Origin of the sequence: Bordetella genomosp. 12 (assembly GCF_002261355.1) — a bacterium.
In the GTDB taxonomy this organism is placed as follows: Bacteria; Pseudomonadota; Gammaproteobacteria; order Burkholderiales; family Burkholderiaceae_B; genus Bordetella.
Genome location: NZ_NEVU01000001.1, coordinates 340,188 through 795,152, shown reverse-complemented (window position 1 = coordinate 795,152; position 454,965 = coordinate 340,188). Strand labels below are relative to the sequence as shown.

Annotated in this window: 409 protein-coding genes, 6 tRNA genes, 3 rRNA genes, 2 other RNA genes, 1 pseudogene and 2 riboswitches (2 of these 423 running past the window's edge); of the genes and pseudogenes, 179 read left to right on the top strand and 242 right to left on the bottom strand. The window is 65.0% G+C overall.

What is annotated here, in order from left to right:
- Positions 1 to 435: the 5' portion of an AraC family transcriptional regulator gene (locus CAL22_RS03760; RefSeq protein ID WP_094810472.1), read on the bottom strand. It extends 375 nt beyond the left edge of the window; the window shows 435 of its 810 coding nt (coding positions 1-435); its start codon is at positions 433 to 435; its stop codon lies beyond the left edge, outside the window.
- A gap of 34 nt (positions 436 to 469) precedes the next feature.
- Between CAL22_RS03760 and CAL22_RS03755 the strand changes: the two genes are divergently transcribed.
- The 9 genes from CAL22_RS03755 to CAL22_RS03715 all read left to right on the top strand — a co-directional run bounded on the left by CAL22_RS03755 (position 470) and on the right by CAL22_RS03715 (position 18,033).
- Positions 470 to 1,324: a sulfite exporter TauE/SafE family protein gene (locus CAL22_RS03755; protein ID WP_094810470.1), complete on the top strand. Its 855-nt coding sequence runs from the start codon at positions 470 to 472 to the stop codon at positions 1,322 to 1,324.
- A gap of 120 nt (positions 1,325 to 1,444) precedes the next feature.
- The gene (locus CAL22_RS03750) at positions 1,445 to 2,032 is read left to right on the top strand and encodes a HutD/Ves family protein (RefSeq protein ID WP_094811109.1); all 588 of its coding nucleotides are present in this window, start codon (positions 1,445 to 1,447) and stop codon (positions 2,030 to 2,032) included.
- Positions 2,029 to 3,408 (top strand): formimidoylglutamate deiminase, encoded by a 1,380-nt coding sequence (locus CAL22_RS03745; protein ID WP_094810468.1) that lies wholly within the window; start codon positions 2,029 to 2,031, stop codon positions 3,406 to 3,408. Before CAL22_RS03750 ends, CAL22_RS03745 begins: the two co-directional genes overlap by 4 nt.
- A 740-nt stretch (positions 3,409 to 4,148) precedes the next feature.
- On the top strand, positions 4,149 to 11,735 hold the full coding sequence (locus tag CAL22_RS03740; RefSeq protein ID WP_094810466.1) for a type I polyketide synthase: 7,587 nt from the start codon (positions 4,149 to 4,151) through the stop codon (positions 11,733 to 11,735).
- A 69-nt stretch (positions 11,736 to 11,804) separates the two neighbouring features.
- Positions 11,805 to 13,145, top strand: coding sequence for an aminotransferase class I/II-fold pyridoxal phosphate-dependent enzyme (locus tag CAL22_RS03735; protein WP_094810464.1), 1,341 nt, complete (start codon positions 11,805 to 11,807; stop codon positions 13,143 to 13,145).
- Positions 13,146 to 13,158: 13 nt separating this feature from the next.
- Positions 13,159 to 14,010: a 3-deoxy-8-phosphooctulonate synthase gene (kdsA, locus tag CAL22_RS03730; RefSeq protein WP_094810462.1), complete on the top strand. Its 852-nt coding sequence runs from the start codon at positions 13,159 to 13,161 to the stop codon at positions 14,008 to 14,010.
- A 17-nt stretch (positions 14,011 to 14,027) separates the two neighbouring features.
- Positions 14,028 to 16,091, top strand: coding sequence for a capsular polysaccharide biosynthesis protein (locus CAL22_RS03725; protein ID WP_094810460.1), 2,064 nt, complete (start codon positions 14,028 to 14,030; stop codon positions 16,089 to 16,091).
- A complete protein-coding gene (locus tag CAL22_RS03720) occupies positions 16,088 to 17,302 on the top strand; it encodes a capsule biosynthesis protein (protein WP_094810459.1) in 1,215 nt (404 codons plus the stop codon). Before CAL22_RS03725 ends, CAL22_RS03720 begins: the two co-directional genes overlap by 4 nt.
- A gap of 35 nt (positions 17,303 to 17,337) precedes the next feature.
- Positions 17,338 to 18,033, top strand: a complete 696-nt coding sequence (locus CAL22_RS03715) for an acetyltransferase (RefSeq protein WP_094810457.1) — start codon at positions 17,338 to 17,340, stop codon at positions 18,031 to 18,033.
- Positions 18,034 to 18,062: 29 nt separating this feature from the next.
- Here CAL22_RS03715 and CAL22_RS03710 read toward each other — a convergent pair whose 3' ends face one another.
- The 19 genes from CAL22_RS03710 to mnmC form a co-directional block, all read right to left on the bottom strand.
- Positions 18,063 to 18,785 carry a cytidylyltransferase domain-containing protein gene (locus tag CAL22_RS03710; RefSeq protein ID WP_094810455.1) on the bottom strand — a complete coding sequence of 241 codons (723 nt, stop codon included), beginning with the start codon at positions 18,783 to 18,785 and terminating at the stop codon, positions 18,063 to 18,065.
- Positions 18,782 to 19,834, bottom strand: coding sequence for a nucleotidyltransferase family protein (locus CAL22_RS03705; RefSeq protein WP_094810453.1), 1,053 nt, complete (start codon positions 19,832 to 19,834; stop codon positions 18,782 to 18,784). Before CAL22_RS03705 ends, CAL22_RS03710 begins: the two co-directional genes overlap by 4 nt.
- 3 nt (positions 19,835 to 19,837) lie before the next feature.
- Complete coding sequence (gene neuC, locus CAL22_RS03700) at positions 19,838 to 21,010, bottom strand: UDP-N-acetylglucosamine 2-epimerase (protein WP_094810451.1); 1,173 nt, start codon at positions 21,008 to 21,010, stop codon at positions 19,838 to 19,840.
- Positions 21,007 to 22,008 carry an N-acetylneuraminate synthase gene (neuB, locus tag CAL22_RS03695; protein WP_094810449.1) on the bottom strand — a complete coding sequence of 334 codons (1,002 nt, stop codon included), beginning with the start codon at positions 22,006 to 22,008 and terminating at the stop codon, positions 21,007 to 21,009. Before neuB ends, neuC begins: the two co-directional genes overlap by 4 nt.
- Before the next feature lie 136 nt (positions 22,009 to 22,144).
- Complete coding sequence (locus tag CAL22_RS03690) at positions 22,145 to 23,287, bottom strand: LegC family aminotransferase (RefSeq protein WP_094810447.1); 1,143 nt, start codon at positions 23,285 to 23,287, stop codon at positions 22,145 to 22,147.
- A 4-nt stretch (positions 23,288 to 23,291) separates the two neighbouring features.
- Positions 23,292 to 24,272 carry an NAD-dependent 4,6-dehydratase LegB gene (locus CAL22_RS03685; RefSeq protein ID WP_094810444.1) on the bottom strand — a complete coding sequence of 327 codons (981 nt, stop codon included), beginning with the start codon at positions 24,270 to 24,272 and terminating at the stop codon, positions 23,292 to 23,294.
- 16 nt (positions 24,273 to 24,288) lie between these two features.
- A complete protein-coding gene (locus CAL22_RS03680; RefSeq protein WP_244193796.1) occupies positions 24,289 to 27,165 on the bottom strand; it encodes a hypothetical protein in 2,877 nt (958 codons plus the stop codon).
- 318 nt (positions 27,166 to 27,483) lie between these two features.
- Positions 27,484 to 28,140 carry an ABC transporter ATP-binding protein gene (locus tag CAL22_RS03675; RefSeq protein ID WP_094810440.1) on the bottom strand — a complete coding sequence of 219 codons (657 nt, stop codon included), beginning with the start codon at positions 28,138 to 28,140 and terminating at the stop codon, positions 27,484 to 27,486.
- A complete protein-coding gene (locus CAL22_RS03670; protein ID WP_094810439.1) occupies positions 28,137 to 28,922 on the bottom strand; it encodes an ABC transporter permease in 786 nt (261 codons plus the stop codon). Before CAL22_RS03670 ends, CAL22_RS03675 begins: the two co-directional genes overlap by 4 nt.
- Before the next feature lie 15 nt (positions 28,923 to 28,937).
- Entirely contained in the window at positions 28,938 to 30,035 is a 1,098-nt protein-coding gene (locus tag CAL22_RS03665; protein ID WP_094810437.1) for a polysaccharide biosynthesis/export family protein, read from the bottom strand.
- Positions 30,036 to 30,057: 22 nt separating this feature from the next.
- Complete coding sequence (locus tag CAL22_RS03660) at positions 30,058 to 31,188, bottom strand: Wzz/FepE/Etk N-terminal domain-containing protein (protein ID WP_244193773.1); 1,131 nt, start codon at positions 31,186 to 31,188, stop codon at positions 30,058 to 30,060.
- 75 nt (positions 31,189 to 31,263) lie between these two features.
- Positions 31,264 to 32,790, bottom strand: coding sequence for an LTA synthase family protein (locus tag CAL22_RS03655; protein WP_143276936.1), 1,527 nt, complete (start codon positions 32,788 to 32,790; stop codon positions 31,264 to 31,266).
- Positions 32,791 to 32,818: 28 nt separating this feature from the next.
- Positions 32,819 to 33,613: an SDR family NAD(P)-dependent oxidoreductase gene (locus CAL22_RS03650; RefSeq protein WP_094810433.1), complete on the bottom strand. Its 795-nt coding sequence runs from the start codon at positions 33,611 to 33,613 to the stop codon at positions 32,819 to 32,821.
- A 624-nt stretch (positions 33,614 to 34,237) separates the two neighbouring features.
- Positions 34,238 to 34,313, bottom strand: a tRNA-Lys gene (locus CAL22_RS03645).
- A gap of 59 nt (positions 34,314 to 34,372) precedes the next feature.
- On the bottom strand, positions 34,373 to 35,170 hold the full coding sequence (locus CAL22_RS03640; RefSeq protein WP_094810431.1) for a MetQ/NlpA family ABC transporter substrate-binding protein: 798 nt from the start codon (positions 35,168 to 35,170) through the stop codon (positions 34,373 to 34,375).
- 40 nt (positions 35,171 to 35,210) lie between these two features.
- On the bottom strand, positions 35,211 to 35,864 hold the full coding sequence (locus CAL22_RS03635; protein WP_094810429.1) for a methionine ABC transporter permease: 654 nt from the start codon (positions 35,862 to 35,864) through the stop codon (positions 35,211 to 35,213).
- Positions 35,821 to 36,909: a methionine ABC transporter ATP-binding protein gene (locus CAL22_RS03630; protein ID WP_094810427.1), complete on the bottom strand. Its 1,089-nt coding sequence runs from the start codon at positions 36,907 to 36,909 to the stop codon at positions 35,821 to 35,823. Before CAL22_RS03630 ends, CAL22_RS03635 begins: the two co-directional genes overlap by 44 nt.
- Positions 36,910 to 37,071: 162 nt before the next feature.
- On the bottom strand, positions 37,072 to 39,297 hold the full coding sequence (locus CAL22_RS03625; protein ID WP_094810425.1) for a glycoside hydrolase family 31 protein: 2,226 nt from the start codon (positions 39,295 to 39,297) through the stop codon (positions 37,072 to 37,074).
- A 245-nt stretch (positions 39,298 to 39,542) separates the two neighbouring features.
- Entirely contained in the window at positions 39,543 to 41,384 is a 1,842-nt protein-coding gene (mnmC, locus tag CAL22_RS03620; RefSeq protein ID WP_094810423.1) for an FAD-dependent 5-carboxymethylaminomethyl-2-thiouridine(34) oxidoreductase MnmC, read from the bottom strand.
- A 115-nt stretch (positions 41,385 to 41,499) separates the two neighbouring features.
- Between mnmC and CAL22_RS03615 the strand changes: the two genes are divergently transcribed.
- Positions 41,500 to 42,372, top strand: coding sequence for an inositol monophosphatase family protein (locus tag CAL22_RS03615; protein ID WP_094810421.1), 873 nt, complete (start codon positions 41,500 to 41,502; stop codon positions 42,370 to 42,372).
- A 41-nt stretch (positions 42,373 to 42,413) separates the two neighbouring features.
- On the opposite strand, the gene CAL22_RS03610 is transcribed toward CAL22_RS03615, so the two are convergent.
- Positions 42,414 to 44,099, bottom strand: coding sequence for an AMP-binding protein (locus CAL22_RS03610; protein ID WP_208621857.1), 1,686 nt, complete (start codon positions 44,097 to 44,099; stop codon positions 42,414 to 42,416).
- 78 nt (positions 44,100 to 44,177) lie between these two features.
- On the opposite strand from CAL22_RS03610, the gene CAL22_RS03605 reads away from it, so the two are divergent.
- A complete protein-coding gene (locus CAL22_RS03605; RefSeq protein ID WP_094810417.1) occupies positions 44,178 to 45,377 on the top strand; it encodes a M20 aminoacylase family protein in 1,200 nt (399 codons plus the stop codon).
- Positions 45,378 to 45,384: 7 nt separating this feature from the next.
- Here CAL22_RS03605 and CAL22_RS03600 read toward each other — a convergent pair whose 3' ends face one another.
- Complete coding sequence (locus CAL22_RS03600) at positions 45,385 to 46,263, bottom strand: LysR family transcriptional regulator (protein WP_094810415.1); 879 nt, start codon at positions 46,261 to 46,263, stop codon at positions 45,385 to 45,387.
- A gap of 104 nt (positions 46,264 to 46,367) precedes the next feature.
- Between CAL22_RS03600 and CAL22_RS03595 the strand changes: the two genes are divergently transcribed.
- From CAL22_RS03595 to pagP, 4 genes are all read left to right on the top strand, one after another.
- Positions 46,368 to 47,405: a YeiH family protein gene (locus CAL22_RS03595; RefSeq protein WP_094810413.1), complete on the top strand. Its 1,038-nt coding sequence runs from the start codon at positions 46,368 to 46,370 to the stop codon at positions 47,403 to 47,405.
- Between the two features lie 80 nt (positions 47,406 to 47,485).
- Positions 47,486 to 47,890, top strand: coding sequence for an acyl-CoA thioesterase (locus tag CAL22_RS03590; protein ID WP_094810411.1), 405 nt, complete (start codon positions 47,486 to 47,488; stop codon positions 47,888 to 47,890).
- 11 nt (positions 47,891 to 47,901) lie between these two features.
- The gene (mgtE, locus tag CAL22_RS03585) at positions 47,902 to 49,374 is read left to right on the top strand and encodes a magnesium transporter (RefSeq protein WP_094810409.1); all 1,473 of its coding nucleotides are present in this window, start codon (positions 47,902 to 47,904) and stop codon (positions 49,372 to 49,374) included.
- A gap of 77 nt (positions 49,375 to 49,451) precedes the next feature.
- Entirely contained in the window at positions 49,452 to 50,003 is a 552-nt protein-coding gene (gene pagP / locus CAL22_RS03580; protein WP_094810407.1) for a lipid IV(A) palmitoyltransferase PagP, read from the top strand.
- 12 nt (positions 50,004 to 50,015) lie between these two features.
- On the opposite strand, the gene CAL22_RS03575 is transcribed toward pagP, so the two are convergent.
- Both CAL22_RS03575 and CAL22_RS03570 read right to left on the bottom strand, forming a co-directional pair.
- A complete protein-coding gene (locus tag CAL22_RS03575; protein WP_094810405.1) occupies positions 50,016 to 50,612 on the bottom strand; it encodes a gamma-glutamylcyclotransferase in 597 nt (198 codons plus the stop codon).
- Between the two features lie 160 nt (positions 50,613 to 50,772).
- Entirely contained in the window at positions 50,773 to 51,273 is a 501-nt protein-coding gene (locus CAL22_RS03570; protein WP_094810403.1) for an Lrp/AsnC family transcriptional regulator, read from the bottom strand.
- Between the two features lie 166 nt (positions 51,274 to 51,439).
- On the opposite strand from CAL22_RS03570, the gene CAL22_RS03565 reads away from it, so the two are divergent.
- Positions 51,440 to 52,006 carry a cysteine dioxygenase family protein gene (locus CAL22_RS03565; protein ID WP_244193771.1) on the top strand — a complete coding sequence of 189 codons (567 nt, stop codon included), beginning with the start codon at positions 51,440 to 51,442 and terminating at the stop codon, positions 52,004 to 52,006.
- A gap of 15 nt (positions 52,007 to 52,021) precedes the next feature.
- On the opposite strand, the gene CAL22_RS03560 is transcribed toward CAL22_RS03565, so the two are convergent.
- The gene (locus tag CAL22_RS03560; RefSeq protein ID WP_094810401.1) at positions 52,022 to 52,993 is read right to left on the bottom strand and encodes a tripartite tricarboxylate transporter substrate binding protein; all 972 of its coding nucleotides are present in this window, start codon (positions 52,991 to 52,993) and stop codon (positions 52,022 to 52,024) included.
- Positions 52,994 to 53,111: 118 nt separating this feature from the next.
- Here CAL22_RS03560 and CAL22_RS03555 point away from each other — a divergent pair, with 118 nt between their 5' ends.
- Positions 53,112 to 53,627: a DUF1993 domain-containing protein gene (locus tag CAL22_RS03555; protein ID WP_094810399.1), complete on the top strand. Its 516-nt coding sequence runs from the start codon at positions 53,112 to 53,114 to the stop codon at positions 53,625 to 53,627.
- Positions 53,628 to 53,732: 105 nt separating this feature from the next.
- Here CAL22_RS03555 and CAL22_RS03550 read toward each other — a convergent pair whose 3' ends face one another.
- The 3 genes from CAL22_RS03550 to CAL22_RS03540 form a co-directional block, all read right to left on the bottom strand.
- Positions 53,733 to 54,452, bottom strand: a complete 720-nt coding sequence (locus tag CAL22_RS03550) for a VOC family protein (protein WP_094810397.1) — start codon at positions 54,450 to 54,452, stop codon at positions 53,733 to 53,735.
- A gap of 1 nt (position 54,453) precedes the next feature.
- Positions 54,454 to 57,189: a preprotein translocase subunit SecA gene (gene secA / locus CAL22_RS03545; protein WP_094810395.1), complete on the bottom strand. Its 2,736-nt coding sequence runs from the start codon at positions 57,187 to 57,189 to the stop codon at positions 54,454 to 54,456.
- Between the two features lie 161 nt (positions 57,190 to 57,350).
- Entirely contained in the window at positions 57,351 to 58,334 is a 984-nt protein-coding gene (locus tag CAL22_RS03540; RefSeq protein WP_094810393.1) for a M23 family metallopeptidase, read from the bottom strand.
- 126 nt (positions 58,335 to 58,460) lie between these two features.
- Between CAL22_RS03540 and CAL22_RS03535 the strand changes: the two genes are divergently transcribed.
- Positions 58,461 to 58,871 carry a flagellar hook-length control protein FliK gene (locus CAL22_RS03535; protein ID WP_208621893.1) on the top strand — a complete coding sequence of 137 codons (411 nt, stop codon included), beginning with the start codon at positions 58,461 to 58,463 and terminating at the stop codon, positions 58,869 to 58,871.
- 29 nt (positions 58,872 to 58,900) lie between these two features.
- Here the strand turns inward: CAL22_RS03535 and CAL22_RS03530 are convergent, their stop codons facing one another.
- From CAL22_RS03530 to ftsZ, 3 genes are all read right to left on the bottom strand, one after another.
- A complete protein-coding gene (locus CAL22_RS03530; protein WP_094810389.1) occupies positions 58,901 to 59,122 on the bottom strand; it encodes a hypothetical protein in 222 nt (73 codons plus the stop codon).
- An 86-nt stretch (positions 59,123 to 59,208) separates the two neighbouring features.
- Positions 59,209 to 60,132 carry a UDP-3-O-acyl-N-acetylglucosamine deacetylase gene (gene lpxC / locus CAL22_RS03525; RefSeq protein WP_094810387.1) on the bottom strand — a complete coding sequence of 308 codons (924 nt, stop codon included), beginning with the start codon at positions 60,130 to 60,132 and terminating at the stop codon, positions 59,209 to 59,211.
- A 239-nt stretch (positions 60,133 to 60,371) separates the two neighbouring features.
- The gene (gene ftsZ, locus CAL22_RS03520) at positions 60,372 to 61,559 is read right to left on the bottom strand and encodes a cell division protein FtsZ (RefSeq protein WP_094810385.1); all 1,188 of its coding nucleotides are present in this window, start codon (positions 61,557 to 61,559) and stop codon (positions 60,372 to 60,374) included.
- Here ftsZ and CAL22_RS21095 point away from each other — a divergent pair.
- Positions 61,467 to 61,754, top strand: a complete 288-nt coding sequence (locus CAL22_RS21095; RefSeq protein ID WP_167383516.1) for a hypothetical protein — start codon at positions 61,467 to 61,469, stop codon at positions 61,752 to 61,754. The genes ftsZ and CAL22_RS21095 overlap by 93 nt on opposite strands.
- On the opposite strand, the gene ftsA is transcribed toward CAL22_RS21095, so the two are convergent.
- The 14 genes from ftsA to rnpB form a co-directional block, all read right to left on the bottom strand.
- Positions 61,755 to 62,981 carry a cell division protein FtsA gene (gene ftsA / locus CAL22_RS03515; protein ID WP_094810383.1) on the bottom strand — a complete coding sequence of 409 codons (1,227 nt, stop codon included), beginning with the start codon at positions 62,979 to 62,981 and terminating at the stop codon, positions 61,755 to 61,757.
- A 4-nt stretch (positions 62,982 to 62,985) separates the two neighbouring features.
- Positions 62,986 to 63,810, bottom strand: coding sequence for a cell division protein FtsQ/DivIB (locus CAL22_RS03510; protein ID WP_094810381.1), 825 nt, complete (start codon positions 63,808 to 63,810; stop codon positions 62,986 to 62,988).
- Between the two features lie 8 nt (positions 63,811 to 63,818).
- Positions 63,819 to 64,772, bottom strand: coding sequence for a D-alanine--D-alanine ligase (locus tag CAL22_RS03505; protein ID WP_094810379.1), 954 nt, complete (start codon positions 64,770 to 64,772; stop codon positions 63,819 to 63,821).
- Positions 64,769 to 66,175: a UDP-N-acetylmuramate--L-alanine ligase gene (murC, locus tag CAL22_RS03500; RefSeq protein WP_094810377.1), complete on the bottom strand. Its 1,407-nt coding sequence runs from the start codon at positions 66,173 to 66,175 to the stop codon at positions 64,769 to 64,771. The genes CAL22_RS03505 and murC overlap by 4 nt, the downstream gene beginning before the upstream one ends.
- Positions 66,172 to 67,245, bottom strand: coding sequence for an undecaprenyldiphospho-muramoylpentapeptide beta-N-acetylglucosaminyltransferase (gene murG / locus CAL22_RS03495; RefSeq protein ID WP_094810375.1), 1,074 nt, complete (start codon positions 67,243 to 67,245; stop codon positions 66,172 to 66,174). The genes murC and murG overlap by 4 nt, the downstream gene beginning before the upstream one ends.
- Positions 67,242 to 68,435, bottom strand: a complete 1,194-nt coding sequence (gene ftsW / locus CAL22_RS03490) for a putative lipid II flippase FtsW (protein ID WP_094810373.1) — start codon at positions 68,433 to 68,435, stop codon at positions 67,242 to 67,244. Before ftsW ends, murG begins: the two co-directional genes overlap by 4 nt.
- Positions 68,432 to 69,964, bottom strand: coding sequence for a UDP-N-acetylmuramoyl-L-alanine--D-glutamate ligase (gene murD, locus CAL22_RS03485; RefSeq protein WP_094810371.1), 1,533 nt, complete (start codon positions 69,962 to 69,964; stop codon positions 68,432 to 68,434). The genes ftsW and murD overlap by 4 nt, the downstream gene beginning before the upstream one ends.
- Positions 69,961 to 71,130: a phospho-N-acetylmuramoyl-pentapeptide-transferase gene (gene mraY / locus CAL22_RS03480; RefSeq protein WP_094810369.1), complete on the bottom strand. Its 1,170-nt coding sequence runs from the start codon at positions 71,128 to 71,130 to the stop codon at positions 69,961 to 69,963. The genes murD and mraY overlap by 4 nt, the downstream gene beginning before the upstream one ends.
- Complete coding sequence (murF, locus tag CAL22_RS03475) at positions 71,120 to 73,942, bottom strand: bifunctional UDP-N-acetylmuramoyl-L-alanyl-D-glutamate--2,6-diaminopimelate ligase MurE/UDP-N-acetylmuramoyl-tripeptide--D-alanyl-D-alanine ligase MurF (RefSeq protein ID WP_094810367.1); 2,823 nt, start codon at positions 73,940 to 73,942, stop codon at positions 71,120 to 71,122. The genes mraY and murF overlap by 11 nt, the downstream gene beginning before the upstream one ends.
- Positions 73,939 to 75,672, bottom strand: a complete 1,734-nt coding sequence (locus CAL22_RS03470) for a peptidoglycan D,D-transpeptidase FtsI family protein (RefSeq protein ID WP_094810365.1) — start codon at positions 75,670 to 75,672, stop codon at positions 73,939 to 73,941. The genes murF and CAL22_RS03470 overlap by 4 nt, the downstream gene beginning before the upstream one ends.
- Positions 75,669 to 75,956, bottom strand: a complete 288-nt coding sequence (gene ftsL, locus CAL22_RS03465) for a cell division protein FtsL (protein WP_094810363.1) — start codon at positions 75,954 to 75,956, stop codon at positions 75,669 to 75,671. Before ftsL ends, CAL22_RS03470 begins: the two co-directional genes overlap by 4 nt.
- Positions 75,956 to 77,029 carry a 16S rRNA (cytosine(1402)-N(4))-methyltransferase RsmH gene (gene rsmH, locus CAL22_RS03460; RefSeq protein ID WP_094810361.1) on the bottom strand — a complete coding sequence of 358 codons (1,074 nt, stop codon included), beginning with the start codon at positions 77,027 to 77,029 and terminating at the stop codon, positions 75,956 to 75,958. The genes ftsL and rsmH overlap by 1 nt, the downstream gene beginning before the upstream one ends.
- 8 nt (positions 77,030 to 77,037) lie before the next feature.
- Positions 77,038 to 77,466, bottom strand: a complete 429-nt coding sequence (gene mraZ, locus CAL22_RS03455) for a division/cell wall cluster transcriptional repressor MraZ (RefSeq protein WP_167383543.1) — start codon at positions 77,464 to 77,466, stop codon at positions 77,038 to 77,040.
- A gap of 293 nt (positions 77,467 to 77,759) precedes the next feature.
- An RNA gene (gene rnpB / locus CAL22_RS03450) (RNase P RNA component class A) lies at positions 77,760 to 78,163 on the bottom strand.
- Between the two features lie 76 nt (positions 78,164 to 78,239).
- Here rnpB and CAL22_RS03445 point away from each other — a divergent pair.
- Positions 78,240 to 80,048, top strand: a complete 1,809-nt coding sequence (locus CAL22_RS03445) for an ATP-binding cassette domain-containing protein (RefSeq protein WP_094810357.1) — start codon at positions 78,240 to 78,242, stop codon at positions 80,046 to 80,048.
- A gap of 51 nt (positions 80,049 to 80,099) precedes the next feature.
- Here CAL22_RS03445 and pyrC read toward each other — a convergent pair whose 3' ends face one another.
- Complete coding sequence (gene pyrC, locus CAL22_RS03440; RefSeq protein WP_094810355.1) at positions 80,100 to 81,158, bottom strand: dihydroorotase; 1,059 nt, start codon at positions 81,156 to 81,158, stop codon at positions 80,100 to 80,102.
- A gap of 12 nt (positions 81,159 to 81,170) precedes the next feature.
- Positions 81,171 to 82,364: a M20 aminoacylase family protein gene (locus CAL22_RS03435; RefSeq protein ID WP_094810353.1), complete on the bottom strand. Its 1,194-nt coding sequence runs from the start codon at positions 82,362 to 82,364 to the stop codon at positions 81,171 to 81,173.
- Between the two features lie 148 nt (positions 82,365 to 82,512).
- On the opposite strand from CAL22_RS03435, the gene CAL22_RS03430 reads away from it, so the two are divergent.
- Positions 82,513 to 82,791: an SWIB/MDM2 domain-containing protein gene (locus tag CAL22_RS03430; RefSeq protein ID WP_025517203.1), complete on the top strand. Its 279-nt coding sequence runs from the start codon at positions 82,513 to 82,515 to the stop codon at positions 82,789 to 82,791.
- Between the two features lie 216 nt (positions 82,792 to 83,007).
- On the opposite strand, the gene CAL22_RS03425 is transcribed toward CAL22_RS03430, so the two are convergent.
- The 7 genes from CAL22_RS03425 to CAL22_RS03395 all read right to left on the bottom strand — a co-directional run bounded on the left by CAL22_RS03425 (position 83,008) and on the right by CAL22_RS03395 (position 90,749).
- The gene (locus CAL22_RS03425) at positions 83,008 to 83,382 is read right to left on the bottom strand and encodes a DUF4870 family protein (RefSeq protein WP_094810351.1); all 375 of its coding nucleotides are present in this window, start codon (positions 83,380 to 83,382) and stop codon (positions 83,008 to 83,010) included.
- Positions 83,383 to 84,146: 764 nt separating this feature from the next.
- Positions 84,147 to 84,259, bottom strand: a 5S ribosomal RNA gene (gene rrf, locus CAL22_RS03420).
- Between the two features lie 136 nt (positions 84,260 to 84,395).
- A 23S ribosomal RNA gene (locus tag CAL22_RS03415) occupies positions 84,396 to 87,275 on the bottom strand.
- A gap of 290 nt (positions 87,276 to 87,565) precedes the next feature.
- Positions 87,566 to 87,641 (bottom strand) — tRNA-Ala (locus CAL22_RS03410).
- 10 nt (positions 87,642 to 87,651) lie between these two features.
- Positions 87,652 to 87,728, bottom strand: a tRNA-Ile gene (locus CAL22_RS03405).
- Positions 87,729 to 87,825: 97 nt separating this feature from the next.
- Positions 87,826 to 89,356, bottom strand: a 16S ribosomal RNA gene (locus CAL22_RS03400).
- Together the 16S, 23S and 5S rRNA genes with 2 tRNA genes alongside form the textbook arrangement of a ribosomal RNA operon.
- A gap of 916 nt (positions 89,357 to 90,272) precedes the next feature.
- A complete protein-coding gene (locus tag CAL22_RS03395; RefSeq protein WP_094810349.1) occupies positions 90,273 to 90,749 on the bottom strand; it encodes an Lrp/AsnC family transcriptional regulator in 477 nt (158 codons plus the stop codon).
- 140 nt (positions 90,750 to 90,889) lie between these two features.
- On the opposite strand from CAL22_RS03395, the gene hppD reads away from it, so the two are divergent.
- Entirely contained in the window at positions 90,890 to 92,002 is a 1,113-nt protein-coding gene (hppD, locus tag CAL22_RS03390; RefSeq protein ID WP_094810347.1) for a 4-hydroxyphenylpyruvate dioxygenase, read from the top strand.
- A gap of 61 nt (positions 92,003 to 92,063) precedes the next feature.
- Here hppD and msrA read toward each other — a convergent pair whose 3' ends face one another.
- Positions 92,064 to 92,624, bottom strand: coding sequence for a peptide-methionine (S)-S-oxide reductase MsrA (msrA, locus tag CAL22_RS03385; RefSeq protein WP_432264287.1), 561 nt, complete (start codon positions 92,622 to 92,624; stop codon positions 92,064 to 92,066).
- Between the two features lie 13 nt (positions 92,625 to 92,637).
- Positions 92,638 to 92,973, bottom strand: a complete 336-nt coding sequence (locus tag CAL22_RS03380; RefSeq protein ID WP_094810343.1) for a c-type cytochrome — start codon at positions 92,971 to 92,973, stop codon at positions 92,638 to 92,640.
- Between the two features lie 179 nt (positions 92,974 to 93,152).
- Between CAL22_RS03380 and lgt the strand changes: the two genes are divergently transcribed.
- Positions 93,153 to 93,947 (top strand): prolipoprotein diacylglyceryl transferase, encoded by a 795-nt coding sequence (gene lgt, locus CAL22_RS03375; protein ID WP_094810341.1) that lies wholly within the window; start codon positions 93,153 to 93,155, stop codon positions 93,945 to 93,947.
- Here lgt and CAL22_RS03370 read toward each other — a convergent pair.
- From CAL22_RS03370 to CAL22_RS03355, 4 genes are all read right to left on the bottom strand, one after another.
- Positions 93,916 to 94,674 (bottom strand): SIMPL domain-containing protein, encoded by a 759-nt coding sequence (locus CAL22_RS03370; protein WP_094810339.1) that lies wholly within the window; start codon positions 94,672 to 94,674, stop codon positions 93,916 to 93,918. The two genes, lgt and CAL22_RS03370, sit on opposite strands and share 32 nt — an antisense overlap.
- Before the next feature lie 97 nt (positions 94,675 to 94,771).
- Positions 94,772 to 94,956, bottom strand: a non-coding RNA gene (gene ssrS / locus CAL22_RS03365) — 6S RNA.
- Between the two features lie 38 nt (positions 94,957 to 94,994).
- A complete protein-coding gene (locus CAL22_RS03360) occupies positions 94,995 to 95,306 on the bottom strand; it encodes a cell division protein ZapA (protein WP_094810337.1) in 312 nt (103 codons plus the stop codon).
- Positions 95,306 to 95,752 (bottom strand): hypothetical protein, encoded by a 447-nt coding sequence (locus tag CAL22_RS03355; protein WP_244193769.1) that lies wholly within the window; start codon positions 95,750 to 95,752, stop codon positions 95,306 to 95,308. The genes CAL22_RS03360 and CAL22_RS03355 overlap by 1 nt, the downstream gene beginning before the upstream one ends.
- Before the next feature lie 482 nt (positions 95,753 to 96,234).
- On the opposite strand from CAL22_RS03355, the gene CAL22_RS03350 reads away from it, so the two are divergent.
- The 6 genes from CAL22_RS03350 (at position 96,235) to CAL22_RS03325 (ending at position 102,309) form a co-directional block, all read left to right on the top strand.
- Complete coding sequence (locus CAL22_RS03350) at positions 96,235 to 96,690, top strand: tripartite tricarboxylate transporter TctB family protein (RefSeq protein WP_094810334.1); 456 nt, start codon at positions 96,235 to 96,237, stop codon at positions 96,688 to 96,690.
- Between the two features lie 21 nt (positions 96,691 to 96,711).
- Positions 96,712 to 98,217 (top strand): tripartite tricarboxylate transporter permease, encoded by a 1,506-nt coding sequence (locus CAL22_RS03345; RefSeq protein WP_094810332.1) that lies wholly within the window; start codon positions 96,712 to 96,714, stop codon positions 98,215 to 98,217.
- A 134-nt stretch (positions 98,218 to 98,351) separates the two neighbouring features.
- Positions 98,352 to 99,257, top strand: a complete 906-nt coding sequence (locus CAL22_RS03340; RefSeq protein ID WP_094810330.1) for an NAD(P)-dependent oxidoreductase — start codon at positions 98,352 to 98,354, stop codon at positions 99,255 to 99,257.
- A gap of 155 nt (positions 99,258 to 99,412) precedes the next feature.
- The gene (locus CAL22_RS03335) at positions 99,413 to 100,342 is read left to right on the top strand and encodes a LysR family transcriptional regulator (protein ID WP_094810328.1); all 930 of its coding nucleotides are present in this window, start codon (positions 99,413 to 99,415) and stop codon (positions 100,340 to 100,342) included.
- Positions 100,343 to 100,444: 102 nt separating this feature from the next.
- Positions 100,445 to 101,593 (top strand): CaiB/BaiF CoA transferase family protein, encoded by a 1,149-nt coding sequence (locus CAL22_RS03330; RefSeq protein ID WP_094810326.1) that lies wholly within the window; start codon positions 100,445 to 100,447, stop codon positions 101,591 to 101,593.
- The gene (locus tag CAL22_RS03325) at positions 101,590 to 102,309 is read left to right on the top strand and encodes an enoyl-CoA hydratase/isomerase family protein (RefSeq protein ID WP_094810324.1); all 720 of its coding nucleotides are present in this window, start codon (positions 101,590 to 101,592) and stop codon (positions 102,307 to 102,309) included. The genes CAL22_RS03330 and CAL22_RS03325 overlap by 4 nt, the downstream gene beginning before the upstream one ends.
- 74 nt (positions 102,310 to 102,383) lie before the next feature.
- On the opposite strand, the gene CAL22_RS03320 is transcribed toward CAL22_RS03325, so the two are convergent.
- The 5 genes from CAL22_RS03320 to CAL22_RS03300 all read right to left on the bottom strand — a co-directional run bounded on the left by CAL22_RS03320 (position 102,384) and on the right by CAL22_RS03300 (position 107,349).
- Complete coding sequence (locus tag CAL22_RS03320) at positions 102,384 to 103,904, bottom strand: tripartite tricarboxylate transporter permease (protein ID WP_094810322.1); 1,521 nt, start codon at positions 103,902 to 103,904, stop codon at positions 102,384 to 102,386.
- A 5-nt stretch (positions 103,905 to 103,909) separates the two neighbouring features.
- Entirely contained in the window at positions 103,910 to 104,359 is a 450-nt protein-coding gene (locus tag CAL22_RS03315; RefSeq protein ID WP_094810320.1) for a tripartite tricarboxylate transporter TctB family protein, read from the bottom strand.
- A gap of 228 nt (positions 104,360 to 104,587) precedes the next feature.
- Positions 104,588 to 106,090, bottom strand: a complete 1,503-nt coding sequence (locus CAL22_RS03310) for a sensor histidine kinase (RefSeq protein WP_094811104.1) — start codon at positions 106,088 to 106,090, stop codon at positions 104,588 to 104,590.
- A 22-nt stretch (positions 106,091 to 106,112) separates the two neighbouring features.
- Positions 106,113 to 106,799: a response regulator gene (locus CAL22_RS03305; RefSeq protein ID WP_094810318.1), complete on the bottom strand. Its 687-nt coding sequence runs from the start codon at positions 106,797 to 106,799 to the stop codon at positions 106,113 to 106,115.
- On the bottom strand, positions 106,780 to 107,349 hold the full coding sequence (locus CAL22_RS03300) for an RNA pyrophosphohydrolase (protein ID WP_005018723.1): 570 nt from the start codon (positions 107,347 to 107,349) through the stop codon (positions 106,780 to 106,782). Before CAL22_RS03300 ends, CAL22_RS03305 begins: the two co-directional genes overlap by 20 nt.
- A 65-nt stretch (positions 107,350 to 107,414) precedes the next feature.
- Here CAL22_RS03300 and CAL22_RS03295 point away from each other — a divergent pair, with 65 nt between their 5' ends.
- From CAL22_RS03295 to ybgF, 8 genes are all read left to right on the top strand, one after another.
- Entirely contained in the window at positions 107,415 to 109,145 is a 1,731-nt protein-coding gene (locus CAL22_RS03295; protein WP_094810316.1) for a proline--tRNA ligase, read from the top strand.
- A gap of 53 nt (positions 109,146 to 109,198) precedes the next feature.
- Positions 109,199 to 109,621, top strand: coding sequence for a tol-pal system-associated acyl-CoA thioesterase (gene ybgC, locus CAL22_RS03290; protein WP_094810314.1), 423 nt, complete (start codon positions 109,199 to 109,201; stop codon positions 109,619 to 109,621).
- A 2-nt stretch (positions 109,622 to 109,623) separates the two neighbouring features.
- Positions 109,624 to 110,298, top strand: coding sequence for a protein TolQ (gene tolQ, locus CAL22_RS03285; protein WP_094810312.1), 675 nt, complete (start codon positions 109,624 to 109,626; stop codon positions 110,296 to 110,298).
- The gene (tolR, locus tag CAL22_RS03280) at positions 110,298 to 110,759 is read left to right on the top strand and encodes a protein TolR (protein WP_005018713.1); all 462 of its coding nucleotides are present in this window, start codon (positions 110,298 to 110,300) and stop codon (positions 110,757 to 110,759) included. The genes tolQ and tolR overlap by 1 nt, the downstream gene beginning before the upstream one ends.
- A 34-nt stretch (positions 110,760 to 110,793) precedes the next feature.
- The gene (gene tolA, locus CAL22_RS03275) at positions 110,794 to 111,900 is read left to right on the top strand and encodes a cell envelope integrity protein TolA (protein WP_094810310.1); all 1,107 of its coding nucleotides are present in this window, start codon (positions 110,794 to 110,796) and stop codon (positions 111,898 to 111,900) included.
- 16 nt (positions 111,901 to 111,916) lie between these two features.
- Positions 111,917 to 113,233, top strand: a complete 1,317-nt coding sequence (tolB, locus tag CAL22_RS03270) for a Tol-Pal system beta propeller repeat protein TolB (RefSeq protein WP_094810308.1) — start codon at positions 111,917 to 111,919, stop codon at positions 113,231 to 113,233.
- 31 nt (positions 113,234 to 113,264) lie between these two features.
- Positions 113,265 to 113,759 (top strand): peptidoglycan-associated lipoprotein Pal, encoded by a 495-nt coding sequence (gene pal, locus CAL22_RS03265; protein ID WP_005018707.1) that lies wholly within the window; start codon positions 113,265 to 113,267, stop codon positions 113,757 to 113,759.
- A gap of 87 nt (positions 113,760 to 113,846) precedes the next feature.
- Positions 113,847 to 114,533, top strand: a complete 687-nt coding sequence (gene ybgF, locus CAL22_RS03260) for a tol-pal system protein YbgF (RefSeq protein WP_094810306.1) — start codon at positions 113,847 to 113,849, stop codon at positions 114,531 to 114,533.
- A gap of 47 nt (positions 114,534 to 114,580) precedes the next feature.
- Here the strand turns inward: ybgF and CAL22_RS03255 are convergent, their stop codons facing one another.
- Positions 114,581 to 115,078, bottom strand: coding sequence for a YbaK/EbsC family protein (locus CAL22_RS03255; protein WP_094810304.1), 498 nt, complete (start codon positions 115,076 to 115,078; stop codon positions 114,581 to 114,583).
- A 92-nt stretch (positions 115,079 to 115,170) separates the two neighbouring features.
- Here CAL22_RS03255 and CAL22_RS03250 point away from each other — a divergent pair, with 92 nt between their 5' ends.
- Positions 115,171 to 115,968 (top strand): alpha/beta fold hydrolase, encoded by a 798-nt coding sequence (locus CAL22_RS03250; RefSeq protein WP_094810302.1) that lies wholly within the window; start codon positions 115,171 to 115,173, stop codon positions 115,966 to 115,968.
- A 32-nt stretch (positions 115,969 to 116,000) separates the two neighbouring features.
- Here the strand turns inward: CAL22_RS03250 and fusA are convergent, their stop codons facing one another.
- From fusA to CAL22_RS03230, 4 genes are all read right to left on the bottom strand, one after another.
- Positions 116,001 to 118,115, bottom strand: coding sequence for an elongation factor G (gene fusA, locus CAL22_RS03245; protein WP_094810300.1), 2,115 nt, complete (start codon positions 118,113 to 118,115; stop codon positions 116,001 to 116,003).
- Positions 118,116 to 118,344: 229 nt separating this feature from the next.
- Positions 118,345 to 118,809: a universal stress protein gene (locus CAL22_RS03240; protein WP_094810298.1), complete on the bottom strand. Its 465-nt coding sequence runs from the start codon at positions 118,807 to 118,809 to the stop codon at positions 118,345 to 118,347.
- Positions 118,810 to 118,894: 85 nt separating this feature from the next.
- The gene (locus CAL22_RS03235; protein WP_094810296.1) at positions 118,895 to 119,239 is read right to left on the bottom strand and encodes a TIGR01244 family sulfur transferase; all 345 of its coding nucleotides are present in this window, start codon (positions 119,237 to 119,239) and stop codon (positions 118,895 to 118,897) included.
- A gap of 76 nt (positions 119,240 to 119,315) precedes the next feature.
- Entirely contained in the window at positions 119,316 to 120,797 is a 1,482-nt protein-coding gene (locus tag CAL22_RS03230) for a PLP-dependent aminotransferase family protein (protein WP_167383542.1), read from the bottom strand.
- A 127-nt stretch (positions 120,798 to 120,924) separates the two neighbouring features.
- Here CAL22_RS03230 and CAL22_RS03225 point away from each other — a divergent pair, with 127 nt between their 5' ends.
- The 3 genes from CAL22_RS03225 to CAL22_RS03215 are packed head-to-tail and all read left to right on the top strand — an operon-like array spanning position 120,925 to position 123,416.
- Entirely contained in the window at positions 120,925 to 121,809 is an 885-nt protein-coding gene (locus CAL22_RS03225) for a DMT family transporter (protein ID WP_094810294.1), read from the top strand.
- A gap of 27 nt (positions 121,810 to 121,836) precedes the next feature.
- A complete protein-coding gene (locus tag CAL22_RS03220; RefSeq protein WP_094810292.1) occupies positions 121,837 to 122,469 on the top strand; it encodes a LysE family translocator in 633 nt (210 codons plus the stop codon).
- 50 nt (positions 122,470 to 122,519) lie between these two features.
- Positions 122,520 to 123,416 (top strand): alpha/beta hydrolase, encoded by an 897-nt coding sequence (locus CAL22_RS03215; protein WP_094810290.1) that lies wholly within the window; start codon positions 122,520 to 122,522, stop codon positions 123,414 to 123,416.
- Here CAL22_RS03215 and CAL22_RS03210 read toward each other — a convergent pair.
- Complete coding sequence (locus CAL22_RS03210) at positions 123,406 to 124,245, bottom strand: ChbG/HpnK family deacetylase (RefSeq protein WP_244193768.1); 840 nt, start codon at positions 124,243 to 124,245, stop codon at positions 123,406 to 123,408. The genes CAL22_RS03215 and CAL22_RS03210 overlap by 11 nt on opposite strands.
- Before the next feature lie 81 nt (positions 124,246 to 124,326).
- Between CAL22_RS03210 and CAL22_RS03205 the strand changes: the two genes are divergently transcribed.
- Complete coding sequence (locus CAL22_RS03205; RefSeq protein ID WP_208621890.1) at positions 124,327 to 124,734, top strand: GtrA family protein; 408 nt, start codon at positions 124,327 to 124,329, stop codon at positions 124,732 to 124,734.
- Here CAL22_RS03205 and CAL22_RS03200 read toward each other — a convergent pair.
- Both CAL22_RS03200 and CAL22_RS03195 read right to left on the bottom strand, forming a co-directional pair.
- On the bottom strand, positions 124,670 to 126,259 hold the full coding sequence (locus tag CAL22_RS03200; protein ID WP_094810288.1) for an ArnT family glycosyltransferase: 1,590 nt from the start codon (positions 126,257 to 126,259) through the stop codon (positions 124,670 to 124,672). The two genes, CAL22_RS03205 and CAL22_RS03200, sit on opposite strands and share 65 nt — an antisense overlap.
- Complete coding sequence (locus tag CAL22_RS03195; protein WP_094810286.1) at positions 126,256 to 127,302, bottom strand: glycosyltransferase family 2 protein; 1,047 nt, start codon at positions 127,300 to 127,302, stop codon at positions 126,256 to 126,258. The genes CAL22_RS03200 and CAL22_RS03195 overlap by 4 nt, the downstream gene beginning before the upstream one ends.
- A gap of 162 nt (positions 127,303 to 127,464) precedes the next feature.
- Between CAL22_RS03195 and CAL22_RS03190 the strand changes: the two genes are divergently transcribed.
- Positions 127,465 to 127,980, top strand: a complete 516-nt coding sequence (locus tag CAL22_RS03190) for a GNAT family N-acetyltransferase (protein ID WP_094810284.1) — start codon at positions 127,465 to 127,467, stop codon at positions 127,978 to 127,980.
- Here CAL22_RS03190 and CAL22_RS03185 read toward each other — a convergent pair.
- From CAL22_RS03185 to CAL22_RS03135, 11 genes are all read right to left on the bottom strand, one after another.
- Positions 127,974 to 128,150 carry a hypothetical protein gene (locus CAL22_RS03185; protein WP_094810282.1) on the bottom strand — a complete coding sequence of 59 codons (177 nt, stop codon included), beginning with the start codon at positions 128,148 to 128,150 and terminating at the stop codon, positions 127,974 to 127,976. The genes CAL22_RS03190 and CAL22_RS03185 overlap by 7 nt on opposite strands.
- A 4-nt stretch (positions 128,151 to 128,154) precedes the next feature.
- Positions 128,155 to 129,573 carry an efflux transporter outer membrane subunit gene (locus tag CAL22_RS03180; RefSeq protein ID WP_094810280.1) on the bottom strand — a complete coding sequence of 473 codons (1,419 nt, stop codon included), beginning with the start codon at positions 129,571 to 129,573 and terminating at the stop codon, positions 128,155 to 128,157.
- Positions 129,574 to 129,577: 4 nt separating this feature from the next.
- Positions 129,578 to 130,705, bottom strand: coding sequence for an ABC transporter permease (locus tag CAL22_RS03175; protein WP_094810278.1), 1,128 nt, complete (start codon positions 130,703 to 130,705; stop codon positions 129,578 to 129,580).
- A gap of 1 nt (position 130,706) precedes the next feature.
- Positions 130,707 to 133,430: a ribosome-associated ATPase/putative transporter RbbA gene (gene rbbA, locus CAL22_RS03170; protein WP_094810277.1), complete on the bottom strand. Its 2,724-nt coding sequence runs from the start codon at positions 133,428 to 133,430 to the stop codon at positions 130,707 to 130,709.
- Between the two features lie 5 nt (positions 133,431 to 133,435).
- Complete coding sequence (locus tag CAL22_RS03165) at positions 133,436 to 134,422, bottom strand: HlyD family secretion protein (RefSeq protein ID WP_094810275.1); 987 nt, start codon at positions 134,420 to 134,422, stop codon at positions 133,436 to 133,438.
- 503 nt (positions 134,423 to 134,925) lie between these two features.
- Positions 134,926 to 135,000: transfer RNA gene (locus CAL22_RS03160), tRNA-Val, on the bottom strand.
- A gap of 49 nt (positions 135,001 to 135,049) precedes the next feature.
- Positions 135,050 to 135,784: a DNA polymerase III subunit epsilon gene (gene dnaQ, locus CAL22_RS03155; protein WP_094810273.1), complete on the bottom strand. Its 735-nt coding sequence runs from the start codon at positions 135,782 to 135,784 to the stop codon at positions 135,050 to 135,052.
- Positions 135,785 to 135,790: 6 nt separating this feature from the next.
- Positions 135,791 to 138,859 (bottom strand): efflux RND transporter permease subunit, encoded by a 3,069-nt coding sequence (locus CAL22_RS03150; protein ID WP_094810271.1) that lies wholly within the window; start codon positions 138,857 to 138,859, stop codon positions 135,791 to 135,793.
- Positions 138,860 to 138,874: 15 nt separating this feature from the next.
- A complete protein-coding gene (locus tag CAL22_RS03145) occupies positions 138,875 to 139,957 on the bottom strand; it encodes an efflux RND transporter periplasmic adaptor subunit (protein WP_094810269.1) in 1,083 nt (360 codons plus the stop codon).
- Positions 139,958 to 140,082: 125 nt separating this feature from the next.
- Positions 140,083 to 140,544 carry a ribonuclease HI gene (gene rnhA, locus CAL22_RS03140; protein ID WP_094810268.1) on the bottom strand — a complete coding sequence of 154 codons (462 nt, stop codon included), beginning with the start codon at positions 140,542 to 140,544 and terminating at the stop codon, positions 140,083 to 140,085.
- Positions 140,545 to 140,612: 68 nt separating this feature from the next.
- A complete protein-coding gene (locus CAL22_RS03135; protein ID WP_094810266.1) occupies positions 140,613 to 141,377 on the bottom strand; it encodes a class I SAM-dependent methyltransferase in 765 nt (254 codons plus the stop codon).
- A gap of 17 nt (positions 141,378 to 141,394) precedes the next feature.
- On the opposite strand from CAL22_RS03135, the gene gloB reads away from it, so the two are divergent.
- The 6 genes from gloB (at position 141,395) to CAL22_RS03105 (ending at position 147,880) form a co-directional block, all read left to right on the top strand.
- Positions 141,395 to 142,204: a hydroxyacylglutathione hydrolase gene (gloB, locus tag CAL22_RS03130; RefSeq protein ID WP_094810264.1), complete on the top strand. Its 810-nt coding sequence runs from the start codon at positions 141,395 to 141,397 to the stop codon at positions 142,202 to 142,204.
- A 7-nt stretch (positions 142,205 to 142,211) separates the two neighbouring features.
- On the top strand, positions 142,212 to 143,627 hold the full coding sequence (locus tag CAL22_RS03125; RefSeq protein WP_094810262.1) for a transglycosylase SLT domain-containing protein: 1,416 nt from the start codon (positions 142,212 to 142,214) through the stop codon (positions 143,625 to 143,627).
- A gap of 58 nt (positions 143,628 to 143,685) precedes the next feature.
- Positions 143,686 to 144,471, top strand: a complete 786-nt coding sequence (gene fabI / locus CAL22_RS03120; RefSeq protein ID WP_094810260.1) for an enoyl-ACP reductase FabI — start codon at positions 143,686 to 143,688, stop codon at positions 144,469 to 144,471.
- Positions 144,472 to 144,596: 125 nt separating this feature from the next.
- On the top strand, positions 144,597 to 144,977 hold the full coding sequence (locus CAL22_RS03115; RefSeq protein WP_244193767.1) for a DUF2946 family protein: 381 nt from the start codon (positions 144,597 to 144,599) through the stop codon (positions 144,975 to 144,977).
- Positions 144,978 to 145,020: 43 nt separating this feature from the next.
- Entirely contained in the window at positions 145,021 to 147,096 is a 2,076-nt protein-coding gene (locus CAL22_RS03110; protein WP_094810258.1) for a TonB-dependent receptor, read from the top strand.
- 94 nt (positions 147,097 to 147,190) lie between these two features.
- Positions 147,191 to 147,880, top strand: a complete 690-nt coding sequence (locus CAL22_RS03105) for a tellurite resistance TerB family protein (RefSeq protein WP_094810256.1) — start codon at positions 147,191 to 147,193, stop codon at positions 147,878 to 147,880.
- On the opposite strand, the gene CAL22_RS03100 is transcribed toward CAL22_RS03105, so the two are convergent.
- From CAL22_RS03100 to CAL22_RS03090, 3 genes are all read right to left on the bottom strand, one after another.
- The gene (locus CAL22_RS03100) at positions 147,881 to 148,849 is read right to left on the bottom strand and encodes a tripartite tricarboxylate transporter substrate binding protein (RefSeq protein ID WP_094810255.1); all 969 of its coding nucleotides are present in this window, start codon (positions 148,847 to 148,849) and stop codon (positions 147,881 to 147,883) included.
- Positions 148,850 to 148,923: 74 nt separating this feature from the next.
- Complete coding sequence (gene nadC / locus CAL22_RS03095) at positions 148,924 to 149,814, bottom strand: carboxylating nicotinate-nucleotide diphosphorylase (RefSeq protein ID WP_094810253.1); 891 nt, start codon at positions 149,812 to 149,814, stop codon at positions 148,924 to 148,926.
- 107 nt (positions 149,815 to 149,921) lie between these two features.
- Positions 149,922 to 150,818: an NUDIX hydrolase gene (locus tag CAL22_RS03090; RefSeq protein WP_167383541.1), complete on the bottom strand. Its 897-nt coding sequence runs from the start codon at positions 150,816 to 150,818 to the stop codon at positions 149,922 to 149,924.
- Between the two features lie 155 nt (positions 150,819 to 150,973).
- Between CAL22_RS03090 and CAL22_RS03085 the strand changes: the two genes are divergently transcribed.
- Positions 150,974 to 151,189 carry a hypothetical protein gene (locus tag CAL22_RS03085; protein ID WP_094810251.1) on the top strand — a complete coding sequence of 72 codons (216 nt, stop codon included), beginning with the start codon at positions 150,974 to 150,976 and terminating at the stop codon, positions 151,187 to 151,189.
- Between the two features lie 20 nt (positions 151,190 to 151,209).
- Here the strand turns inward: CAL22_RS03085 and CAL22_RS03080 are convergent, their stop codons facing one another.
- Positions 151,210 to 152,025 (bottom strand): winged helix-turn-helix domain-containing protein, encoded by an 816-nt coding sequence (locus CAL22_RS03080; RefSeq protein ID WP_244193766.1) that lies wholly within the window; start codon positions 152,023 to 152,025, stop codon positions 151,210 to 151,212.
- Positions 152,026 to 152,693: 668 nt separating this feature from the next.
- Complete coding sequence (locus CAL22_RS03075) at positions 152,694 to 154,796, bottom strand: PQQ-binding-like beta-propeller repeat protein (RefSeq protein ID WP_094810248.1); 2,103 nt, start codon at positions 154,794 to 154,796, stop codon at positions 152,694 to 152,696.
- A 236-nt stretch (positions 154,797 to 155,032) separates the two neighbouring features.
- On the opposite strand from CAL22_RS03075, the gene nudC reads away from it, so the two are divergent.
- Positions 155,033 to 155,806, top strand: coding sequence for an NAD(+) diphosphatase (gene nudC / locus CAL22_RS03070; protein ID WP_167383540.1), 774 nt, complete (start codon positions 155,033 to 155,035; stop codon positions 155,804 to 155,806).
- Positions 155,807 to 155,882: 76 nt separating this feature from the next.
- Positions 155,883 to 156,248, top strand: coding sequence for a cupin domain-containing protein (locus tag CAL22_RS03065; protein WP_432264286.1), 366 nt, complete (start codon positions 155,883 to 155,885; stop codon positions 156,246 to 156,248).
- 13 nt (positions 156,249 to 156,261) lie between these two features.
- Here the strand turns inward: CAL22_RS03065 and CAL22_RS03060 are convergent, their stop codons facing one another.
- Complete coding sequence (locus CAL22_RS03060; RefSeq protein ID WP_094810246.1) at positions 156,262 to 156,699, bottom strand: universal stress protein; 438 nt, start codon at positions 156,697 to 156,699, stop codon at positions 156,262 to 156,264.
- Between the two features lie 223 nt (positions 156,700 to 156,922).
- Here CAL22_RS03060 and CAL22_RS03055 point away from each other — a divergent pair, with 223 nt between their 5' ends.
- Positions 156,923 to 158,476 carry an argininosuccinate lyase gene (locus CAL22_RS03055; protein ID WP_094810244.1) on the top strand — a complete coding sequence of 518 codons (1,554 nt, stop codon included), beginning with the start codon at positions 156,923 to 156,925 and terminating at the stop codon, positions 158,474 to 158,476.
- Positions 158,477 to 158,516: 40 nt separating this feature from the next.
- Here the strand turns inward: CAL22_RS03055 and CAL22_RS03050 are convergent, their stop codons facing one another.
- Positions 158,517 to 159,380: a LysR family transcriptional regulator gene (locus CAL22_RS03050; protein ID WP_094810242.1), complete on the bottom strand. Its 864-nt coding sequence runs from the start codon at positions 159,378 to 159,380 to the stop codon at positions 158,517 to 158,519.
- A gap of 100 nt (positions 159,381 to 159,480) precedes the next feature.
- On the opposite strand from CAL22_RS03050, the gene CAL22_RS03045 reads away from it, so the two are divergent.
- Entirely contained in the window at positions 159,481 to 159,936 is a 456-nt protein-coding gene (locus CAL22_RS03045; protein WP_094810240.1) for a multidrug/biocide efflux PACE transporter, read from the top strand.
- A gap of 6 nt (positions 159,937 to 159,942) precedes the next feature.
- Here the strand turns inward: CAL22_RS03045 and proP are convergent, their stop codons facing one another.
- A complete protein-coding gene (gene proP, locus CAL22_RS03040; RefSeq protein ID WP_094810238.1) occupies positions 159,943 to 161,469 on the bottom strand; it encodes a glycine betaine/L-proline transporter ProP in 1,527 nt (508 codons plus the stop codon).
- A gap of 164 nt (positions 161,470 to 161,633) precedes the next feature.
- On the opposite strand from proP, the gene CAL22_RS03035 reads away from it, so the two are divergent.
- Positions 161,634 to 162,047: a carboxymuconolactone decarboxylase family protein gene (locus tag CAL22_RS03035; RefSeq protein ID WP_094810236.1), complete on the top strand. Its 414-nt coding sequence runs from the start codon at positions 161,634 to 161,636 to the stop codon at positions 162,045 to 162,047.
- A gap of 541 nt (positions 162,048 to 162,588) precedes the next feature.
- Here CAL22_RS03035 and CAL22_RS03030 read toward each other — a convergent pair.
- Together CAL22_RS03030 and CAL22_RS03025 are read right to left on the bottom strand one after the other, a co-directional pair.
- Positions 162,589 to 162,679, bottom strand: a tRNA-Ser gene (locus CAL22_RS03030).
- 101 nt (positions 162,680 to 162,780) lie between these two features.
- A complete protein-coding gene (locus tag CAL22_RS03025; RefSeq protein WP_094811088.1) occupies positions 162,781 to 163,680 on the bottom strand; it encodes a LysR family transcriptional regulator in 900 nt (299 codons plus the stop codon).
- Between the two features lie 216 nt (positions 163,681 to 163,896).
- On the opposite strand from CAL22_RS03025, the gene CAL22_RS03020 reads away from it, so the two are divergent.
- Positions 163,897 to 164,874, top strand: a complete 978-nt coding sequence (locus CAL22_RS03020; RefSeq protein WP_094810234.1) for a Bug family tripartite tricarboxylate transporter substrate binding protein — start codon at positions 163,897 to 163,899, stop codon at positions 164,872 to 164,874.
- Between the two features lie 5 nt (positions 164,875 to 164,879).
- On the opposite strand, the gene CAL22_RS03015 is transcribed toward CAL22_RS03020, so the two are convergent.
- Positions 164,880 to 166,097, bottom strand: coding sequence for an MFS transporter (locus CAL22_RS03015; protein ID WP_094810232.1), 1,218 nt, complete (start codon positions 166,095 to 166,097; stop codon positions 164,880 to 164,882).
- 89 nt (positions 166,098 to 166,186) lie between these two features.
- Here CAL22_RS03015 and CAL22_RS03010 point away from each other — a divergent pair, with 89 nt between their 5' ends.
- The gene (locus CAL22_RS03010) at positions 166,187 to 166,957 is read left to right on the top strand and encodes an AraC family transcriptional regulator (RefSeq protein ID WP_208621854.1); all 771 of its coding nucleotides are present in this window, start codon (positions 166,187 to 166,189) and stop codon (positions 166,955 to 166,957) included.
- On the opposite strand, the gene CAL22_RS03005 is transcribed toward CAL22_RS03010, so the two are convergent.
- The 5 genes from CAL22_RS03005 to ribD form a co-directional block, all read right to left on the bottom strand.
- The gene (locus CAL22_RS03005) at positions 166,954 to 168,474 is read right to left on the bottom strand and encodes a SpoVR family protein (RefSeq protein ID WP_094810228.1); all 1,521 of its coding nucleotides are present in this window, start codon (positions 168,472 to 168,474) and stop codon (positions 166,954 to 166,956) included. The two genes, CAL22_RS03010 and CAL22_RS03005, sit on opposite strands and share 4 nt — an antisense overlap.
- On the bottom strand, positions 168,471 to 169,733 hold the full coding sequence (locus tag CAL22_RS03000) for a YeaH/YhbH family protein (RefSeq protein ID WP_094810226.1): 1,263 nt from the start codon (positions 169,731 to 169,733) through the stop codon (positions 168,471 to 168,473). The genes CAL22_RS03005 and CAL22_RS03000 overlap by 4 nt, the downstream gene beginning before the upstream one ends.
- A 13-nt stretch (positions 169,734 to 169,746) precedes the next feature.
- Positions 169,747 to 171,672 (bottom strand): PrkA family serine protein kinase, encoded by a 1,926-nt coding sequence (locus tag CAL22_RS02995; protein WP_094810224.1) that lies wholly within the window; start codon positions 171,670 to 171,672, stop codon positions 169,747 to 169,749.
- Positions 171,673 to 172,019: 347 nt separating this feature from the next.
- Entirely contained in the window at positions 172,020 to 172,661 is a 642-nt protein-coding gene (locus CAL22_RS02990) for a riboflavin synthase (RefSeq protein WP_094810222.1), read from the bottom strand.
- A gap of 21 nt (positions 172,662 to 172,682) precedes the next feature.
- Positions 172,683 to 173,798, bottom strand: coding sequence for a bifunctional diaminohydroxyphosphoribosylaminopyrimidine deaminase/5-amino-6-(5-phosphoribosylamino)uracil reductase RibD (ribD, locus tag CAL22_RS02985; protein ID WP_094811086.1), 1,116 nt, complete (start codon positions 173,796 to 173,798; stop codon positions 172,683 to 172,685).
- Positions 173,799 to 173,996: 198 nt separating this feature from the next.
- On the opposite strand from ribD, the gene CAL22_RS02980 reads away from it, so the two are divergent.
- Together CAL22_RS02980 and CAL22_RS02975 are read left to right on the top strand one after the other, a co-directional pair.
- On the top strand, positions 173,997 to 174,557 hold the full coding sequence (locus tag CAL22_RS02980; RefSeq protein ID WP_094810220.1) for a cysteine hydrolase family protein: 561 nt from the start codon (positions 173,997 to 173,999) through the stop codon (positions 174,555 to 174,557).
- On the top strand, positions 174,557 to 175,519 hold the full coding sequence (locus CAL22_RS02975) for a GlxA family transcriptional regulator (protein WP_094810218.1): 963 nt from the start codon (positions 174,557 to 174,559) through the stop codon (positions 175,517 to 175,519). Before CAL22_RS02980 ends, CAL22_RS02975 begins: the two co-directional genes overlap by 1 nt.
- A gap of 4 nt (positions 175,520 to 175,523) precedes the next feature.
- On the opposite strand, the gene nrdR is transcribed toward CAL22_RS02975, so the two are convergent.
- From nrdR to tyrS, 4 genes are all read right to left on the bottom strand, one after another.
- The gene (nrdR, locus tag CAL22_RS02970) at positions 175,524 to 176,009 is read right to left on the bottom strand and encodes a transcriptional regulator NrdR (protein ID WP_094810216.1); all 486 of its coding nucleotides are present in this window, start codon (positions 176,007 to 176,009) and stop codon (positions 175,524 to 175,526) included.
- A 157-nt stretch (positions 176,010 to 176,166) separates the two neighbouring features.
- Positions 176,167 to 177,417 carry a serine hydroxymethyltransferase gene (gene glyA / locus CAL22_RS02965; protein WP_094810214.1) on the bottom strand — a complete coding sequence of 417 codons (1,251 nt, stop codon included), beginning with the start codon at positions 177,415 to 177,417 and terminating at the stop codon, positions 176,167 to 176,169.
- 204 nt (positions 177,418 to 177,621) lie between these two features.
- Positions 177,622 to 178,278 carry a YbhB/YbcL family Raf kinase inhibitor-like protein gene (locus tag CAL22_RS02960; protein ID WP_094810212.1) on the bottom strand — a complete coding sequence of 219 codons (657 nt, stop codon included), beginning with the start codon at positions 178,276 to 178,278 and terminating at the stop codon, positions 177,622 to 177,624.
- Between the two features lie 38 nt (positions 178,279 to 178,316).
- Positions 178,317 to 179,546, bottom strand: a complete 1,230-nt coding sequence (tyrS, locus tag CAL22_RS02955; protein ID WP_094810210.1) for a tyrosine--tRNA ligase — start codon at positions 179,544 to 179,546, stop codon at positions 178,317 to 178,319.
- Positions 179,547 to 179,822: 276 nt separating this feature from the next.
- On the opposite strand from tyrS, the gene CAL22_RS02950 reads away from it, so the two are divergent.
- The gene (locus CAL22_RS02950) at positions 179,823 to 181,238 is read left to right on the top strand and encodes a M23 family metallopeptidase (RefSeq protein ID WP_094810208.1); all 1,416 of its coding nucleotides are present in this window, start codon (positions 179,823 to 179,825) and stop codon (positions 181,236 to 181,238) included.
- Positions 181,239 to 181,246: 8 nt separating this feature from the next.
- The gene (locus tag CAL22_RS02945) at positions 181,247 to 182,374 is read left to right on the top strand and encodes an anhydro-N-acetylmuramic acid kinase (protein WP_094810206.1); all 1,128 of its coding nucleotides are present in this window, start codon (positions 181,247 to 181,249) and stop codon (positions 182,372 to 182,374) included.
- A 58-nt stretch (positions 182,375 to 182,432) separates the two neighbouring features.
- Here CAL22_RS02945 and erpA read toward each other — a convergent pair whose 3' ends face one another.
- The 7 genes from erpA to pmbA form a co-directional block, all read right to left on the bottom strand.
- Entirely contained in the window at positions 182,433 to 182,804 is a 372-nt protein-coding gene (gene erpA / locus CAL22_RS02940; protein ID WP_094810204.1) for an iron-sulfur cluster insertion protein ErpA, read from the bottom strand.
- An 87-nt stretch (positions 182,805 to 182,891) separates the two neighbouring features.
- Positions 182,892 to 183,731, bottom strand: coding sequence for a DUF6776 family protein (locus CAL22_RS02935; RefSeq protein ID WP_244193765.1), 840 nt, complete (start codon positions 183,729 to 183,731; stop codon positions 182,892 to 182,894).
- Between the two features lie 42 nt (positions 183,732 to 183,773).
- The gene (argC, locus tag CAL22_RS02930; RefSeq protein WP_094810200.1) at positions 183,774 to 184,841 is read right to left on the bottom strand and encodes an N-acetyl-gamma-glutamyl-phosphate reductase; all 1,068 of its coding nucleotides are present in this window, start codon (positions 184,839 to 184,841) and stop codon (positions 183,774 to 183,776) included.
- 207 nt (positions 184,842 to 185,048) lie between these two features.
- The gene (gene rpsI, locus CAL22_RS02925) at positions 185,049 to 185,441 is read right to left on the bottom strand and encodes a 30S ribosomal protein S9 (RefSeq protein ID WP_012418608.1); all 393 of its coding nucleotides are present in this window, start codon (positions 185,439 to 185,441) and stop codon (positions 185,049 to 185,051) included.
- A 9-nt stretch (positions 185,442 to 185,450) separates the two neighbouring features.
- Entirely contained in the window at positions 185,451 to 185,879 is a 429-nt protein-coding gene (gene rplM / locus CAL22_RS02920; protein WP_029580197.1) for a 50S ribosomal protein L13, read from the bottom strand.
- A gap of 269 nt (positions 185,880 to 186,148) precedes the next feature.
- Positions 186,149 to 187,249 (bottom strand): TRAP transporter substrate-binding protein, encoded by a 1,101-nt coding sequence (locus CAL22_RS02915; protein WP_094810198.1) that lies wholly within the window; start codon positions 187,247 to 187,249, stop codon positions 186,149 to 186,151.
- Between the two features lie 94 nt (positions 187,250 to 187,343).
- Positions 187,344 to 188,708: a metalloprotease PmbA gene (gene pmbA, locus CAL22_RS02910; RefSeq protein ID WP_094810196.1), complete on the bottom strand. Its 1,365-nt coding sequence runs from the start codon at positions 188,706 to 188,708 to the stop codon at positions 187,344 to 187,346.
- Positions 188,709 to 188,766: 58 nt separating this feature from the next.
- Between pmbA and yjgA the strand changes: the two genes are divergently transcribed.
- Positions 188,767 to 189,321, top strand: coding sequence for a ribosome biogenesis factor YjgA (gene yjgA, locus CAL22_RS02905; RefSeq protein WP_094810194.1), 555 nt, complete (start codon positions 188,767 to 188,769; stop codon positions 189,319 to 189,321).
- A 7-nt stretch (positions 189,322 to 189,328) separates the two neighbouring features.
- A complete protein-coding gene (locus tag CAL22_RS02900) occupies positions 189,329 to 189,994 on the top strand; it encodes an alpha/beta hydrolase (RefSeq protein WP_094810192.1) in 666 nt (221 codons plus the stop codon).
- On the opposite strand, the gene boxA is transcribed toward CAL22_RS02900, so the two are convergent.
- From boxA to CAL22_RS02880, 4 genes are all read right to left on the bottom strand, one after another.
- Positions 189,995 to 191,212 (bottom strand): benzoyl-CoA 2,3-epoxidase subunit BoxA, encoded by a 1,218-nt coding sequence (gene boxA / locus CAL22_RS02895; RefSeq protein WP_094810190.1) that lies wholly within the window; start codon positions 191,210 to 191,212, stop codon positions 189,995 to 189,997. It abuts the gene before it with no gap.
- A gap of 8 nt (positions 191,213 to 191,220) precedes the next feature.
- Positions 191,221 to 192,648 (bottom strand): benzoyl-CoA 2,3-epoxidase subunit BoxB, encoded by a 1,428-nt coding sequence (gene boxB, locus CAL22_RS02890; RefSeq protein WP_094810188.1) that lies wholly within the window; start codon positions 192,646 to 192,648, stop codon positions 191,221 to 191,223.
- A 58-nt stretch (positions 192,649 to 192,706) separates the two neighbouring features.
- Complete coding sequence (gene boxC, locus CAL22_RS02885) at positions 192,707 to 194,350, bottom strand: 2,3-epoxybenzoyl-CoA dihydrolase (protein WP_094810186.1); 1,644 nt, start codon at positions 194,348 to 194,350, stop codon at positions 192,707 to 192,709.
- A gap of 150 nt (positions 194,351 to 194,500) precedes the next feature.
- A complete protein-coding gene (locus CAL22_RS02880; protein WP_005018565.1) occupies positions 194,501 to 195,409 on the bottom strand; it encodes a helix-turn-helix transcriptional regulator in 909 nt (302 codons plus the stop codon).
- A gap of 183 nt (positions 195,410 to 195,592) precedes the next feature.
- Here CAL22_RS02880 and CAL22_RS02875 point away from each other — a divergent pair, with 183 nt between their 5' ends.
- The 9 genes from CAL22_RS02875 to CAL22_RS02835 all read left to right on the top strand — a co-directional run bounded on the left by CAL22_RS02875 (position 195,593) and on the right by CAL22_RS02835 (position 204,640).
- Complete coding sequence (locus tag CAL22_RS02875; protein WP_094810184.1) at positions 195,593 to 196,069, top strand: DUF4863 family protein; 477 nt, start codon at positions 195,593 to 195,595, stop codon at positions 196,067 to 196,069.
- A 10-nt stretch (positions 196,070 to 196,079) separates the two neighbouring features.
- Entirely contained in the window at positions 196,080 to 197,645 is a 1,566-nt protein-coding gene (locus CAL22_RS02870) for a 3,4-dehydroadipyl-CoA semialdehyde dehydrogenase (protein ID WP_094810182.1), read from the top strand.
- Positions 197,646 to 197,705: 60 nt separating this feature from the next.
- Entirely contained in the window at positions 197,706 to 199,262 is a 1,557-nt protein-coding gene (locus CAL22_RS02865; protein ID WP_094810180.1) for a benzoate-CoA ligase family protein, read from the top strand.
- Positions 199,259 to 200,065 (top strand): alpha/beta fold hydrolase, encoded by an 807-nt coding sequence (locus tag CAL22_RS02860; protein ID WP_094810178.1) that lies wholly within the window; start codon positions 199,259 to 199,261, stop codon positions 200,063 to 200,065. Before CAL22_RS02865 ends, CAL22_RS02860 begins: the two co-directional genes overlap by 4 nt.
- Before the next feature lie 22 nt (positions 200,066 to 200,087).
- Positions 200,088 to 201,257: an ABC transporter substrate-binding protein gene (locus tag CAL22_RS02855; protein WP_094810176.1), complete on the top strand. Its 1,170-nt coding sequence runs from the start codon at positions 200,088 to 200,090 to the stop codon at positions 201,255 to 201,257.
- Between the two features lie 13 nt (positions 201,258 to 201,270).
- Positions 201,271 to 202,152, top strand: a complete 882-nt coding sequence (locus CAL22_RS02850) for a branched-chain amino acid ABC transporter permease (RefSeq protein WP_094810174.1) — start codon at positions 201,271 to 201,273, stop codon at positions 202,150 to 202,152.
- A 91-nt stretch (positions 202,153 to 202,243) separates the two neighbouring features.
- Positions 202,244 to 203,197 carry a branched-chain amino acid ABC transporter permease gene (locus tag CAL22_RS02845; RefSeq protein ID WP_094811084.1) on the top strand — a complete coding sequence of 318 codons (954 nt, stop codon included), beginning with the start codon at positions 202,244 to 202,246 and terminating at the stop codon, positions 203,195 to 203,197.
- On the top strand, positions 203,190 to 203,939 hold the full coding sequence (locus tag CAL22_RS02840) for an ABC transporter ATP-binding protein (RefSeq protein WP_094810172.1): 750 nt from the start codon (positions 203,190 to 203,192) through the stop codon (positions 203,937 to 203,939). The genes CAL22_RS02845 and CAL22_RS02840 overlap by 8 nt, the downstream gene beginning before the upstream one ends.
- Positions 203,936 to 204,640: an ABC transporter ATP-binding protein gene (locus CAL22_RS02835; protein ID WP_094810170.1), complete on the top strand. Its 705-nt coding sequence runs from the start codon at positions 203,936 to 203,938 to the stop codon at positions 204,638 to 204,640. The genes CAL22_RS02840 and CAL22_RS02835 overlap by 4 nt, the downstream gene beginning before the upstream one ends.
- On the opposite strand, the gene CAL22_RS02830 is transcribed toward CAL22_RS02835, so the two are convergent.
- The gene (locus CAL22_RS02830; protein ID WP_094810168.1) at positions 204,637 to 207,114 is read right to left on the bottom strand and encodes a GNAT family N-acetyltransferase; all 2,478 of its coding nucleotides are present in this window, start codon (positions 207,112 to 207,114) and stop codon (positions 204,637 to 204,639) included. The genes CAL22_RS02835 and CAL22_RS02830 overlap by 4 nt on opposite strands.
- A 132-nt stretch (positions 207,115 to 207,246) precedes the next feature.
- Here CAL22_RS02830 and gltX point away from each other — a divergent pair, with 132 nt between their 5' ends.
- Positions 207,247 to 208,653, top strand: a complete 1,407-nt coding sequence (gltX, locus tag CAL22_RS02825) for a glutamate--tRNA ligase (RefSeq protein ID WP_094810166.1) — start codon at positions 207,247 to 207,249, stop codon at positions 208,651 to 208,653.
- Between the two features lie 16 nt (positions 208,654 to 208,669).
- Here gltX and CAL22_RS02820 read toward each other — a convergent pair whose 3' ends face one another.
- From CAL22_RS02820 to CAL22_RS02810, 3 genes are all read right to left on the bottom strand, one after another.
- Complete coding sequence (locus tag CAL22_RS02820) at positions 208,670 to 209,860, bottom strand: MFS transporter (RefSeq protein WP_094810164.1); 1,191 nt, start codon at positions 209,858 to 209,860, stop codon at positions 208,670 to 208,672.
- Between the two features lie 87 nt (positions 209,861 to 209,947).
- Complete coding sequence (locus CAL22_RS02815) at positions 209,948 to 210,463, bottom strand: hypothetical protein (protein WP_094810162.1); 516 nt, start codon at positions 210,461 to 210,463, stop codon at positions 209,948 to 209,950.
- A gap of 224 nt (positions 210,464 to 210,687) precedes the next feature.
- Positions 210,688 to 211,140, bottom strand: a complete 453-nt coding sequence (locus tag CAL22_RS02810; RefSeq protein ID WP_094810160.1) for an Lrp/AsnC family transcriptional regulator — start codon at positions 211,138 to 211,140, stop codon at positions 210,688 to 210,690.
- Between the two features lie 122 nt (positions 211,141 to 211,262).
- On the opposite strand from CAL22_RS02810, the gene CAL22_RS02805 reads away from it, so the two are divergent.
- From CAL22_RS02805 to CAL22_RS02785, 5 genes are all read left to right on the top strand, one after another.
- Entirely contained in the window at positions 211,263 to 214,739 is a 3,477-nt protein-coding gene (locus CAL22_RS02805; protein ID WP_094810158.1) for an indolepyruvate ferredoxin oxidoreductase family protein, read from the top strand.
- Between the two features lie 305 nt (positions 214,740 to 215,044).
- Positions 215,045 to 217,972, top strand: coding sequence for a ribonucleoside-diphosphate reductase subunit alpha (locus CAL22_RS02800; protein ID WP_094810156.1), 2,928 nt, complete (start codon positions 215,045 to 215,047; stop codon positions 217,970 to 217,972).
- Between the two features lie 20 nt (positions 217,973 to 217,992).
- On the top strand, positions 217,993 to 219,186 hold the full coding sequence (locus CAL22_RS02795; RefSeq protein WP_094810154.1) for a ribonucleotide-diphosphate reductase subunit beta: 1,194 nt from the start codon (positions 217,993 to 217,995) through the stop codon (positions 219,184 to 219,186).
- A gap of 299 nt (positions 219,187 to 219,485) precedes the next feature.
- Positions 219,486 to 220,088: a histone H1-like DNA-binding protein gene (locus CAL22_RS02790; RefSeq protein ID WP_094810152.1), complete on the top strand. Its 603-nt coding sequence runs from the start codon at positions 219,486 to 219,488 to the stop codon at positions 220,086 to 220,088.
- A gap of 154 nt (positions 220,089 to 220,242) precedes the next feature.
- Positions 220,243 to 220,797 carry a YggT family protein gene (locus CAL22_RS02785; protein WP_094810150.1) on the top strand — a complete coding sequence of 185 codons (555 nt, stop codon included), beginning with the start codon at positions 220,243 to 220,245 and terminating at the stop codon, positions 220,795 to 220,797.
- Between the two features lie 46 nt (positions 220,798 to 220,843).
- Here CAL22_RS02785 and CAL22_RS02780 read toward each other — a convergent pair whose 3' ends face one another.
- From CAL22_RS02780 to CAL22_RS02720, 13 genes are all read right to left on the bottom strand, one after another.
- Positions 220,844 to 222,280 (bottom strand): D-alanine--poly(phosphoribitol) ligase, encoded by a 1,437-nt coding sequence (locus CAL22_RS02780; protein WP_094810148.1) that lies wholly within the window; start codon positions 222,278 to 222,280, stop codon positions 220,844 to 220,846.
- A gap of 11 nt (positions 222,281 to 222,291) precedes the next feature.
- Positions 222,292 to 223,419 carry an MBOAT family O-acyltransferase gene (locus CAL22_RS02775; RefSeq protein WP_094810147.1) on the bottom strand — a complete coding sequence of 376 codons (1,128 nt, stop codon included), beginning with the start codon at positions 223,417 to 223,419 and terminating at the stop codon, positions 222,292 to 222,294.
- A 7-nt stretch (positions 223,420 to 223,426) separates the two neighbouring features.
- Complete coding sequence (locus CAL22_RS21400; protein ID WP_012418628.1) at positions 223,427 to 223,552, bottom strand: hypothetical protein; 126 nt, start codon at positions 223,550 to 223,552, stop codon at positions 223,427 to 223,429.
- Positions 223,549 to 224,724 carry a D-alanyl-lipoteichoic acid biosynthesis protein DltD gene (locus tag CAL22_RS02765; RefSeq protein WP_094810145.1) on the bottom strand — a complete coding sequence of 392 codons (1,176 nt, stop codon included), beginning with the start codon at positions 224,722 to 224,724 and terminating at the stop codon, positions 223,549 to 223,551. Before CAL22_RS02765 ends, CAL22_RS21400 begins: the two co-directional genes overlap by 4 nt.
- A complete protein-coding gene (locus CAL22_RS02760; protein WP_094810143.1) occupies positions 224,705 to 224,941 on the bottom strand; it encodes an acyl carrier protein in 237 nt (78 codons plus the stop codon). The genes CAL22_RS02765 and CAL22_RS02760 overlap by 20 nt, the downstream gene beginning before the upstream one ends.
- A 237-nt stretch (positions 224,942 to 225,178) precedes the next feature.
- A complete protein-coding gene (locus CAL22_RS02755) occupies positions 225,179 to 225,682 on the bottom strand; it encodes a glycine zipper 2TM domain-containing protein (RefSeq protein WP_094810141.1) in 504 nt (167 codons plus the stop codon).
- A gap of 172 nt (positions 225,683 to 225,854) precedes the next feature.
- A complete protein-coding gene (locus tag CAL22_RS02750) occupies positions 225,855 to 226,796 on the bottom strand; it encodes a carbohydrate kinase family protein (protein ID WP_094811082.1) in 942 nt (313 codons plus the stop codon).
- A 9-nt stretch (positions 226,797 to 226,805) separates the two neighbouring features.
- Positions 226,806 to 228,041 (bottom strand): DUF3426 domain-containing protein, encoded by a 1,236-nt coding sequence (locus tag CAL22_RS02745; RefSeq protein WP_094810139.1) that lies wholly within the window; start codon positions 228,039 to 228,041, stop codon positions 226,806 to 226,808.
- A 21-nt stretch (positions 228,042 to 228,062) separates the two neighbouring features.
- Positions 228,063 to 228,971: a 50S ribosomal protein L11 methyltransferase gene (gene prmA / locus CAL22_RS02740; protein WP_094810137.1), complete on the bottom strand. Its 909-nt coding sequence runs from the start codon at positions 228,969 to 228,971 to the stop codon at positions 228,063 to 228,065.
- 90 nt (positions 228,972 to 229,061) lie between these two features.
- Positions 229,062 to 230,408, bottom strand: a complete 1,347-nt coding sequence (accC, locus tag CAL22_RS02735; RefSeq protein WP_094810135.1) for an acetyl-CoA carboxylase biotin carboxylase subunit — start codon at positions 230,406 to 230,408, stop codon at positions 229,062 to 229,064.
- Positions 230,409 to 230,417: 9 nt separating this feature from the next.
- Positions 230,418 to 230,864, bottom strand: coding sequence for an acetyl-CoA carboxylase biotin carboxyl carrier protein (accB, locus tag CAL22_RS02730; RefSeq protein WP_094810133.1), 447 nt, complete (start codon positions 230,862 to 230,864; stop codon positions 230,418 to 230,420).
- 90 nt (positions 230,865 to 230,954) lie between these two features.
- On the bottom strand, positions 230,955 to 231,389 hold the full coding sequence (gene aroQ, locus CAL22_RS02725) for a type II 3-dehydroquinate dehydratase (RefSeq protein WP_094810131.1): 435 nt from the start codon (positions 231,387 to 231,389) through the stop codon (positions 230,955 to 230,957).
- A gap of 75 nt (positions 231,390 to 231,464) precedes the next feature.
- The gene (locus CAL22_RS02720) at positions 231,465 to 232,010 is read right to left on the bottom strand and encodes a TlpA family protein disulfide reductase (protein WP_094810129.1); all 546 of its coding nucleotides are present in this window, start codon (positions 232,008 to 232,010) and stop codon (positions 231,465 to 231,467) included.
- Positions 232,011 to 232,082: 72 nt separating this feature from the next.
- On the opposite strand from CAL22_RS02720, the gene mpl reads away from it, so the two are divergent.
- From mpl to CAL22_RS02680, 8 genes are all read left to right on the top strand, one after another.
- On the top strand, positions 232,083 to 233,450 hold the full coding sequence (gene mpl / locus CAL22_RS02715; RefSeq protein WP_094810127.1) for a UDP-N-acetylmuramate:L-alanyl-gamma-D-glutamyl-meso-diaminopimelate ligase: 1,368 nt from the start codon (positions 232,083 to 232,085) through the stop codon (positions 233,448 to 233,450).
- Entirely contained in the window at positions 233,450 to 234,064 is a 615-nt protein-coding gene (locus CAL22_RS02710) for a YqiA/YcfP family alpha/beta fold hydrolase (protein WP_094810125.1), read from the top strand. Before mpl ends, CAL22_RS02710 begins: the two co-directional genes overlap by 1 nt.
- Positions 234,065 to 234,117: 53 nt before the next feature.
- Positions 234,118 to 235,998 (top strand): RNB domain-containing ribonuclease, encoded by a 1,881-nt coding sequence (locus CAL22_RS02705; protein WP_094810123.1) that lies wholly within the window; start codon positions 234,118 to 234,120, stop codon positions 235,996 to 235,998.
- 44 nt (positions 235,999 to 236,042) lie between these two features.
- Positions 236,043 to 236,915, top strand: a complete 873-nt coding sequence (locus CAL22_RS02700; protein ID WP_094810121.1) for an energy transducer TonB family protein — start codon at positions 236,043 to 236,045, stop codon at positions 236,913 to 236,915.
- Positions 236,912 to 237,781, top strand: a complete 870-nt coding sequence (gene aroE / locus CAL22_RS02695; RefSeq protein WP_094810119.1) for a shikimate dehydrogenase — start codon at positions 236,912 to 236,914, stop codon at positions 237,779 to 237,781. Before CAL22_RS02700 ends, aroE begins: the two co-directional genes overlap by 4 nt.
- 18 nt (positions 237,782 to 237,799) lie before the next feature.
- Entirely contained in the window at positions 237,800 to 238,516 is a 717-nt protein-coding gene (gene mtgA, locus CAL22_RS02690) for a monofunctional biosynthetic peptidoglycan transglycosylase (protein WP_094810117.1), read from the top strand.
- Between the two features lie 86 nt (positions 238,517 to 238,602).
- A complete protein-coding gene (gene lptG / locus CAL22_RS02685; RefSeq protein ID WP_094810115.1) occupies positions 238,603 to 239,766 on the top strand; it encodes an LPS export ABC transporter permease LptG in 1,164 nt (387 codons plus the stop codon).
- Between the two features lie 47 nt (positions 239,767 to 239,813).
- The gene (locus CAL22_RS02680; RefSeq protein WP_244193764.1) at positions 239,814 to 240,650 is read left to right on the top strand and encodes a symmetrical bis(5'-nucleosyl)-tetraphosphatase; all 837 of its coding nucleotides are present in this window, start codon (positions 239,814 to 239,816) and stop codon (positions 240,648 to 240,650) included.
- 4 nt (positions 240,651 to 240,654) lie between these two features.
- Here the strand turns inward: CAL22_RS02680 and CAL22_RS02675 are convergent, their stop codons facing one another.
- The 6 genes from CAL22_RS02675 to CAL22_RS02645 form a co-directional block, all read right to left on the bottom strand.
- Positions 240,655 to 241,395 carry a lysophospholipid acyltransferase family protein gene (locus tag CAL22_RS02675; protein ID WP_094810111.1) on the bottom strand — a complete coding sequence of 247 codons (741 nt, stop codon included), beginning with the start codon at positions 241,393 to 241,395 and terminating at the stop codon, positions 240,655 to 240,657.
- Positions 241,392 to 242,591 carry a dihydroorotase gene (locus CAL22_RS02670; protein WP_094810109.1) on the bottom strand — a complete coding sequence of 400 codons (1,200 nt, stop codon included), beginning with the start codon at positions 242,589 to 242,591 and terminating at the stop codon, positions 241,392 to 241,394. The genes CAL22_RS02675 and CAL22_RS02670 overlap by 4 nt, the downstream gene beginning before the upstream one ends.
- The gene (locus CAL22_RS21245) at positions 242,588 to 243,355 is read right to left on the bottom strand and encodes an aspartate carbamoyltransferase (protein ID WP_244193763.1); all 768 of its coding nucleotides are present in this window, start codon (positions 243,353 to 243,355) and stop codon (positions 242,588 to 242,590) included. The genes CAL22_RS02670 and CAL22_RS21245 overlap by 4 nt, the downstream gene beginning before the upstream one ends.
- 5 nt (positions 243,356 to 243,360) lie before the next feature.
- Positions 243,361 to 243,756, bottom strand: coding sequence for a Holliday junction resolvase RuvX (gene ruvX / locus CAL22_RS02655; RefSeq protein WP_094810105.1), 396 nt, complete (start codon positions 243,754 to 243,756; stop codon positions 243,361 to 243,363).
- Positions 243,749 to 244,348 carry a YqgE/AlgH family protein gene (locus tag CAL22_RS02650; protein WP_094810103.1) on the bottom strand — a complete coding sequence of 200 codons (600 nt, stop codon included), beginning with the start codon at positions 244,346 to 244,348 and terminating at the stop codon, positions 243,749 to 243,751. The genes ruvX and CAL22_RS02650 overlap by 8 nt, the downstream gene beginning before the upstream one ends.
- Before the next feature lie 62 nt (positions 244,349 to 244,410).
- Positions 244,411 to 244,575 (bottom strand): rubredoxin, encoded by a 165-nt coding sequence (locus CAL22_RS02645; RefSeq protein WP_003814980.1) that lies wholly within the window; start codon positions 244,573 to 244,575, stop codon positions 244,411 to 244,413.
- A 105-nt stretch (positions 244,576 to 244,680) separates the two neighbouring features.
- Between CAL22_RS02645 and thiD (CAL22_RS02640) the strand changes: the two genes are divergently transcribed.
- From thiD (CAL22_RS02640) to CAL22_RS02625, 4 genes are all read left to right on the top strand, one after another.
- Entirely contained in the window at positions 244,681 to 245,535 is an 855-nt protein-coding gene (thiD, locus tag CAL22_RS02640) for a bifunctional hydroxymethylpyrimidine kinase/phosphomethylpyrimidine kinase (protein WP_094810101.1), read from the top strand.
- Positions 245,532 to 246,185 carry a thiamine phosphate synthase gene (gene thiE / locus CAL22_RS02635; protein ID WP_094810099.1) on the top strand — a complete coding sequence of 218 codons (654 nt, stop codon included), beginning with the start codon at positions 245,532 to 245,534 and terminating at the stop codon, positions 246,183 to 246,185. The genes thiD (CAL22_RS02640) and thiE overlap by 4 nt, the downstream gene beginning before the upstream one ends.
- 4 nt (positions 246,186 to 246,189) lie before the next feature.
- On the top strand, positions 246,190 to 247,479 hold the full coding sequence (gene hemL / locus CAL22_RS02630) for a glutamate-1-semialdehyde 2,1-aminomutase (protein WP_094810097.1): 1,290 nt from the start codon (positions 246,190 to 246,192) through the stop codon (positions 247,477 to 247,479).
- Positions 247,480 to 247,693: 214 nt separating this feature from the next.
- Complete coding sequence (locus CAL22_RS02625; protein WP_094810095.1) at positions 247,694 to 249,355, top strand: DUF342 domain-containing protein; 1,662 nt, start codon at positions 247,694 to 247,696, stop codon at positions 249,353 to 249,355.
- A 12-nt stretch (positions 249,356 to 249,367) separates the two neighbouring features.
- Here the strand turns inward: CAL22_RS02625 and CAL22_RS02620 are convergent, their stop codons facing one another.
- From CAL22_RS02620 to CAL22_RS02545, 16 genes are all read right to left on the bottom strand, one after another.
- Entirely contained in the window at positions 249,368 to 249,772 is a 405-nt protein-coding gene (locus tag CAL22_RS02620) for a RidA family protein (RefSeq protein WP_094810093.1), read from the bottom strand.
- A 22-nt stretch (positions 249,773 to 249,794) separates the two neighbouring features.
- Entirely contained in the window at positions 249,795 to 250,223 is a 429-nt protein-coding gene (locus CAL22_RS02615; RefSeq protein WP_094810091.1) for an acyl-CoA thioesterase, read from the bottom strand.
- Positions 250,223 to 251,875: an AMP-binding protein gene (locus CAL22_RS02610; protein ID WP_094810089.1), complete on the bottom strand. Its 1,653-nt coding sequence runs from the start codon at positions 251,873 to 251,875 to the stop codon at positions 250,223 to 250,225. Before CAL22_RS02610 ends, CAL22_RS02615 begins: the two co-directional genes overlap by 1 nt.
- A 39-nt stretch (positions 251,876 to 251,914) precedes the next feature.
- A complete protein-coding gene (locus CAL22_RS02605) occupies positions 251,915 to 253,084 on the bottom strand; it encodes an acyl-CoA dehydrogenase family protein (protein ID WP_094810087.1) in 1,170 nt (389 codons plus the stop codon).
- A 3-nt stretch (positions 253,085 to 253,087) separates the two neighbouring features.
- Positions 253,088 to 253,939, bottom strand: a complete 852-nt coding sequence (locus CAL22_RS02600) for an enoyl-CoA hydratase family protein (protein ID WP_094810085.1) — start codon at positions 253,937 to 253,939, stop codon at positions 253,088 to 253,090.
- A 16-nt stretch (positions 253,940 to 253,955) separates the two neighbouring features.
- Positions 253,956 to 254,744, bottom strand: coding sequence for an SDR family NAD(P)-dependent oxidoreductase (locus CAL22_RS02595; RefSeq protein ID WP_094810083.1), 789 nt, complete (start codon positions 254,742 to 254,744; stop codon positions 253,956 to 253,958).
- Positions 254,741 to 257,092, bottom strand: a complete 2,352-nt coding sequence (locus CAL22_RS02590; RefSeq protein WP_094810081.1) for a bifunctional salicylyl-CoA 5-hydroxylase/oxidoreductase — start codon at positions 257,090 to 257,092, stop codon at positions 254,741 to 254,743. The genes CAL22_RS02595 and CAL22_RS02590 overlap by 4 nt, the downstream gene beginning before the upstream one ends.
- Positions 257,093 to 257,250: 158 nt before the next feature.
- Positions 257,251 to 258,048 carry a biofilm regulation diguanylate cyclase SiaD gene (gene siaD, locus CAL22_RS02585; protein ID WP_432264285.1) on the bottom strand — a complete coding sequence of 266 codons (798 nt, stop codon included), beginning with the start codon at positions 258,046 to 258,048 and terminating at the stop codon, positions 257,251 to 257,253.
- The gene (gene siaC, locus CAL22_RS02580) at positions 258,045 to 258,425 is read right to left on the bottom strand and encodes a biofilm regulation phosphoprotein SiaC (RefSeq protein ID WP_094810079.1); all 381 of its coding nucleotides are present in this window, start codon (positions 258,423 to 258,425) and stop codon (positions 258,045 to 258,047) included. The genes siaD and siaC overlap by 4 nt, the downstream gene beginning before the upstream one ends.
- Positions 258,426 to 258,465: 40 nt before the next feature.
- Complete coding sequence (siaB, locus tag CAL22_RS02575) at positions 258,466 to 259,005, bottom strand: biofilm regulation protein kinase SiaB (RefSeq protein ID WP_094810077.1); 540 nt, start codon at positions 259,003 to 259,005, stop codon at positions 258,466 to 258,468.
- Between the two features lie 20 nt (positions 259,006 to 259,025).
- A complete protein-coding gene (siaA, locus tag CAL22_RS02570; RefSeq protein WP_208621853.1) occupies positions 259,026 to 261,014 on the bottom strand; it encodes a biofilm regulation protein phosphatase SiaA in 1,989 nt (662 codons plus the stop codon).
- A gap of 253 nt (positions 261,015 to 261,267) precedes the next feature.
- On the bottom strand, positions 261,268 to 261,972 hold the full coding sequence (locus CAL22_RS02565) for an ABC transporter ATP-binding protein (RefSeq protein ID WP_094810075.1): 705 nt from the start codon (positions 261,970 to 261,972) through the stop codon (positions 261,268 to 261,270).
- Positions 261,966 to 262,751: an ABC transporter ATP-binding protein gene (locus CAL22_RS02560; RefSeq protein ID WP_094810073.1), complete on the bottom strand. Its 786-nt coding sequence runs from the start codon at positions 262,749 to 262,751 to the stop codon at positions 261,966 to 261,968. Before CAL22_RS02560 ends, CAL22_RS02565 begins: the two co-directional genes overlap by 7 nt.
- Positions 262,748 to 263,701 (bottom strand): branched-chain amino acid ABC transporter permease, encoded by a 954-nt coding sequence (locus tag CAL22_RS02555; RefSeq protein WP_094810071.1) that lies wholly within the window; start codon positions 263,699 to 263,701, stop codon positions 262,748 to 262,750. Before CAL22_RS02555 ends, CAL22_RS02560 begins: the two co-directional genes overlap by 4 nt.
- 2 nt (positions 263,702 to 263,703) lie before the next feature.
- The gene (locus CAL22_RS02550) at positions 263,704 to 264,624 is read right to left on the bottom strand and encodes a branched-chain amino acid ABC transporter permease (protein WP_094810069.1); all 921 of its coding nucleotides are present in this window, start codon (positions 264,622 to 264,624) and stop codon (positions 263,704 to 263,706) included.
- Between the two features lie 63 nt (positions 264,625 to 264,687).
- On the bottom strand, positions 264,688 to 265,851 hold the full coding sequence (locus tag CAL22_RS02545; protein WP_094810067.1) for an ABC transporter substrate-binding protein: 1,164 nt from the start codon (positions 265,849 to 265,851) through the stop codon (positions 264,688 to 264,690).
- Between the two features lie 261 nt (positions 265,852 to 266,112).
- Here CAL22_RS02545 and CAL22_RS02540 point away from each other — a divergent pair, with 261 nt between their 5' ends.
- The 8 genes from CAL22_RS02540 (at position 266,113) to CAL22_RS02505 (ending at position 273,417) form a co-directional block, all read left to right on the top strand.
- Complete coding sequence (locus CAL22_RS02540) at positions 266,113 to 266,997, top strand: alpha/beta hydrolase (protein ID WP_094810065.1); 885 nt, start codon at positions 266,113 to 266,115, stop codon at positions 266,995 to 266,997.
- Positions 266,998 to 267,014: 17 nt separating this feature from the next.
- The gene (locus tag CAL22_RS02535) at positions 267,015 to 267,500 is read left to right on the top strand and encodes a MarR family winged helix-turn-helix transcriptional regulator (RefSeq protein WP_094810063.1); all 486 of its coding nucleotides are present in this window, start codon (positions 267,015 to 267,017) and stop codon (positions 267,498 to 267,500) included.
- 69 nt (positions 267,501 to 267,569) lie between these two features.
- Entirely contained in the window at positions 267,570 to 268,565 is a 996-nt protein-coding gene (locus CAL22_RS02530) for a hypothetical protein (protein WP_208621848.1), read from the top strand.
- Positions 268,566 to 268,656: 91 nt separating this feature from the next.
- On the top strand, positions 268,657 to 269,883 hold the full coding sequence (gene argJ, locus CAL22_RS02525; RefSeq protein ID WP_094810059.1) for a bifunctional glutamate N-acetyltransferase/amino-acid acetyltransferase ArgJ: 1,227 nt from the start codon (positions 268,657 to 268,659) through the stop codon (positions 269,881 to 269,883).
- Between the two features lie 160 nt (positions 269,884 to 270,043).
- Positions 270,044 to 270,910, top strand: a complete 867-nt coding sequence (locus tag CAL22_RS02520; protein ID WP_094810057.1) for an ATP-binding protein — start codon at positions 270,044 to 270,046, stop codon at positions 270,908 to 270,910.
- On the top strand, positions 270,903 to 271,862 hold the full coding sequence (locus tag CAL22_RS02515) for a Nudix family hydrolase (protein WP_094810055.1): 960 nt from the start codon (positions 270,903 to 270,905) through the stop codon (positions 271,860 to 271,862). Before CAL22_RS02520 ends, CAL22_RS02515 begins: the two co-directional genes overlap by 8 nt.
- A gap of 238 nt (positions 271,863 to 272,100) precedes the next feature.
- Positions 272,101 to 272,658: a fimbrial protein gene (locus tag CAL22_RS02510; RefSeq protein ID WP_094810053.1), complete on the top strand. Its 558-nt coding sequence runs from the start codon at positions 272,101 to 272,103 to the stop codon at positions 272,656 to 272,658.
- 138 nt (positions 272,659 to 272,796) lie between these two features.
- Positions 272,797 to 273,417 carry a fimbrial protein gene (locus CAL22_RS02505; RefSeq protein ID WP_244193762.1) on the top strand — a complete coding sequence of 207 codons (621 nt, stop codon included), beginning with the start codon at positions 272,797 to 272,799 and terminating at the stop codon, positions 273,415 to 273,417.
- A 6-nt stretch (positions 273,418 to 273,423) separates the two neighbouring features.
- On the opposite strand, the gene CAL22_RS02500 is transcribed toward CAL22_RS02505, so the two are convergent.
- The 7 genes from CAL22_RS02500 to CAL22_RS02470 all read right to left on the bottom strand — a co-directional run bounded on the left by CAL22_RS02500 (position 273,424) and on the right by CAL22_RS02470 (position 284,729).
- Positions 273,424 to 274,875, bottom strand: coding sequence for an efflux transporter outer membrane subunit (locus tag CAL22_RS02500; RefSeq protein ID WP_167383559.1), 1,452 nt, complete (start codon positions 274,873 to 274,875; stop codon positions 273,424 to 273,426).
- Entirely contained in the window at positions 274,875 to 277,988 is a 3,114-nt protein-coding gene (locus CAL22_RS02495; protein WP_094810049.1) for a multidrug efflux RND transporter permease subunit, read from the bottom strand. The genes CAL22_RS02500 and CAL22_RS02495 overlap by 1 nt, the downstream gene beginning before the upstream one ends.
- On the bottom strand, positions 277,985 to 281,080 hold the full coding sequence (locus CAL22_RS02490; protein ID WP_094810047.1) for an MdtB/MuxB family multidrug efflux RND transporter permease subunit: 3,096 nt from the start codon (positions 281,078 to 281,080) through the stop codon (positions 277,985 to 277,987). The genes CAL22_RS02495 and CAL22_RS02490 overlap by 4 nt, the downstream gene beginning before the upstream one ends.
- A 6-nt stretch (positions 281,081 to 281,086) precedes the next feature.
- The gene (locus tag CAL22_RS02485; protein WP_094810045.1) at positions 281,087 to 282,361 is read right to left on the bottom strand and encodes an MdtA/MuxA family multidrug efflux RND transporter periplasmic adaptor subunit; all 1,275 of its coding nucleotides are present in this window, start codon (positions 282,359 to 282,361) and stop codon (positions 281,087 to 281,089) included.
- A gap of 170 nt (positions 282,362 to 282,531) precedes the next feature.
- Positions 282,532 to 283,284: a cell division protein ZapD gene (gene zapD / locus CAL22_RS02480; protein WP_094810043.1), complete on the bottom strand. Its 753-nt coding sequence runs from the start codon at positions 283,282 to 283,284 to the stop codon at positions 282,532 to 282,534.
- An 81-nt stretch (positions 283,285 to 283,365) separates the two neighbouring features.
- The gene (gene coaE / locus CAL22_RS02475) at positions 283,366 to 283,971 is read right to left on the bottom strand and encodes a dephospho-CoA kinase (RefSeq protein WP_094810041.1); all 606 of its coding nucleotides are present in this window, start codon (positions 283,969 to 283,971) and stop codon (positions 283,366 to 283,368) included.
- Positions 283,972 to 283,982: 11 nt separating this feature from the next.
- Positions 283,983 to 284,729 carry a prepilin peptidase gene (locus CAL22_RS02470; RefSeq protein ID WP_094810039.1) on the bottom strand — a complete coding sequence of 249 codons (747 nt, stop codon included), beginning with the start codon at positions 284,727 to 284,729 and terminating at the stop codon, positions 283,983 to 283,985.
- A gap of 194 nt (positions 284,730 to 284,923) precedes the next feature.
- Between CAL22_RS02470 and CAL22_RS02465 the strand changes: the two genes are divergently transcribed.
- Entirely contained in the window at positions 284,924 to 285,658 is a 735-nt protein-coding gene (locus CAL22_RS02465; protein WP_094810037.1) for a hypothetical protein, read from the top strand.
- Here CAL22_RS02465 and CAL22_RS02460 read toward each other — a convergent pair.
- The 4 genes from CAL22_RS02460 to CAL22_RS02445 form a co-directional block, all read right to left on the bottom strand.
- A complete protein-coding gene (locus tag CAL22_RS02460) occupies positions 285,576 to 285,920 on the bottom strand; it encodes a response regulator transcription factor (protein WP_094811072.1) in 345 nt (114 codons plus the stop codon). The genes CAL22_RS02465 and CAL22_RS02460 overlap by 83 nt on opposite strands.
- Positions 285,921 to 286,018: 98 nt before the next feature.
- Entirely contained in the window at positions 286,019 to 286,861 is an 843-nt protein-coding gene (panC, locus tag CAL22_RS02455) for a pantoate--beta-alanine ligase (RefSeq protein ID WP_094810035.1), read from the bottom strand.
- Between the two features lie 15 nt (positions 286,862 to 286,876).
- Positions 286,877 to 287,764, bottom strand: coding sequence for a segregation and condensation protein A (locus CAL22_RS02450; protein ID WP_094810033.1), 888 nt, complete (start codon positions 287,762 to 287,764; stop codon positions 286,877 to 286,879).
- 22 nt (positions 287,765 to 287,786) lie between these two features.
- Positions 287,787 to 287,975: a DUF3460 family protein gene (locus tag CAL22_RS02445; protein ID WP_094811070.1), complete on the bottom strand. Its 189-nt coding sequence runs from the start codon at positions 287,973 to 287,975 to the stop codon at positions 287,787 to 287,789.
- 110 nt (positions 287,976 to 288,085) lie between these two features.
- Here CAL22_RS02445 and CAL22_RS02440 point away from each other — a divergent pair, with 110 nt between their 5' ends.
- Positions 288,086 to 289,540, top strand: coding sequence for a DHA2 family efflux MFS transporter permease subunit (locus CAL22_RS02440; protein WP_094810031.1), 1,455 nt, complete (start codon positions 288,086 to 288,088; stop codon positions 289,538 to 289,540).
- Complete coding sequence (glpK, locus tag CAL22_RS02435) at positions 289,533 to 291,044, top strand: glycerol kinase GlpK (protein ID WP_432264284.1); 1,512 nt, start codon at positions 289,533 to 289,535, stop codon at positions 291,042 to 291,044. Before CAL22_RS02440 ends, glpK begins: the two co-directional genes overlap by 8 nt.
- 3 nt (positions 291,045 to 291,047) lie before the next feature.
- On the opposite strand, the gene CAL22_RS02430 is transcribed toward glpK, so the two are convergent.
- From CAL22_RS02430 to CAL22_RS02405, 6 genes are all read right to left on the bottom strand, one after another.
- A complete protein-coding gene (locus CAL22_RS02430) occupies positions 291,048 to 291,458 on the bottom strand; it encodes a CopD family protein (RefSeq protein ID WP_094810029.1) in 411 nt (136 codons plus the stop codon).
- A gap of 17 nt (positions 291,459 to 291,475) precedes the next feature.
- Entirely contained in the window at positions 291,476 to 292,489 is a 1,014-nt protein-coding gene (locus tag CAL22_RS02425) for a Bug family tripartite tricarboxylate transporter substrate binding protein (protein WP_094810027.1), read from the bottom strand.
- Positions 292,490 to 292,605: 116 nt separating this feature from the next.
- Positions 292,606 to 293,346, bottom strand: a complete 741-nt coding sequence (locus tag CAL22_RS02420) for an amino acid ABC transporter ATP-binding protein (protein WP_094810025.1) — start codon at positions 293,344 to 293,346, stop codon at positions 292,606 to 292,608.
- A gap of 52 nt (positions 293,347 to 293,398) precedes the next feature.
- On the bottom strand, positions 293,399 to 294,499 hold the full coding sequence (locus CAL22_RS02415; RefSeq protein WP_094810023.1) for an amino acid ABC transporter permease: 1,101 nt from the start codon (positions 294,497 to 294,499) through the stop codon (positions 293,399 to 293,401).
- A gap of 1 nt (position 294,500) precedes the next feature.
- Positions 294,501 to 295,691 (bottom strand): amino acid ABC transporter permease, encoded by a 1,191-nt coding sequence (locus CAL22_RS02410; RefSeq protein WP_094810021.1) that lies wholly within the window; start codon positions 295,689 to 295,691, stop codon positions 294,501 to 294,503.
- A 108-nt stretch (positions 295,692 to 295,799) separates the two neighbouring features.
- Positions 295,800 to 296,816 (bottom strand): amino acid ABC transporter substrate-binding protein, encoded by a 1,017-nt coding sequence (locus tag CAL22_RS02405; RefSeq protein WP_094810019.1) that lies wholly within the window; start codon positions 296,814 to 296,816, stop codon positions 295,800 to 295,802.
- A 253-nt stretch (positions 296,817 to 297,069) separates the two neighbouring features.
- On the opposite strand from CAL22_RS02405, the gene CAL22_RS02400 reads away from it, so the two are divergent.
- The 3 genes from CAL22_RS02400 (at position 297,070) to cheD (ending at position 299,517) form a co-directional block, all read left to right on the top strand.
- Complete coding sequence (locus CAL22_RS02400; protein WP_094810017.1) at positions 297,070 to 297,741, top strand: cell division ATP-binding protein FtsE; 672 nt, start codon at positions 297,070 to 297,072, stop codon at positions 297,739 to 297,741.
- On the top strand, positions 297,738 to 298,646 hold the full coding sequence (locus CAL22_RS02395) for a cell division protein FtsX (protein WP_094810015.1): 909 nt from the start codon (positions 297,738 to 297,740) through the stop codon (positions 298,644 to 298,646). The genes CAL22_RS02400 and CAL22_RS02395 overlap by 4 nt, the downstream gene beginning before the upstream one ends.
- Positions 298,647 to 298,842: 196 nt before the next feature.
- Complete coding sequence (cheD, locus tag CAL22_RS02390; RefSeq protein WP_094810013.1) at positions 298,843 to 299,517, top strand: chemoreceptor glutamine deamidase CheD; 675 nt, start codon at positions 298,843 to 298,845, stop codon at positions 299,515 to 299,517.
- A gap of 18 nt (positions 299,518 to 299,535) precedes the next feature.
- On the opposite strand, the gene CAL22_RS02385 is transcribed toward cheD, so the two are convergent.
- From CAL22_RS02385 to CAL22_RS02375, 3 genes are read right to left on the bottom strand one after another with little or no spacing between them, the layout of a single operon-like run.
- On the bottom strand, positions 299,536 to 300,306 hold the full coding sequence (locus CAL22_RS02385) for an enoyl-CoA hydratase/isomerase family protein (RefSeq protein WP_094810011.1): 771 nt from the start codon (positions 300,304 to 300,306) through the stop codon (positions 299,536 to 299,538).
- Complete coding sequence (locus CAL22_RS02380) at positions 300,303 to 301,517, bottom strand: CaiB/BaiF CoA transferase family protein (RefSeq protein WP_094810010.1); 1,215 nt, start codon at positions 301,515 to 301,517, stop codon at positions 300,303 to 300,305. The genes CAL22_RS02385 and CAL22_RS02380 overlap by 4 nt, the downstream gene beginning before the upstream one ends.
- A gap of 22 nt (positions 301,518 to 301,539) precedes the next feature.
- The gene (locus tag CAL22_RS02375; protein WP_094811066.1) at positions 301,540 to 302,508 is read right to left on the bottom strand and encodes a Bug family tripartite tricarboxylate transporter substrate binding protein; all 969 of its coding nucleotides are present in this window, start codon (positions 302,506 to 302,508) and stop codon (positions 301,540 to 301,542) included.
- 117 nt (positions 302,509 to 302,625) lie between these two features.
- On the opposite strand from CAL22_RS02375, the gene CAL22_RS02370 reads away from it, so the two are divergent.
- Entirely contained in the window at positions 302,626 to 303,540 is a 915-nt protein-coding gene (locus CAL22_RS02370; protein WP_094810008.1) for a LysR family transcriptional regulator, read from the top strand.
- 26 nt (positions 303,541 to 303,566) lie between these two features.
- Here the strand turns inward: CAL22_RS02370 and CAL22_RS02365 are convergent, their stop codons facing one another.
- Positions 303,567 to 307,163: an indolepyruvate ferredoxin oxidoreductase family protein gene (locus CAL22_RS02365; RefSeq protein ID WP_094810006.1), complete on the bottom strand. Its 3,597-nt coding sequence runs from the start codon at positions 307,161 to 307,163 to the stop codon at positions 303,567 to 303,569.
- Between the two features lie 154 nt (positions 307,164 to 307,317).
- Between CAL22_RS02365 and mutY the strand changes: the two genes are divergently transcribed.
- Positions 307,318 to 308,391 carry an A/G-specific adenine glycosylase gene (mutY, locus tag CAL22_RS02360; RefSeq protein ID WP_094810004.1) on the top strand — a complete coding sequence of 358 codons (1,074 nt, stop codon included), beginning with the start codon at positions 307,318 to 307,320 and terminating at the stop codon, positions 308,389 to 308,391.
- Positions 308,392 to 308,407: 16 nt separating this feature from the next.
- Here the strand turns inward: mutY and CAL22_RS02355 are convergent, their stop codons facing one another.
- On the bottom strand, positions 308,408 to 309,217 hold the full coding sequence (locus CAL22_RS02355) for a helix-turn-helix transcriptional regulator (protein ID WP_094810002.1): 810 nt from the start codon (positions 309,215 to 309,217) through the stop codon (positions 308,408 to 308,410).
- A gap of 81 nt (positions 309,218 to 309,298) precedes the next feature.
- Between CAL22_RS02355 and CAL22_RS02350 the strand changes: the two genes are divergently transcribed.
- Entirely contained in the window at positions 309,299 to 310,069 is a 771-nt protein-coding gene (locus CAL22_RS02350) for a class I SAM-dependent methyltransferase (protein WP_094810000.1), read from the top strand.
- Positions 310,070 to 310,113: 44 nt separating this feature from the next.
- Here CAL22_RS02350 and metH read toward each other — a convergent pair whose 3' ends face one another.
- Entirely contained in the window at positions 310,114 to 313,890 is a 3,777-nt protein-coding gene (metH, locus tag CAL22_RS02345) for a methionine synthase (RefSeq protein ID WP_094809998.1), read from the bottom strand.
- Positions 313,891 to 313,982: 92 nt separating this feature from the next.
- Positions 313,983 to 314,152, top strand: a riboswitch (cobalamin riboswitch).
- Positions 314,153 to 314,224: 72 nt separating this feature from the next.
- On the opposite strand from metH, the gene CAL22_RS02340 reads away from it, so the two are divergent.
- From CAL22_RS02340 to CAL22_RS02315, 6 genes are all read left to right on the top strand, one after another.
- Positions 314,225 to 316,171 (top strand): TonB-dependent receptor domain-containing protein, encoded by a 1,947-nt coding sequence (locus CAL22_RS02340; protein ID WP_094809996.1) that lies wholly within the window; start codon positions 314,225 to 314,227, stop codon positions 316,169 to 316,171.
- A gap of 49 nt (positions 316,172 to 316,220) precedes the next feature.
- Positions 316,221 to 317,093 carry a helical backbone metal receptor gene (locus tag CAL22_RS02335; protein ID WP_094809994.1) on the top strand — a complete coding sequence of 291 codons (873 nt, stop codon included), beginning with the start codon at positions 316,221 to 316,223 and terminating at the stop codon, positions 317,091 to 317,093.
- Positions 317,094 to 317,201: 108 nt separating this feature from the next.
- Positions 317,202 to 317,999: a thiazole synthase gene (locus CAL22_RS02330; protein WP_094811064.1), complete on the top strand. Its 798-nt coding sequence runs from the start codon at positions 317,202 to 317,204 to the stop codon at positions 317,997 to 317,999.
- Positions 317,996 to 318,838, top strand: a complete 843-nt coding sequence (gene thiD / locus CAL22_RS02325) for a bifunctional hydroxymethylpyrimidine kinase/phosphomethylpyrimidine kinase (RefSeq protein WP_094809992.1) — start codon at positions 317,996 to 317,998, stop codon at positions 318,836 to 318,838. The genes CAL22_RS02330 and thiD (CAL22_RS02325) overlap by 4 nt, the downstream gene beginning before the upstream one ends.
- A gap of 73 nt (positions 318,839 to 318,911) precedes the next feature.
- Positions 318,912 to 319,592, top strand: coding sequence for a protein-L-isoaspartate O-methyltransferase family protein (locus tag CAL22_RS02320; protein WP_094809990.1), 681 nt, complete (start codon positions 318,912 to 318,914; stop codon positions 319,590 to 319,592).
- Positions 319,593 to 319,596: 4 nt separating this feature from the next.
- Positions 319,597 to 320,919 (top strand): TolC family outer membrane protein, encoded by a 1,323-nt coding sequence (locus tag CAL22_RS02315; protein WP_094809988.1) that lies wholly within the window; start codon positions 319,597 to 319,599, stop codon positions 320,917 to 320,919.
- A 12-nt stretch (positions 320,920 to 320,931) separates the two neighbouring features.
- Here the strand turns inward: CAL22_RS02315 and rfaE2 are convergent, their stop codons facing one another.
- From rfaE2 to ubiE, 17 genes are all read right to left on the bottom strand, one after another.
- Entirely contained in the window at positions 320,932 to 321,420 is a 489-nt protein-coding gene (gene rfaE2 / locus CAL22_RS02310; protein ID WP_094809986.1) for a D-glycero-beta-D-manno-heptose 1-phosphate adenylyltransferase, read from the bottom strand.
- A gap of 32 nt (positions 321,421 to 321,452) precedes the next feature.
- The gene (locus tag CAL22_RS02305) at positions 321,453 to 322,343 is read right to left on the bottom strand and encodes a ferritin (protein WP_094809984.1); all 891 of its coding nucleotides are present in this window, start codon (positions 322,341 to 322,343) and stop codon (positions 321,453 to 321,455) included.
- Between the two features lie 179 nt (positions 322,344 to 322,522).
- A complete protein-coding gene (gene ubiB / locus CAL22_RS02300) occupies positions 322,523 to 324,076 on the bottom strand; it encodes a ubiquinone biosynthesis regulatory protein kinase UbiB (RefSeq protein WP_094809982.1) in 1,554 nt (517 codons plus the stop codon).
- Entirely contained in the window at positions 324,073 to 324,714 is a 642-nt protein-coding gene (locus CAL22_RS02295) for a ubiquinone biosynthesis accessory factor UbiJ (RefSeq protein WP_094809980.1), read from the bottom strand. The genes ubiB and CAL22_RS02295 overlap by 4 nt, the downstream gene beginning before the upstream one ends.
- An 85-nt stretch (positions 324,715 to 324,799) precedes the next feature.
- Positions 324,800 to 325,951, bottom strand: a complete 1,152-nt coding sequence (locus tag CAL22_RS02290; protein WP_094809978.1) for a DegT/DnrJ/EryC1/StrS family aminotransferase — start codon at positions 325,949 to 325,951, stop codon at positions 324,800 to 324,802.
- Positions 325,948 to 326,556: a sugar transferase gene (locus CAL22_RS02285; RefSeq protein ID WP_094809976.1), complete on the bottom strand. Its 609-nt coding sequence runs from the start codon at positions 326,554 to 326,556 to the stop codon at positions 325,948 to 325,950. The genes CAL22_RS02290 and CAL22_RS02285 overlap by 4 nt, the downstream gene beginning before the upstream one ends.
- Positions 326,543 to 327,178, bottom strand: a complete 636-nt coding sequence (locus tag CAL22_RS02280) for an acyltransferase (RefSeq protein ID WP_244193761.1) — start codon at positions 327,176 to 327,178, stop codon at positions 326,543 to 326,545. The genes CAL22_RS02285 and CAL22_RS02280 overlap by 14 nt, the downstream gene beginning before the upstream one ends.
- A gap of 5 nt (positions 327,179 to 327,183) precedes the next feature.
- Entirely contained in the window at positions 327,184 to 328,347 is a 1,164-nt protein-coding gene (locus tag CAL22_RS02275; protein ID WP_094809972.1) for an aromatic ring-hydroxylating oxygenase subunit alpha, read from the bottom strand.
- On the bottom strand, positions 328,344 to 328,946 hold the full coding sequence (locus CAL22_RS02270) for a glycosyl transferase (RefSeq protein WP_094809970.1): 603 nt from the start codon (positions 328,944 to 328,946) through the stop codon (positions 328,344 to 328,346). The genes CAL22_RS02275 and CAL22_RS02270 overlap by 4 nt, the downstream gene beginning before the upstream one ends.
- Positions 328,943 to 329,656 (bottom strand): SDR family NAD(P)-dependent oxidoreductase, encoded by a 714-nt coding sequence (locus CAL22_RS02265; protein WP_094809968.1) that lies wholly within the window; start codon positions 329,654 to 329,656, stop codon positions 328,943 to 328,945. Before CAL22_RS02265 ends, CAL22_RS02270 begins: the two co-directional genes overlap by 4 nt.
- A complete protein-coding gene (locus CAL22_RS02260) occupies positions 329,653 to 330,282 on the bottom strand; it encodes a hypothetical protein (protein ID WP_094809966.1) in 630 nt (209 codons plus the stop codon). Before CAL22_RS02260 ends, CAL22_RS02265 begins: the two co-directional genes overlap by 4 nt.
- A complete protein-coding gene (locus CAL22_RS02255) occupies positions 330,254 to 331,342 on the bottom strand; it encodes a ketoacyl-ACP synthase III (protein WP_094809964.1) in 1,089 nt (362 codons plus the stop codon). The genes CAL22_RS02260 and CAL22_RS02255 overlap by 29 nt, the downstream gene beginning before the upstream one ends.
- Positions 331,342 to 331,581: an acyl carrier protein gene (locus CAL22_RS02250; protein ID WP_094809962.1), complete on the bottom strand. Its 240-nt coding sequence runs from the start codon at positions 331,579 to 331,581 to the stop codon at positions 331,342 to 331,344. The genes CAL22_RS02255 and CAL22_RS02250 overlap by 1 nt, the downstream gene beginning before the upstream one ends.
- 8 nt (positions 331,582 to 331,589) lie before the next feature.
- Complete coding sequence (locus CAL22_RS02245; RefSeq protein ID WP_094809960.1) at positions 331,590 to 332,318, bottom strand: ABC transporter ATP-binding protein; 729 nt, start codon at positions 332,316 to 332,318, stop codon at positions 331,590 to 331,592.
- A gap of 1 nt (position 332,319) precedes the next feature.
- Positions 332,320 to 333,066, bottom strand: a complete 747-nt coding sequence (locus CAL22_RS02240; protein WP_244193760.1) for an ABC transporter permease — start codon at positions 333,064 to 333,066, stop codon at positions 332,320 to 332,322.
- A 407-nt stretch (positions 333,067 to 333,473) separates the two neighbouring features.
- Entirely contained in the window at positions 333,474 to 334,472 is a 999-nt protein-coding gene (locus CAL22_RS02235) for a Tim44 domain-containing protein (protein WP_094809958.1), read from the bottom strand.
- A 169-nt stretch (positions 334,473 to 334,641) separates the two neighbouring features.
- A complete protein-coding gene (gene ubiE / locus CAL22_RS02230) occupies positions 334,642 to 335,412 on the bottom strand; it encodes a bifunctional demethylmenaquinone methyltransferase/2-methoxy-6-polyprenyl-1,4-benzoquinol methylase UbiE (RefSeq protein WP_094809956.1) in 771 nt (256 codons plus the stop codon).
- A gap of 140 nt (positions 335,413 to 335,552) precedes the next feature.
- Between ubiE and phoB the strand changes: the two genes are divergently transcribed.
- The 6 genes and pseudogenes from phoB (at position 335,553) to serA (ending at position 341,587) form a co-directional block, all read left to right on the top strand.
- Positions 335,553 to 336,251 (top strand): phosphate regulon transcriptional regulator PhoB, encoded by a 699-nt coding sequence (phoB, locus tag CAL22_RS02225; RefSeq protein WP_005018221.1) that lies wholly within the window; start codon positions 335,553 to 335,555, stop codon positions 336,249 to 336,251.
- A 12-nt stretch (positions 336,252 to 336,263) separates the two neighbouring features.
- On the top strand, positions 336,264 to 337,562 hold the full coding sequence (gene phoR, locus CAL22_RS02220) for a phosphate regulon sensor histidine kinase PhoR (protein ID WP_094809954.1): 1,299 nt from the start codon (positions 336,264 to 336,266) through the stop codon (positions 337,560 to 337,562).
- Positions 337,563 to 337,620: 58 nt separating this feature from the next.
- The gene (locus tag CAL22_RS02215; RefSeq protein WP_094809952.1) at positions 337,621 to 338,292 is read left to right on the top strand and encodes a heavy metal response regulator transcription factor; all 672 of its coding nucleotides are present in this window, start codon (positions 337,621 to 337,623) and stop codon (positions 338,290 to 338,292) included.
- Positions 338,289 to 339,664 (top strand): annotated as a pseudogene (locus tag CAL22_RS02210) (heavy metal sensor histidine kinase); the annotation flags it as partial. The gene CAL22_RS02215 and the pseudogene CAL22_RS02210, both read left to right, overlap by 4 nt.
- 54 nt (positions 339,665 to 339,718) lie before the next feature.
- Positions 339,719 to 340,195, top strand: a complete 477-nt coding sequence (locus tag CAL22_RS02205; protein WP_094809950.1) for a cupredoxin family protein — start codon at positions 339,719 to 339,721, stop codon at positions 340,193 to 340,195.
- 192 nt (positions 340,196 to 340,387) lie between these two features.
- Positions 340,388 to 341,587: a phosphoglycerate dehydrogenase gene (gene serA, locus CAL22_RS02200; protein WP_094809948.1), complete on the top strand. Its 1,200-nt coding sequence runs from the start codon at positions 340,388 to 340,390 to the stop codon at positions 341,585 to 341,587.
- On the opposite strand, the gene CAL22_RS02195 is transcribed toward serA, so the two are convergent.
- Complete coding sequence (locus CAL22_RS02195; protein WP_094809946.1) at positions 341,562 to 342,473, bottom strand: LysR family transcriptional regulator; 912 nt, start codon at positions 342,471 to 342,473, stop codon at positions 341,562 to 341,564. The two genes, serA and CAL22_RS02195, sit on opposite strands and share 26 nt — an antisense overlap.
- Positions 342,474 to 342,614: 141 nt before the next feature.
- Between CAL22_RS02195 and CAL22_RS02190 the strand changes: the two genes are divergently transcribed.
- Genes CAL22_RS02190 through CAL22_RS02175 form a run of 4 tightly spaced genes read left to right on the top strand, consistent with a single transcriptional unit; the run spans position 342,615 to position 345,575 of the window.
- Positions 342,615 to 343,046 (top strand): VOC family protein, encoded by a 432-nt coding sequence (locus tag CAL22_RS02190; protein ID WP_094809944.1) that lies wholly within the window; start codon positions 342,615 to 342,617, stop codon positions 343,044 to 343,046.
- 26 nt (positions 343,047 to 343,072) lie between these two features.
- Positions 343,073 to 343,801 carry a 5-oxoprolinase subunit PxpB gene (gene pxpB, locus CAL22_RS02185; RefSeq protein ID WP_094809942.1) on the top strand — a complete coding sequence of 243 codons (729 nt, stop codon included), beginning with the start codon at positions 343,073 to 343,075 and terminating at the stop codon, positions 343,799 to 343,801.
- Positions 343,798 to 344,820, top strand: coding sequence for a biotin-dependent carboxyltransferase family protein (locus tag CAL22_RS02180; RefSeq protein ID WP_094809940.1), 1,023 nt, complete (start codon positions 343,798 to 343,800; stop codon positions 344,818 to 344,820). Before pxpB ends, CAL22_RS02180 begins: the two co-directional genes overlap by 4 nt.
- Entirely contained in the window at positions 344,817 to 345,575 is a 759-nt protein-coding gene (locus CAL22_RS02175) for a LamB/YcsF family protein (RefSeq protein ID WP_094809938.1), read from the top strand. Before CAL22_RS02180 ends, CAL22_RS02175 begins: the two co-directional genes overlap by 4 nt.
- A 7-nt stretch (positions 345,576 to 345,582) precedes the next feature.
- On the opposite strand, the gene CAL22_RS02170 is transcribed toward CAL22_RS02175, so the two are convergent.
- From CAL22_RS02170 to CAL22_RS02160, 3 genes are all read right to left on the bottom strand, one after another.
- Positions 345,583 to 346,275, bottom strand: coding sequence for a GntR family transcriptional regulator (locus CAL22_RS02170; protein ID WP_094809936.1), 693 nt, complete (start codon positions 346,273 to 346,275; stop codon positions 345,583 to 345,585).
- A gap of 113 nt (positions 346,276 to 346,388) precedes the next feature.
- A complete protein-coding gene (locus CAL22_RS02165) occupies positions 346,389 to 350,351 on the bottom strand; it encodes a DUF3683 domain-containing protein (RefSeq protein WP_094809934.1) in 3,963 nt (1,320 codons plus the stop codon).
- Between the two features lie 113 nt (positions 350,352 to 350,464).
- On the bottom strand, positions 350,465 to 350,992 hold the full coding sequence (locus tag CAL22_RS02160) for a YqaA family protein (protein WP_094809932.1): 528 nt from the start codon (positions 350,990 to 350,992) through the stop codon (positions 350,465 to 350,467).
- A gap of 102 nt (positions 350,993 to 351,094) precedes the next feature.
- Here CAL22_RS02160 and ilvA point away from each other — a divergent pair, with 102 nt between their 5' ends.
- Positions 351,095 to 352,603: a threonine ammonia-lyase, biosynthetic gene (gene ilvA / locus CAL22_RS02155; RefSeq protein ID WP_094809931.1), complete on the top strand. Its 1,509-nt coding sequence runs from the start codon at positions 351,095 to 351,097 to the stop codon at positions 352,601 to 352,603.
- Between the two features lie 177 nt (positions 352,604 to 352,780).
- Here the strand turns inward: ilvA and CAL22_RS02150 are convergent, their stop codons facing one another.
- Entirely contained in the window at positions 352,781 to 353,893 is a 1,113-nt protein-coding gene (locus tag CAL22_RS02150; protein WP_094809929.1) for a porin, read from the bottom strand.
- Positions 353,894 to 354,684: 791 nt separating this feature from the next.
- Between CAL22_RS02150 and CAL22_RS02145 the strand changes: the two genes are divergently transcribed.
- Entirely contained in the window at positions 354,685 to 355,575 is an 891-nt protein-coding gene (locus CAL22_RS02145; RefSeq protein WP_094809927.1) for a LysR family transcriptional regulator, read from the top strand.
- Positions 355,576 to 355,579: 4 nt separating this feature from the next.
- Here the strand turns inward: CAL22_RS02145 and CAL22_RS02140 are convergent, their stop codons facing one another.
- From CAL22_RS02140 to purT, 9 genes are all read right to left on the bottom strand, one after another.
- On the bottom strand, positions 355,580 to 356,128 hold the full coding sequence (locus CAL22_RS02140; RefSeq protein WP_094809925.1) for an adenine phosphoribosyltransferase: 549 nt from the start codon (positions 356,126 to 356,128) through the stop codon (positions 355,580 to 355,582).
- Positions 356,129 to 356,192: 64 nt separating this feature from the next.
- Positions 356,193 to 357,842, bottom strand: coding sequence for a thiol reductant ABC exporter subunit CydC (gene cydC / locus CAL22_RS02135; RefSeq protein ID WP_432264283.1), 1,650 nt, complete (start codon positions 357,840 to 357,842; stop codon positions 356,193 to 356,195).
- 2 nt (positions 357,843 to 357,844) lie between these two features.
- Complete coding sequence (gene cydD / locus CAL22_RS02130) at positions 357,845 to 359,587, bottom strand: thiol reductant ABC exporter subunit CydD (protein WP_094809924.1); 1,743 nt, start codon at positions 359,585 to 359,587, stop codon at positions 357,845 to 357,847.
- Positions 359,584 to 359,709, bottom strand: coding sequence for a cytochrome bd-I oxidase subunit CydX (gene cydX / locus CAL22_RS02125; RefSeq protein WP_094809922.1), 126 nt, complete (start codon positions 359,707 to 359,709; stop codon positions 359,584 to 359,586). Before cydX ends, cydD begins: the two co-directional genes overlap by 4 nt.
- A gap of 15 nt (positions 359,710 to 359,724) precedes the next feature.
- Positions 359,725 to 360,876, bottom strand: coding sequence for a cytochrome d ubiquinol oxidase subunit II (gene cydB / locus CAL22_RS02120; RefSeq protein ID WP_094809920.1), 1,152 nt, complete (start codon positions 360,874 to 360,876; stop codon positions 359,725 to 359,727).
- A gap of 14 nt (positions 360,877 to 360,890) precedes the next feature.
- Complete coding sequence (locus tag CAL22_RS02115; protein ID WP_094809918.1) at positions 360,891 to 362,468, bottom strand: cytochrome ubiquinol oxidase subunit I; 1,578 nt, start codon at positions 362,466 to 362,468, stop codon at positions 360,891 to 360,893.
- A 98-nt stretch (positions 362,469 to 362,566) separates the two neighbouring features.
- Positions 362,567 to 363,139 carry a GbsR/MarR family transcriptional regulator gene (locus tag CAL22_RS02110; RefSeq protein ID WP_094809916.1) on the bottom strand — a complete coding sequence of 191 codons (573 nt, stop codon included), beginning with the start codon at positions 363,137 to 363,139 and terminating at the stop codon, positions 362,567 to 362,569.
- Between the two features lie 205 nt (positions 363,140 to 363,344).
- Positions 363,345 to 365,357, bottom strand: a complete 2,013-nt coding sequence (locus CAL22_RS02105; RefSeq protein ID WP_094809914.1) for a TonB-dependent receptor — start codon at positions 365,355 to 365,357, stop codon at positions 363,345 to 363,347.
- A gap of 154 nt (positions 365,358 to 365,511) precedes the next feature.
- Positions 365,512 to 366,726, bottom strand: coding sequence for a formate-dependent phosphoribosylglycinamide formyltransferase (gene purT / locus CAL22_RS02100; RefSeq protein ID WP_094811056.1), 1,215 nt, complete (start codon positions 366,724 to 366,726; stop codon positions 365,512 to 365,514).
- Positions 366,727 to 366,845: 119 nt separating this feature from the next.
- Between purT and CAL22_RS02095 the strand changes: the two genes are divergently transcribed.
- From CAL22_RS02095 to lptB, 5 genes are read left to right on the top strand one after another with little or no spacing between them, the layout of a single operon-like run.
- Positions 366,846 to 367,832 (top strand): KpsF/GutQ family sugar-phosphate isomerase, encoded by a 987-nt coding sequence (locus CAL22_RS02095; RefSeq protein WP_094809912.1) that lies wholly within the window; start codon positions 366,846 to 366,848, stop codon positions 367,830 to 367,832.
- The gene (locus CAL22_RS02090) at positions 367,829 to 368,434 is read left to right on the top strand and encodes a KdsC family phosphatase (protein WP_094809910.1); all 606 of its coding nucleotides are present in this window, start codon (positions 367,829 to 367,831) and stop codon (positions 368,432 to 368,434) included. The genes CAL22_RS02095 and CAL22_RS02090 overlap by 4 nt, the downstream gene beginning before the upstream one ends.
- 4 nt (positions 368,435 to 368,438) lie before the next feature.
- On the top strand, positions 368,439 to 369,062 hold the full coding sequence (gene lptC / locus CAL22_RS02085) for an LPS export ABC transporter periplasmic protein LptC (RefSeq protein ID WP_094809908.1): 624 nt from the start codon (positions 368,439 to 368,441) through the stop codon (positions 369,060 to 369,062).
- Positions 369,059 to 369,667, top strand: a complete 609-nt coding sequence (gene lptA / locus CAL22_RS02080; RefSeq protein WP_094809906.1) for a lipopolysaccharide transport periplasmic protein LptA — start codon at positions 369,059 to 369,061, stop codon at positions 369,665 to 369,667. The genes lptC and lptA overlap by 4 nt, the downstream gene beginning before the upstream one ends.
- Before the next feature lie 44 nt (positions 369,668 to 369,711).
- A complete protein-coding gene (lptB, locus tag CAL22_RS02075) occupies positions 369,712 to 370,497 on the top strand; it encodes an LPS export ABC transporter ATP-binding protein (RefSeq protein WP_094809904.1) in 786 nt (261 codons plus the stop codon).
- Positions 370,498 to 370,556: 59 nt separating this feature from the next.
- Here lptB and CAL22_RS02070 read toward each other — a convergent pair whose 3' ends face one another.
- The gene (locus CAL22_RS02070) at positions 370,557 to 372,011 is read right to left on the bottom strand and encodes a M20 family metallopeptidase (protein ID WP_094809902.1); all 1,455 of its coding nucleotides are present in this window, start codon (positions 372,009 to 372,011) and stop codon (positions 370,557 to 370,559) included.
- An 8-nt stretch (positions 372,012 to 372,019) separates the two neighbouring features.
- Positions 372,020 to 373,033 carry a tripartite tricarboxylate transporter substrate-binding protein gene (locus tag CAL22_RS02065; RefSeq protein ID WP_094809900.1) on the bottom strand — a complete coding sequence of 338 codons (1,014 nt, stop codon included), beginning with the start codon at positions 373,031 to 373,033 and terminating at the stop codon, positions 372,020 to 372,022.
- A 148-nt stretch (positions 373,034 to 373,181) separates the two neighbouring features.
- On the opposite strand from CAL22_RS02065, the gene CAL22_RS02060 reads away from it, so the two are divergent.
- From CAL22_RS02060 to hprK, 4 genes are all read left to right on the top strand, one after another.
- Positions 373,182 to 374,153: a LysR family transcriptional regulator gene (locus tag CAL22_RS02060; protein WP_094809898.1), complete on the top strand. Its 972-nt coding sequence runs from the start codon at positions 373,182 to 373,184 to the stop codon at positions 374,151 to 374,153.
- Positions 374,154 to 374,378: 225 nt separating this feature from the next.
- A complete protein-coding gene (hpf, locus tag CAL22_RS02055; RefSeq protein WP_094809897.1) occupies positions 374,379 to 374,717 on the top strand; it encodes a ribosome hibernation-promoting factor, HPF/YfiA family in 339 nt (112 codons plus the stop codon).
- Positions 374,718 to 374,953: 236 nt separating this feature from the next.
- Positions 374,954 to 375,409, top strand: coding sequence for a PTS sugar transporter subunit IIA (locus CAL22_RS02050; protein WP_167383537.1), 456 nt, complete (start codon positions 374,954 to 374,956; stop codon positions 375,407 to 375,409).
- Between the two features lie 12 nt (positions 375,410 to 375,421).
- The gene (hprK, locus tag CAL22_RS02045; protein WP_029580018.1) at positions 375,422 to 376,348 is read left to right on the top strand and encodes an HPr(Ser) kinase/phosphatase; all 927 of its coding nucleotides are present in this window, start codon (positions 375,422 to 375,424) and stop codon (positions 376,346 to 376,348) included.
- A gap of 17 nt (positions 376,349 to 376,365) precedes the next feature.
- Here the strand turns inward: hprK and CAL22_RS02040 are convergent, their stop codons facing one another.
- Both CAL22_RS02040 and CAL22_RS02035 read right to left on the bottom strand, forming a co-directional pair.
- On the bottom strand, positions 376,366 to 377,640 hold the full coding sequence (locus CAL22_RS02040) for a c-type cytochrome (RefSeq protein ID WP_094809893.1): 1,275 nt from the start codon (positions 377,638 to 377,640) through the stop codon (positions 376,366 to 376,368).
- Positions 377,637 to 378,245: a c-type cytochrome gene (locus CAL22_RS02035; protein ID WP_094811054.1), complete on the bottom strand. Its 609-nt coding sequence runs from the start codon at positions 378,243 to 378,245 to the stop codon at positions 377,637 to 377,639. Before CAL22_RS02035 ends, CAL22_RS02040 begins: the two co-directional genes overlap by 4 nt.
- 241 nt (positions 378,246 to 378,486) lie before the next feature.
- On the opposite strand from CAL22_RS02035, the gene rapZ reads away from it, so the two are divergent.
- The gene (rapZ, locus tag CAL22_RS02030) at positions 378,487 to 379,359 is read left to right on the top strand and encodes an RNase adapter RapZ (RefSeq protein ID WP_094809892.1); all 873 of its coding nucleotides are present in this window, start codon (positions 378,487 to 378,489) and stop codon (positions 379,357 to 379,359) included.
- Positions 379,356 to 380,273 carry a septal ring lytic transglycosylase RlpA family protein gene (locus CAL22_RS02025; RefSeq protein WP_094809890.1) on the top strand — a complete coding sequence of 306 codons (918 nt, stop codon included), beginning with the start codon at positions 379,356 to 379,358 and terminating at the stop codon, positions 380,271 to 380,273. Before rapZ ends, CAL22_RS02025 begins: the two co-directional genes overlap by 4 nt.
- Before the next feature lie 19 nt (positions 380,274 to 380,292).
- On the opposite strand, the gene CAL22_RS02020 is transcribed toward CAL22_RS02025, so the two are convergent.
- Complete coding sequence (locus tag CAL22_RS02020) at positions 380,293 to 380,850, bottom strand: methylated-DNA--[protein]-cysteine S-methyltransferase (RefSeq protein WP_094809888.1); 558 nt, start codon at positions 380,848 to 380,850, stop codon at positions 380,293 to 380,295.
- On the bottom strand, positions 380,847 to 381,779 hold the full coding sequence (gene rsmI, locus CAL22_RS02015) for a 16S rRNA (cytidine(1402)-2'-O)-methyltransferase (RefSeq protein WP_094809886.1): 933 nt from the start codon (positions 381,777 to 381,779) through the stop codon (positions 380,847 to 380,849). Before rsmI ends, CAL22_RS02020 begins: the two co-directional genes overlap by 4 nt.
- A 40-nt stretch (positions 381,780 to 381,819) precedes the next feature.
- Between rsmI and CAL22_RS02010 the strand changes: the two genes are divergently transcribed.
- The 4 genes from CAL22_RS02010 to CAL22_RS01995 are packed head-to-tail and all read left to right on the top strand — an operon-like array spanning position 381,820 to position 384,128.
- A complete protein-coding gene (locus CAL22_RS02010; RefSeq protein WP_094809884.1) occupies positions 381,820 to 382,278 on the top strand; it encodes a YraN family protein in 459 nt (152 codons plus the stop codon).
- A gap of 13 nt (positions 382,279 to 382,291) precedes the next feature.
- Positions 382,292 to 382,885: a phosphoheptose isomerase gene (locus CAL22_RS02005; protein ID WP_167383536.1), complete on the top strand. Its 594-nt coding sequence runs from the start codon at positions 382,292 to 382,294 to the stop codon at positions 382,883 to 382,885.
- The gene (locus tag CAL22_RS02000; RefSeq protein WP_094811050.1) at positions 382,885 to 383,637 is read left to right on the top strand and encodes a BON domain-containing protein; all 753 of its coding nucleotides are present in this window, start codon (positions 382,885 to 382,887) and stop codon (positions 383,635 to 383,637) included. Before CAL22_RS02005 ends, CAL22_RS02000 begins: the two co-directional genes overlap by 1 nt.
- Positions 383,634 to 384,128: a TlpA disulfide reductase family protein gene (locus tag CAL22_RS01995; protein ID WP_094809882.1), complete on the top strand. Its 495-nt coding sequence runs from the start codon at positions 383,634 to 383,636 to the stop codon at positions 384,126 to 384,128. The genes CAL22_RS02000 and CAL22_RS01995 overlap by 4 nt, the downstream gene beginning before the upstream one ends.
- Positions 384,129 to 384,161: 33 nt before the next feature.
- On the opposite strand, the gene CAL22_RS01990 is transcribed toward CAL22_RS01995, so the two are convergent.
- Positions 384,162 to 384,950: a MetQ/NlpA family ABC transporter substrate-binding protein gene (locus CAL22_RS01990; protein WP_094809881.1), complete on the bottom strand. Its 789-nt coding sequence runs from the start codon at positions 384,948 to 384,950 to the stop codon at positions 384,162 to 384,164.
- Between the two features lie 239 nt (positions 384,951 to 385,189).
- Here CAL22_RS01990 and argB point away from each other — a divergent pair, with 239 nt between their 5' ends.
- From argB to CAL22_RS01965, 5 genes are all read left to right on the top strand, one after another.
- On the top strand, positions 385,190 to 386,092 hold the full coding sequence (gene argB, locus CAL22_RS01985; protein WP_094809879.1) for an acetylglutamate kinase: 903 nt from the start codon (positions 385,190 to 385,192) through the stop codon (positions 386,090 to 386,092).
- Positions 386,092 to 386,835 (top strand): pyrimidine 5'-nucleotidase, encoded by a 744-nt coding sequence (locus CAL22_RS01980; protein ID WP_094809877.1) that lies wholly within the window; start codon positions 386,092 to 386,094, stop codon positions 386,833 to 386,835. The genes argB and CAL22_RS01980 overlap by 1 nt, the downstream gene beginning before the upstream one ends.
- Positions 386,836 to 386,865: 30 nt before the next feature.
- Positions 386,866 to 387,441 (top strand): nucleoid occlusion factor SlmA, encoded by a 576-nt coding sequence (gene slmA, locus CAL22_RS01975; RefSeq protein ID WP_094809876.1) that lies wholly within the window; start codon positions 386,866 to 386,868, stop codon positions 387,439 to 387,441.
- Between the two features lie 156 nt (positions 387,442 to 387,597).
- On the top strand, positions 387,598 to 389,091 hold the full coding sequence (locus CAL22_RS01970; RefSeq protein ID WP_094809874.1) for a DASS family sodium-coupled anion symporter: 1,494 nt from the start codon (positions 387,598 to 387,600) through the stop codon (positions 389,089 to 389,091).
- A gap of 10 nt (positions 389,092 to 389,101) precedes the next feature.
- Positions 389,102 to 390,160 carry an Ldh family oxidoreductase gene (locus tag CAL22_RS01965; protein WP_094809873.1) on the top strand — a complete coding sequence of 353 codons (1,059 nt, stop codon included), beginning with the start codon at positions 389,102 to 389,104 and terminating at the stop codon, positions 390,158 to 390,160.
- A 53-nt stretch (positions 390,161 to 390,213) separates the two neighbouring features.
- On the opposite strand, the gene rodA is transcribed toward CAL22_RS01965, so the two are convergent.
- From rodA to CAL22_RS01940, 5 genes are all read right to left on the bottom strand, one after another.
- Positions 390,214 to 391,350 (bottom strand): rod shape-determining protein RodA, encoded by a 1,137-nt coding sequence (gene rodA / locus CAL22_RS01960; protein ID WP_094809872.1) that lies wholly within the window; start codon positions 391,348 to 391,350, stop codon positions 390,214 to 390,216.
- Positions 391,347 to 393,248 (bottom strand): penicillin-binding protein 2, encoded by a 1,902-nt coding sequence (gene mrdA / locus CAL22_RS01955; RefSeq protein ID WP_094809871.1) that lies wholly within the window; start codon positions 393,246 to 393,248, stop codon positions 391,347 to 391,349. Before mrdA ends, rodA begins: the two co-directional genes overlap by 4 nt.
- Before the next feature lie 11 nt (positions 393,249 to 393,259).
- The gene (gene mreD, locus CAL22_RS01950) at positions 393,260 to 393,826 is read right to left on the bottom strand and encodes a rod shape-determining protein MreD (protein WP_167383535.1); all 567 of its coding nucleotides are present in this window, start codon (positions 393,824 to 393,826) and stop codon (positions 393,260 to 393,262) included.
- Positions 393,810 to 394,694, bottom strand: a complete 885-nt coding sequence (mreC, locus tag CAL22_RS01945) for a rod shape-determining protein MreC (protein ID WP_094809870.1) — start codon at positions 394,692 to 394,694, stop codon at positions 393,810 to 393,812. Before mreC ends, mreD begins: the two co-directional genes overlap by 17 nt.
- Positions 394,695 to 394,778: 84 nt before the next feature.
- Positions 394,779 to 395,822: a rod shape-determining protein gene (locus CAL22_RS01940; RefSeq protein WP_094809869.1), complete on the bottom strand. Its 1,044-nt coding sequence runs from the start codon at positions 395,820 to 395,822 to the stop codon at positions 394,779 to 394,781.
- A gap of 226 nt (positions 395,823 to 396,048) precedes the next feature.
- On the opposite strand from CAL22_RS01940, the gene gatC reads away from it, so the two are divergent.
- The 3 genes from gatC to gatB are packed head-to-tail and all read left to right on the top strand — an operon-like array spanning position 396,049 to position 399,347.
- Positions 396,049 to 396,357, top strand: coding sequence for an Asp-tRNA(Asn)/Glu-tRNA(Gln) amidotransferase subunit GatC (gene gatC / locus CAL22_RS01935; RefSeq protein ID WP_094809868.1), 309 nt, complete (start codon positions 396,049 to 396,051; stop codon positions 396,355 to 396,357).
- A 3-nt stretch (positions 396,358 to 396,360) separates the two neighbouring features.
- Positions 396,361 to 397,887: an Asp-tRNA(Asn)/Glu-tRNA(Gln) amidotransferase subunit GatA gene (gene gatA / locus CAL22_RS01930; protein WP_094809867.1), complete on the top strand. Its 1,527-nt coding sequence runs from the start codon at positions 396,361 to 396,363 to the stop codon at positions 397,885 to 397,887.
- Between the two features lie 2 nt (positions 397,888 to 397,889).
- Positions 397,890 to 399,347 (top strand): Asp-tRNA(Asn)/Glu-tRNA(Gln) amidotransferase subunit GatB, encoded by a 1,458-nt coding sequence (gatB, locus tag CAL22_RS01925; protein WP_094809866.1) that lies wholly within the window; start codon positions 397,890 to 397,892, stop codon positions 399,345 to 399,347.
- Between the two features lie 45 nt (positions 399,348 to 399,392).
- Here gatB and pyrE read toward each other — a convergent pair whose 3' ends face one another.
- Together pyrE and CAL22_RS01915 are read right to left on the bottom strand one after the other, a co-directional pair.
- Positions 399,393 to 400,097 (bottom strand): orotate phosphoribosyltransferase, encoded by a 705-nt coding sequence (pyrE, locus tag CAL22_RS01920; protein WP_432264282.1) that lies wholly within the window; start codon positions 400,095 to 400,097, stop codon positions 399,393 to 399,395.
- A gap of 10 nt (positions 400,098 to 400,107) precedes the next feature.
- Positions 400,108 to 400,890 (bottom strand): exodeoxyribonuclease III, encoded by a 783-nt coding sequence (locus CAL22_RS01915; protein ID WP_094809863.1) that lies wholly within the window; start codon positions 400,888 to 400,890, stop codon positions 400,108 to 400,110.
- A gap of 502 nt (positions 400,891 to 401,392) precedes the next feature.
- Here CAL22_RS01915 and gdhA point away from each other — a divergent pair.
- Positions 401,393 to 402,730, top strand: coding sequence for an NADP-specific glutamate dehydrogenase (gdhA, locus tag CAL22_RS01910; protein ID WP_094809861.1), 1,338 nt, complete (start codon positions 401,393 to 401,395; stop codon positions 402,728 to 402,730).
- 63 nt (positions 402,731 to 402,793) lie between these two features.
- On the opposite strand, the gene CAL22_RS01905 is transcribed toward gdhA, so the two are convergent.
- Positions 402,794 to 403,432: a trimeric intracellular cation channel family protein gene (locus CAL22_RS01905; RefSeq protein ID WP_094809859.1), complete on the bottom strand. Its 639-nt coding sequence runs from the start codon at positions 403,430 to 403,432 to the stop codon at positions 402,794 to 402,796.
- Between the two features lie 161 nt (positions 403,433 to 403,593).
- On the opposite strand from CAL22_RS01905, the gene CAL22_RS01900 reads away from it, so the two are divergent.
- Complete coding sequence (locus CAL22_RS01900) at positions 403,594 to 404,463, top strand: universal stress protein (RefSeq protein WP_094809857.1); 870 nt, start codon at positions 403,594 to 403,596, stop codon at positions 404,461 to 404,463.
- A gap of 24 nt (positions 404,464 to 404,487) precedes the next feature.
- Here the strand turns inward: CAL22_RS01900 and CAL22_RS01895 are convergent, their stop codons facing one another.
- The 4 genes from CAL22_RS01895 to metX all read right to left on the bottom strand — a co-directional run bounded on the left by CAL22_RS01895 (position 404,488) and on the right by metX (position 408,824).
- Positions 404,488 to 405,555, bottom strand: a complete 1,068-nt coding sequence (locus tag CAL22_RS01895; RefSeq protein WP_094809855.1) for a porin — start codon at positions 405,553 to 405,555, stop codon at positions 404,488 to 404,490.
- A gap of 119 nt (positions 405,556 to 405,674) precedes the next feature.
- Positions 405,675 to 406,931, bottom strand: coding sequence for a muropeptide transporter (locus CAL22_RS01890; protein ID WP_432264291.1), 1,257 nt, complete (start codon positions 406,929 to 406,931; stop codon positions 405,675 to 405,677).
- A gap of 61 nt (positions 406,932 to 406,992) precedes the next feature.
- Positions 406,993 to 407,604 (bottom strand): methionine biosynthesis protein MetW, encoded by a 612-nt coding sequence (gene metW, locus CAL22_RS01885; RefSeq protein ID WP_094809853.1) that lies wholly within the window; start codon positions 407,602 to 407,604, stop codon positions 406,993 to 406,995.
- Positions 407,601 to 408,824, bottom strand: coding sequence for a homoserine O-succinyltransferase MetX (gene metX / locus CAL22_RS01880; protein WP_094809851.1), 1,224 nt, complete (start codon positions 408,822 to 408,824; stop codon positions 407,601 to 407,603). Before metX ends, metW begins: the two co-directional genes overlap by 4 nt.
- A riboswitch (SAM riboswitch) is annotated at positions 408,818 to 408,898 on the bottom strand. It overlaps the preceding gene by 7 nt.
- A gap of 127 nt (positions 408,899 to 409,025) precedes the next feature.
- On the opposite strand from metX, the gene CAL22_RS01875 reads away from it, so the two are divergent.
- Entirely contained in the window at positions 409,026 to 410,033 is a 1,008-nt protein-coding gene (locus CAL22_RS01875) for an Ldh family oxidoreductase (protein WP_094809849.1), read from the top strand.
- 14 nt (positions 410,034 to 410,047) lie between these two features.
- On the opposite strand, the gene CAL22_RS01870 is transcribed toward CAL22_RS01875, so the two are convergent.
- Positions 410,048 to 410,941: an AEC family transporter gene (locus tag CAL22_RS01870; protein ID WP_094809847.1), complete on the bottom strand. Its 894-nt coding sequence runs from the start codon at positions 410,939 to 410,941 to the stop codon at positions 410,048 to 410,050.
- A gap of 51 nt (positions 410,942 to 410,992) precedes the next feature.
- Positions 410,993 to 411,499 carry a hypothetical protein gene (locus CAL22_RS01865; protein ID WP_244193758.1) on the bottom strand — a complete coding sequence of 169 codons (507 nt, stop codon included), beginning with the start codon at positions 411,497 to 411,499 and terminating at the stop codon, positions 410,993 to 410,995.
- 33 nt (positions 411,500 to 411,532) lie between these two features.
- Between CAL22_RS01865 and CAL22_RS01860 the strand changes: the two genes are divergently transcribed.
- The 6 genes from CAL22_RS01860 (at position 411,533) to CAL22_RS01835 (ending at position 416,227) form a co-directional block, all read left to right on the top strand.
- Positions 411,533 to 412,453 carry an alpha/beta fold hydrolase gene (locus CAL22_RS01860; protein WP_094809845.1) on the top strand — a complete coding sequence of 307 codons (921 nt, stop codon included), beginning with the start codon at positions 411,533 to 411,535 and terminating at the stop codon, positions 412,451 to 412,453.
- A gap of 37 nt (positions 412,454 to 412,490) precedes the next feature.
- Positions 412,491 to 414,077 carry a glutamate--cysteine ligase gene (gene gshA / locus CAL22_RS01855; protein ID WP_094809843.1) on the top strand — a complete coding sequence of 529 codons (1,587 nt, stop codon included), beginning with the start codon at positions 412,491 to 412,493 and terminating at the stop codon, positions 414,075 to 414,077.
- Positions 414,078 to 414,113: 36 nt separating this feature from the next.
- Positions 414,114 to 414,635: a lipocalin family protein gene (locus CAL22_RS01850; protein WP_094809841.1), complete on the top strand. Its 522-nt coding sequence runs from the start codon at positions 414,114 to 414,116 to the stop codon at positions 414,633 to 414,635.
- Between the two features lie 115 nt (positions 414,636 to 414,750).
- Positions 414,751 to 415,338, top strand: coding sequence for a TetR/AcrR family transcriptional regulator (locus CAL22_RS01845; RefSeq protein ID WP_094809839.1), 588 nt, complete (start codon positions 414,751 to 414,753; stop codon positions 415,336 to 415,338).
- A gap of 120 nt (positions 415,339 to 415,458) precedes the next feature.
- Complete coding sequence (locus CAL22_RS01840) at positions 415,459 to 415,956, top strand: hypothetical protein (RefSeq protein ID WP_094809837.1); 498 nt, start codon at positions 415,459 to 415,461, stop codon at positions 415,954 to 415,956.
- Positions 415,957 to 415,966: 10 nt separating this feature from the next.
- Positions 415,967 to 416,227, top strand: coding sequence for a hypothetical protein (locus tag CAL22_RS01835; protein WP_094809835.1), 261 nt, complete (start codon positions 415,967 to 415,969; stop codon positions 416,225 to 416,227).
- 38 nt (positions 416,228 to 416,265) lie between these two features.
- Here the strand turns inward: CAL22_RS01835 and CAL22_RS01830 are convergent, their stop codons facing one another.
- The 3 genes from CAL22_RS01830 to CAL22_RS01820 form a co-directional block, all read right to left on the bottom strand.
- Complete coding sequence (locus CAL22_RS01830) at positions 416,266 to 418,707, bottom strand: TonB-dependent siderophore receptor (protein WP_094809833.1); 2,442 nt, start codon at positions 418,705 to 418,707, stop codon at positions 416,266 to 416,268.
- Positions 418,708 to 418,788: 81 nt separating this feature from the next.
- The gene (locus CAL22_RS01825) at positions 418,789 to 419,790 is read right to left on the bottom strand and encodes a FecR family protein (protein WP_094809831.1); all 1,002 of its coding nucleotides are present in this window, start codon (positions 419,788 to 419,790) and stop codon (positions 418,789 to 418,791) included.
- A 13-nt stretch (positions 419,791 to 419,803) separates the two neighbouring features.
- Complete coding sequence (locus CAL22_RS01820; RefSeq protein ID WP_244193756.1) at positions 419,804 to 420,328, bottom strand: sigma-70 family RNA polymerase sigma factor; 525 nt, start codon at positions 420,326 to 420,328, stop codon at positions 419,804 to 419,806.
- Between the two features lie 416 nt (positions 420,329 to 420,744).
- Between CAL22_RS01820 and CAL22_RS01815 the strand changes: the two genes are divergently transcribed.
- The 8 genes from CAL22_RS01815 (at position 420,745) to CAL22_RS01780 (ending at position 428,690) form a co-directional block, all read left to right on the top strand.
- Entirely contained in the window at positions 420,745 to 421,176 is a 432-nt protein-coding gene (locus tag CAL22_RS01815) for a hypothetical protein (RefSeq protein WP_208621845.1), read from the top strand.
- Positions 421,177 to 421,212: 36 nt separating this feature from the next.
- Positions 421,213 to 421,743 carry a fimbrial protein gene (locus CAL22_RS01810; protein ID WP_094809827.1) on the top strand — a complete coding sequence of 177 codons (531 nt, stop codon included), beginning with the start codon at positions 421,213 to 421,215 and terminating at the stop codon, positions 421,741 to 421,743.
- A gap of 135 nt (positions 421,744 to 421,878) precedes the next feature.
- On the top strand, positions 421,879 to 422,433 hold the full coding sequence (locus tag CAL22_RS01805) for a fimbrial protein (protein WP_094809825.1): 555 nt from the start codon (positions 421,879 to 421,881) through the stop codon (positions 422,431 to 422,433).
- Positions 422,434 to 422,498: 65 nt separating this feature from the next.
- A complete protein-coding gene (locus CAL22_RS01800) occupies positions 422,499 to 423,227 on the top strand; it encodes a fimbrial biogenesis chaperone (RefSeq protein WP_094809823.1) in 729 nt (242 codons plus the stop codon).
- Positions 423,228 to 423,280: 53 nt separating this feature from the next.
- The gene (locus CAL22_RS01795; protein ID WP_244193755.1) at positions 423,281 to 425,758 is read left to right on the top strand and encodes a fimbria/pilus outer membrane usher protein; all 2,478 of its coding nucleotides are present in this window, start codon (positions 423,281 to 423,283) and stop codon (positions 425,756 to 425,758) included.
- Positions 425,746 to 426,885 carry a fimbrial protein gene (locus tag CAL22_RS01790; RefSeq protein ID WP_094809819.1) on the top strand — a complete coding sequence of 380 codons (1,140 nt, stop codon included), beginning with the start codon at positions 425,746 to 425,748 and terminating at the stop codon, positions 426,883 to 426,885. Before CAL22_RS01795 ends, CAL22_RS01790 begins: the two co-directional genes overlap by 13 nt.
- A 114-nt stretch (positions 426,886 to 426,999) precedes the next feature.
- A complete protein-coding gene (locus CAL22_RS01785) occupies positions 427,000 to 427,470 on the top strand; it encodes an acyl carrier protein (protein ID WP_094809817.1) in 471 nt (156 codons plus the stop codon).
- Positions 427,467 to 428,690, top strand: a complete 1,224-nt coding sequence (locus CAL22_RS01780; protein ID WP_094809815.1) for a beta-ketoacyl-[acyl-carrier-protein] synthase family protein — start codon at positions 427,467 to 427,469, stop codon at positions 428,688 to 428,690. Before CAL22_RS01785 ends, CAL22_RS01780 begins: the two co-directional genes overlap by 4 nt.
- A gap of 109 nt (positions 428,691 to 428,799) precedes the next feature.
- Here CAL22_RS01780 and CAL22_RS01775 read toward each other — a convergent pair whose 3' ends face one another.
- Positions 428,800 to 429,738 carry a LysR substrate-binding domain-containing protein gene (locus CAL22_RS01775; RefSeq protein ID WP_167383534.1) on the bottom strand — a complete coding sequence of 313 codons (939 nt, stop codon included), beginning with the start codon at positions 429,736 to 429,738 and terminating at the stop codon, positions 428,800 to 428,802.
- Between the two features lie 139 nt (positions 429,739 to 429,877).
- Between CAL22_RS01775 and CAL22_RS01770 the strand changes: the two genes are divergently transcribed.
- The 7 genes from CAL22_RS01770 to CAL22_RS01740 are packed head-to-tail and all read left to right on the top strand — an operon-like array spanning position 429,878 to position 437,458.
- Positions 429,878 to 431,350: an NAD-dependent succinate-semialdehyde dehydrogenase gene (locus CAL22_RS01770; protein ID WP_094809811.1), complete on the top strand. Its 1,473-nt coding sequence runs from the start codon at positions 429,878 to 429,880 to the stop codon at positions 431,348 to 431,350.
- Positions 431,347 to 432,309, top strand: a complete 963-nt coding sequence (locus CAL22_RS01765) for a dihydrodipicolinate synthase family protein (RefSeq protein ID WP_244193754.1) — start codon at positions 431,347 to 431,349, stop codon at positions 432,307 to 432,309. Before CAL22_RS01770 ends, CAL22_RS01765 begins: the two co-directional genes overlap by 4 nt.
- Before the next feature lie 9 nt (positions 432,310 to 432,318).
- On the top strand, positions 432,319 to 433,227 hold the full coding sequence (locus CAL22_RS01760; protein ID WP_244193753.1) for an aspartate dehydrogenase: 909 nt from the start codon (positions 432,319 to 432,321) through the stop codon (positions 433,225 to 433,227).
- A gap of 36 nt (positions 433,228 to 433,263) precedes the next feature.
- Positions 433,264 to 433,833, top strand: a complete 570-nt coding sequence (locus CAL22_RS01755; protein WP_094809809.1) for a 3-hydroxyanthranilate 3,4-dioxygenase — start codon at positions 433,264 to 433,266, stop codon at positions 433,831 to 433,833.
- On the top strand, positions 433,830 to 435,140 hold the full coding sequence (locus CAL22_RS01750) for a sulfatase family protein (RefSeq protein WP_094809807.1): 1,311 nt from the start codon (positions 433,830 to 433,832) through the stop codon (positions 435,138 to 435,140). Before CAL22_RS01755 ends, CAL22_RS01750 begins: the two co-directional genes overlap by 4 nt.
- 39 nt (positions 435,141 to 435,179) lie before the next feature.
- Entirely contained in the window at positions 435,180 to 436,427 is a 1,248-nt protein-coding gene (kynU, locus tag CAL22_RS01745; RefSeq protein ID WP_244193752.1) for a kynureninase, read from the top strand.
- A 53-nt stretch (positions 436,428 to 436,480) separates the two neighbouring features.
- The gene (locus CAL22_RS01740; protein WP_094809805.1) at positions 436,481 to 437,458 is read left to right on the top strand and encodes a Bug family tripartite tricarboxylate transporter substrate binding protein; all 978 of its coding nucleotides are present in this window, start codon (positions 436,481 to 436,483) and stop codon (positions 437,456 to 437,458) included.
- A 98-nt stretch (positions 437,459 to 437,556) separates the two neighbouring features.
- On the opposite strand, the gene CAL22_RS01735 is transcribed toward CAL22_RS01740, so the two are convergent.
- The 4 genes from CAL22_RS01735 to CAL22_RS01720 form a co-directional block, all read right to left on the bottom strand.
- On the bottom strand, positions 437,557 to 440,025 hold the full coding sequence (locus CAL22_RS01735; RefSeq protein ID WP_094809803.1) for a TonB-dependent receptor: 2,469 nt from the start codon (positions 440,023 to 440,025) through the stop codon (positions 437,557 to 437,559).
- Positions 440,026 to 440,162: 137 nt separating this feature from the next.
- Entirely contained in the window at positions 440,163 to 441,170 is a 1,008-nt protein-coding gene (locus tag CAL22_RS01730) for a FecR domain-containing protein (protein ID WP_094809801.1), read from the bottom strand.
- Between the two features lie 2 nt (positions 441,171 to 441,172).
- Positions 441,173 to 441,700, bottom strand: a complete 528-nt coding sequence (locus tag CAL22_RS01725) for a sigma-70 family RNA polymerase sigma factor (RefSeq protein ID WP_094811036.1) — start codon at positions 441,698 to 441,700, stop codon at positions 441,173 to 441,175.
- A gap of 425 nt (positions 441,701 to 442,125) precedes the next feature.
- Positions 442,126 to 442,200: transfer RNA gene (locus tag CAL22_RS01720), tRNA-Arg, on the bottom strand.
- A gap of 202 nt (positions 442,201 to 442,402) precedes the next feature.
- Here CAL22_RS01720 and CAL22_RS01715 point away from each other — a divergent pair.
- Complete coding sequence (locus tag CAL22_RS01715; protein ID WP_094809799.1) at positions 442,403 to 443,305, top strand: c-type cytochrome; 903 nt, start codon at positions 442,403 to 442,405, stop codon at positions 443,303 to 443,305.
- 77 nt (positions 443,306 to 443,382) lie between these two features.
- Here the strand turns inward: CAL22_RS01715 and CAL22_RS01710 are convergent, their stop codons facing one another.
- The 4 genes from CAL22_RS01710 to CAL22_RS01695 all read right to left on the bottom strand — a co-directional run bounded on the left by CAL22_RS01710 (position 443,383) and on the right by CAL22_RS01695 (position 448,057).
- Complete coding sequence (locus CAL22_RS01710; RefSeq protein ID WP_094809797.1) at positions 443,383 to 444,897, bottom strand: 3-hydroxyacyl-CoA dehydrogenase; 1,515 nt, start codon at positions 444,895 to 444,897, stop codon at positions 443,383 to 443,385.
- 29 nt (positions 444,898 to 444,926) lie between these two features.
- Positions 444,927 to 446,159 (bottom strand): CaiB/BaiF CoA transferase family protein, encoded by a 1,233-nt coding sequence (locus CAL22_RS01705; RefSeq protein ID WP_094809795.1) that lies wholly within the window; start codon positions 446,157 to 446,159, stop codon positions 444,927 to 444,929.
- A gap of 111 nt (positions 446,160 to 446,270) precedes the next feature.
- Entirely contained in the window at positions 446,271 to 447,419 is a 1,149-nt protein-coding gene (locus CAL22_RS01700) for an acyl-CoA dehydrogenase family protein (protein ID WP_094809793.1), read from the bottom strand.
- 5 nt (positions 447,420 to 447,424) lie between these two features.
- Positions 447,425 to 448,057 carry a TetR/AcrR family transcriptional regulator gene (locus CAL22_RS01695; protein ID WP_094809791.1) on the bottom strand — a complete coding sequence of 211 codons (633 nt, stop codon included), beginning with the start codon at positions 448,055 to 448,057 and terminating at the stop codon, positions 447,425 to 447,427.
- Between the two features lie 152 nt (positions 448,058 to 448,209).
- Between CAL22_RS01695 and CAL22_RS01690 the strand changes: the two genes are divergently transcribed.
- Both CAL22_RS01690 and CAL22_RS01685 read left to right on the top strand, forming a co-directional pair.
- Positions 448,210 to 449,202 carry an NAD(P)H-dependent flavin oxidoreductase gene (locus tag CAL22_RS01690; RefSeq protein WP_094809789.1) on the top strand — a complete coding sequence of 331 codons (993 nt, stop codon included), beginning with the start codon at positions 448,210 to 448,212 and terminating at the stop codon, positions 449,200 to 449,202.
- Complete coding sequence (locus tag CAL22_RS01685) at positions 449,199 to 449,948, top strand: enoyl-CoA hydratase-related protein (protein WP_094809787.1); 750 nt, start codon at positions 449,199 to 449,201, stop codon at positions 449,946 to 449,948. The genes CAL22_RS01690 and CAL22_RS01685 overlap by 4 nt, the downstream gene beginning before the upstream one ends.
- Position 449,949: 1 nt before the next feature.
- Here CAL22_RS01685 and CAL22_RS01680 read toward each other — a convergent pair whose 3' ends face one another.
- Entirely contained in the window at positions 449,950 to 450,783 is an 834-nt protein-coding gene (locus CAL22_RS01680; RefSeq protein ID WP_094809785.1) for an enoyl-CoA hydratase/isomerase family protein, read from the bottom strand.
- 77 nt (positions 450,784 to 450,860) lie between these two features.
- On the opposite strand from CAL22_RS01680, the gene CAL22_RS01675 reads away from it, so the two are divergent.
- From CAL22_RS01675 to CAL22_RS01660, 4 genes are all read left to right on the top strand, one after another.
- On the top strand, positions 450,861 to 451,724 hold the full coding sequence (locus CAL22_RS01675; protein WP_094809783.1) for an NAD(P)H-hydrate dehydratase: 864 nt from the start codon (positions 450,861 to 450,863) through the stop codon (positions 451,722 to 451,724).
- A gap of 135 nt (positions 451,725 to 451,859) precedes the next feature.
- Positions 451,860 to 452,093, top strand: coding sequence for a hypothetical protein (locus tag CAL22_RS01670; protein WP_094809781.1), 234 nt, complete (start codon positions 451,860 to 451,862; stop codon positions 452,091 to 452,093).
- A 330-nt stretch (positions 452,094 to 452,423) separates the two neighbouring features.
- The gene (locus CAL22_RS01665; RefSeq protein ID WP_094809779.1) at positions 452,424 to 454,049 is read left to right on the top strand and encodes an ABC transporter substrate-binding protein; all 1,626 of its coding nucleotides are present in this window, start codon (positions 452,424 to 452,426) and stop codon (positions 454,047 to 454,049) included.
- A gap of 139 nt (positions 454,050 to 454,188) precedes the next feature.
- On the top strand, positions 454,189 to 454,965 hold the 5' portion of the coding sequence (locus CAL22_RS01660; protein ID WP_094809777.1) for a succinylglutamate desuccinylase/aspartoacylase domain-containing protein. It continues 180 nt past the right edge of the window; 777 of the gene's 957 nt are visible here — the first part of the coding sequence; the start codon lies at positions 454,189 to 454,191; its stop codon lies off the right edge, out of view.

The following is a 454,965-nucleotide window of genomic DNA, read 5'->3' as shown; positions in this document are numbered from 1 at the left end:
CGGCAGACTGGGCGCGCGCGCCACCTCGTGCAGCAGCAGCGCCACCAGGGCGCCGTCGCGCCCGGCCGCGTCGTACAGCAAGGGCATGTCCACCGCCTCCAGCAACAATTGCCGCAGCAAGGGGCTGACCTCCAGCACTTCGCAGTCCGCCGTGTGCCGCGGGGCGCACGCGGACTCCAGATAGACGCTGCGCGTGCTCACGCCGAGCATGCGCACCCGATGCGCCACGCCCGCGGGAATCCACAACGCCTGCCCGCTGGGCACCACCCAGGCGCCCTGCCCGGCGGCCACCTGCATCAGGCCGGTGGCGCCGTAAAGCAACTGCGCGCGCCGATGGCAGTGCCAGTCCAGCAATTGGCCGTCGGGGTAGTCGGTGCCGATGGCCACCAGCGGACGCGGCGTAGATTCGATCTCGGCGATGCTCACGTTCCGCATGTCTGAAACTCAAATAAATCTGGCAGAAATTCGAATGTACGCCAAAGCGCCCCGGCGTATCGTCGCCAGCAAGACAGGAGCGGGCATGGCCTTTTATCTCATTTTGGCGTTTTTCGGTGTGCTGGCGGGCGTGACCACCCTGCTGTTCGGCTTTGGCGGCGGCTTCGTGGTCGTGCCCTTGCTCTATCAAGGCCTGCTGGCCACGCATCCGCCGGGCAGCCCCGAGGCCACGGCGGCCATGCATATCGCGGTGGCGACTTCGACCTGCGTGATGATGGTATCGGCCGGCCTGGCGACCCGGCGGCGGGCGCATCTGCTGCAGTGGCGCTGGCTCTGGCCGCTGGCCGGCTATATCGCCCTGGGCGCGCTGCTGGGCGCGGCACTGGCCGTGCGGGCCCCGGGCGGATTGCTGCGCGCGGCGTTTCTGGTCTACCTGGGCATCACGATCGGCGATTGCCTGTTGCGCAAGGGCTTTCTGAACGGCGGGCAAGGCCGCCCCCTGGGCGTGGCGGCCACGGCCGGCACGGGGATAGGCATCGGGGCGATCGCGAGCTTTCTGGGGGTGGGCGGCAGTGTCATGACCGTCCCCCTGATGCGCCGCCGCGGACTGGACATGGCGTCCTCGAGCGCCATGGCCAACCCCTTGAGCCTGCCCGTCGCCGTCGTCGGCACGTTGGCCTATGTGTTGCTGGCCTGGCGGCAGGGAGGCCCGGTCGGGCCCTGGCATGCCGGCTATGTGGACCTGCGCGCCTTCGCGGTACTGACGCTCAGCGCCTACGCCGGCATCCGCCTGTCGGCGCCACTGGCCGGACGCATCCCGGACCGCCTGCATGCCCGCATCTACGTGGGCTTGCTGATGCTCGTCTTTGTCGTAATGGCGCTACGCTAACGGCCCGCGTTTTCCCGAAAACTGAGAACGAAGCGCCCAGGCTTCCCGGTTGCCCGCAGCGCGGGCCCGGGTCTGCCTATGATGGAGGCCATCTCAGTCATCTTCCAAGACAGCCTCAGCATGACGCTCCACTTCTTTGACACGGCCACCGTCGCCGCCACCCCCTGGCGCAACGGCGGCGGCACCACGCGCGAACTGGCCTGCTTTCCGGCCGGCGCGGCCATGGACAACTTCGCCTGGCGGATCAGCATCGCCGACATCGCGGCCGACGGCCCGTTCTCCGCGTTTCCGGGTGTCGACCGCGTCATCACCCTGCTCGACGGCGACGGCGTGCGCCTCTCTACCGCGGACGGCCAGCTCGACCATCGTCTGGACACCCCGCTGGCGCCCTTTGCCTTCGCCGGCGAAGCGCCCATTGTGTCCACGCTGCTGGGCGGGCACACCCGCGACTTCAATGTGATGACGCGCCGCCAGGGCTGGCAGGCCGAGGTCAGCATCCTGCGCTCGGCCGCGACGCTGGCGGCCTGCGACGGCGGGCTGCTCTATGCCTGCGGCGGCAGTTGGGCCGTCAATGACACCGCCGCGCTGCAGGCCGGGCAAGGCGCCTATTGGACGGCCCGCGCGGTTTGCGTGGCGCTGGCCCCCGCATCCCCGGACGCCGCTCTCATCGCGGTGCGCCTGATCCGCGTCGCGGGAGCCTCGGCATGAACGCCCTGTTCGCCGCACACGCCTTGCTGCCCGACGGCTGGGCCCGGGACGTACGCCTGGAATGGGACGCCGCGGGCCGGTTGACCTCGGTGCAAGCGGGCGTGAGCGCGGGCGCCACGCCACGCGCCGATGGGCCGCTGCTGCCCGCCATGCCCAACCTGCATTCGCACGCTTTTCAACGAGCGCTGGCCGGGCTGACCGAGTACCGCGGCCAGGCGCGCGACAGCTTCTGGAGCTGGCGCACCCTGATGTATCAGTTCGCCAACCGGCTGGATCCGCAATCCCTGGAGGACATCGCCACCTGGCTCTATGTGGAAATGCTGCAGGCCGGCTATGGCAGCACCTGCGAGTTCCATTACGTGCACCATGACGCCGACGGCCGCCCCTATGCCGACGACGCCACGCTCAGCCAGGCCCTGCTGGCCGCGGCCCGCCGCAGCGGCATGCGCCTGACCCTGCTGCCGGTGCTCTACCAGACCGCCGGCTTTGGCGGGCAAGCCCCTCATGACGGGCAGCGCCGCTTCATCCGCAGCACCGACGCCATGCTGCGCCTGCTGGAGCGCCTCAAGCCGCAATGCGATGCGCAGGATGCCTTGCTGGGGCTGGCGCCGCACTCCCTGCGTGCCGTCCCGCCGGACAGCCTGAGCGCCGCACTGGCCGGGCTGCAGCGCATCGCCCCCGGCGCGCCGGTCCACATCCACATTGCCGAGCAGGTCAAGGAGGTGGAAGACTGCCTGGCCTGGAGCGGGCAGCGTCCGGTGGCCTGGCTGCTCGATCACGCCCCGGTGGATGCGCGCTGGTGCCTGGTGCATGCCACCCACCTGGACGCGGAAGAAATCCGCGCGGCGGCCGCCAGCGGCGCGGTGGCCGGCCTGTGCCCCACCACGGAAGCCAACCTCGGCGATGGCATTTTCCCGTTCGGGGCCTGGCGCGATGCCGGCGGACGCTGGGGGCTGGGATCGGACAGCCATATCTGCGTGGATGCTGCCGAAGAAATCCTCATGCTCGAGTACAGCCAGCGCCTGGCCACGCGGCAGCGCAATGTCGGTGCGCTGCCCGACAGCCCGCAAGTGGCGCAGACGTTGATGCAGCAAGCGCTGGAGGGCGGTGCACAAGCGTCCGGCCGACCGGGCAGCGCGCAATTGCGGGTCGGGGGGCTGGCGGACTTCTTCACGCTGGACGAGCGCCAGCCGGCCCTGGCGGGTCTGTCGCCGGACCAGATGCTCGCCTCCCACGTCTTTGCCGCCAGCCGCGGCAACGCCCTGCGCTCGGCCTGGACCGGCGGGCGCCAGCACGTCTGCGACGGCCGCCACGTCCTGGCAGCCGAGGCCGCCCAGGCCTTCATCGCCGCCCGCCGCCGCCTGCTCGCAGACTGATTTCTGCCGCCCGGCCAAATTACGCCGGGCGGTATGAAATTATTCGCAAATTTCTAAGTAAAAAACGACTGCGATGCGGCGCAGAAACAAATTGTGCTTTTTTTTCACCGGGAGTAGCCTGAGAAAATCGGGCTGAGGATACTCTTGCGCCGCCTCCGGATAAATGCAAGGCGAGCCTGCAATTGGTTCCCATATTTATCTCCAGCAGCCTCACCCGTTTTAGGTAAGACGAGAGAAACCACAATCCAGGACAATATTGCCGAGCAACATCTTGCGTGATCCGATTCCAAACGGAATAAACCCTGGCAACGTTTGACGCAGCCTGGGCAGGATCACTGCGCATAATGCAGTAAACTCCTGCGGATGTGACGAGCCATGCTGAAACTCCGTATTGGCGCAATACCAGTGACGATCCAGCCGCAAACTGGACGGGTGCTTCAGCCAACACCATATGAATCCACACACTGCGTCTGGCGCGGCGGCCCTGGCCGCCTGCGGCAGATGGCATGCCTTGCGCTCTCAACGCCAGGCCGCCGGCGGCATGACCGCCCCTCGAATTACCAGGCCCCTACATTGATGCCGCTCGCCGCGCGTCAATGTCGCCCGCAGCCTATCGACGCCGGCCCCCAGCCGGTGCGGCGTCGTGCGCGCGTTCTCATCCAAGCGGACCTGACGTCCGCGGCCCGGCCGCGCGCGTTTGCGCAAGCTGGCCGGCTTCGCCTGGGCAGGAAAGACCTTACATGACAAAACGCGTAGCGATCATAGGCCTGGCCTTCCGCTTCCCGGGGACCAGCACCGAGCACTATTGGTCTGACCTGCTCGACGGCAAGAACCTCATCACCGAGGTCGACGCCACCCGCTGGTCCGACGATGCCTATCTGCATCCGGACAAGAACCATCCCGGCACGGCCTACACGCGGGCAGCGGGCTCGCTGGGCGATGTCTCGCAGTTCGACGCCGATTTTTTTGGCATTTCGCCACGCGAAGCCTCGCTCATGGATCCGCAGCAGCGCCTGTTGCTGGAGATGAGCTGGGAGGCCCTGGAGAACGCCGGCGTCAAGCCCACCGCCCTGCGCGGCTCCGACTGCGGCGTCTATATCGGTATTTCCAGCGCGGACTACGCCTATCGCATCTCCGAAGACCTCGGCGCGATCGACGCCTCCACCGCGACTGGCAACACCGCCAGCATCGCCGCCAACCGGCTGTCGTACTTCTTCGATCTGCGCGGCCCCAGCATCGCGCTGGATACGGCGTGCTCGTCGTCGATGGTGGCCTTTCATCAGGCCTGCCGCGCCATCCAGAGCGGGGAGTGCAGCCACGCCCTGACCGGCGGCATCAGCCTGCATCTGCACCCCTACGGTTTCATCACGTTTTCCAAAGCGTCCATGCTCTCGCCCAGCGGGCAGTGCAATGTGTTCGACGCGTCGGGCGACGGCTATGTGCGTTCCGAAGGCGGCGGGATTTTCCTGCTCAAGGACTATGACAAGGCCCTGGCCGATGGCGATCGCATCCTGGCCGTGGTGGCAGCCACCGGCGTGAACACCGACGGCCGCAAGGCCGGCCTGACCGTGCCCAGCGCCGAGGCCCAGGCCGAGCTGCTGCGCCATGTGTACGCCCAGGCGGGCATCTCGCCCGCCGACCTGGATTACCTCGAAGCCCACGGCACGGGCACCTCGGTCGGCGACCCCATCGAAACCCGCGCCATCGGCGCGGCCCTGGGCAAACGCCGCGCCGCCACCCAGCCCCTGCCCATCGGTTCGGTCAAAAGCAATCTCGGCCACCTCGAACCGGCCTCGGGCGTGGCTGGCCTGGTCAAGGCCATCTATGCCCTGAATCACCGGCTGGTGCCGGCGACCATCGGCGTGCGCAATCTCAATCCGAATATTGCGTTCAAAGACTGGAACATCGAAGTCACCACGCAGAACCGGCCGCTCAAACCGTCGGGCAAGCTCACCATCGGCGTGAACTCGTTCGGCTTTGGCGGCGCCAATGCGCACGTCATTCTCGAAAGCCCCCCGGCCGTGGCCGAGCCCCCTGCCACCAAGCTGGTCAAGAATGCGCCCGTGCCGCTGATCGTCAGCGGCAAAACGCAGGCCGCCTTGCGGGATGCGGCAGCGGCCATGGCCCGGCGTTTGCGCCAGGACCACGGCCACCCGCTGTACGACCTGGCCTATCACGCCGCCTTGCGCCGCGATTGGCATGCGCATCGCGCGCTGGTGTTCGCCAGCGACCGGCAAGGCGCGGCCGACGACCTGCAATCGCTGGCCGACGGCACGGCCGCCAAATACCGGGTCGCCACCGAAACCCTGCAAGCGCAGGCGCGAGGCCCGGTCTTCGTCTACTCGGGCAATGGCTCGCAATGGGCCGGCATGGGCAAGCGCCTCATGGCCGATCCCGTCTTTGCCTCGGCGGTGCACGAGGTCGACGCCTTGTTCTCGGAGTACGCGGACTTCTCTCCGGCCGCCGAGCTGAGCAGCCACAGCGCCAACGAGCGCTACGACTTCACCGAAATCGCTCAGCCCACGCTGTTTGCGCTGCAGGTCGGCATCACCCGCATGCTGGCGCAACGCGGCGTCGTCCCGGTGGCGACCATGGGCCACAGCGTGGGCGAAGTCGCGGCCGTGTGGGCCTGCGGCGCGCTCTCGCTGCCCGACGCGGTGCGCGTCATCTACCATCGCAGCCGGCTGCAGGGCCTGACCAAGGGCAAAGGGCGCATGACGGCCGTCGGCATCAGCGCCGCCGAGACCGACGCGCTGATCGCCGAGCTCAAACTGGGACGCGGCCTGTCCCTGGCTGGCGCCAATAGTTATCGGGGCGCCACGGTCGCCGGAGACCCGGCGCTGCTCGACGCGCTCGAAGCCGTGCTCAGCGAGCGCAGCATCTTCCACCGGCGCCTGAACCTGGACTATGCCTTTCACAGCGCGGCGATGGATCCCATCGAAGGCGGTATCCAGCAATCGCTGGCCGGCATCACGCCGCGCGATGCGGACATCCCCTTCTATTCCTCCGTCAGCGGCCAGGTCGAACCGGGGCGCACGCTCAACGCCGCCTACTGGTGGCGCAACGTGCGCCTGCCCGTGCTCTTCGAGCCCGCCAGCGCTTCGGCCATCGCCGACGGCCTGAATGTCTTCGTGGAGATAGGCCCCCATCCCGTGCTGCGCGGCTATCTCAAAGACGCGCTGCATACGGCCGGCACGAATGGCCGCATCCTGATCACTGCCTCGCGCGGCAGCGACGATCCCGAAAAAATCCACGATGTCGCCGGGCAGTTGATTCTGAGCGGCGCCGACGTCAACTGGCAGGCGCTCTTTCCCTGGACGGGCGAACACACCGACCTGCCCGCCTACCCCTGGCAGCGCGAACGCCATTGGCATGCCGTCACGCCCGAGTCGCCCATGCTGCTGACGCGCAAGCGTGTGCATCCGCTGCTGGGCTACCGCCATCCGCAGCAGCAAGGGTTGTGGGAAAACCAGCTGGACACCTTGCAGCAGCCCTCGCTTGCCGACCACGTCGTGGGCGAAGCCACGGTGTTTCCCGGCACGGGCTTTGCCGAGCTGGCCCTGGCCGCGGCCCTGCAATGGCGCCCCGGGCACCACGCCGATATCGAAGAACTGGAAATCCGCGCCCCGCTGCTGCTCGGCGCGGCGCCCAGCAAGCGCCTGCGCTTCGAACTGGACGAGGCCGATGGGCGTTTTCGTATCCAGTCGCGCGAGCAGGGCAGCGAAGAACCCTGGACGCCGCACGCCACCGGCCGCATCCGTCAAGAAGCCGGCCCCATCGGCCTGGCCCAGATCACGCCGTTGGCCTTGCCCTCCCGCGCGCCCGACTTCGACCACGATGCGCACGAGCGCCTGACGCGCGCCGTCGGCCTGGACTACGGCCCGGCCTTTCGCGCCATCGCGCACGGCTGGCACGAGTCGGCCGGCAGCGTGCTCGCGGTGCTGCAGCCCGATGCCTGCCTGGACGACGAACTGAGCCGGATGCATCTGCATCCGGCGCTGCTGGATTGCAGTTTCCAGCTCATCATCCAGTTGCTCAAGGACGACCCGGCCATCGGCCAGGGCATCGCCTTCGTGCCGTCCAAGATCGGCCGCCTTTGCCTGCACGCCGGGCAGGGACAACCCAAATATGCCCGTGCGCGCCTGCGCCAACGCGCGCCGCACTCCCTGACCGCGGATTTCGAGCTCTTCGATGCCCAGGGTCGGGCGCTGGCCAGCGTGCGCGAAGCGCGCTTTCGCAGCATCCGCCTGAGCAAAGGCGCGGGCGAGCATCTCGACTTTGTCGATTGCGTGCTCACGCCCCGCCCCCACCCGCTGGCGCCGGCAACGGACAACCCGCTGCACACCGCAGCGCTGGTGCGCGACATCGAACGCATGCTCGAGACGACCGCCTCGCGCGGCGGCGAGCGTTACGCGCAAGAGGTCGACCCCTTGCTCGAAAGCCTGTGCGACCGGCTGGCGCTGGAGGCCTTGCGCGCCCAGACCGCCGGCGGGCCGACGCTGTCGGCCGCGCTGGTCGAGCGCCGCCTGCGCCGGTCGCCCCAAACCGCCGCGCTGCTCGAACATCTATTGCAGCGTTGCGTCGCGGCCGGCTTTGCGCAAAGCGCGCCCACCGGCTGGACGCTCGCGGCTGATGAGGAAGGCCAGCCCACCGCGGCCGACATCTGGAACAGCCTGCTGCGCGAGTACCCCGATTACTTCCCGGCGATCTACGCCGCCGGCCGCGTCGGCCTGCATCTGCCCGCGCTGCTGCAGGGCAAGACCGACATCGACGCGGTCATCCCGCGCGCGGTCACGCCCACCGCGATCAGCCGCCTGCTGCTGGGCGCCGAACTCGGCCAGCAGTTGGCGGCCGTGCTGGCGCAGGCCGCGCGCCGCGCCGTGGCGCGGCTGGCCAGCGGACAACGCCTGGCCATCCTGGAGATCGCTCAAGGCGCGCCCATCGTCGGCCCGGCCTGCTGCGCGGCCCTGGACTTCGGCGTGGCCGACTACTGCTACGCCTCCCCGGACAGCCAGGCCGTCGAAGACGCGCGCCACGCACTGCTGGACAGCTACCCGGATGCCGGGGCGGTCTTGCTCGGCGACGACGCGGGCGCGCAGGCGCAAGCGCGCTACGACCTGATCATCGTGCACTGCGAGTTCGACACCCAGCAAACCTGCCTGCAGGCGCTGGCTTACGCGCGCGCCAGCCTCAAACCGGATGGCAAGCTGCTGCTGCGCGGCACGCACCCCTCGCAATGGCTGGACTTCGTGTTCGGCGGCCGCCCCGAGTGGTGGCAAGGCAGCGACAACCTGACCGCCCTGCCGCCGGCCAGCCGCTGGCAGCAATGGCTGCAGGAGCAAGGCCTGGCCTGCGAACCGGAAATCGAACTCACCGGCAGCCCCTACACGGGCGCGTATCTGCTGCTGGCCAGCCTGCCCCAGGCCGCGCCTGCCGCGCCCGCGACCGAGGCGCGCTCACAGCTCATCCTGGCCAGCGCCAGCGGGCCGGATCTCGGGCTCGGCCAGGCGCTGCACGCCGAGTTGCAGTTCCAAGGCCAGCACAGCATGCTGGCCACCGGCACCCATGCCGCCCAACTGGACGCGCTCATACAGGACGCCCTGAACCGGCACGGCCCGCTGCACGACATCCTGCTGCTCGACGGCTGGGGAGCCGACAGCGCCGACGACGCCAGCCGCCTGCAGGCGCAGATCGCGCGCTGCGCCCTGGCGGCCGGCCTGATTCAAGCCTGCGAACGCAGCGGCGCGGCGGCCACGGTCTGGATCGTCACCCGCAATGCCGGCGTGTCCATGGGCGGCGGCCAACCGCAAGACCCGGCCATCGGCGACGCGGCCGTCTGGGGCTATGGCCGCACACTGGCCAACGAAGCGTCCAACTACCGCATCAGGCTGGCGGACCTGCCGCACTCGGCCGCCGCGGTGGCCGCGCTGGCGCGTGAAATCCGCTACCCCGACGCCGAAGACGAGGTGCTTTTCGGCGCCGGTGGCGAGCGCCATGCCCCGCGCCTGCGCGTGGTCGAGCGCCCACGGCCGGACAGCGCGGGCGCGGCGGCGGACAACGCCTGCCGCCTGGGGTTCACCTTCCCCGGCCAATTGCGCAACCTGCGCTGGGAAAGCTATGCCGCCCCCGAGCCCGCCGACGATCAGATCGAAGTCCGCATTCATGCCACCGGCCTGAACTTCCGCGACGTGATGTACTCCCTGGGCCTGCTATCGGACGAGGCCATCGAAAACGGCTTTGCCGGCCCGACGCTAGGGCTGGAGTTCTCCGGCGTGGTCAGCCGCGTCGGCTCGGCCGTGACGGACTACCGCGCGGGTGATGCGGTCGTGGGCTTCGGCCCGGCCAGCTTTGGCGACCGCGTGCTCACACGCGCCAGCGCCATCTCGCGCATCCCCGCCAACTTCTCGTTCGAAGCCGCGGCCACCCTGCCCAGCACCTTCTTCACGGTGTACTACGCCCTGCATCATCTGGCGCACCTGCAAGAAGGCGAAAAAATCCTCATCCATGGCGCGGCCGGCGGTGTCGGCATCGCCGCCATCCAACTGGCGCAATGGCTGGGCGCGGACATCTACGCCACGGCCGGCTCGGAAGAAAAACGCGACTTCCTGCGCATGATGGGCGTGAGCAAGGTCTACGACTCGCGCTCACTGGCTTATGCCGATGAAATCCTCGCCGACACCGGCGGCGTGGGTGTGGACGTCGTGCTCAACTCCCTGGCCGGCGAAGCCATCAACCGCAACCTGCAGGTATTGCGCCCGTTCGGCCGCTTCCTGGAGCTGGGCAAGCGGGATTTTTACGAAAACACGCGCATCGGCTTGCGCCCTTTCCGCAACAACATCAGCTATTTCGGCATCGACGCCGACCAACTGATGAACGAGCGCCCCGACCTCACGCGGCGCCTGTTTGGCGAAATGATGCAGTTGTTCTCCGATGGCGCGCTGCATCCCCTGCCCTACACCGTGTTCGACGCCAACGAGGTGGTGGATGCTTTCCGCTATATGCAGCAGGCGCGCCAGATCGGCAAGATCGTGGTCACCTACCGCCACGGCATCCGGCGCCTGCACCGCCCGGCCGGCACTGCGCCCCCGCCCCTGAGGCTGACCGCCGACGCCAGCTATCTGGTCACCGGCGGCCTGGGCGGCTTCGGCCTGCGCACCGCGCAATGGCTGGTCGAAAAAGGCGCGCGCCACCTCATCCTCATCAGCCGCCGCGGCCCGCACGACGACCACGCCAAAGAGGCGCTGGCCGCTTTCAAGGCAGCGGGCGTACAGGTCCATGCAGCGGCCTGCGATGTCACCGACCGCAAGGCACTGCTGGAATTGCTGGCGCACACGCGCCGCAGCATGCCGCCCTTGCGCGGCCTGGTGCACGCGGCCGTGGTCATCGACGACGGCCTGGCGCGCAACGCCAACGCCGCTCAGATCGAACGCACCCTGTCCGCCAAGGTGCTGGGCGCCTACCACCTGCATACGCTCACGCGCGAAACCGAACTGGATTTCTGCGTCTACTATTCGTCGGCCACCACGCTGTTCGGCAACCCGGGACAAAGCAACTACGTCGCGGCCAATATGTGGCTCGAAGCCCTGGCCATGCACCGGCGCGCAATCGGCCTGCCGGCGACCTGCGTGCGTTGGGGCGCCATCGACGATGTCGGTTTTCTGGCCCGCAACGAAAAAATCCGCGATGCCCTGCAAACCCGCATGGGCGGCTCGGCCCTGCCGTCCAGCGTGGCCCTGGCCGCGCTGGAGAGCCTCTTGCTGACGCACCGCAACGGCCTGGGCGTGCTGGAACTGGACTGGCATGCCTTGAACCGTTTCCTGCCCTCGTCCCAGGCGCCCAAGTTCAGCGGGCTGGCCCGCCGGGCGGGCGATAGCGAGCACGAGGGCGAGCAGGGCAACGACATCGCCCACTTGCTGGCCACCCTGGACGAACCCGCCCTGCACGCCGCCTTCGGCGACATGCTCAAGGCGGAAATCGGCGAGATCCTGCGTGTATCGGCCGACAAAATCGACCCCGAGCGCTCGATCTACGACATGGGGCTGGACTCGCTGATGGGCGTGGAGCTCATCGTCGCCCTGGAAAACCGCTTCGGCATCCGCCTGCCCGTCATGGCGCTGTCCGAAAGCCCCACGGTCAACAAGCTGGCCAGCCGCCTCATTCTGCTGCTGCGCGGCGAAACCGCCGACAGCGGCGGCGACCATGTCGCGTCCACCGTGGAAAAACTGGTTGCGGATCATGCCGCCGACGTCTCTCCCACCGCCATCAACGCCTTCGTCGCCGACCTCAAAAGCGGCGAGGCCGAAGGCCCGCAGCGTATGATTCAGTAAACCCAAATCAGGCAGGGGTCCGGGTCCGCCGGCCCGGACCCGCCGGTTCGCCCTGTACACACCCGCATCGTGACCAAACCCAAACTCCCCGGCCTGGCCGCAGGGCTCAAAGACAAGCTCATTCAGCAGGCGCTGGAGCGCAAGCTGCGCCAGGCCGCGCCCGCCGCGCAGGCCACGGCGGCGGCGCGTCCGGCAAGCCATCGCCAGGCCATCGCGGAAGAGTTTTATAAGTTCCACCTGCACCCCAGCTACAAGCAACTGCGCATCCTCAACGATGGCGCCGCCCGCCTGGGCCTGCAAAACCCGTTTTTCAAGTTGCATGAAGGCACTGCCAGCGACCAGACACGCATCGGCGGGCAAACCTACATCAACTACTCCAGCTACAACTACCTCGGTCTGTCCGGCGACCCGGCGGTCAATGAGGCCGCCAAACAGGCCATCGACCGCTATGGCACCTCGGTATCCGCCAGCCGCCTGGTCTCGGGCGAGCGCCCCATCCATCGCGAACTCGAACTGGCCATCGCCAGGTTGTACGGTGTGGACGACGCCGTCACCTTCGTCAGCGGCCACGCCACCAATGTCTCGACCATCGGGCACCTGTTCGGGCCGCGCGACCTCATCCTGCATGACGAGCTGATCCACAACAGCATCCTGCAAGGCATCCAGCTATCAGGCGCCCGCCGCCTGCCCTTCCCGCACAACGACTGGAGCACGCTGGACAACCTGCTCGATGAACAGCGCCATCAGTTCGAGCGCGTCCTCATCGTGCTCGAGGGTATCTACAGCATGGATGGGGACTACCCCGACCTGCCGCGCTTTATCGAGTTAAAGCGGCGTCACCGCTGCTTTCTCATGGTGGACGAAGCCCACTCGCTGGGAGTCATGGGCCCGCAAGGCCAAGGCATACGCGAACACTTCAATCTGGATGGCGGCGACGTCGACATCTGGATGGGCACGCTGAGCAAGACCCTCGCCGCCTGCGGCGGCTACATCGCCGGCGAAAGCGCCCTGGTCGAGCATCTGAAATTCCTGGCGCCCGGCTTTCTGTACAGCGTCGGCATGCCCCCGCCCGTAGCGGCCGCGGCCCTGGCCGCGCTCAAGCGCATGCATGAAGTGCCGGCGCGCGTGCACGCCTTGCAGAACCGGGGCAAGCAGTTCCTGGTGCAGGCGCGCGCGGCCGGCATCGACACCGGCACCAGCGAAGGCCTGGCCGTGGTCCCCGCCATCGTCGGCAGCTCGCTCAAGGCCACGCGCCTGTCGGCGCAGTTGTTTGACCAGGGCATCAACGTCCAGCCCATTCTTTATCCGGCCGTGCCCGAGAAAGCCGCGCGCCTGCGCTTTTTCATATCGTGCACCCACACCGAAGACCAGATTCAGCAGACGATTCGCAAGCTCAAATCCCTGCTCTGAACCGAGAACCAAGATGACGCTCAGCATTCACATCACGGACACCATCCGTTGCGCCAACGACTCGCCCTTCGTGCTTTTCGGCGGCATCAATGTCCTGGAATCCGAAGACCTGGCCCTCAAGGCCTGCGCCGAATACGTCCGCGTGACCCGGCAACTGGACATCCCCTACGTATTCAAGGCCAGTTTCGACAAGGCCAACCGCTCTTCGATCCACTCCTACCGCGGGCCGGGCCTGGAGGCGGGCCTGCGCATCTTCGAGAAGGTCAAGGCGGAGTTCGGCGTGCCCGTCATCACCGACGTCCACGAACCCTGGCAGGCCCCGCTGGTGGCCGAAGTCGTCGACGTGCTGCAACTGCCGGCCTTTCTGGCGCGGCAGACCGACCTCGTCGTGGCCCTGGCCAAGACGGGCAAGGTCATCAACATCAAGAAACCGCAATTCCTCAGCCCCTCGCAGATCGTGCATATCGCCGAGAAATTCCGCGAGGCCGGCAACGACAAGCTCATCCTCTGCGACCGCGGCACCTGCTTTGGCTATGACAACCTGGTCGTCGACATGCTGGGCTTTGACGTCATGAAACAGACCACCGGCGGCCTGCCCGTGATCTTCGACGTCACCCATGCGCTGCAGCAGCGCGACCCGGGCGGCGCCGCCTCGGGCGGGCGCCGCCAGCAAAGCGCCCAACTCGCGCGCTCAGCCATGGCGCTGGGCCTGGCCGGCCTCTTCCTGGAAGCCCACCCCGATCCCGCCCGCGCGCTGTGCGACGGCCCCAGCGCGCTGCCGCTCGCCCAGTTGGAGCCCTACCTGGCACAACTCAAGGCGGTCGACGAACTGGTGAAGTCGTTTCCGCCGCTGATCATCGATTGATCCGAGAGGCTCTGGATTTGTTAGGCACCTTCTCGCGCAAACTCTCTGAACTGCCCGGATTGCCGGCACTCGTCGGCGAACCGGTGGCGTATCTGCGCCGTGCGCGAGATCTGGAAGGCAAACAGATCCACGCGCTCGTCGGCTGGGGACTACGTCCCACGACCCGTAAGCCCCGCCAGCTCGCGCAACGCTACGGACGGCCTTTCCTGTCCCTGGAAGACGGTTTTCTCCGAGCCTTCGGCACCGGCGCGACGCACCCTTCGCTGTCGCTGGTCGTAGACCGCGAAGGAATTTACTACGACGGAACGCGGCCATCCAGCCTCGAATCCCTGCTTGCCTCGCCCGCCAATCTTTTGATCGGACCTGGCGCCTCCTACCGTCAGGCACGCGAGCTGATCGTCGCTCACGGCTTGAGCAAGTACAACGCGGCGCCGGACACTCTGCCGCCGGCCGTCCACTGCGCCGGCAAGCGCGTACTGATCATCGACCAAACGCTCGGCGATGCCAGCGTTCAGTATGGGCTGGCCGAGCCCGCCACGTTCCGCATGATGTTGGACTGTGCTCGCCGCGAACATCCCGACGCCACCCTGTTCATCAAGACGCATCCGGAAGTCAGCCGAGGCGACAAGCACGGCTACCTGAGCAGCATTCACGGTAACGAACGCTGCGTCCTGCTGCGCGAAGCCATCAATCCCATACGGCTTCTGGAGTGCATGGACCATGTCTACACCGTGACCTCGCAAATGGGCTTTGAGGCCCTGCTGCTGGGTAAGCCCGTGACGTGCATGGGACTGCCCTGGTATGCGGGCTGGGGCGTGACGGACGACAGGATCACCTGCGATCGCCGCCAGCGCCCGCGCAGCATCGACGAACTCTTCGCCGCCGCCTATCTGCACTACACCCGCTATCTCGACCCCGACACGCTCGAGCGCGGCACGATTTTCGATGTCATCCAATGGTTGCTGCGGCAGAAAACCCGCCATGCCGCCGAGCGCGGCAGAAACATCGCCATTGGATACCGGCGCTGGAAAGCCAGCAATGTGTCTCCCTTCCTCGCGCTCGACAGCCAACGCACCCAGTTTGTGAAAAACGCGGCGGCAGCCCGTCGGCGGGGCATTACCCCCGATGACAGACTGATTGTCTGGGGCGCGAACCCGCCCCAGGCCGTACGCGAACTGGCGCAGGCCAGCGGGGCGCGCCTGTGCCGGATGGAAGATGGCTTTATCCGCTCTGTCGGCCTGGGTTCGGATTTCATCCCCCCCGTGGCGCTCGTCATGGACGACCAAGGCCTCTATTTCGACGCGCGCCAGCCCAGCGCGCTCGAAATCATGCTGAACACCCGGCCCTTTTCCGCTGAAGATCTGACGCGCGCTCGCGCTGCGCGTGAGCTCATCGTCGGCCATCAACTCACGAAATACAACATCGAACCAACCGAAGCCACGGGTTGGCAGCCGGGGAGCAAGCGCGTCGTGCTGGTGCCTGGCCAGGTGGAGGATGACGCCTCCATCACCTACGGCTGCGCCGACGTTCGCAGCAATCTGGCCTTGCTCAAAGCCGCCCGGCAAGCCTGCCCGGACGCCTTCATCGTTTATAAGCCGCACCCCGATGTCGCGGTGCGCAACCGCAAGGGACGGCTGCACCGCGCAGAAACCCTGCGCTACGCCGACCTGATCGAAACCCGCGTTTCCATCGTCAACTGCATCAGCGCCAGCGACGAAATCCACACGATGACCTCGCTGAGCGGATTCGAGGGCTTGCTACGCGGAAAACACGTCGTGACCTACGGCACCCCTTTCTACGCCGGCTGGGGTCTGACTCAAGACACCACCCCCGTCCCGCGGCGCACCCGCCGCCTGACACTGGACGAACTCGTCGCCGGCGCCCTGCTCCACTACCCCACCTATTGGGACTGGACGCTCAAAGGCTACACCACCTGTGAAGCCGCCCTGAACCACATCATCCGCCAGCGAGACCACTTAACCCGCACCCACAGACTGAACACCGTGCGCAAGACCTACCTCCAACGCCAGTGGCACAAAGTGAAACTCTGGGCCCAGGCAGGCTTCGTTGTCAGAAGATGAGCCGTTCTCAACGCTTCCTCTTCCTCCAGGGTGTCTGCTCACCGTTTTTTCCGCGTCTTGGATATGCACTGAGAAACCTCGGACACCACGTGCAGAAGGTGAATTTCAGCGCAGGCGATCGGCTGTACTGGAGTGGTGGCAATGCCACCTCCTACCGCGGTCCGATGGATGACCTGCCTGACTTTTACCGCCAGCATTATGAGCGGCACCAGATATCGGATCTGATTCTGTTTGGGGATTGCCGGCCGGTCCATCGCCCGGCCATCGAAATCGCCAAGTCCCGAGGGGTCCGAGTACATGTGTTCGAGGAAGGATATTTCCGACCACATTGGATTACGCTTGAGCGAGATGGCGTCAACGGTAACTCTCGACTGCCCAAAGACCCCGAGTGGTATCGAGAAGAAGCGAAAAAAATCTCCCACGACCAGAAAGGGCTCCCGTTCTCAAATCCTTTCTGGAAACGGGCGGCCTACGATGTCGGCTACAACTTTTGGGCGGGGCTCAACCCTATCCTTCACCGCGGCGTTCAAAGCCACGTACCCTATAGCCCGGTAACGGAATACCTCGGATATGCTCGTAGAGGCCTGCGCCTGCAATACACAACCCGCAGAACCCGCCGCACCGAGAACATGCTGATCGCCGAGTCTCCCGATGTGCCCTTCTTCTTACTGCCTCTACAACTAAACACCGACGCGCAAATCGTCCATCACTCGCCGTTCGGCAGTATGCTCGAAGCGATGATCGCCACGATGCGCTCCTTTGCGGCCCACGCGCCGGCCAATACCCGCCTGGCCGTCAAGATCCATCCTTTGGACCCTGGTCTGGTGCCATACGAACGCGTGATGAACGAACAAGCGGCGCTGCTAGGTATCTCCGACCGGGTGTTTTATTTGGAGAGCGGAAATCTGCCAGCCCTACTGAGCGCCACACAGGGTGTGGTTACGGTGAACAGTACCGTCGGCGCCTCCGCGCTGATTCACGGCAAAGCGACTAAAGTATTGGGCAAAGCGGTATACGATCTTCAAGGGCTGACATTTCAGGGTGAAATCGACAGTTTCTGGGCCACCCCCCCCAAACCCAGTGGCCGTCTAATGAAAGAGTTTCGCAGCGTAGTAATCGCGCACACCCAAATAAACGGAGGATTCTACTCCAACAACGGAATTATTTTGGCAATAAAGCACGCTACGAATATAATAACGCGACCAGACTAAAGCCAACCAGCAACTAAAACTACGGATTTACAAAAATGAATAATACAGAAAATCAAATTCAAAAAAAAATATTTGGCTTATTCGGGTCTGGAGGCTTTGCAAGGGAAATAATGCCTTTGCTAAAAAAACACATCGAACACTGCCAAAATGAAGATCCAAACAGCGCATACGAGGCGTATTTCGTTGAGCTAACACCCACAACCACCGAAATAAACTCCTACCCAACAATAAGCGAAGATGCTTTTTTTAAAATAAACTGCTCCGAACGAAGCTTCAGCATCTGCATCGCAGACTCAAAACTACGCGAAAAAGTGGCAAACAAATGCATAGCATCCGGAGCGACGCCAATCAATCTCGTATCGCATCAATCAGTTATTTATGACTGCAATGAAATTGCTGGCGGAGCCATAATTTGCGCCTTCACAACAATAACTTCAAATACAAAAATAGGAAAACACTTTCACGCCAACATTTACTCATATGTAGCGCATGACAGCATAATCGGCGACTACGTAACATTCGCCCCCAATGTGCACTGCAACGGAAATGTCCACATTCATGATCATGCCTATATCGGAACAGGCGCCATCATCAAACAAGGGACACCTGAAAAACCGCTAACAATAGGGCAAGGAGCGATAGTTGGAATGGGAGCGGTAGTAACAAAAGATGTCCCACCCTTCACTACAGTTGTAGGCAATCCGGCACGGCCGCTCAGCAAATCCAGCTAACCATTAATTTGAGAGCCGCCGCAAAACACTCATCCTAAAGAGCGAGGCCGAATGACCTCTCCCTTTCGAACGAGCTCCTCCGCGAAGTGCCAGTCACTCCATGTATCAATATCAACTGACTCGCTGGCACTCGACATCTTTGCAGGTACGAAGTCTTCGGACAAGAATCTTCTATCAGCTCTCAAACGTGAAGGACTAATTACGTAAACGGCTCCGTTGAGCATCCAAACTGGCTCAAGGTCTTGGCTTCGCCCTGATAACTTATCCCAACCCAATACAGGATCTACACGCTCACCGAAAACTCTAAACATCCACGCTGGGTGGACGGGAGCGGGCGTCAGAGTAACAACGGGTTTCAATCCGCCGTGAGCAAAGAACGTTTCCACTGCATGGTCAATTGACTCTGAAGATCGAAAAGGAGATGTCGGTTGAAGCAGCACCAATGCGTCGACGGCGCCATATTGTTCTTCAAATCGTTCGAGCTCAAACAAAGCAACATCTACGCTTCCAGCCGTATCCCCCGATAACGCGGAAGGACGTAGGCCAAGAACCGCCCCGCCCCACTGCTTGGCGACATCAGCAATCTCAAGATCGTCGGTCGAAACGACAACGTCTGTGCAACGAGCGCTTGATTGCGCCGCTAGCAAGGTCCAAGCAATCAATGGCAATCCAGCCAACGGCAACACATTCTTCCGTGGCACACGCTTCGACCCACCTCGAGCAGGAACCAAAGCTAGGATACGCTCGCTCATTTCCAAAGATTCCCGAACTCGGTCTGAGCACGTTTAAAATCTTCCATGCGACCAATATCGAGCCAATATTCGTGAACGGGAAACGACGCAACTTTCCCGCCAAACCCTATTGACTGTTCGAGCAATGTCGGCATATCAACGCGTGTACCGGGTTTAACACTGCGTATCAAATCAGGCGACAGCGCGTAGACACCGGCGTTCACGAAAAATTTCTGAGTAGGTTTTTCTACCATAGAGCGGACGAGGTGCCCTTCGCTCTCGATCACTCCGTAAGGTATCTGATGCTCATATTCACGCACGCACATCGTAGCTTGGCATCCGTGCTCCTCATGAAAGTCCAGTAACCCTCTAAAATTCAGATTAGACAATAGGTCACCATTCATCATAACGAGGGGATCTTTAATCTCATCATGAGGCAATAGACCCAATGCCCCCCCTGTGCCCAAAGGTTCTTCCTCGTGAACATAACTAATATTCACGTCCCATTTTGAACCGTCGCCAAAATAATCCCGAATCATCTCGGGAAGATAATGGGTAGAAATATAATACCTTTGAAATCCTGCAGCAATAAAACTATCGAGAATAATCTCGAGAATAGGTTTATCGCCAACTTTCAAAAGCGGTTTTGGGCACTTTGTTGTCAGCGGATGTAGGCGCTTCCCGAAGCCCCCTGCCATCAGGAAGACAGGATTCTGACGATACTCTTTCTTGAGTAGATCATGGAGCGTTGTGAGACCAACTAGACGTCCTTCTGCGTCCACCAGCGGTACATGAGAGAGGCGATGTTGCTCCATCACATGGCGCACCCGCTCTGTGCTCCAATCCGCCATTGCAACATGCGGTGAAGAACCCATCACTTCGAAGACGGGCGCGTCTAGAGACGCGCGCCGCAGCAAAGCTCTCCGTACGTCCCCGTCGGTCAACGTTCCGACGAGGCGCCCATTAGAATCCGTGATCAAACCGATCTGCAGACCTGATTTATCAATAATCGAAATGGCTTGACCCAACGTAGCCGCTTGGTCGACGACACACTGCTGCCAGTTACTCATATATCACCTCGGATCAAAATTCACATCGTAGAATTTCTTAGCGACTAAGTTTTCCAAGCAGACACTATCAAGAACCGCCGCGACGCGCTTACTTGCCCCCCCGTCCCCGTAAGGATTGACAGTATCAGACGCTATTGCTTTGAACTCATCGCTGAACAAATAACGTAAGCCTTCTAAAATTGACTCACGCGTCGGTTCGCAGTTAATCACACTACTGGATGCAAGCCGTCCCTTCTGACGATCGCCGATATTCAACGTACCGATCTTGAATGTCGGAGCCTCCGCAATTCCGCTCGACGAGTTGCCGACTACGCCATCGACGAACTGCAAGCAGGACAGATATCGCAGTTGTCCTAGAGAAGAAAAGACAATCGCTCTATTTGGATTTCGAGCAACAAATGCACTTACCTGTGATGCCAAGGCTCGGCCGCCGGTGTCCGCATTTGGCATCGTAAAAATTAGTCCAGTGTCAGAAAGACTTTCCAAAGCGGCGAGCATTTCTGCCATCTGCCCTTCCGAACTCGCTTGCGCTAACGTGACTGGGTGAAATGTCACGAGCAAGTTTCTCTGATGAAACTTAAATCCCAAGGCCACCTCGAGATCTGCTTTGGAGAGCAGGGATACACGCCTAATGGCATCTATACCGAGCCCCCCAACCATATGGACACGGTCCGGTGCTTCGCCCAACTGAATAACGCGCCGTCGATACTCCTCTGTGCCGGTAAAATGCAAATGCGACATCTTCGTTACGGCATGACGAATCGCCTCGTCAAAAGCCCCTTCCGTCGTCTCTCCGCCGTGTAAATGAGCAACCGGAATTTTTGCGATTAGCGCAGCAGAGGCAACGGAAAGCATCTCATATCGATCTCCCAATATAACGATAATATCTGGGTTTAAGCGTTCGAGTGCATCCGCCACGCCCATGAGACCAAGCCCCATGGACTTACTTATTGCAGTATGGCTGTCGGCGCTGAGAAGCATCTCAACTTTCGCGTCAATACTAAAACCGTCGGCCTCGATCTCCCGGTATGTGCTCCCAAACTCCGGCGACAAGTGGGCACCCGTCACCAGTATCTGAAGCTGCATACTGCTACTAGCCGCAATGTCGCGCATCAACCACTTCACCAAACCATACTCAGCGCGAGTGGCGGTAACGACGCAAACTTTGCGTTTCATAGTTCAATCAACTCATCAGCTCTAAAACTGCGTTTCGCAATCGTGCCTATAACTTCATCCCAACGCATGGGAGAAATACCATTACCGGGTCGCTTTGTTGCTAAACAATCCGCTGTAAATATCTCTCCGGATTGAATATCCCGAGACGCAACAATTGAACGCCTCGCAACTATCCGATTCTTAAGCTCGACGTCGGTGGGCCGTTTTAGTCCATCTCCGCGTGCGAGCTCAATGTTGCGAATAGATCGAACCATTGCCGACAACTCCACCGGCTCTAAACTTGCCTTGTGATCTGGTCCAGGTAGGTCCTTCGACAAAGTAAAATGCTTCTCAATAACCACTGCTCCCAATGCGACAGCAGCTATAGCGACCTCTATGCCTTCCGTATGGTCTGAATAACCAACTGGCGTTCCAAATGCATGCTTAAGTGTCCGCATCGCACGCAAATTAACGTCTGCCATTGGCGCTGGATACTCTGTCGTGCAATGAAGAATCGTAACCCTGGACCTGGGTGTGCCCGCCTCTTCTATAACTCGAAGTGCTGCCTCTATATCACCAAGATCTGCCATTCCTGTTGACAAAATCAAGGGCAGGCCAAGTTTTGCCATATACTTTAGAAACGGTTTATTAGTTAACTCTCCGGATGGCACCTTCACCATCTCGACCCCTAAGCTGACTAGCATATCGAAGCTACGAGGGTCGAAGGCCGTCGAAAAGAACTTGATTCCGTGTGCGTCGCATTCTTTAACAAGAGAAACATGATCTTCTTTCGAAAGCTCTAGCTTTCTAACCATGTCATATTGGGACTCATCACCACCCGTTGCTCGAACTTGGTACTGCGCTTTAGGAGCTGCAGGTGAAATTACATCCTCTGTAATGAAGCTCTGAAACTTAACATAATCAGCGCCGGCCCGAGCGGCCTCACGAACTAGTTGTTTCGCGAGTTCGATATCACCGTTATGGTTGACACCTGCCTCAGCAATAATAACGACACTCATCTAAACCCCTATTTGCAGAACCCTCAAGAACTACGATACAAGCACGCATCGCAGACCGTAGATCAAGGACCCGGCACCAATTGGTTAAAACTCAGCTTACTTACATTCAGACCGAATAAACCAATTAAATTAAATTTTAGAAAAAACTGCTTGGAAGATTGACAACTCGTTGTTCCAACCAACGAGAGTTTGATAGATCGCCCTTCTCACTATTCTTGTACATCGGAAGATCAGACATTAACGCCCAGATAGGACGCGTCATCACGCCTGCTTGATTAGTCTTCTGCAACAAATCTTCTCTCGCCAAAGCGCTATCACAAATAACCGCGTTTAGCCAATAATTAGACCGACAATCTGCAGGCTCTTTAACGAATGCATAGCTTCCCGAATTCTTGAACAAAGCCTCATATCCTGCAGCAAGCTCACGCTTCCTTGCGACGAAGCTTTCCAACTGCTCTAGTTGAGCGCAGCCAAGAGCTGCATTGATATTTGGCAAGCGGTAATTGAAACCAAGCTCATCGTGAACGTAATTATATGGATGGGCGATTTTAGCGGTCGTAGTAAGATGCTTCGCTCTAGCCCCCAAAACTTCGCTAGTGAGCAACATCCCACCGCCACCAGTAGTAATTATCTTATTTCCGTTAAAACTCAAAACGCCAATCGTTCCAAAGGTGCCGGTGTGCTTATGTTTGTATCGGCTACCTAACGACTCCGCCGCATCTTCGATCATTGCCAAGCCCCAAGTGGCGCAAACCTCTAGCAGACCGTCAATATCCGCGGGATGCCCGAAAGTGTGCATGGGGACGCAGGCTCTAATAGCTTCACCACTCCCTCGCCGCCGGCATATGCCTGAGTCTCCGTCCATAACCGCATGCTCCTGCAACCAAGCATTCAATGCGGACGGCGACATCCCGAGGGTTTCGCGATCGACATCAACAAAAACCGGATTCGCTCCACAATATGCAATAGCATTACATGTGGCAACGAAAGTAAGCGCTTGGGTTATAACCAGGTCACCGCGCTCAACTCCGGCCAATAGCAAAGCCATATGAAGAGCAGCTGTACCATTCACCGTAGCTACAGCTCTCGCTGCGCCCGTATAAGTGGCAGTATCCCGCTCGAATCGATCTACATAAGCACCAACGCTAGATACGAAGGTCGAGTCGATTGTATCTAGCACATAGCCCTTCTCATTTCCTCCGAATACGGGCGCGTGCAAAGGGATGAAGTCATTCGTCTTGTACGTATCTCGCACGAAATCAATGATCGAATCTATCATGGCATTAAACGTTATAGATATCGGATTTATACTTGGCCAGGTTCTCTGGTTTAACAAACCAATCCACGGTTTCTTTCAGGCCCTCATTAATAGAGTAAGCAGGCTGAAATCCCGTCAAAGAATTGATTAGCGAGTTATCGCACCAAAGCCGGAACACCTCAGATTTCTCAGGGCGTAACCTGGCGTCGTCCGTAATAAACTCTACGTCGCTATTCATAATATCTCGAATTAGCAACAATGTATCACCAACAGATATCTCGTAGTTGGAGCCTATATTCACGGTCTGGCCAATTGCAGCATCGCACTTGGCTAGCTGAAGAAACCCACGGCAAGTGTCCGCTACATAATTGAAGTCCCTGGTTGGCGAGACGTCCCCAAGCTTAATCTGTTTCTTACCACTAGCAATCTGGCTAATAATTGTCGGGATAACAGCTCTCGCAGACTGCCTAGGCCCATACGTGTTAAACGGCCTTGCGATTGTCAAAGGCAAATTGAAAGCGTTATAAAAACTCATCGCCATTGCATCTGCCCCAATCTTTGATGCACTGTAAGGCGATTGAGGCTGCAGCGGATGCTTCTCATCAATTGGTACATATCTTGCCGTACCATATACTTCACTAGTCGAAGTATGAATAACTCTTATTCCACCCAATTCTTTGGCGGCTTGGCAGATATTTAGCGTGCCTTTCACATTGGTATCTACGTAACTATCAGGAGCTACGTATGAGTACGGGATCGCGATCAATGCGGCCAAATGAAAAACCGTATCGACATCCCGCATGATGTGCTTACAATAATGGGGATCGCGGACATCGCCCGTCAAAACCTCCACTTGTTGCAAATCTTCAATATCCTCAAGCCAGCCCCAGTTATTGAATGAATTGTACTGAGACAGCGCTTTTACTTTATATCCCTCTCTTACGAGCATTTCTGTGAGATGAGATCCAATAAAACCATCAGCGCCAGTTACAAGAACGTTTTTCATTTTCTACCTTTTAAAATTATAGGCCTGCTTTTGGCAACCGTGATGCGATAAAGTTTTCCACAGACTTAGCATCGTAAGGTCTCTTTAGTTGTGGATTTAAATCTAAATATGCATTCCGGGACTCTAGCAATGTGCGCGCGAGATCCCCGCCCCGTATCAGTTCCACAATCGCTAGCTCTAAGGTCTCCGGATTGTGCGCCTTGACTGCAAGACCTAATCTGGAGAAATCTATAGACGGATCAAGATCTCTAAATGCGGAAACCACAACATCCTTACCGTAAAGTGCACCCTCAAAAAGTACACTACTGAAAAGTCCAACGATCAACTGAGAGCGGGCGACAGCATCATAGGTATCGCTATCCCTCCCAAGGACCCGAACGAAGCTACTATCCCCGAAAATCGACCGTACTTTATTTAGAACAGGAAACTCTTGATGCGGATGTGGCTTTACTATGAGAGTAAATCCGTATCGACTACAAATATCCTTTAATGCCTGCGCTGTCGCCAGCATTTCAAAAGACGTAGAGTGCTGCATTGCAAAGAGAATGCTTCCTCTTGGAGGAGTTGAACCGAAGCGTTGCACGGCCTCATCCATAGTACGCAGGCGTTCTGATATGTTCACCGAGCCAATCGGTAGCAACTTAGTCGGATCTGCTCCCAAATCCACAAAAGTAGTTACTTGTGATGTATCAATAACCCCCATGCAGTCCACGGCAGGCGCTTTATATCGTGACGATTTCGAAATAATCTGAGGTTGTATGCCGATACTCGGGACCTTCTTCTTGCGGGCGACAGCCGCAAGTATTCTAGAAATATGGCTACGGTCCATTGAGGTGGCGTAAAGAACCGCGCGATCCATTGCGTGCCCCGCCTCAGCAGCAAAGATAGTCTGCGCGAACAAAGACTCACAATATTTTAGAATTCTTCCCCGGAATATATCTATAAAGCCCTCTGGCAATCTTTGACGAACTAACTCCTGGAATCGATCAAAGAATGGGCCGGAGAAAAAACTAGAATAATCTAATATTTCTGGTGGGTACTTTGATTTAAAACTAAGAATATTCCCGTTATAGACGGCGCACCGCTTACTAAGATCTTCCAGCAAAGAAATGGTCTTTACCTCCTCTTGCCCAACCACCGGAAGAAGCGAGGAACTATAGTAAAGCATTGGCAAGGAAGAACGCTTATCGACCGTATCTACTATTTTTAATGACGCAGGTGAATAAGCATAGTTCATACCACTTACGTTTCCACATATAGCAACGTGTGGACCGTATGTAGAATAGTCGTCATAACTGGCCTTCTGGAGGCTCCACCAGAACCTTGAAAAAGTAGTCCTTAGCTCTGATATATCTTGCGGTTTTGCGACAGGAGCCAATGGCAACGTTGCATTGTCTACTAATATTTGCTTAGTCCCACCAATGGTAGAAACCAAGAATATCTTCCCTAACATAGACTTCGCCTGTCCATGGAAAATATACGATTTTATTAAATCTAGGTTTGATTCAGAATCGTCAAATATCATTGCGACGCTGTCGTACTCCTCCAAAGACTGCTTAACCCCGTAGAATCGCAAGGCTTCATAATATATGTAGTCCTCTAGCCCAAAGGACAATGCCTCTACAATCTCCGCAGAAAGATGCTCTCCGGCTACCTCAGTCAACGCTAAGCGCAAACTGTCTGAAAATGTACTTGCCAGTTTTACCGCATTGCGTTCTGACTCTGACATAGCGACACTATATTTCTTGTGAATTGAAGTCACAGAAACAGTATCCGCAGCATCAGTGCTGACCGTCAACGACTCATCGTTGGCCAAGGTATCTCGAGCAGCGATTATCGAAACGCGCTTACCAGATTGGACTAAACCTTGCGCCACCAGCCAACTACTCCGCGAATCAGTGACTAACGCTATGTGTTGTGCCGTAGAGTTATATAGCAATCTAGCATCCACGGGATGCCTTGTAACAAGATTGTATGGGGCCAATCTCCGCAAAGCTTTTTGAGGCGTAACGACCTCTATTGACTCTAACTGCTCTTTGAATTCCTCGATCACTCTCGGCAACGTCATTTTTCTATACGTTATCGGATCTCTATATCTGGGATAAAGGATATACGCCGCTGCGAATACCTCCTCCACGGTCAAGGTGCGATCACGCCTGGCAACTAACTGCCGGTCATCGGTAAATCCCCAACCGGAATAGAATGGAGCACCTAAAGTCGTAACCGGCACTCCGTGGATAGCTGCCTCGAATCCTGCTAGGGAGGTCATCGTATAGACCCGATCAACTCCTTGCAGTGCGTCAATCAGGGAGAGTGGCACTCTCAAAATTTCTACAAGGTGTGCAAGGGCACTGGTATTAGACATTTCTTGCCTGAGGCCAGCCTGCACATCGGGATGCGGCTTATATATAATCTGTGCCTCGGGATTTTCCTCTGCAGCCAACTTAATCAGCTCTGCATTACTCATGATGCGAGCGCATCCATGAAGCAACGACTGGTCATCTTCGACCTGCCCAATGACTAGTATTCGAGTACGTATCTTTGGGCCATAGAGAACAGAGGCGAGATCTGTTCTAGCTTCATTATATTTTGACAACCGCAACTGCCTGATCGACTCGAGGCATTTTCGAGCCGTGTTCATTACGTGCGGATGGTATTGGAAATTATAGCGGAGCAAAATAGACTCGAGATCAGACGGTTTTCCCGAGTCATAATAAAGTCCGCTTTTGTCATAACATAGGGAGTATGGCAACACGTGCGATGCACCAAGCCCTATCGAGCGCATAAATCCATCTTCAACGTGGTGAATGGGAATCTCGAATTCTGTGGCGAACTCTTCAATTCGCTCGGGAATAGTCCTACCCCATATCACAAACAACGGCCGGCGTGACATTCGAATCCACCGTTCCTTTGCATATACGTCGTCTTTAAATGCAAGAAATTTTAGGTTGTAACCAGAGAAATATCTGCGCAATAGTGGCCGCTTCCACTTTGCAACGTTGAACACCCAAGCCGTCCTACGCCAAATACACAAAGGACTCAATACCGTGCGTAAGGCATCCGATCCAAGATTTATGGATCGACGCGCAAATGATGCACGATTGACAACGCTAGACGAACCCGACATTATATTTTTTCTCTGATATTCAGACATTACTTTGGCATCTACTCAGCTATAAGTTCTTACCTTGGCCTATACAAATTTCCGTTATTAAAGATTCTTATAATAGGCAATGCCCTCATCCACATCATCGAACCGTCTTAGCTCCCCCTTCTCCAACACCAGAACAACATCGCACATTGTTTTTACCTGCGTCATTCCGTGAGTGACGAGAATAATATTTGCTTTTCCAATTTTTTTCTTAAACTCGTCCGTCGCCCGACTTTTAAATTTCTGGTCCCCGACAGACATAGCCTCATCGACCAAATAGTAATCAAAGTCGAAAGCCAGGCTCAGTCCGAAAGCGACTCTTCCACGCATGCCGGATGAGTATGTTTTTACTGGTTGATCGAAATACTCGCCGATCTCCGCGAAATCCTCGACATACTTTATGATTGATTTCATGCGCTCACGGTCTGCTCCGTACACCCGAGCAACGAACTTGACGTTCTCCCTTCCGGTCAACGAGCCTTGAAAGCCTCCACTCAACCCAACCGGCCACGAGATGCTATCTGGAGTAATGACGCGCCCACTGTCCGGGGAGTCCAACCCAGCCAGGAGGCGCATCATTGTCGATTTTCCAGCCCCATTTCTGCCGATGATGGCAACGTTTTTCCCGTCAGGAATAGAAAAATTCAAGTTCCTAAATACGTACTTGCGCCCCTTTGTCGTTCTATATGACTTAGTAACATCCCGAAGTTCAATCATATGGCCACCAGATTCGTTCGTCTTGCGCGATATAGCGCCATGCCTATGAACAGAACCACTAAAGTGCAGAAGAACGGGTAGTATAAATTGATACCTGCGGCAGCATGGTAGTGCAAAAACATGCTTTGCCGCATTTCATCAATTATGTGCAGCAGCGGATTCCACAGCAGAAACTTCAACATTTCCGAAGGTATCAACCACACAGGGATAATCACTCCGGAAATAAAATACAGCGGCATGAACAGGAGCCGTATGAAGATCTTTAGCTCTGGCATCGCGTCCACTACGACACAGAGAATTAACGCCATACCGAACGAGAAGCCGACGCCGATTGCCAACACAGCCAACCATCGGAGAGGATCAGCAAGCGAAACATCAAATCCTCCCCAAAAACCCAAACCGCCCATAACCACAATATAGACGCAACCCATTAGGGTAAACTCAACAATGGTCCTGGCAACGATAGTGTCGAAAGGTTTTATTTGCTTATACGCGAAAAGTGCTTTGTTTGCATTTACAGCTTCCATCCCCTTCAACATGATGTTCTTAAACATAAGGAATGGAACTATTCCGGAAATCAAGTAGACAGGAAAGTCCAAGCCTGGAACTTGCCTTCCCCTAAGCAAGGAATACAAAGACATGACTACAAGCACGTGAGCTATGGGTTCAAAAAAGAACCAAAACATTCCGGCTCTACGCGCTCCAAACCGTCCTCGCATTTCTCGAAGCACAAGTGCAAAAATAACAGCTCGCACTATATTGAATGACGATCGCTTAATCATGCCACTCACCTAGCCTCAGAATGTGGCGTTGATGGCACGGCCGAGTACCATTACCTGGACTATCGGTGTGATAATTTTTTGCCATTCGTAGACGGCGGCGTTGGTAACGTAAATTGCATCCTCAGGCTGGACCAGAAACTGCCGTGCAAGAAAGATCGCAGCTGGCTCCTTCATGTTCAGACGAAAAACCTCTGCACGAGGTTTTGACTCTCCCGTCGTGCTATCGACTTCGTCCACCAATCGGAAGATAAATACGCCAGAAGCATCTGCGCTCGACTCGCTCAGTCCCTTCACGCTCCCCAATACCTCCAGGAGGCTAGGGTTATTAGACGGGAGATCGTGTAGCCCGGGATCGCCAACCGCGCCCATGGCGACAAATCGCTTACGATCACGTTCTAGAACCACTTCGGCACCTGGGGGAACCAGTTGATTTTTCCCGGATAAGAGATCTTGATAATTGAATTCGTAAGATTTTTCGCCAGTACGGATAACTACTCTTATCAGATGCGGCTCTAGCATCGGGCCGCCAGCTCGATTTATGGCGTCCAAAAGCGTCAGCGGACCTTGCAATGCAGAAAAGCGTCCAGGAGCTTTCACCGCGCCAGCCACTAACACAGATCCGGACAAATCTCCGGTCAGGCTGACCCTAACCTGCACATCGGTAGTGATGCCCTTCAATCGAGCCCGTATCTGCTGCTCTACTTCGGTCGGCGTCAACCTTGTGACCATCAATCGGCCAATGTATGGCAAAGAGATGTCGCCTTTACTATCAACGCGCACAGTGTCGAAAATCGTCCCTCCAGTGGCCAGAGGGGCAAAAATGCTTCCGTCCCTAGCACTATCTGCCACCATTATTCGCAGCACATCGCCCGGCACTAGACGAACCTCAGGGACCTCAGGCAAAGCTACAGCGGAGGTGAGCCCATTTTCTTTCGCACGCATATAAGGCGCGATCGTCTGAGCAGTCAAATCCACGAGCGTGTAGTTTTGGGCTTCCTCATTATTTAGCACTGCATTCCGCGAAGGCCCTGCAGAAGACAACAGGGACCCACACCCGGCCAACAGCAATGGGGCACTTAATATTGCGCCCCGAATAAGTAAACTAATGTTCATGATGTTTATATCTTATCGCCGGTTAATCTCGGTGGTCCTGGATTGTCGCTATGACGAAGCGCACAATTCCGTATAGCAACAATAGGCCCAAAGCTAACGTAATCAAGATATAAATTCGCTCCGGATATAGCGGCTTATCCGGCATGTTCGGCGTAACAACGGTCACTAGACTGCGAAGCTTTTTGCTAGCCTCTACACGAGCCGTTTCCACTGAACCCACTGCAAATTTATAAGCCTCTTCAGCAATATGTGCGTCGATTGTCAGATTTCTGTAGCGAGAAGCCACCACATTAAGCTTGTCCGCACCATTCTGAGACACCAGCCGTTGGGTTTCAGCTGTAAGTTGCTGCTCCATTGCGCGGATATGTGTCATCTGCTGACGTACCTGCGGCGTGTCGGGTGCCAAACTAGCTTGAAGTGCCTTTAATCGAGCTTTCTCTTTAGTGAGCGCCCCTTCCAACTCTGCGATAACCTCCGCCCGTGCTTTGGCCGTTGCTTCCGCATCCAACAAATTATTATTACTTTGGAATTCAATAAGCTCTTCTCTACGGTTCTCGTAGGTTTTTCGAGCCCCTTGAAGTTCTGCCTGGGCAAAGGCCATTTGATCCCTTGCCATCCGATGAGAGATTTCGTTAACGAAACGCTCACTCTCAGCAAGGATAAGGGCCAATGTCTTCTGAGCAAATTCAGGATTAAACGCCTCTACGCTGACGGCCAATAGCCCCGTTTGCTCATCGAAATGTGCGGTCACCACTCTACGGAAGTATCGCAGGACATCTTCCTCCGGAGCATCTTTAGCAAGCCAGTACAACGGGTCCCGCATATTCGTCGCGTATTGACTAGCCCAATCTAAATTCTTTTGAAGTACGTTGAGCATATCTTGCGAAGTCAGAAACTCTCTCAGGTACAGAGTCTCTTCTCGAGAAACGGGGTTTATTCCGCCAAGGACGCTGGCTAACCCGGGTACTTGAGGAACTTCATTGCGCCCGCTCTGGCGCACCACGACCTGTGCACTGCTTACATATCGATCCTGTGCAAAGAACGTGTAGTAGGCTGCTGCTACCAACAAAGGAATGACCACGACCCATATTAGTAGCCATTTTTTACTAAGAAACTCAACTTTATTTTTCATATTTTCAAAATATGCCAACATGTCAGCAGTGCTATTTTCTGAACTTAATTTATCCAGCTAAAATATTTTAGAGATCCTATTTATATAGTCTCTTTTCTAAATTACCTCTACACTGCTTAACAACATTTTCGCTAGATTAGCCACTGCTTGACTCGCGTGATAACAGTGATCTGCGTTCCGGTCTTGCCAAATAAAATAATCCGTCTCAGATGCAGGTAAGCCAAGGACTCCATAAGTTCTCGACATCGCGGGGACATGGTCCCCGAACGCACACAACAAGGCCCTCTGAGACTGATGCCGCAGCGCAGCCCTCATCGCTCCAAACATTTCGTCTGCGTTGCGCAAGTGGCGCGTATATGCCACAAGCTCCTCGCAACCCAAAGGCATACACTGCTTCAATACCGAAGCCACATCCCCCTCATCAACCGTCTCCCAATGCAACGGCCCATGATTCTCCATGGTGATGACGTGCACATACAAAGGACGCGTATCCTCGTCGGCGATGAGCTTGGAGACAAACTTCCCCAAGGCAATATCACCCACGTAGGCGCCTTCGAGATCGCTTCGGTCGAAGGCGCGGATGTCGATGAATTCTTCAAAGCCCAGCTTGGGCAGCACTTCATCGCGGCGATAGAAGCTGCCGTGGTAGGGGTGAACGCATACGGTCCGGTAGCCCAAGGCCTTCAGGTAGGACGCCAGCGTCGGCACGCTCTGCCGCCTGGCCAGTTTGCGGTACGGATTGAAACGGTGGACGCCCAGTACCTTGGGATCAAGCCCCGATAGGAACGCAAATTCCGTGCGCACGGTGTTGGCGCCTCTGGCCGCCACGTCGAGCTCGCCATAGGCCATGGATTCCGCGCAGAGCGCGTCGAAGTTGGCCAGGACGTCTTTTTTGACAATGGGGAAGGCGCGGCGCACGTCGAAGAATGACTCGCTCTGGATGCAGACCAGGTCGGGCAAGGCTTCGGGCAGCCCCTCGCGATTCACCTTGCTAAAAGGCGATATCGCGTCCAGGGATATCAAGGGTTGCCGCTCTGCTCTGGCATAAGCCCACAATGCCGCGATCAAACCCAGCCGCCGCAAATCGTCATCCGCGTCGAAGTTGACCACCAGCTTGCTGCCCGCCCAGCGGGCGATCATCACCCCCGCCACGCAGAGCAGCGCGACGGCCAGATAGAACGGCAGGGGGTCGGCCACGGGGTGCAATACCGATCCCTCCATGAGGTTCGTATCGGCAATGATGGACGCTTCAAACGTCAGGCCCAGCCAGAGGGCGACGCCGTAGCCCGCCGCGGCGGCCAGCGCATTCCAGACGCCGAAGAACGGCAGGTAGAGCCGAGGATGTTTTATTGCGTCGGTAAAGTATTCGAAATCGGGGTAAACGAAGGGTTCTCGCAGGGCCTGGTACTTGGCGCGGCTGACCAGAACGATCACCAGCTGTATCGCCACGAGGTTGGCGACGGCAAAGTAAGGCCGGCGAAACAGGGCAAGCTCCAGGCCAAAGCCCACGAGCCACACCGCCAGATGCGTCAGGTTGGCCGGCCACGGCCGCTGCCAGGGCGCGGCGGGGCGCGGCAGGAGCAAGCCTTCCATGGCCCAGCTCAGCAGCAGGCCAATCGCCATGGGCGGCAGCAGAGGGAGCCAGAATGCGTCAAGCACCGTAGCCCATTCTGCGCAGGATCCAGCCCGATACGGCCGGATGGATGATGGAGAGCAGAAAGCAGCCGAGGTTCAGCGGGAAGGGGAAGCTGATCCGCGCTTTGTTGGCCAGCAACCCGCGCCGGATGACGTTCGCGGCTTTGGGTGCGCTCCAGAGAAAGGGTTTGGGCCCCGGCATGTCAAAACACATTTGCGATTCGACATACCCAGGCATGACTACGTTGACGCGTACGCCTTCGCCCGCGAGATTGTCGCGCAGGGCTTCGCCATAGACTTTGACGGCTGCCTTGCTGGCGCTGTAGCTGGGGGTCTCGGGCAGGCCGCGCCAGGCGGCCAGGGAACTGATCAGGGCAATCTGGCCCGAGCGGCGCGAGCGCATACCGGGCAGCACGCCATGCACGGTGGCAAACACGCCGCGGACGTTGACCTCGAGCAGGCGCTGCACGTCAGCCCAGTTTTCTCCGGCATTGTCGGGGCCGACATCGATGTTGACGCCCGCGTTGGCAACCACGAGATCCAGGTCGACGCGGGCGCTGAGTTCAAGCAGCCATTGGGTCAGCGCTTCGTGATCGCGCACGTCCAGCGCCTGGGTCTCTACCCGCACGCCGAGCGCCGTGCATTCGGCGGCCAGTTCCTGGAGCCGGGCCTGGTTGCGGCCTTGCAGGATGAGGGTGCGGACCCCGGATTGCGCGTACTCACGCGCGAGGGCAGCTCCTATGCCGCCGGTCGCCCCCGTGATCAACACGCTGTCTGGCGCCCCCTGCCGGGCACCGCTCGGATTCTTCATGCCCCCATCCCGTTCGTGTCTGCTTACACCCAATCGGGGGGACGGCTAAATAACGGGAAGACCGCATGAATTGCACTGCATACACCGGCACCGTCCAAGCCGTATCTAATACGGGGACGAAAATATTCAAATAAGAATCGTAGTTCTTTGAAATATTGCACAGCGTATAGCGCGCGCCTAAGGGCCTGATTTACCTGCTATTAGCGGAATTTCCTCGGGCAATCCGACGCTCTAGGACGCGAGGAAGGCGCATTGTAATGCAGGGCGCGCAAGATTTCTTTTTCTTTATAAAGAATTGCAACTTCTTATTTAGTGACAAAGCGAATTTGACGATATTCGCTGAGTAAATCGCAAAGCACTGATCGACCCCGTTTTCATTAAATCGGGCTCGAGCGGTGCATGCGGGGTCTTGGCTCTGGCAACGCGGACCAAGGTGCTGCGTTGTTGCTCCCGCCCCCCGACCCGGCTTGGCGCGCCAGACCGGCCTGGGCCCGATGGCCCTCTGCGCACCCCCGCTCTGCCCCTGCCCTGCCGTGCGCAAAAGCGCCGCGCCAAAGCAAAAACGCCACACAGGTGATGTGTGGCGTTTTGCAAGCCGCAAAGAAACTTCGCGGCGGTATTTGGTGGTGGGTCGTGCGCGACTCGAACGCGCGACCAACGGATTAAAAGTCCGCTGCTCTACCGACTGAGCTAACGACCCGACCGAAGCCCGAAATTATGACTTAAGTCGTCTGCTTTGTCAAAGAAAGCGTTGACTGATTACCAGGCGGGGATGACCGCGCCCTTGTACTTCTTCAGGATGAACTGCTTGGTGGCATCGCTTTGGTAGACGCTCACGAGCTTTTTGATCTCGGGGCGATCCTTGTCCGCGCCACGCACGACCAGCACGTTGGCATACGGCGAGTCCGGCGCTTCCTGGGCGATGGCGTCCTTGGCCGGATCCAGGCCGGCTTCCAGCGCGAAGTTGGTGTTCACGGCGGAGGCGTCGGTGTCATCCAGCGAGCGCGGCAATTGGGCGGCGTCCAGTTCGATGAAGCGCAGCTTCTTGGGGTTCTCGACCACGTCGATGGGGGTCGCCTTCAGGCCGGCCTCGGGGCGCAGCTTGATCAGCCCCTTGGACTGCAGCAGCAGCAAGGCACGGCCGCCATTGGTCGGGTCGTTGGGGATGCCGATGCGCGCGCCATTGGGCAACTGGTCCAGCGATTTGATCTTCTTGCTGTAAATGCCGATGGGGAAGATCACCGTTTTGGCGACGCTGGCCAGGCCGTATTTACGGTCGGCATTGGCGTTGTCCAGATACGGCTGGTGCTGGTAGCTGTTGGCATCCAGGTCGCCGGCGGCCAGGGCCACGTTGGGCTGGACGTAGTCGGTGAACTCGATGACCTGCAGTTGCAGACCCTGTTTGGCGGCCTCTTCCTTGACGACCTCGAAGATCTGGGCGTGCGGCCCGGCGGTGACGCCAATCTTCAGGGGTTTGTTTTGCGCCAGGGCCGGCTGGGCCAGCACGGCGGCGCCCAGGGCAAGGGCGGCCAGCGACTTCAGAAACGTGTTGCTCATGTTGCGATGGGTTCCGGTAAATGAAGGGGGAAAACCGTGATCAGCGGTGCGACAGGCGCCGCACCAGCCAATCACCAAAACTCTGTACGGCCTGCACGAGAACGATCAGCACCAGCACCACGGCCAGCATGACCTCGGGCAGAAAACGCTGATAGCCATAACGGATGCCCAGGTCGCCCAGACCGCCGCCGCCGATGGCCCCGGCCATGGCCGAGTAACCGATCAGGCTGACGATGGTGACGATGGTCGCGGCGATCAGGCCGGGCAGCGCCTCGGGCAGCAGGACCTTGCAGATGATCTGCATGGGGCTGGCGCCCATGGCGCGCGCCGCCGTGATCAGGCCTGGGTCGACCTCGCGCATGGCGTTTTCTGCAATGCGCGCCATGAAAGGAATGGCCGCCACCGACAAGGGCACGATGGCCGCGGCGGTGCCGATGGAGGTCTGCGCCACCCAGCGCGTAAACGGGATGATGGCCACCATCAGGATGACGAACGGCACCGAGCGCGTGGCATTGATGATGATGCCCAGCACATGGTTGACCGCCTGGTTCTGCAGCAGCGCGCCCCGGCTGGTGACGATCAGGGTGACCCCCAGGGGGATGCCGACCAGCACGGCGATGCCGCCCGCCACGCCGACCATCAACAGGGTCTCAAGCAGCGACGTGATAAGCAGATCGATCAGTTGCGGACTCATGTGCAATTTCTTCTATGGTGATGTCATGGGCGGCCAGGGCCGCCAAAGCGCCCTCGATGGCCTGTGGCGCGCCTTGCGCCAAGACGAACAACGTGCCGACGGCCACGCCCTGGATGTCATCCACGCGCGCCTGAATCAGGCTGATGTCCAGGGCGTGGTCGCGCGCCAGATCGGAAATCAGCGCACCGCCGGCATGTTTGCCCGTGAGCGACAAGCGCCACAGGCGTGCGGCGCGGCCCGGCTGGGCCGCGGCCTGCGCGGCGATGCGTTCGCGCACCGCGGCCAGGGTGCCCTGGCTCAGCTCGGAGGCGGTTGCCGCCGACACCATGGCGCGGGTGACGTCATGCTTGGGCGAGGCGAACACGTCCTGGGTACGGCCCATCTCGACGACCTGCCCGTGCGAGAGCACCGCCACGCGGTCGCAGATCTCGCGCACGACTTCCATCTGGTGGGTGATCATCACGACGGTCACGCCGGTCTTGCGATTGATGTCGCGCAGCAGCGCCAGGATGTTGTGCGTGGTTTCGGGGTCCAGCGCCGAGGTGGCCTCGTCGCTCAACAGCACGTCCGGATCATTGGCCAGCGCCCGCGCAATCCCCACGCGTTGCTTCTGGCCGCCGGAAATCTGGCTCGGATAGCGGTCGCGCAGGTGCTCCAGGCCCACCAGCGCCAGCAGGCGCTCGACCTTGGCCGGGATCTCCTGGCGCGGCACGCCGGCGATCTCCAGCGGCAGCGCGACATTGCCGTACACGGTGCGGCGCGACAGCAGATTGAAGCCCTGGAAGACCATGCCGATGCGGCGCCGCTGGGCGCGCAACTGCGCTTCGGACAGGCCGGTCAGTTCCTGGCCGCCGATGCTGATGCTGCCCTGGTCGGGGCGCTCCAGCAGGTTGATGCACTGGACCAGCGTGCTCTTGCCCGCCCCGCTGGGACCAATGATGCCGAAGACCTCGCCCTGCTCGATCAGCAGTTCGATGCCGCGCAAGGCCTCGAAGCGGCCATGCGGCGTGGCATAGGTCTTGGATAGGTGTTGAATATGAATCATGGCATGTGATTTTGTCTTGCCGCCCTTCTAAAGAGAACGACTGTTTATTCCTCTTTTAATAACCGACAGTTATATAAAAGGACGCAAACCCGAACCACGCGCCAGCGCGGATCGGGTCGGGAGGAAACCTCGGAGACGTGCCGGCCGCCGGCCGGCACGGTATCAGCGAGCTCGGGAGATGCGCACTTCTGCGCCGCGCCGCTTCACTTCCAGGCCTTCGGAGGGCAGGATGCGCAGACCCTCCAGCCCCTTGATGTAGCTGGAACCCTGCATCTGCATCACGCGGATTTTATTCCGCATGACGACCGGGTTGTGCACCGGCATGCCGAACATCCATACCTCGTCGAGGATACGGGCCGAATTGAACTCGCCCGTATGCTGGGCCTGGGGGCCCAGGCAGAGCATATGCCCTTCGCGGCCAAAGACCGGGAACTGGCCCAGGTCACAGTCCAGCGTCCAGGTCGTGCCGCCCTCATAGCGATGCCCGGTGTTCAGATCCCACCAGGCTTCGCCCTTGGGCAGATAGACGCGCCCCTGCTGCCCCGGCTCCAGAATGGGCGCCACCAGCAAGGCCGGCCCGAGCAGGTACTGCAGATCCCAGGCATGCGCCTCGGCGTCGTTGGGGAAGGACATGGCCATTGAGCGCTGCACCGGCAAGCCGGTGCGCGCGGCATCCTCGATCGCCCCCAACACATAGGGGATGAGGCGATAACGCCATTGCATCCAGGTCTGCACGTGCGCCAGGATTTCCGGCCCGAAGTCCCAAGGCAACAGCCCCGGCACGCCCTGGAAGCTGAAGTTGGCGGAGAACACATTGGCCGCCAGCCAGCGCACATAAAGCTCGGGCGTCATGCCTTCCAGGCTGGCCGAGGCCGAACCCAGGTTGTGCACCTGAACCGGCAGGCCGCTTGCCCCGATGGACAGTGCCGTGCGCAAGGTGTGCTGCAGACCGGCCCAGTCATTGCTGACCTGCGGCCCGTTCTGCCAGGGCAGGCGCTGCGCGGCCGGGAACAGATCGGTGCTGGGCACCACCCCTTCGGGCGGCACTTTGTGGCCGGCCACGGCATCGAACAAGGCGCGCCGCGCCAACAACGGATAAATCGTGCGCAGGGCCGGGCCGGTCTCGCCGTTGCGCGCCGACACCCCGTCGGGGATGGCGATCTGCGCATTGCAAGCCGGCGCATCCAGGCCATCATCGACCAATTGGCGATGACGCTCGACCCACAGCGCGTAGGCATCACGGTAGGTCAGATCCAGCAGGCCATAGGGCTGGCCCGCCGTGGCGTCGTTGCCGTCGAAGATCTGCGCGCTGCCGTCGTCGCGCGTCAGCAGCCAGCCCCGGTCTTCGAGCTCCTCGAACAGCGGGGTGTGCTTGAGCACGGCCGGAAAACCCTGGCCCGCTACGTGGACATGCAATTTGTGAAACAGCGCCAGCATCTGGCGCGCATCCGGAAAGCGCTGGGCATCCCATTCGACGGCCGACTTGTCGGCCTGAAAGCCCCAGGCCGCCGGCAGCGCCAGCGTCACGGCGTCCAGCGCGATCTGTTGCGTGCGGAACGTTTCGACCAGCGCGGCGGTGTCGGTAGGCATCTGGCCCGCCACCTGCTGCAGCCAGGCCCCCATGGCCCAGAGCACCGGCTGACCGGCGCGGCCCGTCAGCGCCGAATACTGGTTGAGGATTTCCGGGGGATCGCCGGCAAACAGAAAGACATCGAGCACCGGATCATCCAGCGTCAACACATAGCTGCTGTCGTCCGGGGCCACGCCCACAGTGTGCTCGACGCGGCGTGCCGTATTGACGTAGATGCCCCAGCCGCGCGGGCTCCAGGCCAGCGGCAGGGCACGGTGCTCGGGGTCATCCGAAACCACCGATTCTTCGCGGCGATTCAGGTCGCCCGGGGTTTCGCCCAGGCCATAGACGGGCTCGCCCTCGCGCAGCGCGAAAGCAGCGGTCCAGACGGCCTCGTCCACCTCGTCCAGCGCATTGTGACCAAACGGCGGATTGTGCGGCGACAAGGACGACGTGAGCACGTCGGCGTCGCCGCGATACAAGGTCAATTGCAGCGGATCGGTACGCAGTTCGAGCGCCACGTCGCCCTGCGTGATGCGCCAGCCCTGCGCGTCATCGCGCGGGGCGATCGTCGCCTCGCCGACCGCCTCCTGACGGGCGAGCAGCATCTCAGCCACCGCGCGCGCACGCGCGCTGGGCTTGTCATCCGTCAACAGGCCAGCCTCGCCACAACGCACGCGGAACACGCCCGGCGCATGGGCCTCGACCACCATATGCAGCCCGCCACCGGCGTCAAAGTCGATGCGGCTGGGGCGGGATGTCAGCAACTCGACGGTATCGAGTTGATTAGTATGAGCAAAGTCGTACTTCGGCGGCACAGAGCATCCCCCGGCTTTAGCCAAAAACCAATAAAAGTCGTTATTTTGACGGATTTGGCCCCCGAAATAAACTCGGTCCCTGTTTTGCCTTCGAAGCGACAGGCAAAGCGGGCGCCATCCTCCGCCGGCGTGCGGCGTTGCAAGTGCGCATTCACTCTACGCCGAGCAGCCCTGCCCCGGGATAAAAATCGAATAAAAAACCCCTAACAGCCCTCAAATTTCCCTAAATAACGACATATCGCCATTCAACGCGGCGCGATGGCCGCCAGCAGATCCGCTTCCAGCGGAGCCGGTTCGCCGCACAATCCGGCCGCAAGAATATCGCCGGCCAGTGCCGACCAACTCAGCCCGCGCGAGGCATAACCGGTAGCGAGAAGGATGCCCGGGGCCTGCGGCAACGCGCCCACGGCGGGCAAGCGGCCCGGCAGCACGGCGCGCCACCCGGCCCAGCCGGGCAGCTCGCCGCCGGCCACGGCGACCGCAGCGCCCAGCAGCCCGGCCGCCTTGCCCAGATTGGTGTGCTGGCCCTGCGCGCTGACCGCGCTCGCCGTGGCGCCATGCACATAGGTGCTGCCCGCCACGCACCAGCCCGCCACGGCCGGCAGTAAGTAACCCTCCCCCGCCACGACGCAACGCGGCCCGCCCGCCAAGGCGGCCGCGGGCACGTGCGTGACCTCGCCGGCCAAGGCATGCATCTGGGCCAGCCGGGGCAGCGCGTCCAGTAAACCGCTGGCCTGCAGCACGGCCTGTGCGCCCTGCGCATTGGCCAGCACGATGTGCCCGCCCTCGGCCAGGACGCCGCCGCCCTCATCCAGCGCCTGCCAGGCCGCGCCCGCCTGCGCCAGCCGCGCCACGCGGCCCTCGATGCGCACGATGCCCGGTGTGCCCAGCAAACGCTCGATGAGCGGCTGGGGCTGCACCAGCAGCCCATCGCCGAAGAACAGCCCGCCGCGCGCCACGGCCAAGCCCGCCAACGCCGAGGCTTGCTCGCCATCGACTTCGCGCACCCACTCGGGCGGCAAGGCCAGGATGCGCAAGGTCTCGGCCAAGGCGGCGGTGCGCCCCGCATCGCGCTCCAAATGCAAGGTGCCCACCCGGCGCACGGCCGGTATGTCCGCCCAGCGGCGCAATGCCCGCTGGCTGCCCGCGCGCGCCAGCCTGGCGCGCGGGTTGTCGTCGCGCGCCACGACCGGCGTCAATGCGGCGGCCAGATGCCCGCCATGCGCGGGCGCGCGCTCGGCCACGACCTGCACGGCGAGCCCGCGCAGCGCCAGGGCGTGGGCCACGCCGGCGCCCGCCAGCCCCGCCCCCACCACCACGATGGGCGCGCGCGGCGCGGCCACGGGCCGGGGCGCGAACTTGTGCGCCCAGGCCGAACGGCGGCCCACCGTGACATGACGCTTGCCGCCAAAGCCCTGCACCCGCTCGACCGCATAGCCGGCGTCCTGCAAGGCACGGCGCACGAAACCCGCGCTGCACCAGGTGGCCAGCGTCGCGTCAGCGCTGCCCAGCCGCAGCACGCGGCGCAGCAGCGCGGGCTCCCACATGGCCGGGTTGACCTTGGGCGCAAAGCCGTCGAGAAAAAAAGCGTCCACGCAGCCCGACAAGCGCGGCGCCATCTGCTCGATCCCGCCCCATGCCAGCGTCAGCGTGACCGCGCCGGACTCGAACTCCAGACGATGCATGCCAGGCAGGAGCGCCGGCCATTGCGCGGCGAGTTCGCGCGCCAACCCGCGCAGCGGCTCGGGGACATGCCGGGGCCACAGCTCGCGATACGCTTCGCGCGAAAACGGATGCCCTTCGATCGAAATCATGTGCAAGCGGCCGCAGCGCGCCGGGTCTTCGCGCCACGCCTGCCATAGCGCGAGAAAGTTGGTGCCCAGCCCGAACCCGGTTTCGCAGACCGTGAAGGCCTCGCGCCCCTGCCAGCGGCGCGGCAGGTCATTGCCGCCCAGAAACACCGTCCGCGCCTGCCCCAGGGCGTCGGTCGGGCCGTTGTAGACATCGCCATAACGGCGGCTGAACAGACGCCCGTCCTCGTCCAGATCGGCGTGCGCGGGTTTCAGAGGGGTGTAAGCGAAAGCCATAAGCGTCGCGGGTTATCGGCCCGCCAGTCAGGGAGGCGTTGGCCTCAAGCCACGCCGAAAGATTAAATTGTCGTGAAAAAACAGCCTCCGCGGAGCCTGGGCTTACACTCGACTCATGCAAAGCTCAGAGAATCTCTCCTCCAAAGCGGTGCTTGATCTCGGCGCCGCCATCGACATCGCGGTCAGCGCGGCCCACGCGGGCGCGGCCATCCTGCAGTCATATGCGCATCATCGCAGCGATCTGATCATCGATCACAAAGCGCGCAACGATCTGGTCTCCCAGGCCGACCGCGAAGCCGAAGCCGCCATCCTGGAAGTCCTGCGCGAGCGCAGCCCGGCCTACGGTATTGTCGCCGAGGAAACCGGCGGCCAGGCACAAGGCCCGGCCACCTGGTATATCGATCCGCTGGACGGCACCACCAACTTCCTGAGCGGCATTCCGCATTACGCGGTCTCCATCGCCCTGGTCGCGCATGCCGGCACGCAGGCCTCGCCGGGCGCCCCGCTTACGGAAGACACGCCCGTAGTGGGCGTGGTCTACGACCCGAACCGCGAAGAACTCTTCGCGGGCGTCTACGGCATCGGTTCGTGGCTCAATGGACGGCGCATCGCCTGCTCGCGCACGCCGCGCCTGGAAGACTCGGTGCTGGCCACGGGCTTTCCGTTCCGGGATTTTTCCTTTGCCCCTGAATACATGCCCATGCTGGGCGACGCCATCGCGCGCGCCCGCGGCGTGCGGCGCATGGGCGCCGCCGCGCTGGATCTGGCCTGGGTGGCGTGTGGGCGGTATGACGGCTACTGGGAAATGGGCCTCGCCCCCTGGGACGTTGCCGCGGGCACCCTGCTCGTGCGCGAAGCCGGCGGCGTCTGTCGCGACATGGACCGCCAGGCGCCCTGGCCGATTGCCGGCCGCCTGGTCTCGGGCAACCCGGCCGTCTACGACGCCTTGCACGCCATGGTCACGCCCCACCTGAAACGTCCGGCCTGAAGCCGCCGCGCGGCCCCGCAGGGCCGCTGGGCCGCATCCCCTCAGGCCTTGCTGTCCGTCGCCTCGTCGCGCAATTCGCGGCGCAGGATTTTGCCCACATTGCTCTTGGGCAGCTCGTCCCGGAAGATGATCGCCCGCGGCCGCTTGTAGCCGGTGAGTTTGCCTTCGCACCATTTCAGGATTTCGGCTTCCGTCACGGCGGGGTCGCGCCGGACCACATAGGCGCGCACCGCCTCGCCGGAATGCCCATCGGGCACGCCGACCACCGCGCACTCGCGCACGCCGGGGTAGGCCGCGATCACGGCTTCGACCTCGTTGGGATAAACCTTAAAGCCCGAGACCGCGATCATGTCTTTCTTGCGATCCACGATGCGGGTAAAACCGCGTTCGTCCATGATCCCGATGTCGCCGCTGCGAAAGAACCCATCGGCCGTCATGACCAGCGCGGTCTCTTGCGGCTTTTGCCAATACCCGGCCATGACCTGCGGGCCGCGGATGGCGACTTCGCCGCGTTCGCCCAGCGGCACCTCCTGGCCGGCATCGTCGAGGATGGCCACATCCGTCGAGGGCAGCGGCAAGCCGATCGCACCGGAATAGGCCGCCGAATCGGTGGGGTTGACCGTCGCCACCGGCGAGGTTTCGGACAGCCCATAGCCCTCGATCAGCGGGTGGCCGGTGATCTTGAGCCAGCGCTCGGCGACCGAAGGCTGCACGGCCATGCCCCCGCCCAAGGTCAGGCGCAAGCCCGAGAAGTCCAGGCCGGCGAAGTCCGGGTTGTCCACCAGCGCGTTGAACAGCGTATTGACGCCCGGAAACACATTGACCGGCACGCGCTTCCAGGCGGCGATCAGCGAGGCCTGGTCGCGCGGGTTGATGATCAACAGATTGCGCATGCCGGCATGCATGCCGAACAGCCCGCAGACCGTGAGCGCAAACACGTGGTACAGCGGCAAGGCGCTCAGCATCGTTAGCTGCGGGCCGCCCGACTCTCCGAGCACCGGACGCGCCACCGCGCCCACCTGCAGGATATTGGCCACCAGATTGCCATGGGTGAGCATGGCGCCCTTGGGCACGCCCGTGGTGCCGCCCGTGTACTGCAGCACGGCCAGGTCGTTCATGCTCAACGACGGCGCGGCAAAGGGCGCCCGCGCGCCCTCCTGCATGACGCGCATCCAGGGCCAGGCGCCCTCGATGCGCCAGGCCGGCACCAGCTTTTTGATGTGCCGCGCCGCGAAGTTCACCAACGGCGCCTTCAGGCCGCCGAGCAGATCTCCCGGCCCCACCACGACCACATGCTTGAGCGCGCCGCGCTCGGCCACGGCCTGCAAGGTGGCCGCGAAATTTTCCAGAATGACGATGGTTTCGGCGCCGCAGTCGAGCAACTGCCGCTGCAATTCGTCGGGTTTGTAGAGCGGATTGACGTTGACCACCACCATGCCGGCGCGCAGACAACCCAGCAGGGCCACCAGATACGCGGGCACGTTGGGCATCATCAGCGCCACCCTGCTGCCCCGCGCCAGCCCGCGGGCCTGCAGCCAGCCGGCAAAAGCCCGCCCCCATTGGTCCAATTGCTCGAACCGGATATCGCTGCCCATGGCGGTGCAGGCAATGCGGCTCGCGTGGCGCTTGCAGGCCTGATCCAGCAAGTCCGTCAGCGAGGAATAAGGCGCGGTGGAAATCTCGGCGGGCACGCCTTGCGGATAATGTGCGAGCCAGGGTCGCTGCATGGTGTTTGCCTCCATTCAATTTGTTTTTTATTTGATGATACCCTTCAAAAGTCCCTGCTCATACATAGAGATTTCCGCATGAAGATCCTCGAACCCATCCTGGCCTGGCGCGAAGAGATCGCCGCCCTGCGACGTGATATCCATGCCCACCCCGAACTCGCGTTCGAGGAGTTTCGCACCGCCGATCTGGTGGCGCAGCGCCTGCAGGAATGGGGCATCGAGGTCGACCGCGGCCTGGGCGGCACGGGCGTGGTCGGCATCATCAAGGGCAAGCAGGCCGGCCCGCGCGCGGTCGGTTTGCGCGCCGACCTGGACGCCCTGCCCATGCAGGAGATCAACACCTTCGCGCACGCCAGCCAGCACGCGGGCAAGATGCACGCCTGCGGCCATGACGGCCATACCGCCATGCTGCTGGGCGCGGCGCGCTATCTGTCGCAACACCGCGATTTTGCCGGTACGGTGTATGTGATCTTCCAACCGGCCGAAGAAGGCGGCGGCGGCGCCAAGCGCATGGTCGATGACGGTCTGTTCACGCGCTTTCCGATGGATGCGGTGTTCGGCATGCACAATTGGCCCGGCATGCGCGCCGGCCAGTTCGGCGTCACGCCCGGCCCCATCATGGCCTCGTCCAACGAGTTCATCATCCGCATCACCGGCAAGGGCACGCATGCCGGCATGCCGCACCTGGGCGTGGATCCGGTCATGACCGCGGTGCAACTGGCGCAAAGCCTGCAAACCATCATCACCCGCAACCGCGCGCCGCTCGAGGCCGCGGTGCTGTCCATTACGCAGATCCACACCGGCAGCGCCGACAACGTCGTGCCCAACGACGCCGTCATGCGCGGCACCGTGCGCACTTTCACGCACGAAACGCTGGATCTGATCGAGCGCCGCATGGAAGAAATCTCGCGCCACACCTGCGCGGCCATGAACTGCGATCTGGAGTTCGAGTTCACGCGCAACTATCCGCCGACCATCAACCACGTCGCGGAAACGGCGTTCGCGGTGGGCGTCATGCGCGACATCGTCGGCGCCGACAATGTGTTCGACCAGGTCACGCCCACCATGGGCGCGGAGGATTTCGCCTTCATGCTCCAGGCCAAGCCCGGCTGCTATGTCTGGATCGGCAACGGCAGCGGCGACCACCGCGACGCCGGCCACGGCGCCGGCCCCTGCATGCTGCATAACGGCAGCTACGACTTCAACGATGAGCTTATCCCGCTGGGCGCCACCTACTGGAGCCAGTTGGCGCTGAAGTGGCTGGCGCAACCCGCCTGATGCCGCCTCAGGCCGCTGCCTGACAGGCGGCCAGAAAGCGGCGTGCCGCGCGCGAGCAGGCCTGCGCGTGCGGCACCAGAATGCTCAAGGTGCGGGTCAGCGCCTGCGGCGCCAGGCGCAAGGCAGCCAGGCTGCCGTCTTCATGGCGCATGGACATCACCGACACGAAACCCGCGCCCAGCCCTGCGCGCACCGCCTGCTTGACGCCTTCCACGCCGGCCAGCTCCAGCCCGGCAACCACCGGCAGCGCGGCCTGCTCGAAAGCCTGCTCCACCAGGCGCCGCACGCCCGAGCCCGGTTCGCGCATGACCAGCGGCAACGCCGCCAGCTCGGCCAGGCTCACCGTGCCCTGGCGCGCCAGCGCATGGTCCGCGCGCACGATCGCCACGACCTCATCGCGCCGCCAGGCATGGACCTCGGTGTCGGCCGGCAGCCCCGCCGGCACCTCGCCCTCGATGAACGCCAGATCCAGCGTAGGCAGGCGCTCGACGATCTGCCGCGTGTTGCCATCCGACAGATGCAGACTGATGGCCGGAAACTCCGCGCGGAACTGCGCCACCAGGGCGGGCAAGAGATAGCTCGCAGGGGTGGTGCTGCCGCCCAGGCGCAGCGAACCGGTCTCCAGCCCGCGCCAGGCATCCCGCATGGCGCGTGCCTGGCCATAGACCTGGCGTAACTGCCGCGCATGACCGGCCAGCCGCTCGCCGGCCTCGGTCAGGGCGATGCCGTGGCCGCTGCGCCGGTAAAGCGGCTCGCCAAACCACTCCTGCAACATGCGCAACTGCCCCGACAGGGCAGGTTGCGACAGATGCAGTTGCTGCGCGGCGCGGCTGATGTTGCCCGCATCGGCCACGCAGGCAAAGCTCAGAAGCTGTTCGGGTGTCATGGCAAACCATCGGAAATTCTTATATTACATATAGAAAATAAAGATTTTTCAGATAGTTCGCAAGCGCTTAATATTTCTTCCAGTTATTTAGTTATCCCTGATCCATGACTACCGCAGCCCTACCCACCCCCACTCCCTGGCGCGACAAACTCAACGGCGTGCTCTTTGTCGCCCTGATGGCCGGCGCCGTCGTCCAACTGGCCGACATCCCGGCCATCAAGCAACTCGGCTTCTCGCCCCTGGTCGTGGGCATTGTCTGTGGCATGCTCTACGGCAACTTTCTGCGCGGCACCATGCCCGCCGACTGGGGGGTGGGCGTCAATTTCACCGCGCGCCGCCTGCTGCGCATTGCGGTGGCCTTCTACGGGCTGAACATCAGCATCCAGCAGATCATGGCGGTCGGCCTGCCGGGTCTGGTCGTCTCAGTGGCGGTGGTCGTGGGCACCCTGGTGATCGGCACCTTAGTCGGCCAGCGGCTGCTGGGGCTGGATCGCGATACCGCCATGCTGACCTCGGCAGGCAGCGCGATCTGCGGCGCGGCCGCCGTGCTGGCCTTCGAGCCCACGCTGCGCGCCGCCCCCCACAAGAGCGCCGTGGCCGTGGCCACCGTGGTGCTGTTCGGCACGCTGTCGATGTTTCTCTACCCGGTCGCCTACCACGCGGGCTGGCTCGATCTCGATACCCAGGCCCTGGGCATCTACATCGGCGGCACGATCCATGAAGTGGCCCAGGTCGTCGGCGCGGCCAGCAATATCGACCCGGCCACGACCGAAGTCGCCACCATCGTGAAAATGACCCGCGTGGCCCTGCTGGTGCCGGTGCTGCTGGTTCTGGGCATGTGGTTGCGCGGCGGGCGCGGCAACACCGATGCGCAAGGCGGCGGCCGCCTGCCCGTGCCCTGGTTCGCGGTGGGCTTTCTGGTGCTGGCCATCATCAACTCGCTGAATATCCTGCCGGCCGAAGCCATCACCGCGATCCGCCGCCTGGACATCTTCGTGCTCACCATGGCCATGACGGCCCTGGGCATCGAAACCCGCTTCGCCCAGATCCGCAAAGCCGGCCCGCGCGTCATGGCGCTGGGTTTCATTCTGTATATCTGGTTGCTGTTCGGCGGCTACGCCATCGTCAAACTGGCCGTCTGAACGCGCGCCCGGGCGGCGGCCAGCACGCCCGGGTCACGTTTTTCCTGCATAATCGGTCGGTTCGCCATCAGGAGCCGGCCATGACGACCAAACCTCAGTTCACCACCCTGCCCGCCGGCCGAGAGCCCGTATTGCGCGTCATGCCGATGCCGGCCGACGCCAACATCCACGGGGATGTCTTTGGCGGCTGGATCATGTCTCAAGTCGACATCGCGGGTTCCATCCCGGCCGCGCGCCGCGCCGCCGGCCGTGTGGCCACCGTCGCGGTCAATGCGTTTCAGTTCAAAAAACCGGTCTTCGTCGGTGATTTGCTCAGCTTCTACGCCGAAGTCGTCAAAACGGGCAGCACCTCCGTGACCGTCGAGGTCGAGGTCTACGCTCAGCGGCAGCGCCTGGACGCCGAGATCGTCAAAGTCACCGACGCCACGCTTACCTACGTCGCCACCGACGAAGCCCGACGTAGCCGCCCGCTGCCCACTCTCTGAGCCCGATTCGCATGACGCAGTCCGCCGCCGCGCAAAAGCCTCCCGCGACGCCTCGCCGCCTGGATCCCGAAGACGCCCAGCACGCCCTGGAAGAAGTCCAGGAATGCCTGCGGCGCCAGCAGCTCGTCTCTGACCTGGTGCATCGCCAGGAACAGGGCGACCGCAAGGCAGACCTGGTCGAAGACCTCGTCCACCGCCAGCAGCAGGCAGAACTGCAGACGTTGATCAACCGCCTGCATCCGGCCGATATCGCCTTCATCCTCGAGTCGCTGCCCAAGGACGAGCGCCAGCAGGTCTGGCATCTGGTCAGCCCCGAGCACGACGCCGACGTGCTGCTGGAAGTCGAGGACTGGGTCCGTGAGTCGCTGATCGAGGCGATGGACCGCCAGGATCTCGTGGCCGCCACCGGCAATATGGATGCCGATGAGCTGGCCGATCTGGCGCCCGACCTGCCGCCCGATGTGGTGGCCGAAGTCCAGAAAGGCCTCACCGAGGAAGAGCGCGCGCAACTGCTGGAGGCAATGGGCTATCCCGAGGATAGCGTCGGCGCCATCATGGACTTCGAAATGGTCCGGGTGCGCGAGGACGTCTCGCTCGAAGTGGTGCTGCGCTATTTGCGCCGCCTGCACGAACTGCCCGACCACACCGACCAGATCTTCGTGGTCGATCGCCAGGACAAGCTGCAAGGCGTATTGCCGATCGCGGTGTTGCTGGTCAGCGAACCCGACATCGAGGTGCGTTCGGTCATGAACACCGACTATCTCACGCTCGGCCCGCTGGACTCCGACGCCGATGCGGCCGGCGCCTTCGAACGCTATGACCTGGTGTCCGCCCCCGTCACCGACGACCAGGGCCGGCTGATCGGCCGCGTCACCATCGCCGATGTGGTCGATGTGATGCGCGAAGACTCCCAGGAACAGGCCCTCTCGCGCGCCGGTCTGCAGGAAGAAGACATCTTCGCGCCGGTGTCCATGGCCCTGCGCAACCGCGCGCCCTGGCTGCTGTTCAATCTCTGTACGGCGGCCACGGCGTCCTTCGTGGCGTCACGCTTCGAGGGCACGGTTAGCCATATCGTGATCCTGGCCTTTCTGATGTCCATCGTCGCCGGCATCGGCGGCAACTCGGGCAACCAGACCATGACCATGATCATCCGCGCCCTGGCGGTTGGCCGGATCACGGGCCGCAACATCTGGCAGTTGGTCAAACGCGAAATGCTGGTGACCTTGCTGGTGGGGCTGTGCGGCAGCGTGGTCGCCGCCGCTTTCGCCTGGGCCATCTCCGGCTCGCTGTCCATCGCGCTGGTCATGATGGCGGCCATGATCTGCAACATGCTGGTTGGCGCCGGCGTGGGCGTGCTCGTGCCCATGGTGCGCGCCCGCTTCGGCAAAGACCCGGCCATCGGCTCTTCCGTGCTGCTGACCTTCGCGACCGACTCGCTGGGTTTCTTTATTTTCCTCGGTTTGGCAACCATCTTTTTGCTGTAAAAACGCGACAGGAGAAACGGCGTAATCGGTGTACATTGGCTGCAGCAATTTTGTCATCTGTTTGGTGTACTGCCGCCGTGTCAACCGTGTTTCGCCGCTCTCTGGCCGGGCTTGCGCTCTGCCTGCCTGCCCTCTCCCACGCCTGTGAAAGCCTGCCCTCCTGGGCGCAATCCGCCTGTCAACGCCTGGACCAGATCTGGACCGAGGGCGGCGACGACCTTTATGTCTCGGGTTACGCCTGGCACAACCGCTCGATGTACAGCGCCTCCAAGATCCGGTCCTTCAACGAGAAGGCCTGGGGCGGCGGCTGGGGCCGCAGCATCTACGACGAAGATGGCGACTGGCAAGGCCTGTACGCGATGGCGTTTCTGGACTCGCACCGCAAGGTCGAACCCATCGCGGGCTATGGTTTTCTCAAGATAGGCAAGGTGAGCGAAAACTTCCGCCTGGGCGCCGGCTACACCGTCTTCATGACGGCCCGGCACGACATCATGAGCTACGTGCCCTTTCCGGGCATCCTGCCGCTGGTGGGCGCCGGCTATAAAGACGCCATGCTCTATGCCACCTACATCCCCGGCGGCAAAGGCAACGGCAACGTGCTGTTCGTCTTCGGGCGCTGGCACTTCTGAGCGCCGGCGGGCTCAGCCCGCCGCCTGCACCAGCTTGCGCACCAAGGCGCCCAGGCGCCCATCATCGATGCCGCTTTCGCGCAGCGCCTGCTCGGTCTGCACGACGTAGTCCAGGCAACGGCCGGATTGGCCCACGGCGCGCCGCACCGAATCCAGCAATTGGTCATCGGATAAGTCGCGCGCGTAATCGCCGCAACGCCGGTTGAGCAGAAACACCAGCCCGCGCACCGCCTGCCCGTCGGTCTCGCAACTCAGCCAACGCGGCACATAAGCGCCGCGCCGCATCTCGCGCGCCCACAGCATCTGGAACGTGTCGGGCACCTCGGCGGCCGCGATGCGATAGGCCACGCCCCGGCAACAGCCGCCGCGATCCAGACCGAAGACCAGGCCCGGCAGATCCGGCGACCCCCGGTGGTCGTGTGACCACAGGCAAAGCGAGCGGTGGTAGCCCCGGACGGTGGCCAGACGGCGTTCGAGCCAGTTGAAGTTCGGCCGCCAGATGAGCGATCCGTAGGCAAATACCCAAAGGTCGTCGGTGCGATTCCAGCCGAGCAGCAGATCGTCGACGGAAGCAGGTTCGGCGCAAAGGGCCGAGGACGGAAACATCATGGCGGGAAGTGCGTGACGGCGGCAGCCGATTCAGGATGGGAGATATGCTAAGCCGGCACCCGCGCAAATGCATTGCCACCTGCGCCGGCAGCAAGCCACTGAAATAAAAATCTCATCCGCGCTAGCTGCCCTGGCTGAAAAAAATTTCTCCATGCCCGGCTTACATGCCCGGCAAGGGCAGCTCCGTCGTGCTTTTGATGACTTCCATCGAGAAACTGGCGCTGACATCCAGCAAATCCACGGCCTCGATCAGGCGGCGGTAAAAGCGATCGTAGGCCGCCATGTCTTCGACCACGACCTTCAGCAGGTAATCGATGTCGCCGGCCATGCGATGAAACTCCACCACATTGGGCAAGGCCATCACCGCGCTGATGAGCGCGTGCGTCCATTTTGCATTGTGCTGGCTGGTCTTGATGGTGACGAACACCGTGAGGTTCAGGCCCAGCGCGGCGGGGTCGAGCAAAATGGCGTTGCGGGCGATGACGCCATCGTCCTTGAGCTTCTGGATGCGCCGCCAGCAAGGCGTGACCGACAGATTCACCTGCTCGGCGATTTCCGCCACCGACCGGGTGGCATCCTGCTGCAGCAGGCTCAGTATTTTGATATCGGTCTGGTCCACGGCGCTTTTCCCCAATGCCTTTGCCGTCCGGTGTGCGGGCATCCTGGCCCGCCCCGGCGGCGGCACCAATCTTGCCTGTTCCCCAGGGCCGCGTCCACCGCTGCGCACGCGGGCGGGCGCGCAGACCCGGAAAGTTTTTCTAAAAACCCCTCGGGCCGGGCCGCAATTGGCAAAACCATACTCCGCCAAGCTCCCTAGGATAGAGGCCATGTTGTCTTCCCTGCCCGCTCCCATGCCTCAGACCGCCACCGCTTCGCCGCTGGGCGATCTCTGCCGTCTCGTCGACCAGGCCGCACAAAAAGCGGCCGCCAACCTGCTGGCCGAACTGGCCGAAGGGGTCGCGGCAGCCGAGGACATGCTGGCCTATCTGCCCGCCGCGCTGCGCCAGGGGCGGGCGGACAACTACACCCGCCATGTCGCCTACGCCGATCCGCAAGGCCGCTACACCATCGCCTATCTGATCTGGCGGCAAGGCCAGTTCAGCCCCGTGCATGGGCACAAAACCTGGTGCACGTACCGGGTGCTGCAAGGCCAGTTGCACGAACGGCACTTCCGCTGGGATGCCGACAGCGGGCTGGCCCGACCCACGGGCGGCAAGGACCGCCGCCCGGGCGAGATCGTCACCGCCATGCCCGGGCTGCAGCAAATCCATCAACTGGGCAACGCGCAGCCACAGACCGCCATCTCGCTGCACATCTATGGCGTGCCGCAAGCGGATATCGCCACCGGCGTCAATCTCACCGTCCCGCCGGCCGCAGGCCCGCTGGCGGCCTGACGCTCACGCTCGGCGTCAGTTTTCCAGGCTGATCTTGCTGGACTTGATAAACGAATCCCAGCGCTTGAACTCGTTTTGGACGTAGGCGTCCAGCGCCGGGCCGTCAGACCCCACCACTTCGAATCCAGCCTCTTCCAGCTTGCGCCGCACCTCGGCATCCTTGAGCACTGTCTGAAACGCCGTGGTCAGCTTGTTGACGACCGGATCGGGCGTGGCGGCCGGGGCGAACATGCCGCTCCAGGAGTAGGCCACCAAGCCCGGAAAACCCGACTCGCTCAGGGTGGGCACATCGGGCAGATCCGGCAGACGCTTCTCACCCGCCACGGCCAGCGGCTTGATCTTGCCGGCCTGAATCTGGCCGCGCAGGGCGGCAAAGCTCAGCCAGGTCATATCCGCCTGCCCGCCCACCACGGCCTGCACCGCGGGACCGGCGCCGCTGTAAGGCACATGCAGCAGATCGACCTTGGAGCGCTGCTTGAGCTCTTCGGGCGCCAGATGGTTCAGCGAGCCCACGCCCGTGGAGGCGTAATTGAACTTGTTGCCAGGCTCTTTGCCGGCCGCGGCCAGAAACTCCGCCAGATTCTTGCCCGGCACCTTGGGGTTGGCGCCGATCACCAGCGGGAAACGCACCGTCTGGCTGATGCCTTTGAAGTCCTTGAAGGTGTCGTACGGCAGGTTGTTCCGGACGGCGGGATTGATGGCGTGGTTGTCGAAGCTCACCAGCAGCGTGTTGCCATCCGGCTCGGCGCGCGCCACGAAGGCCGAGGCGATCTGGCTGGCCGCCCCCACCCGGTTTTCCACCACCACGGGCCGCCCGCCCAGTTCCTGCGACAGGCGCGGCTGCATGATGCGAGCCAGAATATCCGTGCTGCCCCCCGGCGGATAAGGCACGACGAGCACCAAAGGCCTTTCCGGGGCAGCCTGCGCGGAGCCGCCCACCAGGGCCACGACGGCACATAGGCCGCTCATTATTTGCCTGAGCTTCATCATTTTTCCTTCAAACTGATCAAGAGGCTTGCGCCCCCGATGCCTACCCGGCCGCCCACAGCGTCCGAGCTCGGACTAGAGCTAAGATGGTAAAGCCAACAACGGCTCAGGAGACCCTATGCCCATTTCGATTTATCAAGCTTCGGTTCCCGTTTTCGTACGCGGCCTGTCCACACTGGCCACGCTGCTGGACAAGGCCGACGCGCATGCCCAGGCTCAAGGCCTGGACCCCGCCACCCTGGTGCAGGCCAGGCTGGCCGAGGACATGTACCCGCTGGCCGGGCAAATACAGCGCGCCAGCGACACCTCGAAGTTCGCCGTCCAGCGCCTGAGCGGCGTGGCCGCACCGGCTTTCCCCGACACCGAAACCACGCTCGATGAGCTGCGCAACCGCCTTGCCCAGACCATCAGCTACATCAAAAGTGTCGCGCCCGAGAAATTCGACGGCGCCGAAAGCCGCAGCATCAGCATCAAGCTGGGCACCCTGCAGCCCAGCTTCAATGGCTCGTCGTATCTGTTCACCTTTGCGCTGCCCAATTTCTACTTCCATCTCGTCACGGCTTACGACCTGCTGCGCCATGCCGGCGTCAAGATCGGCAAACTGGACTATCTCGGACCTTACCCCGGCGCGTAAAACCCATGCCGTGGCGCGCGCGCAAATGACAACCCCCGCCGCCGGATCGCAACCGGTAAGCGGGGGCGGGGTGGATGGCGCGGACAGGCCGCGCCAGGCCAGCGTTCAGATCGGCGTGGCCAACACCCGCTGCGAACCATCGCGGTAGGCCAGCGTCAGCGCGCGGATCACGGGCGCCGCCACGCTGTCGTCATCGGCCACGTGAATCCGCAGATTGGCCAGCACCACGTCCCAGCCCTCATCCGCGGCCTGGACCTCGGCGTCGGCCACCAGCGCCAGCCGCCAGGCGACCATCTGCGCATCGGCCGCGTGCACATCGATGCGCACCAGGCTGCATGCCCCGTTGGGATGATCCATGAATTCAGGCGCCCAGACGCACTCCGGCGTCAGGTGCCGGCAAAAATACATGCGCAGGCCCGCAATGGGCTGGTCGGCGAATCGCACGGTATGAAACCGCGCCGGCAGCTCGCGGCCGCCCACGTGGGCCGTGCGGGTCAGCTCCTGGACGGGATTGACCGAAAACCCCGCCTCCACCAGGCGCTCATACGTCGCATGGGCGTCATCGCTGCGAAACACCAGCGCTTCCAGCCCCAGCGGCGAATCGGCGATTTCCTTGCGCGCCGGCGGCGCGCCGGGCGGCCAGCCCAGCAACTCGATATAGCTGTCGTCCAGAACGATGAGCTGGTTGCACGACCCCAGGTTGTGCACCGCCTTGTCGCTCAGCCGAAAACCCTGGCCCTCATACTGGGGCGCGAGCGCTTCGAGGCGATCGCGCACCATGATGACGGCGTGGTCGAACTCCGTGCGGCCAGGGTCGTTCAGCATATCAAGTCAGTTTGCCGTGGCACTGCTTGTACTTCTTGCCGCTGCCGCAAGGGCAAGGATCGTTGCGGCCGACCTTGGGCAGGACGTTGCGCGTCGGCTCCTGGCCTTCCGGCTGAGCGTCGGCGGCCAGCGCCTCGTCATAGTCGGAATGGTGATACTGCACATTCTGCACATGCGGCTGCGCGGCTTCGGCTTCGGCCTGCTCAACCTGCTCGGTCGACTGCACGCGCACCGTCATGAGCACGCGCACGACGTCGTCACGGATGCGGTCCAGCATGCCCGAGAAGAGCTCGAAGGCCTCGCGCTTGTATTCCTGCTTGGGGTTCTTCTGGGCGTAGCCGCGCAGATGGATCCCCTGGCGCAGGTAATCGAGCGCCGACAAATGCTCGCGCCAGTGCGTATCGATCGACTGCAGCATGATGGAGCGCTCGAACTGCCCCCAGGACTCCGCGCCCACCAGATCGGCCTTGCCGCGATAGACCTCACGGCCAGCCTGCAACACACGCTCGAGCAGTTCTTCGTCGGTCAGGTTGGGCTCGGCTTCCACCATGTCGGCCAGCGGCAACTGCAGCTGCCAGTCACCGGCCAGCGCCGTTTGCAGGCCGGCGATATCCCATTGCTCCTCGACCGACTCGGCCGGCACGAAAGAGCGGAACACTTCCGTCATGGCCGCGTCGCGCAGGCTCTCGATGGAGTCGCTGATGGAGCCGGCTTCGAGCACGTCATTACGCTGGGCGTAAATCACCTTGCGCTGATCGTTGGCGACGTCATCGTATTCGAGCAGTTGCTTGCGGATGTCGAAGTTGCGGCCTTCGACCTTGCGCTGCGCCGTCTCGATGGAGCGGGTCACCATGCCGGCTTCGATGGGCTCGCCTTCGGGCAGCTTGAGCCGCTCCATGATGGCGCGCACCCGATCGCCCGCGAAGATGCGCATGAGCGAATCTTCCAGCGACAGATAAAAGCGCGAAGAGCCCGGATCACCCTGGCGGCCGGCACGGCCGCGCAACTGGTTATCGATACGGCGCGACTCGTGGCGCTCGGTGCCTATGATGCGCAGGCCGCCGGCGGCCTTGACCTGCTCGTTCAGCGGCTTCCAGCCCTGGCGCACGGCTTCGACGCGGGCAGTCTTGTCGGCCTCGCTGAGGCTGTCGTCGGCGCGGATCAGATCGATCTGCTTGTCGACGCTGCCGCCCAGCACGATGTCGGTGCCCCGGCCAGCCATGTTGGTGGCGATGGTGATGTGGCCCGGCTTGCCGGCCTCGGCGACGATCTCGGCTTCCCGCGCGTGCTGCTTGGCATTGAGCACCTCGTGCGGCAGCTTGGCCTGCTTGAGCAGGCCGGACAGCAGCTCGGAGTTCTCGATGCTGGTGGTGCCCACCAGCACGGGCTGGCCGCGCTCGTGGCAGTCGCGGATGTCGTTGAGGATCGCGTTGTACTTCTCTTGATGGGTCTTGAAGACCTGATCGTTCTGATCCTTGCGCTTCATGGGCTTATTGGTCGGGATGATGACCGTTTCCAGGGAGTAGATCTCCTGGAATTCATAAGCCTCGGTGTCCGCCGTCCCCGTCATGCCGGAGAGTTTCTCGTACATGCGGAAGTAGTTCTGGAAGGTGATGGAAGCCAGCGTCTGGTTCTCGTGCTGGATTTTCACGCCTTCCTTGGCTTCGACCGCCTGATGCAGGCCATCGGACCAGCGGCGGCCCACCATGAGCCGGCCGGTGAACTCGTCAACGATGACGACTTCGCCGTCCTGGATCACGTACTGTTGATCGCGGAAGAACAGCGTGTGCGCGCGCAAGGCCACCATCAGGTGGTGCATGAGCGCGATGTGGCGCGGGTCATAGAGCGACTCGCCATCGGGCAGCAAGCCGACGCGCGACAGAATTTTCTCGGCGCTCTCATGGCCGGATTCCGACAGGTAAACCTGCTGGCTCTTCTCGTCGACCCAGTAATCGCCTTCGGGTTCGGGCTCGTGCGGCTTGGGCTCGCCGGCCATGCGCTTGAGCAGCGGCGGCACGGCGTTCATGCGCACGTAGAGCTCGGTGTGGTCTTCTGCCTGGCCGGAGATGATGAGCGGCGTGCGCGCCTCGTCGATCAGGATGGAGTCCACCTCGTCGACGATGGCGTAGTTCAGCGCGCGCTGACGCCGGTCCTCGACGCGATACTCCATGTTGTCGCGCAGATAGTCGAAGCCGAATTCATTGTTCGTGCCGTAGGTGATATCGGCACGGTAAGCGGCGATCTTCTCGTCGTTGGGCTGCTGCGGCACGACCACGCCCGTGGACATGCCCAGGAAGCGGTACAGACGGCCCATCCAGTCGGCATCCCGGCGCGCCAGGTAGTCGTTGACCGTCACCACGTGCACGCCCTTGCCGGCGATGGCATTGAGGTAGACGGGCAGCGTGGCCATGAGGGTCTTGCCCTCGCCCGTGCGCATTTCGGCGATCTTGCCGCTGTGCAGGGCGATACCGCCGAGCAACTGGACGTCGAAGTGGCGCATGCCAAACACGCGCTTGCCCGCTTCGCGCACGACGGCAAAAGCCTCGGGCAACAAGTCATCCAGGGAGCTGCCCTTGGCGTGGCGGTCACGGAATTCCTGCGTCTTGGCCTGCAGCGCCTCGTCAGAGAGGGCGGCGATCTGTGGCTCAAGATTGTTGATCTGAACGACCAACTTGCGGTACTGCTTGAGCAGCCGGTCGTTGCGGCTGCCGATGAGTTTTTTGAGCAGAGAAACCATGCGTGTCGTGGACGGCCACGGCGCGCGCCATCCGCAAGCTACGCGGCGGCCACGCCCATGCCGATATTTGTCTGTGTCTGGTTAAGCGGGATCCCCGCTAGGAAACAATCCAGTTTAACGCACTGGAGCGCAATAATCCGCCGCGAGCGCGGCGCACCGCATCAGGGGGCGGCGGGAGTGGCCGCGCCCTTGGCCTGCTGGGCCTGGGCCACGACGGGGGCAACCGTGTTCTGGGAGCCCAGAAACAGGCGCGGGTCCAGCGGCTGGCCAGCCAGCCGCACTTCAAAGTGCAGATGCGGGCCGGTGGAGCGGCCCGACGATCCCACGCGGGCCACTTCCTGGCCGCGCTCGACGACGTCGCCGGCCTTGACCAGGATGCGCGAGGCGTGCGCGTAACGGGTAATCAGGCCGTTGCCATGATCGATTTCGACCATATTGCCGTAGCCGGGCTGGTTCTTGGCCAGCAGCACCACGCCGCCGGAGGCCGCCAGAATCGGCGTGCCGGGCGGCGCGGAGAAATCCAGCCCTTCGTGCATGGCATAGCGCCCCGTCACCGGGTTGCGCCGCCAGCCATAGGAAGAGCTCAAATAGGGATAATCGCGAATGGGCATGGCCGTCGGCACGCGGGCCTGCTCAGCCGAATGGCTGGTCAGGGCGGCGTCGAGCAGCTTGAGGTTGTCGGCCTGCTCGGCCAGCCGCGCCTGCATGTCATCGAGCTGCCGGCCCAGGGCCTCGGCCGACTCGGGCGTCGGCGGCTGGCGGTCGGTGAACAGATCGTCCATCACATGCGTGGCCTCGTCCAGCGGCGCCGGCGGGGTGGCGGCCTCGGCCCCGGTGTACTGCAGGCCGGCGATCTCGGCCACGCGGCGGCCCAAACCGTCTATGCTGACGAGCTTGGCCTGCAACATGCCCACCTTGGAGGCCAGCATGTTGACGTTTTCGCGCATGAAATCGGCATCGCGATTGGCTTGCGAGCGTGCATACGACGGCCAATCCACCGTATAGGGTGAAGCCGTCGCGCCGAACAGCAAGCGCTGCATGCCCGCCCCGAACATGGCCGCTGCGACCAGCGCCAGTCCCATGAGCAAGGCCAGACGCCCACCGCCGACGGTGAAATGCCGGTCCTGCCCTGCCCGGGCATGCATAATCACTACCTTCAAGGTTGCATCCTACTAATATTGAACGGCATGAATAGACCACCTTCATCCCGCTCGCGTTCCTCGACCAGCAAGCCCGGCGATCGCACCGCTCTGGGCTGGCTGGGTCATGATATGCGTGGCGCCGGCGTGCTGGCGACGGCGCGGACACACTTGCAGATCCAGCAGGCAGTGGCTGCGGTGCTGCCCCCTGCCTTGGGTGCGGTCTGCGTGGTTGCCAAGCTGGAAAACCAGCGTCTGCAACTCGCGGTGCCTGGGCCGGCGCATGCGGCCAAATTGCGGCAGATGGCCCCGCGCATTGCACAGGCGCTATCCTCGCAAGGCTGGAACCTTAACGAAATTAGCGTCCGCATTCAAGCCGGCATGCCACGGCCCGGACAACGGGCACCCCGTCCCCCAAAAGAGGCGGTGCCGCTGGGCGATACCGCACTCAAGGCCTTCGAAGACCTGCAACAGCAGCTCACACCCGGGCCTCTGGCTGACGCGGTCACGCGTCTGCTGCGCCATCATAAACCCAAGGGCTGATCCGCCCCCGCAGCATGCCGGCGCGCGGACTACTTGCTCTTGCCGGGCGTGGCGCTGCCGCTGTCGCTATTGAGCGAGCGGTTGATGGCGCGATTGGCGTCATCGACCAGGCCATCGAAATCACTGAACACCCGATTGATCGCCTTGGGGGCGTCCGCGATGCTGATGCCGTTTGCGGTGGTGGCGTAATTCGACGCACAAGCGCCCAACAAGACGGGCAACAGCAGAGAAAGCAGTGACAGACGCATCATGGACCCATCGTTAGACAAAACGAGGGGCCCTGCACAGGCCCCTCATCGCGAGCCATCCAAGGCTCAGGCAGCAGCAACCGCAGGCTTCAGGCCAGCTTCCATTCGTGACGGAAAGCCTGAGGGGCCGCGGCCTGGGATTCGTAGGTGACCAGTTCCCAGGCGTCTTGCTGCTCGAGCAAGGCGCGCGCCAACTGGTTATTGAGGGCATGCCCGGATTTTTGCGCCACGTAGCGCGCCACCAGCGGCTTGCCCAAGAGATACAGGTCGCCGATGGCGTCGAGAATCTTGTGTTTGACGAACTCGTCGTCATAGCGCAGGCCATCGCTGTTGAGCACGCGGAACTCGTCCATCACGATGGCGTTGTCCAGGCTGCCGCCGCGGGCCAGACCCATGGAACGCAGCGCTTCGACCTCGTTGACGAAACCGAAAGTGCGGGCGCGGGCGATTTCACGCACGTAGGAGTGGGTCGCGAAATCGATCTCCGCGAAATTGGCGGTGGAATCGATGGCCGGATGACGGAAATCGATGGAAAACGCCAGCGCGAAACCTTCGTGCGGCTCCAGCCGGGCCCATTTTTCGTTGCGCCCCTCACCCTCGCGCACTTCAATGGGCTTGAGCACGCGAATGAAATGCTTGGGTGCGTTCTGCTCGACGATGCCTGCCGAGCGCAGCAAATACACAAACGTGGCGGCACTGCCGTCCATGATCGGCACTTCTTCGGCCGTCAGGTCGACATGCAGATTGTCGATGCCCAGGCCAGCCAGCGCGGACATCAAGTGCTCGACCGTCGAGACGCGCACATTGCCCTGCTGCAGCACGGAGGCCATGCGGGTATCGCCCACCCCGGTCGCTTCGGCCGGGAGATCCACCACCTCGGGCAGATCGACACGGTGGAACACGATGCCAGTATTGGGTTGCGCAGGGCGCAGGGTCAACTCGACCCGCCGTCCGGAATGGACGCCGACGCCAGTCGTGCGGACGAGATTTTGTATGGTGCGCTGTCGAAACATAATTGGTGCTTTTATGACCTGCCAACCTCGGCGGACTCCCGAACAATGAGAATGCCGTCAGTTTGTTGGTTGCATTGTAACCCCGGGGACTTCGCCATGCCATGCAAATGAAACAATATACGCTACGCATCCGACCCCAAAATCGGGCCGGCAACGCTCCTGCGCTCGTCTGCCCTGGGGAAGGAGCAGACGAGCGTTGAGGGAGTGCTGCGCCTGTCGCGGGCCAGGCGCGGCTACGTTCAGTCAGCCTGCTTGCGCAGGAAGGCCGGGATGTCGAAGTGATCCATGCCCGAGCTTTCCAGCGCACGCACCTGGGCCGAAGCCTGGGTGCGCGGATTGCGCATCACCGACGGCATGTCCAGACCGCGGTAATCGCCGCTCTGGCCAGCCAGCATGCCGCCTGCGGGCATGTTGTCGGTACCGGTACGCAGTTCCTCGGTGACGGTCTGCACCAGTTGCGGACGCGCGGCAGCGGCACGGCCCAGGCCGGTCGCCACGACGGTCACGCGCAGGTTCTCGCCCATGGTTTCGTCGTAGGCGGTACCGAAGATCACGGTGGCATCTTCCGAAGCGTAGCTGCGGATGGTTTCCATGATCTCGCGCGTTTCGCGCATCTTCAGCGAACGGCTGGAGGTGATGTTGACCAGCACGCCGCGAGCGCCGTTGAGGTCCACGCCTTCGAGCAGCGGGCAAGCAATCGCCTTCTCGGCCGCCACGCGGGCGCGGTCGGCGCCGCTGGCCGTGGCCGTGCCCATCATGGCCTGGCCCTGCTCGCCCATGATGGTCTTGACGTCTTCGAAGTCGACGTTGACATTGCCTTCGACATTGATGATCTCGGCGATGCCGGCGCAAGCGTTGTGCAGGATGTCGTCGGCCGACTTGAAGCAGTCTTCCTGCGTGGCTTCTTCGTCCATCAGTTCATAGAGGTTCTCGTTCAGAACCACGATGAGCGAGTGCACATGCTTGCCCAGTTCGGAGATGCCCTCTTCGGCCATCTTCAGGCGCTTGTTGCCCTCGAAGCTGAACGGCTTGGTCACCACGCCGACGGTCAGGATGCCGAGCTCCTTGGCCACCTCGGCCACCACCGGGCCTGCGCCCGTGCCCGTGCCGCCGCCCATGCCCGCGGTGATGAACACCATATGCGCGCCATTGAGGGCCGAACGGATTTCCTCACGCGCCGTTTCGGCGGCTGCACGGCCTTGCTCGGGCTTGGCGCCCGCGCCCAGACCGGTACGGCCCAGGCGGATCTGCACCGGTGCGTTGGTCGCCGCCAGTGCCTGGGCGTCCGTGTTGGCGCAAATGAAATCGACGCCGCTCACACCGCTGCGAATCATATGCGCGACGGCATTGCCGCCCGCGCCCCCAACACCAACGACCTTTATGACGGTCCCTTTGGTGTTGTTCTCAAGCATCTCAAAGTTGATCATGATGACTCCCTCACAAGTCCGATTTCCAAAAGCCCGATTTCAAAACGCCGAAATCCCCAACAACCTGTTTTCTATCGCCTCAATTCCGCAGCCGACTGGCTATCAATCCGCTACGGATTTGAGACGCTCCCTCTTCCGTCACCGGCCGCAGGCTGCACGGCTGGCAACGAGGGATGGGCCCGCACCCACCCCTGATCAATTCATAAACCACTCTTTCATGCGCGCCAGCAGGCCCTTGAAATTGCCCGTCTGCGCGGCCACCTTGCGGCCTCGCACACGCTGCATGCGCGCTTCCTGCAACAAGCCCATGACCGTCGAGAAGCGCGGATTGCGCATCACGTCGGCCAGGCTGCCTTCGTATTCGGGTACCGCCACGCGCACCGGCTTGAGGAACACATCCTCGGCCAGTTCGATCATCCCGGGCAGTTGCGCCGAGCCGCCGGTCAGCACCACGCCGGAGGCCAGCAGATCCTCGTAACCGGAGTCGCGCACGACCTGCTGCACCAGCGAAAACAGTTCTTCGACGCGCGGCTCGATGACCGCGCCCAGCGCCTGGCGCTTGACCTGCCGCGGACCGCGGTCGCCCAGACCGGGCACCTCGACGGTCTCGTCGGGGCTGGCCAGCACCTGTTTGGCCACGCCGTAGCGCAGCTTGATCTCTTCGGCGTCCGGCGTCGGCGTGCGCAGCATGGCGGCGATGTCATTGGTGATCTGATCGCCGGCGATCGGAATCACCGCGGTATGCCGGATGGCGCCGCCGGTAAAGATCGCCACGTCGGTCGTCCCGCCGCCGATATCGACCAGCACCACGCCGAGTTCCTTCTCATCGGCCGTCAGGCAAGCCAGGCTGGAGGCCAGCGGCTGCAGGATCAGATCCTGGACTTCCAGGCCGCAGCGGCGCACGCATTTGACGATGTTCTGCGCCGCGCTGACCGCGCCGGTGACGATGTGCACCCGCACTTCCAGGCGCAGGCCGCTCATGCCGATCGGCTCGCGGATGTCTTCCTGCCCATCGACGATGAACTCCTGGGTCAGCACGTGCAGCACCTGCTGATCGGTGGGGATGTTCACCGCCTTGGCCGTTTCGATCACGCGCGCCACATCGGTGGCGGTGACTTCCTTGTCCTTGACCGCGACCATGCCGCTCGAATTGAAAGAGCGGATGTGGCTACCCGCGATGCCGGTATAGACATCACGGATCTTGCAGTCGGCCATGAGCTCGGCTTCTTCGAGCGCACGCTGGATGGAGTTGACGGTGGTCTCGATATTGACCACAACGCCCTTGCGCATGCCGCGCGACTCGTGCTGCCCCAGCCCGAGTACTTCGAAGCGGCCTTCGGGCAGGATTTCGGCCACCACCGCAATCACCTTGCTGGTGCCGATATCGAGGGCGACGATTAGGTCCTTGATGTCACGGGTCATGGCGTCAATTTTTCTTGGCAGGTTTGGATTTGGAATGTGATTTGCTTTCCGACGGCGGCAAGGGCGCGAGCGCCAGTGCGAAGCCGTTGGGGTAACGCAGGTCCGCGCCCGTCACGGTGCGCCCCTCCAGATGGCTGGCCACACCGGGCCAGACTTGCACGAAGCGTTGGATGCGCGCGGCAAAGGGCAGCGCACCCGGCAGGCCGTGCGGATCCGGTGCATCGGCACCGGGATCGCGGCCCAGATCCAGCGTCATGCCGTTGGAGAGCACCGCTTTCCAGGCATAGCGCGGGCTGAGTTCGAGTTCTTTGACGTGCAGATCGAGCGGCGCGAACCAGCGCGCCAGTTCCGCATAGCGCTGCACCACCAGGCTCTCCGTTCCGTCCGGACCGGCGAACTGCGGCAGCGCATCCTCGTCCTCCAGCTCGCCGGTATTGGCGGTGAAGGACTCGCCCCAGGTGTTGATCATCTGGTTCTCGTTCCAGAGCGCCAGAGGCTGCTGCTCCTCGACGCGCACCCGCAGAATGTTGGGCCAGATACGGCGCACGGTGGCATGGCGCACCCAGGGCACCGACTCGAACACCTCGCGCGCCTCGTCCAGGTCCACGGTAAAGAAATTGCCCTTGAACCGGCCGGCGATGGCCGAGCGCACCGAGCCGGGCGATACGTAATGCAACTCGCTGTCCGGCATGGGCTCCAGCTCCACGGCGGACAGGTTGAAATAGGGCCGTTGCGCCACCCATGCCACGCCGGCCAGCAGCAAGGCAGCGACCGCCAGCACGGCGAGCGTGTTGGCGATCAGGTTGATGGTGCGAGCCTCGTTCCACACGGGGTGTCCTATTCGTCAGTGCGCGCAGGCGCGTGCAGCTTGCAGGAAGCCTCGGCCAGGATGGCCACGCAGAGCTCGGCATAACTCATGCCGACTGCCCGCGCAGCCATCGGGACCAGGGAATGGCTGGTCATGCCGGGAGACGTGTTCATCTCCAGCAGCCAGGGCTGGTGCTGCGCATCCAGAATGAAATCCGCGCGCCCCCACCCTGCGCAACCCAGGGCGCGGTATGCCAGCACGGCGATACGCTCGACCTCCGCGGCCACGCCTTCGGGCAGATCGGCCGGGCAGAAGTATTGGGTGTCGTTCGTGAAGTACTTGTTCTGGTAGTCGTAATTGCCATCGGGCGCGACGATCTCGATGACGGGCAGCGCGCGCGCGCCCCGGCCCGAGCCCAGCACGGCCACCGTCAGCTCACGGCCTCGCACGAACTGCTCGGCCAGCACGACTTCGTCAAAATGCGAGGCCGAGGCATAGGCTTGCTTGATGTCCGAATAGCCCGCGACCTTGGTGATCCCGACCGTCGAGCCTTCGTGCGGCGGCTTCAGGATGAGCGGCAAGCCCAGGCGATCCGGCACCTGGCGCAGGTCCGTCGCGGCGTCGATCTCCTCGAAAGCCGGCGTCGGCAGCCCGTGCTGCAGCCAGATCCGCTTGGTCATGATTTTGTCCATGGCCACGGCCGAAGCGGCCACGCCGCTACCCGTATAGGGGATGTTCAAGAGTTCCAGCGCGCCCTGGATGGCGCCGTCTTCACCGTAGCGGCCATGCAGCGCGATGAACACCCGCTCGAAACCGGCGGCCTGCAACTCGGCCAGCCCCTGCAGACCGGTATCAAACAAATGGGCGTCCACGCCCGCGCTGCGCAAGGCTTCATGCACGCCGGCGCCCGACATCAGCGAGACTTCGCGCTCGGCCGACCGGCCGCCGTAGAGCACGCCAACTTTTCCGAATTTCTGAGTCATGCCTGCTCTCCCAGCTGGGACGGCACCTTGCTGATCGAGCCTGCGCCCATGAGGATGAGCACGTCGCCATCCCGCATGAAGCCGCGCACGGTCTGCGGCAGCTCGGCCACATCTTCGACAAACACCGGCTCGACCTTGCCGGCCACGCGCAAAGCGCGCGACAGCGCCCGGCCGTCGGCGGCCACCAGCGGGGCCTCGCCCGCGGCATAGACTTCGGTCAGCAGCACGGCGTCGGCCGTGCCGAGCACCCGCACGAAATCTTCGAAGCAATCACGGGTGCGGGTGTAGCGGTGCGGCTGAAAGGCCAGCACGATGCGGCGCTGCGGCCACGCGCCGCGGGCCGCGGCCAAGGTCGCGGCCATTTCGACCGGATGATGCCCATAGTCGTCGACCACGGTGTACTTGCCGCCGCCGTGCTCGGCCGCCACGGGATAATCGCCCCATTGCGTGAAGCGGCGGCCGACCCCCTTGAAGGCAGCCAATGCCTGGCAGATGGCCTGATCGGACACGCCCAGCTCCGACGCCACGGCGATGGCCGCCAGCGCGTTGCGCACATTGTGCAGCCCCGGCAGGTTGAGCTCGACTTCCAGCGTCGGCAACTCGATATCGCGATGACGGCGGCTTACCGAGAAGCGCATGCGAGTGCCGTCGGCGCGCACGTTTTCGGCGCGCACCTGCGCTTCCGGGCTCAGGCCGTAAGTCGTGATGGGCCGCGACACGAAGGGCATGATTTCGCGCACGTTGGCGTCGTCGACGCACAGCACGGCCGAGCCATAGAAAGGCAGACGCTGCGTGAACTCGATGAACGCACTCTTGAGGCGCGCCACATCGTGTCCATAGGTGTCCATGTGATCGGCGTCGATATTGGTGATGATGGCCATCACCGGCAGCAGATTCAGGAACGAGGCATCCGACTCATCAGCCTCGACGACGATGAACTCGCCTTGGCCCAACTGCGCGTTGGCGCCGGCCGAGTTCAAGCGCCCGCCGATCACGAACGTCGGATCCAGATCCCCAGCGGCCAGCACACTGGCCACCAGACTGGTCGTGGTCGTCTTGCCATGGGTTCCCGCCACGGCGATGCCGCGCTTCAGGCGCATGAGTTCGGCCAGCATGACCGCGCGCGGCACGACCGGTATCCGCGCGGCACGAGCCGCGATGACCTCGGGGTTGTCGCCCGCGACAGCCGTCGATGTGACGATGGCATCGGCGCCGGCGACGTTGTCGGCCGCATGGCCGATGGCGACCTGCAAGCCGAGATCCGCGAGCCGCCGCGTGACGGCCGACTCGGTCAGGTCGGAGCCGCTGACCTTGTAGCCCAGATTGAGCAGCACTTCGGCGATGCCGCTCATGCCCGAGCCGCCCACGCCTACGAAATGGATATGTTGAATGCGATGTTTCATGATTGACGCCCCGCTGCCGCCATGCAGACGTCGGCGATGTGTTCCGCCGCATCCGGGCGTGCTTGCGCGCGCGCCCGCTCGGCGACGGTTTGGAGTTCGGTACGGTTGCGCTGGGCCAGCCAGTCGGCCAGCCATTCGGCCGTCAGCGCGCTTTGCGGCTGCAGCCAGGCGGCCTGCGCATCGCTCAGATAGCGCGCGTTGGCGGTTTGGTGATCGTCGATGGCATGCGGAAAAGGCACGAACAAGGCCGCCACGCCCGCCGCGGCGACTTCGGCCACCGTCATGGCGCCGGCGCGGCAGATCAGCAGATCCGCATGGGCCAGGGCGCCCGCCATGTCCTCGATGAAGGGCAGGCATTCCGCCTGCACGCCAGCCTGCGCGTACGCCGCCTGCAATGCCTGCACATGCTGGGCCCCCGCCTGATGCACCACCACTGGCCGCTGTGCCGGCGCAAGGCGGGCCAGCGCCTGCGGCACCACGGTATTGAGCGCCTGCGCGCCCAGCGACCCCCCTACCACCAGGATGCGCAAAGGCCCTTGGCGGCTGGCATAGCGCAAGGCGGGCGCGGGCAGATGGCACACTTGCTCGCGCACCGGATTGCCGACATTGTCAGCGCCCGGCAACACATTGGGAAAGCCCGTGAGCACGCGCTGGGCCATGCGCGCCAACCAACGGTTGGCCGTGCCCGCCACGGCGTTCTGCTCGTGGATCACCATGGGCGTGCGCCGCAGGGCCGCGACCACCCCGCCCGGAAAGGCGACGTAGCCGCCCATGCCCAGGACGACATCCGGTTTGATGGCCGACACATGCCCCCAGGCCTGCGCCACGGCGCGCGTCAACAAGAACGGCAATTTCAGCAAGGCGGCGGCGCCGCGGCCACGCACCCCCTGAAAACGCAGTTCCGCCAGCGCGATACCGTGGGCCGGCACGAGCTTGCCTTCCATTTTGTCGGGATTGCCCAGCCAACGCACCTGCCAGCCACGCTGACGCAGGATGTCGGCCACGGCCAGGCCCGGCATGATGTGCCCGCCCGTGCCGCCGGCCATGATGAGAATGGTGGGCGCGCTCATACGCGTCCTCCCCGCATCATCATCCGGTTTTCATAATCGACCCGCAGCAGCATGGCCAGCGCGCAGAGATTCATCACGATGCCCGAACCGCCATAGCTCATCAGCGGCAGGGTCAGGCCCTTGGTGGGCAGCAAGCCCAGGCACACGCCCATATTGATGAAGGCCTGCACGCCAAACCACATGGCCACGCCGTGGGCCACCAGGCCGGCGAAGGTGCGCTCCATGGCGATGGCCTGCCGCCCGATGTCAAAGCCGCGCTGCACGATGATGCCGAACAGCACGATGACCAGCATCACGCCGGCAAAGCCCAGCTCCTCGCCCACGACCGCCATCAGAAAGTCGGTGTGGGCTTCCGGCAGGTAATGCAGTTTTTCCACGCTGGCGCCCAGACCCACGCCAAACCATTCGCCACGCCCCAAGGCGATCAGCGAATGCGACAACTGGTAGGCGCTGCCATAGGCGTTTTCCTGATTCCAGGGATCGAGGTAGGCGAACAGCCGCGCGCGGCGCCAGGGCGACAGCCAGATCAGCATCAGGAAGGTGCCCACCAGCACGGCCAGCAGGCTGCTGAAATACTTACCGTTGATGCCGCCCAGGAACAGGATGCCGATGGCGATGGCCACGATCACCATGAAGGCGCCCAGGTCGGGCTCGAGCAGCAACAGCATGCCCACGCCACCCAGGGCGCAGGCCATGGGCAGAAAGCCGCGTGCGAAAGCCTGCATATGCTCCTGCTTGCGCACGGTGTAATCGGCGGCGTAGAGCAGCGCGGCCAGCTTCATCAGCTCGGAAGGCTGGAAATTCAACGGCCCCAGCGGAATCCAGCGGTGAGCGCCATTGACCTCGCGGCCGATACCGGGAATGAGCACGGCCACCAGCAGCACGAGCGCCACCATGAACAGCGGCACGGCCAGCCGCTGCCAGACCCGTATCGGCATGGTCAGCACCAGCGCACCGGCCACCAGACCCGCGGCCATGAACAGCCCGTGGCGGATAACGAAGTAATAGCGGCCATAAGAGGCGTATCGCGGCCCGTCGGCCAGCCCGATGGAGGCCGAGTAAACCATGAGCAAGCCCAGCAGCAACAGCGTCGCTGCCGCGACGATGAGCGGCAGATCGGTGTTGCGCATGCGCGTCCGCCCCGGGCGCACGGCATTGACGCTGGCGGTCAGCTCGGCAAACAGGCTCATAGCACCTCTCCCCGATCGCGGGCCAGCTCATCGACCTCTTCCGCGAAGACCTCACCGCGGTGCGGGTAGTTGCGGAACATATCCAGGCTGGCGCAGGCCGGCGACAACAGCACCGCATCGCCCGGCTGGGCCAGCTCGGCGGCCTGGCGTACGGCATCGCGCATATCCTGGGCATGGACCCGTTGCACGCCGGTGGCCGCCAGCACTTCGCCGATGGCCGGGCCATCGGTGCCTATCAGCACCACCGCGCGGGCATGGCGTGCCACCACGGGGCACAACGGCGAGAAATCCTGGCCCTTGCCTTGCCCACCGGCGATCAGGACCACGCTCTGGCCCAGGCCCTCCAGGGCCGCCACCGTGGCGCCGACATTGGTGCCCTTGCTGTCATTGATGTAGTCCACGCCGGCGACACTGCGCACAAAGGCGGCGCGATGCGGCTCGCCGGCGTACTCGCGCAACGCGCGCAACAGCGGCCCCCAGCCCAGATCCAGCACGCGGGCCAGTTGCAGCGCCGCCAGCGCATTGAGCGCATTGTGCACGCCGCGAATGCGCAGGGCATCGACCGGCATGAGCCGGCTCATGCGCCCCGTACTGCGCTGCGGCGGCGGGGCATCTTTCTTGCGGCGCACCGGCGCGGCCTGGTCTTCGAAGTCGCTGGGTTCGCACGCGACCAGCCAGGACACGCCCTGCCCCAACTCCAGCCCCATATCGCCCACCAGCGGCGGCAGGTCACGCCCGAAGCTGCGTACGTTCAAGCCGTTGAGGTCGGCCACCATCGACGTGGTCAGTGCATCGTCGCGATTGACGATGGCCACGCGTGCCATCGTCAGCAGACGCGCCTTGGCTTGCGCATAGGCTTGCATGCTGCCATGCCAGTCCAGGTGGTCCTGGGTGACATTCAGCACCACGGCCGCGTCGGCGCTCAGGCTGTGCGTGGTTTCCAACTGGAAACTGGAGAGCTCCAGCACCCAGACGTCGGGCAACTGATCCTGATCCAGCGCATCCATGAGTGACGTCAAGGCCGCCGGGCTGATATTGCCGGCCGCCCGCACGCTCAGGCCGCTGGCCTCGATCAATTGCCGGGTCAGTGCCGTCACCGTGGTCTTGCCATTGGTGCCGGTCACGGCCAACAGGCGCGGCTGGTACTCGCGGGCAGCGGCCAGCCGGGCCAGTGCCCGCGCAAACAATTCGATCTCGCCCACCACCTCGATGCCGCGCGCCGCCGCGGCCGTCAGCAAGCTGGCGGCGGGCTCCTGCCCGGGCGCCAGGCCGGGGCTGAGCACGAGTTGCGACACGCCATCGAGCAAGGCCGGATCAAACTGCCCGGCGCATCCCAGGTGGTACTGCACATCCGCGTCGCGCAAGGCGGCGCGCAAAGCATCCAGCCCTCCCGGCTGCGCGCGCGTGTCGGCCACGCGAAGGCGGGCGCCTTCACGTGCGCACCAGCGCGCGGCAGCCGCGCCCGTCTCGCCCAATCCGAGGATCAGGACAAGCGGTGCGTCGGCACGGGAGGTTTCTTCGGTGTTCATCGCAACTTCAGGGTCGAAAGGCCAATCAGCACCAGCATCATGCTGATGATCCAGAAACGCACGACGACCTGGGTTTCCTTCCAGCCGCCGACTTCAAAATGGTGATGGAGTGGCGCCATCCTGAAGATGCGCCTGCCCTGCCCGTATCGGCGTTTGGTGTATTTGAACCAGGTCACCTGCAGCATCACCGAGAGGGTCTCGACGACAAACACGCCGCCCATGATGAAGAGCACGATCTCCTGGCGCACGATCACGGCGATCGTCCCCAGGGCGCCGCCCAGCGCCAACGCGCCGACGTCCCCCATGAAGACCTGCGCCGGATACGCGTTGAACCACAGGAAGGCCAGCCCCGCGCCCCCGATGGCCGCGCATAGCACCATCAGTTCGGAGGCGCCCGGTATATAGGGAAACAGCAGGTATTTGGAGTAATCGACCCGCCCGACCACATAGGCAAAAATGCCCAGCGCGCCGCCCACCATGACGGTCGGCATGATGGCCAGGCCATCGAGGCCGTCGGTCAGGTTGACCGCGTTGCTGGTGCCAACGATGACAAACCAGGTCAGGGCCACGAACCCCAGCACACCCAGCGGATAACTGACGGATTTGAAGAACGGCACGATCAGGTCGGCTCGCGTGGGCAAGGGCATGCTGAAGCCGCTCACGACCCAGGCCTTGAACAGCGGCCACAGTTCCGTATTGGCCGGTGCCGACACCGCGAAGGCGAGATAGACCGCCGCCACCAGGCCGATGGTGGCCTGCCAGAAGAATTTCTGCCTGGCGGGCATGCCTTCCGGATCGCGATGCACGACCTTGCGGTAATCATCCATCCAACCGATCCAGCCAAAGCCGAAGGTCACCAGCAACACCACCCAGACAAAGCGGTTGGTCCAGTCGGCCCACAACAGCGTGCTGATCGCGATGGAGATCAGAATGAGCGCACCGCCCATGGTCGGCGTGCCAGTCTTGACCAGATGCGTCTGGGGGCCATAGGCGCGCACGGCCTGGCCAATTTTCATTTCGGTCAATTTGCGGATCACACGCGGCCCCGCCGCCAGCCCGATGAGCAAGGCGGTCGCGCAGGCCAGCACCGCGCGCAGGGTGATGTACTCCAGCACACCGATCGCGCGCACATCGTCGGACAACCAACGAGCAATCTCAAGCAGCATGCTTGTCCCCTTGGCCGGGGGCCGTCTGGTTGTCATTTACAGAAAAAGCCGTCACTACCTGCTCCATGCGCATAAAGCGCGAACCTTTAACCAATACGCTGGCCGGACGCAGGCCGCGCAATGCGGCAACGACTTCGTCTACCGATGCGCAGGCGCGCGCCTTCGCGCCGAACTCGGCCGCGGCCGCTCGGCTGGCGTCACCTAGCGTGAACAATGCGTCGATCCCGTGATCGCGCGCGTACCCGCCGACTTCACGATGCATGGCGGGACCGTTGTCTCCGACTTCGCCCATATCGCCCAGCACGAGTGCGCGCGGGCCGGGCAACTGCGCGAGGACCTCGATGGCCGCGCGTACCGAATCGGGGTTCGCATTGTAGGTGTCATCGATGAGCAACGTTCCGTCACTCATTTCCTTGCGTTGCATGCGGCCTTTGACGGCGGCAAAGCCCTGCAGCGCGCGAATCGCGCTCGCCAACGGTGCGCCAGCAGCCAGTGCGCAGGCGATCGCGGCCAACGCGTTGCGCAGATTGTGCTCACCCGGCACGGGCAAAGACAGCTCCGCCACTCCGACCGGTGTTACTACACGACACAAGGTGCCCATCAAATCGGCGCGCACATCCTGCGCATACACATCGAGACCCGGCTGCAGACCGAAACGCAGCACACGCCGCGCGCCCGCCAAGGCATCCCAGATCACCGTGTACCGGTCATCGCCGGGATAGACCGCAATCCCGTCATCCGGCAACGCGGAGATCACCGCGCCGTTCTCGCGTGCCACGGCTTCGACCGTGTGCATGAATTCCTGATGCTCGCGCTGCGCGTTGTTGACCAGCGCCACCGAGGGCTGGGCCATCTGCGCCAGCAGCGCGATTTCGCCGGGATGATTCATCCCCAGCTCGAATACGGCCGCGCGATGCGAGGCGCGCAGGCGCAACAGCGTCAGGGGCAGCCCGATGTCGTTATTGAAATTACCCGCCGTCGCCAGGCGATGATCCTCGCCCTGCCAGTCGGCCAGAATGGCCGAAATCATTTCCTTGGTGGTGGTCTTGCCGTTGCTGCCGGTCACGGCAACGGCCGGCAAAACGAAACGCGACCGCCAGGCCGTGGCCAGACGCCCCAGCGCCTGGCGCGTATCGCCCAGCACCCATTGCGGCAAATCGGTATCGGCGACCCGATGCGCCACCACGGCGGCGCAGGCGCCGGCGGCCTGCGCCTGAGGCAGGTAGTGATGGCCGTCGAAAGACTCGCCCGCCAAGGCCACGAAGAGCTGATTGGCGGCAATGCTGCGCGTATCGGTCGACACGCCGCTGACATAGGGCAGCCACAAGGCTGCGCGCGCCCACTCGCGATCGTCGAAGGTGTTTTTGCGCCCGGCGATTTCCTGATAAGTCTCGTGGCCCTTGCCCGCCAGCAGCACGACGTCCTCGGGCTTGCTGGCCCAGATGGTCTGCAGAATCGCCTGCGCGCGATCGACCTGGGACGACACCGGCCGCCCTGCGCTCACCCCGGCCAGCACCTGTTCGATGATGGCTTGCGGGGATTCGCTGCGCGGGTTGTCGCTGGAGACGACGATGCGGTCAGCCAGCTCGCCGGCGATGCGGCCCATCTCGGGACGCTTGCCCGGATCACGGTCACCGCCGCAGCCAAACAGGCAGACCAGGGCACCGCCACGCGCCTGCGCCACCGGCCGCAGCGCGGCCAGCGCGCGCGCCAGCGCGTCAGGGGTGTGTGCGTAGTCGACCACCACCAGGGGCCCCGAGGCCGGGACGCTCAACGGCGGCAGCGCCACGGTTTGCAGGCGACCATCGACGGGCGCGGCGGCGGCGATCTCGCGCGTGACCGCTGCGACGGGCCAACCCAGTTTGAGCAACATGCCCGCCACGAGCAAGAGATTCGACACGTTGTGGCGGCCGAGCAGGCTGGTGACGACCTGCGCCTCGCCCTGCGACGTCTTCAAGGTGAAAACCTGGCCGTGCGCGGTGGCCTGCAGATCGCAAGCGTAAATCTCGGCCTGGCTGGATTCGATCGAATACCCGCTGGCCAGCGCAGCCGGCAGCGTCGCCAGCAGGCGCTGACCCGCGGCATCGTCCGCGTTGATGACCGCGGCCTGCAGATCAGGCCAGCCGAACAGCAGGGCTTTGGCGGCCTCGTAGTGCTGCATGGTGCCGTGGTAATCGAGATGGTCGCGCGTCAGATTGGTAAAGCCCGCCACCACCAGCCGCACCTTGTCCATGCGGCCTTGTTCCAGACCGATGGAGGAAGCCTCCATCGCCACGGCCTGGGCTCCGGCGTCACGCATGGCCGCCAGCCAGCGGTGCAAGGTGACCACATCGGGCGTGGTCAGGCTGCCGCCCAGCGACCGCCCATCGGGCAGCAGACCGCCCAACGTGCCTATCGTGCCGCAGGGCTTACCCAGGCGGGTGAGCGCCTGGGCCAGCCAATGCACGCAGGACGTCTTGCCATTGGTGCCCGTGACGGCCAGGACATTCAGGTTGGCCGAAGGTTGGCCATACCAGGCATCGGCCAATTCGCCCAGCATGCCGCGCAAGCCGGCCACGCCCACCAGGCGCTCGTCCTGCGGCAGCGCGACGCTCAAGGCGTCCGTATCGTAGGCCACGGCACCCGCGCCGGCGGCCAGCGCCTGCGCGATATAGCTCCGGCCATCGCCGTGCACGCCCGGGCAGGCTAGGAAGACATCCCCCGCGTGCAGATCGCGCGAGTCCAGGCGCAGATCGGCATCGGCCGTCACGCGTGCACGCAAGTCCTGCAGTACCGACTGGAAGCCGCCGGTGGCGGCGCGCCGCTCGCTCATCGCGCCCCCCCGCCTTCGACACCCGCGACAATGGTGGATTCGAACGGCGCGTCAGGCTGCACGCCCATCAGACGCAGCGTGCCACCCACAATGCTGGAGAACACCGGCGCGGCGATGGCGCCGCCGTAATAGCCGCCCACTTGCGGCTCATCAATGGACACGGCGACCACGACTTTGGGATTGGAGACCGGCGCAAACCCCACGAACGAGCTGCGATAGCGCTGCATGCTGTACTTGCCATCGACGATCTTGCGCGCCGTGCCGCTCTTGCCGGCCACGCGGTAGCCCTGCACCTGGGCGGCCTTGGCCCCATCCGGTCCGGCGGCGGCCTCGAGCATCGAGCGAATCAAGCCGGCGGTTTTGGGCGTATAGATCTTCACACTGGTCGGGTCGCTGTCGCGCTTGACCAGCGTCAACGACACCATGTCGCCATCCCGCGCGAACACGGTATAGGCGCGCGCCACCTGCAACAGCGACACCGACAGGCCATATCCGTAGGCCATCGTCGCCTTCTCGATCAGGCGCCAGCGATCCCACGGCCGCAAGCGGCCAGGCGCGGCGCCCGGGAAACCCAATTGCGGCGCCTGCCCCAGGCCCAGTTCGGTGAAGCGATCCCACATCTCGCGGGCCTGCAGCTTCTCCGAAATCATGGTCATGCCGATATTGCTCGAGCGCCGCAACACGCCCGCGACGTCCAGCACGCCATTGCGGCTGACATCGCTGATGGTCGAACCCTGGTACTGGAAACGCCCATTGCCCGTATCGAACGTCGTCGAGGTCGAGATGCGCCCCAGGTCCAGGGCCAGCGCGGCGGTAAAGGGCTTCATGATGGAACCCGGCTCGAAGGTATCCGTGATGGCCTGATTGCGCAGCGTGGCGACCTTCCAGTTTTCACGCCGGTTGGGGTCATAGGACGGCAGATTGGCCAGCGCCAGGATCTCACCGGTATGCACGTCCAGAACGACGGCCGTGCCCGCGCGGGCCTGATGCTTGTCCAGCGCCGCCTGCAGTTCTTTATAGACCAGGTATTGCAGACGCGTATCGATGGACAGGCGCAGATCGCGGCCATCAACCGGCAAAGTGACGGCTTGCACGTCCTCGATGACGCGCCCGAGGCGATCCTTGATCACGCGCCGCGTGCCAGGCCGACCCGAGAGCTGCTGATTGAATGTCAGCTCCACGCCTTCCTGACCCTGGTCCTCGACGTTATTGAAGCCCACGATGTGGGCCGTGACTTCGCCTTCCGGGTAATAGCGGCGTGACTCGGGCTGCTGATGAATGCCGGGCAGCCCCATCTGCTTGACCTTTTCGGCCACGTCCATGGGTACCTGACGCTTGATGTAGACGAAGTTGCGGTCCTCGTCCGACAGGCGGCGGCGCAGCTCGGCCGGCGGAATGTCCAGCAGCTTGCCCAGGGTATTGATCTGATCGGCGGTGGCGACCTTGGCGTCTTCCGGGATGGCCCAGATGGCCCGCGCCGGAACGCTGGACGCCAGCACCACATTGTTGCGATCCAGAATCTTGCCGCGCGTGGCCGACAAGGTCAGTGTCCGTTCGTAGCGCCGCTCGCCCTGCTGCTGCAGGAACTCATTGGTCAGCCCCTGCAGAAACAGCGCGCGGCCGGCCAGCACGGCCAGGCCGGCAAACAGCAGGATCAACACCAGGCGCGCGCGCCACATCGGCAGTTGGCCGCGCAGCACCGGATTGTCGAAGAACGGCACGCGTTTCATTGCGCGCCTCCGGCGATGGGCGCCGGCTGCACCATATAAATGGTGCGGTCGGGCACGATGGGAATCATCTTCAGTTCTTCGCGCGCGGCGCGGTCGACCCGCGCGTTGCGCGCCAGTTCGGCCCGCTCAAGTTGCAGCCTGCGCCAGTTGGTGTCCAGATCGCGCGCCTCGGCCTGCCCGCGCCCCAACTCTATATAGAGCTGGCGCGCCTGATAACGGCTCGTGACCAGCGAGATGGCCGAGAGCATCAGCAAAGCAGCGACGACGAGGCTGGCGCGACCCATCAGCGGCGCCTCCCCTTGGACGGTTGTGCGGCGCCGGGAACGACCGGCGCGAAGCCAGCCGCGCCGTCGGCGGGCAAAGGCTGTTCGGTACGCTCGGCCGCACGCAGAATGGCCGAGCGCGAGCGGGCATTGCCCGCCACCTCGGCCTCATCGGCCACGACCTTGCCCAGCGATTGCAAAATGGGTTGGGGCAACTCGCTTTCTCGCAGAGGCAGGCGCGGATGCGCGGCAGCCGGCCTGGCCGCCGCCGCGATGCACTGCTTGACCATCCGGTCTTCCAGCGAGTGAAAACTGATCACCGCCAACCTCCCCCCTGGGGCAAGCAGCTCTATAGCTGACGTGAGGGCGCGCGCGAGCTCTTCGAGCTCCCGATTGATGTAAATCCGTAGAGCCTGAAAGGTGCGTGTGGCCGGATGCTGCCCCTTTTCGCGCGTGCGGACGGCGCTGGCGACGCACTCGGCAAGCTCGAGCGTGGTGCGCAGCGGCCGTGTTGCGCAGCGAGCAGCAATCGCCTTTGCAACCTGAAAAGCAAACCGTTCTTCGCCATAATCTGCGATCACCTCCCGCATCTCTTCCACACTGGCTTGCGCCAGCCATTCCGCAACCGTGGGGCCACGGCTCGTATCCATACGCATATCCAGCGGACCATCTCTCATGAAAGAGAAGCCCCGCTGTGCATCATCGATCTGGGGTGAGGACACACCCAGATCCAGCATCACGCCATCGATCTGCTCGATGCCGCGCGCCGCCAACGCTTCGGTCATGGTGGCAAAGCCGCCATGCACCACTTGCACCCGGCCATCCTCGGCGGCCAGGGCCTGAGCCACCGCGATGGCTTGAGGATCTTTATCGAACACCACCAGGCGAGCCTGCGGCCCGAGCCGGCGCAGCAACTCGCGGCTGTGCCCGCCGCGGCCGAACGTGCCGTCGACGAAAGTGCCGCCTGCTTGCCGGCGTTGCGCGGCCTCCTCGTCCCGGGGGCGCGTACGAGAGGCGCCCCTGCCGCCGAAATCGGCTTGCAGCAAGGCATCCACCGTCGGCTCCAGCAGAACGGGCCGGTGCTCGAATTCCATAGTCGGTTTCAGAACGAAAACTGATTCAACACGTCCGGCATCCCCTGGGCCAAATCGTCCGCCTCGCGGCGGGCCAGGGAAGCGGCATCCCAGAGCTCGAAGTGCGTGCCCATACCGAGCAGCATCACGTCGCGCGTCATTCCGGAAGCGTTGCGCAGTTCGGGAGCGATGAGGACCCGGCCGGAACCGTCGATCTCAACGTCCTGGGCATTTCCCAACAACAGCCGCTGCAAGGCGCGCGCCGACATCGGGAAAGCCGCGATCTGCTCGCGCTTCTTTTCCCACTCGGGTCGCGGATAGACCAGCAAGCAGCCGTCCGGGTGGCGAGTCAGGGTCAGCCGGCCTTCGGCCTGCGAAACCAGGGCGTCACGATGCCGGGTCGGAATCGAGATCCGTCCCTTAGCATCCAACGTGAGCGCGCTGCTTCCCTGAAACACGGATTTGCCCCACTTAATTGCACAAATTCCTACTTTTTCCCACTCTACGGGAAGGCTCAGGACGGGTCAAGCCAGCGGTTGCAATTTTTTCAATCACAACAAGGACTTAGAGCAATTTGTAAATGAGGGGACAGAGAAAACATCCTGATAAATCAGCATGTTGCGCCGGGAACTAAAAGTCCTTAGTCAAGAAGTGGTCGCAAACAAGTGGTTTCTCGCTCAGACGAGCCGACGGATCGGGGACGCGCGACGCCATCGGCCCCTGAGGGACCGGTGGCGACGGGAAGAAGAGAAAGCAGAGCAGATCTATAGGCCGGATTCTGTACGCCAGGTCTCCCTGGCGGGCAATCATTCCTCTGGGCGAACCATTGCTGGAACGCTCTAGCCACCTACCCGCATGCTCGAGCGAGCCGCTCTTCCCGGTCCGAAGACCTTGCGCATGCCTATTTGATGTTGCTCCGGATAGAGGTTGCCGCGTTTCACCCTGCGATGCCGGCAGCCGTTGCCAGCTGCCACGGCACGGAGTGGCCGTGCCGGTGCATTCTTGCGAATGCCCGCCCCGCAGACTCGTCTCTGTGGCCCTAGTCCTCGGCTCGATGCTTGCGCACCTCACCGGACGGCCGTTAGCCGCTATCCTGCCCTGTGGAGTCCGGACCTTCCTCGATGAACGAATCACCGCGATTGCCCGATCTGCCCTGCGGCCCGCATTGTAGTACACCCTGCCCCCGGGCCCGGTTCTGCGACAATACGACTTACGTTCCGCGCAGAATCCCATGGCTCAAAACACGCTTATCTCCCTGACCAACGTCCAGCTGGCTTATGGACACCACCCCTTGCTCGATCACGCCGACTTCGCCATCCAGGAAGGCGAGCGCATCGGCCTGATCGGCCGCAATGGCGCCGGAAAATCGTCGCTGCTGCGCCTGCTCGATGGCCGCAACCAGCCCGATGACGGCGATATCAGCCGCAGCTCGGGGCTGCGTGTGGTGACGGTCGAGCAGGAGCCCACGCTCGACGAAAGCCGCACGGTCTACGACGTCGTCTGCGACGAAGAGGCCAATCCCGAAGACTGGCAGCGGCCAGCGCGCGTGCGCGCCACGCTCGAGAAACTCGGCCTGCCGACCGACGCCCTGATCGCCGGCCTGTCCGGCGGCACACGCAAACGGGTGGCCCTGGCGCGCGCCCTGGTGGATCAGCCCGACCTGCTGCTGCTCGACGAACCGACCAACCATCTGGATTTCGAGGGTATCGCCTGGCTGGAAGAGCTGCTGCGCACCTGGAAAGGCGCCGCCGTCATCATCACCCACGACCGGCGCTTTCTCGACGCCATCGCCACGCGCATCGTCGAGCTGGACCGTGGCCGGCTGCTGAGTTTTCCCGGCAACTTCAGTCAGTGGCAAGAGCGCAAGGCGCAATGGCTCGAATCCGAGCGCCTGGAGCAAGCGCGCTTTGACAAGCTGCTCGCCCAGGAAGAAGTCTGGATCCGCAAAGGCGTGGAAGCCCGGCGCACGCGTAACGAAGGCCGCGTGCGCCGCCTCGAGCGCCTGCGCGTGGAACGCGCCGACCGCCGCGAACGCATGGGTAACGTCAATTTGGCCGTCGCCCAGGGTCAGCGCTCCGGCAAGATCGTCTCCGAGCTGCGCGACGTCTATCAGGCTTTCGGCGACAAGACCGTGGTCAACGACTACTCGACCACCATCCTGCGCGGCGACCGCATCGGCATCATCGGGCCCAATGGCGCCGGCAAAACCACGCTGCTCAAGATCATCCTGGGCCAACTGACCCCCGACCGCGGCACGGTACGCACCGGCACCAACGTCGAGGTGGCGTATTTCGATCAAATGCGCGCCCAGCTCGACGAAGATGCGGCGCTGGCCGATATCATCAACCCCGGCAGCGAATGGGTGGAAATCGGCGGCACGCGCAAGCACGTCATGAGCTATCTGGGCGATTTTCTGTTCTCGCCGGCTCGCGCCGGCTCGCCCGTGCGCAGCCTGTCCGGCGGTGAGCGCGCACGCCTGTTGCTGGCGCGGCTGTTCGCACGTCCGGCCAACGTGCTGGTGCTCGACGAACCCACCAACGATCTGGACATCGAAACGCTGGAGCTGCTCGAAGAGTTGCTGCAGGATTATGCGGGCACCGTGCTGCTGGTCAGCCATGACCGCGCCTTTCTGAACAACGTCGTCACGCAAACCATCGCCTATGAAGGCAATGGCCACTGGCGTGATTATGTCGGCGGCTACGATGAGTGGCTGCTGCAGCGCCCGTCCGCCCCAGCCGCGGAGCCAGCGAGCACGCCGGCGGCGCCCGCCGCGACGCCCGCCACGCGCGCCAAGCCGACGCGCGCGGCCAAGATCAGTTCCTGGGAGTTGCGCGAACTCGAAGGGCTGCCGGATGCCATTGCCGGCCTGGAAACCGAACAAGCCACCCTCAGCGCCAAACTGGCCGACGGCAGCCTCTACCGCGACGCCCCGGAGGAAGTCGAGCGCATCCAGGCCGAGCTGGCACGCATCGAAAAAGACCTCGAAGCCAAATTCGAGCGCTGGGAAGCGCTCGAGGAGCGCCGCGCGGCCAGCGCCTGAACAGACGCGCCGGGCCGTGGCATCAGCCGGGGCCCGGCGCCGTCAGGGCGCTCAGACCTGCACGCGCCAGGGCAGAGCCTCACCCGCGGCCAGCGGCACGATTGACGTATTGCCGTAAGGCAGCTCGTCCGGGATGGAGAAAGGCTCGCGCACCAGCATTAGTGTGCCGGTATTGCGCGGCAGGCCGTAGAAGTCCGGACCATGGTGGCTGGCGAAGCCTTCCAGTTTATCCAGGGCCCCGGCGTTCTCGAAGGCGGTTGCGTACAGCTCCATCGCGTGCAATGCCGTGTAACAGCCGGCACAGCCACAAGCATGTTCTTTCAGGCCTTTGGCATGCGGGGCGCTATCGGTGCCCAGGAAGAAACGCGGGCTGCCGCTGGTGGCGGCCTGGACCAGCGCCTGGCGATGCACTTCGCGCTTGAGAATCGGCAGACAGTACCAATGCGGACGCACCCCGCCCTGAAAGATGGCGTTGCGGTTGTAGAGCATGTGTTGCGGCGTGATGGTCGCCGCGATGGGACCCTCGGCATCACGCACATACTCGGCGCCTTCCTTGGTCGTGATGTGCTCGAACACCACCTTCAAACCGGGATAGGCACGGCGCAGCGGCTGCATGACGCGCTCGATGAAAATGGCCTCGCGGTCAAACACATCGATGGCAGGATCCGTGACTTCGCCATGCACCAGCAACGGCATGCCGGCTTTCTCCAGCGCGGTCAGGGCCGGGGCACACTTGCCCAGCAAGTCCGTCACGCCGGCATCGGAGTTGGTCGTCGCGCCGGCCGGGTACAGCTTGACGGCGAAGACCTGCCCGCTGGCCTTGGCGCGCTCGATCTCGGCAGCCGGCGTATTGTCGGTCAGATACAGCGTCATGAGCGGCGTGAAATCCACGCCCTCGCCGACGGTTTTGTTCAAGGCCGCGACAATGCGTTCGCGATACGCCAGCGCCTGCTCGGTGGTCGTCACCGGCGGCTTGAGGTTGGGCATGATGATGGCGCGCGCGAACTGGCGCGCCGTATCGCCGACCACCGCTTCCAGCGCAGCACCATCGCGCAGATGCAAATGCCAGTCGTCGGGTCGGGTGATCGTGAGTTGAACAGGGTGGGACATGAATGAGGGCCTTTACTCGGCCAAGGGCATGCCGCGTTCGGCCAGGGCAGCAAACATGGCGCTACCCAGCGGAATCACGGCGTCATTGAAATCGAAATGGGAGTTGTGCAGCACGCAGCCCGACTCCGCCCCGCCTTGTCCAAGGCGGAAATAAGCACCGGGCTTGGCTTGCAGCATAAACGAAAAATCCTCCGAGCCCATGGAAGGGATCAGATCGCGCACGACCTTTTCCTTGCCCACCATCTCGGTTGCGATGTCGGCCACCAGCGTGGCGTGCTGCGGCGTGTTCAGTGTCGCCGGATAAATCCGCTCGTAGGTCACCTCGGCCGTGGCGCCAAAAGCGCTGGCAATCGCCGAGGCCAACTCCCGCATCCGCGTCTCGACCATTTCCTGCACCGACTTGCGAAAGGTACGGACGGTACCGACCATCTTCGCCTCGCGCGGAATGACACTCATGGCCCCCGGGTGGCCGGCCTGTAGCGAGCCGATGGACACCACGGCCGAGTCCAGCGGATTGACGTTGCGCGACACGATGGTCTGCAACGCCGTGATGAGGTGGCCGGCGACCGTCACCGGATCGATAGTCTGGTACGGATGCGCGCCGTGGCCGCCGCGGCCATTGATGACGATCTCGAAACGGTCGGCGGCCGCCATCATCGGTCCGGGATTGACACCCACCGTGCCCGGGGGCAAGCCCGGCCAGTTGTGCAGGGCGTAGATGGCGTCGCACGGAAAGGTGTCGAACAGGCCGTCGTCGAGCATGGCCTTGGCGCCGCCACGGCCTTCTTCGGCAGGCTGGAAGATCAACACGGCCGTCCCGTCAAAATTGCGGCTTTGGGCCAGATACCGGGCCGCACCCAGCAAAATGGCGGTGTGTCCATCATGGCCGCATCCGTGCATCAGGCCAGGCTTGGTGGACTTATGCGCAAACGCGTTGTCTTCGGCCATGGGCAATGCGTCCATGTCGGCCCGCAGGCCGATCATGCGCCCGCTGTCGCAGCGGCGGCCGCGGATCACCCCCACCACGCCTGTCTTGCCGATGCCGCGATGCACCTCGATCCCCAGCGCCTCCAGGGCGCCGGCGACGATGCCTGAGGTGCGCACTTCCTCGAACCCCAGTTCGGGGTGAGCGTGCAGATCGCGGCGCAGCGCGGTCAGTTCGTCATGAAAAAGCCGTATCGATTCAAGCGGGGAGCGTGCGTACATAGGACGTTACAGGAACCTGGCTGAGGGGTGTGTGTAGGCCGATTTTAGTTGCTACAGAGGATAAATGCCTTTGTCTTTACCCGGTAGACACGTTATGCTGCGGCCCGCAGGACATTTTTTCCAACATCCAGAGAAGGAGCGCCGCATTATGGCCACACCCTCCAAAACCGCGACCACGCGCAAACCGAATGCCGCGTTTATGAAGCCTCTGACCCCCAGCGCCGAGCTGGCTGCCGTCATCGGCTCGGAAGCCGTGCCGCGCACCGAGGTCACCAAAAAGATCTGGGACTACATCAAAAAGCACAACCTGCAAGACGCCAGCAACAAGCGCAACATCAACGCCGATGCCAAGCTGCGCCCCATCTTCGGCAAGGATCAGGTCACGATGTTCGAGCTGACCAAACTGGTCAACGCTCACCTGAAGTAAGCACCAGGGTCGAGGGCGTACCTCGTACGTCCCTTCCTTGCTGCGCGCTGCCTTAGCGCCCGCCGAAGCTGACCGGGAGTCGCCGTCCTGCCTGCCCGGCCATGCTCTCCTGCATTGCCCATCCCGTTTGCCCCAAGCCGTTGCGTCTTCGCCGTCGAGCACCAGACGCAAACGCAAATAAGCCGGCACCAGGCCGGCTTATACGCAAAGCATTCCTCAGGCGTAGCTCGACGGAGGATTCCCCTCCAGCAGCGCCAACCATCCTCTGATCAATCGGTAGAGCACCCAGACCACGGTGGCTATCATCCCGATCCAGCCGATATAAATCAGCGTCAGCACAAAGCTGACAGCCAACCACAGCAGCGACCACCAAAAGGTGCGCAGCAGCCAGTCAAAGTGCGAGGCGTAGACCGTCCCTGCGGTATCCGATCGCTTCAGATACATCAGCACCACGGCCGCCAGCGTCGCTACGCCCAGAATGCCGCCGGTGAGAAAACCCAGTGCAAACAAGCCATAGGACACATGCGTGAGAGTGCGCAGATCCAGGGGTTGGGAACCCGGTAGGGGATTGGGAGATTCGCTCACGATCACAGCTCCATCGAATACATTCGCCCAATCTTACCGCACTATGCCGGACGTTCCCGGCGTGCGTTGTTATTTGGGTACGCAGCGATAAATAGCCCTTGCCGCATGGCCAGATGCGAGGCTGTTTCAACAGCCGATGGCCGCATAGCCGTCTGGCTGGCCGACTGACTGGCCGCCTGACGGCGGTTTGAGCGCGCATCTTCGCGGCCATACCTGAGCACGGGCCGACGTGGGGTGCGCAGGTGGTTCAGTGAAGCGGCATCGATTCGCACTTGTCGCCAGCGGCGTGGGCCAACGCCGGCCGTGGCGGTGGAATACGAGCCTTCAGTTTCAGCGTATCCGTGCGAGCAGACGATCTGCCAGGCCAGTGCGCCAGACCGGCATCCCCGCAGCGGGTCAGCGCTAGCGCCAAAGATCACGTTCACACAACGCAGCTCGCGCGGCCTACGCCCACACCCTCTGCGCCGCACAACGCAACGCGCCTACAGCGGGCAGTGCTGCCGCCAGGTATCAGCCTCACACAAGGGAGCCAGCGCAGCACGCCGCAGCTCAGGCATCTGAGGGCAGGCCAGCGAGGAGGGTTTACGCTTTTCGGGGAGCACGTGCCGCGAGAGACGCCGGCGCGGTAAGCGCTGGAGCGGCTGCGCGGCAAGGCGCGGTCAGCAGCACGAGGGCCAGAGGCGGTCACGCACGTTGCGCGCGCCGCACAAACAAAACGCGCAAAACAAAACCCCGTAAGCGGATAGCTTACGGGGTTTTGAGGAATAAAAGCCTGACGATGACCTACTTTCACAGACGTACGTCCACTATCATCGGCGCGAAGGCGTTTCACTGTCCTGTTCGGGATGGGAAGGAGTGGGGCCACCTTGCTATGGTCGTCAGGCGTAACCGGCTAAGCGGTTGACGCATTGTCAACGGCTTGAATTTGGAAGAAGCAGCAACTGAGTTGCGTTGATGTATGTTCAGACGGCACTGGCGCGATATGGCCAGCAATCGTATATGTAAGACTAAAGAGTTATAGGATCAAGCCGCACGGGCAATTAGTATCGGTTAGCTTAACGCATTACTGCGCTTCCACACCCGACCTATCAACGTCCTGGTCTTGAACGACCCTTTAGGGGGATCTAGTCCCCGGGATACCTAATCTTCAGACGAGTTTCCCGCTTAGATGCCTTCAGCGGTTATCTCTTCCGTACTTAGCTACCCGGCAATGCCATTGGCATGACAACCGGTACACCAGAGGTACGTCCACTCCGGTCCTCTCGTACTAGGAGCAGGCTCCGTCAAGTATCCAACGCCCACGGCAGATAGGGACCAAACTGTCTCACGACGTTTTAAACCCAGCTCACGTACCTCTTTAAATGGCGAACAGCCATACCCTTGGGACCGGCTACAGCCCCAGGATGAGATGAGCCGACATCGAGGTGCCAAACACCGCCGTCGATATGAACTCTTGGGCGGTATCAGCCTGTTATCCCCAGAGTACCTTTTATCCGTTGAGCGATGGCCCTTCCATTCAGAACCACCGGATCACTATGTCCTGCTTTCGCACCTGTTCGACTTGTCAGTCTCACAGTCAAGCACGCTTATGCCATTGCACTATCAGCACGATTTCCGACCGTACCTAGCGTACCTTCGAGCTCCTCCGTTACACTTTGGGAGGAGACCGCCCCAGTCAAACTGCCCACCATGCACTGTCCCCGATCCGGATAACGGACCAAGGTTAGAACCGCAAACAAACCAGGGTGGTATTTCAAGGTCGGCTCCCTCGAATCTAGCGACTCGAGTTCTGCGCCTCCCACCTATCCTACACAGGCCGGTTCACAGTCCAATGCAAAGCTACAGTAAAGGTTCATGGGGTCTTTCCGTCTAGCCGCGGGTAGATTGCATCATCACAAACACTTCAACTTCGCTGAGTCTCGGGAGGAGACAGTGTGGCCATCGTTACGCCATTCGTGCAGGTCGGAACTTACCCGACAAGGAATTTCGCTACCTTAGGACCGTTATAGTTACGGCCGCCGTTTACCGGGGCTTCGATCAAGAGCTTGCACCCCATCACTTAACCTTCCGGCACCGGGCAGGCGTCACACCCTATACGTCGACTTTCGTCTTTGCAGAGTGCTGTGTTTTTAATAAACAGTCGCAGCCACCGATTCTCTGCGACCCCATCATGCTCAGCGCGCAGGCGCTTCACACTACCGGGGCATACCTTCTCCCGAAGTTACGGTATCAATTTGCCGAGTTCCTTCTCCCGAGTTCTCTCAAGCGCCTTGGAATATTCATCCCGTCCACCTGTGTCGGTTTGCGGTACGGTCTCGTACAGCTGAAGCTTAGAGGCTTTTCTTGGAACCACTTCCAATCACTTCGCGAGACATGCTCGCTCGAGCCACACCCTTGATTCTCGCGCCCGGATTTGCCTAAGCGCCATCTTCAATGCAGCAACAGGGACATCCAACACCCTGATGATCTTCCGCGATCCGTCCCCCCATCGCACTGTACGACGGTGCTGGAATATTAACCAGCTTCCCATCAGCTACGCATCTCTGCCTCGCCTTAGGGGCCGACTCACCCTGCGCCGATGAACGTTGCGCAGGAAACCTTGGACTTACGGCGAGGGGGCTTTTCACCCCCTTTATCGCTACTCATGTCAGCATTCGCACTTCTGATACCTCCAGCAGCCTTCACAAGCCACCTTCGCAGGCTTACAGAACGCTCTCCTACCGCGTGTACAAAGTACACACCCGCAGCTTCGGTTTATCGCTTAGCCCCGTTACATCTTCCGCGCAGGACGACTCGATCAGTGAGCTATTACGCTTTCTTTAAAGGGTGGCTGCTTCTAAGCCAACCTCCTGACTGTCTATGCCTTCCCACTTCGTTTCCCACTTAGCGATAATTTGGGACCTTAGCTGGCGGTCTGGGTTGTTTCCCTCTTGAGTCCGGACGTTAGCACCCGGTGCTCTGTCTCCCAAGCTGTACTTGCGGGTATTCGGAGTTTGCCATGGTTTGGTAAGTCGCCATGACCCCCTAGCCATAACAGTGCTCTACCCCCCGCAGTAATACTTGAGGCACTACCTAAATAGTTTTCGGAGAGAACCAGCTATTTCCAGATTTGTTTAGCCTTTCACCCCTATCCACAGCTCATCCCCTAGTTTTTCAACACTAGTGGGTTCGGTCCTCCAGCACGTGTTACCGTGCCTTCAACCTGGCCATGGGTAGATCATCTGGTTTCGGGTCTACACCCAGCGACTGAACGCCCTATTCGGACTCGCTTTCGCTACGCCTTCCCTATTCGGTTAAGCTTGCCACTGAATGTAAGTCGCTGACCCATTATACAAAAGGTACGCCGTCACCCCACAAGGAGGCTCCGACTGTTTGTATGCATACGGTTTCAGGATCTATTTCACTCCCCTTCCGGGGTTCTTTTCGCCTTTCCCTCACGGTACTGGTTCACTATCGGTCGATCACGAGTATTTAGCCTTGGAGGATGGTCCCCCCATCTTCAAACAGGATTTCACGTGTCCCGCCCTACTTCTCTTACGCTTAGTTCCACTATCTGCATTTCGTCTACAGGACTATCACCTGCTACGGTCAGACTTTCCAGACTGTTCGACTATACAAATAGCTAAATCGTAAAGGCTGTTCCGATTTCGCTCGCCACTACTTTCGGAATCTCGGTTGATTTCTTTTCCTCGAGCTACTGAGATGTTTCAGTTCACCCGGTTCGCTTCCACTGACCTATGTATTCAGTCAGGGATACTGCTTACGCAGTGGGTTTCCCCATTCGGACATCTACGGATCAAAGCTTGTTTGCCAGCTCCCCGTAGCTTTTCGCAGGCTACCACGTCCTTCATCGCCTGTGATCGCCAAGGCATCCACCATATGCACTTAGTCGCTTGATCCTATAACACTTGAGTCTTATAGGACGCTGAACATTTCGCGTTTGTGCCGTTCTTAAGTTCAAAAGCTCTGATCAGTTAAAAACCAATCAGCTTGAGACTTGGAACATAAATCATGCAATCACAACCCGTATCTATCTTCATCAGAGTTGCCCCTGACTACTCGATAAACACTTTACGTTGTGCTTCTTCCAAATTGTTAAAGAACAAATATAGCTGTCAGGCCTAAACCTAACGATTAACACTGCACGCAGTACTAATCGTTACCCTCAGGCTGCATCACCACAAATCAGTGGTGGAGGTGAACGGGATCGAACCGATGACATCCTGCTTGCAAAGCAGGCGCTCTCCCAGCTGAGCTACACCCCCATGTAATGCGTGGTGGGTCTGGTTGGATTCGAACCAACGACCCCCGCCTTATCAAGACGGTGCTCTAACCGACTGAGCTACAGACCCTAGACCTTCAAAATCTTCCCGGATCTGTTCGATCCTTCCAGCAGCTATATTCTAACAACCGATAAGCGTGGACACTTGACGCGAGCACTTAGCTCTTAAAGGAGGTGATCCAGCCGCACCTTCCGATACGGCTACCTTGTTACGACTTCACCCCAGTCATGAATCCTACCGTGGTAATCGCCCCCCTTACGGTTAGGCTAACTACTTCTGGTAAAACCCACTCCCATGGTGTGACGGGCGGTGTGTACAAGACCCGGGAACGTATTCACCGCGACATGCTGATCCGCGATTACTAGCGATTCCGACTTCACGCAGTCGAGTTGCAGACTGCGATCCGGACTACGATCGGGTTTCTGGGATTGGCTCCCCCTCGCGGGTTGGCGACCCTCTGTCCCGACCATTGTATGACGTGTGAAGCCCTACCCATAAGGGCCATGAGGACTTGACGTCATCCCCACCTTCCTCCGGTTTGTCACCGGCAGTCTCATTAGAGTGCCCTTTCGTAGCAACTAATGACAAGGGTTGCGCTCGTTGCGGGACTTAACCCAACATCTCACGACACGAGCTGACGACAGCCATGCAGCACCTGTGTTCCGGTTCTCTTGCGAGCACTCCCAAATCTCTTCGGGATTCCAGACATGTCAAGGGTAGGTAAGGTTTTTCGCGTTGCATCGAATTAATCCACATCATCCACCGCTTGTGCGGGTCCCCGTCAATTCCTTTGAGTTTTAATCTTGCGACCGTACTCCCCAGGCGGTCAACTTCACGCGTTAGCTGCGCTACCAAGGCCCGAAGGCCCCAACAGCTAGTTGACATCGTTTAGGGCGTGGACTACCAGGGTATCTAATCCTGTTTGCTCCCCACGCTTTCGTGCATGAGCGTCAGTGTTATCCCAGGAGGCTGCCTTCGCCATCGGTGTTCCTCCGCATATCTACGCATTTCACTGCTACACGCGGAATTCCACCTCCCTCTGACACACTCTAGCTCGGTAGTTAAAAATGCAGTTCCAAAGTTAAGCTCTGGGATTTCACATCTTTCTTTCCGAACCGCCTGCGCACGCTTTACGCCCAGTAATTCCGATTAACGCTTGCACCCTACGTATTACCGCGGCTGCTGGCACGTAGTTAGCCGGTGCTTATTCTGCAGGTACCGTCAGTTGCGCAAGTTATTAGCCTGCGCCGTTTCTTTCCTGCCAAAAGTGCTTTACAACCCGAAGGCCTTCATCGCACACGCGGGATGGCTGGATCAGGGTTTCCCCCATTGTCCAAAATTCCCCACTGCTGCCTCCCGTAGGAGTCTGGGCCGTGTCTCAGTCCCAGTGTGGCTGGTCGTCCTCTCAAACCAGCTACGGATCGTCGCCTTGGTGAGCCGTTACCCCACCAACTAGCTAATCCGATATCGGCCGCTCCAATAGTGCGAGGCCCGAAGGTCCCCCGCTTTCCCCCGTAGGGCGTATGCGGTATTAGCTACGCTTTCGCGTAGTTATCCCCCGCTACTGGGCACGTTCCGATACATTACTCACCCGTTCGCCACTCGCCACCAGACCGAAGTCCGTGCTGCCGTCCGACTTGCATGTGTAAAGCATCCCGCCAGCGTTCAATCTGAGCCAGGATCAAACTCTTCAGTTTAATCTCTGTGTTGCGCCATCAGTTTTACCCAATGACGACTTTCGCTTGCTCAAAGGAAGTGAGGTGATAGTTTCGAAAAACTAAACCTTACTTCATATATGAGCACTTGATAGTTTCGCTTCCCGACCAGGCCGAAACCCAGTCGTTGCGCACTCACACCAAGTGCCCACACTTATCGGTTGTTTAATTGTTAAAGAGCGGTACTGCCAACTGCACTTACTAAACTCGCTACCCACTTAACTTCGCGCAACTTACAGCGTCTTGCCTTGCTGTCGTCGCTGCGTCGTTGTCAGCAGCAGAGAAACGAGATTATGAAGAAGTTTTTTAAGTTTGTCAACTCGGCTTCGCTTTTTTTCGCGCCGCTCGCAAAATTTCTTCTGCTCACGCCTGCCTTGCCAACTCACCACTTCTTCAGAGACTCGCGTCCCTCGGATCACCTCTCGGCAACCCGTGCTTAGCAACTAGCGAAGCATCCTGCGTCAGGCGTCTTGCTCTTGCCACCGCAGATCAGGGTTAACCCTGACGTTTCGCTAACTGCCAAGCCCGAAACTATAACACAACTTTTGCAGATCATGCAACCGAAGCTGCTTTATTTCTACACCGTCGTGCAACACTGGAATCCCGGCCGGCGCTACGCCTAAACCACCCTCCCCGTGTCAGAGACCCCTTTCGCTTCCTGCGCCCCGCTCATGCGGCAATCGCTTTGGAACCCGAAAAACCATCTCGCTTCGGTCTCGCTACACCGGCTGCGTTGCGTTTGCATTGCTGTCTGTGCTGCGAGGGGGCGAACTATAGCACAGAAAAAAATCGCGTGTCACGGCTTTGACACCTTTTTCTGGGAAAAAGGGTTTTTTCTTCTCGGAGCCAGGTCTTCCGGCCCCGGTTGCCGGCTGCTGCCCCTATATAGAGGGGCAGCTCAGATGTGAAGCTCGGTTGTCTCCTTGATCTGCTGCAAGGCAAAAAAGGATTTCATATCGACGACCGCCGGATGCAGCATCAGGGTATCCATCGCAAAACGGGAGAAATGCGCCAGGTCTTGGACCTGGATGCGCAGCAGGTAGTCCATGTCGCCCGACATGGCATAGCACTCCACGACTTCCGGCCAGAGCTGCACATCGCGGTGGAAATCCGCCATGGAGGCATGACTGCCCCCCACGTGCTTGTTCAGCCGGATGGTCACATAGGCCAACAGCCCCAAGCCGACCTTGTCAGCGTCGACCAAGGCCGCATACCGCTTGATATAGCCCTGCTCTTCGAGACGGCGGACCCGGCGCAGACAGGGGCTGGGCGAGAGGGAGACCCGGTCGGCCAGCTCCTGATTACTGAGCCGCCCGTCGCGCTGCAATTCGGCCAGAATTCGCCGATCTGTCCTATCCAGACCATTTTCGGTCATTTTCTACCCTTAGATTCTAATTTTGAGCAATCAGATTGCCGATGATAGGGCTTGGCGGGCTATTTTCGCAATCGCCTGCCAGGGCAAATGCCTAGAATTTTGCTTTTCGCACACCAACAAAGAGACAAGGACGCGCAGCCATGACGACGCAATTCCAGCCTTGGGACAACCCCATGGGCACCGCCGGTTTTGAATTCATCGAGTACACCGCCCCCGATCCCGTGGCGCTGCGCAAGGTGTTCGAGTTGCTGGGCTTCAAGGCGATCGCCAAACACCGCCACAAGGACGTGACGCTGTACCGCCAAGGGGGCATCAACTTTCTGATCAACGCCGAACCGGATTCCTTCGCCCAACGCTTCGCCCGCCTGCACGGCCCGTCGATCTGTGCCATCGGCTTTCGCGTGGACGACGCGGCGCGCGCCTATCAACGCGCGCTGGAACTGGGCGCCTGGGGTTTCGACTCGCACAGCGGCCCGATGGAACTGAACATCCCGGCCATCAAGGGCATCGGTGATTCGCTGATTTATCTCGTGGACCGCTGGCGCGGCAAGAACGGCCATGGCGGGATTGGCGATATCAGCATCTACGACGTGGATTTCGAGCCGCTCGATCCCGCCCATGCCCAGGAAGATCTGACGTATGCCGGCGCCGGCCTGACCCTGGTCGATCACCTGACGCACAACGTGCACAAAGGCCGCATGGCGGAGTGGGCGGAGTTCTACGAGCGTCTGTTCAATTTCCGCGAGGTCCGCTATTTCGACATCGAAGGCAAAGTGACGGGCGTGAAGTCCAAGGCCATGACCTCGCCTTGCGGCAATATCCGCATCCCCATCAACGAGGAAGGCACCGAGGAAAAAGGCCAAATCCAGGAATACCTGGATCTGTACCGCGGCGAGGGTATCCAGCACATCGCGATGGCGACAGACGATATCTATGGAACCATCGAAGCACTGCGCAAGAATGGGGTGGTCTTTCTAGACACCCCGGAAACCTACTACGAACTGCTGGACCGCCGTCTGCCGCAGCACGGCGAGAACGTGGATCGCCTGCAGAAAAACCGCATCCTGCTCGACGGCGCGCCGGGCGGCGGACTGCTGCTGCAGATCTTCACCGAGAACCAGATCGGCCCCATCTTCTTCGAGATCATTCAGCGCAAGGGTAATGACGGGTTCGGAGAGGGCAACTTCAAAGCCCTGTTCGAATCCATCGAGCTGGACCAAATGCGCCGCGGCGTGGTCAAGACCGCGGACTGAACCCGCCCACCCGCAAACGACGAAGCCCCCTGCCGGGGGCTTCGTCACATCGGCCATCGCTTCAATGCTTGAGGCGATCCTGGAATTGCTTGCGAAACTTCGCCACCTTGGGTGCGATCACGAACTGGCAATAGCCTTGCTCGGGGTGCAGCGCGAAGTAGTCACGATGGTAGTCTTCGGCCGGCCAGAAGCGCGCCGGCGCAAGCAATTGCGTGACCACCGGCGCGTCGTAGATGCGCGCGGCGTCGATTTCCTCGATCACGGCCTGCGCCTGCGCACGCTGCGTGTCGTTCTGCCAGAAGATCGCCGATTCGTACTGAGGGCCGACGTCATTGCCCTGACGGCCCGGCGTGGTCGGGTCATGCGTGGCGAAGAAGACTCGCAACAAATCGGCGTAGCTCAGTTCGGCCGGATCGAACTGCACCTGGGCCACTTCGATGTGCCCGGTATCCTTGTTGCACACTTGCTGATAACTGGGGTTGTCGACATGGCCGCCGGCATAACCGGGCAGCACGCTGACCACGCCACGCAAGTCCTTCAGAACCGCTTCGACGCACCAGAAACAGCCGCCGCCCAGCACCGCGACTTCCAGGCCGGAACGAGCAGGGGATTCAGACATCATGATTTCCTTGAGATCAGGGTTGCTTGGCCGGCTTGAGCGTCAGCACCCACTGCGCCAACTGCCTGGCCTCTTCGGGCGTGACTTGCGACTGCGCCGGCATGGGAACGGCGCCCCAGGCGCCCCGCCCACCCGTGCGGATCTTGTTGGCCAGATAATCGACGGCCTCGGGATGGTCGGCATAGCGCTCGGCCACGCTGATAAAAGGCGGCCCCACCCGCTTGTTGTCGACCTGATGACAGGCCATACAGGCTTTGCTTTTGGCGAGGTCCAGACCGTTGGTCTGCGCCTGGGCCGCGCCTGCTGCCAGCAGCGCTACGCCACAAAGAATCAGCTTGAGATTCAAATACATAATACGGACTTCCACTACGGAGAGCGCCTGCAGGACTACCCTCGACCGCAAGGATGGTACCCGAGTTTGCCATGGGGAACGAATCTCTTCATGGGCCTGTCCTTTCAACTGAGCCCGCGCCGGCTGCCACGCGGCAGGCACGCCGGTTATCATCGAATAAATTTTCTCACAGACCTCTCATGCTTCAAGCACCTCAATTCGACCCCGTCGCCCTGCGCCTGGGTCCGCTCGCGATTCATTGGTACGGCCTGATGTATCTGCTGGCCTTCGCCCTGGTCTATCTGCTGGGCCGCTATCGCATCAATCGTGGACAGGGCGGCAACCTCACGGCCAAGGATCTCGAAGACCTGATTTTCTATAGCGTGCTGGGCGTGGTGCTGGGCGGGCGGCTGGGCTATGTCTTGTTCTACAAGCCCGGCTATTACCTGAGCCATCCGCTGGAAATCGCCTTTCTGTGGGAGGGCGGCATGTCCTTTCACGGCGGGCTGATCGGGGTCATCCTGGTGATGCTGCTGTTCGCGCGCAAAAAAGGGGTGAGCTTCTTTACGATCAGCGACTTCATCGCGCCGCTCATTCCGCTGGGCCTGGGTGCCGGGCGCATGGGCAACTTCATCAACGGCGAGCTCTGGGGACGCCCCTCGACGGTGTCCTGGGCGATGGTCTTCCCGCAGTCGGGCGACAACCTGCCCCGCCACCCCTCGCAACTGTACGAACTGGGGTTGGAAGGGCTGGTGCTGTTCGTGATCCTGTGGTGGTTTTCGAGCAAGCCGCGCCCCACCGGGCAGGTCAGCGCCCTCTTTCTGATGGGATACGGCGCTTTCCGCTTCCTGGTGGAGTTCACGCGCGAGCCGGACAACTTCCTGGGACTGCTGGCCGGCGGAATGAGCATGGGACAGTGGCTGTCGCTGCCGATGTTCCTGGCCGGCCTGGCCCTGTTTGTCTTTACTGCAAGACGATCGTCCCGCCAACCGTGACGCTGACGGTCACTTCGCCGGCTTCCAGGGGAACGCCCGGAGCCGGCGCGGCGGCCGTGTCCGCCTTGGCCATCTGCGCCGTCATCATGCGCGGCATGGGCGCCGATGCGCCGCCCCCGCCCCCGAGTTCCAGCCGGGCCAGACGATAGCCCGCAAAGCCGAAGGCATTGGCCGCGGCCAAGGCCCGCTCTTTGAAAGCCTGGGCCGCCTGGCTCAGCAACTTGCGCTCCTCGGCCTCGCGCCCCTCGCGCGACAAAAAGAAAGCAATATTAGAGATCGCCGTCTTGTCGCCCAATTTGGCGGCCAGGGCCGAGGCAGCCTCGAAATCCTTGGATTCCAGTACGACTTCGCCCTGTCCGCGCCAGTTGACGATCTTGCCCTTGGCGTTGGTGTTGGGCCAGACGTTGTAGCCGCCGGAGCGCACCTCGACATTCTTGGCGCCGCGCGCGCGCTTGACGACCTCGTCCAGCGCCGCCGTCAGGCGCTTGCCGGCCGAGACCTGATCATTGGCCTCGACCTCGACCGACAGACTGATGCGAACCGTATCCTGCTTGATCTCGGCCGAAGCCGAAGCCTGCAGACTCAGTTCGGGCGCGGTGCTGCGCTGCGATTCAGGCGCGGCCGTCGGCGCGGTCTGGGCGACACTGGGCTGAAAGGCCGACAAAGCCAGGGTGGCGCAGCAGGCGGCCGCGATTCGGGTGAGCGAAAACGCTAAGGGTCGGTGCATGAGGAAACCCGTGAGATGGATGGGGGGGGGAAAGATCCGGGCAAACCCGGTCCCGAGGCAGGCCCAAGCTTCGCAAAGGAAGCAGGCCTGCCGGGATAGATGCCCCGCATGTGCCGTCTAGGCCGGCATCTCGAACCCTTAGGTTCAAGGTGGTCGCGATCCGAAGAGCATCGGGTTCGTCAACAAAGTGACAATCACTCCAGCTCAACACTCCCGCAACCATTATGCCGATAGCATCGGTTCAGAGAATGTATGGCCAAGTCACGAGCACCGCAGGGACAAACTGACAACGCAGTGTCCAGAGGGACGTTTAACTACGCTTAAATGAGCTTTTCCTGGCCCGACAGTGCGTCGTCGAGCAGCAGGTTCATTTCTTCGATTCTACGCTTGAAGTCGCCAACTGCCAAACCTCCCAGCGGGCCGTCCGGCGCTTTCATGGCCAGCAGCTCGCCAGCGATCTGCAAGGCGGCCATGACGGCGATGCGTTCATTGCTGGAGATCTTGCCCGTGCCTTGAATGCGCAGCATGAGGTGATCTACATGGCGCACCGCAGCCAGCAGGACGGGTTTTTCTTCGGCCGAGCACGCGAGCGAATAGTCGCGGCCCAGGATAGAGACATCGAGGCGTTCCATCAGGCTTGTTCTCCCGCTGCGGCGCCAGGCAGGCGCGCCAATACGGCGTCGATACGCTCGCGCGCCGACGAGGCGGCCAGACGCAGACGCTGCAGTTCGGCGTCACGCGCGGCCAGCGCCTGCTGCATCTCGCCCTCACGCGCGGAGACCCTGGCCTCCAGCGCGAGGCGGTCGGCAGACTCGCGCGCCAACTGCTCGCGCAGCGCCGCTTCGGCCTGTTGGGATTCGGCCTTGCAGAGGTCGAGCGCGCCACTGTGATCGCGCATCTGTTCTTTCAGGGCCTGGAGTTCGGCTTCGCGGTCGGCGCAGCGCTGTTTGAGCGCGCGCGCTTCGGCGTCGCTATCGTTAAGTCGGATACGCAACGCATCACGCTCGGCGTGCAGTTGCCGGGTGCGTTGCACCAATTGCCCTAGCCGGGCGGCGAGTTGATCGAGGTCTTGCAGCATGGGCGCTATCGTAAACCATCCGGAACCGATTCGGGCCCCTTCACGCAAGCTGAGAAAACCGGCAATATTCAGTACCACATGAAAGCTTTTTGCCAGAAGCCTGTCGCGGCCGTAAAACCTGGCCGGCCACTCCGACAGCCCAAATCAGCTTTCGCCAAACTTTCTTCAAGCTTTCATTAAGCTTTCAAACCGCCTTCAAACTGACGCCGCGGTTACAGAATAGACCCGGATCATCCCCTATTTGCGCCCAAACCGAGGGAAAACCCCAGTGTATCTGGTGTAGCCCAGGGTTTGCATGCGTGATCCCCTCCATTACCATTCGCCCTTCAAAAAAGAGCAATCTCGCTTTCAATAAAAGCGCTGAAAGCTTTCAACAACAATGAATGGCACCTCCAAGTGCCTTTTTTGTGCCCGTCGTCAGTGACCAACACGGCAGCGGGCTTGCACCAATCTACACGCTGTAAAACAGGAGCCAACCAATCATGCAGCTACGCAATCGACAGGATTTCTGGTCGGGGGTGATGTTCATCATCCTCGGGCTGGGATTCTCCTGGCAGGCCAGCAGCTACCAAATGGGTACTGCGGCCCGCATGGGACCGGGGTACTTCCCTTTCTGGCTGGGCTTAGTCCTTGCCTTGCTGGGCGCGATCGTTCTGATCGGCTCGCTCTCGAAGAAGGCCACCGAGACGCACGTCGACCGTTTCGACTGGCGCATCGTGTTTCTGGTCATTGGCTCCGTCGTCGTCTACGCCCTGGTGCTCAAGCTCCTCGGTGTGTATATCGCGGTCTTCCTGCTGGTCGTGCTGAGCAGCCTCGCAAGCCATGAGTTCAGTCTCAAGGTCGCGGTTGCCAACGGCATTTTCCTGGTGGTGTTCACGTACCTGGCCTTCATCAAGGGCCTGGGGCTGATCTTCCCGCTGTGGCCGTCGTTTATCTAAGGCTAGAGGAGAACACTCGCCATGGAATTGCTTGACAACCTCATGCTGGGTTTTTCGGTGGCCATCAGCCCCGAGAATCTGGCCTACGCTCTGCTGGGCTGCATCCTGGGCACGCTGATCGGCGTGCTCCCCGGCATCGGCCCCGTGCCGACCATCGCCATGCTGCTGCCCATCACCTATGTGCTGCCGCCCGTCGCCGGTCTGATCATGCTGGCCGGTATCTATTACGGTGCGCAATACGGTGGTTCGACAACCGCCATCCTGGTGGCACTACCGGGTGAGACATCCGCGGTGGTGACCGTGCTCGACGGCCACCAGATGGCCCGCAATGGCCGCGCCGGCTCGGCACTGGCCATCGCAGCCCTGGGTTCTTTCTTTGCCGGTTGCGTGGCCACGCTGCTGCTGGCCGCCTTCGCGCCCCCGCTGGCCGAAGTGGCTTTCAAGTTTGGCCCCGCCGAGTACTTCTCGCTGATGGTGCTGGGTCTGGTGGGCGCCGTGGTGCTGGCTTCGGGCTCGCTGCCCAAGGCCATCGCCATGATCATCCTCGGCCTGCTGCTGGGCATGGTCGGCACCGACGTGAACTCGGGCGTTGCGCGTTTTGATTTCGGCATCCCCGAACTGCAAGACGGCATCGACTTCGCCATCGTGGCCATGGGCGTGTTCGGTTTCTCCGAAATCATGACCAACCTCGAGCAGAAGGAAAACCGCGTCGACATTACCGACAAGATCGGCTCGCTGTACCCGAACAAGCAGGAATTCAAGGAAGCCGCCCCGGCCGTGCTGCGCGGCACCGCCCTGGGTTCGGCCCTGGGCATCCTGCCGGGCGGCGGCGCCGTGCTGTCGTCGTTCGCCTCCTACACGCTGGAAAAGAAGATCTCGAAGAATCCCGAGCGCTTCGGCAAGGGCCACCCGGCCGGCCTGGCGGGTCCGGAATCGGCCAACAACGCCGCGGCTCAGACCTCCTTCATCCCGCTGCTGACCCTGGGCATCCCGGGTAACGCCGTGATGGCGCTGATGGTCGGCGCCATGACCATCCACAACATCCAGCCGGGTCCGCAGGTCATGTCCAGCCACCCCGAGCTGTTCTGGGGTCTGATCGCCTCGATGTGGATCGGCAACCTGATGCTGGTGATTCTGAACCTGCCGCTCATCGGCCTGTGGGTCAAGCTGCTGAAGGTGCCCTACCGCATCCTGTTCCCGGCGATTCTGGTGTTCTGCACCATCGGTGTGTACTCGCTTAACTACAACAGCTTCGACATCTTCATGACTGCCGCCTTCGGCGTGGTCGGTTATGTCTGGGCCAAGTTGAAGTGCGAAGGCGCGCCGCTGCTGCTGGGCCTGGTGCTGGGCCCCATGATGGAAGAGAACTTCCGTCGTGCCCTGCTGCTGTCGCGCGGTGACTTCTCGACCTTCATCACCCGTCCGCTGTCGGCCTCGCTTCTGGCGCTGGCCCTGGCTCTGGTGGTTCTGGTTGCACTGCCGGCCATCCGCAAGAAGCGCGAAGAGACCTTCGTCGAAGAAGAATAAGCCGTCCTTTTTCGATCGAATCAACCGGGCCTGCGGGCCCGGTTTTTTTTCGCCCGCGCGCCGCGCTCGCGGCCGGAAGGCGATTGGGGTAAGTTAACGGCTTCGCTGTCTTACTCTCACCGGGAAAATCAGGCATGGCAAGCATCGGTTCGAAAACCTATGACAACGTCGCGGCTAAGAAGGTCGCCTTCCTCGGGCTGGGCGTCATGGGGCTGCCCATGGCCGGGCACCTTGCCAAGGCGGGCCACGAGGTCACCGTCTACAACCGCAGCGCCGCCAAGGCTCAGGCCTGGGTGCAGGAGTTTGGCGGCAAGTCGGCTCCCACGCCCCGTGAAGCGGCACAGGGCGCGCAAATCGTGTTTGCCTGCGTGGGCAACGACGATGATCTGCGCAGCGTCGTGCTGGGCGAGGACGGCGCATTCGCCGGCATGAGCAAAGGCGCCACGTTTGTCGACCACACGACGGCCTCGGCCGATGTGGCACGCGAGCTGTACGCCCGCGCCCAGGAACTGGGCTTGCAGTTCGTCGATGCGCCGGTCTCGGGCGGCCAGGCCGGCGCGGTCAACGGCGTCCTCACCATCATGTGCGGTGGCGAAGCCCCGGTGTTCGATGCCATCAAGCCCGTGGCGGCAGCCTACGGCCGCGCCGTCACGCTGGTGGGCGCGCCGGGTGCGGGCCAGTTGGCCAAGATGGTCAACCAGATCTGCATCGCGGGCGTGGTGCAGGGCCTGTCCGAAGCCATCGCTTTCGGTCAGGCGGCCGATCTGGATATGAAGGTGGTGCTCGACGTCATCAGCAAGGGCGCGGCGCAAAGCTGGCAGATGGAAAACCGCGGCGGCACCATGGTCGACGGCAAATTCGACTTCGGTTTCGCGGTGGACTGGATGCGCAAGGACCTCGGCCTGGTCCTGTCGGAAGCGCGCAACAATGGCGCCCGACTGCCGCTGACCGCCTTGGTGGACCAGTTCTACGGCGACGTGCAGAAAAACGGCGGCGGCCGCTGGGACACCTCCAGCCTCATCACCCGCCTGCGCGACTGAGCCGCGCGGCGGCCGCAGCATCGAACGAGGGCCTTGCGCCCTCGTTTTTTTTCGCCCGCCGGGCGCGGCCGCATCCTGTCCGGCGGCCGCAGCAAACTTCATCAAAGCCATAAACCGGCCTATGATGAAGTCAATGTTCCACTCCCAGAACGAACATGCAAGACCTCAACGACCTTTTTTATTTTTCCCAAGTCGTCGATCAGGGCGGCTTCAGTGCCGCGGCGCGCGTGCTCGATCTGCCCAAATCGCGACTGTCACGACGTATCTCCCAGCTGGAGGAAAGGCTGGGCGTGAGGCTGCTGCAGCGCACGACGCGCCGGCTGCGCCTGACCACCGCCGGCGAACGCTATCTGCACTACTGCCGCGAGATGACCGCGGCAGCCCGGGCGGCCGATGAGGCCATGCGGCAGTTGCAGACGCAACCGTCAGGCCCTGTCGTCGTGAGCTGTCCCATCTCCATCGCGCAGCAACTGCTGGCCCCGCTGCTGCCGGAATTCCTGGACACCTGGCCGGAGGTTTCCATCCAGATGCTCGCCACCAACCGACGGGTGGACTTGATCAGCGAAGGGGTGGATCTGGCCTTACGCGTGCGCACCAAGCTGGATACCGACGCCGAACTCGTCGTGCGCCAGTTGGGCGCGGCCAGCGGCACACTGGTCGCCAGCCCGGCCTATCTGCAACGCCACGGCACGCCGGACACCCCGGAAGATCTGGCCCGGCACACGACCCTGAGCTTCAACGACCCGCAGACCGAAGTCATCTGGACCTTGCACAACGGCCAGGGGCAGGAGCGCGCCATTACGGTGACCCCGCGCTTGTGCTGCAATGACTTCATCGTCCTGACCGAAGCGGCGGTGCGCGGCCGCGGTATCGCGCTGCTGCCGGCGGTGGCCACGCAGGCCGAACTGCGCCGGGGAGAACTGGTGCCCGTGCTGGCGGACTGGCGTTCGCCCGAGGGCATCGTGCATTGCATTTACCCTTCGCGGCGCGGGATGATTCCCGCGGTCCGTGCCTTCGTCGATTTTCTGTTCGAGCGCCTGCCGCCCAGCTATGAGCGCATGGGCATGAAGCCGGTGACGCGCTGAGCCCGCCTCCGGCCCGGCTGGGCCGGGCCTAAAGTTTCGCCCCGCCACGCTTCGCCGACGAAGCGGGTCCAGGCAACGCACTGCCCTATAGGAGACAGACTGTTGGAGACCGCCCTTCCCTTGCAAGGCATCCGAGTCCTTGAGTTCTGCAATGTCGCAGCCGGCCCCTTTTGCGGCATGCTGCTGGCCGACATGGGCGCGGATCTGGTCAAGATCGAACACCCCGACGGCGGCGACACCTTGCGCGCCTGGCCGCCGATTAACAACGGCTATAGCGAGAACTTCGCCTCGCTCAACCGCAACAAACGCTCGGTCACCCTGGACCTGAAATCGGCTTCGGGTCTGCAACAGGCCCGCGCATTGGCCGCCGAAGCCGACGTGCTGCTGGAGAACAACCGGCCAGGCGTCATGCAACGCCTGGGCCTGGACTACGACAGCCTCAAAAGCGTCAATCCCAAACTGCTGTACTGCTCGATCTCGGCCTACGGCCAGACCGGCCCGCGCGCCGCCGAGGGCGGCTTCGATCTCACGATTCAGGCCATGGCCGGCGTAATGAGCGTGACCGGCGAGGCAGAGGGCGCACCGGTGAAATGCGGCGTGCCCCTGGCGGACTTCGCCGCCGGACTATACGGGGCATTCGCCATCGCGGCCGCGCTGCGCCAGGTGGAGCAATCGGGGCAAGGCGCGCACATCGACGTCCCCATGCTGGGCACCACCCTGGCCATTGCCGCCTTGCAGACCTCCGAGTATTTCGGCAGCGGCAAGGACCCGGTCAAACTGGGTTCGGCCCATCCGCGCAATGCGCCTTACCAGGCCTTCCGCTGCCGCGACGGTTATTTCGCCATGGCCGCAGGCAACAATGCCCTGTGGCGCTCGGTCTGCCAGGTGGCAGAGCGCCCGGAGTTGTTCGAGGACGAGCGCTTTCAGACCACGACGCTGCGCGCCCGCCATCAGGATGCGCTGCGGCAACTGCTGGAAGACGTGTTCGCGACCCAGGACGCCAGCCACTGGCTGCGGCGCTTTCAGGAGGCGGGCGTACCCAGCGCGCCCATCAATTCGTATTCGCAGGTGCTGGCCGATCCGCAGGTCGAACACATGCAATGGGTCCAGGACATCACCTTGCCCGGGGCGCATGTCACCCGGACTTTCACTTCGCCCATCAAGATCAACGGCCAGGGCTTGCCCGTGCGCAGAAATCCGCCGGCCCTGGGCGAGCACAACGCGGACATCCTGCAGGAGCCCGAGGAATGAGCGACGCGCTGAAAATCGGGCGCCATGCGCAACACTGGGAGCTGACACTGAACCGCCCGCACAAGCGCAATGCCTTGTCGGCGGAGCTGGTGGAATTGCTGCTCGAGGCCGTGCAGGCCGCGCAATCGGCGCAGGTGCCGCTGTTGATCCTGCGCGGCGAGGGCAGCAACTTCTCGGCCGGCTTTGATTTCTCCGACTTCGAGACCGCCAGCGAAGGCGATCTGGTGCTGCGTTTCATCCGTATCGAAACGCTCTTGCAAGCGGTGGCGTATGGCCCCTGCACGACGCTGGCGCTGGCGCATGGCAATAATTTTGGCGCCGGGGTCGACCTCATCGCGGCCTGCCGCCATCGATGGGCCGCGCCCGATGCGCGCTTTCGCCTGCCAGGCCTGAAGTTCGGCCTGGCGTTGGGCACCCGCCGGTTCGCCCAGCTCGTCGGAGAAGACCCTGCCTATGAGGTGCTGGAAAGCGCCCGCAGCTTCGACGCCGCGCATGCCCGGCACATCGGTTTGCTGCAAGGTGTGGCGCCCGTCGATGAGTGGCCGCAGCGGATCGCTCAGACCCGCGAGAATGTGCTGTCGCTGCCCGCGGACAGCCGCCAATGGCTGCGTGCGCTGACCCGCCGCGCAGATCCGGATGGCGACATGGCGGCCCTGGTCCGCTCCGCCTCGCACCCGGGCCTGAAGCAGCGCATCCACGCTTTTCGGGCCGCCTGAGCCGGGCGGGCCTGACTGACAGGCGAAAAAAAGGGCGGCACGAAGGCCGCCCCACACGCTGAGTTGTATTCTGATCAGGCCGACGTCTGCGCGGTCTGCGGCTTTTTGCGATTACGCCGCACATAAGCCCAGATCTGCGCGAGGATCAGCAATGCGCTGGCCGCAATGAACCAGGCACTGATCGGACGCTCGACGAAGATCATCATATCGCCGCGCGACAACAGCAAGGCACGACGGAAGTTCTCTTCGACCATCGGGCCGAGCACGAAGCCCAGCAAAATAGGCGCCACCGAAAAATCCAGGAACATGAGCAAGGCGCCGATCACACCGAAGGCCAGCACTTCCCAGATCTGGAACAAGCTGTTCTGCGTACTGAAGACCCCCACCGCGATAAAGAACAGCGCGGACGGGAACAGATAGCGGTACGGGACTTGCAGCAACTTCACCCATACACCGATCAGCGGCACGTTGAGCACCATCAACAGCACATTGCCCACCCAGAAGCTGGCAATCAACCCCCAGAAGATGTCCGGATGCTCGGTGATGAGCTGCGGACCGGGCTGGATGCCCTGAATGAGCAGCGCGCCCAGTATCAGCGCCATGACGGCGTCGCCGGGAATACCCAGGCTCATCGTCGGGATGAAGTCGACCTGCGTCTTGGAGTGCGAGGAAGCTTCAGGCGCGGCCACCCCGGCGATCATGCCCGTGCCGAATTTCTCGGGCGTCTTGGAGACTTTGCGCTCCAGAGCGTAGGCGATGAAGGTGGTGATGGTCGGGCCCGTGCCGGGCATGGCGCCAAACACCGTGCCCACGAGCGTGCCGCGCACCATGGGCATGAAGGCCTGCTTCATTTCGGCCTTGGTGGGCCGCATATCACGCACCCGCAGCTTGGCGCCGGTGCTGATCGACGCCATGCGATTGACGCTCATCAGGAAGTCGGCCACCCCGAACAACCCCATGGAGATGGCGACCAGTTCCAGGCCATCGGACAGATCGAGCAGACCGAACGAGAAGCGGATCGTGCCCGTATTCACGTCGGTGCCCACCACGCCGCACAGCAGACCGAACAGCGTCATGGCCACGCCACGCAGCGGCGAGCCGCGCGACATCGTGGCGCCGGCCAGCAAGCCCAGGAGCATGATGGAGAAGATTTCGGTGGGACCGAACTTGAAAGCCACTTCGACCAGCAGCGGCGAAGCGAAGATCATCACGATGATGCCGACCGAGGCGGCAAAGAAAGAACAGATCATCGTGATGCCTAGCGCCGTCCCCCCCTTACCCTGTTTGGTCATCGGGTAGCCGTCCAGGCAGGTCACCGCATGCGGCGGATGCGAGGGCAGATTCAGCAGGATCGCGCCGATGGCGCCGCCGTATTGCGAGCCGTAGAAAATACCGGCCAGCATCAGGATGGCGGGCACCGGTTGCATGACGTAGGTCAGCGGCAGCAGGATGGAGATGGCCGACAGCGCGCCCATGCCGGGCAGCACGCCGATGAGGTTACCCACCAGCACGCCGAAGAACGACCACATCAGGTTGTGCCACTGGAAGGCGACTCCGAAGCCGTACCAGAGGTCAGTCAAAGATTGCATGATCATGGCGTTCAACCCCAGCGAAACAGCGGCAACTGCAACTGCAGCGCCCACCAGAAAACAACGACAGCAATCGCGCACATCGACAGGGACAAGTACAGAGCCTGTTTCAACGTGTTGGTGCGATCACCCAGCGCCGAGATGAACACGATGGCAAACGTGGCCGGCAGCAAGCCGCCCCACTCGCCCAGAAGGAGAAACGCCAGGATGCCGAGCAGGATGCAGATGCTGCCGCGGATATCCGGAAAAGCGTGGCTATGCCCGCCGGGTTCCGGTGTCTCGGGCGCTTCTTCGCCGAGGTCGGCGGCGCCCTTGGTACGGGCCGAAATGGCGATCAACAGGCCGACGAAGGCCAGCAGGCCGCCCACTGCTGCCGGGAAGAACCCCGGGCCCATATGGGACAAAGAGCCAAGATGATAATCAGTACCGGCATACACGGCGCCCAGGCCGACCAGCACCATCAACGCTCCCCCGTAGTAATCCTTTTTATAGCTTGATAAGTCCACACGTGCTCCTCGCGCGCCCTGGGCGCGGTTGTTCCGCCAACGCCCCAAATGCGGACGCGGCATATCCCGTTTTCAACGGGACCGGCACGCAGAATACGAAGCGAAGCTGCTAATCCGCTTTCTATTGACTGTCGGGTTCCTGAATCCCGGGGTTATCCCTAGGCATATTCGGCAAGTTTTGCTTCAGGAGCGCGCTTCAGGAGCGGATGCGGACGCGTCAGCGTCGATGGTGGGCATCCAGAACACGGCGGCCAGGCCATGCCCGCCCTGGTCATTGGGCTCACCATCGCACAGCTCGATATCGCCGTCGTTGCGGCGCGCAAAGCCGCGCGCGATGGACAGGCCGAGGCCGGTGCCCGACGACGAAGGAGAACGCTCACCGCCGATGCGGTCAAAGCGTGCGAAGGCCCGTGCGCGCAGCACCGGATCGATGCCGGGCCCGTTATCGGCGACGATGACTTCCGCCCGCCCGGCCTTCTTCACCACGGAAACCGTGATGCGCGCGCCGACGGGCGCGTAATTGATGGCGTTATGCACGAGATTTGAAAGCAACTCGTGCAGCTCGGCCTCGCTCCCCATGACAGGCACCACGGCCTGGCCGCTGTCCTCATGGGCGGTGTCCTCACCGCGCGCGTCGACCCAGCCCAGATCCTGGCGTTTCTCGTGCGCCAGGGGCAGATACTGCAACACCACCTCGCGCGCCAGGTCATTGAGGTCCAGCACCTGCCGCGGCGTAACTTCGGCCTGATTGGCGTGCGCCAGCGACAGCAACTGTTCGGTCAAGCGCCGGGTGCGGCCCAATTGATCGACGATGGCGCGCAGGCCTTCCTGCGCGCGCGCGGGGTCGCGCTCGCGCAGCGCATACTGGGCCTGCGTGAGCATGATGGCCAGCGGTGTGCGCAACTGATGCGATGCGTCGGCCAGAAACTGGGCCTGTTCGTCGATCACGTGCCGGTGGCGGGCAATGTGATAGTTGACCGCCTCGACCAGCGGCGCGACTTCGCTGGGCACGCGCGACGCGTCCAGCGCGGTCAGGTCATCCTGGCGGCGCGAGCGGATATCGTTGCGCAGCCGCACCAGGGGCCGCAGGGCCCAGGTCACGCCCCACCACACCAGCAAGGCCACCAGGGCCAGCATGCGCGCATCGCGCAGCACTTCCTGGCGCTGGGCGGCAGCCTCGGCCGCCAGGCGCTTGCCCATGCTTTCGGCCACGATGACCAGCACCTGGCGGTGCTGCCCGTGGTAGTAGAGATCGCGCAAAACGGCGACGGCCCGCACGGGATCGTTGCGATAGACCGCATCGTAGAACACCGGCTGCCCATTGCCCTGCGGCCACTCCGGCGGGCGCGGCATCTCGGGCATGCCGGCCAGGCTGCGGCCATCGTTCGGCTGATTCTTGGCGCCTTCCGGCCAGGGAGGATCGATTTCTTCGATGCGAAAGTATTTGCGCAGGCCCGCCCGCGATTCGAGCATCACCTGAGCGTACAGGGGCGTGGCCACCTGCAGACTGCCGTCCGGATTGAACTCCAGGCTGCTCTCGAGCACGCGCGCCGGCTCGAGCAAGGCCGAATCGTAGGCTTCGTTGGTGATGGCCGACAGCGTGCGGTAGTCGTTCAGGCTGTCGATGACCAACAGCAGGATCACCCCGGGCAGCAGCAGCGAAATCAGCAGCGCCCGGATGCCCAGCAAGGGCCGGCGCCAGCGGCGCTCAGGACTCAGAGGGCTCACGCGCCACGCTTTCGAGCATGTATCCCAGGCCGCGCACGGTCACGATACGTACATCGCTGCCGGCAAGCTTCTTGCGCAGGCGGTGCAGCACCACCTCGATGGCGTCGGGGTTGGCCTCGCTGTCATGCGTGAAAACCTTGCCGAACAACTGGGCCTTGTCCACCGGATAACCGCTGCGGGTCAGCAGCGCGGCCAGCGCGGCGTGTTCGCGCGGGGTCAGAAAGAGCAGCGAACCGTCCAGAGTGAAGGCCCGGCTCTCGCCGTCATACGACAGCGACCCGCATTGCAGCCGCGGATGCTGACGCCCGCGGCTGCGCCGCACCAGGGCGGTCAGGCGGGCCTCGAGTTCCTCGAGCGCGAAAGGCTTGGTCAGGAAATCGTCGGCGCCCAGATTCAGGCCGCGCACGCGATCCTGCAAAGCGCCCTGCGCGGTCAGCAGCAGGACCGGCGTGCGATCGTCGCGATTGCGCATCTCGCGCAACAGCACCAGCCCGTGCTTGTCGGGCAGACGCAGATCCATGACGATGGCATCGTACTCATTGCCGGCCATCAAGCCTTCGGCCGTGCGCGCATCCGGCGCATGGTCGGGCAAAAACCCGCTTTGCGCCAGCGCGCGCATGAGCCACGAGGCCATGTCGCGCTCATCTTCAACCAGCAATATGCGCATGTCCGTCTGTTTCCGCGGAATTATCTGAAGAGCGAGGTCCGTGCACACGCTGCCGCAAGTAGCGCGTTTCGTGATGCCGGCGGAACAGGATCGTAGCCAACTCGTTCAAGGCCTGTGTGTAAACATCGCGCTTGAACTCGATCACCGCGTCCAAGGGCACCCAATACTGGCTCCAGCGCCAGGCGTCGAACTCCGGATGCTGCGTCGAGCGCAGGCAAACGTCGCTGTCGCGCCCAACCAGCCGCAGCAGGAACCAAATCTGCTTTTGTCCTTTATAGTGGCCACGCCACTCACGCCGGACGAAGTGATCCGGCACGTTATAACGTAACCAATCACGTGTACGCCCCAAAATGCGGACATGCTCGGGCTTGAGGCCCACTTCCTCATGGAGTTCGCGATACATGGCCTGCACCGGGCTTTCGCCATATTTGATGCCGCCTTGCGGGAATTGCCAGGCGTGCTCCCGGATTCGCTTGCCCCAAAAGACCTCGTTTTTACCGTTGACGAGAATGATGCCGACATTGGGGCGGTAGCCTTCGCGATCAAGCATGGGCCACCCCCACCGAATTCAATACAATTACGGACGATTATACGTATCTGCTGCCACCTTTAAACATGCGCGCATCCAACTACCATATCAACACCCTGAAAGAGGCTCCTGCCGAGGCAGAAGTCGCCAGCCACAAACTCATGACGCGGGCCGGCATGATCCGGAAACTGGCCGGCGGCATCTACACCTACATGCCCCTGGGCCTGAAGGTCATCCGCAAGGTCGAAGGCATCATCCGCGACGAGATGAATGCCGCGGGCGCCGTGGAGCTGCTGATGCCGGTCGTGCAACCGGCCGAGCTCTGGGTGGAATCGGGGCGCTGGGAGCAATACGGCCCGGAATTGCTGCGTATCAAGGACCGGCACCAGCGCGACTTCGTGCTGCAGCCGACCTCCGAGGAGGTCATCACCGACATCGCCCGTAACGAAATCCACAGCTACCGCCAGCTGCCGGTGAATTTCTATCACATCCAGACCAAGTTCCGGGACGAACGCCGCCCGCGCTTCGGGGTGATGCGCGGCCGCGAATTCACCATGAAGGACGCCTATTCCTTCGACCGCGACGAGGCCGCCGCGGGCCGCAGCTACGACATCATGTTCGATGCCTATCACCGGATTTTCCGCCGTCTCGGGCTGGAATTCCGCGCCGTGGCCGCCGATACCGGCTCCATTGGCGGGTCGCGCAGCCATGAATTCCAGGTGATCGCCGATACCGGCGAGGACCTGCTGGTCTTCAACCCCGAGTCGGAGTACGCCGCCAATATCGAACTGGCCGAGGCGCCCTGCCTGTTGGCCGAGCGTGCCGCGCCGGCCGAGGCCATGCAGCAGGTTGCCACCCCGGGCGCGGCCAAGTGCGAGGATGTCGCCAAGCTGCTGGGCCTGCCGCTGACGCAGACCATCAAGTCCATCGTGCTGGCCACCGAATCCGAAGACGATGGCGTGCAAGTCTGGCTGCTGCTGCTGCGCGGCGACCATGAACTCAATGAGATCAAGGCGGGCAAGCTGCCTGGCCTGAAGAACTTCCGTTTTGCCACCGAAGCCGAGATCGTCGAGCATTTCGGCTGCAAACCGGGCTATCTGGGCCCGATCGGCACGGCCAAGCCGGTGCGCATCATCGCCGACCGCACCGTGGCCAACATGGCTGACTTCGTGTGCGGCGCCAATCGCGAGGACTTCCATATCCGCGGCGTGAACTGGGGCCGCGATCTGCCCGAAGCCGAACGGGTGGCCGATCTGCGCAATGTGGTGGCGGGCGATCCCTCCCCCGACGGCAAGGGCAAACTGGCCATCCAGCGCGGTATCGAAGTCGGGCACGTGTTTTTCCTGGGCACCAAGTACTCGGAAGCCCTGAAGGCGACCTTCCTGGACGAAACCGGCAAGCCGGCCGTCATGCAAATGGGTTGCTACGGTATCGGCGTGACCCGCATCGTCGGGGCGGCCATCGAACAGAACTTCGACAGCAAGGGCATCATCTGGCCGCGCGCCATCGCCCCCTTCGAGGTCGTGATTTGCCCGGTTGGCTGGGGCAAAAGTGAAACCGTACGTAACAAGGCGGAGGAGCTCTACGCCGCCCTGCGCGAACGCGGCGTGGATGTCATCCTGGATGACCGCGACGCCCGTCCGGGCGTGATGTTCGCTGAATGGGAACTGATCGGCGTGCCCTTGCGGGTCACCATCGGCGACCGCGGCCTCAACGACGGGGTCATCGAGCTGCAGGGACGGCGTCAGACAGAGGCTGAAAAAATTTCGCTGGATTCGGCACTGAAAGAGATACTGGACAAGCTCGAAACGCTGTAGACTGCGCCCCGGGTCATTATTGGCCCGGGTTTCCCCTAGGCCGTTTATCCATCGTGAGTCTGCCGACGTCTGCCGAATCCGCGCTGAGCGTGCGTGTCTACTATGAAGACACGGACGCCGGCGGCGTGGTTTTCTATGCCAATTACCTCAAGTTCTTCGAGCGTGCCCGCACCGAATGGCTGCGCAATCTCGGAGTCGACCAGTCTCGGCTGGCGCGCGAGGAAAAGCGGCTGTTCGTCGTCCAGTCTCTGGACATGGCCTACCGGCGGCCGGCGCGGCTCGATGACCTGCTCACGATCCGCAGCCGCGTCACACGACTGGGCCGTGCTTCGATACACTTTGCACAGCGCGCCGAGCGGGACGGGGAACTGCTAGCCGAAGGGCAAATCCAAGTCTGTTGCGTAGACTCGGAACGCTTGCGACCCGCGGGGTTGCCCGATTTCCTCCGCGCCCTACTGGAATTCACTCAGGAATAACCATGCAAGTCACCAGCGACATGTCGTTGTCTTCGCTGATTCTCAATGCCAGCGTGCCAGTTCAATTCATCATGCTGCTGCTCCTGGGCATCTCGGTTATGTCCTGGACATATATTTTCGCCAAGCGAATGGCGATCAAGCGCGCGCATCAGCAGACGCGCCGGTTCGAAGACGACTTCTGGTCGGGCGGCGATCTGGCCATGCTGCAGCAGGCCGTGGCCAGCCGCCGCGACGAACAAGGCGCCCTGGCGCGCATCTTCGACGCCGGCATGACCGAATTCCTCAAGGCCCGCCGCGGCGGCGGGGACTCGGTCGCGCAACTGGACGGCCCGCGCCGCGCCATGCGGGCGGCTTACCAGCGCGAAATGGATTCGCTCGAATCGCATCTGAACTTCCTGGCTTCGGCCGGCTCGGTGAGCCCCTATATCGGCCTGCTGGGCACGGTGTGGGGCATCATGCATGCCTTCATCGGCCTGTCGAACATGCAGCAGGCCACGCTGGCCTCGGTGGCTCCCGGCATCGCCGAAGCCCTGATCGCCACGGCCATCGGCCTGTTCGCCGCCATCCCCGCCGTGGTGGCGTACAACCGCTTCACCAACGACATCGACCGCATCTCGATCCGCTTCGACAGCTTCGTCGATGAGTTCCTGAACATCTTGCAGCGGCAGGTGCGCTAATGCCTTCGGTACGTTCCAGCGGCCGCGGCGGCCGCCGCATGAAGGCCGACATCAACGTCGTGCCCTACATCGACGTGATGCTGGTTCTGCTGGTGATCTTCATGGTCACCGCGCCGCTGATCACGCCCGGACTGATCCAGCTGCCCTCGGTGGGCGCTGCGGCCGATGTGCCCGCCAAACCGCTGGAAGTCCAGATCTCGCAGGACGGCCAGATTGCCCTGCGCATGCGCGAGCCCGGCGCCGAATTGCAGGACATCGCCCGCACGGCGCTGGTCAGCGAGGTGCGCTCGCGCATCACCGCCGAGACCCCGGTCGTGATCGCCGCCGACGGCAAAGTCCCCTATGAAACCGTGGTCAAGGTAATGGACGAGTTGCGCAGCAATGGCGTCACGCGCCTGGGCCTGCTGGTGGATCAGGGCGGCAGTTCGCAGCCGCCGTCCACGCCCGCCAAGAAACGCTGACCGGCGCACCACGCCCGCCTGACCTCGCAAGCCCATGCCCCCGATTATTCGATCCGACAGTAAAACCCCGTGGTCTCCAGAGCGCAAGGACAATGCCAAGTCCCTGGGCCTGGCGGTGCTGGCGCACATACTGTTGATCATCGTGTTGTTCTTCGGGCTGAACTGGCACACGCAGAACCCGGGCCCGGTACAGGTCGAACTGTGGATGGACGGCGACACGCCCGACGCGGCGCCGCCCAAGCCTACGCCCGAACCCGAGCCGCCCAAACCCCAACCGGAACCGCCCAAGCCGCAGGCCGAGCCGCCCAAGCCCGAACCCGAGCCCAAACCGGAACCGCCGCCTCCGCCCACGCCGCCGCAGGCTCAGCCTGAACCGCAGCCCGATCCCGAGATCGCGCTGGAGGCTGCGCGCAAGAAGCGCGAGCAGGAAGAAAAAGCCCGCCAGGCCGCCGAGGCGGCCAAGGAAAAGGCGCGCCTGGAAGAAGAACGCCGCCAGGCCGAGCTGAAAGAAAAGCAGCGCCTGGAGCAGGAACGCAAGGCCGCGGAACAGAAAGCCAAGGACGCCGCCGAGAAGAAAGCCAAGGAAGACGCTGCCAAGAAGGCCGCTGCCGACAAGGCGGCGGCGGAAAAGGCAGCAGCCGATAAGGCCGCGGCAGAGAAGGCGGCAGCCGAGAAAGCCGCTGCCGAACAGAAAGCCAAGGAAGACGCCGCCAAAAAGGCCGCCGCCGAGAAAAAGGCCAAGGAAGACGCCGCCAAGAAGGCCGCCGCCGACAAGGCGCTGCGCGATGCCTTCCGCAACGACATCCTGGGCACTGCCGGCCGCCCGGGCGGCACCGCCGACCGCAACCAGGCCGGTGGCGGCCGTGACGACGGCTATGGCGCCAAGGTGCGCGCCTGCGTGCAACCCAAGGTCGCCTTCCCCACCCCGCCGCGCGCCGGCTCCGCCAATCCGACGGCGGAATACCGGGTACAGTTAGGGCGTGACGGCAAGGTAGGCAATGTGACGCTCACGCGTTCGTCCGGCAATGCCGGTTTCGATCGCGCGGTCGAGAACGGCATCCGCAGTTGCAACCCCTTCCCCCCGCCTTCGAAGGGCAGTTACGAGCCCCTCATCGACGTCGTGTACCGTATGTATGATTGACAGGAGATTGCTGACCATGACACCCGCTTCCAGCCGAGCCTCCCTGCCGGGGGTCTTGCGATCGTATGGCCTTGCGCTGCTGCTGCTCATGGCGGCCTTTATCGTCTGGCAACCCGCCCACGCACAGCTGCGCGTCGATATTTCCGGCACGGGCGCCACGCAGTATCCCATCGGTATCGCGGACTTCTCGGGCGATGATGTGCGTGGCCGTGCCTTGGCCGACATCATCCGCGCCGACCTGACCCGCACGGGCCAGTTCCGCCTCATCAACACCGCAGGCGCCGGCCTGACCGTGGACTCGCCCATCGCCTATGACGACTGGCGTGGCCGTGGCGCCGACTTCCTGGCGTACGGCAGCATCACTCGCGGCGCCGATGGCCGCTACGAAGTGCGCTACCGCCTGGCCGATACGGTCAAGAAAGGCCAGCTCGACGGCGTGGCCTTTTCGGGTACGGAGCAGGAACTGCGCCGCATCGCCCACCAGATCGCCGACCGCATCTATGAAAAGATCACCGGTGTGCGCGGCGTGTTCGCCACGCGTATCGCCTATGTGGTCAAGCAGGGCAATACCTACGAATTGCAGGTTGCCGACGCCGATGGCCAGAATCCGCAGGTCGCCCTGCGTTCGCGTGAGCCCATCATCTCGCCGACGTGGTCGCCGGACGGCTCCAAGCTGGCTTATGTGAGCTTCCACTCCGGCAAGCCCGTGGTCTACGTGCAGACGCTGGCCAGCCGCTCGCAAATCCCGGTGGCCAATTTCAAGGGCAACAACAGCGCTCCGGCCTGGTCGCCCGACGGCTCGCAGCTTGCCGTGGCGCTCACCCAGGATGGCTTGTCGCAAATTTACATCGTCTCGGCCGACGGAAGCGCCAAACCGCGCCGTATTACGCGCTCGCCCGGCATTGATACCGAGCCGAGCTTTACGCCCGACGGCCGTTCCATTATCTTTACCAGTGATCGTAGCGGCGGACCGCAAATCTACCAAGTCGGCCTCGATGGCGGAGAAGCCCGTCGCCTGACGTTTAACGGTAGTTACAACATTTCACCCCGAATTTCTCCTGATGGATCGACGCTGCTGTACGTTGCAAGACGCGACGGCGCGTTCCGAATCGCCTCGCTAAACCTGTCCACTGGCACCGAGACTCTGCTGACGGATGGTCGTGATGACCAGTCGCCGAGCTTCGCGCCCAACGGCATGCAGGTGCTCTACGCGACCATACAGAATGGCCGTAGCGTGCTTGCAGGTGTATCGAGCGATGGCCGCGTGCGGCAGACCCTGTCAGTCCTGAATGGGGAAATACGTGAACCTACGTGGGGCCCATTTACCCGATAACACGTGTGACTCTCTTTGCAAAGGAACTATCATGAAGTCGCGCATTGCCAAAAGCCTAACCATTGCTGCCCTGGCTGCCACTCTGGCCGCTTGCAGCTCCGTCCCTCTCGACGATAAAGCCGGTCAAGGTGGCGGCACCCAGGGTTCGACCACCGGTCAAATCCTGGATCCCTTCAACCCTCAAAGCATCCTGGCGCAACAGCGCTCGGTGTACTTTGATTTCGACAGCTACGGCGTGTCGGATCAGTACCGTGGCCTGGTCGAAACCCATGCCCGTTACCTGGCCTCGCACCCGCAACAGCACATCAAGATCGAAGGCAACACCGATGCCCGTGGCGGCGCCGAGTACAACCTGGCCCTGGGCCAGCGTCGTGCTGATGCCGTACGTCGTATGATGACCCTGCTGGGCGTCGCCGATGCGCAGATCGAAACGATCTCCTTCGGCAAAGAAAAGCCCAAGGCTCTCGGTACGACCGAAGCTGATTACGCTGAAAACCGCCGCGCCGATATCGTTTATCAGCGCTAAGTTTTAGCGGTAATCAAGTGCCCCACATGCGTCGGGACGGTCTACCGATCGTCCCGACGTTTTTGCTTCAAGAGACCTGGAATTTCTATGCGCGATCGAGTTCTCTCCCTGCGTAACCTGACCCTGGCCGCCAGCATTGCCATGGCCACCCTGGCTGCGCCGGCCCATGCTTTTTCCGATGACGAGGCCAGACGGGCCATCCTGGAGCTGCGGCAGCAATTGCAGCAACAGAACGAACAGAATTCTCGCGCCCGCCTGCAATTGGCGGACCAGCTCCAGTCGCTCCAGCAAGAAATCGCGCAACTGCGCGATCAGCTCGAACTGGTTTCGCGCCAGCAGCCCAGCGGCCAGGCGCAAGGCCAGCAACATCCGGGCAACCCGCAAGGCGTGGAAGTGGGCGACCCGCAGGAGCAGACCGCTTTTGACGGCGCGACGGATCTGTACCGCAAGGGCCAATACAAGGAAGCCGCCGAGTCTCTGGCCGCCTTCACCGCCCTGTACCCCAACAGCCAGCTGGCTCCCACGGCGCAGTTCTATCTAGGCAGCGCGCGTTATGCCTCGCGCGACTACAAGGGCGCCATCGAACAGTTGAACAGCCTGCTGCAGAAATCGCCCGACAACGCCCGGGCGCCGGATGCGCTGCTGGTGATTGCCGGCAGCCAGATCGAATTGAACAACCGCGCGGGCGCCAAGACGACGCTGCAACGCATCGTGCGGGATTATCCGAACTCTCCGGCGGCCAACACCGCCAAGAGCCGCCTGCAATTGCTCTGAACGAGCAAGGCCAGGATCGCGGCGGCCTGCGGGCCGCCGTTTGCATTTCAGGCGCGCTGCGCGACGTCGGCGGATTCGGCGCCGGTCAGGGCCGCCAACTGCGCCGGTGTCAGGTTGAACACGGCATTGGGATGGCCCGCCGCAGCCCAGAGGCTGTCGTAGAGAAACAGGTCGCTGTCGAGCAGCATGACCGGCCGCACCGTGTGCCCGATGGGGCAGACCCCGCCGATGGCATAGCCGCTCGTCTCGCGCACGAATCGCGCATCCGCCTTGCCCAGGGCGCCGACGCGCGCGGCGACCTTGGCCTCGTCCACGCGGTTGATGCCGCTGGCCACCACGAGCACGGGCGCATCGTCGGCCAGGCGCCGGAAGATGATGGATTTAGCGATCTGCGCCACCGAGCAGCCCAGCCCCTCGGCAGCCTGAGCCGAGGTCTTGCCGCTGGCCGGCAACATCACCACGGGTTTGTCATGCCCCAATGATTGCAGCAGCAGGGCAACGCGACGCGCCGAATCCGGCAACTCGTCCAGGGCAGTGACAAGCATGAATACGCTCCGGGAAAGGAATGGGGCAGTGTATCAGCCGCCCGGAGGCCGCCCGCACTACAATCTTGCGCGACTGTGCCACAACCCCTGCCATGCGCTCCGAACCCGAACTCGATCTGAAGACCGTCGATCTCGACGGCTACCCCCTGACCTATGCCGAAGCCGGTGACGGCGATCCCCTGGTCCTGGTGCACGGCTCGCTGTGCGATTGCCGCTACTGGAAACCGCAGTTGCAGGCACTGTCACGGCGCTTCCGGGTGTTTTCGCTGTCCTTGCGCCATTACTGGCCGCAGCACTGGGATGGCAGCGGCGATGGGTTTTCCATCGCGCAGCACACCACCGACGTCCTGGCGTTCATCGCCGCGCGGGCGGGCGGCTCGGCCCATGTCGTGGGGCACTCGCGCGGCGGCCGCATCGCGGTGGAGGCCGCGCTACGGGCGCCGGACAGCGTGCGCAGCCTGGTGCTGGCCGACCCCGGGATGACGCGTCCCGGCGAGGACGCGCGCGGGGATTTCCGCCAACGCGCGCTGGCCTTGATCCAGGCCGGCGATCCCGACGCCGGGCTCGCGCTGTTCATCGATACCGTTACGGGGCCGGACACCTGGCGACGCATGGTGCCGTGGTTCAAGGAGATGGTGCGCGACAACGCGACCACCCTGTTGGGCCAGGCGCGCGAACCGGCCACGCCAGTGGGCGATATCACCGCGCTGTCCATGCCCGTGCTGCTGATCGGCGGCGCCCTCAGCCCTGCGCCCTACCCCGCCACGCTGGACCGCCTGCAAAACCAGCTTCCCCAGGCCCGGCTCATCCGGATCGCCGGCTCGTCGCATGGCATGAACCTGGGCAACCCGCGCGCCTTCAACCAGGCGATCATCGACTTTCTCGCCTGATCCCGGGCCCGCAGGGCCGGAATCAGGCGCGCTCAGCCGCGCGAGCCAGAACGCGCGGCAATGACCTGCTCGGCCACCTGACGCGGCGCCTCGGCGTAGTGCTTGAACTCCATCGAGTAGGTCGCCCGCCCCTGCGTCAGCGAACGCAGCGAGGTGGAGTAGCCAAACATCTCGGCCAGCGGGACTTCGGCACGCACCAGCTTGCCGCCTCCGCCGGCGATGTCCTCCATGCCCTGCACCATGCCGCGCCGGGACGACAGGTCGCCCATCACATTGCCTGTGAAGTCTTCCGGCGTTTCGACTTCGACCTGCATCATGGGCTCGAGCAGCACCGGATCGGCGCGACGCATCCCTTCCTTGAACGCCATCGAGCCCGCCATGCGAAAGGCGTTCTCGTTGGAATCCACGTCGTGATACGAGCCGAAGGTCAGCGTGACCTTGACATCGACCACGGGGTAGCCGGCCAGCACGCCGGTGTTGAGCGTGTCGACGATGCCGCGTTCGACGGCCGGAATGAACTCGCGCGGGATGACGCCGCCCTTGATGGCGTCGACGAACGCAAACCCTTTGCCCGGCGCCTGCGGCTCGACGGTGATCACGGCATGGCCATACTGGCCCCGTCCGCCCGATTGTTTGACGAACTTGCCCTCCACGCCGTCGACTTTCTTGCGCACGGTTTCACGGTAGGCCACCTGCGGTTTGCCCACCGTTGCCTCGACACCGAACTCGCGCCGCATGCGGTCGACCAGGATCTCGAGGTGCAGCTCACCCATGCCCGAGATGATGGTCTGCCCGGACTCCTCATCGGTGCGCACGCGGAATGAGGGGTCTTCCTGCGCCAGGCGATTGAGCGCCAGGCTCATTTTCTCCTGGTCGGCCTTGGTCTTGGGCTCGACGGCCTGGGATATCACCGGCTCGGGAAAGACCATGCGCTCGAGCACGATCACGTGCCCCGGATCGGTCAGGGTGTCGCCGGTGGTGACATCCTTCAACCCCACGGCGGCGGCGATATCGCCCGCATAGACCTCGCTGATTTCCTTGCGCTCGTTGGCATGCATCTGCAGGATGCGGCCCAGACGCTCTTTTTTGTTCTTCAGCGGGTTGAGCACCGAGTCGCCGGATTTGACGACGCCCGAGTAGGCGCGGAAGAACACCAACTGGCCGACGAAGGGGTCGGTCATGATCTTGAAGGCCAGGGCGGAGAAGGGATCTTTGTCGGAAGGATGGCGTTCGATCTCGTTATCGCGCTCGTCATGCCCCTTGATCGCCGGCACATCCAGGGGCGAGGGCAGATAGTCGATGACGGCGTCCAGCATGGCCTGCACGCCCTTGTTCTTGAAGGCACTGCCACAGAGCATGGGCACGATCTCGTTGGCCACGGTACGTTGACGCAGGCCGGCCTTGATTTCCGCTTCGGTCAGCGTCTCGCCGGAGAGATATTTTTCGAGCAGGACTTCATTGGCCTCCGCCGCTTTCTCGATCAGCTTGTCGCGCCAGCGCAGGGCCTCGGCCAGCATGTCGGCCGGGATGTCGGTGTACTCGAACCGCACCCCCTGGCTGGCGTCGTCCCAAAGGATGCATTTCATCTTCACCAGATCGATCACGCCCCGAAACTGGTCTTCCGCGCCCAGGGGAAGCTGGACCGGCACGGCGTCACCCTTGAGGCGCTCGACGATCTGGCGCTGCACCCGCAGAAAATCCGCCCCGACCCGGTCCATCTTGTTGACGAAGGCGATGCGCGGCACGCGGTACTTATTGGCCTGGCGCCAGACGGTTTCGGATTGCGGCTGCACACCGCCGACCGAGTCGTAGACCATGCAGGCGCCGTCGAGCACACGCATGGAACGCTCGACTTCGATGGTGAAATCGACGTGACCCGGCGTATCGATGATGTTGATGCGATGCTCGGGATAGTTGCCCGCCATGCCGCGCCAGAAGGCCGTGGTGGCCGCCGAGGTGATGGTGATGCCGCGCTCTTGTTCCTGCTCCATCCAGTCCATGACGGCCGCGCCTTCGTGCACCTCGCCCAGCTTGTGGGTGATCCCGGTGTAAAAGAGAATGCGCTCGGTCGTCGTGGTCTTGCCAGCGTCGATGTGAGCGCTGATCCCGATGTTCCGGTAAAGCTCGATTGGCGTCCTGCGAGTCATGGCGGTCCCTTACTCAAGGCGTTGGGTCATGGAAGGCACAACAGGAAAAGCATCGTGTCCTGGAGGGTGTCCAGACTGACTAGCATAGTACTGAGCCCCGCTCCGCGCAGCATTTGCCCGCGTCCTCGGCCGGGTCATTGCGCCGCCCGCAGCGCCGGCGGGCAAAGAAAAACCCCGCGCACCGACCAGGCGGCGCGCGGGGTTGGGAAGCCGGAAGACGGCGCGAGCCTTACTTCTTTTCTTCCTTGACGCGGTAGACCAACACCGCCGTGCCGGCCAGCGACAGCACCTTGGCCGTGACGCTGCCCAGCAACAGGCGGGACAGGCCGCTGCGGCCATGGCTGCCGATAAAGATGAGGTCGCAACCCGCGTCGGTGGCGGCCTGCACCACGCCATCGGCGACGTTGAAGTTCGACACCGCGCGCGACTCGACCGTCACGCCGGCGGTATGTGCCCGATCGATGATCTGCTTGAGATACTGCTCAGCCTGTTCGGCGGCGGCCTTCTCGTAGTCTTCGTCGGTAATGGCATAGGCGGCGGCCATGCCGTCAAAACCGATGGTTGCCGCAAAAGGCTGCGTCACGTGCAAGGCCACGACCTCGGCGCCGATCGAGCGCGCGAACGTAATGCCGGCATTGGCGGCCTGTGCAGAGAGAGGGGAACCGTCGGTGGGAATCAGGATCTTTTTGAACATGCTGCCTGCTCCTTTTAGTAGGAAGCCACATGCTACCGGAAAACCCGGCAGGCACGCAGCGATAAGCCCGCAGGCTTGATGACCATCAAGCCAGTTGCTGGGCTGCCACGAAGAGGTTGGTGCAGCGCGTTCCGGTACGGCAATAGGCCAGCACCGGCGCCGGCAAAGCGCGCAGCAATTCCGCGAAACGGGCCACATCGGCGGCCGTCATGGCGCTGCCCACCACGGGTTGATACTCCACCGCCAGACCCGCCGCCGCAGCCGCCTTGGCCACATCGGCCGCCTGGGGCTGATCCGGACCGCCTTCGAAATCGGGACGGTTGATGATCACGCTTTTGTAGCCAGCCTCGGCCACGCCAGCCATATCATCGGGGCCGAGCTGGGGGGCCACGGCGAAGTTCTCGGTCAAGGGGCGAATCGGCACGCTCATGAGGGGATTCCTTGGATAATGGCCCGACGCGCGCCCGCCGCGCCGCGGCGCGGCCCGCGCCGGGCGGGGAAGATGCTCAAAGTATAGTGGCCCCGGGCCTGCCCGCGGGGTCGGCCATGAGGTCGGACAGAATACGCCAGGCCTCGGGCGAATCGATCATGGCGACCGAAAAGCGCAGCATGGTCGACGGCTGCTGCGACGGCGAGAACAGCGTGCCCGGCGCCAGCAGCATGCCGCGGTCGGCGGCCTGGCGCGCCAGGATTTCGGAGTCGCGTCCGCAATCGGCCCAGACAAACATACCCGCGCTGGGCTCATGCGGGATCGCAAAGCCCAGGGCGTGCAGCCGCCGCAGGCAGTCGCGCCGGGCCTGGTCCACCCTGACGCGCACCCGGTCCAGATGCCGTCGGTATTGCCCGTCGACCAGGATGCGATGCACGACCCGTTCGCCCAGTTCGGGCGTGGTCAGTCCGGCCAGCATTTTGAGGTCGGCCAGCGGCTGGAGAATGTCGGCATGGGCGGCCACATAGCCGACCCTGAGGCTGGCGGCCAGCATTTTGGAAAACCCGCCCACCAGGATGACCCGGTTGAGACGGTCCAGCGCGGCCAGACGCATGGCTCCGCCCGGATGCAGTTCGCCGTAGGTATCGTCTTCGACGACCATGAAGTCGTGGCGTTCGGCCAGCCGCAGCACCCCATACGCCGCGCCCGCCGACAAGGTCAGGCCGGTCGGGTTGTGCACCGCGGCGTTGATGATGAACAACTTGGGCTTGTGTTCGGTGGCCAGCAGTTCGAGCATGGCCAGGTCCGGGCCGTCCGGGCCGCGCGGCACGCCGATCACCCGCGCGCCAAACGCCGCCAGCCGGCCGAAGAAGACAAACCAGGCCGGATCCTCGACCAGCACCGTGTCGCCGGGTTTGACGAGATGCCGGGCGATCAGATCCAGGCCATGGGTCACGCCGTTGGTGGTCAGCAAGTGGTGCTCGGGATGAGCCGGCACGCCTTCGCCCTGCAGCATGGAAGCGATCTGCTGGCGCAAGGGCAGGAAGCCCTGCTGCCGCCCGTAGGAGACCAGATTGGCGCGCGCCGAACGCCCGACGGCGCGTATCGCGGCGGCAACCATTTCAGGATCGAGCCAGTCTGCCGGCAACAAGCCCGCCCCGCCCGGCGAGCCGGGCGTGGTGTCGCGAAACATGCTGCGCAACAGCCAGGTGACGTCGACCCGTGCGGGCACGGCCAGGCCGGGCGCCGGCGTGGCCTCGTGCGCCAGCGCGCCGTCGTTACGGGCACGGACGAAAAAACCCGCGCCCCGGCGCGACTGGACCAGCCCGCGGGCCACCAGGCGATCGTAGGCCTCGACCACGGTAAAGCGGCTGACGCCGGCCTGCTCGGCCATGCGCCGGATGGAAGGCAGACGCGTCCCGGGACGCATGCCCTGATCGTCGATACGCCGGGCCAGATCGTCGGCCAACTGGGTGACCAGGGTCGCATCGCCTGCGCGCACGGGTTGCCAGTCGGCGGGCAATTGAGGGGAAAACACCGTTTCGGATGCAACTGTCATGGGAGTTTTACCAGGCCAGTGATAAGCGTGAACCGCATAAGTGTATCGGTACTGTACCGATGACTGTGCGTAGAGTGACAGGCTTGATCCCCCTCGGCAAGACCCGACCCTGAATTCACGGCCCGCCATGTCCCGAAGCCCTACTTCCCCTAACCTCGAAGGCTATGTGTTCGGCCTGCTGGGCGTGCTCGTGTTCTCGCTGACGCTGCCCATGACGCGTCTGGCCGTGGCCGAGATGCCGCCGCTGCTCGTCGGCCTGGGGCGCGCGCTGGCCGCGGCGCTACCCGCCGCCGCGCTGCTGCTGGCCACCCGCAGCCGCCTGCCCACCCGCTCGGAGTTCAGCGGCATTGTCCTGGCCGCCGGCGGCATCGTGGTGGGCTGGCCCTTGACCTCGACGCTGGCCATGGCCAGCGTGCCCTCCTCCCACGGCGCGGTGGTCAACGGCCTGCTGCCGCTGTCCACGGCGCTCTTTGCCTGCTGGCGCAGCGGGGAACGGCCGTCGGGGGCATTCTGGGGCTGGGCCCTGGTGGGTGCGTTGCTGGTGGTGGGCTTCATCCTGAATCAGGGCCACGGCAGTCTGCAGCCGGGGGATCTCTGGCTGCTGCTGGCGGTCGTGCTGGGCGGGATGGGGTACGCCGAAGGCGCCCGTGCGGCGCGCACGCTGGGCGGCTGGCGCACCATTTGTTGGGCGCTGGTGATCAGCGCGCCGTTTCTGGCCGGCCCGGTCTGGTGGATGGCGGCGCACGCGGCCCGGCCCGGTACGCATGCCCTCTGGGCTTTCGGGTATCTGGCCTTCTTTTCGATGTTTCTGGGCTTTTTCGCGTGGTATCGCGGCCTGGCGGTCGGCGGCATCGCGCGGGTGGGCCAGGTCCAGCTGCTGCAACCCTTTCTGACGGTGCTGGCCGCGGCCTGGCTGTTCCAGGAGCCGGTCACGCCCGACACCTATGTCTTCGCGCTGGCGGTGGTGCTGGTCATCGCCGGGGGCCGCCGCGCCCTGATCCGCACGCGCTAGCCCGTTTTCCTCGTCTGGTTCATATCCATGTTGATCGACTCGCTGCCCATTCTTTCGCTGTCTCTGCTCGGCCCGCTGGCGTTGTTCGCGCTCGTATCGTCCATCACGCCCGGGCCCAATAATGTCATGCTCGCCTCGTCGGGCCTGACGTTCGGTTTCCGGCGCACCATCCCTCATATGCTGGGGGTGACCATCGGCTTTTCCTTCATGATCCTGCTGGTCGGGCTGGGCCTGGGCGCGCTGTTCAGCCAGGCCCCCTGGCTCTATACGGCCCTCAAATACGGTGGCGCCGTCTACCTGCTCTACCTGGCCTGGAAGATCGCCCGATCCGGCCCCATGGAAGACGGCTCACAACGCGCACACCCGCTGACCTTCATGCAAGCCGCGCTGTTTCAGTGGGTCAACCCCAAGGCCTGGGTCATGACCGTGGGCGTGGTCGCCACCTACACGCCGCAACAAGGGTTTCTGGGCAATCTCTGGATCGCCGCCCTGGTCTGCGGCGTGGTCAACCTGCCCAGCATCTCGATCTGGGTGTCTTTCGGCATGGCCTTGCGGCGCGTGCTGCACCGCCCCGGCGCGGTGCGGGCATTCAACCTGAGCATGGCGCTGCTGCTGGTGGCGTCGCTCTACCCGATCGCGCTGGAGCTGCTGCCGCAGTAACGCTGCTGCCGGGGAACCTGGCGGATGCGCGCGTGTCTGAACCAAACACCATGGTCTCTTTTCCCCGAACTCTCCGCCGGCTGGCTGGCCTGGCCGTCCTCGTCGCCCTGGGCGCGGTCGGCTGCTCCGAACTCGACAGTTGGCAACGCCAGGCGATTTTCTCCCCGGTGGCCGAACAACAGCGCTGGTGGCGCGATCCGCCCGCCGGCACGCAAGTCTTCGACTTGCAGGTGGCCCGGGGCGAAACCGTGCGCGCCTGGTATTGGCCCAGCCCCGTGCCGCATGCGCCGGCCGTGCTCTACCTGCATGGCGCGCGCTGGAACCTGAACGGCAGCGCCTTTCGCATGGAGGCATGGACCCGCCTGGGCTATTCGGTGCTGGCCATCGACTACCGGGGTTTCGGCGCGTCCAGCCCACGCCTGCCTTCGGAGCGATCCGCCCTGCAGGATGCCCAGGCCGCGCTCCAGGAACTGGCGCGCCGCCAGCCCGACCCCGCGCGCCGCTTTGTTTACGGGCATAGCCTGGGCGGGGCGATTGCCATCGACCTGATGTCGCAACCCCGCCAGCCTGAAGTCGCCGGGTTGATCGTGGAGTCCAGCTTCACGAGCATTGCGGCCATGATGACGCAATACAAATGGGGCAAGGTCCCGGGCGCTGCCTGGCTCGTCACCCAGCCCTTCGATTCGCTGGGCAAGCTGGCCCGCCTTTCCATTCCGCTGCTGCTGTTGCATGGCACGGAGGACCGCATCGTGCCCGACAGCATGAGCGATGAGTTGTACGCCGCCGCCATCCTGGTGCCGCCCGAGCTACGGCGGCTGGTGAAGATCCAGGGCGGCTCGCATTCGGGCGGGGTGCGCTCCGGCGCGCCGTACAACCAGGCAGTATCGGACTTCGTGCGCGACGCCGGAAAAGCGCGGCGCGTGGCGGACCGAGCGGTCAGCGGCTGATCAGGGGCCGATCGGCCTCCTCCCAGCTTGGCCGCCGCGCTTGGGGCTGCGTAGCGCTGACCGGGATCATCTGGCTCAAACGGGCAATCGACACCCCGTTGCCGACCAGCCAGTCGCGCAACTCGGCGCTGGCCAGCACGTCGAACTCCGCCACGCGCTGCTGGGCGTGCGCGACCGGACCGGGCAGCGAGGGATGGCTCATGATGAGGTCGCCATCCAGGGCATTGCAGAACCAATGATGCAGCAGCGCTGCGTAGCGGCGCTTGCCGCCGGTGAATCCGTAGGCACCAAAGAAGCGGCCATTGGCCGGCCAGCCCGCTTTGCCGGCCTGCGCGGCCAAGGCGTGCCCGCCCAGCGCGGCGATGAGATGCGCTTTGGCCACGGCCGACCACGGCAACCCCTGCTGCGCACCGGCGCGGGTCAGGCGCAACCAGGGCCGCTGGCCGCCATAGCGCCGCTGCAAGGCCTGCAGCAGCAGCTCGCGCACCCCCGGCAACTGATGCACATGCTGGTGGCCATCGACGTAATGCGGCGCCTGGCCCATCTGATCCTCGAAAGCGTCGAGTTGCCGCTCGATGGCCTGGCCGACCACCTGCCTATCCAGGCGGCCGCCATAGGCCCGCAACAACAAGGTCCGTAAAGGCAGCATGCCTTGGTCGACCACGGACAGGGGCTCGGAAAGATTCAAGTGCAGGCCGATGTCGGTCCCGCGGGCCTTGAGCTCGGCGGCATGGCGCGCAAAACTCGGCCCGCCGGACATGCAACTGACCGCGCTCAGGCTGCCGGCATCGAGCAATTGAAAAATCGCGTGGTCGACGCACGCATCCATGCCAAAATCGTCGCCGCAGACAGCAACCCGCCGTCCATAAGCCGATGCTTGCATCGTCATTTCCATCCCCTTGCCTTCGCCATGCCCGCTTTGTTGCGCCAAATCGCCTGGTTCGTCTTTGTAGGTTGCGCTGCTGCCGCCACCCACTGGCTGGTCGCCGTGCTCTGCGTGGAGTACGGCGGCCTGGCCCCCGCCTGGGCCAACGTGGCGGGTTGGCTGGTCGCCTTCGTGGTGTCGTTCACCGGACACTACCGACTCACTTTTCGTCATCTGACGCTCTCTTGGATCCTAGCCGCGCGGCGTTTCTTCCTTGTGTCAGCCGCTGGCTTCGCATTGAACGAAGCCGCCTACATCTGGCTGTTGCACACCACCCGGCTGCCTTACGACGTGCTGCTCGCATTGATCTTGATTGGATTGGCCGTCCTTACCTTTGTGGCGAGCCGCTTATGGGCCTTCCGCCACACACCCTCTGGCGCACCGCGTCGTTGACGTCCACCTGCCAGACCTGGCGCCGGCCATCGACAAAACGCGGCGTCTGCCCCCGGATGGCGGCATAAGACTCACCATCGGCGGCCTGCCCCCATATCCAGAAACGCGCGCCATTGGGCGCGGCGCACAGCCGCTCGTTGAGCGTCGCGGCCGACACCAGCACCCGCTGCCCGACCGCGGGCTCGAACAGCGCGGCGTCGTAGAGTTCCTTGCGCCAGTTATCGCGCGTGGGGATCTCCGGGTTGGACCAATCGTCGACCACCCACATCGGCTCGGTCGAAGCGGTGTAGATGCCCAGATCGAACGGGAAATGATGCAAGGCCACCATGGTGTCGTAGGGACTGGCCTCGCTGCGGACCTGCTCGCCCAAGGCGCCGCTGCCGCCACGCGGATTGAACGTCGCAACCAGGATGCCCGTCAGGCAAAGCACCACGGCCACGCCCAATGACGCCCATGCTCGGCGATGCAGGCCCCGATTCCAGGCCGGGATCACCGTCTCGGTAACCAAAAAGGCCAGGGCGGGCACGGCCGGCAGGATATAGCCGATCAGTTTGGAACTCGGCAGCGAGAAGAACCCCACCACCGCGATCAGCCAGATGAGCATCAGGCGGCGCAGGCCATCGCTATCCTCGGCGCCCCAGAAGCCGCGACGCAAGGCGCCGCCCATCCACAAGGACCACGGGAGGGTCAGCCCGGCCAGCACCGGCGGATAGAACCAGAAGGGCTGGACGTTGTTAAAGCCGGACAGGGCAAAGCGCTCGAAATGCTGATAGATGAAGAAATAATGGAAAAAGCCCGGATAACGCATCTGCATGTAGACGAACCAGGGCAGCGCGGCGAGCGCGAAAACGGCCAGCGCCGGCGGCCAGACCAGCGCCTTGAAGCCGCGCCAGTCGCGCCGCATCAGCAGCCAGCCCAGCAAGATGGCGCCAGGCAGAACAATGCCGATCAGCCCCTTGGCCAGCACGGCCAGCGCGGCCAGCAGCGCCGTGGCCAGCGACATCCCGCGCCAGGGCAAACCACCCGCGACGCGCAAGATGGTGTCCGCGCCGGCCAGCACACAGAGCGTGATCATGCCGGCGACGGACATATCCATGTTGGCGAACTGGGCCCCGCCATAGAAGAACGGCATGGTGCAAAGCACGAGCACCGCGCACAGCGCGAAGCGCTCGCCACGATAGCGGCGCGCAAACGCGTACAAGCCGGCGACGCTGGCCCAGGCGATCAGCAGCGAGGGAAGCCGCGCGGCCCATTCCGTCAAGCCGAACACGGCAAACGATATCTGCGCGAGCCAGTAGTAAAGCGGCGGCTTGTGGAAGTACGGCATGCCGTCCATGAGCGGCACGAACGGAGAATGACTGCGCAGCATCTCCCAGGCCACCCCGGCGTAGCGGCCTTCGTCGGGCAGCGTCAGGGGACGCGACCAGGCCAGCCCCATGAGCCACAGGGCGACCGCCGTCAGGACCAGCCAGGTGGAGAGGCGATACCGCGCGGCATCGCGCGTGGGCAAGGCCAGGCTGCTCATCGCGTGCCCGCCTTGCGCATGGCGCGCGCGCGCCCGCGGCGCTGGCGCGCCACGTACAACGGCCGCCCCTTGACCTCGTCGAAGATGCGCGCGACGTACTCGCCGACCACCCCCAAGGAAATAAGATTGATGCCGGCGAAAAACAGCAATGCGGTCATGATGGTGGTCCAGCCCGAGACGGCATTGCCGACCATCACATAGGCCCCCACCAGATAGGCCGCATACAACAGCGACAGCAGCGCGAACAGCAGGCCGAGAATACTGAGCACCCGCAGCGGCCAGGTGGTGAAGGCGGTCAGGCCGTCGAGCGCCAGGCCAAAGAGGCGCATCGGCCGGAAATGGCTGCGCCCGTGCAGACGGACATCCGGCGTATACGGCAAGGCTTCGCTGCGAAAGCCCACCCAGGCGTACAGGCCTTTCATGAAGCGGGTGCGTTCGGGCAGCGCCACCAGGGCTTCGACGACGCGCCGATCCATCAGGCGGAAGTCGCCTGCGCCCGCGGGAACGTCGACACGGCTGCCCGAAAGCATGCGATAGAACCAATGCGAGCCCCAGCGTTTAAAAGGGCTTTCATCATTGCGGTCGCGGCGCACGGCATAGACCATCTCGGCGCCGGCGCGCCAGCGGCGCAGCATTTCCTCGATGAGAAAGGGCGGGTGCTGCATGTCGGCGTCCATGCAGATGACTACGTCGCCATCGGCGGCCTCCAGCCCGGCGCTGATGGCGGCTTCCTTGCCGAAGTTACGGGCCAGTTGCACGTAGCGAAAGCCATCGATCGCGCTCCACTCGGCCATGAGATCGGCGGTGGCATCGCTGCTGCCGTCATCGATGACGATGATTTCCCAGCCGGAGCACAGCGAATCGAGCCGGCTGCGCAAGGCCGGCAGCAATACCCGCAGATTATCCGCTTCGTTCAGGCAGGGTACGATGCAACTGACCTGGGCCTCCACATAGAAGGAACGGGTTTCGCCGGCCAATTCGAGCGGTGCGTCAGCGGACTGACGCGGGACGGGAAAAGCCTTGGAGCGGAATTCGACTTGCATGGTGCTGACCCGATAGAGGGTTGAATGTGCAGCAAGTATGCAAATCGCCCTGTCAAATTTTTATCAAATCAGGCCAATCCCGCAAAAATAGGCGCCGCCGTCTCCCCGCGCCCGCAGCAGGCCGCGAAACACTCCAGCAAGCTATTGATTTTATTTATATTTATGCTTGAAAACCTGATCTGCCGCCCCCTGGACGCCAACGATCTGCCCCGGATTTTGCACCTGCAGACCGAGGTTTATCCCGGTGATCTGCACGAAACCGCGGCGTTTTTTCTGAATCGGCTCGGCCTGGCCGCCGCGACCTGCCGCGTGGCCCTGCACGGGCCGCGCCTGGCAGGTTATCTGATCGCCTACCCGTGGAACTCGGGGCTGCCGCCAGCGCTTAACCGCCAGCTCGCGGCCTTGCCGGCCGATGCGGACTGCTGGTTTGTCCATGATTGCGCGGTGGCCCCCTGGGCGCAGGGCGCCGGCGTCGCCAGGCTGATGCTGCGTGACAGTGCCCGATCGGCGGCGCTGGCCGGGCTGACCCGGGCCAGCCTCGTATCGCTGGCGCCGGCCGTGGCCTATTGGGAAAAACAAGGCTATGTGGCTGCCGCCGCGTCGGCGGCGCTGGCCGCCAAGCTGGCCGGCTACGGCGAAGGCGCGGTCTACATGAGCCGCAGCCTGCCGGATCAGTAGAAAGAACTGAAGGTGATGTAGGCCTTGTAGAGAATGGTCAGCAAGGCCACGATCAGGCCCAGCCCCATCAATCCCAGGCCCAGATTGCGATCGCGCAGCCCAAACCCCACCAGCATGAGCGCCACGGCCAGGCACACGATGATGAGCATGGTGTTGGTATTCGGATGCATCGACTTATTCTCCTGATCGTATCGTCTCGGCCTCGCTCCAGCCGCCACCCAAGGCCTGGTACAGCTTGACCGTTACCTGAGCGCGGGCGGTTCGCACCTGCGCCAGTTCGTCCTCGCGGTGCAGGGAGTCCAGCTGGGCTTCGAGCACATCCTGAAGCGTCTGCCTGCCCGCGTCGTACAGCCGGCCCGCCTGCGTGGCGTTGCGCCTTGCCGTGCCCGCAGCCTGCACCAGCAACGCCTCGCGCGCATCCAGCCCGCGTCGCATGCCATAAGCGTTATCGACGTCCTGCAATGCGTCCAGGATACTCTGATCGTAACGCGCCAAGGCGCCCTGCAGACGGGCATCGGCGGCCTCGACATTGGCCGCGATGCGCCCGGCCGTGAAGATGGGCAGCGTCACCCCCACCCCGAACAGGCCGGCGGTGCCCTGCAGCACCGGCAGGCCGGCAATATCCAGGCGCCCGTCGCGCAGCAGAAAATTGATCGAAAAGCGCGGCAGCCAATCCGCCTTGGCGCTGCCCAGCCGGGCCGCATAGGCGCTGACTTCGTGTCCGCGGCCACGCACATCGGGCCGGCGGGCCAGCACGTCCGAAGGCAGCATGCCGCCCGGCGCCGCCGGCACGACGGCCGTCGCGGGCAGTTCCGGCAAGCCGCGCAGCGCCTGCGGCGGCTGCCCCGTCAAGACGGCTAGGCGGCGCAGCCGCACATCGAACTGCGTGACCAGCAGCGGGCGCTGAGCGCGGATATTCTCGGCCTGGGCCTGAGCCCGGTCCACTTCGTAGCGAGTCACCTGCCCGGCGCCGAAGCGGCCCTTGGCATAGCGCAGCAGTTTGTCGCTGGCGACGATACTGGTGTCCAGCACACGCAAGCGCGCCTGCAGGCCGCGCGCCTCGAGATAGGCCTGTGCGATATCCGCCGCGACGAGCATGCGCGCGCCGTACAGGCGCTGCTCAGCGCCCAAGGCGGACTCGCTGGCCGCCACGGCGTCGCTGCGGCGCCCGCCAAAGATATCCACCTCCCAGACGGCCGCCACCCCGGCCAGATAATCCGTGACCATGGCCGTGTCGCGCGGCAGTGGGCGCGGTTCTCTGAGTTCGGCCTTGCCGCGCTGTCCCCCGGCGTGCGCCACCAGATTGGGATAGAGCGCGGAGTCGACCACGGCGGCCATGGCGCGGGCCTCGCGCAGGCTGGCCTCCGCCTGTTTGAGATCGTTGCTGTGCGCCAGGCCCTGCTCGATGAGCGCCGTCATGACGGGATCCTGCCAGCCCAGCCACCAGGCCTGCAGGTCTTGCTGCGTGGCGTCGGCGGGCATCTGGTCGAAGCGCTCCGGCAGGGCGCGCTGCGGCGGCGGCTCCACCCGCACCGCGCAGGCGGCCAGCGACGACACCAGTAATAGGGAAACGAGGGGTCGGGTTGAAATCATGAGGCTATCCCTGCTGCGCCAACATGGAACGGAAACGACGCAGCGCCAAGCCGAGAAATAGCGCCCCGCACACCGCGATGGCCAGGAACTGCGGCCAGACAATGGCGAAGCCGGCTCCGCGGTACAGAATGGCCTGAGTCAGCATGACGAACTGCGTGGTCGGAAGAATCGGGACGATCTGCTGCATGACCTCGGGCATGCTTTCGACGGGAGTGGCCGCGCCAGACAGCAGATAGGCCACCACGTAGACCGGGACCGACAGCAGGCCGAACTGCGCCATGGTGGGCGCCAGCGTGGCCAGATACATGCCCAGGGCCGTCACCGAAAACAGATAGATCGCCAGGCCGGCCATGAACAGCAGCTGCGAGCCGTGCAAGGGAATACCCAACCCGCCGTGCACGATCCAGCGCAAAGACAGCATGGCGGCCACCAGGATCACCGCGCCATTGGAGAGTATCTTCGCCATCGCGATCTCGCTGGCGCGCACCGGCATGACCAGCAAATGCTCCATCGTGCCGTGCTCGCGTTCGCGGATGACTGCCGCCCCCACCAGGATGATGGACAGCACGGTGACGTTGGTCACGATCTGCATCACCGCCGTGTACCAGGACGATTGCGCGTTGGGGTTGAACAACTGGCGCGTGACCGACACCACGGGCAGCTGCGAGGCGATGCCCTGGGCATTGAGAAAACCCAGCACTTCGCGGGCGATGATTTCGTTCAGATAGGTCATGCCCAGGCCGGCCTGGGTCATGGCGGTGGCGTCGACCAGGATCTGCACCGCTGGCTGGCGGCCGGCCAGCACATCGCGCTCGAAATTCGGCGGGATCTCGATCACGAAGATATAACGGCCATGGTCCAGCGCATCATCGACGTCTTCCCGCACGATGGATTCCGGCGGCTTGAAGTACGGCAGCTGAATGGCGTCCCGGATGCGAAACGAGAGATTGGACCGGTCGCTGTCGAGCATGGCCACCGAGGCATTCGCGACCTCGGCCTTCACGCCGCTGGCCACCGAATAGATCGCCACCGAAAAGGCGAACACGATGAGCAGCATCATGGTGTAGTCGCGCGCCAGGCTGCGAAACTCCTTGCCGCATAAGCGCATCACATTGCGCATCCATTGCAGCATCTCAGGCCTCCTGCTTGCGCAACAGCAGGCGTGCCGCGCCCATGTAGACCAGCGCAAACCCGGCCAGCGCCGCGTACATCGGCAGGAAGCTGCGCCAATCCAGCCCTTTGGTGAATCCGCCCAGGCTGATCACCTGAAACCACGACGATGGAAAGCCCACGCCCACCCAGTAACCGCTGCCGGTCAGCGTCGAGACCGGGTACAGCAGGCCGGAAAAATTGACCGAAGGAATCAGGCAGATGATGGCGGTGCCGAAGATGGCGGCGACCTGCGAACGCACAAAGGTGGACATGAGCAAACCCAGGGCGGTTGCCGCCAGCACGAACAGCAGCGCCCCGAAAGACATACTCAGGAAAGCGCCGCGCAAGGGCACGCGCAATAGCACGATACACAGGAAGACCAGGGTGAGATAACTCATCATGGCCAACACGACATAAGGAATCTGCTTGCCCAGCAGATACTGCCCCACCGATGCCGGCGAAGCATAAAGATTGGTGATCGACCCCATCTCTTTTTCGCTGACCACACCCAGCGCGGTCAGCATGGTGGGAATGAGGATCATGGCCAGCATCACGATGCCGGGGGTGATGGCGTAGATGCTGCGAAACTCCTGGTTGAACGTGAAGCGCGATTCGACCCGCACGGGCAGCGTCTGCCCGCCCTGCGGGCTGGCCGCCATGAGGCCGCCGGTGTATTCCAGCATGATGCCCGTGACATAGCCGCGCACATTCTCGGCCGTAAAGGGCTGAGCGCCATCGATAAAGAACCCGATCTGCGGCGCGCGGCCGGCCAGCAGATCGCGGCCATATCCCGGCGGGATATCGATGACGAGCTTGGCGGACGTGCCGCGCAGCCGCTCGACGATCTCCGCGTCATTGGTCAGGGGGGCATCCTCGCGGAAATAGCGCGAACCGGAAAAATGTTCGAGCAGGCGCCGGCTTTCCAGGCTCTGGTCGCGATCCAGCGCGGCATAACGGATGTTCTCGACGTCGAATGAGACGTTCCAGGCGGCAATGCACAGCAGCACGATGGGGCCGATCAGGGCGAACGCCAGCCGCATCCGGTCGCGCCGCAACTCCAGCGACTCGCGCTGGGCGAACGCCCAGGTGCGCCGCCACCAGGCCGCCATGCCGCTGTGCACGATCTCGTCGTCGGTGGCCAGCTCGGCGGTGCCCGCTTTGGCCTGCTCGACGTTCTGCTGCGGATCGGCCTGCTCCAGATAGGCCACGAAGGCGTCTTCCAGCGTCTGCGCATGCTGGCTCTCGGTCAGCGATTGCGGCGTCCCCACGGCCAGCACGCGTCCACGGTGCATCAAGGAAATACGATCGCAGCGCTGCGCTTCATTCATGAAGTGCGTCGACACGAAGATCGTCACGTGTTCCTGCCGCGACAGCCGCAGCAGATGCCGCCAGAACATATCGCGGGCGGCCGGATCCACGCCCGAAGTCGGCTCATCCAGGATGAGCACCTCGGGCCCATGCAGGCAGGCCGCGGCGAGTTGCAGGCGCTGGCGGATACCCAGCGGCAGGCTGGACGGGTAGCTGTCGGCCACCTCGCTGAGTTCGAATTGCTCCAGCGAGTGGTTCACGGCCTGGACGGCCGCCTGCCCCTCCAGCCGATACAGGTGCGCATGCAGCTCCAGATTCTTGCGCACCGAGAGCTCTTCGTAGAGCGAAAACGCCTGCGACATATACCCGACTTTCATGCGGGTAGACATGTCGCCGGCATCAACGGGCTGCCCCAGCAGCTTGGCCGTGCCACTGGTGACGTCCAGCAGGCCGGTGAGCATTTTCATGGTCGTGGTCTTGCCGCAACCGTTGGAGCCCAGAAAGCCGAAAATCTCGCCGCGCTCGATCCGAAAACTCACGTTGTCCACGGCCACGAAGTCGCCGAACTTGCGCGTGAGCGCTTCGGCCTCGATGGCCGGAGGCCCCTCCTGGGCGACGAACGGCGCGATCTCCAGCGGCTTGCGCTCGCCGGCCTGATCCGCCGGCAGCAGGCTGATATAAGCCTCCTCCAGCGTCTGCGCGCCCTGCCGCTGCATGACGGCCCGGGTGTCGTCACATACCAGCACTTTGCCGGCGTCCAGGGCCACCAGGTATTCGAAGCGCTCGGCTTCCTCCATGTAGGCGGTGGCCACCAAGACCGTCATGCCAGGCAGTTCGGCGCGCAGGGAATCGATCAGCGTCCAGAACTGCCGGCGCGACAGCGGGTCGACCCCGGTTGTGGGTTCGTCCAGGATGAGCAGCTCGGGGTTGTGCACCAGGGCGCAGCACAGGCTGAGCTTTTGTTTCATGCCGCCGGAAAGCTTGCCCGCCGGCCGGTCGGCGAAAGGCGTCAGCGCCGTGGCGCCGAGCAGACGCTCGATGCGGGTCTTACGTTGCTGGGGATTCAGACCGTAGAGGCGCGCAAAGAAATCCACGTTCTCGTACACGGACAGCGTGGGATAGAGATTGCGGCCCAGGCCTTGCGGCATGAACGCCAGCCGTGACGCCAAGGCAGTGCGAAACTCGCGGTCGGCGATATCCCCGCCCAGCACCTGGAGTTTGCCCGCCTGCTGGCGTTTGACGCCGGCGATCAGCGACAACAGGGTGGACTTGCCCACTCCATCCGGGCCGATCATGCCTATGGTCTTGCCCTTGGGCAGCGCAAAGGACACCTCGTGCAGCGCCCAGATCGCGCCATAGCGGTGCGAGACCTGCTCGACGACGATGGCTTCATCCATCGCGCTCACTCCTTGGGCAACGACACGTCCAGCTCCGCGGGCCAGGCCGCATCAGCCTGCAGATTGACGTAGCCATTGCCCGTCATGCCGGCCTTGAGCAGCCCGGAATAGCGATTGGCGATGTCCACGGGCACTTGCAGCTTGACGCGATACATCAGCTTGTCGCGCTCGTTGACGGTCTCGACATACTTGGGCGTGAATTGCGCTTCGGCAGCCACGAAACCCACTTTGGCCGGAAACACCGCGCCCGGCATGCCGTCGAGCACCAAGCGGGCGTCCTGCCCCAGGCGCAAATGGCCCGCCACCCGGGCAGGCCAGAAAACCGTCATGTATACGTCGGCGGTATTGAGCAGCGTGAGGATGCGCCCGCCAGCGGGCAAAACTGCCCCGACCTCCACGATGCGGTACTCGATGCGGCCCGGCACGGGCGCGCGCAGGTCCATGTCATCGATCACGCTCTGGATTCTGGCGATCTGCGCCTGGGCTTCGGTGCCGGCGGCTTTGGCCTCGCCCACGGCCGCCCCGGCCGCGGCGACACCCGCGCTCTCGCCCTGCAGGGACAACTGGCGGCGTTGCAACTCGATATTGGAGACCAGCGCGTCGCTGCGCAGCCCCTGGGTTTGCTTCAGCTCTATCTGCGCCAGCTTTTGGCGCGCCTGGCGGGCGTCGGTTTCCGCCTGGGCACGTGCGACGGCCTGATCGGCACGGCCGTGAGCGGCCTGAGCCGCGGCAAGCTGGGTGCGCAATTCGGTGGTATCCAGCCGCGCCAGCACCTGATCGGCCGTCACGGTGTCGCCCTCACGGGCCAGCAACTCGCGCAAGCGCCCGGCGTACTTGGTGGCGATATCGATCCGGCCCACTTCGAGCCGCCCGTTGGCGCTGCCGATATTTTCCGGCAGCCCTTGCCCCTGGTGCTGATTGACCCAGACCGCCCCCACGGCAGCCACGACAACCAGCACGGCCACCGATCCCCAAACCAGCGACTTTTTCATCCGATCTCCACGACTTACGGCAGATGCAAGACGGAAAAAGCCGTCATCAGCCGCGCGAAGAGAATCCACCACGCTCGTGATTCAGCCTGCTTATCCGCCCAACACCGTCATGTTATCCATTGGCTGCCCCTGTGCGGCGCACAGGTCTGCCTGGCCTTGCGTCAGATCAAGCTCTGCCAAAAGGCGCAGCAGGCTTGGCCTGAACATACACGAAAATCGCGCCCATGCGTCAAGTGACCGATACGCTGTACGGGCATGCGCCCAGTCCGCAATCGGCAGGGCTTGCCCTGTGTTCTACCGTGCGTTGCGTCGTGGCTTTGGCCATGGATTCCGTCGCGCAGGGTGTCGCGCAGGGTGTCGCGCCGGCAATCAAGGGCCCGGCTGGGTAGGCCTGGCCAGACTGGCGGCATCGGGCGATACCGGCACCCGGGGCGCCACATCCGGCGCCGGAAAAAGAAAAAGCCCGCCAAAAGGCAGGCTTTTAGCGGGCTTTCTCAGGTGTCTGGTGGGTGGTACAAGTTTCGAACTTGTGACCCCTGCCGTGTGAAGGCAGTGCTCTACCACTGAGCTAACCACCCTGAAAGAAGCGAGATTCTAGCACGCTTTTTTACACGTGCGCAAATCAACTCAGGCCGGCTGCGGCTGTGCCGTCTCGGCCGCGTCGAGGGTGCGCCACAGGCAGGCGCCGCCCACGGATTTATCGAGGGCCGCCAGGTACGCATCGTGCTCGGCGAGCTCTTCGTCACGGGCGGCGATGACCGGCAGCACGGAAGCGTCGAAGCGGCTGAGTTCGACCTGAGCGCCGCCCGCGCCCTGCGCGTCGTCCACATCAATCAGCAGGGCATCCTGCCCGCGCGTCATCGCCAACCACACCTCGGCCAGCAACTGCGAGTCCAGCAAGGCGCCGTGCAGCGTGCGGTGGGCATTGGAAATGCCATAGCGGTCGCACAGCGCATCGAGCGAATTGCGCTTGCCCGGATACAGCGTGCGCGCATGGGCCAGCGAATCCACGACGCTGTCGCAGTAGCTGTCCAGGCTCTTGAGGCCGGCCTTCTGCAGCTCGGCATTGAAGAACTTGACGTCGAAACCTGCGTTGTGCGCGATGAGTTCGGCACCTTCGATGAAGGTGATGAACTGCCGGGCCACCTCGCCGAAACGCGGTTTGTCGGCGAGAAACTCCGTGGTCAGCCCGTGCACGGCCAGAGCCTCGGGGTCGCTGTCGCGATCGGGATTGAGGTAGAGGTGCAGATTGCGGCCGGTCACCGTGCGATTGACGATCTCCACGCAACCGATTTCCACGATGCGGTGACCCTGCGCGGGATCCAGGCCGGTGGTTTCGGTATCGAAGATGATCTGACGCATGGCGGGCTACTCTGAAACGGGTGAGGATGCGGCCGGTTTGCCCTCGGGGGCGGGCCGGGTGGAGACGATGAGCGAATACGCCACCGGCACCACGAACAAGGTCAATAGTGTACCCAGGCTGAGCCCGCCGACCAGCACCCAGCCGATTTGTTGCCGCGATTCCGCCCCGGCGCCATTGGCCAGCGCCAGCGGAACCGTGCCCAGCACCATGGCGCCGGTGGTCATCAGAATCGGCCGCAGGCGCAGCACGCTGGCCTCGACCACGGCGTGCATGACGTCATGGCCCTCTTCGCGCAACTGATTGGCGAACTCCACGATCAGAATGCCATGCTTGGTGATCAGGCCCACCAGGGTGATCAGGCCGATCTGGCTGTAGATGGACAAGGTGCCGCCGGTCAGCCACAGCGCCAGCAGCGCGCCCGTCATGGACAGGGGCACGGACAGCATGATGATGAAGGGATTGCGCCAGCTCTCGAACTGGGCCGCCAACACCAGATAGATGAAGGCCAGCGCCATGGCGAACACCAGGTAGATGCTGCCGGAGGAGTCGCGGAACTCGCGCGACTGGCCGTCCAGATCCGTGACCACGGTATGCGGCAGGACCTCACGCGCCACCTCATGCATATGGTCCAGCACTTCGCCCAAGGCGTAACCCGGCGCCACCGAGGCGTCGACCTTGACTGCCCGCAGCCGGTTGAAGTGATTCAGCGACTGGGGCGACACGCCTTCGCGCACCGCCAGCAGATTATCCAGTTGCACCATGCTGCCATCGCGGGCCCGCACATAGATGCCGGAGATATCGGTGGGCGTGGCGCGATCGCGCGGCGTGACCTGCACGATCACATCGTACTGCTCGCCCTCGTCCTTGTAGCGGGTGACCTGGCGCCCCCCCAGCATGGATTCCAGTGTGCGCCCGACCACGTCGACGCTGGCGCCGACATCGGACATCTTGTCGCGGTCCACGTGCACGCGCAGCTCGGGCGTGTTCAGGCGCAGATCCGTATCCAGGTTCTGCAGCCCCGGATAGTCGCGCAGCCCGTCCAGGAAGCGCCCCACCAGCTTGGCCAGCTCTGGATAAGGCGCCTGGCTCATGATGATGAACTCCACCGGTTTGGAGCGGGCCGACTGGCCCAGCGACGGCGGATTGGTCGGGAAGGCGCGCACTCCCGGCAGCGACGAGAACTTGGGTTGCAGTTCGCGCGTAATGTCCTGCTGCCGGCGCGTCCGCTCTTCCCAGGGTTTGAGGCGCAAAATGGCCGTGCCGTCGGTGACCGTGGGAAACCCCACCGTGGTCTGGCTGACGCTGGCTTCGGGGATGGTTTCGTAGAACTTCTCGATCGCCAGCATGTTGTCGAGCGTGTAGCCCAGGGTGGCCCCCTCGGGTGAGGTGACGATGCCGAAGATGACACCGCGGTCCTCGATGGGGGTGAGCTCGCTCTTGACCACTTTGAACAGCACGCCGCTGGCCAGGGCGACGACCAGGCCGATGGCGATCACCACGCCGCGATGCGCCAGCGACCAGGCCAGCGAGCGCCGATAGCCGCGGCCCAGCGCATCGAGCCAGCCTTCGATCAGGTTGTAGGCACGGTTATGGCTGGTCTGGTGCCGCAGCAGCAGCGAGCACATCATGGGGGTGAGCGTCAGCGCCACGAACCCCGACACCAGCACCGCCGCGGCCAGGGTCAGGGCGAACTCGATAAACAGCCGTCCGGTGCGGCCGGTGGCGAAGGCCAGCGGCGCGTAGACCGTGACCAGTGTCATCGTCATCGCCACCACCGCGAAGCCGATCTCGCGCGACCCCTGGATGGCGGCCTGGCGGCGCGGCATGCCGTTTTCGATATGGCGGAAGATGTTTTCCAGCACCACGATGGCATCGTCGACCACCAGTCCGATGGCCAGCACCATGGCCAGCAGGGTGAGCGTGTTGATGGAAAAACCAAACATATACATGATGGCGCAGGCGCCGATCAGGGATACCGGAATGGTGACGATGGGCACCAGACTGGCGCGCAGATTGCGCAAAAAGAAAAAGATCACCAGCACCACCAGGACGATCGCCTCGATGATGGTGTGATAGACCGAATCGATCGAGCGCTCGATGAACACAGAGGTGTCGTAGGAAATGCTCAGCTTCATGCCGGCCGGCAGGCTTTCGTTCAGGCGCTCGACCTCCTGGCGGGCCGCGGCGGACAGCTCCAGCGGATTGGCCGTGGACTGGCGCGTGATGCCGATATTGATGGCATTTTTGCCATTGAAGCGCGAGAGCACGCGATCGTTGGCCGCGTCGATCTGCACCCGGGCCACATCGCGCAAGCGCACGGGGTAGCCTTTGACATTGGCGATGATGATGTTCTCGAACTGCGGGATGGTCTGCAGATCGGTCGAGGACACCACCGAAAATTCACGCGCCCGCGACTCGATCCGCCCGGCAGGAATCTCCACGTTCTGGCTGCGCAGCGCGGCCTCGACGTCCTGCACCGTGAGGTTATAGCCGGCCAGCTTGTCCCGATCCACATAGATGCGCATGGAAGGCAGCCGCTCGCCGAAGACCCGCACCTCGGCCGCGCCCGGCAGCACCGACAGGCGTGTCTTGATGTACCGGTTGATGTAGTCGGAGGTCTGGATGGCCGAATAGGGGCCCGACTCGACGGCGATGTAGATGATGGGCTGCGAGTCCGCCTCGACCTTGCCGATGATGGGCTCATCGATTTCATCGGGCAAGAAGCGGCGTGCGCGCGAGACTTTGTCGCGCACCTCGGCGGCGGCCGCGTCGGGGCTGCGCGACAGATTGAATTTGATGTTGATCAGGCTGCGCTCAGAGCGGCTGCGCGAGGTCATCACGTCCACGCCCTCGATGCCCGCCAGCTGATCTTCCAGCGGTTTGGTGACCTGCGACTCGATGACCTCCGGCGACGCGCCTTTGTAAGTGGTGTCGACCGAGACGATGGGTTCATCGATCTTGGGATACTCGCGCACCGTCAGGCGCGAGTAGGAGATCAGGCCGACCAGGATGATGATCAGCGACAGCACCGAGGCGAATACCGGCCTGCGGATACAGATTTCGGATATGACCATGGCTGGCCTCCTGGCTTACTTGGCCCCGCCGTTGACAATCGACACCGGCGCGCCGTCGGTCAGACGCTGCAGCCCGGCAATGACGACCTGGTCGCCCGCGCCCAGCCCGGTCAGGATCTCGGCGCGCCCCTCGCGGCGCTCGCCCACCCCCACTTCGATCTTCTCGGCCCGGCCATCGCGCACGCGAAAGACATACTGGCTCTGCCCGGCCGGCGCGAGCGCCGCTTCCGGCACGACCAGGGCGCGATCCTGGCCAAACTGTAATTGCACGCGGGCGAACATCCCGGGGCGCAGCACATGATCGGCGTTGGGAACCGTGGCGCGCAGCAGGATGGATCGGCCGCCGGCGTCGACCAGCGGGCTCACGGCATAGACCTGGCCGCTGCGCTCCTGGCCCGGCAAGGCATCGAGCCTGACGCCCAACGACTGGCCGGCCTTGAGCTTGCTCAGATACATCTCCGGCACGCGAAAGTCCACTTTCAGCGGATCGATGGCCTCCAGCGGCGCCAGATCCTGCCCCTGATTGACGTAATCGCCCACCGACACATTGCGCAGACCGACCATGCCCGCGAAGGGCGCACGGATGGTCATTTTGTCGAGCTTGGCTTGCGCCAGGGCGGCGGCGGCCTGCTGAATCTTCAAGGTGCTGGCCGACTCATCGCGCGCCTGCTGGCTGACGAAGCCCCGGCCGTGCAGATCGACGGCCCGCCGGTACTGGCTTTCGGCCAGCGCGAGATTGGCGCGTGCCTGCTGCAGTTCGGCGCTCGGCACCGAATCGTCCAGGCGTATCAACACCTGATTGCCCGCGACGGCCTCGCCTTCTCTGAAATCGATTTTCTGGATACGGCCGGCGACTTCGGGGCGCAAGACCACCGACTCATCCGAGCGCAGGCTGCCGACGGCGGACAGGCCGCGCGCGAAGGGTTGTTCTTCGACCTTGGCGACCTCCACGCGCGTGGCGCTCGGGGCAGCCGGCGCGGCGGCCGGCTTGGCGGGCGCGCTGGCTGACGCGGCGAACCAACGGGGCAGATAAACACCCGCGGCCGCCCCAGCGGCCAGACCAACCACGAGGGTGGCGAGCAATGCTGCTTTTTTCATGCTGGGATGTGAAGCGCCAGCAAATGAAACCCGCCGGCATGGAATGGGAGCATGGCACTGTAGCATCCGGACTTATCTCCGGGGACAGGCCAGGCCGCCAATTCCCTAGGGAGTTTCCCCTGGACTCAGCGCCTGGCGACGCTGGCCACACCCTGGTTGGCCAGCATATCGGCCATCTCGTTGCCCGGATCCCCGTTGTGGCCGCGCACCCAACGCCAGCTGACGCGATGGCGGGCGACCTGGGCATCCAGGTCCTGCCAGAGCTCGACATTCTTGACCGGTTTTTTGTCGGCGGTGAGCCAGCCGCGCCGCTTCCAGTTGGGCAGCCATTCCGTCATGCCTTTCATGACATATTGCGAATCGGTATGAACGACGACGGTGCACGGCCGCTTGAGCGCGCGCAAGCCTTCGACGACGGCCAGGATCTCCATGCGGTTGTTGGTGGTGTTGGGGTCGCCGCCGAAGAAGGTTTTTTCGTGGCTGCCGCTGCGCATGAGAACGCCCCAGCCGCCCGGCCCGGGGTTGCCTTTGCAGGCTCCATCGGTCCACATTTCAACAAGATCGGCAGTTGCAGCAGGGGTCGACATGGCATTCCATCAGAAAACAGGCCAAAGAAGATACTGGATTTCGGCCGCCCTTGCAGCGCGCGCGGCGCCTAGCTGCCGCCGTCGGAGGCCTGGCGGTTGACCACGACTTGAGCGGCCTGGGCGGCTTTGGGCTTTTTCTTCCAGGCCGGCCCGATCAGACGCATCCCGCCCACCCGCTTGACGGCCGACACGACATAGACCGCCCCGCCCATGCGCCACCAGCGCTCGCCCATCGCTTCCATGAAATGCCAGCGCTGTAGCCATTGCTCGCTACGGCAAGCCGGCGCAAAGCGCCCGTGCCGCCCGCGGTCGGCCTCGAAGGACAGCAGCTTGAGCCAATCGCGCAAGCGGGGCAGCGAGACCTGGGATTTCAAGGGCACGGGCAGCCAGGGCTCCATGCCGGGCAGCGCATTGCGCACGCCCCACAAGCTCCAGGGATTGAAGCCGGAGATCACCACCCGCCCTTCGGGCATGAGCACGCGTTCGGCCTCGCGCAGCACCAGGTGCGGCGCCTCGGCGCACTCCAGCACATGGGGCAAGAGCAGCAGGTCCACGCTTTGCGATTCGAACGGCAGGAGCTCCGGCTGCGCCACCACCCGCGCCTGCCAATTGACTCCGCCCTCGACCGGCTCGGCGCCGATCCAGCCCTTGAAGGGCATGCGGTTGTTCAGCAGCAGATCGGGCGCGCTCAATCCCATCTGCCAGGCGTAAAAACCAAAGACGTCGGCCACCGCTTCGTCGAAGCGGGCGCGCTCCCAGTCCAGGACATATTTGCCCGGCGGAGTCTCAAACCACTCGGCCAGTTCTACAATCGGCGCTGTCATTTCCGCCACTTCGCCCTCCTCATACGATGCCCGCCCACACACTGACTTCGGGCCATGCCAGCCTGGTCGTGCCCATCGAGGCCTTCACCGACAACTATATATGGGCGGTGGTCCGTGACGGCGACGCCGTCGTGGTGGACCCCGGCCAGGCCCAGCCCGTGCAGGATTTCCTGCAACGGCATGGGCTGCGACTGCGCGCCATTCTACTCACGCATCACCATGCCGATCACGTGGGCGGCGTGCTCCAACTGCGCGCCGCCGCGGCGGTGCCGGTCTACGGGCCGGCGCGCGAGTCCCTGCCGCATTGCGATTTCCGCATGCAGGAGGGCGACCTGGTGGATATCCCCGAATTGGGACTTTCCCTGACCGTGCTGGACGTGCCGGGCCACACCGCGGGCCATATCGCCTACGTCGGCCATGCGGGCGACCTGCCGCTGCTCTTCTGTGGCGACACCCTCTTTGCGGGCGGCTGTGGCCGGCTGTTCGAGGGCACCCCGGCGCAGATGCACGCCTCCCTGGAGAAATTGGGGACTTTACCGGAAGATACACAGGTTTTCTGCGCACACGAGTACACTCTAGCGAATTTGCGCTGGGCCACAACGGTTGAGCCAGCCAATCCTGCCCTGCAACTGTGGCAGGAGCAGGCCCGCCAAATGCGTGCAGACGGCCGCCCCACCCTGCCCACCAGCATCGGCAAGGAAAGGGCCACCAATCCGTTTTTGCGTACCCAACAGGCAGAAGTAGCCAAAGCCGCCCTAACCTGGGCCGGACACCCGCTGTCCAGCTCCGTGGATGTCTTTGCTGCCCTGCGCGACTGGAAGAACAACTTCAAGTGAACCACCGATGAGCCTGCTCCGACTTCTGCTACCTGTCCTCCTCGTCATCCTTGCCGGTTGCGCCGGCACCGGGCAAAAGCAGAACGCCGCAGGCAGTTCGACGCGTTACGTGGCCAAGGACACGTCGCGCACGGTGGATCTGACCAGCCCGCCAAGCGACGCCTGGGATCGCATCCGCCGCGGTTTCGCCATCCCCAACCTGAACACCGAGCTGTCGCAGCAATGGACGGACTACTACGCCGCCCACCCCGAGTCGGTGCAGCGCATGGCCGAGCGGGCCGGCAAGTATCTGTATTTCATCGTCGATGAGGTCAACCGCCGCGGCCTGCCCACCGAACTGGCCCTGCTGCCCTTCGTGGAGAGCGCCTACAACCCGACGGCGCTGTCGCGTTCGCAGGCCTCGGGGCTGTGGCAATTCGTGCCGGCCACCGGCCAGCACTTCAACCTCAAGCAAGATTGGTGGCGCGACGAGCGCCGCGATCCCATTGCCTCGACCTACGCGGCGCTGGACTACCTGGAAAAGCTGTTCGAGATGCAGGGCGATTGGTATCTGGCCCTGGCCTCCTACAACTGGGGCGAGGGCTCGGTGCAGCGCGCCATGGCCAAAAACGACGCCGCCGGCCTGCCCACCGACTATCTGTCGCTGAACATGCCTGATGAGACGCGCAACTATGTGCCCAAGCTGCAGGCCATCAAGAACATCATCGCCGATCCGCGCAAATACGCCGTCGCCCTGCCCAAGGTCGACAACACCCCTTACTTCGTGACGGTTCAGAAAAACCGCGACATCGATATCGAACTGGCCGCCAAGCTGGCCGAAATGCCACTCGATGAATTCAAGGCGCTCAACCCGTCCTTCAACCGCCCCATGATCCGCGGCGAGCATGAGCCCACCCTGCTGCTGCCCGCCGACCGCCTGGCCGTCTTCAACGCCAACCTGCAGAACTACAAGGGCGACCTGAGCACCTGGTCGACCTATGCCACGCGGCGCGGCGAAAACTACGCCGCCATCGCCAAGCGTTATGGCGTGTCCGAAGCCCGGCTGCGCCAGATCAATGACGTGCCGGCGCGCCAGAAAGTCGCCGCCGGCCAGGTGCTGCTGGTGCCGGCCGCCGGCGGCGTCGACAAGCCCACGGGCAATGAAGCCGTGCAACTGGCCTCATTGTCCACGCCCGTCGGCGCGCTGGACAAACCGGCGGCGCCGAAATCGGCGGCCCGCACGCTGCCCACCACGGCCGCGCGCAGCGCCAACGCCCGCCCCAATGTGCGCACCCACAAAGTGGGCGCCGGCGACACGCTGTTCAGCCTGGCCAAGCGCTATGGCACCACGGTCGATGCCCTGCGCGCCCTGAACAACCTGAAAGGCAACAATCTGAAGGTTGGTTCGCAGTTGCGCGTGCCCGGCACAGGCACCCGCGGCTGATCCGCAGCGATGCCCGTAAAATAACGGCCTTCAAGCAAGGCAACCAAAGGAAAACACTATGGGCTTTCTCGCCGGCAAGCGCATTCTCGTCACCGGAGTGCTCTCGAACCGCTCCATCGCCTACGGCATCGCTCGCGCCTGCCATCAACAGGGCGCCGAACTCGCCTTCACCTACGTGGGTGATCGCTTCAAAGACCGCGTCACGGAATTCGCCGCCGAGTTCGGCAGCGACATCGTGCTGCCCTGCGATGTGGCCGAAGACAGCCAGATCGATTCGACCTTCGCCGCGCTCAAAGAGCGCTGGGGCGGCCTGGACGGGCTGGTGCATTCCATCGGTTTCGCGCCGCGCGAAGCCATCGCCGGCGATTTTCTCGAAGGCCTGTCCCGCGAGGCCTTCCGCATCGCGCACGATATTTCGGCCTATAGCTTCCCGGCCATGGCCAAGGCGGCCCTGCCCCTGATGGAAGGCCGCAAGGCGTCGGTGCTGACCCTGACGTATCTGGGCGCCGAACGCGTGGTCTCGAACTACAACACCATGGGTCTGGCCAAGGCGTCGCTGGAAGCCAGCGTGCGCTATCTGGCCACCGCCCTGGGCCCGCTCGGCATCCGCGCCAACGGCATTTCCGCCGGCCCCATCAAGACGCTGGCCGCCAGCGGCATCAAGGACTTCTCGTCGATCCTGAAGTTCGTCGAAGCCAATGCGCCTCTGCGCCGCAATGTGACGATCGAAGACGTCGGCAACGTCGCCGCGTTCATGCTCTCCGATCTGGCCGCCGGCGTAACCGGTGAAATCACCCATGTCGATGCCGGTTTCTCGACCGTGGTGCCGGGCATGGAAGGCTGAGTCTTTCCCGCTCCGAGCATAAGGCGCCCTCAGGGGCGCCTTTTTTTATCTTGCGGGCAACGGGGCAACGTTGCTCGGCTCGTTTTTAGAATAATATAACGTTTCTTTTTTAGCCCTGCCGGCCCATGCCGACCGCCGCCCGTCCCCTCTCCTGTCTGCGCGCCGCGCGCAGCACCCTCATCGCCCTGGCGTGGCTGATGATATGCGCGGCCGGCATGCCCCTGGCCACGGTGCTGCATGCGCTGACGCATCTGCCGGCTCAGGTCAGCGACACAGGCCCGCGCGATCCGCGCGATGACGGGCACAGCAAGGCGCACAGCGCTTGCGATCTGTGCTCGGCCCTGGATGCTTTCGAAGAAGGCCTGCTCTCGGCGCCGCTCTGGCTTGCCGGCACGGCCCTGCAACACGCCCGCTTTCCCTGGAGCGCGCGCTCGAACCCACTGGTTGCCCCGCGTTGGTTCGAGCCGCGCGCCCCGCCTGCGCGATCCGCCTTGTTCTCCGCCTGACTTTTTATGGATCGCGCTTCGGCGCCCACGGGATGCTTTTTTCATGTCCGCTTTCTCAAAGAAGGCGCGCCTGCGCGCGCGCCCGCTGCCTTACGCCCTGGCCTATGCCAGCCTTCTCGCCCTGCAACCCGCCCATGCCCAGAGCGATGCCGCCGCCGCGGCCACCCTGGCTCCGGTGGTCGTCACCGGCAACCCCTTGGGCAGCGACGCCCTGAGCACGCCGTCGACCGTCGTGTCGGGCGAAGCCCTCGACCTGCGCCGCGCCGACTCCTTGGGCGAAACCCTCAACGGCTTGCCCGGGATCTCCACCACCACCTATGGCCCCATGGTGGGCCGGCCCATCATCCGCGGCATGGACGGCGACCGGGTGCGGCTGTTGAGCAACGGCGTAGGTACGCTCGATGCCTCTTCGCTGTCCTATGACCATCAGGTGCCCAACGACCCCATTGCCTCCGAGCGCATTGAAATCCTGCGCGGGCCGGCTGCCCTGCTCTACGGCGGCAACGCCATCGGCGGCGTGGTCAATACCATCGACAACCGCATCCCTGCCGAAGCCATCGACGGCGTCCAGGGGCAGGTCCAAACGCAGTACGACAGCGCCAACAACGGCCGCAGCGCAGGCGCGCAGGTCGAAGCCGGCAATGGCAGTTTCGCCCTGCATGCCGATGTCTATGGCCGCGACACCGACACCCTGCGCATCCCCGGTTACGCGCGCTCGGCCTCATTGCGCGCGGCCGAGCCCGATATGCCGGGCGCCCGCGACCGCCTGCCCAACAGCGACGGCCACGATAGCGGCGGCGCCATCGGCATGAGCTGGACGGGCGACCATGGCTATGCCGGCCTGTCGTATAGCGGCTATGACTCGGACTACGGCTCGGTCGCCGAATCGGATGTGCGCATCCGCTTGCACCAGCAACGCCTGAACGCCGCCGGCGAAGTGCGCGACCTGGACGGCCCTTTCTCGCGTCTGGCGTTCAGCTTTGGCTATACCGATTACCAGCACAAGGAAATCGACGACGGGCAGACGGGCACGACCTTTAAGAATCACGGTTATGAAGCGCGGCTTGAAGCGCAGCATGCCGACTGGGGCCCGATCAGTGGCGTGCTCGGCCTGCAACTCGGCCAGGCGCGCTTCTCCGCCCTGGGTGACGAGGCGCTGGTGCCCACGACGACGACCGATACGCTGGCCCTGTTCGACGTGGAGAGCTGGCGCGTCAATGAGCGCCTGACGCTCAGCGCCGGCGCACGCGCCGAACTGACCCGGCTCGACCCGGCCGACAATGGCAACGAACGCTTCGCCGGCAGCCAGAAACGCAGCTTCACGGCGGGCAGCTTCTCGTTGGGTGGCGTTTATCTACTGACGCCGGTCTGGTCGCTGGCCAGCAACGTGTCGTACACCGAACGCGCACCCACCTTCTACGAACTGTATGCCAATGGGCCGCACGAAGCGACCGGCCAATACCTGGTGGGCAATCCCGATCTGGGCAAAGAGCGCGCCTGGTCCGGTGACCTCGCGCTGCGCTGGAAACACGATGCCGATCACGGCAGCGTGGGTGTCTTCTACAGCCGCTTCGGCAATTATCTGGCCGAGCTGAACACCGGCCGTCTGCGCGACGATGACGGCAATGTCCTGAGCAGCGCCGACGACGACGCGCTGCCCGAAGCCCTGTATCGCGGGGTGCGCGCCGAGTTCTACGGGATCGAGGCCGAAAGCAGCACGCGGCTGTATCGCGGCAACGGCAATACCCTCGACGTGGCACTGGGAGGCGATTACACCCACGCCCGTGACATCGACAGCGGCCAGCCGCTGCCGCGCATTGCGCCGCTGCGTTTGATGGCCGGACTCGATTGGCGCCGGGGCGCCTGGGATGCGGGAGCCCAGATCACCAAGGCGTTCGCGCAACATCGCCAGCCAGCCGAGGATACGTCCACGGCCGGCTACTACCGCCTGGACGCCCATGCCGGGTATCGCTTCAAGGTGGGCGCGACGCGCTGGCAGGCCTATGTGCGCGGCATCAACCTCACCAACCAGGAGATCCGCTACGCCACGTCGGTGCTGCGCGATGTGGCGCCGCAAAGCGGGCGCGCCGTGCTGGTGGGCCTGAAGGGGAATTTCTAAGCACCCGCAGGCGCGGCCCGCCCATCCTGACAAAAAGCTGAACTTTCTCGCCGCACAACGATCAGAGCTCTTTGACCTGTTCAGGGAGCACGACTTGAGCGCACGCCAACTACTCGATCAATTGTTGCGGTCCGGCCAGGATCTGGCGCGCCAGGCCGCCGAGAAAGTCCCCGGCCAGCAGGCCGGCCAGGGCAGCGCCCTGCTGGCCGGGCTGGGCGGCGGTGCGCTGGGCGCGGGCGCGCTCGGGCTGTTGCTGGGCAGCAAAAAGGCGCGCAAGATTGGCGGCAAAGTCGCCGCCTACGGCGGCATGGCCGCGCTGGGCGCGCTGGCGTATCGGGCCTATGGCCAATGGCAAGAAAATCAGGCCCGGGACGCGCAGAGCGCCCCGCCCGCCACCCCGCACACGCCGGACCGGCTGCCAGCGCCGCACACCGAGGCGCACAGCAATGCTGTCCTGGCGGCCATGATAGGCGCGGCCAAGGCCGACGGCCACATCGGCGCCGAAGAACGCCAGCAGCTGGAGGATGCGCTCACACGCCTGTCCGGCGACAACGCCGACCGTCAGTGGCTGCATGCCGAACTGGCCCGCCCCGTCGACCCGGCGGCCGTCGCCCGGACAGCCAGCAGCCCGGAGATGGCGGCCGAAATGTATCTGGCCAGCCTCCTGGTCATCGACGAGCAAAGCTATATGGAGCGGGCCTATCTCGACGAACTGGCCCGTCAACTCAAGCTGCCGCCGGGATTGCAGCAACAACTGCAAGACCAGGTCGCGCAGCTGTCCTGATCAGTCCACCCGCAAGCCCATGCGGGCCGTCAGGTCGCCGAACCGGCGAATATCTTCCTGCACGAGCTGATCGAACGCAGCGGGGCTGCTGGCCACCGGATTGAATCCCAGCTCCATCAGCTCGGCCCGCATCGCGGGCCGGGCCATGATGGCGCCGAACGCGGCGTTCAGGCGGGCAATGACGCCAGACGGCGTGCCTGCCGGCGCCAGCAGACCATGCCATTGATCCAGTTCATATCCGGGCCAGCCCAGCTCCGCCACGGTCGGCACCGTCGGCATGAGCGGCGAACGCTGCGCCGAAGTCACAGCCAGCGCGCGCAACTTGCCCGAACGGATAAAGGGCGCCGCACTCGATGCCGTGATCACGCCCAGCGGGACATGTCCGGACAGCACGTCGGTCAGGGCCGGCCCGCAACCCTTGTAGGGGACCTGCTGCAAAGAGGCCTTGCTGCGCGCGCGCAGCATCTCCGCGGCCAGATGCTGGGGCGTGCCGTTGCCGCAGGAGGCATAAGGCATGGGATCCTGGGGCAGGCCCAGCCGCAGGGCTTGCCCCAGGCTGCTCAAGGGCGACTCGTTGCGGGTCACGATGACCGAGGGCACGAACGCCACGTTGATGATGGCGCTGAAATCCTGCTGCGGCGAAAAATCCAGATGCTGGAATACTCCCGGATTGATCGCAAAAGAGCTATTGACCATCAGCAGGGTGTAGCCATCCGGCCGGGCTTCCGCGACCGCGCGCGCGCCGATATTGCCGCTGGCGCCGGGCCGGTTTTCCACCACCACGGCCTGCCCCAGATCCTGCTGCAGCGCGGCGCCCAGCTTGCGCGCCAACAGATCGGTGCCGCCGCCGGGCGGAAAGGTCACGATGATGGTGATGGCGCGAGACGGAAAAGGCGGCTGCGCCCGGGTCGGCGCGGACCATCCGCACAAGGTGAGGAGCGTCAGTAAGCAAGCAAGCAATCGCAGCATGGTTTTCTCGGGATGAGCGCCGCCGCGACGCCCTTGCCGGCGCCGTCAGCGGTCAACGACTATGAAAAACGGACTCAGCTGTCCAGGCCGATATCCAATACCCGCGCGCTGTGCGTGAGCCAACCCACGGCCATCAGATCCACGCCCGTGGCGGCCACGGCCGGCGCCGTGTCCGGCGTGATGCGGCCGGAGGCTTCGGTGATGGCGCGGCCATCGACGCGCCGTACGGCTTCGCGCAGCGTGTCGTGGTCCATGTTGTCCAGCAACACCACATCGACGCCAGCGGCCAGGGCCTCATCCAACTGCGCCAGGGTATCGACCTCGAGTTCGATCTTGACCATGTGGCCGACCGCCGCCCGGGCACGCGCCAGCGCCTGCGTGACACCGCCGGCAAACACAACGTGGTTGTCCTTGATCAGCACCGCATCGTCCAGCCCGTAACGGTGGTTGCTGCCACCGCCGACCCGCACGGCGTACTTTTGCACCGCGCGCAGCCCGGGCATGGTCTTGCGCGTGCACGTGACTTTGCAGGACGTGTGCGCGATGGCATCGGCAATGGAGGCCGTGGCCGTGGCCACGCCGCTCAGATGACCCAGAAAGTTCAGGGCCGTACGTTCGGCCGTGAGCATGCCGCGCGCCGGGCCTTCGATCAGGGCGATCTCGCTGCCAGGCTCCAGACGTGCCCCATCGGCCAGCAGCACCTGAAAGCGGATCTCCGGATCGATCAACCGGAACGCCAGGCGGGCGAGCTCCAGGCCGGCCAGCACGCCGGCCTGGCGCGCCACCAGGCGGGTCTGGCCGCGCGCCTCGGCCGGCACGATGGCATCACTGGTGATGTCGCCGGCGCGGCCCAGATCCTCCAGGAGCGCGGCGCGCACCAAAGGCTCGAGCATGACCTGCGGCAAATTCGGGAAGGTGTGTGCCGTCTCCTGGGCGGTAGTCGCTGCGGCGATTTTTATGCTCATTTTGAGTATATATGGTGTTAAAAAAATGGCGGGTGACCCATCGACTTATGCTAAACCTGAGCATAAATTGCTGTCAAGAGGGACCGCGGCGCTTGCCGCGCCCGGCCTCAATACTGGCGCGCCAGGGGCAGCTTGCTGCCGGAGATGGCCCGCTCCAGCATGACGTCGCGGCGGAAACGGAACAGCTTCGCCGGCCGTCCCGCCACGCCGCTGGACATGTCGCCCGTCTCTTCGACCAGATCCTGCTGCTCCATGAGGCGGCGGAAGTTCTGCTTGTGCAATTGACGCCCGGCCAGCGCCTCGACCGCGTTCTGCAACTGCAACAGCGTGAAGGCTGCCGGCATCAGCTCAAATACCACGGGCCGGTACTTGATCTTGGCGCGTAACCGCGCAATGCCGGTGGCCAGAATGCGGCGATGATCGTGCGCCATGGCCTGCCCGGGCACCGCCCCCGTCCCGCCCGCCTCCGGCACCAGCCCTGCCTCATAGAGCAACTCATAGCGCTGCAGCACCATGTCTTCGTTCCAGGTGGCGCCGTCCAACCCGAAGCTGTAGGCCAGACGTTGGGAGCGCCGCGCATCGCCCCGGGCCCAGCGCCGCATGCGCTGCTCGATATCGGCCAGGATGTCCGGCGTGCCGCCGCGCCGGTCTTCCCAGGGGAAATAGCGATACCAATCCTGCCAGCCCACCTGCGCCACGCCCGTGTCGCCAGCCTCGCGCGTGAGCGCCAGATAACTGACCGAAATCACGCGCGCGCCCGCCTCGTTGGAGCGGTCGCTGTCCGCGAAGGTATAGAGCTGCTCGACATAGCCCAAGGGATGGTGCGTCTGGGTTTCCACCCAGGCGCGCAGGCCGGCCTGCAGGGATCGGTGGCTCAGCTCGAAAGGACCGGCCGGCAGCAATTGGCCGCAATCGGTCGTCAGCACGCGGGGCTGCCCGGCCGTCACGGCGACGAGCACAGCCACCAGTTCGGCGGAAAGAGATCGGTCTAGGGTGTCAGTCAAGGAAATCCCGGGAGAAAACACGGCCAGGCCGCCCCCGATTATAAGGGTCCAAGCCGTCACACCTGGACACCCGCGGCCGCGGCCGCCCCGCGTACGATGCGCAGACAGGCTGCTGTTCCGGCCTGCGTGTGGCACGCACAGCAAGGAGTCGGATCATGGCAATCGCTCGTGAAGTTCTCCCGCCCTCCAGCATCACCCGGCAACGACAGTTCTACGGCACGGCCGAAATGCCCATGCCCAGCGCCAACCGGCAGGTAGCCGGCATGCCGCGCAATGGGCGCACGATGACCGCACCCGGAGATCCCGGCGTGCTCACGGCCGAGGATGATGTCCTGCCCGGCGCGGCACACCGCGCCGACGACCCGGTCTGAAGCCTCGGGCCGGCCGGGGCCTATTCGCTACCGCTGAACATATAGCCCCAGCCATGCACGGCGCGGATGGGCAGGCGCAATTGCCTGTCCGTGGCCTTGCGGCGCAACCGGCATATCAGCACGTCCACATACCGGAGCCGGGCGCGCTCGCCCCGCTCCGGCCTGACGTCGACCACTTCGAGCAGATCGTCACGGCTCAGGCGTTGCGTGGGCGCTTGCACCAGCGCCTGCAGCAGCGCGCGTTCCGTCCCGGTGAGCGGCAGTTGCACGTTGTCGGGGCTAGCCAGTATCCAGCCATCCTCCAGCAAACGCCAATGCCGCTCCGCGGGCGCGTCCTCGGTGCCGGCTTCCGGCGCCGGCGTGGACGCCGGCAAAGCGCGCGGGGCCGCCGCAGACGGGCTCGCCAGCGTCTGCGCCGCGCCGCGCCGGGCCAGGGCCTGCAAGACCGCCGCGATTTCCTGGTGGCTGCTCGCCTGTTCGAGACAGGTGTCGACACCGCACAGCAGCAACTGCACCCGTGCATCGGTGCTCAGCGGCGGCGTCAGCGCCACAATGCCCACGCTGGGCGCCAGCGTACGCAACCTGGCCGCGGCCACCAGCGCCTCGCCCTGGCTGGCCATGAGAATCACGAAACTGTGCCGATGCTGGGCATGCAACTCGTACATGGCCGCCAGCTCATTGCAGATGGCCATGGGAAATCCGGAGTCGATCAGCGACTGCGACAAGGCCTGGCCCTGCGCCGGATCGCCGCACAACAACAGGACGCTGGCATTGAGCGCGGTGGCCGGCTGGCCAGCCGTGAAGGGGTCTGGAGAAGCGTCTGCCGGAAGTCGCACGGCACGCTCAGCTACACCAAACGCGGAGGTGGAAAACGCGGATCTCATACCGTCCTGCTCAGCCTTATAAATACACCTGCGTGTAAGAAAATAGACCTTAGCCGTGCCGGGTTGCATACGGGCGTACCCGTTCTGGACAACCGCAGGGCTTTACAGACAACAAACGAGTACTACCTGGCCGTGCCACCGCTTCGCTAGCATGTTGACGTGCGCTTGCCCTGGCGGGCGTCCGGAGAACACCGCGCATACGCGCGGCGCATGCGAGTGTGGCGGCTTGAACGCACACCTGCGCCACAGGGACATGGCGCTGCCTTAGGGAGGGGCCTGAGGCCATTGCCGCAGGCATACACACAGAGCGCGGCGATTGCCGCCGCGGATCCCGCTTGCCCGACGCTGCTGCGCATTGTTGAGGCGCCAAACCTGCAACCAGGTATCTACTGCCCTGACCGCGCTTTCTGCCTCTCACTCGCAACCACTTCCGTTCCGGCAATCGTCCGGGTACCCCCTCAGAAGCCACTTTCGGCTCCGGTTCGCGCAAGGCGGTCGGGTACATCCGGCCCATGGGCTTGCATCGTCAAGCCATGAGGTAACGCGCCGGAGTGTATTGCACTTTGCGCTCCTGTGGGTAACTCTTTTAAGAAATTGACAATTCCACGGGGACGGATCACTCAGCGCGGCAGCGCGAAAGCGGTGAGCCGCGCGCCCTGCACACCGCCGCGCGGCAGCGCGCGGGCGGTGGCCACCAGCACGAACTGGCGGCCCGCTGCGGTCTGGTAGGTCAGCGGCGTGGCCTGCGAGCCGCCGGGCAGGCGGCTTTTCCACAGCACGTCGCCCGACCGCAGATCCACGGCACGCAAGGCCTGCTCCTGTCCGGTGGCCAGAAAGACCAGGCCGGCCCGCGTAATGAGCGCACCGGCGGGCGGCAGCGTGCGCATGCCGGCCAGCGGCCAGGCCGCCTCGAACGCCGAGCCCAGACGGGTATTCCACAGCACCTGCCCGTCGTTCAGATCCACGCCGGTCAGATAGTTGTGCGGCGGCGCGGTGCAGGACATGCCCAGCGGCGAGACCAGCGGATCCTGGCCGCGCACGGCCGTCCCCGGCGCCCAACTGAGCACCATCAAACCGCGCTCGGGATCCGCAGCCACGCCCCCCCAGCTCGAAGGCGCCAACGTACCCGGCAACTTGAGGAACGTCGCGCTGCTGACGTCCTTGCCGGCAGCGCGCTGCCGCACCCGGCACCACAGCTGGTCAAACGGCGTCAGGCCCCACATCGCCTCTTCACCCTCCGGCCCCATGGGCTCGAGCGGGATGCTCAGCCGCAAGGGCCGGCCATCCCGGCGGTCCAGCAAAAAGAGCTGGCCGCGCCGCGTGGCCTGGATCAAGACGGGCAGGCGCCGGCCTTCATAACGCACATCGAGCAAGGTTGGTTGCGCGGCCTGATCGCCGCTCCAGACATCATGCGGGGTCGTCTGGAACACCCAGCGTTCCTGGCCATTGCGGGCGTCCAGCGCGATGACCGCGCTGGAATAGCGCAGCGCGCTGCCGGCGCGGGTGGCATCACGGCCATAGTAGTCGGGCATGGCATTGGCGGTGGGCAGGTAGATGACGCCCAGCGCTTCGTCGACCGACAGCGGCGCGCCGGCGTGCGCCAGACCGAGCAAGGCAGGCTGGCCATCGGGCGTGACCGGGCTGAAACTCCACGCCGGCTGCCCGGTGGCGGCATCGAAGGCGCGCAAGGCGCCCGCCGACTCCCCCGCCGAGCGCGCATCCCGTTGCCAGCCCGCCACCACCACCTTACCCTGCACCACGCGCGGCGCCGATCCCATATAGCGCTGCCCGGGCAGGGGCACGGCCGGATTGAGGTCGATCTGCCCCTGCCCGCCGAAGCTGCGGCAGGGCCGACCGCTTCTGGCATCCACGGCGATGAGACGAGCGTCGTCGGTGGTGGCGTACAACCGGGCCGCGCACACGGCGCCAGCGGCCATGCCGGGTACGCGGTAATAGGCCAGGCCACGGCAGGCCGGGGTGGCGCCACGCTGCTCGTCACGGTGCCGCCAGCGCAGCTGGCCGGTGTCGGCATCCAGCGCCACCAGGCCGCTGGCGCACAGATAGAGGCTGTCGCCCACCTTCAGCGGAGCGATCTCGAAGGACCGCGCGTCCTCGCCATCCTCACCCTGGTAGGTCCAGGCTACCTGCAAGGCGGCCACGTTGCCCGGGCCGATCGGGGTCAGCGGCGAAAACCGAGTGCCTTGCGGGTCGCCCGGCCACTCGCCATCGCTTTGCATCGGCTGCGCATGCGCGACCACGGCCGGCAGGATTTCGCGCGGGCTGACCGGGTCACCCTGCAGCAGACTGGCCATGACCAGAATGCCGAACAGCAGAAGAAAAATCGCGGTAATGAGGCGGGCGGCGCGATTGGAGCGGGGCCCGCGCGCCAGCGAGCGCACCACGGGCGGCAGCCAGAAGCCCAGCCCCAGCAGGCAGAGAAACGCCAGCCGCGCCAACAGGCCCCAGAAATCCAGCCCCACCTGCAGCAAAGACCACAACATGGTCGCGGCCAGGGTGGCCGCATACAGCCAGGCGCTCCAGGCATTGCGATGCCAGAGCAGCACGCCGCTGGCCACCAGCGCGACACCCGTGACGACGTAATACCAGGAGCCGCCCAGCAAGGCCAGCCTGACGCCGCCTATCCCGAGCACGACGCCCGAGACGGCGAGCACGATGGCCAGACCATACGCCGCCACATGCGATTTGCCGGCGACCGCAGTCATAGAAACACCCCCAGGTCCGCCGTGGCCGGCGTTGCGCTATAGCGCCCGCCGCGCAGCGCGCGCGGCAGGTCCCCCTTACCTCTGGATGCCCGAAACGCTGCTGCTCATCCCGCTCCGGTTGATCCCTATGCTATCAGAGGGCGGCACTGGTATATGCTTGTGCGGCCGAATGGGATGCCGCGCCCGCGCATCACCGGCGTGACGGCCCCGCCCTCGAACCTGCAAGGAAAACTCTCGTGAACTTCATTTTTCGCGGCGATGAGCTGCTGGTGCGCGAAACCGGCATCGACCTGCCTGATGCCGGCGTGTGCGCCACGCTGGGCATCGCCCCTGAATCCATGCAGCCGCTGTGGCATCTGCAGCAGACGCACTACCGCAGCATTCACGTCGCGCGTGACCTCGACGCGCCCGCGGGCTATGCCTTTCGCAAACTGCGCGCCCTGCTGCCCGAGTTGGGCGAGCAAGCCGCGCTGGCCGGCCGGGCCTTCCAGATCGCCGAGTGGGTGCGCACCCATCGCTTCTGCGGTGTCTGTGCCACGCCCATGCAACACGCCACGCATGAGCTCTGCCTGCAATGCCCGCAGTGCGGCCTGCATGCCTACCCGCGCATTTCGCCGGCCATGATGGTGCTCATCAAGCGCGGCGAGCACATCCTGCTGGCGCGTCACGCACGCTACGCCACGGCGCGCTATACCGCGCTGGCCGGTTTCGTCGAAGCGGGCGAAAGCATCGAAGACGCCGTGCATCGCGAAGTCGCCGAGGAAGTCGGCCTCAAGCTGCGGGATCTGCGCTACTTCGGCAGCCAGTCGTGGCCCTTTCCGCACTCGCTCATGATCGCGTTCACGGCCGAATACGACGGCGGCGACATCCAGGTGCAGGAAGATGAAATCTCGGATGCGCAGTGGTTCGGGCCGGGCGACACCATTCCCAACATCCCGATGACGCAATCCATTGCCGGGCGCCTGGTGCGCGCCCATCTGCCGCCTGGCGTGCAGCTGGTGGAAACCTGAACCCGCGCCCGCCCGCGCGCCGGCGGTATCATGCCGCCAGCCGCGCGCCGCGCGGCCATCCACCGGAAATCCCATCGTGTCCGAGAACTCTAGCCGCCTGGTGCGTTTTGACACCGGCCCCCTGACCGCAGCCGAGATCGGTAAACCGCGCCGTCCCATCGAAGGCGAGACCGTGTTCCGCACCGCCAACGCCTTCGAGGGCAACGACGGGCGCGTGCTGTCCGGCGTCTGGGAAAGCACGGCGGGCAAATTCCGCTCCGACACCACGGGCTACATCGAGTTTGGCTATATCCTCGAAGGCCAGGCCCGCATCGTCGACCCCGACGGCACGGTCCATGACCTCAAGCCCGGCGATCCCTTCATCATGCCGCAGGGCTACAAAGGGCACTGGGAAGTCGACCACTTCGTCAAGAAGGTCTACTTCATCACCCACATCGCCTGAGCCCTGCGCAGGATCAGCGATACACCAGTACCGGCAGATCCGAGTGGGCCAGGACTTTCTGCGTCACGCTGCCCAGCAGCATGGCAGACAGGCCGCTGCGGCCATGTGAGGCGATGGCGATCAGATCGCAGCCCCGCTCGTTTGCAGCGGCCACGATGGCCTCATAAGGCTGGACGTTGACGGCGGTCACCGCTTCGCACGGCACGCCGGCATCGGCCGCGCGCGTGGCCGCCTGCGCCAGCCATTGGTCGACCTGGCCGCGCTCCTCGCGCTCGTACTCTTCCAGCGTGCCGCGCAATTGCACCGACTCACCGGCCGAGGCCCGCACGGGCTGGATGACCTGAATGAGCGTGACGCGCGCCTCCAGTTTGCGCGCCAGGGCCAGGCCCTGCGCGACCGCGCGCTCGGCCAGTTCGGAGCCGTCAGTGGGGATCAGGATGTGCTTATACATGGAGCCTCCTCTTTCTGGGTGACAGGCCATCGATGGCCTGGGGAGAAACACAGTAACGCCGCCTTGCCGAGTCCATATTGCGCCGTATCAGGCCGGCGCGCAAACACCGCGCCGCGCCGCCTCCAGGAAAGCCGCCATTCCTGCGCCCGCGGGCAGGCGGTATGCTCGAAGGCTTGACGTCCAAGAACTCGCGGCGCCAGCCGCCCTGCGGAGACTCTCCCTGATGAAACACACGCTTTGCCTGCTCGCCCTGGCCCTAGGCAGCGCCACCGCTGGCGCCCAGGCTCCGGCCCCCGCCGCCAAGACCGATGCCGCGCCCGCGGCCAAAGCGGCGCCGGCGCCCAAACCGCCGCACGACGAGTTCTTCTGGCTGGGGGAAATCAACAAGGCCACCGCCGTCATCAATACGGAACAGGGCCTGCTGGACAAGGCCCTCGCGCCCAAGGTGGCCGCAGGCGTGGCCCAGGTGATCGAGGCGGGCAACCAGCCCGGCGGCAAGCGCCCCTCCAGCGTCATTACCTTCGAGCCCCTGATGATCAAAGCGGCCGGCCAGGATGTGACCTTGCTGCATGCGGGACGCTCCAGCCAGGACATGCACGCGACCTACCGCGCCGCCATCCTGCGCGACAACATGCTGACCCTGGCCGATCAGCTCAATCGCAGCGCCACCACGCTGGTGGATCTGGCCGCCAAGCATGCCGACACCGTCGTGCCCAACTACACCAACGGCGTGGCCGCCCAGCCCAATAGCTACGGGCACTATCTGCTGGGCCATGCCGCCGGGCTGGCGCGGGATGCGCAGCGCATCCGTGAAGCTTATGCGCGCATCGACCGCTCACCCATGGGCACCACGGTGCTCAATGGCAGCAGCTGGCCGCTGGACCGCAAACGCATGGCCGACTATCTCGGCTTTGGCGCCATCGTCGACAACGCCTACGACGCCGCGCAGATCTCCTCCATGGACGAACCGGTGGAGGTGGCCTCCATCGTCACGGCGATTGCCCTGCATGCGGGCAATTTCGTGCAGGACATCATGCCGCAATACTCGCAGACGCGGCCCTGGATTCTGCTCGAAGAAGGGGGCGGCAACACCTATGTGTCCAGCGCCATGCCGCAAAAGCGTAACCCCGGCCTGCTGAACTCCTTGCGCAGCGACGCCTCGACCGCCGTCACGCTGGCCATGGGCCCGGTCATCCAGATGCACAACATCACCCCGGGCATGCCCGACCCCAAAGAGGTCGATCAGAACAGCGCCATGGTCGACAGCGCCACCAAAGTGCTCAAGAAATGGGACCGCGTCATGAAGGCGCTGGTCATCCATCGCGACCGCGCCCTGGAAGAACTCAACAGCGACTGGACGGCGTCTCAGGAGCTGGCCGATGTGCTGATGCGCAAATACCAGGTGCCCTTCCGCGTGGGGCATCACTTTGCCTCCGAGATCGTCACCCTGGCGCGCGACAAGAACATCAAACCGCTGGACTTCCCCTATGCCGAAGCGCAGCGCATCTATCATGAGGCCGTGCAGGGCAGTAAATATCCCCAGCAACTGCCGATGAGCGAAGCCGAGTTTCGCGCCACGCTCGACCCGGTGGCCATCATCAAGCATCGCGCCACCACGGGCGGGCCCCAACCGGCCGAAATGGACCGCATGATCAAAGAGGCGCGCGCCCAGCTGGCCGACAACGCCGCCTGGATCAAAGCCCGGCGCGAGCATATCGACGGCTCGCTCGCGCGCCTGGATCAGGACTTCAACAAGCTGCTCAACAGCGCGCGCTAAGGCGCGCGGGCGGGGCGCGCGCCGTACCGGCCCGCCCCGGTCACACCCCGGCCAGGCTGTGCAACAGCCAGGCGCCGGCCGGGCCCAGGGTGCGGCGCGTGGACCACACCGCGTCCACCTTGATGTGCCGGGGCCAGCCCGGCGCGGCCAGCTCGTGCAGCCGCCCCTGCCCGAAACGCTGCAGCATCCAGCGCGGTAATTCGGTCCAGCCAAACCCCAGGCTGGCCATCTCCAACAGCATGAGATAGCTGGGCGCGGACCAGACGGGCCGGGCCGGCGGCGCGAGCTGGTCGGTCATCGCCACCGTGCTCAGCCGTAACTCGCGCGCACTGGCCAGATCCTGCAAGCCGACGCGGGGCAAGGCCGCCAGCGGATGCCCCAGCCCCACGCACAGCGTGATTTCCGAAAGCTCGGCCAGCGTGGCCTGCGCCACGTCGGGCGGGTAATCTTGCTGGGCCGCCATCAAGCCCAGATGGGCACGGCCCTGCTGCACCAGCGCCACCACGTCCGCATGCTCGGCAATCAGGCATTCGAAGCGCAGCGCCGGATAGCGCTGGTCGATGGCACTCAAGGTGGTCTCGAAGGTGTCCGATTGAAACGTATCCGACAGCACCACCGTCAGGCGCGGCTCCTGGCCCCCGGCCAACTGGCTGGCCGCGCGATTCAAACGCTCGTTGGCCGCCAGCACCTGATGGGCATGCGCCAACAGTGTCTGGCCGGCCTCGGTCAGCACGGGCTGGCGTTGGCTGCGGTCAAACAGCGCCAGATCCAGATCCACTTCCAGATTGGCGATGGTCTCGCTGACGGTGGATTGACGCTTGCCCAGGGCGCGGGCCGCGCCCGAAAACGATCCCGCCGCCGCGACCTGGGCAAACGTGGCCAAAGACTCCAGAGAATGCCGCATGGGGGCTCCGCGCTATTTCAATCGGTTTTTCCGATGGATATCAACTTTATCGTATCGGGTTATTCGGAGAGAATGCCGGCATTGAAGACCGAGGTAGGTCATGACACAAGCCAAGAAAACACTCAAAGAACGCTTTATCCACGCCTTTCTGTTCGAAATCCTGGCCATCGGCCTGTGCGCGCCGGTGGCGGCCTGGGCCATGGGCAAGTCGTTGTTCGAGATGGGCGTGCTCACGGCGGTGATCGCCTGGATCGCCCTGCTCTGGAACATGCTCTACAACGCAGGCTTTGACCGCCTGGAAAACCGCATGGGCTGGACGCGCACGCTGCGATTACGCGTCGTGCACGCCCTCGGTTTTGAAACCGGGCTCATCCTCATCGTGATCCCGCTGGCGGCCTGGTGGCTGAACATCAGCCTCTGGCAGGCCTTCGTGCTGGATATCGCGCTGGTGCTGTTTTACCTGCCCTATGCGTTTTTCTACAACCTGGCCTACGACAAGGCCCGGTTGCGGGTGTTGCGCTGGATCGCCCAGCGCAACGGCTACGCCCAGGCCTGATTCGGCCTACTCCAGGTGGGGATGACGGTCGGCCAGACGCTGACGCTTGGCGCGCAGCGTCTCTATCTGGGCTTCCAGCTCGGCGATTTCCGCTTCCACATCCACCAGCGACTGCTCGATATCGTCGTAGACCTCCAGCAGCAGCGCCTTGGCTTCGCGCCGGTCCGAGGCATTGGGCGTATCGCCGCGCAACGGCTTGTTGGCCGTCTCCGGCAGGAAGAACGAGGTCACCAGGCCGATGGCCGCGGCGATCATCAAATAGAAGGCCGGCATCAGTAGATTGTCGGTCTCCTCGACCAGCCAGGCGGCCAGAGTCGGCGTCAGGCCAGCCACGATGATGGCCACATTGAACGAGCTGGCCAGCGCGCTATAACGGATGCGCGTCGGAAACAGCGCCGGCAAGGTGGAGGCCATGACCCCGGTCATGCAATTGAGGAAGATCGCCAACAGCAGCAAACCCAGGAAAATCAGGCCGATGTTGTCGCTGGCGATCATGCCGAAAGACGGGATGGCGAGCACCAGCACACCGAGGCTGCCGATCAGCAGGAAAGGCCGGCGGCCGACCTTGTCGCTCATGAAACCCACCACCGGTTGCACGAACAGCATGCCTATCATCACCACCACGATGATCAGCACCCCGTGGGATTCGGAATACCCCAGGCTGCTCGACAAATAGGTCGGCATATAGGTCAGCAGCATGTAGTAGGTGATGTTGGTCACCAGCACCATGCCGATGCTGATCAACAGCGCGCGGCGATACTTGGAGAAAATTTCACGGAAGGAAATCGTCGGCCGGTCCTGCAGCGCGTCGCGATCCTCGCGCTCCATTTTTTCGAGCTGCTGCGTAAAGGCCGGCGTTTCCTCGGCCGCATGACGCAGATACAGGCCCAGCAACCCCAGCGGCCCGGCGACGAAGAACGGCAGGCGCCAACCCCATTCGAGAAAGGCGCCCTCGCCCAGCAGCGTCTGCAACAGCACGACCAGACCCGCGCCCAGCACGAAGCCGGCGATGGAACCAAAATCCAGCCAACTGCCAAGAAAGCCGCGCCGCCTGTCGGGCGCGTATTCGGCGACGAAAATCGCCGCGCCGGTGTACTCCCCCCCGACCGAAAACCCTTGCGCCAGCTTGCACAGCAACAAGAGCACCGGCGCCCACAGGCCGATGGTTTCGTAGGAAGGGATGAGCCCGATACAAAACGTGCTGATCGCCATGATGATGATGGTCAGCGACAGCACTTTCTGGCGCCCGTAGCGATCGCCCATCACACCGAAAAACACCCCTCCCAGGGGGCGTACGAGAAAGGGCACCGAAAACGTGCCCAGCGCGGCAATCGTCTGAACCGCCGGCGAGGCGTCGGGGAAGAACACCTTGCCCAGCGCATAGGCAACGAAACCGTAAACACCGAAGTCGAACCACTCCATCGCATTGCCGAGCGCGGCAGCCGTGACCGCCTTTTTCAGCTTGGTATTGTCGATGACCGTGATGTCGCCGATCTGCAAGGGCCGTGCATTCTGTGAGGCTTGCTCCGCCATGATTTTCTCCTCTTATGAGCGAAGATGGATGTCATGCACTTGAGTCTTTCCTCCTCATCATACGCGTGCGTGCGCCCTCTTGAAGGACGAGGCATACTACGGTTCAATGACCCAGGCATGCGCGTCGTTTCCGGCCGCAGCCCTGCCCAGCACGGAGCGCCGCCATGGCCACGCAAAAACTGTTGTCCGACGATGAAGTCCGCCGCCACCCCCAGGCCTGGGCCGTCTTCGAAGACATCCGCGCCACGCGCCAATCCGACTTCATCAACAACTTCTGGCGCGCACTGGCCAACGACCCGCCGCAGTTGCAGCGCGTGTGGGAGCAGCTCAAACAGGTGATGATGACCGAAGGCGAACTCTCGCCCCTGGTGCGCGAACTCATCTATATCGCCGTATCCACCGCCAATGGCTGCAGCTACTGCATCCACTCGCATACGGCCGCCGCGCGCGCCAAAGGCATGACCGACGGCCAGCACGCCGAACTCCTGGCCGTCATCGGCATGGCCGCGCAGACCAACGCCCTGGTGACCGCGCTACAGGTCCCGGTCGATGCCGCCTTTCAGGTGGGAGCGGCCTGAAGCCGCCGGCAAATCGAGGCAGCCAAGCCACCCTGACGCCGGGATAACCGTCCCACCTTCAGAGAACCCTGCACAGACTATGCCATCGGCCAGCGTATGCAGGCGCAGCGTCGCCGCGCCCTCGCTGGGCTCAGCCCTTACAGCGCCATTTGCGTCAGCGCGGCGCGGTTCGCCCAGCGATAGGGGTTGAGGCCATGGTGTATGAGCTTGTTTATCGCGAAGATCGTTGACCTGGATCAACCGCCACGGCGTTTTCGGGATCAGGTAGCGAACCCTCACATCAAGCACCCGCAACGCCCGCCGCGATGCCCTTTCGCTGCCGCCGCGAATCGGAATGCTCAGCCTGTTTCCACGTCTGCCTTGTCCGCGGGCACCGCGGACAAGGCAGACATCCGCCATCGTCAACATGACCGCCACATCCGTGGCGAACAATCGTCATGCGCCCGCCGCACCCAAAAACAAAAAAGCCCTGAAATCCGGCGCTTACGCGCAGTTTTCAGGGCTGTCTGTTTTGGCTGGCCGGTAACGGCCTGGGAATTCTTGGCGGACAGAGGGGGATTCGAACCCCCGATACGTTTATCACGTATACACGCTTTCCAGGCGTGCGCCTTCAACCGCTCGGCCACCTGTCCTAATTTGGGTCGCTTCCGGCAGGGAAATTACCGCTGCTGAAAATGCGAATCCGCGATTCTAGCAGAAATGCGCGCGCTTGGCAGCGAGGCCCTGGCCGGGCTCAGGGTGAGGCTGCGGCCTGGCGGGCCAGGCTTTCGGCGGCCGCAATGGCCTGGGCCAGAAAGGGCGAGGAGTCGCCGCGCCGCCAGCTGAGGATGACCGGCGAAGAGAAGGCCGGCGCATCCACAGGCAGCCAGACGATGTCGCGGCGGTTGGAGCGTTGCACGCCGGCGGGCACCAGGGTCAGGCCCAGGCCAGCCACCACCAGGCCGAGGGCGGTCTGCAGTTCGTTGGCTTCCTGGATGACGGTGGGCTGGTGCCCGGCCGCGCGAAACAGGCCCAGGACGTGGTCGGCGTAGTTGGGCCGGGGCCGCGCCGGGTAGAGCACAAAGGGTTCGGCGGCCAGTTCGGCGATGCTCAGGCGCTGCCGCCCGGCCAGCGGGTGGGCAGGATGCAGGGCGGCGACCAGCGGCTCTTCCATCAGCACTCGCCGCTCGATGGCGGGGTCGTCGAAGGAAATGCGGCCGATGCCCAGGTCGATCCGGCCGCTCTTGAGGGCTTCGATCTGCGGCAGGGTGGTCATTTCGCTCAAGCCGACCTCGACCTGGGCGTCGGCCTGCCGCAGGTAACGGATGAGTTCCGGCACGACGCCATAGAGGGTCGAGGGAACGAACCCGATGCTGAACCAGCGCGCGGATTGGGCGCCCAGACGGCGCGTGCCGGCCACGATTTCGTCCAGGCGCGCGGTCAGTTGCAAGGACTGCTCCAGCAGGAAACGGCCGGCCTCGGTGAGCTTGAGGCCGCGGCTGCCGCGTTCGATCAGCGTCACGCCCAGCTCTTCTTCGAGCTGGCGTATCTGGCGCGACAGCGGGGGCTGCGCGATATGCAGGGCCGCGGCGGCCCGGGTGAAGCTGCCCTCGCGCGCCACGGTTTGAAAATAGCGCAGATGCCTGAGCTCCATGCTCATACCTTACAGGTATTGAAAGTGACCAATATAGTCTTAGACGCGCATTTTTTCCATGTCCATACTCGACGCTGTGGGATGCCTCATTCAGTTCAGGTATGGTCTTCCGCCTGCCGCCGCCATCGCCTCCTGGCGGGGGATCGGCTCCTGAGCGGATACGGGATGCGGACCCGCCGGCCTGCTGCCCACCATAAAAGAGATTGGAGACGAGAGATGCGCCTGACCCATGTTTTCGCGCGTGCCGCACTGGCCGCGACCTGCCTGCTGAGCGCCGCCGGGGCGCAGGCCGGCGACTATCCCGACCACCCCGTCAAATGGGTCGTACCCTTCCCGCCCGGCGGCGCGATGGATGCCATCGCGCGCACGCTGGGTGAATCCATGGGGCGCGCCCTGAACACGACATTCATCGTGGAGAACCGCGCCGGCGCAGGCGGCAATATCGGCGCCATGGCCGTGGCGCGCGCGGCGCCCGACGGCTACACCATCATGATCGCGGCCAATGGCATGGCGGTGAACCCGGCGCTGTACAAGGATATGGGTTACGACCCGCAGAAGGACTTCACGCCCCTCTCCCTACTGGCGGTGGTGCCCAATGTGCTGGTGACCAACCCGGCGCGCAACCCGGCCAACAGCGTGGCCGAGGTCATCGCCCAGGCCAAGGCCAGGCCCGGCCACGACACCTTCGCCTCGGCGGGGGTGGGCACCTCCATCCATCTCGCCGGCGAGCTCTTCGTCGCCATGACCGGCGTCGACATGCTGCATGTGCCCTACAAGGGCAGCGGCCCCGCCATGGCCGACCTGCTGGGCGGCCAGGTGGACTATATGTTCGACAGTGTCACTTCGGCCAAGCCGCATATCCAATCCGGCAAACTCAAGGCCCTGGGCGTGACGACCCGCCAACGTTCCTCGGCGCTGCCGGATGTGCCGACGCTGGCCGAAGCCGGCGTACCGGGTTACGAGCTGCTGCCCTGGTTTGGCGCCTTCGCGCCGGCGGGGACCCCGCCGGCCGTGGTGGCCAGGCTCAACGATGCCATGCGCCAGGCAATGGCCGATCCCAAGGTGCGCGAAACGCTCAACGCCATCGGCGCCGAGCCCATCGGCAGCAGGCCGGAACAGTTGAGCGCCCACCTGGCCAAAGAAACCGATCTCTGGGCCAGGCTCGTCAAAGAACGCAATATCAAAATCCAGTGAACGCGTCAGGGCTGGGGCACGGCCCCGGCCTTTTCCTGTGCGCGCGCTTCGCCAGGCAACAGCGTCACCATGGCCGCCGTGCAGGCCGCGATGAGGGCCATGACCAGAAGCAAGGTGGTAAAGCCCGCCTGCTTGACCACCGGCCCCAACAACCAGACCGCCGCCGAACTCACCCCGAAGGACACCGTCAAGCGCATGCCCGCCACGCGCGAGCGGCTATGGTCGTCGACATAGCGCACGATCATCGCGTCGGTAAACGGGATGGCGCCGAAGATGAAGATCATGGCGCCCAGCAAGGCCGCGTACAGCGCCCAGCCCTGCGCCCACGCGGCCCACAGCAGCAACGGCACCTGGATCAGCGCGATCACGAGATAAAGCGTTTTCAAGGCCACCCGGTCGATCAGGCGGCCGACGACGACCTGCGCCAGCGACGCCACCACATAGATCGCGGCCAGCAGCGCGCCCAGGCTGACCGGATCCTCGACCACGCCGCGCAGCCGCTCATCGAGCAGTTGCGCGTTGCCGTTGGTGGTGAAGTTGAACAACAGACTGCCGGTCACCGCCGCGGCCGTCATCACCGCGAAGGCGCGCGCCAGATCGCGCGGCGACAGGCTGACCGCCGCGCGGCCCTTGCGCCGAGCCGGCGCTTCGGCCTCCCGAGGGCACACCCACATGAACAACAGGCCGCACAGCAGCGCAAACACGCCCGGCAACGCGAACGCGGCACGCCAGCCCAGCGTCTTGACCAGATAGCCCGTCACCAGCGCGGCCACGGCCACACCCAGATTGCCCGCCAAGCCGTTGACGCCGATCACCGCGCCGGGCTTGGCGGCGTGCTGCACGATCATGGGGATGCCCACCGGGTGATAGATCGAGGCGAACAGACCCACCAGCGCCAGTCCGCCGGCCAGTTGCCAGGCATCGCGCGCCAGTGCGCACAGCAAGGCCGACGCGCCGATCCCGAAGAAGAACAGCAGCATCATGCGCCGCCGTCCCCACAGATCTCCCAGCCGCCCGGAGGGCCAGGAGCCGATGCCGAACAGAAAGAACGCCGCCACGCCGTAGGGCATCAGGTCCTCCCAGCGGGCAAAGCCGAAATCGGCCGCGATGGTGGCCACCGCCGCGGCGAAGATCAGCAGGAACATATGATCGATCGCGTGCGCGACGTTCAGCAGCAACGTCACGGGGCGAGTGTGCGGGCGCTCGGTTGGGATGGCGGACATGACGGGCCTGATCAAAGAAAGGAATTGCGGCCAGTGTGCCCAGAAGCGGCTATTCTGTCTCTCTTGGTTTTGACGAAAACTATCGCAATATGGACAAGGCCCAGCTCGCCGCGCCGATCATCGAAGTGGGGTATCCGGACGCGCCCGGCGTGGTCACCCGCCGGCGCGAACTGGCGGCGGATTTCCACATCGAACCGCACTGGCATGAGCGCGCCCAATTGCTGTATGCCTCGCATGGGGTGATGCGCGTATCCACGCCACGCCGCCTGTGGCTGGTGCCGCCCACCCGCGCGCTGTGGATTCCGGCGTGCGTCGTCCACGAGATCCGCATGGGCACCGCCGTCGACATGCGGGCGCTCTATATCGACGCCGATCTGGTGGCGGCCATGCCCGCCGATTGCGCCGTGCTGGAGGTCAGCCCGCTGATGCGCGAACTGGTGGTGCGCATCTCGCTCACGCCGCCCAGCAGCAGCGCGGATCACGACCTGCTCAGCGCGCTGCTGCTCAATGAAATGCCCCGCCTCGCGCCGCGCGGCTTTGACCTGCCCTTACCCGAAAGCGCGCTCCTGCGGGCGCTGTGCCAGGACCTGATGGCCGACCCCAGTATGGCGCCCTCGCCCGGCCAGGCCGCCGCGCGCCTGGGCATCAGCGCGCGCACGCTGTACCGCCGCTTTCTCGATGAAACCGGCCTGAGCTATATCCGCTGGGCGCAACAGGCCCGGCTGCTGGAAGCCGTGCGCCGGCTGGCCGAGGGCCAGGCGGTCACCACGGTGGCGCTGGATCTCGGCTACCAGAGCCCCAGCGCCTTCACCGCGATGTTTCGCAGGCAGCTTGGCCGCCCGCCGCGCCAATGGCGCTAGGCGTCGATCTGCCGATAAGACAGCACGGTGCCGTCCGACGTGGCCTCTTCGAGCCGCACACGAAATCCCCATAGCCGTGCCAGATGCTTCATGACCTCATCGGCTTCGTCGCTGTCTAGCGGCCTGCCGCGGGTTTGTTGATGGCGCAGCACCAGGGCGCGATCCGACTCCCGCTGATAGCGCACCACCTGAATATCCGGCACCTGGTTGTCGCGATTGTGCTGAGCGGCCAGCAGCTTGCGGATCTCGCGGTAGCCCTCGTCATCATGAATGGCGGCCACCTCCAGCTTGGGATTGGCCGTGTGATCGGCGATGGCGAAGAAACGGAACTGCCGAATCAGGCGCGGCGACAGATACTGCGAGATGAAAGACTCATCCTTGAAGTTGCGCATGGCAAAGTCCAGGGTCTTGAGCCAATCCGAGCCGGCGATGTCCGGGAACCACTTGCGATCCTCGGCGGTGGGCGCCTCGCAGATGCGCCGAATATCGCTCATCATGGCAAAGCCCAGCGCGTAAGGGTTGATGCCGCCATAGCCGCGCTCGTCGAAGCCGCGCTGGCTCACCACATTGGTGTGACTTTGCAGCACTTCGATCATAAAGCCGTCATTGACCAGGCGCAGCTGGTGCATGCGGTTGAGCAGGGTGTAATGCCAGAAGGTCGCCCAACCCTCGTTCATGACTTTGGTCTGCGTCTGCGGATAGAAGTACTGCGAGACCTTGCGCACGATGCGCACCAGTTCCTTCTGCCAGGGTTCCAGTGTGGGCGAATACTTCTCGATGAAGTAGAGCAGATTCTCTTCCGGCTCGGGCGGAAACACGGCGGTCTTGCGCGCCGCGGGCGCGGCGTCCACGCGCGGCAAGGTGCGCCAGAGGTCGTTGTACTGCATGCGGGCATGCTCGGCACGCTCGCTCTGGCGCTGCGCCTCCTCGCGCAGCGATATCGGCGGCGGACGCTTGTAGCGGTCGACCCCGTGCAGGCTGAGCGCGTGGCACGAGTCCAGAATGGCCTCCACGGCATCGATGCCGTAGCGCTCTTCGCAATCCATCACGTACTTGCGCGCGAACACCAGGTAATCGAGCACGCCGTCGGCATCGGTCCACTGCCGAAACAGATAATTGCCCTTGAAAAACGAATTGTGCCCATAGCAGGCATGCGCGATCACCAGCGCCTGCATCGCCATGGAGTTCTCTTCCATCAGGTAGGAGATGCAGGGGTTGGAGTTGATGACGATCTCGTAGGCCAGCCCCTGCATGCCTTTACGGTAATACTGCTCGTTGCGGATGAACTCCTTGCCGTATGACCAATGCGGGTAGCCGATAGGCAGGCCCGCCGAGGCGTAGGCGTCGAGCATCTGCTCGGAGGTGATGACCTCGATCTGGTTGGGGTAGGTGTCCAGGCCGTAGTCGCGCGCGATCGCGCTGATGGCCTCGTCATAGCGCTGCAGCAGCTCAAAGGTCCAGTCCGAGCCCTCGGACAGCGGCGCGCCGACCTCTCGTCCGGTGGCGATCGCATTCATGCGGCCTCCTTCTTGAACAGCTCATGGAAGACGGGGAAGATCTCGCTGCGCTGACTGATGCGGCGCATGGCGAAGTGGGCGGCCGTCTCCTGCTCATACTCCGCCCACAGGCTGCTCTTGCGCGCCTGGGCGGAATCCGGCACCTCGATATAGGCAAAATAACGCGTGGCCGGCAGCAGTTTCTCGGCCAGGAAGCGCGCGCTCTTGCCGGCATCGGCGCCAAACGAATCGCCGTCGCTGGCCTGCGCGGCATAGACGTTCCAGGCCGAGGGCGGATAGCGCTCCTGCACGATCTCGTGCATCAGCTCCAGCGCCGACAGTACGATGGTGCCGCCGCTTTTGGGGTCATAGAAAAACGCCTGCTCATCGACCTCCTCGGCATTGTCCGTATGGCGGATGAAGACCACCTCCACCTTCTCGTACTTGCGCGACAGAAACAGGTACAGCAGCGTGAAAAAGCGCTTGGCCAGGTCTTTCTTGCCCTCGTCCATGGAGCCGGACACGTCCATCAGGCAGAACATCACCGCACGCGCGACCGGCGTGACCACCGGCACCCGGTTGCGGTAGCGCAGATCCAGGTCATCCAGAAAAGGCACGCGCGCGGCGCGTCCGCGGCAGTCTTCCAGCGCCAGGCGCAAGCGCGCCAGATCCTCCTCATCGGCCTTGCCGTCGATGGCTTCCTGCAGACGCGCCTCGGCCTGCTCGACCTCGTTGCGGGCGTTCAGGCCCAGCGCCACACGGCGCGATAGCGACGCGCGCAGCGTCCGGTTGACCGACAGCAGGCTGGGCGAGCCGGTCGTGGTGTAACCGGCCCGCTGCCATTTCTTCTGCGAGACATCGCCCAACTGGGTGCGCACCAGATGCGGCAGTTCCAGGTCGTCAAAGAACAGATGCAGAAACTCCTCCCGGGACAGGCTGAAGGTGAACTGATCCACCGATTCGCCCTCGCCCGGTTCGGAGCCGCCCTCGCCCTGTCCGCCGCCTTGCGGACGATCGAAGGCATCGCCCTTGGCGAACTCCCGGTTGCCCGGGTGCACCATCTCGCGGTCGCCTCCCACGCCATGACGGAAGTGCGGCTCGGAGATGTCGCGCGCGGGCAGATTGATCTCCGCGCCCTGGTCCATATCCGCAATGGAGCGGTCGCGGACCATATCCTGGACTGCCTTGCGGATCTGGTCCTTGTAGCGCCGCAGAAAACGCTCGCGGTTCACCGCGCTCTTATTACGGCCATTCAGGCGACGATCAATGAGCGAATTCATGATCCACCTCGACTCAGGACGACTTCCTCACCCGCAGATACCACTCGCACAGCAGCCGCACCTGCTTCTCGGTATAGCCCTTGTCGACCATGCGATCAACGAAGCTCTGATGCTTGCTCTTGTCTTCGGCCGATGCCTTGGCATTGAATGAAATCACAGGCAGGAGATCCTCCGTGTTGGAGAACATCTTCTTCTCGATGACTTCGCGCAGTTTCTCGTAGCTCGTCCAGGTCGGATTGCGCCCGCCATTGTTGGCGCGGGCACGCAGCACGAAATTCACGATCTCGTTGCGAAAGTCCTTGGGGTTGGCGATCCCGGCCGGCTTTTCGATTTTCTCCAGTTCGTCATTGAGCGCGCCGCGGTCGAAGCTCTCGCCGGTCTCGGGATCGCGGAACTCCTCGTCCTGTATCCAGCAGTCGGCGAACGTGACATAGCGGTCGAAGATGTTCTGCCCGTACTCCGAGTACGACTCCAGATAGGCCGTCTGGATTTCCTTGCCGATGAACTCGGCGTAACGGGGCGCCAGATAGCCCTTGATGAACTCCAGATAGCGGCGCCGCACCTCTTCCGGGAAGTCCTCGCGCCCGATGCGTTGCTCCAGCACATACATCAGGTGCACCGGATTGGCGGCCACTTCGGTCTGATCGTGATTGAACACGCTGGAGAGAATCTTGTAGGCGAATCGGGTGGACACGCCATTCATGCCCTCATCGGTGCCGGCGTAATCTTTGTACTCCTGCAGGGCTTTGGCCTTGGGATCCACGTCCTTGAGGCTCTCGCCGTCATAGACGCGCATCTTGGAATAGATGCTGGAGTTCTCGGGCTCTTTCAGGCGCGTGAGCACGGAGAATTGCGCCATCATGTCCAGAGTTCCCGGCGCGCACGGCGCGCGCGACAGCGAGCTGTTGCGCAACAGCTTTTCGTAGATGTGGATCTCTTCGGTCACCTGCAGGCAATAAGGCACCTTGACGATATAGATGCGGTCCAGAAACGCTTCGTTGTGCTTGTTATTGCGGAAGGTCTGCCACTCGGATTCATTCGAGTGCGCCAGAATCGCGCCATTGAACGGGATGGCGGAAAACCCTTCGGTTCCCTTGAAGTTGCCTTCCTGCGTGGCCGTCAGCAGGGGGTGCAGCATCTTGATGGGCGCCTTGAACATCTCGACGAATTCCAGCAAGCCCTGATTGGCCAGGCACAGCCCGCCCGAATAGCTGTACGCATCCGGATCATCCTGCGAATAGCGGTCCAGCTTGCGGATGTCGACCTTGCCCACCAGCGAGGAGATATCCTGGTTGTTCTCGTCTCCGGGCTCGGTCTTGGCAATGGCCACCTGACGCAGCACCGAGGGGTTCAGACGCACCACGCGGAATTGCGAAATATCCCCATCGAACTCCCGCAGGCGCTTGACGGCCCAGGGCGACATGATGCCGCTCAGGTAGCGCCGGGGGATGTTGTATTCCTTCTCGAGGGTGTCGCCAAAACGCTCGGGGTTGAACAGCCCCAACGGCGACTCATTGACCGGCGACCCCTTGAGCGCATAGATGGGGTAGGCCTCCATCAAGGCCTTGAGGCGCTCGGCGATGGACGACTTGCCTCCCCCCACCGGGCCCAGCAGATAGAGGATCTGCTTGCGCTCTTCCAACCCTTGCGCGGCGTGCTTGAAAAACGAGACGATCTGATCGATCACGTCTTCCATGCCGTAGAACTCGCGGAAGGCCGGATAGCGCCGGATCATCCGATTGGAGAACAGACGCGAGAGGCGGGAATCGTTGCGGGTGTCGACCAGCTCCGGCTCGCCGATGGCGGCGAGCATGCGCTCGGCCGGGCTGGCATACGCCATGGGATCCTGCCTGGCCAGCGTCAGATACTCTTCCAACGAGAGTTCTGATTCCTGGTCACGCGCATACTGCGACTTGAAGCCTTCGAGGATGCTATGCACGGCAAACCCTCCTACAGTACTGAGAGCACGGGTCCAAAACGCGGGTCCGTTGGGCCATTGTGTTCCTCCTATACCTGCCTCGCCAGTCATTATTGCGATCGCACAACACACATCATGTAGCCGTCGTACTTTCACCACACACAATAGGCAGGATAGAAAACTCCCGATTTACTTAGGGTCGGATTGCGCGCAACAAGTTCCGCACTGCCCGGAAATACGCGCAAAAAAGCCGTGGCAGCGAATGGCAGCCACGGCTTCGGAGTGCTGATAATAAAGGCCGGATTACACGCGCAATGCGACACCATCGGCCATAAGCTTATGCGCCTGAGCGGGTTCGCCGCGCGGCCTCACAGCCAGGCCGGCGCGCGACCCTCCACCGCGCCCGACGCGCTGAGCATGCGCTCGACATAGCGCGCGATCATGTCGATTTCGAGATTGACCTTATCACCGGCCTGCACATTGCGCAGGGTCGTGACAGCCTGCGTGTGCGGGATGATGTTGATGCTGATTTCGCAACCGTCGGCGCCATCCTCAACGCGATTGACGGTCAGGCTGATGCCGTTGACGGTGATCGATCCTTTGTAAGCCAGGAAACGCGCCAGGGTCTTGGGCACGGCGATCACGAGCTCGCGCGATTCGCCGGCATCGGAAAAACGCAGCACCTCGCCCAGCCCATCGACATGGCCCGACACCAGATGCCCGCCGAGCTTGTCGCCCAGGCCAAGGGATTTCTCCAGGTTGACCTCACCTTCGCGCTCCAGCCCCACCGTGCGGTTGAGGCTTTCGCGCGAGACATCCACCTCGAAACCCTGCCCCGTCAGATTGACCACCGTCATGCAGGCGCCCTGCACCGCGATGGAGTCGCCGATGGCAACGTCCTGCAGCCCGAGGTCGCCCGCGTCGATATCCAGCCGCACGCCGGCGTCTTCGCCCGCCAGCGGCTTGACCGATATGATGCGGCCCACTGCCGCCACCAAACCCGTAAACATATGAATCTCCCAGAGATGTGACTAGTGCTGCGCGGCGCGGCGCGTGCTGGCCAACAAGGCCTGCCAGCGCGAGGCATCGCGCGCGCGCAGGCGCACGTCCTCACCCACCCGCATCAGATCGGTAAAACGAAAACGGCGTGCGGCGTCCAGATGCTCCAGCATGGGCATCTGCACCATACCGGCCGCATCCCCCAGCATCACCGGCGCCAGATAGACCAGCAATTCGTCGACGCAATCGGCGGCCAGCAAGGCCCCCGACAGGCCCGCGCCCGCCTCCACATGCACTTCATTGCATTCCCGCGCGGCCAGCCAGCGCATCATGGCCGGCAGGTCCACGCGCTGGCCTGCCGCATCGGGCAGGCAGACCACCTCGACATTGCGCCGGGCCAGGCGCGCCGCCTTGGCCTCGTCCTGGACAGCGGTGAACACCCAGGCCGGCGTGCCGTCGAACAGCCGCGCGTCCTCGGGCACCTGGAAGCGGCCATCCACCACGGCTTTACGCGGCTGGCGCGGCGTTTGCACCGCGCGCACATTCAGTTGCGGATCGTCCTTCAGGACCGTGCCCATCCCCGTGAGGACGACATCGGCCCGGGCCCGCCAGGCATGGCCATCCGCACGCGCCGCATCGCCCGTAATCCATTGCGATACGCCGTTGTGCAGCGCGCTGCGCCCATCGAGCGAGGCGGCCAGTTTGAGCCACACCCAGGGCGTCACCCGGCTCATACGCGCCACGAAACCGGCGTTCAAGGCCAGCGCCTCTTCTTCGCATACGCCCGTGGTCACCGCGATGCCCGCCGCACGCAAACGCGCGAAACCCTGCCCGGCCACGCGCGGATTGGGATCCCCCAGCGCCACGACCACGCGGGCGGGCGCGGCCGCCACCAGCGCGTCGACGCAGGGCGGCGTGCGGCCGAAGTGGCTGCACGGCTCCAGCGTGACATAGATGGTCGCCGCGGCCAGGTCGTGTCCGCCGGCCCGTGCGGCGCGCAGCGCCATGACCTCGGCGTGCGGGCCGCCCGGCGGCTGTGTGGCGCCCTCGCCCAGCACCTGGCCATCGCGCACGATGACGCAGCCCACGCGCGGATTGGGGCTCGTGGTGTAGATCACGCCCTGGGCAAGCTCCAGCGCGCGCCGCATCCAGAGAAGATCTTGGGGGTCGCTCATGGCAGCGATTGTATCCGCCCCCTTGGGCAGAAAGACGACAGACGCCACGGCCGCCGCCGCGGCACAGGTAAGCATGTCCGTTTTCGGCCCATCCTGGTCCTGGATCTGTCTGGCCGCCGGGCCCGCCCCCGCGCAGAATGCGGGTATTCTTCCCTCATCGACAGGTTAGCCATGAAACAAGCCCTCCTCTTCATCGACGCCCAGGAGTCTTTCCGCCAATGTCCGTTTTGGGATGACGCGGAGCTCGCCGATTTCGTGCGCAATGCACAAGGGCTGATCGACGCCGCTCAGGCTCGCGGCATTGCCGTGCTGCAAGTCTTCCACGTCAACGAAACCAATCCGCAGTCGCCCTTCGCCCTCGCATCCGGACACGTGCGCACGCTGGCCGAATTGCACGTCACCCCGACGGCCACCTTCCACAAGACCGTGCATTCGGCGCTCTTTGCGCGCGCCGCCGAGGGCAGCAGCCTGCAGAGCTGGCTGGCGCAGCAGGGGATCGAAGAGGTGATCGTGGCCGGTGTCCGCACGGAGCAATGCTGCGAAACCACGGCGCGCCACGCCTCCGACAGCGGCTATAAAGTGCGCTTTGCCACCGACGCCACCCTGACCTTCGCCATGCAGAGCCCGGCCGGCAAACCCTACACGCCGGCCGACATCCGGGACTGCACCGAACTCGTGCTGGCCGGGCGTTTCGCGCGCATCGTGCCCGCGGCCCGGGCGCTGGAGGGCTGATGCCGACCACGCCGGTCTATTTCGTGGTGCTGGAAGACATCGTGCTTCTGGATCTGGCCGGCCCTGCCGAGGCCTTGCGCATCGCCAATCGCTACGTGCCGGGCCGCTATGCGCTGCACTACTGCGGCCCGCAACGCGACGTGCAAAGCGGCCTGCAGGGGCTGTATCTGTCGGGACTGGCGCCGCTGCCCGACAGCCTGCCCGCCCATGCCCTGGTGGTGATCAGCGGGCTGGTGGGCGCGCGTTATGACCTGGACCGGCCCGACCGCCGCGCCCTGATCGACTGGCTGGCGCGGCGCGCGCCGGCCGATGGATTCGGTTTGATGTCTGTCTGCGCCGGCGCCCTGATGCTGGCCGCGGCGGGCCTGCTCGCCGGCCGCGAGTGCACCAGCCATCACAGTTGCCTGGAAGCGCTGCGCGCGCTCGCACCCGAGGCGCGCGTGCTGGAAAACCGCATTTTCGTGGAATCGGCCGGCTTATGGACCAGCGCCGGCATCACGGCTGGCATCGATCTGGCGCTGCACATGGTGGCGCGCGATTGCGGCCCGCGCGTGGCCAGCGCCGTGGCGCGCGAAATGGTGGTCTATATGCGGCGGGCCGGCAGCGACGCCGCGCTGTCGCCGTGGCTGGATCACCGCAATCACCTGCATCCGGGCGTGCACCGCGTGCAGGATGCCATCCTGCGCGACCCCGGCGCGGACTGGTCCGCGCCGCGCCTGGCCGAGCAGGCGCACACCAGCGCGCGCCATCTCAATCGCCTGTTTGCCGAACATGCGGGCTGCACGCCCATGGATTATCTCTACCAGGTGCGGCTGACCCTGGCCAAGGAATTGCTGCGCGAAACCCGGCTGGACCTCGAACGCGTGGCCGAACGCGCGGGTTTTGGCTCGGCCCACCATCTGCGGCGCGTCTGGCGCCGCTACGAAGCCCAGCCGCCCAGCGCCTTGCGGCCCGGGCGCTGAGGCCTCAGTCTTTGCGCAGCTTGCCGTTGACAGGCCGCAAGGGCCCTTGCATCTCGCGTATGGCTTCGACGAACTCGCCGATATCCTCGAAACTCTTGTAGACCGAGGCAAAGCGCACATAGGCCACTTTATCCAGGCGCTTGAGTTCATTCATGACCAGCTCGCCGATATGCTCGCTGGGCACCTCGCGCGCGCCGCTGGCCAGCAAGGTCTCTTCGATGCGCGCCACGGCGCCATCGACTTCCTCGGTGCTGACGGGCCGCTTGCGCAAGGCCAGCGCCAGGCTGCCGCGCAATTTGCCCGCGTCGTAATCGCTACGGCTGCCATCACGCTTGACCACGGTAGGCATGGCCAGCTCGATACGCTCATAGGTGGTGAAGCGTTTGTCACAGGACAGGCAGCGACGGCGCCGCCGTATGGTGTCGCCCTCTTCCGATACCCGGCTGTCTACCACCTGGGTATCGGCATTTCCGCAAAATGGGCACCTCATATCGCGCTCCCCCGTGCCTGTAATCGCAATATTGTAACGACAGCGCCGTCTCCCACGCGCACAGGCGCGCGGATATGTTGCGCCGCCGGTACAACCGGGCCGGATCGACCAAAAAAAACGGGCCCCAGAGGGGCCCGTCGTTACAGCCTGGCCAGGATTACTTGGCGCTATAGACAGGCAGACGCGCCGTCAGCGCGTTGACCTTGGCGCGCACGGCGGCGATGTTGGCCTCGTCACGCGGATTTTCCAGCACATCGGCGATCAGGTTGGCGGTCAATTCGGCTTCGGCCTCCTTGAAACCGCGCGTCGTCATGGCCGGCGTGCCCAGGCGGATGCCGCTGGTCACGAAGGGCTTTTCCGGATCGTTGGGGATGGCGTTCTTGTTGACCGTGATGTGGGCCTGGCCCAACACGGCTTCGGCTTCCTTGCCGGTGATGCCCTTGGCGCGCAGGTCGACCAGCATGACATGGCTTTCGGTGCGGCCCGAAACAATGCGCAGGCCACGCTTGACCAGGGTTTCGGCCAGCACCTTGGCGTTCTTGACGACCTGGGCGGCGTAATCCTTGAAGTCAGGCGACAGCGCTTCCTTGAAGGCCACTGCCTTGGCGGCGATGACGTGCTCGAGCGGGCCGCCCTGGATGCCGGGGAAAATAGCCGAATTGACGGCCTTTTCGAACTCGGCCTTCATCATGATGACGCCGCCGCGCGGGCCGCGCAGCGACTTGTGCGTGGTCGAGGTGACGAAGTCGGCGTGCGGCACCGGATTCGGATACTGGCCACCGGCGACCAGGCCGGCGTAGTGGGCGATATCGACCATGAACAGCGCGCCGTTGTCGTGCGCGATGCGGGCCATGCGCTCGAAGTCGATGTGCAGGGCATAGGCCGATGCACCGGCGACGATCAGCTTGGGCTTGTGTTCTTTGGCCAGCGCCTCGACCTGGGCATAGTTGAGGACTTCGTTTTCGTCCAGGCCATAGGGCAGGAAGTTGTACAGCTTGCCCGAAGCGTTGACCGACGCGCCATGCGTCAGGTGACCGCCCTCGGCCAGGCTCATGCCCAACACGGTGTCGCCCGGCTTGAGCACGGCCATGTAGACGCCCTGATTGGCCTGCGAACCCGAATTGGGCTGCACGTTGGCCGCCTCGGCGCCAAAGACCTGCTTGAGACGATCGATCGCCAGTTGCTCGACGACGTCCACGTACTCGCAACCCCCGTAGTAACGCTTGCCCGGGTAACCCTCGGCGTACTTGTTGGTCAACTGCGTGCCCTGGGCCTGCATGACGGCCGGGCTGGCGTAGTTTTCAGAGGCGATCAGCTCAATGTGCTGCTCTTGGCGTTCGTCTTCTTTCTGGATGGCGGCCCAAAGGTCGGGGTCCACCTTGTCGAGGGTGAGCTTGCGGTCGAACATGGAGGGAGGTTCCTGGAACGGAGAAGGGGCAAAAACAATGCGCTTAGTGTACCCCGTCCGGCCCGCACTCCGCGGCCTGAAACAAGGCAAAACCCGGTAAACCGTTGGCAAAAACCGCCAACCCGCCGTTTACTGGAATATGGCTCATGGCAGGCATGAGCCAGGCTCATATCGGCCGGCGGCAAGGCGCCGGCCGCCCGCGCATCAGGACGCGGAGGTCGCGCCGATCTGGCGCGGCGCCAGGGCGGGATTGAGGGTATAGGTGCCGGTGACTGCCGCCTGCGCCAGCACATGGCCTTGCATGGCCTTGAGCACATCGGCGCCGGTGAACTTGCCCTGCACGTTCAGCTTGGCCACATCCAGCGCATACAGCGTGAACACATAGCGATGGACGATGGCGTCGTTCCAGGGCGGGCAAGGGCCGTCGTAACCGAAGTAGTCGCCGCTCATATCGCGATCGGCGGCAAACCAGCCGGTGTAATCGTTCAGGCCCTGACGCGCCTCGTTGGGCGCCAGCGGCCCACCCTTGCCGCGCGGCGTGATGCCATCCGAGAAAGCGCCTTCCTGGATCTCGCGCAGTTTGGGGGCCAGATCGATCAGCACCCAATGGAAGAAATCCACCCGCGGCAGCGAGGCCGGCACCTCGCGGCCATCCTCGTTGACGTCATCGGGTTTGGACGGCACGTCCGGGTCATGGCAGAGCAAGGCAAAGGACTGGGTGCCCTCCGGCACATCATCCCAGGCGAATTGCGGGTTGAAGTTGTCGGCCAGGGCAATCCGGGATTGCGGGTCGATCCGGCCGAACGCATAGCGCTCGGGGATGGACTCGTTATCGGCAAAAGACAGGCTCGCGAGTTTCATGAACGTCCTCCTAGACAAAACCGCTGGCGCCAGGCCAGTCACGCCACCAAGTTAACACGCGCGAACTTGCGTTTGCCCACCTGCAGGACATAGGAGCCCGGCTGCAATTGCAAGGCCCGGTCTTCGACCTTGACGCCATCGACCTTCACCCCGCCCTGCTCGACGGCGCGCTGCGCCTCCGAACTGGAGGCGCACAGCCCGGCCTCACGCAGGATGCGCAGCACGCCCATGGGCGCGCCGGCCAGCGGAATCTCAGGGATGTCGTCCGGAATGGCGCCGTCACGGAAACGCGCCTCGAAGTTGGCCAGCGCCTGCTCGGCATCCTGCTGGCTGTGGAAACGCGCGATGATCTCCTGGGCCAGCAGCACCTTGGCGTCGCGCGGATTGCGGCCGCCCTCGACCTCGGCCTTAAGCGCGGCGATCTCTTCCAGCGAACGGAAGGACAGCAGCTCGAAATACCGCCACATCAGCATGTCCGAGATCGACATCAGCTTGCCGAACATGGAATCGGGCGACTCGGAGATACCGATGTAATTGCCCTTGGACTTGGACATCTTCTCGACGCCATCGGTGCCGACCAGCAGCGGCATGGTCAGGATGCACTGCGGCTCCTGGCCATACTCCTTCTGCAACTCGCGGCCGACCAGCAGGTTGAACTTCTGGTCGGTGCCGCCCAGCTCCAGGTCGGCCTTGAGCGCGACCGAGTCATAGCCCTGCATCAGGGGGTAGAGGAACTCGTGCACGGCGATGGGCACGCCGGTTTTGAAGCGGCGCGTGAAGTCCTCGCGCTCCATCATGCGGGCCACGGTGTAGCGCGACGCCAGCTGGATCATGCCGCGCGCACCCAGCGGATCGCACCACTCGGAGTTGTAGCGGATCTCCGTGCGGGCCGGATCCAGCACCAGGCTGGCCTGGGCGTAATAGGTCTTGGCGTTGTGTTCGATCTGCTCGCGCGTCAGCGGCGGGCGCGTGGAGTTGCGCCCGCTGGGGTCGCCGATGGTCGAGGTGAAGTCGCCGATCAGAAAGATGACGTTATGCCCCAGATCCTGGAGCTGGCGCATCTTGTTCAGCACCACGGTATGGCCCAGATGGATGTCCGGCGCGGTGGGGTCCAGCCCCAGCTTGATGCGCAGTGGCACGCCCGTGGCGCGGCTGCGGGCCAGCTTGCGGGCGAACTCGGACTCGACCAGGAGCTCATCGCAGCCGCGCCGCGCCACGCGCAGATCGGCTTCGACTTCGGGAGTAATGGGAAATTCGGCTTGCGGCATGATGATGAGCCCCGGAAGACGGGAGTTAAGCGAAAAAAAGGTGTAAAAACTGTATAAATCGGTCGAAAATTCTAGCTTATTCGGCTAGGATACTGCCCTAATCATACGCAACTGTCATATTCATGACGGTCAGCGTCCCTGCTAGCCGCCCGTTCTTCCAAAGTTTGCCCACGATATCGCCGCCCCGGCGCACCCTGCCTCCGGTCCACAGACTGCCAGGAGGATAGCCGCGGTCAGGCGCTATTCGTGCATCTGTACCCATCTAAGGTCCGCCCAATGAATCGAGGCTTCAACAGTCTGGTGCGCAGCCTGAGCCGCAAGGTTGCCGCCCTGTTTACTCCCGCCGTCGAACCCAGCTCTTCCCGTGGCGGCTCGCTGCTGCGTCGTACTCTGGTGGTTTCCGCGCTTGGCCTGTTTGCCGGCGCCGCCGCGCTGGGCATGGTCCAGCAACCCGACCGCACCGAACTCCCCCCCCTGCGCCTGATCAACAGCGAGTTGCCGCTGCAACCCGACCAGCTGCAGATCAGCGCCAGCGCCCCGGCCCCCTACATCAGCGAGACCCGCATCCGCTCCGGCGACACGCTGGCCAGCGTGCTGCAGCGCCTGGACCTCGACGACGGCAAGCTGCAAACCTTCCTGACGCACGAAGCCAGCGCCCGCAGCATCTATCGCCTCTACCCGGGCCGTTCGGTGCAGGCCGCCACCGACGAAGAAGGCAAGCTGGTGTGGCTGCGCTACATCCACACGCCGGGCAACGAGATCGACGGGCAGGTCTACACCAAGATGCTGAACGTCAAGCCCGCCGGCGACAGCTTCAAGGCCGAAGAAATCACCGAGAGCACCGAGCTGCAGACCCGCGTGGCCGTGGGCACGATCCGCTCGTCGCTGTTTGCCGCCACCGACGCGGCCGGCATCCCCGATTCGATCACGCTGCAGATGGCCGACATCCTGGGCGCCAAGATCGACTTTCTGCGCGACCTGCGCCAGGGCGATCAATTCCGCGTGGTCTACGAAGTCCGCTCCCATGACGGCCGCTACGCCGGCGCCGGCCGCCTGCTGGCCGTCGAGTTCGTCAACAACGAGAAGGTCTACAGCGCGGTCTGGTTCAGCGCCGACAACAAGAGCGGCAGCTACTACGATTTCGATGGCACCAGCCTGCGCGGCGCTTTCCTGCGCACGGCGCTGAAGTTCTCCCGCATCAGCTCGACCTTCGGCATGCGCATGCATCCCATCCACCGCACCTGGACGGGCCACAAGGGCGTGGACTATGCCGCTCCCTCGGGCACGCCCATCCACAGCACGGCCGACGGCACGGTGGAGTTTGCAGGCTGGCAAAACGGCTATGGCAACGTGGTCATCGTCAAGCATTACGGCAAGTACTCCACGCTGTACGCACACCAGAGCAGCATCCGCCCGGGCCTGAAAAAAGGCGACAAAATCGCCCAAGGCGATCTGGTCGGCTACGTCGGCGCCACCGGCTGGGCCACCGGCCCGCACCTGCACTATGAGTTCCGTATCGACAACCAGCCGGTCGATCCGCTGTCGGTCGACCTGCCCGTGGCCCGCAAGCTCGAGCCCGCCGAAGCCCGCGCCTTCGCCAATACGGTGGCGCCCTTCCGGCAGCAGATCCAGTTGCTCACCGAGTTCCAGCAGACATTGCCGGAATCCATGACCAACGTGGCCAGCCGCTGAGCCGCGCCATGACGCGTCCCACCGACGGCCCGAGCAGCCCGCTGCCGGGCCGTTGTTTCATCGGCCTGATGTCGGGCACCAGCATGGATGGTGTCGACGGTGTGTTGCTGCAGCTCGATCCCGGCCCGCGCCTGCTGGCCAGCACTTCGCTGGACATGCCGCAACCATTGCGCGCCACCCTGCTGGCCCTGAACACCAGCGGCGCCGATGAACTGCACCGCGCCGCGCTGGCCGCCAATGATCTGGCGCAGCTCTACGCCCAGGCCTGCACGCGTCTGCTGGCAGCCACCGGGCTGGCTCGCGAACAGATCCGCGCCATCGGCGCGCACGGCCAGACCGTACGCCACCGGCCCGACTTGGGCTACACCCTGCAACTGAACGCGCCCGCCTTGCTGGCCGAGCTCACCGGCATCGATGTGGTGGCCGATTTCCGCAGCCGCGACGTGGCCGCAGGCGGCCAGGGCGCACCGCTCGTGCCGCCCTTTCACGACGCCATGTTCAATCATGGCGCGCCGCGCGCCGTCCTCAATCTGGGCGGCATCGGCAACGTCACCCTGCTGGCGCCGGGCCTGCCGCCGCGCGGCTTCGACACCGGGCCGGCCAATGTGCTGCTCGATGGCTGGTGCCAGCTACATACCGGCCGGGCTTTCGATCAGGACGGCCTATGGGCGGGCAGCGGGCGGGCCAATGCCAACCTGCTGCGCCACCTCCTGCACAGCGAGCCCTGGTTCGCGCTGCCCGCGCCCAAATCCACGGGCCGCGATCTGTTCGGCCTGCCCTGGCTGCAAGCCCGCCTGGCCAGCTACGCGCAGCCGCTGGCGCCCGAGGATGTGCAGGCCACGCTCGTCGCACTGACAGCGCAAACGGTAGCGCAGGCCGTGGCCGGCCACCCCCTCACTGACCTCCTGGTCTGTGGCGGCGGGGCCCGCAATCCGCAGCTGATGACGGCCCTGGCGCAGGCGCTGCCCTGCCCCGTCGCGCCGACCGACCGCGAAGGGGTTCCGGGTCAGTGGGTCGAGGCCATGGCGTTTGCCTGGCTGGCGCGCGCCTTCATCGACCGCGCAGCTGCCGGCGTGCCGCAAGTCACCGGCGCACGCGGCCCGCGTCTGCTGGGCGCGCTTTATCCTGCCGGCTGAATCCGGCCAAACAAAAAGCCCCCGCAGGGGCTTGATGTCGCCGACACGCTGACGCGCGTCAGACCGAGAAGGACGAGCCGCAGCCGCAAGTCGTCGTCGCATTGGGATTGCGGATGACGAACTGCGCGCCTTCGAGGTCTTCCTTGTAGTCGATCTCGGCGCCCACCAGATACTGGAAGCTCATCGGGTCGACCAGCAATTGCACGCCTTCCTTGTCGAGGACGGTGTCGTCCTCGTTGACGACTTCGTCGAAGGTAAAGCCGTACTGAAAGCCGGAACAGCCCCCGCCCTGCACGAAGACGCGCAGTTTGAGCTCGGGGTTGCCCTCTTCGGCCAACAGATCCTTGACCTTGGCGGCAGCCGAATCAGTGAAGATCAGCGGCACCGGCGGGGGGGCTTGGAGATCCACGGTTTCGGTAACAGCATTCATGATTACACTCCTGGCCGCGAGGGCCGAATTCCGGATGGCGGCCGGGGCCGCGCGAATAAGATCACTATAGCGCAGCCAGGCCGCGCGTCAAAATTCCAATTTGACATTTCGTGTGGCACGCACTGTTCCATCCTCCAGCACCGTCACGGTCACACTTTCGGGGACAAATCCCTCGGGCAAGGCCAGCACACCCTGGCTGCGCTGGAACTGATCAAAATGCAAAGCCAGAAAGCTGGCGCCATTGCCGCCATTGGCCGTGGCCGCCGCGGCCGGGGAGCCTGGCTTGGCCGCCTGCGCCTCATCGCCCGGCAGTGCATGGGCGGCGGCCGGCGGCAGGACGGCCGCCGGCGCGGCGGCCTCGTCCGTTTTGACCTGGCGGGGGCTGAGCGGCAGCGTCACCGTCTGCCCTTGCTGGATGCCGACGGCCTCAAAACGCAACTCGCCGCTAAAACCATTGTCATTGCCCCGGCCGCTGCGCATCAGCAACACCCGGTAGTGCAAACCATTGCCTGCGCGCGAAAACTCCGCCCCACGAATATCAATGGAGCCGGCCGGCCCGGGGGGCAGTAACTGCTCATAAAAGGCCAACTGATCCCGCACGCGGCCGACCTCGGCCTGGGCCGTGCGCAACTGCGCCTCGAGCTCCTGGCGGGCCGCACGCTCGACGGCGATTTCGCCATCGGCCGTATCGAGCTGGGCGCGCAAAAAGCGCGCCTCGGTTTCCCGCTGGCGCAGGCTGGCATCCTGGGCCTCGGCCTGAGCTTGCGTGAGCATCACCATGTGCGCAGGCCGGCCCGGCCCCAATGCATATTGATAGCCCACCCCCACGCCGGCGCCCAGCCCCAGGCCGAGCATGAGCGCCATCCAGGCAGCGCGCCGCCAGCCTCGTTGACGAGGCGGGACGGCGGGAACGGCGGGCTCGGGCATCGAAACTCGGGGCGTCGGCAGGGCGATGGCGATCGCCGGGTATCAGGGAAGAATGGCGACCTGATCCAGGCCGGTGGCCTCGGGCAGACCAAACATCAGGTTCATGTTCTGCACGGCCTGGCCCGCCGCTCCCTTGACCAGGTTGTCCTGGATCACGAGGATGACGAGCTGATCACCGTTGCCCGGCCGCTGCACCGAGATGCGCAGATTGTTGGAGGCGCGCACCGAGCGGGTCTCCGGCAGGCTGCCGGCCGGCATGACGTCGATGAAGGCCTCATCGGCGTAACGGGCCTCGAACAAGGCCTGGAAGTCGGTGTCGCGCGCCTCGGGCAGAATGCGCGCATAAATGGTGGAGAACATGCCCCGGATCATGGGGACCAGATGCGGCACGAAGGTCAGGCCCACCTTGCCGCCGGCCAGCTTCTCGAGCTGCTCGGTGATCTCGGGATGATGGCGGTGCCCCGCCACGCCATAGGCCTTGAAATTGTCACCGGCTTCGGAGAAGAGCGAACCCACTTCGGCCTTGCGGCCCGCGCCCGACACGCCCGACTTGCAGTCGGCGATCAGGGTCTGGGTGTCGATCAGTTTCTTGCCGCCCTCGATCAGCGGCGCCAGGCCGAGAATGACGGTGGTGGGATAGCAGCCGGGGTTGCCGATCACCTTGGCCCCGGCAATGGCGGCGCGATTGAGCTCGACCAGGCCATAGACAGAGTCCTGGGCCAGGATGTCGGGGCAGGTGTGCGGCATCTTGTACCAGCGCTCGAACACCGCGGTGTCCTGCAGGCGGAAGTCCGCGGCCAGGTCGATCACCCGCGTGCCGGCAGCGGTCAGTTCCTGCGCCTGCGCCATGGCCACGCCATGCGGCGTGGCGAAAAACACCACGTCGCAATCGGTCAGGGTGGCTTTTTCCGGAGCGCTGAAGGCCAGCTTCACGCGGCCGCGCAGATTGGGATACATGTCCGCCACGGGCAGGCCGTCTTCCTTGCGCGAGGTGATGGCGGTCAGTTCGACTTGGGGGTGCTGCGACAGCAAGCGCAGCAGCTCGACGCCGGTATATCCGGTGCCGCCGACGATGCCGACCTTGATGCGGGAATTGGTTGCTTGGGCCATGGTAGCTTCTTCCTGGGAGTGAGGCACGCTCGGGTGCGGCACTGGGCACGACACGCGTGCCTGAATTGTATCGCTGCGGCAACCGCCGTCGCCCTGAGCACTGGCGCAGGTTGGGACAAATGTTGCGGCCCGGGGTTCCGCTGCGCGCAGCGGGAGACGGGCCCAAAAGCAAAAAGGCCGCTTGCGCGGCCTTTCTGCATACAGCGATTAACGCTTGCTGAACTGCTTGCGGCGGCGCGCCTTGCGCAGACCGACCTTCTTACGTTCAACTTCGCGGGCGTCGCGGGTCACAAAGCCGGCTTGCGACAGCGCGGGCTTGAGGGTCGCGTCGTAGTCGATCAGGGCACGCGTGATGCCGTGACGAACTGCGCCGGCCTGGCCGGTTTCACCGCCACCGATCACGTTGACCTTGATGTCGAACGATTCGAGGTGACCGGTCAGCGCCAGAGGCTGACGCACGACCATGCGGCCGGTTTCGCGAGCAAAAAACTCGTCGACGGGCTTGCCGTTGACGACGATCTTGCCCGTACCCTTCTTGATGAAAACACGAGCCACCGAGGTTTTGCGACGGCCGGTTCCGTAGTTCCAGTTACCGATCATGGCGTTTCCTTAGATATCCAGCGGCTTGGGCTGCTGAGCGGTGTGCGGATGCTCGGCACCAGCGTACACCTTGAGTTTCTTGATCATGGCGTAGCCCAGCGGACCCTTGGGCAGCATGCCCTTGACAGCCTTCTGGATGGCGCGGCCGGGAAAACGCTCTTGCATTTTCTCGAAGTTCGTTTCGCGGATACCGCCCGGGTAGGTGGTGTGGCGGAAGTACTTCTTGTCTTGCGCCTTGGTACCCGTAACGACGATATCGGAAGCGTTGATGATGACGATGTAATCGCCGGTATCAACGTGCGGCGTGAATTCAGGTTTGTGCTTGCCACGCAGACGACGTGCGACTTCGCTGGCCACACGACCGAGGACTTTGCCCTTGGCGTCGATCACAAACCAGTCACGCTTGACTTCATGCGGCTTGGCCACAAAGGTCTTCATGATGGTTCCTAAGAATGAATATAAAGGTTTTCCCGCCAGAACATCCTGGCCGGGTTCTTCCCTTGCGGCAAACCCAAGCGCCTTGTCTGGCGCCCTGGGACTGGCCCCCTGTCTAAGCGTTATTACCCGCCCGTACTGGTGACCCTAGCCATACTCTGGCGCAAGGCCAGATAAAGGGAAAGCTAGCTAGTTTAGCATGTCTGCTCAAAGTTTGTGCAAACCGGGCCCAAGCCCGCTGCCCGGAGCCCTGCCTCCGGCAAGGGGACGGATCATCGTTGCCGGCCCGCGGCCAGCGCCATGCTCATCAGATACTGGTCGTAGGCGCTTTCGCTGACGCGGAACCAGGGCAGCAACTGATCACGGAACCCCATGTAGTTGCCGTGGATGGCCTTGAACCGAGGGTCTTTGTCGGCCAAGGCGCGGTAAACCTCGGTGCTGGCCTCGAAAGCGGCGTCCAGCACGGCGCGCGGAAACGCTCGCAGCTGCGCCCCGGCCGCCGTCAGCCGGCTCAGGGCCGCGGGGTTGCGCGCGTCGTAGCGCGCCGTCACCGAGGCATGGGCCGCGCGGCTGGCGGCCTCGACCAGGCTCCGGTAATGCCTGGGCAGCTTGTCCCAGGCCGGCGCGCTGATATAGAGCGTGGCCTGTGCGCCCCCTTCCCACCAGCTCGGATAGTAATAATAGGGAGCAAGCTTTTGCAGCCCCAGCGCTTCATCGTCGCTGGGACTGGCCGCCTCGACCGCATCCAGCGTGTCTTTCCCGAGTGCGCCGGCCACCTCGTCGGCGGCGACCTGCTGCGGGACCACGCCCAGGCGCGCGAGCACTTCGCCGGCCAGGCCGGCAGTCAGCATGCGCACCCCCTTCAGATCCGCAAGCGTCTTGATCTCCTTGCGATACCAGCCGCCCATCTGCACGCCGGTATTGCCCAGGGGCAGGTTGATGATCTGATGCGGCTGATAAAGATCGCGCGTGAGTTTCAGGCCATCGGCTTCGAGCATCCAGGCATTCATCTGCCGCGCATTCATGCCGAACGGCACGGCGGAATCAAAACACAGCGCCGGGTCCTTGGCAAAGCAGGCCGATGCGAAACCATGCCCGCAATCGACCGCGCCGCCGGCGACCGCCTCGAACACCTGCACGCCGTCGCTGCCCTGGGCCGACGGCCGGATGCGGAACCTGCCGCCGCTGGCCTCGTCCACATACCTGCAGAACGCCTCGCCCGCGCCATACAGCGTCGGCAGGCCGGGCTTGAAACTGGAGGCCAGGCGCCAGCTCACCGAGGGCATGTCCTGCGCCAAGGCCGGGGCGGCCACCACGGCACCGCCGGCGGCCGCGCCCAGGCTGGCATGCTTCAAGAATGAACGACGCTGCATCGGCTGGCTCCTCGTCTTTCGGGACTGGATCAAAGCTGTCCGGAACGATATTACACGTCGCCGGCAAGCGCCCGGCCCGAGGAGCGCGCGGGCGTCAGACGCCGGCGATGGACATCTGCTCGATCAGGATGGAACCGGTTGACTTCGTGCCGCGCGACAGCGTGTCGGCGCCCACGGCGACGATCTGGCGGAACATGTCCGCCAGGTTGCCGGCGATGGTGATTTCCTCGACGGCGTGCTGGATCTGGCCGTTTTCGACCCAGTACCCGAAGGCCCCGCGCGAATAGTCGCCGGTCAGGTAGTTCACGCCCTGGCCGATGAGTTCGGTGACGAGCAGCCCGGTGCCCAGCTTGTTGAGCATGGCGCGGAAATCGTCTTCAGGCCGGGTCAGGCGGGAGGTCAGCGACAGATTGTGCGAGCCGCCGGCGTTGCCCGTGGTGCTCATGCCCAGCTTGCGGGCCGTGTACGAGGACAGGAAATAGCCCTCGAGCGTGCCGGCCGCCACCACGCGGCGCGCCTGGGTGCGCACCCCCTCGTCATCGAAGGCCGACGAGCCCATGCCCCCGCGCACGTGCGGATCTTCGAGCACGTCGATATGGTCGGCGAAGATGGGTTTGCCCAGCGAGTCGACCAGAAAGCTTGCCTTGCGGTAGAGCGCGCCGCCGCTGACGGCCTGCGCGAACGCGCCCAGCAGGCCCAGGGCCAGCGGGGCCTCGAACAGCACCGGCGCCTTGGTCGTGCGCAGACGGCGGGCCGAGAGCCGGGCCAGCGTGCGTTCGGCGGCGTAACGGCCCACGGCCTCGGGCGAGGCCAGCAAGGCCGGATCGCGCTCGGCGGTGTACCAGTAGTCGCGCTGCATCTTGCCGCCGCGCCCGGCGATGGGCGCGACCGACAGGCTGTGCCGGCTATAGGGATAGCCGCCCAGAAAGCCCCGCGTATTGCCCATGACGAACTGGCCTTCATAGGTATTGACGCCGGCGCCGTCGGTATTGGTAATGCGGCCGTCGACGGCGCGCGCGGCGCGCTCGCCCCGCAGCGCCAGCTCGGCGGCCGCGGCGGTGTCGATGGCCCAGGGATGGTGCAGATCGAGGTCGGGATGCTCGGTGGCCAGCATGTCGGCGTCGGGCAGGCCGGCGGCCTCATCGGCGGCCGTGTGCCGGGCGATATGCCAGGCGGCCTCGACTGTCTGGCGCAAGGCGGCCTCGGAGAAATCGGAGGTCGAGGCCGATCCCCGGCTCTGGCCAGCGTAGACAGTCAGGTCCAGCGAGCGGTCGCGCGTCTGCTCGACCGTTTCGATGTCGTTCTTGCGCACCGACACCGACAAACCGAGGCTTTCGGAGACTTCGGCGACGGCGTCGCTCGCGCCGATCTGGCGCGCATAGGCCAGAACCTGTTCGACGAGTTCGGAAAAACGCGCGTGATTCGCGGCGATCGGCAGGGAGGAGGAGGGAGTGACCATTGCTGTCCAATTTGCAGAGACGGTTATCATAGCCAAGTCCGTCTTTTAGCAGTGTCCCATGAGCTTTCCTGATACCGAAAATACCGTCGATGACGACGGCTACGATGAAAACGGTTACGACCGGCCCAGCAAGTCCCAGATCAAGCGCGAGATGCACGCGCTGCTGGACCTGGGTAAGCAACTGATCGAGCTGTCTCCCGAACGCCTGCGCAAGCTGCCCATCGAGGAGCGGCTGTATGAGGCCATCCGCGAGGCGCAGCGCACGACCAGCCGTGAAGGCCTGCGCCGCCAGACCCATTTCGTGGGCAAACTGATGCGCGCCGCGCCCGCCGATGAGATCCGTCACCAGTTGGATGTCTGGGAAAACGGGTCGCGCGAAGAGACGGCGGCCATGCACCGGCTGGAAGGGCTGCGCGAGCGCCTGATCCAGGACGACGAGGCGCTGACCGAGCTGCTGGCGCGCTATCCGGGTGCCGATGTCCAGCACTTGCGCGCGCTCATCCGCGCCGCCCGCAAGGAAACCCAGAACAACGCGGCGCTGCAGCAAGGCCAGGAGCCGCAGCGCAAACAATACCGGGCGCTGTTCCAGGCGCTCAAATCCCTCACCAAATGATCACCTCATGAGCCAAGACCTGCTGGAATGCATCGAAGTCGAAACCGGCCCCAATCCCGGCCATGCCGTGATCTGGCTGCATGGCCTGGGCGCCGACGGCAATGATTTCGTGCCCATCGTGCCCGAGCTGGGGCTGAATCTGCCGGTACGTTTCGTCTTTCCCAATGCGCCGGTCGCGCCGGTGACGATCAACGGCGGCATGGCCATGCGCTCGTGGTACGACATCCTGGTCATGGACCTGGTGCGCCAGGAAGATGCCGGCGGCATCCGCGCCTCGGAAGCCGCCATCCGCAAGCTCATCGCCCGCGAAAACGCGCGCGGCATCCCCACTTCGCGCATCGTGCTGGCGGGTTTTTCGCAAGGTTGCGCCATGACGCTGCACACCGGCCTGCGCCTGCCCGAGCGGCTGGCCGGCCTGGTGGGCCTGTCGGGCTATCTGCCGCTGATCGACACGGCACAGGCCGAGCGCCATGCGGCCAATGCCCAGACGCCTGTTTTCATGGCGCACGGCCTGTACGATCCGGTGGTGGCCCTGGCCCGCGCCGAAGCCTCGCGCGACAGGCTGCAAAGCCTGGGCTATGCCGTGCAATGGCATAGCTACCCCATGCCGCACTCGGTCTGCCTCGAAGAAGTGCAGGACATCGGCGCTTTCCTGCGCGACGTCCTGCGCTGATCAATACGTCTCGAAATGCATGCGGCCTTCGCGCCGCAGCGTTTCGGACAGCGCGGCCCAGTCGTGGCCGCCTTCGCGCGCGATCTCGGCCAGAACCTCCAGCACCCCCTGCTCCATGCCCTTGAGCCCGCAGACATAGATGTAGGTGTCGGCGGAGGTGAGCAGCCCCAGCACATCCTGCGCGCGCTGCCGCATGGCGTCCTGCACATAGCGCCGAGGTTGCCCGGCCTCGCGAGACAAGGCCAGATTGATGTCGATGAAATCCTTGGGCAGTTTCATCAGCGGGCCGAAGTACGGCAGCTCACGCTCGGTGCGTGCCCCGAAAAACAGCATCAACCGCCCGAGATCGCCCTGCGCCAGCCGGCGCCGGCTGGTTTCGGTCATGGCGCGCATGGGCGCGGCGCCCGTGCCCGTACAGATCATCATCAGATTGGCGCGCGGATGATTGGGCATCAGGAAGGTATTGCCAAACGGCCCGATGACTTGCACGGTATCGCCTTTGGCCAGGTCGCACAGGTAGTTGGAGCACACGCCGCGCACCGCCTGCCCGTCATGCCCTTCGGTCACGCGTTTTACGGTGATGGACAGATTGTTGTAGCCGGCGCGCTCGCCATCGCGCGGGCTGGCCAACGAGTACTGGCGCGCGTGATGCGCGCGGCCGTGCGCGTCGCCGCCGGGCGGCAAAATGCCGATGGACTGGCCCTCCAGCACCGGGAACGGACGCGCGCCGAAATCCAGCACGATGTGGCGGATATCGCTATCGGTGTCCGGACCCGTGACCCGGTAATTGCCCACGACGGTGGCGGTCACGGGGGTTTTGTGGGTGTAGAGATTGACATAGGGATGCGCCGCCGACCAGGGCGGCACGGTGGCGCTGGGGCCGGTGGCCACCGACACCGCGGGCGCGTCGGGCACGGCGGCGGCAGCGTCTGCGGCGGGCTCGGCCAGCGGCTGCTCGGCGGGCAGCTCGTCCCAGCCGAGCTGCTCGTCCAGCCCATAGGCCTGCGCCGGCGCCACCAGGCGCCAGCTATCGATCGCGCCGGTCGGGCACGGCGGCACACAGGCCATGCAACCATTGCAGATGTCCGCGTTGACGACGTAGTTGCGGCTGTCGTGCGTGATCGCATCGATCGGGCACGTTTCTTCGCAGGTATTGCAACGGATGCATATCTCGGGATCGATCAGGTGCTGCCTGAGCAGTTCGGCGGGCGCATTCATGGCAGGACTCAGCTGAAACGGACGTACTCGAAGTTCACCGGCTGGCGATTGATGCCCATGACGGGAGGGGCGATCCAGTTCGCGAACTTACCGGGTTCGCTCACGCGGCCCATCAACGACGCCACGAAAGCACGGTCCTCGGCCGTAGGCAGCCACTTGTCGCGATTGGCCAGCCACTGGCTTTCGCTGAGCACCTCGCCCTCGGGCGAGACGCGGATGCCGGCCAGGGTGCCGATCTGGCGGTTGAAGGCCTTGTGCGGCACCGACAGCCGGAAGGGGATGCCGTTCTTTTCGATCACCTTGTTCCAGCGGCCCACACCGGCCATGGAGTCGCGGATGAAGTCATCGCGCAGCACTTCATTCAGGGCGTTGAGCATGGGCACCTCGATCTCGCGCAACCGGCCGTCGGTCACCGTCAGCACGCGATAGGTGTCGTTCTTGAGTTGGTGATCATCATTGCGCTTGCCCTCTTCGTAGCGGCCCTTCAACCCCGAGCTGTAGAAGATGGCGGCGTTGGAGGACTGATCCGCGCCAAACAGATCGATGGTCACGCTGTAATGGAAGTTCAGGTAGCGCTGGATGGTCGGCAGGTCGATCACGCCGGCGGCGCGGATGGCGGCCGGATCATCGGTCTTGAGCTGGTTCATCACTTCGCAGGTGCGCTGAATGACGCGCGACACCCCCGACTCGCCCACGAACATGTGATGCGCTTCTTCGGTCAGCATGAACTTCGTGGTGCGCGCCAGGGGATCGAAACTGGACTCGGCCAGCGCGCAGAGCTGGAACTTGCCGTCGCGGTCGGTGAAGTAGGTGAACATATAGAAGGCCAGCCAGTCCGGCGTCTTCTCGTTAAAGGCGCCCAGGATGCGCGGATTGTCTTCGTCGCCAGAGCTGCGCTGCAGCAGCGCATCGGCTTCCTCGCGCCCATCGCGCCCGAAATAACGGTGCAGCAGATAGACCATGGCCCACAGATGGCGGCCCTCTTCGACGTTGATCTGGAACAGATTGCGCAAGTCGTATTGCGACGGCGCCGTCATGCCCAGGTGGCGCTGCTGCTCGATGGAAGCCGGCTCGGTGTCGCCCTGGGTGACGATGATGCGGCGCAGATTGGCCCGGTGTTCTCCCGGCACATCCTGCCAGGCGTCGCGGCCCATGTTCTCGCCGAAATGGATCTTGCGCTGCCCGTCCTGCGGCGCCAGAAAGATGCCCCATCGGTAGTCAGGCATCTTGACGTGATCGAAATGGGCCCAGCCATCCGGCTGCACACTGACGGCCGTACGCAGATAAACATCGAAGTTCTGCGAGCCGTCCGGCCCCATGTCGCGCCACCATTGCAGGTAGTTGGGCTGCCAGTGCTCGAGCGCGCGCTGCAAGGTGCGATCGCTCGACAGATTGACGTTGTTGGGGATTTTGTCGCTGTAGTTGATACCGCTCATGTCTGTCTCCTGAAGGGCGGCGTGCGCGGCCGCCGGATGATTCCGCTGCCGGCCGGGTTCAGACCCGGTTCCAGTCGAAGTTGGCCTGTTCGCCCTTGCCATACAGCTTGAGCGCGCCCTTCTCGCCGGCGGCATTGGGGCGATTGAAGATCCAGTTCTGCCAGGCGGTCAGCCGCCCGAAAATCCGGGTGGCCATGTTTTCGCGGCCACCAAAGCGCAGATTCGCCTCCAGGCCGGTCAGGGCATCGGGCGACAGCGCGCGGCGCTCTTCGAGGGCCAGGCGGATTTCGTCATCCCAGTCCAGGCTGTCGGGCGCGAAGGTGACCAGCCCCAGTTCCAGCGCCTGCTGAGGGCCGACCGGCTGGCCGGCGGCGGCGCGCACGGCCTCGAGCGGCCCCGCTTCCTCATAGAAGCGGCGCTGCAGGCGCGACTGGCCATTGACCATGGGGTAGGCGCCGAAGTTGCGCTCATTGATGTTCAGGGCGGCGGGCTGCTCCTCGTCGTCGAGCATGTAGATGCGGTCGGCGGCCAGGGCCAGTTCGAGCAAGGTGCCGGCAAAGCAGGAGCCCGGCTCCACGCAGGCATACAAGGTGCGCGAGGTCACATCCAGGCGCGCCAGCGTGCGGCGCAGCATGCCGGCCGTTTCGCGCACGAACCAGTGCTCGGCGTGCCGTTGCAGGACATCGTCGGCGGCCAGCACGGCCGCCGCGTCGCCCTCGGTCTTGATGACCCAGGTGCCGATGTCCAGCTCATTGGTGCGCATGTACAGGATGGCGTCGTCCAGTTCGCGCGCCATGGCCAGGGGCCACCAATCCGCGCCCGCATCGAGGATGGCATCGATCTCGGTCTGCACCGGGGCATCGGGCGCACGCACCACCCAGGTGGCGAGCCGTTTGTCGCGGTCGATGCTGACTTCCACATGGCGGTAGCGCAGGCCCTGCGGGCCCGCCTCACGCTCGAGCCGCGTCAAGGGCACGCCGGCGCCGCCCGGGCGGTCACTGCCGGCGGCCAGCTCGCGCACACGCGCCTGCACGGCCTCCTGGAATTGCGCCGGCTTGACCACGGCATCGACCAGCCGCCAGTCCTTGGCGCGCTGACCGCGCACGCCTTCGACCAGCGTGCAGAAGATATCGGCCAGATCATGGCGCACGCGGCGCTTGTCGGTCACTCGGGTCAACCCGCCCGTGCCCGGCAACACGCCCAGCAAAGGCACTTCCGGCAACGCCACGGCCGAAGACCGGTCGTCGACCAGATAGATCTCGTCGCACGCCAAGGCCAGCTCGTAACCGCCGCCGGCGCAGGCGCCGTTGAGCGCGGCGATGAACTTCAGGCCGCTGTGCTGGCTGGCGTCTTCCATGCCGTTGCGGGTTTCGTTGGTGAACTTGCAGAAATTCACCTTCCAGGCGTGCGAGGACAGACCCAGCATGAAGATGTTCGCGCCCGAACAGAAAATGCGGTCCTTCATGCTGGTGACGACCACCGCGCGCACTTCCGGATGCTCGAAACGGATGCGCTGCAAGGCATCGTGCAGCTCGATATCCACGCCCAGATCGTAGGAGTTGAGCTTGAGCTTGTAGCCCGGACGCAAGCCCGCATCCTCGGAGACATCCATGGCCAGGGTGGCCACCTCGCCTTCGCAATTCAAACGCCAATGACGGTACTGCTGGGGTTCGGTCCGAAAATCCACCGGGGGGGTGCTCATGCTCAGTCTCCTCAAAACCTTCCGGGTCTGCGTTCTCGCCACCGCTGGCGCACGCACAATACTGCATGTGATGAATTAAAATGCAGAATAGTGCAGAAAAAAAGGCACGTCAACACCGACGTGCACTAAAACGCAGTTTTTGAGAAAACGTCAGAGCGGCAGGCTGCAGGCCTTGCGTACCTGTGTGCGCAGACCGCCGAAACTCTCCGGCAGGCTCAGGTCGCTGGTTACCCAGGTGAGATCGGCCTTGGCATAGAACGCCTCGCGGCCAGCCAGAATGCGCTTGAGGTCGGCCATGGCCTCGCCATTGCCCGACATGGGGCGGAAATCGCCCTGGGCCATGACCCGGCTCATGTGCTCCTCGGGCGTGGCGCGCAGCCACACGGTGTAGCAATGCGCCAGCAAGAGATTGAAGGTGGCGGGCTCGGACACCAGGCCGCCCGGGGTGGCCAGCACCATTTCCGGGTAGATCTGCACCGCCTCCTCCAGCGCCCGGCGCTCGTAGCGGCGATAGGCGTTGGGGCCATACAGATTGTGGATTTCGAGGATGCTGCAGCCGGCCACGCGCTCGATTTCACGGTTCAGTTCGATAAAGGGATAGCCCAGGTCGTCGGCCAGCATCTGCCCCAGGGTGGACTTGCCCGCCCCGCGCAGGCCGATCAGGGCCACGCGCTGGTAACGATTGGGCCGCTGGGCCCCGGCGCCGACGCCAAAGAGCTGCGACAAGGACTCCCGCGCGCGCTGCAGATCGGACTCGCTGCGCCCGCTGAGCAATTCGCGGATCAGCAGCCACTCGGGGGACTCCGTCGTCACGTCGCCCACCAGTTCGGCCAGCGCGCAGTTAAAGGCGCGGGCTATCTGCAGCAGCACCAGGATGGAGGCATTGCCCACCCCGTGCTCCAGGTTGGCCAGATGGCGCTCGGACACGCCGGTGGCCTGCGACAGGCTCTTGCGTGTCATCCCGCGTATGGCGCGCAGGCGCCGCACCCGCTCGCCCAGGGCAATCAGGAAAAGGTCACGCCGCGGCTCCTCCGCGATCGGCTCCAGCGCTGGCTCCATAGTCTGCGACTCCGCACTAACCCTTAAGAAAACATGAACTATAGTGCTTGACGCTCTCGATATAAAGCACTATTTTTCCATCAACAAGCGCCAAATACGGTTTGACGATGTCAGCTTCGGCCCCGACACGCACTCTGTTGCATGCGATCAAGGCGCGGGACGATAAGTGTATAGGACGACACCATGAGTACGCCTGAACAGTTCCACGCGCTGATGCGCGAGGTCACCGACCAGATCGGCGCGGCCGACCTGGACCAAACCCTGGAAGACCGCCTGAATCGCGATCTGGGCGCTGACAGCGAGCTCTACCAGCGCATTTTCGAGGCCTGTCGCCAGGGGATCGCCGCCGGCTGGATGTGCAAGTACGAAGGCGGCGGCATCCGTTACGGCCGCGTCATCAAGCCCGACGCCGCGCTGGCCGGCTATTCGGTCGACGTGGTCGACATGAACGATCTGGCCGGACCGCATCATCGCCACCCGCAAGGCGAGATCGACCTGGTCATGCCCCTGAGCGACGCGGCGCGCTTTGACGGCCGTGGCGCGGGGTGGCTGGTATACGGCCCCGACTCGGCGCACAGCCCCACCGTCCGAGGCGGCCAGGCCCTGGTGCTCTACCTCCTGCCCGCTGGCGCCATCGAATTCACCCGCCCATCGGCCTGAGGACATCCCCATGCATCTGCTGCAAAACTACGTCGCCGGCCAATGGCGTGCCGGCCAGGGCCAACCCGCCACCCTGCACGACCCGGTCACCGGCGCCGCGCTGGCCAGCGCCAGCAGCGCCGGTCTGGACCTGCCCGCCGCCTTCGCCTGGGCGCGCGAGCGCGGCGGCGCGGCCCTGCGCGCGCTGACCTATGCGCAACGCGCGGCGCTGTTGAGCCGCGTGGCCGAGGTGCTGAGCGCCCATCGCGACAAATACTTCGACATTGCCCTGGCCAACAGCGGCACCGTACAGGCCGACTCAGCCATCGACATCGACGGGGCCATCTACACCGTCGCTTACTACGCCAAGCAAGGCGCGCGCCTGGCCGAGGACGCCTGGCGCATGGACGGCACGGCCGACCCGCTGGCGCGCGACGATGCCTATGCCGTGCGCCACGTCTGGACGCCCGCGCGCGGACTGGCGCTGTTCATCAATGCCTTTAACTTCCCGGCCTGGGGATTGTGGGAAAAAGCCGCGCCGGCCCTGCTGTCCGGCGTGCCCATCGTCATCAAACCCGCCACCGCCACGGCCTGGCTCACGCATGAGATGGTGAGCGACGTGGTCAAGGCAGGCGTGCTGCCCGACGGCGCGCTCAGCCTGATCTGCGGCGGCTCGGCTGGTCTGCTCGACGCGCTGCGCCCGCTGGACCTGCTGTCCTTTACCGGCTCGGCCGATACCGCCGCCCAACTGCGCGCTCACCCGGCCCTGCTGCGCGGCGACGTGCGCCTGAATGCGGAGACCGACAGCGTCAATAGCGCGTTGCTCGGGCCCGATGCCGTCGCCGGCAGCCCGGCCTTCGATACGCTGGTGCGTGAAGTGGTGCGCGAGATGCGCGCCAAATCGGGTCAAAAATGCACGGCGATCCGGCGCATCATGGTGCCGGCCGGGCAGTACGACGCGGTGGCACAGGCTATCTCGGCCCAGTTGGCGCGCATCACGGTCGGCAATCCGCGCCATGCCGACGTCAAGATGGGTTCGCTGGTCAGCCGCGCGCAACTCGATAACGTGCAATCCGGCCTGGCCGTGCTGCGCACCGCCGCCGATGTGCTCTTCGATGGCGCCGGCCAAGCCTTGATCGATGCCGACCCCGCCGTCGCCGCCTGCATGGCGCCCACCCTGCTGGGCTCGCGCCAGCCTCAGGCGGTGTTGCACCACACGGAAGTATTCGGGCCGGTCGCCACGCTGATGCCCTACCGCGATACCGCCCAGGCCTTTGCCCTGGCTCGGCAGGGAGACGGCTCACTGGTGGCGTCGCTCTATAGCGACGACAGCGATTTCCTGGCCCAGGGCGCGCAGGCCCTGTCAGAAAGCCACGGCCGCGTGCATCTGGTCAGCCCCGAAGCCGCCAAGGCGCATACCGGCCATGGCAACGTCATGCCGCAGGCGCTGCATGGCGGCCCCGGCCGCGCCGGCGGCGGCCAGGAGCTGGGCGGCCTGCGCGCCCTGGACTTTTATCACCGCCGCAGCGCCATACAAGGCGCGCCGCCCAGGCTGCAGGCGCTGCCCGAGGCCCGCGTCCCGGAGTTTGCTGCCTAGCCCTGTTCCCCGGCCCAGCAGAGCCATCAGGCCGCGGGCCCGCCTCTCGAGGAGACAACCATGCACGATTGCCCTGCCGAGCTGAATTTCGCCAGCCATCTGGCCGCGCTCAACGCCCCGCGCGCGGCCAAAACCGCCTATATCGATGACCAGCGCCAGCTCAGCTATGGCGAGCTGGCCGAACGTGTGGCCCGCTTCGGCGGCGCGCTGCGCCAACTCGGCCTGCGCCGGGAGGAGCGCGTGCTGATGGTGATGCACGACACCGTGGACTGGCCCGTGGCCTTTCTCGGCGCCCTGCACGCCGGCATCGTGCCGGTGGCCGTCAACACCCTGCTGACCCCGGACGATTACGCTTACATCGCCGGGCACTGCCGGGCGCGCGCGCTGGTGGTCTCGGCGAGCCTGCTGCCGTCGTTGCAGGCCACGCTGGACAGCGGTCAGCATGACATCGCGCACGTCATCGTCTCGCAAGACACGCCGCAGGCGGCGGGACATCTCGCCTTCGAGGCGCTGCTGGCCGACGCCCCCATCGCGCCGGCGGCGCGCACGCTCGCCGACGAAATCGCCTTCTGGCTTTATTCCTCCGGCTCCACCGGCAAGCCCAAAGGCGTGGTGCACACGCACGGCAACCTGTGGCATACGGCCGAACTCTACGCCAAGCCGGTGCTGGGCATCCGGGAAGACGACGTGGCGTTTTCGGCCGCGAAGCTGTTTTTTGCGTACGGCCTGGGCAATGGCCTGACCTTCCCGCTATCGGTGGGCGCGACCACCATCCTCATGGCGGAGCGGCCCACCCCCACGGCGGTGTTCAAACGCCTGACCACGCATCGGCCCTCCGTGTTCTATGGCGTGCCCACGCTGTATGCCAGCATGATGGCCGCACCCGACCTGCCGCCCCGCGAGACCGTGGCCATGCGCATCTGTACCTCCGCGGGCGAAGCCCTGCCGCGCGACATCGGCGAGCGCTTCACTCGGCATTTCGGCTGTCAGATCCTCGACGGCATCGGCTCGACCGAGATGCTGCATATCTTTCTGTCCAACCAGTTGGGCCAGTTCCGTTACGGCACGACCGGCAAGCCCGTGCCCGGCTATGAGGTCCAGTTGCGCGACGAGGCCGGCCTGCCCGTGGCCGCCGGCGCCATCGGCGACCTCTATATCAAAGGCCCCAGCGCCGCGCTCATGTACTGGAACAACCGCGACAAGACGCGCCAGTGCTTTCTGGGCGACTGGCTCAAAAGCGGCGACAAATATGTCTGCGATGACGAGGGCTATTACGTCTACGCCGGCCGCAGCGACGACATGATCAAAGTCAGCGGACAGTATGTCTCGCCGGTCGAAGTCGAAAGCGTGCTGGTGCAGCACGAAGCCGTGCTGGAGGCCGCCGTCATCGGGGTGCCCGACCACGACGGCCTGGTCAAGACCAAGGCCTATGTCGTGCTGCGCCCCGGCTACGCCCCCGATGCGTCGACCGGCGCGGCGCTGCAGGACTACGTCAAATCTCATCTGGCGCCGTTCAAGTATCCGCGCCATATCAACTTCACCGAAGAGTTGCCCAAGACGGCCACCGGCAAGATCCAGCGCTTTCGTCTGCGCCAGATGGAAGAGGCCAGTCTGTGAGCCTGGCCACCGCCGAGCGCGTGGCCGTTTCGGCGCACGGGCAGCGCTTCGATCTGGAGTACGCCTGGATCGATGCGCACGGGCAGGGTCGACCGCTCCTGGTCTTTCTGCACGAAGGCCTGGGATCGGTGGCCATGTGGCGCGATTTCCCGGCGCGGCTGTGCGCGGCGGCGGGCTGCCGCGGCCTGGTCTATTCGCGCCGGGGCTACGGCCAATCGACGCCTCGCCCGCCCGGCGAACACTGGCCGCCCGACTTCATGCATCGCGAAGCCCGGGATGTGCTGCCGGCGCTGATGCGCGCGCTGGCGCTGGAAGGCGAGCGCCCGGTGCTGTTTGGCCATAGCGACGGCGGCTCCATCGCCCTGCTCTACGCCGCCATGTATCCGCAGCGCGTGGCCGCCGTGGTGGCCGCCGCGCCGCACATCTTCGTCGAGCCCGTCACGCTCACGCGCATCGAAGCGGCGCGCCAGGCCTATCTGCAAGGCGATCTGCCGCAGCGTCTGGCGCGCTATCACGCCGATGCCGACTCGGCTTTCTGGGGGTGGAACCAGGCCTGGCTCGACCCCGCCTTCGCACAGTGGAATATCGAAGCCCATCTATCCCGCTTGCGCTGCCCGGTGCTGGCCATCCAGGGCCTGCAGGACGAATACGGCAGCCTGGCGCAGATCGCGGGCATTGAGCGCCTGGCGCCGCAGACCCAGTTGCTGGCCTTGCCCGATTGCCGCCACTCCCCGCATAAAGACCAACCCCAGGCCGTCATCCAGGCCGTCGCCGACTTCGTCGGCGGCCTGGCCGGCCATTGATAACAAGCCCAGGAGACTCGCGATGCCATTCCCCTCCCCCCGCGCCGCCCGGCTGGCCGGCGCCGCCTTCCTCGCGCTGGCCGCCTGCCAGGCGCAGGCGGCCGATCCTATCAAGGTCGGCTTCATGCTGCCCTACAGCGGCACCTATGCCGCGCTGGGCACGGCCATCGAAAACGGCTTCAAACTCTACGTGCAGGAGCAGGGCGGCAAGCTCGGCGGGCGTGACGTCGAGTACTTCAAGGTCGACGACGAGTCCAACCCGGCCAAGGGTCCGGAAAACGCCAACCGCCTCATCAAGCGCGACAAGGTGGACGTCGTCATCGGCACCGTGCACTCCGGCGTGGCCATGGCGCTGGCCAAGGCCGCCAAGGACAGCGACACCACCCTGATCGTGGCCAATGCGGGCGCCGACGCCATCACCGGCCCGATGTGCGGGCCGGGCATTTTCCGCACCTCGTTCACCAACTGGCAGCCGGCTTACGCCATGGGCCCGGTAGCCGCCGGCAAAGGCCACAAGACGGCCATCACCGTCACCTGGAAGTACGCGGCCGGCGACGAAGCCGTGGCGGGTTTCCGCGAAGGCTTCGAAAAATCCGGCGGCAAAGTCATCAAGGATCTGACCGTCCCCTTCCCGAACGTGGAATTCCAATCGGTGCTGACCGAAATCGCGGCCAGCAAGCCCGATATGGTGTTCACCTTCTTCGCTGGCGGCGGCGCCGTGAAGTTCGTGCAGGACTATGCGGCCGCCGGGCTGAACAAGACCATCCCGCTATACGGATCCGGCTTCCTGACCGACGGCACGCTGCAGGCCCAGGGCGATGCGGCCCAGGGCCTGCTGACCACGCTGCACTATGCCGACGGCCTGAACACGCCGCGCGATCAGGCTTTCCGCGCCGACTACAGCAAGGCCTACAAGCAGACCCCCGACGTGTATGCCGTGCAGGGCTACGATGCGGCGCAATTGCTGCAGGCGGGCCTGAAGGCCGTACAAGGTGACGTGGGCAAAAAGGCCGACATGCGCAGCGCCATGCGCGCGGCCACCATCGACTCGCCGCGCGGGCCTTTCACGCTGTCGGCGGCCGGCAATCCGGTGCAGGACATCTATCTGCGCAAGGTGGAAGGCCTGGAGAACAAAGTGGTCGATGTCGCCGTCAAGAAACTGGCCGACCCGGCGCGCGGCTGCAAGCTCTGACACGGACGCTGCCATGGATCCAGGCATTTTCCTCATCCACGCCCTGAATGCACTGCAATACGGGCTGCTGCTCTTTCTCGTGGCCAGCGGGCTGACGCTGATCTTCGGGATCATGGGCATCATCAACCTGGCGCATGGCAGCTTCTACATGATCGGCGCGTACATGGCCTTCGCGCTGGGACCGCTGGTGCAAGCCCACCTGGGCGGCGGCTTTTTCCTCACGCTGGCCGTCTGCGTGGCCGCCGCCCTGCTGCTGGGCTATGTGCTGGAGGCGCTGTTTTTCAGCTTTCTCTACACACGCGATCACCTGCAGCAAGTGCTCATGACCTACGGACTCATCCTGGTGTTCGAAGAGTTGCGCAGCCTGCTGATCGGCAATGACGTGCACGGCGTGCCCATGCCGTCCTGGCTGGCCGGCTCGGTGCCGTTGGGCGACGTGATGACCTACCCCGTCTACCGCCTCTTCGTGGCGGTGATGGCCCTGCTGGCCGCCGCCCTGCTTTACTGGGTCATCACCCGCACCCGCATCGGCATGATGGTGCGCGCCGGCGCCAGCAACCGCGAAATGATCGGCAGCCTGGGCGTGAACATCAACCGGCTGTACCGCTGGGTCTTCGCCGTCGGCGTGGCCATGGCCGCGCTGGCCGGCGCGCTGGCCGCCCCCGTGTCGTCGGTCTATCCCGGCATGGGTCAGGGCGTGCTCATCATCTGTTTCGTGGTGGTGGTGATCGGCGGCATCGGCTCCATCCGCGGCACGTTTCTGGCCGCCATGCTGGTGGCCGCGGTGGAGACTTTCGGGCAGGTGCTGTTTCCGGCCGCGGCCGGCGTGCTGGTTTATCTGCTGATGGCCACGATCCTGCTGTTCCGGCCGGAAGGCCTGTTCCGGCAAGGTTGAGGAGAGTCTCATGTCGCAACCCGCATCGAACCGCTTCGTGCGCCACGGCCTGCCCTTGCTCTGTCTGTTCGGGCTGGGCGTCTTCGCCTTCGTGGGCGGAGACTATTACACCGGCCTGGCGCTCAAGATCATGATCTACGGCATTTTCGCCCTGGGTCTGCAATTGCTGGTCGGCAGCGCTGGCCTGGTGAGCCTGGGCCAGGCGGCCTTCTTCGGCCTGGGCGCCTATGCCGCCGCCCTGCTGTCGCCGGCCAGCTCGGCGGGCTCGCTCTGGTGGCTGCTGCCCGCGGCGCTGGGCGCCGCCGGCCTGTATGCGCTCATCACCGGCGCGCTGGTGCTGCGCACCAAGGGCATTTACTTCATCATGGTGACGCTGGCCTTCGCGCAGATGGCCTATTACGTCATGCACGATACCAAGCTGGGAGGCGGCAGCGACGGCATCTACCTCTACTTCCGCCCGGAGCCGGCCATCGGCGGCTGGCTGCCGTTCGATCTGAGCGAAGCGCGCACCTTCTATTTCTTCGTGCTGGGCTGCCTGGCCGCGGTCTGGGTCTTCCTCGCGCTGCTGCGCCGCTCGCCTTTCGGCGCGGCGCTCACCGGCATCGGCATCAACGAGCAACGCATGCGCGCCGCCGGTTACGCCAGCTACCCCTACAAACTGGCCGCCTATGTCATCGCCGCCATGCTGGCCGGCCTGGCGGGCTTTCTCTACGCCCTCAAAGATGGCTTCGTCACGCCCGAACTGCTGGCCTGGGAGCAATCCGCGCTGGTGCTGCTCATGGTCATTCTGGGCGGCCAGACCCGCCAGGGCGGCGCGGTGCTGGGCGCGGCCGCCTTGCTGCTTCTGCAGGAAGTCTTCCAATCGCAGGAGATTTTCGGCCGCTTTGCCGACCATTGGCATCTTCCGCTGGGCCTGGCCATCATTGCCCTGGTGGCCTGGCTGCCCCAGGGGCTGATCGGTCTGGCGGGCCAGATCGCGCGCAAACCGGCGCCGGCGGCCGCCCCGGCCGATACGCTGCCCGTCTCGGGAGACTCTCATGCCTGACATCCTGCTCAGCGGCCGCGACATCACGCGGCGCTTCGGCGGCCTGGTCGCCGTCAATGCGGTTTCGCTGGAACTGCCGCGCGGCGCCGTGCATGCCGTCATCGGCACCAATGGCGCCGGCAAATCCACGTTGATCAACATCCTGTCCGGCGAGCTGGCGGCCAGTTCGGGCCGCGTCACGCTCGGCGCCCAGGACGTCAGCGCCTGGTCGCAGCCGCGCCGCGCCCAGGCCGGGCTGGGCCGCACGTATCAACGCTCCACCATTTTTCCGTCGCTGTCGGTGTTCGAAAACTGCCGCCTGGCCGCCCAGGCACGCCGCCAGCGCTTCTGGCACTGGACGGCCAGGGCCAGCGCCTGCGCCCACAGCGCCGACCAGGCCGATGCCGCGCTGGCGCGCACCGGCCTGCGCGCCTCGGCCCAGCGGCCCGCCGGTTTGCTGCCGCATGGGCACAAGCGGCAGCTCGAAATCGCCATGTGCCTGGCCGGCATGCCCAGCGTGCTGCTGCTGGACGAACCCCTGGCCGGCATGGGTCCGGAAGAGACCGACCGCATTCTCGACCTGCTGCAGGCGCTCAAGCAGGATCACGCCATTTTGCTCGTCGAGCACGATATGGATGCCGTGTTCCGGGTTGCCGACCAGGTCACCGTCATGGTCAACGGCACGGTGCTGGCCAGCGGCACGCCGGCCAGTGTCCGCGCCGACCCGCAAGTTCAGACGGCTTATTTGGGAGAACACGCATGACCGCGACCACGCTGGTGCAGGCCCAGGACCTGCATGTGCACTATGGGGCCAGCCATGTCCTGCGCGGCGTGGACATCGCGATCCGACCGGGTGAAGCCGTCGGCCTGCTGGGCCGCAATGGCATGGGCAAAACCACCTTGATCCGCAGTCTGGTCGGGCTGCTGCGGCCCACGCGCGGATCGGTCAGCGTGCAGGGCCGGCCCGCCGGCGCGCCGCACGCGGTCGCGCGCATGGGCCTGGCCTATGTGCCGGAAGGCCGGGGCGTCTTCCCCAACCTGAGTGTGCGCGAAAACCTGTTGGTGGCGGCCCGCCCGGGCCAACGCCACGCCTGGCACTACGACCGCGTGCTCAAGACTTTTCCCCGGCTGGCCGAGCGCCTGGGGCATGGCGGGCATCAACTCTCGGGCGGCGAGCAGCAGATGCTGGCCATCGGGCGGGCGTTGATGACCAACCCGGATCTGCTCATCCTGGACGAAGCCACCGAAGGGCTAGCCCCGCTCATCGTGGCCGAAATCTGGAGCACCATTGCGCTGATCCGTGCCTCGGGCATGTCCACACTGGTGGTCGACCGCAATTTCCGCGCGGTGCTGGCCCACACCGACCGCTGCGTCGTCATGGAAAAAGGCCGGCTGGTCGAGAACGGCGACAGCGCCGAGCTCGCCCGCCAGCCCCAACTGCTGACGCGCCATCTCGGCGTCTAAGCCGCGCCGTCCGCGCCAGCGGGCTCCGCATCCGGCTCCAGATTCAGCCACACCCGCCGCATAGTCGGATCCTCCGGATCGGCGTCGTTGGTAAAGCCCAGGCGCGTCATCAGGGTCAGCATGGGCCGGTTGGTCGACAGCACCAGGCCGTCGATGTACTCCAGGCCCTGCGCGCGCGCCTCGGCGATCAGCGCGCTCATCAACTGCCCGCCCAGCCGCATGCGCTGCCAATCGTCGCCGATCACCAGCGCATATTCCGCGCCGCGTCCATCCGGATTGCGCAGATAGTGCGCGAAGCCGATGATCACTTCGCGCGGATGGCCGCGATTGGCCGGGTTGGGCACCTGCGTGGCGGCCACCAGCGCCAGTTCGCGGTGGTAATCCACCTGCGTATAGCGGGCGACCATGCGGGGAGTGAGCTCGCGCATCATCGACACGAAACGCATATAGCGCGAGCGTTCGGACAGCCCGCGGATGAACTCCTGCAGCGGCTCGCCATCCTCCGGGCGGATGGGCCGGATCATCCAGGGCGTGCCATCGTCGAAGCGCCGCATCTGCACCAGACGGGCCGGATAGGGATGGATCGCCATGTGCGGATAGCCCGACGTCTGCGGCGAGGCGCAGGCAGGCGTTTCGGTCAGCGTCATGCGCATCCCGCCGGCGCGCAGCCGGGTTTCGCCGGCGTAAAGCGGGTCGATGTCCAGCGACTGGATGTCGGGCATCTCGGAGACCAGTTCGGAGACCTGCACCAGCGCGTGCTGCAGGGCCTCGGTGGCGGCATTGCTGACCTGCGGCGCCAGGACCCGGCGCCAGATGCGGCTGCGCTCGATCAATTGCCGGGCCAGAAAGTTGTTCAGCGGCGGCAGGTCCATCCCGCGCTCGGCCACCGACAGCAGAGCGTCGGGCCCGCCCGCGCCAAAGCGGATCACCGGCCCGAACCGGGCGTCGGTGCGCACCCGGATGGCCATGGGCCGCGACTCCGGCTCCACCGGCCGCACATCCATGGGGCCGTCGCGCAAGGGCACATGGAAGGCATCGAGCAGCACGCGGCACTCGGCCGGCGTCAGCTCGACCCGGCCGGCAGCGCGCGCCGCCTCGATCACCGTGCGCGCGGCCTGCCAATCAGGCAGCAGCCCGGGCGGCTCCGGCGGCTGGGTCTGCAGCAGCAACTGCTGGTTGTAATAGTGCGTGGCCAGCACGCCAAACGCGTCGGCGGCGGACTCCGGCGTGCGAAACGCCGGCGTGCCCGCATCATCGAGCATGCGGCGCAGGGGCCGCATGCCCGCGTCGCCCATGAAGCAGCTCACCACCGGCTTGCGCGCCTTGGGGGAAAACTGCGCCAGTTGGCGCGCCACCGCCGGCATATCCGCCAGCGCGTCGGGGGCCAGCAGCACCAGCACCCCGTCGACCCCGGCATCGTCGATCAGACAATCCAGCAACTGTTGCAGGCGCTCGGGCGTGAGCGGCGGATAGGTGATCACGGGGTTGCCGGCCGGCGCATCGGGCTCGAGCAGCCCGGCCAGCGTGCGCTGGGTGGCCGGCGACAGCTCGGCCTTGAGCACGGCGGCCTCCGGGCCGATGAGATCCAGCGCCAGTTGGGGCGGACCACTGCCGTTGGACAGCAAGGCCACGCGCCGCCCCCGCGGCCGCCTGGCATAGCCCAGCACCTTGACCGCCGAGAACAGTTGGACGAAGTAGCGCACGCGCACGGCGCCGGCGCGGCGCAAAGCGGCGTCGAAGACGGCATCGGCGCCGCCCGGCTCACTGCGCCCGGCCTTGAGCACGATGACCGGTTTGACGCTGGCGGCCGCGCGCAAGGCGCTCATGAATTCGCGCGCGGGGCCGATGTTTTCCAGGTAAAGCACGATGCTGTCGGTGCGCGGGTCGCTGGCCAGATAATCCAGCACCTGGGTCGGCCCCACCACGGCTTCATCGCCCAGCGAAACCGCGAGCGAAAAACCGATATGCACGTCCTCGGCCCAATCCATGACGGAGGCCATGATGGAGCGCGATTGCGCCACCAGCGCGACGCGCCCGGCGCGGGCGAGCGTGGGATGCTGGCTCAGGTTCAGGCCCGCGTGCGGGCGCTGCGCGCCAAAGGAGCGCGGCCCCAGCAGCGGACAATCGTGCTCGCGCGCCCAGGCCTCGCACAGCGCCAGCGTGCCGCGCGGATAGGGATCGGGCAACTCATGCGGCAGCAGGATCAGCCCGCGCGGCGCCAGCGGCGTGAGGCGGCGCAGGGTCTCGGGCAGCACGGCCGGCGACACACAGACCAGGGCGAGGTCCACGCGCTCGCCCTCGTCCAGACCGGTGCAGCGCTCGGGCAAGGTCGGCGCTTCGCCCGGAGGGCTGTCGACCAATGTCGTGCGGGCGCGCAAAGGGCCCGGCAGCACGGCCGTGGCCGGGAGATTGCGATCGGCCACGATCAGCAGGGACCGGGGCTCGAAAAGCGGTGCAAGCACGTGTCGAAGCATCGGGTTTTGGCGCTATTCTAAAATGCAGTCATCGTAACAATACAACCAGCCCACCATCCACGGTGAACCGAGCGCGCCAAGCGCCATTTTTATGGAGGGCCGCCGCGGCCAACGCGGCGCCAACATCGGCTTATGACTTCCGCCAAACCCGTTCGTACCCGCTTCGCCCCGTCGCCCACCGGCTTTCTGCATCTGGGCGGCGCGCGCACGGCCCTGTTCTCGTGGGCCTTTGCCCGCCATCACAAGGGCACCTTCGTGCTGCGCATCGAGGACACCGACGTCGAACGCTCTTCCGATGCGGCCGTTCAGGCCATCATCGACAGCATGGACTGGCTGGGCATGCAGCCCGACGAAGGCCCCTTCTACCAGATGAAGCGCCTGGACCGCTACGCCGCCGTCCTCAAGGACATGCTGGCCGCCGGCACGGCCTATCACTGCTACAGCACGCCCGAAGAAGTCGAAGCCATGCGCGAAGCCGCCCGCGCCAAGGGCGCCAAGCCGCGCTATGACGGCACCTGGCGTCCGGAGCCGGGCAAAACGCTGCCGGCCATTCCCGAAGGCCGCAAGCCCGTCATCCGCTTCAAGAACCCGCAAACCGGCGTCACGGCCTGGGACGACATGGTCAAGGGTCCGGTCAGCTTCGACAACGAGGAGCTCGACGACCTGATCATCGCCCGTCCGGACGGCACCCCGACCTACAACTTCTGCGTGGTGGTCGACGATTGGGACATGGGCATGACCCACGTCATCCGCGGCGATGACCACGTCAACAACACGCCCCGCCAGATCAACATTCTCAAAGCCCTGGGCGCCGAAGTGCCCGAATACGGCCATGTGCCCATGATTCTCGGCCCGGACGGCCTGAAGCTGTCCAAGCGCCACGGCGCGGTCAACGTCATGGAGTACGACGACGAAGGCTATCTGCCCGAAGCCATGGTCAACTACCTGGCCCGCCTGGGCTGGAGCCACGGCGACACCGAGCTCTTCAGCCGCGAGGAATTCGTCGAGTGGTTCGACACCCGCCACCTGTCCAAGTCGCCCTCGCAATGGGATCCGAAGAAGCTGAACTGGGTCAACGCCCATTACATCAAGGGCATGGACAACGCCGAACTGGCCCGCCGCGTCGCGCCGCGCATCACCAAGCGCGGCGGCGACGCCACGCGGGCCGACCTGCCGGAGATCATCGGCCTGTTCAAGGACCGCGCCGAAACGCTGGAGCAATTGGCCGATGACGCCATGCTGCTCTGCGGCCCCTTCAAGCCGGCCGATGCCGATGTGCTCGCCCAGCACCTGACGCCGGCCGCGCGCGAAGCGCTGGCGGGATTCGCCGCAGCCGCCAGCGGCACCGAATGGACCCGCGAGGCCGTGTCGGCCCTGATCAAGGCGCAGTTGGCCGAACGCGGCCTGAAGATGCCGCAGCTGGCCATCCCGCTGCGCGTGGCCGTCACCGGCCGGGCTCAGACGCCGGCCGTGGACGCCGTGCTGGTGCTGTTGGGCAAGGACGTCGTGCTCGAGCGCCTGGCCAAGCTCGCCGCTTGACGCCCGGACACGCTGCTCAGGACGCCGCCGGGCGCCTGCGCAGCGCCTGGGCGAAAAACAGCCCCAGCAAGGGCAGGCCCATGGCCGCCAGGCCGAACAGGGCCTGCGCGCCGACCGCGTCGACCAGGGCACCCGCCAGGGCCACCCCGGCGGCCTGCCCCATGAACAGGCAAGACGCAAACCACGCCACCGCCGTGCCGCGCACATCGGGCACCATCTGCGTGGCGTTGGTCTGCAAGGTGGCGTGCAACAGGTAATAGCCAAAGCCGGCCAGCGCGCTGGCCAGAATGGCCCAACCCCAGGCCGGGCCCAGCAGATAGATCAGAAAGGCCAGGCTGAGCACCAGGCCGCCGGCCAGCGCCAGGCCGCGTTCGCCCAGGCGGCGCAATACCGCGCCCGCCACCACGGTGTAGATCAGCCCCCCCACCGCATACAGCGCCACCAGCGCGCCAGCCATGGTCAGCGACACATCGAAACGGTCGTGCAGATAGGCCGGCGCGAAGGCCAGCGTGCCAAAGACCAGCATGCCCTCGAAGAACACCGTCACCAGCACCACGCGCGCCCAGCGTACGCTCCAGACGCGCCGCGCCTGGGCCAGAAAACCCTGGCCCGCCTTGCCGCGCTGCACGAACAGGCCCAGCGTTTTCTGCCGCCGCAACTCGGCCAGCAGCAACAGGCCGACGACGATATAGCCCAGCACCAGCACCAGAAAAGCGCGGCGCCACCCTATCGTGTCGGCAAACAGCCCCCCGGCCAGGCTGCCCGCGGCCATGCCCAGGATGGTGCCGGTCAGAAAGCGCGCCAGGGTGGCCTGGCGCCGCTCATAAGGCACGTTGTCGCCGATCCAGGCCATGGACAGCGGCACGATGCCCGCGCCGGCCGCGCCTGACAGCATGCGGCAGACCACCAGCATATCCAGACTGTCGGCCATGGCCGCGCCCGCGCTGCCGATGGCACAGGCAAACGTCGCCAGGCACACGACCCGATACTTGCCATAGCGGTCCCCCACCGGGCCGAAAAACATCTGCAACAGGCCATAGGCCACGGCAAAGGCCGTGACGGCGTGGCCCGCCTGTCCGGTGGTGGTGGAAAACTCCTGCGCCAATTGAGGCAGCATGGGATCGCAAATGCGAAAAGCGCTGGCGCTGACGAAAGCGGCCAGCGCCAAGAGGGCGATGGCTCGTCCCTCGGAATGGGCGGCGGACATGGAAACGAGTCGGAGAGAAAGTCCGAAACCTTACTCCAAGCGCGCGCCCTTGGCGACCCTGCCCGGCTGCCCGGGCGAGGCGTGCGCTCAGTTGGGCAGGCGGTAGCCGGCCTGCATGCGCCGGGCGGTCAATTGCTGCCCGCCGGACTTCAGTTCGCGCAGCATCAGGCGCGACTGATCCACGCTCTGGACCTGATAGCGCGTCTGGTAGATGGGATCCTCCGCATCGACCAGCTCGCCATTGGACTTCGTGGTCTGCAAGGTATAGATGCCGTTGGCCACCGTCCAGCAGCCGCTTTCGCGCAAGGCGGGGCGGATGCGCTTGCCCACCTTGAGTTGGGTTTCGTAGGTCATGCTGCCATCGGCCGACAGCACGGTCAGCGTCTGCAGATCACCGCCGAAGCCGCGCGGGCGCGACACCGAATACCAGGTTCCCACCATCGGGCTGCCCGCCTCGCTGGGCGTGCACGTCACCTGCTTGGGTGCGGGCGCCTGCGCCGGCGTCTCGGCGCTGGGCTGTTTTTTGGCGGCGCAACCAGCCAGCGCCGCCCCCACGATCAGACCGCCGCAAACGGCGCGCGCGAACGACACATACGAATACATCATGACTTCCTCGAAATCTCCCCGGCACGATAGGTCGCGTGCGCCTATGCAGGCGCCTGCAGCGACTGCTGGCACTCTAAAGAGCGGCCCGACACAATGCAATCCGCGCGTGCAGCCTAGTGCATTTGCGCAACACTCATGGTCGCAAATCTGCGCAGACCCCGGGCTTTACAGCTGTTTCCGAATCTTAAAGCCGCCGCTGGCCCCACCCTGATCAGGCAGGCTCACAAGGGCAGCCGCACCTCATGCTTGATCTCGCGCAGCGCCACAATGCTGCGCGTCTGGCGGATGCCGGGCAGGTTGAACAGAAAGCGGTGCAGAAAGCGGTCATAGTCCTCGGGGCTCTCGACCAGGATCTTGAGCAGGAAATCCGAGTCTCCCGTCACGGAATAGCACTCCAGGATCTCGGGGGCATCGCGCACCGAGCGCTCGAAATTGGCCACGGTCTCGGCCGAATGCCGCTCCAGGCTGATCTGGGCGAAGACGCAACCGCCCAGGCCCACCTTGCTGCGATCCACCTGGGCGCTATAGCCCTGGATGACGCCAGCCGACTCCAGCGCCTTGACCCGGCGCCATACCGGCGCGGGCGACAACCCCACCTGATCTGACAATTGCTGCGCCGAAGCCCGGCCGTCTTCCTGCAGGGCGCGCAGGATGGCGAAATCGGTTTTATCCATGTTGTTGTCTCCTAACCAGCCAAAACGAAATGTTTATTTCAAATTATAGGGAATTCACGATCCAATAACGCAAGAAAACGGTATGCCGCCGCTCCTATCATGGTCGGACTAAAGGAGCATTCATGGACGGCACACCCGTGGTCGACCCGCATATCGATCTGGACTACCAACTCGCAGACAATCTCAGCCGCCGTCAGGGCCGCATTTTTCTGACCGGCACGCAGGCGCTGGTGCGCCTGATGCTCGCGCAGCGGCAGGCCGACCGCGAGCGCGGCCTGAACACGGCGGGCTTCGTCTCGGGCTACCGCGGCTCGCCCCTGGGCGGCGTGGACATGGCCATGTGGAAGGCCCAGAAAGCGCTGGATGCCAACCAGATCACCTTCATGCCAGGCATCAACGAAGACCTGGCCGCCACCGCCGTCATGGGCACGCAGCAGGTCGGCACGCGCAGCGACCGCAAGGTCGATGGCGTCTATGCCATGTGGTACGGCAAAGGCCCGGGCGTGGACCGCGCCGGCGACGCCCTGCACCATGGCCATGCGGCGGGCGCTTCGCGCCACGGCGGCGTGCTGATGGTGGTCGGCGACGATCACACGGCCGTGTCCTCCTCCATCCCGCACGCCAGCGAAACCTCGCTCATCGGCTGGCATGTGCCCATCGTGCACCCGGCATCCATCGACGAATACGAGACATTCGCGCTCTGGGGCTGGGCGCTGTCGCGCTACAGCGGCGCCTGGGTGGCTTTCAAAGTCACGTCGGAATCGGTGGAAACGGGCCAGTCTTTCGATGTGCGTCCGGCGCAGCACTACGACATGCCCGAGGACGCCGAAGCGGGCGAGCGCGAGTACAACGCGCGCGACTTCCTGTCGCCGGCCATCGAAACGCGCATGGCCCGCCGCGAGCGCGCCGTCGCCGCCTTCGCCGCGCGCCACAGCATCGACAAAATCATTTCCGCCGCGCCGCAGGCCACGCTGGGTATCGTCACCGTGGGCAAATGCCACCTTGACGCCATGGAAGCGCTGCACCGGCTGGGCGTGGACACCCGCCAGGTGCGCATCTACAAGCCCGGTCTGGTGTGGCCGCTGGAGCGCGGGCGCCTGCTGGCTTTCGCCCAGGGACTGCGCCACATTCTGGTCATCGAAGAAAAAGACGGCATCGTCGAAGCCCAGATCAAGGATCTGCTCTATAACCAGGAACAACGCGCCTCGGTCTGCGGCAAACAGGGGTTCGACGGCGAAACCCTCATCCCGGCCGCCGGGCAGCTGCGCCCCTCCCTGCTGGCCGCGCCCCTGGCCGGCTGGCTGCAACGCACCGGCGGCCTGGCGCTGGCGACCGACATCTCGGCCTTCGCCTGTACCGAAGCCTTGTCCAACGAGGCCGACGGCATGCGGCGCCGGCCCTATTTCTGTTCAGGCTGTCCGCATAACAGCTCGACCAAGGTGCCCGAAGGCAGTCAGGCCCGCTCGGGCGTGGGGTGCCATTACATGGCCGCCTGGATGGACCGCGAGACCGGCGGCCTGACCCAAATGGGCGGCGAAGGCGTGGACTGGATCGGCGTGGCGCCCTATATCGAATCGCCCCACGTGTTCCAGAACATGGGCGAAGGCACTTACTACCACTCCGGCTATCTGGCCATCCGCCAGGCCGTGGCCGCGCGCGCCAACATCACCTACAAAATTCTGTTCAACGACGCGGTCGCGATGACCGGCGGCCAGCCGGTCGACGGCCCGATCTCCGTGCCGCAGATCTGCCAGCAACTGCGCGGCGAGCATGTGGCCCGCATCGTCGTCACCACCGATGAGCCGCAGAAATACCAAGGCATCGACCTCGGGCCGGGCATCGCCGTGCATCACCGGCGCGAGCTCGACGCCTTGCAGCGCGAGCTGCGCGCCACCGCCGGCGTCACCGTTCTCATTCACGACCAGACCTGCGCGGCCGAGAAACGCCGCCGCCGCAAGAAAAAGACCTTCCCCGATCCGGCGCGGCGCATGCTCATCAACAGCGCGGTCTGCGAAGGCTGCGGCGACTGCGGAACGCAGTCCAACTGCCTGTCGATCGTGCCGCTGGAAACCCCTTATGGCCGCAAACGCGCGGTGGATCAGTCCAGCTGCAACAAGGATTATTCCTGCGCCGAAGGCTTCTGCCCGAGCTTCGTCTCGGTCGAAGGCGGGCAGCCGCGCAAACGCCGCGCGACGGGTCAGAGCGACTGGCAAGCCCAGCTCGATACCGTGCCCATGCCCGTCATCGCCGACATCCACACCCCCTATCGGCTGCTGGTGGCCGGCATGGGTGGCACCGGCGTGATCACCATCGGCGCGCTGGTCTCCATGGCCGCGCACCTGCAAGGCCTGTCGGCCTCGGTGCTGGATTTGACCGGCCTGGCCCAGAAAGGCGGCACGGTCATCAGCCACATCCGCCTGGCCCCCGCGCACACGCCCGCCGGCCCGGCGCGTCTGGACTGGCAACAGGCCGACGCCGCCATTCTGTGCGATCCGGTGGCCGCCGTCTCGCCCGAAGCCCTGGGCACGCTGCGCCGGGGGTTCACCCGCGTGACCGCCAACACCTATGTGGCGCCGGTCTCGGATTTCACGCGCCAACCCGACGTGCCGATGCGCGGCGAGGCCTTGCTGGAGAAGATCCGCCATGCCGCCGGCAGCGAGCAGACCGCCGCGCTGGATGCGCATGGCGCGGCGCTCACCCTGTTTGGCGACAGCATCCTGTCGAATATTTTCCTGCTGGGCTACGCCTGGCAGCGCGGGGATGTGCCGCTGACGCTGGCCGCCTTGACCCGCGCCATCGAACTGAACGGCGTGGCCGTGGCCAGCAATCGTGCCGCCTTCGATGCCGGCCGCCTGGCCGCGCATGCGCCGCAGGCACTGGCTTTCGCGCTCAAGCCGCCCGCGCAGGTGATTGCGCTGCATCGCCCCGAACGCCTGGAAGATGCCGTGGCGCGCCGCGTGGCCGATCTGACGGCCTATCAGGATGCCGCCTACGCCACCCGCTACCGCCAGCTGGTCGAAGAGGTGGCCGCGCGCGAACGGGAAGTCGGCGGCAACGCCGGGCGCCTGGCGCTGGCCGTGGCGCGCGGGCTGTTCAAATTCATGGCCTACAAGGACGAATACGAAGTCGCCCGCCTCTACACCGATGGCCACTTCGCCGCGCAATTGAAAGACCAGTTCGAGGGCGACTACCAGTTGCGCTTTCACATGGCGCCGCCGCTTCTGGCCCGCAAGGACCCGCGCACCGGCGTGCCGCGCAAGATGGCGCTGGGCCCGCGCACCCTGGGCGCGCTGCGCTGGCTGGCGCGCTGCAAGGGCGTGCGCGGCACCTGGGCCGATCCCTTCGGCTATACCGCCGAGCGGCGCATGGAGCGCGGCCTGATCGGCGAGTACGAAACCCTGGTCCGGCGTCTGCTGGCCGGCCTGTCGGTGGACAAGATCGGCGCTGCGGCTACAATCGCTGCCCTTGCGGAAAATGTGCGCGGCTACGGTCATATCAAGGCCGCGGCGGTGACACGCTTTCGCCAGGACCGAGACCGCCTTCTGGAAAGCTATGACCAGCCTGGCTTTGCGCCGAGCGAGGTCCGCAGAAGCGCATAAAACCTCACGCTGAGCACTCACTTCGGCGGGCGCGCCTTGATCGGCGCGCCCTTCGCATTTCGTAACAACTAAATTTGAACTTCCGCAGGCCCCAGACTTGTCCAGTGTACCGAGCCTCACTAGAATTAGTGTCACGCGAGGGGGTGGTACACTACATATTGTGGTCGATTTGATCAGCTGTTGAGCCGCTGACCACTGTCTCAGGACCGCGCGTCCTGACTTTTTTTGTCCCCCGCCGACCGAATTCTTTCTGTTCCGACATGGCTCGGCCATGTCCCGTTTCCGCTATTCGCACAGGAGCTTCCATGCAGACTACGATCGCCTCTGTGACTCGGCCCACGGCCGTGCCGCCCGAATCCAACGAACACCAGGCCAATACCGGCCAGGCTGGCCAATGGGCCAGTTACAACATCATCCGCCGCAATGGTTCGGTGGTCGGCTTTGAGCCGGGCAAGATCGCCATCGCCATGACCAAGGCCTTCCTGGCCGTCAATGGCGGCCAGGGCGCCGCTTCGGCGCGCGTGCGCGAACTGGTCGAGCAATTGACCGCCCAGGTCGTCAACGCCCTGGTGCGCAACCGCCCCAGCGGCGGCACCTTCCATATTGAAGACGTGCAGGATCAGGTCGAGCTGTCGCTGATGCGCTCGGGCCAGCATGACGTCGCCCGCTCCTATGTGCTGTATCGCGAGCGCCGCGCGCAAGAGCGCGCTGCAGCGGCCGAGCTGCAGGAGAAATCCGCCCCCGCCGCGCAGGAAAGCACCCTGAGCGTGAGCGACAACGGCGTGCGCCGTCCGCTGGACATGGCGCAATTGCGCGCCACCATCGAAGCCGCCGGCGTCGGCCTGACCGAGTTCATCGACACCCAGACCATCCTGAAGGAAACGGTCAAGAACCTGTACGACGGCGTGCCGGTCGACGAAGTCTTCAAGTCCGCCATCCTGGCCGCCCGCGCCCTGGTCGAAAAAGATCCGGCCTACAGCCAGGTCACCGCGCGCCTGCTGCTGCACACGATCCGCAAGGAAGTGCTGGGCGAGGAAGTCTCGCAGGCCGACATGGCCCAACGCTATGCCGACTATTTCCCGACCTTCATCCAGCGCGGCATCGAAGCCGGCCTGCTCGATGCCAAACTGGCCGAGTTCGACCTGGCGCGCATCGCCCGCGCCCTGGACGCCAATCGGGACCTGAAGTTCGGCTACCTGGGTCTGCAGACGCTGTACGACCGCTATTTCCTGCACGTGCGCGGCACGCGCATCGAGCTGCCGCAGGTGTTCTTCATGCGCGTGGCCATGGGCCTGGCGCTGCGCGAAACCGATCGCGAAGCGCGCGCCATCGAGTTCTACGAGATTCTGTCGTCGTTCGACTTCATGAGCTCGACGCCGACGCTGTTCAACTCCGGCACCCTGCACTCGCAACTGTCGTCGTGCTATCTGACCACGGTCTCCGATGACCTCGAAGGCATCTACGACGCCATCAAGGAAAACGCCCTGCTGGCCAAGTATGCCGGCGGCCTGGGCAATGACTGGACCCCCGTGCGCGCGCTGCGCAGCCACATCAAGGGCACCAACGGCGAAAGCCAGGGCGTGGTCCCCTTCCTGAAAGTGGTCAACGACACCGCCGTGGCCGTCAATCAGGGCGGCAAGCGCAAGGGCGCGGTGTGCACCTATCTCGAAACGTGGCACCTGGACATCGAAGAGTTCCTGGAACTGCGCAAGAACACCGGCGACGAGCGCCGCCGCACCCACGACATGAACACGGCGAACTGGATTCCCGACATGTTCATGAAGCGCGTGATGGAAGGCGGCGAATGGACGCTGTTCTCGCCCTCCGACTGCCCCGACCTGCACGACAAGTACGGCCGTGAGTTCGAGCGCGCCTACCTGGGCTATGAAGCCAAGGCGGCCAGCGGCGAACTGACGCTGTTCAAGAAAATGCCGGCGCTGTCGCTGTGGCGCAAGATGCTGTCCATGCTGTTCGAAACCGGCCACCCGTGGATCACGTTCAAGGATCCTTGCAACATCCGCTCGCCGCAGCAGCACGTCGGCGTGGTGCACAGCTCCAATCTCTGCACCGAGATCACGCTGAACACCAACGAGTCCGAAATCGCCGTATGCAACCTCGGTTCGGTGAACCTGGTCGCGCACATGAAGCCCACCGCCAACGGCGGCTTCGAACTCGACCACGACAAGATCAAGCGCACCGTTAGCATCGCCATGCGCATGCTCGACAACGTGATCGACATCAACTACTACGCCGTGGAAAAGGCGCGCAATTCCAATATGCGCCACCGCCCCGTCGGCATGGGCATCATGGGCTTCCAGGATTGCCTGCACATGATGCGCGTGCCCTACGCTTCGCAAGCGGCCATCGAATTCGCAGACCGTTCGATGGAAGCCGTGTGCTATCAAGCGTATTGGGCATCGAGCATGCTCGCGCAAGAACGCGGCCGCTATCAATCGTATGAAGGCTCGCTGTGGTCGCGCGGCATCCTGCCGCAAGACTCGATCGCGATGCTGCGCGAAGAGCGCGGCGGCAATGTCGATGTCGATGAATCGAGCGCACTCGATTGGAATACGTTGCGCGCGCGCATCAAAGAACATGGCATGCGCAACTCGAACTGCATCGCCATCGCCCCAACTGCGACGATTTCCAATATCATTGGCGTATCTGCGTGCATCGAACCCACTTTCCAGAACTTGTACGTCAAATCGAATCTCTCCGGCGAGTTCACGGTCGTAAACGATTATCTCGTTCGTGATCTGAAGAAACTCGGTCTGTGGGACGAAGTCATGGTCGCTGACCTCAAGTACTTCGACGGCAGTCTGTCCCGCATCGATCGCGTTCCGACTGAACTGCGCGAACTCTACGCCACCGCGTTCGAAGTCGAACCGAGCTGGCTGGTTGAGTGCGCCGCGCGCCGCCAGAAATGGATCGATCAGGCGCAATCCCTGAACATCTACATGGCGGGCGCATCGGGCAAGAAGCTGGATGACACCTACAAGCTCGCATGGCAGCGTGGCCTGAAGACCACCTACTACCTGCGCACCATGGGCGCCACCAGCGCCGAGAAATCCACGGGCCGCGGCGGCGAACTGAATGCCGTCAGCGCTGGCAATCACAACGTCACGGCCTCCGCATCCGCAGCACCTGTTTTGCCCGAACCCGAGATCGTCGGGGCGGTTTGCACGATGCGGCCGGGTGACCCCGGCTTCGAAGAGTGCGAAGCCTGCCAGTAACGACTATCGGAGAATCGATCATGCTTAATTGGGAAGACGACAAGCTCGCCACGCAAGCCGCCAAGGCTCCCGCCACCAATGCGGGCGCCGATGCCGGCGCGCCCGACACCCTGCGTGCCGCCACCGGTGTGTTCGGTGACACCGCAATGCCCACCCCCGCCGCGCCGCAAAGCGCGGCCGACCTGGGCACCACCGCCCGCCGCGTGAAGGTCGCCGACAAGCGCATCATCAACGGCGAAACGGACGTCAACCAGCTGGTGCCGTTCAAGTACAAGTGGGCGTGGGAAAAATACCTCGCCACTTGCGCCAACCACTGGATGCCGCAAGAAATCAACATGTCGCGCGACATCGCCCTCTGGAAAAACCCCAACGGGTTGACCGAGGACGAGCGCCGCATCGTCAAGCGCAACCTGGGCTTCTTCGTGACGGCCGACTCGCTGGCCGCCAACAATATCGTGCTGGGCACCTATCGCCACATCACGGCCCCCGAGTGCCGCCAGTTCCTGCTGCGCCAGGCCTTCGAAGAAGCCATCCACACCCACGCTTACCAATACATCGTTGAAAGCCTGGACTTGGATGAGTCGGAAATCTTCAACGCGTACAACGAAGTCGCTTCGATTCGCGCTAAAGATGAGTTTCTGATTCCGTTCATCGAGGCCATTGCCGATCCCAACTTCAAGACGGGCACGCCCGAAGCCGACCAGACACTGCTGAAGTCGCTGATCGTGTTCGCTTGCCTGATGGAAGGGTTGTTCTTCTACGTCGGTTTCACCCAGATCCTGGCGCTGGGCCGGCAGAACAAAATGACCGGCGCGGCCGAGCAGTACATGTACATCCTGCGCGATGAATCCATGCACTGCAATTTCGGTATCGACCTGATCAACACCGTGAAGCTTGAGAATCCTCACCTCTGGACGCCAGAGTTTCGCGAAGAAATTCGCGAACTCTTCCGCAAAGCGGTAGAACTCGAATACGCTTACGCTGAAGACACCATGCCGCGCGGCGTGCTGGGGCTGAATGCGCCGATGTTCAAATCGTATCTGCGCTTCATCGCCAACCGTCGTTGCCAGCAGATCGGCATCGAGCCGCTCTACCCGCAGGAAGAAAACCCCTTCCCGTGGATGGCGGAAATGATCGACCTGAAGAAGGAACGCAACTTTTTTGAAACTCGCGTGATCGAATACCAAACCGGCGGTACGCTGAGCTGGGAGTAAGTGGCAGGGCCTGGTGGCCCGCCATGGTTGTGCTCCTGGTTGGTGTATTCGGACACGTAGGACGTAACGGTAGGCTGCCGGTTCGCTGGCGCCTACCGATGCCATTTGAAATGGCTCGCGCCCCGCTGCGGCGGGGGCCATATCAAATGGCTGTGCTGAATTCATTAGCGCAAGCCGTACAAGCTGTCGCCCGCAAGGGACAGCGGCATGCGCCGATGAATAGCCCGGGTGCGGTTCGCCGTTGGCGTTCCGTGACGCGGGTTTAAGTTCTGGGACCCCTGAACCTAAGGAGCATAACCATGGCAACTGCCAAGAAAGCCGCCAAGAAAGCGGTGAAGAAACCCGCCGCCAAGAAGGCTGTGGCCAAAAAGGCCCCCGCCAAAAAGGCTGCGGTCAAGAAGGTCGCTGTGAAGAAGGTCGCTGCCAAGAAGCCGGCGGTCAAGAAGGTCGCCGCCAAGAAGGTTGCGGCCAAGAAGCCCGCAGCCAAGAAGGTAGCCGCCAAGAAACCGGCCGCCAAGAAGGCTGTCGCCAAGAAGGCCGTGGCCAAGAAAGCCGTAGCCAAGAAGGCTGTCGCCAAGAAGGTCGTCGCCAAAAAGGCCGTGGCCAAGAAGGCCGTAGCCAAGAAGGCTGTCGCCAAGAAGGCCGTCGCCAAGAAAGCCGTCGCTAAGAAGGCCGTTGCCAAGAAAGCCGTAGCCAAGAAGGCCGTCGCCAAGAAGGCGCCTGCCAAGAAAGCTGCTGCCAAGAAGGCTGCTGCCAAGAAGCCGGCGGCTAAAAAGCCTGCTGCCAAAAAGGCTGCCCCCAAGAAGCCCGCTACGCAGCCCTCCACGGCTGCTGCCCCGGGCGCCAAGACCGCGCTGAATCCGGCCGCGTCGTGGCCCTTCCCCACGGGTGGCCGTCCCTAAGGGACTCGCCAGCCTGAGGTAGGCATCAAGCCGCCTGACGCAAGTCGGGCGGCTTTTTCATGCCCCAAGCATCGTGCCGCCAACGCAATGAAAGCCACATGGTTTTCACAAGCACCATGCGACAATAGAACGCGTTACTTTTGGTAGATAGTCCATGATCGGCGATATCCTGCGTTTTCTCATCGACATCCTGTTCACGCTCTTTGGGGCGGCCCTGCTGTTGCGGGCCTGGATGCACGCGGTGCGGCTGCACCCCTTCAATCCCCTGGCCCGGGCCATCTACCAATCCACCAATTGGCTCATCCTGCCTTTGCGGCGAGTGATTCCCGCCACCGGCAGCATCGACTGGACCAGCCTGTTCGCGGCCTGGCTGGCCGCGCTGGTGTTTTTCCTGCTGGTCATCCTGGTCACCATGGGCATGCTGCCGCCGGCCAGTGCGCTGCCGCGCATCCTGCTGACCGCGCTGTTTACCGAGATGCGCTGGGCACTCAATCTCATCGTGTGGCTGACCTTGATCCAGGCGGTGCTGTCGTGGATCAACCCCATGTCGCCGCTGATGGCGCTGCTGCAGACGCTGACCGCCCCGCTGCTTGACCCCATCCGCCGCATTCTGCCGCGCACGGCGATCGATTTCTCCCCGCTGGTGCTGCTCATCCTGGCCCAAATCGCCGCCATGATGCTCACCCGCCTTTCTTACGGCGGCATCTGAGGCCAGCCGGATAGCAACAAGGCGCCTGACGGCGCCTTGTTTCACTTCAGAGGCCGGCGTAGATTTCCAGCAGCTTCTTGCGGTCGGTCTTGTGATTATTGGAGACCGGCAAGGCCGGGCACACCACCAGCTCCGAGGGCACCATATACGGCGGCAGCCGCTCGGCCAGCAAGCGCTTCCAATCCGCTTGAGCCGCCTCGCTGGCATAGGCCGGCGCCGCCACCTCGGCATCCAGAAAACCAATCAGCCGCACGGCCGTGCCATCCGGGCGGCGCAATACGGCGCAGGCGCCGCCACGCACGCCAGCCAGCCCGTGCAAGGCCGCATCGATCTCGGACAGCTCGATGCGATAGCCGTTGAGCTTGATCTGGTCATCCATGCGGCCGCGGCAAAACAGCAAGCCTGCCTCGCCCTCTTCACCCAGATCGCCGGTGCGAAAGCCGCGGCGGCCGTCGGCATCGCGGAAGCATTTCGTGGCGTTCAGGTCGGGACGGTTGAGATAGCCGCGCATGACGTGGTCGCCCACGATGCACAGCTCGCCGTCTTGCACATAGACGCGCGAATCCGGCTTGGCGTAGCCGATGGGCAGCGGATCGTGCGCGGCAATCACGGCGTCGTCGACGACGATGGCCGTGGTGGCCACCGTGGCCTCGGTCGGGCCATAGGTATTGATGATGCGGGCCTGCGGAAAACGCTGGCGCAATTTTTTGGCCAGTGCGACGGTCAGCGGCTCACCGCAAAACAGAAACGTATCCAGCGCCGGCAAGGTCGCGGGCGAAAAATCGCGATTGACCAATTGCTGATGCGCGAACGATGGCGTCGACACCCAGCAGCTGATGCCATGCGCAGCCAGACGCGCATACCACTCGGCGGGCGCGGCGATCTGCTCCCGCGCGCTCAGCACGCAAGCGCCGCCCAGCGCCAGGGCGCCGAAGACCTCGTACATCGACAGGTCGAAGCTAAAAGGCGCCTGATTCATGAAGACCGGCGCCTCTCCCAGGCCGAAAGTGCCCAGCCACACACCCAGCAGCGCCACGCTCTCGCGGCCGATCTGCACGCCCTTGGGGTCTCCCGTGCTGCCCGAGGTGAAGATCACATAGGCCAGCCCTTTTTCATCCAGCGCGCGAGGCTGCGGCGCACCCGCCTCGAAGCGATCCGTCCCGGCGTCGTAGACGGCGCCGGCCCCGACGATCTCGACGATGCGGCGCAGGCGCTCCGTCGGGTAAATAGTGTCGACGGGCACGAAAGGCGCCCCCAGCATCAACGCGCCCACCATGGCCACGAAAAACGCGGTCTGTTTGTGCCCGTAGACGACCACCGGCACATCGGCCGCGATGCCTTGCGCGCGGGCCCGCTCGACCCAGTCCGCGGCGGCCTGCGCCAGTTGCTCCCAGCTCAGATCGCCGTCCGAGCCCGAGACGGCCAGCGCTTGCGGCGCACGCGCCGACGCGACGAATTCGAAAGTATTCAGATCAAAACGCATGGCAGGAGGACTCAGATCGGGCTACGACCGCTGAAGACATAAAGCGCCAGCGCGGCCAGGATGAGCGTGATGATGCGGCCGGCGAACTTGACCCAGCCACGCCCCAGCCAGGCCGCCAGCGCGGGGCGGGTGCGAGCCGCATTGATAAGCAGGTTGTGACCCACGGAATAGGCGCCGAACATCAGGCCGCTGACGACGTAGTGCCAGGTCAGGCCGTTCCAGATGCCCATGGCCAGCAGCGTGGCAAAGATGCCGATGTTCTGCGCGGCCAGCCGGTGGCGACCGAAGAACGCGGTCTTGGCCAGGGCTTTGTAAATGGGCATGAAGACCACGTCGCGCAGCCATTCCGACAGACTGATATGCCAGCGCCGCCAGAAATCCTGCGGGTTGGCGCTGGCCAGCGGATTGCGGAAGTTGGTCGGCAGCACGAAACCAAACAACATGCCGATGCCGATGGCCATATTGCTGTAGCCGGCAAAGTCGAAGAACAGATAAAAACTGTAGAGCGTCGCGTTGGACACCACCCCGGTGAAGGAGTAGTCGTGCGCGTCCAGCGTGGACAGGCCATAGCGCCAGATGGCTTCGGCCAGCCCGAACTTCTGGATGATGCCCAGTAAAGTGAGCTCCAGGCCGCTGAGCCAGGTGTCGAGCGTGACCCCATCGTAGCCGCGCCGGAGGTCTGCCTGAAAGCTGCGCCACCGGTACATGGGGCCGGCCAGCAGGGTCAGCGGGAAGAACAGATAAATGAAGTAATCGAGCGGCGACAGACGCTCATCGCGGTGCGCAAACAACAGCACATCGATGGCGCGGAAGGTCGCGAACGACAGCCCCAACATGGCGGGCAGATGGGTCGCGCCAGTCTTGACCAGCAGCAGCGGCGTCATGGTCACGATCACGGCGACCCACGTGGGGATCCAGCCGCGGCGGTTGGCCCACAACGCGGCGCCGGCAATGGCGTACAGCGCCGCCGGCTGCCAGGGACGCACGCCGAAGACCGCCAGCCAGATCAGCACCGACAAGGCCGCGATGACGTGACGATAGCCCAGCCGCCAGGGCGCGGCCAACGAACGATAAATCAACAGGCCCAGGCCGCCGATGATGGCGCCGCCGAAGAAACTCAGGCTACCGAACAGTTCCATGGCCGGCTCAGAACTGCTGGTACTGGAATTCGACCTTGATCGGCCCGCCGCTGCCCGTGGTGGGCTGCGCTTGCAGGATGAAGACCAGGATCAGGCCAAGATAGAGGCAAAGATGCCAGAAGAAACGCTTCATCGCGAGAAGAACTCCGCAATGCCTCTATCGGCCAAGGCCCAACCCACTTCGGCCAGGTGCATGTCATCACGCACCATGCCGGGCTGGAAGGGAATACTGTAGAGATCCAGGCAACCCATGTCGTAACGCTCGCACATGCCCATGATGGCCGTGACCACCGGATCGAAGCGCTCGACGTCCAGAATGAGCTTGGGATTGAAGGGCTGGATGACGAAATAGGCCCGGACTTTACGCTGCTGCAACAAGGCCATGACGCGCGCCAGATCACCCAGCTCGGGGCGGGTCATGGGCGGGACATCCGGAAACTCATTACGCGCCGGCGAAGGCAGCATGGCCAAGTACTTTTCGTAGTAGTCGTCGCGCACATCGTAGGGATTCTTGCTGCCCAACTCGCGCTCGACATCGGTCGCCTGATCGATCAGCTCGCTCCAGTGCTGGCCGGACAGCCGGGCCGACGATGGCCAGCTCACGAATTTGTGCGCCGGCACGGCCAGGGCGCTGCGCGGCATGTCGAGCTGCGGCTGACTGCGCGCATGCCACCAGGCCGCGACTTTGTCTTTGAACTCCGACACCTGCCCATTGGCCAACAACCACAGCAAGCCCCAGTTGGCGTTGTCGCTGATCCAGGTTTGCATCTGCTCGCGGGTCGCCTGGCGATTCCACAGCCGGTCCCAGACCGGGCCGGTGACGTGTTCGGCGAACGCAGAGCGCGGCAACTGCCCGCCCGAGGCAAACCAGGCCGGCGAGATCATCACCACCAGGCGCGTATTGGGCGTGAGCGAGTCGGCCACCGATTCCAGCACACTGACGATGCCGTACGACTGGAACATGGCGTGGCCGTAGGCCAGCGTCGGCACTTTCAGTTCGCGCGGGAAAAAGTGATACGGCACGAAGCGCAAGTCATGGCTGGACAACTCGGAGGAGCCCAGCACCACGAGCGTGCCGTCGCTCAAGGCGCGAGACAGCCGGTTCAGGTTGACATGCTGCGTGCCCCAGTCCGGTCCCAGATTGGGCAGATAGTTGTCCGTGACCGACGGCGCGTTGGAGATCGGCTGGACATTGCTGTCCAGAAAACGATCTGCTACCCAATAAAACGCCATGGCCAATACACAGGCCGTGAGTGCCGCAGCGATATGCGACAGCAGCCGGGTATTACGTATGGGCAGCGACATAGCCGGCGAGCGTGCGGACCGACTGCATGTGCTCGGCGATTTCCGGAGCCGGAATGCTACAGCCGTACTCTGACTCGACGGCCAGCGTGATATCCACCGCGGCCAGAGAATCGACCAGGCCAGATGCGATCAGGGGTGTATCGACGGTAACTTTTTTCAGAACGATCGATTCAACGATCTCGGCGATACGGGTATGGAGTTCTTGCTCAGTGTGCATAGTCTATGTTGCCGCGCAGCCTGTTAAGGCCGATTACCCCCGCCCCCCGGAGTTAGCAGCGCGACTATACCAAGGGATACTGACTCTGTTCTGAAATTTCTGAAATTTTTTGGGCCCCTGCGCCGCCGCTGTTGAAATACCGCAACACCGCGGCGGCGCCGGGGCCCTTTGCCAAGTAAAACACCCCCCGGGCGCTGCCGCCCGGGGGGTGTTTCTAGCCCTGCGGCCGCAAGCGGCTTAGTAGGGCACGACGCGGGTCGGGCCGCTGCCGCTGATGACCTGCACGCGCTGGCCAACGCTGACCGGCACGTCGGCTTCCTGGGCCACGACACGGGTTTCGCCGTTATCCAGGCGAACCGTGATTTCGTAGCCGGAGTTCTTGCCGACCTGGTTTTCAACGGCGTTGCCGGCCAGCGCGCCCAGCAGGGCACCGCCGACGGTGGCGATGGCGCGGCCCGTGCCGCCGCCGATGGCGTTACCCGCCACGCCGCCCAGGGCACCGCCGGCCACCAGACCGACACCGCTGGACTTTTCATTCTGGATGGTGATCGGGCGCACGCCCGTCACCGTGCCCGTGCGAACGATCTGCTCGCGCTGAGCCTGGTCGTAGCTGTAAACACCGGCCGACGCACTGCGGTTGGCGCAACCGGCCAACGTCACCATGCCAGCAGCCAGGGTCACCACGGCGATTCCGCGGGCGATACGGCCAGCCGAAACAGACGAAGAAATAGTTGTGCTCATTGAGACTCCTCGATCGGGATGTACCGACACATTCGATAATACTCCCCCGCAACAGGTTTCGTTGCCAGGCGAGAAACAGGGTGCAACCAAAAAATCAGTCATGCGGGCCCGGCGCCCTGCCCACAGTATAAAAGCACGCCCGGCCAGCGGCGCCCGAGCCGCTGCCCGTGGCTCAGGCCGGCAAGGCCAGCCCGTAGGCCTGTTGCAGGCGGCGGCTGATCTCCTCGCGCGCCGGCGCATGATTCTGCGGGCCCCGCGACGCGATCTTGATGGCGCCCATCAGGTTGGCCAGCCGCGCGCTGTCGGCCCAGCTCCAGCCAGCGATCAAGCCATAGAGCAGGCCGGCACGGTGCGCATCACCGCAACCGGTGGGATCGACCACCTCGGCAGCCTGCACCGGTTCGATCTGGATTTCCTGGCCATCGGTGTAAAGCGTGGCGCCCTGGGCGCCGCGCGTCACGATCACCGCACGCAAGCTGCGGGCAATCTCGGCCATCTTGCGGCCGGTGCGCTGCTCGACCACGCTGGCTTCGTAATCGTTGACCGTCAATGCCTGGCACAGGCCGAGCATGCGCTCGAGGTCGGCGCCGTCAAACAGCGGCATGGCCTGGCCGAGATCGAAGATGAAGGGGATGCCGCGCGCGGCCAGCGCCTGCGCATGGGCGAACATGCCCTCTTTGGCGTCGGGCGCAACGATGGCCCAGGCCGCGTCGGCCTGACTCAGGTCGTTCTGGGCCGAAAAGGCCATCGCGCCCGGGTGGAAGGCCGTGATCTGGTTGTCGTCCAGATCGGTGGTGATGAAGCACTGCGCGGTGAACGTGCCAGGCACGGTCTTGACGCGGCTGATGTCGATGCCCAGGCCGCCCAGGCGTTCGAGATAGTCGCCCGAATCCTCGCCCACCGTGGCCACCGGCACCGGTTGGCCGCCCAGCAACTTCATGTTGTAGGCGATGTTGCCGGCGCAGCCGCCATATTCCTTGCGCATGCCAGGAACCAGAAAGGACACGCTCAGCGATTGGATGCGATCGGGCAGGATGTGATCCTTGAAGTGGCCTTCAAAGACCGCGATGGTGTCGAACGCCATCGAACCGCATACCAGCACAGAAGAAGCCATGGTCATCCTTCAGGGGAAAAATTTATCGAGTTGGTAACCGTTGACATTGATGCCCTGGATCTCGATGGGCACCGCCAGCGTGACCTCGGCGCCCGCGCCGAAAGGCCCGGCGGCCTGGGCGGGATCGAGGTAATCCTGGGGCATGAGCACCTTGCGTGCCACCACGGTATCTGAAATATCGGTCAACTCCAGGACCAGGGCGGGCCAGGGCTGGGGTTTGTCGTAACGATTGCGCATGACCACGTTGAGCACCATCGGCGCACGCCCTTGCGCGGCGCTGGCCGCCGCGCCCTGCGGCGTGCGCAGGGACGAGGACGTAATGGCGATGCGCTCGAGCCGGCGCGCGTAGCCCACCGTGCAACCCAGGGGTTTGCAAGCCGCCTCCAGCACCGGCCGCAGCCACGGCAGGCTGGTCGCCACGGCGCTGCGCTGCACATAGAGCAACTGCAAGCCAAGCGCCACCAGCGCCAGCAGGCAAGCCACGGCCCAGAGCCGGCGGCCCAGCCCGCGCGAGCGTTGCCGGTCATCGTCGAGAAACTCGGGCGGCGTGCGGCCGCTGTCGGTGGCGCTGGAATACCGGGTACGCCGCTCGCCGGGGACCAGGGGCCCGTCTTCGTCGTCCCAGGTGGGTTCATCGCGCCGCGCATCGTCGGCGTCGGCGCTCAAGCCGGGCTCACGCGCCACCCGGCGCCAGACTTGCGGTTCGGCGCTGATGCGCCAGCTCGGCGGCGCGTCGTCACGGCGTTCGCCACGGAAGGTCGCGCGCCAGGCCTGGGAGTCGGCCGCCTCGGCCGGCGCCGGGCCGAAGGCTTGCGCCGCGTCGGCCTGCGGCGGCTCGCGATCGTCCTCCTCGTCCTCGGAGATGTCCTCCGGCACGTCCTCAGGAACGTCCTCGGGCGGCCGCGCCTCGCGCATGGCCTGCCGGGTGCGCAGCACCGCGGGCGCCTCGGCGCGCGGGGCCGGCGGCTCGGGCTCGGGCTCGGGCTCGGGTTCAGGCTGCGGTTGCGGCTCGGGCAGCACGGGGGCCGCCGCCGCTTGCCAGGCCGGCAGCACGATCGCCTGCTCGACCACCGGCAACGGCGGCCGATTGGCCGCGTCGGGTTCGCCCGGGGTCACCAGGCAGGCGCGGCCATCGAATACGGTATTGCAAACGCCGCAGCGCACCAATCCATTGCGCACCCGCAATTGATCGGCGACCACCTTGAAGGCAGTGGCGCAATGCGGGCAGCGTGTCACCAGGGACATGATCTTGCCTCTGTCCGTGCGTCAGGCCTTGCGTCCGTGCAGGCAAACCCAGCCGTCGCGCTCGCGCCAGACGGACATGGCGATCCAGGGCGCATAAGCGGCGGCCACCTCTTCGGCCTGGCGTTGCAGCACACCGGACAGCACCAGATCCCCGCCGGGCGCGACCCGGCCGGCGAGCATGGGCGCGAGCACCTTCAGCGGATTGGACAGGATGTTGGCCACCACGACTTTGAACTGCCCGTCGGCCAGGCCTTCGGGCAACTGCGCCCGCAAGCTGACCTGATTGACGTCGGCGTTGTCGCGCGTGGACTGCACGGCCTGCGGATCGATATCCACCGCCGTGGTGTCGCCGGCGCCCAGCTTGCGGGCGGCGATGGCCAGAATGCCCGAGCCGCAACCGTAATCCAGCACGTCGGCGCCGGCGGGCAGCTCGGCTTCCAGCCAGGCCAGGCACAGATGGGTGGTCGGATGGCTGCCGGTGCCGAAAGCCAGACCGGGATCGAGTTCGATGCGGATACCGCCGGCAGGGGTCTGCACGCTGTCGTCATCGCGGTGCCAGCTGGGCACGATCCACAGTTGGTCGGAGATCCGAATGGGCCCGAACTGCGATTGCGTCAGGCGCACCCAATCGGCGTCCGGCACGTCGCGCAAGCTCCAGCCGGCGAACTCGGCCACATCCAAACTGACCGATTGCGCAGCTTCTTCGAGCAATTGGGCCGGATCCGCGCCATCGGGCAGAAGCGCCACCACGCGGTTGCGGTCCCAGGCCTGCACGGCAGGCTCGGTGCCGGGTTCGCCAAACAGCGGCCGCTCGTCCTCGGTGCCCAGATCGGCATCCTCGACGGAAACCGACAACACGCCCGCTTCCAGCAGCGCGTCGGACAGTGCCTCGGCCTGGGCCTCACGGCAATAAAGGACCAATTCACGCATATGTGCTTCTTCCTTGCGGCAAGGCCCGCGTCACGCGGGCCCTGTCGCCATCAATACAAAAAACGGGGCCACGCGGGCCCCGATCGCTGCTCAGGGACGCTGAGCCAGCTTGTTTTCCAGATAATGGATACTGGTGCCGCCTTCGATGAAGCGGGCATCCTGCAACAGCTCGCGGTGCAGCGGGATGTTGGTCTGAATGCCTTCGACCACCATTTCCGACAACGCAATGCGCATCCGGGCCAGGGCCTGTTCGCGCGTGTCGCCATAAGTGATGACCTTGGCGATCATCGAGTCGTAATTGGGCGGCACGAAGTAGCTGTTGTAGGCGTGCGAGTCGATGCGCACGCCCGGGCCGCCCGGCGTATGCCAATTCGTGATCCGCCCCGGGCTGGGCACGAAGCGGAAGGGATCTTCGGCATTGATACGGCATTCGATGGCATGGCCCTTGAACGCCACATCCCGCTGGCGCAAGGTGAACTTTTCGCCGGCGGCGATCAGAATCTGCTGCTGAACCAGATCCACGCCTGTGATCAATTCGGTCACCGGGTGCTCGACCTGAATCCGGGTGTTCATTTCAATGAAATAGAACTCGCCGTTTTCGAACAGAAACTCGAACGTGCCCGCGCCGCGGTAGCCCATCTTGCGGCAGGCATCGGCGCAACGGTCGCCGATGCGCTCGATCAGGCGGCGGGGAATGCCCGGCGCCGGCGCCTCTTCGATGACTTTCTGGTGGCGGCGCTGCATGGAGCAATCGCGCTCGCCCAGCCACACGGCGGTGCGTCCGCCATCTGCCAGCACCTGGATCTCCACGTGACGCGGATTTTCCAGGAACTTCTCCATATAGACTTCGGGGTTGTTGAAGGCCGCGCCCGCTTCCGAACGCGTCATGTTGACCGCGTTGATCAGGGCCGCCTCGGTATACACCACGCGCATGCCGCGGCCACCGCCGCCGCCTGCGGCCTTGATGATGACCGGATAGCCCACTTCGCGGGCAACACGCATGATTTCCTGCGGATCATCCGGCAACGCGCCTTCCGAACCCGGCACCACCGGCACGCCGGCTTCGATCATGGCGTGTTTGGCGCTGACCTTGTCGCCCATGAGGCGGATGGTTTCCGGACGCGGGCCGATGAAGACGAAACCGCTTTTCTCGACGCGCTCGGCGAAGTCGGCGTTCTCGGACAGAAAACCGTAGCCAGGGTGAATGGCCTCGGCGTCGGTCACCTCGGCGGCCGAAATGATGGCCGGCATATTGAGGTAGCTTTCGCGCGACGGGGCCGGCCCGATGCACACGGACTCGTCGGCCAGGCGCACGTACTTGGCTTCGCGGTCGGCTTCCGAGTGCACGACCACGGTCTTGATGCCCAGCTCACGGCAGGCGCGCTGGATGCGCAGAGCAATCTCGCCGCGGTTGGCGATCAGGATTTTCTCAAACATTTTTCGCTATCAGCCAATAACGAACAGCGGTTGACCGTATTCGACCGGTTCGCCGTTCTCGACCAGGATTTCTTTGATCACGCCGGATTTGTCGGCTTCGATCTCGTTAAGCAGCTTCATGGCTTCGATGATGCACAGCGCATCGCCTTCCTTGACGGTCTGGCCGACATCGACGAAGGGCGCCGAGCCAGGGTTGGGCGAGCGGTAGAACGTACCGACCATGGGAGCCTTGACGACATGGCCCTGCACCACGGGCGCGGCGGGCGCGGCCGGGGCGGCGGCGGGCGCAGCGGCCACGACCGACGGGGCGGCTTCCGGCGCATGATAGGCAACCGGCTGCAGGGTCTGGGAGAACTTGACGATGCGAACCTTGCCTTCGCCTTCAGTGATTTCAAGCTCGGCAATACCCGATTCAGCCACGAGGTCGATCAGGGTCTTGAGTTTTCGGAGGTCCATGGAAGCTGCTTCCCGATAATGTTGGCGGCGCCCGCGCTGGGCGGATGCTCGTGATGTTTTGCTAAGGAAAAACGTGGGTCCGGGTGAGTGTCAATGCCGCGCCGCGTAGCGCAAGGCCGCCTCGTAGCCGTTCGCTCCCAGACCGCTGATAAGGCCGATGGCGATATCGGAAAGGTAGGAGTGATGCCGGAAGGTCTCGCGCTTATACAGGTTGGACAAATGTACTTCAATAAATGGGATCGCCACTCCGGCCAGCGCATCGCGCACCGCCACACTGGTATGGGTGTAGGCTGCCGCATTGATGATGATGAAATCCGTACCGTCGCGGGCTGCCGCCTGGATACGATCCACCAAGGCCCCTTCATGATTGCTCTGCCAAGCCGACAAGGTCACGCCGAGCTCCGTCGCCAGGGATTCGAGACCCGCGTTGATCTGTGCCAGCGTAAGGCTGCCGTAGATCTCGGGCTCCCGCGTTCCGAGGAGATTCAAATTCGGGCCGTGCAATACCAGTATGCGTCGCGCCATTTGGCCTGCCAGTTGCTGGCAAAACAATCGATAAACCGCCTTTTTACGCCAATTTGAACTATTTGTGCAACTGGCTCAGGCGGCAAGGCCCATAACTGTCTTTTCCAGCACAGCGGGATCGATCTGGCCGAGGATCTTCTGCTTAATGCTGCCATCTGCATTCAAAACCAGGGTAAATGGCAACCCTCCGGCCGGATTGCCCAGCCCGCGCAGCATATCGACCGCCCCGGCGCCCATCACCAGCAAGGGGTAGGAAACCGGCACTTTGGCGACGAATCTTCGCATGTTGTCGGCGGTATCGACACCGATCCCGACAAATTTGACTTTGCCGGCCTTTTTCTGCAGTTCGTCAAGCTCGGGCATTTCCTTGACGCAGGGCGCGCACCACGTGGCCCAGAAATTGATCACCATGGGCTGGCCTCGCCATTGCGACAGGGCCTGGGGCTTGCCGTCCAGATCGGGCAACGACAGCGCGAGCAGGCTGGCCAGCGCGTCCGGCGGCACCGCCGGCGGCGGCACCGCCGGCGGCGGGGCCTGCCGCGCCGAACGCGTATAGATAAAGCCACCTGCGGCCGCCGCGACGGCGACTGCCCCTGCGCAAACGAAGAGTCGTCGGTTCATGCGCCCATCATATACCGGCACCGCCCAAGCCGGCCACGGCCATCCCCTCTACAATGCCTGCAGGAGAACCCCATGCATCTACATATACTTGGCATTTGCGGCACCTTCATGGGCGGACTGGCGCTGATCGCGCGCGAGGCTGGCCATAAAGTGACAGGCTGCGATGCGGGCGTCTACCCGCCCATGAGCACCCAACTGACCGAACAGGGCATCTCTCTGATAGAGGGTTTCGGCGCCGACCAGCTCTCCCTCAAGCCGGATCTGTTCGTGATCGGCAACGTCGTCAGCCGGGGCAACCCGCTGATGGAAGCCATCCTCAACAGCGGCGCGCGCTACATCTCCGGACCCCAATGGCTGGGCGACAACATCCTGCCGCAGGCTCATGTGCTGGCCGTGGCCGGCACCCATGGCAAGACGACCACCAGCTCGATGCTGGCCTGGATACTGGAAGAGGCTGGCCTGCAGCCCAACTTCCTGATCGGCGGCGTGGCGCCCGGCCTGAAGGTTTCAGCGCGCTACCGGCCTACCGTGCGGCCCTTCGTCATCGAGGCCGACGAATACGACACCGCGTTTTTCGACAAACGCTCAAAGTTCGTCCATTACCGGCCCCGCACGGCCATCCTGAACAACCTCGAATACGATCACGCCGACATCTTTCCGGATCTGGCCGCCATCGAGACGCAGTTTCATCACCTGGTGCGCACCATCCCCTCGGAAGGCCGCATCGTGCTGCCCACCCGCAGCGAAGCGCTCGAGCGCGTACTGGCGCGGGGCAATTGGTCGCGCACGGTGCGCTTTGGCGCGGGCGGAGCCTGGCAGGCGGGCCCGGTCGACGAGGATGGCGCCTTTACCGTGCTGCGCGAGGGCCACAGCGTGGGCACCGTGCGCTGGGCGCTGGGCGGCGAACATAACCGCATGAATGCCCTGGCCGCGCTGGCGGCGGCCGAGGACGTCGGCGTGCCGGCCGCCGAGGGCGTGGCAGCTCTGAGCCGTTTCGCCGGCGTCAAACGGCGCATGGAGTTGCGCGGCACGGTCCACGGCGTGACGGTCTACGACGATTTCGCCCATCACCCCACCGCGATCGCGACCACCGTCGCGGGCCTGCGCCGCCAGGTTGGCCCGGCCCGCATCCTGGCCGTCCTGGAGCCGCGCTCGAACACCATGAAACTCGGCACCATGGCGGCGCGCCTGCCGCAGGCCCTGGCCGGCGCGGATCTGGTGTTCTGCTTTGGCGCCCACGAGGGCAAGCACGCCCTGGGCTGGAACCCGGCCGAGGTGCTGGCGCCGCTGGGCGAACGCGCCAGCAGCTACGAGGACCTCGACGCACTGGTGGCGGCCGTCAGCCAGGCCGCGCGCCCGGGCGACCACGTCCTGGTGATGAGCAATGGCGGCTTTGGCGGCGTGCACGACAAACTGCTCAACGCGCTGGCGCGGGTGTGATGCGTCCCGCCGCCATGCCTGCCGCCAAAATCCTGTATCTGCACGGTTTCCGCTCGTCACCGGACTCTTTCAAAGCCCGGCTGATGGGGCAGGCCATGGCCGAACGGGGCCGGCAGCAGGATTACGCCTGCCCGGCGCTGCCCGCCAGCCCGCGCGCGGCAGCCGCGCTGGCGCGGGACACGGCCCGGCAGTTGCTGGCCGACGACGACACCACGCCGCTGACCGTGGTCGGCTCCTCGCTGGGCGGCTATTACGCCACCTGGCTGGCCGAACAACTGGGCTGCAAGGCAGTGCTGATCAACCCGGCGGTCCATGCCGCGCGGGACCTGGCCACCCAGGTCGGCGAACACACGATGTATCATTCGCCGGCCCCTTTCGTCTTTCTGCCCGAGTACGTGCAGGAGCTGCGCGAGCTGGATGTCCCGGAGTTGACCCGTCCGCAACGGTATTTCCTGCTGGCGGCCACCGGCGACGAAGTGCTGGACTGGCGCGAGATGCGCGATCGCTTCGAAGGCTGCCGCCAACGCATCATTCCGGGCAGCGACCATGGCCTGTCCGACTTCGCGCAATGGCTGCCGGAGGTACTTGATTTTGCCCTGGTTCACCCCCACTGATTAAACTCCCGATACGCCCGGCCGCGCTGCGCCCCGGCCCGATGGACTGATATATGTACGTGTTTTACGAAGATGACGGCAGTTTCAAAGCCGGCAATATCCTGTCGGAAACCGACACCAGCCTGCAGGTGGAGTCGGAGTCGGGCAAGCGCAGCAAAATAAAGCGCGCCAATACCCTGTTCAACTTTGCCGCGCCGGAGCCGGCCGCGCTGATGCGCGAGGCCGCCGCGCTGGCTGAAGATATCGATCTGGCCTTTCTGTGGGAATGCGCGCCTCAGGAAGAGTTCGACGCCCCGGTACTGGCGGCCGACTACTTCGGCCACGCGCCCAGCGCCGTGGAGCAGGCCGCCTTGCTGATGCGCCTGCACGGCGCGCCGGTGTACTTCCACCGCCGCGGCAAAGGCCATTACCGTCCGGCACCGCCCGACATCCTGCAAGCCGCGCTGGCCGCGCTGGAGAAAAAACAGCGCCAGGCCGAGCAGCAGCAGACCTGGGTCGACGCCATGGCGCAGGGCACGCTGCCCGAGGAGATCGGCCAGATGGCCGAATCGCTGCTGGTGCGCCCCGACAAGAACACCATGCAATGGAAGGCGCTGGACGCGGCCTGCGCGCGCCTGCAGAAAAGCCCCGACCGGCTCTTGCTGGAGCTGGGCGCCTGGCCCAATGCGCTGGCCTTGCACAAGCAGCGCTTCCTGGCGGTCAACTTCCCGCGCGGCGTGGGTTTTCCGGATATCAGCCTGCCCGCGGTCACGCAGGAGCTGCCGCTGGCCGACGCGGAGATCTATTCGATCGATGACGTCACCACCACCGAAATCGACGATGCGCTCTCGGTAACCCGCCTGCCTGACGGCCGCGTGCGCGTGGGCATCCACGTCGCCGCCCCCGGCCTGGCGGTCACGCGCGGCAGCGATCTGGACAAGCTGGCGCGCCAGCGCCTGTCGACGGTCTACATGCCGGGCGACAAAATCCCCATGCAGCCCGACTCGGTGATCCAGACCTTTTCGCTGGACGCCGGGCGCGAAGTCCCCGCCCTGTCGCTCTATGTGACGGCCGACCCGGCCACGGGCGAGATCATCGCCTCCGACACCCGCGTCGAACGCATCGTGGTGCGCGAAAACCTGCGCCACAACCAACTCGACACCCAGGTGACCGAAGCCGCGCTGGCCGACCCCGACGCCCCGCTGCCCTATGGCCACTGGCTGCGCCCCCTGTGGCAATTGGCCCAGTCGCTGTCGGCTCAGCGCGAAATCATCCGCGGCAAGCCCGAGAACAACAGCCGGGTCGAGTACAGCTTCTACCTGGACGGCGACCCCGACAATCCCGACACCCCGGTGCGGCTGGTGCCGCGCCAGCGCAATGCGCCGCTGGATCGCATGGTGGCCGAGTACATGATCCTGGCCAACAACCTCTGGGGCGGCCTGCTGCACCAGCATGGTGTGCCGGGCATCTACCGTTCGCAGCAGGCCGGGCGGGTGCGCATGAGCACCCAGGCCTTGCCGCACGAGGCCATCGGCGTGCCGCAATACGCCTGGAGCACCTCGCCGCTGCGGCGTTATGTCGACCTGGTCAACCAGTGGCAGCTGATCGCGGCCGTGGAGAACGGCGTGTCGGCGCGCCTGGTCGCGCCCTTCAAACCCAAGGATGCCGATCTGTTCGCCATCATCGGCGCCTTCGACGCGCAGTACGCGGCCTGGGCCGACTTCCAGAACGCCATGGAACGCTACTGGTGCCTGCGCTGGCTGCGGCAGCAGAACATCAGCCGCAGCGTCGCCCACGTCCTGCGTGACGATCTGGTGCGCCTGGGCAATGCGCCCCTGGTCACGCGCGTCGGCGGGCTGCCCGAGCTCGAGCGCGGCGCGGCCGTCGAAATCGACATCATGGGCATGGACGAGCTCGCGCTCGAACTGGACTGCCGCTACCTCGGTCCGGCATAACACCGCGCTGAGCGGGGAGCGGGCGGTTCACCTAAAATGCTCGGGTGCATCGCCCCATCCTCCCCTCCTCCTGGGTGGCCGACCGGCGCTATCTGCTGGTGGCCATCGCCATTTCGCTGCTGGTCCACGCGGGCCTGCTGGCCTGGCGCCTGGGCGCGCCGCCGTCGCGGCGCACGCCGCTCACCAGTCTGGAAGTCACCCTGGTCAATGCCCACACCGACAGCACGCCCGCGCGGGCCCAGGTGCTGGCCCAGGCCGCGGTCGACGGCGGCGGCAATGCGCAGGCCGGCGTGGCCAGCTCCCCCCTGCCCCGTACGGGCGATTCGCCAGACACCATCGTGCTGCAGGCCATGCGCAAGCGCCAGGCCCAGCTCGAGGCCGAGCAGACGCGTCTGCTGACCCAGATTTCCTCGGCCGATCTGGCCGGCGCGGCGCGCGAGCCGGTACATCCCTGGGATGAGTCGCAAGCCCCCGGCGACAGCGTCGAAGATCAGGCCGGGCTGGTGCAAAACGGCCAGGTGGCCACCCTGGCCAACCGCGTCCAGGCGTATAGCGCGCTGCCGCGCAAAACGTTCGTCGCGCCCGCCGCCCAGGCCTCGCCCTATGCCGCCTACCTGGATGCCTGGCGCACCCGCATCGAATCCATCGGCACCCAGCATTTCCCCGCGCAAGCGCGCGGCCGCGTCTACGGCAGCCTGCGCATCACGGTCAGCATCCGCCCCGACGGCAGTCTGGCGGGGTTCGAGATCGATCAGCCTTCGGAGCACGCGGTGCTCAACCAGGCCGCACGCCGCATCGTGCAGATGGCCGCCCCCTTCGCCCCCTTTCCGCCCGATCTGGCCCGCGACACCGACGTGCTGGTCATCACACGCACCTGGCACTTCGTCAACGATTCCCTGGAAACCTCCGCACCATGAGCCTCACCCCGGCCGACGCCCTGCTGCGCTACGCTGTCATCGGCAACCCCATTGCACATAGCCGTTCGCCGCAAATCCACGCGATGTTCGCCGAGCAGACCCATATCGCGCTCGACTACGAGCGGCTCGCCGCGCCGCTGGACGGGTTCCGGGACACGGTAAAAACCTTTTTCCTGCAAGGCGGCCGGGGCCTGAACGTCACCGTGCCCTTCAAGCAGGAGGCCTATGCCCTGGCGCAGGATCATCTGTCGACGCGCGCGCGCGTGGCCGGCGCCGTCAATACGCTGACCTGGCGCGACGGGGTGGTGCACGGCTGCAACACCGACGGCGTAGGGCTGGTCGACGACCTCAAGCGCCTGGGCGCCGCACTGCAGGGCGCACGGCTGCTGCTGGTCGGCGCGGGCGGCGCGGCCCGCGGGGTCCTGCAACCCTTGGCCGAGGCGGGCTGCGCCGACATCCGGATCGTCAACCGCAGTCCGGCGCGCGCCGCGGAACTGGCCGCCACCTGGCAAGCCAGCGGCTTGCACAGCGGCACGCGGGTCAGCGCCGGCGGTCTGCCCGATGCGGCCCGGCCAGGCGGCTGGGATGTCGTGGTCAACGCCACCGCCAGCAGCCTGCGGGACGAAGCGCCCGCCATGCCCCCGGGGCTGTATGCCACCGACGCGCTGGCCTACGATATGGTGTATGGGGCCCGCCCCACGGCGTTCATGCACCAGGCCACGGCCGACGGCGCGGCGCGCACGGCCGACGGCCTGGGGATGCTGGTGGGCCAGGCAGCGGAGAGCTTTTACATCTGGCACGGGCTGCGTCCCGACCCCTCGGCCGTGCTGACCACGCTGCGCGCCGAGCTGCTGGCCGAGGACTAGGCATCACCGGAGATCCGCATGGCTCGACCCCGATCCTGGTTTCGCATCGTCACCGGCGCCCTCATGGCGCTGCTCAGTTTGCTGCTCATCTATGAGCTGGCGATGTTTTCCATGGTGGTGTGGTACGCCTACCGCGATCCGGGCAGCAGCGCCATCATGCGCCAGGAGCTGTCGCGCCTGCGCGAGACCAACCCCAAAGCCGAGCTGAGCTACACCTGGGTTCCCTACGACCGGATCAACACCTCGCTCAAACGGGCGGTCATCGCCTCCGAGGATGCCAATTTCACCGAGCACGACGGGGTCGAATGGGACGCCATCCGCAAGGCCTGGGAGTACAACCACGAGCAGCAGGCCGAGGGCCGCAGCAAGCTGCGGGGCGGCTCGACGATTACCCAGCAATTGGCCAAGAACCTGTTTCTGTCCAGTTCGCGCAGCTATCTGCGCAAGGGACAGGAACTGGTGCTTACCTATATGATCGAACACGTCATGCCCAAGGAACGCATTCTGGAGCTTTATCTGAATGTGGCCGAATGGGGCGTGGGCGTGTTCGGGGCGGAAGCCGCCGCGCGCCATTACTATGGAATCAGCGCGGCCAGCCTGGGCGCGTCGCAATCGGCCCGCCTGGCGGCGATGCTGCCCAATCCGCGCTACTACGACAAGCACAGAAACACCAGTTATCTGAACTCCCGCACGGCGACACTGTTGCGCCGGATGCGCATGGTGGACATTCCGTAACAGCCATCAGGCGGCCCTGGCCTCATATTTGTTAAAGTTTTGTGTTTTACGCGCCGCAAGAAGCGCCCTGAAGGTTTTCGAGATTCATGCGTACAGCCCGCCGCTATCTGGCCCGCGAGATCTATCGCTCCTGTGCAGTGGTCCTTTTGGCCCTGCTGGGGCTGTTCACGTTTTTTGCCCTGGTCGATGACCTGGACAACGTGGGCGACAAATTCAGCATGCTGGCCCTGCTCTATATGCAGGCGCTGGCCCTGCCCACTCGTCTGTACGATCTGCTGCCCATCGGCCTGCTGATCGGCGCCATTCTGGCGCTGGCCGGCCTGGCGCAACGCAACGAGCTGGTCATTCTGCGCGTCTCGGGCGTGAGCGGCATGCGGCTGATGCGCATGCTGTGGATCATCACCATCCCGCTGATGATAGGCGCGACCCTGCTCTCGGAGTACGTCACCCCCATCGCCGAAATCAAAAGCGGCGAGGCCGACCTCACTTTCCGCGGCAAGGCCGGCGGCGGCCGCCTGAACAGCGGCTATTGGTTCAAGGAACCCACCCGCGACGGCGGCACGCGCATCATCAACATCAAGACACTGCTGGCCGACGGCCAGGTGCGCGATGTCACGCTGTACGAACTCAAACCCAATCTGGAACTCGAATCGCTGTCCACGGCGGCCACCGGCCAGTTCGCCGGCGGCGACCTGGTCCTGACCGATGTCGTGCAGACGCGGATCGACGACAAGGCCGCCGAGGCCCTGGCCAACGCCAAGCCGCCCGCCACGCCCCCGGCCCAGGTCAGCAAGCAGGCCAGCCTGCGGCTGGACACCACGCTCAGCCCCGAACGCCTGCTGGCGCGCGTGCTGACGCCCGAGCGCATGTCCGCCGTCACCCTGCTGGACTACATCGATTATCTGCATCACAACCAACTGCAGGCCGACCGCCAGATCGTCGCCCTGTGGCGCAAGTTCGTCTATCCCTTCACCTTGCTGGTGATGATCACCATCGCCGCGCCCATCGCCTTCATGCAGACCCGCCGCGGCGGCGTGGGCGTGAAGGTGTTCATCGGCATTCTGATGGGCGTGGCCTTCTTCATGATCAACCAACTGGCCCTGAACGTCGGCATGCTCAGCCGCTGGCCGCCCTGGCTGACCGCGCTCGGGCCCAACGCGGCCGCCATGACACTGGCGCTGGGCGCACTGGTCATGATGGAATACCGGCATGCCTTCACGCGGCATCGACAACAACGCAAAGCTGCCTGAGCGCAGCCCTTTACCGAAGACTCCACAACGCGGAGATGAGCGTCGGCATGACGACTGGCAGCATCTGGATGATTGGTGACGTGCAAGGGTGCTGCACGCCGCTGCAGCAACTCTTGGCGCACCCCGATATCGCGGGCGACCCCGACGCGCGTTTCTGGTTCGCGGGCGACCTGGTCAACCGCGGGCCGGAGTCGCTGGCCACACTGCGCCGCATCATGGCCCTGGGCGACCGTGCCGTGGCCATCCTGGGCAACCATGACCTGCACCTGCTGGCCGCCGCCGCGGGGGTGCGCAAGCCCTCGCGCTCGGACACGCTGAACGACATTCTCAACGCGCCTGACGCGGCAGACCTGATCGACTGGCTGCGCCACCGGCCGCTGGCGCACTACGCCCACGACCACCTGATGGTGCATGCCGGCGTGCTGGCCAAATGGGATGTGCAAAAGACGCTGGCGCTGGCCGGCGAGGTGGAAGCCGCGCTGCGCGGCCCGAACTGGCAGAAAGCCCTGCAGAAGATGTATGGCAACGAGCCCGTCACCTGGAAGGAAGATCACAAGGGCGGCAAGCGCCTGCGCGTGATCATCAATGCCCTGACGCGCATGCGTTTGTGCACGCCGGCCGGCCATATGGAATTCGACACCAAGGTCGCGCCGGGCGCCTGGCCGCATGGGCTGGTGCCCTGGTTCGATGTCCCGCGCCGCGCCACGCGCGACGTGACCATCGTGTTCGGTCACTGGTCCACGCTGGGCTTGCTGATCCGCCCGCACCTGATCTGCCTGGACACCGGCTGCGTCTGGGGCGGCGCGCTGACCGCCATGCGCCTGCAGGATCGCAAACTGGTGCAGATCAAATGCCGCCAGTTTCAGGATCCGCTGTCCGAGTAAGCCCTCAGAGCTGCGTCACAATGGCCTCGCGCGTCAGGCGCGAAAGCTCCAGCCGCGTGTAGGGCGTACCGTCTTCACGGACCGTCGGCACGGGCGGCAGAAACACCACTTCCACGGCCAGGCCCGTGGCGCCCAGCACCCGCCACAGATTGGCGACCAGGCTCTCTTCGCCGACAAACGCCGCAAAGCCGCTGCGTTTGCCATGATGCAGGTAGCGCAAGGCCACCGGCTGGATATCTACGCCGTCGGCGCGGGCCGGTTCGAACAGGCTGGCATGAAAAGGCTTGAGTTCGAAGCCTTCGGTGGTCGTGCCTTCGGGAAACAGGCCCACCGCATCGCCACGCGCAAAGCACTCGTGAATGGATTGCCCCATGGCATGCACCGCATGCCGCTGGGTGCGTTCGATGAACAGGGTACCGGCCCCGGCGGCCAGCGAACCGATCACCGGCCAGCTGCGTATCTCGCTCTTGGCCACGAACGAGGTGGCGCGCACCGCATTGACGACGAAAATGTCGATCCAGGAAACGTGATTGGCCGCCCACAACACGGCCCCCTGCATGCGCGGCTGGCCGCCGATGCTCAGGCGCACGCCGCACAGACGCATCAGCCAGCGCGACCAGAAGCGGTTGAGTGCCGCGCGCCGGGCGCCCGACAACACCCGGTACACCACCGTGACGCAGAAGAGCCCGAACAAGAGCCAGGGCAGCACCAGCAAGGCGCGCAACACAAAGCGCAAGAGCTTCAAGCAGGGATCTCCCAAAGTATGTTCCCGCCGACCAGGGTCAGGTGAACGCGGCCGGGCAGCATCATACCCGCGAACGGCGTCTGGTCGCTGCCGCTGTGCGACGCGGCGGCCGCAGACTCGGCCTGCAGGTCGACCACGCACAGATCGGCCGGCGCGCCCGGTTCGAGGCTGGGCGCTTCGCGGCCCAATACCCGGGCCGGCCCCAGGGTGAGGCTGGCCAGCGCCCGCACCGGCGGCACGCCGCGCTCGCGTGCCCATTTGAGCAGGGCCGGCAACAGCAGCTCCACACCGCTGGCGCCCGGCGTCGTGGCGCCAAACGGACCGCGCTTCTCCTCCGCGCTCACCGGCCGGTGGTCGGAGCACACAGCATCCAGGATGCCATCGGCCAGCGCCTGGGCCAGCGCCTCGCGATCACGCTGCCCGCGCAGGGGCGGGCGCAGATGGCAGCGGCTGTCGTAAAAGCCTATGTCCAGATCGGTCAGATGCAAATGATGCATGGACACGTCGGCCGTCACCGGCAGGCCTTCGGCGCGCGCGGCCCGCAGCAAGGCCACGCCGGCCGCGCTCGATATCCGGCACAGATGCAGGCGCACGCCCGTGGCGCGCTGCAAGGTGAACAAGGTGTGCAGCGCCAACACTTCAGCCTGCTCAGGAATGCCCGGCAGCCCCAGGCGCGTGGCATAGGCCCCCGCCGCCATCACGCCGCCATCGGCCAGGCCGGCGTCTTCCGGGCGCAGCCAGAGCGTGGCGTCCAGACCGGCGGCATATTGCATGGCGCGCCACAACAGGCCGCTGCCCGGCAGCGGCGCGTCGGTCTGGGCGATCCCCACGCAGCCTGCATCCAGCCAGCCGGCCATGGCCGACAATCCGCCGGCCGGACTGAGCAATGGCCCCAGGCGCAGGCATTGCGGCATGCCGGCTTCGGCCGGCGGCGCGTGCGGCAGCACCAGACGAACCACGCCGCCGGCCAGCGCCGCGCGGCCCTCTTGCCGCGCGTGCGGACCGAGTTGCGCGGCCAGGTCGGTCAGGCCGGGCAGCACGGCCAGCCCGGCTGCGTCAATGAGCCGGTCGGCGCAAAAACCTGCCGGCGCCTGCCCGCGCGCCACGATGCGCCCATCGGCCAGAAACAGATCGGCGACCTCGTCGCGGCCCTCGCGGGGATCGATATTGCGCCCGCCGCGCAGATGGATTTTCATGCCGCCCCCGCCATCAAGTGCGTCAGCACTGCGCGCGATGCCGTCTGATAGGCCGCGGGATCGACCGGCCCGAGCGTGAGCACCCCGTCGGGCAACGGCCCCAGCGTCCAGCGGCGCGCATAGTCCTCGGCCGAAGGCAGCACCGACAAAGCCGCATCGCTCAGCCCCAGGTCCACCACCACATCCACGCCATCCAGGGCTTCGTCCAGCGTCGCGCAGGCACGCAGCCCGAGTTGCGGCAACCCGTCAGGCAGCAGTGGGCGCGGACCCGCGGCCCGCAGTTCCGGGGCGCCCAGCGTGGTCAGGGCATGCGCCAAGGAGCGCGCGCGCCCGGAAAAAGCAAAGTCGCCGATGAAGGCGACCCGCAACTCGGTAAAGCCGCCGCGGGCCTGGCGGATGACGAGCAGATCGGCCAGCGCCGCCAGCGGGCGGGCGTGCCAACCGTCGCCGGCGTTGATCACGCGCGGCAGTTGCGCGGCCAACGCATGCGCCGCGCCGCTGGCCGGGGAGCGCAGCACATGCACATCGGCCTGGCTGGCCGAGGGCGGCGCGGACAAATGCCGGGTGCGCGCCCCCAGGGCGCTTGCGGCCTGCCCGAACGCCTGCAAGGCAGCGCAGTCCGGCCCGATCAGGCAGACCTCGCGGCCCGCCAGGCCAGGGCCGCCTTCGGCGGCCAGCAGCGGCTCGAGCAGGCGCTTGGGCAGCCCTTCGGTCGTCAAAAAATGCAGCAGCCCGCCGCGCGGGCTCAATTGGGGATTGAACATACGCCTTAAGGCAACCGGTCGAGATAACGCTGCAGAATGATGGCCGCCGCCATGGCGTCATCCGCCGCGTGAGTGCCCAGTTCCGCCTGAGCCTCCATGCTGGAGCCGCGTTCATCCACCAGCTCCACCGCCAGGCCGAAGCGTCCGTGCAATTGGTTGGCAAAACGCCGGCAACGCTGCGTGGCGGGCTGTTCGCCGCCGTCGGTGGCCAGGGCCAGCCCGACCACGACGCGCTGCGGCTGCCAGGTCTTGAGCAAGTGTTCGATGCGGCCAAAGCGTTCGTCGCGGCGCTCGGAGAAGATGATCTCCAAGGGCCGCGCCTGACGAGTCAGGGTATTGCCGATCGCAATGCCGATTTTCTTTTCGCCGAAATCAAAGGCCAGCAGGGTTTCCTCAGGCATGGCCTGCTTCGCCGGCCAGCATGATCGGATCGACGCCCAGCAGCTTCATGGCCGCCGGGTAGCGCTCCTCGGCGGGCACGTCGAAAATGACGGCCGGGTCGGCCGCCACGTTGAGCCAGGCGTTCTGGCTCATCTCGCTTTCGAGCTGGCCGGCGCCCCAGCCGGCATAGCCCAACGTCACCAGCATGCGGGCGGGCCCATTGCCATCGGCCACGGCCTGCAGCACGTCGCGCGAGGTGGTCAGGGCCAGGTCCCCCATCCGGATGCTGGAACTGTAATCCCCGGCCGGCGCGTGCAGCACAAAGCCGCGGTCGGTCTGCACCGGCCCGCCAAAAAACACCTTGGCATCGCCCACCGGGCCGATTTCCAAGGTCAGCTCGATACGTTCGAACAGCGAGGCCAGCGTCAGGTCGGTAGGCCGGTTGATGACCAGGCCCAGCGCGCCGCGGGCGCTGTGCTCGCAGATATAGATCACCGTGCCGGCCAGGTTCTCATCCACCATCCCCGGCATGGCCATCAGGAACTGATTGGCAAAGCCACTGGGGGATGCCTGGGCGCCGGCGTCGGCCTCGGAATGCGGAATATCAGTCATTGGCGGTCTCCAGAACCTGCATGCGGCGGCCTGCCAGGCCGCCTGATAGGCCAGCGACCGGGTCAGATTTCCATCAGCTCGAAGTCTTCCTTGCGGGCGCCACACTCCGGACAGACCCAATTAGGGGGCACATCTTCCCAACGGGTGCCCGGCGCGATTCCCTCGTCCGGCAGACCAGCCTCTTCATCATAGACCCAGCCGCAAATAAGACACATCCAAGTACGCATAGTTCTCCCTAGTTCACGATGTGCTCGGCCCCGGTCGGGGCAAAGCACGAATGGCATCCATTAGAATGGGCATATCTTACCGAAACCCTGTCGGGATGCCGTCTGATGCAAAGCAAAGAAAGCATCTCTTCCTGTCCTGCCCAGCCCCCCGTGACCGCTGTTACTCCCCCTCTCGTACTCATCCTCGGTCCCGTGGACCCCACCGGCGCCGATGGTCTGCCCGCCGACGCCGTGACCTGCGCGCAACTGGGCTGTCATGGCCTGGCCACCGTCACGGCCGTGACGGTGCAGGACACCGCCGGCATCGAGGACATCCATCCCGTGTCGCCCGAACTGCTGGACGACCAGGCCCGCTGCCTGCTCGAAGACATGCCGGTGCAGGCGATCAAGGTGGGGGGCATGTTTTCGCCCGAAACCGCCAGCGTGGTCGCCCAGTTGGCCGCCGATTACAGCCAGGTGCCGCTGGTGCTGCATCTGGGCCCGCGCGCGCCCATGCCCCAGGACGCCGTCGAGCAGGACACCGCCGAAGAACTGCTGGCCGCCACGCTGGAGCTCGTGTTGCCGCAGACCGACCTGGTGGTGGTCGAGCATATGCGGCTGGCGCAATGGCAGGCCGATGGCAGCATCGACACCTCGGGCTCGCCCTCGCCTGCCCACGCCCTGCTGGCCGGCGGCGCGCAATGGGCCCTGGTGCTGGGCAGTCCGGTGCGGCCGGGCCACGTCGCCAACGTGCTGGTGGGCCAGGACGGCAGCAATTACAGCTGGCCGTGGCAGGCGCCGCCGCCGCGCAGCGGCGACACGGGCGGCCTGCTGGCGGCGGCCGCCGCCGCCATGCTGGCCAGCGGCCAGGAGACCCCCGCCGCGGTCGAGCAAGCCCTCGCCCATGCCGAGCGCGGGTTGGCGGCCAGTTTCACGGCCGGCATGGGCCGTCCGCTGCCCAACCGGCTGCCCCAGCCATGAGCCCGACCCGATTCCCGGTCGGCCTGTATGGCGTGACGCCCGAATGGGATGACACCGCGCGCCTGCTGCAGGCGGTGCGCCAGGCCGCCGACGGCGGCATGCGGGCCCTGCAGTTGCGCCGCAAACACGTCACGCCGGCCGTGCGCCTGGCCCAGGCGCGCGAACTCGCCGCACTGTGCCGCGAACTGGGCGTCGTCTTCCTGGTCAACGACGATTGGCAAACGGCGCTGCAGGCCGGCGCCGATGGCGCCCACTTGGGCCGAGACGATGCCACCCTGGCCGAGGTGCGCGCCGCGGCGCCGGGCCTGATTCTGGGCGTGTCCTGCTATGCCGATCTGGACCGCGCACGCGGCTTGCTGGATCAGGGCGCCGACTACGTCGCCTTCGGCGCGATGTTTCCCTCCACCACCAAACCCGAAGCCGTGCACGCCCCGCTGACGCTGCTGACCGAAGCCGCTGCGCTCACGCGCGCGCACGGCCAGCCGCGGCCGGCGGTGGTCGCCATTGGCGGCATCACGCCCGCCAATGCCGGGCAGCTCGCCCATGCGGGCGCCGACAGCATCGCGGTCATCACCGGGCTGTTCGAAGCGCCCGACATCCGCGCCGCGGCCCGGGCCTGCGCCGCCCCTTTCACTTCTTCCCGAGGTTAGAGCCATGTCCCAAAACGCTGAACTCTTCGAACGCGCCTGCCGCAGCATCCCCGGCGGCGTGAACTCGCCCGTGCGAGCCTTCCGTTCGGTGGGCGGCACCCCGCGCTTTATCAAGCGCGCACTGGGCCCGCACATCTGGGACGCCGAAGGCAAGCAGTACATCGATTACATCGGCTCCTGGGGACCGGCCATCCTGGGCCACGCGCATCCCGAAGTGGTGCGCGCCGTGCAAGAGGCGGCCACCGGCGGGCTGTCCTTCGGCGCGCCGACCGAAGCCGAAATCGAACTGGCGGAACTGCTGATCCAGCGCCTGCCGTCCATGGAACAGGTCCGCCTGGTCAGCTCCGGTACCGAAGCCACCATGACCGCCATCCGCCTGGCGCGCGGCGCCACCGGACGCAACAAGATCATCAAGTTCGAGGGCTGCTATCACGGCCATTCCGACAGCCTGCTGGTCAAGGCCGGCTCCGGTCTGCTCACACTGGGCAATCCGAGTTCGGCTGGTGTGCCGCCCGAGTTCGTCTCCCACACCATCACGCTGGACTACAACAACCTGCCCGCCGTGCAGACGGCCTTCGCCGAGCACGGCGCCGACATCGCCTGCATCATCGTCGAGCCCGTGGCCGGCAACATGAACCTCATCAAGCCCGCAGCCGGTTTTCTGCAGGGTCTGCGCGATCTGTGCACCCAACACGGCAGCGTGCTGATTTTCGACGAAGTCATGACCGGATTCCGGGTCGGGCCGCAAGGCGTGCAGGGGCTGACCGGTATCAAGCCGGATCTCACCACGCTGGCCAAGGTCATCGGCGGCGGCATGCCTGTCGGCGCCTTCGGCGGCAGCGCCGAACTCATGCGCCATATCGCACCGCTGGGCGGCGTCTATCAGGCCGGCACGCTGTCCGGCAACCCGGTGGCCGTGGCCGCGGGCCTGGCCACGCTGCGCCTGATCGCCCAACCGGGCTTTTATGAAGACCTGTCGGCACGCACGCAGCGCCTGGCCCAGGGCCTGGCCGAACGCGCCCGGGCGGCCGGCGTGCCCTTCAGCGCCGATGCCATCGGCGGTATGTTCGGCCTGTATTTCATGCCCAGCGTACCCGCCACCTTCGCCGAAGTCTCGACCGCCGACACCCAGGCCTTCAAGCGCTTCTTCCATGCCATGCTGGATCGCGGCGTGCATTTCGCGCCCTCGGCCTTCGAAGCGGGCTTCGTCTCGGCCGCGCATGACGACGCCGTGCTGCAAACCACGCTCGACCATGCCGAAGCCGTGTTCAAAGCGATCAAGCAACCCGCCTGAACACGCCCCTTGATGACCTTGCCCCCGGCCTTTGGCCGGGGGCATTTTTTTACGCCGGCGGCATGACAGGGCCATGAAAACCCCGATAAAAAAGCGCCTGACTACGCCGGTCACATCGCTTAATATGTCTTTATATTTCTAGTTATTACTCAGCAAGAGCGCTTATCCCGCCACGCATTGCGGCCCGGAACCCGCGCCATCTAGGGGAAAAGACATGCCGCCTGCCGAACCCGCTTTTCGTCTCGAACTGGACGAGAGCACGCGCGCCCTCATCGCCAGCTACAGCCCCGCCGAGCAAGCGGCCGACCCGCCCACCTGGACCGCATTGACCAGCCTGGCCCAGGCTCAGGGCTGGGGCACGGAAGCGCTGGACCACGCCAGCGCGGTGAACTTCATCGAAGCCTGCCGCGAAGCCCGAGAGCCGGTTCTGGCCTCCGTGGGCGAGGTGCGCGACGGCAGCTTCGAACTGGAGCTCTCGCCCGACCGCATGGCGGCGGTGCTGGCCGTCAGCCCGCCGCGCGGCGGGCGCCGGGTAACGCTGGGCGACGTGCAGGCGCATTTGCTGGAAGTGGGGGTGGTCTATGGCGTGCGCGAAGACGCCATCCAGCATGCCGTGGCCGACCGGCGCACCAATACCGCCATGATCGCCCAGGGCACCCCGCCGACCAAGGGCACGCCCGCCCATTTCGAAAGCCTGCTCGATGCGCTCAAAACACGCCAATCGGAGGATGACGACAATGCCCTGGTCGACTACCGCGAACTGGGTAATCTGACGCTGGTCGCGCCGGGCACGCCGCTGATGCGCCGCATCCCGGCAGTGCAGGGCAAGCCCGGCCTGAACGTGCTGGGCGAATCGGTGCCGCCCGCCCACATACCGGACACGCAGTTTGCGCGCAATCTCACCGGCGTGACGGTCGACGAGAATGATCCCTGTCTGCTGCGCGCGGCTCAGTCTGGCTCGCCGATGGTGGTCCCTCAGGGCGTACTGGTCAATTCCCTGGTGGAGGTCGACCGCGTGGATCTGTCGACCGGCAACATCATTTTCGACGGCACCCTCAAGGTGCGGGGCGATATCACCGCCGGGATGGAAGTGCGGGTCAGCGGCGACGTGGTGGTCAACGGCACGATCGAAGCCGCCCAGGTACAGGCCGGCGGCAACATCAGCGTCAACGGCGGCGTCATCGGCCTGGCCACGGTGCGCCAGCCCGTCTTGCGCGGCCAGATCAGCACGGCGCAACCCGCCCAGGTACGCACGGCGCAGCTCAGCGCGGGCGGATCGGTCAAAGCACGCTTCATCGAGAACGCCGTCGTCAACGCCGAACGCAATATCGCCGCCGAGCGCGAAGTGCGCCAAAGCCGGCTCTATGCCGGCGAAAGCGTCACCGTGGGCCCGGCCAAATCCAGCCTGGGGGTGATCACCGGTGGCGAGACCCATGCCACCAAGTCCGTGCATGCCGGCACCATCGGATCGCTGGCCGGGATTCCGACCACTGTCAGCGTGGGCCTGCATCCACATGGCGAGGCCAAACGCGCCGCGTTGCGTCAGCGCCGCGCCACGCTGCAGGAAGAACAGGGCAAACTGGAAAAACTCATCGTCTTCCTGCACGGCAACCCCGCCAAGAACATCAACGGCATGGGCGACCGGGCCAGAAGCACCTATGCGCGCGTGATCGACGATCTGAATCTGCTCGAAAGCGAAGAAGAGCGCCTGAACGAAGTCCTGCAGCCATTGGGCAGCGCCACGATCGCGGCGCACCGCCGCTTCTGCTGCGGCGCGCTGCTGCGCATCAACGGCAAGGTGCTCGACATCCTTGAGGACTTGCCGGCCGGCCAGGCCGCGCTCGACACCGAGACCGGCCTGGTGCAGATCCGCTGACCCCGGGCGGGGTCAGCCCTGCACCACCGCCGTCACTTCGATTTCCACCTTGGCCCGCGCTTCGACCAGATCCGCCACCTCGACGGCGGTCATGGCCGGGAAGTACCGGCCAATGACCTCGCGGTAATGCTTGCCGATCTCCGGATAGGCCGCCACGTACTCATCCTTGTCCTTGACATACCAGGTCATGCGCACGATGTGCTGCGGGCCCGCGCCGCCCTCTTTCAGGATGGCGACGATGTTCTCCAGTGTCTGGCGCACTTGCAGCGCGAAATCGTCGGTCTCGAAGACCTGCTGGCCGTTCCAGCCTATCTGGCCGCCCACGAAAAGCAGGCGCGAGCCGACGGTCATCTCGGTCATCATGCCATTGGAATAGCCGCGCGGCGCGAGCCAGTCCGGCGGTTGCAGAATCTTCATGTCAGTCTCTTCCTTTGGTTTTTCATGCCTGCGCGGGCAGCAGAAACGCCTGCATCCGCGCGCGCAAATCGTCCGGCAAAGCGATGGCGCGCATGCGCGCCAGATCGACGGTGACGATGGTCACCTGCGCGCTCAGCCGGGTCTGTCCGTCCTGCCCCTCGAAGCGCACCTGCAGCTGCAGGGACGAGCCGCCGATGTGCCGCAACGCCAACACCTGGCGCAGGCGCTCCCCCCAGCGGCTGGGCAACTTGAAATCACACTGCACGGATGCGGTCGGCGTGCCGATGCCGCGCTCCGTATGCAGCGTGTGAAAGCTCAAGCCCAAGCCTGTCTCGAACCAGGCTTCGATGAAGTCGTTGATCATCTCGAAGTAGCGGGGATAGAAGACGATGCCGGCGGGGTCGCAATGCCGGAACCGTATCTCCACCTCGCTGACATAGGGCTGGCCCATCAACGTCCTCCCGAAGCCAGCTGCCGCAGCACGAACCGCTGCAGTTTGCCGGTTTCGGTGCGCGGCAGCGTCACGACGAAGCGGATCACGCGCGGGTATTTATAGGGCGCGATGCTTTCCTTGACGTAGGCCTGCAGCGCCGCGGCCAGCTGCGGTGTCTCCTCGCAGCCGGGCTTGAGCACCACGTAGGCGGCGACCACCTGACCGCGCTCGTCGTCGGGCATGCCGACCACGCCGCACTCGGCCACGGCCTCGTGCCGCATGAGCGCATCCTCGACCTCGGGGCCGGCGATGTTATAGCCCGCCGAGATGATCATGTCGTCGTTGCGCGCCTGGTAATACAAATAGCCATCGGCATCCTGCACAAAGGTGTCGCCGGGAAGATTCCAGCCTTGCTGCACGAACTTCATCTGCCGCGCATCGGCCAGATAGCGGCATCCGGTCGGCCCCTTGACCGCCAGGCGGCCCGGCGTGCCATGGGGTACGGGCTGCATCGCGTCATCGACCACCTGGGCGATATAGCCCGGCACGACCTGGCCGATGGCGCCGCGCCGCACGGACTCGGACGGGCTGGAGACAAAGACATGGATCATCTCGGTCCCGCCGATGCCATCGATCATCTCGATGCCCGTGGCCCGCTTCCAGAGCTGCCGCGTGGCATCGGGCAGCGCCTCGCCGGCCGATACGCTCTTGCGCAGGCTTTGCAGGCGAAACCGGCTCGCCAGCGGCGCCATCTGGCGGTAGAAGGTCGGCGCCGTGAACACGACGGTCGCGCGGAAATCCTGAATCAGCTGCAGCAGGGATTCGGGCGTGAGTTTCTCGGCCAGCACGGTGCTGGCCCCTACGCGCAGCGGAAAGCACAACAAGCCGCCCAGGCCAAAGGTGAAAGCCAGAGGCGGAGTGCCGCAGAAAATATCGTCCGGCCCGGGCTTGAGCACATGGCGCGGAAACAGATCGCACATCGCCAGCACGTCGCGCTGAAAATGCATGCACCCTTTGGGCGCGCCGGTCGTGCCGCTGGTAAAAGCGATCAGGCAGACATCGTCGGCGGCCGTATCGCAAGCCTGAAAATCCGCCGGCTTGCCCGCGGCCAGGCTGTCCAGCGCCTGCGGCGCATCGTCGTTGAACAGCATGATCTGCCTGAGCGTGGGGCAGAAGTACTCGCTGGCGGCATCCTGGCAGTCCCGTGCCTCGTCCTGAAGCCGGGCGTCACACAACATGGCCTGGATCTGCGCCTTGTCGATGATCTGCTTGAGCTCCTTGGCGCGCAGCAAGGGCATGGTGGGCACGGTGACCAGTCCGGCCTTGATGGCGCCCAGCCAGGCCGCCGCCATCATGGGATTGTTGGGCCCTCGCAGCAAAACGCGATTGCCCGCCTCCAGCTTCATATCCTCCACCAGCACGCGCGCGATGCGATTGGTCAGCGCCTGCAATCCCGCATAGCTCATGCTGCCCTGGCCGCCCGGTTCCGGCCAGCGCAGGGCGATGCGCTCGCCCTGGCCCTGGCGCACCATGGCGTCGACCAGTTCGACGGCGCAATTGAGCCGCGCCGGATACTGGGTGTCAGGTCCGTCGAGCAATAACTCAGGCCATTGCTCGGGCGGCGGTAGATTGTCGCGGGCGAAGGTGTCCGTGTGCGCCGATACTTCCATGGTGTTCCCCTGTCGCTATAAGTGTCGAGTCCACCGGAATCAGTTTTTCAACAGTTCCCGGGCAATGATCAACTTCTGCACTTCGGTGGCGCCTTCGTAGATGCGCAACGCTCTGATTTCCCGATACAGCTTCTCGACCGGCTGGCCGCTGACCACCCCCGCGCCGCCGAACATCTGCAGCGCGCGGTCGATCACCTGCTGCGCTGATTCGGTCGCCGCCATCTTGGCCATGGCCGCTTCGCGGGTGCTGCGTTCCCGGCGCACGTCGCGCGTCCAGGCGGCGCGATAAGTCAGCAGGGCCGCGCCGTCGATGGCGCAAGCCATGTCGCCCAGCGCGGCCTGCGTCAGTTGCAGATCGGCCAGCGCCTGGCCGAACATGCGGCGCGAACGGGCCCGCTGCAGGCCTTCGTCCAGCGCGCGGCGCGCGAACCCCAGGGCCGCAGCCGCCACCGACGCGCGGAAAATATCCAGCGTCATCATGGCCAGCTTGAATCCCTGCCCCGCCTCGCCCAGCCGATGCGCCGCCGGGATGCGGCAGTCCTCGAAAGAGAGCGTGGCCAAGGGGTGCGGCGCCATCAGGTCGATGCGCTCGGCGATACGCAGCCCCGGCGTATCGGCATCGACCACGAAGGCACTGATCCCGCGCGCGCCAGGCGCTTCGCCGGTGCGCGCGAACACACAATAGAAATCCGCGATGCCGCCGTTGGAGATCCAGGTTTTGCTGCCGTCGAGCACATAGCTGTCGCCCTCCAGCCGGGCCGAACACTGCAAGGCCGCCACATCCGAGCCCGCATCTGGCTCGGACAACGCAAAGGCCGCAATCGCCTGGCCGCGCGCGACGCGCGGCAAATAGCGTTCGCGCAGCTCGGCCGAGCCCATGAGCGAAATCGCCCCGCTGCCCAGCCCCTGCATGGCCAGCGCGAAGTCGGCCAGCCCCTCATGGCGCGCCAGGGTCTCGCGCAGAATGCACACCGCACGCGAATCCACATCCGGCAGCTTGCCGCCCCAGGCGCCGCCGGGCCCCGCCGGCACGCAATAGCGCAACCAACCCGCCTGCCCCAGGGCCGCCACCAACTGGCGGCAGGCCGCATCGGTGTCGTGATGATCGATACCCGGCAGCTCGCTGGCGCACCAGGCATCCAGTTCGCGCGCCATGTCCGCATGCCACGACTCAAAGAAGGGCCAGTTCATCCAGCTCGTATCGGGCACGGCTCAATCTCCCTCGAAGACGGGTTTGCGCTTGGCCACGAAGGCCTCGTAGGCGCGCCGGAAATCGTGGGTCTGCATGCAGATGGCCTGCGCCTGGGCTTCGGCCTCGATGGCTTCGTCCAGCCCCATGTTCCACTCCTGATGCAGCAGCTTTTTGGTCATGCCGTGGGCAAACGTCGGCCCGGCGGCCAACTGCGCGGCCAGTTGCGCGCCGGCCTCGTGCAAGGCCTGCGGCGCATGCAGGGCATTGAAAAAGCCCCAGGCCAACCCCTCCTCGGCGCTCATGGCGCGGCCCGTATACAGCAGATCGGAGGCGCGGCCCTGCCCGATCATGCGCGGCAACAAGGTGCATGCCCCCATATCCGCGCCGGCCAGCCCGACCCGGGTAAAGAGAAACGCCGTGCGCGTCTCGGGCGTGCCCAGCCGCATATCGGCGGCCAGGGCCATCATGGCGCCCGCCCCGGCGCACACGCCGTCGACCGCGGCCACGATGGGCTGCGGGCAGGCGCGCATGGCCTTGACCAGATCGCCCGTCATGCGCGTGAATGCCAGCAGCTCCGGCATGCTCATGCGCGTGAGCGGCCCGATGATTTCATGCACATCGCCGCCCGAGCAGAAGTTCCCGCCCGCGCCGGCCAGCAGCACCACCTTGATGTCGTTGGCATACACCAGGCCACGGAAGAGGTCACGCAGCTCGGCGTAGGAGTCGAAGGTCAACGGGTTCTTGCGTTCGGGCCGATTGAGCGTGATGCTGCCCACCTTACCGTCGGCACTGACTTCCCAGCGGAAATGCCGCGGCTGGTAGCCAGCCCAAGGTTGGTGATGGTGCTTCATGCTGTGTGCCTCGCTCGTCATGCTGTCTCCTTATTGTTCAGGCGGCGGCTTCGCCGCCATCGACCGCGATGGCCTGCCCATTGACCGACGCGCTGGCCGGCAGTGCCAGCCAGGCCACCGTCGCGGCGACCTCATCGGCCGAGACCAGCCGGCCCTGGGGATTGCGTTCGGCCAGCCGCGCGCGGGCGGCGGCTTCATCCATACCGGTCTTTTTCATGATGTTTCCCACGGCCTCGCGCACGATGTCCGTCTCGGTGTAGCCCGGGCACACCGCATTGACCGTCACGCCTTTGCGCGCGACCTCCTGCGCCAGCGCGCGCGTCAGCCCCACCACGCCATGCTTGGCCGCGCAATAGGCCGTGACATAGCCATAGCCGATCAGGCCCGCGGTGCTGGCCACATTGATGACGCGCCCCCATCCGCCCTGCAGCATGTCCGGCAACGCCGCCTGGGTGCAGTGGAAGGTTCCGCTGAGATTGACCTGCAGCATCTGTTCCCACACGTCGGCCGACGTCCGCTCGAAGCGTTCGCTCACGGCCTGGCCGGCGTTATTGACCAGAATCTGGATGGGCCCGTGCGCCGCACGGGCTTGGGCGAACGCCACGGCCACGTCCTCGGGGCGCGCGATATCGGCCGCCACGGCCGCGACCGCGAGCCCCTCGGCGGCCAGTTGGCGGCTCACTTCCTGCAAGGTCTGCGCATTGCGCCCCAGCAGGGTGACGGCCGCCCCCCGGGCGGCCAGTGCCCGCACGCAGGCCAGCCCGATGCCGCGGGCGCCGCCCGTCACCAGGGCGTGGCGCCCCTGCAATTCCGTCGCAGCGGTCATTTCGCCTCCCCGGGCGCCATGCTGGCGGCGCGTTCAAAATTGGTCTCGAGCTGGCGTTTACCCGCCACATACTGTGGCGGCCATGCGGTGTCGCGATAGCCCACGCGCGCGGCCTCGCGCAGCGTCCAGGCCGCGTCGGCCAGATGCGGACGCCCCAAGGCGCACAGGTCGGCGCGGCCCGAGGCGATGATGCCGTTGGCGTGATCGGCCTCGAAGATCGCGCCCACGGCCAGGGTAGGAATGCCGGCCTCATTGCGCACCCGATCGGCGAACGGGGTCTGGTACATGCGGCCATAAACCGGTTTCTGATCCGGGCTCACCTGTCCCGAGGAGCAGTCGATCATATCGGCGCCGGCCTCCTTGAAGCGGCGCGCAATCGCCACCGCCGCGTCGGCGTCGATGCCGCCGTCGACCCAGTCGTGCGCCGAAATCCGTACCGACATGGGTTTGTCCTGCGGCCACACGGCCCGCACGGCACGGAACACTTCGAGCGGATAGCGCAAGCGGTTCTCCAGACTGCCGCCGTACTCGTCGCTGCGCTGATTGGTCAGCGGCGAAATGAAGCTCGACAGCAGATAACCGTGGGCGCAATGCAGTTCCAGCCAGTCGAAACCGGCCTGCGCCGCCCGCTCGGCGGCCGCCACGAAGGTCTCGCGCACCTCGTCCATGTCGGCCCGCGTCATCTCGCGCGGCACTTGAGACACCCCAGGCAGATAGGGCAGCGGCGAGGCCGACAACAGCGGCCAGTTGTCCTCGGGCAAAGGATGATCCATCCGCTGCCAACCCAGTTGGGTCGAGCCCTTGCGGCCCGCGTGGCCCAGCTGGATGCCGATGCGAGCCGGGCTATTGGCGTGCACGAAGTCCACGATACGCGCGAAAGCCTGAGCCTGCGTGTCGTTCCACAACCCAGGACAACCCGGGGTGATGCGCGCCTGCGGCGAGGGGCAGGTCATTTCGACCATGACCATGCCCGCCCCGCCCATGGCGCGCGCGCCCAGATGCACCAGGTGAAAGTCACCCGGCACACCGTCCTGGCAGGAGTACATGGCCATGGGCGAGACCACGATGCGGTTGGGCAGCGTCACCGACCGCGCTTGATAGGGGGTCAGCATGGGCAAAGGCGGACGCACGTCCTCGCGCACCGTCAGGCCAGCCTGCGCGGCCAGCCAGCCCTCATAACCCTGCAGCCAGGCGGCATCCCTCAACCGCAGGTTCTCGTGCGAAATCCGCTGCGAGCGCGTCAGCAGCGAGTAGGCAAACTGCTCCGCCGGCAGGTCGGCATAGCGGGCCACGTTCTCGAACCATTCGGTCGAGTTGCGGGCAGCATTCTGGATCTTCAGCACCTCGACGCTGCGCACGGCCTCGTATTGCTTGAGCGCGCCCGGCAGATTGCCGGGTGCAGCATCCATGCAGCGCGCCAGCTCGATTGCGTCTTCGAGCGCCAGCTTGGTGCCCGAGCCGATGGAGAAATGCGCGGTGTGCGCGGCGTCGCCCATCAGGACGACCGGCACATCGCGCAGCCCGCGCGCGGTCTCCAGGGTATTCCAATGCACCCAATGGTCGCAGATCACGCGGGGGAAGCGGATCCAGATGGCCGAGCCGCGCAAATGGGTGGCGTTGCTGATCAGGGGATTGCCGTCCAGCCACGGCGCGAACAGTTGCTCGCAATAGGCAATGCCGTCCTCCTGGCTCATCTTATCGATGCCGGCGGCCTGCCACGTTTCCTCGGGAGTCTCGACGATGAACGTCGACAGCCCATCCTCGAAACGGTAGGCATGCGCCTGAAACCAACCATGCTCGGTCTGCACGAAAGCAAAGGTGAACGCGTCGAAAACTTTGCGCGTGCCCAGCCACACGAACCGGCAGCGCCGCTGATCGATGTCGGGTTGGAAGGTCGCGGCGTAACGGCCACGCACCACGCTGTTGATGCCGTCCGAGGCGATGACCAGATCGGCATCGTATTGGCGGGCAATCTCCTGATCGTCCTGTACCAGCGTCTCGAACACCAGCTTCACGCCGACCTCTTCGCAGCGTGCCTGCAGGATGTTGAGCAGGTGCTTGCGGCCGATGCCGATAAAGCCATGCCCGCCGCTGCGCACCGTCTGGCCTTTGAAGTGGATATCGATGTCGTCCCAGTGATTGAAGGCATCACTGATGGTGCGAGCGGAGACCGGATCGGCCTGGCGCAGGTTCTCCATCGTCGCGTCGGAGAACACGACGCCCCACCCGAAGGTGTCATAGGGCCGGTTGCGCTCGATCACCGTGACGTCATTGTCCGGATGGCGCAACTTCATCAGCAGGCCGAAATACAGACCGGCGGGACCGCCGCCCAAGCATACGATCTTCATTGCCTCTCGCTCCTTGCGCCCTGCCCGCCAGGGCGACACAGATTTTTAGGCCTTGATAGTTTAGGCTTGAAATATATACCGCAAAGGGCAGCCGGCGCCAGTGGGGGAAATCCCCGGAGAGAGAATCAGGGACAGGCCTTGCCCAGGCCCGCGGAACGTCAGCGCTTGGCGCCGGTCAGTGCGACCCGGTCGCGGCCGTCGTGTTTGGCCAGATAGAGCGCCTGATCGGCCCGGCTGAGTGTTTCGGACAGGCTTTCGCCCATCTGGTGGTCGGCCATGCCGACACTGACCGTCAAACGCAGGACGTCGCCGCCCACGCCGATGGACAGGCCGCGAACCGCGCCGACCACACGATCCATGGCCAGCTGGGCGGCGGACAAATCCGTGTCCGGTAGCAGCAGAAGGAACTCCTCGCCCCCCCAACGCCCGCAATGGTCACTCCCCCGCATGCTCTGCTGCAGCACGCCGGCCAACTCCACCAGCACCCGGTCACCCGTCTCATGGCCATGACGGTCATTGACCGACTTGAAGTGGTCCACGTCCATCATGGCGACCACGAAGGTCCTGCCGCTGGCATCGGAGCGCGCCACGGCCTGACGGACGATGTCCATCAGCGCACGGCGGTTGAGCAAGCCGGTCAGGGGATCGCGCCGGGAGGTTTCCTCCAGCGTGTGATTCAGGTCCCGCATCATGCTCTGATAGTGATCGGAGATGCGTGCGATCCGGGCCAGCCTTTGCAGCTGGCGGTCAAAACGTTCGTACAGTCCCTGCTCGCGGTGCAAGGCCATGGACTGATAGGCATCGGAGATCTGCGTGACCCGTTCGATCCGGGCCATATGCTCGTTGGCCTGTTTCCAGAGCGTCTCCAGCGCCGCGCGCAAGGGATGGCCCTCATGGGCCGGGTCCGCCAACAAATCGGCAATCTGCCGGTCCAGGTCGGACTTGGCGGCCATCACGACCGCCCGATGACAGAGAAGGGAAACGTGCAGTCTTCCTTGAATTCTTCGGCCAGCTCGCCCACCCGCTCGTTGCGCATGTCGTAGTACCAGGTCACGGCCACCTCCTGGCCTTTCTGGTGGAAGGACTCCAGGATGTCGAAAATATCCATGATCGCCTTGATGCTGCTGGTGTTGAGATACAGCAGCTCCAGCTCCAGGCGCAGCGCCTGGCTGCCATCGGCCAGAAAGGCTTCCACCCACTCGATCACGGGCCCGAACAGTTCGAAAGAGTTCTCCGGATAGGAGTCGCCGGCCATGACCAGCAGGCCTGCGCCGCGGTCCGTGCGAATCGCTGGCGTGGACTGCGTCCCGGCAATATTCAAGTCACTACTCATAGATCGCTCCAAAATTGCTTGCATGGGCGCTTGCATGGCCTCAGATCTCCACGCTGAGACTGAAGAAATCCCAGCCAGGCTGCGCGCTGGGGCTGAGACTGGCCCGCAGCGGCGCGCCCGCGCGCCGTGCGATATCGATCAGACCCAGGCCCGCGCCACTGGCCGCGCCGGGGTCGCGCGGCTTGTGCAACTGCGCCTTGTAAGCGGCTTTCAAGGCCACCTTGTCCAGCGTGGCCAGTTCGGCGATGCGGTGCACCAGCACCTGCCCATGCGCCGATTTCACGAGATTGCCCGCCGACACCTCATAGCGGTTTTCACCGCCGCGCCCGATGACCACGGTGGCGCGCGCCTCGGCGGCATCATTGGCCGCCGCGTACTGGCGGATGTTCTGGACCATTTCGATGTAGACCGAAAACACGTCCATGGCCTCGGCCGGCCGCGCATGCTCGGCGCTGAGGTAGTTCTTGAGCGCATTGCCGATTTCTTCGATCAAACTGCGCGAGATCGGGCCGTTGAAGCACAGGAGCACGCGGTTCTGGTCGAACCGCTCGCCCAGCGCATAGAGATCGGCAGCGTTCATGCATTACCCCAAGAAGAAATTCAATCGAAACGGAAGGACAGCAAAGTAATGTCGTCTCGCTGCGGCAGCTCACCCTGGTACTCGGCCAGTACCTGGGAAAACGCCTGCGCCTGCTCGTCCATCGAGCGGCGCGCATGGCGTTTGAGCATGGCCGCGAAACGGGTGTTGCCAAACCCGAAGCCGAACTCGCCTCCGGCCTGATCCAGGAAACCATCGGTCACCAGGTAATACGTCCAGCCCGACTGCAGCGGCAGTTCGATGTTCTCGTACTCTCCCATGCGCTTGTCACCCAGCGCCCGGCGCGCGCCATGGACTTCGTGCGCATCCTCGCCGTTGCTGGCGTACAGCGAAATCTTGGCGCCCGCATAGATCAGACGGCGCTTATCCCGGTCAATATAAACCAGTCCGGCATCGGTATTGGTTGCCAGCGCCCGCGGCAGTTGCGCATCGGCCAGCATGGCGCGGATGGCATGGTCGGTGCGGCGGAGAATGGCGGCCGGGTCACGCGGGCCGGCCTCGCTGACGGCCAGGTCGATGGCCGCGCGCGCCAGCATGGTCATCAGTGCGCCCGGCACGCCGTGGCCGGCGCAATCCATGATGCCCAGCAGGCAGTTCGCGCCGTCGGAGCGAAAGACGTAGAAATCGCCGCCCACCACATCGCGCGGTTTCCAGAGCACGAAATGATGTGCGCCCAGCGACTGGGTCATTTGGCGATCAGGCAGGATGGCGCGCTGGATCAGGCTGGCGTAATCGATCGAAGCGTCGATCTTCTGGCGGGCCGCGGCCATTTCGCGGTTGGCCGACTCCAGTTCGGAGGTCCGCTCGCGCACCTTGCTCTCCAGCTCGGCGGTGTGCTTGCGCACCTTCTCGGCCATCACGCCAAAAGCCCGGCTCAGATCGCCGATCTCGTCCTGGCCGCCCGGCGGCAGGCTCACCTCATAACTGCCATCGGCGATGGCGCGGGCCGACAACTGCAAGCGATGCAGCGGCCGCAGCATGAGGCGCTCGATCGCAAAACCAAAGCACAGCACCAGGGCGATGAACAACAAGGCCAAGCCGATGACCCCCGGCCACAGCCAGCCCGGATCGACCACCCGCGCCGCGCCGAAATCCACCAAGGTGACCGCATGCCAGCGCAGTTCAGGCATATAGGCCACCGCCACGAGCTGGCGGGCGCCGTCTATCGTGGCCCAGGTCATGGCCACGCCATTGGGATCCTCCTTGGCCTGGCGCATCGCCGCCTCGAGATTGCCGCGGCTGTCGCCGGCATCCAGCAGGCTGAACACCTGGCCGTGCTCCTTGGCCTGCCCCTGCGCCCCGGAGTTATAGGCAATGCGCGTGGCGTCCTTGTATGCCTGGATGGCGCCCTGCTCATCGATGATGACCGGCGTGACGCCGGCACGGCCGCTGTCGACGAATTCACGCAGAAAGCCGCCCACATCCAGGCCGGCGCCGCTCAGGCCCAGAACCCGATCGCCATCGCGGATCTGTACGTTGATCCAGACCTTGGTGGTCTTGATCTTGAGATCCGGATTGACGTTGATGTTGTAGCTGTCGGGCGACTTCAGCGAGGCATAGAACCAGCCATCGTCCGGCGCGTCGCGGCTCAGGGTGTAGCGGGGCGCGTCGGATTGCCCGGCGGCATCGCTGTAGTAATAATTGCCGCTGTCGGCGCTGGCGATGAAATAGGCATGGCCCATGAAGTCATGCCGGTAACCCTCCGCCTCGCGGAAGAACAGCTCGCGTGCTGCCGGATCGTTTTCATTGCGCAGCCAGCGTCGTGTCACTTCGCTATTGGCCAGACGCATCGACAGCGCCATCTCGCGCGAGACGGGCGCCAGAATGCGCTGGCGGCTCAACTGCGTGAAGTTCTCGGCGAAGGCGCGGCCGAAATGATCCCGCACGCCGTCGAACACGAACCAGGCGATCAGAATGGCCGGCGCGAGCATGACGATGCACGCCAGCAGTAACGCCATGAAGGACTTCTTGCGCAAACCCCACTTCGCCATACATTCTCCGAGCGGCCACCACGAACTGCCACGGCGGGGACCGTCGGCCGGGCCTGCCTATCTCCCCACCCGCGCTTGGTCGGCGCAGTTTCCCCACGCCGCCAAAGGCGCCGCTAGTGTAGATGGCCCGGCGGGGGATGGAAACATGCGAACACAATAACGCTGAACTATATCGACTTATTGCATAAATATCGGCAAAAGACGATGTTTATAACGTTAAATATCAAAATAAAACGCCCGTACCGGCGGGCGGCTACACGCCCAGATAGCGCTCCCACAGCCCCCGGTCCGCATCCAGCGCGGCAGAATCGCCGGTCCAGACCACGCGGCCGCGCTCGAGGATCACATGGCGGTCGGCCAGCGCCAACAGGCGCTCCACATACTTGTCGATCACCAGAATGGTCTGCCCGGCCGCGCGCAAGCGTGCCAGGCATTGCCAGATTTCCTCGCGAATCTTCGGGGCCAACCCTTCGGTGGCTTCGTCCAGGATCAGCAGGCGGGGATTGGTCACCAACGCACGGCCAATGGCCAACATCTGCTGCTCACCGCCGGACAATTGATTGCCCATGTTGGCCGCCCGCTCGCCCAGGCGCGGAAACAGCTCGAAGACGCGCTCCGGCGTCCAGGGCTGCGCGATATCCGGGTTGCGGTGCGCCACAAACGCCGTGAGATGCTCGCGCACCGTGAGGTTGGGAAAACATTGCCGGCCCTCCGGCACCAGCGCCAGACCGCGGCGCGCGATGCGATCCGGACTCCAGCCGCCCACCTGGTTGCCGGCGAACTCGATCGTGCCGGCCCGCAAGGGCAATTGCCCAAAGAGCGTGCGCAGCAAGGTCGTTTTGCCCATGCCGTTGCGGCCCAGCAAGGTCACGACCTGCCCGGCGCCTATGTGCAGATCCACGCCGAACAGGACCTGGCTGGCGCCATAACCACTGGCGACTTGCTTGATGCTCAGCATGTCTTCTCCTGCGCGTGTTCGCCCTCGTCCCCCAGATAGGCCTGGCGTACCTCGGGATTGGCGCGGATCTCGTCAGGCGTGCCCGTGGCGATGATCCGCCCATACACCAGCACCGAGATCCGGTCGGCCAGGCGGAACACGGCCTGCATATCATGTTCGACCAAGAGCATGGCGGCCTGCCCGCGCAAGGACTCGATCAACTCGGTCAGGCGCAGGGTTTCGTCCGGCCCCATACCGGCCATGGGCTCGTCCAGCAGCAAAACACTGGGCTTGGCAGCCAGGGCCAGGGCGAACTCCAGCTTGCGCTGCTCACCGTGCGGCAAGGTGCCGGCCTGACGCTCCATCAACGCCGCGTCGATGGCGCACTGCCGGGCCAGCTCGCGGGCGGCCTCGTGCAAGGCGGCCTCCGCGTCGCGCGGCCGCCAGAAACGGAAACTGCTGCCGGCATGCGCCTGCACGGCCAAAAGCAGATTCTGGCGCACCGTGAAACCGCGGAAAATATTGGTGATCTGGTAGGAGCGTGACAGGCCGCTGGCCACGCGCTCATGCGCCGACAACGCGGTGACGTCCTTCTCGCCCACCGTCAGGCGGCCGGCGTCGGCGGCCAGCGTGCCGGACAACAAATGGATGAGCGTGGATTTGCCCGCGCCGTTCGGGCCAATCAGCGCATGGATCTCGCCGGGCGCCAACTCCAGGCTGACATTGTCGGTGGCCAGCAAGGCGCCGAAGCGCCGCACCAGACCGGTGGCGCGCAGCGCCGCAGTCGTCTGCACGGTCATGGTTGAACCTTCGAAGAACGGCTGGCGAACCACGGCGCGACCAGGCCGGCCAGCCCGCGCGGCGCGCCCAGCACCACGGCCAGCAGCAACAAACCCAAGGGCAGGTGCCAATACTCTGTCCATTGACGCAGCACTTCTTCGAGCACCAGCATCACGGTCGCACCGGCCACTCCGCCATAGCGCAGGCCGATCCCGCCGACCAGCACCATGATGAGCAGATTGGCCGACTGGGTCCAGTGCATCAGGCTGGGAGAGATGAACAGATTGTGGTTGGCCAGCAATGCGCCGGCCAGCCCCGCCGCCGCGCCGCTCAGGACAAAGGCGTTGAGCTTGATGCGATAGACGGGATAGCCCAGGGCTTCCATGCGGCCTTCGTTCTCGCGCACGCCCTGCAGGGCCGCGCCATAGCGCGAGGCGACCAGCCGATTGAAGCCCAGCATCACCAGCACCAGGATGGCCAGCACGACGTAATAGAACACGACGTCATTGCTCAGATCCAGGCCGGGCAGTGTGGAATAGCCATTCAGATTCAGACCGTCATCGCCGCCGTACTGCCGCAGGGAAATGAAGAGGTAATACACCATCTGCGCGAAGGCCAGCGTGATCATGATGAAGTACACGCCCCGCGTGCGCAGCGAAATGGCGCCGATCACCCAGGCCAGCACGCCGGCCAGCAACATGGCCGCCGGCCACACGATGAGCGCGGGCATCACGCCCGCCGCCCCGAGCATGCCGACGGCATAAGCCCCCGCGCCGAAGAAGGCCGCGTGCCCCAGCGCCACCATGCCGCCATAGCCCAACACCAGATTCAGGCTGGTTGCCGCCAGCGCGTAAATCATCACGCGGCGCAAGAAAGAAATGTAGAAATCCAGGCCCACGGCCGGGGCGACCAGCGGAAAGATCACCAGCGCGGCCAATAGCAAGACACTGCACCACAGGCTTTTGTTCATGCTCAGCCCCGCGCCGGAAACAGGCCCGATGGGCGAAAGACCAGAATGGCCGCCATCAGGACATAAATCAGAATGGCCGCCAGCGTCGGGCCGACACTGGATGCCACGGCGGGCGAAAACACCTGTCGCAACAACATGGGCAGAAACGCCCGGCCAGCGGTATCCACCATGCCGACCAGCAAAGCGCCGACAAAGGCGCCACGTATGGACCCTATACCGCCGATGACGATGCACACCAGCACGAGGATGAGGATTTCTTCGCCCATACCGATCTGCACGGCGGTCACCGGCCCGAGCAGCGCGCCCGCCACGGCAGCCAGCATGGCCCCGAGCGTGAACACGCCCAGAAACAGCACCGGCACGCGCACGCCCATGAGCGTGGCCATCTGCCGGTTCGACGCGCCGGCGCGCACCAGCACCCCGGCGCGGGTGCGGGTGACGAACCAATACAGGCCGGCCGCCGCGGCCAGGCCGAAGATAATGATCATCAAGCGGTAGGCCGGATAGAGCAGATCAGGCAGCAGGCGCACCGGGCCCGACAGGGCCGCGGGCATGTTGAGCATCATCGGCGCCGGACCCCAGATCATTTTGACCAGATCATTGGCGATCAGGATGACCGCATAACTGCCCAGCACCTGGGCCAGGTGATCGCGCACCGCGAGCCGGCGTATGAGCACCAGCTCCAGCAACGCGCCGACCAGACCGGTGGCAAGAGCCGCCACGATCACGGCGGCGGTAAAAGAACCCGTGCGTTGCATGGTCTCGGCCGCGACATAGGCGCCTGCCATGTAAAGCGAGCCATGTGCGAGATTCATGATATCCATGATCCCGAACACCAGCGTCAAGCCCGCCGCGATCAAAAACAACATCAACCCGAACTGGAGACCATTGAGCAATTGCTCGACGACCAGCGTGAACGTCATGAACCTTTTCCCCGTGTGCCGCGGGCGGCAGCCGCGCCGCCCGCTCTCATCCCCGCGATGGGATTACAGCTTGCACTCGCCGACGTAGACGTCCTGGTACTTGTCGAACACCTTGCCCACGAGCTTGTTGGTGATGCGGCCATTGCCATCCTTGTCCACGACGCGCACGTAATAGGACTGGATGGGATAGTGGTTCTTGCCGTAGGTGAAGGGACCGCGCACCGAGGGGAAATCCGCTTTCTGCAAGGCGGCGACGACGGCATCGCGGTCGCTGGCCTTGCCCCCCGATTGTTTGACCGCCGCGTCGATCGCCATGATGACGTCATAGGCCTGGGCGGCATACACCGACGGATAGCGGCCGTTGTACTCCTTGCGGAAGGCATCGACGAACTGCTTGTTCTGCGGGTTGTCGAGGTCATGGGCCCATTGCGCGGTGTTGTACATGCCGAGCATGGGCTCGCCCACGGCCTGGATCACGTCCTCATCGGCCGAAAAGCCCGGACCGATCAGCGCGGTGCCCTGCGCCAGACCCGACGAGACGAATTGCTTGACGAAGTTGATCCCCATGCCGCCGGGCAGGAAGATATAGACGGCATCCGGCTTGGCCGCGCGGATCTGCGCGATTTCCGCGGCATAGTCCAGCTGGCCGAGCTTGGTATAGAGCTCTTCGCCCACGGCGGTCTTGTAGCCGCGCTTGAAGCCGGTCAGCGCATCCTTGCCGGCCGGATAGTCCGGCGCCATGATGAACACTTTCTTGTAGCCGCGATCGGCGGCCACTTTGCCTGCGGCTTCATGGAAGGCATCGTTCTGATACGACAGCCCGAACCAATAGCGGTTGCACTGAGCGCCCGCGAACTGGCTGGGGCCAGGATTGTTCGACAGATAGGGGACCTTGGCGGCAAACAGGGCCGGGCCCACGGCCAGCGCCACATTCGAGCCGATCGGGCCGGTGAAGAAATCGATCTTGTCGCGCTGCAGATAACGCGTGACGAGTTGGCGGGCCTGGTCGGGGTTGCCGCCCATGTCGGTCTGCACGAACTCGGCCTGCTGTCCGCCCAGCTTGCCGCCGAGCTGCTTGATGGCCAGATTGAAGCCATCGCGGGCCTCGGCGCCCAGCGCCGCGAACGGACCGGAGATATCGTTGGCGATGCCGACCTTGATGGTGTCGGCCGAAGCCAGGGCGGGCACCAGCACGGCGGCGGCCAGAAGAGAGGGGAGAAAACGCATGGTGGAGCTCCTTGCGCTTGAGCGCGGCAGAGATATTGTTATTGCGGCGTTCGAATGATTTGGCGAGTGCTGCGGCAATGCCCGCGACGCCACGACGTGATCCCCCGGGGCGGCTCTCCGGGCGGCAATCCCGGAGAAAAACTGGCATCCCGCATAGTTTAGGTTTAAAGTATTCGACAAAACAAGTCTAGGGTTTGCCCCAAGACTCAGCAGATTCGTTTTTCTTCTAGGCTCGCTGTTTTACGCCAGGTGCAAGCGCCGATGACCATGCTCTACCGCAACTACGACCGCAGCGCGTTGGACGTGCAGTACAACGCACGCGCGACAGTACCCGACATCCAGGCGATACTCAAGCAATACACCGACGACAGCCGCCGGGCCCGCCAGACGCTGCCCTGTCTGGCGGATATCGCCTACGGCCCGCACGCCGACGAAACCCTGGACATCTTCCCGACCGCGCACGCCGATGCGCCGGTATTTTTCTTCATCCACGGCGGCTACTGGCGCGCGCTATCCAAGGACGATTCCTGCAACATGGCGCCGGCTTTCACGGCAGCAGGCGCCACCGTGGTCGTCATGAACTACTCGTTGGCGCCCGCCGTCACGCTGGACCGCATCGTGGACCAGACGCGCCGCGCCCTGGCCTGGGTTCATGCCCATATCGCCCGCCACGGCGGCGACCCCGCCCGCATTCATGTCTGCGGCAGCTCGGCGGGCGGCCATCTGGTGGGTATGCTGCTGGCGGCTGGCTGGCACGCCAGCCACGGCGTACCGGAAAACGTCATCCGGGGCGCCTGCGCGCTGTCCGGCCTGTACGATCTACGCCCGCTCATCCACACCCACATCAATGCCTGGATGAATCTCTCGCAGGCCGACGCCGAGCGCAACAGCCCGGCGCTGCTGCCGCTGGACGCCGGCAGCGCAGCCTTAATCATCGCTTACGGCGAATCCGAAACCGACGAGTTCAAGCGCCAGAGCCGCGACTATCTCGCACAATGGCAGGCGGCGGGCCGCGCCGCACACCAGGTCGACGTGCCCGACAGCAATCACTTCGACCTGGTGCTCAAGCTCAATGACGCGCACGCACCGCATACCCGCGCCATTCTCGAACAAATGGGCCTGCCTGCCGGGCCGGCCGCCCCCTGACCTCCGCCGAGATCCTCATGACCGACTCGCCCGATCTGGAAAGCCGCGCCGCGCCGGAAGACCATCATGACCTGCGGCTGTGGCTGCGCATGCTGACCTGCTGCAACCTGATCGAATCCGAAATACGCAGCCGCCTGCGCACCGAGTTCGACACCACCCTGCCCCGCTTCGACCTGATGGCGCAGCTGCAGCGCGCGCCCAAAGGCATGAAAATGGGCGAACTGTCGCGCCATATGATGGTGACCAACGGCAATATCACCGGCATCACCGACCAGCTCGAGAAAGAAGGGCTGGTCGTGCGCACCAAGGTCGAATCGGATCGGCGCAGCTCTTTGCTCAAACTCACGCCCCAGGGCAAGCGCGTCTTCGCGCGCATGGCCCGCGCCCATGAAACCTGGGTCAAGGCCATGTTCGGCGATCTGCCCGACGCCAGCCGCAATGCGCTGTACAAAGCGCTGGGCGAACTCAAACTGCAGGTCGTGGCGCGGCAGGGGCAACCCTAGCGCGGCCGGGGGGCCCGAGGCGGGGCGGGGACGGCCGGATGCCGGCCAAAAAAGCGCATAATGCCCGGCATGATTCCGGTATCTCTTCCTGGCGGCAATTTCTATGTGACCATGGCGCTGTCCCTGGTCTGTCTGGCAACGCTGCTCACCTGGGGCGCCACGCTGGTGCGCAGCCGCGATGCGCGCCTCTGGCTGGCCGACCATCGACGTCTGGCCACCCTGCTGGTGGCGCTGCTCGCCGGCGTGGGCGCCATCTTTCCCTGCCAACAACTGAGCGACTGGGTCGAAAGCCAGCGCGTGGCGCGGGCCGAAGCCGCGCGCCGCAGCGTCCTGGATCACGCCCGCGAGCTGGCGGGCGTGTCCATGCCGGCCGGCACGCAGCTGCGCCTGCGCACCGCCGGCGAGCCTGACAGCTTCGACCAGGCGAGCTTCCCCGCGCCCACCCTCGTGGCGGGCGTCAGAACGGCCCGTCTCGTACGGCACTTCGATGCCGACGGCGCCGCCAACGCCTGGTCGCTGAGCCTGGCGGGCGACGAGCCGGTCTCCGGCTGGACCTGCAGCCGGGGCCACCAGGCCGAGTTCCGCCTCGAACAGGGTCAGCCGCGCTTTGCCAGCTGCCACCTGGCCGCGGGCAATCAACTCGACGGCCACAAGCTGCCCACCGGCACCTGGCTGCAGGCCATCCCGCAAGGCTGGCTGCTGCGCACCGACGGCAGTGAGGCCTTCCGCCTGGACGGCCTGGATCTGCTCAAGGCCGATGTGCGGCTGGCCCCGGATCATCAACGCCTCGGTTTCGAAGGGCTGCTGGCGCATGAATCGGCCCTGGGCGATGTGACGTATCCGGCCGGCACCCGCGTCACGCGGGCCGGCGACAAAGTCCCCGGCATGCAGCCCGGCGACCTGCTGTTTTCGCCCTCGCGCGGGCGCAGCGCGCACCGCGCGGGCGGCACTGAGATCGCCGCCGGCAAATCGGTGCTGCAGGCGCCCGACGGCACCGTGCGCGCCGTCCTGGACAATCGCGCCGCCGGCGTGCTGGATGTCGCCAGCATGCGCGTCGGCCCCTGACCGCCCCCATCCGCCAGCGATGGGATAATAATGACTTTGCCCGCCGCCGCTTCCCGGCGGCCATAACTGCCCAGCCCAGCGAGACGTACCCATGGCCGTTAATCTCCAGATTCCTTCCGAATCCGAAATCTTTCCCGTCGCCGGTGTCGAAATCGGCGTGACCGAGGCCGGCATCCGCAAGGCCAACCGCCGCGACCTGACCGTCATGCGCCTGGCGGCCGGCGCCACCGTGGCCGGCGTGTTCACGCGCAATCGCTTCTGTGCCGCTCCGGTGCAGGTCAGCAAGGCCCACCTGGCCAAGGGCGGCCCCATCCGGGCCCTGGTCATCAACACGGGCAATGCCAATGCCGGCACGGGTGAGCCCGGCCTCAAGAACGCCACCGACACCTGCGCCGAACTGGGCAAGCTGCTAGGCGTGCCCGCCGAGCAGGTCCTGCCCTTCTCGACCGGCGTCATCCTCGAGCCGCTGCCGATGGACCGCCTGCTGGCCGGGCTGCCCAAGGCCGTGGCCGCGCTGGGCGGCAACGAATGGTTCAATGCCGCCCACGGCATCATGACGACCGACACGCTGCCCAAGATCTACTCGCGCCGCGCGCAGATCGGCGGCAAGACCGTCACCATCACCGGCATCAGCAAGGGCGCGGGCATGATCCGCCCGAACATGGCGACCATGCTCAGCTTCCTGGCCACCGACGCGGGCATCGCCCAGCCGCTGCTCGACACGCTGGCGCTGGAGCTGGCCAACCAGTCGTTCAACCGCATCACCATCGACGGCGACACCTCCACCAACGATTCCTTCATCGTGGTGGCCACGGGTCAGTCCGGCCTGCAGGTCAACGCCGCCAGCGATGCCGACTATGCCGCGCTGCGCCAGGCCCTGGCCGAGGCCGCTGCGGATCTGGCGCAGAAGATCGTGCGCGACGCGGAAGGCGCCACCAAATTCATGACCATCCGCGTCGAGGCCGCCGGCAATACCGACGAAGCCCTGAAGGTGGCCTATGCGGTGGCGCACTCGCCGCTGGTCAAGACGGCCTTCTACGCCTCCGATCCCAACCTGGGCCGCATTCTGGCGGCGATCGGCTATGCCGGCATCGACGACCTGGACGCCAGCAAGATCCAGCTCTGGCTCGACGACGTGCTGGTGGCCAAGGACGGCGGCCGCAACCCCGAGTATCGCGAAGAAGACGGCCAGCGCATCATGAAGCAGGCCGAGATTCTGGTGCGCATCTCGCTGGGCCGAGGCCAGACCAGCGACACGGTCTACACCTGCGACTTCTCGCACGAGTACGTCAGCATCAACGCCGACTATCGCTCCTGATTCGTCTCAGCGGACGGGCGCCCTGCCCGTCCCGCGCGCGCCGCGCCACCCCTGCGGCGCCCGCTCGCCGTCGCGTCCTATGCAACCTCCTGGCCGGCGCCGGCGTCCTCACCAGACGGTGCTGTCGACCAGCACCCCCGCTGCCCTTCTAGGAAACACCGTGACCGCAACCGATTTCACTCAATTGATCGCCCGCGCCGAGCGCGTGCTTGCGCAGATGGAGGCCTGGCTGCCGCCCGCCCCGCCCGACATCGACTGGAGCGCCCACGCTTTTCGCTGGCGCAAGCGCGGCTCGCGCGGCTGGCTCGATGCCGTGCGCCATGTCGCGCGCATCCAGCAAGACGACCTGCAGCATATCGAGCGGCAGAAAGACATCATCGACCGCAACACGCGCCAGTTCCTCGCCGCCAAACCCGCCAACAACGTGCTGATGACAGGCGCGCGCGGCACGGGCAAGAGCTCGCTGGTCAAGGCCATGCTGGCCTCCTATGGCGAACGCGGCCTGCGCCTGATCGAAGTCGACAAGAGCGACCTGGGCGACCTGCCCGATATCGTCGAACTGGTGGCGGGCCGCCCGGAGCGCTTCATCGTGTTCTGCGACGATCTGTCCTTCGAAGAGGGCGAGGCCGGCTACAAGGCCCTGAAATCGGTGCTCGACGGTTCGGTGGCGGCCGGCGGCGACAACCTGCTCATCTACGCCACTTCCAACCGCCGCCACCTCATGCCCGAGTACATGAGCGAGAACCTGCAGGCCAAGCATCAGGCCGATGGCGAAATCCACCCGGGCGAGACCGTCGAAGAGAAGATCTCCCTGTCCGAGCGCTTCGGCCTGTGGCTGTCGTTCTATCCCTTCAAACAGGACGACTACCTGGACATCGTGCATCACTGGCTGCGCGAACTGAACTGCCCCGCCGACCAGATCGAGGCCTCGCGCGCCGAAGCCTTGCAATGGGCGCTGGAGCGCGGCTCGCGCTCCGGACGCGTGGCCCACCAATTCGCGCGCGACTGGGCGGCCCGTCATGCCTGAGCCGATCATCGACGTCGCCGCCGGCCTGATCCTGCGGCCCGACGGCCAATTGTTGCTGGGGCAGCGTCCCGAGGGCAAGCCCTGGGCCGGCTGGTGGGAGCTGCCCGGCGGCAAGCTGGAGCCGGGCGAGACCGTGCTACAGGCCCTGGCGCGCGAACTGCAGGAAGAACTCGGCATCACCGTGACCGAATCGCGCCGCTGGGTCTGCTACGTCCATGCCTATCCGCACACCACGGTGCGGCTGGCGTTCTGCTTCGTCACCGGATGGACTGGCGAGCCGCGCGGCCTGGAGAACCAGCGTCTGGCCTGGGTAGACCCCCGGCAGGCCGGCCAGGTCGGCGAACTGCTGCCCGCCACCTTGCCTCCCCTGCGCTGGCTGCAATTGCCGCAGACCTACGCCATCAGCGCGGTCGGCTCGGCCGACGCCCTGCCCGCTTTCCTGCAGCGGCTCGAACGTGCCCTGGCCGCGGGCCTGAAACTGGTGCAATGGCGCGAGCCCGCCTGGCCAGGCGGGCCGGCCGCCTCGCGCGCCGGCTTCGAGGCCACGCTGCAACGCTGCCGCCAGGCCGGCGCACGCCTGCTGGTCAACAGCCTGCATCCACACCAATGGTGGAGCGAAGCCGACGGCGTGCACCTGCGCGCCGGCGATGCCGCGGCCCTGCAAAGCCGCCCGCCGTTGCCCGATGGGCACCTGGTTGGCGTGTCGGCGCATAACCAGGCCGACATCGTGCATGCGCGCGCACTGGGCGCGGACTTTGCCGTGCTTGGCCCGGTAGCCGATACCCCCAGCCACCCGGGGCAGACGCCGCTGGGGTGGGCCGGTTTTGAAGCCGCCAACCGCGATGCCGGCCTGCCCGTCTTTGCGCTGGGCGGGCAGTCACTGGCGACGCTGGCCCAGGCGCAAGGCCATGGCGCGCACGGGGTGGCCGGCATCCGCGGCTTGCTCGCCTGACGGATCGCGTCCGATTCGGCGCGGGGCGGCCTCGCCTGAGGTCATGGATTCAGCGGCGCTCTTCCGCTGTTTCCGAGCCCCGCGGCGCGCACACTGGCTTGCCGCAACCGGGAAAACAAGCCATGAAAGACCATGCAATCCGCAATCCGCAATCCGCAATCCGCAATCCGCAATCCGCAATCCGCAATCCGCAATTGAGTGCGTAAAGCTCGTCGCCGCCTCGCTGGCGATTGCCGGCATGATGCCCACCCCCGCACGGGCGGTCGATGGCACCATCACCATCAATGGCGAGATCACTGACCAGACCTGCAAGATCAACAACGCAGATCCGCCGCACAACCTGGTCGTCAACCTGCCCAAGATCGGCGCCAAAGCCCTCAAGAACGTCAACGACACCGCGGGTGCGACGCCTTTCGTCATTCAGCTCACCGACTGCCCGCAGACTGTGAATAACCAGAAAGTAAAAGCCTTTTTCGAGTCGGGTTCGACAACCGATTACGGAACGGGAAATCTCGTCGCCTACACAGAACAAAGCGCCAAAACCAATGCGGTATCCAGCATCCCCGATCGCACAGGCGCGACCGTCTTCAGCAGTGTTCAGATCCAGTTGGCCAATCCGAGCGGCGGCAGCATCAAAGTCGGCGAACCCAGCGTCACCCAGGGTTCGCAAGAAACCACGGTCACCAACAACAAGGCCACGCTGCGTTATCTGGCGCGCTACATCAAGACCGGCAGCAACGCCATCAGTGCCGGCAAGCTGGTGAGCTACGTCCAGTATTCCATCGTCTATCCCTGAAGCGGCACCGCGCCCAGCCAGTCATCCGATTTTGCGGGCGGCGCCCTGCTGCCGCCCAGCCAGGGATGACAGCCGGCTCAGCGCCTTCCGAAGCCGCACTGCGCTGAAATAGGCCGCTGATCGATATAAGGAATATTCTTGAATCCGTCATCCGCAACCCGGCGGTGGGCGCGCGGCGTCTGGCTGATCGCGGCCGCCTGCCTGACGCCGCACGCTCAGGCGGTCAATGGCACCGTCACCATCACGGGCGAAATCACCGACCAAACCTGCAAGATCGACAGCAAGGATCCGCCCCATGACCTCGTCGTGACGCTGCCCCGCATCGGCGCCATGGCGCTCAAGGAGATCAACAGCACGGCCGGCGCCACGCCTTTCGTCATTCGCATCTCCGACTGCCCGGATTCGCTCAGTGGCACGGTCAAGGCCTATTTCGAACCCGGCGCCACCACCGATTACGGCACGGGCAATCTCATGGCCTACAACGAGGCGCTCCCCACCGGCATCCCCAGCAGCATCCCCGACCGCAGCCAGGCCATCCTGTTCAACAATGTGCAGATCCAGTTGATCAATATGAACGGCAGCGTCATCAAGCTGGGGCAGTCCGTCGAAGAGCAGAACGCCCACAGCGTGCCGTTGACCGGCGACGTCACCAAGACCGCCACCCTGCGCTATCTGGCGCGCTATATCCGCACCACCGCCAACCCGCTGCATGCGGGCAAGCTGCTCACCTATGTGCAGTACAGCGTGGTCTACCCCTGAACCCGATCAGGGCTGAGCCGCCGCCGGCGGCGCGGCCTCGGCGGGTGTCAGCCCCTCCCAGCCGCCGCCCAGGGCGGCAACCAGCTGCACGCTGGCGATCAGGCGATTGCCCAGCAGGCTGATGGCATTGCGCTCGCTGGACAGGGCGGTGGCCTCGACCACCGCCACGCTCAGATAGTCCACCAGCCCGGCTTCATACTGATTGCGCGTCAGGCGCATGGATTCGCGGGCGGATTCCAGCGCCCGGCGCTGCACTTGCTGCTCCTGCTCCATCACGCGCAACTGCACCAGATAATCCTCGACCTCGCGCAAGGCCGTCAGCACCGACAGCCGGTAGGCGGCCGCTTGCGCATCATAGGCGGCGCGCGCCGAGGCAATCTGCGCCTCGCGGGCCCCGCCATCGAAGATGGTCAGGGCCAGTGCCGGGCCCAGAGACCAGAAGCGCGCCGGCGCCGTCAGCCAGTCGGCGAATTGCCCGCTGCGAAAGCCGCCCGAGGCCGACAGGGTCAGGTCGGGAAACCAGGCCGCCGTCGCCACGCCGATCTGTGCGTTGGCCGCCGCGGCGCGCCGCTCGGCCGCGGCGACGTCGGGACGACGTTGCAGCAAGGCCGAAGGCAAACCCGGCGGAATCTGCGGCAGCCGCTGCGTAAAGGGCGCCGCCGGCAGCGAGAACTGCGACGGCGCCTTACCCACCAGCACGGCGATCGCGTTCTCGTACTGGCCGCGCTGCCAATCCAGATCCAGCGACTGCGCGCGCGTGCTCTCGAGCTGAGTCTGCGCCACGGCCACGTCGGCCTTGCCCGCCACGCCCGCTTCGTAACGGTTGCGCGTCAGGGTGAGCGAGCGCTCATAGGCCTGCACCGTGGCTTCGAGCAGGCGTTTCTGCTCGTCCAGCACGCGGACCTGCAGATAGTTCTGCGCCAGTGCGGCCTGCGCCGACAGCCGGGTCGACGCCAGATCCGCGGCGCTGGCCGCTTCGCTGGCGCGGCTGGACTCCAACTCACGGCGCACACGGCCCCACAGATCGGGCTCCCAGCTCACGCTGCCGCTGAGCGAGTACTGATTGCCCACCGTCGTACTGCCCGAAGACGTCCCGCCGCCGGAGCGCGTCAATCCGGATGCGGCGCCCACGGTCGGGAAGAAACCCGCCCGCGCCGTACCGACCAGGGCCTGCGCCTGGCGATAGTTGGCCTCGGCCTGCGCGATCGTCTGGTTGGCGGCGTTCAGTTGCTGCATCAGCCCATCGAGCACGGGGTCGCCATAGATCGACCACCACTGCCCGCGCACGGCGCTGTCGGCCGGCTGCGCCTGCTGCCAGCCCGGCACGGTTTGCGGGGCATCCTTGAAAGCGGTGCCCACGTCGATGTCGGGCCGCTGATAATCGGGGCCGACGGCGCAGCCCGCCAGCAGGGCAGCCAGCGCCAAGGGCAGTACGCGCGCGGGAAGGAGCTTAGGCATCATGGGTGTTCGGGTTCAGGACGGGCCGCACGCCGGCGATTGGCCCAGAGACGAAAACGGTCGAGATAGAGATAGACAACCGGCGTGGTGTAGAGCGTCAGCACCTGGCTGAGCACCAGCCCGCCGACGATGGTGATGCCCAGGGGCTGGCGCATCTCGACACCCGCGCCAGTGGCCAGCACCAGCGGCAGCGCGCCAAAGATGGCGGCCAGTGTCGTCATCATGATGGGGCGAAAGCGCGTCAGGCAAGCCTGGTAAATGGCCTCGCGCGGCGCCATGTTTTCCTTGCGCTGCGCCGCCAGCGCGAAGTCCACCATCATGATGGCATTTTTCTTGACGATGCCGATCAGCAGAAACACGCCGATCAGCGCGATCAGGGTGAACTCGGTGTTCAGCGCCATCAGCGCCAGCAAGGCGCCGATACCGGCCGAGGGCAGGGTCGACAGAATGGTGATCGGATGGATATAGCTCTCGTAGAGCACGCCCAGGACGATATACATGGCCACCAGGGCGGCCAGAATCAACCAGGGTTGGCGCGCCAGCGTTTTCTGCAGCTCGGCCGCCGTACCCTGAAAGCCTGCCTGGATCTGATCCGAGGGCAGCCCGATGCGCGCCACGGCCGCATCGATGGCCCGCGTGGCCTGCTCCAGCGAGACCCCCGGCGCGGTGCCGAAGGAAATCGTGTCGGCCACGAACAAGCCTTGGTGGTTCACGCTCAGCGGCGCATTGCCGACCTCCAGGCGCGCGAACGCGGCCAGCGGGACCTTGCTGCCGTCGGCCGCCACCACCGTGAGCTGCTTGAGCGACTCGGCATCCTCGGCGAACTTCTGATCCACCCCCATCACCACGTGGTACTGGTTCAGCGGCCCATACATGACCGACACCTGCCGCTGACTGTAAGAGTTGTTCAGCACGGCGGCGATGGTCGCCATATTGATCCCCAGGCGCGTGGCGCTCTCGCGATCGATGACCAGATTGATCTGCCGTCCCTTGTCCTCGACATCGGCGTCGACGTCGGTGAGCTCCGGCAGCTCCGACATGGCGCGCTGCACCTTGGGCATCCAGGTACGCAGCAAGGCCAGATCGCCCGACATCAAGGTGTAATCGTACGATCCCGTGCTTTGCCGCCCGCCAATGCGGATATCCTGCTGCGACACCAGGAAAAGCTGCGCGCCCGGCTCGCGCTGCAGGCGCCCGCGCAGGCGATTGATGACATCATCGGAACTCACGCCGCGTTCGGCCTGCGGTTTGAGCTGGATCTGCATGAAGCTCGTGTTGCTGCCGCCGCGCCCGCCGGCGTAGGCGGTCAGGCTCTGCACGGCCGGATCGGCCATGATGATCTTGCGGAAATACTCCAGCTTGGGCACCGTGGCTTGAAACGACGTGCCCTGATCGACCCGGAAAAAGCCCAGCAACTGGCCGGTGTCCTGCTGCGGCAGAAAACCCTTGGGGATGACGGTATACAGATAGACGTTCAGTGCGATGGTGCCCAGCAGGATGGCGATCATGAGCCGGCCGTGGTTCAAGGCCCATTGCAAGGAACTGGCATAGCCTTCGAGCAGGCCATCGAAAAAATGCGCCACCGCCGCGCCGATGCGGCTGGCGCGCCCGCGCGGGGCCGCGTCCTCGGCCGGCTCGGGGCGCAACAGCCGGGCGCACATCATGGGCGTGAGGGTCAGCGACACCACCAGCGAAACCAGGATGGCGGCCGACAGCGTCACGGCGAACTCGCGGAACAGCCGCCCCACGACCCCGCCCATGAGCAGTATGGGGATGAACACCGCCACCAGCGACAAGCTCATGGACAGCACGGTGAACCCGACCTCGCGCGAGCCGCGCAGCGCCGCCCGCAGGGGCGATGCGCCCTGCTCGATGTGCCGCATGATGTTTTCCAGCACCACGATGGCGTCATCGACGACAAAGCCGGTGGCCACGATCAGCGCCATCAATGAGATGGTGTTCAGCGTGTACCCGCACAAGTACATGATGCAGAAAGTCCCGACCAGGGACACCGGCACCGCCACCGAGGGGATCAAGGCCGCGCGCCAGCGCCGCAGAAACAGCAGCACCACCAGCACCACCAGGCCCACCGCGATCACCAGGGTGGCCTCGGCCTCGTGCAAGGACGCACGGATGCTGGGAGTGCGGTCCTGCGCCACCATGAGGTCCACGTCGCCGGGCAACAGTGCCGCGAGCTGGGGCAACTGCGCGCGCACGGCATCGACGGTCTCGATGATATTGGCATCGGCCTGCCGCCGCAGAATCAGCAAAATCGCCTGGCCGTCGTTATAGAAGCCGGTTTGAAACAGGTCCTCGACCGAATCTTCCACGGTCGCCACATCCGACAGCCGCACGGCGGCGCCATTGACCCAGGCGACGATGAGCGGCCGGTATTGCTCGGCGCGGCTGAGCTGATCGCTGGCCAGGATCTGCCAATGGTATTCGTCGTTTTCGAGCACGCCCTTGGGTCGCAGGGCATTGGCGTTGGACAACGTCTGGCGCACCTGATCCAGCGAGACCCCGCGGTTGGCCAGCGCGCCTGGGTTCAGGCTCACCCGCACGGCGGGCAGCGAGCTGCCGCCCACCGTCACTTCGCCCACGCCGTTGACCTGCGCCAGCTTCTGCGCCACGATGGTCGAGGCCAGGTCGTAGAGCTGGCCCTGGGTCTGCGTCTTGGACGTCATGGCCAGCGTCATGATGGGCGCGGCCGACGGGTTGGCCTTGTGATACGTCGGGTTGCTGCGCAAGCTGGTCGGCAACAACGAACGCGCCGCATTGATGGCCGCCTGCACGTCGCGCGCCGCGCCGTCGATATTGCGGTCCAGATCGAACTGCAGGGTGATGCGGGTCGAGCCCTGGGTGCTGCGCGAAGTCATTTCCGTCACGCCAGCGATACTGCCCAGCGAGCGCTCCAGCGGCGTGGCCACGCTGGAGGCCATGGTCTCGGGGCTGGCGCCAGGCAGGCTGGCCGACACGGAGATCGTCGGGATATCCACCTGCGGCAAGGGCGCGACCGGCAGAAGCCGGAAAGCCAGCGTGCCAGCCAGCACGACGGCCAGGGCCAGCAGGGTGGTGGCGACCGGCCGGACGATGAACGGCGCCGACAGAATCATGGTTCGGCCCGCGCCTGGCCGGGCGCGCCGCGCGGCCGGGACAGACGGTCAAACATCAGATAAATCACGGGCGTGGTGAACAGCGTCAGCACCTGGCTGACCAGCAAGCCGCCCACCATCACCAGACCCAGCGGTTGGCGCAGCTCCGCCCCCGTGCCGCTGGACAGCATCAGCGGCAAGGCGCCGAACAAGGCCGCCAGGGTAGTCATCAAAATGGGCCGAAAGCGCAACAACGCCGCCTGATGAATGGCCTCGCGCGGCGCCATGCCTTGCTTGCGCTCGGCCTCCAGGGCGAAGTCGATCATCATGATGGCGTTCTTTTTGACGATACCGATCAGCAAAATGATGCCGATGATGCCGATCATGTCCAGCTCGGTGCCCGAGATCATCAGCGCCAGCAAAGCGCCCACGCCCGCCGAGGGCAGGGTCGACAGAATCGTGATCGGATGGATGTAGCTCTCGTAGAGCACGCCCAGCACGATGTACATCGTGACGATGGCCGCCAGAATGAGCCACAGCGTACTGTTCAAGGAATTCTGAAACGCCAGGGCCGCGCCCTGAAAGCGCGTTTCGATCGCCGTGGGCATGCCGATATCGCGTTCGGCGGCGTTGATGGCGTCGACCGCCGCCGACAGAGAAGCTCCGGGCGCAAGATTGAAGGACACCGTCACCATGGGAAACTGATCCAGCCGGTTGATGGCCAGCACGGTGTGCCCTTCGGAGATATGCGCCACCGACGACAGCGGCACCTGCCCGCCGCTGGACGTCGGCACATGGATCTGGTCCAGTGACGAGGCATCACGGCGAAACTGCGGCAACACTTCGAGCACCACGCGATACTGATTGGACTGCGTGAAGATGGTGGAGATGAGCCGCTGCCCGAAGGCATCGTAGAGCACCTCATCGATGGTCGAGGCGGTGATGCCCAGCCGCGAGGCGGCGTCGCGGTCGATGTCCACCCAGGTCATCAGCCCCTGATCCTGCAGATCGTGCGAGACATCGGCCAATTCGGGCAGCTTGCTCAGGCGGTCGACCAGCTTGGGCGCCCATGCGCTCAACTGCGCCAGGTCCGGGTTGGACAGCGTCAGCTGGTACTGGGTGCGCGCGACACGATCCTCGATGGTCAGGTCCTGCACCGGCTGCAGATACAACGTGATGCCATTGTTCATGCCGGCCACGGCGTGCTGCAGGCGCTGCATGATGGTCTTCAGATCAGCGCCGCGCTCGTCCTGCGTCTTCAGCGCGATCTGCATGCGCCCGGCGTTGACGGTGGCGTTGCTGCCATCGACCCCGATGAACGAGGACACCGCCGCGACATCCGGATCCTGCGCGATGCGATCGGCGATCTGTTGCTGGCGCTGCGACATCGCCGCGAAGGAGATCGATTGCGGCGCCTGCGTGATGCCCTGAATGAGCCCGGTGTCCTGCTGCGGGAAAAAGCCCTTGGGGATCACGATATACAGGATCACCGTCAGGGCGAAGGTCGCCAGCGCCACCAGCAGCGTGGCGGTCTGGTGCCGCAGCACCACCTGGAGCATACGGTCGTAAGCGGCGATGACGCGGTCGATGAACTGGCCGGTCCATTGATGAAAGCGCCCGTGGCGCTGGGCCGACTCGGGTTTGAGCAGCCGCGCGCACATCATGGGCGTGAGCGTGAGCGACACCACCAGGGAAATCAGGATGGCCACGGCCAGGGTCACGGCGAACTCGCGGAACAAGCGGCCCACGACCTCCTGCATGAACAGCAGCGGAATCAGCACGGCGATCAACGAGAACGTCAGCGAGATCAGCGTGAATCCGATCTGCGAGGCGCCCTTGAGCGCGGCCTGCATGGGCGACTCGCCCTCCTCGATGTGCCGCGCGATGTTCTCGATCATCACGATGGCGTCATCCACCACGAAGCCGGTGGCGATGGTCAGGGCCATCAGCGTCAGGTTGTTGATGCTGAACCCGGCCAGATACATGATGCCGAAGGTGCCGACCAGCGACAGCGGCACGACCACGCTGGGGATGAAGGTCGCCGTGGCGCTGCGCAGAAAGACGAAGGTCACCATCACCACCAGGGCAATGGCCATCAGCATTTCGTGCTGCACATCCTTGACCGAGTCCCGGATGGTCTGGGTGCGATCGGACACCACCTGCAGATCCAGGGTGGCCGGCAGGGCCGCCCGCAACTGCGGCAGCATCTCGCGGATGCGGTCGACCACCTCGATGACATTGGCGCCCGGCTGGCGCTGCACGTTCAGCAGAATCGCGGGCTTGTCGCCCGCCCAGGCCGCCTGGCGCGTGTCCTCGGCGGCCTGCACCGCCTGCGCCACATCGGACAGGCGCATGGGCGCGCCGTTCTTGTAGGCGATGATGAGGTCGTTGTAATCCGTGGGCGACTTCAACTGGTCGTTGGCGTCAATGGTCGTCGAGCGCAGCGGCCCGTCCAGATTGCCCTTGGGCTGGTTGACGTTGGCCCCCACCACGGCGGTGCGCAGATCCGACAGGCTCATGCCCGCGGCGGCCAGCGCCTGCGGATTGACCTGCACCCGTACCGCCGGCCGCTGCCCGCCCGCCACGCTGACCAGCCCCACGCCCGGCACCTGCGACAGCTTTTGCGCCATGCGCGTATCGACCAGATCGCGCACCTGCGGCAGCGGCATGGTGGGCGAGGAGATCGCCAGCGTCAGCACGGCCGCGTCCGCCGGATTGACCTTGTTGTAGACCGGCGGCACCGGCAGATCGCTGGGCAGCAGATTGGAGGCGGCGTTGATGGCCGCCTGCACCTGCTGTTCGGCGACATCCAGCGGCAGGCTGAGGCTGAACTGCAAGGTGATGACCGATGCCCCGCCCGAACTGGTCGAGGACATCTGATTCAAGCCGGGCATCTGCCCGAACTGGCGCTCCAGCGGGGAGGTCACCAGCGAGGTCATCACGTCGGGGCTGGCGCCCGGATACAGCGTCACGACCTGGATGGTCGGGTAATCCACCTCGGGCAGCGCCGACACCGGCAGCAAGCGATAGGCGATCAGGCCGGCGATCAGAATGGCCACCATGGACAAGGTGGTGGCGACCGGCCGCAGAATGAACAGGCGCGACGGGCTCACGGGGAGTTACCTGGCGGCGTGATGGCGGCCGGACTGCGCGGCCTGGGGTTGGCCGGCAGGCGTCGGCGCGCCGTTGGCCGCGGGCGTGCCAACCTGCACCTTGGCGCCGGCACGCAGACGGTCGGTACCTTCGGTGACCACCCGGTCGCCGGGTGACAACCCTTCGTTGACCGCCACCCAGCCGGCGTTGATGGCGCCCAGCTTCAGCGGTTTGACGACGACCGTGTCGTCGGCCTGCACCTGAAAGACAAAGGAACCCACGGAGCCCTGCTGCACGGCGGCCGTGGGGATGGCGGTCACGTCCTTGCGCGTCTCGACCAGCAGATGCACGTTGACGAACTGATTCGGAAACAGCGTTTGGTCGGCATTGTCGAAGCGGGCCTTGAGCTTGACGGTACCGGTAGAGACATCGATCTGGTTGTCGATGGTTTCGAGCACCCCGCTGGCGATGCGCCGCGTATCGGCGCGGTCATAGGCCTCGACCGGCAAGGTCTTGCCGGCCCGCACCTGCTCGAGCACTTGCTGCAGTTGCGTCTCGGGCAGCGTGAACACCACCGAGATCGGCTGGGTCTGGGTAATGACCACCAGCCCGTTGGTGTCGCTGCTGGACACCAGATTGCCCTGATCCACCTGGCGCAGGCCCAGCCTGCCGCTGATGGGAGCCGTGATGCGGGAATAAGCCAGATTCAGCTTGGCGCTGTCGACGGCGGCCTGATCGCTTTTGACCGACCCCTCGTACTGGCGCACCAGCGCCGCTTGCGTGTCGAGCTGCTGGCGTGCGATGGAGTCCTGCTTGAACAGCGTCTGGTAGCGCTGCAGATCGCGCTTGGCATTTTCGAGCTGCGCCAGATTCTGCTGCTGCTGGCCCTGTGCCTGCGCCAGCGCGACCTCGAACGGCCGCGGGTCAACCTGAGCCAGCAGTTCGCCGGCCTTGACCATCTGCCCCTCGGTGAAAGCGACCTTGACCAACTCGCCGCTGACCTGCGGCCGCACCGTGACGGTGTTGTAGGCCGTGACCGTCCCCAGGGCGCGCAATACGATGTCGATATCCTGCGAACGCGCCTCGGCCACTTTGACAGGAATGGCCATGTTCATCAGCGCGGCGGAACCGCCCGGCCCTCCCGGCCCGGGACCGCCAGGGCCGCCGGCGCCGGGCCGCCCCATGCGGTTGACCGGCTTGGCCGGTTTGAGCACCACCCAGGCCACCGCGGCCAATGCAATGACGACAAGCGCAATGCCGATCCAGCGGCGGCGCGAGGCGGTGTTGGAAGAATCATGCATAGGACGGGCCCAGGATGCGAGAAATAAAGAAGAAGGGACGGGAGCGGCTATTCTCCCTCAGACCCGCGCGAAAAGGCAGGGTTCTGACGCGGCTCTGAAATCCCGCGCAACATCTTCACCCCGGGGAAAATAATACGTCCCTTTTTATGCCGCCGGCGGCTGGCATGCGCTCAGGACGAGCACAACGACATCTTGAAGTCGATGTTGCGGCTCACCTGCTGCGGCTTGAGGTCGCCATCCTGGGTGGAAAAGCGTATCCACACCATGTATTTGTTGGCGCTGATCTCCGGGAAGCACCCGGACTCGGGGTCTACCCAGACCCGCAACAGATGGAAGGTCTTGCCTCCCAGCATCTGCTGATAGGCGCCCTGCTCGGCCTGGGCGTCGTTGCGCCGGCCCGCCTCGCGCAACAGACGCAAGGCCAGGCCCAACCCCTCCTGCAACGGTTGGAACGGCTGCATCCAGCCTTGCAGATCGGCCAGCCGCAGCGACTCGGCTTTGTTCTGCCAGGCGTAGTAGGAGGGCATGTCGACCTGCGTGGCGCCGCCGGGCACGGCCAAGCGGCCGCGCAGGCTGCCGAGCCACTCGTTTTCGCGCAGGCCCTGGCCGGTCTTGCCGACCACCGACAGGGCACTGAAGACACGCTCGAGCTCGCGCAGCATCGACTCCAGGGCGTCCTGGTCGACGCCCGGATGATCGCGCAGGCCATTGAGCGCCATGCGCTGGCGCTCCAGATCCTGCAGCACAGCCCCTTTCATGTCCGTACGCTCGCAGGCGTCCAGAATGTCGAACAGCGACGTGACGGCGACCTGGTGCTGGCGCGCATCGCCTTCACGCGCGAAGAAGGTCAGGCGGTCGAAGAGGTACTCCAGCCGCAGATAGGCCCGGATGCGTTCATTGAAGGGGTATTCGTACAGAATCACGCTGGCTACAGGCCCGTCTTGTATCGGCCGCGAGGCCGAGGTTGGTCAAGGATTGCCGGCTGCGGTCTGCCCGGGCCGGTCCTACGCGCGCGCCAATCCAAGATAGCGTTCGTGCAGACTTCTTGTCCGCGCGAGCAAGGTCTCTGCCGTGGTGGAGCCGTCATTGAGGATGACATCATCGGCGGCTTCCAGCCGGGTTGATCGCGCGGCCTGTGCTGCCATGATACGCCTGATGTCGGACTCCGTCAGCCCGCTGCGCTGCTGAACCCGCGCAATCTGAGTGTCGGGATCGCAATCGACCACACATATACGATCAATCCGCTGGCGCCAGCGTCCCGACTCGACCAGCAAGGGCACCACGAACACCACATAACTGCCTTGCGCCGCCTCGGCCGCGGCCTGGGTCTGCTGGCCGATCAGCGGATGCAGGATGGCTTCGAGCCGGGCCCGCGCGTCGGGCTCGCGAAAGACCCGCGCCCGCATCCAGTCGCGGTCCATGGCGCCATCGGGGCGTACCGAGTGCGCCCCGAAAGCCTGCACGATGGCGGGCATGGCCAGCCCGCCGGGCTGGGTCAGGGCATGCGCGATGACATCGGTGTCGATCACACACGCGCCCCATTGGCCGAGCAGGTCGGCCACGCGCGTCTTGCCCGAGCCGATGCCGCCGGTCAAACCGATCTTGAGCATGACGATTCCCGTCAAAACAATCCTCCCCACTGTGGCGGCCACATCAGGCCCACGATGCCGGCCAGGGCCAGAAACGGCGCGAACGGCTGAGGCCTGTCCGGCCCGCCGCGCAGCCGGGCCGTCACGCCGACGATCAGGCCCGCCAGCGCCGCCAGCAACAGCAGCGGCGCCAGGGCCCCCGCCCCCAGCCAGGCGCCCAGCGCGGCAGTGAGCTTGAAATCGCCGTAGCCCATGCCTTCACGGCCGGTGCACCACTTGAACACATGATAGAAGACCCACAACAGACCATACCCGAAGACCGCGCCGAGCACCGCATGAGGCAAGGGGGTGAGCGCGCCGTCCAGATTGACCAGCAGGCCGGCCCAGAGCAGGGGCAATGTGAGCAGGTCGGGCAGAATGTAGCTGCGGCTGTCGACCCAGGCCATCAGCACCAGGGCCAGGCAATAGCCCATCGCGCAGGCCGCCAGCCAGCCCGGGCCGAAGCGCCAGACGCAGGCCATGAACAGCGCCGCCAGCAGCAACTCCGGCCAGGGGGTCCGCCAGGCGGCGGCCTGGCGCGGCGCCCCATGCGCCGCCAGCCACCAGCCGACCGCCGGCCACAGGCGGCGGCGCGCGCGCGGCGGCAGATTCAGGCCGGCCTGGCGCCCGCGCCAGACACGCCGCAGATAGGTGGGCAGATAGTGGCTGAACACGGTCGCGCAGCCGCCCAGCGCCAGACCCGCCAGGGCGGCCAGCAGATAAACGGCGGAAAGAGACATGCGCGGCCTTTGAGCGAGGAGGTTGCGAGAGAGGGCAAGCGTGCACCCGCGAGTGTATCGAACCCGATCGCGCGCGGAGGCGGCTTTGTGGACGCAAAACGTTGTCAAAGCAATGCGGCCGGCGAGCCGACGTATCGAATCGCGGCAATCCTGCGTAAAATCAGGACAGACCAACAAACTCCGGACACGCTGCCATGTCGGCCCTCACGCTCGCTTCCCGAATCCGCCCTCTTCCTCTGGCTGGCGCCATACTGGCCGCGGCACTCATGGCCGGCTGCGCGCAACAGCGCAGCGAGGGCTATTACAACCCGCCGGCGGCCAGCACCGTGACGGATGCGCAGGCGCAGGCCCAGGCCGCCGGCTACCGCACCGTCGTGAACGCGCCGTCGCAATTGCAGATCGAGCTCAAGCCGCGCCAACCCGGCCGCCAGCAGGCCGTGCAGCAGGCCACGGCCGACAACGAGCAGGGCGTCGCCGCGCCGAGCTACGACAGCAGCGCCGCTGCCGTCGCGCCGGCCAATGTGACCACGGCCGCGCGCGAACTGGTGCCCCAGGCCCAGACTTTCCAGGGCACCCTGCCCTGCCTGCATGCCGACATGAACTGCAGCGCCCAACTGGTGACGCTGACGCTGGCGCCCACGGGCCAGTGGCGGGCCCGCATCTCGTATCTCAACGGCCACCCCAACGCCGGCAAGCCGACGTTCGAGCAGGGTTGCTGGGATGCGCTGCATGAGCGCCCCCCGCGTATCCTGCTGATGGATGCCAGCGGCAACGTGCGCGCTGACTTCACCGTGCCGGCCAACAACACGCTGCGCGTGCGGGCGGTCAACGGCCACATGCCCAACCTCAACTACACCCTGACCCGCCAGCCGGATCTTGATCCGGTGTCCGAACTGGACAAGCAGCCGGCTCCGCGCTGCGGCCAATAAGCCCCAGCCTGAAGCAGGCCGGCGCGGGCTCAGCCAGCGCCGGCCGGTAAGGACACAGGCGGCATATCAGCTCCAGCACGTTGCGCACGCCCAATTTGCGGAAAATGCGCGCCCGATGCGCCTCGACCGTACGCATGGAAATCCCCAACTCGATCGCAATGACCTTGTTGGCCTGGCCTCGGGCCAGATAGGCGAGCACCTCGCGCTCACGCGGCGTGAGCGCGGCGACTGACGCAACATCAGAGAAAGAATCAACGCGCATGACGAGCACCTGCAATCGAGCTTTGCAGGCAGTCTGTCAGCCGCGTTCGGCCCCGGCCATCTGATTGTTCCGAGGCCGGAGCGGTTTTGCGACAGCCGTCAGATTTCGAGGTTGTCGATCAGCCGGGTCGCGCCGAGTTTGGCGGCCGCCAGCACCACCAGGGGCTCGCGGGCGCCGAAATCCTCGGCCGTGGGCGCCTTCAGATCGCGCTGCCGGCGCAACGACACATAATCGACCTTCCAGCCGTGCGCGGACAATTGCGCCGCCGCCTCCTGCTCCAGCAGGGCAAGGTCATCCGCGCCATCGAGCACGCGCTGGCGCAATGCGCCCAGCACCGCGTACAGGCGCGGCGCTTCGCCGCGCTCCTGGGGCGACAGATAACGATTGCGCGACGACAGCGCCAGGCCGTCGGACGCGCGCACCGTCTCGTGCGCCAGAATCTCCACCGGCAACTGAAACTGGCGGCACATGGCGCGCACGATCATGAGTTGCTGATAATCCTTCTTGCCGAAGACCGCCACGCGCGGCTGCACGCAGGACAGCAGCTTGAGCACCACCGTGCACACGCCCTGGAAAAACCCGGGGCGGAACTCGCCTTCGAGGATGTCGCCCAGGTCGTCCGGCGGCTGGACCCGGTAGCTCTGCGGCTCGGGATACATTTCGCGTTCGTCCGGCGCGAACACCATGTAGACGTCGCGGTCGCGCTCCATTTTCTCGACATCATCCTGCAGCGTGCGCGGATAACGGTCGAAGTCTTCGTTCGGGCCGAACTGCAGACGGTTGACGAAAATACTGGTGACGACTGGATCGCCATGCTGGCGGGCCAGCTTCATGAGCGCGAGATGGCCCTCATGCAGATTGCCCATGGTGGGCACGAAGGCGATACGGTTCTGACCGCGCAAATGATCGCGCATGTCCTGAATGGTGTGGACGACTTTCAAGAAAATCTCCGGAGGCTAGGCTGCGGCAGACACGCTGGTATAAGCCAGGCGCACGTAGATAGGCGCGTAAGGTTCGGCCTGAGTGATATCCAGCAGGGACTCGCGCGCGAGCTCCAGCATGGCGATGAAATGCACCACCACGACCGCCACGGGCGCACCCTCGGTGATGCGCTCCAGAAAGAGGTCGGTGAACTCGATGAAGCGCACGTCGTTCAGGCGCCGCAGGATGTGCGTCATGTGATCGCGCACCGAGAGCTGCTCGCGGGTGATGTGGTGATGCTGGTTCAAGCGGGCGCGCTTGATGATGTCGGCCCAGGCGCTGCGCAAGTCCTCGAGGCTGACCTCGGGCAGGGCGCGCTCGACGTTGATGTCGGCCACGCCCTGGGCGCGCTGGAAGTCGCGCCCCAGTTGCGGCAGGGCATCCAGGCGCTGGGCGGCCAGCTTCATCTGTTCGTACTCGAGCAGGCGGCGCACGAGCTCGGCGCGCGGATCCTCGGGTTCTTCGCCGGTGTCGCTCTTTTTGACCGGCAGCAGCATGCGCGACTTGATCTCGATGAGCATGGCCGCCATGAGCAGGTACTCGGCGGCGAGTTCGAGATTGTGCGTGCGGATCTGATCCACATACGACAGATACTGCCGCGTGACATCCGCCATGGGGATGTCCAGCACATTGAAGTTCTGCTTGCGGATCAGATAGAGCAGAAGATCCAGCGGCCCTTCGAAAGCCTCGAGAAAAATCTCCAGCGCATCGGGCGGGATGTACAGATCGGTGGGCAGCTGAAACAGCGGCTCGCCGTAGAGGCGGGCGAAGGCCACGCTGTCGACGGTGTCGGGCGTGCTGTCGACCGGCGGCTGTACCAGCGCCTGCAGATCATCGCCCGGGATCATCGTTTTTTGCGACATGCGCGCCCGCTGCCGGCCGGCCTCAGTCGGCCTGGTAGACGTAAGGCTTTTGCGGCACGCGCGCGGCGCGGAAGCCTTCGAGCAGCTCGGTGTCCTGCGGCTTGTCCCACAGGCGGGCACGGCCCTCACGCTGGCCCTCTTCGGTGCCGGGGTGGCTGGCCTTGTAGTCCTTCAGGAACTTGGTGATCTCGGATTCGTAATTCTTGGCCATGGCAAAGCACACAGATAAGGTGACGGGATAGTACATAGTGTACTGTAGGCAGGCCGGGCCGCCGCCGTCGACGGCGGTACAATCGACCGGCACTTTTCCACCAGCCGCCCATGCCCGCCGAACCCGCCTCAGCCGCCTCGTCTTCCCTGACCGATCCCAAGGCCGCGCGCGCGGCTCGCATGATCCCGTTTATCGTCGGCTGCGCGCTGTTCATGCAGATGCTGGACTCCACCGTGGTGGCGACCGCGCTGCCGGCCATGGCGGCCGCGCTCGGTTCGACCCCGGTGCGACTGAACGTCGCCATCACCTCCTATCTGCTCGCGGTGGCCGTATTCGTACCCATCAGCGGTTGGGCCGCCGACCGTTTTGGCGCGCGCCGGGTCTTCGTCAGCGCGATCGCCCTGTTTGCCTTGAGCTCGGTGGCCTGTGCGGTGTCACAAAACCTGTCGCAACTGGTCATCGCCCGCATCGTGCAGGGCCTGGCCGGCGCCATGATGGTGCCGGTGGGCCGTGTCATCCTGCTGCGCACGGTGCCCAAGCAGGACTTGCTCAAGGCGATGTCCTTTCTGTCCATCCCCGCGCTGCTGGGTCCGGTCATCGGCCCGCCGCTGGGCGGCTTCATGGTCACCTATATGTCCTGGCACTGGATCTTTCTGATCAACGTGCCCATCGGCATGATCGGCATCTACCTGGTGCTGCATTTCGTCGAGGAAATCCGCATGGACAACACCCCGCGCCTGGACGTGGTGGGGTTCATCCTGAGTTCGGTCTGTCTGGCCGGCCTGGTCAGCGGCTTCGAGGCGCTGGGCCATGGCCTGCTCAGCCCCGCGCTGCTGGCCCTGCTGCTCATCGGCGGGCTGGCTTGCGGCCTGCTCTATCTGTGGCATGCCAAACGCGTCGCCTATCCCATCCTGGACCTGACGCTGCTGCGCATTCCGACCTTTGCCATCTCCACGCTGGGCGGCAATCTGTGCCGCTTCGCGGTGGGCGCGGTGCCCTTTCTGCTGGCCATGCTGCTGCAGGTGGGCTTTGGCCTGTCGCCCTTTGAGGCCGGCATGATCACCTTCGCCAGCGCGGCCGGCGCGCTGCTGATGAAATTTGTCGCCACGCCCATCGTGCAGCACTTCGGCTTTCGCCGTGTGCTCACCATCAACGCGGTGCTGACCGGGCTGTTCATCATGGCCTGCGCCCTGTTCACCCCTCAGACACCGGTCTGGTTGATGATCCTCATTCTGCTGATCGGCGGATTCTTCCGCTCGCTGCAATTCACCGGGGTCAACACGCTGTCCTACGCGGACATTCCTGCCGAGAAAATGAGCCGCGCCAGCAGCTTTTCGGCCATGGCGCAGCAACTGGGCATCAGCCTGGGCGTGGGCGTGGCGGCCATTACGCTCAACCTGAGCATGGCGGTGCGCGGCGACGACCATCTGGCCGTGCCGGATGTCATCGTGGCCTTCATCACCATCGGCCTGCTGTGCGCGCTGTCCACCCTGTCCTTCCGCCGTCTGGCGCCGGACGCCGGCGCACTCCTCAACCGGAACAAGGTGCAAACTGACGATGAGTGACTACGTGCTCGCCCTGGATCAGGGCACGACCAGCTCCCGGGCCATCGTGTTTGACCGCCAGGGCGCCGTGCGCGGCGTCGGCCAGCGGGAGTTCCGTCAATACTATCCCCGCCCGGGCTGGGTGGAGCATGACGCGCTGGAGATCTGGAGCAGCCAGCTCGAAGTCGCGCGCGAGGCCCTGCGCAACGCCGGCGCGAGCGCGGCCGATCTGGCCGCTATCGGCATTACCAACCAACGCGAAACCACCTTGCTCTGGGAGCGCGCCACCGGCCGGCCCCTGGCGCGCGCCATCGTCTGGCAGGACCGCCGCACCGCCCCCCTGTGCGAACAACTGCGCCGCGACGGCCATGCCGACTGGCTGCAGCAGCGCACCGGCCTGGTCGTCGATGCTTACTTCTCGGGCACCAAGCTCGCCTGGCTGCTCGACCATGTGCCGGGCGCGCGCCCGGCCGCCGAACGCGGCGAACTGGCCTTCGGCACCGTGGACACCTGGCTGGTGTGGCAATTGACCGGCGGCGCGGTGCACAGCTCCGACCCCAGCAACGCCTCGCGCACCATGCTGTTCGACCTGCACACTCAGGACTGGAACGACGAGATTCTTAGTCTGCTGAACATCCCGCGCTCGGTGCTGCCCCAGGTCGCGCCCAGCAGCGCGGTCATCGGCCAAGCCAGCCCCGAGTGGCTGGGCGGGCCCATCCCCATCGCCGGGGTGGCCGGCGACCAGCAAGCCGCGACCTTCGGCCAGGCCTGCTTTACGCCCGGCATGGCCAAGAACACCTATGGCACAGGCTGCTTCATGCTTATGAACGTGGGCGACCAGCCGGTGGCCTCGCATAACCATCTGCTGGCCACGGTGGGCTGGGGTCTGCCCGAGGCCGCGGGCTGGCGCAGCACCTATATGCTCGAAGGCGGGGTCTTCGTGGCGGGCGCGGCCGTGCAATGGCTGCGCGACGGGCTGGGCATCATCCAGCATGCCGAAGATATCGAACCCCTGGCCGCCAGCGTGGCGGACACCGATGATGTCTTCATGGTGCCGGCGTTCGCCGGGCTGGGCGCGCCGCACTGGGATCCCTACGCGCGCGGCACGCTAGTCGGCCTGACTCGCGGCACGACCCGGGCGCACATTGCGCGCGCCACCCTCGAATCCATCGCCCTGCAAAGCGCCGAACTGCTCGAATGCATGAATTCCGACAGCGGCATCCCGCTCTCGGAATTGCGCGTCGACGGCGGCGCCTCGCGCAACGATCTGCTGATGCAGATGCAGGCCGATCTGCTGGGCGTGCCGGTCGTGCGCCCCCGGGTCGCGGAGTCCACCGCCCGGGGCGCGGCGGGCCTGGCCGGCCTGGCGGTCGGTTTCTGGAGCGATCCACAGGAGTTCGCCGGGCAATGGCAGGCCGAACGCAGTTTCGAGCCACGCTGGCCGGCGCCAGTGCGCCAGGCACGCATGCAGCGTTGGCGCCAGGCCGTCGAACTGGCCAAGAACTGGGCCCGACCAGCGTCCTGAGGCTCAGAAAAAGGGCTTGGCCACCGCCAGCGTGATCGCCAGCGCCGTGAGCAGAAATACCGCGGCGCCGGACAAGCCCATCCAGCCGGGGGCCCGGTATTCCGCCTCATCCAACATGCGCCGCAACACCCGGGTCTGCCACCACTGCAGCAGGGTCAACAGCAGCACCAGGCCCATTTTGACGTCCAGCCAGAGCTGGCCAAACCAGCCCACCATGCCGCCCATGATCAGGCCACAGCACCAGGTCAAGGCCATGGCCGGCAGCACCACCCGGTGGTTCCAGCGCGCCATCCGCCGCAGGCTGGCCGCCGACGCGGCCGAGAAACCCGTGGTCGAGGACAGCCACAGCAGGCCGAGTATCCAGACCGTGATCGCCAGCACATGCACGATCTTGACGGTGGTGTACATCAACATGGGGCTGCCGGACCCGCTCAGTTCAGGCTGGCGCCCGAGATCTTGACGATCTCCTGGTATTTGTCCTTCTCGGCCTTGACGAAGGCGGCGAACGCTTCGGCGCTCATCGGCCCCTGCTCCGAGCCCATGGTCAGCAGACGCTCGCGCACTTCCGGCCGGTTCAGCGCATCGCTATAGGCCTTGTTGAGCTTGGCGACCACCGGCGCAGGCGTGCCGCCGGGCGCGAACACGCCGAACCAGGTGCCCAGGTCAAAGCCCTTGACGCCCGACTCTTCCACGGTCGGCACATCGGGCAGCAGCGAAGACCGCTTGGCCGTCGTGACCGCCAGCGCCTTGACCTTGCCGTCCTTGATGAGCGGAGCCGAGGCAGCCAGGTTGTCGAACATGAAATCCGATTGACCCGACAGCAAGGCCAGCTGGGCCGGGGCCGCGCCCTGATAAGGGATATGTTCGGCCGAGATGCCGGCGCGGGCCTTGAGCAGCTCGCCGGACAAATGGCCTGCGCTGCCATTGCCCCCCGAGCCATAGTTCAGACGGCCCGGGTTCTTCTTGGCGTAGGCGACCAGATCGGCCACGTCCTTGATGTTGTTCTTCTGCGCGAACTCGACGTTCATGACCAGCACATTGGGCACCGAAGCCACGATGGTGATGGGCGCGAAGTCCTTGATGGGATCGTAGGGCAGGTTGGCAAACAGAAAAGGATTGATGGCATGCGTGGCCACCGCCCCCATCACCAGCGTATAGCCATCTGGGGCGGCCTTGGCCACCAGATCGGCGCCGATATTGCCGCCCGCGCCCGCCTTGTTCTCGACGATGACGGGCTGGCCCAGCGAATCGCGCACTTTTTCGGCCAACAGGCGCGCCATGGTGTCCAGCGGACCGCCGGGCGGGTAAGGCACGATAAAGCGCAAGGGTTTGCTGGGGAAGTCGGTCTGTGCGGCGGCCGGCGCCAGCAGGGACAGGCTGGCGGCCAGGGCCAGGGCGCCGCCCAGCAGCGCGCGGCGCGAGGCGGACACGAGAGAACGAGTCATGAGAGTCTCCGGACAGGGATGTTTTGTGTACGTCTGTTTGGTTTGGCCCGTAGCATAACGCAGCCATCCCTGTCCGGGCGTGCCCCCCACGCGGCCGCTTGCGGCCGCGCAAGGCGTCAGTGAAGAATCTGGCTGAGAAACAGCTTGGTGCGCTCGTTCTGCGGATGGTCAAAGAACGCGTCGGGCGTGTTCTCTTCGATGATCTCGCCACGGTCCATGAAGATGACGCGGTTGGCGACCTTGCGCGCAAACCCCATTTCGTGGGTCACGCACAGCATGGTCATGCCGCTTTCCTGCGCCAGGCTCACCATGACGTCCAGCACCTCCTTGACCATTTCCGGATCGAGGGCCGACGTCGGCTCGTCAAACAGCATGATTTTGGGGCTCATGCATAGCGAGCGGGCAATGGCCACGCGCTGCTGCTGCCCGCCGGAGAGCTGGCCCGGAAACTTATGCGCCTGATCCGGGATGCGCACGCGTTCGAGGTATTTCATGGCCGTGGCCTCGGCCTCGGCGCGCGATTTCTTCAGCACCCAGACCGGCCCGAGGGTCAGGTTTTCCAGCACCGTCAGGTGCGGGAACAGATTGAAGTGCTGAAACACCATCCCGACATCCTTGCGGATGGTCTCGATCTGTTTGAGGTCGTTGGTCAGCTCGGTGCCATCGACGATGATCTTGCCTTGCTGGTGCTCCTCGAGCCGGTTGATGCACCGGATCATGGTGGACTTGCCCGAACCGGAGGGGCCACAGATCACGATACGTTCGCCGGGTGCCACGTCCAGATTGATGTTGCGCAAGACGTGGAACTGGCCGTACCACTTGTTGACGTCCTGCAGGCGGATGATGGCATTGGACATGCCTGTACTCCCGAAAAAGTGACCGGCCGCCGCGAGGTCGGCCGGCGCGTTTCTATCGTTGATGACCGGTCGCCAGGCGGCGCTCCAGCCTCTGGCTGTATTTGGACATCGAGAAGCAGAAGACGAAGTAGATCAGCGAGATGAAGATATAGGCTTCCACGCTGAAACCGCGCCAGGCCGCATCCGACAAGGCCGCCTTGGCCGCCAGGGTCAGATCGAAAATACCGATGATCACGACCAGCGAGGTGTCCTTGAACAGCGAAATAAAGATGCTGACCAGCGGCGGAATGACGATCTTCAGCGACTGCGGCAGAATGATCTTGCGCATCTTCTGCCAGTAAGACAGCCCGAGCGAATCAGCCCCTTCGTATTGCCCCTTGGGGATGGCCTGCAGCCCGCCGCGCACGGTCTCGGCGATATAAGCCGCCGCGAACAGGATGATGGCGATCTGCGCGCGCAGCAGTTTGTCGATCGAAAACCCCTCCGGCAGAAACAAGGGCAACATGACCGACGACATGAACAGCAGGCTGATCAACGGCACGCCGCGGATCAGCTCGATGTAGACCACGCACAGCGTCTTGATCGCCGGCATGTGCGAGCGCCGGCCCAGGGCCAGCAGCACACCGAACGGAAAGGCGAAGGCAATGCCGAAGGTCGACAGAATGAGCGTGAGCGGCAGCCCGCCCCAGCGGCTGTTCTCGACGTAGGTCAGGCCCAGCACGCCGCCCCACATGAGCACCGCCACCAGCGACAGGCCCACGACCCAGATCAAGGCCAGAATGGGCTTCCAGAAGCGGCGCATGCCGCTGACGATGATGACCGCGATCAGGATGAAGGTCGCGATCAGCGGCCGCCACTGCTCATCGTAGGGATAGGTGCCGAACAGAATGAGGCGGTGTTTCTCGACGATGAAAGCCCAGCAGGCGCCGCCCGAGGCCCGGCATTCCTGCGCCGAGGTGGCCGTGAAATTGGCCCGGATGAGGGCCCACTCCACCAGCGCCGGCACGGCCATGATCACCAGCCAGGCCAGCAACACCGTGGCCAGAATGGACAAAGGCGAGGAAAACAAGCGCGTCTTCATCCAGGCCCAGACGCCGACATGATGGGCGGGCGGCGGCAGGTCGGAGCGCGGGGTTTGCGTAGTGCTGCTCATATCAACGCTCCACCAGCGCAATGCGCTTGTTGTACCAGTTCATGAAGATGGAGATCGACAGGCTGACCGTCAGGTAGGCCGCCATGATGATGAGGATGCCCTCGATCGCCTGGCCCGTCTGGTTCAGCGTGGTGTTGACCACCGACACGATGTCCGGATAGCCGATGGCCACGGCCAGCGAGCTGTTCTTGGTGAGGTTGAGGTACTGGCTGGTCATGGGCGGGATGATCACGCGCAGCGCCTGCGGCAGGATCACCAGCCGCAACACCTGCGAACGGCGCAGGCCCAGCGAACTGGCCGCTTCCCATTGGCCGCTATTGACGGCCTGGATGCCGGAGCGCACCACCTCGGCGATGAAGGCCGAGGTATAGATCACCAGCCCGGCCAACAGCGCGGCGAACTCCGGCGTCAGCGTCAGGCCGCCCTGGAAGTTGAAGCCCTTGAGCTCGGGCATGGACAGCGACAGCTGCATGCCGCTCAACAGCCAGCCCACCACCGGACACAGGATCAGCAGGGCCAACGCGGCACGGCCCAGCGGAAACACCTGCCCGGTTTCGTGCTGGCGCTTGCGGGCCCAATGGCCCAGCACCAGCGTGGCGACGATGGCCAGGCCCAGCCCGAGCAGTATCCAATCCAGCGAGGCGCCGACCGCTTCCGGCACTTTGACGCCCCGGTTGGAGATGAACACGCCCGGCAAGGGATTGTGCGCCTGGCGCGGCCCGGGCATGTTCTCGGTGATCAGCGCATACCAGAAGAAAAGCTGCAGCAGCAGCGGCACGTTGCGCATGACCTCGACGTAGAGCGACGTCAGGCGCGCGACCAGCCAGTTCTTGGACAACCGGCCGATACCGATCAGCGTGCCCAGGATAGTGGCCAGCACGATGCCGAGCACGGCCACGCGCAGCGTGTTGAGCAGGCCCACCAGAATGGCGCGGCCATAGGTATCCGAAGGGGAATAAGCGATGGGCGTCTCGCCGATCGCGAAACCGGCTTCCCTGTTGAGAAAGCCAAAGCCGGTAGAAATATTGCGCACTGCCAGGTTGTGCAAGGTGTTGGACACCAGGAACCAGACAGCCAGTGCCACCAGCCCCACTGCGACCACCTGGTAGACCACGGCGCGAAAACCGGGATCATTCCAGCTGATTCGACGTCGCGGCGCCTGGGCCGGGGCGTTTTTCTGGGTTGTCGCCATAGATGCTTCTGCCAATAACGGATTCAAGGCGACGGCATGCCGCCCGTAGCTACCCGCTCCGCACGGGCTCGGCCGGGTGCGGCGCACCCGGCCGGTAAACCACTGTGCTTAGCGCACCGGCCAGCCGTACATCAGGCCGCCCTGTTTGTAGGAGGCGTTCAGACCACGCTCCAGCTTCATCGGACCACCCTTGCCCAGCGTGGATTCGAAGCTTTCGCCGTAGTTGCCCACCTGCTTGATGATGTTATAGGCCCATTTGTCGTCCACGCCCAGGTTCTTGCCCATGCCCGGGGTCACGCCCAGGATGCGCTGCACGTTGGGATTGGAGCTCTTGAGCTGCTCGTCCACGTTTTTGGAGGTGATGCCGTACTCTTCGGCCTCCAGCATGGCGTTGAGCGCCCAGCGCACGACGTTGAACCATTGCTCATCGCCCTGGCGCACCATGGGGCCCAGCGGCTCCTTGGAGAAGTCTTCCGGCAGGATGATGTATTTGTCGGGATTCTCGAGCGTGGTGCGGGTCGAGGCGAGTTGCGACTTGTCCGTCGTGAAGGCATCGCAGCGGCCGGCCGAGAAGGCGCGCACGATTTCGTCGTACTTGTCGATCACCACCGGCTTGAACTCGATCTTGTTTGCGCGGAACCAGTCGGCCAGGTTCAGTTCGGTGGTCGTGCCAGGCTGCACGCAGATGGTCGCGCCGCCCAATTCCTTGGCGCTCTTGACGCCCAGGTCCTTGGAGACCATCACGCCCTGGCTGTCGTAGTAATTCACGCCCACGCCGATCAGGCCCAGGGTGGTGTCGCGAGTCTGGGTGACGGTAGTGTTGCGGGTCAGCGCGTCGACTTCGCCGGATTGCAGGGCGGTGAAGCGCTGCTGCGTGTTCAGCGGCGTGACCTTGAACTTGGTCGCGTCGCCGAACATGGCGGCGGCGATGGCGCGGCACATGTCGACGTCGATGCCTTTCCATTCACCCTTGCTATCGGCAATGGAAAAGCCGGGAATACCGGTGGACACGCCGCACTGGACGAAACCCTTCTTCTTCACGTTGTCGAAGGTTGCGCCAGCGTGAGCTGCCGAGCTGGCGGCGAACAATGCGGCGCCCAGAGCGGCCAATTTCAGTGCTTTCATGGTGATCTCCGTGTAAGGATGACATCGAAGCGCCAGCCTGGTGGGCCAACGTGCTTTGGCGGATGGTAAAGGTTGGTTAAATTTGGGGACATGGGGGAAATCCCTTTCCGTATTTTCCGCATTTCGGGGACGCAATCCGCCGGTCCGCAAGGCCTGTAGGAGACCGCCGCCCCACCCATCGCTCAGGCAGCCAGGCGTCTGGCATGGCAAGATACGGCAGAGTTACTATTGCAGCTTCATCTGCCTGCTCGCCATGATCGAATTCCAGCACGTCTTCAAATCCTATGGTCGCGGCCGGAATATCCTGGCCGACATCAACTTCCGCGTGGATGCGGGGGAATTCGTCTTTGTCTCGGGGCCTTCGGGCGCCGGCAAATCCACCCTGCTCAAGCTGATCGCCGGCCTGGAGCCCCCCAGCCGGGGCTCCATACAGGTGCATGGCCAGCGGCTGGACAAACTGTCCCTGCGCGCCCGGCCCTACCTGCGCCGCGCCGTCAGCGTCATCCTGCAGGACACCCATCTGCTCTATGACCGCAGCGCGCTGGCCAATGTCATGCTGCCCCTGTCGGTCACGGGCCAGGCCTCGGACGCCGCCGCAGCCCGCGCCCGGGCCGCCCTGGACAAGGTCGGTCTGGCTGGCAAAGAAGACCTCAACCCCATCGAATTGTCCGGTGGCGAACAGCAGCGCCTGGCCATTGCCCGCGCCATCGTCAACCGCCCGGCCATCCTGATCGCCGACGAGCCCACCGCCAATCTGGACGACGACAACGCCCAGCGCATCATGAATGTGTTCCGTGACTTCAACCGTGTCGGGGTCACGACCCTGATCGCCTCCCACGACCAGCAACTGATGGCGCGTTACACGCGGCGCACGCTGCGCATCGATCTGGGCAAATTCCACGACACGCAAGGAGAGGCCGCATGAAGTCCTGGCTGCGGCAACATCGCTACGCGCTGTCCATCACCCTGAAGCGCCTGGCCGCGCAACCGTTTTCCTGGCTGGCCAATCTGCTGGTCATGGCGCTGGTGCTCGCCCTGCCCTTGCTGGGCAGCGCCGTGCTGGTCTCGGTGCAACCCCTGGCGCGCCAGATCTCGGTCACGCCCGAACTGACCCTGTACATCCAGCCGACCGCGCCGGCCGGCACCGCCACGGCCATCACCGAACGCATCGCGCGCGAGTTCAGCGAGCAGATCGCCGCCGTGCGCCAGGTGCCGCGCGATCAGGCGCTCAAGACACTGCGCCAGAATCCCGCCTGGGAAGGCGCCCTGGCCGTGCTGCCCGGCAATCCGCTGCCCGATGCCGTGGTGGTCACCCTGGCCGACGGCAACGATCTGGCCAAGCGCGCCGGCGCCCTGGCCGATGGCTGGCGCAAATGGCAGTACGTGGATCAGGTCCAGCTCGACAGCGCCTGGGTGCAGCGGCTGGAGGCCATCCTGCGCTTTGCCAGCCTGGGGCTGGGTTTTCTGGCGATCTGCGTGGCAGTGGTCGTGCTGGCCACCGTCTTCAACACCGTGCGTATGCAGGCGCTGACGCAGCGCGAGGAAATCGCGGTGGCCCGCCTGGTCGGCGCCACCGAGTCCTTCGTGCGCCGGCCCTTCCTCTACCAGGGCGCCCTGTCCGGCGCGCTGGCCGCGCTGCTGGCCATCGGCGCGGCGGCCGCCGCCCTGGTGCCGCTGAACCAGGCCGTGCTGCGCCTGGCGCGCAGCTACAGCACCGAATTCGCCCTGCATCTGCCGCATTGGCCCGCGCTGGCCGCCGCGGTCGTGGCTGCCGGCGTCCTGGGCGCCCTGTCGGCGCGCTGGTCAGTCACGCGCAGTACTCGCTTTTAAGGCCCTTGATCGATCGAAAGCCGGCGCCCGTTCAGGCCTACCCTGTCTGAACGGGCGCTTTGCTTTGTGGCCCCGGACCCGCCGCGCCATCTCGTGCAAGACAAAGGTCATGCAGATACGGCAGAATATTGCGAACGAAGCTAACAATTTGAAACCCAGCCCGGTTTTTGCGGTCTGACCTCTGCTGAGTCTGCCCATGACAGCCCGCCTCGACGCCCGCGCCTCCCGCCATTATTTCGACAGCACGTTCAACAGCCAGGCGGTCAAGGTCTTGCCGAATGAGTACTTCGTCACCAGCGGCGAAGACCTCATGCTGTCCACGGTACTGGGTTCCTGCGTGGCGGCCTGTCTGCGGGATCCGCTCACCGGCGTGGGCGGCATGAATCACTTCATGTTGCCCGAGGGCGATGCCCAATCGCCCGCCTCCTCGACCATGCGCTATGGCGCCTTCGCCATGGAAGTGCTGATCAATGAAATGCTCAAGGCCGGCGCGGCGCGCGAGCGCCTGCAGGCCAAGGTCTTCGGTGGCGGCGCGGTGCTCAGCGCCATGCAGCAGATGAACATCGGCGAGCGCAATGGGCGCTTTGTGCTGCAGTACCTCAAAACGGAAGGCATTCCGGTGCTCGCCCAGGATCTGGGCGACATCCATGCGCGGCGCATTCATTACTTCCCGCGCGATGGCCGGGTGCTGGTGCGCAAGATGGCCGCGCATCATGCGCGGGCCGAAGAAGTCATCGCCCACCGCGAGCGGCTTGCGGCCCAGACCGCCCAGGACAACTCGCGCTCGGCGCCGCGCGTGGAGCGATTCGATCGCCCCAAAATGAAAGTCGAGCTGTTCACGACGCCGCGCCGCCCTGCAGGCCAGTCCTAGCCCGGCGGGGCGAGGCGGTCAGTCCGTCCAGCGCGGTGCGCGTTTTTCGGCGAAAGCCAGCATCCCTTCGCGCGCCTGCGGCGTGGCCGCGGCATTGCAGAACACCTCGACCGCGGCGGCCACGTTGCGGCGGTAATCGCCATCGGTGGCATAGACGAAGGCGCGCCGCCCCATGGCCAGCACCTCACGCGGTTTGGCGGCCAGCGATTGCGCCAGCTCCCTGGCGCGATCCATCAACACATCCTCGGCGCATACCCGCGCCACCAATCCCAGATCACGCGCCTCGCCCGCATCGAAGATGCGCCCGGTGAAAAGCAGGTCGAAGGCGCGGTGCTTGCCGACGATGCGCGGCAGATGCGCATAGTGAATGGCCGGCAGCACGCCGACGTCGATCTCCGGGTAGCCGAAGGTCGCGGTGTCGGCGCAGACCAGCATATCGCTGGAGATGGCCACGGTCATGCCGCCGCCGCGCACCGCGCCGCTGACCACCGAGATCGAGGGCTTGCTCAACTGAAACTGCGTGTCGTAGAGCTGGATGTAGAGCCGGCTGAGCAAGGCGTGGATCTGCGTCGGGCTGCTGGCGAGCAGCCGCTTGAGATCCAGGCCGGCGCAGAAACGTCCGGGCAGATCGCTGGCCAGCAGAATGGCGCGCACCTGCGGATCAGCATCGGCGCGGCGCAAGGCGGCAATCAGGGCATCGAGCACCTCGATGTCCAGCGCGTTGACCGGCGCATGGCACAGCCGGATCTCGGCCAGACGGTCACGGACTTTGTAGCGGATAGAACTCATGCGTTGGCTCCTGCCTGGCTGCCATCGGCCTGTACCGCGCCGCGCTGCAACAGCGCCGCGATCTCGTCGTCGCTATAGCCGGCTTCGGTGAGGATGGCCCGGCTGTGCTCGCCCAGCAGCGGCGCGGCGCGCCGCACCTGCCGCGCCTGGCGGCCAAAGCGCACCGGCAGACCGACCTGCCGCACCGTGCCCAGCACGGGGTGTTCGCTTTCGGCCACGATGCCGCGCGCGGCCACTTGCGGATGCGCCAGCGCCTGGTCCAGCGTCTGGATGGGCGAGCAGGCCACGCCGGCAGGCTTGAGCGCGTCGAGCCAGGACTGCACGCTGCGGGTGGCAATGCGCGACTGCACCAGTTGCACCGTGGCGTCGAAGTTGCGTACCCGATCGGCGTTGCGCGCGAACTCGGGCGCCTCGACATACTCCTGCAGGCCGGCCACGGCGCAGAAGCGCCGCCACTGCGCATCATTGCCCACCCCCAGCATCAGGTCGCCGTCCTGGGCACGGAAGGCCTGGTAGGGGCACATCGCCGGATGCGCCGTGCCCATGCGTTGCGGCGCCTTGCCCGTGCGCCAGTAGTTCTGCGCCATGTAGGACATCAATCCGAGCGAGGTATCCAGCAAAGAGACGTCCAGATACTGCCCCTGCCCCGTGCGCTCGCGCTCGAGCAGCGCGGCCAGCACACCGGACAACGCGAAGGATCCGGTGCCCAGATCGACCGGCGAAAAGCTGGCGCGCGCGAACTGGCCACCCGGCTCGCCCATGGTGCTGATCATGCCGCTGAATGCCTGCAGCATGACGTCGTAGCCTGGCTCCTCGCCCAGAGGCCCTTCCCGTCCATAGCCGGAGATCTCGCAATAGATCAGGCGCGGATTGATGGCGCGCAGCGTGGCGTCATCCACCCCCAGCTTCGCGGCGGTCTTGCCGCCAAAGCCTTGCAGCACGATGTCGGCCGACGCGGCCAGCCGGTGCACGACCGCCCGGCCTTCGGGCTGCTTGAGGTCCAGCGCCAGGCTGCGCTTGTTGTGATTGACCGCCAGAAAGGTCGCGGACTGGCCGGCTTCCTGGGGCAGCCAGGCGCGCGTATCGTCGCCGCTGCCCACCGGCTCGATCTTGATGACTTCGGCGCCCAGCTCGCCGAGATACTGACCGCAGAGCGGTCCGGCCAGGACCTTGCTCAAGTCCAGGACGACCATGCCTTTCAGAGGAGTCATTATTGCTACCGCGTTGAGAGAATCAGTGGTCCGCTTTCAGCCCGATCGAGCGCGCCGCGTCCGTCCAGGCGCCCGTCTCGCGGGTCATGAAAGCATCCAGCGCGTCGGGCGCCACCGACAGGGCCTCGGCGCCGCGCTCCTGCATGGCGGCCCGATACGCGTCGCTGGCCACCACCCGCGCGATGGCGGCACGCAGCTTCTGCTGCGCTTCGGGCGGCGTTCCCGCCGGCGCCTGCAAGGAGAACCAGAACTTCAGATCCCCGCCGGGATAACCCGCTTCCTTGAGCGTCGGCACATCGGGCAGCAACGGCGAACGTTGCGCCGACGTGATGGCCAGGGCTTTGAGCCGGCCCGTCTGGATCTGGCCCAGGCTGGTGGTCATGCTGTCGAACAGGAAGTCCACTTGCCCGCCCAGCACGTCGGTCACGGCATTGGCGCTGCCTTTGTAAGGCACGCCCACTGCCTCGAAGCCCGCCAGTTTCTGCAGCAGCGCGCCGTAGACATGGGGCGAGCTGCCCGGGCCGAAGTTGGCATAGCTCAGCGTCTGCGGCGCCGAGCGCCCCCGCTCGACCAGCGCCTGCAGGTTGGCGAAATCGTTCTTCTGCGGATTGATGACCAGCACATTGGGCATGGCGCCGGTGATGCCGACCGTGACGTAATCCTGCGCCGGCTTCATATTAGTCTCGGGGTACATCAGCGGATTGATGGCCTGCATGCCCACGGTGTTGTGCAGCAAGGTGTAGCCATCATGCGGTCCGTTGAGCACACTTTGGTAGCCCACATTACCGCTGGCGCCGGCCTTGTTCTGCACGATGACCGGCTGCCCGAGCTCGCGCGCCAGCGGCTCGGCCACCAGACGGGCGATGAAGTCGGTCGGCCCGCCCGCCGAAAAGGGCACCAGCAGGGTGATCGGGCGCTCCGGCCAGCCAGCCGCCGCGGCCTGCGCCGACATCAGTAACGCCACCGCCGAAATAAGGGTACGCAAAGCCATCATGTCTCCTGGTTTTATTTGCCATGCAATGGCGATGGATTATGGAGACGCTGTCGATATATTTGAAATACATATACTCTATGCAACTCATATTCAACTTGTTATAGCTAAGCCACCATGACCTTGAGCGTCAGAGCCATGCAGTGCTTCGTGGCGGTCTGTTCGGCCGGCTCCATCAGCGGCGCGGCCACCCGCCTGCATCTGGCGCAACCGGCCCTGAGCCTGGTGATACGCAAGCTGGAAGAAGAACTGGGCGTCACCCTGCTGCGCCGCACCTCGCGCGGCGTCATGCCCACGGCCGAAGGGGTGCGCATGCTGGCCCATGCGCGCGAGATTCTCGAGCGCATCGAGGCCGCGCGCGCCGATGTCCGCGATGACCGCAACACCCCGCGGGGCGCCGTGGCCATCGCCATGCCCATGTCCATGGCGCGGCTGTTGACGGTGCCGTTGTTGCGCTCCTGCCTGGCGAACTGGCCGGATGTCTACCTGAAAATCATCGAAGCCAGCACCGGCTACATTCCGGGTTTCGTGAGCTCCGGCCATGCCGATCTGGGGCTGACCTTCGGCGACGAAGGCTCGCCCGATCTGCAATTTCAGCACGTGATGGACGAAGAGTTGGTGCTGGTGTCGCCCCCGCAAGGCAAGCGCGCCGCCCGGGCCATGCCGGGCATCACGCTGGACCGCCTGGCGCAGCTGCCGCTGGTCCTCCCCGGCGAGCCGCACAGCCTGCGCCGCCTGCTCAACCGGTATCAGCAGGACAAGGGGGTGCGCTTTAACGTCATCGCCGAGGCCAATGCCATTGCGCAGTTGGTGCAGTTGGCGGCCGCCGGCGTGGCGCACACCATCGTCTCGCACGCGTCGGCGCGCCAGGAGGCCGAACGCGGCGAGGTCAGCCTGCGCCGCATCCGGCCACAACCCTTATGGCGGCCGGTGTATCTTTGCCGCTCGGCGACCCTGCCGCTGTCCATGGCCGCGCTGGCCGTGGGCGACAAGATCGCCGGCCTGCTGGCAGAAGAAGCGCCCGGCGCCTGAAGCAGGATCGCGCGCCGGGCGGGGCTTCAGGCGGCCCGTGCGCCGCCCAGGGGCAGCACCGCGGCGCTGAACTCGCGCAGCAGCACCTCGCGCTTTTGCTCGGCGCGTGCCATCGCCGCTTCCTTGACGTGGCCATAGCCGCGGATCTCCTGCGGCAGGCTGGCCAGCGCCACGGCCGGTTCGAGATTGCCCCGATTGAGTTTGCCGATGACGGCGGTCATGTGCTGGGCATACTCGCGAATCAACTCCCGCTCGGCGCGCCGCTCGGCCGTACGCCCGAAGACATCCAGCGGCGTGCCGCGCAAAAAGCGCAGCCGTGCCAGCAAAGCGAACACCCGCAACATGCCCGGCCCGTAAGCGCGCTTCTGCATGACGCCCTGCGCATCGCGCTTGGCCGTCATGGGCGGCGCGAGGTAGAACTTCAGCTTCCAATCGCCCTCGAATTGCGCGGCCACTTTCTTGATGAATTCGCCGTCGCTGTAGAGCCGGGCCACTTCGTACTCGTCCTTGTAGGCCATGAGCTTGAAGTAGTTCTGCGCCACCGCCTCGGCCAGCCGGGTGGTGCCCGTGGCGGCGCGCTCGGCCTGCGCCACCTGATCCACCAGGTCCGTATAACGCTTGGCGTAAGCGGCGTTCTGATAGGCCGTCAGGAAGTCGCGGCGCACCTGCACGGTCTGCGCCAGCCCGGTGGCGGGACGCTTGAAGTCCACCACGGCCTTGTCGCCGCGCCGCACCTCGACGATTTCCGCTTCCTGGCTGGCCGGGGCCTGCCCGATCAGCGCCTGCACCGCGGACAGATCCGCCGCCGCGCGCCGGCCCCAGGCAAACGCGGCCAGATTGTTGGGCACCTGCTGGCCGTTGAGTTCAATGGCGCGCAACAACGCGGCTTCGCCCAGCGGCAGCCAGCCCTTTTGATAGGCATAACCCATCATGAGCGGATTGGCGTAAATGGCGTCGCCCAGCAGGCCCACGGCAAGCGCGGCGGCATCGATCTGCGAGACCGCCGCGCAGACGCGCTGCAGATCACCCTGCAGATCGGAGCCGGGCAGTGTCCAGTCCGGGTTGTGCACAAAGGCGGCGGTCGGGGCGACATCGGTGTTGACCAAGGCGCGCGTGCGGTCCGGGCGCATGCGCGCCACGGCTTCCTGGCTGGTGCCCACCACCAGATCGCCGGCCAGCACCAGGTCGGCCTCGCCCATGGCCACGCGGGTGTTCATCAGCTCGCCCGGCGTCGGGGCCAGCACCACGTGGGAGTACACCGCACCGCCCTTCTGGGCCAGCCCGGCCATATCCAGGACGGAGCATCCCTTGCCTTCCAGATGCGCGGCCATGCCGATCAACTGCCCGATGGTGACCACGCCGGTGCCGCCCACACCGGCAATGAACACACCGTAATGCCCGTCGATCGCCGCCTGGCGCGGTTCGGCCAGTCCGGCGGCGATATCGCCTTCGGCGGCGAGCGCGCGCGGCTTGCGCAGCTTGCCGCCTTCGACCGTCACGAAACTGGGGCAAAACCCCTTGAGGCAGGAGAAGTCCTTGTTGCAGCTCGACTGGTTGATGGTGCGCTTGCGCCCGAACTCCGTCTCCAGCGGCTCGACCGACAGGCAATGCGATTTCTCGGAGCAATCGCCGCAGCCCTCGCAGACGCGCTCATTGATGACCACGCGGCGGGCGGGGTCCGGATAGGCGTTGCGCTTGCGGCGCCGGCGCTTTTCGGTAGCGCAAGTCTGGTCGTAGATGAGGATGGATACGTCCGGATACTCGCGCAGCTCGCGCATGACGCCATCGAGCTCGTCGCGATGCTTGACCGGCACCCCCGGCGCCAGCCCGGTGGCGTGCTGATACTTCTCCGGTTCATCGGTGACGATGATGATCTTCTGGATGCCCTCGGCCGCCATCTGCCGGGTGATCATGGGCACACTGATGGGGCCGTCGACCGGCTGGCCGCCCGTCATGGCCACCGCGTCGTTAAAGAGAATTTTGTAGGTGATGGGCGCCTTGGCGGCGACCGCGGCGCGGATGGCCAGCAGGCCGGAATGAAAATACGTGCCATCGCCCAGATTGGCAAAGACATGTTTTTCTTCGGTAAACGGCGCCTGCCCCAGCCAGGGGACGCCCTCGCCCCCCATCTGGGTGAAGACCTGGGTGTTGCGCCCCATCCAGGTCACCATGTAGTGGCAGCCGATGCCGGCCAGCCCGCGCGAGCCTTCCGGCAGGCGGGTCGAGGTATTGTGCGGACAGCCCGAACAGAACCAGGGCTTGCGATCGACCACCAGACGCGGCTTGGCCAGCGCTTTCTCGCGCTCGTCGATGAAGGCCAGCCGGGCCTGGATGCCGGCGCGCACGTCTTCGGGCAACGCCAGGCGCAGCAGACGCGCGCCGACGGCCTTGGCGACCATCGCCGGGGAGAATTCATAGTGGGCCGGCAGCAGCCAATTGCCTTGCGGCACCGACCACTCGCCGCCGTCCTTGTCGTCGAACTTGCCGACCACGCGCGGGATCTTCTTGCCCGTGCCTATCCAGGAAAACAGTTCTTCCTTGAGCTGATATTCGATGACCTGGCGCTTTTCCTCGACCACCAGGATTTCATCCAGGCCCTCGGCGAACTGCTGCACACCGGTGGCCTCCAGCGGCCACACCATGCCGACCTTGAACAGGCGCAGCCCGATCCGCTGACAGGCCTGCTCGGACAGGCCCAGATCGGCCAGGGCCTGCCGCGTATCGAGGTAGGCCTTGCCGGAAGTGATGATGCCGAACCGCGCGCGGTCCTGCGGCACGGTCCAGAGCTCGCGGTTGAGCTTGTTGGCGCGCGCATAGGCCAGCGCCGCGTACAGTTTGTAGTCGAGCAGGCGCGCTTCCTGCTGCAGGGGCGTGTCGGGCAGGCGGATATTCAGGCCATCCGGCGGCGGCATGAAATCCTCCGGCAGCACGATGCGCACCCGCTCGCTGTCGACCTCCACCGAGGCCGACACCTCAACGATATCGGTGATGGTTTTCAAGCCCACCCAGACCCCGGCATAGCGGCTCATGGCCCAGCCGTGCAGGCCGAAATCCAGCACTTCCTGGACGCTGGACGGAAACAGCGCCGGAATCATGCAGGCCTTCAGGATGTGGTCGCTCTGATGCGGCAGGGTGGACGACTTGGCGGGATGGTCGTCACCGGCCACCACCAGCACGCCGCCATGGCGCGACGTGCCAGCCGCGTTGGCATGCTTGAAGACGTCACCGCAGCGGTCCACGCCGGGGCCCTTGCCGTACCACATGCCGAACACACCGTCGTACTTGGCGCCCGGGAAGAGATTGACCTGCTGCGACCCCCACACGGCGGTGGCGGCCAGGTCCTCGTTGATGCCCGGCTGGAACTCGATGTGATGTTCCTTCAGGTACTTGGCTGCCTTCCACATGTTCTGGTCCACCCCGCCCAGGGGCGAGCCCCGGTAGCCGGAGATGAAGCCAGCGGTATTCAGGCCGACGCGGGCATCGCGCTCGCGCTGCATCATGGGCAGACGCACGAGGGCATGGATGCCGCTCATCCAGGCTCGGCCGGTTTGCAGGGTGTATTTGTCGTCCAGATGCACGGACTGTAGCGCGGCGCGCTGCGCCGGCGTGAGAGGGGCATTCATGTCTACTCCGTTGGTGAGGATTGCCGACACCAGCGCTCGAAACAGCCCTTGTGGGGCACACTGACCGCTGCGTCGGGCGCTTACGCCTTGTTGTTTTCTCCCTTTTTACTCGTCCCCAACCGTCCCCGCAATAGGGCGATGCGATAATCCCCGCATGGAATTCGCCGCCCTCATCGCCGACTGGCAGGCCCATCACGGCCGCCATCTCCTGCCTTGGCAGAACACCCGGGACCCCTACCGCATCTGGCTCTCGGAGATCATGCTGCAGCAGACCCAGGTCGCCACCGTCATCCCCTATTTCGAGCGCTTTCTGGCGCGCTTTCCGGATGTCGCGGCGCTGGCTGCCGCCAGCCAGGAGGAGGTCATGCCGTATTGGGCCGGCCTGGGCTACTACGCGCGTGCGCGCAACCTGCACCGCTGCGCGCAAGACATCATGGCGCTATGGGAAGGCCGCTTCCCGCCCGATGCCGAGCGCATCGCCACGCTGCCCGGGATCGGGCGCTCCACGGCGGCGGCCATCGCGGCCTTTGCCTATGGCGAGCGCTCGCCCATCATGGACGGCAACGTCAAGCGCGTGTTCACGCGCCATTTCGGGATCGAGGGAGACCCCGCCCGGCGCGAGGTCGAGAGCCGCCTCTGGCAACTGGCCGAAGACCAGGTGCGGGCCGTGCCCGATCTGGACATGACCGCCTACACCCAGGGGCTGATGGACCTGGGCGCGACGCTGTGCACGCGCGGCAAACCGGCCTGCGAACGCTGCCCGGTGGCGCCATCCTGTATCGCGCGCCGCGACGGGCGCCAGCAGGAACTCCCCACCCCGAAGACGCGCCGCGCGGTCCCCGAACGACAGACCGCGATGCTGGTGCTCGAACACGACGGCGCCATCCTGCTGCAGCAGCGGCCGTCGCCCGGCATCTGGGGCGGGCTCTGGAGCCTGCCGGAGTTCGACGCCGCCGGCGATGCCCGGCTGGCCTCCCGCTCGCTGGGGCTGGAGCCGCAAGCGCACTATGAGCTGGCCGCCTTCGCCCACACCTTCACCCATTACCGGCTGCACGTGCGGCCCTGGTATGTGCCGGTGCGCCTGGCCGGCCTGAGCGCGGGCGCGCTGCCCGCGCGCTGGGTGCCGGCCGGCGAATTGGGCACGATCGCCTTGCCCGCGCCCATCAAGAAGCTGCTGCTGGGCCTGACCGAAGCCGGCCTGCCCGGCATGCTGACGCTGCAGGCCTGAGGGCCGGCCGCGCGGCTCAACCTGCCGCGTTATCGCGCAGCAGCATCACCAGCTTGAGCTCGGGATGGGTCGCCAGGCGGAAAGTCACCTGTTGATAGCGCAGCAGACCGCGCACCGGATGATTGAAGTCGCGCAGCCCGCCCTCGCGGTCGACCACGGCATGGCGCGTCCACCAGTGCGCAAACACCGCGCTGGAGCGCTCGAGCTCATCGATGAGCCCGCGCACATCGGGCTCATCCAGATGCGCGCCGGCATCGGCGCGGAATTCGGCCACCACGCGCCGGGCGCGCTGCTCCCAATCCACGACCAGCGACCGCGCAGCCGGATCCAGAAAGATGTAATGCAGCAGATTCGGCTGCGGGTCGCGCTCCGGCCAGTGATCGAACAGGACGCGCATGGCGGTATTGCTGGCGAGCACCCGCCAGGCGCGATCCAGAACATAGGCCGGCGCAGTCACCGCGTCCACACACGCTTGCAGCAGCAGGCCGGCCGCCCCGGCCGGCTCGTCGCGCGGATGCTGGGGATCGGCGCACTCGGCCAGCTCAAAGAGATAGGCTCTTTCGGCGCGCGCCAGTTGCAGCACATTGGCTATGCGCGACCACACCGCCGGCGACACCGACACCTCGCGGCCCTGCTCTATCCAGGTGTACCAGGTGACACTGATATCCGAGAGCTGGGCCACCTCTTCGCGGCGCAGACCGGGGGTGCGGCGGCGCGAACCGGCCGGCAGGCCGGCCATCTGCGGGGTGATGCGGGAGCGGGCGCTGCGCACGAACTCGCCCAGATTCTGTCGGCGCAAGGAGGAGCCCGGGGTGGCACTATTCATACCAGGATGATCTATGGTCTTGTACGGGTACTGTAGATTGCCTATCTTAGCCCGCACCCTCTCCGCGCACCAAGGAATCCCATGACCGCACCCAGCCACGACGCCGCCGTCCAGCGCCAGTTCAGCCCCCAGGCCTCCGCCTATCTGACCAGCGCTGTTCACGCCCAGGGCGAAGATCTCCAACACATGGCCAGTATCGCGGCCGCTCACCCGCAGGCTCGCGTGCTGGATATGGGCTGTGGCGGCGGGCATGTGAGCTTCAATGCGGCGCCGCTGGTCGCCGAGGTCGTCGCCTATGACCTGTCGCAGGCCATGCTGGACGTGGTGGAGGCCGAAGCCGCCAAACGCGGCCTGAGCAATCTGCGCACCTGTCAGGGCAAGGCCGAGCGCCTGCCCTTTGACGACGGCGCGTTCGATCTGGTGATGAGCCGTTACTCCACCCATCACTGGGAAGACCCGGGCCTGGGCCTGCGCGAAGCGCGCCGCGTCCTCAAGCCGGGCGGCATCGCCGTCTTCGCCGATGTGGTCTCGCCGGGCCAGGCGCTGCTCGACACCTGGTTGCAGACGATCGAAGTGCTGCGCGATACCTCGCACGTCCGTGACTACTCGCAAGCCGAATGGATCGCCATGCTGGCCGACGCGGGCTTCGTGCTGCAAGGCATGACCCTGCGCCGCCTGCCGCTGGAGTTTGCGTCCTGGGTGGCGCGCATGCGCACGCCCGAGCCTTTGGTGCGCGCGCTGCGCGAGATGACCGCCATCGCGCCGCAGCCCGTCAAGACGCACTTCGAGATCCAGGACGACGGCTCCTTTACGAGCGACAACGCCGTCATCGTGGTCTACAAACCCCGTTAACCGGGGCGTGAGGCAGGGCTGCCGGTCTGCGGCAGCCCCCGCGCTCACTGGCCCAGATTGGGCGCCAGCGTGCGGCGCAGATCTTCCTCGGTCCGACCGCTGCGGGCCACATAGTCGGCCAATTGATCTTCACCGATCGGGCCCACGTTGAAGTACTGCGACTGCGGATGGCTGAAGTAAAAGCCCGACACGCTGGACGCTGGGAACATCGCGTAGCTGTCGGTCAGTTCCATCCCGATATCGTCGGCCTCAAGCACGCGGAACATATCGCGCTTGACGACGTGCTCGGGGCAAGCCGGATAGCCCGGCGCCGGGCGGATGCCCACATACTTCTCGGCAATGAGGGCCTCATTGTCGAGCTGCTCATCGGCGGCATAGCCCCACAGATCACGCCGCACGCGCGCGTGCAGGCACTCCGCGAAAGCCTCGGCCAGCCGGTCGGCCAGCGACTTGAGCATGATGCTGGAATAGTCATCCAGCGCGGCGTCGAACTCGGCCTCTTTCTTCTCGATGCCCAGGCCGGCCGTCACGGCGAACAGGCCGATGTAGTCCAGCTTGCCGCTGTCGCGCGGCGCGATATAGTCGGCCAGGCACTTGTTGCTCACCCCCTCGCGCTTGACGCCCTGCTGACGCAGGTTGCGATAGGTGAACAGCACTTCGCTGCGCGTCTCGTCACGATAGACCTCGATGTCTTCATCGTTGACGCGGTTGGCCGGATAAAAGCCCACGACGCCATTGGCGGTCAGCCAGCGGCCTTCAACGATGCGTTTGAGCATGGCCTGGCCCTCGGCAAACACCTTGCGCGCCTGCTCGCCCACCACCTTGTCATCCAGGATGGCCGGGTAAGCGCCGAACAGGCTCCAGGTCATGAAGAACGGGCCCCAATCGATGTAGCGCGCGATCTCGGCCAGGTCGTAACTCTTGAAGGTGCGCCGGCCGATGAACTTCGGTCGCGGCGGCGTGTAATGCTCCCAATCGATTTGCGGGCGCGAGGCGCGCGCCTCGGCCAGCGGCATGAGCGGCGTGGCCTTGCGGTTGGCATGGCGGCGGCGCACGTCCTCATACTCTTGCGCCAGCTCGTCCAGATAGGTCTGCGCCTGATCCGACATCAAGCTGGTGGCCACGCCCACTGAACGGCTCGCGTCGGGCACGTAAATCACCGGCCCCTCGTAATGCGGCGCGATTTTCACCGCGGTGTGCACCCGGCTGGTGGTGGCCCCGCCGATCATCAGCGGCGTTTTGCGGTCGCGGAAGTAGGGGTCGCGCTGCATCTCGGCGGCCACATAGGCCATCTCTTCGAGGCTGGGCGTGATCAGGCCAGACAGCCCGATGATGTCGGCGTTTTCTTCCTTGGCCTTGTCCAGGATCTGGGCGCACGGAACCATCACGCCCATGTTGACGACTTCGAAGTTGTTGCACTGCAAGACCACCGACACGATGTTCTTGCCGATATCGTGCACATCGCCCTTGACCGTGGCGATGACGATCTTGCCCTTGGCGCGGACGTCGCCCCCGGCGGCGGCGATCTGGCGTTTCTCTTCCTCGATGAAGGGGATGAGATGCGCCACCGCCTGTTTCATCACGCGCGCCGACTTGACCACCTGCGGCAGGAACATCTTGCCGGCGCCGAACAGATCGCCCACGACATTCATGCCGTCCATCAACGGCCCTTCGATCACCTCGATGGGCCGCCCGCCACGATCGGCGATCTTCTGACGCACCTCTTCGGTATCTTCGACGATGAAGGCCGTGATGCCATGCACCAGGGCGTGCGACAGGCGATCCTCCACGGTGCGGGCGCGCCAGGCGAGGTCTTCCTCTTTCTTCGCGCCCGAGCCCCGCACCGTCTCGGCGAACTGCACCAGCCGCTCGGTGGGCGTGCGCTCGTCCTCGGCGTCCTTTTTGCCCAGCGGCTCGGGGCGATCCAGGATCACGTCTTCGACCAGATCCCGCAGCACCGGGTCCAGATCGGCGTACACGCCCAACTGACCGGCGTTGACGATGCCCATGGTCAGCCCTTCGCGGATGGCGTAATACAGGAAGACCGTATGGATGGCCTCCCGCATCGGCTCATTGCCCCGGAAGGAAAAGCTCACGTTGGAGATGCCGCCCGAGATCCGCGCATGCGGCAGGTTCTGGCGTATCCAGCGCGTGCCCTCGATGAAGTCCACCGCGTAATGATTGTGCTCGTCGATGCCCGTGGCCACGGCGAACACATTGGGATCGAAAATGATGTCTTCGGGCGGGAATCCCTCTTCCTCGACCAGGATGCGGTAGGCGCGGCCGCAGATTTCCTGGCGCCGCTGCAGCGTGTCGGCCTGCCCTTTCTCGTCGAACGCCATGACCACGACGGCCGCGCCGTACAGCCGGCACAGGCGCGCGTGTTCACGGAACGGCGCCTCGCCTTCCTTCATGGAGATCGAGTTGACCACCGGCTTGCCCTGCACGCATTTCAGGCCCGTCTCGATCACCTCCCATTTGGAGCTGTCGATCATGAGCGGCACGCGCGCGATATCGGGCTCGGAAGCAATGAGGTTCAGGAAGCGGTGCATGCAGGCCACCGAATCCAGCATGGCCTCGTCCATGTTGATATCGATGATCTGCGCGCCGTTCTCGACCTGCTGACGCGCCACGGCCAGCGCCTCATCGTATTTTTCTTCGCGGATCAGGCGCGCGAACATCTTCGAGCCGGTGACGTTGGTGCGCTCACCCACGTTGATGAAAAGCGTCTCTTCGTCGATGTTCAGGGGCTCGAGGCCGGACAGGCGGGTCTTGACGGCGATCTCGGGCACCACGCGCGGCGTCAGGCGCTCGATCTTGTCGGCGATGGCGCGGATGTGGTCTGGCGTCGTGCCGCAGCAGCCGCCGGCCATGTTCACCAGCCCCGAGGCGGCGAACTCTTCCAGCAAGGCCGAGGTATCGGCCGGCGTTTCGTCAAAGCCGGTTTCGGCCATGGGGTTGGGCAGACCGGCGTTGGGATACACGCACACATAGGTGTCGCAGATCTTGGACAGCTCGGCCACATACGGACGCATCAGCGCTGCGCCCAGCGCGCAGTTCAGGCCCACGGTCACCGGGCGCGCGTGGCGCACGGAGTTCCAGAAGGCCTCGACCGTCTGGCCCGACAGGATGCGGCCCGACGCGTCGGTCACCGTGCCGGAAATCATCACCGGCAAGCGCACGCCCCGCTCGGCGAAGACTTGCTCCACCGCGAAGATGGCTGCCTTGGCGTTGAGCGTATCGAAGATGGTTTCGATCAGGACGATGTCGATGTCGCCGTCGAGCAGGCCGTTTAATTGCTCGACATAGGCCAGGCGCAATTCTTCGAACGTGACATTGCGGGCGCCCGGATCATTGACGTCGGGCGAAATCGACGCCGTCTTGGGCTGCGGGCCCAGGGCGCCGGCCACGAAGCGGGGCCGCTCGGGCGTGCTGTAGGCGTCACAGGCCTGCCGCGCCAACCGGGCCGAGACCAAGTTCAGCTCATAGGCCAGCTCGGGCAGGTCATAGTCGCCCTGCGCGATGGCCGTCGCGCCGAAGGTATTGGTTTCGATGACATCGGCGCCCGCCTCGAGATACTGCCGATGGATCTCGGAGATCACATCGGGGCGCAGCAGCGAAAGCAGCTCGTTGTCGCCCTTGAGATCCTTGTGGTGCTCGGCAAAGCGCTCGCCGCGGAAATCGGCCTCGCTGAGCTTGTAGCGCTGGATCATCGTCCCCATGGCGCCGTCCAGGATCAGGATGCGCTCGCCCAGAAGGCGAACGAACTCGGCGCCGCGCGTATAGGCGTCCAGCGGGTAAGGCATGCGAGGATAAGACACTACAAGGTCCCAGTGTGGCAAAAAGGCAAAAAACGCCCGAAATGAACCCTAGATGGTAACAAAATGGGGCTATTTCCGGCAGGACGGTGATACAGTTCCGACCCCGAACCGGTACTTGTCGCGTCTTTCGACGCGCAGGATTTAAACGGGAAACAGGAAGGCCGAGCCGAAACAGGCCCGCCCAGCCTGTGCTGCCCCCGCAACGGTCCCCACGGTGTTCGTCCCGTGGCAGCCCGATACCGGCCGGTTCGCCAGCCGGGCCAACCCTCCTCACAGGGCGGGCCCATATCCCGAGAACGACGTGCGGGGTCGCGCGTCAACCGAGAGCCTGTCCATGAAAACCCGCTCCCTCCGGCGCTACGCCGGTGTCCTCGCCGTGGCCGCACCCGTTGCCGCCGGCGCCCAGCAAGCCGCCACGCCTGAATTGACGCCGGTCGTCGTCACCGGCAGCCTTACCCAGCAAGAACAGAAGAACACGCTTGGCGATGTCAGCGTGATCGATCGCGCCACCATCGAGCGCGCCGGCCAGAGCAGCGTGGCCGAACTGCTGCAACGCCAGCCTGGCGTGGAAATCAACAGCAATGGCGGCCAGCAGACCGCCACCAGCGTGTTCCTGCGCGGGGCCAACTCCAACCAGACGCTGCTGCTGATCGACGGCCGCCGGGTCAACACCGCCACGCTGGGCAGCGGCGACTTCCAGGGCATGCCGCTGAGCAATATCGAACGCATCGAAATCCTGCGCGGCACCGCCAGCAGCCTGTACGGCGCCGACGCCATCGGCGGGGTGATCAACATCATCACGCGCCAAGGCGGCGGCGATCGCCCCCTGAATATCTACGGCAACGTGGGTTACGGCACGCATGACACCAGCCGCGTCAGCGTGGGCCTGGACGGCGCGTCCGACGGCTGGCGCTACGCCCTGAATGCCGGTTATGGCCACAGCCGCGGCTACAACGCCACCAGCAAGACCGTGGGCGGCGCCGCCAACTGGAGCTATAACGCCGACCGCGATGGCTACGAGCAGAACGATGTGTCGGGCTCGGTGGGTTATACCTGGGCGCCAGGCCAGGAAATCGCCTTCGATTTCTACCACACCAAGCTCAATGGCCAATTCGACGCCGGCGGCGGCATGCCGCCCATGAACGAGTACGACGACCGTCTGCGCCAGATCATCAATCTGTACACGCTGAGCAGCACCAACCAATTGACCGACTGGTGGCGCAGCACCGTGCGCCTGAGCCAGAGCAACGACACGCAACGCAACCTCGTGGCGCCGGGCACCTACGGCTACCCCGATGACGGGCGCACGCGTTTCCGCACCCGCCAGGAACAATACACCTGGCAGAACGACTTCCAGGTGGCGGCCAACCAGACCATCACGGTGGGATACGAGTTTCTCAAGCAGCGCGTCGATGGCGACCTGTACGACGCCTCGGCGCCCTGGCCGGCGCCGGCCACGATCTCCGACTACGGGGTGGACTCGCGCATCACCAACGCCTTCTTTGGCGAGTACCGCGCCCGCTTCGACCGCCACCATTTGCAGTTCAATCTGCGCAGCGACCACAACACGCTGTATGGCGGCAAGGTCACCGGCGGCGCCGAGTACGGCTACGACATCACCCGCAACCTGCGCGCGGGCATCGGCGCGAGCACCGGCTTCCGGGCGCCGACGTTCAACGATCTGTACTGGCGCAATGACGGCGGCACGGTGGGCAACCCCAACCTGAAGCCGGAAAGCTCGCGCAACATCGAGCTGTCGCTGAACTATGCCGACGAAACCACCACCGCCGGCGTGGTGGCCTACCGCAACCGCGTCAAGGACATGATCGTCTGGGCCGACCGCAACGACGGCTCCTATCTGTGGTCGCCGATGAACATCGGCCGCGCTGAACTGCGTGGCATCACGCTGACCGGCAGCCAGCGCTTCGGGCAGACCACGCTGCGCGCCAGCGCCGACTTCCAGGATCCGCATGACCGCGACAGCGGCAATGTGCTGCCGCAGCGCGCGCGCCAGATCTATCGCGCCAGCGCCGAACAGCGTTTTGGTCCGGCCACCGCCGGCATCGAGTACCTGTGGTCGGGTTCGCGCTACAACGACGCGGCCAACAATCAGGAACTCGGCGGCTATGGCCTGGTCAATCTCACCGCCTCCTACGAGGTGAACAAGAACCTGACCTCCCAACTGCGCTGGAACAACGTGTTCAACAAGGACTACACCCTGGTGCGCGGCTACAACACGCCGGGCTCGACGGTCTTCCTGAACCTGGCCTGGCGCATGTAAACCGGCCCGAGTAGGATGGCAGCGCTACCTCATTCCTGTGAGCCCGAGCTTGTTGAGTGCCATTCTTCTCGTCACCGTCGCGCTGGCCGGTTCTCCGGCCAGCGACCCGCCGGTCAGCCTGACCGACGATGCCGGACGCCACGTCCAGCTGCCCGCCCCCGCACGGCGGGCCGTCGCCCTCACGCCGCATGCCACGGAACTGGCCTACGCGGCCGGCGCCGGCGCCTATCTGGCGGGCACGGCGCGCGGCAGCAACTATCCGCCGGCCGCGCGTGCGCTGCCCAATGTGGGCGACGCCTTTCAGCCGGATCTCGAGCGTCTGCTCGGCCTGCGCCCGGATCTGCTGATCGCCTGGCAGCCTTCGGCCACCGGCACGCTTGCCGGCCTGCCCGCCAAATGGGGCATTCCGATCTACTACAGCGACCCGCGCAAACTCGAGGACATCCCTGTGGCCATCGAGCAGTTCGGCCGCCTGTTCGGCACCGAGCCGGTGGCCCGGGCCGAAGCCGAGCGGCTGCGCGCCCGCCTGCAGCAACTGCGCCAGCGCTATGCGCACAAAACACCGGTACGGGTCTTCATCCAGGCCGGCACGCAGCCGCTCTACACCATCAATGACGACAGCATCATCGGCGACGCGCTGCACCTGTGCGGCGCGGTCAATGTCTTTGCCGCCTCGCAACTGCTTGCGCCGCAGGTCAGCGTCGAAGGGGTGCTGGCCGCCGCGCCGGATGCCGTGATCGCCGGCGTGACCTCGGCGCGCGAAGCCGAAACCCTGCAGCACGACTGGCGCACCGCCGGCCTGCCGGCCGCGCGCGCTGGCCACGTCTATGCCCTGGATGCCGACACGCTGTACCGCCCGGGCCCGCGCCTGATCGAAAGCGCCGCCACACTTTGCGAGCAGATCGACCGGGCCAGGCACTGATCGCCCCCTCTTGCCTTGGGGCGGCCCCGGGCGGTGCTTTATCATTGGGGGCATCCTTTGCCTTTTCATGCGCGCCGGGCCCTGCCCGCCGCCTCGTCCCGCACAGCCATGAGCTCACAAGACCTTCTTACCATCGCCGGCCAAAGCTATCACTCCCGCCTTCTGGTGGGCACCGGCAAGTACAAAGACTTCGAACAGACCCGCGCCGCGCTGGACGCCAGCGGGGCACAGATCGTCACCGTGGCCATCCGCCGCACCAACATCGGCCAGAATCCCGGCGAGCCCAGCCTGCTGGACTACGTGCCGCCCTCGCGCTTCACCCTGCTGCCCAACACGGCCGGCTGCTACACCGCCGAAGATGCCGTGCGCACCCTGCGGCTGGCGCGCGAACTGCTCGACGGGCACGATCTGGTCAAGCTGGAAGTCCTGGGCGACCCGACCAATCTCTTTCCCAACATGCCCGAGACGCTCAAGGCCGCCAAGACCCTGATCGACGACGGCTTCAAGGTCATGGTGTATTGCACCGACGACCCGATCCAGTGCCGCATGCTTGAAGACCTGGGCGTTTGCGCCATCATGCCGCTGGCCTCGCTGATCGGCTCGGGCATGGGCATCCTCAATCCCTGGAATCTGCGCCTGATCATCGATCAGACCAAGCTGCCCGTCATCGTCGACGCCGGCGTGGGCACAGCCTCGGACGCCACCATCGCCATGGAAATGGGCTGCGACGCCGTCCTGATGAACACCGCCATCGCCGGCGCCAAGGATCCGGTGCTGATGGCCAGCGCCATGAGCAAGGGCGTGCAGGCCGGCCGCGAGGCCTTCCTGGCCGGGCGCGTGCCGCGCAAGCTCTACAGCGGGGTGCCCTCCTCGCCCACCGAAGGCATGATCGCCGCCGCCAAATGAGCCCGACCTCCGCCTCGGCCCAGGAGCGCCGTATCCCCAATGCCCTGACCATCGCCGGCGTAGACCCTTCGGGCGGCGCCGGCATCCTGGCCGACGTCAAGGCCATGAGCGCGCTGGGCGCTTATGGCTGCGCCGTCATCGCCGCGCTCACCGCCCAGAACACCCAGGGCGTGACCGGCATCCTGCCGGTCGATCCGGCCTTCGTCGGCCAGCAGATCGACACCCTGTTTGCCGACGTACGCATCGATGCCGCCAAGATCGGCATGGTGGGCCAGGAGCCCGTCATCCGGGTGGTGGCCGAGAAACTGGCGCGCTGGACACCGGCGCACGTCGTGCTCGATCCGGTCATGGTCGCCAAAAGCGGCGACCTGCTGCTCGAGCGCGGTGCGGTCGGGGCCATGCGCGAGTCGCTCTTGCCGCAGGCCACCCTGCTCACGCCCAATCTTCCCGAAGCCGGCGTGCTGCTCGAAGAGCGTCCGGTCGAGACCATCAAGGAAATGCGCCGCGTGGCCGAAAAGCTGCGCAACAAGCTGGCGCACTCCGGCCAGCGCTGGGTGCTGCTCAAGGGCGGCCACCTGCCCGGCAGCGAAACCGTCGACATGCTGCACGACGGCGACCGCATGCTGGAGCTGCCCGGCCGGCGCATCGACACGGCCAACACGCACGGCACCGGCTGCACCCTGTCGGCCGCGCTGGCGGCGCTGCTGCCGCAAATCGGGGACGTACCCGAAGCAGCGCGCCGCGCCAAAGCCTATCTGACCGAAGCCATCCGCCACGCGGACCGGCTGTCGGTGGGGTCCGGCCACGGCCCGGTGCATCACTTCCACGCCTGGTGGTAAACGCGGCCGGCTCCCTTGCCGGGGAGCCGGTACAATGAGCCATTAGTTCACTGTCCATTTTTTTTCAGCCGTCATGAACGCTTCAACCCTGCCCGACGTAGAACAAGCCCGTTTCAACATGGTGGAGCAACAGATCCGCCCCTGGAATGTCCTGGATCCCCGTGTCCTGGATGCCCTGTTCACCGTGCGCCGGGAACAGTTCGTGCCGCCGGCGCTGCGCGCCCTGGCCTTCTCCGATCTGGAACTGCCGCTGGAAATCAACGCGGTGGACACCCGTCAAAGCATGCTCTCGCCCAAGATGGAAGCCCGTCTGGCCCAGGAGCTGCAACTGCAACCCACGGACTGTGTGCTCGAAATCGGCACCGGCTCGGGCTATCAGGCCGCACTGCTGGCGCACCTGGCCCAGCAAGTGACCACGGTCGAAATCGACAGCCGCCTGGTGGCCTTCGCGCAGCAGAATCTGCAGCTGAACAACATCATCGACGTCAAGATCGAAACCGGTGACGGCCGCAATGGTTGGGGTTCGACCGAATACGACGCCATCCTGTTGACCGGCTCGGTGCCCGTGGTGCCCGACGCGCTGAAGTACCAATTGCGCGTGGGTGGCCGCCTGGTCGTGATCGTGGGCGAAGCGCCGGTCATGACGGCCTGTCGTATCACCCGCAGCACCGCCGCCAGCTTCGAAACCGAAGAACTCTTCGAAACCGTCATCAAACCGCTGCGCGGCACAGCCGTTTCGCACTTCAAATTCTGACAGAATGCGCGTCCGGACCGTTGCGGCAGTACTGATTCTGTTCTGCGCCACGGCAACCGGCGCCTCTGCCCAAGACCTGATGCAGGTCTGGCGCGACGCCCTGGCGCGCGATCCGGTCTACGCGGCCGCGCGCGCGGCCTACCGGGCCAATAACGAAAAACTGCCACAGGCCCGCGCCGGTCTGCTGCCACTGCTCAGCGGCGAAGCTGGCGGGGTCTACAACGAAATGCGCAGCACCCGCGGCCTGTCCTATGACAGCAGCGGCGGACGCGGCACCTGGGACCTGGTCCTGACGCAACCCCTCTTCGATTGGGGCCGCTGGCAGCGCTTCGAACAATCCAAGCTGGTCGTCGCCGACGCCGAAGTCCAGTTGCAGCAATCCCTGCAAGGCCTGGTGCTGCGCGTGGCGGATGCCTACTTCGGCATTCTCAGAGCCCAGGATGCGCTGACGGCCACCGAAGCCGAAAAGGCCGCCATCGCCGAACAATTGGCGGCCGCCCAACGCAAGTTCGAACTGGGCACGGCCACCATCACCGACACCTATGAGGCCCAGGCGCGTTACGACCTCGTCACGGCCGAAGAACTGCGGCTGCAGAACGAGGTGCAGAACCAGCGCGACATCCTCGCCAAGATCCTCGGCCAGGCTCCTGGCGCCCTGGCCGAGCTGCCGCCCGGCGTGGCGCTGCCCATGCCCCAGCCCGCCCGGCTGGCGGATTGGTCGCAACAGGCGCAGGACGCTTCGCTGGACGTGTTGCGGGCGCAATTGCAGACCCGCATCGCCGGCCGCGATATCGACATCGCGCGCTCGGGCCATTACCCCACGCTCAATCTGCGGGCTTCCAGCGGCAGCGCCTCGGACGGCGTGCTCAGAGGCACGGGCCCGGGCCGCCCCATCGAGAATACCGTCGGCGTGACCTTGTCCATCCCGATTTATGCCGGCGGCGGGATCTCCTCTCAGGTAACAGAAAAAGTCCAACTTGAACAAAAAGCGCGCCAGGATTACGAAACGGCCAAGCGCGAATCGCTGCGCGCCACGCGCGAGTATTTCAATGGGGTGGTCACGGGCCTGGCGCGCGTACGCGCGCTCGAGGCGGGGGAGAAATCCAGCCGGGCGGCGGTGCAGGCCAACCAGACGGGCTATGAACTGGGCGTGCGCATCAACCTGGACGTGCTCAACGCCCAGCAGCAACTCTATGCCACGCAGCGCGACCTGGCTCAGGCGCGCTACCAGACGCTGCTCGACGGGCTGCGCCTGAAAGCCACCAGCGGCATTCTGGCCGAGACCGACCTGGACGCCATCAATCGCCTGCTGCGCCCGCCGCCTTGAGCCGCGCGCGGCTCAGGCGCCGCGGATCTTGCGCACCAGCGTCGTGGTCGAGCGCTCGAACTGAAAAGGGATCGCCACCGCCCGGCCGCCCCAGCTGCGCACCAGCGCGGATTCGGGCAGGGTGTCCATATCGTAATCACCGCCTTTGACGATGATGTCAGGCCGCAGCTCGGCGATCAGGGCCTCGGGCGTGTCTTCGGCGAATGACGTCACCGCATCCACGCACTGCAACGCGGCCAACAGCGCGGCGCGGTCGGCCTCGGTATTGAGCGGCCGCTCTTCGCCCTTGCCCAGACGCCGCACCGATGCGTCGGTGTTGACCGCCACGATCAGGCTGGCGCCCAGGCGGGCTGCCTCGTCCAGATAGGTGGCATGCCCGCGATGCAGCAGGTCGAACACCCCGTTGGTGAACACCAGCGGACGCGGCAGTTTGCCGGCGGCCACGGCGGCCACCAGCGCTGCGCGGGAATAGATCTTGGATTCGAAACGGGCTTGAGACATGCCCGGATTGTAGCGGGCTGTCCGCCCCGCGCTCAAACGCCGATCAGAATGCCCTCGCCCGGCTCGCCGCGCACCGAACGCGCCAGGCGGGTGGACAACTCCTTGCGGTAGCGATTGAGATCCTTGACGTTCTCGAAGGGGCTGTCGAGCAACTTGGACAGGATGTGCAGGATGCGGCTGCTCACCTTGTTCTCCCACTGCCCGTCAAAGCGGATCTGCGTGTCCAGCCAGTGCTCCAGCCAGCCCGGCTCCGGCAGACGCGACTGCACGGTGTCATTCGGAAAGAGGGCTTTGTTGACGTGCAGATTGGTCGGATGCATGGCCTGGTTGCTGCGATGCGCCGAAGCCATGAGCACACCGATCTTGGCGAAGGCGTGGCGCGCGTCGCCGCTGACCGACTCGCCGCGGTCGTGCAGCGCGCGGCGCATGTATTGCAGATAAGCGCCGGCATGGCGCGCCTCGTCCTGGGCGATGGTGCGATAGACGGCCTGGATGACCGGCTCGGTGTGCCAGCTCGCTGCGCAGCGGTACCAGTGATTCAGGCGGATCTCGCCGCAAAAGTGCAGCATCAGCGTTTCCAGCTCAGGCGCCGGATCGAATTCGAAGCGCACCTTGTGCAGCTCTTCCTCGGTGGGCATCAGATCCGGGCGGAAACGGCGCAAATACTCCATCAGCACCAGCGAGTGCTTCTGCTCTTCGAAGAACCACACCGACATGAACGCGCAAAAATCGCTGTCGCTGCGATTGTCACGCAGGAACATCTCGGTGGCGGGCAAGGCCGCCCATTCAGTGATGGCATTCATCTTGATGGTGAGTGCCTGTTCCTCGGACAACTTGCTGCGATCAAAGTCGTCCCAGGGAATGTCGGTCGCCATGTTCCAGCGCACGGCTTCCATGGTCTTGAAGAGTTCAGGATAAAGCATGAGTCGCCCTTTTTGGATTTCCCGCAGATAGCTCAGGATGTGGGAGAGACACTCAGGTCCCGGTCTCCCCTTTCCACAGATTTATAGGAATGGTTCTAGTTATCGCCCGCCAACACGAAGCTGGCATGACAGCCCGATGACGAAACTATGACAGTGCAAGACTTACAACATGCACCGCCCTATCTCGTCAGCGCCCACAGCGCCACCGCGATCCCCACGGCGAGCACCGCGGTCAATGCGGCGACCAGGCGATTGCCCTGCTCCTGCGCGCGGCGCAGTCGCTTCGTCTCGGCCAGCATCTGCTGCGAAACATCCGGGCGGTTCAGATAGTCGTGCACCAGGCGAGGCACGGCCGGCAACATCTGCGACCACTGCACCGCCTCCTTGGTCAGACTGCGCTTGAGCCCATCCCAACCCACCCGCTCGCGCATCCAGCGCTCCAGATAAGGTTTGGCGGTCTTCCACAGGTCGAGGTTGGGGTCCAACTGACGGCCCAGGCCTTCGACATTGAGCAAGGTTTTCTGCAACAACACCAGCTGAGGCTGGATTTCGACGTTGAAACGCCGCGAGGTCTGGAACAGGCGCAACAACACCTGCCCCAGCGAGATCTCGGCCAGCGGCCGGTCGAAATAAGGTTCGCAGACTGCGCGCACGGCGCCTTCGAGCTCTTCTTCGCGCGTATCGGCCGGCACCCAGCCCGACTCGATGTGCAACTGCGCCACGCGGCGGTAGTCACGGCGGAAAAAGGCCAGGAAATTCTGCGCCAGATAATTCTTGTCGAACTCCGACAACGACCCCACGATCCCGAAATCCAGGGCGATGTAACGCCCCAGCGTGGCCGGGTTATCGGAGACGTAAATATTGCCCGGGTGCATGTCGGCATGGAAAAAACCATCCGCGAACACCTGCGTGAAAAAGATCTCCACGCCGCTGCGCGCCAGCGTCGGGATGTCGATGCCGGCGGCGCGCAAGCGATCGATCTGTCCCACCGGCACGCCGTACATGCGCTCCATGGTGAACACCGTGCTGGCCGTGAACTCCCAGATCACCTCGGGCACGATCAACACATCGCCACGCCCGGATTCCGGGCCGAAATTGCGGCGCAACTGGCTGCAATTGGAAGCCTCGCGCACCAGGTCGAGCTCGTCGTGCAGATATTTGTCGAACTCGGCCACGACTTCACGCGGCTTGAGACGGCGGCCATCCGGCCCCAGCCGCTCGATCACGCGCGCCACGATACGCAACAGCGCCATGTCTTTTTCGATGACGTCGCGCATGCCCGGCCGCAATACCTTGACCGCCACCTCGCGCCCATCATGCAGCACCGCGAAGTGCACCTGCGCGATGGAGGCCGAAGCGACCGGGTCGGTCTCGAATTGCGCGAACAACTGCGTGGGCGGCGCGCCCAGCGCGGCCTCGATGGAGGCCGCGGCCTGCGCCGACGGAAACGGCGGCACGCGATCCTGCAACAGGGCCAGCTCATTGGCGATATCGGCCGGGATGAGGTCCCGTCGGGTCGACAGTACCTGACCGAACTTCACGAAAATGGGGCCCAGCGACTCCAGCGCCCGCCGCAGACGCTCACCGCGCGGCGCGCGCGGCCGCGTACCCAGCCGCATGACGCGCAGCAGGCCATTGGCCACCGGATGGTTCAGGCTGGACAGCACCAGCTCGTCCAGCCCATATCGCAGGGACACGCAGATAATGCGCAGCAAGCGCAGCAGCGTCATCATGGGCGTGCGCCCCGGGCCGCCAGGCCAGCCACACGGCCCTGCAGCGCGGCAATGGCGCGCGCCACACGGTCGGTGTCGCGCTCCAGATCGGCCTGATCCAGGCGCCATTGCTCAAGCGCCGGCCTGCCCGCCAACATGCCGCTTTCTTCGGCCAGATACTCGGCGGCATTGCCGGCCAGCCGGTCGGCGGCCTGCCGCGCGCCTTGGAACACGGCCTTGGCGCCGGAGATCAGGCGCAGCGCCGGGATGTCGCCCACCACGCGCGCCAGATCGTCTTCGGCATCCCAGCGCAGATCCCGCGCCAGGTCCGCCACCACCTGTGCCAGGGCGGCATCGCCCGAAATATGGGTCAGCTCGGCCAGATCGGGCTTGGCCGAACCGGGCAAAAACCGCAAGGGGTTGAAACGCTCCGGCACGGCCGACAGCGTCACATCGGGCACGATGGCCGGATCGGCCTGCTGCAGATGCCCCTCGCTGTCGATGGTCAGGGCCGCGCCGACGCCGCCCAGCGCAAAGCGCAGGGTCTTGCCGCTGTGGCGAGCCAGGCGCTCACGGGCCCAGGCCTCGCGGTCAAGCAAGGTATTGAGGGCGCGCAACGCGAAACGCGTGGGGGTAGGCAGGACGGAGAATGGCAGCATCGAAAACGATAGGACGGACAGGCTCGCAGGGCGAACATTCCCGCAGTTTACCGTTTTAAGGCGCAAGCGGCCCGCCGCCGCCGCCCTAGCGGCTGGCGCGCGCCATCAATGCGTCCAGCACCCGCAGGCGATGCGCGGCTTCGGCCTCGCCCAGGCCCGGGTCCACCGGGAAGGCCAGGCTGCTCAGGCCCAGCGCTTGCGCCACCGGCAGCGGCGCCGCCGGCGCCAGGCCCGCCCGCTGAAACGCCGCCTCGCGGTAGATCTCGGGGCAAGCGCCCTGATAGGCGCGCACCCCTTCGGCCTGCAGCGCTGCCAGCAGCGCGTCGCGCGTCCACCCCGCCCGCAAGGCGGATGCCTGCACAAACACATAGCAGCGGTAATAGGCATGGCCGATATGCTCGGGCGGGCGGGGCACCCGCAAGGCGGGATAGCGGGCCGCGGCATCCAGCAGCCGCTGCGCATGTTCGCGCCGCCGCGCCACCCAGGCCGCGCACTTGCGCAACTGGAGGCGCCCGATAGCCGCCTGCATGGCCGTCATGCGGGCATTGCCCCCAAACGCCTCGTGCCGCCACTGAAAACCCGGCCCGGTGCTGGCCAACGGCCCGGGCCGCTTGCCATGATCCTTCAGGCTCCAGACGCGCTGCCACACGTCGGCCGAGGCCGTGGTGACCATCCCCCCTTCGCCGCCCGTGGAGATGATCTTGTCCTGGCAGAACGACCAGGCCGCCGCGTCGCCCAGGCTGCCCGCCGGCGCGCCGCGATAGCTGGCGCCATGCGCCTGTGCGCAATCCTCCAGCGTGCGGATGCCATGCCTGCCCGCCCAGGCCAGGATCTCGTCCATCTCGCACATCCAGCCCGCCAGATGCACCAGCACCGCCGCGCGCGTGCGCGGCGTGCGGGCCGCCTCCAGCGTGCGCGCGGTCACGTTCTGGCTGTCAGGGTCGACATCGGCAAAGACGGGGCGCGCGCCCGCCGCCACGATGGCGCTGGCCGACGCCACGAAAGAGCGGGCGGTCACCAGCACCTCGTCGCCCGGGCCGATGCCCAACGCCCGCAGCGCAAGCTCCAGCGCCACCGTCCCGTTGGACAGCGCCACGGCGTAAGGCTGGCCCACCTGCCGCGCATACTCCTGCTCAAAAGCCGCCACATCCGGACCGGCCCAGGCATTGCCCTGGCCTCGCCGCAGGACATCCGCCACGGCGGCGATCTCGTCGGCAGCGTAAACGGGCCAGCTCATGAAAGCTCTCCTGGCCCCTCCTGGCCGCGGAACTCCTCACCGGTGGGCCTGCCCGGCGACCCTATCCCCGCCCCGCCCAGCACCACCCAGACCGTCCGCCACAGGATGCGCAGATCCAGCCGCCAGTTATGGTGGTCGACATACCAGACATCGAGCTGCAGCCGCGTCGGCCAGTCCAGCGCATTGCGCCCGTGCACCTGCGCCCAACCCGTCATGCCGGGCGGCACCAGATGCCGGCGGCGCTGCTCGGCGCTATAGCGCGGCAGATAGTCCAGCGGCAAGGGCCGCGGGCCGATGAAGTTCATCTCCCCGCGCACGATGCTCCACAGCCCCGGCAACTCATCCAGGCTGCTGCGCCTGAGCCAGCGCCCCAAGCGCGTCAGCCGCGCCTCATCCGGCTCGCCGGCATAGCGCGGCAGGCGCATGGTGCGGAATTTGCACAAGGCAAAGGCCTCGCCATGCTGGCCGGCGCGCCACTGCCGGAAAATGACCGGCCGGCCCTGAGTCAGCGCCACCGCCGCGGCCAGCACCCCCAACAGCGGGGCCAGCGCCACCAGCAAACCCGCCGCGGCGATCCGGCGCATCAGGCGGCTAACGCAAGACACGGATCTCGTCCGCCACGAGAGAGTCCCGCACCACCCCGGCTTCCAGATCCTGGCGGATGGCCAGCGTGTCATAGACCACCACGCCGCGCCCGAGCTTGACCGAGGTCGTCTCTCCCCGGTAGCCATGCACTCCGCCCACCACGCAGCCATCGGCCAGATAGCTGCCGCTGCCGATTTCACTGCCGCGTTTGACCACGCAGCGCGCGCCGATGAAGCAGTGATTGCCGATGTTGACGCCGTCCTCGATGACGGCCCCCGGCCCGATGATGGTGTTAAAGCCGATCACGGATTGCGCGTCCACCACGCAGTGCGGGTAGAGTATCGAGCCCGTGCCGACGCGAGCGTCCTCGCTGACCAGGGCTTCGTCGAAGATCGCCGTCCCCAACGACAGGCCCAGCGCCTTGAGCCGGGTAAAGATGGCCGTGCGCGCCGAGTTGGAAAACATGCCGTCGCCAAACAGCAAACAGTCTCTGTCGGCGCATTCGAGCGCGGCAATGGCCGCCGGATCGGGCCCGAGGTTGGGCACACTCTCCAACGTCTGCACCGTGGCCTCGGGATGCCTGGCCGCGATATAGCGCCGGACCAACCCGGGAAGATAGGCTTGAGCAAGAATGATATGCATGGCAGTCAGGCCTGACACGTAGGAGGTTCTTGATAAACAGCGCCGCCCATATAACGCATGAACTGCATGATGGGCGTTTCATAATCGCCTTGCGTGAAGCGGAAGCGCCGCTGCGCCATCGCGGTCAGATTCTGCTGCACGCGCCTGAGGATCACGCTATCTTCATCGATGACGTAGCGCTCAGATCGGGCGATCGACGTCAACAACCCTTGCGCATCAAATCGCTGCAACATCTGCGGCATGGCAATGCTCAGCCGATAATCGAACGTCGTCGCGCTGGTGGGTAGATACTGCTGCATGGCGTAGTAACGGCCGCCGACAGAATACAGATTCGTATTGGGAAAGAGCAGCATGTTGAGAAAGCAGTCATGCGGCAAAGAGCGCTGCACCATGCTGTCGTACCAGTAACTGCCTTCATCCAGATACGTCCGCCAGATATAGCTGAGGTCGCGCAACGCCGGAACGCTCGGGTCATATCTGGCGTAGTCCTGCTGCTCGGTCTGCTGCAGGCGCACGATACGGTCCTGGTTGTAGGCGTCGGTGACATCCGGCAGCACTGACGAAAAACTCTCGGTGTGCACGAACAGCGGGTGCAGCGAATCACGCACGTTCTCGGCATTGAGCTTCCAGTTAAAGTCCCCTTTGAAACTCAACTGGATCATGGTCGAGGTTTCTCCCATGCGTCCGAACACATCGATCAGCTCGTCATTGAACTGCTCTTCGAACGGCAGAGGATTGTCGGCCAGGTTCACGAAGATGAGCGGACCGACACAATGCACGGCCAAAGGCTTGAGACTGCGTCCACACGAGCGATCCCTCATGGCATCGTCGCTCTCGAACTGAGACCCCATGGGCACCCCGGTCAGGCCGCGGCCATCACGGAAAGCCCAGCCGTGGTATTTGCACACCGGACGTGTATTACCCATTTCGGCCGTGGCAATCACCCCGCCCCGGTGGGGGCAGGCATCCACATAGGCAACGATCTCTTTGCCAAGGCGATGCACCAGCACGCGCTGCCCGTGGATCATCAGGACAAAATAATCACCGTTGTTCTTCACCGCAGAGGTAAAGCCGGCAGCCAGCCAAAGTTTCTCAAATACGTTTTTGCGCTCCAGCTCGGCATAGTGCGGGTCGCAATACCACTGAGGCTCAAATACTGCTTCCTTCATCCAACTCTCCTTGCAGGATTCCCCACCATCACTGCCTCGGGCGGGACGTCCCGCAGGACGACCGCGCCCAGGCCGATTTCGGCCCCCTTGCCGATGACCACGCCACGGCTGATACAGGCCCGGGGATGAATGACCACGTCTTCTTCGATGCGGCATTCGCCGCCGATAAAAACGCCTTCGCCGATATGGCAATACGCACCGATTTCGGAGTCGTGCCCGACCACCACGCCGGCGGACAGATGGACGTAGTCCGCCACCCGGCAATCGGGTGAGACGCGGACGTCATCAAACGCACAGGACAAGCCGAATTCGCTGCGTGCGCCCAGCATGCGCGGCGGCAGCGCCAACATGGCGCCGCCGCGCGCCACGATGCCGCCGACCAGCAGGCGCTTGATGCGCGGGCTGCTGACGGCGCACAGAAACAGCATGTCGCCGGCGATGGGCACGTCATCCGGGCGGCCCAGAATGGGCAGCCCGGCGACCTCTTTGCCTTGCATCTCCTCGCGGGTATCGACAAAGCCCACGACATGCTCGTCCAGCCAGGCCTGGACTTCGCGGCCCAGGCCGCCAGCGCCCAACAGGCAGATGCGTTGCGTCATATGTCGACCACGCCTCCGGTCAGCAGCGTGTCCCAGCCCGTGACCGAGACCGCCTCGTCAGACAGCAGAAAAAGCACCAGCGCGGCCACGTCGTCAGGCGAGGCCACGCCCATGGGGTAGCGCTCGCGGGCCATTTCTTCGAGGCTGAAGACGTCGCTGCCGGCGGTCATTTTGGTGCGCACCATGGCGGGCGATACCGCATTGATGCGGATGTCGCGGCGCTGCAGCTCCAGCGCCAGATTACGCACCCCCGCCGACAGCGCGGCCTTGGACATGGCGTAAGGCGTCACGCCTTCGGTGGCCGTGTGCGCACTGATCGAGGACAGAGCCACGATGGACGCGCCGGCATTGAGCTTGCGCGCCCGCAACAGCGCCGCCAGCAGCGCGACAAAGCTGCCGACATTGACGTCCATGACCCGGGCGATGACCTCGCGTCCCAGCATATGCGCCGGCATGAGCAGGGCCTGGCCGATGCAGAACACCAGACCATCGAGCGGCTGCGCCAGCTCGCGCACCCAACCCTTGAGCGCCTCGTCGTCGAGCAGATTGACCGGCGTGACGGCAGGATCCTCCTGAGGCTGACGCGCCACCCCCTGCACCACGGCGCCCAAGGCGCGCGCGCCCTCGGCCGTGGCCTTGCCGATATCCGAGCCTGCGCCCGCCACCAGCAGGTGCTTGCCCTCGAGAGACATGAAGGGATGCGACATCATGACAGCGGCACCTTGCGTAAGCTCAGGCCCCGATCGGCCACCATGCGGCTGCCCGTCATCCAGCGCGAGGCATCGCTGAGCAGAAACAGCATGGGGCCGGCATCGGCGTGCTGGCCGGAGAGGAAGTTGACTCGTATGCCGGCCTGCAACAACTCGCGCCGGCCCTGGAAAAGCGCCTGCTGCAAGCCGGCCGAGGCCGCGGCCGCGGCGAGGTCGCCCCCCGAGGCGTCATCCATGCACAGCACCAGCGATGCCCCGGCGGCAAACCGGCCTGAAGCGGCCAGGCCCTGGATCAGTTGCAACGGCGCCAAGACATTGCTGCGCAGCCGCGCCTCCCAGGTTTGCGGATCAGCGCCCAGCAAGGGGACGGGCCCGGTTTTCCAGGGCGCGATCACGGCCCCTTGCAGCACCCGGTCGGACAGAGCGTTCAGCCAGCCCGCGGCATCCGGCTCTGCCCCCACGGCCAGGCGGCAGGGTTCGAGCGCGGGTTCCAGCGCCTCGGCGCACACGATGTGCACCGCGGCGCCTAGGTCGAGCAAACGGCGCGCAGCCTGCATCTCCGGGCCAGCGGCGCGGCCCAGGACCAGATAGCGGCGCTCACGAAATCCGAGTCGGCTGGAAATCATAGCGATGCTCCAGTACAAAGGGTTCGGGTGCGTAGAAGGGCTCGGTCTGCAGATAGAGCGTGCCCCAGCTCAGGCCGATGCCAAAGCCGCACAAAATCCATTGCAGCCGGCGCGCTTGCGCGGCGGCGCTCAATTGGCTGGATATCGTCACCGGGATGCTGGCCGAACTGGTGTTGCCATAGTGTTCCAGCGACGAAGGCCACTGCTCCACGGAGCCGCCCACCTTCTGGCGGATGGTGTTGTTGATCATGCGGTTGGCCTGGTGCACGACGTAGTAATCGATGTCGTCCACCCCCTTGCCGACATGGCTCAGCATGCGGCGTATGGCTTCAGGGGCGCGCAGCGTGGAGAAAGTCAGGATGGCCGGGCCGTCGAGCCAGACATCATCGGCGCGCCGCATGACGCCATCGGCGCACAGGCGCGGCTGGCGGCTGCTGTCATTGGACGGATAGCGCTTGCCGCCGTGCGGGATGATGATGGCCTCGTAGCCCGAGCCATCCGAGAACCCTTCGAAGCAGATCGGCTGCGCCTGGGGGTCGTACTCGAGCGCCGTGGCCGTACACGCATCGCCAAAGAGGATGTCGCGGCCGTTGTCCAGACCGTCGTTGGAGGAGGCCTGGTCACCCACCAGCACCAGCACGCGGCGAAAACGATGTTCGCCCACCAGCGCGGCGGCGTTGAAAATGCCGTAGGTGTAGCCGGAGCAGCCCAGATTGATGTCGAAGGCGCTGGTCCCCAGCGGCAGGCCCAGCCGGTGTTGCAGGATGATGGAGGTGGCCGGGATGGTGAACTCCGGCGATTGCGTCACCAAGATGAGCGCATCGATGGAGGATTTGTCCCAAGCCAGGCCGTCGAGCAGCGTCTGCGCGGCGTGCTGGGCCAGATCAGAGAAGATCATGCCGGCGGCACAATAGGGCCGCCACCGCACGCCGACGTTTCTGACCAGGCGCTCGCGCTGGGCGAGCTGCTCCGGCGGCACGGCCAGGTTGTCCATGCGGCCCGGCGGCACGGCAGTGGTGATGCCGCGCACCGCGACATGATCCAGGCGCACGACACCCATCACTGCTCTCCCTGGGCGTAGGCGTGCAGCGCGGCCACGCTGCCCAGCGCAAAGATCTTGTCGGCCGTGACCGGGCGACCGAATTCGGCTTCCATCATGATGATGACCCCCAGCATGGCCAGGGAATCGAAATCGGCCATTTCATCGAAGCGGGTGTCGCCCGTCACCCGGACTTCCTGGACGAAGTCGCAGGCCGTCAGGAACGACTCGATAAACGCTTCCAGACTCGGTTTTTGCATTGCTTTCCTCAAAAAGACGCGAACGATGTGGGCGAGACTTCATGCAGGCGGCCCGAATCCAGCACCAAGATGCGATTGCAATACCGCCGCAGCAGCGCTTGATCGTGGGAAGCCAGCACCGTGATGTGCGTGCGGTCCATCATCTGCTGCAAGCGGTTCAGGCTCTTTTCCTGGAACTCGGCATCGCCGGTCGAGAACCATTCGTCGAGCAACAGGATCTCGGGCGTCACGGCGGTGGCCACGGCAAAGAGCAGGCGCAGCCGCATGCCGCTCGAGTACGCGCCCACGGGCACGTCGCGCCAGGCCTCCAGACCGCTGAAGGCCAACACCTCGGGCTCGAGGGCGCGGCATTGGTCTGCCGGTAAACCCATGATGAGGCCGAGGTTTAGGACGTTTTCGCGGCCGCTCAACTCCGGATCCAGACCGGCCTCGATATCAAAGAGCATGGCCGCCTGCCCCTGCACCGAGATCCGCCCGCGCTGCGGCGGGTAGATGCCGGCCATGGTGCGCAGCAAGGTGCTCTTGCCCGCGCCGTTGTGGCCATACAGCCCGACTCGGTCGCCCTGGGTGATTTCCAGGTTGATGTCGCGCAGGGCATCGATGGCGCGCACCTGCCCGCCCCGGTGGCACAACAGACCCAAGGACAGCCACTTGGCAATCTGGTTGCGCAGAAAGGAAGCCTGCAGGTCGAACAACGGATAGGTGAGCGACACCCCCTCGAACCGGATCATCGCCATGTCAGATCCAGAACAGAATGCGGCGCGGATTGCGCCAATAGATGGCCGCGCACACCAGCACCATGACGCCCAGGAAGATCAGGCCGCCGTCGTAGACCCAGCCGGCCGCCCGCAAGGGGCCGCCCAGGGTGGACAACAGCGGGGTGCGCACCACCTCGATGAGGTAGGAGACCGGGTTGAGCCAGATGTACTCGCTCACGAGGCTTTCCGGGCGAAACAGCACCGGGCTGACGAAGAAAAGCAGCGGCAAGCTGACCTCGATGGCGTAGCGCACATCGCGATACCGCGCGCCCAGGGCGGCCAGCGCCAGGCTGAGCAAGGCACAGATCGCCACCACCAGGAGCAAGCCCGGCAAAAACCAAACCAGGCCTGTCGTCGGCCGCGCACCGAAGTAGCACAGCACGGCGGCGACCAAGAGGAGGTTGTGCGCGAAATTGATGAGGTGGTAGCCCTGGATGCGTACCACGAAGAACCACACCGGCATGCGCAGATTGCGCATCACGGCGGCATGCTGGGTGTAGGCGGTCACGGAGGAGGTCAGACAGCCTGAGATGTATTGCCAGATGACCAGCCCGACCGTCAGCGAAGGCACGAACACGGCGCGATCGACGCGCAGCAGCTGGGCCCAGACCGCGCTGAAACCGACGATGGCGATGGTATTGCCCAGTGTCAGCCACAACGGACCCAGTACGCTTTTGCGATAGCGCGTGCGGACATCCACCCAGCTCAGGTGCAGGGCATTTCGCACATAGCGAAGGCAACCGACTCCATCCCGCTTCACGCACTGACCTCCATGAATCACCCTCTTTCTGGCAGTGATAAACCTGGATGCAGAGTCTAAAGAGGCGCGCCAGCGTGGTCTGTCAGCCGGGGTCGCTGCGCCTGGAGCCGATTTCCTGTAGACACGTCTTACGGCACCCGGCGGCGGGGAAGGAAATTTCTGCACGGCAGCCGCGCTGCCGGAGGCGCACGGCTGGCGCGCGACAGGCGCGGGCGGCATGAATAGTCTGCCTCGCCGCTGGCGCCCTGCCTGTCAGGGGTTTCGCGCAAACGGCGTGCCGGTTTCGCTGCCGCCGGTAGAAGCCGGTTTGCGTCCGCCAAGAAAAATGCCCGCGCTAGGCGCGGGCATCCAAAGGTACTACGGAGTCTGAAAGATCAGCTGGCGTATTCGACCGGGATCTGTTGAATGCCGGCCAGCAGCCAGCCGCCGCTGGTGGGCTTGAAGAGATTCCAGACCTCTTCGAAGCGGAAGGCTTCGGCGCCCGGGGTCTCGCGCAGCATGCCGGAGAAGCGCACGCTGGCCAGATGGCCATCGGAGACCGTCTCGATACCCAGCAGCTCGGCGTTGAGCAACACGACCTCGGTCTTGTTGGCTTCGTTGCCACGCGCTTCGAGTTGCGGCTTGAGCTCGGCGATCAGGTCATCGGTGAGCAGATCGCGCAGATTGTCGACGTTGCCGCTATCCCAGATGGCCTGGATACGCACGAACTGGTCTTTGGCCTGCTGCAGAAAACGCGGGGTGTCGAAGTCGCCGGGGATGAACCAGTTGCCGTCCTCGCCCGCCTTGGGCAGAGCGGCGGCCGCCACGGGTGCGGCCGCGGCCGCGGCGACGGGCGCGGCGGCAGGCGCCGGCGCGAGGCTTTCGCGCCAGGCCGGCTGAGCGTTCTGCTGCGCAGACGGGTTGGCCGAGGTGCTGTAAGCCCCCTGCATGGCCTGACGCGGCGCGGCGCCGCGCAAACGGCGGACGATGAACAACACGGCGAAGATCACCAGGCCGATGAGCAGGGCGCTGCTGAGGAACTCGGCCAGCGCGCCGCCCAGACCCAGGCTGGAGAACAGCGCCGCCAGACCCAGGCCGGCGGCGATGCCGGCGATGGGGCCCAGCCAGCGCGATGCGCCGCTCTTGGCCGCGGCACCCGCTGCAGCGGTGCCTGCGGCGGCGGAGGTGGCGCCGGCGGTGGTGCCCGCACCCGGGGTGGCCGGCGGCTTGGTCGCCTGACGCTGGGTGGTGACATTGGAAGATTGGCGGCCAGCGCTGGAACCGCCGCCGGCGCGGCGCGCTTCCGCGTCGAAGGACGCGGTGATCAGCGCGGCGCCGGAGACAGCGATCAACGCCGCGGCCAGCACTCGGGAAAGGCCAAACTTGATGGACATGACGATAATGCTCCTCGTATATTGCCCCCCCGCAGGAGCGAGGGGCGGCCAGGCGGTGCCTGCCGCCCTTTTCTTACATAAAACTGAATAACCTGAAGAATAACGGACAAGGTCGTCCGCCACAAGTTCCGCCCATAGGGAAAAACACCGCCCCGGGCGGAACTCGCGCTCAGCTCAGGCGCACCCCTTCGTGCAGGGCGGCCACGCCGGCGGTCAGGTTGAAGTACTGCACCCGGTCCAGGCCGGCGGCGCGCATCATGTCGGCCAGGGTGTCCTGGTCAGGATGCATGCGGATGGACTCGGCCAGATAGCGGTAGCTCGCCTCGTCATTGGCGACCTTCTTGCCCAGCCAGGGGAGCACATTGAAGGAGTACCAGTCGTAGGCCGGCGCCAGCGGCTTGGCCACGCGCGAGAACTCCAGGACCAGCAATTTGCCGCCGGGCTTGAGCACCCGGCTCATTTCCGCCAGCGCGCGGTCTTTGTGGGTCATGTTGCGCAAACCGAAGGCCACGCTCACACGGTCGAAGTAAGCGTCCGGAAAAGGCAGCTTTTCGGCATCACAGACGGCCACCGGCAGGATGAGGCCGCCATCGGTCAGGCGGTCGCGGCCCACGCGCAGCATGGAATCGTTGATGTCGGTCAGCCACACTTCGCCCGTCGGGCCGGCGCGCTTGGCAAAGGCGCGGGCCAGATCGCCCGTGCCGCCAGCGATATCCAGCACTTTCATGCCGGGCCGCACGGCGGCGCGGCCAATGGTGAAGGCTTTCCAGATACGGTGCAGACCGCCCGACATCAGGTCATTCATGACGTCGTAGCGCGAGGCCACCGAATGGAAGACTTCGGCAACTTTGCGCGCCTTGTCGCCTTCGGCCACGGACTGGAAGCCGAAGTGGGTGCTGCCGGAAGGGGACGTATCGGAAGGAGAGGAAGGCTTTTGCATGGTGAAATCCCGGGATATGGTCCAATGGTAGCCGATTGGCGCGGGCAATCCGGCCGCGGGCTTGGTCACATACCTGAAATATTGCGGCCATACTATGGCAACGTTCGCGCCATCAGGCGCCCTGCTGCGTACCCATCCCTATGTCTAGCACTATTCTTGTCGTCGAAGACGAACCCGCCATCCAGGAACTGATCGCGGTCAACCTGTCTTTCGCCGGCCACAAAGTCCTGCGTGCGTTCGACGCCGAACAGGCTCAAACCCTGATCCGCGCCGAACTCCCCGATCTGATCCTGCTGGACTGGATGCTGCCCGGCATGTCGGGCCTGTCGCTGGCCCGCAAGTTGCGCGACGACGAGCGCACCCGCAATGTGCCGGTCATCATGCTCACCGCCAAGGGCGCCGAACAGGACAAGGTCGATGGCCTGGAGGCCGGCGCCGACGACTACATCACCAAGCCCTTCTCGCCCAAGGAGCTGATGGCGCGCATCAAGGCGGTGCTGCGCCGCCGCGCCCCGCAACTGACCGATGACATCATCGACGTCAGCGGCCTGAAGCTGGATCCGGTCACGCACCGCTTGTCGGGCAATACCCAGCCCCTGCAGATCGGCCCGACCGAGTTCCGCCTGCTGCATTTTTTCATGACCCACCCTGAACGCGTGTTCTCGCGCTCGCAACTGCTCGATCAAGTCTGGGGCGATCATGTCTTTGTCGAAGAGCGCACCGTCGACGTCCATATCCGCCGCCTGCGCAAGGCACTCGAGCCCAGCGGCCATGACGCGCATGTGGAAACCGTGCGCGGCAGCGGCTACCGGTTCACCTCCCAGGTGCCGGCCCGGTAGAAGCGATCCACGATGATCTGGCTGCGCACGCTGTTGTTGATTGCCCTGTGGGGGGTGATCAGTCTGGTCCTTCACGCGCTGGCGGGCTCGCCTGCCGGCTGGATCCTGTTTTCGGCCGCCATGGCGGCGATGGTGCTCTGGCGCAGCTGGCGCCTGCAGCGGGTCTCGGCCTGGGCGCATGATCCGGACTCGGCGCCGCCGGCCGGCGTGGGGCCCTGGGAAGACATCCTGGCGCCGCTTTACCGCTATACCCGGGCGCGCCGGCGCGAGCTGGCCGAGCTGCAGGAAACCATGCAGGGCATGCTGGCCGCCGCCCAGGCGCTGCCCGATGGCGTGGTGACCCTGAACGAAGACTTCCAGATCGAGTGGGGCAATCGCATGGCGCGCCGCCATCTGGGACTGCGCCTGCCCGCCGACCGGGGCCAGAACCTGATGAATCTGCTGCGCGCGCCCGAATTCGTCGCCTACGCGCATCGCAGCAGCTGGCCCGAGCCCATCCTGGTGCGCCTGGGGCAGAGCGGCCAGGAGCGCGTCATGATGATTCAGCTGGCCACCTATGCTTCCAGCCGCCGTCTGCTGATCTCGCGCGACGTCACTCAGATCGAAAAGCTCGAGACCACGCGGCGCGACTTCGTGGCCAATGTGTCGCACGAATTGCGCACCCCCCTGACGGTGCTGGCGGGTTTTCTGGAGACCCTGCACGATATGCCGGCCGAGGCGCTGGGTGAAGAGCAGCGCAGCCAATACCTGGCGATGATGCTGGAGCAGGCGCAACGCATGCAGGCCATCGTCGAGGATCTGCTCACCCTCTCGACGCTGGAGTCCTCGCCCGGCACCGACCCCGTGGCCGTGAACATCCACGCTTTGCTGCAGGCCGCGCGCCAGCAGGCCGAGGCGCTGTCCGGCGGCCGCCATCAATTCGACTGGCATATCGATGCCGAGCTGGACGTGCTGGGCAGCGGCTCGGAGCTGGCCTCGGCGTTGTCGAACCTGCTGACCAACGCCGTGCGCTACACCCCCGAGGGCGGCCACATCAGCGTACGCTGGGAGGGCATGCCGGACGGCGGCGCGCGCTACAGCGTGCGCGATACCGGCATCGGCATTCCGGCGCGGCATATCCCGCGCCTGACCGAGCGGTTCTATCGCGTCGACCGCGGCCGTTCGCGCGCGGTGGGCGGCACCGGCCTGGGTCTGGCCATCACCAAGCACATCGTGCTACGCCACGACGCCGAGCTGGTGATCGAAAGCGAACCCGGCAAGGGCAGCACCTTCGCGCTGCACTTCCCTGCCGACCGCGTCGTACCCGCCTAGCCAGGCCGCGCAACAGGATGGCGGATAATGGCGCGTCCGCCATTTCCCGCCATCTGCCATGCGCATTCTCGTCGTCGAGGACGAACCCAAGCTCGCCGCCTACCTGCACAAAGGCCTGTCAGAACAGAATCATGTCGTCGATCTGGCGCATGACGGGATCGATGGCTGCCATCTGGCCATCGAGGGCGATTACGACGTGGTCATTCTCGATGTGATGCTGCCCGGCCGCGATGGCCTGAGCGTGTTGCGCGAGCTGCGCCAGCGGCGCAGCACCCCGGTGCTGATGCTGACCGCGCGCGACCGCGTCGAAGACCGGGTGCGGGGCCTGGAAGGCGGCGCGGATGATTATCTGGTCAAGCCCTTTGCGTTTTCCGAACTGCTGGCCCGGGTGCATGCCCTGCAGCGCCGCGGGCGCGCGCAGGAGCCAACCGTCCTGCGGCTGGACGACCTGGAGCTGGATCTGGCCAGCCGCAAGGCTTTGCGCGCGCGCCAGCGTCTGGATCTGACGGCCAAGGAATTCACCTTGCTGGCCCTGCTGCTGCGCCGGCAGGGCCAGGTGCTGTCGCGGGCCACGCTGGCCGAGCAGGTCTGGGACATGAACTTCGACAGCGATACCAATGTGATCGACGTGGCCATCCGGCGGCTGCGCGGCAAACTCGACGACCCTTTCGAACACAAGCTGCTACACACGGTGCGCGGCATGGGCTATGTGCTGGAGCGCCGCGCGTGAGAACGCCTTCGCTGCAGCGGCGGCTCACGCTGGCCCTGGGCGCCATCGCCCTGCTGGTGTCTCTGGTGGCGGGGCTGACGCTTTATTGGGCGCTGGATCGCGAAGTGCGCCGCCAGGAGGTGACGGAGGCGGCCGGCAAGGCCGAGCTCATCGCCCATCTGGCGGGCATGCAGCCCGGCTCGCTGAGCGGGCTGCGCGCCATCCTGGACGGCATGACCGCTGGCCACGGCAATCTCGCCGTTTGGGTCCAGGCCGGCGGCGAGCTGCTGTACGGCGACGCCGAGCCGCGGATCCACCGCCGCGCCGGCCAGGAAGTCGACGTCCAGACGGCCGGGGGTGCGCGGCTGCACGGCGTGCAATGGCCCCTGGATGCGCATGGCCTGCCCGGCGGGCAGCTGACGGTGGCCGTGGGCACGGGTGCGGGCAGCCAGTTTCTCTATGCCTATGGCAGCGCGCTTTTGCTGATCTGCGTGCTGTGGGTGAGCCTGACCGTAATCTTGTCGGCCTGGGCGGTCAGGCGCACGCTCGCGCCGATGCGGCGCCTGTCGGCACAGGCCGCCGGCATCGGCCCGGAGCACCTGGAGCGCCGCCTGCCCTTGGCCGGCATCGATCGCGAGGTGCGTGATCTGGCCGCCAGCGTCAACCGGACGCTGGAGCGCCTGCAACAGGCCTATCAGCAGATGGAAGGCTTTAACGCCAATGTGGCCCATGAATTGCGCACCCCCCTGGCCACCTTGATCAACGGCGCTCAGCTCGCGCTGTCGGCGCCGCGCAGCAATAGCGAATTGCGCGACACCTTGTCCTCCAGCCTCGAAGAGCTGGAAGACATGAAGACATTGATCAACGATATGCTGTTTCTGGCCCGCGCCGACGGCGGAGAACGGGCGGCTGACGCCGCCCCCGTGGCGCTGGAACAGGAGGCCAGGCGGGTGGCGGAATTCTTCGAGCCGGCGCTCGAGGCCGAGCAACTGCAGCTACTCGTCCAGGGCCGGGCGCAAGTGCGCGCCAATGCCAATCTGCTGCGCCGCGCCATGGTCAACCTGGTGGCCAACGCCATTCGCGCGACCGCGCCCGGCGGCACCATCCGTATCGTGTGCGAAGCCCTGCCCGGCCAGGCCGCCCGGATCTCCGTCCAGAATCCCGGGCCGCCCATCGCGGCGGCGGATCTGCCCCAGCTGTTCGAGCGTTTTTATCGCGCCGGCGCGGCCCAACGCCGCCGCGGCGAGGGCCACGGGCTGGGGCTGGCCATCGTGCGGGCCATCGCCATCATGCACGGCGGCCAGGTCCATGCCCGGAGCGACGCGCGCGGCACCGACATCGGCCTGACGCTGGGCCCGGCGCGGATGACAGAATCGTAATGTTGGCGACAGGCTGGGGTCAGCCCGCCCTGGCTAGAGTGGCAGCCCGACTTACCGAGGCTGCTTTCATGAAATCCTTCCTTGCTCTTGCCGTGCTTGCCATCGCCGCCGCAGCGCCTGCCGGCCCGGCCACGGCCGCGCCCGATCACGCCGGGATGCACCCGGCCACGGCCGATATCGGCCATCCTGCCAGCCAGGCCACGCGCACCGTTCAGATCGACATGACCGACAACATGCGGTTTACGCCGTCACGCATCGACGTCAGGCCAGGAGAGACCGTGCGCTTCGTCGTCAAGAACAGCGGCCAGATCCGGCATGAGTTCGTGCTGGGCACACCTGCTGACCTGCAGGCTCACTATCAGATGATGCTGCAGCAACCAGGCGCGGCCCATCACGCGGGGGGCAATGCCGTTTCGCTGGCGGCAGGCCAGACGGGCGAACTGAGCTGGCAGTTCCCGGCGCAAGGCGAGGTCGACTTCGGCTGCCTGGAACCCGGGCACTACCCGGCCGGCATGCTGGGCAAAGTGATCGTCGCGGCCCCCTGACACGCCCGGGCCGCCACGCGCATTTATTGCGTCCCCATTAAATGGGCGCGCCGCCAGACCGCGGCATGAGGCCACACTGACGCCAAGGGATTGTGCGCTTGCAGCATGAAATTGCGCCACAATGGAATGCCGGTGCCCACTGGCGCCGGTTCCGGGACTGCCCGGGCCACTCTTTCCTTACGGCAAGCATCTATGGCTCAAATCGTTTTTTTCGAGAACGTCCACCCCAGCGCGCGCGCGGTCTTTGAAGCCGCCGGCTACTCCGATATCGCCACGCACAGCACGGCCTTGCCGGCCGCCGAGTTGCGCGCCGCCCTGCGCGGCGCCGAAGTGGTGGGGATCCGCTCTCGTACTCATCTCGATGCCGAGCTGCTGGCCGAGTTTCCCGACATCCGCGTGGTGGGCTGCTTCTGCATCGGCACCAACCAGGTCGATGTCGACGCCGCCATGAAGCGGGGCATCCCCGTGTTCAATGCGCCCTTCTCCAACACCCGTTCGGTTGCCGAACTGGTGCTGGGCGAAGCCATCCTGCTGCTGCGCCGCATTCCCGAAAAGAACCTGCGCGTGCACCAGGGCCATTGGGACAAAAGCGCCGCCGGCGCCTTCGAGGCGCGCGGCAAGACCCTGGGCATCGTCGGCTACGGCAATATCGGTTCGCAGATCAGCACGCTGGCCGAAGCCATCGGCATGCGCGTGGTGTACTTCGACGTCGAGGCCAAGCTGCCGCTGGGCAACGCGCGCGCGGCCGCCTCGCTGACCGAACTGCTGAACCAATCCGACGTGGTGACGCTGCATGTGCCTGGCGGCAAGAGCACCGAAAACATCATCAACGCCGACACGCTGTCCCAGATGCGCCGTGGCGCCATTCTGATCAACGCCTCGCGCGGCGCGGTGGTGGATATCGACGCACTGAACACCGCTTTGCGCGAAGGCCATCTGGCCGGCGCCGCGCTCGACGTGTTCCCGTCCGAGCCCAAGGGTCCGGATGAACCGTTGGCCAGCCCGCTCATCGGCCTGCCCAACGTCATCCTCACGCCGCACATCGGCGGCAGCACCCAGGAGTCCCAGGAAAACATCGGCCGCGAGGTCGCTGAAAAACTGGTGCGTTTCCTGCGAGCCGGCACGACCAAGACGGCGGTCAACTTCCCGGAGCTGGCCTACGTCGAACCCGCCGGCGCGGCGCGCATCCTGCATGTGCACCGCAATGCGCCGGGCGCGCTCGGCTCGCTGGACAACCTGCTGGCCGAGCATGGCCTGAACATCGTCAGCCAGACGCTGCAGACCCGGGGCCAGATCGGCTATGTGGTCACCGACGTCGACGGCACGGTCGATGATGCCGTCATGAGCGCACTGCGCAGCCACCCCATCACCGTGCGCTGCGATCGTCTCTGATGGACGCACAGGCCGGGTCCACGGGCCCGGCCTGTTCGACACTGGCCTGCCGCAGGCAGTCCACCATTTTTTCCAGGATGGCCGGACGCGACAGGCGTCCGATGACGCCGATCTCGCGAGCGAAGTCCGGCTCACCCAGATCGATCAGGCGCAAACCATCGAGATTGAGCCACCGCGTGCGGGGCAGAATGGCCACGCCCAACCCGGCGCGCACCAGATTGGCCAAGGCGTCGATTTCATCGAGCTCCACCGCCTCCTGCACCGCGATGCGGTGCTGCCGCAAGAAGCGATCCACCAGGCGCCCCCCGAATGAAGCGCGCTCATAGCGGATGAAAGGCTCGGACTCGAGCACTTCGCGCCACGGCCGGATCGGCATATGGTCCGGCACCGCCAGCACCATGGGTTCGCGCAACAAGGCCTGCCAGGCCAATTCAGGCGGCAGGGCAAACGGCGGCCGGATCTGCACGACCAGATCGACTTCCCCGGCGTCGACCTGGCCCAGCAGTGTCAGCGACACGCCGGGCACCACACGCACCCGGACATCGGGATAGGCGGCCCGGAAGGGCCGCAGCGCATGCACCAGCAAATCCTGCTGCACCGAGGCGATGGCGCCGATGCGCAGCACGCCGCTGACGCGCCCGCCGGCCTGCTTGACCATGCCGTCGGCCAGCGCCAGCAACTCCTCGGCCTGGGGCAGGAGCTCGCGGCCATGCGCATTGAGCGCGGCCGCCTTGGCGCTGCGGTCGAACAAGGTGACCCCGAGGTGATCTTCCAGACGCCGGATCTGGGCGCTGACCGCCGACTGCGTCAGGCCCAATTGCCGGCCCGCGCCGGTGAAGGTGCCGTCCCGCGCGACGGCAACAAAGGTTTTGAACTCTCGCAACATAATTAGGGACGACCTTTATCCCCTTACAAGCATCAAATAAATTGATTGTCAGTCCCAAAAAATATCGTTTTTCGATCAAAAAAACAATCCGTACACTATGTCGCTCGCAGCATTGTGCTGCCCTGCCTGGGAACTGCCATCATGACCACTCAAACCGCCATCCCCCCTTTCCACCTTGCCTTCCCGGTCCGCGACCTGGCCGAGGCCCGCGCGTTCTACGGCGAACTGCTGGGCTGTTCGGAAGGGCGCAGCTCGCCCGAGTGGATCGACTTCAATTTCTACGGTCACCAGATCGTGGCTCACCTGGCCCCTCAAGAATGCGGCGCAAACGCCACCAATGCCGTAGACTCACACAACGTGCCCGTGCGTCACTTCGGCGTCGTGCTTTCGATGGAACAATGGGAAGCCATGGCCAAGAAGCTGACCGACGCAGGCACCGATTTCGTCATCGAGCCCTACATTCGTTTCAAGGGTGAAGTCGGCGAGCAAGCCACCATGTTCTTCCTGGACCAATCGGGCAATGCCCTGGAATTCAAGGCCTTCAAGAACATCGAGTCGCTGTTCGCCAAATAAGCCCTTGCCGCCCAGCAGGATTGCCGTTGTCCGAGACTCAAGAAGCCCCTCCCGGTCATCCCGACTGGCGCATCCAACCCCAGGGCGACCGCTGCCTGCTGGTCATCCTGGGCGACACCATTGCCGAAACCACCGGCCGGCTGTGCCTCGGGCTGGCGCGACAGATCCGTCTGGCGCGATGGCCCGGAGTGGTCGATGTCGTGCCCTCCTTCACCACGGTGGCCGTCCACTACCGCCCCGTGCCGCAAGGCGGGTTGCGCTATGCGGAGCTGGCCGAGCGCGTGCGGGCCCTGCTGGCGCAGGACATCGCGACCGACACGCTGGTGAGCCGCGAAGTCGACGTGCCGGTCTGCTACGGCGGCAAGCACGGCCCTGATCTGGCCGAAGCCGCGCAGGCCTGTGGGCTGACGCCAGACGAACTGATCGCCCTGCATGGCCAACCCGGCAGCATGGTTTACATGCTGGGATTCGCGCCCGGCCACAGCTACATCGGCGTGCATGACGCCCGCTTGAGCCTGCCGCGGCGCGACTCGCCGCGCACCGAGGTGCCCGCCGGCTCGGTCGCCATCGCCAATCGCCAGACAGTGATCTATCCCAATCGCCTGCCCGGCGGCTGGAGCATCATCGGCGCCACGCCGCTGGTGCTGTTCGACGCGGCGCGCGAGCCGGCGTCGCTGTTGCAGCCGGGCGACCGCATCCGCTTCGTGCCCATCGACGAAGCCACTTTCGATCGCCTGCGTGCGGAGCAAGCATGAGCATCACCGTACTGAAGCCCGGCATGCTGTCGACCTTTCAGGACGAGGGCCGCTACGGTTACCAGCATCAGGGCATTCCCGTGGCCGGCGCCATGGATGAGCGCGCCCACCGCCTGGCGAATCTGCTGGCGGGCAACAACGCCCAGCCGGCCACTCTGGAAATCACCCTCACCGGCCCGACCCTGCGCTTTGACAGCGCGGCCTGCCTTGCCGTGACCGGCGCGGATCTGGACGCCACCCTGGACGGCAAGCCGCTGCCCCTGCACCGGCCGCTGATCGCCCGGCCCGGCGCCGTGCTGGCCTTCGGCGCGCCGGTTCGAGGCGCGCGCGCCTATCTGGCCGTCTATGGCGGCTTTGCGCTCGATCCCGTCATGGACAGCAGCAGCACCTATCTGCGCAGCGGCTTTGGCGGCTGGCAGGGCCGCGCGCTGCGCAAGAACGATCGCATCGGCCTGGCACGGCCGCTGCAAGGCCAGGCTGAGGTGCTCGACGCCCTGGCCCAGGCCCTGTGGGACACGCGGATTTATCTGCCCGCCACCCTGCGCCCCCAGACCCGTGACACGCTCAGGGTGCTGCCCGGCCCGCACTGGGAGGAGTTTTCCGAGCGCGCCCGCACGGACTTCCTGAACCACGCGTTTCGCATCAGCGCCCAGTCCGACCGCATGGGCTACCGGCTGCAAGGCCCTGCGCTGCGGATGGAGCGCCCGCGCCAGATCCTGTCCGAAGCGACCTGCTTCGGCACGATACAAGTGCCGGCCGGCGGCGAAGCCATCGTACTGATGGCCGATCGCCAGACCACGGGCGGCTATCCCAAGCTGGCGCAGATCGCCAGCGTGGACCTGCCTTCGCTGGCGCAACGCATGCCCGGCGAGGAAGTCCGCTTTGCCTTGATCGACCTCGAACAGGCCCAGGAGCTGGACGCCGCCCGGGCGCGCGCCTTTGATGACCTGCACGCCAGCCTGCAGGCGCTGCGTGACCCGCTGTTGCAGTCCATCGCCCTGAAGGAAGCCCGGACATGAGCAAGACCCTCGATCTGAACTGCGACATGGGCGAGAGCTACGGCGCCTGGCCCATGGGCAACGATGCCGCCGTACTGCCCCTGGTGAGTTCGGCCAATATCGCCTGTGGTTTTCATGGCGGCGACCCCGGCACCATGCGCAAGACGGTCGCTCTGGCGCTGGACAATGGCGTGGCCCTCGGCGCGCATCCCAGCCTGCCCGACCTCGGCGGCTTTGGCCGCCGCGTCATGCAGATCAGCCCCCAGGAAGCCTACGACATGGTGGTCTACCAGGTGGGAGCGCTGGCCGGCGTGGCCGCCTCGCAAGGCGCCCGGCTGCATCATGTCAAAGCCCACGGCGCCCTGTACAACATGGCCGCCAAGGATGCCGCGCTGGCCCGGGCCATCTGCACCGCCGTGCGGGATGTCGACCATGAGCTCATCGTCTACGGGCTGGCCGGCAGCGCCTGGATCACCGAGGCGCGCAAGCTCGATCTGAGCTGTGCGCAGGAAGTCTTCGCCGACCGCTCATACCAGGATGACGGCAGCCTCACGCCGCGCACGCAACCCGGCGCCATGATCACCGACGTCGATCAGGCGGTGGCCCAGGTGCTGCAAATGGTGCAGCAAGACAGTGTGACCAGCGTCAGCGGCAAGACCGTGATGCTGACGGCCGACACCCTGTGCATTCACGGTGACCAGCCCAATGCCTTGCCATTTGCCAGCGCCATCCGCCAGGCGCTGCAAGCCGCCGGTATCGTGATCACGCCGCCCTGAGCGGCCCTCAGCGCTGGCCCGACTCGGCCGCGGCGGCGTCATACAGCTGCACCATGCCGGGCAAATGGGACATGACGTGCGTGCGCGCCGCCTCCGCCGCGCGCAGCAAGGCGCCGCTTTCCAGCGCCAGCAGCACCTCGCGGTGAAAGGCGTCGTAAGCCATATGCGTCAGCGCGTGGCGCAGCACGATATAGCGCATGGGCTCGACCTGCTCGTAAAGCCGCGACAGCGTGTCTTCGAGCGGCGTGTTGCCGGTGTGCCGCACCGCGATCAGATAGAACTCGCGCAGCGAGTCGGCGTAGCCACGTAAATCCTGGGCGGCATGGGTACGCGCCATCTCCCGATCGCAAGCCTGCAAGTGTTGCAACAATTCGATAGAAATCAGGCCATCCAGCTCGCGGATGCTGTAGGCCGCCAGTTCGGCGCGCAACGCATAGAGCTGGCGGATTTCAACCTGCGAGTAGCGTCTGACGCGAAATCCCCGGCGCTGCACGTGAACCACCAGGCCGGTCAGCTCGAGCAGGCGCAAGGCCTCGCGTATCGGGCTGCGGCTGATGCCAAAGCGCTGCTCCAGATCCTGTTCGCGCAGCGGCTGCCCGGGCGCGAAGGTCCCCTCAATGATGAGATCCCGGATCTGCTCCTGCAGGAAATAAGGGATGGTGGCGGGCGCCTTGACAGGCAGACGGGAGTCCGACGGCATGAAAGATTGTTGCAATGTGGCAAGGCAAACATTGAAACACAAAAGCCCCGCCGGCCGGCCAAAATCCCGCAGCGCCCGAGGCGGGCGCGGACCCGTCGTCCGCGCCCTGCTCGCTAGACGAGCACGCGCTCGATGCCGCCGGTATTGGCGCGGCGCACGTAGTCTTCCATCCAGCTCTCGCCCAGGATGTGGCGCGCCATTTCGACCACGATGTAATCGGCCTCCAGGCTCGTATCGCCCTCGTAGCGCGACAACCCCTGCAGACACGACGGGCAGGACGTCAGCACCTTGACGTCGCCGGCAAAGCCATCGGCGCGCACGGCCGCGCTGCCCTTGAGCAGCTCTTCCTGCTTGCGAAAGCGCACCTGGGTCGAGATGTCGGGACGACTGACGGCCAGCGTGCCCGATTCGCCGCAGCAGCGATCGGTCTTGACGGCCTGATCGCCCACCAGCGAGCGCACCGTTTTCATCGGATCCTGCAGCTTCATGGGCGTGTGGCAAGGGTCGTGATACATGTAGCGCACACCCTGGACCCCGTCGAGCTTGATGCCTTTTTCGAGCAGATATTCGTGGATGTCGATCAGGCGGCAACCCGGGAATATCTTGTCGAATTCATACCCGGCCAACTGGTCATAACAGGTACCGCAGCTCACCACCACGGTCTTGATGTCCAGATAGTTCAGGGTGTTGGCCATGCGATGGAACAGCACCCGGTTGTCGGTGATGATCTGCTCGGCCTTGTCGGTCATGCCATTGCCGCGCTGCGGATAACCACAGCACAGATAGCCCGGCGGCAACACCGTCTGCACCCCGGCATGCCAGAGCATGGCCTGGGTGGCCAGACCCACCTGCGAGAACAGCCGTTCGGAGCCACAGCCAGGGAAATAGAACACGGCCTCGGTATCGGCCGTCGTGCTCTTGGGATCCCGGATGATGGGCACGTAGTTGGCGTCTTCGATATCCAGCAACTTGCGCGCGGTCTGCTTGGGCAGCCCGCCCGGCATCTTCTTGTTGATGAAATGCACGACCTGCTCGCGCAAGGCGGGCTTGCCCACCGTGGCCGGCGGATGCTCGGTCTGCTTGCGGGCGACGCTGGCCAGCAAATCATGCGCGGCGCGCTGCACCTTGTACCCCACTCCCACCATGGCCTTGCGGGTGGCGTTGATGGTGGCCGGATCCTTGGCGTTCAGGAAGAACATGGCCGCGGCGGTGCCGGGGTTGAAAGACTTGCGGCCCATGCGGCGCAGCAGCGCGCGCATATTCATCGAGACATCGCCGAAGTCGATATCGACCGGGCACGGCGTATAGCACTTATGACAGACCGTGCAATGGTCGGCCACGTCCTCGAACTCTTCCCAGTGCCGCAGGCTCACGCCCCGGCGCGTCTGCTCTTCGTAGAGAAAGGCTTCGACCAGCAGGGACGTGGCCAGGATTTTGTTGCGCGGCGAATACAGCAGATTGGCGCGCGGCACGTGCGTGGCGCAGACCGGTTTGCATTTGCCGCAACGCAGACAGTCCTTGACCGACTCCGAGATCGCTCCGATGTCGCTTTGCTGCATGATGAGCGATTCATGGCCCATCAGGCTGAAGCTGGGCGTCCAGGCGTGGCGCAGATCGGCTCCCGGCATGAGTTTGCCGGCATTGAAGTGGCCGTTGGGATCGACGCGGCGCTTGTAGGCCTGGAAGGGGGCCAGTTCCTCCTGCGTGAGGAATTCGTACTTCGTCAGGCCGATGCCGTGCTCGCCCGAAATCACGCCATCCAGATCGCGGGCGATCTGCATGATGCGGTCAACCGCTGCATGCGCTTCGCGCAGCATGCCGTAATCGTCGGAGTTGACCGGCAGGTTGGTGTGCACATTGCCATCGCCGGCATGCATGTGCAGCGCCACGAAGACGCGGCTCTTGAGGATGCGGGCGTGGATGTTCCGCAGTTCATCCAGGATGGGTTTGGCGGCCGCGCCGGAGAAAATCCCTTGCAGCCCGGCCAGCACTTCGGTTTTCCAGGACACGCGCACCGTGCGGTCTTGCACGATGTCGAACACCCGCGTCTGCGGCTGGCTCTGCAGACGTGCGCTGAACACGTCGGCCATGTTTTCCAGACCGATATCGGCCAGCTGCGCACCGGCCTCGGCCAGCGGCAGGTCGAGGTTGTCCAGCAGCCATTGCCAGCGGCGGCGCGCCCCGGCCAGCAGCACCACGGCTTGCTGTGTGCGCTCGGCCAACACCTCGGCGCGCGTGAGCGCGGCGTCCTCGGCATCCTCGGGCTTGCCCACCGGCAGCGGCTGCGCGAGGTATTCGTCCAGCGCGTCGAGCAGGCGCAGCTTGTTGCGCGTGGACAGCTCGATGTTGATGCGCTCGATATGGTCGGTGTACTCGCCCATGCGGTTGAGCGGAATCACCACGTCTTCGTTGATCTTGAAGGCATTGGTGTGCCGCGCGATGGCGGCCGTGCGCGAGCGGTCGGCCCAGAACTTCTTGCGGGCTTCGGCGCTCACGGCCACGAAACCTTCGCCGTGGCGCGTATTGGCCAAGCGCACCACTTCGCTGGCCGCGGCGGCCACTGCATCCTCATCATCGCCCACGATGTCGCCGATGAGCACCATCTTTGGCAACACGCCGCGCTTGCTCTTGGTGGCATAACCCACCGCGCGCAGGTAGCGTTCGTCCAGATGCTCCAGCCCGGCCAGGATAGCGCCGCGCTCGCGGCCCTCGCCATCCAGGTAGCCCTTGACCTCGACGATGGACGGAATCGCATCGCGCGCCTGGCCGAAGAACTCCATACAGACCGTGCGCGTGTGGCGCGGCATGCGGTGCACCACCCAGCGGGCCGACGTGATCAGGCCATCACAGCCCTCTTTCTGCACGCCCGGCAGACCGGCCAGGAATTTGTCGGTGACGTCCTTGCCCAGCCCTTCCTTGCGGAACACCCGCCCGGGGATTTCCAGAATCTCGGTGCGCAGCAGCTTCTCGCCAGCCTTGCCCGCGCCATCGAAGCACTTGACCTCGAAGCGGGCCAGGTCCACGTCGTGGATCTTGCCCATATTGTGGTCCAGCCGCGTGACTTCCAGCCAGTTGCCGTCCGGATCCACCATGCGCCACCAGGCCAGGTTGTCAAGAGCCGTTCCCCAGAGCACGGCCTTCTTGCCGCCGGCGTTCATGGCGATATTGCCGCCCACACAGGAGGCCTCGGCCGAGGTCGGATCCACGGCGAAGACAAAGCCGCCGCGTTCGGCGGCTTCGGCCACGCGCTTGGTGACCACGCCGGCGCCGGTGGCGATCACGCCCACTTCGTCATCGCGGCCGGGCAAGCGCGCCAGCGCGACTTCGCTGATCTGGTCGAACTTCTCGGTATTGATGACCGCCGACTTCCAGGTCAGGGGGATGGCTCCGCCCGTATAGCCCGTGCCACCGCCCCGCGGGACGATGGTCAGGCCCAACTCAATACAGGCGCGCACCAGCGCGGCGATCTCTTCTTCGCCGTCGGGCGTGAGGACCACGAAGGGGTATTCCACCCGCCAGTCGGTCGCATCGGTGACATGCGCCACCCGCGACAGCCCGTCGAACTTGATATTGCCGCGCGCGGTGATGCGCCCGAACACTTTCTGCGCCTGCTTGCGCATCTGGTCGGTCAGATCGAACTGCGCCTCGAACTCGGCCACCGCCGCATGGGCCCGGGCCAGCAGCTCCACGACCTTGACGTCGCGTTGCGGATCCTGGCCCTGGGCCGCCTCCGAGGCCGGATCGCGGCGCTTGTCGATTTCGCCCAGGCGGTGATGCAGGGCCTCGATCAGCAGTTTGCGGCGCTTGGGATTATCCAGCAGATCATCCTGCAGATAGGGATTGCGGCGCACCACCCAGATATCGCCCAGCACTTCATAGAGCATGCGGGCCGAACGGCCGGTTCGCCGCTCACCGCGCAGGTCGGACAGCAATTGCCAGGCGTCCTCCCCCAGGAGTCGGCCGACGACCTCACGATCCGAGAAGGAGGTGTAGTTGTAGGGGATTTCGCGCAAACGCGCGCCGGGTGCAGGCGGCATCGCCGCAGTCAGAATTTGGCTGGCGAGGGGGGCGTTCATGGAGGCAGCTGGAAGGGGCCCTAAAAAAACATTTTAAGACATTGCCGACCCGGACCCCGGAATGCCCCCCAAACCCGCCAGAATTGTGCGTTCAGCTTTTCGTCAGCAGCCCCTCAGAGGGCCCAGAGCAGCCCGGCGGTCAGCACGACATAGCGCACCAGTTTGCCGAGCGCCATATAGGCCACGCAAGGCCAGAAGGACAGCCGCAACCAGCCGGCCACCGCGCACAAGGGGTCGCCCACGCCAGGCAGCCAGGACATCAGCAGAGCCACCGGCCCGACGCGATGCAGCCAACGGCGTGCATGGGCATTCCAGCGCCCGGCCATCCGCTGAGAGAAGCCGCCCGACGCTTCCGGAGCGTGGGGATGTTTTTCGCGCCAGCGCTCGAAGGCGCGCTGCGCGCCCCTGCCCATGGCATAGCTGATGACACCGCCCGCCGTATTGCCCAGCGTGGCCACCGCGATGGCCGGCCAGAACATATCGGGCTGCAATTTGATGAAGCCGAACACCACGGCCTCCGAGCCCAAGGGCAACAGCGTGGCCGAGATCAGGCAGATCAGAAAAACGGCAGGCAGCCCGACCGAAGGCAACGCCAGCGCGGCCAGCAGCCAGTCCACGGAGTCGAGCAGCCATTGTTCCATGGGGCGCAGTGTACCTGTGCGGCGCGCAGCCGCGCGGAAGCCCTTTCCCCCTGTGTTAATCTGCCCGACGCTACTTTTTCAAGCACTACCACCGGCTGTTTTATGTCCACTGACTATCTGAAACGCATCCTGACCTCCAAGGTCTACGACGTCGCTGTCGAATCCCCGCTCGAACCCGCCCCTCTGGTGTCGCAGCGAATTTCGAACACCGTCCTGCTCAAGCGTGAAGATACCCAGCCGGTGTTCAGCTTCAAACTGCGCGGCGCCTACAACAAGATGGCCAACCTGCCGCCCGCCGCGCTGGCCCGCGGCGTGATCGCTGCCTCGGCCGGCAACCACGCCCAGGGCGTGGCCCTGGCGGCACGCCGCCTGGGCTGTCGCGCCGTGATCGTCATGCCCACCACCAGCCCGCAGGTCAAGATCGACGCCGTGCGGCGGCTGGGCGGCGAAGTCGTGCTGGCCGGCGAGAGTTTCACCGATGCCTACCAGCACTCGCAAAAGCTGGAAAAAGAACAGAAGCTCACCTTTGTGCACCCCTTCGATGACCCCGATGTCATCGCCGGCCAGGGCACCGTGGGCATGGAAATCCTGCGCCAGCATCCGGGCGCCATCGACGCGGTGTTCGTGGCCATCGGCGGCGGCGGCCTGATTGCCGGCGTGGCCGCCTATATCAAACAGTTGCGCCCCGACATCAAGATCATCGGCGTGCAGACCGAAGACTCCGACGCCATGGTGCGCAGCGTGCGCGCCGGGCGCCGCGTCACCCTGAGCGACGTGGGCCTGTTTTCCGACGGCACGGCGGTCAAGCTCGTGGGCGCGGAGACCTTCAAACTCACCCGGCAATACGTGGATGACTTCGTGGTCGTCAACACCGATGCCATCAGCGCGGCGATCAAAGACGTTTTCCAGGACACGCGCAGCGTGCTCGAACCGGCGGGCGCCCTGGCACTGGCCGGGGCCAAGCAGTACGCCGCCCAGCACAAACTGAAGGGCAAGACGCTGATCGCCATCACCAGCGGCGCCAATATGAACTTCGACCGGCTCAGATTCGTGTCCGAGCGCGCCGAAGTGGGAGAAATGCGCGAAGCGGTGTTCGCCGTCAGCATGCCCGAGCAGCGCGGCAGTTTCCGCCGCTTCTGCGAACTGGTGGGCGACCGCAGCGTCACCGAGTTCAACTACCGCATTTCCGATGCCGACCAGGCGCACGTCTTCGTCGGCCTGCAGGTCAGCTCGCCGGCCGAGCCAGACAAGATCGCCGCGCACTTCCGCAAGCATGGTTTTGCCACGCTGGACCTGACGCACGATGAGATGGCCAAGACCCATTTGCGGCACATGGTGGGCGGACGCTCTGCGCAGTCAAAGCATGAACTGCTCTATCGTTTCGAGTTCCCCGAGCGGCCGGGCGCGCTGATGCGCTTTCTCAACGCCATGAATCCGGACTGGAACATCAGCCTGTTCCACTACCGCAATCAGGGCGCCGACTACGGCCGCATCCTGATCGGCATCCAGGTGCCGCCCACGGACAAAAAACAGTTCCGCACATTCATCGCCGAGCTCGGCTACCCGCACTGGAACGAGACGGAAAACCCGGCCTACAAGCTCTTCCTCTAGCCCACCCGGCCGCCGGCGCCCGGCGCCGGCCATGCATGAAAAAAGGCCTCCCTTTCGGGAGGCCTTGCTTCTTCGCGTTCGAGACGTCCGGCGGCAAACTTGGGGTTCGTGTCACTCACGGTCTACGGAGATAGGTACCGCAAATTCCTTCAACTTGATGCCGGACGTCTAAAGCGCTTAGAACCGGTGACGAATGCCGACCGCGAACGCCGTATCCTTGGCGTCACGTTGGAAGGCATAGTTGTCGGCGTACGAAGCGTAGGCGTACAGGTTCGTACGCTTGCTCAGGTCATAGGTGTAACCCAGGCTGTACACGTTGAACGTCGCGTCATCGCCCGTCAGCTTGTCGTTGTTCGGGGTGGCACGCTGCCAGGAACCGAACACGGCGTGACGGCCCAGGGGCACCGTGGCGCCGACCATGTACGAATTGGCGCGGAAGCCATCAGCACCACGGAAGGAGCCGAACTTTTCCATGCCCGTCGGGGTCGTGCCCATGTCCTGACCAACGAACCAGCCGTCGCGGGTCTGGCCGAAAGCGGCAGCCAGCTTGACCACTTCGAAGTCATACGAAGCGCCGATGGCGTAGGTCTGCACCGAATCGGCATCCTTGCCGCCGGTCAGGTTGTTGCTCAGGTTCAGACGGTCATAGACCACCGCCACGTTCAGCGGGCCATTCAGGTACTGAAGGCCGGTCGTCAGGACGCGGTTGTTGTCGTTGGTCTGGAAGCCCTTACGACCATCGCTGTCCTGCGTATCGTCGGCGTTGAACGCGTAGCCGATACCGAACTTGAAGCCGCTCATGCTCGGGGTTTGATACAGAACCATGTTGTCCAGACGCATCGTGTTAGCGGAGCTGAACGTGGTACCCAGGTTGGCGGTGTTGTAGCTGATCGAGAACGGATCGATCGAACCCAGGAACTTGGAAGCCATGTTGGTTTGGCGACCGAATTCCAGACGACCCCAGTAGTCGCTGTCCAGGCCAACGGTAGCTTGACGACCGAACAGGCGGCCATTTTGCTGCGAGTTGCCGTTCAGCGGGCCGAAGCCGGCTTCCAGGTTGAACACGGCGCGCAGGCCGTCACCCAGGTCTTCCACACCGCGCATACCGAAGCGCGAACCGCTGCTCACGCCTTGCGTGGCGCCGAAACGGCTCTGCTTGTCGCCGTTGAATTTAACTTGCTCGTAACCGATACCGGCGTCGATCAAACCGTACAGCGTGACCGAGTCAGCAGCCTGCGCCGCGCCGGCGAAACCGGCCAGCAACGTCACAGCCAATAGCGTCTTTTTCATGATGAGTTCCCATTGCGGAAGGACTTGAAAAGGCTTGCGCGCGCTACGCTTTTTTGCGTCTACCCTTCCGCTTTTTCAGGGCCTCAGGGCGGCGCGCACAATGAAAGTTTCAGTCGTGTAACGATCAGGAGTAACCCTTATTTCGGAGAACACCTTTCCATCAATGAAAATATAAGCACTCAGAATTCCAATTGAATTCATAGCTGGAACGCCCCACTGCAGGCGGCTCCCCAGGAGAACCCGGGTAAAACCCCGGTTTTTCATCTCCCGGCCATCCGCGCCGCCGCTCCTCGCACCGGGATGCGGCCCGGGCAGAAAGTTACTTCTGCGCCCGGGCCACCTGTTGTAATTCTGCTGCAATCTGGCCGCCGCCCCGACGGGAAAAACACCGCTGGACGCATAAGCCCGCGCATTCAGGCAGTTTTTAGCCGACAACCCAGCGCTTGCTGAACTGCGCCATCCTCGCCTCCGCCGGCACCCCGGCGCGACGCGAACCGGCAACCCGATCGGCCATGCCGACGCGCTACCGCCACCCTCGCACGGGTCCGCCGCGGCGAAGCGGCGCGCATGTGGAGTATCCTTGGCATTGATGTTAGTAAAAACCCTTAATTTGAGGATCATCTTTCCATCAATGGGATTAACTTCCATCAAAGGTGAAATAGTCGCCTTGTACAGAATAAAAATCCGCCCATTCAGTTAGCCGAAAGGGGTAATTGAAAAGCAGATTTCCAATTGAGCAATAATCAGGGCACGTATCATTGGCGCGCCAGCAGACTTACCCAGGAAGACATATGGATATCCAGCTCAACGACATCGCCTTGTTCGTCGAAGTCGCCAAGCGCAAAAACTTCAGCCATGCGGCCGAAGCCTTGGGTATCCCCACGTCTACCCTGTCGCGCCGCGTCAGCGAACTGGAACGCAACATCGGCATGAAGCTGCTCAATCGCAGCACGCGCCGCATCGACCTGACCGAAGCCGGCGCGGTGTATTTCGAGCGCTGCCGCCATATCGTCGAGGAAGCCCGCGTCGCGCATGAGCAGTTGCAGGACATGGCGGCTCAGCCCAAGGGACGTCTGCGCATCTCCATGCCGACCAGCCTGGCGCAGTTATTTCTGCCTATCGTGATCCGCGATTTCCGCGAGCAGTATCCGGACATCGAGTGCGATTTCGATCTGAGCATGCGGCCCATCGATCCGATCAGCAATCCTTTCGACCTGGTGCTGCGTTTCGGTCCGCAGCCCGACTCCAGCCTCATCGCCAAGCAGATCGTGCTGATGACGCAGCAGCTCTACGCCTCGCCGCAGTACCTGGAGCAACATGGCGAGCCGCGCGTCCCCTCTGACCTGGGCCACCACGAGTGCCTGCGCCCGGCCATGAACGAAGCGTTTTCGTACTGGGTGCTGCACTCGGGCGAAAAAGTCGAGCGCGTGCAGGTGACCGGGCGGCTGGCGGCCAACAACGTCGGGATGCTGGGCCGTCTGGCCAGCCAAGGGATGGGCATCACGCCGCTGCTGGTGTTCGACGCCATGGAGCGGGCCATCGCGCAAAGCGGGCTGGTGCGGGTGCTGCCCCAATGGAGCCTGACACCCATGCCGCTCTTTGCCTTGCTGCCCTCACGCCGCATCCCCGCCAAGACGCGGGCCTTTCTGGACTTCATCCAGCCGCGGCTCACCGACGCCTGAAGGGCTATTCGGTCTGGGAGAACTGACAGACCGTGTAGAGCGGCGTGCCCGTATCGGCGATGTGTTGCGAGCCGTTCAGGTAGGGCAGATCAATCACGGCGGCCGCCTCCACCACATTGGCGCCCAGGCGCTGCAACAGTTTGATGGCGGCGACCATGGTGCCCCCGGTAGCGATCAGATCGTCGATCAAGACCACGCGCTGACCGGTACGCACCGCGTCGGTATGCATCTCGACCGTGGCGTTGCCATACTCCAGCGAATACTCTTCGGCCACGGTGCGGTAGGGCAGCTTGCCCTTTTTGCGCACCGGCACAAAGCCCAGATTCAGTTCATAGGCCAGCACGCTGCCCAGAATGAAGCCGCGCGCGTCGACGCCTGCCACCAGGTCCAGCCGCTGGCGCATATAGCGATAGACGAACAGATCGATCAGCGCGCGAAAGGTGCGCGGATCCTGCAGCACCGGCGTGATGTCACGAAAGGTGACCCCGGGAGCAGGCCAATCAGAGACACTGCGTATGGTGCGCCGTATGACTTCGGCGTAATCGGTCTGCATAAGAAAACTCCCGGTTTAAAGCAAGGCGAACTATAACCGCGCCCGGCTCTCGAAGCCAGGCCGCTCAGTTCAGACGCCCGCCCTGCATCGCCATGACGCGGTGGACGGCCCCCTCGGGCAGACGCGCATGCGTGGCCAGCACCACCGAACGTGCGCCGCAGGCTTGCGCCAGATCGGCCAGAAAGGCCGCCTCGTTCGGCCGGTCCAACCCGGCTGTCGGCTCATCCAGGAGAATGATGTCGGCCGGCGACAGCAGCACCCGCGCCAGGCACAGCCGCCTGGCCTGGCCCGCCGAGAGGCCGGCCCCGGTTTCGCCGACCCAGGTATCCAGCCCTTGCGGCAGGGCGCGCGCAAAGTCCGCCAGGCGCGCCGATTCCAGCGCCTGCCACAGCGCGGCTTCGTCGGCCTCGGGTGCGCCGATCAGCAGATTGCTGCGCAGGCTGCCCAGAAACACCGGCGAGTCCTGCGACAGCAGCGCCATGCGGCGATGCACATCGGCCTGCGCCGCCTGCCGCAGATCGCAGCCGCCCAGGGTCACGGCCCCGGCCTGAGGATCTTCCAGACGCAGCAGCAAGTGCAACAAGGTGGACTTGCCCGCGCCGCTGGGCCCGACGATGGCAATACGCTCGCCCGGCGCCAGCGTCAGGTCCACACCATCGATCACCGCCTGCTCGCGGCCGGGATAGGCAAAGCGCAGATCCTGCGCCCGCAACACGCCCCCCGGGGGCAACGCCTGCGCCACGGCGGGGTCGCGCAGATCGGGTTCGGCGCGCGTGAGCTCGCCGATGCGGCGCGCCGCGGCGCGGGCGGCCCCCAGCCGCGACACGCCGCGCATGATGGGGCCGGCCACCTCGAAAATGCCGAGTGTGGCCAGGAGCAAGCCCGCCAGCAGCGGACCGGAGATCTGGCCCGCGGACAAGGCCGGCAAACCGAACCACAGCACGGCCACCACCGCGGCTCCCGCCGCGGCCTGCACCAGCCAGAGGCCATGCGCGGCCAGCCGCGCCTGTACACCGCGAGCCTGCTGCAACTGCCCGCAGGAAGCGGCGAAGTGCTCGCAGGCCTGCGCCTGAGCATGCAAGGCCGCGATATCCACATGGCCCTCGACTGCTTCCAGCACGGCATGCCGCAAGGCGGCGGCGCTGGTTTGCGCCTGATCGCCCGGGCGGCGCGCGGCGCGGCCCAGCCACCACGGCACCAGCACACTGACCACCAGAAGCGCCGCGGCCACCGCCAGGCCGGCGGCAGGCAGGTGATAACCCAGCACCAGGCAGAAAATGGCCCCGCCCGCGATGGCCGTGGCCACGGGGGCAATCACAAAGAGAAAAACCGTATCCAGCGCGTCCACGTCGCCGGTCAGGCGGGCCACCAGATCACCGGCGCGATAGCGCGCCAGCTGCCTGGGCGTCAGACGCAGCAGGGCGCGAAACACCGAGCCGCGCAGATCCGACAGCAAGCGCAGCGTCGTGGCATGACCGGCCAGGCGCTCGGCATAGCGCGAGGCGATGCGGATGAAAGAAAAGCCTCTGACCAGCGAGGACGGTACAAAAAGGTTGAAGACCGCGCCCGCGCCCGCCAGGGCGGCGCCCGTCAGGAACCAGCCCGACACTCCCAGTAGCGCCACGCCCGCGGCCAGGGTCAGCAAGGCCAGCAACAAGGCGCCGGCCAGGCCGCCGCGGCGGCGCGCATACAGGTCTTTGAGCAGCTCCCACATGATCAGCGCGTCTCCAGGTGACCGTGAGCCAGATGCCAGCATTGCGGCAAGCGCTGCGCCACCGCGCTGGCGTGCGTGGCCAGGATCAAGGTGCGTCCCTGGGCAAAGGCCAGGATTTCCTCGAGCACCCTGGCCTGCGTGGCCTCATCCAGATGCGCGGTCGGTTCGTCCAGCAGAATGAGCGCCGGATCGCGCAGGAACAGCCGCGCCAGCGCCACACGCTGCGCTTGTCCGCCAGACAGCCCCTGGCCGCGGCCATCGAGCCAGGTCTGCAAGCCCTGCGGCCAGCGGTCGGCGAACTCCAGCACACAGGCGCGGCGCGCGGCCTCGTGCACGGCGGCGTCATCGGCGCCGGGACGCGCCAGCCGGATGTTGTCGGCCAATGTGCCGGCATGCAGATACGGCCGCTGCCCGATGAAAGCCACGCGCTCGCGCAGCGCCGCCTCATCCCATTGCGCCAAGGCGCGCCCGTCGAGCCACAGTTCCCCCTCGGGCACCAGGCCCAGGCGGCCCACGGCCTGCAGCAGGCTGGACTTGCCCGCTCCGCTGGCGCCCATGAGGGCGACCTGCCCGCCGGGCGCCAGGTCGAAATCCACGCCATCGAGCACGGCTTGCGGCCGCCCCGGCATATGCAGGGTGAGGCCGCGTGCGCTCAGGCTGGCGGCAGCGGCCGGGGCTTGCGTGGGCGGCGAGCCCGCCGGGGTCTGCGGCGCCTCGGAAAGGTCTCCGAACACGGCATGCAACTGATGCACGGCCGCCCGCGCCGTGCCCCGGTCGTGATAATGCGCGGCGAACTGGCGCAAGGGCGCATAGACTTCCGGCGCCATCAGCAGGCAGAAAAACCCGGCTTGCAGTGTCAGGGGTGTAAAGCGGATATCGATGTAACCCAGATAGGTCAGCCCGATATATACCGCCACCCCCGCCACGCCGAGGGCAGCAAAAAACTCCAGCACGGCGGAAGACAGAAAGGCAATGCGCAGCACCGACAGCGTGCGCCGCCGCAAGGCTTCGCTGGCCTCGACCACGGTCTGGGCTTCGGCCTCGGCACGGCCAAAGAGCTTGAGCGTAGACAGGCCGCGCAGGCGGTCGGCAAAGAAGCCGGACAAGCGTCCGAAAGCCTGCAAATGACGGCGGCTGGCGGCTTCGGCCCCCCAGCCCACCAAGGCCATGAACAAGGGAATCAGCGGTGCGGTGACCAGCAGCAGCAGGCCCGAGACCACGTCAAACGGCAGCACGACGACCGAAAAAGCCACCGGCAAAATGGCGGCCGCACCCATGGCCGGCAGATACTTGGCGAAGAAGCCATCCAGCGCCTCGACCTGCTCGATCATGGCGCTGGCCAACTCGCCCGAGGCGCGCTCGCGCGACCATTCCGGGCCCTGGGCCAGCAAGCGCGCAAAAAGCGCCTCGCGCACTTGGCGCTTGATGGATTCGGCCGCGCTGGCGCCCGCGCGTTCGCCCACCCAACCGAGGCAGGCGCGCAGCACAATGAGCGCGGCAATGGACAGAATCGGGGTGATCAGTTCGGCGCGCGGCACCTGAGCCACGATGGCCTGATGCAGCACATGCGCCAGCAACCAGGCCTGCACCACCAGCAGCGCCCCCGAAAGCAGGGGCGCTGCGGCAGCCAGGCCGATGGCCCGGCCCGCCAGCCGGGTTCGGGACATCAGCCAGCGCGATTGCTCGCGCGGCAACTTCAGGAGCACGGCCGAGGGGTCGTGCTCCACACCGGACGGACCGCTCACTCGTCAGCCGGCCTTCTGAACGGATCGTGGGCATGGCCCTCGCGCAGTTCAAACCACATCCCATTGAGGATGGCAAAGGCGCAGGCCAGGCCCAGGCCGAGAATCCACGAGAAATACCACATGACCGGGCTCCTTGATCAGTAAGAGTTGGGCGTGCCGCCGACGGTTTCCTGGGTGACCTTGCCGCGCATGACGCGGTACACCCAGGCGGTGTAGAGGGTCACGATGGGCAGGAACACGACCACGGCGATGACCATGATCCACAGGGTCAGATGGCTGGACGACGCATCCCAGATCGTCAGGCCGGCGGTCGGGTTCACCGACGAGGGCATGATGAAGGGGAACAGCGCAAAGCCCACCGTCAGGATGATGCCGGCAATCGTGATCGACGACGTCAGGAAGGACAGCACGTTGGCGCGCAGGGCCAGCAGGACTATGGTCAGCAGCGCACCGGCCACGCCCAATGCGGGCGCGATCCAGAACAAGGGCCACTTGGCGAAATTGTGCAGCCAGGCGCCCTGCTCGACGGCTACCGTCTTGAGCATCGGGTTCGACGGGCCATTCGGATCGATGACGCTGGTGATGACCTGGCCGTCGAGCTTGGCCACCCAGAAGCCGGCCGCCACGAACAGCACGGCGGTCAGCAAGGCCGTGATCTGGCCCACGCGGCGCGAACGCCCCGACACCGGATCCTCGGTACGCCAGGCCAGCAGCACCGCGCCATGCATGACGAGCATGAGCACGCTGATCACGCCCGCCAACAGTGCGAACGGCGTAAAGAGCTGGAAGAAATGCCCTTCCCAGCTCGGGCGCAGGGTGACCGGGTCGAAGTTCTGCGGCACGCCGAGAATCACGTTGCCCATGGCCACGCCGAACACCAGCGAGGCCACCACGCCGGAAAAGCACAGCACGTAGTCCCAGTTGTTGCGCCAGCGCGGGCTTTCCATCTTGCTGCGGTACTTGAAAGCCACCGGCCGCAGGATGAGCGCCAGCAGCAACAGCAGCATGGCCAGGTAAAAGCCCGAGAACGACGCGGCGTACAGCACCGGCCAGGCGGCAAAGATGGCGCCGCCGGCGGTAATCAGCCAGACCTGGTTGCCTTCCCAGACGGGACCGACCACGTTGATCGCCACCCGGCGCTCCGTGTCCGTCTTGGCGACGATGGGCAGCAACGCGGCCACGCCAAGGTCAAAACCATCCATCACGGCAAAGCCGATCAACAGGGCGCCAAGCAGCACCCACCAAATCACGCGCAGCGTGGCCAGATCGAGAGGAATCAAGGTATCCATATGCGTTCTCCGGGTCAGGCGTCAATGGCCGCGCTGACGGGGTTGCCCGCCCGATTCGTCGGAACCAGAGGCTTATCGGGTTTGGGGCCGGCCTTGATGGCGTGGGTCATGACCTTGATGCCGATGATCAGCAACACGGTATAGAGCACGATGAACACCGTCAGGCTCACCGCCAGATCCAGCATCGTCAGGCCCGACGCCGCGTAATACGTCGGCAACACGCCTTCGATCACCCAGGGCTGGCGGCCGTATTCCGCCACGAACCAGCCGCACTCGATCGCCAGCCAGGGCAGGGGCAGGCTCCAGAAGGCGATCTTGAGCAGACGCGGGTAGGTATCGAGGCGGCCACGCGTGGACAGCCAGAACGACACCGCGAAGAAAAGGATGAAGTAAAAGCCCAGCGCCACCATGATGCGGAAGGTCCAGAACAGCGGCGTCACCGACGGGATGGTGTCCAGCGCCGCGGCGTGGATGTCGGCGTCGGTCACCTTGCTCAGGTCAGGCTGATAACGCTTGACCAGCAGCGCGTACCCCAGATCCTGCCAGGTGCGATCGAACGTCAGGCGCGCCTCGGAGTCCTTGGGATTGGCGCGAATGCGTTCGAGCGCGGCATTGGCCACCATCCCTTCACGGATGCGCGACTCGGCGCGCCGCACCAGATCATCGATGCCCAGCAGCGGGGTGGTGAGCGAGCGCGTGCCGATCAGGCCCATCACATAGGGGATGGAAATCGAGAAATCGTTCTTGCGCTCGGCCTGGTTAGGCCAGGCGATCAGGTTGAAGCTGGCCGGAGCCGGCTCGGTATGCCACATCGCCTCGATGGCGGCGATCTTCATCTTCTGATGCTCGGTAGTGAGGTAACCGCTTTCGTCACCCAGCACCACGACCGACAGGGCCGAGGCCAGGCCGAAGCTGGCGGCCACCGCCATGGAGCGCTTGGCCAGATCGATGTGACGGCCGCGCAGCAAATACCAGGCGCTGATGGCCATCACGAACATGGCACCACAGACGTAACCGGCGCTCACGGTGTGCACGAACTTGGCCTGCGCCACCGGGTTGAACAACACGGCGGCGAAGTCCGTCATCTCCATGCGCATGGTGTCGGGATTGAAGATCGCGCCGACCGGGTTCTGCATCCAGCCGTTGGCGATGAGAATCCACAGCGCCGACAGATTGGTGCCCAGCGCCACCAGCCAGGTGACGATCAGATGCGACACCTTGGACATGCGATTCCAGCCGAAAAAGAACAGGCCGACGAAAGTCGCTTCCAGGAAGAACGCCATCAGGCCTTCGAGGGCCAGCGGCGCACCGAAGATGTCGCCGACATAATGGCTGTAGTACGACCAGTTCATGCCGAACTGGAATTCCATCACCACGCCGGTTGCAACGCCCAGCGCGAAGTTGATGCCGAACAGCGTGCCCCAGAACATCGTCATGCGTTTCCAGATCTGGCGTCCGGTCATCACATAGACGCTTTCCATGATGGCGATCAGGAAAGACAGCCCCAGAGTGAGGGGCACGAAAATGAAGTGGTACAGGGCGGTAGCCGCGAACTGAAAACGCGACAGGTTGACGACGTCGAGGTCAATCATGAGTACGCTCCCGAACAGGCGAGAGGCTGGTACAGCCAACATGGCCTTCCGGCACGCTCGCAAGCCATGATACGGCCCTTGAATGCAAGTTCATAGATTTATTCCCGAATGCTAGTGGGCAGGCTCTTATCCCGGCTCCGCAACTTACCGGCAAAATCCAACACCTTCTGAACCTTGGATCCCAGCCGCATCAGATTCTGCAGGGTCTCAGGGGGCAGGCGTTGCACCTCATCGAACCAGCCGGTAGACAGTTCAATGAGTTCCAGCATTTCGTGCATGCGCTGTTGCGCATACTTTTCACCCTCATCGGCAGGCCGCGCCAGCAGCGTGTCCCGCAACAGGGTCAGCGTGGGGTCGATTTCGCGCTTGCGCTTCTCCTCCATCAGGATGCGGAAGATCTCCCAGACATCCTTCGGGGTTTCGAAGTAATCGCGCCGGTCGCCGACCTGATGCATCAACTTCACCAGCCGCCACGATTGCAACTCTTTGAGACCCATGCTCACGTTCGAGCGCGAAAATCCCAGCGCTTCGGCGATGTCATCGGCATTGAGCGGCTGCGGCGACAGAAACAGCAGGGCGTACATCTGGCCAACCGTACGGTTGACCCCCCAACGGCTGCCCATCTCTCCAAAATGGAGAACAAAGCGCTCGATTTGAGGGGACAATGCCACGGTAAACCTTTGTTACTTTAATTTCAGTAATTCCTGAAATTATCGAAGCGGCAGGAACAAAAGGCAAGCCCTCTATTCGCGATGTTGCAATCAACACGACCCACGGGCGCCATTGTGGGGCCGACGCATGACAAAAGGACGGGCGGCCGGCCTGCTCCTTTGATCTGGAGCAAACCGGCCGCGGATCGGTGTCTTGAAATGGGGTTCAGAAGTGCAGCGTTGCCGAGGCCACGAGGCTGCGCGGCTCTCCGGGCTGGATCTGCCCCGCGCTGGAAGCGGAGCGGAAATAATGCGCGTCGCCCAAGTTGCGCAGGGCGAGCCTGGCCTCCCAACGGGCGTGCCGATAGCCGAACGAGGCATCCCAGCGGACATAGCCGGGCAGCGTCACCCGATTGGCGCTATCGGCATACCGCGCGCCCACCAGGGTCAGCCCGGTTTCGGCAAACCACCCGCCCGGCGCGGCGTAAGCGACGAAAAGGCTGCCGTTGTGCCGCGCCACGTTGCTCACGCGTCTGCCTTGCAAGCCGGCGCTGTCCCGCACGATGGACGCCTGCTGCAGCCCTACGCCGCCGCGCACTTGCCAGCGCTCGGACAACCTGCCCGCCAGGGTGAACTCCAGGCCGCGCGAGCGCTGCAGCCCGCGCAGCACGATGCGCGTGGGGTCATCGGCGTCCCGGGTGCGCCGGTTGTAAAGCTCCAGCTGATAAACCGCCAGCGTCGTGCTCAGGCGCCCATCGAACCCGTCGCTCTTGAAACCCGCCTCATACTGGCGGCTGAATTCCGGGGCGAGCGCGTTTTCCGCCGCGCCCGGCGTGATGCCGATCAAGCCCCCGCCGGCCGGCGCGAAGCTCTTGCCATACGAAAGATAAAACGCCTGCCCGGGCAGCGGTGTCCAGACCAGCCCGAAGCGCGGGCTGAAACGGCGGCTGGCGCGCGCCTCCGAGCGCTGGCGCAAGCGGTCGTCGGTGCGCACCCGGAACTGGTCCAGCCGGCCGCCCAGCAACAGCCGCCAGCGCTCGCCCAGGGCGAGCTGATCCTGCAGATAGAGCCCGCCGCTGCGCACCCGGTGGTGGTTATCGCTGCGCAGCGCCAGCCCTGCCTGGTGCTGCCGTGACAGGTCGGGGTCGTACAGATCCACACTGGGCACGTCCCCCACGGCGCGCAACAATCGCGGCTGGCGCTGCTGCGCGCCCCACTCCAGCCCCAACAGCACGGTATGGCCCAGCCCGCCAGCGCTCAGCCTGCCCTCGAGTTCGAGCGTGTTGTAAAGATTCTGTGTGCGCAATTGCTGACCCCAGCGCTGACGCAGCACCTGGCCGGCACGCTGGCCGGTCGGATAAGTATTGCCAAAATCGCTGCGCAAGCGGAACCAGGACAGCGTATGGCGCAGTTCCCAGCCATCGGGCAGGCGCCAGCCCAAACGCGAACGCAGCGTCCGGACGCGGTCATCGATCTCGTCCCGGGCCGGATCGCCGTAGACCGTGGTACGGGGCACCGCGGCCGGCCGGCCATCGACGCTGGGAATGCCACGGTCAGGTACGCGGTCGAAACGGCTGAATTCATATTGCAGCAGCCAGTCCACCGCGGGCGACACGCGCCAGGCCAATGCAGGCGCGAGCAACTGGCGCTCGCCTCGGAGGCGATGGCGAAAACTGTTCCAGGCTTCGGCGCCCGTGTTCAGCCGCAGGCTGATGTCCTGCCCCGCGTCGAACGACGCGTCCAGATAGCCGCTGCGCAGATCATGGCTGCCGGTCTGCACGGCCAGATGGCTCGCGCGGCCCGGCTCCGGCACCTTGCTGATCCGGTTAACGATCCCGCCGGGCGCGCCGCGGCCGTACAGCGCAGCGGCCGGCCCCTTGAGGACTTCGACCCGCTCGACATTGCGCAGGTCGCGGACATACTGGCTGTCATCGCGCAGGCCATCGAGAAAGAAATCACTGCCCGAGCTAAAGCCCCGGATGCGCAGGGCATCGAAACGCGTGTCCTGCGCGTCGCTGACATTGGGCAACCCTTCCAACACCTGGCCCAGCGTGCGCACCCCATAGACCTCGGCCTGGGCCGGATCCACGATATCCACGGTTTGGGGCACCTCTCGCAGCGGAGTAGCGGTGCGCGTGCCGGAACGCGAGACCGCGCCGGTGCGCGGCTGGGTCACCGCGATGGCGGGCAGTTCGGCCACGGGAGCCGCGGCCGGCTCGGCGGCGAGGGCCGCCGACATGCCATATAACAACGCCCCCGCCAGGCGAACCTGAGGCAGCGGGCCAAACTGTGAAACGAACACCGGACCTTACCCTTAAAAAGAGAACGAATCCCATTCTCTTTTTGGAGCCCGGCTGCCGCGGCTCGCGGCAGTCCGAATCGGATGTTTTCCTTCAGCCGGCCTTGACCGTCACCGCCGCCGACACCCGCAGGGCCTTCTCGCGGGCGGCCTCGGGCGTCTCGGCCACCGCCAGGCCCACGCCCATGCGGCGCTTGGTGAAGGCTTCGGGCTTGCCGAACAGGCGTACATCGGTGCCCGGTTCGGCCAGCGCCTGGGCGACACCATGAAAAGTCACGCCGCGGCCATCCAGGCCACCGTAGATGACACTGCTGGCGCCGGGCTGGCGCAAGGTGGTGTCGACCGGCAGGCCCAGCAGCGCGCGCGCATGCAGTTCGAATTCGTTCTGCGCCTGGGTCGCCAGGGTGACCATGCCAGTGTCGTGCGGGCGCGGGCTGACTTCGGAGAACCAGACCTCGTCCCCGGCGACAAAGAGCTCGACGCCGAAAATCCCCAGGCCGCCCAGCTCGCCGGTCACGCCCAGGGCGATTTCCTGGGCCCGCTCCAGCGCCCGGGCCGTCATGGGGTGCGGCTGCCAGCTTTCGACATAATCGCCATCGACCTGTTTATGCCCGATGGGTTGGCAGAACTGGGTTTCGATCTGGCCGTCGGCGCCGCGCGCACGCACGGTCAGCAGCGTGATCTCGTACTCAAAATGGATGAAGCCCTCGACGATGGCGCGGCCACCGCCCACGCGTCCGCCTTCCTGGGCGTAGCGCCAGGCCGCTTCGACGCCGGCCTCGTCCCGGATGACCGACTGGCCCTTGCCCGAGGAAGACATCACCGGCTTGATGACGCAGGGATAACCGATGGCGGCGATGGCGTCGCGCAATTCGTCCAGGGTATCGACGAAACGGTAGGGCGAGGTCGGCAGGCCCAGGGTTTCAGCGGCCAGACGGCGTATGCCCTCGCGGTTCATGGTCAGGCTGGCCGCGCGCGCGGTGGGGGTCACGCGCACCGCGCCGGCGGCTTCGAGCTCGACCAGCAGCTCCGTGGCGATGGCCTCGATCTCGGGCACGATGATGTGCGGACGCTCGGCTTCGATCACGGCCCGCAGCGCGGCGGCGTCGGTCATGGACACGACGTGGGCGCGATGCGCCACCTGATGGCCGGGCGCATCGGCGTAGCGGTCCACGGCGATGACTTCGACGCCCAAGCGTTGCAGGGCGATGATGACTTCCTTGCCCAGCTCGCCGGAACCGAGCAGCATGACACGAGTGGCCGAGGGGGACAGGGGGGTGCCGAGCACCGGAGCGGGGAAGGTGGACATGAGGAGAGCGACCTGGGGCGGGAAAAAAGACAGCGGGCGGCCAAGCGCCACCCGGCCGCCAGAATGCCATAGGCCTGCCCCCCCGGCAAATGCCGCTGCCTCTCGTTTAAAATCCCCCCATGACGAACCATGTCCCCACTTCCGCCGACGCCCTGGCCTCGGCTCGACGCAGCTTGCATATCGAGGCCCAGGCCATCCTGGACCTGGCTGCGCGCCTGGACGACAGCTTCACCCGTGCGGTGGACATGCTGCTGGCATGCCAGGGCCGCGTGGTGGTCAGCGGCCTGGGCAAGACCGGCCATATCGCGCGCAAGATCGCGGCCACCCTGGCCTCGACCGGCACGCCGGCGTTTTTCATGCACGCGGCCGAGGCCGCCCATGGCGACCTGGGCATGCTGACCGGCCAGGACGTGCTGGTGGCGCTTTCCTATTCCGGCTCGGGCCAGGAACTGCTGACCATCCTGCCGGTGACCCGCCGCCTGGGCGCCGGCGTCATTGCCATTACCGGCAACCCGGCTTCCGAACTGGCGCAACTGGCCGATGTGCATCTGGACGCCAGCGTGGCCCAGGAGGCCTGCCCGCTCAATCTCGCTCCCACGGCCAGCACCACGACCTCGCTGGCTCTGGGCGACGCGCTGGCCGTGGCCTGTCTGGAGGCGCGTGGCTTCGGGCCGGATGACTTCGCCCGCTCGCATCCGGGCGGCGCGCTCGGCCGCCGGCTGCTCACCCACGTGCGCGACGTCATGCGCCAGGGACCGGCGCTGCCCACGGTGACCGGCTCCGAGCCGCTGTCGCGGGCGCTCGAAGAAATGTCCGCCAAAGGCATGGGCATGACCGCCGTGGTGGACGAGAATTTTCATCCGGTCGGCATTTTCACCGACGGCGACCTGCGCCGCCTGATCGAACGCAAGGGCGATCTGCGCGGGCTGACCGTGGCCGAAGGCATGACGCACAATCCCCGCAATGTCGATCCCGATGCGCTGGCCGTCGAGGCCGCGCGCATCATGGACGAAAAACGCCTGAGCCAGATGCTGGTCATCAACGATGACGGCGTGCTCATAGGCGCCCTTCACATGCACGATTTGATGGCTGCGAAAGTGGTATGACGATGCCTTCCCGACTCCCCCATCCCGCCGAGGCCCTGGTGCTGGCCCGTATCCCGGCCCCCGTCCGAGAGCGCGCCGCAGCGGTGCGCCTCATGGTGTTCGACGTCGACGGGGTGCTCACCGACGGCAGCCTGTACTTCGGCGAGCACGGCGAAATGTTCAAGCGTTTCCATGCGCTGGACGGCCACGGCTTGCGGCTGCTGATGGAAAGCGGCATCCAGGTCGCGATCATCACCGGCCGTTCGGGCCCGGTCGTCGACCGCCGGGCCGCCGAACTGGGCATCGCCGAGGTGCTGCAGGGCGTGCGCGACAAAGGCGCGGCCCTGACTGAACTTGCCCAGCGCCTGGGCGTCCAACTGGATCAGACCGGCTATATGGGGGACGACATCATCGATCTGCCCGCGATGCAACGCGCCGGCTTCGCCGCCAGCGTCCATAATGCGCCCGCCTACGTCGCTCAGGCCGCCCACTGGGTCTCGGCCCTGCCGGGCGGCAGCGGCGCGGCGCGCGAGTGCTGCGACCTGCTGCTGGCCGCCCAGGGCCGCCTGGGCGCCTTTTTGACCTCACCCACGGGCCTGACCGGCCCCGGCGCCATCCAATAAGCCCATGAAAGATCGCTTCCCCGCGCTGATCGCTCTGTTTCTGCTGGCCTGCCTGGTGGTGGGTACCTGGTGGGCGGCCGATTACGCGCAGCGGGCCATCCCCATCGATCCGCCGCGCCGCATCACCCACGAAAAAGATGCCTGGTCGCATAACTTCGTGATGCTGCGCACCGATCCCGAGGGCAAGCCCATCAATCGCATGGAAGGCGTCTATGGCGAGCACTTCCCCGATGATGACTCCTACCATGTGACCACGCCGCGGGCCATCGGGCAGCGTGCCGGCAATCCCATCACGGTCGGCACCTCCAAGACGGCCATCATGGAGCAGGGCGGCAAGCGCATCGTCATGAATGGCGACGCCCATGTGCACCGCAACGCCGACGCCAACAACGACACGCTGGACGTGCGCAGCCAGCAGCTCATCCTGTTGCCCGACGACGATCTGGTCATGACCGACCTGCCGGCCCAGGTCATCAAGGGCAATTCGCGCATGAACGGCACCGGAATGCGTTACAACAACAAGACGCGGCAGTTGGAGGTCCATTCCTCGACTGACGTCGAGATCGCCGGCGGCGCAGGCCGCAAGCAAGCCCCCGCGCCCGCCACCACAAACCAGAACAAACCATGACCGACACTTTCTTTGCGCATCGCTTGATCGGCTCGCTGCTGCTGGCCGCTGCCCTGTGCGCCCCCGCGCTGGCCCAGCAGGCCGCCCAGCCCGAAGACCCCAGCACGCTGATTCTCTCCGACTCGCTGCACTATGACGACATCAAGCGCCAGAGCGTGTTCACCGGCAACGTCGCCCTGACCCGCGGCCTGATGACGCTGAACTCCGACAAGCTCGAAGTCCACGAAGACGCGCAAGGCAATCAGTACGGCACGGCCACCGCCAACAAGGGCAAACTCGTGCGCATCCGCCAGGAGCGCCCGGAAAACTTCGAAGTGATCGAAGGCGAAGGCCTGCGCGCCGAGTACGACGGCACCAAGAGCCAGTTCGACCTGATCGGCCAGGCCGTGGTCACGCGCTTTATCTGCGGCAAACCGTTTGACACGATACGCGGCGACCGCGTGCGCTATAACGAAAAGACCGGTACCTACCAGGCCGAGGGCGGGCCGAACTCCTCGGCGCCCGGCGGCCGCGTGCGCTCGTTCTCGCCGCCGCGCGCCAAGGCTGACGCGGCCATCGCCGAGTGCCGCGCCAGCAAGAAAGCGCCGGCCCCCGCGAAGAAGTAAGGCCGCCTCGGCCCTCGCTGCACACAGGACTCTGCTCTCGATCCATGACCCCCTCCATTCCTTCCACCAGCACGCTGTCCGCTCTGCAACAGGGCAATCTGCGCGCCACCGGGCTGCGCAAGACCTATAACGGCCGCACCGTCGTACAAGACGTGTCCCTCTCCGTCGAAAGCGGCGAAGTCGTAGGCCTGCTGGGACCCAATGGCGCGGGCAAGACCACCAGTTTCTACATGATCGTGGGCCTGGTGCCGGCCGATGCCGGGCGCATCGAGATCGATGGCCATGAAATCACGTCCATGCCCATCCACAAGCGCGCCCGCATGGGCCTGTCCTATCTGCCTCAGGACGCCTCTGTGTTTCGCCGCCTGACGGTCGAACAGAACATCCGCGCCGTGCTGGAGCTGCAGGTCGACGCGCAGGGCAAAACGCTGTCGGCCGCCAAAATCAACGAAAACCTCGAATCCCTGCTCGAAGAATTGCAGATCGGGCATATCCGCAGCAATACGGCCATCTCGCTGTCTGGCGGTGAACGCCGCCGTGTCGAAATCGCCCGCGCACTGGCCACCAATCCGCGCTTCATCCTGCTGGACGAGCCCTTCGCCGGTGTGGATCCGATCGCGGTGATCGAAATCCAGCGCATCGTGCGCTTTCTGAAAAGCCGTGGCATCGGCGTGTTGATCACCGACCATAACGTGCGCGAGACCCTGGGCATCTGCGATCGCGCCTACATCATCAGCGAAGGCAAAGTGCTCACCGACGGCCACCCCGACGAGATCGTGGGCGACCCGGCGGTGCGCCGCGTCTATCTGGGCGAACACTTCCGCATGTGAAAAACCCCAGGGCCGTCCTGATGGACGGCCCTGGGGCAACCTACTCCCAGCCTGAAGGCTCAGGCCGCGGCCATCTGCGCGGCCTGGCCCGGCACCGGCACCTCGGCCGGAATCGGGCAGCGATAGGGCTGGCCGCCGCGCCGCTCGATCAACTCCTGGCGCGCCTGTGTCATCAAGGCCGGGTCATCCAGCAGGGCAATCGCCGTGGCGGCCAGAATCTTGCTCGCATGGACCATCCCGGTGTGCGCCAAACCCATCTGGCCCTGGGACACCATCTGCCATGAATGCAAAGGCGTGCCGAAGGCAAAGCACGCCACCCAGGCCTGGACCGTGGGCGTGACCCAGCTGACATCGGCCACGTCGGTCGACCCGAACACCGTCTCGTCGGCCTGCGGATCGTAAGGCACGAGGCCATCGAAGATGGCCGGTACTTTGCCGCGCAACACACTGGCCAGCGGACGGCTGGCCTGCTCCAGATCGCTGGCATCCAGCGTGGCCTGAAAATCCCCGGCCTGCCTTTGCTGTTCGGCATCCACACCCAACTGGCCCAGCGCCTGCATCTGGGCGTACATCACCTCATTCAACGTCCGGTTCTGCATCAGGTTGGAGCAGGCTTTCTCGAACACGATCTCCAACTGGCACTCGGTCATCAGTTCGGCGCCCCGGGCGATATTCTTGACCCGGCGGTAGAGGTCGGCCGCGTCGCTGTTGTTGCGCGCACGGATCAGATAGAGCACCTCGGCGCGCGCCTGCACGACATTGGGCGACAGGCCTCCCGAGTCGGTGATGGCGTAGTGCACGCGGGCATCGGCAGGCATGTGCTCGCGCAGATAGTTCACCCCGACATTCATCAGCTCAACCGCGTCGAGCGCGCTGCGTCCCAGATGCGGCGAGTGCCCGGCGTGAGCGGCCCGGCCACGAAAAATGAAGCGCGCCTGTATGTTGGCCAGCGTCGCCTGGCTGAACAAGCCCGTGAAACTGCCGGGATGCCAGGTCAGTGCGGTATCCACGTCGTCGAACACGCCGGCACGCGCCATGAACGTCTTGCCCGAGCCGCCTTCTTCGGCCGGGCAGCCGTAGTAGCGGATCCGCGCACGGCCGCCACAGCGGCGCAGATGCGCTTGCACGGCCAGGGCCGCGAAATGCGCCGAGGTGCCAAGCAAATGGTGGCCGCAGCCATGGCCGGCGAGGCCGGGGCTGTCGATCGAAGGGGTGCAGACCAGCGCGCCGCTTTGCTGGTTCAAACCCGACAGCGCGTCATACTCGCCGAGGAAGGCCAGCACCGGCCCCTCATCGCCCCATTCCGCCATGAACGCCGTACCGATACCGGCCACGTTGCGGGTGATGCGAAATCCCGCGGCCTGCAAGGCCTGCACATGCAGGTCGGCCGACACCGTCTCGGCATAGCGCAGTTCGGCCAAGGACCAGATCTGGTCGGCCAGCGCGGTCATGCGCGGCGTCTCGCGCGCAAAGAAGTCCGCGAGCTGGGCGAGGGCGTGAACTGCCTGGGTCATCGTCGGCCTCACTCGGGTTTGACGTTCAATTTGTTGAGCAACGCCTTATTGCGGCTGAGCTCGGCGGCGATCTGCGCGGGAAACTGCGCCTGATCCATGTCGACGGCGACCGCGCCGAGCGAGCTCAGGCGCTCCTGCACGGCCGGCGAGCGCACGGACGCCAGGGCGGCCTCTTGCAGACGCTGCACGATGGGCTGCGGCGTACCGGCAGGCACGACCAGGCCAAACCAGCTCATGCCCAGTTCATTGAGCTCGGGGTAACCCAGCTCGGCGAACGTCGGCACCGAGGGCAGCTCGGCCGAGCGCGCTGGCGCAGCCAGCACGAAAGGCACCAGTTTGCCGCCCTTGATGTGGGGCATCGCCGAGGGCAACTGATCCGCCATCACCTGCACGGTGCCGCCGAGCACATCATTGAGCGCCGGGCCCGAGCCACGGTAAGGAACGATTTCGAGGTTGATGTTCAAGGCCTCGTTCAGCGCCGCCAGCATCAAATGCCCCAGCGAGCCCAGCCCCGGTACCGCGGCGCTGTATTCGCCCGGGTGCGCGCGGGTCTTGGCCAGAAAGGCCTGGAAGTCACTGACGCCCATTTTCGGATTGGCCATGTACACCGAGGGCATGCTCACCAGCTTGGCCACCGGCTGCAACTTGCCTTCCAGTTTGGCGGCACGCGTGAACAACCCGGGGTTGACGGTGGCCGTGCTGACCGTGGACATGCCGATGGTGTAACCGTCGGCGGCAGCCTGAGCGACGCTCTCCGTACCCAGCAAGCCGCCTGCGCCGGCCTTGTTCTCGACGATCACGGATTGCCCCAAGGGGCCGCGCATCCCTTCGGCGACCACGCGCGCCACGATGTCGGTCGAGCCACCAGGCGCAAACGGCACCACGAGCCGGATGGGTTTATTGGGATAGGCCTCGTCGGCCTGGGCAGTGCCCGGGCCAGCGGCGGCCAGGAGCGTGATGGCCGCGCAGGCGAGCACCGATAGCGAACGACGGCGGGTATGCAATAACGAGGAGGAAGACATGGGGCCCTTGAGTCATAGAGTTTTCATGGATCCGCAGGTGGACAACCACCACGCAGAAATCCGTGACAACTGTAGAAAAAACCCAGCCCGCCGACATCGCGGTAATCTTGCAAAGGTATAAGCAAAACCGATAGCTTGAGCCTCCCTCATGACGACCTCCCTTCACAGCCCGGCCGACGATCTGCCCGACCCTCCCTCCCAGGCCGAAGGCAGCGTGCTGTTTGCGCGCTTGCTCAAGCACGCTCGCCTGCGCCAGTTGCAACTCCTGGTGGCGTTGCAGCAAAGCGGCTCGGTGGTGCAGGCCGCCGCGCTCCTGCATATGAGCCAGTCGGCGGCCACGCAATCCCTTGCGGAGATGGAGCGCATCCTGGGCATCAACCTGTTTGACCGGCACGCCCGGGGCCTGCGCCCCACGCTGGCCGGCCATACGCTGATCGACACCGCGCGCGGCATTCTGGCCGCGCTCGAAGAATCGGCTGAATCGCTCGCGGCGATCCGGCGCGGCGCGCAGGCCGCGCTGCGCATCGGCACCACCCCGGCCGCCTCGCTGTCGGTGCTCTCGCCGCTGCTGGCCCAGCTCTACGAGCGGCACGCGCAATTGCATATCGATGTGCACGAAGACACCAGCGCGCGGCTGCTGCCGCAATTGTTCAAAGGCAGTGTCGATGCCGTGTTCTGCCGCAAACCCGCGCTGCTGCCGGCCTCTTTCGTCTTCAAGGCGCTGCTGGAGGACAAGCCGGTGGTGATCGCCAGCGAGGAGCACCCGCTGGCCGGCCGCCCCGACCTCGGGCTGGCGGCATTTAAGGATTCGCGCTGGGTTTTCCCCACGGCGCAACTGGCGGTGCGCGACATCTTCGAGCGCGAGGTGCTCGCCATCCTGCCCGATGCCTTGCGCGTGCCGATCTCGACGGTATCGCTGGCGGTCTTTTCGAGCTTTTTACGCAAGCCCGATGCCGTGGCGTTGATGCCGCAAAGCGTGCTGCCCGGCATGCCCCTGGGCAGCACCCTGTGTCAGCTGAGTGTGCGGCTCGACAGCCCGCTGGCGCCGCTGGGCGTGGTCTTTCACAAAGAGCAGGCGCCCGCCCTGCTGGGCCAGATGCTGCGGTTGTGGCGACGGTAAAAGTTCCCCGCTTTCACCCCCGGGAATATCCCTAGTCCTGCGGTCATAAAACTATACGGTTTTGTACGCTAGGGCGACTTGAAATCGGCCGCAGAGTCTATACACTAATCATCAAGAGCTCGCGTTTTTCACGACGCTTTTTCAAGAAGGAGGATGCCTAACGTTACACAACGCGCTATCGCGCAATTGTCTATCTCATCTCTTTTTCTGGAAGGAGAGCGCACTATGAACCTGAGCATTAGCGGTCGTCGCCTCGATGTCACCCCGGCCATCCGGGAATACGTCATGAACAAACTGGCGCGAGTGTTGCGGCACTTCGATCACGTCATCGACACCCAGGTCATGCTCTCAGTGGAGCCCCTGCGGCATAAAGCCGAAATCACGATGCATCTGAGCGGCAAGGATATTCATTGCGAAGCCGTGGATGAAAACCTCTATGCGGCGATCGACATGCTTGTCGACAAGCTGGATCGCCAGGTCATCAAGCACAAGGATAAGGTCCAGAGCCACGCCAGCGAGTCCGTGAAGCGACAAAGCGCCGCCATGAATGCGTCGCAACCCTAGTCCCGCGCTTCACACGCACTCAACCCTTGCTTGATCCAGGCAAGACCTGATACAGGTCGCATCGGATCCGGTGTCCCTCAAGATCCGCTTGACGGGACATCGGCATCACCACCCCGTCCCCCGATACTCACTTCTCCGCGCCAGGCTTCCCACGACCGCCTACACGGACTATGCTTGCCTGCCCGGTGCGAATTCCCTTTTTTTGCACTGCGTCATAAAACTCTATAATGGTTCGCATGAATCACTTGTCGCGCATTCTGCCCGCCGGCAACGTCGTGCTCGATATGCTTGCCACCAGCAAGAAGCGGGCATTCGAACAGGCCGGTCTGCTATTCGAGAATCACAATGGTTTGGCTCGATCCGTCGTGTTCGACAGCCTGTTCGCGCGCGAACGGCTGGGCTCGACGGCATTGGGGCAAGGCGTCGCGGTGCCGCATGGCCGGGTCAAAGGCCTGGAGCAAGCCGTCGCAGCCTTCGTCCGACTGGCCCAGCCCATCCCCTTTGATGCTCCCGATGGCCAACCCGTCTCCATGCTGCTCTGTCTGCTGGTCCCGGAAACCGCCACGCAACAGCATCTGGACATCCTCGCCGAGCTGGCGCAGTTGATGTCCAACAAAGCCTTGCGCGAGGCGCTGGCCACGGAAACCGATCCGTCCCTCGTGCATCGCATGCTGACCACCGGGCAACTCTGAGGCAGGACTGCCATGCTCACCGTCCAGGAACTGGTCGACGACAACGCCGACAAAATCCCCTTCAACTGGATAGCCGGGCATGGCGCGGCCGATCGGGCCATCCCCGATGACGGCATGGCCGCGGCCGACCTGGTCGGCCACCTGAATCTGATCCATCCTTCGCGCATCCAGGTCTTTGGCCAGGAAGAGCTCGCGTACTACACGCGCTTCGACCTGCGCCGCCGCATGCACCACATGGATGAGCTGCTCATCGGTGGCGTGCCGGCCATTCTGCTGGCCGACGGGCTGTCCGCGCCACAGGATCTCATCGACCAATGCGATCAGCATCAGGTGCCGTTGCTCTCCACCCCCGTGGCGGCCGCGCAACTGATCGACCTGCTGCGCATTTATCTGGGCAAAAAACTGGCCCCCACCACCACCGTGCACGGCGTCTTTCTCGACGTGCTCGGTCTGGGCGTGCTGATCACCGGGGAGTCGGGCCTGGGCAAAAGCGAACTGGCGCTCGAACTGATCTCCCGCGGCCACGGGCTGGTCGCCGACGACGCGGTGGAGTTCTCGCGCACCGCGCCCAATATGATCGAAGGGCACTGTCCGCAACTGCTGCAGAATCTGCTCGAGGTGCGCGGCCTGGGCCTGCTGGACATCCGCACCATCTTCGGCGAGACCTCGGTGCGCCGCAAGATGCGCCTGAAGCTCATCGTCCATCTCGTGCGCGCCACCGCGCAGGACAAGTTCGAACGCCTGCCGCTGCAGGACATCACGCAAGACATGCTGGGCCTGCCCGTGCGCAAAGTGATGCTGCAAGTGGCGGCCGGCCGCAACCTGGCCGTGCTGGTCGAGGCCGCCGTCCGCAACACCATCCTCAAGCTGCGCGGCATCGACACCCTGGGCGAATTCATGGAGCGCCAGGCGATGGCGATCCTGCAAAGCAGCAAATAACACCCCGCCGCCCCGTTTCAGGGGCGGGCATCCTGACGGGCGCGCTTGACCTCCAAAGGGGTCACCGCGCCCGCGTTGTTGCCCCAACTGCTGCGGATATAGGTCACCACCGCGGCGATGTCGTTGTCATCCATGAAGGGGCCGAACGGCGGCATGCCATGCGGCCGGGGGTTGGCTGCCGTGGCCGGCGCAAAACCGCCGTCGAGCACCATATGGATGACATTGAGCGCCGAGATCGCCGTCACCGACGAGTTCATCGCCAGCGGCGGCCAGTCCTGCCCGCTGCCGCGGCCATTGGCCTGATGGCAGGACGCGCAATGCTGGCTATACAGCCGTTCTCCCAGACTCATAACGCTGGCCGTGGGCGCGCGCTTGCTGTCAGGCAGGGCCACCGCGGGCGGCAGGGATTTCAGATACAGGCCGATGGCCTGGGCATCGGCTTCGGTCAGATGCTGGGTGCTGCCCAGCACGACCTCGGCCATGGGGCCGGTGGCGACCGAAGGCGTTGCCATCCCGTGACGCAGCAGCGCGGCGATATCCGCGGCGCTCCAGGTCCCCAGCCCGCGCAACGCATCGCTGTTGAGCGGCGGCGCATACCAGTGCAGCACCGGAATTACGCCCCCCGGCAGCCGTGCGCCATCCTGCGTCGCGCCCAAGGCATCACGCGGTGCGTGACAGGCCGCGCAATGGCCTGGCCCCTGCACCAGATACCGCCCCCGGTTCCACTGGACCGACTGGGTCGGATCCGGTTGATACACACCGGCGCGAAAGTTCAGCGCCCGCCAACCCGCCAGCAACGCGCGCTGGTCGTAAGGCCACGTCAGCGCGGGCGGACGGCTGGCCTGACGGACCGGCGCCACGGTGCGCAGATAGGCATACAGCGCATCGACGTCTTCGCGCGGCATGCGGGTGTACTCGGTATACGGAAAGGCCGGATACAGCAGCTTGCCGCCGGGGCCCTTGCCCTCATGCAGCGCCCGCCAGAAATCCTCTGCGCTCCAACTGCCGATGCCGGTTTGCGCATCCGGCGTGATATTGGGCCCGTAGAGCGCGCCAAACGGCGTCGGGATAGGCGTGCCGCCGGCGTAGGGTTGCCCGCCGCGCGCCGTATGACAGCCCGCGCAATTGCCCACCTGGGCCAGATAGCGGCCGCGCTCGATCAGGGCGCTGGCATCGGCGCGCGCGGGCGCGGGCACGGCCTCCTCCCGCATCCCCAGCCAATAGGCCAGGCCGCCGGCGGCCACCAGCAGCAAGACCAGCACCAGACCGCCGTACATCGTCCATTTTTTCATCGGGCGCCTTCCTGCTGACTGCCGCAGCGCACGGGCAAGGGCTGGTCCGCCTCGGGGCGGTAGTCTGGCGGCACTGGCTGCGCGGCCAGCCAGTATGAGAGCGCTCCCACCTCCTGGGGCGTGAGTTTGTGAGCCACGGCGGCCATACAGTCGGGCGCGGCGGCATGCCGCAGGCCGTTTTGCCAACTGCCGATCTGCGCCACGAGGTAGTCGCGCGGCAATCCCAGCAAACCCGGGATCGCCGGCAACATGCCGCCCAGGGTCTGTCCGTGACAGCTGGCACAGGCCGGCAGCCCGCGCGCCGGGTCGCCGTCGAACACCAGCGCGCGGCCCTGCGCGTGTTGCGCGTCCCCGCCCGCGGCCGGCGGGGGATAGGGCACCTGCTGATGCGAAAAATAGGCGGCGATCTCGCGCAGATAATCATCCGGCAGACCCGTGAGCAAATGCATCATGGGCGGATACTGCCGCTGCCCGTCACGGAAATGCAGCAGTTGCTGATACAGATAACTTTCCGGCTTGCCGGCCAGGCGCGGATAGTAGCCATCGGGCCCGGCGCGGCCCTGTGCGCCATGACAGGCCGTACAGGCGGCCACCCGGGCCGCCATGGTGCCCGGCTCCACGCGGGCCTGCTGCGCCACGGCCGCCCATGGCGAAGCCAGCCCACAGAGGATCACGAACAGACGTGCAATATTGCTGAGAGAATTGGGAACTAACATCTCGCCGTCGTTTGCAGCGCCACAGGCGCGGTTGACCAGACAGACCCGGGTGACGCTCCCATGCAACCGCGCGGCACCATGACGGGGTGATACCGACCGCCGTCGGCAAAACCATGCCACAATCATAGCCATGTTAAGAGTCGTCCTCATCACTGGCATTTCCGGCTCTGGGAAGTCAGTTGCGCTACGCATGCTGGAAGACGCGGGTTTTACCTGCGTGGACAACCTCCCCTTGCGTTTTCTGACGGAGTTTGTCGCCGCCTCGCGCGATGACGGCATGGAGCGCGTAGCCGTGGCCATCGACGTGCGTTCGCCCGGCGAACTGGCCGAACTGCCCAACGCCATCACGGCCCTGCGCTCCATGGGGACCGACCTATCGGTGGTGTTTCTGGACTCCAACACCGACACCTTGGCCCAGCGTTATTCGGAGTCACGCCGCCGGCACCCCCTGACCGACCGTGTCTCGCGTGGCGGCAAAGCGGCCTCTCTGACGGACTGCATCGCCATGGAGCGCGAACTGCTCGCGCCCCTGCGCGACCAAGAGCACGTCATCGACACCTCCGATCTCACGCCCGGGCAATTGCGCTCGTGGATCCGCGACCTCATCAAGGCCGACCGCGCCCCCCTGGTGCTGACCTTCGAGTCCTTCGCCTACAAGCGCGGCGTGCCCAGCGATGCCGATCTGGTGTTCGACGTGCGCTGCCTGCCCAATCCCTATTACGACCGCAATCTGCGTCCCCTGACCGGGCGGGATCAGCCCGTGGCCGAATGGCTGTCCGGCTTTGACATCGTGCATCGCATGGTCGATGACATCGACGGTTTCATCCGGCGCTGGCTGCCGCAATACACGCTGGACACGCGCAACTACCTTACCGTGGCGGTGGGCTGCACCGGCGGGCAGCACCGCTCGGTCTATGTGGTCGAGACGCTGGCGAGCCGGTTCAGCGATCATGATCCTCTGCTCGTGCGCCACCGCACCCAGTTGCCAGAAGAATCCGCATGAGGTCGCCGGTCGCGCTGTTGATGATGCTGCTGCTGGCCGTGGTGTTGGCCGGTTGCAGCACCACCGGCAAGCGAGGTGGCGGCTACTACAAGGATGACGGCCCGGATGCCAACCCGCCGGCCAATCTGGACAGCATCCCCGACGCGGTGCCGCGCCTCGAACCGCTGGCCAGCGGCGCCAACCGGCCCTATGTCGTGTTCGGCAAGCGCTATGTGCCGGACCTGACGGAGCAACCCTTCCGCCAGGAAGGCGTCGCGTCCTGGTACGGCAAGAAATTCCACGGCAATTCGACGTCGATCGGCGAGCCCTACGACATGTACAGCATGACGGCGGCGCACCCGACCATGCCCATACCCAGCTATGCCCGGGTGACCAGCAAGGTCAACGGACGGACCATCATCGTGCGGGTCAATGATCGCGGGCCCTTCCACAGCGACCGCATCATGGACCTCTCCTACGTCGCGGCCCACAAGCTGGGCATCATCGGCCCGGGCAGCGGCGCGGTCGTGGTCGAGCGCATCCTGCCCACGGAGATCCGCAGCATGCTGGCCAGTGGCAGCGCCACGCCGGCCGTCAGCGGGCTGGAGCCCGTCGCCCTGGCGGACTTGCCGGCCGCCACGCCGACCCCGCTGCCGCTACCGGACGCCGCACCGCGGGCGCCGGCCACCGCGCGCCGCGCCGCCGCCGGCGGCGTCTATCTGCAATTGGGTGCATTCAGCCAGGCGGCCAACGCGCAAAGCGTCGTGAGCAAGGTCAACGGCCTGATGACCGGAGAACCGGCCGCCACCGTCGAACAAGGCAGCCAACTCTACCGCGTGCGCATGGGCCCCTACGCCTCGCGCGAGGCGGCGCTGGAAGCCGTGCGCCGCGTCTCGGATCGCACCGGCATCCTGCCCAGCCTGGCGGCTCAATAAACGACAGCGTCCGACGTGCTTACCAGGGCAGGTCCATCTGCCCGTCACAGACCCGGCGCGCGCGCGGCGAATGGCCGGGGTAACGATGGCCCTCGTGCGACAGCAAGGCGCGCTTGCGTTTCAGGCCGCCGCCAAACCCCGTGAGCCGGGTGTCATAGCCGATGACGCGATGACAGGGAATGATGATGGACAGGGGATTGCGGCCCACGGCCTGCGCCAGCGGCCGAATGGCGCGCGGCCGGCCGATCGCCTGGGCCAGTTGCCCATAGCTGACCGTCGCCCCGAAAGGCAGCGCCAGCAGGCCATTCCAGACCGCACGCTGAAAGACCGTACCGCGAGGCGCGAGCGGAAGATCGAAGTCGCGCCGCTGGCCATCGAACCATTGCCGCAATTGCGCCTCGGCCAGGCTCAGCACGGCGGCCTCGTCCGCCGTCGCCTGCTCGCGCGCCGGCAGGGCCAGATCGTCCTGGTCGAGAAACCAGGCGCCGCACAAAAAGGGGCCGCTGGCCAGCAGCCGCAAGCCGCCCAGAGGCGTGTCGATCTCCAGAGCGGCGCTATCCTCCATGACACGGCTCATGACTGGCCTTTGCGCGCTAAGGCGCGCTGATAGAGCGCGTCTCGCGGAGCGCCGGTCGCCCGGGCGGCGATCCGCGCCGCGTCGCGCACCGAGACGCTTTCCAGCAAGGCATCCAGCAAGCGGTCGGTGGCCGGGTCACTGGCGACCTCGTCCTCGCGCCGCGGGGCCGCATGCAGGATCAGCACAAACTCGCCCTGCTCGCGATGGCTGTCGCCCGCCAGCCAGGCCGCGCCATCGGCCAAGGCGAAGGTCTCGATTTCCTCGAACCGCTTGGTGAGCTCGCGCGCGACGGTCAACTGCCGCTGCGGGCCGCAGACCTGCAGCAGATCGGCCAGCGTGGCCGCCAGACGGTGGGGCGACTCGAACATGACCACCGGCGCCGGCAGGGCGCTCCACTCGGCCAGCCAGCGCTGGCGCGCCGCGGCCTTCGGTGGCGCGAAGCCCGCGAAGGCAAACGCCGGGTTCTCGTCCGTGGTCACGCCGCTGCCCATGAGGGCGGTGATAACGGCGCTGGGACCGGGGATGGGCACCACGGGATACCCCGCCTCGCGCACCGCGCGCACCACCCGGGCGCCGGGATCGCTCACCGCAGGCGCGCCCGCATCGGACACCAGGGCGACGCGCTGGCCCTGCGCCAGGCGCTGACAGATGTTGTCGGCCGCCTGCGCTTCGTTGTGCCGGTGCGCGGCCATCAAGGGGGTGGCAATGCCCCAGGCATCGAGCAGCGTGCGGCTGGCACGGGTATCTTCGGCCGCGATGACATCGGCGCGCGCCAGCGCCTGCCAGGCCCGCAGACCCAGATCGCCCAGATTGCCGATCGGCGTGGCCACGACATACAGCGCCCCCTCGGGCCAGTGCTGCGCGGCCACCCGTTCGGCAACCCGGCGCCAGGATTCGCCGACTACGGCAGATGTGACTTCTTGATTCATAAGGGGACCGCGGCGGTGAAAACCCTGTCAGTGTAGCCCCATGCGACTGCTCTCCCTGCTGCTGCGCCGGTGCCGGCCCGCGCCGCGCGCCGATCCCCGCCACCGGCAGGGACGACGTGCCGAAGACCAAGCGCTGCGCCTGTTGCGCGCGCACGGGCTGCGGTTGCTGGCGCGCAATGTACGCAACCGCTACGGCGAGCTGGATCTGGTCATGCGCGACGGCCAGCAGCTGGTGGTGGTCGAAGTGCGCTGGCGCGCCAATCCGGCCTACGGCGGCGCGGCGGCCAGCATCGGGCCCGCCAAACAGGCGCGGCTGGCGCGCGCGGCGCTTTGCTGGCAGGCGCAGGCCGGCGGGCAGCCGCGGCCTCTGCGCTTTGACGTGGTGGCCTTCGAGGCCGGCCGGCCGCACTGGTTGCCCGCGGCCTTCACCCCCGACATTCAGTCACAGCCGTTACGCGGACGGCGCCCTCGCCGCCGGTCGCCCCGGGCGGCACCGTGAGATAATCCGCGCCATGGATATGACCTCTCGCATGACGTCGCACTTCCGCGATGCGATGGCGCTTTGCGAACAAAGCATGCATGCCCTGGCCGAGCCCTTGTCGGCTGCCGTGGAGCTGCTGTTCGCGGCCTTGGCCAATAACGGCCGGATTCTGGCCTGCGGCAACGGCGGTTCGGCCGCCGATGCCCAGCACTTCATTGCCGAGCTGGTGGGCCGCTTCGAGCGCGACCGCCTGCCTTTGGCCGGCATCGCCCTCAATACCGACACGTCCATTCTGACGGCCGTGGGCAATGACTACGGCTTTGACGAAATCTACGAGCGCCAGGTCAATGCCCTGGGCCAGCCCGGCGACGTCCTGGTGGCGATCTCCACCAGCGGCAACTCTCCCAACGTGGTGCGCGCCATGGAAGCCGCGCGCGACCGCGAAATGCACGTCATTGCCCTGACCGGCAAGGGCGGCGGCGTCGTCGGGGAACTGATCACCCCGAATGACGTCCATTTATGTGTTCCGCACGACCGGACCATGCGCATCCAGGAGGTCCACATCCTCCTGCTGCATGCCCTGTGCGACGGTATCGATGCCCTACTGCTTGGAGACACCGAATGATGATGCCCAACGCGCAACGCGCTGTCCGCCCCCTCGTTCTGGCCTTGGCCCTGGCGACCACGGCCGCCTCGCTGTCGGCCTGCGTGCCGCTGGTCGTGGGCGGCGCCGCGGCAAGCACCGCCGTGGTCGCGACCGACCGGCGCACCTCTGGCACCCAGCTCGATGACCAGAACATCAACTTCCGGGTAGAAAGCCAGATCAGCCAGAAGCTGGGCGAAGCCGCCCGCGTCAACGCCATGGTCTACAACGGCCAGGTGCTGCTGACCGGCGACGTCCCCACCGAAGCCGACAAGGCCCAGGCCACGACCATCGCCCAAGGGGTCGAAAAGGTCAAAAGCGTCAGCAACCAGCTGACCGTCGGCCCGTCGGCGGCCTTCTCGACGCGCTCGAACGACACCTGGCTGACCTCCAAGGTCCGCACGGCCCTGATCAACGCGCAATACGTGCCTTCGCGCACCATCGCCGTCACGACCGACAAGGGCGTGGTCTATCTCATGGGCATGGTGACGCAATCCGAAGGCGACTACGCCGCCAATGCGGCCGCCAGTGTCGGCGGTGTCACGAAAGTGGTAAAACTGTTCGACATCATCAGCCGCGAAGAGGCGGTTCGGCTCTCGAACAACAACAATGCCAAGGACGCGCCCATCGAAACCGGCGCGGCCTCGTCACAAGATGGCGCCGCATCGGGGGCAAGCACCTCGGGCAGCAGCGGCGGCACGGACGGCGGCATCGAACTCATGCCCATCAAATGAAAAAGCTCGCGCTTGCCCTGGCCGTGGCGATCATCGCCGGCATCGGTGCCTGGTTCGTCTGGCGGCCGGCGCCGGCCGCCCCCCAGGTGGTCTTCACCACCTTGCAGGGCAAGCAGGTCTCCATGCAAGACCTCAAGGGCAAGGTGGTGTTGGTCAAGTTCTGGGCCACCAGCTGTGTGACCTGCGTCAAGCAGATGCCGGACACCATCGCGGCCTACGACCGCTATGCCCCGCAGGGCTACGAAGCCATCGGCGTGGCCATGCAGTACGACCCGCCCAACTACGTGCTCAATTTCGTCCAGACCCGCAAGCTGCCCTTTCCGGTTGCCCTGGACACCAAGGGCGAGCTCGCGCGGGCGTTCGGCGACGTGCGCCTGACACCCACCGCCTTTCTGATCGACAAGCAAGGCCGCATCATCAAACGCTACCTGGGCGAGTATGACGTGGCGGAGTTCCACGCCACGGTAGAAAAAGCCCTGGCCGCGGGATAAGCCCGCGCCCAGGGCCTGGCTGGCGCGCCTGCCTCAGAAGGCCGGCACGACCGCGCCCTTGTACTTCTCGACGATGAACTTGCGCACGGCGTCGCTGTGCAGCGCCTGCACCAGCTTCTTGACCGCCGGCGCATCCTTGTTGTCTTCGCGCGTGACCACGATGTTGGCGTAGGGCGAGTCGGAGCCCTCGATGAACAGCGCGTCCTTGGTCGGCACCAGGCCGGCCTCCAGCGCGTAGTTGGTGTTGATCAGCGCCAGATCGACGTCATCCAGCGAGCGCGGCAGCATGGCAGCCTCGAGCTCACGGAACTTGAGCTTTTTGGGGTTTTCGACCACATCGATGGGCGTGGCCACGATGTTGGCCGGATCCTTCAGCTTGATCAGGCCTTGCTTTTGCAGCAAGAGCAGCGCGCGGCCGCTATTGGACGGATCATTCGGGATCGCCACCGTGGAGCCGGCCTTGAGTTCATCCAGCTTCTTGATTTTCTTGGAGTAAGCGCCAAACGGCTCGACGTGCACCAGGGCCACCGGCACCAGGTTGGTCTTGCGGTCCTTGTTGAAGGTGTCCAGGTACGGCTTGTGCTGGAAGAAGTTGGCATCGAGCTGTTTGTCGGCCACCTGCAGGTTGGGCTGGACGTAGTCGCTGAACACCTTGATATCGAGCTCGACGCCGTCCTTGGCCAATACAGGCTTGACCACCTCCAGAATCTCGGCGTGCGGGACCTGGGTGGCGGCGATCGTCAGTTTCTCGGCGTGGGCCTGGGTCGCGCCCAGGGCCAGGGCGGAAAGCAGCATGGCCGAGCGCAAGAGCTTGAATGTCATCAAATTGCCTCTGGTATCGTTGATCTTAGGGGGCCAGGCCGCCGGAATCGGCCCCGGCCGTTGCAAAAACGCCCCCAATTTACTTGAAACCTGCCCGTTTGTCGGCCATATGAACATGGCGCCGAAGCATATGCCTACGGTCTTGACTACAATTCGGACTGTGCTTGCCGCCATGCCGCTACCCCGCCATGGGCGCAGGCACTTTTTCCATCTTTTTTATTAGGTTCATAACTGTTGCCATGACCGACGCCCCCGACCCTGCCGCCGTAATGTCTCCTGCTGTCAAAGCCGCCGTTCTCTCCGAAGCCTTGCCTTATATCCGACGATTCCATGGCAAGACCATCGTAGTGAAATACGGCGGCAATGCCATGACGGAAGAACGATTGCAGCGCAGCTTCGCCCACGACGTGGTGCTGTTGAAGCTGGTCGGCCTGAACCCGGTGGTGGTCCATGGCGGCGGCCCGCAGATCGACGACGCGCTGCGCCGCATCGGCAAGCAGGGCACCTTCGTGCAAGGCATGCGCGTGACCGACGCCGAGACCATGGAAGTGGTCGAATGGGTGCTGGGCGGCCAGGTGCAGCAGGACATCGTCATGATGATCAACGAGGTCGGCGGCAAGGCCGTCGGCCTGACGGGCAAGGACGGCATGCTGATCCAGGCCAGCAAGAAGCTCATGACCAACAAGGAAAACCCCACTGAGCCGCTGGACATCGGCTTCGTGGGCGACATCACCCGTGTCGAGCCGGCGGTGGTCAAGGCCCTGCAGGATGACCAGTTCATCCCCGTGATTTCGCCCATCGGTTATGGCGAGGACGGCACGGCCTACAACATCAACGCCGACGTGGTCGCCGGCAAGATGGCCGAAGTGCTGGGCGCCGAAAAACTGCTGATGATGACCAACACCCCGGGCGTGCTGGACAAAAGCGGCAATCTGCTGCGCAGCCTCTCGGCCCAGACCATCGATGAGCTGTTCGAGGATGGCACCATCTCGGGCGGCATGCTGCCCAAGATCTCCTCGGCACTGGACGCGGCCAAGAATGGCGTGAATTCCGTGCACATCGTCGACGGGCGCGTTCCTCACTGCCTGCTGCTGGAGATCCTCACCGACCGCGGTGTGGGCACCATGATCAGTTCGCACTGATGCTGGCGCGCCGCCAGTTGTCGCGGCCGGCGGCGCGCGTGCGCCGCTCGCGCCGCGAGCCGGCCGATGAGGGCCTGCTGTGGTTGTTCGATCTGGACAACACCCTGCACGACACCTCCCACGCCATCTTTCCCAAGATCGACGCGGGCATGACGCGCGCGGTGTCGGAGTTGCTGGACGTCGATGTCGACGCCGCCAACGAATACCGCACCCGCTACTGGAAACGCTACGGCGCGACCGTCATCGGCATGGTCCGCCATCATGGCGCGGACCCGCATCGCTTTCTGCACCGCAGCCACGATTTCGACGTCAAGCCCCTGGTGCGCGCCGAAAAAGGCCTGGCCGGCAAGCTCAAGCGGCTGCCTGGCCGCAAGGTCTTGCTCACCAATGCGCCCTTGCATTATGCGCGCGCTGTGCTGCGCCACCTGGGCATTCTGCAGCAGTTCGACGCGCTCTGGGGCATCGAACAAATGCGCCTGCATGGCGAATTCCGTCCCAAGCCGTCGGCCGCGCTGTTGCGCTATGTGCTGGCGCACGAGGGCGTGTCGGCCCGGCGCGCGGTGCTGGTCGAAGACACGCTGGAGAACTTGCGCGGCGCCCGGCGCGCGGGCCTGCGCACGGTGCACGTCTATCATCCCGGCACCCCATTTGCCCGCGCCCACCGGCACCGGCCAGGCTATGTCGACTTGCGGGTAAACTGCGTCACAGACTTGCTGTTGCGCCGCCGCCCGTTGCGGGGCTGACAGTCAACCCGCCCAGATCACGGCCCTGTCATGTCGACCAAACCCGGCGAACGAAAAACCCAGATCCTGCAGATGTTGGCCGAAATGCTGGAGCAGCCGCACGCTGCCCGCATCACCACGGCCGCGCTGGCAGCGCGTCTGCAGGTCTCTGAAGCCGCGCTTTACCGTCATTTCGCCAGCAAGGCGCAGATGTTCGAGGGCCTGATCGAATTCATCGAAACGACGCTGTTCACGCTGATCAACCAGATCGCCTCGGCCGAGCCGCAAGCCTTGCCGCAAACCCGTAAGACGGTCTCCATGCTGCTGGCCTTCGCCGAGCGCAACCGCGGCATCACCCGGGTGCTGACCGGCGACGCCCTGGTCACCGAAGACAATCGCCTGCAAGAACGCATCAACCACATCAATGACCGTATCGAGGCAACGCTCAAGCAGTGCCTGCGCAACGCCGTCAGCGAAGGCAGCCTGCCGGCTCAGGCCAATGTGGCCGCGCACGCCAGCCTGCTGACCCACCTGGTCATGGGGCGCTGGCTGCGCTATGCGCAAAGCGGCTGGCGCGTCGCGCCCACCGTGCATCTCGAAGAACAGTTACGGCTGGCGCTGCCTTGAAACCAATGCTTGCCTGACGTCGGGCTGAGCAGCATAATCTGCGGCCCCCCTGCCCACAAGCGTAAAAGCGTGCTAGCTTGATAGCCATCAATACGGGTTTCCCTCTAGTCGTTACACTTGTTTCGTCGTGGTTTTGACTCAGAAACGGAGATGCATATGACCGCGCAAGCCGCTGTCCCTGCCCCGCAAGCCCCAAAAAAATCCAGTATTCCCATAGGCCTTGTCGCGGGCATTCTCGCCCTCATCATCGTCCTGCTCATCCCCACGCCTGCCGAGCTGCCCGTTGCGGGTCACCGCATGCTGGCCATTCTGGCGTTTGCCGTCGTGGTCTGGGTGACAGAAGCCGTCTCGTATGAAGCCAGCGCCATCATGGTCACGACCCTGATGGCGTTTTTGCTCGGCACGGCGCCGTCGATCAAGAACCCGGATGTGCTGATCGGCACGTCGGCGGCCATCACCATGGCCCTGCAAGGCTTTGCCAACTCCGCCCTGGCGCTGGTGGCCGGCGCGCTGTTCATCGCCGCGGCCATGACATTCACCGGCCTGGACCGGCGCATCGCCCTGGTCACGCTCTCGAAAATCGGCACCACCACGCGCCGCATCATGATCGGCGCCATCGCCGTGACCATCGTGCTCAGCCTGGTCGTGCCCAGCGCCACCGCGCGCAGCGCCGCCGTCGTGCCCATCATGATGGGCGTGATCGCAGCCTTCGGCGTGAACAAGCGCTCCAACATCGCCGCCGGCATCATGATCATCGTGGCCCAGGCGACCAGCATCTGGAACGTCGGCATCCAGACCGCCGCCGCGCAAAACCTGCTGACCGTCGGCTTCATGGAAAAAATGCTCGGCCAGCGCGTGAGCTGGGCCGAGTGGCTGATCGCCGGCACGCCGTGGTCCATCATCATGTCCGCGGTGCTGATCTTCGTCGTGCTCAAGATGCTGCCGCCGGAAAGCGATGAAATCGCCGGCGGCAAGGAAGCCGTCGAACGCGAGCTGCGCGAACTCGGCCCCATGACGGGCCCGCAAAAGCGCCTGCTGGCCGTGTCCATCATGCTGCTGGTGTGCTGGTCCACTGAAAAAATCCTGCACAACTTCGACACCACCTCGACCACCTACTTCGGCCTGGTGCTGCTCATGTTGCCGCGCATCGGCGTGATGACGTGGAAAGACGTGCAATCGCGTATTCCGTGGGGCACGGTCATCGTCTTCGGCGTGGGTATCAGCCTGGGCTCGGCCCTGCTGTCGACACAGGCCGGCCAGTGGCTGGGCAATCAGGTGGTCACGCATACCGGCCTGGATCACGTCAGCCCGCTGATGATCTTCGCCATCCTGTCGGCCTTCCTCATCCTGATCCACTTGGGTTTTGCCAGCGCCACCGCACTGACATCGGCCATGCTGCCCATTCTGATCTCGGTGCTGCAGACCTTGCCGGGCGACTTCAACCGCCTGGGCATGACGATGCTGCTGGGCTTCGTGGTCAGCTACGGCTTCATTCTGCCCATCAACGCGCCGCAGAACATGGTGTGCCTGGGCACGGAAACCTTCACCGCCAAGCAGTTCGCCAAGGTCGGCATCATCATCACCCTCGTGGGCTACGGGCTGATGCTGCTGATGGGCGCGACCTACTGGCGCTGGCTGGGCGTCATCTGAGGAGCCACGCATGAAAATCGCGATTGCCGATGCAATTGCCTACGGCGAGGCCCTGCTCCGTGCGCAAGGCGTGCCGCAGGACATCGCCCACGACGTGGCCGAGCACCTGACCGAATCCGACCGTGTTGGCTACACCAGCCACGGCCTGTCCATCCTGCCCAACTACGCACGCGTGCTCAAGGACGGCTTCGTGCGCGCCGACGGCCGCCTGCAACTGCTGACCGACAATGGCAGTTTCCTGGCCTTCGATGGGGATAACGGTTTCGGGCAGCACGTGGGCAAGATGGCGGTGCAGGCCGCCATCAAGCGCACCAGTGAGCTCGGTTCGTGCATCCTGACCCTGCGCCGCAGCCATCACCTCGGGCGCATGGGCCACTATGGCGAGATGGCTGCCAACGCGGGGCTGATCCTGCTGGCCTTCACCAACGTGATCAACCGGGCACCGACCGTGGCGCCCTATGGCGGCGCCCGCGCCTGCCTGACGACCAATCCGCTGTGCTTTGCCGGCCCGCTGCCGGGCGGCCGGCCGCCGCTGATCGTCGACATGGCCACCAGCTCGATCGCCGTGAACAAGGCGCGCGTGCTGGCCACCAAGGGTGAGCCCGCGCCCCCGGGATCGCTGATCGATGCGCAAGGCAACCCGACCACCGACCCCAACGCCTTGTTCACCGACCCGCCCGGCGCGCTGCTGCCTTTCGGCGGGCACAAGGGTTATGCCATGGGTCTGGTCGCCGAGCTGCTGGCCGGCGTGCTCTCGGGCGGCGGCACTATCCAGCCGGACAATCCGCGCCAGGGCGTGGCCACCAACAATCTGTTTGCGGTGCTGCTCAACCCGCAGGTGGACTTCAACGCCAGCTGGCGCACGCACGAAGTGGATGCCTTCATCGACTATCTGCATGCCTGCCCGCCACAGCCGGGCGTGGACCGGGTGCAATATCCGGGCGAATACGAAGCCGCCAACCGCGAGATCAATCGCGACGCGATCGAGTTCGCGCCGGCCATCTGGGAAAATCTCAGCAAGCTGGGGCAATCGCTAAATGTCGCGCCGCCGGCCGTCCAGCCGGGCTGACGCGGCCCGCGCCGCCCGAGGCGGCGCGGCGGCGGTTCAAGGCCTGGGCGCGCTCAGGCCTTGACCGGCTTGGCGCGGCTGATGCTCATCATGATGCCGAAGGCCACACCCATGGTGAGCAGGGCCGTGCCCCCATAGCTCATGAAGGGCAGGGGCACACCCACCACGGGCAAGATGCCCGTGACCATGCCGACATTCACGAACACATAGATGAACATCATCATCGTCATGGAGCCCGCCAGCAAACGCCCGAACTGATTGCCGCAGCGGGAGGCAATCGCCAGCCCGCGTGCAATCAACAGACTGTAGAGCACCAGCAGCGCAACGCCGCCGTACAGGCCGAACTCCTCGGCATAGACCGCAAAGATGAAATCGGTCGTGCGCTCGGGGATGAAGTCCAGATGGGTCTGGGTGCCCTGCATATAGCCCTTGCCGTACAGGCCGCCCGAGCCCACCGCGATCATCGACTGGATGGTGTGAAAGCCCTTGCCCAGCGGATCGGAACTCGGATTGAGCAAGGTGCAGACGCGATGCTTCTGGTAGTCGTGCAGCACGACCCAATCGACATCGGGTTCGCAAAGCTGATCTTCGTAGTACACCAGCGTCCCGATGGCGATCACGCCCACGAGCACCGCCGGCACCAGCAGCTTGAACGACAGGCCGGCGAAATAAATCACGAAAAACCCCGCGCCGAACACCAGCAGGGCCGTCCCCAGGTCGGGCTGCAGCACGATCAGCCCGAAGGGTGCGACCAGCATCAGCGCGGCCACCAGAAAGTCGCGGATGCGCACCTGGCCCTCGTGGCGCTGGAAATACCAGGCCAGCATCATGGGCACGGCGATCTTCATCATCTCCGAAGGCTGAATGCGCGTGAATCCCAGATTCAGCCAGCGGGTCGCGCCCTTGCTCGTCTCGCCGGCGAACTCCACGCCCAGCAGCAGCACGATGCCCAGCACATAGAAGGGCAGCGCCAGCTTCATCAGGGTCTGGGGCGGCACGAGCGCCATGATCCACATCGCAAAAAAAGCGATGATGAAATTGCGCGACTGCTCGGCGAAACGCCAGTCGGTGCTGCCCACCGCCGAGTGCATGACGGTCAAGCCCAACGCGGCGAACAACACCAGCACCAGCAGCAAGGGCCAGTCAAACGCGGTGAAGATCCGCAGCAGGATCAGGCCCAGACGCTTCATTCGGCGCTCTCCCGCGCCGCGACAGCCGGCTGCGCGCGCTCGATCTTGTCTTCCCGCTTGGGACCGAGCCAGTAGTCGAAGACCTCGCGCGCCACGGGCGCGGCGGCGCTGGCGCCCCAACCCGCGTTCTCCACGATGAGCGCCACGGCGATGCGCGGGTGATCGGCGGGCGCGAAGCCCATGAACAGGGCATGGTCGCGCAAACGCTCATCCAGTGCCGAGGCCCGGTATTGCCCGCCGCGCAGGCTGAACACCTGCGCCGTGCCGGTCTTGCCCGCTGCCTGATAGGGTGCGCCGGCGAAGGCGCGCCGCGCCGTGCCAGAACGGATCACGTCGGTCATGGCGCCCTTGATGACGTCCAGATTGGCTTGCTTGAGCGGAATGCGATAGTCGGGCGTGGACGGGGTGGCCGCCAGCGATCCGGAACGGGCGTCGCGCACCGCATGCACCAGATGCGGCCGGCGGTACAGGCCGTTGTTGGCCAGCGTGGAGGTGGCCTGAGCCAGTTGCAGCAAGGTAAAGGCGTTGTAACCCTGGCCCACGGCCACCGAAATGGTTTCCCCGGCATACCAGCGCTGGCGTTCACGATCCTTGTAGGCGCGCCGCTTCCAGTCGGTCGAGGGCAGCACGCCCGCGCGCTCGCCTTCCAGATCGATGCCCGTGATCTGGCCGAAACCGAATTGCTTGGAAAAGTCATGCAGCGCATTGACGCCGATTTCCGGACCGAGCGAATAGAAATACGTATCCGAGGACACGACAATCGCCTTATGCATGTCGGTCATGCCGAAGACCGCGCCGGCGGCGTTGCGGAATTTCTGGCCGCCGAACTCGAAATATCCCGGATCGGGCATGCGGTCGGTGGCCCGGCGCTTGCCCAGTTCGAGCGCGGCCAGACCCACGAAGGGCTTATAGGTCGAGCCGATCGGATAGGTGCCCGACAGCGGACGGTTGATCAGCGGGTGATCGGGCGATTCGTTCAGGCGGCGCCAGTTTTCGACGTCGATGCCGTCGACAAACAGATTGGGGTCGAAGGAGGGCTGCGAGACAAAGGCCAGCACTTCGCCCGTGTCGGGGTCGAGCGCCACCAGCGCGCCGCGGCGGCCCTCGAAGGCCTTCTCGGCGATGCGCTGCAACTCCAGATCGATGGACAGCATGATGTCCGAGCCGGGCACCGGATCGATACGCCGCAGCGTGCGCACCGGACGCCCGCCGGCGGTGACTTCGACTTCCTCCAAGCCGGTGCGCCCATGCAGGGCCTGCTCCCAGGTCTTTTCGATGCCTTTCTTGCCGATCACATCCGTGCCGCGGTAGTTGCCCATCTGGCCGCTCTTTTCGAGCTCGTCCAGATCGTTTTCGGCGATACGGCCGATATAGCCCACGACATGGGCGGCGGCTTCACCCTGCGGGTACTCGCGCACCCAGCGCGCGCGCAGCTCCACCCCGGGAAACTCGAAGGCATGGGCCGAAAACCAGGCCGCCTCGGTGTCATTGAGGTTGTTGCGCAGCACCAGGTTGGCATAGCGGCTGGACTCGGCCACCCGGCGCTTGAAACGGCGCTGATCGGTCGGGCTGATATAGACCACGGGCGTCAGGCGCGCAAACAGATCATCGATGGAGCCCGCGCGTGCCGGCACGACTTCCAGCGTGTAGGTGCGGTAGTTGCGCGCCAGCACCACCCCATTGCGGTCGAGCACTTCCCCGCGCCGGGGCGCGATGGGCTGCACGGCGATGCGGTTACGGTCGGCGCGCTCGGACAGGCCTTCGTACCGATCGACCTGCAAGAACCAGAAGCGGCCGGCCAGCACGCCGAAGCACACCAGCGCGAACAGGCCGCCCACCCAGGCGCGCAGGCGAAAGCGCTGCTTCTGTTGCTGGCTGGTCTTCTTGAACTCGAACATGGGCGCGCCGCTCAGCTGGCGGAAGACTCGACGTCATCGTAACGACGTTGCGGCAGTTGCAGCACCCAGCCGAAGATGGGCCACAATGCGGCGGTCAACAACACGCCGATGGCCCAGTCCCAACCGGCCCACCGGCCGGCCAGCCAGGCCAGGATGATCTGGGTCAGCAATTGCGGCACGAAAAAGATCGGCAGCATATGCATGGCCTGGCTCCAGAGATCGAAGCGCTGCAGCCGGCGGCTCAGGGCCAGCGCCCCATAGGCGATGAGCGTATAGGACAAGGCATGGGCGCCCAGCAGGCTGGCGTCATGGACGTCGAGCAGCAGGCCAAAGGCAAAAGCGGTGAACATGCCCACCCGGCGCGGCTCGTAAGCACTCCAGAACGCGATGACCAAGGCCAGGATATCGGGCGAGGCCGGCCATTGCCGCCAGGGCAACAGAGACAGCAGCCACACCAGCAGCAAGGTGCCCCAGACGAAGGCGCCGTTGGCAGGCCGGGTGAGCCGCTCGGGCTGCACGTTGCTGGGCGTGCCCAGCGTGCGCGGCGCGCGATGCGCGGCGTTATTGCGGGGCGCCAAGATCGGCCTCCTCGCGGTTGGCTTCTGCGCGGGCCACATCGACCTGCAGCACCAGAAAATGGCGGTAGCGTTCGGGATGCGCCAGCGGTTCGCACAGTGCGCGCGCAAAGCCGGAGGCGGTATCGCGTTCGACGGAGGTCACCTTGGCCACGGGCAGCCCCGCCGGAAACAGGCCGCCCACGCCGGAGGTCACGATGGTGTCGCCGGGCTTGATGTCGGCATTGGCCGCGAGATAACGCACTTCCATGACACCAGGAGAATTGCCGCCAAAGGCGACCAGACGCAAGCCATTGCGCAGCACCTGCACCGGGATGGAGATGCGCTCGTCGGTCACCATGGCGGCCTCGGCCGTCATGGGCGTCACGCGCACGATCTGACCCACCACGCCGCCTTCGTCAATGACGGGCATGCCCGGCGCGATACCCGCCTTGCTGCCCTTGTTGAAGACCAGGCGCTGATGAAACGCGTTGGGCGGCTCATACAGCACCTCGACCACGCTGGCCGGCTGGCCGACCGTGTCGGTCACGCCCAGCAGGCGGCGCAACTGGGCGTTTTCCGCGGCCAGTTGCACGGCATGGGTGGCCACCTGCGACAGTTCGATGCGCTGCCGTTGCAGGGCTTCGTTTTCGCTGCGGATGAGGTTGGCGGCGTTGATCCACTCGTCGACCTGCTGCACGAGGTCGCGCGGCGCCATCACGGCGCGCTGGAAAGGGTAGAGCACGACGGACACCGTGCGCCGCACCGGTTCGAGCAGACGCAATTGGGAATCGACGACAAGCAGCGCCAGCGCCAGCGCGACGAGGACGGCCAGACGCACTTCGGCCGGCGGGCCGCGCCTGAATAGCGGTGGGGTGCCTTGTCGTTGCATGAATCTCAGCCCGGGCCCGTGGGCCCGTTGGCGTGAGGCCGTCCAGGATCGCGCGAAGGCGACCCGAAGACCGGCCGGTCAAGCTTAGTCGTTGATGAAAATCGCGCCGAGCTTTTCAAGGTGTTCCAGCGCCTCGCCGCAGCCACGCACCACGCACGTCAGGGGATCATCGGCCACCACCACCGGCAGGCCGGTTTCTTCTTGGAGCAGACGATCCAGGTCGCGCAGCAGCGCGCCGCCACCGGTCAGGGCAATGCCCTTGTCGGTGATGTCCGCGCCCAGTTCGGGCGGCGTTTGTTCGAGCGCGATCTTGACGGCCGAGACGATCTGGTTGAGCGGATCGGTCAGGGACTCCAGGATTTCGTTGGACGAGACCGTGAAACTGCGCGGCACGCCTTCGGCCAGATTGCGGCCCTTGACCTCGATCTCGCGGACTTCGGAGCCGGGGAAAGCCGAGCCGATTTCCTTCTTGATGAGTTCGGCGGTGGGCTCGCCGATCAGCATGCCGTAGTTGCGGCGGATGTAGTTGACGATGGCCTCGTCGAACTTGTCGCCGCCGACGCGCACCGAGCCCTTGTACACCATGCCGCCCAGCGAAATGACGGCCACTTCGGTGGTGCCGCCGCCGATGTCGACCACCATGGAGCCGCTGGCGTCGGAGACCGCCAGACCGGCGCCGATGGCCGCGGCCATGGGTTCTTCGATCAGGTAGACATGCGATGCCCCGGCGCCCAGCGCGGACTCACGGATGGCCCGGCGCTCGACCTGCGTCGAGCCGCAAGGCACGCAGACAATGATGCGGGGGCTGGGCGCCAGCATATTGCGCGGGTGCACCATGCGGATGAACTGCTTGAGCATCTGCTCGGTGACAGTGAAGTCGGCGATGACACCGTCCTTCATGGGGCGGATGGCCTCGATATTGCCCGGCACGCGGCCGAGCATCTGCTTGGCCTCCTGGCCGACGGCCTGGATGACTTTCTTGCCATTGGGGCCGCCTTCGTGGCGGATGGCGACCACGGAGGGTTCGTCCAGCACGATGCCCTTGCCCCGGACATAGATCAGCGTATTGGCCGTACCGAGGTCGATCGCCATGTCGCTGGAAAAATAACTGCGGAGGAATCCGAACATGGGAGCTCAGCTAGATTCAAGAATTAGGGTCAAGCCGCGACCTCAGGGGCGACGAGCTACACCATCGTGGCCTCTGACCGCAGCGATTAAACCGTGAATCATAACTTATAATTTCCTTGGAAATAGCGTACAAATCGCAGCTATTCAAGCTTTGTAACGGGTTCGGCCTGCGCATGCCGCCAGGTTTCCTTCACCCGCTACGCCCCCTGTTTTTTGACCTTACCCCATGGCGCTGAACGAACAAGACGTGGCCCGCATTGCCCGCCTGGCCCGAATCGAACTGACCCCCGAGCAGCGCGTCCGGGCGCAGGATGAGCTCAACGGCATCCTGCACCTGATCGAGCGCCTGCAGTCGGTCGACACCCAGGGCGTGGAGCCGCTGGCCCACCCGCTCTCCGCGCATGAGGACATCGTCCTGCGCCTGCGCCAGGACGCCGTGACCGAAATCCCTTCGGACCAACGCCGCTCCGAGCTGCTGGCCAATGCCCCCGAGCAGGATGGCGGCCTGTTCCTGGTTCCCAAGGTCATCGAGTAAGCCATGAGCCATTCCCCTACTGAATTCGGCGATATCGCCGGCCTGCGCGCCGCCTTGGCCGACCGCCGCGTGAGCGCGGTCGAACTGGCCCGGGACGGCCTGGCCCGGGCCGCGGCCGCCGCCCACCTCAACGCCTTTCTGCACATCGATCCCGAGCTGACGCTGGCCCAGGCGCAGGCGGCCGACGCGGCCCTGGCCGCCGGCACCGCCGGCCCGCTGGCCGGCATCCCCATCGCGCACAAAGACGCTTTCGTCACGCGCGGCTGGCGCAGCACGGCAGGCAGCAAGATGCTCGACGGCTATGTCAGTCCTTTTGACGCCACCGTGGTCGAGCGTCTGCAGGCTGCCGGCGCCGTCTCGCTGGGCAAGCTCAATTGCGACGAATTCGCCATGGGTTCGGGCAATGAGAACTCCGCCTACGGCCCGGCGCGCAACCCCTGGGACCTGAACGCCGTGCCGGGAGGGTCCTCCGGCGGCTCGGCCGTGGCCGTGGCCGCGCGCCTGGTGGCCGCCGCCACCGGCACCGACACCGGCGGCTCCGTGCGCCAGCCCGCCGCGCTGTGTGGCGTCAGCGGCATCAAACCCACCTATGGCACGGTCTCGCGCTACGGCATGATCGCCTTCGGTTCCAGCCTGGATCAGGCCGGCCCGCTGGCGGCCAGCAGCCGCGACCTGCTGGAATTGCTGGACGTCATGAGCGGCTTCGACGAGCGCGACGCCACCAGCCTGCCGCATTGCGACGGCGTGACGAACGCACCGGGACGCATCCGCGCGGCCTTCGACGCGGCCCAGCAGGGCTACCAGGCCGCCGGCAGCCTGCCGCTCAAGGGCCTGCGTATCGGCGTGCCGGCCGAATTCTTCGGCCCCGGCCTGGCGCCCGACGTGGCGGCGGCCATCGAGGCAGCCCTGCAGCAATTCGAAGCGCTGGGCGCCGAGCGCGTGGCGATCTCGCTGCCGCGCACCGAGCTGTCCATCCCGGCCTATTACGTGATCGCGCCGGCCGAAGCGTCGAGCAATCTGGCGCGCTTTGACGGCGTGCGCTATGGCCACCGCGCGGCCCAGTACAGCGACCTGAACGAAATGATCAGCCGCTCGCGGGCCGAGGGCTTCGGCGACGAGGTCAAGCGCCGCATCCTGATCGGCACCTATGTGCTGTCCCACGGCTATTACGACGCCTACTATCTGCAGGCGCAGCGCCTGCGCCGCCTGATCGCGCAGGATTTCCAGCGCGCCTTCGCCGGCCAGTGCGATGTCATCATGGGGCCGGTGGCTCCGGGCGTGGCCAAGAACATCGGCGAAAACCGCGACGATCCGACCGCCGACTGGCTGGCCGATATCTATACCCTGGGCGTGAGCCTGGCCGGCCTGCCGGCCATGTCCGTGCCTTGCGGCTTCGGCGGCACGGGCCGCCCGGTCGGGCTGCAGATCATCGGCAATTACTTCGATGAAGGCCGCTTGCTGGCCGTCGCCGACCGTTACCAACAAGTGACCGACTGGCATCAACGCACGCCGGCAACGCAGGACGCCTGACCATGGAATGGGAAATCGTCATCGGACTGGAAACCCATGTCCAGCTCTCCACCGCATCCAAGATTTTCTCGGGCAGCAGCACCCGCTTCGGCGCCGCGCCCAACACCCAGGCCAATGTGGTGGATCTGGCGCTGCCGGGCAGCCTGCCCGTCATGAATCGCGGCGCGGCCGAACGCGCCATCCTGTTCGGCCTGGCCATCGGCGCCCACGTGGCGCCGCGCTCGGTGTTCGCGCGTAAAAACTACTTCTACCCCGATCTGCCCAAGGGCTATCAGATCAGCCAGTACGAGCTGCCCGTGGTGCAAGGCGGCACGCTGTCCTTCTTCGTGGGCGAAGAAGAAAAAACCATCAACCTCACGCGCGCCCACCTCGAGGAAGACGCCGGCAAATCGCTGCACGACGACTTTCATCTGGGCAACGGCGCGCCGGCCAGCGGCATCGATCTGAATCGCGCCGGCACGCCCTTGCTGGAGATCGTCACCGAACCGGAAATGCGCTCTGCCGCCGAGGCCGTGGCCTACGCGCGCGCCCTGCACAGCCTGGTCGTTTGGCTCGGTATCTGCGATGGCAATATGCAGGAAGGCTCCTTCCGCTGCGACGCCAACGTCTCGGTGCGCCCGCGCGGGCATGCCGAGTTCGGCACACGCGCCGAAATCAAGAACGTGAACTCCTTCCGTTTTCTCGAGCGCGCCATCCAGTACGAAGCCCGCCGCCAGATCGAGCTGATCGAAGACGGCGGCACCGTCGTGCAGGAAACCCGCCTGTACGACGCGGATCGCGATGAAACGCGCAGCATGCGCAGCAAGGAAGATGCGCACGATTACCGCTACTTCCCCGATCCCGACCTGCCCACGCTGGTCATCAGCCCGGAATGGGTGGACGCCGTGCGCGCCGGCATGCCGGAGCTGCCCAGCGCCATGCGCGCGCGCTTCGAGGCCGACTACGGCCTGTCGGCCTATGATGCGGCGCAACTCACCGTCAGCCGCGCCATGGCGGCCTACTTCGAAGAAACGGCCCGCGCGCTACCGGCCGGCCAGGCCAAGCTGGCGGCCAACTGGATCATGGGTGAGGTCACCGCCACGCTGAACCGCGAAGAAAAAGAGCTCGCCGCCGCGCCGGTGCAGGCCGGGCAACTGGCCGCGCTCATCAACCGCATCGTCGATGGCACGATCTCCAATAAGATCGCCCGCGACGTGTTTGCCGCCATGTGGGCAGGCGAAAATGGCGCCGACCCCGACGCCATCATCGCGGCGCGCGGCCTCAAGCAGATCAGCGACAGCGGCGCCATCGGCACCATGATCGACGAGGTGCTGGCCGCCAACCCCGCCATCGTGGCGGAGTACCGCGCCGGCAAGGAAAAGGCCTTCAATTCCCTGGTGGGCCAGATCATGAAGGCCGCACGCGGCAAGGCCAATCCGCAGCAGGTCAACGAACTGCTCAAGGCCAAGCTGTCGGCCTGAGCCAGCCGGCCGCGGCGGCACCTTGCGGGTGCCGCCGCGCCGGGCTCAGACGCCGTATTTCTGGCGATAAGCCAGCACCGACTCACGATGGGCCGCAAACTGGCCGTCATCTTCGAGCAGTTTGAGGATGTCGGCCAGCGACGCAATGCTCACCACGGGGATGCCATACGTGTTGGCAACATCCTGCACCGCCGAATGCGGCGACAGGGCATCGTCCGGACCGGCGCGCTCCATGCGATCCATGGCGATCAGCACGGCGGCAGGCTGGGCGCCGGCCGCGCGGATGATCTCCACCGACTCGCGCACCGAAGTGCCCGCGGTGATCACGTCATCGATGATGACGACCTTGCCGGCCAGGGGCGCGCCGACCAGCGTGCCCCCCTCGCCGTGATCCTTGGCTTCCTTGCGGTTGTAGGCAAAGGGGATGTCGCGCCCGCCCGCCTGCGGATGCGAGGCCAGCGCCACCGCCGTGGCCGTCGACAGGGGGATGCCCTTGTAGGCCGGCCCGAAAAGCATGTCGAATTCCACGCCGGAATCCAGCAGCGCCTGAGCATAAAAGCCTGCCAGCTTGCCCACCGAACGGCCGCTGTTGAACAGCCCGGCGTTGAAGAAATAAGGGCTGATCCTGCCGGATTTGACCTTGAAGCTGCCAAAGCGCAGCACACCCTCGTCAAGGGCGAAACGGACGAAATCGGTGGCGGTAGTGGAGGACATGCGGGGGTTCCGAATCAGGATGGCAAACCCCGCCATTATCCGCGATTTACAGCGCGTAATCGTAGTCGATGGTCAAAGGCGCGTGGTCGCTGAAGCGGGCCTCTTTGTAGATGGCGGCGCGGCGCGCCGTGTCAGCCAGGCCATTGCTGGCGACGTGGTAATCGATGCGCCAGCCCACGTTCTTGGCCCATGCCTGGCCGCGGTTGCTCCACCAGGTGTAACCCTCGCCGGTGGCCGTCGGCGCCAGGCGGCGATAGACATCGACCCATTTCAATTCGTCGAAAACCCGCGTCAGCCAGGCACGCTCCTCGGGCAGAAAGCCGCTGTTCTTCAAGTTGCCTTTCCAGTTTTTGAGGTCGGCTTCCTTGTGGGCGATATTCCAGTCGCCGCAAATGACCACCTCACGGCCACGCGCGATCAGATCGCCCAGATGGCGGTAGAAATGCGCCATGAAATGGTATTTGGCCGTTTGCCGGTGCTCGCCGCTGGAACCCGAGGGCAGGTAAACCGAGACCACCGACAGCTTGGGATAGACCAGTTCGATGTAACGGCCCTCGGCATCGATTTCGGGCACGCCCAGGCCAATGACGACATCGTCCGGTTGGTGCGGCGTGTAAATGCCCACGCCGCTATAGCCTTTTTTCTCGGCGTAATGGAAATAACCCTGGCAGGGGCCGGGCGCTTTCATGGCCGGCGCGATATCCGCCTCCTGCGCCTTGAGTTCCTGGACGCAAACAAAATCGGCGTCCTGCTGACCCATCCAGTCGAAAAAGCCTTTGGTGTTGGCAGACCGGATGCCGTTCAGGTTGGCGGAAATGACTCGCAACATAGAAATTCCAGAAGCAGGTGGCGGCGCAAAGAGCCAGGGGCCTCAACTATAACGAGATCACCTGGATTGGAGGCCTGGAGGCGACAAATAAAAAGGGGACAAAACAATGGGCGAAATTTTTTTGACCCTTTTGAATTACCCGACAAAATTGGGGATGGGTTTTCAGGAAGCCGTCAATCAAGCGTGTGATTTGTTCTCATTTTATTGGGGACGTATTATATATTTCATTGATTTTATTGAAAATAAGACGCCACTCAAGGAAAAATGTCACTCCTGAAATCGCTTATTTCAAACCGCCCCGATAATAATGCGTCCCCGTTTAATAAGCGAAATTGGCGACAAGAAGCCGGTGCTCGACCCCCCTGCCGCGGTGCAAAAAACCTCCCTACAATCCGCGCACCAAATCAGTGCTTTTTGATGGCGACGCACCGTTTTCGATCAAACGATGCACCGAGTTGATTCATCTGGCACCGCTATGCAGCATTACCGGAGACTTTTTTTCATGCAGTCATTGAACGACTTCCTGAGCCGCGTCGCGAGCCGCGATCCCCATCAGCCCGAATTCATGCAAGCCGTCCACGAGGTCATGGGCAGCTTGTGGCCATTCATCGAGAAGAATCCGCACTATGGTCAGCAGGCGCTGCTCGAGCGCCTGGTCGAACCCGAGCGCGTGATTCAGTTCCGCGTGTGCTGGACCGATGACAAGGGCCGTGCCCAGGTCAATCGTGCGTTCCGCGTCCAACACAGCTCGGCCATCGGTCCGTTCAAGGGCGGCATGCGCTTTCACCCCAGCGTGAACCTGTCGGTCCTGAAGTTTCTGGCCTTCGAACAGACGCTGAAAAATGCCCTGACCACCCTGCCCATGGGCGGCGGCAAGGGCGGCTCGGATTTCGACCCCAAGGGCAAGTCCGATGCAGAAGTGATGCGCTTCTGCCAGGCGCTCATGATCGAACTCTATCGTCACCTGGGCCCGGATACCGACGTGCCGGCCGGCGACATTGGCGTGGGCGGCCGTGAGGTCGGCTTCATGGCCGGCATGATGAAAAAGCTGTCGAATTCGGCGGCGGCCGTCTTCACCGGCAAGGGCCTGACCTTCGGCGGCAGCCTGATTCGTCCCGAAGCGACCGGCTACGGCACGGTGTACTTCGCCGAGCAGATGCTGCGCCGCGTGAGCATGTCGTTTGACGGCCTGCGCGTGTCGGTCTCCGGCTCCGGCAACGTGGCGCAATACGCGGTCGAGAAGGCCATGGCCCTGGGCGCGCGCGTGCTGACGGTCTCCGACTCCGGCGGCACGGTATTGGACGAAGCCGGCTTCACGCCGGAAAAGCTCCACGCCCTGATGCACGTCAAGAACGTGCAACGCGGCCGCGTCGAAGACTATGCGCAACAACTGGGCCTGCGTTTCCTGCCGGGTGTTCGCCCCTGGCAGGTCCCGGTGGACGTGGCGCTGCCGTGCGCCACCCAGAACGAACTGGATGAGAACGACGCCCGCACCCTGATCGACAACGGCGTGAAGTGCGTGGCCGAAGGCGCCAATATGCCGGCCACCCTGGCCGCCGCTCAGGCCTTCATCGACGCGCATGTGCTGTACGCGCCCGGCAAAGCCAGCAACGCCGGCGGCGTGGCCGTCTCGGGCCTGGAAATGAGCCAGAACTCGGGCCGCCTGGCCTGGACGCGCGAAGACGTCGACCAGCGCCTGCACGCCATCATGTGCGACATCCACGAGAACTGCGTGCGCCACGGCCATGCCGAATCGGGCTACGTCAACTACCTGGACGGCGCCAATATCGCTGGCTTCGTCAAGGTGGCCGACGCCATGCTGCAGCAAGGTCTGTACTGATCGACCGGCAGTCTCAGGCAAAAGCTTCCCAGGGAGCTTTTGCCTGGCCGGCGGCGCGCCGCATCAATGCCAGTCGCCGCGATAGACGAACTTCGGCATTTGCCAATTGAAGCGCAAGGCCAGCAGACGCAGCGCCAGCCCGGCCACCAGAGCCAGGGGAACGGCCAGATTGCTCGTCCCGGTGTAGTCGTCCAGCGCGATATATAACCCGCCGGTCAGCAGCGACACGCTGGCGTAGAGCTCACTACGGAACAAGAGCGGAATATCGTTGCACAGCACGTCGCGCAGCACGCCGCCCGCGCAACCGGTGATCACGCCGCTGATGATGACCACCGGCAAGGACAGATCCATTTGCTGCGCGACTTTGCAGCCGATGATGGTAAACGCCACCAGCCCCAGCGCATCGAGCAGCAGAAAGACTTTGCGCAGATGGCGCAACATGCGTGCGCACAGCGCCGTGAGCAGGGCGGCGCCGGCCGTCATGGCCAGATACTCCGGATGCGCGACCCAGCTCAGGGGATAGTGGCCCAGCAAGACGTCCCGAATCGATCCGCCGCCGAGCGCCGTCACGCACGCGATGACGCACACCCCCACCCAATCCATATCGCGGCGCCCGGCGGTGAGCGCGGCGGTCATGGCTTCGGCCACGATGGCGACGAGGTAGAGCGAATGCAGCAGCAGGGTGGAAGTTTCGGGGGCCATGCCGTCAATAGGGGTCGGTACAGAGGCCCTATTGTAGGGCTGCCACCTGCCGTTGACGGCGGTCAAGCCCCTCAGGCACGATAGGCAGGACAATCATTGCATCCCCCGCACAGACGTGCGCTCCCCCGGCTGCCGCAGGCAACCCCACCAGGAGTAGACGCATGACCGACCCCGCTGGCTCCATTTTGCTCGCCACGGACCTGAGCGCACGCAGCGACCGCGCTCTGGACCGCGCCATCATGCTGGCCCGCCAGCAACATTGCCGCCTGGTGGCCCTGCACGTCATGGAGGCGCCCCACGCCACGGCCCTGACCACGCCGGCCTGGCGGCGCCTGACTCCCGATCACAAATCCCTGGCCGAAAGACGGCTGGCCGACGATCTGGCCGACGCCGGCATCGCCACTGAGGCCGTGGTCGCCAACGGCCATCCGCTGGACGTCATTCTGGATACGGTGGCGCATTTCGATGGTTCGCTCATCGTGACCGGCGTGGCGCGCGAAACGACGCTGGGCCGGCTCATGCTGGGCAGCACCGTCGAACGCCTGGCCCGCCAGGCCACGCAACCCGTGCTGGTCGTCAAGGCGCGCCCGCGCAAGCCTTACCAGGACGTCGTGATCGCCACCGATTTTTCGGAAGGTTCGCGCCAGGCACTGCGTGCCGCGCTCAAGGTCGCCGGCCAGGCCCGCATCACGCTTTTCCATGCCTACGCGGTGCCCGCGCAGCAAGAGGGCGTGCCGCAGGACACCGTGGTGCGCAGCTTTTATAACGATGCCTTGCAGAAGGCCCAGGCGTTTCTGGCCGCCACCCCCGAGCTGGCCGGTAGAACGCCGCCCGACATCGTGCTCGAGCCCGGCCAACCGGAGAACCTGCTGTCGGAATTCGTCTTCAATCGCCGCTGCGATCTGGTGGTGACGGGCACGCACGGACTGACCGGCATCCTGCGCACGGCCATCGGCAGCGTCGCGGAGAAACTGCTCGAAGCGCTGCCTTGCGACGTACTGATCGTGCGTCAGAACAAGACAGCGGACTGAAGCGGCGGCCAGGCCGCCGCACGGTCAGAAGATGTGGCGTATGCCTACGGCTGCGCCCACTTGCGAGCTCTGCCCGGCGATATCCACCGCCGAGGCGTCGTAGACCTTGTTGTAGTCCACGGTGCCATAGAGCTGGGTCCGCTTGGTCAGGGAGTACTCGGCCACGCCCACCAGGGCCAGCCGCTTGCCCTTGTCGCCATCGACCTGGATATTCTTGGCGACATCGTAGTAGGCCGCGCCGGTCAGCGCCCAGCGGCCGGTGGCCTGCCAGGTCGCGCCCAGGAAATAACCGTTGTCCTTGCGGTCCAGGCCCGTCGTGGGCATGGCGTTACCCACCACCGCGTTGACCCAACCGGTTTCGTCGCGGCCATTGAAATAGCCCGCAAACAGCTTGACGGTCTCGAGCTTGTAGCTGGCGTTCAGGTTCCAGACCTGTTGGCGGTAATCGGAGTTGCTCTCCGAATATGTCTTCTGATAGCCGCCGCCCAGGGAGAAGGGGCCGGTGGTGTAGGTCAGCGTGGTCCCCACCTGCTTGCCCAGGCGATGGTCGTCGAAGTCACTGCCAAACGCATAGGAGACGATGAAATCAAAGCCGCCCAGCTTGGCGTTGCGGTAACGCACCGAATCCGAGCTGCGCGCGCGCGACATGGCGACCGGCAGCCAGGAGTTCTCGGCGTAGTTGCCCACCGTCAGCGGATCGTAGGAGTCCGCCAGAATGGTGAACAGCGGCGTGTCCTGGCGGCCCAGCGAGATCGCGCCCCATTGGCCGCCATCCAGGCCGACATAGGCGTGACGGTTGAACAAGCGGCCGCTGTCTGACTGCTCGCCATTTTGCAGATTAAAGCCGCTTTCCAGCCGGAAGAAGGCCGTCATGCCGTTGCCCAGATCCTCGACACCCCGCAAGCCCCAGCGGCTGTTCGAGATGGCGCCGTTCTCCATGGAGAAGCGGCTGGCATTGACATTGGTGGCACCGCTGCTGGTGCTCAGATAGCGCAGGCTGGCATCGGCAATGCCGTAGAGCGTGACGCTGGTTTCAGCATGGATGGCCGGTGCAATGCACAGGCCAGCGAACGCGATGGCGTATCGCTTCATGGAGGTCTCCTCGTTGTCGGGCGGGGTCGGCCCTGTGTTGTTCACCCGGCGTTCGAGGCCGGGCAGCGCGGATAACGCTGGGCCAACCTTATCACCGTCCACCCCGCACCGGGCAAGCCTCAGCCCTTCGCAACGTCCCGTTCCAGCGCATCGATGTCGTCTTTGCGCAACCAAAGCAGCACCAGCCCCGGCAAGGCGATGAACACCGTCACCATGAAAAAGCCCGCCCAACCCATGTAGGCCACCAGCACCGGCGTGAGCGGGCCGGCCAGATAGGTGCGGCCCACGGCCGACAAGGCGGACAGCAGGGCGAACTGCGTGGCCGAAAACGCCCGGTTGCACATCGCCATGAGCAGCGCCACGAAGGCTGCCGTGCCCAGGCCGCCGCAGAGATTCTCGATGCCCACGGCCGCGGCCATCAGGGGCAGGCTTTTCGGCGCCACCGCGATGACCCAATATCCCAGATTGGAGACAGCCTGCAGCAGACCAAACGCCATCAGCGAGCGGTAGAGCCCCCAGCGGCCCATGATGGCCCCGCCGGCCAGCGCGCCCACAATGGTCGCGGCCAGGCCCAGGACCTTGTTGACCGTACCCACTTCGGTGGGCGTGAACCCCACGCCGCGCAGCAGGAAGGTGGTCGACAACGCCCCGGCAAAGGCATCTCCCAGCTTGTAGAGCACGATGAGCGCCAACAGCGTCAGGGCGCCCCGGCGGCTGAAGAACTCGCGAAACGGCTCGACCACCGCGCGCCCCAGGCTGCGCGGGGCGGCGGCGGGGCGTTCGGGCTCGGGCGCCCACAAGGTGCCGAGCACCCCGGCCAACATGAGAAAGCCCATCAGGACATAGGTGGTGCCCCAGCCCAGCCAATGGTCGGCCAGCACCAGGGCAAGGCCGCCGGACACTAGCATGGCCAGCCGATAGCCCAGGACTTTGACCGCCGCGCCCGCCCCGCGCTCATTGTTGTGCAGAACGTCCGTGGAATAGGCATCGAAGGCGATGTCCTGCGAGGCCGAGAGAAAGGCCACCAGCACGGCGAGCAATGCCAGCGGCAAGAGCGACTTGCCCGGCGACAACAGCCCCATGCCCATGATGGTGACGGCCAGCAGCAACTGCGTGACCAGCATCCAGCTGCGCCGCCGCCCCAGGAACGGCGGGGCATAGCGGTCTATCAGCGGCGCCCAGAGGAACTTCAGGGTGTAGGCAGTGCCCACCAGCGTGAGAAAGCCGATTTCCTGCAGGGAGACCCCTTCGACGGTGGCCCAGGCCTGCAGGGTGCCGCTGGTCAGCGCCAGGGGCAGCCCGCTGGCAAAGCCCAGCACCAGCAAGGGCGCCACGCGACGGCTCAAATAAATCCGGTAGCTATCGGAGGCGATGATCAATCTCCACGGCTGCGGCCCGCGGGCGGGCCAATATCAAGGCAAGGTGGGATATTAAAACCTAAGCCTCGAATCGATACACCGCCAGCGTGCTGCGCCAGCTCGGCAGGAACCTGACCTCGTGCTCATCGTTGAACGTGGCCCGCTCCAGGATGCGCACGCCGACATCGCGCGCCAGATCCTCAAAGTCCTTGAGGGTGCAGAGGTGAATGTTGGGCGTGTTGTACCACTGATACGGCATCTGGCCGGTGACCGGCATGCGGCCGCGCAGAATCGACCAGCCATGCGGCCAATAGCCGAAATTCGGAAACGAGACGATGCCGAAACGCGACACCCGCGCCATTTCGCGCAGGATGTGCTCGGTGCGATGCACCGACTGCAAGGTCTGCGACAGCACCACGGTCTCGAACTGCTTGTCGTCGAACATGGCCAGGCCCTCTTCGAGGTTCTGCTGGATGACTTCGACGCCGCGCCGCACGCAGGCGATGACGCGCTCATCGTCGATTTCGACACCGGCGCCCCGCACCTGACGGTGATCGCGCAGATAGGCCAACAGGGCACCGTCGCCGCAGCCCAGATCCAGCACCCGCGAAGCGGGCGCGATCCAGCTGGCGATGCGTTCAAGGTCGGGGCGCAGCGCCAACGGCGCGACAGGGTTCTGGGCAGGACTCATGCCAGGCATTCCTCGGCGGATGGCTGGGACTGCAGCCCCAGACTGCGGGCGATGCGCTCGTAATAGCCTCTGACCACGGCGTGGTAGCGCGCATCCTCGAGCAGGAAGGCGTCATGGCCGTGCGGCGCATCGATTTCGGCGTAGGTCACCGGGCTGCCATTTTTCAGCAGGCCCCGAACCAGTTCGCGCGAGCGCTCGGGCGGAAAGCGCCAATCCGTGGTGAACGACACCAGCAGGAAGTCGGCGGTGGCCGGCGCCAGCGCGCGCGCCAGATCGCCGCCGGTATCGCGCGCCGGATCGAAGTAATCCAGCGCGCGGGTGATCAACAGATAGGTGTTGGCGTCGAAATAGCGCGAAAACTTTTCGCCCTGATAACGCAGATAGGATTCCACCTCAAACTCGACGTCGTACCCGTAGCGGTACGCGCCGTTTTCGGCGGGTTCGCGCTGGGTGCGGCCGAACTTCTCGGCCATGTCGTCATCGGACAGATAGGTGATGTGGCCGAGCATGCGCGCCACGGCCAGGCCGCGGCGCGGGACGGTGTTGTGCGCGTAATAGTCGCCGCCGTGGAAATCCGGATCGGTGATGATGGCGCGGCGCGCCACCTCATTGAAGCCGATGTTCTGGGCCGACAGGCGCGGCGTACTGGCGATGACCACGCAATGGGCCACGCGCTGCGGCAAGGTCAGCGACCAGCTCAGCGCCTGCATGCCTCCCAGCGAACCGCCCATGACGGCGGCAAAGCGTTCGATGCCGAAATGATCGGCCACGCGCGCCTGGGCGCGCACCCAGTCTTCGACCGTCAGCACGGGAAAGGCCGCGCCCCAGGGCTGGCCCGTCTCCGGATTGAGGCTGGCCGGGCCGGTCGAGCCGAAGCAAGAGCCCAGGTTGTTCACGCCGATGACGAAAAACACATTGGTGTCCACCGGCTTGCCGGAGCCCACCATGTTGTCCCACCAGCCGACATCCTTGGGGTTGTCGGCCGCGATACCGGCGACGTGGTGCGAGGCGTTCAAGGCGTGGCAGATGAGCACCGCGTTGCTGCGCTCGGCATTGAGCGTGCCATAGGTTTCGACGGCCAGCTCGTAGGCGTGCAGCGACTGGCCGCTGGCAAGCGGCAGCGGCTCGTCAAAGCGCAAAAAGACAGGAGAGACGACCCCGACGGAATGCAGGGTTTCGGACGGTGCGGCGTTGGCCGCAGCAATAGCAGGGCTAGTCATGCAGACAGACCTCTTTAGCTGGATTTATAAGAGGCGCCCGCAAGCGGATCAGGCAAATCGGCGCCGACAATGTGCGAGACATTCTAGCACCGCGTGGCCAAGGGCCCAATTGGCAGCGCGCAGATGCGCACATTCCTGCATCGTGGCAGGATGCCGGTAACACGGCGCCCACGCCGCCGTCACCCTTCTGGAAATCACATCATGGCCCATGTCTATCTCGACGAATTGCAGTTGCTGGCCGCCGCCTCGCTGGTGGCCGCCGGCGCCACGCCCGCCATGGCCCAGGCCACGGCCAGCGCCCTGGTCTACGCCGACAGCCAGGGCCTGACCTCGCATGGCGTATCGCGGGTGGCCGCCTATGCCGGCCATCTGCGCGCCGGCCGCGCCGTGGGCAGCGCCGAGCCGCGCCTGGTGCACCATAAAGGCGGCGCGGCGCTGATCGACGCCGGCTCGGGCCTGGCCTATCCCGCCTGCGCCATGGCCATCGCCGAGGGCATCCGGCGGGCGGGCGAGCACGGGGTGGCGTTCATCGGCGTCGGCAACAGCCATCATTTCGGCGCGGCCGCCTACCATCTGGAGGCCGTGGCCGAGGCCGGGCTGGTCGGCCTGGCGCTGAGCAACTCACCGGCGGCCATGCCCGCCTGGGGCGGCAAGCGGCCGCTATTCGGCACCAACCCGATCGCGGCGGTCTTTCCGCGCCGGCGCGGCGCGCCCCTGCTCATGGACCTGTCCTTGGCGCAGGCCGCGCGCGGCAAGCTCATGATCGCCGCGCGCGATGGCAAGCCCATCCCGCCGGGCTGGGCGCTGGATGCCGAAGGCCAGCCCACCACCGACCCCAAGGCCGGCCTGGCGGGCAGCATGTTGCCCGCCGGCGGCGTCAAGGGCGCCATGCTGGCCATGATGGTCGAACTCCTGGTGGTGGCGCTGACCGGCTCGCAATTCGGCTTCGAGACCGAATCCTTTTTCGGCAACGAAGGCGGCCGGGCGCGGCTGGGCCAGGCGTTTTTACTGATCGACCCGCAAGCGCTGGCCGGCCGCGAAAGCTATCTGGAGCGCGTCGAGACCCTGATCGAAGCCATGCTGGCCGACGACGGCGTGCGCCTGCCCGGGCAGCGCCGCAGGGAGTTGCGCAAAGAGGCGCTCAAACACGGCGTGGACATCCCCGACGCCCTGCTCGCGGAACTGCGCGGCATGTGCGGCGCAAGCTGAGGCGTGGGGCGGCCTCAATGCCGCGTGAACCACAGCAGCGCGGGGGCAATCAGCAGAAACAAGACCGTCGACACCAGTACGGCGCCGGCCGCGGTGTCGCCCATATCGGTGTAACGGCGCGCGTACATATAACTGACCACCGCGCAGGGCATGGCCATCTGCAGCACCAGCGAACCGGCCAAGGGGCTTTCCAGCCCCAATGCCCAGACCACGGCCAAGCCCACCAGCACGCCCACCACCAGCCGCATCACCCCCAGCCCCGCCCCCACGCGCAAGCCGCCCGAGGGAATCAAGGCCAGCGCGTGACCCAGGCTCAGCAGCATGAGCGGCACCGTCACCCCGCCCAGCATGCGGGCCGTCTCGATGATCCAGGCCGGCACCGGCACGCCGCTGTAACGCCACGCGACCGCGATCACCGACGCCAGCAAGACCGGGCTGCGCCAGCCGCCGCGCGTGGCCACGCCGGGCAGGATGCGCACGCCCACCGTGTGCATCACAAAGGAGTTGATGGCGAAAAAGGCCACGGCCGCCGACAGCCCCACGTCACCGAAGGCCAGTTGCGAGACCGGCAGGCCGAGATTGCCCGCATTGGGCAGAAAGGCCGTGGGCAGCAGCTTGCGCACCGGCAGGCCGCTCACGCGCAGCAGGGCGGCGCACACCAGCGCGCATAACAACAGCGCCAGCAGTGAGGCCAGGGTGATGTCGCCCAACGCACGGTCGTCCAGCTTGGTGGTCACAAAGGTGTGGAACACCAGCGCCGGCGTGGTGACGGAAGTGACCAGCATGGTCACGAAAGTGCCCCCGAAGGGATAGTCGCGCTTGCCCCAGAACACGCCTATGCCCACGCACGCCAGCAGGGGCATCAACATCATCACGGCGGAAAAATAGAACTGCACGACGGCAAACATGGCAAACCTGTTCTCTCAAACCACCCGCGGCGGAGGATTCCGCCACGGCATTCAGGGGCGCAACTGCGCCGAGCGCAGAAACTCGCGGGCGTGCTCGGGCGACAGCGAGCGGCTGCTGCCCGTGGCCATGACCTCGATCAACATGCCGGGCGTCACCCAGATCCTGGCCACCAGCCAGGCATCGGGCTGCCCGGCGCCGGCGTGAATCTCGATCTCCGCGCCATCGACGAACGCGGCATCGGGCGGATCCGCCCCGAAGTTGGCGTACAGGCCGCGCCTGAGCGCCTCGCCCAGCGCGCGCGCGGCGGGCTGGCCCCGCAAGGCTTCAGGCAGATGCGCATAGCCCACCGCGAAGACCGCGCCCTCGACCCGGGCGGAGGTCAGCGAAAAACGCAGGGCCTGCCCGGCCAGAACGAGATCCCGGCTATCGGTCTGCACTTTGGCCGGAAAAGCCGCCCGCAGGCGGCCGTCGGCCACGTCCAGTTCGCGCCAGTCATAACGTGGAGAACACGCGGCCAGCAGGACGCAGGCGGCCATCAGGATGAGTTTCTTGAGCATGCAATGAAAGCGCGCTGAAATGGCGAAACGCGGATGCCCACCGGCAGCCCGCTCCTGCAAGGAAGTTGGGAATTGTCGCCTATTTTGCTTGACCCTGCCTTGGCCGACGACGGCACGCCGCTGGCGCGTTACCGTTGGCCCGCGCGCGCTGCGCAACCCGCCGCGGCGGCCTACCTGTTGCACGGATTGGGCGAGCATGCCGCCCGCCATGAACGCCTGGCCCGCTGGCTCAATGCGCGCGGCTGGCTGGTGGGCGCGCACGACCATCGCGGCCACGGACGCTCGGGCGGGCCGCCGGCCGGTTTGCGCGAACGCGATGATCTGGTCCGCGACGCGGCCGGGCAGATCGCCGCCTTCGCGGCCGAGACCGGCCAACGGCCTTTGCTCATCGGCCACAGCCTGGGCGCGCTGGTGGCCCTGCGTCTGGCCTTGCAGGCCGGCCCGGCGATCAGCGGCCTGGTACTGTCCAGCCCGCCGCTGGCGCTGCGCATGCCGGGGTGGCTGCTGCCACCGCTGCGCCGTATCGCCGGCCGTTGGCCCGACGCCGCCCTGGCCTATCCCCTGGCGCCCGCGCGGATCTCCCATGATCGGGCCGTGGTGCAGGCTTTCCGGCGCGATCCCCTGGCGCGCCGCTGCATCACCGGTCGCTTGGCCGGCTTCATCGACGCCTCCGTGCCGCTGGTCATGGCGGCCGCGCCGCGCCTGCCGCTGCCCACGCTTTTGCTGGTCGCCGGCGATGACCGCGTCGTGGCGCCGGCCGGCAGCCGGCTGTTCGCCCAGCGCGCCCCCGCCGGGCTGTTGACCCTGCGCTGGTACCCCCGCGCCTGGCACGAACTGTTCAACGAACGTGCCGACTACGCCGATCCGGTCTATGCTGACCTGGCCGCCTGGCTCGACGGCCGGCAGATTTCCCTAGACCGCACGGGGCCAAATTCGGCGCCCCGCGCGCTCTGAACGTAAAATCTCCGCTCGATAACCCAAATTCATCGCCGTGACAGCACATTCCAACCCGCGCTTTGCCCTGGTTCAGGCTCATCTCGATTTGCTGGCGCAAACCCTGCGCGGTGTCGAGAAAGAGGGCCTGCGGGTGGACGCCCAAGGCGCATTGGCGCGCACGCCCCATCCCAGCGGCCTGGGCTCGGCGCTGACCAACGAGCAGGTCACGACCGACTACTCCGAGGCCCTGCTCGAACTCATCACCGGCACGCACACCAGCGTGGAAGCCTTGCTCGACGAACTGCGCGACACGCACCGTTTCGTCTACAGCGTCCTGGACGGCGAGTTCATCTGGAATCAATCGATGCCGGCGCGCCTGCCGCCCGAAGCCGAGATTCCCATCGCCTGGTATGGCAAGTCGAATACCGCCATGCTCAAGCATGTCTACCGCCGCGGGCTGGCCGCGCGCTATGGCAAGACCATGCAATGCATCGCGGGCGTGCACTACAACTTCTCCCTGCCCGAGGCGCTCTGGCCCGTCATCGAGCCGGGCGCCGCCTCGCTGCAGGAAAGCCGTTCGCGCGGCTACATCGCCCTGATCCGCAATTTCACGCGCTATTCCTGGTTGCTGATGTATTTGTTCGGCGCGGCGCCGGCGCTGTCGAGCGCCTTCATGAGCGGACGCGAGCATCCCTTGCAGCAACTCGGGCCGGACACGCTATACCTGCCGTACGCCACCAGCCTGCGCATGAGCGACCTGGGTTACCAGAATAAGGCCCAGGCTCAGCTCAAGCTTTGCTACAACGACCTGAGCACCTTCCTCGGGCGCCTCTACGAGGCCGTCACCCAACCGTGGCCGGCCTACCAGGCCATGGGCACGCATCGCGACGGCGAATGGATCCAGCTCAACACCAATGTGCTGCAGATCGAAAACGAGTACTACTCCAGCATTCGCCCCAAGCGCGCCACCGGGCGCGGCGAACGGCCGATCACGGCGCTGGCCGAACGCGGCGTGCAGTACGTCGAAGTCCGTTGTCTGGACATCGATCCGCACGAGCCGACCGGCCTGTCGGCCCAGACGGCGCGCTTCGTGGATGCTTTCCTGCTGTTCTGTGCGGTCTCGGAAAGCCCCTTCTTCTCCCAGCAGGGCTACTGTCAGCGCAGCGCCGACAACTTCGCCACGGTGGTCAAGGAAGGCCGCAAGCCGGGCCTGATGCTGGACCGCGATGGCCAGGCCATCGGTCTGGCGCAATGGGGAGAAGCGCTGCTCGACGACATCTCGCACTACGCCGCGCTGTACGACCAGGCCCTGGGAGGCCAGGCCTACGCCGAAGCCGTCGAACAGCAACGCGCCAAACTGCGCAACCCCGATCTGACGCCCTCGGCCCGGGTGCTGGCCGAGTTGCGCACCAGCGGCCTGTCCTTCCAGGACTACACGCTGGCGCAAAGCCAAGGCCACGCGCAGACCCTGCGCGCGCAGCCCCTGCCGGCTGAGCAAGCCAGCGCCTATGCCCAGGCGGCGGCGGCGTCGCAGGCGCAGCAACACAAGATCGAGCAGTCCGATACGGTAGACTTTGACACCTATGTGGCGCGCTATCACGCCGCCCTGAAAAACCCGCTGCCGGCCCGCGACGCCAACTGAAGCGCCTCAGGCGGCCGCCCTTGCAGGAGAGTTCGCATGCGCCGCCTGATGTTGCTTAGCCTGGCCGTGCTCGCCGCCACGCCCTGGGCGGCGTGGAGCCAGACCCCCGCGGTGCGCGCCGTCGAGCAGGTCGATCTGGCCCGCTACGCGGGGCGCTGGTACGAGATCGCGCATTTGCCGATGTTCTTTCAGCGCAATTGCGTCGGCGACACGACGGCTGAATACACCCGCAATGCCGATGGCACGGTCGGCGTGACCAACCGTTGCCGCGACAAGAACGGCGACATCGACAGCGCCTCCGGCACCGCCACGGTCGTCGAAGGTAGCGGTAACGCCAAACTCGAAGTTTCTTTCTTCAAGCCCTTCAAGGGGGATTACTGGGTCATCGGCCTGGATCCCGACTACCGCTGGGCCGTCGTGGGTGAGCCAGACCGCAAGCATTTGTGGATTCTGGCCCGGACCCCCACGCTGCCGCCCGAGACGCTGCAACAGGCCTTGGCCATCGCCAAAAGCCAGGGTTACGACCTGAGCGAGCTCAAGTACACCGAACAACGCTAAGGCCCCGCCGCCCGCCGGCGGCGTCCGGCCGGTCTTGACAAGCAACCGACCAACTAGTAGATTGGCAGCCAAGCACCGGACTGCCGGCGGCTCCTTGTTCACATCCCAGCTTGCCATGCCTACCGAACTGTCTCCCCGCGCCGCCGAAATCGTGGATCACGCCAAGCAATTGCTGGCCGAGGGCGGCTATCACGGCTTTAGCTATGCCGATGTCTCCAAACGAGTGCATATCGGCAAACCCAGTATCCACCACCACTTTCCCAGCAAGGCGGATCTGGTGCTGACCGTCGTCAACCAGCATCGGCAGCAGGCGCGCAGCGGTCTGGCGGCGCTCGACAGCCACGTCACCGACCCCCTGGCGCGCCTGACGGCCTACACCGACTACTGGGCCAAGTGCATCCGCGAAGGGAGCCAGTCGATGTGCATCTGCGCCATGCTGGCCGCCGAGCAGACCATGATTCCGCCTGAAATCGCCAGCGAGGTGCGCGGCTATTTCGAGGATCTGAGCGGGTGGCTCGCGCGCGTGCTCGACGCCGGCGCGGCTGGCGGCAGCATCGTCTTGCGCGACAGCGCCGCGATCGAAGCCCAGACCTTCATGGCGACGGTGCACGGCGCCATGCTCACGGCCCGCGCCCTGAACGATCCCCAGGCTTTCCAGACGATCGCCCAGGCAGCCATCCACCGCTTGGCCCGAGCGGCCTGAACGAGATGTTTCGCGGGGCGGCAAGCCGCCTCTTTTTTTAACGCCCGTTAACCGACCAACTAGTTGATTGTTTTCTAGCGTCTTTGCCCGCGGCCTTAGCGCCCTCATTCCGGAGCCATCATGCCTCATCCCATTTCTTTGCTGGGCGCCTGCCACACCGCCATCAGTGTGCTGACCTTTGCGGCGGGCGCCTACGCCTTTGCCCGATACCGCCGCATCGACCCCGCCCATAAAAGCGGCCAAGGCTACGAAGCCGGGATGGTGCTGTCCGTGGTGACCTCCTTCGGCCTGTCCAGCACGGGGGGCTTCAATGTGGGCCACGCCCTGGGCATCCTGGCGCTACTGGCCCTGCTGAGCGCCCGTCTGCTGCCTCGTATGACCTTCCTCGGCGGCGCACGGGCCTATCTGGCCCAGCTTGCCTACACCTTCAGCTTTTTCCTGCTGCTGGTGCCCGGCATCAACGAAACCCTTACCCGCCTGCCCGCCAGCCACCCTCTGGCCAGCGGCCCGGAATCGCCCCTGGTGCGCGGCGCGCTGGCCAGTTGGCTGGGTATCTTCGTGCTGGGCGCGATCGTGCAGACCTGGTGGCTGCGCACCCAGCGCAAACGCGCGCAGTGAACCGCCTCCCATGACCGGACGCGACCCTGCGCCTAGCGCACCGGCCGACGCCCTGCGTCTCATGCTGACCGACCGGGAAGCATTGGAAGGCGTGGCGGCGTGGTTGCGCGGGCAACACCTGACCCTCGCTCTGACGGCAGGCGACCCGCGTCAGGCCATCGAGGTGGAATCGTGCGCGGGATGGCTGTTGCGTCTGGTGTGCCATGCCTGTGCCCAGGCGTCGGCGCAACCGGCGCACCGGGCCGCGGTGCCGGCCGGCCCGCGGCCGTGACCGCGAGACGGCCGGCGCCGCAGCGCGCCCGGCCTGGCTTACATGGCGTAGCGCAAGGTCAGCATGGCACTGCGCGGCGCGCCATAGATGTTGTAGAAAATGCCGTAACCCGGCGTGCGCAGGTACTCACGATTGAACAGATTGTTCACCGACAAGGCCGCATCCCAGTTCTTGCTGATCTGGTAGCCCAGGCGCGCGGACACGGTCATATAGCCGCCCTGGCGCATGGACGACGTATACACATCGCTTTGCGCCTGCACGCCGGCACCAATGCGCCAGCCCAGCAATGCGCCGCCGAAATCCTGACCATTGAACCGGTACTGCGTCCAGAGTTTAAAGAGATGGCGCGGCAGCACATCCGCCCCGAAACGCTGCCCCACATTGTCCGGATTGGAATCCTGCAGGTACTTCGCGTTGGTGTAGGTATAGCCGGCCGCGATGTCCCAACCCGGCGAAGGGCTGCCGCTGATCTCGGCTTCCCAACCCTGGCTCTGCACCTTGCCCGCCGACCGGTAGCAGCTGCCCGTCAGCGTGCCATCGCAACCGACGTGCGACTCATCCAGCATGGCGCGGTTCTGATCGCGGATGCGGAAGAAAGCCAGCGACGCGTTGAGGCGCTTGTCGAAGAACTCGCCCTTGATCCCGGCCTCGGTCTGCCAGCCCACACGCGGCTTGAGCGTCTGCTCGTTATAGTCCTTCTCGGTCTGCGGCACGAAGATGTCGGCGTAACTCGCGTAGACCGACACCTGCTTGCTGACGTCCCAGATGAGGCCGCCAAACGGGGTGAACTTGTTGTTCACGTCGGCCGCGCTGCGGGTGTAGTCCGAGGGGTCGGGCGAAACGTCGCGGCTTTTCTCGGCGTAATCCGTCCAGCGCCCGCCCAGTACCAGCGTCAGCGGATCGGCCAGCTTGAAGCGGCCCGTCGTATACAGCCCATACTGCGTGGTGATGGTCTTGCTCTTGCTCAGCACGGGCAGTTCGTAGAGCGCGTTGAAATCGTGATCGTTCAAGGGCTCCACATCGGACAGCACGGAGAATCGGCTGCCGGTGAGCGAATCGTAACGCGCGTAGTTGTAGCCCACGGTCAGAATGTGGTCGCGACCCAGGAGGTGGACCGGCCCGGACACGTGAATGTCGCCCTGGTCCCACTTGAAGTCATTGGCGATGCGGCCCACATACATACCGCTGCGGCCCGTCGCGACATCCAGCGGCGCGCTCGCGAAAGCCGAGTAGCCGCGATAACGCGTATCGCGATGCATATAGGCGGCCGACAACTCCCAGCCGCCGCCCAGGCGATGCGTCACATCCATGCCGACGTCGTAGGTATTGTCCTTGGACATCCGGCTCGGCCCGACGTAATCGTCGCGCGAGGGCAGCGTGTCATCGGCGTACAAGGGCAGGCCGTTGAAGTTGCGAAAGCGCCGCTCGTTGTAGGTGGCGGTCAGGCCAACGGTGGTGTCTGGCGTAAGGTCGTACTCCAGCACGCCGTAGAACGTCGTGGGCTCGGTGCGGCCGTAATCATAGAATTTGTTCTCGGCCTCGTAAGCGCCCACCAATCTGCCGCGCAACGTGCCGGACTCGTTCAGCGGGCCGCCGCCGTCGGCTTCGATGCGCCGATGATCCCACGAGCCGACCGTGGTCGAGGCCGAGAAGTGCGCCACATCCAAAGGACGCTTGCGCACATAATTGATGACGCCGCCGGGCTCGCCCGTACCGGTCAACAGGCCCGACGGGCCGCGCAGGATCTCGACGCGGTCGTAAATGGCCAGATCCATGTGCGGGCTGTAGTCCTGCTGCGGCAGGCCATCGTACTGGGCACTGGTCGAAAAGCCCCGCGCGCTGAATTTTTCCGTGCCTTCGTAATCGGAGGCCGTCATGCCGGTGACATAGCTCAGGGCATCGGCCACCGAGTTCATGCCCTGGTCATCCATCTGCTGCCGCGTCATCACCGAGACCGATTGCGGGATCTCCCGCAAGGAGTCCGCCCCCTTGGTGAGCGACACGCCGCGCGCGGCATACGAGCCGGTGCCCTCGGTGGCGATATTGTGACGGCCTTCCACGCGCACGGCCTCGAGCGTGGACACGCTCTCGCGCGTCTGCGGGTCCGGCACCAGCACGTAACCGACAGCGGTTTTATTGGCGCGGTAGCCCGTACCGCGCAACAGCGCGGCAAACCCCTCGTCCACCCCGTAGCTGCCGCGCAGCCCTTCGGTGCGCAACCCGTCCAGGCTGCGTACATCCAGCACGATCTCGGCGCCGGACTGCTGCGCATAGCGGCTGAGCGCCGGCGCCAGCGGGCCGGCAGCGATATCGTACTGCACGGCGGCGGCGGGAGCAGGCTGCGCCTGCGCCATCGGCGGCAGGGTCAGCGCCAGGGCGGCGGCGACGGCCACGGGCAAGTGCCGGATCAAGGGGAGGCGGGGCGTGCGCGCCACCGGGTACGCGTTGGCGCGCTGAGCGCCACGGCGAGGGGAAGCCATGTCTTCGGGTCCTGTTGGTGTGTTCTCTCTGTTTGACGAACGAGAATTCCAAACTGGAACCACCCCTGCGAAAAAAATAAATCAGCGCGCCCCCGGGAAGTCCACCCGCACCAGATACGGTGTGTACTTCCGTACGCGCAGACCGGGCAGATTTGCCGCCAGCAATTGCAAGGCCCGGTCCGTATCATCCAAAGGCAGCACCGCCGAGATGCGCAGATGCCGGATGGCCGAGGCGTCGTACTGGATGCTGCCGCTGCGGTAGCGGCTCAAGTCATCCAGCACTTCGGCCAGAGGCCGGTCATCGACCAGCAGCCGGTGCTGGGCCCAGGCCTCTTCGATACTGCGCGCATCGAGAGGCGTGACCGGCGACACACCGTCGGCGCGGATACGCACCCCCTCTCCGGCATGCACCACGGTCGACTCGGTGCTGTGCGCGCGGCGCTGCTGGGCGGTCTGCACCCCCACGCGCGACTCCAATACCTGCAGAACGGTGTCGTCTTCCTCGCGGCTGACCACAAAGCGCGTGCCCAGCGCGCGCATCGAACCGTCGCGCGTCTCCACCACAAACGGGCGCGCGGCATCCTTGGCCACCTCGACCAGGATTTCGCCTTGCAACAACTCGATGGCGCGGCGCGCGGCGTCATAACGCAAGTTGACCGCGCTGGCACTGTTGAGGGTGATGCGCGTGCCGTCGGCCAGCGTCTGCGTCGTCCATTGCCCGGTGCTGGTGCGCACATCGGCCATCAGGTAGGCCGGCGGGTACACCCGCAGCACGGCCCACAGCGGAATCAGCAGGGCACACGCCAAGGCCAGCGCGGCGGCATAGGTCTTGGCGCGGCGGCGGCTCTGCGTGCCCAGCACCGAGGCCAGCGCCGCACTACCGGCGGCGCCGCCCCGGACCGAACGGACATGACCCAGCAAACCCTCCATGGCCACCGCGGCGGCGGCATGGCGCGGGTCGACACGCTTCCAGGCCTCGAACTGCGCGCGGGCGCGCGTGCGCTGCCCCGGGTCGTCGGCAGAGAGCTGCACAATCCATTGCGCGGCCTCGGCGGCCAGAGAATCGTCTTCGGCGGTGGTCACAGCGTCAGCAGCATCAAGCCAAAAGGCGATTGCAATGCAACAGCACCTGCACCAGGTACTTTTGCACCATCTTCGTGGACACGCCCAGATGCGCGGCCACGGCAGCGTGCGTCTGCTCTTCGAGGTAATGCAGGAGAAAGGCGGCGCGTGCCTTGGACGACACGCCTTCGAGCACCTCGCAGATCTGCGTCAATGCCTGCAGCGCGATCAGAAATTGCTCGGGAGAAGGGTAGAGCGACGCCTGCGGCGCGGCCAGCTCCAGCTCGGCCAGATAGGCCCGCTCGATCTGCTCGCGCCGGGCCCGGTCCACCAGCAGACGTTTGGCCGTGGTGGTCAGATAGGCCCGCGGCTCTTGAATCTGCAGGCGTTGGCCCAGCAAGGCATCGCGCGAGGCCAGCAGCCGCTCAAACGTGTCTTGCGCCACGTCGGCCGCATGATGCGCACAGCCCATGCGCTTGCGCAACCAGCTGAACAGCCAGGAATGATGGTCGCGGTACAGCACGTGCAATTGCTGCTGTACGCCGGATTCTGCGGCCACCTTTCCTCCCTGCGCAAGCTGCCGAACCAAATCTAAATGAGAATATTTATCAAATTTAAAACAAAAAAATAAGGCCGGCAATCGACATCCTGTGTCAGCCCCGGGCGGGGTGGCGTAGAAACCACAGTGGGCCTGGGCGCGGCGGCATCGCAGGCCGACCCGAAGGGAATCCACGCTCACCGCAACGGCCTTGCGCCATCGCGTGGCAAGCCCATGCAGGCCTTCGGGCGCGCGCCAACGCAGCGGTATCCGCATCGTCTGCGCCGGTCGAAAAAATACCGCTCCGAAGGTCACAAAGTTAGGCCCATTCACTGGATTCCTCATCGGACTTTCGCAATACTCAAAGTGCGTCCTACAGCCTGACAACAAGGGGCTTCATCACGATCGGGCAGACGCCAACTCGCGGAGCAGAGGCAATGAGCAGGCTTGGACTATGGGGCGATTACAGCAAGAAGATCGTCTGCAATGAGTTGCGCCAACAGAACCTTCTGTCGATCTCCGACTGGGCCCAAGAGGCCAGCGACTGCGCCACGAAATTCTCCCTGACGACCTATCAAGGCTACAAACTCTGGGCCGTGCCGTGCCTGCGCCTTGTCCGCCAGTACCCCTGGTTTGCCCGCTGCATCGCCACCGTGGTGCGCTGGATGGTGGCCGACATCCGGTTCGAGCGCGGCCTGCGCGCGCGACCGCATTACGTTGGCCGCCTGATACGCCAGCGCGTGTTCTGGCCCACCAACTGGTTCCTCGGCAAATGTCTCCTGATCTTGCGCCACGCAAGGGCGACGGGCGCGGAGCGCGCTGCCGTCTGTGCTGGTCCGCGCAAGCTCGAGCCGGTGCCTTTTCTGTAAGTCGGTTCTCTTTACTTTTTTGAAGGATCTTCCATCATGAAAAAAGTACTTATCGCAACCGCCATCGCGGCTTCCATGGCGCTCATGGGCAACAGCTTTGCAGCGGACACCGGCACCATCAATTTCGAAGGCGAGATCACCAATTCGGCGTGCTCCCTCGGCGGCGGCCAGCTTGGCACCAATATGACCATCCAGCTGGGATTGATCTCGACGAACCGTTTTGCCGCTGCAGGAGACCGCAGCCCCATGGTGGACTTCACCATCGCCCTGGTCGGCTGCGACACGTCCGTGGCTCAGAACGTGGATGTCGCTTTCGCGCCGGGTGCGGGGGCAGTGGTGAACAGCCGCCTGCTTGGGCTGGAGAACAATGGCGGCGCCCAAGGCGTAGCCATCGGCATTCAGGATCAAGACGGCGCCAACGTCGTGATCGGCGGCCCGGCCACGCGCTACGGGCTCTCCGATGGAAACAACAACCTGAATTTCAAAGCCTTCTACGAATCCACGAGCGCTACCGTCGTCGCGGGTTCCGCAAACGGGAAGGCTATCTTCACGCTGACCTACGTCTGACAGACGCCCACGAAGACCTGAGCCGGATCTGAGATCCGGTTCAGCCCCGAACCCAGCCAGGTACCGACCCTCTGGCGCGCTCGAACCGCGCGCCAGAGTGGGCCTGCGTCTGCCGGACTCCGCACGGGATGCACGATGCGCGCTCTCACAATGGCAGTTTTCGGATGGCCCACGGCGCTGACGCTGGCGCTGAGTGCGGGCTACGCCCATGCATCCACCGTATTGACCATCAACGCAAACCTGACGACGACGCCCTGCACGCTGTCTTCACCTACCGTCGTTCTGGGGCGGGTTCCCATCATCGAATTCGGCCCCAACGGCGCGATGGGCGCTAACTACACCAAGGATTTCTCCCTCACTATCGGAGATTGCGAATTGACCACACTGCGCTCGGCGAGTCTGACCTTCACCGGGACGGTGGTCAGCCAGCTTCCAGATGCCACCGGCCTGGCATTGACACCCGTGAGCGGAGTGGCCCAAGGCATCGCCATCACGCTGAAGAACAACGACCCCATTCATGGAACGCTGGGTCAGAACATCAGCTTCAACGGTCTCGTCAGCTACCCGCTCGATGTCGCCAGCGGGAAGACCACCTTCGAACTGCGCGCCGCGTACGCACGCATCCCAGGCGCGACCGTCGTGCCCGGGCCCGCGTCCAGTTCGGTCCTCGTCACCATCTCCTATAGCTGAATCCCCGGCGGCCCGACCCCGTCTCCGTCTCGCCCTTTGCGCTGCTGCAACAATAGGTGTACTTGATGAAACTCAGACCGGCCATTTGTCTTTACCTGGGCGCCTTCCTCTGGCCCATGGCTGTTCCCCAAGCCGATGCGGCGGTTCAGTTATCCAGTACGAGGCTGATCTTCGAGGAAGGCAAACGCAGTGCTGCCGTCTACGCCAAGAATCTTGGCGAGCCCGTCGTCGTCCAAGCCTGGATCGAAGGCGTCGGCGAGAAGATGGAAACGCCGTTCTTCATCACACCGCCGTTGAGCCGCTTCGATGGCGACACCGAACGCAGCCTGACCGTCACACGGGTCGGCGACAACGTGCCCCAAGACCGGGAAAGCTATTACTGGATCAACGTTCTGGAGATCCCCCAGAAAGCGCAATCCACCACCAACACGCTTGCCTTCGCCACCCGCACCCGGATCAAGCTGTTCTATCGACCCGCCGCGATCCGCGGCCTGCCCCGGGGACCGGAGCAGCTTGGCTGGACCGTACAGCGCGGTGCAGCGAAATGCCAGCTCAGCATCGCCAACGCCTCCGCCTTCAATGTCAATTTCTCCAAGCTCGTCGTTTCCGGGCTCAACCAGGAGGTGGGAAGAGGCGTAGTGGCCTTGCCGCTGACGACCACTACCGTCGAACTCGCCTCGTGCCCCCCGCCCGGTTCCACCATCACGCCGCATGTCGTCAACGACTACGGCGCTTTCGAAGCATGGCCGGCCGTCACGCCGCAGTCAGGAGGCACTGCGGCCAGGCCGAGGTAATGACAACGCGCTTGCCGCCACGACCCTCTGCGTCCCTGGGCACGACGCTGCTTATGCTCCTGGTCAGCGTGGCTCAGGCCCAATCCCCGGATCCCGATCCGGAGACTGCCGCGTCGGGGATGCAGTTCGACAGTAATTTTCTGCATCACATCGATGGCCAACCCAAGGCCGACCTCTCGGTGTTCTCGCAGTCCAACCGCGTGCTTCCCGGCATGCACTCGGTTTTCGTTCGGCTCAACGAACAGCCCTTGGGTATCCGGGAACTTGATTTCGTCAAAGCGGCAGGAAAGTTCGACGCCCAGCCCTGCATGACGCCTGCGTTCTTGCACGAGCTCGGTGTGAAAACCGAAGCCTTCCCTGCCTTTCGGAATATCGATCCTCAGGACTGCCTGAGCGGGCTGAACGCCTTACCCAATGCCTTCACTCGTTACGATCACAGCAAGAACATCCTCAATGTGTCCATCCCTCAAGCCGCCCTGGATAACAAGGCGCGCGGCTATATCCCGCCGGACATGTGGGACGACGGTGCGACCGCTTTCTGGTCCGCCTACCGGCTCTCGATGAACCGCACGCATTACTCATTCGGCGACCAAAAGCAAAGCAGCGACACGCGCTTTGCCAGCTTGCGCAGCGGCCTGAATGTGGGCGCCTGGCGGGTCCGGGTCAATGGAAACTATTACGACTCCGGCGGCCGCGCCGAATGGGACTGGGGAGACCGATACCTGGAGCGCTCGATCAACCCATGGCGGGGGGTGCTTCGCATGGGCGACGCTTATACGTCCGGAGACATCTTCACCGGCCTGCGGTTACGCGGCCTGCAGCTACGCTCCGATGAAGGCATGCTGCCCGACAGCCAACGCGGTTATGCGCCCGTCATTCGCGGCATTGCATCGGGCTACGCCAAGGTGACCGTGCGCCAACGCGGCAACGTCATCTACTCCACCTTCGTGCCCGCCGGCCCCTTCGTCATCAACGATCTTTATTCCACGCCGGGGGCTGGCGACCTGGAGGTCGAAGTCCAGGAGATTGGCGGCAAGACGACACGCTTTATGCAGCCGTTTGCCGCCCTGCCCATGCTCATGCGCGAAGGCATATGGAAATACAACGCCGCCTTGGGCGAGTATCGCCACAACTACGGATCCTCCAAGCCCTGGCTCGGGCAGGCCACGGCAGCCTACGGCCTGCCTTATGGGTTGACCGCCTACGGTGGTGCGATGGTTGCGCAACACAAGTTTCAATCCCTGGCGCTTGGCGCCGGATGGAATCTGGAGTATCTCGGCGCCCTGTCGCTCGACGTCATCGGCTCGCGCTCGGAGAGCGACAAGGGCAAACGAGATTCGGGCCATGCCGCGCATCTGCAGTACGCAAAGTCGTTTGCCGGCTCAGGTACGGACTTCACCCTTGCGGGCTATCGCTACAGCTCCTCAGGATTTCGCAGCCTCGACGACGTGGTGCGCGAACGCGCCTCCCTCTCGCAAACGCAATACGCCTACAACCGGCAACACGAATACCAACTCTCCCTTGCTCAGCGGGTCGGCACCGTCTCTTCGATTTCTCTCAATTACTTCGGGGTTACCTACCGCAACGCGCCGCGAAACTCCGCCTATATGCAGCTCGGCTTCAACAGTTCGGCCGGTTTTATCGGCTACTCGGTGAACTACAGCCTGAGCAAGGGGCCATGGGGCGCCACCGACCGCATGCTGATGGTCACCTTCAGCATTCCCTTGGGCGCGCGCCAGACGGCCAGCTACACGCTCAACCATAGCAACCACAATGGCACCAGTAACGACGTCGCCCTAAGCGGGCCGCTCAACGACGACTATTCATTGACCTATGCCGTCCAGACGGGCGTCACCAGCGGCAGCGGCGACAACAACGGCAATCATGGTTATGGCTCCCTGGGATATCAGTCGCCCGTAGGCACAGTCAACCTCAGCCATGCTTACGATCAAAGCAACCGCAGCACGACGCTGGATGTCAGCGGCGCCATGGTGATCGACGCGCGCGGGCCGCTGTTCGGCCAGGACATCGGCGAGACCGCAGTCATCATCGATGCCCCGGGCGCCGGCGGCGTGGAAGTCAACAACTATCCCGGTGTACGCACCAACGCCCAGGGGCGCGCCCTGGTTCCGTACGCCACGCCCTACCGCGAGAATCGCATGCTTCTGACCGCCGCCGAAGAGGATATGGAGGCTACGCTGAAAGACAACATTAAATCTGTCGTGCCTACCCGAGGGGCCATCGTCGTCGCAAAGTTCGACACCGACGTGGGACGCGCGCGCCTGATCAGCCTGCGCGACCCGCAGGGCGATATCCTGCCGTTCGGCGCCAGTGTCTACGACACCGACGGCGAGCAACGCGGCATCGTCGGGCCCGTGGGCCGCGTATGGCTGACCGGCCTGCGGACCGACGTCCATCTGGTCGTGAAATGGGGAGAGCGGCAGCAGCATCGTTGCACCGTCGTGGTCGACGACGCCGTCGTGCAAGACAAGGCTGATGCCGCGCCCAGGGAGTTGGTATGCCAGCACTAAAGCCATTGCGAGCCGGCGCGCGGCCCGTCGTACTGACCCTGCTGGCCGCGGCAGCCAGTCTGGTGTCGATGCATGATGCGCGCGCGGCGTGCGCCGTCAATCCCGGTGGCACGGGTCCGGCCACCGGCACCACCTACGAACGCTATGACCCGAACTCGGCGCGCTACCCCTTATCGCCGCCGCAGACGATCATCGCCGCGCCCAGCAATCCGACGCCGGGTCAGATCCTGATGCGCATGACCAAGCCCTTGCCCACTTACTCGGGCGGGCAGCAGGGGCGGGGCACCGCCTACTACGGTTGCACACAGGGAACCGTCGAGAACTTCGCGGGTGCCGGCGCGCTGGTCGCCGGCTTCAGCGACGTCTACAGCACGGGTTTGCAGGGCATCGGCTACCGCGTCGCTTACTACATGCAAAGCGGCGATCCGAACAGCGCTGTTTTCGCCCCGCAGTCCTATGCCAACCCTTACGCCAACGGCGTGCTGTACTACCCGTTTGGCGGAGGAGAGGCGGGGCCGAGCCTGGAGACGATGATAGAACTGGTGGCCACCGGCGGACCGGTGGGCCTGGGAACCATTTCCGCCTCGCAGGTATACGGCCAATCGACCGTAGCAGGGGCGCCTGCGACACAGCTCTACAAGGTCTACCTGGCCAGCAGCATCACCGTCGCGAATCCGACCTGCGACACGACGAGCGCCGCCCTGACCCTGACCTTGCCCGATGTGTCGACCACGACGCTGCTGCGCGACGGGGAAGGACCGAAGACCGACCTGACTTTCTCGGTCGCATGCAATGTCCCCAGTACGATTTCGCCTTCGATCACGATCGCCTCCTCGCATCTCGTCGCCGGGACGCAGAACACCCTGGCGAATATGTCGTCGGCCGCCAACAAAGCCGAAGGCGTCGGCATCGATGTATGGCTCGGATCGCCTACGCCTGGCGGCGGCTATACGGCGCCCACATTCGGATTGGCCCATCCCGACTATGGCGTCTCCGCCGATGGCGCCTCGCCCACGTCCTTGTGGAGCTTCCGCATCGCGGCCAATCTGAAGCAGATCGGGGCCAACAACACGGTAAGGGCCGGACCGGTGACGTCGACGGCCACCCTTACCTTTACCTATAACTGAGGCGGCGCAAGGCCCGTGCCGCTGCTGCCCTGAGGTAAGATGCAGGCGTACCAAGTAGTTCGCGCCATCGGCCGGCAGGATATGAGGCCGGTCTTTCTCCCTTCTGAGTCCGCGATGCCGACGCAACTTGAAGAAATCGCTTTGCCCGCGACTGACGAGTTGCGCCAAAAACTGGCCGAGATCGTCGCCCGCGTCTGTAATTGCGATCCGCAGCCATTGCTTGACGACCAACCATTCTCCAGCGCCGTCGAACAGTTCGACTCGCTCGCGGTGCTCGAGATATTGCTCGAAATAGAAAAGACCTACGGCATCGATACCGACGAAATGCTCCCCGTCGATGAGGAGGCAGGCGCGCAGGAAATGACCAGTATTTTCCCCGCCAACCTGAGCGCGCTCATCGACTACATGCATGATGTCATCGCTCAGCGCCCGGCGCGCCAGGCCGCCATGCAGGCGCGCATACGCCAGGCGCAACGCAAGGCCGGCACACCACCGAGCGACGATGGACACGCGCCGATCGAGACGCGCGGCCGCCAGGCGCCGGACACCCCGGATAGCGGTCAGCGCCCGCCCCATCAACCATGACCAAACGCCGTGTCGTTATCACCGCCATGGGCATGGTCACTCCGCTCGGCGCGACCGCTCAGGAAACCTTCGCCGCGGCCCTGGCAGGCCGCTGCGGGCTCATTGCCGATCCGTCCGGCCGCACCGATCGCCAGGTGGGTATCGTTACCGCACCGGTCACCGATTTCGTCGCAGCCTCTCAGGCCCGCAACATGGATCGGGTGACCCTGCTGGCCGATTCCGCGGCTCGTGAGACGCTGCAGGCGGCCCGCCTCGATGAAGATCAGATGAGCCAATGTGGCGTGTTCATCGGCACGGGCGTGGGTGGCGTGAGCACGCTGAGCGAAGCGGTGGAGATTTTCCACCATGTCACGCCCAAACGCGCGATCCTGGTGATCCCGGCCGTCATGGCCAATGCGCCCGCGGCGCATCTCGCACAGAGCATGAAGTCCATGGCCGAAGCGCAGACCTATGCGACGGCGTGCTCCGCGGGCGCCGTGGCGATCGGCGAGGCCTTTCGCAGAATCCGCGACGGCTACCTCGATCTGGCCCTGGCGGGCGGCGTCGAGTCCATGATGGTCGCGCCCGTCATATCGGGCTGGCAGCAATTGCATGTCCTGTGCGGCGCACCCGAGGCGGGCAAGGTGGGCGGCTGCCGCCCCTTCAGTCTCAAGCGATCCGGCTTTGCCTTGTCCGAAGGCGCCGGTTTGATGATGCTTGAGTCCGAGGCGCACGCCACCGCACGCGGCGCGACCATCATCGCGGAGATCTGCGGATACGGAACAAGCAATGATGGCACCCATCCCCTGCGTCCCGACTCGCGCGGCCAGTCTCTGGCCATGTCGCGCTGCCTGGCGGACGCCGGCATCGCACCAGAGGAAGTCGGCTATTTGAACGCCCATGCGACCGGCACCCTGCTGGGCGACCGCATCGAAACCGAGGCCATCAAGCAGGTCTTCGGCGCTCACGCCAGCGATCTTCCGATCAGCAGCACCAAAGGGGCGCTCGGCCACTTGATCGGTGCGGCCGGCGCGGTGGAAGCGGCAATCACGGCCTTGGCCGTTCAGGCGCGCCACGTGCCCCCTACGCTGTACTGGGAAGCAGGTGACGAGCACTGTGATCTGGACTACATCCCGGAGGGATCTCGTTCGATTCCCACGTTGCGCACCGCCCTCTCCAACTCTTTCGGCATGGGCGGAAACAATGCGGTGTTGGCGTTTCGGGGCGCATCGTCCGGCTGAGCCGACAGTCGCACCATGCAGACTGCGATCGGCCCGCAGGGCCCGCCGCAGCATTTCCCCGACGCGGCGCTCGGCAACATATCGCATTGGACGGCAATGTTTGCCCGCTTCAACAGGCCGCGAGCGCCTGCACGATCAGCCCGGCCGACGGAGACAAGCCGGACTCGGCGCGCCACCACACGCCGATGGGGCGTTCGGTGTCAGGCAGTTCGATCGGCAGCGCCACGACGAGTCCGCTGCCGGCCTCGACGTCGGCGAGATGATGTGGCCAGATCGTGATGAAGTCCGCCGCCAGCAGCAGGGTGCGGTTGCTCAGAAAAGACATCGATTCCACATGGGGCACGGGCGGCTCAAGCTCGGCGGCTTCGAAGGCTGAGTCGATCTGGCGCCGCAGGCTGGCATTGACCGGCGGCAGAATCCACGGCCAGCGTTTCATATCGGCCAGTGACGGCGAAGCCATCTGCAACAGCGGATGCGAGGCGCGCACGACCAGCTGGGCGCGGTCCGGACCCAACACTTTCTGCTCGATGTCCACCGGCACGCCGCCCGGCGGAAGACGGCCGACCACCAGGTCCAGCTCGCCTCTGCGCAGCAAGGTGGTCAGCCATTCGTGCTGCCCTTCGGAGATGGATACACGCAGGGCAGGATTGGCGCCGATGACACGCGCGACCGCCTGAGGCAACAGCCCGCCGGCCGCCGAAGGCAGGGTTCCGATGGCGACGCTGCCATGGCCCTCGCGCCATTCATCCAGGTCACGGCTGACGCGCCGCAATTGGGTGAGAATGCCGCGCGCATGCCCCACCAGCATCTGGCCGCAGGCCGTGGCGACGGCGCCGCGGCTGGTGCGCCGAAACAAGGCCACGCCGATCAGGGCCTCGACTTCCTGCAGCGCCTTGGTGACGGCGGATTGGGTCATGTTCAGCCGTTCGGCCGCACGAACCAGACTCCCCTCGCGCTCGATCACGTCGATGAGCCGTAAGTGACGCAGGGAAATGCGATGCTCCAGATTGCTCATGGCTGACGGATCGGGTTTTCCCTGGGTATTCATTTTGGTTAATTCAGCGGCAGTGTAATTCACTTCCTCGAACATCTGGCCGTTGAAATAATCCGTCCCACGCTGCTTCACGCATCTGCCAACAGGACGGCAGCAGCCACCGCGCTGCACAGAACAACGGAAGGTATTCCAGATGAGCGACTATCCCGATCTTCACCTCTACATCGATGGCGCCTGGCGCAAGACGGCCGACGAGTTGCCGGTGGTGAACCCGGCCACCGAACAGCAGATCGGCCGCCTGCCCTGCGCCCGCCAGGCCGACCTGGACGATGCCCTCACGGCAGCCGAGGCGGGCTTCCGCATCTGGAGCCGCACCTCGCCGCGCAAGCGCGCCGACGTCATGCTCGCCGCGGCCCGCCTGATGCGCGAGCGCATCGAAGACATCGCCCATTCCATCACCCTCGAGCATGGCAAGCCGCTGGCCCAGGCGCGCCTGGAGGTCATCCGCGGCTGCGAGTTCCTGGAGTGGGATGCCGGCGAAGCGGTGCGCACCTACGGGCGGATCATCCCCAGCGCGAGCGGCACCCGCTACATGGTGCATCACCAACCCATCGGTACGGTGGCGGCCTTCTCGCCGTGGAATTTCCCGATGAGCCAGCCCGCGCGCAAGATCGGCGGCGCCATCGCCTCGGGCTGCGCCATCATCCTGAAGGCGGCCGAGGAAACGCCGGCCGGCGCCCTGCACATCGCGCGCGCCTTCCACGACGCCGGCCTGCCCGCAGGCGTGCTCAATCTCGTGTTCGGCCATCCGGCCGAGATCTCGGGCTACCTGATCCCGCAGGATGCGGTGCGACTGGTTGCCTTCACGGGCTCGACAGCGGTAGGCCGCCATTTGACGACACTGGCTGCGCAGCACATGACGCCGGTCTTGATGGAGCTGGGTGGGCATGCTCCGGTGATCGTGTGCGACGACGTGGACGTGGCCGAGGCTGCGGTGATGTCGGCCAATCGCAAGATGCGCAATGCGGGCCAGGTCTGCACGTCTCCCACCCGCTTTTTCGTGCACGAACGCATCTTCGACGAATTCACCGCCAGGTTCGCCGAGCGCGCGCGCGCCATCCGCGTGGGCGACGGCATGGCCGCCGGCACCGAAATGGGTCCGCTCGCCAATGGCCGCCGCATCGAGGCGCTGACAGGACTGGTGCAGGACGCCACGGCCGCGGGCGCGGACCTGGTGGCCGGCGGCGACCGGCTCGGCAGCCGCGGCTACTTCTTCCAGCCCACGGTGCTGGCCAATGTGCCCGACCAGGCGCGGGTCATGGGCGAAGAGCCCTTCGGTCCGCTGGCCGTGATCAATCCCGTGCGTTCGCTCGACGAGGCCATCGACAAGGCAAACTCCGTTCCGTATGGCCTGGCGGCCTATGGCTTTACGCACAATGCGGCCAACGTCGATCGCATGCTCGACGGTGTGGAGTGCGGCAATCTCTCCATCAACACGCTCGAGGCTTCGCTGCCCGAGACGCCGTTTGGCGGCGTCAAGTCCAGCGGCTATGGCCGCGAGGGCGGCTCGGAAGGACTGCATCACTACATGACGGTCAAGAACCTCTCGCATTTCATGCAGCTCGATCTGGGCGCCCGCAAACTGGACATCAAGGAATCCGCATGACCATCCCCTACCGCAAGCAGGACGCCAAAGCCTACGCCCGCGAAAACTTCCGCGGCGTCTGGGCCGCCACGGCCACCCCCTTCAAGGAAGATCTGTCGCTCAACGAGGAAGGCTTGCGCCGCAATCTGCGCCACTGGATCGACGACCTGGAACTGGGCGGGCTGTTTGTCTCGGGCAAACAGGGCGAGTTCTTCTCCATGTCAGTGGCCGAACGCAAACGCACCTTCGAACTGGCCGTCGAAGAAGCCGGCGCGCGCTGCGGCGTGGTGACCTCGTGCTCCGATACCAACCTGGATGTGGTGCTGGAGCTGGCGCGCCATTCGCAGAACATCGGCGCGCCCTACATCGTGGTGCACAGCCCCGTCCTGCACTTTCACCGCAATCCCGAAGAGACGGTATACGAGTACTACCGCTACCTCAGCGAACAACTGGATATCGGTATTGCGCTGTGGAACCATCCTGACTGCGGCTACATCATGAGCCCGGAACTGTGCGCCCGGATCGCGGAGTTGCCCAACATCGTCGCCATCAAGTACAGCGTCGACCGGCCGTTGTACAAAAGGCTGACCGAACTGGCGGGCGACAAGATCCTGGTCAGTACCGCCTCCGAAGAGGAATGGCTGGACAACATCATCGAACTGGGCTGGCAACTCTACTTGTGCTCGACCCCGCCGTTTCTGCTGCAGACGGCCGCCGACCGCCGCATCAATGACTACACGCGCCTGGCATTCGCCGGCCAACACGACGAAGCGCGCAGGGTACGCAACAGCCTGGAGCCCGCGCGGCAGGCCTTCCGGGCCGCCCGCCCCGACGGCACCCCCCAAGCCGTCACCAAGTACTGGCTCGAGATGCTGGGCCAGGTGGGCGGGCCGGTGCGCCGTCCGCTGCTCAATCTCAGCGACGCTGACAAAGCCAAGGCCCGCGAGGCGTTCGCGCACAGCGGCCTGAAGCTGGCCTGAGGCGCAGCCATGACAGCGCATCTGAAGGCCTCGGCCGCTGCCTTGCCAGACAGCCGAACGCTGCCCGGCTGCGATATGCACGGCGCGCGTTCCACGCCGCCGGCGCCGCTGCGGGTGGGGATGATAGGCTACGGCGCGATCGGGCAAAGTCTGGCCCGCAGCCTGCTCGCGCATCCCGGGCAGGTGCAGTTGACGGGCGTGCTCACGCAAAGCCTCGAGCAGGGTAAGGCCGCCTGCACCGGGGAGTTGGCCGCGGTGGCTGCGCGGCTGATGAGCGACCGCGCCGAGATGCTGGCGCAGCGCCCGGACCTCGTGATCGAGTGCGCCGGGCACGCGGCCGTCGACGCCCACGCCGCCGTCGTCCTGCAGGCCGGTTGCGACCTGATGGTGGTCTCCATCGGCGCGCTGGCCGATGAGCGGCGCCGCCACGCCCTGCAGGAGGCCGCGAGCCGGCATGGCCGGCAGATCCTGCTGGTCGCCGGTGCGATCGGCGGCATCGACTGGCTGGCCGCCGCGCGCGAAGCGGGCTTGCACCAGGTCATCTATCGCGGGCGCAAGCCGCCCGGCGCATGGAAAGGCAGCGCAGCCGAGCACGCCCTGGATCTGGATGGCCTGACCGAACCCACCCTGTTCTTCGAAGGCGACGCGGCCCAGGCCGCGCGCGACTACCCGCGCAATGCGAACGTGGCGGCCACCGTGGCCCTGGCCACCCTGGGCATGAGCCAGACGCGCGTCCAACTCTGGGCCGACCCGACCCTGACCGAGAACCTCCACGAAGTCGAAGCCACGGGCCGCGCTGGACGCCTGCGCGTGCAACTGGAAAATCACCCCGAAGCCGACAATCCGCGCACCTCGATGATCACCGCCTACAGCATCCTGCGCGCGGTGCTGAACCGGCGCGCGGCCATTGTGCTCTGATCGCCCTGCCCCTCATTCAAGAGAAGGACACCCCGCATGCGCTCACCCATCAACTTCTCGCGCTGGATCGAAGCGCACCAGCACAAACTCCAGCCTCCCGTGGGCAACCAGCAGGTATGGGATAAATCCGAGCTGATCGTGACGGTAGTCGGCGGCCCCAACCAGCGCACGGATTTTCACGACGATCCCTATGAAGAGTATTTCCATCAGTTCAAGGGCAATGCCCATCTGCTGATCGCCGACCGCGGCAAGTTCGAGCGGGTGGACCTGCGCGAAGGCGATATTTTTCTGCTGCCCGCGCACGTGCGCCATTCGCCCCAGCGCCCCGAGCCGGGCAGCCTGTGCACCGTCATCGAGTCGTCACGGCCGGCCGGCGTCAAGGACGCCTTTGAATGGTATTGCGCCCACTGCGGTGATCTGGTGCGCCGCATCGAAGTGCAGCTGGGCAGCATCGTGGATGATCTGCCCGGGGTCTATCGCCAGTTTTACGAAACCACCGATGAACAGCGCAGTTGCCCCTCTTGCGGCGCGGTTCACCCGGGCCGCGACTGGCAGCGTTGGCACGCCCAGCGCGAAGCCGCCGCCACACCGAGAGCGCTCACATGACCGACACCCCGAAACGTCCCAACTTCATCTTCATCATGGCCGACGATCTCGGCTATGCCGACCTTGGCTGCTATGGCGGGCGCGCGCCCGTCAGCCCGCATCTGGACCAAATGGCCGCCGAAGGGGTGCTGTTCACCGAGGGGTACTCGAACTCGCCGGTGTGTTCGCCCACACGCTTCGCCCTGATGACGGGACGCTATCAGTACCGCCTGCGCGGCGCGGCCGAGGAGCCCTTGACCAGCCGTTATCGCGGCAGCCCCGATCTGGGGCTGTCTCCCGAGCATCCGACGCTGCCCTCGCTGTTGCGCGATGCCGGTTACCACACGGTGCTGGTCGGCAAGTGGCACCTGGGTTTTCTGCCGCACTTCGGCCCGCTCAAAAGCGGTTACGACGAGTTCTTCGGCGCCATGGGCGGCGGCCTGGATTACTTCACCCACAAAGACAGCGCCGGCACGCACGACCTCTATGAGGGCGAAACCGAAACGCACGAGATCGGGTACCTGACCGACCTGATCTCCGAGCGCGCCGTACGCACCATCGAAGCGCGGGCGCAGGCCGGGCGGCCATTTCTGATGAGCGTGCACTATACGGCGCCGCATTGGCCCTGGGAGACGCGCGACGATACGGCCGAAGCACAGCGCATTGCCGGTGAACTGGCGCATACCGATGGCGGATCGGTGCGCACCTACCAGACCATGATCCACCACATGGACGAGGGAATCGGCCGCATCCTGGCCACCCTGCGCGAGACCGGCCTGGACGACAACACCATCGTCGTCTTCACCAGCGACAACGGCGCCGAACGCTTCTCCGACACCTGGCCGCTGGTGGGCAAGAAAATGGATCTGCTCGAAGGCGGCATTCGTGTGCCACTGATCGTGCGCGGCCCCGGCCACGTCAGCGCGGGACGCGTCAGCGCGCAGGTCGCGATCACCATGGACTGGGTGGCGACCTTTTTCGATTGGGCGGGCGTGGCGGCCCATCCGGACTTCCCGCTGGACGGGATGTCGCTATGCAGCCATCTGCGCGCCGTGGATGAGGTCCAGCCGCGCAGCCTGTTCTGGCGCATGAAATACCGCGAGCAGCGCGCCATGCGCCAGGACCACTGGAAGTATCTGGCCATTGGCGCCAACGAGTATCTGTTCGACCTCTCGCGCGATGAGCGCGAACGCGCGAATCAGGCTCGCCGCGAGCCCGAGCGCCTGGCCGCCATGCGCGCGGCCTACGATCACTGGAGCACGACGATGCCCGGCATTCCGCAAGACGCCAACAGTGTGCTGGCCTATACCCAGGCCGACATTCCCTGATTTCAACCATGACCGAATAGCCCTCAAGCGGAGACCATCTTGAGTATTTCCCTGCCTCGCATCACCCGCGCGGACGTCGACAAGCTGGATGCCGGCGACACGCTGGCGCACTGCAAAGACCGATTCCTGATTCCGGACAACGTCATCTATCTCGATGGCAATTCGCTCGGCGCCTTGCCCCGCTCGGTTCCGCCGCGCATGGAACAGGCCATCCGACAGGAGTGGGGCGTCGGGCTCATTCGCTCCTGGAACGACGCGAACTGGTATCCCGCACCGCAGCGCGTCGGCGACCGCATCGCGACCTTGATCGGCGCGGCACCGGGCGAAGTCATCATGGCCGACTCCACCTCGGTCAATCTGTTCAAAGTGCTGGTCGCGGCCTTGCGGCTGCGTCCGGGGCGGCGCCGCATCCTGGGCGAGCGTGGCAACTTCCCCACCGACGGCTACGTGGCCAGCGGCGTGGCCGAACTCATGCAGGCCGAGTTCGTGGCGCTGGAGCCCGATCAGGTCTACGACGCCATCGACGAGCAGACCGCCATCGTTTCGCTGACCCACGTCAACTACAAGAGCGGTCGCGTGTATGACATGGCCCGCATCACGCAGCGCGCTCATGAGGTCGGTGCGCTGGTGGTCTGGGATCTGTGCCACACCGCCGGCGCCATGCCGTGCGACCTGAATGGTTGCGAGGCCGATTTCGCCGTGGGCTGCGGCTACAAATACCTCAATGGCGGACCGGGCGCGCCCGCTTTCGTCTTCGTCGCCCGACGCCATCAGGACGCGGTTCGCCAGCCGCTGACCGGTTGGCACGGCCATGGGCGGCCGTTCGAGTTCATCCACGAGTACGAGCCCGCGCCCGGCATCGACCGCATGCTGGTCGGCACGGCCTCGCAACTGGGGCTGATCTCGTTGGAAGCCGCCCTGCAAGCCTTCAGCGGCGTGGACATGCAGGCCCTGCGCCATAAGAGCGTGGCCATGACCGAACTGTTCATCCGCCTGGTCCAGCAAGAGCTGCCCGACTTCGGCTTCGGCCTGGCCACACCGCTGGACGCGGCCAGCCGCGGCAGCCAGGTGTCGCTGACCCATGCCGAAGGGTACGCGATCATGCAGGCCCTGATCGCGCGCGGCGTGATCGGCGACTTCCGGGCCCCCGATATCCTGCGTTTCGGTTTCGCGGTGCTGTATCTGCGTTTCGTCGACGTGTGGGATGCCGTCGCGGAGTTGAAGGACATCATGGCCTCCAAGGCCTGGATGGCCGCCGAGTTCCGCCAGCGCAAGGCCGTGACCTGAGGCCCCGGCCCCAGCGTCATGCACAGCAGTTGAATCTCTACCCTTACACAGCCATGACTCTCAAACTCGTAAAGAAGCTATTCATCGGTGCGTGCATGTCGCTGGCCGTCATGAGCACCGCGCATGCCGAGACCAAGGACCGGTTCGGCGGCCCGATCAAGTTGCTCGTCGGCTTCCCGGCCGGCGGCGCGGGCGACACCATCGCCCGGCTGATCGCCGAGAAACTGACCAGCAGCCTCGGGGCGACGGTGATCGTCGAGAACAAGCCCGGCGCCGGCGGCCGCATCGCGGCCGAAGTCCTGAAGAACGCGCCCAACGATGGCCGCACGATACTCATCACGCCCCTGGCGCCCATGGTGATCGCGCCGCTGACGTTCAACAAACTCCACTACAACCCGGACAAGGATTTCGTGCCGGTGGCCGGACTGGTGAAGTTCCCCTTGACCATCGCCACCGGCGCCAACAGCCCCTACAGCACGTTGCCCGAGCTGATCGCCTGGTACAAGGCCAATCCCTCGCAAACCTCATTCGGCACCTCGGCCACGGGCAGCCAGCTGCACTTCCTCGGCCTCATGCTGAGCCAGGCGGCGAAGGTCGATCTGACGCATGTGGCCTATCAGGGCGGCGCGCCGCTGGTCACCGATCTCATGGGCGGCCATATCCCGGCCGCGATCGACCAGTTCCCGCTGGAGCTGTACCGCAACGGCAAGATCCGCCTGCTGGCCTCGTCAGGCGCGACCCGTTCGCCGCTGATCCCGGACGTGCCCACCTTCAAAGAACAGGGCTATCCCGGCGTCGAGGGCGAAGCCTGGTTCGGCGCCTTCATGCAGGCCAACACGCCGCCGGCGGTAGTGCAGCAGGTCAGCGAGGCGCTGGCCAGCGCCGTGCAACAGCCCGACGTCAAGCAGAAACTCATGCAGGCGGGCATGGAGCCCACCGGCCTGAAAGCCCCGGAGTTCGCCGCGCAAGTGCGCGAAGACCAGGCCCGCTGGAAGCCCGTGATCGAAGCCTCCGGCTTTCGCGGCGATTGAGCCCGCTCGGGCCGGGCTGCCGCTCAGGCAGATCGGCCCGCCGCGCGGCCAACCGCTCGTTCCGGGCCGCGCCGGCGCGGAACGAGCGGGCCGCCACGTCAGAAGTCCATCGTGGCCGACAGCGTGAAGGTGCGCGGCTGCCCCAGATAGAGCCAGTTGCCCGAACTGCCCGACCAGTAGTTGCGGCCGAAAGCGTTGTTGATCCCCGCGCGCAATACCAGAGGATGCTCCCAGGCGCGGGTGGTGTAGCGCGCGCCGAAGTCCCAGCGCGTCCAGCCCGGAATGCTGCGCGCATTGGCCTCGTCCAGATACTGCGGGCTGGTGCTGATCATGCGTGCGCTCAGGGTCAAACCCGGAATGGCGGGCAGATCGTACTCGCCGCCCAGATTGAGCTGCCAACGCGACACATTGGGCGCGGTGTTGCCGCTGTACGCATTCTTGGTGATCTTGGGTTGAATGTAGGCCACGCCGCCGAGCAGACGCACGCCCCGGGCCAGCTCGCCAAAGAGGTTCAGCTCCACGCCACGGTTGCGCTGCTCCATGCCGACCCGGTAGGTGGAGGTGCCGTCGCCGTTATCCATCGCCAGGCCGCTGGGCTTTTCGATCTGGAACAGGCTGAGCGTGCTGCTGACACTGCCAAAATCATATTTCACGCCGATCTCGCGCTGCTTGACCTTCACGGGGGCAAACATCTGCCCGGCGTTGGTGGTGCCCATGGGTGCCGTGTCGCCCTGGATCAGACCTTCGATGTAATTGCCGTAGATCGACAGGTCCGGCAGGGGTTTGACCACGGCCGCGAGCACGGGTGTGAGCGCATGGCGATCGTAGGTCGCGGCGGCCACGCCGATGCCGGTGTCCCTGACGGTGTTCTTCACGCGCTGATAGCGTGCGCCCACAGTGAGCGAAATGCGATCGTCCAGCCACGACAGCGTATCGGTGGCGGCCAGCGACGGCAGCTGCACGCGGTTGGTGCGCGGCGGATCGGAATCAAAGCCGGCGGTCGAGGGGCGGCTGACGCTGGCCGGGTCATAGATGTTGGTCGCAAAGCTGCTGAACCCGTAGTACGCATTGGTATAGCCGGTATCGCTGGTCAGATAGGTGCCGCTGAGACTGACCCGGTGTTGCGTCGCGCCGGTGGCGAAACTGCCGCGCAGCCCTGCCTGCACCACGCGGTTCTCGATCCAGTTCGGCCAGTAGTACACACTGGCCTGCGCATTGCCGGCGCTGTCGGTCACATAGATATCGCTGGACAGATAGCTGGATCGCGTCTTGCTCGCGCCGGCCGCGCCAAAGACGGACCAGTTGGCGTTGAGGTCGTACTCGGCCTGGGCCAGCACGTAGTTGCTGCGGGACTTGGCATATTCCCAGTCCTGCGCGAGCCGCTGCGTCGCCTTGGGCGGCGTGGGAATGGGCAGGCCATCGTCGATGCCGAAGCCCGCTGCGCCTTGCGGCGCTTTGTTGTTCATGGTCTGGTGCCCGACGTCCAGCGAAGCGCGCAGCGTGGCGCTGCGGTAATCCAGGCCGATCGCGGCCGCCCCCAGTTCCACCGACTGGCCCGCCGTGGCCGTGTCGCCATCGCGGTAGAGCGCGTTGACACGGATACCCCAGGCGTCGTCCTCGCCGAAGCGGCGGCCGACATCCACATGAGCGCCCAGATTGCCATCGGAGAGATAGGTGGTCGTCAGGCGGGTCAGGGGTTGGTCCGGCGCATGCTTGGTCACCATATTGATCGCCCCGCCCACGGCGCCGCCCGCGCCCAGCGCCATGCCGTTGAGCAGCGCACTGGGGCCTTTGAGCAGTTCGACGCGCTCGGCCAGCTCCACGGCGCCCGCCCGGCTGGAGATGATGCCCGGCACCCCATCGAGCAGGATGGAGTCCTGCACCGACAACCCCCGGATCATGAAGACCTCGCCGCCGGCGGCCGAGTTGGTCAACCCATAAGACACCGTCCTCACGGAGGGGTCGTTGGCCAGCACGTCGGCCACCGTGAGCGCCTGCTGGTTCTCCATCAGTTCAGCGGTGTAGCTGGTGGTGTTGAAAGGGGTATCCATCACATCCGTATTGCCCAACACCCCCATCCGGCTGCCGCGCGCCACCTGGCCGCCCGCATAGGCCTCGGGCGGCGTGTGAGCGCCACCGTTGGCCGTCACGGCCACGGCGGACAGCACGGTAGCCCCCGCGGCGATCGGCGCTTCGCGCAGGAAGTACACGCCATCGGGTTGGCGCAGCGCTTGCAGGCCGTGCCCCGACAACAGCGCGGTCAGGCCTGCTTCGACCCCATAGTCGCCCTGCAAGCCCGCGCTCGTCTTGCCCGCGGTCAGGCTCCCGGGCGCCGACAGCAGCACGCCAGCCTCTTCGGCAAAGCGGTTCAGCACCGTATTGAGCGACCCGGCTGGAATGTCATAGCGGCGGATCGGCGCACGGTCGGCGGCCTGCGCGGCCAGCGGCACGGCCGACGCGGCCAGCACACCGGCCGTCAGCGACAGGTGCAGCGCGAGCGCGAGCGGGCGCACGGCAGTGCGTGGCGTACGGACAAAGGGATGGCGCAAGAAACGGCGGCGGAGCATGGATGCTGATCCTCAGGGGTTGATGGCGATGACCCGGCCAGGGGCGCATCCCGACCGGGGTAGCGCGCCGTCTCTGGCGGTCTCATCTCCTTAACCGTCCGAGATCCTCGAAAAGGGAACTCCGCCGCGAAAAAAAATCAGCGCCCCTGCACCGTGACCCACCAGGGCAGCGGCCGATGCACTCGAATGGGCAGCGTCGCGGCCAACATCGCCAGCGCCCGATCCGTGTCGTCGGTGGGAAAAACGCCCATGACCTTGAGGTCGGCCACCTCGGGCGCCACGCTGATATAGCCATGCCGGTAGCGCCCGAGCTCGGCCAGCAGCGCCCCCAAGGACATATCGTCGGCCGGCACGATGCCCTTGCTCCAGGCCGCGCGCACCGGATCGGCGTGCGCGATCGGCCTCAGGCTGGCGGCATCGAACCAGGCCGCCTGGCCGGTATCGATGCGGCGGCGCTCGCCGGAGCGGGTCACGACTTCGACCGCGCCGTCGAACACATCCAGGCGATCCTGCGTTTCCGTGAGCCGGACGCTGAACCGCGTACCCAGGGCCTGCAAACGGGCCGAGCGCGTATCGACGTAAAAAGGCCGGTGCGCGGGATCCGCGGCGGTCTCGACGAGGATTTCTCCGGCCAGCAGCACGAGGCGCCGCAGGGTCGGCTGCTCGTCGACCTGCACCGCGGTATCCGTATTGAGCCAGAGCCGGGTGCCATCGGGCAGCACGATTTCGCGCCGCTCACCCGTATGCGTGGCATAGTCGGCGCGCCACGCGGCCAGACGGGTCGGCAGCGGGGTCAGGCGCCACGCCAGCCAGGCGGCCGACCCCAAGCCCAGCACGGCGGCCAGACTGCTGACGACGCGGCGGCGCGTGGCGAGCGTGCGGCGCGCGGCCTGCACTCCGGCCAGCGTGCTGGCCGCGCCCCCGTCGCGCAACGGCCCGAACTTGCGGCTGACCGACTCGACGAACTGCCACGCCCGCGCATGCGCGGGCGATTGATCCAGCCAGGCCCGCCAGGCCGAGCGCTCGGGTTCGGACACCGTGCTGCCGCCCAGCGTGGCATACCATTCTGCGGCCTGCCTGAGGTTCTCGGCAGTCACCTCGGGCGCCGGCGTGCGCGACGGCGCAATAGGAAGGGCGTCGGGCATGGTCAGGCGCTCAGGCCAGCTTCGATCAAGGTGCACTCGAACATGGCCTGCGCCATGTATTTTTTGACCATGCGCTCCGACACGCCCAGCGCCAGCGCGATCTCGCGATAGGGCTTGTCTTCGACTTGCGCCATGATGAAAGCGGCGGCGGCCTTCTGCGGCAGGCGGCCCAGCATACGGCCGATCTCGAGCAAGGTTTCGACGACGATGGCCTGATGCTCCGCCGAGGGCACCACGGCCTGCGGTTGCGCGGCCAGGGACTCGAGCCAGGCCCGCTCCACCTCGCGGTGGCGCCAGAGATCCACGCACAAGGCACTGCCGACCTGGCGCAGATAGGCGCGCGCCTGCGCTGCGCTGGCGAAGCGCGGTGCCTCCGCCTTGCTCAACAACCGCAGAAAGGTGTCATGCGCCAGATCCGCCGCATCGGCGGCATTGCCCAACCGGCGCTGCAGCCAGGTGTACAGCCAATGGTGGTGATCGCAATAGAGGGACTGCGCGCAGGAAGAGACGGGAGGAGAGGAGGCGCTCACGGAGGATAGGCGGCTCGTGCAGGGCCCGGCGCGCAGATCAAAAGAGTTCAACAACGGGAATGAGAATTACTCGTGATCGTAGCGCAGGCGCCGCGCCTTGCAAAATGCGGGAAAACGGCAGGGCCCGCGGCCAGGCCGCTCGCAAGGAAGACCTTGATCTTCAACGGCAGCGTCAAAGCCGCGCGCGCGGGCAGGGCGCAAGGACTAAGGGGCGGGAGAAAAAGCGGCAAGGACCGCGTTGCAGCGGGGCTACCGGGGCGATGTTATGGAGATCGGGGCCCGTCCGGGCAACGGAAGACCGGCAAACCTGGCTGGGCGGCATGCGGCATATTGACGTCGACCCGAGCCCTGACAGAGACCGCGCAAGAGCCGCTTGGCATGGCCTGGGCCAGCGATGGACCTGAAAGCGTAAAGCTGTGATCGGATGGCGCGCCCGACAGGAATCGAACCTGTATCAAGAGCTTCGGAAACTCTCATTCTATCCATTGAACTACGGGCACAGCGCGGCGCTATTGTACCCATTTTTCCGTCCTCCGTTGGGGACTTACCCCAATTCGGATTTCACCGCCGCTTGGCGTTATATAATCGATCGTTCACTGCAGGCCGGAGGTTCGTTCTTGCTCCGTCCCACCTCGTAGTTGCGTTGAGTTGTCGTGTCAGTCTGATTCCGCCACCCGGCGTTCCGATTAGCAGGATTAGGATATGAGCAACGAGCAGGATCACGTCGAAGAACATTCCTCCCCCATCAAGACGCCGCGGCAGCTGATCTTCACGATCGTCCTGTCGTTCATTGTCCCCATCCTCGTCATCATCCTGCTGGTCAACCTGGTCGTCTCGGGTGCCAAGGTCGGCGCAGGATCGGACACGCTCTCCGAAGACGCCACCAACAAGCGCATTGCTCCGGTCGCCGGTTTTGAACTGGTCGACGCCAATGCGCCGCGCGTCTACAAGACCGGCGAGCAAGTGTTTGCCGCCGTCTGTACGGCCTGTCATACCGCCGGCGTCGCCGGCGCGCCCAAGGTGGGCGATAAGGCGGCGTGGGGGCCTTTCCTGCAGAGCGGCTTCGACGCCATGCTCAATGTGGCGCTGCACGGCAAGGGCGCAATGCCGGCCAAGGGCGGCAACCCGGCGTTGAGCGATTTCGAAGTCGCGCGAGCAGTGGTCTATATGGCCAATCAATCGGGCGGCGATCTGCCCGAACCCGCCGAACCCGCGCCGCCCGCCAAGCCGGACGCCGAGGCGCCCGCCCCGCCCGCTGCGGCAGCGCCGGCAGCTGCGGCCACGCCAGCAGCCCCAGCAGCACCAGCAGCCCCGGCTGCCGCCGCGCCGCCCACGGCGCCCGCGCCTCAGGCCGCGGCCACCAACCCCGCGGGCGAGAAACTCTACAAAAGCACCTGTTTCGCCTGTCATGGAACGGGCGTGGCCAACGCGCCCAAGTTCGGCGACAAGGCCGCCTGGGCGCCTTACATCGCCACGGGCATGGATGCCATGGTCAAGGTCGCGCTCAGCGGCAAGGGCGTGATGCCGCCCAAGGGCGGCGCGACCACGGCCTCCGAAGACGACATTCGCGCCGCCGTCGAATACATGGTCAACGCGGCGAAGTAAGCCGCGCGGGCCGGTGGCGCCCGCAATAAAAAGCGCCCCGTAAAACGGGGCGCAGCTTGACCCGGCGTGCCGCTGGATCAGGCCTGCGTCAAGGGCAGGCCCAGTTGCACACGGCGCTGCAGCCACAGGCTGGGGCGATATCGCGGATCTCCCGTTACACGCGCCATATTGCGCAGAATTTCCAGCACGCGCGCCGCACCGAGACGGTCGCCGAGGGCCAGCGGTCCTTGGGGGTATCCCAGGCCCAGATGCACGGCCTGATCGATGTCCTCGGGCGTGGCGATACGCTGCTGCGCGATGTCGCAAGCGATATTGACGATGGTCGCGACGATACGTTGTGCGATGAAGCCGGGCGAGTCTTCGATGACACTGACGGCCACGCCGTCCTTGGCAAAGAGCGCGTGGGCGGCGTCGCGCCAGCGCGCCTGCGTGGCCGGCGAGGTCATGACCGTGCGGCGACGGCTGCTACTGAAGTCATTGAGGACATCCAGACCCACCACGCGCGTTCCGTCGAGCTGCTGGCCGGCCACGCAGGTGGATACATCCTCGCCCAAGGGCGTCACCACCAACAGCGCATCTTCCGGCGCGGCGGCGTCCTGCACCACCTCGGCACCCAACTGACGCAACAAGGCCTGCGCGCGCGCCTGCCCATCGGCATGCGCGGGGCTGACCCAGACGCGCAGCGACGCGGGCAAGGCCGGCACGGGCGCTTCGGGCGCCACCTGCTTCTGGCCATCCTTGTAAACATAGAAGCCTTCGCCGACCTTGCGGCCCAGCAGCCCCCCGGCCAGACGCACCGTGGTGATGGGCGAGGGACGGAAACGCGCTTCGTCGAAGAACTGGCGATAGATGGACTCCATCACCGGATGCGAGACGTCCAGTGCGGTCAGATCCAGCAGCTCGAACGGGCCCATGCGAAAGCCCGCTTGCTCACGCATGATGGCGTCGATCTGATCGAAAGGCGCCACCGCCTCCTGCGCGGCACGCAAGCCTTCGGTGTTCATGCCCCGGCCGGCGTGGTTGACGATAAAGCCCGGCATATCCTTGGCGCGCACGGGCGTGTGACCCATGCGGCGCGCCAGCGCGGCCAGCGCATCTCCCACGGCGGGTGCGCTGCGCAGGCCGTCGATCACCTCGACCACCTTCATCAGCGGCACGGGATTGAAGAAGTGGAAACCGGCCACGCGCTGCGGATGCTGGCAGGACGCGGCGATCGCCGTGATGGACAGCGACGAGGTATTGGAAGCCAGGATGCAATCCGCGCCGACAATGCCTTCGAGCTGGGCAAACAGATCGCGCTTGACGTCCAGACGCTCGACAATGGCCTCGACCACCAATTGGCAATCGGCCAGATCGGTCAAGGCCTGGGCCGGCAGCACGTGCTCCAGGGCCGTCTTGGCGGCCTCGGCGCTGAGCTTGCCCTTCTGGACCAGCTTGTCCCAGGTTTGCGTCAGCGCATCGCGCGCGGCGGCCACCGCTTCGGCGTTGTTGTCGTACAGGCGGACCTTGATGCCTGCCTGAGCGGCGATCTGCGCGATGCCCCGGCCCATGGCCCCGGCACCGACCACACCCAGGGTCTGAATATCTGCCATCTCACTCTCCTTTATTTTGTATCTCGTTGTCAGGCCGCCGGACCCTGGGCCAGCGCCTGGATTTCCTCATCGGACAGGCCCAGGCGTTCGCTCAGGATCTGCCGCGTGTGCTCACCCAGCATGGGAGCAGGGCGGCGGTACTCGATCGGTGTTTCGGAGAGCTTGAGCGGGCTGGCGGCGATCGGTGCGGTGCCAGCCAGCGCGTGCGGCAGCTCGCGCTTCATGCCGCGCGCCTGCACTTGCGGATCTTCGTAGACCTGATCCAGCGTATTGATGGGGCCGGCCGGCACGCCGGCGGCCTCGAGTTCGGCCAGCCAGGTATCGCGCGCGCCCGTGGCCATGCGCTCGACCAGCAAGGGCACCAGCGTCTCGCGATTGCGCACCCGCTGCGGATTGGTGGCAAAGCGCGGATCATCGGCCAGCTCCGGCAAGCCCAGCACCCGGCAGTAATTGCGGAACTGCCCATCGTTGCCCACGGCCACGATGAGATGGCCATCGGCCGCGGCGAAGACCTGATAGGGCACCAGGTTCTGGTGCGCGTTGCCGGCGCGCTGCGGCGCCTGCCCGGAGGTCATGAAATTCAGATTCTGGTTGGCCAGCATGGCCACCTGGCAATCCAGCAGCGCCATGTCGATATGCTGGCCCAGGCCGCTGCGCTCGCGTTCGATGATGGCCGCCAGAATGCCGACCGTCGAATACATGCCCGTCATCAGGTCGGCCACGGCCACGCCCGCCTTCTGCGGCCCGCCGCCCGGCAGGTCGTCGCGTTCACCGGTGATGCTCATCAAACCGCCCATGCCCTGGATCATGAAGTCATATCCGGGACGGCTGGCGTAGGGGCCGGTCTGGCCAAAGCCGGTGATGGAGCAATAGATGATGCGCGGGTTGATCGCCTTCAGGCTGTCGTAGTCCAGGCCATACTTGCGCAGGCCTCCGACCTTGAAGTTCTCCACCACGATGTCGCACTGCTTGGCCAGCTCGCGCACCAGTTCGGCGCCGCGCGGGCTGGCGATATCCAGCGCGACCGAAAACTTATTGCGATTGGCCGACAGGTAATACGCGGCTTCGCTGGTGTTCTGGCCGGAGGCGTCCTTCAGATAGGGCGGGCCCCACGCGCGCGTATCGTCGCCCGCGCCGGGACGCTCGATCTTGATCACTTCGGCGCCGAGATCGGCCAGATTCTGCGTGCACCAGGGACCGGCAAGCACTCGGGTGAGATCCAGCACGCGAATGCCGGTCAGGGGAGCGGTACGTTGCGACATGGTTTTACATGAGTCAGACTTGGGGGAAGCTGGCATATTAGCCCCAGCCGCCCGGGATTGTTTTCCGTTTTGCGCACGACCTTGTGCGGCCAGCGCACAAGGCAGGCCCGCTCAGGCGTAGGCCTTGAGGGCTTCGCGCGCGATGACCAGTTGCTGGATCTGCGTCGTGCCTTCAAAGATGCGAAACAGCCGCACGTCGCGGTAGAAGCGCTCGACCGCGTACTCCGACATATAACCGGCGCCGCCATGGATCTGCACCGCACGGTCGGCCACGCGGCCGACCATCTCGGTGGAGAACATCTTGGCGCAGGCGGCCTCCATGGTGGTGTTCTCGCCGCGGTCGCGCTTGGCGGCCGCGTCCAGCACCATGCAGCGGGCGGCGTACAACTCGGCCTGGCTGTCGGCCAGCATGGCCTGCACCAACTGAAACTCGGCGATGGGTTTGCCAAACTGCTGGCGCTCCAGCGCATAGCGGGCGGCGTCACGCACCAGGCGCTCGGCGATGCCCACGCACAAGGCGGCGATATGCAGCCTGCCTTTGTCCAGCACCCGCATCGCGGTGCGAAAACCCGTGCCTTCCTGCTCGCCCAGAAGCGCGCTGGCCGGCACGCGGCAGTTGTCGAACACCACGTCGCAGGTCAACGCGCCAGCCTGACCCATTTTCTTGTCCGGCTTGCCCAGCGTCAGGCCAGGCGTGCCGGCCTCGACCAGAAAGCAAGAGATGGAATCGGCGCGGCGCTCGGCCGCGGTGCGCGCCATGACGGAAAACAGGCCGGCAATCGGGGCGTTGGTGATGTAGCGCTTGGTGCCATTGATGATGTAGTGGTCGCCATCGCGGGTGGCCGTGGTGCGCAGCGCCATGGCATCCGAGCCGGCGTCCGGCTCGGTCAGCGCAAACGAACCGACCAGCTCGCCGCTGGCCAGGCGCGGCAGGTAATGATTGCGCTGCGCCTCGGAGCCGGCCAGCACGATGGACTGCGAGCCGATGCCGATGTTGGTGCCGGCCAGCGACCGGAAAGCCGGCGAGGTCTGGCCCAGCTCGAACACCACCCGCACCTCTTCCTCCATGGTCAGGCCCAGGCCGCCGTATTCGGGCGCGATGGACAGGCCGAACAGGCCCAGTTCACGCATCTCGCGCACGATGTCTTCGGGAATCGTCCCGGTGTGCGCGAGCTCGTCTTCGGCCGGCACCAGGCGCTCGGTCACGAAGCGGCGCACAGCGTCCAGCAACAGGGTCAGGGTTTCTTGGTCCAGGGCCATGATTTTTACCTCGGTTCGGTCTCGGGGCGGCACAAGCCGCCGGTGATCAGGTCAAAATAATCTTGCGCAATGGCGCGGGCGGTCTGCCCCTGGCCGGGCTTGTACCAACGCACCATCCAATTCAGCAGCGACAGCACGGCGCGCCCCGTGGCGGCGACCTCGCGCCGCCGGAACACGCCTTGCTCCGTACCCTGCGCAAGGATCTCGCGCAGCAGCGCCTCGTAGCTGTCGCGCAGGCGTGCCGCGTCGGCCTGCTCGGGCAGGGCCATGCCGGAGTAGCCGATCAGCATGGTGACGAACTGGTCGTGATGCGCCTCGAAGTAATCCGCATGCGCCAGCATGAAGGCGCGCAGACGGGCGTCGGCGGCTTGCTGCGCGGCGCAGGCCTGCGTGACGGCCGCCAGCAACCCTCCGAGCACCTCCACGATGATGGCGTCGTAGATATCCTGCTTGGTGGGGTAATAGTGATAGATGGCCGCTTTGGACACGCCGATGGCCGTGGCCAGGTCGGCGATCGAACTGCCCTCATAGCCGCTTTGGGCAAACAGGGCCGCGGCCGCCTCGAGAATGCGTTCGCGCGCGGCAGTCAGTGTGGGCGGGCGGCCGGCGCGGCGGCCCGGCGAAGGAGAAACAGGCATAAATAAAAAGGCGGGCGGGCGCGGGTTTACTGGAGAATCTGCATTGACAGCGATTTACCGCATGCCGTTAAATGAATTTAATTAATTACCGGACGACCGGTAGGTAATTATAGACCCGGCACACGCCACGCTCAATACCATCGGAAACCCTCATGACCGCCCGAGACACCGCCGCGCCCCATCCCGTGGTCGCAGACCTGTATGGCCAGATGCAATTGCCCGTCATCTGCTCGCCCATGTTCATCGTCTCCAACCCGGCCCTGGTGCTGGCGCAATGCACCAGCGGCGTGATGGGCGCCTTTCCGGCGCTCAACGCGCGTCCGCAAAGCCTGCTGGCGGACTGGCTGGCTGAGATCCAGACCGGCCTGGCCGATTACCGCCAGGCGCATCCGCAAGCCCGGGTCGCGCCCTTTGCGGTGAACCAGATCATCCATCAGTCCAACGACCGCCTGGAGCACGATCTGGCCGAATGCGCCCGCCACCGCGTGCCCTACATCATCACCAGCCTGCGCGCCCCCGGCGACCTGGTCGCGGGCATCCATGCCTGGGGCGGCAAAGTCTTCCACGACGTCACCACGATCCGCCATGCCGAAAAAGCGCTGGAGGCAGGCGTGGACGGCCTCATTCTGGTGGCCGCCGGCGCGGGCGGCCATGCCGGCACGCTCAGCCCCTTCGCGCTGTTGACCGAAGTCCGGCGCTTCTACGACGGCCCCATCGTGCTCTCGGGCGCCATTGGCCACGGCGCGGGCATCCTCGCCGCGCAGGCCATGGGCGCGGACTTCGCCTACATGGGCACCCGTTTCATCGCCAGCGAGGAGGCCAACGCCAGCCAGGCCTACAAAGCCGCGCTGGTGCAGGCGCAGGCCGGCGATATTCTCTACACGCCTTTTTTCACCGGCATCCCCGGCAACTACCTGAAGTCCAGCATCGTCAACGCGGGGCTGGATCCGGCCAACCTTCCCGCGCCAGACAGCGGGGCCTCCAACTTCGGCACCTCGCGCGCCAAGCCCTGGAAAGACATCTGGGGCGCCGGCCAAGGGGTAGGCAGCATCGACGCCGTGCAGCCCGCCGCCGCGATCGTGGCGCAATTGCGCACCGAGTATGACGCGGCGCGCGCCGCGCTGGCTGCCAAGGCCTTCGTATGAGCGAGACCTTGTTGAGCGAACGGCAAGACGGGGTGCTCACCCTCACGCTGAACCGCCCCGAACGGCGCAACGCGCTGGATACGGCCACGTATCACGCCCTGGCCGAGCAGTTGCGTGCCGCGCATCAGGACGCCGAGGTGGGCGCCGTGGTGCTGACCGGCGCCGGCGCGCACTTCACGGCCGGCAATGATCTGCGCGATTTCCAGGCCGAGCGGCCCGCCGGCGACAGCCCCGGACTGCATTTTCTGCGGGCGCTGGTGGATTGCGATGCGCCAGTGATCGCCGCCGTCGAAGGCCATGCCGTGGGGGTGGGGGTCACGCTGCTGCAGCACTGCGATTTTGTCTATGCCGGACGCGACGCCCAATTCAAGCTGCCGTTTCTGGCGCTGGGGCTATGCCCGGAGGGCGGTTCCAGCCAATGGCTCGCGCAGATCGCCGGCGCACGGCGCGCGGCGCAATGGCTGTTGTTGGGCGAGGGTTTCGACGCCAGCGCGGCGCACGACGCCGGCCTGGCCAGCGCGGTCACCGAACCGGGGCAGGCCTTGCCCCTGGCCCAGGCTACCGCCGCGCGGCTGGCGGCCCAGCCGCGCCAGGCGCTGCGCGTCTCCAAGGCGCTCATGCGCGGGCCGCAACGCCCGGCCTTGCACGCCACCCTGGATCGCGAAGCCGAACAATTCCGTCAGTGCCTGGCCAGCGCGCCAGCCCAGGCCGCCTTCGCGCGTTTCTTCGCTCCCCGGCAGCCCTGACTCAGAAAGGCGCGTCCGGCTTGAAGTCGGGCGCGCGGCGCTCGCGCAAGGACTGGATGCCTTCGCGCACGTCCGGCCCGGCAAAGCCCATGAATTCGAGCGCCAGCGAGGTGTCGAAACTCGGGCCGGCCTGGCGCAGCCAGTTATTCAAGGCATATTTGGTCCAGCGTATGGCCGTCTGCGAGCCGCGCGCCAGGCGATAAGCCACCTCGAAGGCGCGCTCGATCAACTGCGGTTCGTCCACGCATAGCGATACCAGGCCGATGCGCTCGGCCTCCTCGCCACTGACGGTTTCGCACAGCAGCAGGTAGTACTTGGCCTTGGCCATGCCGCACAACAGCGGCCAGACGATGGCGGCATGGTCGCCCGCGGCCACGCCCAGCCGCGTGTGGCCATCGATGATGCGGGCGTCGCGCGCGGCGATCGAGACATCGGCCAGCAGGCCGGCCACCAGGCCGGCGCCGACCGCCGCGCCATGCATGGCCGAGACCACGGGCTTGTTGCAGTTGATGATGTTGTAGACCAGATCGCGCGCCTCGCGCCAGACGCGCGCGCGCACCTCGAAGTCATCGGCCATCTGCTGCACCAGATCCAGGTCGCCCCCGCCCGAAAACCCTTTGCCTTCGCCGCGGATGACCACGACCCGGGTCAGCGGATCCGTATCGATATCGCGCCAGATATCGGCCAGCTCGCGGTGCAGGCGGTGATCGGCGGTCGAGAGCTTGCCGCTGGCATCCTTGGCGCCCATGATCAGCTCCAGCACGCCTTCGGGATGGCGGCGCAGCTTCAGGGCTTCGTAGCGGGCGTAGTGCGCCAGGGTGGCATCGGTGCTCATTCGTCAGTCTCCAGAGAGCGCGCCCAGGCGCGCGGTTTTTGGGCACTATAGTGGAAAGCCGTCCCCCTGGAATCCCCATGTCCGCCTCCGCCCCCGCGCTTATCGACCCCAGCCAGTTTCCCGCCCTGTTCGCTCCCCGCGCGGCGGACAGTCATAAAGGGAGTTTCGGCAGTTTGGCCGTGCTGGGCGGCGGGCCGGGCATGACCGGCGCGGCCCTGCTGGCCGCGCGCGCCGCGCTCAAACTGGGGACCGGTAAAGTCCTGGTGGGCCTGGCCCAGCAACCCTGCCCGTTGGCCTGCGACCCCTTGCAGCCGGAACTCATGATCCGGCCGGCCGACGCACTGCTGGCCGGCGAGCTGAATCTGACGGCCTGGACGGCTGGCTGCGGTATCGGCACCTCGCCCCTGGCGGCCCAACTCCTGGCGGAACTGTTTCAACGCCGGCGCAACGCGCCCATGGTGCTCGATGCCGATGGCTTGAACCTGCTGGCCGCGGGCCGTTTGCGCCCGGCCTGGGGGCAGGGCACCGTGGTGCTCACGCCGCACCCGGCCGAAGCGGCCCGGCTGCTAAACCGCTCTACCCACCAGGTGCAGGCCGCCCGGCCCGCAGCGGCCCGGGAACTGGCGCAACGCTACGGCGCCTGGGTCGTGCTCAAAGGCGCCGGCAGCCTGGTCTGCGCCCCGGACGGCGTCTGCCTGCGTAACTCCACGGGCAATCCTGGCCTGGCCAGCGCCGGCACTGGCGACGTGCTGGCGGGGATGCTGGGCGCGCTGCTGGCCCAGGCGCTGCCGCCCGAACAAGCCGTCGCCGCCGCCGTCTGGCTGCACGGCGCCGCCGCCGACGCCCTCGTGGCTCAGGGCATCGGGCCGATCGGGCTGACAGCGGGCGAATTGGCCGATGCGGCCCGGGCGATCCGTAACGGGCGGCCGCCAAGCCCTTGATTGCACACGCCTTTCAGACCACGTCAGGTTTATTTACAACATACCTAGGGTTTGCCCTAGGTTTTTGTTGCTCCACACCTAGGGTTATCCCTATAATGGTTTCACCTAGTCGAGAAATGATGAGTGGAGCAAACCATGAGCGACCTGACCCTGAATCAAAACGCCCGCATGACCGATTCGCTGGAGCGTGATCTGCTGCGCGGCGCGATGGAAAACCAAGCTGCCCCGCACCCCGTGGCTGCCCTCAAGCGCGTGGCCGCCTGCATCGGCCGCGGCGTCTCCGGCTTCTTCGCCTTCGTCGATGAAGTCAACGAATCCATGAACCGTGCCCGCGCCCAAAGCGCCAACTACACCGGTTCGCAGTGGTAAAGCCTTAACGCGGCACGCGCACGTTGCGGATCTCCAGCGTGTGCCGCCGGCACGGCGCCCGAACGGGCCGTGCCCCTCTCTGACGGCGCCGGACCTCCCCCCTCCCTCCCTCCGGTACCGTCCGCGCCGTACCCGGCCTGCTAGGCGGGCGCGGCGCTTCTTTCAGGACATCCCTGATCAGGGATTTCCCGGGTATGCATCCCAAGCGCTCCCCCTCTGACGCGACTGACAAATCGCGTCGCAGGGGTCTGGCGGCTGTCGGACCAAACGTTGACAATGCGGGTAGCGGCTATCAATAATCGCGCCCTTGTCTACCCGGAGTTGTCCAACATGAAGTCTCGCATCCTCGTGGCCGTTATGGCGGCGGGCCTGCTGGCCGCCCCTGGCGGCGCCGCACTGGCCCAGACGCTGAAAATCGCCCTGTCTTCCGAACCGACTTCGGCCGACCCCCACTATCACAAGCAGACCCAGAATGACGCCTTCTCGGCGCATGTCTATGACTCGCTGGTGGGCCGCGATGCGAACATGCAGCTCAAGCCGGCGCTGGCCAAGTCCTGGAAAAACCTCGACGACCTAACCTGGGAATTCAAGCTGCGTGACGACGTCAAGTTCTCCAACGGCAAGCCCTTCACGGCCGACGACGTGCTGTTCACGATCTGCCGTACGCTGAACAACGAGACCAATATCTCGCAGTCGTACATGGACATGACTAAGCGCATCACCGACGTGCAGACGCCGGATGCGCATACCGTCATCATCAAGACGGCCGAACCGCTGCCGCTGCTGCCGGCCGAACTGGCGCGCGGCCTGCCGATCATCTGGAACGGCATCGTCGAACACGGCAAGCTCAGCTTCGATCCCAAGGCCGGCTGCGGCGTGACCGGCAAGTGGCCCACCGTGGTCGATTTCAACAACGGCAAGGACGCCATCGGCACCGGCCCCTATATGTTGAAGTCCTACGTCAAGGGCACCGGCATCGAGCTGACCCGCAATGACAACTACTGGGGCGAGAAACCGGCCTGGAAGGACGTGAAGTTCGTGCCGGTTCCCAATGCCGGCCCGCGCCTGACCGGCCTGCTCTCGGGTGACTTCGACGTCATCGAGAACCCCGCCGCACGCGATCTGCAACGCATCAAGAGCAATCCGCAATACGGTTACGTCGCCACCCCCTCGACCCGCCTGATCTTCTTCCAACCGGACGTCGGCCGCAAGGAAAGCCCCTTCGTCAAGGCCGCCGATGGCAAGAACCCGCTGCAGGATCTGCGCGTGCGCCGCGCCATCTCCATGGCCATCGACCGCAAGACCATCGTCGCGCGCCTGATGGACGGCCTGGCCACCCCGGCTTACCAGTACATGCCTGACGGCATGTTCGGCGGCCTGGCCAATGCGCCGGAGATCAAGTACGACCCCGAAGGCGCCAAGAAGCTGCTGGCCGAGGCGGGCTATCCCAATGGTTTCGAGATGACCATCTCGACCACCAACGACCGCTACGTCAACGACGGCCAGATCGCACAGGCCGTGGCCCAGTATCTGTCGCGCATCGGCATCAAGGCCAATGTCGACGCCATGACGGCCTCGATCTACTTCCCCAAGCGCGCCAAGCGCGAGTTCAGCTTCCCGATCGGCGGCTGGCCTTCCGAAGTGGGCGAGGCCTCGGGCCTGTTCCAGCTGTGGGTCGCGTCGCTGGATTCGCCCAAGAGCCTGGGCACCAGCAATTACGGCGGCTTCTCCAACCCCGAGTTCGACAAGGTCTATCAGCAGGCCATCGTGACGGTCGATCCGGCTCAGCGCCAGAAACTGCTGCAGCAGGCCACGCAGATCGCGCTGGACAACGTGCCGCTCATTCCGCTGCACTTCGAAAGCAGCATCTGGGCCTTCCGCAAGGGCCTGACCTACGAAGGCCGCCGCGACCAGTACACCCTGGCCATGTCGGTCAAGCCGGCTGACAAGAAGTAAACTGTCATGATCCGGGTGCGGTTTCCTCACAAGGGACACTGACCCGCCCGAGGGCGTCGCCATAGGCGGCGCCCTTGTTCCTTTCTGGACGGACAGATTTGTAACCCCTATACAATCTGCCCCGCGTTCCGGAGTTGCCATGTCCCTTCCCACTAGACCCTTTGAATTAGCGCGTCCAAACCTGGACGACGAACGTGCCGGCAATACCGGCACACCAGGTGTCTGGCACTTCGATTCCGGACGGCCCGGCAGACAGGTTCTGCTGACCGCGCTGATCCACGGCAATGAGCTGTGCGGCGCCTGGGCCCTGAAAATGCTGCTGGCCAGCGGGCTGGCGCCGCGGCGCGGCAGCCTCACGCTGGCCTTCTGTAATCTGGCGGCCTTCGATCGCTTCGATCCGGCGGACTATGCCCGCTCGCGTTTTGTCGACGAAGACATGAACCGGGTCTGGAGCGCCGACAAACTGGCCGCCGGCGACAGTCTGGAGCGCCAGCGCGCGCGTGAGCTGCTGCCCTGGGTGGAGCGGGCCGACTGGCTGCTTGACTTCCACTCCATGAGCAACGCCAACGAGCCGCTGCAACTCAGCGGCCTGGCCCCGCGCAATGTCGCCCTGGCGCGCGCGCTCGGCAATCCGGCCTACATCGTCTCGGATGCCGGCCATGCCGCCGGCGTGCGCCTGCGCGACTATGGCCGCTTCGCCCCCGACGGCGACCCGCAGAGCCGCTCGCTGCTCATCGAATGCGGCTTTCACGGCGCCACGGCCAGCGCGGCGGTCGCCCTGGATATCATGGCGCGCTTTCTGCTGGCTTCGGAAATCGTCGGCGCGGCCGATGTCCCGGCCAAGTGGCTGCGGCCTGCCGCCAGCGCCCCGCAGGCCTTGCGCGTCACCGACGCCGTGGCGGCGCGCAGCACAGAC

Excerpts from the sequence above, each read along its gene's own strand:
- CAL22_RS03755 (WP_094810470.1), top strand. The coding sequence starts at position 470 with ATGTACGCCAAAGCGCCCCGGCGTATCGTCGCCAGCAAGACAGGAGCG.
- CAL22_RS03750 (WP_094811109.1), top strand. The coding sequence starts at position 1,445 with ATGACGCTCCACTTCTTTGACACGGCCACCGTCGCCGCCACCCCCTGG.
- CAL22_RS03745 (WP_094810468.1), top strand. The coding sequence starts at position 2,029 with ATGAACGCCCTGTTCGCCGCACACGCCTTGCTGCCCGACGGCTGGGCC.
- CAL22_RS03740 (WP_094810466.1), top strand. The coding sequence starts at position 4,149 with ATGACAAAACGCGTAGCGATCATAGGCCTGGCCTTCCGCTTCCCGGGG.
- kdsA (WP_094810462.1), top strand. The coding sequence starts at position 13,159 with ATGACGCTCAGCATTCACATCACGGACACCATCCGTTGCGCCAACGAC.
- CAL22_RS03720 (WP_094810459.1), top strand. The coding sequence starts at position 16,088 with ATGAGCCGTTCTCAACGCTTCCTCTTCCTCCAGGGTGTCTGCTCACCG.
- CAL22_RS03715 (WP_094810457.1), top strand. The coding sequence starts at position 17,338 with ATGAATAATACAGAAAATCAAATTCAAAAAAAAATATTTGGCTTATTC.
- CAL22_RS03710 (WP_094810455.1), bottom strand. The coding sequence starts at position 18,785 with ATGAGCGAGCGTATCCTAGCTTTGGTTCCTGCTCGAGGTGGGTCGAAG.
- CAL22_RS03705 (WP_094810453.1), bottom strand. The coding sequence starts at position 19,834 with ATGAGTAACTGGCAGCAGTGTGTCGTCGACCAAGCGGCTACGTTGGGT.
- neuC (WP_094810451.1), bottom strand. The coding sequence starts at position 21,010 with ATGAAACGCAAAGTTTGCGTCGTTACCGCCACTCGCGCTGAGTATGGT.
- neuB (WP_094810449.1), bottom strand. The coding sequence starts at position 22,008 with ATGAGTGTCGTTATTATTGCTGAGGCAGGTGTCAACCATAACGGTGAT.
- CAL22_RS03690 (WP_094810447.1), bottom strand. The coding sequence starts at position 23,287 with ATGATAGATTCGATCATTGATTTCGTGCGAGATACGTACAAGACGAAT.
- CAL22_RS03685 (WP_094810444.1), bottom strand. The coding sequence starts at position 24,272 with ATGAAAAACGTTCTTGTAACTGGCGCTGATGGTTTTATTGGATCTCAT.
- CAL22_RS03680 (WP_244193796.1), bottom strand. The coding sequence starts at position 27,165 with ATGTCACGCCGGCCGTTGTTTGTGATATGGGGTAGGACTATTCCCGAG.
- CAL22_RS03675 (WP_094810440.1), bottom strand. The coding sequence starts at position 28,140 with ATGATTGAACTTCGGGATGTTACTAAGTCATATAGAACGACAAAGGGG.
- CAL22_RS03670 (WP_094810439.1), bottom strand. The coding sequence starts at position 28,922 with ATGATTAAGCGATCGTCATTCAATATAGTGCGAGCTGTTATTTTTGCA.
- CAL22_RS03665 (WP_094810437.1), bottom strand. The coding sequence starts at position 30,035 with ATGAACATTAGTTTACTTATTCGGGGCGCAATATTAAGTGCCCCATTG.
- CAL22_RS03660 (WP_244193773.1), bottom strand. The coding sequence starts at position 31,188 with ATGTTGGCATATTTTGAAAATATGAAAAATAAAGTTGAGTTTCTTAGT.
- CAL22_RS03655 (WP_143276936.1), bottom strand. The coding sequence starts at position 32,790 with ATGGCGATTGGCCTGCTGCTGAGCTGGGCCATGGAAGGCTTGCTCCTG.
- CAL22_RS03650 (WP_094810433.1), bottom strand. The coding sequence starts at position 33,613 with ATGAAGAATCCGAGCGGTGCCCGGCAGGGGGCGCCAGACAGCGTGTTG.
- CAL22_RS03640 (WP_094810431.1), bottom strand. The coding sequence starts at position 35,170 with ATGAGCAACACGTTTCTGAAGTCGCTGGCCGCCCTTGCCCTGGGCGCC.
- CAL22_RS03635 (WP_094810429.1), bottom strand. The coding sequence starts at position 35,864 with ATGAGTCCGCAACTGATCGATCTGCTTATCACGTCGCTGCTTGAGACC.
- CAL22_RS03630 (WP_094810427.1), bottom strand. The coding sequence starts at position 36,909 with ATGATTCATATTCAACACCTATCCAAGACCTATGCCACGCCGCATGGC.
- mnmC (WP_094810423.1), bottom strand. The coding sequence starts at position 41,384 with ATGGCTTTCGCTTACACCCCTCTGAAACCCGCGCACGCCGATCTGGAC.
- CAL22_RS03615 (WP_094810421.1), top strand. The coding sequence starts at position 41,500 with ATGCAAAGCTCAGAGAATCTCTCCTCCAAAGCGGTGCTTGATCTCGGC.
- CAL22_RS03610 (WP_208621857.1), bottom strand. The coding sequence starts at position 44,099 with ATGCAGCGACCCTGGCTCGCACATTATCCGCAAGGCGTGCCCGCCGAG.
- CAL22_RS03605 (WP_094810417.1), top strand. The coding sequence starts at position 44,178 with ATGAAGATCCTCGAACCCATCCTGGCCTGGCGCGAAGAGATCGCCGCC.
- CAL22_RS03600 (WP_094810415.1), bottom strand. The coding sequence starts at position 46,263 with ATGACACCCGAACAGCTTCTGAGCTTTGCCTGCGTGGCCGATGCGGGC.
- CAL22_RS03595 (WP_094810413.1), top strand. The coding sequence starts at position 46,368 with ATGACTACCGCAGCCCTACCCACCCCCACTCCCTGGCGCGACAAACTC.
- CAL22_RS03590 (WP_094810411.1), top strand. The coding sequence starts at position 47,486 with ATGACGACCAAACCTCAGTTCACCACCCTGCCCGCCGGCCGAGAGCCC.
- mgtE (WP_094810409.1), top strand. The coding sequence starts at position 47,902 with ATGACGCAGTCCGCCGCCGCGCAAAAGCCTCCCGCGACGCCTCGCCGC.
- CAL22_RS03575 (WP_094810405.1), bottom strand. The coding sequence starts at position 50,612 with ATGATGTTTCCGTCCTCGGCCCTTTGCGCCGAACCTGCTTCCGTCGAC.
- CAL22_RS03570 (WP_094810403.1), bottom strand. The coding sequence starts at position 51,273 with ATGCCCGCACACCGGACGGCAAAGGCATTGGGGAAAAGCGCCGTGGAC.
- CAL22_RS03565 (WP_244193771.1), top strand. The coding sequence starts at position 51,440 with ATGTTGTCTTCCCTGCCCGCTCCCATGCCTCAGACCGCCACCGCTTCG.
- CAL22_RS03560 (WP_094810401.1), bottom strand. The coding sequence starts at position 52,993 with ATGAAGCTCAGGCAAATAATGAGCGGCCTATGTGCCGTCGTGGCCCTG.
- CAL22_RS03555 (WP_094810399.1), top strand. The coding sequence starts at position 53,112 with ATGCCCATTTCGATTTATCAAGCTTCGGTTCCCGTTTTCGTACGCGGC.
- CAL22_RS03550 (WP_094810397.1), bottom strand. The coding sequence starts at position 54,452 with ATGCTGAACGACCCTGGCCGCACGGAGTTCGACCACGCCGTCATCATG.
- secA (WP_094810395.1), bottom strand. The coding sequence starts at position 57,189 with ATGGTTTCTCTGCTCAAAAAACTCATCGGCAGCCGCAACGACCGGCTG.
- CAL22_RS03540 (WP_094810393.1), bottom strand. The coding sequence starts at position 58,334 with ATGCATGCCCGGGCAGGGCAGGACCGGCATTTCACCGTCGGCGGTGGG.
- CAL22_RS03535 (WP_208621893.1), top strand. The coding sequence starts at position 58,461 with ATGCGTGGCGCCGGCGTGCTGGCGACGGCGCGGACACACTTGCAGATC.
- CAL22_RS03530 (WP_094810389.1), bottom strand. The coding sequence starts at position 59,122 with ATGATGCGTCTGTCACTGCTTTCTCTGCTGTTGCCCGTCTTGTTGGGC.
- lpxC (WP_094810387.1), bottom strand. The coding sequence starts at position 60,132 with ATGTTTCGACAGCGCACCATACAAAATCTCGTCCGCACGACTGGCGTC.
- CAL22_RS21095 (WP_167383516.1), top strand. The coding sequence starts at position 61,467 with ATGCGCGACGGCATTGCCGCCCGCGCCCCCAACACCAACGACCTTTAT.
- ftsZ (WP_094810385.1), bottom strand. The coding sequence starts at position 61,559 with ATGATCAACTTTGAGATGCTTGAGAACAACACCAAAGGGACCGTCATA.
- ftsA (WP_094810383.1), bottom strand. The coding sequence starts at position 62,981 with ATGACCCGTGACATCAAGGACCTAATCGTCGCCCTCGATATCGGCACC.
- CAL22_RS03505 (WP_094810379.1), bottom strand. The coding sequence starts at position 64,772 with ATGACTCAGAAATTCGGAAAAGTTGGCGTGCTCTACGGCGGCCGGTCG.
- murC (WP_094810377.1), bottom strand. The coding sequence starts at position 66,175 with ATGAAACATCGCATTCAACATATCCATTTCGTAGGCGTGGGCGGCTCG.
- murG (WP_094810375.1), bottom strand. The coding sequence starts at position 67,245 with ATGAGCGCGCCCACCATTCTCATCATGGCCGGCGGCACGGGCGGGCAC.
- ftsW (WP_094810373.1), bottom strand. The coding sequence starts at position 68,435 with ATGAGCCTGTTTGCCGAGCTGACCGCCAGCGTCAATGCCGTGCGCCCG.
- murD (WP_094810371.1), bottom strand. The coding sequence starts at position 69,964 with ATGAACACCGAAGAAACCTCCCGTGCCGACGCACCGCTTGTCCTGATC.
- mraY (WP_094810369.1), bottom strand. The coding sequence starts at position 71,130 with ATGCTGCTTGAGATTGCTCGTTGGTTGTCCGACGATGTGCGCGCGATC.
- murF (WP_094810367.1), bottom strand. The coding sequence starts at position 73,942 with ATGAGCGAGCGGCGCGCCGCCACCGGCGGCTTCCAGTCGGTACTGCAG.
- CAL22_RS03470 (WP_094810365.1), bottom strand. The coding sequence starts at position 75,672 with ATGAAACGCGTGCCGTTCTTCGACAATCCGGTGCTGCGCGGCCAACTG.
- ftsL (WP_094810363.1), bottom strand. The coding sequence starts at position 75,956 with ATGGGTCGCGCCAGCCTCGTCGTCGCTGCTTTGCTGATGCTCTCGGCC.
- rsmH (WP_094810361.1), bottom strand. The coding sequence starts at position 77,029 with ATGGAATTCGAGCACCGGCCCGTTCTGCTGGAGCCGACGGTGGATGCC.
- CAL22_RS03445 (WP_094810357.1), top strand. The coding sequence starts at position 78,240 with ATGGCTCAAAACACGCTTATCTCCCTGACCAACGTCCAGCTGGCTTAT.
- pyrC (WP_094810355.1), bottom strand. The coding sequence starts at position 81,158 with ATGTCCCACCCTGTTCAACTCACGATCACCCGACCCGACGACTGGCAT.
- CAL22_RS03435 (WP_094810353.1), bottom strand. The coding sequence starts at position 82,364 with ATGTACGCACGCTCCCCGCTTGAATCGATACGGCTTTTTCATGACGAA.
- CAL22_RS03430 (WP_025517203.1), top strand. The coding sequence starts at position 82,513 with ATGGCCACACCCTCCAAAACCGCGACCACGCGCAAACCGAATGCCGCG.
- CAL22_RS03395 (WP_094810349.1), bottom strand. The coding sequence starts at position 90,749 with ATGACCGAAAATGGTCTGGATAGGACAGATCGGCGAATTCTGGCCGAA.
- hppD (WP_094810347.1), top strand. The coding sequence starts at position 90,890 with ATGACGACGCAATTCCAGCCTTGGGACAACCCCATGGGCACCGCCGGT.
- msrA (WP_432264287.1), bottom strand. The coding sequence starts at position 92,624 with ATGATGTCTGAATCCCCTGCTCGTTCCGGCCTGGAAGTCGCGGTGCTG.
- CAL22_RS03380 (WP_094810343.1), bottom strand. The coding sequence starts at position 92,973 with ATGTATTTGAATCTCAAGCTGATTCTTTGTGGCGTAGCGCTGCTGGCA.
- lgt (WP_094810341.1), top strand. The coding sequence starts at position 93,153 with ATGCTTCAAGCACCTCAATTCGACCCCGTCGCCCTGCGCCTGGGTCCG.
- CAL22_RS03370 (WP_094810339.1), bottom strand. The coding sequence starts at position 94,674 with ATGCACCGACCCTTAGCGTTTTCGCTCACCCGAATCGCGGCCGCCTGC.
- CAL22_RS03360 (WP_094810337.1), bottom strand. The coding sequence starts at position 95,306 with ATGGAACGCCTCGATGTCTCTATCCTGGGCCGCGACTATTCGCTCGCG.
- CAL22_RS03355 (WP_244193769.1), bottom strand. The coding sequence starts at position 95,752 with ATGCTGCAAGACCTCGATCAACTCGCCGCCCGGCTAGGGCAATTGGTG.
- CAL22_RS03350 (WP_094810334.1), top strand. The coding sequence starts at position 96,235 with ATGCAGCTACGCAATCGACAGGATTTCTGGTCGGGGGTGATGTTCATC.
- CAL22_RS03345 (WP_094810332.1), top strand. The coding sequence starts at position 96,712 with ATGGAATTGCTTGACAACCTCATGCTGGGTTTTTCGGTGGCCATCAGC.
- CAL22_RS03340 (WP_094810330.1), top strand. The coding sequence starts at position 98,352 with ATGGCAAGCATCGGTTCGAAAACCTATGACAACGTCGCGGCTAAGAAG.
- CAL22_RS03335 (WP_094810328.1), top strand. The coding sequence starts at position 99,413 with ATGCAAGACCTCAACGACCTTTTTTATTTTTCCCAAGTCGTCGATCAG.
- CAL22_RS03325 (WP_094810324.1), top strand. The coding sequence starts at position 101,590 with ATGAGCGACGCGCTGAAAATCGGGCGCCATGCGCAACACTGGGAGCTG.
- CAL22_RS03320 (WP_094810322.1), bottom strand. The coding sequence starts at position 103,904 with ATGATCATGCAATCTTTGACTGACCTCTGGTACGGCTTCGGAGTCGCC.
- CAL22_RS03315 (WP_094810320.1), bottom strand. The coding sequence starts at position 104,359 with ATGGTGCTGGTCGGCCTGGGCGCCGTGTATGCCGGTACTGATTATCAT.
- CAL22_RS03305 (WP_094810318.1), bottom strand. The coding sequence starts at position 106,799 with ATGCGCATATTGCTGGTTGAAGATGAGCGCGACATGGCCTCGTGGCTC.
- CAL22_RS03300 (WP_005018723.1), bottom strand. The coding sequence starts at position 107,349 with ATGCTTGATCGCGAAGGCTACCGCCCCAATGTCGGCATCATTCTCGTC.
- CAL22_RS03295 (WP_094810316.1), top strand. The coding sequence starts at position 107,415 with ATGCGCGCATCCAACTACCATATCAACACCCTGAAAGAGGCTCCTGCC.
- tolQ (WP_094810312.1), top strand. The coding sequence starts at position 109,624 with ATGCAAGTCACCAGCGACATGTCGTTGTCTTCGCTGATTCTCAATGCC.
- tolR (WP_005018713.1), top strand. The coding sequence starts at position 110,298 with ATGCCTTCGGTACGTTCCAGCGGCCGCGGCGGCCGCCGCATGAAGGCC.
- tolA (WP_094810310.1), top strand. The coding sequence starts at position 110,794 with ATGCCCCCGATTATTCGATCCGACAGTAAAACCCCGTGGTCTCCAGAG.
- tolB (WP_094810308.1), top strand. The coding sequence starts at position 111,917 with ATGACACCCGCTTCCAGCCGAGCCTCCCTGCCGGGGGTCTTGCGATCG.
- pal (WP_005018707.1), top strand. The coding sequence starts at position 113,265 with ATGAAGTCGCGCATTGCCAAAAGCCTAACCATTGCTGCCCTGGCTGCC.
- ybgF (WP_094810306.1), top strand. The coding sequence starts at position 113,847 with ATGCGCGATCGAGTTCTCTCCCTGCGTAACCTGACCCTGGCCGCCAGC.
- CAL22_RS03255 (WP_094810304.1), bottom strand. The coding sequence starts at position 115,078 with ATGCTTGTCACTGCCCTGGACGAGTTGCCGGATTCGGCGCGTCGCGTT.
- CAL22_RS03250 (WP_094810302.1), top strand. The coding sequence starts at position 115,171 with ATGCGCTCCGAACCCGAACTCGATCTGAAGACCGTCGATCTCGACGGC.
- fusA (WP_094810300.1), bottom strand. The coding sequence starts at position 118,115 with ATGACTCGCAGGACGCCAATCGAGCTTTACCGGAACATCGGGATCAGC.
- CAL22_RS03240 (WP_094810298.1), bottom strand. The coding sequence starts at position 118,809 with ATGTTCAAAAAGATCCTGATTCCCACCGACGGTTCCCCTCTCTCTGCA.
- CAL22_RS03235 (WP_094810296.1), bottom strand. The coding sequence starts at position 119,239 with ATGAGCGTGCCGATTCGCCCCTTGACCGAGAACTTCGCCGTGGCCCCC.
- CAL22_RS03230 (WP_167383542.1), bottom strand. The coding sequence starts at position 120,797 with ATGACAGTTGCATCCGAAACGGTGTTTTCCCCTCAATTGCCCGCCGAC.
- CAL22_RS03225 (WP_094810294.1), top strand. The coding sequence starts at position 120,925 with ATGTCCCGAAGCCCTACTTCCCCTAACCTCGAAGGCTATGTGTTCGGC.
- CAL22_RS03220 (WP_094810292.1), top strand. The coding sequence starts at position 121,837 with ATGTTGATCGACTCGCTGCCCATTCTTTCGCTGTCTCTGCTCGGCCCG.
- CAL22_RS03215 (WP_094810290.1), top strand. The coding sequence starts at position 122,520 with ATGGTCTCTTTTCCCCGAACTCTCCGCCGGCTGGCTGGCCTGGCCGTC.
- CAL22_RS03210 (WP_244193768.1), bottom strand. The coding sequence starts at position 124,245 with ATGGATGCGTGCGTCGACCACGCGATTTTTCAATTGCTCGATGCCGGC.
- CAL22_RS03205 (WP_208621890.1), top strand. The coding sequence starts at position 124,327 with ATGCCCGCTTTGTTGCGCCAAATCGCCTGGTTCGTCTTTGTAGGTTGC.
- CAL22_RS03200 (WP_094810288.1), bottom strand. The coding sequence starts at position 126,259 with ATGAGCAGCCTGGCCTTGCCCACGCGCGATGCCGCGCGGTATCGCCTC.
- CAL22_RS03195 (WP_094810286.1), bottom strand. The coding sequence starts at position 127,302 with ATGCAAGTCGAATTCCGCTCCAAGGCTTTTCCCGTCCCGCGTCAGTCC.
- CAL22_RS03190 (WP_094810284.1), top strand. The coding sequence starts at position 127,465 with ATGCTTGAAAACCTGATCTGCCGCCCCCTGGACGCCAACGATCTGCCC.
- CAL22_RS03185 (WP_094810282.1), bottom strand. The coding sequence starts at position 128,150 with ATGCATCCGAATACCAACACCATGCTCATCATCGTGTGCCTGGCCGTG.
- CAL22_RS03180 (WP_094810280.1), bottom strand. The coding sequence starts at position 129,573 with ATGATTTCAACCCGACCCCTCGTTTCCCTATTACTGGTGTCGTCGCTG.
- CAL22_RS03175 (WP_094810278.1), bottom strand. The coding sequence starts at position 130,705 with ATGCTGCAATGGATGCGCAATGTGATGCGCTTATGCGGCAAGGAGTTT.
- rbbA (WP_094810277.1), bottom strand. The coding sequence starts at position 133,430 with ATGGATGAAGCCATCGTCGTCGAGCAGGTCTCGCACCGCTATGGCGCG.
- CAL22_RS03165 (WP_094810275.1), bottom strand. The coding sequence starts at position 134,422 with ATGAAAAAGTCGCTGGTTTGGGGATCGGTGGCCGTGCTGGTTGTCGTG.
- dnaQ (WP_094810273.1), bottom strand. The coding sequence starts at position 135,784 with ATGCGTCAGATCATCTTCGATACCGAAACCACCGGCCTGGATCCCGCG.
- CAL22_RS03150 (WP_094810271.1), bottom strand. The coding sequence starts at position 138,859 with ATGGTCATATCCGAAATCTGTATCCGCAGGCCGGTATTCGCCTCGGTG.
- CAL22_RS03145 (WP_094810269.1), bottom strand. The coding sequence starts at position 139,957 with ATGAAAAAAGCAGCATTGCTCGCCACCCTCGTGGTTGGTCTGGCCGCT.
- rnhA (WP_094810268.1), bottom strand. The coding sequence starts at position 140,544 with ATGTCGACCCCTGCTGCAACTGCCGATCTTGTTGAAATGTGGACCGAT.
- gloB (WP_094810264.1), top strand. The coding sequence starts at position 141,395 with ATGCCCGCCCACACACTGACTTCGGGCCATGCCAGCCTGGTCGTGCCC.
- CAL22_RS03125 (WP_094810262.1), top strand. The coding sequence starts at position 142,212 with ATGAGCCTGCTCCGACTTCTGCTACCTGTCCTCCTCGTCATCCTTGCC.
- fabI (WP_094810260.1), top strand. The coding sequence starts at position 143,686 with ATGGGCTTTCTCGCCGGCAAGCGCATTCTCGTCACCGGAGTGCTCTCG.
- CAL22_RS03115 (WP_244193767.1), top strand. The coding sequence starts at position 144,597 with ATGCCGACCGCCGCCCGTCCCCTCTCCTGTCTGCGCGCCGCGCGCAGC.
- CAL22_RS03110 (WP_094810258.1), top strand. The coding sequence starts at position 145,021 with ATGTCCGCTTTCTCAAAGAAGGCGCGCCTGCGCGCGCGCCCGCTGCCT.
- CAL22_RS03100 (WP_094810255.1), bottom strand. The coding sequence starts at position 148,849 with ATGCTGCGATTGCTTGCTTGCTTACTGACGCTCCTCACCTTGTGCGGA.
- nadC (WP_094810253.1), bottom strand. The coding sequence starts at position 149,814 with ATGAGCATAAAAATCGCCGCAGCGACTACCGCCCAGGAGACGGCACAC.
- CAL22_RS03085 (WP_094810251.1), top strand. The coding sequence starts at position 150,974 with ATGGCAATCGCTCGTGAAGTTCTCCCGCCCTCCAGCATCACCCGGCAA.
- CAL22_RS03075 (WP_094810248.1), bottom strand. The coding sequence starts at position 154,796 with ATGACTGCGGTCGCCGGCAAATCGCATGTGGCGGCGTATGGTCTGGCC.
- CAL22_RS03060 (WP_094810246.1), bottom strand. The coding sequence starts at position 156,699 with ATGTATAAGCACATCCTGATCCCCACTGACGGCTCCGAACTGGCCGAG.
- CAL22_RS03055 (WP_094810244.1), top strand. The coding sequence starts at position 156,923 with ATGAAACACACGCTTTGCCTGCTCGCCCTGGCCCTAGGCAGCGCCACC.
- CAL22_RS03050 (WP_094810242.1), bottom strand. The coding sequence starts at position 159,380 with ATGCGGCATTCTCTGGAGTCTTTGGCCACGTTTGCCCAGGTCGCGGCG.
- CAL22_RS03045 (WP_094810240.1), top strand. The coding sequence starts at position 159,481 with ATGACACAAGCCAAGAAAACACTCAAAGAACGCTTTATCCACGCCTTT.
- proP (WP_094810238.1), bottom strand. The coding sequence starts at position 161,469 with ATGGCGGAGCAAGCCTCACAGAATGCACGGCCCTTGCAGATCGGCGAC.
- CAL22_RS03035 (WP_094810236.1), top strand. The coding sequence starts at position 161,634 with ATGGCCACGCAAAAACTGTTGTCCGACGATGAAGTCCGCCGCCACCCC.
- CAL22_RS03025 (WP_094811088.1), bottom strand. The coding sequence starts at position 163,680 with ATGGAGCTCAGGCATCTGCGCTATTTTCAAACCGTGGCGCGCGAGGGC.
- CAL22_RS03020 (WP_094810234.1), top strand. The coding sequence starts at position 163,897 with ATGCGCCTGACCCATGTTTTCGCGCGTGCCGCACTGGCCGCGACCTGC.
- CAL22_RS03015 (WP_094810232.1), bottom strand. The coding sequence starts at position 166,097 with ATGTCCGCCATCCCAACCGAGCGCCCGCACACTCGCCCCGTGACGTTG.
- CAL22_RS03010 (WP_208621854.1), top strand. The coding sequence starts at position 166,187 with ATGGACAAGGCCCAGCTCGCCGCGCCGATCATCGAAGTGGGGTATCCG.
- CAL22_RS03005 (WP_094810228.1), bottom strand. The coding sequence starts at position 168,474 with ATGAATGCGATCGCCACCGGACGAGAGGTCGGCGCGCCGCTGTCCGAG.
- CAL22_RS03000 (WP_094810226.1), bottom strand. The coding sequence starts at position 169,733 with ATGAATTCGCTCATTGATCGTCGCCTGAATGGCCGTAATAAGAGCGCG.
- CAL22_RS02990 (WP_094810222.1), bottom strand. The coding sequence starts at position 172,661 with ATGTTTACGGGTTTGGTGGCGGCAGTGGGCCGCATCATATCGGTCAAG.
- ribD (WP_094811086.1), bottom strand. The coding sequence starts at position 173,798 with ATGCGGCGCGCGCTGGAGCTTGCCCAGGGCGTGATCTACACCACGAGC.
- CAL22_RS02980 (WP_094810220.1), top strand. The coding sequence starts at position 173,997 with ATGAAACAAGCCCTCCTCTTCATCGACGCCCAGGAGTCTTTCCGCCAA.
- CAL22_RS02975 (WP_094810218.1), top strand. The coding sequence starts at position 174,557 with ATGCCGACCACGCCGGTCTATTTCGTGGTGCTGGAAGACATCGTGCTT.
- nrdR (WP_094810216.1), bottom strand. The coding sequence starts at position 176,009 with ATGAGGTGCCCATTTTGCGGAAATGCCGATACCCAGGTGGTAGACAGC.
- glyA (WP_094810214.1), bottom strand. The coding sequence starts at position 177,417 with ATGTTCGACCGCAAGCTCACCCTCGACAAGGTGGACCCCGACCTTTGG.
- CAL22_RS02960 (WP_094810212.1), bottom strand. The coding sequence starts at position 178,278 with ATGAAACTCGCGAGCCTGTCTTTTGCCGATAACGAGTCCATCCCCGAG.
- tyrS (WP_094810210.1), bottom strand. The coding sequence starts at position 179,546 with ATGCCGCAAGCCGAATTTCCCATTACTCCCGAAGTCGAAGCCGATCTG.
- CAL22_RS02950 (WP_094810208.1), top strand. The coding sequence starts at position 179,823 with ATGAATCGAGGCTTCAACAGTCTGGTGCGCAGCCTGAGCCGCAAGGTT.
- CAL22_RS02945 (WP_094810206.1), top strand. The coding sequence starts at position 181,247 with ATGACGCGTCCCACCGACGGCCCGAGCAGCCCGCTGCCGGGCCGTTGT.
- erpA (WP_094810204.1), bottom strand. The coding sequence starts at position 182,804 with ATGAATGCTGTTACCGAAACCGTGGATCTCCAAGCCCCCCCGCCGGTG.
- CAL22_RS02935 (WP_244193765.1), bottom strand. The coding sequence starts at position 183,731 with ATGCCCGAGCCCGCCGTTCCCGCCGTCCCGCCTCGTCAACGAGGCTGG.
- argC (WP_094810200.1), bottom strand. The coding sequence starts at position 184,841 with ATGGCCCAAGCAACCAATTCCCGCATCAAGGTCGGCATCGTCGGCGGC.
- rpsI (WP_012418608.1), bottom strand. The coding sequence starts at position 185,441 with ATGATCGGTAACTGGAACTACGGAACCGGCCGTCGCAAAACCTCGGTG.
- rplM (WP_029580197.1), bottom strand. The coding sequence starts at position 185,879 with ATGAAGACCTTTGTGGCCAAGCCGCATGAAGTCAAGCGTGACTGGTTT.
- CAL22_RS02915 (WP_094810198.1), bottom strand. The coding sequence starts at position 187,249 with ATGCAGCGTCGTTCATTCTTGAAGCATGCCAGCCTGGGCGCGGCCGCC.
- pmbA (WP_094810196.1), bottom strand. The coding sequence starts at position 188,708 with ATGGTCACTCCCTCCTCCTCCCTGCCGATCGCCGCGAATCACGCGCGT.
- yjgA (WP_094810194.1), top strand. The coding sequence starts at position 188,767 with ATGAGCTTTCCTGATACCGAAAATACCGTCGATGACGACGGCTACGAT.
- CAL22_RS02900 (WP_094810192.1), top strand. The coding sequence starts at position 189,329 with ATGAGCCAAGACCTGCTGGAATGCATCGAAGTCGAAACCGGCCCCAAT.
- boxA (WP_094810190.1), bottom strand. The coding sequence starts at position 191,212 with ATGAATGCGCCCGCCGAACTGCTCAGGCAGCACCTGATCGATCCCGAG.
- boxB (WP_094810188.1), bottom strand. The coding sequence starts at position 192,648 with ATGAGCGGTATCAACTACAGCGACAAAATCCCCAACAACGTCAATCTG.
- boxC (WP_094810186.1), bottom strand. The coding sequence starts at position 194,350 with ATGAGCACCCCCCCGGTGGATTTTCGGACCGAACCCCAGCAGTACCGT.
- CAL22_RS02880 (WP_005018565.1), bottom strand. The coding sequence starts at position 195,409 with ATGGAGCCAGCGCTGGAGCCGATCGCGGAGGAGCCGCGGCGTGACCTT.
- CAL22_RS02875 (WP_094810184.1), top strand. The coding sequence starts at position 195,593 with ATGAGTACGCCTGAACAGTTCCACGCGCTGATGCGCGAGGTCACCGAC.
- CAL22_RS02870 (WP_094810182.1), top strand. The coding sequence starts at position 196,080 with ATGCATCTGCTGCAAAACTACGTCGCCGGCCAATGGCGTGCCGGCCAG.
- CAL22_RS02865 (WP_094810180.1), top strand. The coding sequence starts at position 197,706 with ATGCACGATTGCCCTGCCGAGCTGAATTTCGCCAGCCATCTGGCCGCG.
- CAL22_RS02855 (WP_094810176.1), top strand. The coding sequence starts at position 200,088 with ATGCCATTCCCCTCCCCCCGCGCCGCCCGGCTGGCCGGCGCCGCCTTC.
- CAL22_RS02850 (WP_094810174.1), top strand. The coding sequence starts at position 201,271 with ATGGATCCAGGCATTTTCCTCATCCACGCCCTGAATGCACTGCAATAC.
- CAL22_RS02840 (WP_094810172.1), top strand. The coding sequence starts at position 203,190 with ATGCCTGACATCCTGCTCAGCGGCCGCGACATCACGCGGCGCTTCGGC.
- CAL22_RS02835 (WP_094810170.1), top strand. The coding sequence starts at position 203,936 with ATGACCGCGACCACGCTGGTGCAGGCCCAGGACCTGCATGTGCACTAT.
- CAL22_RS02830 (WP_094810168.1), bottom strand. The coding sequence starts at position 207,114 with ATGCTTCGACACGTGCTTGCACCGCTTTTCGAGCCCCGGTCCCTGCTG.
- gltX (WP_094810166.1), top strand. The coding sequence starts at position 207,247 with ATGACTTCCGCCAAACCCGTTCGTACCCGCTTCGCCCCGTCGCCCACC.
- CAL22_RS02820 (WP_094810164.1), bottom strand. The coding sequence starts at position 209,860 with ATGTCCGCCGCCCATTCCGAGGGACGAGCCATCGCCCTCTTGGCGCTG.
- CAL22_RS02815 (WP_094810162.1), bottom strand. The coding sequence starts at position 210,463 with ATGTATTCGTATGTGTCGTTCGCGCGCGCCGTTTGCGGCGGTCTGATC.
- CAL22_RS02810 (WP_094810160.1), bottom strand. The coding sequence starts at position 211,140 with ATGGATAAAACCGATTTCGCCATCCTGCGCGCCCTGCAGGAAGACGGC.
- CAL22_RS02805 (WP_094810158.1), top strand. The coding sequence starts at position 211,263 with ATGGACGGCACACCCGTGGTCGACCCGCATATCGATCTGGACTACCAA.
- CAL22_RS02800 (WP_094810156.1), top strand. The coding sequence starts at position 215,045 with ATGCAGACTACGATCGCCTCTGTGACTCGGCCCACGGCCGTGCCGCCC.
- CAL22_RS02795 (WP_094810154.1), top strand. The coding sequence starts at position 217,993 with ATGCTTAATTGGGAAGACGACAAGCTCGCCACGCAAGCCGCCAAGGCT.
- CAL22_RS02790 (WP_094810152.1), top strand. The coding sequence starts at position 219,486 with ATGGCAACTGCCAAGAAAGCCGCCAAGAAAGCGGTGAAGAAACCCGCC.
- CAL22_RS02785 (WP_094810150.1), top strand. The coding sequence starts at position 220,243 with ATGATCGGCGATATCCTGCGTTTTCTCATCGACATCCTGTTCACGCTC.
- CAL22_RS02780 (WP_094810148.1), bottom strand. The coding sequence starts at position 222,280 with ATGCGTTTTGATCTGAATACTTTCGAATTCGTCGCGTCGGCGCGTGCG.
- CAL22_RS02775 (WP_094810147.1), bottom strand. The coding sequence starts at position 223,419 with ATGGAACTGTTCGGTAGCCTGAGTTTCTTCGGCGGCGCCATCATCGGC.
- CAL22_RS21400 (WP_012418628.1), bottom strand. The coding sequence starts at position 223,552 with ATGAAGCGTTTCTTCTGGCATCTTTGCCTCTATCTTGGCCTGATCCTG.
- CAL22_RS02765 (WP_094810145.1), bottom strand. The coding sequence starts at position 224,724 with ATGTCGCTGCCCATACGTAATACCCGGCTGCTGTCGCATATCGCTGCG.
- CAL22_RS02760 (WP_094810143.1), bottom strand. The coding sequence starts at position 224,941 with ATGCACACTGAGCAAGAACTCCATACCCGTATCGCCGAGATCGTTGAA.
- CAL22_RS02755 (WP_094810141.1), bottom strand. The coding sequence starts at position 225,682 with ATGAGCACAACTATTTCTTCGTCTGTTTCGGCTGGCCGTATCGCCCGC.
- CAL22_RS02750 (WP_094811082.1), bottom strand. The coding sequence starts at position 226,796 with ATGGCTTCTTCTGTGCTGGTATGCGGTTCGATGGCGTTCGACACCATC.
- CAL22_RS02745 (WP_094810139.1), bottom strand. The coding sequence starts at position 228,041 with ATGTCCCTGGTGACACGCTGCCCGCATTGCGCCACTGCCTTCAAGGTG.
- prmA (WP_094810137.1), bottom strand. The coding sequence starts at position 228,971 with ATGCGTGAATTGGTCCTTTATTGCCGTGAGGCCCAGGCCGAGGCACTG.
- accC (WP_094810135.1), bottom strand. The coding sequence starts at position 230,408 with ATGTTTGAGAAAATCCTGATCGCCAACCGCGGCGAGATTGCTCTGCGC.
- accB (WP_094810133.1), bottom strand. The coding sequence starts at position 230,864 with ATGGACCTCCGAAAACTCAAGACCCTGATCGACCTCGTGGCTGAATCG.
- aroQ (WP_094810131.1), bottom strand. The coding sequence starts at position 231,389 with ATGGCGCGACGCATACTGGTATTGCACGGCCCGAATTTGAATCTCCTC.
- CAL22_RS02720 (WP_094810129.1), bottom strand. The coding sequence starts at position 232,010 with ATGAACCGACGACTCTTCGTTTGCGCAGGGGCAGTCGCCGTCGCGGCG.
- mpl (WP_094810127.1), top strand. The coding sequence starts at position 232,083 with ATGCATCTACATATACTTGGCATTTGCGGCACCTTCATGGGCGGACTG.
- CAL22_RS02710 (WP_094810125.1), top strand. The coding sequence starts at position 233,450 with ATGCGTCCCGCCGCCATGCCTGCCGCCAAAATCCTGTATCTGCACGGT.
- CAL22_RS02705 (WP_094810123.1), top strand. The coding sequence starts at position 234,118 with ATGTACGTGTTTTACGAAGATGACGGCAGTTTCAAAGCCGGCAATATC.
- aroE (WP_094810119.1), top strand. The coding sequence starts at position 236,912 with ATGAGCCTCACCCCGGCCGACGCCCTGCTGCGCTACGCTGTCATCGGC.
- mtgA (WP_094810117.1), top strand. The coding sequence starts at position 237,800 with ATGGCTCGACCCCGATCCTGGTTTCGCATCGTCACCGGCGCCCTCATG.
- lptG (WP_094810115.1), top strand. The coding sequence starts at position 238,603 with ATGCGTACAGCCCGCCGCTATCTGGCCCGCGAGATCTATCGCTCCTGT.
- CAL22_RS02680 (WP_244193764.1), top strand. The coding sequence starts at position 239,814 with ATGACGACTGGCAGCATCTGGATGATTGGTGACGTGCAAGGGTGCTGC.
- CAL22_RS02670 (WP_094810109.1), bottom strand. The coding sequence starts at position 242,591 with ATGAAAATCCATCTGCGCGGCGGGCGCAATATCGATCCCCGCGAGGGC.
- CAL22_RS21245 (WP_244193763.1), bottom strand. The coding sequence starts at position 243,355 with ATGTTCAATCCCCAATTGAGCCCGCGCGGCGGGCTGCTGCATTTTTTG.
- ruvX (WP_094810105.1), bottom strand. The coding sequence starts at position 243,756 with ATGCCTGAGGAAACCCTGCTGGCCTTTGATTTCGGCGAAAAGAAAATC.
- CAL22_RS02650 (WP_094810103.1), bottom strand. The coding sequence starts at position 244,348 with ATGACTGATATTCCGCATTCCGAGGCCGACGCCGGCGCCCAGGCATCC.
- CAL22_RS02645 (WP_003814980.1), bottom strand. The coding sequence starts at position 244,575 with ATGCGTACTTGGATGTGTCTTATTTGCGGCTGGGTCTATGATGAAGAG.
- thiD (WP_094810101.1), top strand. The coding sequence starts at position 244,681 with ATGCAAAGCAAAGAAAGCATCTCTTCCTGTCCTGCCCAGCCCCCCGTG.
- thiE (WP_094810099.1), top strand. The coding sequence starts at position 245,532 with ATGAGCCCGACCCGATTCCCGGTCGGCCTGTATGGCGTGACGCCCGAA.
- hemL (WP_094810097.1), top strand. The coding sequence starts at position 246,190 with ATGTCCCAAAACGCTGAACTCTTCGAACGCGCCTGCCGCAGCATCCCC.
- CAL22_RS02625 (WP_094810095.1), top strand. The coding sequence starts at position 247,694 with ATGCCGCCTGCCGAACCCGCTTTTCGTCTCGAACTGGACGAGAGCACG.
- CAL22_RS02620 (WP_094810093.1), bottom strand. The coding sequence starts at position 249,772 with ATGAAGATTCTGCAACCGCCGGACTGGCTCGCGCCGCGCGGCTATTCC.
- CAL22_RS02615 (WP_094810091.1), bottom strand. The coding sequence starts at position 250,223 with ATGGGCCAGCCCTATGTCAGCGAGGTGGAGATACGGTTCCGGCATTGC.
- CAL22_RS02610 (WP_094810089.1), bottom strand. The coding sequence starts at position 251,875 with ATGGAAGTATCGGCGCACACGGACACCTTCGCCCGCGACAATCTACCG.
- CAL22_RS02600 (WP_094810085.1), bottom strand. The coding sequence starts at position 253,939 with ATGACGAGCGAGGCACACAGCATGAAGCACCATCACCAACCTTGGGCT.
- CAL22_RS02595 (WP_094810083.1), bottom strand. The coding sequence starts at position 254,744 with ATGACCGCTGCGACGGAATTGCAGGGGCGCCACGCCCTGGTGACGGGC.
- CAL22_RS02590 (WP_094810081.1), bottom strand. The coding sequence starts at position 257,092 with ATGAAGATCGTATGCTTGGGCGGCGGTCCCGCCGGTCTGTATTTCGGC.
- siaC (WP_094810079.1), bottom strand. The coding sequence starts at position 258,425 with ATGAGTAGTGACTTGAATATTGCCGGGACGCAGTCCACGCCAGCGATT.
- siaB (WP_094810077.1), bottom strand. The coding sequence starts at position 259,005 with ATGAACGCTGCCGATCTCTATGCGCTGGGCGAGCGGTTCGACCAGAAC.
- siaA (WP_208621853.1), bottom strand. The coding sequence starts at position 261,014 with ATGGCGAAGTGGGGTTTGCGCAAGAAGTCCTTCATGGCGTTACTGCTG.
- CAL22_RS02565 (WP_094810075.1), bottom strand. The coding sequence starts at position 261,972 with ATGCTGAGCATCAAGCAAGTCGCCAGTGGTTATGGCGCCAGCCAGGTC.
- CAL22_RS02560 (WP_094810073.1), bottom strand. The coding sequence starts at position 262,751 with ATGACCGTGCAGACGACTGCGGCGCTGCGCGCCACCGGTCTGGTGCGG.
- CAL22_RS02555 (WP_094810071.1), bottom strand. The coding sequence starts at position 263,701 with ATGAACAAAAGCCTGTGGTGCAGTGTCTTGCTATTGGCCGCGCTGGTG.
- CAL22_RS02550 (WP_094810069.1), bottom strand. The coding sequence starts at position 264,624 with ATGACGTTCACGCTGGTCGTCGAGCAATTGCTCAATGGTCTCCAGTTC.
- CAL22_RS02545 (WP_094810067.1), bottom strand. The coding sequence starts at position 265,851 with ATGCGTTTTCTCCCCTCTCTTCTGGCCGCCGCCGTGCTGGTGCCCGCC.
- CAL22_RS02540 (WP_094810065.1), top strand. The coding sequence starts at position 266,113 with ATGACCATGCTCTACCGCAACTACGACCGCAGCGCGTTGGACGTGCAG.
- CAL22_RS02535 (WP_094810063.1), top strand. The coding sequence starts at position 267,015 with ATGACCGACTCGCCCGATCTGGAAAGCCGCGCCGCGCCGGAAGACCAT.
- CAL22_RS02530 (WP_208621848.1), top strand. The coding sequence starts at position 267,570 with ATGATTCCGGTATCTCTTCCTGGCGGCAATTTCTATGTGACCATGGCG.
- argJ (WP_094810059.1), top strand. The coding sequence starts at position 268,657 with ATGGCCGTTAATCTCCAGATTCCTTCCGAATCCGAAATCTTTCCCGTC.
- CAL22_RS02515 (WP_094810055.1), top strand. The coding sequence starts at position 270,903 with ATGCCTGAGCCGATCATCGACGTCGCCGCCGGCCTGATCCTGCGGCCC.
- CAL22_RS02510 (WP_094810053.1), top strand. The coding sequence starts at position 272,101 with ATGATGCCCACCCCCGCACGGGCGGTCGATGGCACCATCACCATCAAT.
- CAL22_RS02500 (WP_167383559.1), bottom strand. The coding sequence starts at position 274,875 with ATGCCTAAGCTCCTTCCCGCGCGCGTACTGCCCTTGGCGCTGGCTGCC.
- CAL22_RS02495 (WP_094810049.1), bottom strand. The coding sequence starts at position 277,988 with ATGATTCTGTCGGCGCCGTTCATCGTCCGGCCGGTCGCCACCACCCTG.
- CAL22_RS02485 (WP_094810045.1), bottom strand. The coding sequence starts at position 282,361 with ATGCATGATTCTTCCAACACCGCCTCGCGCCGCCGCTGGATCGGCATT.
- coaE (WP_094810041.1), bottom strand. The coding sequence starts at position 283,971 with ATGCTCAAGATCGGTTTGACCGGCGGCATCGGCTCGGGCAAGACGCGC.
- CAL22_RS02470 (WP_094810039.1), bottom strand. The coding sequence starts at position 284,729 with ATGTCTCTTTCCGCCGTTTATCTGCTGGCCGCCCTGGCGGGTCTGGCG.
- CAL22_RS02465 (WP_094810037.1), top strand. The coding sequence starts at position 284,924 with ATGTCGGCCCTCACGCTCGCTTCCCGAATCCGCCCTCTTCCTCTGGCT.
- CAL22_RS02460 (WP_094811072.1), bottom strand. The coding sequence starts at position 285,920 with ATGCGCGTTGATTCTTTCTCTGATGTTGCGTCAGTCGCCGCGCTCACG.
- CAL22_RS02450 (WP_094810033.1), bottom strand. The coding sequence starts at position 287,764 with ATGTCGCAAAAAACGATGATCCCGGGCGATGATCTGCAGGCGCTGGTA.
- CAL22_RS02445 (WP_094811070.1), bottom strand. The coding sequence starts at position 287,975 with ATGGCCAAGAATTACGAATCCGAGATCACCAAGTTCCTGAAGGACTAC.
- CAL22_RS02440 (WP_094810031.1), top strand. The coding sequence starts at position 288,086 with ATGCCCGCCGAACCCGCCTCAGCCGCCTCGTCTTCCCTGACCGATCCC.
- glpK (WP_432264284.1), top strand. The coding sequence starts at position 289,533 with ATGAGTGACTACGTGCTCGCCCTGGATCAGGGCACGACCAGCTCCCGG.
- CAL22_RS02430 (WP_094810029.1), bottom strand. The coding sequence starts at position 291,458 with ATGTTGATGTACACCACCGTCAAGATCGTGCATGTGCTGGCGATCACG.
- CAL22_RS02425 (WP_094810027.1), bottom strand. The coding sequence starts at position 292,489 with ATGACTCGTTCTCTCGTGTCCGCCTCGCGCCGCGCGCTGCTGGGCGGC.
- CAL22_RS02420 (WP_094810025.1), bottom strand. The coding sequence starts at position 293,346 with ATGTCCAATGCCATCATCCGCCTGCAGGACGTCAACAAGTGGTACGGC.
- CAL22_RS02415 (WP_094810023.1), bottom strand. The coding sequence starts at position 294,499 with ATGAGCAGCACTACGCAAACCCCGCGCTCCGACCTGCCGCCGCCCGCC.
- CAL22_RS02410 (WP_094810021.1), bottom strand. The coding sequence starts at position 295,691 with ATGGCGACAACCCAGAAAAACGCCCCGGCCCAGGCGCCGCGACGTCGA.
- CAL22_RS02405 (WP_094810019.1), bottom strand. The coding sequence starts at position 296,816 with ATGAAAGCACTGAAATTGGCCGCTCTGGGCGCCGCATTGTTCGCCGCC.
- CAL22_RS02400 (WP_094810017.1), top strand. The coding sequence starts at position 297,070 with ATGATCGAATTCCAGCACGTCTTCAAATCCTATGGTCGCGGCCGGAAT.
- CAL22_RS02395 (WP_094810015.1), top strand. The coding sequence starts at position 297,738 with ATGAAGTCCTGGCTGCGGCAACATCGCTACGCGCTGTCCATCACCCTG.
- cheD (WP_094810013.1), top strand. The coding sequence starts at position 298,843 with ATGACAGCCCGCCTCGACGCCCGCGCCTCCCGCCATTATTTCGACAGC.
- CAL22_RS02385 (WP_094810011.1), bottom strand. The coding sequence starts at position 300,306 with ATGAGTTCTATCCGCTACAAAGTCCGTGACCGTCTGGCCGAGATCCGG.
- CAL22_RS02380 (WP_094810010.1), bottom strand. The coding sequence starts at position 301,517 with ATGACTCCTCTGAAAGGCATGGTCGTCCTGGACTTGAGCAAGGTCCTG.
- CAL22_RS02375 (WP_094811066.1), bottom strand. The coding sequence starts at position 302,508 with ATGGCTTTGCGTACCCTTATTTCGGCGGTGGCGTTACTGATGTCGGCG.
- CAL22_RS02370 (WP_094810008.1), top strand. The coding sequence starts at position 302,626 with ATGACCTTGAGCGTCAGAGCCATGCAGTGCTTCGTGGCGGTCTGTTCG.
- CAL22_RS02365 (WP_094810006.1), bottom strand. The coding sequence starts at position 307,163 with ATGAATGCCCCTCTCACGCCGGCGCAGCGCGCCGCGCTACAGTCCGTG.
- mutY (WP_094810004.1), top strand. The coding sequence starts at position 307,318 with ATGGAATTCGCCGCCCTCATCGCCGACTGGCAGGCCCATCACGGCCGC.
- CAL22_RS02355 (WP_094810002.1), bottom strand. The coding sequence starts at position 309,217 with ATGAATAGTGCCACCCCGGGCTCCTCCTTGCGCCGACAGAATCTGGGC.
- CAL22_RS02350 (WP_094810000.1), top strand. The coding sequence starts at position 309,299 with ATGACCGCACCCAGCCACGACGCCGCCGTCCAGCGCCAGTTCAGCCCC.
- CAL22_RS02340 (WP_094809996.1), top strand. The coding sequence starts at position 314,225 with ATGAAAACCCGCTCCCTCCGGCGCTACGCCGGTGTCCTCGCCGTGGCC.
- CAL22_RS02330 (WP_094811064.1), top strand. The coding sequence starts at position 317,202 with ATGAGCTCACAAGACCTTCTTACCATCGCCGGCCAAAGCTATCACTCC.
- thiD (WP_094809992.1), top strand. The coding sequence starts at position 317,996 with ATGAGCCCGACCTCCGCCTCGGCCCAGGAGCGCCGTATCCCCAATGCC.
- CAL22_RS02320 (WP_094809990.1), top strand. The coding sequence starts at position 318,912 with ATGAACGCTTCAACCCTGCCCGACGTAGAACAAGCCCGTTTCAACATG.
- CAL22_RS02315 (WP_094809988.1), top strand. The coding sequence starts at position 319,597 with ATGCGCGTCCGGACCGTTGCGGCAGTACTGATTCTGTTCTGCGCCACG.
- rfaE2 (WP_094809986.1), bottom strand. The coding sequence starts at position 321,420 with ATGTCTCAAGCCCGTTTCGAATCCAAGATCTATTCCCGCGCAGCGCTG.
- CAL22_RS02305 (WP_094809984.1), bottom strand. The coding sequence starts at position 322,343 with ATGCTTTATCCTGAACTCTTCAAGACCATGGAAGCCGTGCGCTGGAAC.
- ubiB (WP_094809982.1), bottom strand. The coding sequence starts at position 324,076 with ATGATGACGCTGCTGCGCTTGCTGCGCATTATCTGCGTGTCCCTGCGA.
- CAL22_RS02295 (WP_094809980.1), bottom strand. The coding sequence starts at position 324,714 with ATGCTGCCATTCTCCGTCCTGCCTACCCCCACGCGTTTCGCGTTGCGC.
- CAL22_RS02290 (WP_094809978.1), bottom strand. The coding sequence starts at position 325,951 with ATGAGCTGGCCCGTTTACGCTGCCGACGAGATCGCCGCCGTGGCGGAT.
- CAL22_RS02280 (WP_244193761.1), bottom strand. The coding sequence starts at position 327,178 with ATGCATATCATTCTTGCTCAAGCCTATCTTCCCGGGTTGGTCCGGCGC.
- CAL22_RS02275 (WP_094809972.1), bottom strand. The coding sequence starts at position 328,347 with ATGAAGGAAGCAGTATTTGAGCCTCAGTGGTATTGCGACCCGCACTAT.
- CAL22_RS02270 (WP_094809970.1), bottom strand. The coding sequence starts at position 328,946 with ATGACGCAACGCATCTGCCTGTTGGGCGCTGGCGGCCTGGGCCGCGAA.
- CAL22_RS02265 (WP_094809968.1), bottom strand. The coding sequence starts at position 329,656 with ATGATGTCGCATCCCTTCATGTCTCTCGAGGGCAAGCACCTGCTGGTG.
- CAL22_RS02260 (WP_094809966.1), bottom strand. The coding sequence starts at position 330,282 with ATGATTTCCAGCCGACTCGGATTTCGTGAGCGCCGCTATCTGGTCCTG.
- CAL22_RS02255 (WP_094809964.1), bottom strand. The coding sequence starts at position 331,342 with ATGGGTGTCGTGCGCCTGGATCATGTCGCGGTGCGCGGCATCACCACT.
- CAL22_RS02250 (WP_094809962.1), bottom strand. The coding sequence starts at position 331,581 with ATGCAAAAACCGAGTCTGGAAGCGTTTATCGAGTCGTTCCTGACGGCC.
- CAL22_RS02245 (WP_094809960.1), bottom strand. The coding sequence starts at position 332,318 with ATGGCGATGATCCGGTTCGAGGGGGTGTCGCTCACCTATCCGTTGTTC.
- CAL22_RS02235 (WP_094809958.1), bottom strand. The coding sequence starts at position 334,472 with ATGTCCATCAAGTTTGGCCTTTCCCGAGTGCTGGCCGCGGCGTTGATC.
- ubiE (WP_094809956.1), bottom strand. The coding sequence starts at position 335,412 with ATGCAAAAGCCTTCCTCTCCTTCCGATACGTCCCCTTCCGGCAGCACC.
- phoB (WP_005018221.1), top strand. The coding sequence starts at position 335,553 with ATGTCTAGCACTATTCTTGTCGTCGAAGACGAACCCGCCATCCAGGAA.
- phoR (WP_094809954.1), top strand. The coding sequence starts at position 336,264 with ATGATCTGGCTGCGCACGCTGTTGTTGATTGCCCTGTGGGGGGTGATC.
- CAL22_RS02215 (WP_094809952.1), top strand. The coding sequence starts at position 337,621 with ATGCGCATTCTCGTCGTCGAGGACGAACCCAAGCTCGCCGCCTACCTG.
- CAL22_RS02205 (WP_094809950.1), top strand. The coding sequence starts at position 339,719 with ATGAAATCCTTCCTTGCTCTTGCCGTGCTTGCCATCGCCGCCGCAGCG.
- serA (WP_094809948.1), top strand. The coding sequence starts at position 340,388 with ATGGCTCAAATCGTTTTTTTCGAGAACGTCCACCCCAGCGCGCGCGCG.
- CAL22_RS02195 (WP_094809946.1), bottom strand. The coding sequence starts at position 342,473 with ATGTTGCGAGAGTTCAAAACCTTTGTTGCCGTCGCGCGGGACGGCACC.
- CAL22_RS02190 (WP_094809944.1), top strand. The coding sequence starts at position 342,615 with ATGACCACTCAAACCGCCATCCCCCCTTTCCACCTTGCCTTCCCGGTC.
- CAL22_RS02180 (WP_094809940.1), top strand. The coding sequence starts at position 343,798 with ATGAGCATCACCGTACTGAAGCCCGGCATGCTGTCGACCTTTCAGGAC.
- CAL22_RS02175 (WP_094809938.1), top strand. The coding sequence starts at position 344,817 with ATGAGCAAGACCCTCGATCTGAACTGCGACATGGGCGAGAGCTACGGC.
- CAL22_RS02170 (WP_094809936.1), bottom strand. The coding sequence starts at position 346,275 with ATGCCGTCGGACTCCCGTCTGCCTGTCAAGGCGCCCGCCACCATCCCT.
- CAL22_RS02165 (WP_094809934.1), bottom strand. The coding sequence starts at position 350,351 with ATGAACGCCCCCCTCGCCAGCCAAATTCTGACTGCGGCGATGCCGCCT.
- CAL22_RS02160 (WP_094809932.1), bottom strand. The coding sequence starts at position 350,992 with ATGGAACAATGGCTGCTCGACTCCGTGGACTGGCTGCTGGCCGCGCTG.
- ilvA (WP_094809931.1), top strand. The coding sequence starts at position 351,095 with ATGTCCACTGACTATCTGAAACGCATCCTGACCTCCAAGGTCTACGAC.
- CAL22_RS02150 (WP_094809929.1), bottom strand. The coding sequence starts at position 353,893 with ATGAAAAAGACGCTATTGGCTGTGACGTTGCTGGCCGGTTTCGCCGGC.
- CAL22_RS02145 (WP_094809927.1), top strand. The coding sequence starts at position 354,685 with ATGGATATCCAGCTCAACGACATCGCCTTGTTCGTCGAAGTCGCCAAG.
- CAL22_RS02140 (WP_094809925.1), bottom strand. The coding sequence starts at position 356,128 with ATGCAGACCGATTACGCCGAAGTCATACGGCGCACCATACGCAGTGTC.
- cydC (WP_432264283.1), bottom strand. The coding sequence starts at position 357,842 with ATGTGGGAGCTGCTCAAAGACCTGTATGCGCGCCGCCGCGGCGGCCTG.
- cydX (WP_094809922.1), bottom strand. The coding sequence starts at position 359,709 with ATGTGGTATTTCTCGTGGATTCTCGGCCTGGGCCTGGCCTGCGCCTTT.
- cydB (WP_094809920.1), bottom strand. The coding sequence starts at position 360,876 with ATGGATACCTTGATTCCTCTCGATCTGGCCACGCTGCGCGTGATTTGG.
- CAL22_RS02115 (WP_094809918.1), bottom strand. The coding sequence starts at position 362,468 with ATGATTGACCTCGACGTCGTCAACCTGTCGCGTTTTCAGTTCGCGGCT.
- CAL22_RS02105 (WP_094809914.1), bottom strand. The coding sequence starts at position 365,357 with ATGTCGGCGGCCCTCGCCGCCGAGCCGGCCGCGGCTCCCGTGGCCGAA.
- purT (WP_094811056.1), bottom strand. The coding sequence starts at position 366,726 with ATGTCCACCTTCCCCGCTCCGGTGCTCGGCACCCCCCTGTCCCCCTCG.
- CAL22_RS02095 (WP_094809912.1), top strand. The coding sequence starts at position 366,846 with ATGACGAACCATGTCCCCACTTCCGCCGACGCCCTGGCCTCGGCTCGA.
- CAL22_RS02090 (WP_094809910.1), top strand. The coding sequence starts at position 367,829 with ATGACGATGCCTTCCCGACTCCCCCATCCCGCCGAGGCCCTGGTGCTG.
- lptC (WP_094809908.1), top strand. The coding sequence starts at position 368,439 with ATGAAAGATCGCTTCCCCGCGCTGATCGCTCTGTTTCTGCTGGCCTGC.
- lptA (WP_094809906.1), top strand. The coding sequence starts at position 369,059 with ATGACCGACACTTTCTTTGCGCATCGCTTGATCGGCTCGCTGCTGCTG.
- lptB (WP_094809904.1), top strand. The coding sequence starts at position 369,712 with ATGACCCCCTCCATTCCTTCCACCAGCACGCTGTCCGCTCTGCAACAG.
- CAL22_RS02070 (WP_094809902.1), bottom strand. The coding sequence starts at position 372,011 with ATGACCCAGGCAGTTCACGCCCTCGCCCAGCTCGCGGACTTCTTTGCG.
- CAL22_RS02065 (WP_094809900.1), bottom strand. The coding sequence starts at position 373,033 with ATGTCTTCCTCCTCGTTATTGCATACCCGCCGTCGTTCGCTATCGGTG.
- CAL22_RS02060 (WP_094809898.1), top strand. The coding sequence starts at position 373,182 with ATGACGACCTCCCTTCACAGCCCGGCCGACGATCTGCCCGACCCTCCC.
- hpf (WP_094809897.1), top strand. The coding sequence starts at position 374,379 with ATGAACCTGAGCATTAGCGGTCGTCGCCTCGATGTCACCCCGGCCATC.
- CAL22_RS02050 (WP_167383537.1), top strand. The coding sequence starts at position 374,954 with ATGAATCACTTGTCGCGCATTCTGCCCGCCGGCAACGTCGTGCTCGAT.
- hprK (WP_029580018.1), top strand. The coding sequence starts at position 375,422 with ATGCTCACCGTCCAGGAACTGGTCGACGACAACGCCGACAAAATCCCC.
- CAL22_RS02040 (WP_094809893.1), bottom strand. The coding sequence starts at position 377,640 with ATGAAAAAATGGACGATGTACGGCGGTCTGGTGCTGGTCTTGCTGCTG.
- CAL22_RS02035 (WP_094811054.1), bottom strand. The coding sequence starts at position 378,245 with ATGGCGGCCCGGGTGGCCGCCTGTACGGCCTGTCATGGCGCACAGGGC.
- rapZ (WP_094809892.1), top strand. The coding sequence starts at position 378,487 with ATGTTAAGAGTCGTCCTCATCACTGGCATTTCCGGCTCTGGGAAGTCA.
- CAL22_RS02025 (WP_094809890.1), top strand. The coding sequence starts at position 379,356 with ATGAGGTCGCCGGTCGCGCTGTTGATGATGCTGCTGCTGGCCGTGGTG.
- CAL22_RS02020 (WP_094809888.1), bottom strand. The coding sequence starts at position 380,850 with ATGAGCCGTGTCATGGAGGATAGCGCCGCTCTGGAGATCGACACGCCT.
- rsmI (WP_094809886.1), bottom strand. The coding sequence starts at position 381,779 with ATGAATCAAGAAGTCACATCTGCCGTAGTCGGCGAATCCTGGCGCCGG.
- CAL22_RS02010 (WP_094809884.1), top strand. The coding sequence starts at position 381,820 with ATGCGACTGCTCTCCCTGCTGCTGCGCCGGTGCCGGCCCGCGCCGCGC.
- CAL22_RS02005 (WP_167383536.1), top strand. The coding sequence starts at position 382,292 with ATGGATATGACCTCTCGCATGACGTCGCACTTCCGCGATGCGATGGCG.
- CAL22_RS02000 (WP_094811050.1), top strand. The coding sequence starts at position 382,885 with ATGATGCCCAACGCGCAACGCGCTGTCCGCCCCCTCGTTCTGGCCTTG.
- CAL22_RS01995 (WP_094809882.1), top strand. The coding sequence starts at position 383,634 with ATGAAAAAGCTCGCGCTTGCCCTGGCCGTGGCGATCATCGCCGGCATC.
- CAL22_RS01990 (WP_094809881.1), bottom strand. The coding sequence starts at position 384,950 with ATGACATTCAAGCTCTTGCGCTCGGCCATGCTGCTTTCCGCCCTGGCC.
- argB (WP_094809879.1), top strand. The coding sequence starts at position 385,190 with ATGACCGACGCCCCCGACCCTGCCGCCGTAATGTCTCCTGCTGTCAAA.
- CAL22_RS01980 (WP_094809877.1), top strand. The coding sequence starts at position 386,092 with ATGCTGGCGCGCCGCCAGTTGTCGCGGCCGGCGGCGCGCGTGCGCCGC.
- slmA (WP_094809876.1), top strand. The coding sequence starts at position 386,866 with ATGTCGACCAAACCCGGCGAACGAAAAACCCAGATCCTGCAGATGTTG.
- CAL22_RS01970 (WP_094809874.1), top strand. The coding sequence starts at position 387,598 with ATGACCGCGCAAGCCGCTGTCCCTGCCCCGCAAGCCCCAAAAAAATCC.
- CAL22_RS01965 (WP_094809873.1), top strand. The coding sequence starts at position 389,102 with ATGAAAATCGCGATTGCCGATGCAATTGCCTACGGCGAGGCCCTGCTC.
- rodA (WP_094809872.1), bottom strand. The coding sequence starts at position 391,350 with ATGAAGCGTCTGGGCCTGATCCTGCTGCGGATCTTCACCGCGTTTGAC.
- mrdA (WP_094809871.1), bottom strand. The coding sequence starts at position 393,248 with ATGTTCGAGTTCAAGAAGACCAGCCAGCAACAGAAGCAGCGCTTTCGC.
- mreC (WP_094809870.1), bottom strand. The coding sequence starts at position 394,694 with ATGCAACGACAAGGCACCCCACCGCTATTCAGGCGCGGCCCGCCGGCC.
- CAL22_RS01940 (WP_094809869.1), bottom strand. The coding sequence starts at position 395,822 with ATGTTCGGATTCCTCCGCAGTTATTTTTCCAGCGACATGGCGATCGAC.
- gatC (WP_094809868.1), top strand. The coding sequence starts at position 396,049 with ATGGCGCTGAACGAACAAGACGTGGCCCGCATTGCCCGCCTGGCCCGA.
- gatA (WP_094809867.1), top strand. The coding sequence starts at position 396,361 with ATGAGCCATTCCCCTACTGAATTCGGCGATATCGCCGGCCTGCGCGCC.
- gatB (WP_094809866.1), top strand. The coding sequence starts at position 397,890 with ATGGAATGGGAAATCGTCATCGGACTGGAAACCCATGTCCAGCTCTCC.
- pyrE (WP_432264282.1), bottom strand. The coding sequence starts at position 400,097 with ATGGCGGGGTTTGCCATCCTGATTCGGAACCCCCGCATGTCCTCCACT.
- CAL22_RS01915 (WP_094809863.1), bottom strand. The coding sequence starts at position 400,890 with ATGTTGCGAGTCATTTCCGCCAACCTGAACGGCATCCGGTCTGCCAAC.
- gdhA (WP_094809861.1), top strand. The coding sequence starts at position 401,393 with ATGCAGTCATTGAACGACTTCCTGAGCCGCGTCGCGAGCCGCGATCCC.
- CAL22_RS01905 (WP_094809859.1), bottom strand. The coding sequence starts at position 403,432 with ATGGCCCCCGAAACTTCCACCCTGCTGCTGCATTCGCTCTACCTCGTC.
- CAL22_RS01900 (WP_094809857.1), top strand. The coding sequence starts at position 403,594 with ATGACCGACCCCGCTGGCTCCATTTTGCTCGCCACGGACCTGAGCGCA.
- CAL22_RS01895 (WP_094809855.1), bottom strand. The coding sequence starts at position 405,555 with ATGAAGCGATACGCCATCGCGTTCGCTGGCCTGTGCATTGCACCGGCC.
- metW (WP_094809853.1), bottom strand. The coding sequence starts at position 407,604 with ATGAGTCCTGCCCAGAACCCTGTCGCGCCGTTGGCGCTGCGCCCCGAC.
- metX (WP_094809851.1), bottom strand. The coding sequence starts at position 408,824 with ATGACTAGCCCTGCTATTGCTGCGGCCAACGCCGCACCGTCCGAAACC.
- CAL22_RS01875 (WP_094809849.1), top strand. The coding sequence starts at position 409,026 with ATGGCCCATGTCTATCTCGACGAATTGCAGTTGCTGGCCGCCGCCTCG.
- CAL22_RS01870 (WP_094809847.1), bottom strand. The coding sequence starts at position 410,941 with ATGTTTGCCGTCGTGCAGTTCTATTTTTCCGCCGTGATGATGTTGATG.
- CAL22_RS01865 (WP_244193758.1), bottom strand. The coding sequence starts at position 411,499 with ATGCTCAAGAAACTCATCCTGATGGCCGCCTGCGTCCTGCTGGCCGCG.
- CAL22_RS01860 (WP_094809845.1), top strand. The coding sequence starts at position 411,533 with ATGCCCACCGGCAGCCCGCTCCTGCAAGGAAGTTGGGAATTGTCGCCT.
- CAL22_RS01850 (WP_094809841.1), top strand. The coding sequence starts at position 414,114 with ATGCGCCGCCTGATGTTGCTTAGCCTGGCCGTGCTCGCCGCCACGCCC.
- CAL22_RS01845 (WP_094809839.1), top strand. The coding sequence starts at position 414,751 with ATGCCTACCGAACTGTCTCCCCGCGCCGCCGAAATCGTGGATCACGCC.
- CAL22_RS01840 (WP_094809837.1), top strand. The coding sequence starts at position 415,459 with ATGCCTCATCCCATTTCTTTGCTGGGCGCCTGCCACACCGCCATCAGT.
- CAL22_RS01835 (WP_094809835.1), top strand. The coding sequence starts at position 415,967 with ATGACCGGACGCGACCCTGCGCCTAGCGCACCGGCCGACGCCCTGCGT.
- CAL22_RS01830 (WP_094809833.1), bottom strand. The coding sequence starts at position 418,707 with ATGGCTTCCCCTCGCCGTGGCGCTCAGCGCGCCAACGCGTACCCGGTG.
- CAL22_RS01815 (WP_208621845.1), top strand. The coding sequence starts at position 420,745 with ATGAGCAGGCTTGGACTATGGGGCGATTACAGCAAGAAGATCGTCTGC.
- CAL22_RS01810 (WP_094809827.1), top strand. The coding sequence starts at position 421,213 with ATGAAAAAAGTACTTATCGCAACCGCCATCGCGGCTTCCATGGCGCTC.
- CAL22_RS01805 (WP_094809825.1), top strand. The coding sequence starts at position 421,879 with ATGCGCGCTCTCACAATGGCAGTTTTCGGATGGCCCACGGCGCTGACG.
- CAL22_RS01800 (WP_094809823.1), top strand. The coding sequence starts at position 422,499 with ATGAAACTCAGACCGGCCATTTGTCTTTACCTGGGCGCCTTCCTCTGG.
- CAL22_RS01795 (WP_244193755.1), top strand. The coding sequence starts at position 423,281 with ATGCTCCTGGTCAGCGTGGCTCAGGCCCAATCCCCGGATCCCGATCCG.
- CAL22_RS01790 (WP_094809819.1), top strand. The coding sequence starts at position 425,746 with ATGCCAGCACTAAAGCCATTGCGAGCCGGCGCGCGGCCCGTCGTACTG.
- CAL22_RS01785 (WP_094809817.1), top strand. The coding sequence starts at position 427,000 with ATGCCGACGCAACTTGAAGAAATCGCTTTGCCCGCGACTGACGAGTTG.
- CAL22_RS01780 (WP_094809815.1), top strand. The coding sequence starts at position 427,467 with ATGACCAAACGCCGTGTCGTTATCACCGCCATGGGCATGGTCACTCCG.
- CAL22_RS01775 (WP_167383534.1), bottom strand. The coding sequence starts at position 429,738 with ATGAATACCCAGGGAAAACCCGATCCGTCAGCCATGAGCAATCTGGAG.
- CAL22_RS01770 (WP_094809811.1), top strand. The coding sequence starts at position 429,878 with ATGAGCGACTATCCCGATCTTCACCTCTACATCGATGGCGCCTGGCGC.
- CAL22_RS01765 (WP_244193754.1), top strand. The coding sequence starts at position 431,347 with ATGACCATCCCCTACCGCAAGCAGGACGCCAAAGCCTACGCCCGCGAA.
- CAL22_RS01760 (WP_244193753.1), top strand. The coding sequence starts at position 432,319 with ATGACAGCGCATCTGAAGGCCTCGGCCGCTGCCTTGCCAGACAGCCGA.
- CAL22_RS01755 (WP_094809809.1), top strand. The coding sequence starts at position 433,264 with ATGCGCTCACCCATCAACTTCTCGCGCTGGATCGAAGCGCACCAGCAC.
- CAL22_RS01750 (WP_094809807.1), top strand. The coding sequence starts at position 433,830 with ATGACCGACACCCCGAAACGTCCCAACTTCATCTTCATCATGGCCGAC.
- CAL22_RS01740 (WP_094809805.1), top strand. The coding sequence starts at position 436,481 with ATGACTCTCAAACTCGTAAAGAAGCTATTCATCGGTGCGTGCATGTCG.
- CAL22_RS01735 (WP_094809803.1), bottom strand. The coding sequence starts at position 440,025 with ATGCTCCGCCGCCGTTTCTTGCGCCATCCCTTTGTCCGTACGCCACGC.
- CAL22_RS01730 (WP_094809801.1), bottom strand. The coding sequence starts at position 441,170 with ATGCCCGACGCCCTTCCTATTGCGCCGTCGCGCACGCCGGCGCCCGAG.
- CAL22_RS01715 (WP_094809799.1), top strand. The coding sequence starts at position 442,403 with ATGAGCAACGAGCAGGATCACGTCGAAGAACATTCCTCCCCCATCAAG.
- CAL22_RS01710 (WP_094809797.1), bottom strand. The coding sequence starts at position 444,897 with ATGGCAGATATTCAGACCCTGGGTGTGGTCGGTGCCGGGGCCATGGGC.
- CAL22_RS01705 (WP_094809795.1), bottom strand. The coding sequence starts at position 446,159 with ATGTCGCAACGTACCGCTCCCCTGACCGGCATTCGCGTGCTGGATCTC.
- CAL22_RS01700 (WP_094809793.1), bottom strand. The coding sequence starts at position 447,419 with ATGGCCCTGGACCAAGAAACCCTGACCCTGTTGCTGGACGCTGTGCGC.
- CAL22_RS01695 (WP_094809791.1), bottom strand. The coding sequence starts at position 448,057 with ATGCCTGTTTCTCCTTCGCCGGGCCGCCGCGCCGGCCGCCCGCCCACA.
- CAL22_RS01690 (WP_094809789.1), top strand. The coding sequence starts at position 448,210 with ATGACCGCCCGAGACACCGCCGCGCCCCATCCCGTGGTCGCAGACCTG.
- CAL22_RS01685 (WP_094809787.1), top strand. The coding sequence starts at position 449,199 with ATGAGCGAGACCTTGTTGAGCGAACGGCAAGACGGGGTGCTCACCCTC.
- CAL22_RS01680 (WP_094809785.1), bottom strand. The coding sequence starts at position 450,783 with ATGAGCACCGATGCCACCCTGGCGCACTACGCCCGCTACGAAGCCCTG.
- CAL22_RS01675 (WP_094809783.1), top strand. The coding sequence starts at position 450,861 with ATGTCCGCCTCCGCCCCCGCGCTTATCGACCCCAGCCAGTTTCCCGCC.
- CAL22_RS01670 (WP_094809781.1), top strand. The coding sequence starts at position 451,860 with ATGAGCGACCTGACCCTGAATCAAAACGCCCGCATGACCGATTCGCTG.
- CAL22_RS01665 (WP_094809779.1), top strand. The coding sequence starts at position 452,424 with ATGAAGTCTCGCATCCTCGTGGCCGTTATGGCGGCGGGCCTGCTGGCC.